The organism is Paraburkholderia sp. GAS33, assembly GCF_050436645.1.
GTDB classification, from domain to species: domain Bacteria; phylum Pseudomonadota; class Gammaproteobacteria; order Burkholderiales; family Burkholderiaceae; genus Paraburkholderia; species Paraburkholderia phenazinium_B.
This window is the reverse complement of the sequence record NZ_JBNDMP010000002.1, coordinates 346,030-807,402: the sequence shown is the minus strand read 5'-3', so window position 1 is coordinate 807,402 and position 461,373 is coordinate 346,030. Positions and strand designations below refer to the sequence as shown.

The following is a 461,373-nucleotide window of genomic DNA, read 5'->3' as shown; positions in this document are numbered from 1 at the left end:
GCGGTGTTCCGCAACATCCCGCTGATCGTGCAGTTCTTCATCTGGTTCTGGGCGGTTCCCGAACTGCTGCCGGGACACCTTGGCACCGCGATCAAGCATATGCCGCCCACGGAATCCGCCGCGCTGGCGTCGGTTGTCTGCCTCGGCCTGTTCACCTCGGCGCGCGTATGCGAACAGGTGCGCGCGGGTCTGCAGGCGCTGCCGGCCGGGCAGTGGGCGGCAGGGCTGTCGCTCGGGCTCAGCCGGTTCCAGACCTACCGCTATGTGCTGTTGCCGGTGGCAGCGCGTAACCTCGTGCCGCCGCTGACGTCCGAATTTCTCAACATCGTCAAGAACTCCTCCGTTGCTTCCACGATCGGTGTGCTCGAACTCACCGCGCAGGCGCAGCGCATGGTCGATTACACGTCGCAGTCGTACGAGTCGTTCCTCGCCATCGTCGTGGGCTATGCGCTGCTGACCGGCATTATCATGTTCGCGGGGCGGCGCATCGAGCGGTCGGTCCGGCTCTCTTTTGGTTCGGATGGTCGATGATGGCTTATCGCTTCCACTGGTCAGTCATCCCGAAGGATTTGCCCGAACTGAGCCGCGGGTTGCATATCACGCTGGAAATCACGGTGGTCGCCCTGATCGCGGGGTTTTGTCTTGGGGTGCTGCTGACGTTGTGCCGTCTGTCGCGTTCGCGGCCGCTTGCGGCGTTTGCGCGGGCCTACGTGACGGCTTTTCGCGCGGTGCCGCTATTGGTCGTGCTGCTCGGCTTTTTTCTGGTTGCGCCGCAACTGCTGCAGGCGTTGCTGCATCTTCCCGCGAGCACCGACATTCGCCGCGTGTCGGCGCTGATCGCGTTCTCGCTGTTCGAGGCCGCCTACTACGCGGAGATTATTCGCGCGGGAATCAATAGCATCCCAGCGGGACAGAATCAGGCCGCACTGGCGCTCGGCATGACGCCGTTGCAGGGCATGTTGCTGATCGTGCTGCCGCAGGCGTTGCGGGCGGTGGTGCCGCTGCTGCTCACGCAAGCCATCATCCTCTTTCAGGACACCTCGCTGGTCTATGTGATCGGACTCGGTGACTTCTTCACGATCGCATCGAACGTCGGCGCACGGGATGGGACGACGGTCGAATTGATCCTGTTCGCTGGTGCATGCTATTTCGTTGCATGCACGGTGATGTCGGCCGTGGTCCAGCGTTTGCATCGCCGCCTTGGCGTCGCTGCGGATAGCCTGACGTTGTGAGCCGGCATGCCGCCGCCGCGCGACCGTAGCCGCACTGCGGATTGCCGGCGCGCATGGTTATCCAGCAGACGTTTTCAGATTCAAGCCGCGCATTCCGCGTAGTACCGGTTGGGTGCTGGAAAGACACCGGTCACCACTTCGATCAGGAATGGACCGTCGGATTGCGCGGCCTCGTTCAGCGCATGCTCCAGGTCGTCGAGGTGCTCGACCGTACGCGCCGCAACCCCGAGTGAAGAGGCGAAAGCGGTCCAGTCGTGACGCGGGAGCCGGGTGAATTGCTCCGAAATGGAGCCGTTGCTGATCGCGTCGATATGGATCGCGCCATGCGCGGAATTATTCAGCACGACGTAAAGTATCTTTACCCCGTAGCGGGCGGCGGTCTGGATCTCCATTCCGTGCATCAGCATGCATCCGTCTCCGGTCACGACCGCACACGGGCGCTCGGGGGCAGCGAGCTTGACTCCGATGCCGGCGGCGATTGCCCAACCCATTGGGGCGAGGGTGCTGGAGGAAAAATAGTTGCCCATACCCGACGAGAGCCAATAATGGGCCATGTATATCCGGTGGGCGCCGGAATCCACGACGACGTTGGTATCCTTTGGCAGCAGTTGACACAAACGTTTGACCACGTCGCCAGGATAAAGCGATCGATCGCCGCTTGAACCCGCAACACCGATTCTCTCGAGCTGATGGTCGTACAACGGGGTTTGGTTGACCTCGGCGACCCACGCTTTTCTTCTTTCCAGCACGGTGTGAAAGTCGCTGCTCCGGTCCGTGTCCATCTGGCCCAGCAAGCGGAATGTAGCGCGAATCCCGGAGAAGATTCTGCCGCGCGCGAGGTGCCCCGTCGCAGGCGCCTCGAAGCTGTCGTCGAAGATGATCAGCTCCTTGTGGGCAGCCAGCTTCTCAGTCCAGTTCATGCTGTCGCGCTGATTCAGGTCGCTGCCAAAGACGACCAGCGCATCGAGTTCGTCCGAGTTGATCACGCGAACGGCCCGTGAATGGCTTGAAAATCCGTAGATGCCGAGCGAAAGCACATGGTCCTCGGGAAACGCGCCTTTTCCCGCGAGGGTGGTTGCAACGGGGATGCAAAATTTCTCCGCCACCTCGAGGAGAACTTTGGCGGTTTCCGCGTCATTGCCGCGGCTGCCTATCAGGAAAGCGACTCGCTTCGATCTGAGCAGATACTGGTTGCACAAGGCATCCAGCGCGGCGCGGTTCGCAGGCACCTCGCATGCATTGAAGTCACCGTGATCGTACGGTTGCCGTGTTACGTCCTGGCCCGGCAGAACTTCCTGCTGCTGAACATCGACAGGAATGCTGACGAAAGATCGCGCCCGACGCATCCAGTTCAATCCGTCAGTTGCACGGCGCATTTCGGCCTGCAGATTTTCCCTGTTCTTGAGTTCGACGACATCTCCCACCAGGCTTCTCACCACGCCGCTTTCGAAAATGCCGCTCAGCGTAGCGTCCTGGAACGCACCTTTGCCTTCTGCGCGCGACGAGACACCTCCGGCGAGATAGAGCATGGGAATCCGGTCTGCCTGAGCTGCCGCCATACCGGGCACGAAATTCATGGTGCCGGGCCCGGAAATCGCCACGCACACGCCGAATTTCCGGCTGGCGCGCGCATAACCGTCGGCCATGAAGGCACTCCCAGTCTCATGAGCACAAATGATTCCGCGAATGGACGGCGAGTTGCCAATGGCGTCCAGCAGCGGATAGATCATCTTTCCCGGGACGATGAAGACGTAGTCGATGTTTGCCGACTCCAACGACTTCACAACCGTTTTCGATACGTTTGATAGCGAGTGTGATTCCATATTTTTCGAGTACGATCCGAGCAGAAACCGTTAATCGGATCTCACTATCCCTCATCCGGTCGTCACGTCTGGTCATCGGACAGCAACGTGACGAAGCCGGTGGCAACCGGCATGTGGAGACGGCGAGACGGCCCTGAACGCGCTGCAGGTCGGCTGCAACCGCGTCTCGTGCTGCTTCGTCGGGCCCGTTTGCAGCGGACCCGTGTCTCCATCCGTGAGTACTCTTCGCTGGCTATGACGTCGCTCGCATTGACTGCCCCAATGGCTGGGGCGAGAACCGCGAGGTGTTATTGGGCATTCAGACCGTTCAGAAGGTCTGCCAGCCGGAAGACTCACCGGCGCTCGTCGCGATTCCGGTTTTGCTGCTGGCTGTCTGAACGGGGGGCGTGGTCGGCTTTGGCAACATCGCAGGGGCAGACGCGCGAATCTGCGGCTCCGCCCGACGCGGTTCTTTCCGCGGCACGCTCGCGCGCGGCAAAGCGATTTGACGGCCGTCGAGCTTGAAGAAGGCGACCGCGTTACGCAGCCCCTGGGCCTGTTGGGCCATCGACTGAGCCGCCGCCGAAGCCTCTTCCACCAGCGCCGCATTCTGCTGGGTGACCTGATCCATCTGGTTGACGGCCTGGTTGACCTGCTCGATGCCGGTGCTCTGTTCTTGCGACGCCGATGAGATCTCACCCACGATGTCGGTGACACGCCTGACCGAGTCGACGATCTGCTTGATCGTATCGCCCGCCCGCTCGACAAGTGACGAGCCCGTTTCCACCCGGTTGACCGAGTCGGCAATCAGGTCCTTGATCTCTTTTGCCGCACTCGCACTGCGTTGCGCGAGCGCGCGGACTTCACCGGCCACTACAGCGAAGCCCCGTCCCTGTTCGCCGGCGCGAGCCGCCTCGACCGCTGCATTGAGCGCGAGGATGTTGGTCTGGAAGGCGATCCCCTCGATCACACTGATGATCTCGGTCATTTTGGTCGAGCTGATGGCGATCTCGCGCATCGTCTCAACCACCTGCCCGACGACCTCGCCGCCTTGTTGGGCGATGCCGGAGGCTGTCCCGGCAAGCGTTGCTGCCTGCCTGGCGTTGTCCGTGTTGTGACGGACCCCGGCAGTCAGTTCTTCGATGCTCGAGGCGGTTTCTTCCAGCGACGCCGCCTGCTCCTCAGTGCGGCTCGACAGATCCAGATTCCCTTGCGCGATTTGCGCACTCGCGGTGGCCACGCCCTCGGCGTTTTCGCGAACTTCCGCCACGACCTGCGAGAGGGCATCGCGCATCGCCTTCAGCGATGCCATGAGGCTGTCGGTGTCGCCAGGCCGCAGCTCGATGCTGACGCTGAGATCGCCGGCTGCCACGCTTCTGGCCAGATCGGCAGCCGTGGCCGGCTCGGATCCCAGTTGCCGGGTGAGACTGCGCGCCTCCCAGACACCGACTCCCACGCCGATCAACACAGACAGGGCCACCAGAACAAGCATCAGATTGCGGCCCTGGGCGTACACGGCGTCATTAGATCCAGCCGTTGCCTGTGCGTCGGCCTGCTTTACGTCAACCAGGTTGCCCATCAGGACCAGGGTCTTGAAACCCTTCTCGTGATATTCGCCCAATAAATATCCAGTCAGACCGGCCTGATCTTGCAGTCCCGCGGCGTTGATCCGGCCTTTCATTTCATCGAAGGCCTGAATGTAGTCGTGCCAGCTCTGATCGAGATCGGCGAAGGTCGCTTTCCCTTTCTCCGTGTAGACGAGGGGCTCGGCCTGATCGAGGTGCCCGCGCGCCGAAGCCAGAGCCTTTTCGGCCTGAGCCAGAGAGGCTGTCCGCTGGTCGGCCGTGGAGGCCAGAATGGCATTGCGCAGATAGGTGCCGACCCGCAGCACATCGGCATTCGCCTGCTGGATCAGGTTAAGGCCAACGAGATCCAGCCGATAGGTCGTGTCTGCGTTAGCGCTGATTTGCCCCATATTGCGGACGCCGATCACGCTGACGATGGCGCTAAGGGCGGATACCAGAATAAAGGCGCTGATCAGTTTGGCGCCGAGTTTCATCTTGCCGAAATTCATAGTCGCTGTGTCGAGTGGAAAAAACGAACAAAGAAACAGATCCAACGGCGCTCGCGCGTCGCCGGATAGTCGGCAATGCCGTTGCCCCGCTCAATCCGGATCGGACTTGGTGGGGTGACGGGTGCTTCATACTAGGGTTAACGGCAACAGAAATGGATTCTTCAGAGGAATTGTTTCTGGCAAACGATTGCGTCTGACTTTTTGCTTTCATGTTATTAATTTGTAAGCGATTGAATCGATGCCATTGCGACACCTCATCCTGCGCGAAACAACTCCCGCGCCAGCGAACAGAGCAACGTAGTCGCCGGCGATTCATCTTGCAGTCGCCGGCTCATGATGATCGGCGACACAGCATGCGCTGCCGGAATCGCCCGGTACACCACCCCATGTGCGCGCAACCCTTCTACGCTCTCCGGTACGAGACACACCCCAACCTGGGCTGCGACCAAGCCCAGTGCGGTTTGCAATTCCCTCACTTCATGAACCGCTTTCGGCTCCAGCGCGTGATCATGCATTGCCGATAGTTGCTGATCCGCGTAACTCGGCCGCGGCGTGCTCGGATAGACAATCAAGGTCTCCTGCGCAAGCGCGGCGAGCGTCAAGGCTTTCTTCTGTCGCGCGAGCGGATGATCTTGCGGCAGCGCGGCGATCATCCGTTCTTCGACGAGGACTTCGCGCGCAAGCTGCGCGTCATCGAAACGCAGGCGGCCAAAGCCCACATCGATACGTCCGCCCTTGAGCGCACCGAGTTGCTCGATGGTGAACATTTCGATCAGCGACAGTTCGATCAGCGGCGCCGCTTCGCGAAACGCGCGAATCACCGCGGGCAACGCCCCGTATAGCGTCGACGGCACGAAGCCGATCACGATCCGCTCGGCCAGTTGCGCGAGCCGCCGCGTCAGCGGTGCAAGCTCGTCAGCCTCGCCGATCAGCCGCTTCGCCTGCGTATAGAAAATGCGCCCGGCTTCGGTCAGCCGCAACGGCCGCGCGCCACGCTCGAACAGCGCGAGCCCCACGCTTTCCTCGATCTGCTGGATCTGCCGGCTCAACGGCGGCTGCGTCATATGGAGGCGATTCGCGGCCCGCGTAATGTTCATTTCTTCCGCGACCGCAACGAAGTAGCGGAGTTGGCGAATTTCCATGCATACCCCTAAGGTATGAAAGTAGTCGGAATCGGTGTTGGACTGCTACATGGCTTTGTTCCTAAGATGGAGACCTCAGCAAAGCAGTGCAGGAGTGCAACGAATGATAGCAACACCCGTGATGATCGAGAGCGTCGAGACGATTCTCGTCGATGTACCGACGATTCGGCCCCACCGGCTCTCGGTTGCAACGATGAATCACCAGACATTGGTGCTGGTTCGGATTCGCTGCGCCGACGGCGTGTCAGGGGTAGGCGAGGGCACCACCATCGGTGGCCTCGCGTATGGCGAAGAGAGCCCGGAAAGCATCAAGGTCAATATCGATACTTACTTCGCACCATTGCTAAAAGGTATGGATGCGACCCGGCCGGGCGTTGCCATGGCGAAGCTGCGTACGCTGTATCAGGGCAACCGGTTTGCCAAATCCGCCGTTGAAACCGCGTTGTTCGACGCCCAGGCGCAGCGCCTCGGCGTGCCCCTGTCCGAACTGTTCGGCGGCCGTGTACGCGATGCGGTAGACGTCGCATGGACGCTCGCAAGCGGCGACACGCAGCGCGATATCGAAGAGGCCGAGCGTGTCTTCGAAGCGAAGCGTCATCGTGTATTCAAGCTGAAGATCGGCGCGCGTGCGCTCGCCGACGACGTGGCGCACGTCGTTGCGATAAGGAGCGCGCTGGAAGGACGTGGTGAAGTGCGGGTCGACGTGAATCAGGCATGGACCGAAACCGAAACGATCTGGGCTGCCCGACGTTTCGCGGATGCCGGTGTGGCCCTGATCGAACAGCCGGTCGCCGCGGAGAATCGCGCCGGTCTCAAACGTCTGACCGATCTGGCTCATGTGCCGATCATGGCTGATGAAGCGCTGCACGGTCCCGTCGATGCGTTTGCTATCGCCAGCGAGCGGGGCGCCAATGTGTTCGCGGTGAAGATCGCCCAATCAGGCGGCCTCACCGGCGCGGCGCACGTAGCGGCGATCGCGGCCGCTGCGGACATCGACCTGTATGGCGGCACGATGCTCGAAGGCGCAGTGGGCACGATCGCATCCGCGCAACTCTTCAGTACGTTCGGTGAACTGAAGTGGGGCACCGAACTGTTCGGCCCTTTGCTGCTGACCGAAGAGATTCTCACCGAACCGTTGCGCTACGAGAATTTTTCGCTGCAACTTCCAGAAGGGCCAGGTCTCGGCATCGTGCTCGACTGGAGCAAGATCGAGCGACTGCGGCGCGATACGTCCAGGGGCGCCAGCGTCGCCATGAGCTAGTGTTTTTGAAACACATTAGTCATCCATAACATTTAACCAGGAGATACCCCATGAACAGGCAAGCCATCGACGCGCTGCTGAACAAGATCAACGACAGCGCCACCAGCGAAGGAAATCCGCGCACCAAGGAGATCGTCAACCGTATCGTGCGCGATCTGTTTTACACGATCGAAGAGCTCGACGTGCAGCCCGACGAATTCTGGACCGCGCTGAACTATCTGGGCGATGCGGGCAAGAGCGGCGAGTTGGGTTTGCTGGCCGCGGGCCTTGGTTTCGAGCATTTTCTCGATCTGCGTCTCGACGAAGCAGAAGCGAAAGCCGGTATCGAAGGCGGCACGCCGCGGACGATCGAAGGCCCGCTCTATGTGGCCGGCGCGCCGGTGTCCGATGGCCATGCACGGCTCGACGACGGCACCGATCCCGGTCAGACGCTGGTGATGCGCGGCCGGGTGCTGGGCGAAGACGGCAAGCCGCTCGCGAATGCGCTGGTTGAAGTGTGGCACGCGAACCATCTCGGCAACTACTCGTACTTCGATAAATCGCAACCGGCCTTCAATCTGCGCCGCTCGATCCGCACGGACGCGAGCGGCAACTACAGCTTCCGCAGCGTGGTGCCGGTCGGTTACAGCGTACCGCCGCAAGGCCAGACTCAACTGCTGCTCGATCAGCTTGGCCGTCACGGGCATCGTCCGGCGCATATCCACTTCTTTGTCTCCGCGCCGGGATTTCGCAAGCTGACCACGCAGATCAACATCGACGGCGATCCGTATCTGTGGGACGACTTTGCGTTCGCCACGCGCGATGGTCTGGTGCCGGCCGTCAAACAGGCCGAAGGTGTGCAAGGCAAACCGTATGGCGTGGACGGCAACTTTGCGCTGATCGATTTCGACTTCACGCTCTTCAAGGACCGCGATAACCTGCCGGGCGCCGAAGTCGAGCGCTTGCGCGCCGAGGCTTGAGGCGCACAACCACCGCGTTGATTTTTATCGGCCCCGCCGCATGCTTCGCCGCGCAATCGGGGCCGTCTGCACATCAAGGAGCTAACGATGCTGTTCCACGTAGAGATGACCGTCAATCTGCCGCATGACATGGACGCCGAGCGCGCGGCGCGGTTGAAGGCCGACGAGAAGGCGATGTCGCAAAAGCTGCAGGAAGAGGGGGCGTGGCGGCATCTGTGGCGGATCGCCGGCCACTACGCGAATATCAGCATCTTCGACGTGGAGAGTCCCGCGCATCTGAACGACGTACTTAGCCAGTTGCCGCTCTTTCCGTATATGGATGTCGAAGTGCGGGCGCTATGCCGCCATCCGTCATCGGTTCGCGACGATGACCGTTGATCGGGCATCCTGAGTATATTCCCTACCGCAACCAAAGATCGGCAAACGGCGCGAGCCCGAACGCCAGGTTCTTGACCCCGCCCACGTGCGCTGCGGCCTGAACACGCAGGATTTCATGTGAGATCGGTATCAGCAGTCCTTCCATCACCAACTGCTTACCGATCCCGGCATACGCTTGCATGCGCGCTTCGCCGTCGGCGGTTGCGCGGATCGCCCGCAACTGTTTATCCATGAGCAGACGGCGCGCTGGCGGGCTCCATTTCTGGAGAATAGGGTTCGACGAGAACCACCCATAGCAGTCCAGATCGGCGTAATTGTTGAACGGTTCGATTTGCAATACCAGGTCGGCGGAGTCAAGCCATTCATACCGCAGATATTCCGGAACGCTCAACGCGACCACGTCCAGTTCAATCTTTGCTTCCTTAAGCCTTTCCTTTATTGACTCGGTCAACGCCGCCAGACGGCCGATAATTCCTATCGTCACCATGGTCAACCTGGTGTGTTCGGGGATGGGTGGCCGGCCGCGCGGAGCAGCTACCCGATGTTGCCAGTCTGGAAGCAAACCTGACGCAGGCTGTCGTGACTCGTCGTCGGCCGCGATCAGAACGCTCGGGGCGAGCCAGTCAGCCAGCGCCAATCGATGCTCGGCGGATGCCAGAAGCGGGCGGCTGGAATTGCAACTCACACTGGTACACCCGGGCAGAACTTGTGCAACCTGGTGCTCTGTCTTCGAGCTGGAGCCGGTGTAGCCGAAATGGAGATCGAATGCCGATCTTTCTTCCGATGGCGCAATGACCCAAAGGTCGATCTCATCGAGTAGCGCACGCTCGCGATAGTAGTCTTCGAACACCGTTAGCGTTAGCCGGTACTCGCTACGGCGCGTCACTTTGAAGGGGCCACTGCCCACCGGCATGAGCGAGAAGTCGCTGTTCCGGTTTCTCGGGATGATCGATGCCGAGGGGGCAGCGAGCGAGTGGGGCCACAGATAGTCGGTGAATTTCAGATGGCACGTGACCCTTCGGCCGTCGCCAATCTCTATCGCGTCGAGATGCTCGTAGAGGTAGGCGGCATCTCCCGCTTTGTCGCGTACGCGCAATAGGGTCTGCCGTACGTCTTCCGTTTCCACTTCGCTGCCGTCGTGGAAGCTGAGGCCCGGTCTTAGCCAGAAGTGCCAGGTTTTCGCGTCGTCTTCGGGTTCCCAGTAATGGGCAAGCCCGGGCATCAGTTGCTGCGTAGTCCGATCGAATTCGGTGAGTCGCGAGAATATCTGGCCGACCAGATGACCTTCCGTGCTGGTGGTAATGCCGGTTGGATCAAGCGCCTCGATGGGGTGACCCAGGGGTATCCGAAGCCGGTTACGCGAGCCGCTGGCCTGCGGTACATGCAGGAAGTCCGGAAGTCGTGCCATTAGCAGCTTGCGCTGATCGCCATCGAGGCTTGCGAATGCCTCTTCCAGTTCACCGTCGGCCAGCAAGCCCGATAAATGATCCAAAGCCACCTGTTGGGGCGAGGCGAGCATCGTCAGGCGCGAAAAATGGCCCCGGCCACGCGCCGCTTCCCAGTGCAACCAACCCTTCTCCTCCATCTTGCGCAGCAACAACCGCGCGTTGCGCTCGCTGCAGTTCAAGGTCTCTGCGAGCGCGGGTAAGCCGGGCTGCTCCGGCGTTTTTGCCAGCAACGTGTGCAGTCTCTGGAACTGGTCGATAAGGCGCATAAAAGAGGAAATTAATTTCCTGAAGTCGTCCGTTTTTATTTTCCTCTTTGTCGACCATGATGTCGATACCGTCAACAGGCGGTGGGTTCGAAGGCGGCGAGCGTGCCGCAAAGCGACGCGTGGCCAACTGCGATGTGGGTCTTCGCGCGGTGGAAAAAGGAAAGGACACGATCATGAATCGGCAAGAACTCTACATTGACGACAAGAGCGGCCTCGCCCGGAGCGCGCGAGGCCCCCTAGGTCACGAGATTCGCAGCGCGAGCGTTACCCGCATCGGAGTGTGGCTGACCTATGGTTTTAGCCTCGCCTGTGCGCAACCCTTGATGTGGCTTGCAACGATTCTCGCCAGCGCCGATCTCGCAACGGCGCTTGAACTTGCCGTGCCGTTTCAACGGCTAGCCGTGCTGCTGCTGGCGGTGCTTGGCGGAGCAATCCTGCTCACGCCGGCAGGCATCGGTGGTGTGCAACGGCAGCGCTTTGGCTCGACTCTGGCGGCGCTCATACGTCATCGCGATGCGCTGCTGACCGTGGTGCTGGCTGCCACGGCGATTGTGGCAGTGGGATATGTGCTTTCCTTCGCACTGCTTCATGTGAAGCTGACGGCGTCGATGATGCCAGGCGGCGCGCACAGCCTGTCGATCATCTTTGGCCATGCTAACGATCGGACGGCTGCGCTCTGCCCGGTTCTGCACGCGGTCGCTTTTGCAGTCGCCATTGCGGCAGTGTGGTTTGCGCCGGCGCTGATCGTTCTGCAGCAACGTCCGCCGTTCGAGGCGATGCTGACGAGCTTGCGCGCCATGTTCCATAACGGGCCGGTCGCCCTGGTGTACGCCGCAGTACTGGCTGCCGACGCGATGCTCGTGCCGGTTGCGCCGATGCCGATCCGCGCGCTCGTGCTGACACCGCTGATCAGCGCGTTAATCCTGCTATCCATGCACGGCAGCTACCGCGACATTCTGTCGATCGACCCATCGAGAGAGGACTAACGCGGTCGACGGTCTTCCGAAAGGCCGTCGACGCAGCGACCCGCCCCACTCACGCCGAACCTCAACCTAAAGTATCCTCTATCGCTTCGAGACCTTTTCCAGCGATAGTCAGAATGCCTTCTTTCCCCTTCGACGCGGTACTTTTCGATTGCGACGGCGTGCTCGTCGACTCAGAACTCATCACTAACCGCGTGCTCTCGCAGATGCTCGGCGAGCTTGGCTGGCCCATCAGCGTCGCAGAAACGATGCGCGTGTTCATGGGCAAGGCGGTGCGCGACGAGGCGTCGCTTATCGAGGCCAACACGGGCGTCGCCATCTCGGAGGCGTGGCTGACGCAGTTCAGGGAGCGCCGCAACGCGGCGCTTGAGCTGGAGCTCGTGGCGATCAATGGCGCGGCAGCGGCGGTAAAGGCCCTCCACACAGCGTTGGATGGCTGCATCGCAGTTGCGTCCGGCGCCGACCGGCACAAGGTCGAGATGCAATTGCAGAAGACCGGCATGCTCGATTACTTCGAAGGCCGCGTCTTCAGCGGACACGAAATGCCGCACACCAAGCCTCATCCCGATGTGTATCTGGCGGCGGCACGCAGCCTGGGGGTGGACCCCAAACGCTGCGCGGTGGTGGAAGACACGGTGACCGGTGCAACGGCCGGCCTGGCAGCGGGCGCGACGGTGTTCGGCTACGCACCCTCCAACGTTGGCCACAGCACGCCGGACGCGTTGCGCGAAGTCGGCGTCGCGCTGGTGTTCGAGGACATGGAGCAGTTGCCGGCCTTGCTCGCGCAATGGCGGCTGGTGAACGCCTGACGAATAGCAAGGAACAAAGGAATAGCCAGTCCATAACAAACCCCGGCGTCTGAAAACTGGAATCGTGGACGACGGAATCGGGATTGCCGGGCGGATGGGCAAAAGGCATCCTTGGCATGCAGCGAACTCATAATTGTTTCTAGGGTTAACCCTTATTATGTTGTTTTCTGCAACGATCGCCCGTGGAATTGTGACCACGCCCGCGATTGATGTGCCGCTCCAACCCAGTTCTTCGATTCCAGGGCGCAATGTTTGGTCATTTTCAGCGCAGGGCAAAGCACGCGGCTAACCGCCGGTTGAATACCTTGCATGCGGTCGCTGACTACGCGTCGCGGCGGCGCCCAGTGTGGATGGTGTCGTTCGCGGTGGACGAGGCGAACCTGTCCGAGGGCCTGCGCGCCGCGTGCGCATCGACTGCGATGCTGGTGCTCGGCAATCTGCTGCATGACCCGTTGTTTGCATGGGCGGCCATCGGCGCCTTCTGGACCTGCCTCGCCGACGCGGCGGGGACCAACCGCATGCGCTTCGCCTCGATGATGAGCTTCGCGCTGCTCTCCACACTGTGCGGCGGCCTCACGGCATTCGCCTCCGGCGCCGGCACATTGGCCGCGACGGCGGCGATCCTGCTATTCGCGACGGCCGGCGCGCTTGCCCGGGTGTGGGGCGCGGCGGCCTCGCAAGTGGGCATTCTGGCGGCGACCGCCTGCGTGGTGATGGTCGACAGGCCGATGCACAACCTGCAGCACGGTCTGCTGTTTCTCTCTATCTATCTGTTCGGATGCCTGTTCGCGGTGGTGCTGAGCCTGACCGTGTGGCGTATTCATCCGTTTGGACCCAGCCGCATGGCGTTGCGCGCCGTCTACGGCAGGCTCGCCGATATCGCGCTCGATAGCGCGCGTCTGCTCCGACGCGACACCGCCGACTTCGGGCAATGGGCGCGCCATGCCGCCACCTATCGCGGCCAGGCACGCGCGGCGCTCGAAAGAGCCCGCAAGGTGCTGGCCAAGGTGCCGAACCTGCGCGTCGACAAGCGCGAAACCTACGAGCACCTGCTGCTCGCGCTCGCGGATACCGAGCGCGTGTTCGCCTACCTGATCGCCGTCACCGACGCGTGCGAGCGCGGCCACCACAATCTGCGCGAACCGCAGCGCGCAGCGCGCACGCTGTCGGCAGTGGCCGAGGTGCTGCTGCGCATTGGCCGCGCGGTGAGCGAAGACGCCAGCACCCAGGCGGCTCGAAGCAGCCGCGCGGACGATCAGGCCGGCAGTGACGCGAGGTCCACGCCGGCCGCACTGCAACGCCGTCTGCACAAGTTGGCCCGCGCGCTCGAAGTGGCGCTCGGCGAGCCGCTGGCGCTCAAGCTGCGCTCGGGCTCGCTGGAATTCGAACCGCCGCCGCGGCGCGAGACCGGCTGGTTCGAGGCTGCCGTCGGCAACCTGTCGCGCGCCTGGATGACGCTCAAGGCCAACGCATCGTTCGAATCGATCGGACTGCGGCACGGCGCGCGCGTCGGCGTGGCCGCCACGGCAGGCTTCGTGATCGTGCGGATCCTGCACGTGCCGTTCGGCTACTGGGCGACCATGGCGATCCTGCTGATCCTGCAGCCGTCGATTGCCGGCACCTGGCCGCGCAGCATCGAGCGGGCGGCGGGCAGCATCGCCGGTGGTCTGCTGGCAGCGGCGATCGGCCTCGCGATTCATGCACCGATCGGCATCTCGCTGGTGGTGTTTCCGCTCGTCTGCGCGACCATGGCGCTGCGTACCGTCAGCTACAGCCTGTTCGTGCTGTTCCTCACACCGACCTTCGTGCTGGTGGCGGACTTCGCCGCGCCAGCGGGCCACGAGTGGATGTATGCGGTGACCCGGCTCGGCAATAACGTGCTTGGCTGCCTGATCGCACTCGTCGCGACGTTTCTGTTATGGCCGAGCCGCGAGCCGGTGGATTTTCGCGTTCGCCTCGCCGACGCGGTCGGGGCAAACCTGAACTATCTGGTGAGCGCGCTCGAGCATGCGGGCGGCGAAGATACCGAAGTGGAGAAAATGCGTCGTGCAGCGGGCCTCGCGAGCAACAACGCGGAAGAGGCGTTCAACCGCCTGCGGCTCGAGAAGCTGGAAAGCTCGCTGGCCGACCGCGCTGCGATCACGGCGCTCGCGCTGTTGCGGCGCGTTGCGGGGACGGCGACGCGGATGCGGCTTGCCGCCAACAAGACCCAGGCGGATGGTGCGTTGATCGCGTGGATTTCGGCGGTAAGCAAGGAGCTCGACACGTATTTGCTCGACCGGGCGCAGGTCGAGCCGCGCTCGGAGTTCGAAGCGTTTCCGCGCCGGCACCTGTCGCTGGTCGAAGCGGACGCGGTGAATCAGGTCTCGCATCTGCGCCGACTGCTGGTGGAGAACACGGGCGTCGTGGAAGAGGTAGCAGGCAAACCGGTGCTGTCCTGAGCGTTTGCGCGGGACGCACGCCGATGCAAACGGTGCGCGAGGGATAGGCTGTGCCGGATTGGCCTCTGAGTCGCACGCGGTAGCCCCGCAGCGCGCGCCTGCCCATACGCTCAACGATCCCCGCTCTTCACCAGCTGCAAAGGCGTTTCAACAAGAGGCGTCAGGTCCTCCTGGCGGGTCATCTCCGTAAGCGCCTTGAGCGCCACGTCGATGCCGAACACGGCCTGGCGTGCCGCGAACTGATCCACCGTGGCGAGAATCTTGCCGCTATTGAGCAGCGGCCTGATGTCCGGGTTGTTGTTATAGCCAGTGATGTACACGCTGCCGGTGCGATGCGCAAGGCGAACCGCGTCGACCGCGCCCGTGGCCATATTGTCGTTGGCGCACAGCAATGCGCGAAGTCGCGGATGCTGCGCCAGCATCGTCGCAGCGGCCGCTTTGCCTTTGGCATAGGTATAGTCGCCCGGCGCAACCGCCACGACTTTCATGCCGGCCGCGTCCACGGCAGCCTTGAAGCCCTCGGTGCGTTGCTGTGCGTTGCGGTCGGTCGTGACACCTTCGATGATTCCCACTTCGTCGCCGCGAGCGAGCTTGGTGGCCACGTAATCGCCTATCGTCTCCGCACCCTTGCGGTTGTCCGGACCGACGAACGGCACCGAGAGGTGGAGCGCATCGAGGGCCGCTTCGTCGAGCGGATTGTCGATGGCGATCACGATGACGCCCGCGTTGATGGCGCGCGCTACCACCGGCACCAGCGCCTTCGAATCGGTCGGAGCGAGCACGATGGCGCTGGTGTGCGCGCCGATCAGATCGTCGACCATGCGAATCTGGGTAGCGGTGTCGAGTTCCGTGGACGTGCCGAGCACGTTCAGGTCGAACTGCGAGGCAAAGTGCTTCTGGTAGTTCTGCGCGGCGCTCGCCATGGCGACCGTGAACGGGTCCGCGAGCGACTTCAGAACGAGGGCGATCGTCAACTTGCCAGTCGGTATGGCCTCGGCAATTTTCGCAACTGTCAGGCCGGCGGCTGCGAGCGCGCCGGCTACGAGCACGCGCCGGCGTGTCTTCTGTACCATTGGCTTCCTTTTGTCGTGCGCGATGGTTAGCGCACAGGAATGATACAGCCTAGCCCGGCGTGAGCATCTCCGGCAAAACCTCGGTTCTTGGCTCGATCGACTGGTTGCTGATATAGGCCCACAACTGCTCGGCTGCCTGGCCGCGTTGCTTGACCGGCCGGTACAGGCGGATTTCAAGTTCGGTCGCCCAGGCGTTGGAGCCGGCTCGCACCAGCGTGCCTTCGTGCAACTCTTTGGTGATACAGCTTTCGGGCAGCCAGCCGATGCCATGACCCGCTACCACCATGCCTTTCAAGGCCTCGGACATGTGGGTTTCAAAGCAGCGGTACAGCGAATAGGGCTCGGTGGCATTCATCAACAGCATTTCCACGACGTTGCCGAGGAACGCACCCGACGAATAGGCGAGCAGCGGCAGCGGCCGCCCGGTCTTGCCGGGCAGCTCGAACAGCGGTTTGCCGTCGGGACCGGCGGCCGACACCGGCACGATCCGTTCGACTCCGAGCGTCAGAAACGGAAAGTGATTGGGGTCGAGCGCAATCGGCAATTGCGGGTGGTGATAGCCGATCAGCAGATCGCAGTCGCCCGCCACCAGATGCTGCACGCCCTCCGGCACATTGACCGCCTGGACCCGCGCCATGATGTTGCCGAACTCGTTGGTCAGGCGTTTGAGCCAGTCGGGGAAGAGCGTGAACACAAGCGTGTGGGCCACCGCGAAGTGCACCACGTGATCGTTCTCCGCAAACTGCTCATAGCCGCCCACCAGATTGCGGGCCGCGTGCATGCTGCGCAGGATGTCCGCGGCCAGGCTGCGAAACATCCTGCCTGCCGGGGTGAGGGTGATCGGATTGACGCTACGGTCGAACAGGCGCGTGCCCATCCAGGTTTCGAGCGCCACGATTCGTCTACTGAATGCTGACTGGGTGAGATGGCGGCTGCGCGCCGAACGGGAAAAACTCTTCGTGTCAGAAAGAGAAAGAAAGTCTTCCAACCACTTTGCTTCCATATTTATCACTTTTATTGGATCAATCGACAACCGCCATCCGTCGGATACCGGCGACTCTCTAGCCTACCGCCTCGCGCTTCCAGCATACCGATGTTTTTTTTCGATGGGTGTTAGTCGAAATATGCATGAGCGTTGCCGCCATAAATTGGGCTACATACCGTTCGACTGCCTGCCCATGTATTACGCAGTGCTGACACAAGGCAGTGCCGACATGATAAATGCGCGCTGAATGGATTCTGTAACCGGCAATTGTTAATTCCGGTTAGAAAGGCCGTGCCGGTTCGTTGAAATTCATGTGTGCGCCATTGCCTATCAACCCGACGGACTATCTCCGGGATTCCGAAACAGCGAACCCGCCTCAAAGGATGGAACTGATTATGTCCACACTGGAAAACCAACCGCATCCCCCCGGCAGCGGTGAACTGGATAAGAAAAGCTGGCTGGAATCGCACGAAGCGGGATATCACAAGACTTTGGGTAACCGTCAGGTGCAGATGATCGCGATTGGCGGCGCGATCGGCACGGGCCTGTTTCTCGGCGCCGGTGCGCGTTTGCAGATAGCGGGTCCGTCGCTGGCAATTGTTTATCTGGTGTGCGGCGTATTCTCGTTTCTGATTCTGCGAGCGCTCGGCGAACTGGTGATGCACCGTCCGAGCAGCGGCAGCTTCGTGTCGTATGCGCGCGAATTTCTCGGCGAAAAGGCTTCGTTCGTAGCCGGCTGGATGTATTTCCTGAACTGGGCGATGACCGGTATCGTCGACATTACCGCCGTCGCGCTATACATGCATTACTGGGGCGCCTTTACGTCGGTGCCGCAATGGGTGTTCGCGCTGATTGCGCTGTGCATCGTCGCGGCGATGAACCTGATCGGCGTGAAATGGTTCGCCGAGATGGAGTTCTGGTTTGCCCTCATCAAGGTGGCCGCCATCTCGCTGTTCCTCGTGATCGGCACGATCATTCTCGGCACTGGCGTGCACGTGGCCGGCAACAGCACCGGCGTGCATCTGATCAGCGAGAACGGCGGCTTCTTTCCGCACGGTCTGCTGCCTGCGCTCGTGCTGGTGCAAGGGGTGGTGTTCGCCTTTGCCGGCGTCGAACTGGTGGGCACCGCCGCGGGCGAGTGCAAGGACGCGCGCAAGGTGCTGCCGCGCGCCATCAATAGCGTGATCTGGCGGATCGCCTTGTTCTACGTAGGCGCGGTAGTGCTGCTGGTGTGCCTGCTGCCGTGGAGTGCGTACAAGGCAGGGCAGAGCCCGTTCGTCACCTTCTTCGGTCAGCTCGGCGTGCCGGGCGTGGGTTCTGTGATGAACATCGTCGTGCTGTCCGCCGCGCTGTCGAGCCTGAACTCCGGCCTGTATTCGACTGGCCGCGTGCTGCGGGCGCTGTCGATGGGCGGCTCCGCGCCGAACTTCCTGTCGCGCATGAGTTCGCAGTCGGTGCCGTATGCCGGCATCCTCGTGACCGTGGCGATCTACATCGTGGGCGTGGTGCTCAACTACTTCGTGCCGTCGAGCGTGTTCGAGATCGTGCTCAATATCGCTTCGCTTGGCATTCTCAGCACCTGGGGCTTTATCGTGGTCTGCCAGATGAAATTCCGTCAGGCGGTAGCGCGCGGCGAAGCGGAGCCGGTGACCTTCCGGATGCCCGGTGCGCCGGTCACCTCGTGGCTTACCCTGGCGTTTCTGCTGGGCGTGCTGGTGCTGATGGCCTTCGATTATCCTAACGGCACGTGGACGGTCGCCTCGATCCCGGTTGTGGTGCTGCTGCTGGTGGCCGGCTGGTACGGCGTGCGCCGCCGCGCGGGAGCGATGATGAAGCCGACGATCCCGTCGGTCACCCTGACGCAGAGCGTTCTCGAGGACAACCCCCGCTAGTCGCGACCACTATTTCGGCCAATTTCGCTATGCCGCCAGACCCGCTACACTGGCAATACACGCACGACCTGCAATAACGACGGAGAACCGAAGTGACGCCATTCGACGAGATGCTGATCTCAGCTGACGGAGTACGCGCGCCGTATGCACGGCTCAAGCAATGGCTCGATGCCCAGAATCCCGCGAACCTCGCACAAAAGGCGCAGGACGCCGAGAGCGTGTTCCGCAGGACCGGCATTACGTTCGCCGTTTACGGCGAGGAAGAGGCGGCCGAGCGCCTGATTCCTTTCGACATCATTCCACGCATCATCTCCGGGCAGGAGTGGACGCGCCTGTCACAAGGCATCGAGCAGCGCGTAATGGCGCTCAACGCATTCCTCGACGATATCTACCATCGTCAGGAGATCGTGCGGGCCGGCAAGATTCCCAAGGAGCTGATCTCGCAGAACGAGGCGTTCCTGCCGGAGATGATCGGCTTCCGTCCGCCGGGCAATGTTTATACGCACATCATCGGCGTCGATATCGTACGCACTGCCGAGAACCAGTTCTACGTGCTCGAGGACAATGCGCGCACCCCCTCGGGCGTGTCCTACATGCTGGAAAACCGCGAGACCATGATGCAGCTCTTCCCCGAGCTGTTTCAGCAGGTCAAGGTGCAACCGGTGGAGGCGTATCCGCAGTTGCTGCGCCAGTCGCTCGCGGCCGTCTGCCCGCCAGGCGGCAATCACGAGAATCCCACCATCGCGGTGCTCACGCCCGGCATTCACAACTCCGCCTACTACGAGCATGCGTTCCTCGCCGATCAGATGGGCGTGCATCTGGTTGAAGGCAGCGATCTGCAGGTGGTGGACGGTCACGTTGCGATGCGTACAACTGAAGGCTTCCGCGCAATCGACGTGCTGTACCGGCGCCTGGATGACGCTTATCTCGACCCGATGACGTTCCGCGGCGATTCGGTGCTCGGCGTGGCCGGCATCATGGATGTCTATCGCGCGGGCAATATCACGATTGCCAATGCGCCGGGTACCGGCATTGCCGACGACAAGGCGATCTATTCGTATATGCCCGAGATCGTCGAGTTCTACACGGGCCGCCAGTCGATTCTCGAAAACGTGCCGACGTGGCGCTGCTCCGAGCCGAGCAGCCTCAAATACGTGCTGGACCATCTCCACGAACTGGTGGTGAAGGAAGTGCATGGCTCGGGCGGCTACGGCATGCTGGTGGGACCGGCGGCATCGAAGAAGGAGTGCGAGGACTTCGCGGCCAAGCTGCGCGCGCGGCCCAACAACTACATCGCGCAGCCGACGCTCGCGCTCTCCACCACGCCGATCCTGACCGAGAAGGGACTCGCCCCGCGCCACGTGGATCTGCGGCCGTTCGTGCTCGTGTCGGACCGGATTCGCATCACACCGGGCGGCTTGACGCGCGTGGCGCTGAAAGAAGGTTCGCTGGTTGTGAATTCGAGCCAGGGCGGCGGCACCAAAGATACGTGGGTGCTGGCCGACTAAGGGCCGACTAAGGGCCGACCAGGGGCCGCGAGGCCGGCAGGAAGCACGCAAGGCATCAGGCAGGCAACGGACAGCAACAAACAGAAACAGGATCGGGACAGCACATGCTTCTTGGACGCACAGCAAGCGGGCTCTACTGGATGCACCGCTATATCGAGCGCGCGGAAAACATCGCACGGGTGGTCGATGCGGGACTGCGCATGTCGCTCACGCGTAGCACCGACGCGCCGGCCACGTGGTCGTCGGTGGTGGTCACCTCCGGCACGGAAGCGGGCTTTCGACAGAAGCACGACGTCTGCACGGCCGAGACGGTTTCCGATTACCTGCTGCGCGACATCGACAATCCGTCGAGCGTGCTGGCGAGTATCGAAGTGGCGCGTTCGAATGCGCGCATGGTGCGCACGGCGCTCACGCGCGAGACGTGGGAAAGCGTGAACGAAGCGTGGATGACGATCAGGCGCCTGCTCGCGGCGCCGGTTCCGTCCAGCGAATTGCCGGGCACGCTCGACCGCATCAAACGTCAGGCCGCGCTGATCCGTGGTTCGTTTCACGGCACCATGCTCCGAAATGAGATTTTCAATTTCGCCCGTATCGGCACCTTCATCGAACGCGCCGACAACACCGCGCGCATCCTCGACGTCAAATATCATCTGCTGCTGCCCTCGGTGTCGTACGTCGGTTCGACGCTCGACAACTACCAGTGGGAGTCGATCCTGCGCTCGGTCGACGCGCACCGCTCGTACCGCTGGGTCTACGACGTGCAGTACAAGCCGGTCAACATCGCCGACTATCTGATTCTCAACGGCCGCATGCCGCGTTCGCTGAACTTCTGCTACCAGAACATCGTCGAGAACCTGCGATTCCTGGCGCAGGACTACGGTGCGACGCACAGTTGCCATTCGACCGCCGACAGGACTCTCGCCACGCTTAGGGACAACTCGGTCCAGCGGATTTTCTCGCGTGGCCTGCACGAGTTTCTCACCGGCTTTATCGCGCAGAACAACCGGCTCGGCTTTGAAATTGCCGAGACCTATAACTTCGATTGAGTACGGCCATGCGTATCGCCATTCGCCACACTTCTCACTACCAGTACGACCAACCGGTTCCTTATGCCTTGCAGCGGCTGCGGCTGCGTCCGCAGTCCGGCCCGGGGCAGAACGTGCTCGACTGGCGCGTGACGGTCGACGGCGTCGAACCGAACGTAAGCTGGACTGACGGTCTGGGCAATCGCGTCGATCTCGTGCGGCACGAGCGCAACAAGAGCGAGATCGTGATCGTCGCCGAAGGCACGGTCGAGACCCAGGACATGGCCGGCATCTACGGCTTCATCAACGAGATTGCGCCGCCCTGGATCTTCGAGCGCGAGACTCCGCTCACCCAGGCAGGCGAGCGCGTGCAGGCGCTCGCCGCTACCGTGCGCGCGGGCGACGGGCAACTGGACATGTTGCACAAGCTGACCAACGCCATCCACCAGCAGATTGCCTATGTGCCCGGCGCCACCGGGGTCGGCACCGATGCCGAGACGGCGTTGCGTGAAGGACACGGAGTCTGCCAGGACCATACGCATGTCTTTATCGCCGCGGCGCGCAGCCTCGGCGTGCCGGCCCGCTATATCTCGGGCTATCTGCTGATGGATGACCTGGAGCAGCACGGTGCCAGTCACGCGTGGGCCGAAGCGCATGTGGACGGTCTGGGATGGGTGGGGTTCGACGCGGCTAACGACAAATGCCCGGACGACCGCTACGTACGTATCGCGACCGGCCTCGATTACCGCGATGCGATGCCGGTGTCGGGCGTGCGGACGGGGCAGGGGGCGGAGTCGCTAACCGTCACGGTCACGGTATTGCCGGCGTCGGGCCAGAGCCAAAGTCAGAGTCAGGGCTGAGCGCATCAACGCGGGCCGCGTCTGGGCGGCCCCGTCAAGCCGACCTCATCAACACCGAACGAAGCAAAGATCGGCAATTCCCCGTACGCTTACGCCTGACGATTCCACACTGAGCCGTCATGCACCTGCCTACTGCATAGGGGAAGAGTGTCGTGAAAGATCCGCTCGTTATCGGTTTCGCGCTGCTGGCGGTGGACATTTTGCTCTGGCGCGCGGGCTTGCCGCGCCAGGGCACGCTGCGTCTCGTCTTACGCCTCGTGATCTTCGCCTTCTACAGTGCCGTGCTGTTCGGCTACGGCATGAATCCGCTATCGCCTGCACCGTGGCCGGAATCGTGGCTGCGTCATCTGGGCGCGCAGATTCTGGAGGTGCTCTGGTGGCTCAATGGCGCGCGCCTGCTCACGCAGTCGCTCGACGCGGTGTTCGTCTCGCGTAGCTGGCACAAGGAGCGGCTCTTCCAGGACGTACTGGGCGCGCTGGTGTTTCTCGCCGCCGCGGTCGCTTCACTCGCCTTTGTGCTGAACATTCCCGTGCGCGGCCTCGCGGCCACCTCGGGCGCGCTCGCGATCGTGGTGGGTCTCGCCATTCAGAGCACCTTGAGCGACGTGTTCGCCGGCATCGTGCTCAATACGACCGAGCCCTACCACATCGGCAACTGGGTGAGCGTCGACGGCGTGGAAGGCCAGGTCATGGAAATGAACTGGCGCGCCACGCACCTGCTGACGTCGCAAGGCAACATCGTGATCGTGCCGAACAGCGTGGCCGCCAAAGCCAAGATCGTCAACAACAGCCGGCCTTCGACGCTGCATGGCGTATCGATTACGCTGGAAATCTCTCCACAGGAGCGCCCTGCGCGGGTGCTCGGCGCGCTGGAGCAGGCTCTCGTGGGCATCGGCACGGTGCTGAAAACGCCTGCGCCGTACGCGCTGGTCAAGTCGGCCTCGGTCGATTCGATTCGCTATGAAGTGACGGCATACGTCGACGACATGGCGAAAAAGTCCGCTGTCACAAACGAACTCTACGATCTTTGCTACCGGCATCTCGATGCAGCCGGCATCGAACTGCGGCCATTGGGCGTTCCTGCACCGCCGCAATCGGGTGTCGACCGGTTGCAGCGTCTGCTTGGACGCGTCGAACTGTTTCGCACGCTGCAGGTCGATGAACTGGCGGGACTGTCGAGCAAGATGTCGCGTCACGAGTACCAGGCCGGCGACCTCGTGGTCGGATCCGACGCGGTGACCGATTATCTGATGATTGTCGAATCGGGCGTCGTGTCGGTGGAAGTGACCACGCCTTCGGGCGTCGTCGAGCCGGTCCGTCTCGGCCCGGGCGACGCCGTCGGAGAGGCCGGCGTGCTGGCAGGACTGCCGGTGCGCGCCAAACTCATCGCCTTGACGCAGACTGTGATCTACCGTCTGAACAAAACGGATCTCACGCCCGTGTTGAAGCGCCGCCCTGATATCGGGCAGCAGATGTGTCAAGTGCTGTCACAGCGGGAAGACAAACTGCTTCAACTCGGCAGCCCGCCCGAGGCTCAGGTGGTGACCGAGCGTTCGCTATTCGACTGGTTGCGCGACGGCATGCGCAAGTTGCATGATCTGACGGTCTAGGAACCCCGCAAGTACTCTGAAGGTAGCAAGGTGTGAAGTTCCCGGGGCGGGCGGCTTTGCTGTCGGCCCTTCCTTACCATCCACTAACAGGGCCGCCCACATCAGGCGCGCGGGTTGATTCGCACGGCTCGATCGACGCGGTCGTCAAGGAGTAGCTTATGGCCCGCCACACCATCGCCGACTATCTGGCGAAAACGCTCGCAGCCGCAGGCGTCGAGCGCATCTGGGGCGTGACTGGCGACAGTCTCAACGGACTGGCGTACAGCCTCGACCAGCTCGGCTCGATCCGCTGGATGCATACGCGTCACGAAGAAGTCGCTGCATTCGCAGCAGGCGCAGACGCCGCCTCGACCGGCAAGCTCGCCGTCTGCGCCGGTAGCTGCGGCCCCGGCAATCTGCATCTGATCAACGGGCTGTTCGATTGCCACCGCAATCATCAGCCGGTGCTGGCGATCGCCGCACATATTCCGTCGACGGAAATCGGCCTCGGCTACTTTCAGGAAACCCATCCGCAGGATCTGTTCAAGGAGTGCAGCCACTTCGTCGAACTGGTCTCCAACGCGTCGCAGTTTCCGCGCGTGCTGGAGCGAGCAATGCGCACCGCCATCGAGGAACGCGGCGTGGCCGTGATCGTGTTGCCCGGCGACATCGCGCTGAGCGAAGGGCCCGCCGAAACGCCGCGCTGGAGTACCAGCGAACCCGCCACCATCGTGCCTGCGCAAGCCGATCTCGAGCGGCTTGCGGGTATGCTCAACGGATGCGAAGCCGTGACGATCATGTGCGGCAGCGGCGTGGCGGGAGCGCATGACGAAGTGGTTGCGCTGGCCGACACGCTCGGCGCCCCGATTGTCCACGCGCTGCGCGGCAAGCCTTTTATCGAATACGACAATCCGTACGACGTCGGCATGACCGGCCTGATCGGCTTCAGCTCCGGCTATCACGCGATGATGTCGTGCGACACGCTGCTTCTGCTGGGCTGCGATTTCCCTTATCGGCCGTTCTATCCGCCCGGGGCCAAGGTCGTGCAGATCGACCACAAGGGCTCGCAACTGGGCAAGCGTGCGCCGCTCGCGCTCGGCCTCGTGGGTACCGTCAAGGAAACGGTGAGCGCGCTGTTGCCGAAGCTGCAGCGCAAGACGGACCGCAAGTTTATCGACAACGCGCGCAAGCACTATGTGTCGGCCCGCAAGGGGCTCGACGAACTGGCCACGCCGGCAGGTCCGGGCCGGCCGATTCATCCGCAGTATCTGGCCAGAATGATCGACCAGGTCGCGAGCGAGGATGCGATCTTCACCGCGGACGTCGGCACGCCGACGCTGTGGGCAGCGCGATATCTGACGATGAACGGCAAGCGGCAACTGCATGGCTCGTTCAATCATGGATCGATGGCCAACGCCATGCCGCAGGCGCTCGGTGCGCAGGCGGGCCATCCGCAGCGGCAGGTGGTGTCGTTGTCGGGCGATGGCGGTCTGTCGATGCTGCTCGGCGATCTGCTCACCGCGCGCCAGCTCGACCTGCCGATCAAGGTGGTGGTGTTCAACAACAGCCTGCTGGGCTTCGTTTCGATGGAGTTGAAGGCGGGCGGCTACCTCGATACCAATGTCGATCTCAGCAAGACCGACTTCGCTGCGATCGCTCAGGGCGCGGGCATTTTCAGCATTCGGGTGGACGAGTCGGAAGGCGTCGAGGCGGCCTTGCAAAAGGCGTTTGCGCATCCGGGACCGGCACTCGTCGACGTCGTCACGTCCAAACATGAGCTTGCCATGCCGCCCACCATCGAGCTGTCGCAGGCGAAGGGCTTCAGTCTGTATATGCTGCGCGCGATTCTGAGCGGACGCGGTGACGAGATCGTCGAACTGGCAAAAACCAACTTGCGTTAATACGACGGGGCGGGTGGTAGTACATCCGAACATTAATCCAGACGAAAGCGGACACCGGGTTGTCATGCTGGGAGTACAGCCTATACTGAACTTGCTGGCGCCTGACAAACCGGCGCAAGAATCGTAGCCGTTATCACGCTTTCCCTGCTTTCCGCGTTTTCCACCGTTGCCAATGCCACCGGCGCCGCCTTGAACGGCGGCGCCGGCCATCACCTCGCACACAGGAGTACGTTCCATGAATTACGTTACTACCAAGGATGGCGCAAAGATTTTCTACAAGGACTGGGGCACGGGGCAACCTGTCGTGTTCTCGCACGGCTGGCCGCTCAACGCGGATGCGTGGGATGTGCAGATGTTATTTCTGCAGCAAAAGGGCTACCGCGTGATTGCCCACGATCGCCGCGGCCACGGCCGTTCGAGCCAGACTGGCACCGGTAACGATATGGACACCTATGCGGACGATCTGGCCGCTGTGATCGACGAACTCGATCTGAAGGATGCCGTGCTTGTCGGCCACTCCACCGGTGGCGGAGAGATCTCGCATTATGTAGGCCGTCATGGCACGAAGCGTGTCAAGAAAATGGTCCTGATCAGCGCGGTCCCGCCGCTCATGCTCAAGACCGAAGCCAATCCGATTGGTCTGCCGAAGGAGGTCTTCGACGGTATCCGCGCCAGCACCGCCAGCAATCGCTCGCAGTTTTTCAAGGATCTGGCGATGCCTTTCTACGGCTATAACCGGCCGAATGCAAAGGTCGTGCAAGGCGTGATCGACGAGTTCTGGCGCGAGGGGATGCTCGGTTCGGTGCTCGGCGAGTACGAGTGCATCAAGCAGTTCTCGGAAGTCGACTACACCGCCGATCTCCAGAAGATCGATGTGCCGACGCTGATCCTGCAAGGCGACGACGACCAGATCGTGCCGATCGATGCTTCGGGCCGCAAGTCCGTCGAAATCATCAGGAATGCCACGCTCAAGGTGTATCCGGGCGCATCGCATGGCATGTGCACGACCGAAGCCGACAAGGTGAACGCCGATCTGCTTGCGTTCCTCCAGTCGTAAACCGACATAAGCAAGTTCAACGCAGCATCGACCGTGCTGTGCCGTATTGTCCGCATTAGCGTCAAATGATCGGCGGCCGGAGGAGTCCGGCCCATTTCCCCTTGGTTAACTGAGAGGCATACCGACATGGAACAAGTTACCCCGTGGAGCCAGGTCGTCTCGCTTCTATCGCATGGCATCAATGATGAAATGTTCGCGGCGCAGCCCTGGCATGCAGGCTGCGGTTCACACCCGGCCAACGGTGTGGGCAAACCGCGCGGCGCGCAGCAGGGTGCACCGGCCGCCGACTGCGATAGCAAGATTACGTCGATCGAGCGTCAGGACGAGGGCCTCGCGCTGGTGTCCTGGTGCGATCCAACAATGTGCCATTACATCGATCAGGTCTGGAATCAGGTCGTGGCCCGCAGCTCCGGTTATTGCGCGTTGACAGGGCAACGGATCGAGCGGGGCGACACGGTCTTCAAGCCTCGCGCGCGCGGGCGCAACCGCCCGGCCAACTGCAACGAAATGGTGCTTGCCGCAGCACTCGCGCAGGACGACGGCACGCCGGCCTGACAAGGTGTGCCCTTTGGTTGTGTCCTCCAGTTGTGATGCTGTGACGTCCTTTTTCTATCAGGAAGAACGATGATGAAAAAATCGAAACTCGCGATGGCTCTCCTGCTTACTTCCACGCTGAGCGTGGCATGCCTTCAGGCGCATGCCCAGGTGGCGGGCTCACAAACGGTCGGCATCAGCGTATCGGAGTCGGAGTTGATCGTACGCGGATGGAGCGTGAAGAAGGCGATTCTCGGCAAGCCGGTAGTCAACGACAACGGCGAGCAGATCGGTGTGGTGCACGACATCATCATTGCGCCGGACAAGTCGGCCTCGTTCGCGATTATCGCGGCGCATCAGTTTGCCGGCGTCTCACAACATGATGTGGCGATTCCGATCGACCAGCTCGACTTCGTGAAGGGCAAGCTGACGCTGGCGGGCGGCACGCGTGAAGCGATCAAGGCGATGCCTGCGTTCCAGTACGCGCACGTCGCTTCGATGCCGGTGACACGTTCCGAGTATTCGGAGCATCACTGAGGCGGTGTATCGGTGAGGAGTGGACGGCCCGGGTGCTTCAGGCAGCCCGCGTGATCCAAGCTTATTTCGCGGGCGTCTGCTCCGCCTCCGACTCCGGCTCCCAGCCACCGCCCAGCGCGAGGAACAGGTTGGCCTGATCGACCGCCACCTGTCCCTCCGCTGCTGCGACCTGGGCGCGGGTCGAGGTCAGCGTGCGGGTTGCATCGAGGTCCGAAATAAACGACTCGCGGCCGCCGACATACAGGCGATGCGTTTCACCCGCCGACTGCGTAGCCGACTTGAGCGCCGCCCGTAAAGCCTCGGCGCGCGTGTAGTCAGCCACGTAGGTGGCGAGACTCGTCTCCGTTTCACGCAGTGCATTGAGTACCACGCCGTCGAAATGTGCGAGCGCCGCTGTGCTGGCGTCCTCCGCTTCGCGCACGCGCCCACGCGCACCGTTGGTCGGGAAGGTCCAGCTGATCAGGGGTCCAAATCTCCAGTAATCGGTTTGCGACGTCACGAGATCTTCAGCGAGGCCAACTGTTCCAGTCGAGGCGCCGAAACTCACGGTGGGATACAGCGCGCCGGTAGCGACGCCGATCCGCGCTGTCGACGCCGCAAGCTGGCGCTCGGCTCCGCGCACATCGGGGCGGCGCTTGAGCAAAGCGGCGCCATCGCCGACTGGCAGCGCCTGCTTGATCTGCGGAACCTTGTTGCACGCGAGGACAGCAGGCGGCAGATCGGAGGGGGCGCGCGCGAGCAGCATCGCGAGCTGATATTGGGCGATTTTGCGCCGCGCGGTGTAGCGCGGAATATCCGCTGCCAGCGACTCGACCTGCGTCTGTCCGCTGGTCACGTCCGGCTGATTGCCGCGGCCGGCATCGCGCAGACGCCGCGAAACGTCCACGCGTTGCTTCTGCAGCGCCAGCGATTGCTGCGCGATAGCCAGCTCATCCGCCGCCGAGCAGTTCTCGATGTAGGCGCGCACCACTTCGGCCACCACGGTGATACGCGCGAGATCGCCAGCTGCCCGGGTCGCTTCGCTCTCGGCATTCGCTGCTTCCACGCCGCGGCGCAGTTTGCCGAACAGATCGAATTCATACGAGACACGAATGCCTAAGTCGCCTTCGTTCGAGACCGGGATCTTGCCGAAAATCAGGTATTGCTGTCCGGACTCCTGCGCCCGTGCGAATGCGGCCTCCGCGCCGCCGGAGAAACCGCCTTGCGCCTCGGCGACGCCGAGCGCTTCCTGCGAACGCGCGAGATTCGCGGCGGCGACACGCAGGTCGGTGTTCGATTTCAGCGCGTCGCTCACGAGCTGTTCGAGAACCGGGTCGTCGTACAGATGCCACCAGTCGGACGGCACCGGTTGTTGCGAAACGTGCTGACCGTCGACGTCGGGCAACGCCGCGTCGGCGAACGGCGCGTTGATGACCGCAGCCTTTGGCAACGAATAGTTTGGACCGACGGTGCATGCGCACAAGGCCAATGCGAACAACGGCGCAAGTGCCGCCAGCGGTGCCAGTGGCAGAGCGGGTAGGGTGCGCAACGGCTTCATCGCGCGGCGCTCGCGGCGGATTGCGCAGCCGCTGCCGAGGCGGGCGGAACTGCAGCGGGCTGCGCCGGAGACGGCGGTGTCGAAGCCGGCTGTGATGCGGCAGGCTGTGATGCGGCCGGCACACCCGAAGCAGTCCTATGGTCCACCGCGCCCTGCGAACCGATGGACGGCGCGAGTCCGCGCACGGACACGGTCGCCGTGCGTCCTGCGATCATGCGGAAGTCCTTCGGCACATCGTCGAGCGCGACGCGCACGGGGATGCGTTGCGCGAGGCGCACCCAGCTAAAGGCCGGGTTCACGTTCGGCAGCAGGTTTGCTCCTTCGCCGCGGTCGCGGTCCTCGATCGCGGACACTATGCTCGCCACGTGCCCACGCAGCACACCCGGCTCGCCCATGATCTTGATATCGACGGCCTGGCCGATATCGATGCCGCTCAGCTTGGTCTCCTCGAAGTAACCGTCCACGCGGAACGAATGCATATCCACGACCGACAGCACCGCCCGGCCTGACGACGCGAATTCGCCGGTGCGCGGCGCGCGGTCGTTCAGATAGCCGTCCACCGGACTGACGATGTGAGTGCGTTGCAGATTCAGACGCGCGGTATCGACGGCGACCAGCGCATCGTTGAGCGCCGCCTCGTCCGTTTCGACGCGCGAGCGGCTTTCTTCCGCGACTTCGCGCGCGACGAGGTCACCCAGCTGACGGTTGCGCACGTCTTCGCGACGGGCCTGATCGAGCGTCGCGCGCCGCTGTTGCGCCGTGGCCAGCGCCTGCTGCAGCGCGAGCGTGTAACGCGCCTGATCGATCACGAACAGCGTTTGCCCCTGCCTGACCTGCTGATTGTCGACGACGTCGACCTCGGTGATCAGACCGGACACGTCGGGCGCCACCTGGATGATGTCGGCACGGATGCGGCCGTCGCGTGTCCATGGCGAGAACATGTAGTAGTTGATCATCTTCCACAGCACGAGGCCCGCGATCACGACGACGATCAGGGTCAGCAGGATCTGACCGATGGAGAACCAGGTTTTTTTCACGTTATGAACCGGTGCGAAACGAGGACGACAAGACCCAGCAGCAGCACATAGATGCCGAGATCGAAAATGGAACGGTGCCACACAAGACGATAAAAGCCGGTACGCTCGAGCACCGTGCGAATCGCGAGGCCGAGCACATAGGCGACGAACATCAGCACCAGCACGGCCGGCACGAACACGCCGAAGACATCGACTTCGCCGATCATGGTTCGTAATCCTGAAGTGAGGTCAGTGGTCGCATCATGTGGCAGCTTCCTGGTTGGGCGCGGCAGGTGGGCCAAGCGAAGCGATCGTGGCCGGAAACAGTGACAGGCGCAACCCGACCAGCGCATGCTGCGCATCGCGCAACTGCTTGGTATAGAGGGCCGTGCTGTTCGCTGTATTGAGGAGCCCAAGGGCGCCGACCCGAGCGAGCGCCGTGTCGATCGCGGACATCAGGCTCTCGGGCACGGGCTGGCGCTTGCGGCGCGCGACACAGGTTTCGAAGTGACCGCGGATGCCGTCGAGCACGTGGTCGATCGAAGCAGACGTCTCGCTGCCGAGCTTCAGACGCAGACGGCGCAAGTCGACCGCGTTAAAGGCAATGCGCAGATCGCGGAAGCTCTCGATGGACGGATGGCGGTTGTCGTCAGTCGCGGCGAGACGCGGGATCAACTGCATCAGGCGGTCCAGCATGCGCGCCGCCAGATTGCGTTGATCTTCAATCGGCCTGGTCGAGGCGCTCAACACCACGTCGGCCCAGCTCGAACGCATCAGACGGGAGGCCGCAAGCTCGGCGCCGAACGGCCGTGTCACGCGGGTCCAAAGGTATGCGTACAACAGACCCGCGAGGCCCGCGAGGTTGCTGTTCACGAAGATAAAAAAGTCGGCATCGTAGGCGTCCTGAATGCTGATGAAGGTCGCGGTATTGACGGCCACCAGCATGGTCGCGAGATTAAACTGCGGACGCGGGATCAGCGTGCCGACGAGGATGAACGGCCCCGCGAACAGGATCACGAGCATCGGGAAATCGTGCACGTTCGGCAGCACAACGAACAGATAAAGTCCCGCCAGCACGACACTGGCCGAGGTCGAAGTGAAGAATTTGAACACTTGCGGCGCGGGCTCGTCGAGCGCCGCAAAAAAGCAGCATGCAATGGCGGCGAGCGTGACCGCGCCGGCGCCGTCGTTCCAGCCGGAACTGATCCACAGCACGCAGCCAAGAACGATCGCGCCGACCGCCGAACCGGTAGAGAACAGCATCATGCCGCGGTCGAAATAGCGCTCCGTTCCGCCCACCCGCCAGTGCCGGAAGCGCGGCTGCCAGGTGCCGTCCTCTTCCACGACGATGCGCCGCAGCGTCCGGCAGTCCTGCCAGACGTCGATGACCTGCTTGAGCCGCCACAAGGCATTCGAAAGGACCGCGCCTTCCCAGGTGGCGAACGCCGCAGGCGGCGGCTGCAACGCGGCGATACGCTCGCGCAGGAGGTCGGCTTCGAGGTCGGGCCGCTCATGCTCCTTCGGGGGACGCAGCGGCGTGTTGAACCACTTGACGACATCGGCGAGCAGCGGCTCGAGTCCGGCGGGAGGCGTGCGCCGGTCGCCAAGCAACGCTATCAGAGGATCGGCCAGCGACGACATGATGGGCAGCAGCAGTTGCATGCGGCCGCGCAGGTCTTGAGCACGGCTTAGCACGTCGGGCCGGGTGTGATCGTAGGCGAGCTGGCTCAGCAGCAGTTCGAGGCTATTGACGGTGGCGGCGAGGCGCTGGCGGCAGGCCGAGATCGAGGCACCCGCAATGCGCCCCGACAGCGTCTCGGTGGCGTAGATGGCGGCGTCGCGGAACCAGCCTTCGGTGCGCTCGATGATGGTCGGCGCGAGGCGGTTCGGCAGAACGACGCCGCCTACGACGCTCGCGCACACGATGCCGAGCAGGATCTCCTCGGTGCGGGTGACGGCGAGGTCGAAGACGGCGGTGGGATTGAAGACCGCTGGCAACGCGATCAGCGGCATGGTGTAGCCCGCCAGCATGAAGACGTAGCTACGCGCGGTGCGGTCCGAGATCGCGAGATACAGCAGCGTGCCGGTCCACAGGGCGACGACCACGCTGAACAGATACGGGGATTCGACGAACGGCGGCACGAACAGCACCGCCGCCGATGCCCCAAGGGCGGTGCCGAGCGCCCGGTAGAGCGCTTTCGAACGGGTCGCGCCCACAAACGGATTAGAGACGATGTAGACCGTCGCCATGGCCCAGTAGGGCCGCGGCAACTGGAACGCGAGCCCGAGGTAGAGGGCGAGCATGGCTGCCGCAAAGGTCTTGACCGAAAACAGCCAGTCGCGCAGTGAGGGGTAGACCATGGCTTGTTATGCGGTGGCACGCCGGGTGGAGGTGCATGAAGCTTGCATGATAAATGAGTCTGTCGCGATCGTGCGACATTGCAGCTAATGGAGGGCAAGCTGGTCAAGTTCTCCAGCGGTAATGTATCCGGTAGCCGCCGGGGCCTCAAGGGTACTGAAGACCTCGGCGGCGGCCTGGCGGCACGCGATTCGTCCGCCGCGCGGTGTAGACCACCTGAAGGGTCGCAGACTACACTCTCATGCGGCGAACAAGGCGGCACGCTATCCCTCCACGCTGTATGGCTCGAAACGCGCATAGGCATTTAACAATGAGCGACAGGACTGCCCAATCCATCTGGCAACGCTGTATTCAGCTTCCAGGCCTGAGCGCGCGCTTCATGCGCTGCTGTGGTCTTCTGCTCGTCATGGCGAGTGTGCCTCTGCAGGCATGGGCGCAGCAGGCGCCGGCGAATGCCTCGTCTGACGAAACCGCGCTATTGCCGGGTCTCGTGCGTGAACCCATCGCACTGCAGATCACCTTGCCGGACGGCACGAAGCCCAACCTCGAAGCCTTGGTGGTGCGCCCGGACCGCTCCGGGCGCTGGCCGCTGGTGCTGATGACGCCCGGCACGCCGCGCGTCGCTGCGACAGGTGTTGGAGACCGTGCGCCGGAACTGCTGCTGACCGCCGCGGTGGCGTTTGCGCAACGAGGATACGCCGCCGTGATCGTCTTGCGCCGCGGCTTCGGGCACTCGGACGGTCCGTATGCAGAGAGCGGAGGTCCGTGCCGCAGCCCCGACTATCTCTCGCCCGGTAAGGCGTCGGCCGACGACTTGCTGGGCGCGCTGGACTCGTTGCGTGCGCAACCTTGGGTAGACGGTCAGCGCGTGCTGTTGCTCGGCAAATCGACCGGCGGTCTTGCCGTGCTCGCGGCGTCGGCGCGCAATCCGCAAGGCGTGGTTGGAGTGCTCGATTTCGCCGGCGGCCGTGGCTCGAGCCGCCCTGACTTTGTGTGCCGGCCGGATCAACTGATCGAGGCGGTCGAGCAGTATGGCTCGACGGCGAAGATGCCGAGCCAGTGGGTGTGGTCGGAGAACGATCACTATTTCAACCCTGATCTCGCGCGGCAAATGCTTGCGGCCTATACCTCGCACGGCGCGTCGGCGCAGCTCGCGGTGTTGCCACCGTTTGGCGACGACGGCCATGAACTGCTCTACGATGCTCCCGCTGAAGTCTGGTGGCCGACGGTCGAACCGTTCCTGAAGACGTTGAATCTGCCGACCCAGATCGTCGTGCAGTTGCCTGCCCCCGCTGTGCTGCCGCAACCGCCTGGTCTGAATGAGGGCTGCCGGGACCGGTTCGCGCTGTATGGCGCCTCGCGCAACGAAGGCAAGGCATTTGTGATCGCCGCAGGCGGGCATTGCTCGAATACGCTGATCGAGCGCACACCGCAGGAAGCCGCCGAGCATGCATTGGCGTATTGCAGATCGCGGTGGTCGGAGTGCGAGGTGTATGCGCTGGGGCAGCGGGTGGTGCAGTAGGGACGCGTGCCGGTCTGGCCCGTACGCGGCCCGTCTCCCTCGTGCTACGATGGCTCGCCAAGCTCGACGGAGAGATCGATATGAATCCGGAGACCGTAGCCAGGTTCGACCACGAATTCGCCCCCCGCATTGCAGCGACCATCGCCGCCTTGTTCGACACGGGTGTGCACGCGGAAGTGTTGCCGTATCACGGCCACGGCCATCCGACCAGCGTCAGGGTATGGGCCGAACCGATCGAAGTGGTGCGGCATTATCCGCACAAGCTCAATCTGCATCTGACCTGGGACAGCGACGAAATCGAGCGTCTGATGGGAGAGGGCGGCGAGGCGCGCTTCGCCAGTTATCTGGATGCGATTCCGCGCAAGCTCGATGCATGGCACAACGCGCGCGAGGTCGATTTTCGCTCGCATACTCAGGCCGAGCCCGAGATATTGATCGGCGGTCTGGACTTCGAGTCCTGACGCCGGTGCTGTGAAGCAACCGGCGCCGTATCCGCAGGGTCTGTCGGGTTCAGAGGACGAGTCCCGTCCTCCTGGGCCCGTTAGAACCGATTGCCGTTCGTGGCAATGCTACCCGGCGTGAACGATACGCCACGCAGCACTTCACCGAAGCCGGCACTACGCAGCGTCACGAACTTCTCCCTGGCGGCGCCAGCGGCGGTCGTGTTCTTCAGCACATCGCGCGTCACCACCAGGCGGTTCGGATCAGCGCCAATATCGCCATTGCCGCTGACTGTCGACGTAATCGCCCAGATCGTCACCGTGCCGTCGTTTTCGACGCGGCCGGTCAGATTGCGCAGGCCGTCGGTAGCAGGCGCCCACGGCAGGCCTGTGGCCGAATTCGAACCCGTCGGATAGCCCGGTACTGTGTACTCCGTACCAAGATTCAGACCGGCCTGAAGCGTATAAGCCAGCGTCCACTTTTTCGCCGAGGCGTTGTAGATCCATTTCTGCAGCCCTGCACCCGTTTGCGCGGCGGCATGCGTGAACAGATCGGTGCCGCCGGTGTAGCCGTCGCCTTCATCCGCAACGTACAGCGTCGTGGCGTTGGCGAACCACATGCCGAACGGGAAGGCGGGCGTCGTCAGCTGCTTGGTGAGCGTCGTGGGGAAGCCTGCCAGGATACACATATTGCTGGGCAGACCGCTCGTTTGCAGCGTCGCGGAATCAAAGGAAAGCGGCGTGGTGGGCAGCTTCGCGTTGGCCGCCGGCACGCCTGTGCCGGACGGGCAGGCGTTGCCGGTGGTGTCGAGGAAGTACACCGTATTCACGCCGTTGCTGCCGCTGCCCTTCGTGTAGTACAACACATTGTTGTAGATCGTGATGCCGCGGAAGTTGTCGTCCTTGCCGATCTTGTCGGCTTTGGCGCCGAGTTCGGTGACGGAGAAGCTGCCGAGCGGTGTCGGTGCGCCCGGGTCTTGCTGCGCCTCGGACTGGTTCGACGCTTCCACGATCTGCGCGCCTGTGCCGATGATCACGCCGTCGGGCTGCGGGTTCGAACCGTTGCCGGCATTGCCGGTGGCGTAGAAAAAGTCGTGGCCGTTACTGTCGTTCAGAATGGCGGCGCGTCCGTTATCGCCGCTGAAGGCATTCGTTTCGGTGAAGCGGAAATTGCCCAGACCATCCACGCGTGCAATCCCGCGAAACACGTTCTGCCCATCCGGATTGGTCGGATCGACTTCGCCGGGCGTATTCGCGTTCGAAGCATCGATCGCGTTCACGGGCGCAACGTAGCCGACAAAGCTCAGGTAGCGGCCGTCGGTAGACAGATGCAACGCCAGTTCGGATTTCGAACTAAAGCTCGTGACCAGCTGGCCGTTCGAATCGCGCTGGGGATGCAGACTGTTGGGGACTTCGAGTGAGCTGACCATTTCGCCCGAAGGCGTCAGCTGATCGAGATAGATGCGCGACGTGATACCGAAGTTCGAGTCGGACAGCACGTTGTTCCAGACGTACGGATAGGTGCCGTCGACCGTGGCGCCGGTGCTGCAGCCTCCGGTCGTGTTGGCACAGTTCGGCGGCAGGATCGTGCCCACCTGGACATTGCTCGACAGATTGTCATACACACTGCGGCTAACCACCAGCAAGCCGGGAAAGAACGGGGTTTGGCCGCCAAAAGGAAATTGCTGCGCACATGCACCGGCGCTTGCAGCGATCAGCGTGAGCGCTACCAATGGGTTTCGCGCTTTGAGAACAGAACGGGAATTGAAGCGGGAAAGAGCGCCGGTGAGCAGGCGCGAGCGGGCAGCGGTTTGCATCTGTAGTCTCCGTACAGCATTGAGGGAATATTAGTGACGGACCTGCAGGACAACCGCGCTACCGTAGCAGCGCTTCGTGAACGATTATTGACGTAGCGCTTTCAGATTCGTCAGGCAGTCTCTCCCAATCGAAAGAAACTGACGCTTTCCACGAGGCCAGACGCCTTGTTCTGCACTGCATCGGCGGCCGCGGCGGCCTGCTCGACGAGTGCCGCGTTGCTTTGTGTGACCTGATCCATCTGGTTCACAGCGTCGTTCACCTCGGCAATGCCGGTGGCCTGATCGACCGTAGCGGTTGCAATCGCTTCGACAATGCGCGTGACGCTACCCGCGCTTTCCACCACGCCATCCATCGTGTCGCTCGCGCGATGGATCAGTTGTGTGCCGACTTCGATGGTCGACACCGAGTCGCGAATCAGTTCCTTGATCTCGCGCGCGGCGTCCGCCGAGCGCTGCGCGAGACTGCGCACTTCGCTTGCGACCACGGCGAAGCCGCGTCCCTGGCTGCCCGCGCGAGCCGCTTCGACTGCGGCATTGAGCGCGAGAATGTTGGTCTGCGCTGCAATGGCTTCGACCACACCGGTGATGTCGACGATCCGCTTCGACGCCGCGTTGATCTGCGCCATCGTGCGCACTGCGTCGCTCATCACGACGCCGCCGTCACGCGCCGCTTGTGCCGCGGTTTGTGCAAGTGTGGTTGCGTTGCGTGCATGACTTGCGTTCTGTTGGACAGAGTCTGTGAAATGCTGCATCGATGCGGCGGTTTCTTCGAGCGACGCCGCCTGCTGCTCAGTGCGTGCGGACAGATCCAGATTGCCCGCGGCAATTTGCTGGGTGGCGGCAGAAATGGTCGTGGCGCCCTCGCGGATTTCGCTGACGATATGGCGCAGCCGCTGATTCATGTCGTTAAGTGCAATCAGCAACTGGCCTGTTTCGTCGCTGCTCTCGACGATCACGTCGGCACGCAGATCGCCTGCGGCCACCGCTTGCGCCACCCCCACGGCTTGCCTGACCGGCACGGTGATGCTGCGGCTCAGAAACCAGACCGCCGCGGCGCCGGCCACGAGCGCCGCCAGCACGACGACCAGCAGCAGGGTGCACGCGAGGTGGTAAGCGTTGAGGGAGGCCTGTTCGATGCGCTGGTTCGAAGCCTGCGCCTGTTGCATGACCGAAGCGACAATCGCGTCGATCGCATTGGTCGGCGCACGGTCGATGCCTTTGACGAGTGCGTCGACGATATGCGGGCTGTTGGGGTTGGCGACGTCGAAATGCTGGAGTGCGCCAAGATAGCTCGTCTGCAGCGACTCATGCGTGGCAATCGCATTGTCGACGCCATCGGGATTCACGCTCAACGCAGCCAACTGGCTTCTGAGTTTTTGCAACGCGGCGGTGGTCTTGTCGCTCTGTGCGATGAACGCCTGCCGATGAGTGGCGAGCGCGGTCGCATCGGCGCTGCGCAATAGCAGATCTTTCCATTCCTGAACCTGCTTCTTGAACTCGACCTGGGCGACGCGGGCGGTGTCGGCCGCCTGGCTGTATTGCTCGAGGGTCAAGGCGGATTCGGTCTGCAGCGTGTGCGTCTTCGAGAGCGCATGCCATCCTTCCAGCCCGACCACCATCGTCGCCGCCAACAGTACGGCGCCTAGCAATGCCAGCTTGGCGGCAATTTTCAGATTTCTAAAAGACGACACAACTACTCCTGGATACGTTAAGCGGATTGCTGCTTGTCGCCCACACTTGTGGCATCGGCGCAGCAGCCAGGACCGGTAGGGGCGGTCGGATGTTACGGCACGGTGAAGTGCGCCGCGAGTCCGGAAGGGCCGTGATGAGTATTTGGACTGTTTATGGCGGGGCGGTAGCGTCACGCCCTGCAGCGAGTCAATCTTCAGACTATTGAGCGTGTCTTGCATCGTCATTGCTGATGCGAGGCAGACGTCTCATGCGGGTATACGGCGGCGCTACCGCAAACTTGAGCGGGCGCGGACGTGGCCCACTTTCGGCGTGTTACGGCCGTGGCCTTTGATTGGATTTCGGCGCTGCGATTAGCGCCTCTCTTTGCGCTCGCGGCTCACATGATTGCCGAATGCAGATGATGCGGATGCTCGAGCGTTTCGGCGATGATGCGCAACGCTTCCTCGCACTCTTCGCGATTCTTCGAGCCACCAAGGCAGACGCGTACTGCATTTGGCGGATTGCCATCGGTCGAAAACGCGGCGCTGGCAACGGCCGCGATGCCCTGGTTGCGCAACTGCAGCGCCAGCTCGGACGAACTCCAACCGTCGACGCCCGGAATCGGCAGCCACAGATGAAAGCCATCCGCATGCGCATCGTAAGACCAGCCATCGAGGACGCGCGCCGCGATCGTCTGACGGGCTCTGGACTCGCTGCGAATGGCATTGAGCATCTCTTGCGCAGTGCCGTCGATCACCCATTGGGTCGCGAGCGACACCGTAAACGGACTTGCCATGACAGTGGTTGCGCGCAGTGCGCCGGCGAGGCGTTGCGTCTGACGTGGCGTAGGCGCCTGCAGATAGGCGACCCGCAAGCCTGCCCCAAGGCTTTTGGAGAGACCTGTGACGTAGTAGGTCAATTCAGGCGCGAAACTCGCCAGTGTGTCGGGCGCCTGCAGGGGCAACATGGCGTAGGCGTCATCTTCGACGATCGGCACGCTGTAGCGTAGCGCGACATCCGCGAGCGCTTCGCGGCGCTTGTTGGTGAGCGTGAGGGTACTGGGATTCTGCAGCGTCGGATTGCAATAGAACGCACTCGGCTTGTCGGTCTTGCAGAGTGCTTCGAACGCATGAGCAAGCGGCCCTTCGTCGTCGCGTGCAAGCGCCTGTAGGCGCACGCCTAGTTGCGCGGCGATCGCCTTGATGCCTGGATAGGCGAGCGTGTCGAGACAGATCATCGCCCCTGGCCGCGCGAGTTGCGAAACGAGCGCCACCAGCGCGCTGTGAATGCCGGGGCACACCAGCACGTTTTCCGCCGGGCAGTTGGGCAGGCGGCGTTTGAGCCACTCGGCGCCGGCCGCCTTGTCGGCCAGCGAGCCGCCGAAGTCCTGATAGCGAAGCAACTGATAGGGATCGCTATCGGCCATCAGCCGTGCCGCCGATTCGCGCAAACGCGCGGCGTATTCCGCCGGCTCGGGTGGCGTGTTCATCGTCATCTCGATGCTGCTGCCGCCGGAGAGTGGCAGCGTTGCGGTGCGGCCGCGCACGAAAGTGCCGCTGCCGGCGCGCGAATCGAGCAGGCCGCGCTTCTTCGCTTCGGCGTAGGCGCGTGCCACCGTGGTGTAGTTGAGCGACAGTTCGTTGGCCAGATCGCGCAGGCCCGGCAGCCGGTCGCGTGGCCGCAGCCGCCCGGTGGCGAGATCTTCTTCGATCAGATCGGGAATCGCGAGGTAAGCCGGTTTGCGGATTTCGGCGAGGCGTTTGATCCAGTGATGTGTCGGGCTACTCATCGTTTTTGTACGGCTAAAAAGTGATCGCTTTCAATGATCGGATTGATCGTTTCTGGTGAATGACTGCACCGGCTGTGCGCATTGGCATCGTGCTATTGCCCCTGGCTGGTGCGGTCAACGCGGTAAACGGCGCTTCTATTGGCTGCGCTCGCTATACGCAAGCTTCAGGCCAAAAATTTTTTCGGGGCGCTTAACGAATGATCGTCTGTTTGATTGGAAAGTGATCGCATCGGCCCACGCTTTCAATGGCACGGCCGTTGCGTTAGTAAGCGCGGCGCAGACGTCTTGTGGCGCCGTGCTACCACGCGACATTTACCGTTCACGCAAACCACATTGGAGAGTGCCATGCCTGCCGTCAACAAACCGCTGCATCAGAAGGGCGATTACCTCGTCGACTACGAAGAGAAGGTCTTCGAGGATGTGAAGGCCGAGCCGGGCGAAAAAGCGCTGGTCACGTTTCACACGGTGGCCTTTGAAGGCTCGATCGGTTTCGTCAACCTGCTGCAGGCCACCCGTTTGCAACGCAAAGGCTTCGAGACGTCAGTGCTGCTTTACGGGCCAGGCGTCACGCTTGGCTTGCAACGCGGCTTTCCTACGCTCGGCGACGAGGCCTTCCCTGGTCATCTGAACTTCAACAAACAGTTGACCAAGTTCATGGAAGAGGGCGGCAAGGTGTATGCGTGCCGTTTCGCGCTGCAGGCGCTGTATGGACACGGTGAAGCTTCGCTGATCGAAGGCATCCGCCCGATCAGCCCGCTCGACGTGCTCGACATCCAGCTTCTGCATCGTAAGGACAACGCGCTGATCATCCACACCTGGACGGTCTGAGCACGGGCGGCCATCACCATGTCTGAAAAACGCATCGTCCGTGCCGCCGCGGTCCAGATTTCACCGGACTTCGAGCGCAGCGACGGCACACTCAACAAGGTCTGCGAAGCAATCGATCAGGCGGCGCGCGAAGGCGTGCAACTGATCGTGTTTCCTGAAACCTTCGTGCCGTATTACCCGTACTTTTCGTTCGTGCGGCCGCCGGTGGCCTCCGGTGCCGATCACATGAAGTTGTACGAAGAGGCGGTCGTGGTGCCGGGGCCTGTGACACAGGCCGTCGCCGAGCGGGCGCGCCTGCATCGCATGGTGGTCGTGCTCGGTGTCAACGAGCGCGATCACGGCAGCCTCTACAACACGCAGCTGATCTTCGACGTGGACGGCCAGTTGCTGCTCAAGCGCCGCAAGATCACGCCGACGTTTCATGAACGGATGATCTGGGGGCAAGGCGATGCGGCAGGGCTGAAGGTGGTGCAGACTGCCTATGCGCGGGTCGGTGCGCTCGCCTGCTGGGAGCACTACAACCCGCTCGCGCGCTATGCGCTGATGACGCAGCATGAGGAGATTCATTGCAGCCAGTTTCCGGGCTCGCTGGTGGGGCCGATCTTTGCTGAGCAGATCGAAGTAACGATCCGGCATCACGCACTGGAGTCGGGCTGCTTCGTCGTCAACGCGACGGGATGGCTGACCGAAGCGCAGATCGCTTCGGTCACCAGCGACACGGGTCTGCAGAAGGCGCTGCGCGGCGGCTGCAATACGGCGATTGTCTCACCGGAAGGGCAGCATCTCGTGGCGCCGCTGCGCGAAGGTGAAGGCATGGTGATCGCAGATCTCGACATGGCACTGATCACCAAGCGCAAACGCATGATGGATTCGGTGGGCCACTACGCGCGGCCCGAACTGCTGAGCCTCGCGATCAACGAACGGCCGGCCACGACCGTCTCGCCGATGCCTTCATGGGGCGCTTCTGCCAACGCTTTTGCCCCTGAAACAGCCACTGATTTCAACTCAACCACGGGATGCCGCGATGAACGCCAACGAGACCCTGCCAGCCGCGAGCCGGCAATTGATGACTGAGTTGCAATCGGCCGGCCTGCGCCTTGCCGATCCGGGTACAGGCGTCGCCAGCCGGCGCGGTGGCGCGGGGCCGTCGGACCACAAGGCCGTGACGGTGGATGGCGTGACGATCATGGTGCCGGTGCATACCAACACCGCATGGCATTCTCCCTTCGTCGCGGCGCCCGCCGACGCGAGCGGTACCAGTTCACTGCTGCGCGGCACGATTCCGATCGCCAATATCAGCTTCCCGAAGGCGCCGCGCTTCTATGGCATGCAGACGCTCGATGGCGTGCCGTATTCGCACATCGCCACGCTGCATAGTGCCGACGTGCTGGCGACCACGGTGCTGCAGACCTGCATCCGCTACGAGAGCCGTCGCAAGACCTGCAAGTTCTGCGCGATCGGCCAGTCGTTGGCGGCAGGCCGCACGATTGCCCGCAAGAGCCCGGAGCAGCTCGCCGAGGTGGCGCGCGCGGCCGTGCTGCTCGACGGCGTAAAGCATATGGTGCTGACCACCGGCACGCCGCCCACCAGCGACCGTGGCGCGCAGATCCTGTGCGAAAGCGCGTTTGCGATCCGCGCGGCAGTCGATCTGCCGATTCAGGCGCAATGCGAACCGCCGGACGACGACCGCTGGTTCGCCCGCATGAAAGCGAGCGGTATCGATACGCTTGGCATGCATCTCGAAGTGGTGACACCTTCATTGCGCGAACGCATCATGCCTGGCAAGTCGAGCGTGCCGCTGTCGCGTTACATGGAGTCGTTCAAGGCGGCTGTGGCCATATTTGGACGCGGCCAGGTCAGCACTTATATCCTCGCCGGACTCGGCGATACGGCTGAAGCCATTCTGACGATGTCGCGCGAGCTCATCGAGCTCGGTGTCTATCCGTTCGTGGTGCCATTCGTGCCGATCAGCGGTACGCCGCTCGAGGATCACCCGGCCCCTACGCCTGAATTCATGAAGTCGGTTCTGCAGCCGCTCGGGGCGATGCTTTCTGAAGCGGGCCTTCTCTCGAGCGACATCAAGGCGGGTTGCGGCAAGTGCGGCGCGTGTTCGTCGCTCTCTTCGTACGAGGTGTGATCATGTTTGGCGAAGCGATTGCGGGCGCATCCGAAGAACTCGATCTCACACCGGTGTTGTACACGCCGACCGAATTTCGCATCAAATGGACCACGCTGCCGTGGGAAGCTGAGGAGGCCTACAAGCTGCGGCGTGCGGTGTTCTGCATCGAGCAGGGCATCTTTGTCGGCGACGATCGCGACGAGGTCGATGAACGTGCCCAGCAACTCGTGGCGGTGAGCTGTATTGCGGGGATGCCCGAGCAGGTAGTGGGCACGGTGCGCATCCATCAGGAGGCGCCAGGTGTGTGGTACGGCTCACGACTCGCGGTGCACGCGGCGTTTCGACGTCACGGCAAGATCGGCGCGACGCTGATCCGGCTTGCCGTGACGAGCGCTCATGCGCTGGGTTGCGAGACGTTTCTCGCCCACGTGCAGAGCCAGAACGTGCCGATGTTTCAGGCGTTGCATTGGGATGCGCTGGCGCAGGAGACGATGCTTGGACGTCCGCATCATCTGATGCAGGCGCAACTCGAGCACTACCCGCCGTGCACCACTCCGCGCAGCGGCTTTGTTGCGAAATCGCGGAGCGCGTCATGAGCGTGGCGGATCTCGTCGCCGGCTTGCGCGAGAGCCGCGGCTTCCGGCACAAGACCGATATTGCCGGTGTGGTGTCCTCGCTTGCGCGTCAGCTGCCGGGCGGCGCTGGCGATCTCGGCCAGGCGGTGGCAGTGGGCGACGATTGCGCGGCGTTGCCGGATGGTGACGGTTATCTGTTGTTCGCCATCGAAGGGATGGTCAGCGACTTCGTGCAGGCGATGCCGTGGTTCGCGGGCTACAGCAGCGTGATGGTCAACGTCAGCGATATCTACGCGATGGGCGGCCGTCCGCTCGCGGTGGTGGACGCGCTCTGGAGCAATGGCATCGAGGCGGCGCATGAGGTGCTCGCGGGGATGGCGGCGGCTTCGGTGGCGTACGGGGTGCCGATTGTGGGTGGGCACACCAATGCACGCAGCGATCAGGCGCAACTGGCGGTGTCGATCCTCGGCCGCGCCAAGGCGCTGCTGTCGAGCTTCAACGCGCGTCCCGGCGATCGTCTGCTGATGGCGGTTGATCTGCGTGGCCGCTTCGAAGAACCGTATCCGTTCTGGAATGCTTCGGTGGGCGCGCCGGCTGCGCGTCTGCGAGACGATCTGGAGTTGCTGCCGCGGCTGGCGGAGAACGGACTGTGCGACGCGGCCAAAGACATCAGCATGGCAGGCACGCTTGGTACGGCATTGATGTTGCTCGAATGCTCGCAGGTCGGCGCGCGTATCGATCTCGATGCAATTCCTAAACCGGCTGACGTGCCCCTGGCACGCTGGGTTACCGCGTTTCCGAGCTACGGCTATCTGCTCGCGGTGCGCGAAGAACACGTCGAGCGCGTGCAGGCCCAGTTCGTGGCGCGTGCGCTTGATTGCGCCGTGATTGGAACGGTGGATGCAACGCGCGAGGTTGTTGCGCATCGCGGCGATGACGCCGCCGTGTTGTGGGACTTTAGCGGCGAGCCGTTTATTGTCCCGACGAATCAGGTGCTGCAATGAACACGGGCACATTGCGCATCGGGCTGCTGACGCATTCGGTCAATCCGCGCGGTGGCGTTGTGCATACGCTCGAACTCGCGAGCGCACTCAGCGCGCAGGGCCACGATGTCACGGTGTTCGCGCCAGCTACGAACGGCGAGACGCTATTTCGTACGCCGCCTTGTCGTGTGGTGTATGCGCCCGTGATCGGGTCGCAAGCCGGTACGGTAGCGCTGGTCGACGCGCGTATTCGTGCCTTGAAACGCAGTGTGCTTGAGCACGGCACGAACGCGTTCGATGTCTTGCATGCCGAGGACAGCATCAGCGGCAACGCGTTGGCGGAACTCAGGGAAGAAGGTGCGATCCACGGTTTCGTGCGCACTGTGCACCACCTGGATCACTTCGACGATCCACGCCTCGCGGCATGGCAGGAACGTGCGTATCGCGACGCGGATCAGGTTTTGTGCGTGAGCGACACATGGACGCGTGAAATGCTCAGCCGTTATGGAATTACTGCGGTCACAGTACCGAATGGCGTCGATCCAACACGTTTCACGTCATATACATCGTCTGCCGACGAGGTCATGCAGCAGCAACTCGGACTCGGAGCAGGCCCGCTGATTCTCGCGGTGGGTGGCGTCGAAGCGCGCAAGAACACGCTCGCGCTACTTCATGCATTTGCCGCAGTGCGCACAGTGTTTGCCGAGGCGCAACTGGTCGTCGCGGGCGGGGCCAGTCTGCTCGATCACGATGCATACACGCGGCGCTTTATCCAGCGAGCAGCGGAACTAGGTTTATCTATCGGACCGCAGGAAAGCATTGTCGTCACCGGGCCTCTTGAAGATGCTGCGATGCCGGCGTTATTTCGCAGCGCCGACGTGCTGGCGATGGTATCGGTACGCGAGGGCTTTGGACTCGTTGTCCTGGAGGCGCTCGCCTGCGGCACGCCGGTTGTTGCGTCGGCGATCGCACCGTTCACGGAATACCTCGATAGCGCCACTTGCTGCTGGGCTACGCCGACCGACACGAATTCAATTGCCGCAGCGCTGCTGCACGTGCTCAACGGCGAGCATGCCACCGATTTCACCCATGCGGTGCCCGCGCTGCTCGCCCGCTTTAGCTGGGCCGCGAGCGCGCACCGTCATGTCGACGTCTACCGCGCATGGCTGGCACGCCGGCCGCTAGCGGTGCACTAAAGTCACTTGCACAAAGGAATTCCCATGCCTGTCATGCACTTTCGCATTCAATGGCCCGATGGCGAGGAAGCGAACTGCTATTCGCCGTCACAGGTAGTCAGCGACTTTTTTACGCCGGGCCATATGTATCCGCTCGACGATTTCGTCAAACGCTCGCGTGAGGCGCTCAACATTGCTTCGGAGCGGGTGCGGCAGAAGTATGGTTTCGCGTGCTCGGCAGCGATGGATCAACTCGCGCAGATCGAACACGACGCGCAGCGCTTTCGCGACCACGCGGACGCCACCGTGAAAGTCATCGAACTGGTCTGAACGTTATTACTTGCAAGGACGCATCATGTCGAACACAGCGCATTCCATGAGCGCGGGTCCACGCGGCAATGGCCATTACAGCGTGCTCGTCGTTGGCGGCGGGCAGGCGGGCCTGTCGGTCAGCTATTACCTGAAGCAGGCCGGCGTCGATCACCTCGTGCTCGAAAAGCAGACCGTCACGCACACCTGGCGCAAGCAGCGCTGGGATGCGTTCTGCCTCGTCACGCCGAACTGGCAATGCGCGTTGCCAGGCTACCCGTACTCCGGCGACGATCCGCATGGCTTCATGAAAAAGGACGAAATCATCGCGTACCTCGATGGCTTCATTGCGATGGTGGATGCACCGCTGCTCGAGCACACCCAGGTCAGCCGCGTGAAGCGCCAGGAGGATGGCAGCTATGCGGTGGCCACCTCGCAGGGTGATTTCACGGCTGACCACGTCGTGGTGGCTTCAGGCGGCTACCACACGCCGATCGTGCCACGCATGGCAGAGCGTCTGCCAGTGCAGATCGTGCAGCTGCAGTCGTCTGAGTATCGCAATCCGCAGGCGCTACCAGAAGGTGCGGTGCTGGTGGTAGGCTCAGGGCAGTCCGGTGCGCAAATCGCGGAGGACCTGCATCTGGCCGGCCGCAAGGTGGTGCTCGCCGTAGGCGAGGCGCCGCGCTGCGCACGCTTTTATCGCGGGCGCGATGTGGTGGATTGGCTCGCGGATATGCAGTACTACGATATGCCGGTAGAAAAACATCCGTTGCGCGAAGGGGTGCGCGACAACACCAATCACTATGTGACCGGCCGCGACGGTGGACGCGATATCGACTTGCGCCGCTTCGCCGCCGAGGGCATGGAATTATACGGGCGGCTAGAAGATCTGCGCGATGGACAGTTGCATTTCCAGCCGAATCTCGCGGCCAATCTCGACGATGCGGACGACACGTATAACCGCATCAATGCAAGCATCGACGCTTTCATCGAAAAGAATGGCATCAGCGCGCCGCCGGGCGCCCCCTACGAGCCGTTATGGCAGCCGCCGCACGAACGCGCGACGCTCGAACTTGCAGCGAGCGGTATTACATCGATCATCTGGTGTATCGGCTTTACGCCCGACTTTAGCTGGATCGATGCGCCGGTGTTCAACGGGCGCGGCTATCCGGCCCATCACCGCGGCGTGACGCCGGTCGAAGGATTGTATTTCGTCGGCTTGCCGTGGTTGCATACATGGGGCTCGGGCCGCTTCTCGGGAATTGCGCGCGATACGGAATACGTCGTGCAGGCGCTTCTGGCAAAAGAGCGTGAGCGGGCCGCGACGTGTGCGTCGATGGCGGCTTGAGAGGCGTGACAAAACAAAACTGCCTGGACTGCGCAGAAGTCTCGCAGTTCAGGCAGTGTTTCGACGGTTAGCGATTTAAGCGTCGCTATCCGATGCTCAAGCGCCCAATGCCGGATCGCTAAAGCTGCTGTGTCCCGTTTCGACGTGGCCACCAAGGCGCCGCGTGAAGGTCGGGTCGGTATCGACGGTCACCGTCAGGTCGTACCAGCCATAAGCGGCGCGCAGGTCGAGATAGATCTCGTCCGTCTTGCCGCCGGCCACCTTTTGCCGGATCACCATGCTCGGATCGTACGCATTGGTGATAGTGAACTCGCAGTGTGCCGTACCCTGGTTCTCGAGACGCAACTGCAGATTGCCGTTGGCGACATCGTAGCCTTCAGCCACTTCCGGATTGGCCACTTCCGATTTGCTCCACCAGTTCGACGCTGCCACCGGCTTGCCGGCGAAGCGGCGCAGATAGCCGTTCGGGCCGTACACGGTGTAGTCGTAGGTGCCGTTGGCGTTGAGCGGCAACTGGTCGTCAAGGCGCTTGCCGGCTTCGACGGTGTAAGTGAGCGGTGCCGTGCTGCTGTTGGTCGAATAGACGAGGAACGCTGCGCCGGCCTGTCCGCTGTTCACGAAGCCCAGTGCGATCTTGCCTTGCGATGCGCCGCTGCGCAGCCGCACGAAGAATTCGTAGGGCAGTGCGCGCGCCGGGCGCACGCCGGGTTCCTGCTTCGGCACGGCCTGCACGAGCGGCGGAACCGGCACATAGTCCGGATGACGCAACTGGTCCGGCGGAGCGTAGCCAGTCGTGCTCGGCAGCGTCGGCGTGGCGTCGTTCGGATTGACGAAGTTGAATGCGGACATCAGGTCACCGGACACCGCACGGCGCCACGGCGTGATATTCGATTCGCCGAGGTCGTGATTGTGGCCGAAGCGCTTTTCGATAAAGCGGATCACCGACGTGTGGTCGAACACTTGCGAGCACACATAACCGCCCTTCGACCACGGCGACACCACGATCATCGGCACGCGCGGACCCATGCCGTACGGGCCGTTCACATTTTCGCCGGCCGGATATTGGCCGTTGCCCAGATAGATCTCGTTGGTGTTGGCGACAGTCGACAGGCCGTTGGCGCTCGAAGCCGGTGCGAACGGGGGCGGCACGTGATCGAAGAAACCATCGTTTTCGTCGTAGTTGATGAGCAGCACCGTCTTGCTCCACACCTCCGGGTTGGAGGTCAGAACCTGCAGCACCTGATCGACGTACCATGCGCCGTAGTTCGCGGGCCAGTTCGGATGCTCGGAATACGCTTCCGGAGCGACGATCCACGAGACTTGCGGCAGCGTATTGTTGGTCACATCCTGCTTGAGGATATCGAAGTAAGTGCCGCCGTTTGCCACGTTGGTGCCGGTGCGCGCCTTGTCGTACAGCGGATTGCCCGGCGTCGCGTTGCGATACTGGTTGAAGTAGAGCAGCGAGTTGTCGCCGTAGTTGCCGATATACGCATCGGAGCCCCAGCCCCACGAACCGGCCGCGTTCAGGCCGGTGCCGATATCCTGATAGATCTTCCACGAAATACCGGCGTTTTGCAGCACTTCCGGATACGTCGACCAGCCGTAGCCGAGCTCGGAGTTGTCGATCACCGGGCCGCCGCCGCTGCCGTCGTTACCCACCCAGCCGGTCCACATGTAGTAGCGGTTCGGGTCGGTCGGTCCCAGCAGCGAGCAGTGATACGCGTCGCAAATCGTGAATGCGTCGGCCAGCGCGTAATGGAACGGAATGTCGTCGCGCGTCATGTACGCCATCGTCGTGGTGCCCTTCGCAGGCACCCACTGGTTGTACAAGCCACCGTTCCATGCCGTGTGCGTGGTGTCCCAGTCGTGCGCCAGATCCTGCAGGAACTGCAGGCCGAGATTCGGCGCGCTCGGACGGAACGGCAGCACGTAGCCCGCGTCAGCGGTAATGCCTTCGGTGAGCGGTTGGTACCACACCGGGTTGCCGGTGGGCAGCGTGATGGCGCGCGTGTCGCCAAAGCCGCGCACGCCGCGCAGCGTGCCGAAGTAGTGGTCGAATGCGCGGTTTTCCTGCATCAGGATGATGATGTGCTCGACGTCCTGGATATTGCCTTTGGCGTTGTTGGCGGGAATCGCGAGTGCGTTGCGAATGCCGAGGGGCAGCATGCTCAACGCGGTTGCAGAACCCGCAGCCGAGGCGGCTGCGCGCAGAAAATCACGGCGATTTTTTGATGTCATGTTGGGCTTCGATCTTCAGGGAAGGAATATGCGCGACGGTGAGCAACGGGTAGAACCGGCGCGGGGAGTCGGACGACCTTAATCAACGGTGTGAATCACGGGTGTTACAAGACTGTCGGATGCCGCGGCTCCGACCTGGGCGGCGGTCGGCGGCGGTGTCTGGAAGGCGTTGGGCGGCAGCCCGGCTGCTGCCGCCGGCGCCGCCTGGGTGGCAACGTTTTGCGGCATCGCGTAGGGCGCGGGCGGCGCGGAGTTGACCTGATCTGAGGTCGTCGTTGCCGTTTCAGGTGCCTTGTCGTCGTCGTTGCTGCATGCGCTCAAAGTGACGCTTACGCAGACACACAATGACGCCGCCAATGCCGCTCTTCCGAACGTGCGCAGCCGCGCGCGTGGTGCTGCCGCCAAACGTTTACCCGGGGGTTGGGATTCGAACAGCTCGCTTCGCTCAGACCTGGAAGACATGGGAGGCCTTTGACGGTATTGGGGGGACATTGGCCAAGGTGACGCACCCCGGCTCAGCACCGTCGAAGGATAACTACTTACCTGTGTAAGATTTATGAACGTTGGGGAAGAAGTTGTAATTGTGTATGTTTGCGCAATTAACCACTTTGCGTGGTCGCGACAGACCTGACAAACGCGACGATCGCCGCGTTGAGCGCGTCAGGCGTGTCGCGATGCGGCGAGTGTCCGCAGGCATCGAGCTTGAGGAGATGTGCCTGAGGTACGCACGTGGCGATCGTATCGAGGTGCGCCATCGTGCCGTAGTGATCGTCGTACCCCTGTGCTGCAAGCAACGGGCAGCGGATCGCGCGTAATTCCTCGGCAATGCTCCACGTTCTGTAAGCTGGGCTCAACCAGATGTCGCTCCAGCCGTAGAACGCCGAATCGACATCGGCGTGAAAGCGGCTGAGCTTCTCGCGCAGGCCGGCGTGCTCGTAGGCCGCTTTGGTCTCGGCGATTCCTTGCAGCGAAATATCTTCGGCGAACACATGCGGCGCGATAGAGATAGCGCCTGCCAGCAGGCGCGGAAGCGAAGCGGCGTATAGCAGCGCGATCGAAGCGCCGTCGCTATGGCCGATCACCGACATGCGTGCGCGTTCTTCGGGCCCGATACGCAATGCTTCCAGCAACGCCGGCAAAACGTCGCGTGCCTGAATGCTCAGATAATCGACCGGCCAGACGGTATCGCGTGGTCGCGGCGTCGAGTGGCCATAGCCGGGACGCGAATAGACGAGACCACGCATGCCGAGCTGGTCGCAGAGCTGTTGCGGCCAGCCGCGCCACATGGCAATCGAGCCGAGTCCTTCATGCAGAAACAACGCGATCGGCGCCGTGCGCAATTCGGCATTGATCCACTGGTATTCGATTCGCAGCGCCTCGCGTGTGGAGGTGGCCGGCAAGATGGCGAATTCGCTTGCGGTTGCTGTGCCGTCCGTTGCGGCCTGGGTGTGCATGCGTGACAACGTCGTTACGGTTGAGTCCGGTTCGCAGCAGGCGATACCGCACCGCATGCACGAATCACCAGTTGCACCACTTCCTCGGTGGAGGCTTCGAACGCCTTCTGCGTCAGCGCACGTTTGCCGCCGAGTGCCAGAATCTGCGCGTCGAAGTCGGCGTAGTGCTGAGTGGTCGCCCAGATCATGTACATGAGGGTTTGCGCGCTCACGGGTGCGAGCAAACCGCGTGCGATCCAGTCGTCGATCACTTTCACGCGGCTCTCGAGCCAGGGCTTCACACGTTGCGTGAGAATATCCTGCATATGCTCCGCACCGTGGATGATTTCGTTGGCCCACACTTTCGAGCCCAGTGGCCGCCGCCGCGACAACTCCATCTTCACCCGCACATAGCCGCTGATCGCTTCGACTGGATCGTCGCTGCCCTCGAACGTATCCGCGGCACGATGCCAGTCTTCGAACAGATCTTCGAGCACCCTGCGATACAACGCCAGTTTCGTAGGGAAGTAGTAATGCAGGTTAGCTTTCGGTAAGCCTGCACGTTCGGCAATCATCGCCGTGCTGGCGCCTTCCAGTCCCCGCTCGGCGAATACCGCTTCCGCACAGGCCAGCAGATGGGCCTCGTTCGATTCGCGGATGTGCGCCTTGCGCCGCCGCAAAGGTGTGGGGGTGTCGTCGTTTCCCGCGATGTCGGCTGCCACTTCGTCGTGTCTCATTGTTGGCCTCGCGCGGCTCGTATGCCGCGTCGCGCTTCATTCTAGTCGTTCGCAAGATTTTGGACACGCTCATTCGCTGCGCGCCAATGCGGCATGCTGCATCGCAATGGCACGCTTTTCGCTCTATATGCCCACGTACGAAAAGCATTGATTTGGCGGCGTTAATCGTCTACAACCTGTCCAATCGGACAGGATTGGATGAGCGGGCGATACCCCAGGGTTAGCCCTTTGCCGGGTGCGGGTGAGAAGGCGATCCACGTGCACCGCAGCCGTGCGAAAACGCCCTAAAATCAGCCGTAAATGCACCAGTTTTATTTGGCGCGATGTGTGATCGCAGCAGAAAGGTCGGTTCATCGAAAGGAGCGAGACGAATGAACGCGGTATCCGAGGCGTTAAAGCATGCTGAACCCGATACGTCGATCAAGGTCGACGGCAAGCGTCTGTGGGACAGCCTGATGACGATGGCGAAAATCGGCGGGACACCTAAAGGCGGCGTCTGCCGCCTGGCGCTAACCGATCTCGACAAGCAGGGGCGTGACCTGATCGTAAGCTGGGCCAAAGAGGCGGGCTGCACGGTCACGGTGGATCAGATGGGCAATGTCTTCATGCGGCGTGCCGGGCGCAACCCGAACGCGCTGCCGGTCATGACCGGCTCGCATGCGGATTCGCAACCCACCGGCGGGCGTTTCGACGGCATCTACGGTGTGCTGGGCGGACTTGAAGTGATTCGCAGTCTGAACGATCACGGCATCGAAACCGAACATCCGATCGAAGTGGTGATCTGGACCAATGAGGAAGGCTCGCGCTTTGCTCCGGCGATGGTCGCCTCCGGTGTGTTTGCCGGCGTGTTTACGCTCGAATACGGCTTGTCGCGCAAGGACGTGGACGGCAAGACGATCGGCGAGGAACTCAAGCGCATCGGCTATGCAGGCGATGTGCCGTGCGGCGGCCGGCCCTTGCATGCGGCGTTCGAGCTGCATATCGAACAAGGGCCGATTCTCGAAGCGGAACATAAGACGATCGGCGTCGTGACCGATGCGCAAGGGCAGCGCTGGTACGAAATCACGCTGACCGGCCAGGAAGCGCACGCGGGCCCGACGCCAATGCCGCGCCGTCGCGACGCGTTGCTCGGCGCGGCACGGGTAGTCGATCTCGTCAATCGCATCGGGCTCGACAACGCGCCGTTCGGTTGCGCGACCGTCGGCATGATGCAGGTGCACCCGAACTCGCGCAATGTGATTCCGGGCCGCGTGTTTTTCACCGTGGACTTTCGTCATCCTGACGATGCCGTGCTGGCGAAGATGGATGCCGCGCTACGCGAAGGCGTCGAAAAGATCGCGAGTGGCATTGGCCTCGAAACCGAGCTCGAGCAGATTTTCTATTACAAGCCCGTCGCTTTCGACGCGGCCTGCGTGAAGTCGGTGCGCGCCGCCGCGCAGCGCTTCGGCTATCCGCATCGCGACATGGTGTCCGGCGCGGGACACGACGCCTGTTATCTGTCGCAGGTCGCACCGACCTCGATGGTGTTTGTGCCATGCGTCGACGGTATCAGTCACAACGAGATCGAGGACGCCACGCTCGAATGGATCGAAGCCGGCGCCAATGTGCTGCTGCACGCCATGCTGGAGCGTGCCTGCGAACCGGCTTCATGAGCTTTGAAGGATGAAGGGGGCGCCGCGCCGCGTATTTCAACCGGGCGTTGGCGCCTTTAGAAAGGCCTGACCGCATCACCTATAAAACAAGCCGTCCCGACTGCGCTCGCGTGCAGCCGGCGGGTACGGCTACGTCCTCACATTCAAGAAGGAACGTGTATGGCCATCAAGCAAACCGGCGACATTGCCCCGCATCGGCTGTCGCCCGAGCAGCTTTCCTGCGAATTCGCCGATATCTCGCCCTTGCTCGATCCGGCCGCCGCAGCGGTGGCGGCGAGCCGCTGCCATTACTGCTACGACGCTCCATGCATTCAGGCGTGTCCGACGCAGATCGATATTCCCAGTTTTATCCGCAAGATCGGCAACGGCAATCTGAAAGGCGCGGCCCACGACATTCTTTCGGCGAATCCGTTGGGCGGCATGTGCGCGCGGGTCTGTCCGACCGAGATCCTGTGCGAAGGGGCATGCGTGCGCAATCATCAGGACGAGAAGCCGGTGGCGATCGGCGCGCTGCAACGTCACGCGACCGATTGGGCGATGGCGCGCGGCGAGGTGCTATTCAGGCGCGCGGCCGACACCGGGCGTCATGTGGCCGTCGTCGGCGCGGGTCCGGCGGGGCTGGCATGTGCGCATCGGCTGGCGGTGGCGGGGCATCGCGTGACGATTTACGACGCGCATGAAAAGCCTGGTGGTCTTAACGAATACGGCATCGCTGCGTACAAGACGGTCGACGATTTCGCCCAGCGCGAAGTGGCGTGGCTGTGCTCGGTAGGCGGCATCGAAATCAAAAACGGTGTGACGCTTGGGCGCGACCTCAGTCTCGATGCGCTGCGCAAGCAACATGACGCGGTGTTTCTGGCGATCGGCCTGACCGGCGTGCGCGAGTTGGCGCTGGAAGGCGAAGCGCTCGGCGGTGTGCTTGACGCAGTCGATTTCATCGAGCAGGTGCGTCAGGCGAGCGATCTTGCGACGGTGCCGGTTGGCCGCCGCGTCGTCGTGATCGGCGGTGGCAACACGGCGGTGGATGCCGCGGTGCAAAGCCGCAAGCTGGGTGCCACGACGGTGACGATGGTCTACCGTCGCGGTGTGGAGACGATGAGCGCGACGTGGGCTGAACGCGAGTTTGCGCAGAGCCAGGGGGTGACGCTCATCACGCATGCGAAGCCGGTTCGCCTGATCGGCGGTGACGGCAATGTGACGGGTGTGGAGTTCGAGCGCAACTCGGCGGAGGGCAGCGAACGTTTCGTTTTGGAGGCGGACATGGTGTTAAAGGCAATCGGCCAGACGCTGGTGGCAGTGGGCGTGGAGCGTGACCTGCTGACACTCGATGGCAGCCGGATCGCCGTCGACGCGAACGGGCAGACCTCATTGCCCGATGTGTGGGCCGGTGGCGATTGCGCCGCGACGGGCGGCGTCGATCTGACTGTGCAGGCGGTGCAGGACGGCAAGCTTGCCGCCGCCGCCATCGATGCGCACTTCGCCCGCACGGCAGTCAAGGCCGCCTAGCGATCCGCAAGCGAGCGCACTGCGCCTGGCAAAGCCACTCACCCGACCTCACGATAAAACAAAGTCCCAAGGAGCCGAACATGGCCGATCTGCGTTGTACGATTGCCGGCATCACTTCGCCGAACCCCTTCTGGCTCGCCTCCGCGCCGCCGACCGACAAAGCCTATAACGTCAACCGCGCCTTCGAAGCAGGCTGGGGCGGCGTGGTCTGGAAAACGCTCGGCCTCGATCCGCATGTGGTCAACGTCAGCTCGCGCTATGGCGCAGTGCAATGGAACGGCCAACGTATCGCAGGCCTGAACAATATCGAACTGATCACGGACCGTCCGCTCGACGTCAATCTGCGCGAGATCGCCCAGGTCAAGCGCGACTGGCCGGACCGCGCGCTGATCGTCTCGCTGATGGTGCCGTGCAACGAAAGCGACTGGAAATGGATCCTGCCGCTGGTCGAAGACACCGGCGCCGATGCCGTCGAACTGAATTTCGGCTGCCCGCACGGCATGAGCGAGCGCGGCATGGGCTCGGCAGTGGGGCAGGTGCCCGAATACGTGGAGATGGTCACGCGCTGGGTCAAGGAAGGCACGAAGCTGCCGTGCCTCGTCAAGCTGACGCCGAACATCAGCGACATCCGCATGGGTTCGCGCGCGGCCTACAAGGGCGGTGCGGACGGCGTCTCGCTGATCAATACGATCAACTCGATCGTGGGCGTGGATCTCGACGTGATGGCGCCGATGCCGATTGTCGACGGCAAGGGTACGCACGGCGGCTATTGCGGCCCGGCGGTCAAACCGATCGCGCTGAACATGGTGGCCGAAATCGCGCGCGATGCCGAAACCCCTGATCTGCCGATCTCCGGTATCGGCGGCATTTCGACATGGCGCGACGCGGCGGAATTTATCGTGCTGGGCGCAGGCAGCGTGCAGGTTTGCACGGCGGCAATGCACTACGGCTTCCGAATTGTCTCCGACCTCGCCGACGGCCTGTCGAACTGGATGGACGAAAAAGGTTACGCCACGCTCGACGACATTCGCGGCCGCGCGGTGCCCAACGTGACCGACTGGAAGTACCTGAATCTCAAGTACGACATCAAGGCGCGCATCGATCAGGACAAGTGCATCCAGTGCGGGCTGTGCCATATCGCCTGCGAAGACACCGCGCATCAGGCCATTATGCGCGAAAAGGATGGCGTACGGCATTTTGAAGTGGTGGACTCCGAGTGTGTTGGGTGTAACTTATGCATGCACGTCTGCCCGGTTGACGAGTGCATCACGATGGAACGCGTCGACGCCGGTGAGTACGCCAACTGGACCACACATCCGAACAACCCGGCGAGCGCGAATGCGCCGGCGCAGCAGGCAGCACCGCAGGTCGGGCAGCAGGCCGCCGTGAAGGCAGCCTGACGTAGTAACGCATAACAAGGAAGAACCCGTAGCAAACGAGGCGCTCGTACTGAACCTGGTTCCCATCCGGCCTGACGTCTCCTGAAGCATCGCGAGAAGAGGCGCAGGCCACAACGACGAAGTGGAGATACTTCAATGAAGCAGACAGCGCAAACCGTCGATCCGCAGCTAGCGGCCGGCGCGCAAGCCAGCAGCCTTTACAACGACGACCTGGCTCCAACCGGCGTCGCGCAGCGCACATGGAAGTGGTATCACTTCGCCGCGCTGTGGGTGGGGATGGTGATGAATATCGCTTCGTACATGCTCGCCGCCGGCTTGACGGAGCAGGGCATGTCGCCGTGGCAGGCGGTTGTTACCGTGCTGCTCGGCAACCTGATCGTGCTCGTGCCGATGCTGCTGATTGGGCACGCCGGGGCGAAACACGGCATTCCGTATGCGGTGCTGGTGCGTTCGTCGTTCGGCACGCAAGGGGCGAAATTGCCGGCCATGCTGCGTGCGATTGTCGCTTGCGGTTGGTACGGGATTCAAACGTGGCTTGGCGGCAGCGCGATCTATACGCTGCTCAATATCCTGACCGGCAATGCACTGCATGGCGATGCGCTGCCGTTCCTCGATATTTCGCTTGGGCAGCTGGCGTGTTTCCTTGTGTTCTGGGCCCTGCAGATCTACTTCATTGTGCATGGCACCGACTCGATCCGCTGGCTGGAGAGCTGGTCGGCGCCGATCAAGGTGGTGATGTGTATTGCGCTCGTGTGGTGGGCGACCTCGAAGGCCGGCGGAATCGGTTCGATGCTCTCGGCGCCGTCGCAGTTCGTAGCTGGCGGGAAGAAGGAAGGCCTGTTCTGGGCGACGTTCTGGCCGGGGCTTACCGCGATGGTGGGCTTCTGGGCCACGCTTGCGCTGAACATTCCCGACTTCACGCGCTTTGCCCGCTCGCAGCGCGATCAGATCATCGGCCAGTCGATCGGCTTGCCCGCGCCGATGGCGTTGCTCTCGGTCATTTCCGTGGTGGTGACCTCGGCTACCGTGGTGATTTACGGCAAAGCGATCTGGGATCCTATCGATCTCACGAGCCGCATGACCGGCATTGGCGTAGGCGTTGCGCTCGTGATCCTGACGCTCGATACGATGTGCTGCAACCTCGCGGCCAACCTGGTCGGGCCCGCGTATGATTTTTCGAGCCTGTGGCCCAAGGGTATTTCGTATCGCGTGGGCGGCATGATTACCGCGACCATCGCGATCGTGATGATGCCGTGGAAGATCCTGGCGACGACGCAGGGCTATATTTTCACGTGGCTGGTGGGCTATTCGGCCTTGCTCGGACCGGTGGCCGGCATCCTCATGGTGGATTACTTTCTGATTCGCGGTACAGAGCTCGATCAGCGCGAACTGTTCGACGAGAACGGCGAGTACAGTTACACCGGTGGCTGGAATATCGGCGCCGTGGTGGCGCTGCTGGTGGGGGTCTTGCCGAATCTGCCGGGTTTTCTGCATACCGCGTTTCCGGCGACGTTCCCTAACGTGCCGGCGTTCTTCAATACGCTCTACACGTATGCGTGGTTCGTGGGTCTTGCACTCGCGTCCATCGTCTACACCGCGTGGATGAAATTCAGCAAAGGGCCGAGTGCGCGGGTTGCCAGCGCATAAGGCAGGCATCGGCGAGGCACGGATGTTGAAACCACCCGTGCCTCGCCGATGCAGCAGCAACGGCAATGAATACGTAGCAGTCAATGAGGAGGCAGCAAGATGACGATCCTGATTCGCGGCGGCACGGTAATCGACGCGGACCGTAGCTGGCGGGCAGACGTGTTGTGCGCGGACCCGCAGGACGGTGGCAAGATCCTGCAGGTTGGCCCGGAACTGGAGGCGCCTGCGGGTGCGTCGATTGTGGACGCGCATGGACAGTATGTGATGCCGGGGGGCATCGACCCGCATACGCACATGGAATTGCCCTTCATGGGCACCACTGCAAGCGACGACTTCTATACGGGCACGGCAGCAGGTTTGTCGGGCGGCACCACGAGCATCATCGACTTCGTGATTCCGAGTCCGCGCCAGCCGTTGATGGAGGCGTTTCATGCATGGCGCGGCTGGGCCGAAAAGGCCTCGGCAGACTACGGCTTTCACGTAGCGGTGACATGGTGGGATGAATCCGTGCATCGCGACATGGGCACGCTCGTGCATGAGCATGGGGTGTCGAGTTTCAAGCACTTCATGGCCTACAAGAACGCCATCATGGCCGACGACGAAGTGCTGGTGAACAGCTTCGCGCGTTCGCTCGAACTTGGCGCACTGCCCACCGTCCATGCGGAAAACGGCGAACTGGTGTTCCAGTTGCAGCGTCAGTTGCTCGCGCGTGGTATCACCGGGCCGGAAGCGCATCCGCTTTCGCGGCCGCCTGAAGTGGAAGGCGAGGCCGCTAACCGGGCGATTCGTATTGCGCAGGTGCTGGGGGTGCCGGTGTATATCGTGCACGTGTCGTCGAAAGATGCGGCCGACGCAATTGCGCGGGCGCGCAGCGAAGGCCTGCGGGTATTCGGCGAAGTCTTGCCGGGGCATCTCGTGATCGACGAGGCCGTCTATCGCGATCCGGACTGGACGCGTGCCGCGGCGCACGTGATGAGCCCGCCGTTCCGTTCTGCCGAGCATCGCGAGGCGCTATGGAGCGGACTGCAAGCGGGGCAGTTGCACACTACCGCTACCGATCACTGCGTGTTCTGCGCCTCGCAAAAGGCCATGGGGCGCGAAGACTTCACGAAGATACCAAACGGCTGCGGCGGGGTGGAAGACCGCATGTCGGTGCTCTGGCATCACGGCGTGAATTCGGGGCGTCTCACGCCTAACGAGTTCGTGCGCATTACCTCGACCAATGCGGCGCAGATTTTCAACCTGTATCCGCGCAAGGGGGCGGTGCAAGTGGGCGCAGATGCAGATCTGGTAGTTTGGGACCCAACCGCCAGCAAGACGATCTCGGTCAAGACGCATCACCAAAAGGTCGATTTCAACGTGTTCGAAGGTATGACGGTGCAGGGCGTCGCGACACACACGCTGACGCGCGGTGCGTTGGCGTGGACCGATGGCGATCTGCGGGCCGTACGCGGCGCGGGCCAGTATCTGAAGCGTCCGCCTAATGCGGCTTACTTCGATGCGATCCGCGTGGCCAACAAGCTCAAGGAGCCGCACGCGGTGGAGCGGTAGTCGTCGGCGCGGCGAGCGCGCAGGTTTTGTGTGAATGTCGCTGCGCGCTCGCCAGGTTGAGGTTGTTAGAGCTTCGAGGCAGTCGGGGGCTCGTCTTGAGCGCTCGCGGGCGCCTGCGGCACAATGGGCTTGCCTTGGGTCCAGTTGATGAAGCCGTTCAGCATCGGATGGAACAACGGGTCGTCAAGGCCCGCCATGTTTACCGCGCTGGTATCGATCAGCAAAACGGTTTTTCCGGTGCTCGCGTCGATCGCCTTCATGGTGCCTTCGAATACATAACCGCCCTTGAATACGGCGTTCGGCTCGACGATCAGGAACGGGCCGATCTCCTTGCTCAGGTTATTCAGTCCAACCAGATCGGAAACGTTCGGCACCTTGCCACCGAGATTGCGTTCGATAACCAGCGCTTCCAGGTCGTCCTTCGTCATGACCTTCTTGAAGGTGTGCATATCCTTGAATGCTGCGACAAAGAAATCTACAAAACGCGGGTTCGGCGTTTCCGCGTTAATCTTCAGATACAGCATTTGCGTATAAGCGGGATCGAACTTGTCTACAACTCGCACATCCGCCGGCTTGAGCGTGGAATGGGTCGCATACAGGCCGCTTGTGGGGTCCGGCCGCTCGACATGGAGCGTGGTGTTGCAACCGGCGAGCAGGCCGACAAGCGCTAAAGCGGTGGCGGTACGAAGCATAATTTCCTCTGGATTTATTGCCCGGCGTTTGGCGGGGTTGTTGAATTGATGGCCTGCTTTTATATCGGCACGCAGGGCAATTTCTTTAGAAACCCGCTAACAGGTTTTTTGGTATCTGTGGTGCATAAAATATGAGCGTGAGCCTTGAGGTGCAACACGCGACATTCAGTTTTAGCGTGGCTTGCCGTTAAACGGTAGCAGGCAGGTACTGCCTTGGTCTCAACCTGATTCAAGCCTCCTCGCGCTAACAACTAAAACCAGCCGCGTATGTTGCGTTCGATTTCGTCATTCGTCTTGTTTCTATGCATGCTGCTTGCGGCGTCGACGCGGCCTGGGTTCGCCGCGGCGTCCGTCACGATCGAGCCCGATAGCGCGCCACGCGCGCCGCTCAATGAACAGTTGCTGAGCGTGCCGGTCGAATCGTCGCCGCCGCTGCATCTGCAGGTGACGCTGTTCATGCCGTCGCACGGCGGGCCGTTTCCGCTCGTGATCGTGAACCATGGCGCGTCGCACGATCTGCGCAACACGCCGCGCGTCGCCGATAACTTTATTCCCTACTATTTCCTTTCGCGCGGCTATGCGGTTGCGCTGCCGATCATGCGTGGCTATGCCGGTTCCGAGGGCTATCCGAAGCCGCATGGCTGCGACGTCGCGGCGCTCGGACTCGATTCGGCGCGAGATATACGCAAGGTGCTCGATCTTGCAAGCATCGGCATGCCGAGCTAGGAAGTCGACCCCGAGTACTTGCCGGATCGAGCGCGTGCAGCTAGCGCATATGCGGACATCAACGACCTTGACGCGGTGCCGTTTCTGACCGACAAGCAGCGCGACGATGTGTATCGCCACTTTCTCGCCGCACCACTCCCACGCGCCATCGCAATCGGTTCGACGAGTGCGGTTTACATATCGGGCGGTTTCGATCCCAGCCTGAGTGCAATGGACAGGTGCTGGAAGCTCACGCGCTATTGCCAGCTCTATGCGGTGGACAACACGGTGGTCTGGCCGCGGCTCGAGTCGGAACCGCCCAGCACGAAATTCGCTGCACTAACGGACGTCTCCGCCGTGCCTTATCTGAGCGAACGCGGTCGCCGGATGTACACGAAGTTTCTGAGCCTGCGCACTCCGCGTGCTTTTGCGATCGCGCCGGACGGCGCCTGGGGCTACGCATGGGGGATCGATCCGATCAACGACGCACTGGCTTACTGCGCAAACGGACACGCCGGGTGCCGGTTGTATGCCGTAAATCGCGATGTGGTGTGGACCGGCAAATAATGTGGCTGCGAAGCTGGACCGCAGCTAGCTGTTAGCCGCTAGCGCTTTTGCCAGACGCGTAAGCCGAACAGCGGCACAATCCCGTAGACGTGGTCGAGCATATCCGACTGGACGCGTTCATAAGAATGCCAGTCGGTGTCGTTGACGAACAGGAATACCTCCAGAGGTACGCCGAATTCCGTCGCCTGCAGGAGCCTGACGATGAGCGGCATATCGGTTCGAACCGCGGGATGCTGGCGGAAATATCCGACCAGATAGTGGCGAAACAGGCCGAGATTGGTGAGGCGCGGGCCCTCGTTCGTGAGGCTCAGGGGCGCCATCAGATCAGTACTTGCGCTCAGCTTTGCGAGCATTTCATCGTCGCAAAACCGGATGCTGTCGACGTCCATGTGAATCGGATGCTTGAGACGCCGTCCTCCCGATTCGACCATGCCGCGCCAGTTCTTGACGCCATTGGTTAGCAATACATAGCTTGGTATCGTCACGATGGAATTGTCGAAGTTCTGCACCTTGATCGTATTCAGGGCAATGTCGATAACCGTGCCGTCCGCGACGAAGCCTGGCACTTCGATCCAGTCGCCTACGCGCAACATGTCATAGGCAGCCAGCTGGATACTTGCCACGAAACCCAGCAGCGAATCGCGAAAGATGATGATCAGAAGGGCGGTCATCGCGCTCACACCGGTGAGGAAATAGGCTGGCGAGCGATGCAGCAGCAGGGAGATGAGCGCGATCAGTGCAGCGATGTACAGGGCAATCGTGGTGACCTGCAGGAAGCTCTTGATGGGCCGCTCGGCTGCGTGCGGGTAGTGGCTATAGCGGTCTTCAATACTGGCGAGGAATGCGAACGCGGCGCGCAGCGTCGTCAGAACCATGTAGCACGCGGAGAGCGTTTCGAGCGGTGCGCCCAGCAGGTAGACCACTGGAAACGACAGACCCGATAGCAGCGGGGCGGACAGATAGAGGAGGTACGCCGGCACGAGCGGCGCGAGGCGGTCGAATACCTTGTGTTTCTCGGCAGAACGCAGCCACATGCGGCGTTCGCCGCGCGCAAGCCGGGCGACGATCCGCAGCATGATGAAGCGTGTGAGGTAGTAGCCGAGCGTGCTGACGATGGCGATCAACAACAGCAGCGCTATGACGAGAAGCGTGGCGACGAAGGCGCTGTCGGTATAGACATAGAAATGACGGTGTCCGTCCCGATCCGTCACGATGTGGAAGATGCCGTCGAACATAGATCCTCTCAGTCGTGAGCAGGCCGTTCTCCGCCGTGGTTCCGCATGCACTTAATACGCACGCTGCGAACTGTCTGCCGGCCTTGGCGTATCAAGCGGTATTGTAGTGTTGCCGGCTCATCAAGTGGCAGATATAAGCGCGCCCAGCGCCGACGGCAAACCATGCAGGTCGTTGAGAGGTGCAACCCGGCGTCGGCCGAATAGCGCTTTCGCGTCATCGAGTGTCTGCGGATCGAGGGCAAGACATCCGCACCGGATGCCCCGCACCGCAAGCTCGTTCAATGCACGCCGCGTGTCCTCACGCAGATAGCGTGAATCGAAGACATCGATATCGAACGGCACGCCGTCGGACACCGTCAACAGGCTGGCTCTGGAGAAGCCCATGCGCGCGGCTTCCTGGCCAACCCTTGCACCGGCATGCCGCAGTGCCGCGCCGAAGCGCGTGGACAGGCCTGGACGAATCCGCGCGAGGTAGGCCTCGGTCGACGCGCTCCACATCTCGTCGAAGTCTTTGAACACGTGAAAGCGCACGCGATGCCGCCCATCGGAATGAAAGCCGTACATCGCATAAGGCCGGTCACCCGTGTTTAGCGCTTGTCCAAGTATGCGAGCGACGTCGAGCACGGTATCGATGCGCCTGTCGAACGCGTTCGACGCCGAGAGGTCCAGCAGCACCGCGAGCGGCGCACCGCGCGCTTGCAGTCTGGGCACGACGAAGCCCTTGAAACGGTCCCGCTCGCCGCGCATCGCATCAATGCGCCCAGCGATGCATGCATCGAGATCGAGCAGATCGCCTTCGAACTCGCGAGTCCTGCCGGTGACGGCGCGTTCCCGTGTCGAATTGAGCATCGCCCTGATGCGCTGTGCCGATGTTGTGCGATCGTTAAGGGCCGGACGCTCTGGCACGGCGGCGTCGAGACGCAATGATTCGACGCTGCACCAGTTGCCGCGATAGCGCCGGATCACGTAGTCCCACTCAGGGTAGCGATGCAAGGATACGACGCGCGTGGCCAGTTCCTCATCGTGTGCAGCAGCGGCTGTTGGTGTGTCGCCGGGGGTATTCGCAATCCGTTTGGGCGGCGTTGGCTCTTTGGGTGGAACTTCGCCGGTTCCTTCGCTTTCCTGTGGCGCGACATTGCGCTCGGGTGTTGCATCGCCGGATGCCGGTGCGATGGGTGTCGGGGGCAAGTCCCATAGCAGGCTGTTGTCATCGCGATAGACGGCTTCCGGGGCATACGTCTTCGCGTTGAACTGGATGCGCATCTGGCCGAGATCGTTGCCCAGCAGGTTGCCGAGATGGCGCGAGATGGTGGGGTCCGTTCCATCTGTTCTCCTGAACGCCTCTTCGAACAAGGCGCGGCCCTTCGTGACCCAGCCGTCTCGATCGACGTATCCCGGGTCCAGCAGAGCGCGCGCAAGTCTTGCGATCAGAGCAGCCGCGGTGCCCGCGCTCTCCGGACCCGTTCTATGAAATGGCAGCCACCAGCGCTGCAAGCCTGGATAGCGCGCCATTGCGAGCCGCTCGACCCGTGCGTCTTCGATCACGCCAACTAGCGTCAACTGCAACGGTCGTAGTTTGGCGGGATCGAAGCGCACTGTCGAATAGGTAAGATGGGCCGCGGCATGGGCGGCACACGCCAGGTAGAAGTGGCGCGCGTCGTCCAGACCCTCGGCCTCATGTTCACGCGGCAGCATCAGTGCTGTGTCGGTGAGGATCGGGCAGGGTTGTGCAACTGCCTCTTCATTGCGCACGAGTGCCTGCACAGGAGCGTTCAGCTGCCATGCGGCACGCAGATACAAACCGAGCGTCCGCTCGAAGCGGTTGAGCGAAATGGCCTCACGCGTAGTGATCGTGCTGGGTGTCTTGCCGATGCCCGAGCGCGTCGCCATTGCCATTGCCGCACCGGCGTTCATCCGAACACGCCACTGGCTGTTGCCATCAGCGCGGCACACAGATCGGCGTCGTCGCCAAGTGGCTGGATGATGCCGATCCGGCACGCGGCCAACGCATCCATGCCATGCGCAATCAACGTCGCGGCGTAGATCAGCATGCGTGTCGAAGCACCTTCGGGCAACGCGGGATCGTCAAGCACGCGGGTGCGCGTTGCAATCGTCACGAGCTTTTCGGCCACCACGTGGGGCACACCGCCCTCATGCGCAACGATTGCGGCTTCGGTCTGCGCATCCGGCCAGCTGAGGTCGAGCGCAACAAAGCGCTGACGCGTCGACGGCTTCAGGTTCTTCGACACATGCTGATAGTGCGGATTGAACGAGATCACCAGGGTGAAATCCGGATGCGCGGTGATCAGCTCGCCGCACTTGTCGATCGGCAGAATTCGACGCGAATCGGTCAGCGGATGAATGACCACGGTCGTGTCCTGCCGCGCTTCGACCACTTCATCGAGGTAACAGATCGCCCCATGCCTGACGGCTTGAGTAAGCGGTCCGTCTTGCCAGTAAGTGCCGTTGCCGTCGAGCAGGTAGCGGCCAACAAGATCGCCGGCATTCATGTCTTCGTGACAGGCAATCGTCACGAGCGGGCGCTTGAGCCGCCACGCCATGTGTTCGACCAGCCGCGTCTTGCCGCAGCCGGTCGGACCTTTGAGCATGATCGGCAATCGCGCATGGTAAGCGGCTTCGAACCATGCCAGTTCGTGATCGACCGGCTGATACCAGGGCTCCTGCGCGACACGCCACGCGTCCAGCGGCGCGCCGGCCGGCGTAAGTGGCGCTCTCGTCATGCGCCTCCCTGCTCGTACGCGTGCGCGGCTCGCAGGACGGGTTCGGGATACCGGTCGAGTTCGACTTCGGTCAGAGACAGATGACGGGCCTGGCTGATATCGATCAGATCGGCCCTGGACGGACGGCGAAGTGTCACGGCATACCTCTCAGTTGCGGTTCTGGGACGCCTGGGACGCGCGCGGCGCCCCTTCGTGGAAACTGTCGAGCGTCAGATGGACGGCCTCGACAGCGGTGGAAAAGATCGCGCGCAAGGCGATGCTGTCGGCGGCCAGCATCCTGACGAACGTGCCGCATGCGCCTGGCAGCACACCCGCTGCGGCATAAGCGGTCGTAGGGGGCGTGTCGAGCTTCTGGAGTGCTGCATTGATGGCGCGCGTCAGTGCTTCGTTGCCTGCGTCGCTGTCGTCGCGTCTGAGCACGAGCAGGCCACCGTGCGCACCATACGTCTGCCGCACCCCGGTAAGCGAGCCGCGCGCAGCGCCGGGTTCGAGGCGAAAGCGGTCGCGCGCCAGCAGTTGCGAGTCGGCGTTGCGGACGTTGAGGGTTGCATCCAGCACACCGAAGCGCGCGGCCCGGTGCGTGGGGTCGTGCGTGAGCCACGTATCGGCGATGAGAACCGTTGCAGCCCGGTGCAACACGACGTCGATGGTGCTCAGAAGGCAGGCAGCGGGAAACAGAATGTTCGGTTGCGGCAGATAGTCGAAACGCGATTCCGGATGGGCTTCGATGGCGACCCGCGAATGTGCGATGCCGTGTGTCATCGTGTGGACGATGGTTGCCGCTGCTGTGCGAACGGTGGCCCGCGCGCGCGGCATTGCTACGAAGCGCTGGAACACGCGGTCGTTTTCGAACAGGCCTCCCGACGAGGATTGCACGATTACTTCCGCGTTGGCATGGGAGCGACATGAAGAAGAGGCGATTCGCCGGGTTAGCGGCAAGACCCGCCCGACATGAAACGGATAACCGCCGCGCTGCCGCGATAGCCAGGTCTTGCCGGACGCCGCACGCTCGAAACACAGATCGAGTTGCGCTGGTTCCGCGTCGACGTACCCCGGTAGCGTCTCAGAGCGCATCGAAGAGCACGTTTTCGACGATGGCATCGGCGACCGCATCCACTCCAGCGCCTGTCGCACAGTTAGTCAACAGCACGGGCCGTCCGCTGCGCACCTCACGCGCCTCGCCGACCATCCGTTCCAGATCGACGCCCACGTACGGCGCGAGGTCGAACTTGTTGATCACGAGCAGATCGCAGGACAGCACGCCGAGTCCGCGTTTGCGCGGGATATCGTCACCGGCTGCGACGTCGATGACGAAGATCCAGTAGTCCACCAGATCGAGCGAGAACGATGATGCGAGATTGTCGCCGCCCGATTCGATCAGGACCAGCCGCAAGCCGGCATAACGTGCGTCGAGTTCGTCCGCGGCCTGCAGGTTGAGGGTTGGGTCTTCGCGGATCGCAGTATGGGGGCACGCACCCGTTTCGACAGCGAGCACGCGTGCCGGATCGATCAGACCGCTACGGCGTACCCGGTCGGCGTCTTCGCGCGTGACGAGATCGTTGGTGATGATCGCGAGGTCGACACCGCGTGCCGCGAAGCGCGGAATCAACCGTTCGAGCAGGCGCGTTTTACCCGATCCCACAGGGCCGCCTATGCCGACGCGGGCCGCGCGTGCAGCATGGCCAGTGGACTGCGCGGCGTTATCAAAGGGCGTTGTTGCAAACGGCTCGCCGCTGGAGAAATTAAACTCGGTGCTCATCGAAACACTCCTGTATGCCGTGCGATGTGTCTAACGCAACATGTACCGTCGGCTAAGCGGCACTTCGCGCGCGGGGTCGCAGCGGATCACCTGGCCGTCCACGGACACTTCGAACGTCTGCGCATTGACGGAGATGGAAGGGCACGCGTCGTTATGCAGCATGTCGCGCTTGCTCAGGTTTCGTGTGCCGTGCGCACCGACCAGCTTGCGCGTGACGCCTAAGTGGCCGTGCAGATCCGCATCGAGCGCCAGCCGGTTCACGAAGTTGACAGCAAGCGAGGCGGGTGCGCGTCCGAACGCTCCCCATTGCGGCCGCATGGCGAGCGGCTCGCAGGTCATTAACGAAGCGGCGGAATCACCCATCGCTCCCCACGCAATAAAGCCGCCCTTGATGACGACCTCAGGCTTGATGCCAAAGAATGCGGGCCGCCACAGCACAATATCGGCGAGCTTGCCGTCCTCGAGCGAGCCGACCGTGTCGGCAATGCCGAAAGTACGCGCCGCATTGATCGTGTACTTGGCGATGTACCGTTTGATCCGCTCGTTGTCGCCGCGTGCAGTGCGCTCGCTGGAAAGACGTCCGCGCTGGTCCTTCATTTTCGAGGCCAGTTGCCACGTCCGGCAGATCACTTCGTTGATACGCCCCATTCCCTGGCTGTCCGAACCGAGCATCGAGATCGCCCCGAGATCGTGCAGGACGTCCTCGGCCGAAATCGTCTGCGCACGGATGCGCGATTCGGCGAACGCGACATCCTCCGGTACCGCTGGGTTCAGGTGATGGCACACCATGATCATGTCGAGATGCTCATCGAAGGTGTTCACGGTATACGGGTTGGTTGGATTGGTCGACGAGGGCAGGCAGTTCAACCGTCCCGCCACCGCGATGATGTCGGGCGCGTGGCCGCCACCCGCGCCTTCGGTGTGGTACATATGGATCGTGCGGTCCTTCATGGCAGCTACTGTGTCTTCGAGAAAACCGGACTCGTTCAGCGTGTCGCTATGCAACTGCACCTGAAAATCGTATTCGTCGGCGACCGTCAGACACGTGTCGATTACCGCGGGCATCGCGCCCCAGTCCTCGTGGATCTTCAGCCCAAGGCAGCCGCCACGTAGCTGGCCGAGCAACGACCCCGGCTTGCTCGAGTTGCCGCGCCCGAGAAAGCCGAAGTTGAGTGGCCAATGCTCGGAGGCCTGCATCATGCGTCCCACGTTCCACTCGCCGCCGCAATCGATGCCCACCGTGATCGGCCCGAGCGAGCCGCCAATCAGCGTGGTGAGGCCGGAGGCAAGCGCGTGTTCGCAGAGTTGCGCCGAGTCGAAATGCACGTGGACGTCGATACCGCCTGGTGTGGCGATAAGTCCTTCGGCATCCTTGACAGTCGTCGAGACGCCGCATACGAGGCGCGGGTCGACACCATCCATCACTTGCGGATTGCCAGCCTTGCCGATCGCCACGATCCTGCCGTCCTTGATACCGATATCGCCTTTCACGATGCCAAGCACCGGATCGATGATCGTCGCGTTGCAGATCAGCATGTCGAGTGCACCGTCTGCGCTATCATGCCCGGCTTTCAGGCCCATGCCGTCGCGCAGCGTCTTGCCACCGCCGTGCAGGCATTCGTCGCCCGACACCGCATAGTCATGTTCGATCTCGGCGAAGAGCGACGTGTCTCCGAGGCGTACTGCGTCGCCCGTGGTCGGGCCGAACATCTCGGCGTAGGCCTGGCGTGTCATCGTAACCATTCAGGCTCCTTCGAAGCCGCGCTGGGCGGCGCGTGCGAGGGCGGCCTCGCGTAGGCCGGTGTCGGCGAGCGCGCCGTCCGTCAGACCGTTGAGGCCGAAAATTTCCTGCGTGCCGCCGAAGGCGACCAGCGTCACGTCCTTGGCGTCGCCGGGCTCGAACCGCACGGCCGTGCCTGCCGGGATGTCGAGCCGCATGCCGAATGCGGCGGCGCGGTCGAAGCGCAGTGCGCGATTGACTTCGAAGAAATGGAAATGGCTGCCCACCTGAATCGGCCGGTCGCCCGTGTTGACGGCACGCACGGTGGTGCGAACGCGGCCGGCGTTCAGTTCAATGTCCCCTTCCATTGCCAGGATTTCACCGGGTACTACGGTGTCGGCAGCGGGTGTCTGCGTGCCGGGCCGGATCGGCTGATGCACGGTCACGAGCTTGGTGCCATCGGGAAACGAGCCTTCGACCTGCAGCATCGGCACGAGGTCGGCGACGCCGGGCAGCACGTCGTCCTCGGATAGCAGCGTCGACCCGTAGGCGATCAGGTCCGCCACGCTGCGACCCTCGCGCGCGCCCTCGAGAATTTCGTCCGCAATCAGTGCGACGGCTTCCGGATGATTGAGTTTCAGACCCTTGTCGCGATGACGGCGGGCCAGTTGTGCGGCGGTGAAAAGCGTCAGGCGCTCGTATTCGGTCGGGGTCAGCAGCATCGCGGTCTTCCTTCCTGTTAGTTGGCAAAGAGCCGCGCGTCGTGCGTCTGGCTGCGCAGCGCGGCAATATCGGCTGCGAAGGTGGCGGCGTGCAGGTCGTCGAGCGGTGGCGCCGGCTGTGCGAGGACACGTGCGAGCGGCGCGCGCAGCAGCGTTAGAACGCGCTGCGCGTCGAGATGACCGACGATGCCCAGACGCACGGCCGAACTCACTGAGCCCGTGCAGGTCATGTGCGCGGAGATGGCACGCGCCTCTTCCTCCGCGATACCAAGGCTGCGCCACACCGCGCCCTGAACGGTGGCGAGATGACCTGGTGTGCGGCCAGCCGAGATGGCGTCGCGAATCCGGTTCGCCGTTTCCGAGCCGAGCCGCGCATGCACATCGGCCAACGTGCGGCCGAGACGGCGCGAGCCGTTGCGCAGAGCCGGGGGCAAGCTCATGGCCTCGGCCAGCGCATCAACTTCATGCCACACGTCAAATGCGTCCCCGGCGCGCCACGCGCCACACATCAGCCCTTGATCCAGACTCGCCCAGCGTGACAAGGCCTGCGATTCGACGAACGCAAACAGCGTTGTCGCGTCAGTCACGAGCGCATCACGCATGAGGCCTTCGAGACCCCACGAGAACGCCATCGCGCCGCCGGGGAAAAAGCTGTCCGACTGCTGCAGGCTGGCAAGCAGGCTAATGGGCCTGTTTGCGATTGCCTCAGGTGGGCGAGCGGAGGACGTCTCAGGCATGGTGATGCTTTCCCCCCGCGAGTCCTTCGGTTGCGAGGCGAATGCGTTGATCCGCGAGCATCGGGGTGAGCCGTTGCAGATAATCGTCAAGCGCGCCCTTGACCGCGATTTCCAGTGCGTTTCGATCGAAGCGCACCTTCCAGTGCATGTTGCCGGCGAAGTAGCCTAGCTCGAGCGCCGCGGCCGCATCGCGCGGTTCGAGTCGCAGCCAACGAGTGTCTTCAGTACGCACGACCAGCGCCGCATCGCGGTCGAGCCGCAGCACCGCGCCGTCGAAGAGATGAGCATCGCGGTCGAGCGCGATACCGCATTCGTCGCCGCGCTGAGTGCGCGCGCGCAGGCGGTGCCGCCGGATATCGTCGGCGGCGAGCGTCACATAATCGACTCGCCCCTGATGCTCGAGCGAGTGCAGCAGATCGGCAATGCGCGGTTCGGACGCACTGCCTATGATCGACGTGTAGGTAATCATCGCGTGTCGCTCCCGCCGGGCCGTTTAGCGATGTGCCAGATCGGACGGATTCGGAATCCCTGGGATCGGGCATTCCTCGGTGCCTGGCGTGCTGCGCGTGAGCGCCTCAACCATCTTGCGGGTGCCTTCCGGATCGGTGATCCACTTCGAGTAGAAGTCGTACGGGCAGTCGGCCACGCCGTCGGCTTCCTCGCGGGAGTTGATCTTGCCGGTGTAGCCGCGATGCAGCAGCTTGTACAGGTGGTTTTCGGACTGCATGTTCTTGCGGGCATCGCGGATCAGGCTCTTGGATAGCGCGCCGTACTGGATGCCGAATTCTTCCTCGCCGCATTCGCCGAGCGTGCGCCCGTCGAAACCGATGATCGCCGAGTGGCCGAAGTACGAGTAGACGCCGTCGAAGCCTGCAGCATTGGCGACTGCTACGTAGACGTTGTTCGCCCACGCCATCGACTTGGCCATCAGCACCTGCTGCTCCTTGGCGGGGTACATGTAGCCCTGGCAGCGTACGATCAGCTCCGCGCCTTTCATCGCGCAGTCACGCCAGATTTCCGGATAGTTGCCGTCGTCGCAGATGATCAGGCTGATTTTCAGTCCCTTTGGGCCTTCCGACACATACGTGCAGTTCCCCGGATACCAGCCTTCGATCGGCACCCATGGCATGATCTTGCGGTACTTCTGCACGATCTCGCCCTGGTCGTTCATCAGGATCAGCGTGTTATACGGTGCCTTGTTCGGATGCTCCTCGTGACGCTCCCCCGTGAGCGAAAACACGCCCCACACTTTGGCGCTGCGGCACGCTTCAGCAAAGATTTCGGTCTCCTCACCGGGCACCGCAGCTGCGGTGTCGTACATCTCCTGCTGGTCGTACATGATGCCGTGCGTGCTGTACTCCGGAAAAATCACGAGGTCCATGCCAGGCAGGCCGATTTTCATACCCTTGAGCATCTCGGCGATCTTGCGCGCGTTGGCGAGCACTTCGGCCTTGGTGTGAAGACGCGGCATCTTGTAGTTGACCACTGCCACACCAACCGTGTCGAGACTGCTAGAAATGTCACCGTGTAACATAAGGACTCCTTTTTGGTAAGGGTGCACTCCCGCAAGGGAGTGTCGTGAATTCAGATGGTCAGATAGCGCATGATCCGTTCTGCGTCGACGTTCTCACGCCGGTCGCTGTGCACGAAGCGACCCTTCTCGATGATGAGAAAGCGATCGGCAATCTCGAGTGTGAAGTTCAGCACCTGCTCGGAGACGATCAAGGCGAAATTGCGTTCCTTCTTCAGGCGATTGAGCGCGCGGGCGATGTCCTTGATGATCGACGGCTGGATGCCTTCTGTGGGCTCGTCGAGAATCAGCACTTTGGGCTCGGAAACGAGGGCGCGGGCGATCGCAAGCTGCTGTTGCTGGCCGCCGGAGAGATTGCCGCCGCGCCGGGCGCGCATTTCCCAAAGCACGGGGAACGACTCATAGATGTACTCTGGAATCTTCGGCTTACGGACCCGGTCCATGCCGGTGAGGATATTTTCCTCCACGCTTAGGTACGGAAAGATCATCCGGCCTTGCGGCACATACCCGAAGCCCGCGGCAACCCGCTCGTAACTTTTCGTTCCTGCCAGATTGCGTCCGCCCAGGTTGATTTCGCCGCTGCGCGAAGGGATCATACCGATCAGCGACTTCAGCAGGGTGGTCTTGCCCATGCCGTTGCGGCCCATCACAGCAATGGTTTCGCCGGCCGTCAGCTCGAAACTGAGGTCGTGAAGAATATGGCTTTCGCCGTAGAACACGTTGAGATTCTGGATCGCGAGCATATTCAATGTCCCAGATAGACTTCAATCACACGGGGGTCGTTTTGCACCTGGTCCATCGTGCCTTCGGCAAGCTTCTTGCCCTGGTGAAGAACCGTCACCTTGTGCGCGACGGATTTCACGAATTCCATGTCGTGTTCGATAACCACCACCGAGCGTCCCTTGGCAATCTCGCGCAGCAGCGCACCGGTCTGCTCGCGCTCCTTTGCGCTCATGCCGGCAACGGGTTCGTCGAGCAGCAACAGTTCTGGGTCCTGCATCAGCAGCATGCCGATTTCGAGCCACTGCTTCTGGCCGTGGGATAACTGCGCGGCCTTGCGGTCGAGCTGGTCGGCGAGGAAGATCATGTGCGCGATGCGGTCAATTTCATCGCGCACGGTCTCGTCACGGTGAAAGAACAGGCAGCCGATCACATCGCGCTTCTTGGGGTAGGAGATTTCCAGATTCTCGGCCACGGTCAGATCTTCGTAGACGAGCGGATTCTGGAATTTGCGACCCACACCCGCACGGGTGATCTGATATTCGAGCATGCGCTCGAGGTTCAAACCTTTAAAGGCGATCGTTCCGTAGGTGGGTTTCGTCTTGCCGCAGATCATGTCGAGCAGCGTGGTCTTGCCGGCGCCGTTGGGGCCGATCACGACGTGCAGTTCGTTTTCTTCGACGTAGAAGTTGAGATCGTCGACCGCCTTGAAGCCGTCGAACGACACGGTCAGGTTCTCGACCGAAAGGATCATCTGGGTCATTGGGCGGCTCCCTGGCGCTCGCGCAGCCATTCGATGACACCGGCGAGCCCCTTGGGCAGGAACATCGGCACGAAGATAAAGAGGCCGCCGATCAGGTACAGCCAGAAGCCAACAAAGCTTTCGGAGAGAAAGCTCTTGGCCGCGCCGACCAGGATCGCGCCATATACTGCGCCCACCAGCGACAATCGTCCGCCCACCGCCGCGTAGATCACCATCTCGATCGAAGGCACGATGCCGCACACCGACGGTGAGGCGAAGCCGACCTGCAACGTGAACATCGCGCCGCCGATCGCAGAGAACAACGCTGCCACGGCGAAGATGAAGCCCTTGAAGAGGGCGGGGTCGTAGCCCGAGAAACGGATGCGGTCCTCACGGTCGCGAATTGCGATCAGTACCTTGCCGAGACGGCTCTTCAGAATAAAGCGGCCGGCGAGGATCGCCGCCAGCAACAGGCATGCGCTCACGTAGTAGAGCAGGTAGACAGCAGTGTCGCTTTGCACGCTGTAACCCATGAAGGTGGGCAGATTCGTGATGCCGTTGATGCCGCCCGTGTAACCCTGTTGACCGATGATCACGATCGACATGATCGACGCCAGCGCCAGCGTCACGATCGAAAAGTACACGCCGCCCACTCGCTTGCGGAAGTTCGCGTATGCGAGGATAAAGGCGAGCAGCGTCGGCAGGATCACGATGGCGGGCAGGGCAAACCACGCGTGCTCAAAGGGCGCCCACCACCAGGGCAGTTTGTCGATGCTGTTCCACGTCATGAAGTCAGGCACGGGCGGTCCACCGTTGCCGAAGACTGCGGCGGCAGGATCGGCCGAGGTGGCTTCGAGCTTCATGTACATCGCCATCATGTAGCTGCCGAGACCGAAGAAAATGCCTTGTCCCAGACTCAGAATGCCGCCGTAACCCCAGGTGAGCACGAGCCCGGCTGCGCAGAACGCGAAGCTCAGATACTTCGCGAACAGGCCGAGGCGGAAGGAGCCGGACACCGCAGGAATGGCAACCAGCAGGAGCAGCGCGAGAATCACGACGGAATAGCGTTCGAGCAGCAGCGTCGCACGCAAACCGGGGCTGAGTGCCGCTGCCGGCGGATTCGATGTGCGCGGCGATGAAATCGGAAGGTCTTTCATGTTAGCGGCGAACCTTGAGTGCGAAGAGCCCGTTGGGCCGGAAATACAGTGCGACGATCACCAGCAGCAAAATGGCCGCTTTCGCCATCGAACCGCTCAGGACCAGTTCGAACATCGATTGCAACTGTCCGATCGAGAACGCCGAGAGGAAGGTACCGACAAGGCTCTCGACGCCGCCGAACACCACCACGATGAAGGTGTCCACAATGTATTGCTGCCCGGTGACCGGACCGGTCGAGGCGAGCATCGTGAGGGCGCTGCCAGCAATGCCAGCGAGGCCGCAGCCCACCGCGAAGGTGACGGCGTCCACGCGTTCGGTGTTGATGCCGGCGGCGCCTGCCATCGCGCGGTTCTGCATCACGGAGCGGATCCGCAGGCCCCAGCGGCTGCGAAACAGAAACAGGTACACCGCGAGCGCCACCGCCAGCGTGAGACCGATGATAAAGATGCGCGAGAGCGGAATCGCCATACCGGGTGTCGGATTCCATGCGCCCTGCAGCCACGTCACGGTGGGCACGCTCACATCGATAGGGCCGAATACCTGCCGGTAGAGTTGCTGCAGTACCAGCGACAAGCCCCAGGTGGCCAGCATGGTGTCGAGCGGCCGGTGGTAGAGAAAGCGGATCATCGCGCGTTCCAGCACAAAGCCGACCGCGCCCGTCACCACGAACGCCACCACGATCCCGACCAGAAAATACGCGCCCATCAGCGAAGGCAGATAGCGGGCGAACACGATCGAAGTCAGATAGGTCATGTACGCACCGAGCGCCATCAGCTCGCCGTGCGCCATGTTGATCACGCCCATCAGGCCGAACACGATCGCAAGACCGATTGCCATCAGTGCCAGCACCGTGAAGAGCGACAGGCCGTTGAAGACCTGGGTTAGAAAAGTATCGAGAGTCATCGCAGTTCTTTTGCCGGAAAGGATGCCTGGAAGACAAGGCGCGATGGGTTAGCATGCCCATCGTCGCCCGGGTAATGCACGAGCCTTTCCTTAGCCCAGTTTCGGGAACGGGTTCGGCTCGATCAGCGGCGACTCGTACAGAATGTCGACCTGTCCGTCGGGTTTGAAGGCGCCGATTCGTGCGTGCTTCCACAGGTGATGATTGCTGACGTGGAAATGGATCTGTCCTTCCGGTGCATCCCAGCCGAGATTCGACGACGCCGCGACCACCTTTTCCACGTCGAAGCTTTTGGCCTTTTCCGCCGCGAGCTTCCACAGGTACACGGAGGTATAGGCGGCTTCCATCGTGTCGCCGATCACGCGGTCCGCGCCGTACTTCGCCTTGAACGCCGGGACGAACTTCGCGTTCACCGGGTTCTGCACGCTCTGGAAGTAGCCCATGCACGAGAGCACGCCGGTCAGGTTGTCGCGGCCGATACCGATGGCTTCCTCTTCGGTCACGGCGAGCGCCATGATCGGCTGGTTCTGGCCGGTGATGCCGACCGAGTTCAGCTGCTTGTAGAACGCCACATTCGAGCCGCCGACGATCGTCGAGAGAATCACGTCGGGCTTGGCGGCCTTGATCTTGTTGATAACCGACGAGAACTCGACCGTGCCGAGGGGGAAGTAGTCTTCGCCCACGACGGTGCCGCCTGCCTTCGCAATGGTCGGATGCGCGATACGGTTGGTGGTGCGCGGCCAGATGTAGTCCGAACCGATCAGGTAGAACTTTTTGCCCTTGTTTTTGGCGAGCCAGTTGACGGCCGGTATCACCGATTGCGTGGCCTCCTGACCCGTGTACATGATGTTCTTCGACATCTCGAGTCCTTCGTAGTACGTCGGATAGTAGAGCAGACCGTTATAGCGTTCGAACACGGGCAACACGGCCTTGCGCGAGGCCGATGTGTAGCAGCCGAACACGGCGGCGACCTTGTCGCTTTCCACCAGCTTTTGAGCCTTCTCGGCGAAGGTTGGCCAATCGCTGGCGCCGTCTTCGACGATGGGCTGGATCGGGCGGCCTAGCACGCCGCCCGCGGCGTTGATTTCGTCGATCGCGAGTTTCTCGGCATCGACCACGTGTGCTTCGGCAATCGCGACTGTCCCAGTCAACGAATGCAGGATGCCGACCTTCACCGGGTCTGCCGCCGAGGCAGCACGCGAGGCCAGCATCAGCGAGCCCGGGATGGCGCCGGCAGCGGCAGTGGCGATCGCGGTCTTCAAAAAGTCACGTCTATTGTTCTTCATGGCGCCCTTCACAAAAGTTGAAGACAAAAAAAAGCCCGAAACCAGCGGTTAGCTGGTTTTCGGGCTTTTTTGGCCGGTGTCATGCAAGACGCCTTTGTCTCGCACAACGAAACTCGTTAGGATCGAGGGTGCAGGTCTCGGCTTCACACTCGATCACGAGCAGCGATAACGCAAAAGCTGTGCCATCGGTGTTGTGTGCGCAAATTTCCAGGCGTCCTCAAGCACGCAATTCACGCGCAACGCCTTTTGGTTCGGTACATTACCGTCAGCTCGCAGGCAGTGATCGTCTTTCCGGCTTCATCGTTTTGCCGTGCCGCGTGTTCCCCAAGCTGGTGTGAACGCGCACAATGCCCGTGCATGGAACCGGAGTCGTGCACAACGCTGCGCGCTGGTGGGCCGCTCAACCTGCCGTCACTTTCTGGCTGAAATATGACCTCATCATCGAATGGGCCGATCAAGGTCGGCGTGCTGTTCTCCTCGTCCGGCGTGACCGCTCCGATCGAGTTGTCGCAGCAGCGCGCAACGATTCTGGCGGCCGAGGAAATCAACCTTGCCGGCGGCATCAATGGCCGTGAGTTGCAACTGGTGTTTCGCGATCCCGCTTCGACGCCGGCCCGTTATGCCGCGCTTATCCAGCAGTTGATCGTCGAGGAACAGATTCGCGTCGTGGTGGGTTGCTATATGTCGAGCACGCGCAAGGCGGTGATTCCAATCGTCGAGCGGCACAATGCCTTGCTGTTCTACCCGACACTCTATGAAGGATTCGAGTACAGCCGCAATGTGATTTACACCGGCGCCGCACCGAACCAGAACAGTCTGCCGCTCGCGGACTATATGCTCGGGCAATTCGGATCTCGTGTGTTCATGGTCGGCTCGGATTACATTTACCCTTACGAGTCGAATCGCATCATGAGCGATCTCGTGTTCGAGCGCGGCGGCGAGAAGCTCGAAGAAATCTATCTGCCTCTCGATGCCGGCTGGTCCAGCTATCTGAGCGTAGCGAAGAAGATCGCGGCGCAGGCGCCCGACTTCGTCTTTTCGACCGTGGTGGGCAGCGGGATCTCGCACATGTATCGCGCGTTTGCGGAGGCGGGTCTCGATCCTTACAAGACCCCGATTGCGAGCCTGACAACCAGTGAAACGGAAGTGGCGGCGATGGGCGCCGCGCTTGGCGAAGGGCACATCACTGCGGCGACCTACTTTCAATCGGTGAGCGATCCGGTCAATCAGCGTTGCCTCGCCAACTATCACCGGCGCTTCGGCGATGGCGTCGTCACCGACATGTGCTGGGAGGCCGCTTACTTTCAGATGCACGTGCTCGCCAACGCGATGCGCATTACCGGTGGCGACGACACCAACGCCTTGCTCAAGACGTTGCCGGGGCTCGAGCTGAATGCGCCGCAGGGGCGTATCCGGATCGACGAACACAATCACCACACCTATCTGCATCCTCGAATCGGGCGCCTGAACCGGCATGGCCAGTTCGATATCCTGAGCGATTCGCCGGGGTGGACGCGCGCGGACCCGTTTGTCATTTCGCACTCGCTGGTCGATGAGGCAGCCCCACATGGTGGCCCCGACGAGGTGCGGTCATGAAGCAGCGCTCGTCTTCCCGTACCCCTCAGGCGCTTCGCGATATCCGCTCGCTCAGCGTGCTGGCCATTCATCCTCAGGATCAGGACGGCGAAGAGCTGCTTGGACAACTGTGCCGCATCGGCTGCAAGGTTCAGATGATCTGGCCCGCGGTCGACACGTTGCCCGATGCGACCGACGTCGTGTTTCTCGCCGTCCGTCCGGAGACACTCTCGGTCAGCCTGCCGTGGATGAACGCGAAGAACGCGCCGCCGGTGATTCCCGTCGTCAGTTACGAGAATCCGATCATCATCGAGGCGGTCATGCAATTGGGCGCGTATTGCGTGGTGCCGTCGCCGGTGCGTTCGTTCGGCCTGCTGACGGCGATTGCCGTCACGCTGAACCAGCACCGCAATCGCCTGCAAATGGAGCGCTATATACAGCGCGTCGAGGACAAGCTTGCCGAGCAACGGCAGATCCAGCGCGCCAAGACCATCCTGATGGAAACCCGTAATCTCTCCGAGCAGGAGGCCTACGACCTGTTGCGCTCGCAAGCCATGGTCAAGCGCGAGCACATCGAAACGATCGCCGAAGCGATCATCAAGGCCGATGAGGTGCTGCGCTTCTGACATGCGCCAAACCCCCGCAGCGCGTGGCTGTGCGGCTTATCACCATGGCGCATATTCTTCGGAAACTTGATGCTTTGTAGAAATGGAGGCGCTTTGCTACAGTCCGCCCACTCTGCCGAGGTGGCTAGCCGGGCAGCACTGAATCTCCATACCAATACCTACGGAGCACCTTCTCATGAAATCGATTCGTTCCATTCTGCTGATTGCACTGCTGCAGGCCGTGAGCGTCACGTCTGCGTTCGCTGCGGACGAACTCGCCCAGATCAAGTCGGCCGGTGTATTCAAGGTTGGCACGGAAGGCACCTACGCGCCGTTCACGTACCACGACGAATCGGGCAAGCTGACGGGCTTCGACGTGGATATCGCGACTGCAATCGCACAGCGTCTCGGCGTTAAGCCGGAGTTTGTCGAAGGCAAGTGGGACGGTCTGATTGCCGGCCTCGACGTGAACCGCTACGACGCGGTGATCAACGAAGTCTCGGTGACGGATGCACGCAAGGCCAAATACGATTTCTCGACGCCGTACATTACCACCCGCGCGGTGCTGATCGTGCGCACGGACAATACGACGATCAAGACATTCGATGACCTGAAGGGTAAAAAATCGGCCAACACGTTAACCAGCAATTTCGGCAAGATCGCCAAGGATCATGGCGCCGATGTGGTGCCCGTGCAGGGCTTTAACGAATCGATCGATCTGCTGACCTCGGGCCGCGTGGACGCGACCGTCAACGATTCGCTGTCGTTCCTCGACTTCAAGAAGCACAAGCCGGATGCGCAGGTGAAGGTCGTTGCCACGGACAATTCGAGTGACGCGGACCAGTCGGCCGTGCTGCTGCGCAAGGGCGATCCGGCACTGGTGGCCGCCATCGACAAGGCGCTGGCCGACATCAAGGCGGATGGCACCTACGCGAAGATCTCAGCGAAGTATTTCGGCAAGGACGTCTCCCAGTAAGCGCCGGGACGGTCTGAATCATGCCAGCCTGGTTGCATCTGATGGCGCAGTCGCTGTGGCCCCTCGTCTACGCGGGGCTCGTGTTTACTGTGCCGCTCACGCTCGCTTCGTTCGCGCTCGGATTGCTGCTGGCGTTCGCCGCCGCCCTGATCCGCCTGTTTGGCCCACGCTGGGCAGTGTCGATCGTGCGTTTCTATGTCTGGCTGATTCGCGGCTCGCCGTTGCTGGTGCAACTGTTCGTGATCTTTTACGGACTGCCGAATGTCGGGATCGTGCTTGACCCGTTGACGGCGGCCATCATCGGTTTCTCGTTGAATGTCGGTGCGTACAACTCCGAAGTGATCCGCGGAGTGATCGAATCGATTCCGAAAGGGCAGTGGGAAGCCGCCTATTCGATGGGGATGACGCGCGGCGAAGCGCTGCGCCGCGCGATCCTGCCGCAGGCGGCGCGGGTTGCGCTGCCGCCGTTGTCCAATTCGTTTATCTCGCTCGTCAAGGACACTTCGCTTGCGGCCGTGCTGACCGTGCCCGAGGTGTTTCAGGCCGCGCAACGCATCGCCGCGGTTACCTATGAGCCGCTGATTCTGTACTCGGAGGCGGCACTCGTTTATCTGGTGATCAGTTCGGTGTTGTCGTCGGCGCAAGTGAAACTCGAGCAGCGGTTCGGCCGCCATGCATTGTTCCAGGCAGGTAACGGATGATCAAGCTCGAACAGATCGAGAAGTTCTTTGGCGAACACCGCGTGTTGAGCAAGGTCGATCTGACGCTTGCCTCCGGCAACGTCACCGCCTTGATCGGCCCGTCGGGCAGCGGCAAGAGCACGCTATTGCGCTGCGTGAACCTGCTGGAGATTCCCGAGGGTGGTGCACTCGAACTCGGTAACCAGCGGCTCGAATTTAGCCGCGAACAAAAGCCCGCGCGCGACGCCGTGCTGGCGATCCGGCGCCGCACGGGCATGGTGTTTCAGAACTTCCAGTTGTTCCCGCATTTGACGGTCATCCAGAACGTGATGGAAGGACTGCTGACGGTGCAGAAGTGGGACAGGGCACGGGCGCGCGAGCGGGCGCATGAACTATTGACGAAGGTCGGCATTGCGCATAAGGCGGATGCGTGGCCCGCCACGCTGTCGGGCGGGCAGCAGCAGCGTGTCGCGATTGCGCGGGCGCTGGCGCCGTCGCCGGAGGTGTTGTTGTGCGACGAGCCGACCTCCGCGCTCGATCCGGGCCTGGCCGCCGAAGTGGTCGAGGTGCTGAGGCAGCTCGCCAGCGAGGGCATGACGATGCTGATGGCGACGCATGATCTGCGTCTGGCGGCATCCATAGCACGGGACGTGGTGTTTCTGAATAACGGCGTCGTGGTGGAGGCGGGCGCATCGCGGCAGATCTTTACGCAGCCTCGCGAGGCGGAGACGGCGCGCTTTGTGTCGACACTGACGCAGCATTTGCCGGATGCCTGGGTGGAGTGAAGCGCGCGCGTACTGCTCCACCTGGCCGGCGTGACCTGCCCCTCCGACAACGGCACAAGGATTGGCCGAACGGCGCTGCGGACGCCTCCGTTGCAGCATCGCTGTAAACGCGATATCGAAAGCGGGAAATCTTGTTTGTGACAGGCGGCGCCGTTCGCTAGCATCCGACTCATAGCCGTATGCTGGCGATGGGCGTTTAAACGCTCGTGCCGCATGCTTCTCGTCGTGCTGCTCGAATCCGGTTGGTCTTCTGGCAACGGAAACGCCGCCGGGTCCGCGGTGCGCTCTGCAGGTCTCCACTGTCCGATATGTCCAGCCTATCCACATTGACCCCTCCTGAATCTGACGGCAACGTAACCCGCCGCCTCGCACTGGCCATTACCAGTACCTCACCCGCTGATTCCACCGAAGCAATCGCTGCCGCGCGGCTCGGTGTGCTCGACTTTCTTGCTGCCGCCTTCGCGGGCGCGGACGATGCCGGTTATCGCAAGCTGCTGGCGGTGATCGGTGCGGGCAGTCGCGGCGAGGCCGCTGTGATCGGCTACCCGGCAAGCGTCAGCACACTCGATGCAGCCTTGCTCAACGGCTATGCGGGCCACGCGCTCGACTACGACGACGTGCACAGCAGCGTGCGTGGCCATCCCAGCACGGTCCTGCTACCGGCGCTGTTTGCGCTGGCGCAGACGCAGCGCAGCAGCGCAAACGAGGTGCTGGCCGCCTACGTGGTAGGCGTCGAGACGATGGCGCGGCTCGGTCTGGCGCTCGGCAGCCGCCACTACGAGCAGGGCTTTCACAACACCGCGACGCTTGGCACGCTAGGCGCCGCGGCGGCGTCGTCGTTCCTGCTGCGGCTGGATGCCGAGGCGATCGAAAACGCATTGGGGCTTGCCGCGACGCAATCGGCTGGCCTGCGTCTGCAATTCGGCAGTGAAGCGAAACCCCTGCACGCGGGACAGGCCGCCCGCGCCGGGCTGCTGGCAGCGCAACTCGCCGCCGCCGGTTTGCACGGCTCTCCCGGTGCTCTGGATGGCCCAACCGGCTTCTTCTCCGTGTTCGGAGCCGGCGCAGCGCAGCCTGAAAGGGTGCTGGAAGGCTGGGGTACGCCCTGGCAGATTGTCGCGCCGGGGCTCTACTTCAAGCCGTGGCCGTGCTGCACGGCCACGCACTATGCCGTGCATGCGGCCTTGACGCTGCGCGCCGCGCATCGACTGACACCGCGGGATATCGAGCGCGTGGTCGTGACCTTCCCCCCCGGCGGCGATACGCCACTATCAGGCGAGCTACCGTCGACCGGTCTCGAAGCGCGCTTCAGCGTCGAATACGCGGTGGCCGCTGTATTGACGGATGGCGGGGCGGGTGTCGCCACCTTCGCTGACGTGCCGGTACGCGCTGAATTGACGGCGCTGGCAGCACGCGTGTCGCGTACCCACGACGAGACTGCGCCACGCGCTTCGACCGATCCGTCGACGCGTTTCTCCACCGTCGCGATCACATTGAAGAACGGCACCGTGCTCAGCCATAAAACCGACCGGCTCTATAGCGCCGGAGACCTCCCCGCCAAATTCGCGGATGCGGTCGACCAGCACGCCGGATTCGCCACGCTGCCAGCCGTGGTAGACACGATGCAGAGCGCGGACGAACTCGCCTTCATTTTCGAAACGTTTGCAAAGATCAAAGCATGAGTACCCTTCACACCACAGCCGCAAAGCGCCAGATGCGCCTTGGACTCTTCATTCAGGGCGCAGGTCACCACGTCGCGGGCTGGCGTCATCCCGACGCGCAGGCCGGCAGCGAAAACCTCGCGTTGATGCAGCGGATCACTCAGACCGCCGAACGCGCGAAGTTCGATATGGTGTTTCTCGCTGACGGCCTGACGAGCGGGCCGGATGCGCATCCGTCGATGGCGATGCGCATCGAGCCGCTGTGTCTGCTGTCGGCGCTTGCGATGGGCACGCGGCACATCGGCCTCGCCGCCACCGCGTCGACGACGTATAGCGAGCCATATCACGTGGCGCGTGCCTTTGCCTCGCTCGATCATCTGAGCCAGGGCCGTGCCGCATGGAATGTCGTGACCACCTCGTACGACCGGACCGCCGCAAACTTCACGCGCGGCAATCATCCGGATCACGCGTTGCGGTACGAGATGGCCGGTGAATTCGTCGACGTGGTCAAGGGTCTGTGGGATAGCTGGGACGACGATGCGCTCGTGCGCGACAAGGCAAGCGGCGTCTACTTCGATCCCACCAAGGTGCATACGCTCGCTCACGAGGGCCGCTTCTTCTCGGTGAAAGGCCCGTTGAACGCATCGCGTCCTCCGCAAGGTCACCCCGTAGTGATTCAGGCGGGCTCCTCGGGTCCAGGGCAGGATCTGGCCGCGCGCACCGCGGAGGTAGTGTTCACCGCGCAGCAGACCCTCGACGAGGCACGCATCTTCTATCGCGACCTCAAGGGCAGGCTAGCGAAGTTCGGCCGCGAAGGTGAGCAACTGCATGTGATGCCAGGCGTGTTCCCGGTGATCGGCAGAACCGAGCAGGAAGCGAAGGACAAGTATGCCCAGTTGCAGCAGTGGACCGATACGTCGGGTGCCTTGACGCTGCTGTCCGATCGTCTCGGTCACGATGTCTCGAAGTTTCCGCTCGACGGTCCATTGCCGGAGCTGCCGGAATCGGAGCAACTGAAAAGCCGTGCGAAGTTGCTAACCGACCTCGCACGCCGCGAAAACCTGACGCTACGTGAGTTGTATCACCTGGTGGCGGGCGCGCGCGGACATCGCATCGTATGGGGCACGCCGACCCAGGTCGCGGATGCGCTGGAAGAATGGTTCGTCGGCGAAGGTGCGGATGGTTTCAACATCATGCCGCCGTATTTCCCGGGTGGCCTCGATGACTTTGTCGAACTGGTGGTGCCGGAGTTGCAGCGGCGTGGCCTGTTCCGCACGGAGTATTCAGGCACGACGCTGCGGGACCATCTGGGACTGACGCGGCCTGCGAGTCGTTACGCGGCGCGCTGATCGTTAGTTCGGGTAACGAAGAATGTGGCCACATGCGTGTGCGCATGAGATGCCAGATACGCCGCGTCCCCTGCGCGGCCGTCATCACATCAGATAGCGAACTTACGCAGATCGAGCGGGATCGTCCCACGCGCCGCGTCGTAGCGCGCTGCGTTGCGCTGGTCGTTTGCGGCCGTCAGCGAACGCGTCAGGAACGCCCGGGTGCGCGGACTTGCCGGCTCACGGAACAGGCGCTGCGCGGGACCATGTTCGACGATTACGCCGGCCTCCGTGAAGTACACCGCATCGCTGACTTCCTCCGCAAAGCGCATTTCATGCGTCACCAGCACGCAGGTCATGCCGTCCCTCACCAGATCGCGGATCACGGTCAGCACTTCGCCTACCGTCTCGGGATCGAGCGCCGACGTGACTTCGTCGAACAGGATCAGATCCGGTTGCATGGCGAGTGCCCTCGCGATGGCCACCCGCTGTTGCTGGCCGCCCGACAGTTCGCCCGGATAGGCGTGGGCCTTGTCGGCTAGCCGCACCTTCTCGAGCAGATCGTAGGCCGCGCGCGTAGCGTCCGCCTTGTCGCGGCGCAGGATACGCACGGGTGCCGTCACCAGATTGTCCAGCACGCTCAGATGCGGAAACAGGTTGTACTGCTGAAACACAAAACCCACGCGCTTGCGCAGTTCAATTTCGTCGCGCTCCGAATTGAGTTGATCGACGCGCGTACCGTCTACCTCGATGCTGCCGCTTTGCGGTTTGAGCAGGCCGGTAATACAGCGCAGGATAGTGGACTTGCCGGAGCCCGACGGGCCGATGATCGAAACGGCCTGGCCACGGAATACGTCAAGATCGATACCGTTGAGCACCGGATTTACGCCGAACGCGAGGTGTACGTTGCGCAGGCTGACGAGTGGGCGCGCAGCAGCGCTCGTTGTGGAGGAGGGATCAACGGAATGCATAGCGTTTTTCGAGGCGTCGCGTGAAGCGCGCAATCGGGTAGCAGTAGACAAAGAAGAGCCCCAGTACGGTGAAGTAGACCAGCACCGTGAAGTCGGCGCGCGCAACCGTATTGCTCGCGACCTGAGCGGTATCGAGCAGATCGTGCACGCCGACCAGCGAGGCGAGCGCAGTGCCCATCGTGATGCTCGCGTACAGGTTCATCCACGGCGGCAGCATGCGTTTGACGCACTGCGGCAGAATGATCCAGCGGAACACCTGGGCACGGCGGAAGGCGAGCGAACGCGCGGCGTCCCACTGAGCGTGCGGAATCGACTGGATCGCGCCGCGGAAAATCTCGGCCACGTTGGCGCTCGCCGGCAACGCGAGGCCGAGCGTCACCTTGAACCAGTCGGGAAATGGCAGGGTGTGATGGCCGAGCGCAATCTCGAACGGAAACACATAGGTCGAGAAGTAGATCAGCACAAGCAGCGGCCCGTTGCGAAACACCTGCACGTAGATGCGGGCCGGCACGCGCACGATACGCAGCGGCGACAGCAGCAGTGGCCCGAGCGCGAGTCCCGTCAGGGTGCCGAGCGCGATAGCCAGCAGACTGATTTCGACGTTGACCCACAAGGACTTGATGAGTGCAGGGGCCCACGTGACTAGCGCAGCCAGCGTCACGTTGTGGGTGTGGCCGGCAAGCTCGCGTTCGAGCAGCGCGAGGAGCACGCCCACCACGATAACGGCGACCACCGCGCGCGGCCGGCGCCCGCGTTCACCTCCGGCATCGAGAGCGAACGGCTCAGTGGCCATAGCCGGGCATCCTCAGACGGGTTTCGAGCCAGCGTCCCGCACGGTTGACCACGTACGTCAGCGCGCCGAAGAACAGCAGGATCAGAATCATCAGTTCAAGCACGTTGTCGCGCTGCGTCCAGATCATGATAGACGCATATGTCACGTCGCCGACTGCGATGGCCGAGGCGATGGTGGTCATCTTCACCAGATCGACCATGTTGTTGACGAGTGCCGGCAATGCGAAGCGCACGGCGAGCGGCAACTGCACGTTCCATAGCCGTTGCCTGCGACTGTAGCCGAGCGATTGCGCGGCTTCGAGCGTTGCGCGCGGCACCGCTTCGATGCCGGCGCGTAGCGCTTCCGCGTGGAATGCACCTTTATGCAGTGCGATCACAATGACGCTCCAGATGAACGGCGTCAACGGATTGCCACCTAGTTCACGCAGCGCCTGACTCAGCAACATGTTTAGCACGAGGAACGCGCAAAAGAGTTGCACTAGCGTCGGCGTGTTGCGGGTGACCTCGACGAAGATGCGCGCGGGTCGGGCCAGCGCCGCGCGTGGCGAGATCAGCATGGCAGCCAGCAGCACGCCTGCTATCAGGCTGAAAAAGGCGGTCACCACGGAAAGTTCGAGCGTTACCAGCATGCCGTGGAGGAACGACGCGCGTTCGTCGGCGGCGAGCAGGAAACTGTAGTCGAGCCCAAACTTGTTGAGTGCGGCGACCGCCTGTTCGGGCAGCCCTTGGCTCATGCCGGTTGTGCCTTGAATTTCGCGTGCAGGTCGAGTACTGCTTGCGACGGCTGCATGCCGTTTTTACGTTCGGTATCGATCAGCCATCCCGAACGATGCCAGTCCTCGACCACTTTCTCGAAGGCGTTCTGCGTATCGGTTTCACCCTTGCGGACCCAGATTACCGAGGGCGAGGGGATCAGATCGCTCGACACGGGGATCGTGTAGTCCTTCCAGTCCGGATTGCGTGCGACCAGCAGGCGCAGGGTCGGCGCGACATGCACTGCGGCTACGCAGTTGTTGCCGCGCAATGCGAGCAGCGATTCGGGCTGGCCGCGGAACGCCTTCACCTGTGCGCCGTACTGCTCGGCGAGCGGTTTCGTGTAGTTGCTGCCTTGCGAAACGCACACGGCCTTGCCGCGCAGGTCATTCCATGACTTGATGCCGCTGTCTTTGCGAGTGATCAGCGCGCCGCCGATTTCCTCGAACGGTGTGGGCGGATACGCGAGAATCTGCGCGCGCTCCTCAGTCACTTCCATGTTGGCGATCAGCGCGTCGACCTTTCCCTGCTGCAGGAACTGCACACGATTGGATGGTTGGACAGGGATCATTTCGATGTCCACGCCAAGGTGTTTTGCGAGGTTCTCAGCGAGGTCGACGTTAAAGCCGAGCGGCTTTTGCGTGGCTGGGTCGAGCGAGCCGAACGGCGGTCCGGACAGGATCACGCCGACCACGATTTTGTGGCGTTCGTGAATGCGGTCTAGCGTGCTGTCGGCGTGAGCGGCGCTCGCGCCGAGGGCGACGGCAAGCAGAAGGGTGGTGCGGATTACGGTGCCCCGTGCGAAGGTGCGAAGCCAGAGCCGATAGGAAGGTTGTTTCATTGCGTGGCAAGTCAGACGGTTAGACATAGGAGTTGGTCTTGTGAATGGCGGCGTGCCCCGCCGCTTCCTGTTTCAAATCGCTTTGGATTGCTTTAGACCGCTTCGAAGGCGTCGAACCGTTCGAGCAACTGCGCACGCAGATCCGTGAGCACAGGATCGCGCCGGTCGCGCGGCCGCGGTCGTGTGACGCGATACTCGCGGTCGATGCGCCCAGGCGCCGCCGCCATCAGCAGCACGCGGTCGCTTAGATACAGGGCTTCGTCCAGATCGTGCGTGACGAGCAGGGCGGCTGTGCCGTGCGCTCGCACTACGGACAACAGCAAGGCCTGCAGGCGCATGCGCGTCATCGCGTCGACCGCGCTAAACGGTTCGTCGAGCAACAGCAGATCGGGCTGCGAAAACAATCCGCGAGCGATTGCGACGCGCTGCGCCATGCCACCCGAGAGCGCTTTCGGCAACGTGCCCCCTTGACCTGCCAGTCCCACTTCGACGAGCAACTGTCCCACCCGCGGCTCGCGTCCGCCGCCAGAACCTGCCTCGAAGCCGACGTTATCGGCCACCGTCAGCCACGGCAGTAAACGCGGCTCCTGGAAGATCACGCCAATCTGCGACGAAGGTCCGCTCAATGGCACACCGTTCAAACGCACTTCGCCGTGATACTGACGGTCCAGTCCGGCGACGATACGCAGCAACGTACTTTTGCCGCAGCCGCTGGGACCGACCAGGCTCACAATCTCGCCATGTCCGATGCGCAACGACAGATGATCGAGCACCGTCCGCGAGGTGTAGTGCTTGGCTTCGACATGCACGTCCAGCAGGGGCGATTGACTGGATTTACTCATCGTTTCCCTCGCGCGTGTGCCTGATCGCTGTACGCGTCGAAAGCATCGCGCCAGCCAAGCACGCTGTTTTCCAGCCAGCGCATGGCGCCGTCGCTCAGCTTGCCGAGTATGGCGAGCAGGATGATTGCGCCGAATACCAGATCGGGGCGACCGGTTTCACGGCCGTCGCTCAACATGTAGCCGAGGCCGCGGGTGGCCGCGATCAGTTCGGCGGCGACCATGAACATCCATGCGAGGCTCAAGCCTGTGCGCAAGCCCGTAAAAATTTGCGGCAGCGCGGCGGGCAGGAGGATCCGTCTGAACAGTGAGGCGGGTGTGAGCCGGTAGATCGCGCCGAGTTCGACGAGCTTGCGATCGACGCCGCGAATGCCCGCCACCACGCTCAGATGCACGGGAAAGAACGCGCCAATTGCAATCAAGGTGATCTTGGGAGCCTCGTCGATGCCCATCCACAGCAGCAACACGGGCACCCATGCCAGCGATGGAATCGAGCGCAGTGCCTGAAAGCATGGCTCGAGCAGGGCTTCGAGGCGGCGGCTGAGGCCCATCGCGGCACCGAGGACTAAAGCGAGCGTGGCGCCGATACCGAAGCCCGCCAGCACGCGCAGCGTACTGGCCGCAATATGACGCGTGAGGCGCGTAGCACCCATTTGCCACAACGTCTGCGCAATCGTGCTCGGCGCGGGCAGGAGATGATCCGGCACGACGTTCGTGCGCACCAGTATTTCGATCAGCACGAGCAACGCAACGGGTAGTGCGAGACCTGCGATATGCCAGTGGCGCAGGCTGCCATGGGACGGCGGCACGCGTGACTTTGCGTTGTCGTTGCCGGCGTCCGCGCTATTCCCATCGGCCAACGGTAGCGCAGGCTCCGTGAGCCTCTGCGCCGCAGCGACGTCGAACGGTACCGATTCGTTGGAAGCAGACGCCATCGTCAAACTCACTGAGCCCGTGCCGCTGTCACCACCGGCTGCGCGACCTGCGAATCGACCAGTGCATCGATCACCTGCGGCAGATCGGTACCGGGCTTTACCAGGTCCTCCTGAACGAGAATCGGCGCTGCAGCCTTGAGCGCTTCAATCTGCTGTGCGCCCGGAACAGGGTGGCTGAAATCGTTGCGCTGCAACTGCAGCTTTGCGACCGGCAGCGAGACCTTTGATTCGTCTGCGACGATTTGCGCGGCGTCGTCCGGATGCGCGATGATCCACACGCGTGCCTTTTCGTAGACCTTCAGCACGCGCGCAACCGTCTCGGGATATTGCTGAAGAAACGCTTCGCGCGCGTCCAGGAAGCCGTATGTGTTGAAGTCGACGTTGCGATACAGCAGGCGGTCACCGTCGTCGATCTGTGCGGCGGCCATATGCGGATCGAGACCCGCCCATGCATCCACCTGGCCGTTCGCGAGCGCGGTGCGCCCATCCGGATGCTGCAGGTTCACGAGCTCGACGTCGTCGCGCGTCAGCCCCACCGTATGGAGCGCACGCAGCGTGAACAGGAACGGATCGGTGCCCTTGGTGGCGGCGATCTTCTTGCCCTTCAGGTCGGCGAGCGTCTTGATCGGCGAGTCCTTGCGCACCACCAGGGCGGTCCATTCGGGTCGCGAGAAGATATAAACGGCCCGGATCGGATTGCCGTTCGCCTTGCCAAGCACGGCCGCAAGGCCTGCTGTCGAGCCAATGTCGATTGCACCGCTGTTCAGGTATTCAAGCGCGCGGTTGCTGCCGAGACTCAACACCCATTTGATCTGCGCATGGTCGGGTTTGAACTCGTCTTCAAGCCAGCCATATCGTTTGATGACGAGACTTTCCGGCGAGTAGTACGCATAGTCGACGCGGATCTCCGGCGGGGTCGCGGCATAGGCCGTCGCCATCGTCGCGAGGCCTGATGTCAGCACAGCCAGCAGCATGGCCAGCCGGGCCGACGAACGATCGAAGAACCGCTTCATTTAGGTCTCCCAGTTTCCAGAGATCGGTGTGAACAGACCGATCAATGTAATGAAAGACGCTGCTTTTACGAACTAACGAAAGATCACAAGGAAACCAGCGGCAGCGATATCGCATGCGTGGCGGAGTGGGGGCGGCGTTTGCCGGCGTTAAAGCGGCGGAACTGGCGTTAAGTCGACGGCGTGACCTCCGGTGGCGCAGGTAAGAGGAATTGGCTGGCTTCGCGGGACTGGCTGGATTCGTGAGCACGGAACTGACTGGATCGCCGGAAATGCGTGCAATTCGAACGATGGTTGCTTTACTGGTTCTAGGGGCGCTTGCGGTGCGACATCTAGTCCCCCAGCATTGAACGAGCGCCGTAACACCTGCCTCGTCGTGCTTCACGATTTGCCAGATCTCGCTTCAGCGAGTCTCTCAGATTTCCAGCGCGGCGATTCCGGCACGCGCGATCTCGGCGTCTTCCTCCGACTTCACACCCGATACGCTGACCGAACCGACGACCTCGCCCGCAACAACGATTGGCACGCCGCCTTCGAGGAAACCCATCATCGGCGCACTCAGGAAGGCGACGCGCCCCTGCTTGACAAGATCCTCATAGAACTTGCTTTCGCGGCGGCCCAATGCAGCCGTGCGGCCCTTCGCGAGCGCCATCTCGATCGAACTGAGCGTGGCGCCGTCGAGCCGGTTGAGGTGCAGCAGATGGCCGCCGTCGTCGAAGATGACGATCGTCACTGGCCAATTGCGGGCCAGTGCGTGCCGCTCGGCGGCAGCGGCAATATTTTTAACGTCGTCGTTGGTCAGTACGGTCTTGGTTCTCATCGTTATCGAGGTGTCGTCAGGGAATGGATGTGCAGTTGAATGCGCGGTTTTATACGGGACTTGTTGCTTCTTCGGCGGCGAGCGCGGCCTTTACCGCGGCGCGTGCGCCAATGCGGTCCATGAAGCGTGCAAGTGACGGCCAGCGCTTGATGTCGATCGAGAAGTGCGGCAGCCACGTCAGTACCGTGTACAGATACGCGTCCGCCACGCCGAACTCCCCAAGCAGGCAGTCCTTGTGCGAGAGCGTGGCGTCGAGGTTATCCAGGCGCTTGTAAAACTTCTCCTTGATAATGTCTTTCACGTTCTCGGGAATATCGCTGCTGAACAGTGGGCTGCATCCGGCGTGGATTTCCGAAGTGACGAAATTCAGCACTTCCTGGAGCCGTACGCGTTCCCAGGTGCCGTTCGCCGGAGCGAGCTTCGCTTCGGGCTTCAGGTCGGCCAGGTATTGGAGGATTGCTGGGCCTTCGGTCAGCACCTCGCCGTTGTCGAGCACGAGCGCGGCGACATAACCCTTCGGGTTTACTTCGAGGAAGCTGCGACCCTCGGAGGTCTGCTTGGTCTTGTTGTTAACGCGGATCAGCTCGAACGGCAGGCCTAGTTCGCGAAGGACGATGTGCGGTGAGAGCGAGCATGCATTGGGAGCGAAGTAGAGTTTCATCAGTTTGGATCCTTCTGTGACGTTGAGACGCGCCGGGTGCAGCGGCGTTAGCTGCGCATCGTGCCCATGCGGCACGATACGCCCATCAATCCTTTCTCATATGCTGCATTAAAATGAGGTCCGCTAATTTCTGCCATTCTTGCTGCATTACGCGCCCTCGGTTTAGTCAACGCGCCGATGTCGATATTATTGAGATTATTCATTGGTATATCCGTCGATTGAATATGCTGCTTACGGGTGGAATTTACGGCAGAGATACGGCGCGAAGCATCGCAAGAAGCCAGCTTCTCGGCAAATGACATCTTGCGTGCTACCATATGAGAAATTGTCATGGGCCTGGTTTCAGTGCGCCGGTTCGATGATTTAATCATCCGGGTGACATGTTTTCTGTCGGAAAACTTTGATATGCCCACAGCCGGTTAATACCGTTCGAATCTCTGCTGCTAAAACTCTGTTTCTTTACCGCTACCCAGTACACGGTGCGATCCAATGGCGGGAAAACTTCCATCACTGAACGGTTTGAAAGTATTTGAATGTGCGGCGCGTCATATGAGTTTCACGAAAGCGGCCTCCGAACTGAACGTCACACAGACGGCGATCAGCCATCAGGTCCGGCGTCTCGAGGATGAGCTGGGAATCCGCCTGTTTCACCGCTTCAAAGAGCGGCTCGAACTGACTGCCTCGGGGCAGGCCTATCTGCAAGGTGTGAGCCTTGCGTTCGATCAACTGCGTTTTTCCACCGAGCAATTGCTCGAGGGCTGTAATAACAACACGCTCACCATTTCCACACTTGCCACGTTTGCGTCAAAATGGTTGCTGCCGCGTCTGGGCTCGTTTCGTCTCGAGCATCCCGAGATCGACATTCGCGTAAGCGCCTCTACCGACCTCGTCGATTTCGTGGTCGGCGGCGCCGACACGGCAATTCGTTACGGCAGCGGTGAATGGAAAGGGCTGCGCGCCGACTGGCTGATGGCCGATGAGATTTTCCCCGTATGCAGTCCGAAGTTGCTGACGGGCAAACATCCGCTCACAAGCATCGACAATCTCGCCCATCACACGCTGCTGCAGGTGAGCGGAGTGACCAGCAACGACTGGAGCATCTGGCTCGAGGCGGCCGGGCTGCCTGCCAACCTGGCGGGTGGCCCGCGCCTCACTTTCGATCTCGCGCTGATGGCCATGCAGACCGCTGCCGACGGCCAGGGCGTATGCATCGGCCGGCGCGCCTATGTCGAGGACGACCTGCGCGCCGGCCGACTGGTCGCGCCGTTCGGCAAGTCGGTCACGACCGATCGCGCCTTCTATCTCGTCTCGCCGCGCGATCTCGCTAACTGCGCGAAGGTCGTCGCGTTGCGCTCCTGGCTTACCGACGTGATCGGACATGCAGAAAGTCGGGCCGACAATCATGTTGCCGATTTTGTCGACGAAGTTGAACCTGGCGATGCTGAGGTCGCGAAAGTGCGTGCATGACATCAGCGGAAACGCGATTCGATTTTCGGCGAACTATCCGTATTGATCGGCGTCAGGACGACGATTTTCGTGGCGTTCCCGATGCAACCCCTTCCATTCGCCGGACCCATGCGTTTTGCCACCACGCACCGCCCGGCCTCCTGCGCGTCATCAATTCGGCTTGACGAACCTCAACGTCATGCGATCCGATTCCCCAATCGCGGCAAAGCGCGCCTTATCGACACTGCCGCCCTCGTAGGTCGGCGGCAGGGACCAGACGCCGTGCGGATAGTCCTTGGTGTCGCGCGGATTGCTGTTGATCTCGCTGCTGCCGGCCAGCTTGAACCCGGCGGCCTGCGCATGTTCGATCACGTAGGCTTCGGTGACATAGCCGCTGTCGATCATCTGTTGCAGCGACGTGCCCGGCGCCGCGCGATGCTCTTCGACGCCGAGGATGCCACCCGGCTTCAGCGCGCGGTAGAACGCTTGCAGGTTGGCGTCGATCTGGCCGTCCTTGATCCAGTTGTGGATATTGCGGAACGTGAGAACGCGGTCGACGTTGCCGTTCGCCTCGAAGCCATTGAACTGTCCCGCCTGCAGCGTGCCGACGACGACCTTGCCGTAGAGGGCCGGTGTCGCCGCCAGCTTGCGGGCAAATGCGGCGTCACCTGCCTTCTCTTCCGCTGCGGCGGCCGGCGACGGGCTTTCGTATTCAGCCTCGTAGAGCGTGCCGTGATCGTGCAGGTAGGGCGCGAGAATGTCCGTGTACCAGCCGCCACCCGGCGCAATTTCGAGGACCGTTTGCGTCGGCGCGATCTCGAAGAACTGCAGCGTGCCTTGCGGATGGCGATAGACGTCGCGCGCCTTCGCGGCGTCGCTGCGCTGCGGGCCGGCGACGGCCGAGGCTAGCGAGCTATCGTTCGATGGGGCGCACGCGCAGGCCGCAACGAGCAGCGCGGCGGTCAGTCCGGCGAGTGTGTTGCGCAGCGTGCGAAGCATCGGATGGGAGTGGTGAGTCATGGCGCCTGTGATGGGTTCGGGTGGGCCGCAATGCAAACGGCAACAGGCGTAAAGATAAGCGTTTGTGGCGCGCTTTGCACGCGGGCGCGGTTTCAGCAGGTTCCGTGGATTCGGCGTATCGTAACTCGCCAGTTAGCCGATCAACCGGAGAGTCCTGCATGTCTAGCCAGCCACGCCCGCCACGCCAGTTGCGCCTCGGCGCCTTCATGCGCCCTGTGACGATCCATACCGGCGCATGGCGCTATCCGGGCGCCTACCCCGACGCCAACTTCAACTTCTCGCACATGAAGCGCTTCGCACAGACACTCGAGCGTGGACGTTTCGACGCGTTTTTCATGGCCGATCATCTGGCCGTGCTCAACATGCCGGTGGAGGCGCTCAAACGCAGTCACACGGTCACCTCGTTCGAACCGATGACCTTGTTGCCCGCGCTCGCCGCCGTTACCGAGCGTCTCGGCCTGATCGCCACGGGGTCTACGACGTTCGACGCGCCTTATCACGTCGCGCGCCGCTTTGCCTCGCTCGATCACATCAGCGGCGGCCGCGCGGGCTGGAATCTCGTCACCACCTCGAACCCGGACGCCGCGCTCAACTTTGGTCTGGAAGAACATGTTGAGCATGACGAACGATATCGCCGCGCGCGCGAGTTCTTCGATGTCGTCACCGGACTATGGGACAGCTGGGCCGACGATGCGCTGATTCGCGACGTCGAGTCCGGCATCTTCTTCGATCCGGACAAGCTGCATGTGCTGGACCACAAGGGCGAATACTATTCGGTGCGCGGGCCGCTCAACATTGCACGTCCGGTGCAGGGCTGGCCTGTGATCGTCCAGGCCGGTTCGTCCGAAGCGGGACGGCAGATCGCCGCCGAAACGGCAGAGGCGGTTTTCACTGCTCAGACGACGCTTGCGGACGGTCAACGCTTTTACGCAGATGTCAAAGGCCGCATGGAGAAACTCGGGCGCTCGCGTGACCATATGAAGATTCTGCCGGCCGCGTTCGTGGTGGTAGGCGACACGCTCGATGAGGCGCTGGAAAAGCGCGCACGTCTGGACACATTCGTGCATTACGACAGCGGGATCGCGTCGCTTTCCATCGCACTCGGACACGATGTGTCGGGCTTCGATCCAGATGGTCCGCTGCCGGAAATTCCCGAGAGCAATGCGAGTCGCACGAGCCGATTGCGCGTCGTTGAATGGGCCGAGCGCGACAAGCTCACCATCCGTCAACTGGCGCAGCGCATCGGCGGTTATTCAGGACTGGAAATGGTCGGCACGCCCGCGATGATCGCCGATCAGATGGAGGCGTGGCTGGTCGGCGAAGGCTCGGATGGTTTCAACGTGATGTTCCCGTACCTGCCTGGCGGCCTCGACGATTTCGTCGACAAGGTGATTCCCGAGTTGCAGCGCAGAGGCATCTTCCGGCGTGAATACGAAGGCGCAACGTTACGCGGAAATCTTGGACTGCCGCGGCCGGAGAACCGGTTTTTCCGCACGTGACTGTGGGTTACCGATGGCACCCCTGAAACGGAGGTGAAACGTAAATCGCATACGGCTTTTCAGACGAAGTGAAGGGGCGAAACACGAAGGCTGAAACCAGCCGCGTGCGGCCTGCGTATAAAGGATGCGTACATGGCAGTCCTGCCATGCAAGAGCATCGCGACTCGTCTATGCTGGTACAAGGTCCGGTCGAATTACTGCAGCTAATTTGGCAGATGAGTTTGCAGATATGTTTGCGCGCAATCTTGCGGGCAATGCGGCGTACGCGACCCACTTCACTTTGTCGGAGGCAACATGGAACTAACATCGAAGAAGTTTTGGCAGGCCGTATTGTGTGCGGCAGCGTTGGGCGTCGCGGCTCAAGCAGGCGCGCAGGGGCTTTCTCCGCAGGACGATGTGAATGCCCCTCAGAACGGCAAGCAGTTGATGCCGAACGCGGCGCTGGGCAGCGAATATCCGTCGCACGGCAATCAGCAGGCCGGTGAAATGAACCTCAACCCAGTGGATCCGCGCGCGCAACTGGCCAATGGACTGCCGAACAATGTGGAGGCGGGTGGGTACGGCGCGCCGCTCGCCGGCGTGCGCACCGCTGTGGCCCCGTCGAACTGAGCGTATGTGCGCATGATCCGCAGGTGCGGATCATGCGTCCGGCTTTCAGGCGCGCAGCGCGGCCCGTACGCTACAATGCCGACAGCCTGAAAACCGGAATATCAATGAAGATCCGCACTCTATCTATCGCATGCGTAACGATCGCCGCCGTGGTGCTCGCGGGGTGCACGGCAGTCTACAAGAACACCGACGCGTGTGAGCAGGCGATGCGCAGCAAGCTGGCTGACGTGTCGCCTGAGCAGATGCCCGAGGCGTCGATCGACAAGCTGTCCGTCGATCACACGGGTACCGGCATCCACGGTTCGCGGGTGGTGGTCGAGGCGTCGCTGTCGCATATGCAGACGGCTTCGGAAGTCGCGGCGGCGTCGGCGCCCAAGGGGGCCTCGGGGGCTGCGGCGGCTTCGGCTGTTTCAGTGGCCTCCGCTAGTCCGCGGGCGTCGCATGGGCAGGTGGCTTCGGCGGCGGCCGCTGCTGCGGTGGACTCGTCGGTTGCGGCGTCGGACGGGGTGAGCACGACGGCCAAGCCAGCCACGGTCGTCGCAACTGCGTCGGGCGCCTCTGCGGCGGCGGCAAATGCCAAACCGGTCAAGCCCAAGAAGGTGGTCAAGTCTGCCGCTGTCGAATGCAGGTTCGACGGCCTGAATCTGGCGTCGTTCCGTTGGCTGGCGCCCCCGGAACTCGTGAAGACCAACGACACCGCCGCGAGCGATATCCAGGAATAACCGCGTTGCCGTGAGCTGAGCCGCCAAGCCCCGTCTGACCTTGTGGCGGGGCGTGCAGCCCGGCGGCCCGTGACGCGGGCGCGCGTTCTCCAAACCTCAAGCGTGAGCGACGGTGTTAGCACCGGCAGCACCAGCCACCGCCGCTCGCGCATTACGCCTGCGCTCCTCGCGCACGAGACGCAGCACGCGCTCGCCGAATACCTCCGGACATCCCTCGAAGAACCGCTCCACCGCCTTGGTCTCGATCAACTGGCGGCGCAAGGCCTCGCGTTCGTCGTGCCGGGTCACCATTCGCACCGCCGCTTCGACATAATCCTCGACTGTCTGCGCCGTGGTCCATGCCGGCATGCCAGCGCGTGCGAACAGCGCGCCGTCGATACGCTCGAACACCTCCGGACCGGTCTTGCACACCCCCGGCAGGCCAAGCGTGAACGCGTCGACGATCCCGTTGGTGTTGCCGAACGGGAAGGGGCTCAGGAACAGATCCGAATCGTCGACGCGCGCCAGGTAGTCGGCGTATTGGTGAAAGCCATGCGTCACGGCGCCCGGCACGGCCGCACCGATGACGCGGCGCATGTGCTGGAGCGGCAAGCCGTAGCTATTGCCGGTCATGAAGTGGAATTGCACCGGAAGCCCCGCGCGCTCCTGAATCTGCCTGCAGGCATCGAGAAAGGCCGGATTGAGCTTCATCGGACTCGCGGTGACGACGATCTGGACAGTCTCGCGCCGCTGCGGCACGCGTGGAGCGATCTCGGGCAGCGCGAGCGATGCCCGGTACGGCTGGCTGTCCTTGGGCAGTCTTAGCAGGCGTTCGCTGAAACAGGCCGCATCGCCGACGTAGTCTTCTTCGACGCTGATGTAATCGATCTTGTCCGAGTGGGTGGTGGCCGGATGGCCCAGGGCTGCAATCTGCAGCGGCGCGATCCGCAGGTTCGACATGAACACCGTCAGGACGAACATGCCGACGCTCGGCATATAGAGTACGTCCGGTTGCTCGGCCACGGCGAAATCGCGGATCGTTTTCAGGCATTCGCCGATGTAGTCCGGCTGCTCGAGTTCGATAAAGCGGTCGAAGACGGCGCGGCCCGCGTCGTCGATCGCGTAGCCGAAACCGAAGCCGACCACTTCGAAATGTTCGCGCGCGGCTTCGATGGTCCGCGAATGCGTGCGGTAGATTGAATGCGCGCCGCCGAACCACTCGACCACCACTAGCATCAACGGTTTCTTGCCGCGCCGCGCGCCGCCAGTGGGGCGCGGCTGTACAGGCGGAGGCAGATCGGTCAGGCCAAGCTGGTCGAGCTTGCGGCGCACCAGCACGTTGATGTCGCGCTTCACCGCGTGACGCCGCGGCGTGTCGGCGTAGCTGCAGAACATATACGCGTTGTGCAGTACGGCCGAGGGCAGGTCGTCGAGATCGTCGATCTGCCGCAGCCTGCCGGGCAGCCATTCCAGCAGCGCCTCGCGCTTGCCGTGTGCATTGGCCGAGCCGTGAAAGAGCGGCGCCATCAGGACCAGTGCGAGGCAGGCGGCCATGGTTTTGTCGTGCGCCCACAGGGCGGCAAAGTCGAGCTCAAGGTCCGACTCGCTCGAATAGAGCACGCACAGCTTTTCGACGAAACGGTCGCCGGGCATGAATTGCCGGTCGGTAGGACCGCGCGGATTCAGGTGGCGTACCACGTGATCCGCGTTGCCGAACGCCGTGGATGAAAACAGCACGCTGATCCACTCGTGCAGCGTCAGCATCAGCTGCAAGCATACTGCGTGAGGGCGATACTCCGGGCTGGCGAACAGCGTGGATGCTGCACTCGTCAGACGCGTACAAAAGCGCTCATGCTGCTCGGCCGTTGATAATCCCTCCATGCCCGAAGCACGAAAGCTCTCGTCCAGCTGGCCACGCTTCATTTGCAGGAGCGCCAGCGCCGCGACGAACTTGACCGAAGCCTGGTCGTGCGCCTGGCTATATACGAGTTGCTCGAATTCGTCGAGCAAAAATGAGTCTTCCATTGCTTCAATCTTCTATACAGACAACGGGATCTTCGTCGCGCGAGCAGCCATGAAGATCTGCAAGCGAAAGCGTGAACGCCATGGTTTCGATTCTTTAAAGATAGGCATGACTAACAATGTAGACATGTTGTCCGCCAAGAATCGGATTATCGCAGTTGGCCTGTATCAAATAAGCCCGGCCTGGGACTTTGGGAATTTTCTTTGCACGCAGGCCGGGACCCCGTCGTCATGTCTCAGAAGGCGTAGTAAGGACCGCTGCCCGCCGAGGTAAGGCGCGACTCGATGGCCGTGTAAATGCGCCGTCCGTAGAAGAATGGCAGCCCCCAGCCGAAGCTGTTGCTGGTGATGCCGGCAAGGTTGTCGAAGGCGTTGTTGGTGCTGTTGAACAGCGCCCTCGAATTGCCCACCGAATAGGCCACCGTCGAACTGGTGCCGTCCGTGCCCCGGATGCTCGCGCTGGCCGATACCGTCGCAGCCGGGCAATACCACAGGCCGCATTCAGGCAACCCCGCGTTGGCGATAAAGAGCGCGTTCGAGCCGCTGTCCAGGTAGCTTTGCGAGTACGTTTGCGCGCCGCTGACCGTGGTCACGTAGCCGCTCTGTGAATTCGCCCGCAGCACGGTGGCGCCGCCGAGCACGTTATTGGCCTGGGTGCCGATCCCGAAAATAAGCGATCCCGCCACCGACGGCGCGCCGCCCGCCGCCACCGCCGGCAGGTCGATCACGACGCCGTTGTTGTCGAGGGGGAACGCGCTCACGGGGTTGGTGACCTGCTGGGCGAGCGGCTGGGCACTCGCCTGACAGGCGCCGCTCGCGGCGCAGCTGTAGTACCAGCGCGGCGCCGCGGAATTGTTGCAGGTGCCGCCGCAATCCGCCGCAAACAGGCCAACGCCGAGAATGCCGTTGGCGCGCAGCGTGGCGACTGTCTGCATGGCGAGGCCTGTTCCGGCGCAGTCCGACGGTACGGTGGGCACGGCGGGATCGGCGATCAGCTGGATCGGCAGCGACGCGGCGAGCTGGCCGGCCATCCTGACATCCGCGCTGCGCACCGCTCCCCAGGTGTAGCCGCCGCCGAACACCGCGCATTCGCCGACGCTGCCGCTGCCCGATGGCAGGGCCGCCAGTTGCAGGCTGGCCGGCAGCGCCGAGGCGAGGATGCGCAAGCCCTGCGAGCCGGTGTCGACCTGAATGTTGTCGATGGTGGCGCAGTTGCTGGTGCCGGGCGCGCAGATCGTGACGCTGGTGGTGAGCATATTGCGGGTGAGTCCGGGCGCCGCGGTGACTGCGATCGGCTGCACATTCGGCGTGGTGGACTGCCCGACCGCCGCCGGAGCGCTGGCTGGGGTGGTCGGCGTTTTCGTGGAGCCAGACGCCGCCGCCGGCGCGGCGGCACCGCTCGCGGCGCTCCCGCCTCCGCCGCCGCAGGCGGCGAGTACGCTGCAAAGCACGCTGGAAAGGAACAGAAAGGAGACGAGGTGGGTCCTCATGGCGGGCTCCTTCATGGCAGATCGTCAGGGGTGACGCCGGCAGGCAGCGCGCCCGGCAGCCACGTGCGGCCCACGTAGCTGCGCATCTGACCGCCCGATTCGACGATCACGTCGGGCTGGACCACGCGCGAGTCGTGCAGGTCATGGCTCGCCGCGAGCGCAGCGGCCGCCCCGGCCCGATAGGAGGCGTAGTAGGGGCCGAGCAGCGCCGGCAGGTCGGGCACGGTCGGGCCCTGCCAGGTGTAGGCGAAGATCTGGCCGGTGTTCGATGCGTAGGCGTTGATCGTCGTGCCGCCCGCGTCCACGCTCGTGAGGCGCTCCACGGCGCCGTTGAGGATTGGCACCGGCGGGGTTCCCGCGATGCCGGCCAGAGTGCCGCCGAGCGCCGCGTGAGCGGTTGTCACGGGAAGTAATACGGAGATCGCCGCCGATAGCACGACGCCTCTGTAGAAAGGCATTAGGATGTTCCTCGACACTTGCATGGCGGCCCTCTCATTGTTTTTTAATATGACGAATTCAAGATATCACTGAGGTTTCCTGATCAATGTGGGTGGGGCCCGGCGGACTGGCTACAAATCTCAAAAGGACGCGGGCGCGGAACTCGGGAATGGTCCGTTAAAACAAGGAGATATTGCTTCTGACAGGACTCTCTGACGTTGCTGTCGGGAGTGTTGTGAATTGTTAAATTGCACTGACGGAGTGGGCGCTAAATCTGCCCCTCGTGTCAGATTTCGGCGCACGCTCGGCGCGTTTTTCGAGGTTTATCGACCGCCTCGGCGAGGGGTGGATGCAAGCCCTCAAAACCGTGTTTTCGGTGTCGTCCAGCAGGGGCCAAACCGGCTTTTTGCACAGGTCGGTCCGGGATCGGTAAAATAACGGGTTGATCCACGGAAACTTGCCGTGGCGTAGCGGAAGGATTCCCTGAACATGACTGATCTTCGTCTTACCAAGCGGTATGCAGTATTGCTGGTGGCAGGCGGGCTGGTTGCCGGCGTCGCCGGTTGCGGTACCTCGTCGCCGACCCAGATTGACTACAAGAGCGACTCCAAATCGAAGCAGGTGTCGCTGGCAGTGCCGCCGAACTTGATCGATGAGACGTCCGATCAGCGCTCGCTTCCGCCGCAGGGCGGTCAAACCTCGCTGTCCGCCCTCAACCAGGTGCAGGCACAGGCGCCGGTTACCAGCCTGGGCGTGCTGCCGCCGGTCAAAGGCATGCATATCCAGCGTGACGGCACCGAAAGCTGGCTCGTCATCGACAACAAGACGCCCGACCAGGCCTGGGCGCAAATCCGCCGTTTCTGGCAGGAACAGGGCTTCCTGCTGGTGGTTGACCAGCGCGACAAGGGCGTGATGGAAACCGACTGGAACGAGACCCACGCGCAGATCAACGACGGCCTGATCCGCGACACGCTGTCGAAGGCGATGGGCAACTCGTACGTGGCTTCCGAGCGTAACAAGTACCGCACCCGCCTCGAAACGGCGCCGAACGGCGGCACCTACGTGTTCATCAGCCAGAAGGGCATGCAGGAAGCCCTGAGCGGCGCGAACAACGAGTCGACCACGTGGCAGCCCAAGCCAAACGATCCCGGCCTCGAAACCGAATACCTGAAGCGCCTGATGGCGTCGCTGGCGCTGGCCGATGCGCGTGGCGCTTCGGGCGATACGCAAAGCACGGCTCTCTCGCCGGCCGGCACGCAGACGGCGCCGGGCGCGGCAACCGCCGGGTCGAGTTCCGCTATTGCGAAGACGGCTGCGCAAAACGTCGCGCTGGCAGCCCAGCAGCCCTTCCCGGACCAGAACCAGACGTCGAACACTTCGGCTCAGTTCACCTCCACCGAACTCACGCTGGGCGAGCCGTACGATCGCGCATGGGCGCGCGTGGGTCTTGCGCTCGACCGCAGCAACTTCACGGTCGATACCCGCGACCGTACCCGCGGGCTGTATTCGATCCGCTATGTCGATCCGAAGGACATGCGCTCGGAAGAGCAGGGCTTCTGGAGCCAGGTCATGCACGGCCATACCGAGAAGGTCGCCAAGACGTATCTGGTGAACGTGCGGGCCGTTACGCCGGATCAGACCCGTGTAGCAGTGGTTGACGACAAGGGCAATATCGACTCGTCGCAACCGGCCAAAGAGATCATGGCCCTCGTGGTCGATCAGTTGCACTGAGCCTTCCCTGCTTCGTCAAAAGCCCGCCTGGTATGGCTTCCAGGCGGGCTTTTTTATGCCCGTGGCCGGCACCTTATGGCTGGCCCAGCAACGGATGTGCGCCTCGCATGGAGTTTGCTTGTCTGCCTGAACCAAGACCAAGGAGACCTGCCATGTTCGACGTGATTCCCTACTGGATGTGGGCAGCCAGCCTGCTCGTTCTCGCGCTGGTGTGCGGCGCGGCCCTCTCGGCGCATGAGTCGAGGCATGCGCCGACGCGAGTCCGGGGCGTGGCGGCACGCGCCAAATGGCGCGTGCGCTGAACGGCGCACCGCCCGGGCGGGCTCGTGTGCCGAGCGCGCGTAACGTGACGTTACGGCGTAACGCGCCGCAAAAGCCCGCCTCTTTTGCCGACGACGCGAAAAATAAATATAAAAATCAATGACCTGCGTTTTCGTGTCAAAGGTATTTCAGATTGGCACACAAGCTGCTTTATCTACCTCATGAGGCCTGACTGGCCGCACGCAAGCCGCTCACGCGGCGATGGCGCGCGACGTCGGTTTGCCTCACTACAGCACGATTCAGCGCCGGGCCAACGACCCGGTGCTTTGCCCGATGACGGCCTGCGCGCGCCGCGCGCGGCCCTGGTGGCCCCGTCGCCTATCCTCGTAGGGCGACGGTTTCGCCCGCGCTTCCATGAAGCGCGGGCTATTTTTTTTGCGCTGGCGTTTTTAGGTGTCCGCGCTGCTGGGACGGCGCGGCTTCACCCACGGAATCCGTTTGACCACACCCGTGGCGAGCGCGGTACCGATCAGAATCACCACACATCCTTCGAGCATCCCCGGCGAGACGCTTTCGCCGAGAAACAGTGCGCCCCACAGGATGCCGAAGATCGGGATCACAAAGGTGACGGTGATGGTTTTTGCAGGACCGATGGCGGCGAGCAGATGAAAGTACAGCATGTACGCCACACCCGTGCAGGCAACGCCCAGTGCGATAACCGCTCCCCACGCGTTCAGCGAGATCGGTGCGGCGGGCCAGTAGATCACCGCCAGCGGCAGCAAAACCACGGTGGCGCCGGTCATCGTGCCGGTGGCGACGGTGAGGGCGTCGACGCCGCTCAGGTGCCGTTTGGCATAGTTGGCGGCAATACCGTACAGCAGCGTCGCGCCGAGTGCAGCGGCCGCGGCGAGCGCGGTGGTCAATGGCGTCGCGCTGCCGCCGTGGGGCGAGGCAATCTGATCCCACACCAGCATCAACACGCCGAGGAAACCGACTACGAGACCGAGGCTGCGCAACGCGCTCAGGCGGTCCTTTAACCAGAGGAAGGCCACGAGCGCGCCCCATAGCGGCGTGCTGGCGTTGATCACCGAGGTAACGCCGGCCGACAGCGTCAACTCCGCATACGCGAACAGGCAGAAAGGCGCCGCCGAATTGAGAATGCCGACTATCACCAGCGGCACGGCCCGGCTGCGCAGCGTGGCGAGCGACTCGCGCAGTGGACGTCGCACGATTAGCACGATCGCGAGAGACAGTGCGCCGATGCCGACCCGCAGGGCCATCAGCGGGGCGACCCCGAAGTCGGTCACGCCGACCCGGATGAAAAGGAACGACGCTCCCCATAGAGCGGCGAGGATGATGAGCTGGAGCAGATTTCTGGAGTTCATTTGAGGCGCGTCTCGCGCGGTTGAGTCGAGACGCGAAGTGATGGTACCCGCGTGAACGCGCGGATATTTCACGCTGGAATGAAACAGCAAGATCTTCTTGCCGACCGGCTTCTTCGGCGGGGATAGGGTAGGCGGCGCGCTCGTTTGCGTAAAACGAGCAATTCTCACGGCTATGTGAGGAAAATTGACGGAAAGCCGAGGCAAAAAAAACGGGCACGCCCTCAAGCGTGCCCGCCGTCATGCGTCCGACTGTGCGCTCGCTCAGTGCGGGATCATCCACTGCAGATAGTTCTGCTGCAGCCACACGATGATGCCAAGCACGATCGTGAGAATCAGTGAGTGCTTGAACGTCTTGGCGAACACCACACCTTCCTTGCCTTTGAGTTCGGTGGTGGCAACGCCGGTGGAGATGTTCTGCGGCGAGATCATCTTGCCCATCACACCGCCCGACGAGTTCGTCGCTGCCATCAGGATCGGGTTCAGGTTGAGCTGGTTGGCAGCCACCACCTGGAGATTACCGAACAGCGCATTGCCTGACGTGTCGCTGCCCGAGAGGAAGACGGCAACCCAACCGAGGAACGCCGACACTAGCGGGAAGAATGCCCCCACCGACGCGACACCGAGACCGAGCGTGTAGGTGAGCCCCGAGTAGTTCATCAGATAGGCGAGCCCGACGATGGTCGCTACCGTCAGAATGGCGATGCGCGTCTGCACCCAGGTGTCGACGATGGCGCGGCCGAACTCGGCCAGCGAGAGCTTCACCAGCAACGCCGTGATGATCGCGGCAACCAGGATGGCCGTGCCGGTGGCGAGCGGCTGGAAGTCCCAGATGGCCCCATACGCCGTGTGATACAGCGTGATGTAGACCGCCTTGTCGAGACCGGGCCACGGCACCTTGACGTCGCCGATCGTGAAGACCTTGGCGATCGTCCAGACGATCACGACCACTGACACGATGATCCACGGATACCAGCCCTGCGCACCGCTGATCTTGCTGTCGCGCACTTCGTTGATGCGATCGACGTTGATGGCGAACTTCGGATCCGGGGCAGGCTTCCAGAACTTCAGGAACGACACCGTCACGATCAGCGAAACCAGCGACGAGAGCACGTCGGTCAGGCTGTAGTTGACGTAGTTCGAGGAGATGAACTGGGTGACGGCGAAGCTGCCGCCGGCCACCAGCAGCACCGGCCAGATGCGCAGCATGTTACGAAAGCCCGCATACACGGCGATCACATAGAACGGCAGCAGGAACGCGAAGAACGGCAACTGGCGGCCGATCATCTGGGCGAGGCTGTTGGCCGGCAGGTGCGTGACCGCGGCGAGCACGGTGACCGGCACGCCGAGCGCGCCGAAGGCGACCGGCGCGGTATCGAAGATCAGCGTGAAGGTCAGGGCTTCGAGTGTCGGGAAGCCGAGCAGGATCAGCAGTGAGCTGGTGATCGCGACCGGTGTGCCGAAGCCGGAGATGCCTTCGAGCAGCGCGCCGAACGAGAAGCCGATCACGACGAGCACGATACGGCGGTCGTTCGGCAGATTGTCGATCATCCACATGCGGAACGCGGCGAAGCGTCCCGAGCGTTGCGCGATGTTGTAGAGCAGGATCGCCGCGACGACGATCCACATGATCGGCCAGAGCGCGAAGACCGCGCCGGCGACGACCGTATTGATGGCAAGCCCGACCGGAAATTGCCAGCCGAAGATCGCCACCAGCAGCCCGACGATCAGTCCGGCGAGCGACGCCTGCCATGCCGGGCGACGGGCCCAGCCGAGCAGCACGAGGACTACGAGGATAGGTAGTGCAGCGACAATGAACGACGGGAATAGCGAATTGCCAATCGGGGTCAACAGTTGGTGAAACATCACGTCTCCTTCGTTGTTGTTCGAGTCGACGCGACCCGCTGCATGTTATGTGACGCGTCGAATGTGGCAGAACGGATGACGGCATGGCTGCGTGTGGGACAGCACCGTGTTCTCTATTTAAACAGATAATGCATGCGGCAGCATCAGGATAGAGCGCGCGCTGGCGCAGTCAAGACGGGGAAACCAGCGGCGTATGGGCGGCAATGGGCATAGATGGCGCGCAGGTGGCTGGCACCTGGCGCGGGCCTGACCTGGCCGTCAGATTGGGTCTGTCACAGGCCGTAGAAAGAGGTGATGCTGGGTGTGTGTTCCGACGTGGCTCATCGGTTCATCGGCTCAGTGCCAATGGCCTCCGCCACCGCCATGCCAACCGCCGCCGTGCCAGCCACCGCCGTGCCAGCCGCCACCCCAGCAACAGCCGCCGCCCCAGAAGCCGGCAAAACCGACCGATACCGATGGTCCCCAATACGGGTAACCATAACCGTAGCCATATCCGTAGTACGGATAGGCCGGGGCCGCATACGGATAAGCCGCATAGGGATAGGAGGAATAGGCTGGCCCGACATCCGGGGCCGGCGTATAGATCTGCTGGCTAGCCGTGGTCGCCGCCGGTGACGGCACTACATAGCTACCCGAAGCCGTTACCGACGGCGGTGGCGGCGCGGGGATCGGGTTGTGCTGGTTCAGCGCGCCAACGGGCTCGCCGTTCGCATTCACCGCCACGGACGTCTGCGAGGAACCCGTGGTTGGGTAGTAGCCGTTCGCGCCGTAGGGATAGTAGCCGTAGGGGTAGTAACAGCCCGCGAGGGCGAGCGCGGCAGCCGCGGCGCCAAGACGGGTGATAGCCGAAAGTGGACTCATGGCATGCTCCTGATGCAGCTCGATGCCGCGATGGTTAATGTTCGAGAGGTTGCAAACCGGCATCTTCCACTCAGAATACCCCTGAGCGATTCGGGTCAGGTTGCAAACAGGTTACCGCTTATTTCAGTGCCGTGCCGGATGTGTCCTGGGTAAGGGCTTGTTGGGATTGGCGCGCATTCGGGTCGCTTCAAACCGTGCCCGCAAAAGAAAAGGGCCCGCCAGCGGCGAGCCCTTGAGTTGCACGAGAAGCGAGGTGGCGCATCCTGCATGCGCCACCCACCGGCCTCACTGCCGCTGATAAATCTCGGCGCCCTTTTTCATGAACTCGATCGACTTCACTTCCATGCCTTTCTTCAAGGCTTCGTCGTCGGTCACACCTTGCTGCGCGGCGAACTCGCGCACGTCCTGCGTGATCTTCATCGAGCAGAAGTGCGGGCCGCACATCGAGCAGAAGTGCGCGACCTTGGCCGAGTCCTTCGGCAGCGTTTCGTCGTGGAATTCACGCGCCTTGTCCGGATCGAGACCGAGGTTGAACTGGTCTTCCCAACGGAATTCGAAGCGCGCTTTCGACAGCGCGTTGTCACGCACCTGCGCGCCTGGGTGACCCTTCGCCAGATCTGCCGCATGGGCCGCGAGCTTGTACGTGATGATGCCGGTCTTGACGTCGTCCTTGTTCGGCAGACCCAGGTGTTCCTTCGGCGTGACGTAGCAGAGCATCGCCGTGCCGAACCAGCCGATCATCGCAGCACCGATGCCTGACGTGATGTGGTCGTAGCCCGGGGCGATGTCGGTGGTTAACGGTCCCAAGGTGTAGAACGGCGCTTCGTCACACCATTCCAGTTGCAGGTCCATGTTCTCCTTGATCAGTTGCATCGGCACGTGGCCCGGGCCTTCGATCATCGTCTGCACGTCGTGCTTCCACGCGATCTGCGTGAGCTCGCCGAGCGTCTTCAGTTCGCCAAGTTGCGCTTCGTCGTTGGCGTCATAGATCGAGCCGGGACGCAGGCCGTCGCCGAGCGAGAAGGCCACGTCATAGGCCTTCATGATTTCGCAGATGTCTTCGAAGTGCTCGTACAGGAAGCTTTCCTTGTGATGCGCGAGACACCACTTCGCCATGATCGAGCCGCCGCGCGAGACGATACCCGTCATGCGCTTCGCTGTGAGCGGCACGTATTGAAGACGCACGCCGGCGTGGATCGTGAAGTAATCGACGCCCTGTTCGGCCTGTTCGATCAGCGTGTCGCGGAAAATTTCCCACGTCAGGTCTTCGGCCTTGCCGTTGACCTTTTCCAGCGCCTGGTAGATCGGCACCGTGCCGATCGGCACCGGCGAATTGCGGATGATCCACTCGCGCGTTTCGTGGATGTGCTTGCCGGTGGAAAGATCCATCACCGTGTCGCCGCCCCAGCGGATCGCCCACGTCATCTTGTCGACTTCTTCGCCGATCGACGAGGTCACCGCCGAGTTGCCGATGTTCGCGTTGACCTTCACGAGGAAGTTACGGCCGATGATCATCGGCTCGCTTTCGGGGTGGTTGATGTTGTTCGGGATGATCGCGCGGCCGCGGGCCACTTCGTCGCGCACGAATTCCGGCGTGATTTCGGTGAGGCCGTTCGGACCGAACGCGCTCGCGCCGAATGCCTGGCCCGGATGCTGACGGCCCATCATCGCAGCGAGCTTCTCTCCGTTCGGGCCGCTCGTTTTGAGCGACTCCAGATACGCCGCGCGCTGCTGGTTTTCGCGGATCGCGATGTACTCCATTTCCGGCGTGATGATGCCTTTGCGCGCGTAGTGCATCTGCGAAACGTTGGCGCCGGCTTTGGCGCGGCGCGGCGTGCGATGCAGGCCCTGGAAGCGCAGATCGGCGGTGGCCGTATCGGCGGCGCGTTCGCGGCTGAAGTCGCTCGACAGACCGCTTAGCGCTTCGGTGTCGCCGCGTTCTTCGATCCAGCGTTGACGCAAAGCCGGCAGACCCGCGCGGATATCGATCGTGGCATCCGGATCGGAGTAGGGGCCCGACGTGTCGTAGACGAAGACCGGGGGATTCTTCTCGCCGCCGAAGCTGTCCGGTGTATCCGACTGGCTGATTTCGCGCATCGGCACGCGGATATCGTCGCGTGAGCCAGTGACGTAGATCTTGCGGGAATTCGGCAGCGGGGCGACAGCGGCCGCATCGACGTGAGCGTCGGCGGAAAGGAACTTCGGATTGGCGTTCATGCATTTCTCCATGCAAAGCTCTATGTGGGGCCGCTAAGCAGGAGACGAGATGGAAGTTGTCGGAATTCGCCAGAGGATGAGGCGGTGCTGCGCTACGAATTCCGTACGCTTCCCTGCGCTGGCATTATCCAGATCAGGTTCAAAGGGTATTTCTCACCCACGCAACACGGACCTCCAACCTCCGTGCGACGCAGGACCCCCGCGTTAGCAGCGCACACGATACACCGCCGGCGCAGTGCTTGGCAACCGGTCTCGAAATCGGTGTGGCCCGAATGGTGGCCGGCTTACAGCCTGTCGTGCTTATCTCTATTGGGCTGCGCGGGGTGATGCGCCGCAGCATGAAAGGTGGCGTTGCCCGATCTTTATCGTCAGCCACGCCATGTCCTCCAGTCCCGCAATAAAATTTCAGAGGCGCTGTCATAACGGGCGACGCTCGCCGACTAACGTGCAGATTTCCAGATGGAGCCTGCCATGAATCCCCTTATGCGTTCCCACGCGTATCCGCTTATGCCTGTACGCGTGCGTTCACTCACGCGCCGCTTTGCCGACTCGCCGGTGGTGCGTGCCATCGCGCTGTTTGTCGCGCTAGCCACGAGCGGTGCCGCTCAGGCCGCCGATGCGATGTGCAAGGCGCACAGCCCGGCCCACCGTGTCGCGCTGGTCGAGTTGTACAGCAGCGAGGGTTGCAATAGCTGCCCGCCGGCGGATCACTGGCTGGGTCAGTGGAAGGACAGCGGTGCCGCTCGAGGCGTCGTGCCGCTTGCCTTGCATGTCGACTACTGGAACAGCCTTGGCTGGAACGACCGCTTCTCCCAGCATCGTTTCACTGAACGGCAGCAGACGCTGACCGATCTCGCCGGCGGCCACACGATTTACACGCCTGAAATCTTCGTGTCGGGGCGTGAGTTGCGTAGCTGGTCCCGGCCCGAGAGCTTCGATGAGCGTGTTCACGAGGTGACCGCCGAGCCGGCGCAGGCAGACGTTGCGCTTGAACTCGCGCCGCCTGCTCAGGGCACGAACGGTTTCGGCGTCGACGCGCGCTTCACGTCCAAAGCCACGGTCCACGATCCATTGAACGCGTACGTCGCTGTCTATGAAAACGCGCTGACGTCGCAAGTGCGTGCCGGCGAAAACAGTGGCGCGACGCTGCATCACGAACGCGTCGTGCGGCAATGGATCGGTCCGGTGCCGCTTGCGGGCGGCAGCGCGCAGATTCGCCGCGAGATCGCACTCGATGCCACCGATGCCGCCGACCGCCAGGCGCAGCCGGACAGGTTCGGCGTCGTGGCCTTCGTCGAAAACGCATCCACCGGCGAGGTGTTGCAGGTGACGGAACTGGCCGGCTGTCAATGAGGCCGCCGGCGATCGATTGAGGTCGACGCCTTCGCCATGAGTAAGCCTCGATCTGAACCTCGCACCTGATTTTCGGAGACTTGAAACCTCGCATGCTCTAGCCGTCGCGGCGTCTGTTCGGCAGGCAGTCGCTCGCACGGACGCCCAGCCGCTTTCCGGATACAGAATTTACGATTCTTTCATGGACGCCCAACCGCGTTCCTGCATAATGCTGCGGTGCGTGCCACGGTTGTCTGCCGTTGCCGTCCCCAAGTACTTCTGCCCGTTCTACCACCATGTCTTTGAGCCTTGCCTGCCAGGCCGCATCCACGATGCGGCGCCCGCCATCTGGACCCAGCGTCCCCAGCGGGGGCACAACGCCTCGAACGACATGGGTGGATTGAACGCATGTCGCTGCAACCTCCTGGCCGTTTTCCTCTCCGTTTTGCCTTTCGCCTGCCTCAGTCTCATGCTGGCCGGATCGCGCTCGCGCTGAGCGTCGTCTACCTCGTGTGGGGCTCCACGTATCTGGCCGTGCACGTGGCGCTCGGATCATTCCCGCCGCTCCTTCTGTCCGGCCTGCGCAACCTGTTTGCGGGCATCGGCCTGTTCGTCTTCGCCGCGCGTCGCGACCCGGTCTGGCCAAACGCTGCTGAGATTCGCAACGCCGGGCTGGTCGGCACGATGCTAGTGGGTCTCTCGAGCGGGATGCTGGCTTTCGGCATGCGCACGGTCGGCACCGGCACTGCCGCGGTCATGGTCGCTACCGTGCCGCTGTTCGCTACCGTCATCGCCGCTGTGGCGGGACGCAAGATCGGGCGGGGCGAATGGTTTGCCGTGGGCCTCGGACTCGTGGGGATTGCGATCCTGAGTCAGGGCGGTGGAGCGTCGGGTTCGGCCGGGGGGAGTCTCGCAATTTTGTGTGGCGCGCTCTTCTGGGCAGGCGGCGCGCATCTGGCTGGACGGCTGAAACTGCCGTCGGACCTGTTTATGTCTACCGCGTTGCAGATCGGATTGGGTGGCGCGATGTCGACGATCGTCGCGTGGCTGTCCGGCGAGCGCATGGCCGAACTGCACATCCTGCCGCTGCTGGCGTTCTTCTACCTGATGCTGGTCGGCACCATGGCCGCGTATGTCGCGTACGGCTATCTGATCCGGCATACCAGTCCGATCATCGCCAGCAGTTGCATGTACGTGAATCCGGTGGTGGCGGTCGCGCTTGGCGCGCTGCTGCTCGGCGAACCGGTGACCGGCGCAACGGTGATTGCGACGGTGGTGATCCTGGCGAGTGTCGGTCTGTCGTTCTGGTTCGATTACCGGCGCCGCGGTCTGGCGTGAGAGGCAGAGGCCCGCAACGCGCCCCCGCGTTGCCTGACTATAAACGCGCCGCCAGCTCCGCCCCTTCGCGGATTGCCCGCTTGGCATCGAGTTCGCTCGCCAGCGCCGCGCCGCCGATCACGTGATACCGCGGGCCGTCCGCCGGCGGCGTGGCCGGCTGCAGATCGCGCAAGGATTCCTGCCCCGCGCAGATCACGATCGTCTCCACTTCGAGCCACTGCTCGGCGCCTTCGCGAGCGATCTTCAACCCGCGTTCGCTGATCTCCAGATACGACACGCCGTCGAGCATCCGCACACCGTTGCGCATTAGCGTGGCCCGGTGCACCCAGCCCGAGGTCTTGCCGAGCCCCGCACCGAGCTTGCCGGCTTTGCGCTGCAACAGCCAGATGTCGCGTACCGGTTGCGCAGGCAGCGGCGCTTTCAGACCGCCGCGCTCACGCACGGCCAGATCGACGCCCCATTCTTCGAGCCACGCGTCGCGCGGCTGCGGCAGCGGCTCGCCGGGATGATGCAGCAGGAACTCGCTGACGTCGAAGCCAATCCCACCCGCGCCGATTACCGCGACGCTGCGGCCTACCGGTGCGCCGCGCAGCACCTCGACGTAGGTCAAGACGTTCGGCCCGTCGATGCCGGGAATCGCCGGTCGGCGCGGCGCGATGCCTGTGGCGAGGATCACGTCCTGGTAGCCGCCCGCGGCGAGCAGCGCGGCATCGACGCGAGTGGCGAGCCGCACGTCGACGCTATACCGCTGCAACTGGCTCTGAAAATAGCGGATCGTCTCGCTGAACTCTTCCTTGCCCGGCACACGCATCGCGAGATTGAACTGTCCGCCGATGGTTGTGCTCGCATCGAACAGCGTCACACGGTGGCCACGCGAGGCGGCCACCGTCGCCGCCGATAGCCCGGCCGGCCCGGCACCCACCACGGCAATCGTCCGCGGCGTCTCCTGACTGGCGATCGGCCGGTACACCAGTTCAGTTTCGCGTCCCGCGCGCGGATTGACGAGACAGGTGGCGCGCCGGTTCTGGAATGTGTGATCGAGGCAGGCCTGGTTGCACGCGATGCAGGTGTTGATCTCGTGCGTGCGCCCCTCGGCGGTCTTTATGACGAAGTCCGGGTCGGCGAGCAGCGGCCGCGCGAGCGACACCAGATCGCCCGCGCCCTGAGCGAGCAGATCTTCGGCGACGTCCGGTGTATTGATGCGGTTCGAGACGATCACCGGTACTTTGACTGCTGCCTTCAGGCGCGCGCTGAGCGGCGCAAAGGCCGCTCGCGGCACCGAGGTGACGATGGTCGGCACACGCGCCTCGTGCCAGCCGATCCCGGTATTGAACATCGTGACGCCGGCCGCTTCCAGAGCCTGCGCGACCTGCACGGTCTCTTCCCACGTATTGCCGCCTTCGACGAGATCGATCAGCGACAACCGGTACACCACGATAAAGCGCTCGCCGCACGCGGCCCTGACGGCTTCGACGATCTCGCGCGCAAGCCGCATGCGGTTCTCGAGACTGCCGCCGTAACGGTCGGTACGCTGGTTGGTGCGCGGGCAGAGGAACTGGTTGAGCAGATATCCCTCGCTGCCCATGATCTCGACGCCGTCGTAACCGGCGCGCTGGGCGAGCCGCGCGCAGCGTGCATAGTCGCGCACGGTCTTCGCCACGCCGGCCAGCGTCAGTGCGCGCGGCTTGAACTTCGAAATCGGCGACTTCAGCGCCGAAGCGGACACCACGAACGGTTGATACCCATAGCGTCCCGCATGCAGGATCTGGAGCGCGATCTTGCCGCCTTCGGCATGCACGGCCTCGGTCACGAGGCGGTGATTGCGCAGGTCGAACACCGAGTTTAGTGTGCCGCCGAACGGCAGCAGCCAGCCTTGCCGGTTCGGCGAGATGCCACCCGTGATGATCAGACCGGCGCCGCCTTTAGCGCGCTCGCGGAAATACGCGGCGAGCTTCGGGTAGTTCCAGAAGCGGTCTTCCATGCCCGTATGCATCGAACCCATGACGACCCGGTTGCGCAGAGTCGTGAAGCCGAGGTCGAGTTCGGCGAGCAAGAATCGGTAAGGCATGCAACGGACCTTGTAAAAGTGGGGTGCGCCCGAACAATACACCGCCGATCGGCCGAACCTTCCGAGGAAAAATTCTAATCCTGCGAACTCGTTGGCCACCAGGCCTGTACCGACGGTATCTGATCCAGTCTGGTGCATGCGGCACATCGATTGCTGAATGCGAGCGTCCATATCACGCGCGTCACACTGAACCGATGCGCAACAGGGATAAGAGAGAGCGTCGCTGAGACAGCTCATCGGAGCCGTTCGCCTGAAAAACGAACGCGCCATCCGGCGGGTACGGCGTTCGTACAACTAATGGGTCGAGACCCGACATCGATATAGGTGCACATATGAAGCTAATCCGAACCATGGCGGCCATGATTGGCGTTGCGGCCGTCCTGACAGCTTGCGGTGGCAGCGGCAGCGACGCCGCGAAAACGCTGGGGATCACCGATCCGGAAATCCACTTCGAAAATGCCGTGCCCGGCAGTTCGCCCTATGACTTCCTCGTCAACGGCTCGGCGCCAGGTGGACAAACCAATGTCGCCTACCTGGGTGTGACGAACTTCACCAACATCGGCACGGGCGCGACCACGGTCGCGTATGCCGCCACGGGCACGAAGACGGCGCTTGCCAGCGGCAGTTTCCCGGACGTGGCCAACGGACATGAATACACCGTGATCGCCTTGCCGGGCCTCACGAGCCCCGGTATCGGCCTGATCGACGATCCGTTCGACAAGGGCCTGCTGTCGAACGACGCACGCGTGCGGGCGTTCAATGCCTCGGCGAACGCGACCAATCTCGACCTCTATATCGTGCCGGCAGGGACCAACATCGACACTGTCAGTCCGACGATGGCGGGTGTTTCGTTCAGCAATGCCGTACCGGCTAGCGGTCAGGACTCGCTGTATCTGTCGGGTGGCACCTATATCGCGATCGCCACGGTAGCAGGCAGCAAGACGGCGATTTTCCAGTCGGCGTCGTTTAGTCTTGCTAACAACGCGGACTGGCTGGTCACCACGGTGCCGATCGCCGGCACGTTGAGCCAGTTGCTGCCGGGCCAGATTCACTTGCTGGTTGCACAGGGCGGTAACACCGGCACGCCGGCGATTGAATTGGCCAACACGCTGACGGGCCAATAAGCGGTCAAGCGGTCCTCAACAGGCGCTCAAAAGCGAGTCCATTAGCGATTAACAGGCAACTATAAGACCGACGTAGTTCGGCATGGCAGGGAGGAGCAGGGCGGCGATCCACCAACGGTGGGTCGCCGCGTTGCTATTTGTTGGCCAACATCGTGTGCGGCGCGATTGGCATGCGATGGCGTGTCCTTGCCACCCCGCGGCACGTAAAAAAGCCCGACGCGCAAACGCATCGGGCTCAACTTGCAGATCACATCGAAAGCGATCTTGCAGACGCCGCTACGGCGCCAGCAAGCCGCGTTACTTGGCTTCTTCCGCGCTGTTCGTGATGGCGTGGCCGCCGCTGGAGATATCCTGGCCGGCGCCAGCCACGGTGTTGCAGCCGGCGAGGGCCGCAGTGCCGGTAATCAGAAGCAAAGCGATGGCGATGAGTCGAGTCATGAGTTTTCCCCTTCTGAAGAATGCATCGATTGACGCGCCTGATGAGCGGCGCGCGCTCCCTGTCGACCAACCGGGCATCGCGCCAGCCGATCTGGTCTGATTGCATCTTAAAAAATGGGGCGTCGCGGCGATGTCGGTCACGCCGCGATTTTGTTGTAGGCGTGATCCGTTGTTTGCGTCGGCGCTGTCCTACAGGCGCCTGTGCATCCGCGCAGTACCACCTGCGCGGCTACATCGAAGCAGACGGAGCGTCGAGCGCCGACGCGGTCGTGCTGACGCAAGGCATCACCACGTGAATATCGGTGCCGTTCGGCACGCCGCGGCGGATATCGAAGCGGCCGCCGTGCGCCGCCACGCGCTGGCGCATGCCGAGCAGGCCATGCGTGTGAGTGCGCTTCAGGTCGGCGGGCGTGATGCCCACACCGTTATCGGCGATGGACAGCGCGACCTGGCCGTCCGCGATCTCGAGCCCAATCGATACTCGCGAGGCGCGCGCGTACTTCGCCGCATTCGTGAGGGACTCCTGCGCGACGCGGAACAGCGCGATTTCGGTCTGCTCGTCGAGCTGGATGTCGTCCTTGGGCAGATTCAGTTCCAGCACCCAGTTGTTGCGCTGCGCCGACTCGTCGGCAAGCGTGCGCAACGCGGTCACCAGGCCGAAATTGGTCAGCACGGTCGGGCGCATGTCTTCGATGATGCGGCGTTTGAGCGCGATGCCCTGATCGAGGTTGGCGAGCGCGCGCGTGAGTTTTTCGGAGATCGCTGGTTCGCTGTCCTTCAGTTTGCGGTTGGCCCAGGCCACGTCCATCTTGCTCGCAGTGAGAATGGCGCCCAGCTCGTCGTGCAGTTCGCGCGCAAGCTGGGTTTTTTCGTTTTCGCTGACGGCCTGCAAGTGCCACCCCAGCGCTTCGAGCTGGCGGGTGCGCTCGGTGACCAGCTGGTCGAGCTCTTCCTGCTGCGTGATCAGTTGCCGCTGCACGCGCGCCTGGCGATCGATCTGGATGCCGAGATTGCGAAACAGCAGGATGAACAGCACGATATTCAATGCCGATAACCCGGCCGCCACCAGCGTCGACACGCGCTGATCGGCCCGGCTCGCATCGAGCGCATGCTGCGCGCGGCTCGCTTCGTTATCGCGCAGCAGCGACAGGGTATTGTCGACGAGGCCCGCATCGGCCGGCGCCGCGCCGCTGGCGGTACCGCAGGCCGAGAGCGCGAGCGGTTGCGGCTCGGCTTGCTGCAACGCAGCGGCGCCCGCGCCGATGCGCGCGTCGATTAACGATGCGATCTGTGTGAAGCTCGCCAGCTCTGCGCTGCCCGCCTCGCGGCGGTGATAGTAGACGCTCAGTTGTTGCGCGATCTGGCGCACCCGGCCCGCGGTCGAGCAATAGGCCTGTACGTTGGCCGTCTGCTTCGTCAGAAGAAAGCTGCTTTGATAGGCGCTGAGTTGCGCCAGCTGGCTTTGGAGCGTGCTCAGTTGCACGGTGACGTCGCGTGCTTCGAGGGCGCTCTCGTACTCGGCCGCGATGCGTTCGCGGGCCGTCTCGAGAATCACGAGGCCGCCCACCGTGATGACGATCGCCACCGTCATCGCAATCGCCCAGCTCCGGTTGCGCATCCACGCGTTGAGCCGCGTCGCCGCGAGCGGCGTTTGCGCCGGATTTCGCATTGGGGTTTGCACCGAGCTATCCAGCGGGTTTTGCACGTTCTTCACGCCTCGGTTCCTTGATGACCTTCTTAGTGTAGCGGGCGCCGCGCACGCGGGGCGGCTTCACGCACATGCACGGCTCATGCCGCGTCATCGTAAAGCACCTGTAATGCAATGTCGGCGGATTCTCACACGAAAAACGGCGTGAGCCGGAATGCGGTACGCCAAAGCGGTCATTACGATGGTTCTACTAGTCCAATCCTTGTTATGGGAGAAATCCATCATGCTGAAATGGGCCTTGATCTTCGCTGTGATCGCCATCATTGCCGGTCTGTTCGGCTTTACCGGCATTGCAGCAGGCGCCGCCGCAATTGCGAAGTTCCTGTTCGTAGTGTTCCTGATTCTCTGCGTGGTGTTCCTCGTACTTGGTTTTGTGGTCACCAAAAAAATAGTTGATTAGCGGCGGGGGCATTTAGCCGGGCACACGGATGTCGCACAGCCCGGCGCCTCATCGACCAACAACACTTAACTCAGGAAGGGAGAACCTCCATGCTTCACTACGCAGTCGTATTTTTTATCATCGCGATCATTGCCGCGGTCTTCGGGTTTACCGGCATCGCGGCAGGCGCCGCCGAAATCGCCAAGATCCTGTTCTACATTTTCCTGGTCGTATTCGTCGTGACACTGCTGCTTGGCGTGTTCCGAACGTAGACGTTACCGAGCTCCGGCCACTGGCACATCAGGCGCGGTTCGTGCGTGATGTGCAGTTCCCCCCAATACCGGTTAAAGGAGAAGCTCAATGTCGAAGTCATCCAGCGCACCCACCCAGAGCCATGGTCCGTTCGTGATGGACCTGCAGAAAATTCGCGAGGACGCTCGCAAGCACATGTCCGATGGTGCCGTCACGCAAAGTTACGGCGCCGACCGCGAGGTGGTGCTCAAGCTGTTGAACGATTCGCTCGCGACGGAAATCGTCTGCGTGCTGCGCTATAAGCGCCATCATTTCATGGCCAAGGGCATCAACTCGGAGGCGGTCGCCGCGGAATTTGCCCAGCACGCCGCCGAGGAACAGGGACACGCCGACCGTTTCGCGGAACGTATCGTGCAGCTTGGCGGCGAGCCGGACTTCGCTCCGGACAGCCTGAAGAGCCGCTCGCATTCGGAGTATCAGGAGGGCAAGGACCTGACCGAGATGATTCGCGAGAACCTGATCGCCGAGCGCATCGCCATCGATACGTATCGCGAGATCGTTCGTTACCTTGGCGATAGCGACGTGACCACACGGCGCATCTTCGAGGAAGTGCTGGCGGTCGAAGAGGAGCACGCCGACGACATGGCGGACCTGCTCGAAGGCCGCGAGTGAGAGTAGCAAGCGCGTGCAAATGAGCGTAGCAGCGCGCTCGACCGGGCACGGCAGGGACGTTTCGCCTCACGTCGAGGCGAGACGTCATTACAATGTCCGCTTGGGATCGATCTTCGCTGCACAGACGGGAAGCCAATGATTCGAGTGTTGATAGCCGACGATCACGCCATCGTCCGGGGCGGTTTCAGACAGTTCGTCGCCGACGAGCCGGATATGTGCGTGGCCGCGGAAGCCGCGACCGGCGACGAAACTATTACCCTCGTGCGCGAGCAGGCCTTCGACGTGGTGCTGCTCGATATCGCCATGCCGGACAAAAACGGTATCGACACCTTGCGGGTCATCAAACAGGTGCGCCCGAAGCAGGGCGTGCTGATCCTCTCCGGCTATCCGGAGAGCCAATACGCTATCAATCTGCTGCGGGCCGGCGCGAATGGGTATCTGAACAAGGACTGCGAGCCCGACGAAATCGTGCGGGCAATTCGCGCGGTGGCACGCGGGCACCGCTATCTGTCGGAGGCGGTGGCCGATACACTGGCGGACAATCTCGACAAGCCGGCCGCCGGCCGTCCACACGAAGGGCTGTCCGAGCGCGAATTCCAGATCTTCTGCAAGCTTGCCGCCGGGCAGATTCCGACTGACATCGCAGAAGAGCTGCATTTATCGGTGAAGACCGTGAGCACCTACCGGGCGCGGGTACTGGAGAAAATGCGCCTGACCAACAATGCGGATCTGACCTACTACGCGATCAAGAACGGCTTGATCGAGTAGTCAATGAGTAGCGTCACGTAAGGAGCCATGCGCGGACATCGCGCGGAGCAAGGCAATGAGCAGCGATTCGATCTCTCCTGACAGCGCCGGCCAGCCGCCCTTGCGGGTGCTGCTGATCGAGGATTCGGCATTGATCCGCCGCAGCATCGTCGAGGCTATCGACGCGTCGGGGATGCTGCATGTCGCGGCCTTCGCCGATACCTCGGACGAGGCCATCGCGTTGTTGACCGGCGAATCCTTCGACGCGGTCATCATCGACCTGCAACTGAAGCACGGTTCGGGCGTGCCGGTGCTGGCGTATCTGCAGCGCGAGGGTTTGATCGATCGCACCTTTGCGGCGGTTCTGACCAATCATGCGTTGCCGGCCTACCGCGAGCGCTGCCTGCAATACGGCGTGCGTCACTTCTTCGACAAGTCGTTCGAGTTCGACCGGGTGATCGATGCGCTGCACGACTATGCGCAGACCCGCAGGGATGGCTGACGGTAGTGTGCGTCAGCCCGTCCTTGTCTTTCCTTTGGTTCGCTGGGTCCGTTTCGGAGCCCGTTCGCCGGCCACTCCTTCAATACGCTCCAATGCACGCTGCATCTGCGCCAATCCATGTTCGACGTCCTTGCTGCCGTCGAACAACAGGCTCTCCAGATGGTCACTGAGCACGCGAGTGAGGTCGTGATAGTGCACGGCGGCGGGTGAGGGGAATGCCTGGATCTGGCCAGCCTTCGCCAGCTGATCCATTACGCCCACCACGCGATTGCGCTGCAGCACGTAGCGATCCTCCGCGACGGAAAAGCGCGCGTTGCCGGCCGCGCCTTGCATCACGAAGTACTTCATCAACTCGGCCGACGTGAGTGTTTCGACGGCGCGCCAGGCCGCTTGCCGCGCGGCTTCGTTGCCGCGTGCGGGGATCGCCAGCAGCGCACCGCCGAGCGGTGTCACCGGGGCGATTTCCGGCGTGAAGGTCGGATGCGGCAGCAAGCCAACCCGGGCGCCCTTTTGCAGCAGGATATGGCTGTCGAGAACCCCATAGCGATTGGACCAGTGATAACCCATCGCTGCCTGCCCGCGGCCGAAGATCTGCGCGCTGCGCACCCATTGCAGGCTGCGCAGATCGGTGGGCGAGTACGGGATCAAGGCGCGCAGATACTCGATCACCCGACTGCCCGCTTCCGTGTCGACCCGCGGCACGCCGGTGGCGGCCGTCACCTCTCCTTGCGCGCCGAGAATCTGCAGGAAGATCTCGCCGAGCGGTAAGCCGGGTGCCGCGCACCACGTGATGCCGACCCGTCCACGGCTCGGACGGTGCAAGCGGCGCGCACATTCGACGACGTCAGCGAAACATCGGGGCGGCTGCAAGCCCTCTGCGTCGAACAGGTCTTGCCGGTACCAGAGGAAATCCAGGGTCGGCTGGATCGGAATACCGTACAGATGTCCCCCGCTCCAGCCCGCGCGCCATACCGCATCGTAGAAGTCGAAGCCCGAGATCCGGCTGCCGCTTTGCAAACCCTGCAGATCGAGCAGACGTCCGTCTGCAGATAGTTCGGCCAGCCAGGGAAATGGGATCGCCACCAGCATCGGTCCGTCCGGCTCACGGCCCGAGTCACGTGCGAGAGCAGCGCCCAGCTCGGCACGATAGTCGTCTTGCGGACACATCTGGATGGCCAGACGCATGCCGAGGAAGCGCTCGAGATCCGCGCGGTTTTGCTTGATGATTTCGAACACCGGATCGGCGTAGGCGAGCAACGTGAGCTCGATCGCGTCGTTAAAGCCTGAGGCCGCGGGGCGCGGCCATGCTACGTCGGTTGCCGGGGCGAGGCTTGCAGCGTTGAAGCGGTCGAGCGCCTGGGTATCGACCGCACCGACCAGCAGCCTGATGGTTTGCTCGGTCACCTTGTCGAGCTTGTCGAGCAGCATCACAGAGGGCTTCACCTCCGCGCGACTGCTGTGTTTCGACAGCGGACGCATCTCTAGCCAGCCTTGCGCCTTCAGCGCGAAGATGCAGCGGCGTGCGCTCGAGCGTGGCAGGCCGGAATGGTCTGCGAGGGCCGTGACCGTCGTCTGCCGGTCGTTCAGATGGTTGCGCAGCAGCACGCTAAGGATCGGCCAGCCGGCCTGTGCGGTTTCGCCGAACTCCGTGCGCAGGATGTGCGCGAGGCCATCGATAGCGGCGATCGCCGCGTGCCGGTCCCGTTCATGCATCTGTCTCTCCCCGTCTGGCGCGTAGCTGCGGCGCTAGTGAGTCTAGCAGGACCGGGCCAGGCGAGGTACGCTTGGTTATCACATAAATCATTGATAAAAATAAATATAACCATAATGGTCATATCGATAGTGACCTGCGCGGCAGACCTCGGCCTAGGATGTCATGGCGGTCACAACGCCGGTCAGCACCAGCGGCGTCGGCACACGCACCCACAAAACAAGATCTGGAGACAAGCATGAGAAACCTCGCAAGCCGCGTCGCCGTCCTGGCGGCGCTTGCATTCTGCGCGCAGGTCTTTGCGGCGGATGCGCACTTCGTGATGATCTCGCACGCCCCCGACGCCGATCCGTTCTGGAACGTCGTCAAGAACGGCATGAGAGACGCCAGTGACGATTTCGGCGTGTCGGTGGACTACCGCAATCCGCCCAACGGCGATCTCGCCGACATGAAACACCTGCTGGAACAGGCGGCGGCCCGTCAATACGATGGCGTCGTCACCAGCATTCCCGATGTCGACGTGGTGCAGGCGCCGATCAAGGCGATCGTCGCGCGGGGAATTCCCGTCATTACGTTCAACTCGGGCACGAGCGAGCAGAGTGCCGCGGTCGGCGCGCTGCTGCACGTGGGACAAAGCGAATATGAAGCCGGCAAGGGCGCGGGCGAACTGGCGAAAGCGGCGGGCGTAAAGAGCTTCCTGTGTGTAAACAACAACGTGACGAACCCGATCTCGTTCGACCGTTGCCGGGGCTTTGGCGACGCGATCGGCGCGGACTTCAAGACATCGACGCTCGACTCCGGCAACGATCCTATCGAAGTCGAGAATCGCGTGTTCGCCGCCTTGCACCGCAAGCCGGACACCCAGGCCGTTCTTGCGCTGGGTCCGACCTCGGCCGATCCTTCATTGCGCGCGGTGGAAAAGCTCGGCCTGAACGGGCACATCTATTTCGCTACCTTCGATATGACGCCGGCCGTCGACAAAGCGATCTCAGACGGTCGCGCGGCGTTCGCGATCGATCAGCAGCCGTACTTGCAGGGCTACATTCCGGTGGCGTTGCTGGCGCTCATGAAGCGCGACAACACGCATGACGTCGAGCGTGCGCTCAAGGAACTGGTAGCCGATCCGGCGTTTCAGAATCGCCTGAAGAAGTATGGGCTCGTACCGCATTTCGGCCCGCATGGCGTCGCCACGGGGCCGAGTTTTGTCACGCGGACCAATCTCGGTGTGGTTGAAAAATACACCGGACAGTATCGCTGAGCGGCGCGAGCCGTCGTGCCCGGGACGCGGGTGGCCGTTGGGAGTCGAAGCTGACGTTTGCAAGGAGAACTGCATATGTTTGAACTGGCTGTATGTGCCGAGATGGTCTTTCGCGATCTGCCGATGCTGGAGCGCGTGCGCAATCTCGCCGAACTGGGTTTTCAGGTCGAGATCTGGGACTGGACCAAACACGATATCGACGCCCTCGCGCGCAGCGGTGCGCGTTTTTCCTCGATGACGGGCTATATCAGCGGCGATCTCATCAGCGAGCAGGGTGTCGATGCGCTGTTGCAGAGCGCGGAGCAGTCGATCGAAATTGCACGCCGCCTCGACTGCCCGCGTCTCAATCTGCACGGCACAGGTCTGGACGGCAGAGGCTTGCCCGTCAAGCCGACGCCGGTCGTGAGCGGCGCGATGTGGCTTGCCGCGCAACGCTCGCTTGGCCGCATCGCCGCGCTGGGCGAGCGGGCGGGCGTGGTGTTTTGCCTTGAGAACCTGAATACGGCGGTGGACCATCCCGGCGTGCCGTTCGCCAAAGCGGCCGATACGCTTGCGCTGGTGGCAGCGGTCGATAGTCCGCACCTGCGCCTGAATCTCGATCTGTATCACGCGCAAATCGGCGAGGGTAACCTGATCGAGCTGGTGCGGCGTGCGCTGCCGTATATCGGCGAAATTCAGGTCGCCGATGTGCCCGGACGTTGCGAGCCCGGCACCGGCGAGATCAACTATCCCGCGATTGCAGAAGCATTGGCGGCGCGCGGCTATCGCGGCACGATCGGCCTCGAGGCGTGGGCGAGCGGCGACGACGAGCTTGCGCTACGGCGTTTCCGCGAGGCGTTCACCGTGTCTGCAGACAAGTCTCGCATCAAGTAACGGTGTTTTGTAACGGCGCCCGGCGGCGCCGCGGACACACAGAGAAATTCCAGGCTCAATCAATAGGAATGCAAAATGAATGACGATAACATTGTCAGAATCGGGCTCTTCGGCGCAGGTGCAATTGGTTCGTTTCATGCGGAGAGCGTGGCGCGGCGTCTCGCTGGCGCGCAACTGGCGGCGATTGCCGATCCGGCTGCCGGTGCCGCCCAGCGGCTGGCGGACAGACTGGGCTGTGCGCTCGCCACGACCGATCCCGACGCACTGCTGACGGATCCCACCATCGACGCGGTGCTGATCGCCTCACCGGCGCGCTTTCACAGCGAGCTCATCGTGGCGGCTGCGAAAGCGGGTAAGGCGGTGTTCTGCGAAAAGCCGATGGCCTTGTCGATCGCCGAAGCGGACCGTGCCATTGCTGCTGCACGCGAGGCGCGCGTGCCACTGCAGATCGGCTTTAACCGGCGCTACGACAAGGCGTGGGCCGACGCGCGCCGGGTAATTGTCGACGGCGAACTGGGGACGCCGCAGTTGCTGCGTTCGTTGACGCGAGACCCAGAGCTTGCCGATCCCTCGCGGGTGCCGCCGTGGGCCGTTTTCTTCGAGACCTTGATCCACGATTTCGACACTTTGCGGTTCCTCAATCCCGGCGCGGAGGTGACGGAGGTCTATGCGCTTGCGGATGCGATGGTGCGGCCGGATTTCAGATCGCGCGGGCCGCTCGATACCGCGCTGGTCAGTCTGCGTTTCGACAATGGCGCGATGGCGAGCGTCGAGGCGAGCTTCCAGGCAGTGTACGGGTACGACGTGCGCGGCGAAGTGTTCGGCCAGGGCGGCATGGTCACGATGGGCGACGTACGCCGCTCGAATATGACCCGCTTCGGTGTAGACGGCGTGAGCAGTCCAACGGTTCGGCTAAACGTCGACCTCTTTCACGACGCCTACACCGCGCAACTGGCAGCGTTTGTCGAGACGGTTCGCTCGGATAAGGGCAGCGGCCGTCTCAGCGAGGATGCGCCAGGTGGCGAAGATGCGCGCGCCGCTCTGGCGATTGCGCTTGCCTGCGTGCGCTCGGTAGAGGAGAAGCGACCCGTGCGGGTAGCGGAAGGGTCGCAGGCGTAGTTCAAGCGTCCGCAACCGGGCGCTGCGGCTGGCGCAGATGATTCCACGTCGCGAGTCCCGCGAACACCACTCCAGCGATGCTCACGCCCACCCATCCGAACACCGGCCAGACCGCGGCACCGACCGCCGAGCCCGCCGCGCCGCCGATGAAGTACGCCACCATGTAGACCGTATTCACGCGGCTGCGGGCGTCGGGTGAGAGCGCGTAAATGCGCGACTGGTTGGAGATCTGCGCAGCCTGCACGCCCACATCGAGAATGATCACGCCGACCACCAGCCCGGCGATGCTCGTGCTGGACAAGCCGAACACGACGAACGATACGGCGACGAGTCCGATCGACAGCGTGATGATCGTGCGCGGTCCGCGTCGGTCGGCGAACTTGCCCGCCAGCGGCGCGGCCATGGCCCCCGCTGCGCCGACAATCCCGAACAGGCCCGCAGCCTGCGGCCCGAGATGGAACGGCGCGCCTGCCAGCAGCAGCGCCAGCACCGACCAGAAAATGCTGAACGCCGCGAACATGAATGCGCCGGTAAGCGAAGCCTCGCGCAGACCCGGGTGTTCGACGATCAGATGCCACATCGACACCATCAGTTTGCCGTAGGGCAGCGCTGAAGTCGGCTGGCTCTTCGGCAGACGCAGCAGGATCACCACGGCCAGCACCAGCAGCGCCACCACGGAAACGCCGAAGACTGCGCGCCAGCCGAAATATTCGGCCACGAGGCCGGCGGCGGTCCGCGCCAGCAGGATCCCCAGCAGCAGCCCGCTCATCACCGTGCCGACCGCTTGACCACGCCCGGAGGGCGGCGCGAGTTCGGCGGCGAACGGCACGGCCTGCTGCGCGATGGTGGAGAGCACGCCGATCGCGAGGCTGGCGCCGATCAATACCGCGAGAGTCGGTGCGGTGGTGGCGACCACCAGCGCGACGCACAGGCCTGCGATCTGCAGCAGGATCAGCAGACGCCGGTCGAAGCGGTCGCCGAGCGGCGCAAGCAGCAGCATGCCGGCCGCGTAGCCGAGCTGGGTGGCGGCCGGCACCACGCCGACCCACGACGCGCTACGCGGAAACGACTCGCGCAAGCTGTCGAGCAGCGGCTGGTTGTAATAGATATTCGCGACGGAGACGCCGGCGATGACGGCAAGCAGAAGCAGCAGGCCACGCAGCGAGCGTTCAGTGGCGGCGGGTGAGGCGGAATCGGTCGTGGACATGAGCGGGGGCCTTCGACGGAGCGTCAGGATAGACGCTCCTCAAGCCCGCCGATCATACCGGAGCGAGGCGGATCGTGCTGATCCCATGAAAATGAGATGCCCGTTCGCTTTCGATCCGTACAATCCCCCGGCCCCGCGACGGGGCAATCGGCAATCTTCGACGCAACAGACCATGAAAACGCAGCGATTTGCAGGACTTGAACCGAAGGGCTTCGGCGGCTGGCTGCTGCTGGCGATGCTCGGACTCGTGGCCATGACGGCCGCCACGATCGTGGAGTTGCACGATCCGCTCAAGATGATGCTCGAGTGGGAATTGCTCGCGGTGTTCGTTCGGCCGGAAACGCACGGCTGGTATCGCGCCGTGATCGCAATGGTCGGCATGGACGTCGCGACCGGCGTGTTCATCGTGGCCGGTATGGGCTGGCTGCTTTTGCTTGCGTGGCGGCGCTCGGTGCGCTTTCCCGTGCACCTGCAGGCATGGCTTCTCGCCATCGTCGTGATGCGCACCATTGCGTATCTGGTAGGCGACCACATGACCCACGCGATTGCGATCGACGTCGCGATTCCGTTCGACGGCTTCGAAATCGCCGTTGTAGCAGCGGCGCTCGGGATTCCGTACGTCAGGCGAAGCCGGCGGGTACGCAACACCTTTATCGCGCGCTGACCTCCGGGGTTGAGGCGCATCCGCGAAGCTAATATTTTCCAGACGGCCCTCTCGTACAATAGCGTCCACCGTTCTACGTGGACCGTTGATGAAGCCCGTGCCGTTGAAGTTGCCACATGCCATCCCGAAGCATCCTGACGCCGCTGTAGCACGTCGTCGTGCGTGGTTCCCCCGGTTGTTTCAGGCGTGGCGAGCCGTACCGCGCAGCACGCCGGCGATACTGGCCGCGTTGGCGGCAACGGCTCTGGTCACGCTGCCCGTTCACGCCACTCCGTCGATCGCCCAGTTTGGCGAGCCGCGCTACCCGGCCAATTTCAGCCACTTCGACTACGCCAACCCCGATGCGCCCGCTGACGGCACGCTGAAGTTCGGCAACTACAACGAGCTGCAGAGCTACGATTCGCTCAATCCGTTCCTGTTGCGCGGGGCGCCCGCTCCGGACATTCGCGAGCTGATGTTCGATACGCTGATGCAGCGCAGCTGGGACGAAGTGGCATCGGAATACCCGCTGATTGCGGACGACGTCGAAGTGCAACCGGACTTCACTTCCGCGACCTTCCATATCAATCCCGCGGCGCGCTTTTCCAATGGTGATCGCATCACCGCAGCCGACGTCAAATATTCATTCGATATACTAACAAGTCCACAAGCTTCGCCGCTGTTCAATTCCCAGTTTGCGGTGATCAAAAGCGCGACCGTGCTCGACCCGTCGACGATCCGCTTCGATTTCACCCGTCCTGAACGGGACGCGCCGTTGATCGCAGGTGACTTGCCGGTGTTTTCGCCGAAGTGGGGCATGCGGCCCGATGGCACACACGTGACTTTCGAACAGACCGCCAACGTGCCGCCGATCGCGAGCGGTCCCTATCTGATCGAACGGCGTATCAACGACAAGACGATCATTTACCGGCGCAATCCCGCTTATTGGGCCGCGAATCTGCCGTCGCGGCGCGGCATGTTCCGTTTCGAACGCGTGACGTTCCAGCTCTTTCTGGACAACTTCGGTCCGCTCGAAGCCTTCAAGGCCGGCAGCATCGACGTCAACGTCGAAGGCAGCGCCACCATCTGGGCGCGCCGCTATGTGGGAGAGAAGTTTCGCACTGGCGAACTGAAGCAAGGCACGTTTCCCAACGGGCCTGCGTATATGCAAGGCATCCTGATCAATGTGCGGCGGCCGATGTTTCAGGACGTGAGAGTGCGTCGGGCGCTGACACTCGCGTTTGATTACGAGTGGATGAACCGGATGATGTTCTACGACCAGTACCGGCGCTCGACCAGTTACTTTGACCCGGATTCGTTCGGCGCCACGGGCATGCCCGGTCCGAAAGAGCTGGCGCTGCTCGAGCCGTATCGCGCCAGTTTGCCGCCGGCCGTGTTCGGGCCGATGCTGAAGCAGCCGTCGACGCTGCCCCCCAGCTCGCTGCGGGCCAATCTGCGTGAGGCGCGCGACCTGCTGGGCGAGGCCGGCTGGCACTACCGCGACGGCGCGTTGCGCGACGCCAATGGCACTGCCATGACGATCGAGGTACTCGACGACGAACCCGGCATGGACCGTCTGCTACTGCCCTACATGCAGGCGTTGAATACGCTGGGCATCCAGACTCAATGGCGCGAGGTGGATAGCGCGCTGTACCAGCAGCGGCTCGACAGCTTCGACTTCGATACGACCACTGGCGGCTATCTGCCAGTCAGCGTTCCTGGCGTCGAATTGCTGCGTCGCTTCAGCAGTGCGGCGGCCGCGGAGGAAGGATCGGAAAACACCGTGGGCGTGCGCTCCAAGGTCGTCGACGCGCTGATTCAGAGCGCGTTGTCCGCGCAGACGCTCGACGATCTGCAGGCGGCCACCCGCGCGCTCGACCGCGTGCTGATCAATTCATATTATGTGGTGCCGGAATTCTATGCGCCGAACGCGCGCATCGCCTACAAGAGGACGTTCGGCTGGCCTGCGACCTTGCCGAAGTCCTATCGCGACGTGGATTGGGTGATCGACTACTGGTATGTCAAACCGCATGGCGCCTAGTCGATCAACGCGCCTTCGGGCTCGTAGAACGGATACGGCCCCTCTGAGCGATCCACATACGCGTGGTGCGTCACCAGTCCCGTGGCCGCGTCGTAGTGGTGCAGGGCAAAGGCGGCTGGCTCCAGCATGAACGCGGACGGCGCCTCCTCACGCAGATCCAGCGCCACCTGGTGCGCAGGCGCCGGCACCGCTGAGGCGATCGTGCCGCCGAAGCGCACGAACATCGGGCGATGCACATGCCCGCAGATTACCCGCTCGACATTCGGATAGCGCGCAATCAGCGTCGCCAGCTTCTGCGCCGCCTGCGGCTCGAGCCGGATCTCATCCATATGACCAATGCCGCAATCGAACGGCGGATGATGCAAGGCGACGATCACCGGTTTGCCTTGCGCAGCCTCCAGTTGACCGGCGAGCCATTCGAGACGCGCCTCGCACAGATCGCCGCCGCTTTCGCCGGGCACGATGGAATCGAGCGCCAGCAGGCGCAGCGGGCCGATATCAACCGCGTACTGCACGAAGTCGCCGCCCGCGCTTAACTCGGGACGGTCGCTGAAGGCGTCGCGCAGGGCTGCACGGTCGTCGTGATTGCCGACCAGCAGGTAGTACGGAATCTCGAGCGGCGTGAGCAGTTTCTTCAGATGTTCGTATTGCTCCGGGTCACCCTTGTCGACGAGATCGCCAGTCATGATGACGACATCGGGACGCGGCTCGAGTGCATTGAGCGCCGCAACGCAACGGGCGAGTGCGGCGCCGGTATCGACGCGGCGGTAAGCGAGCGCGCCGGGCCGTTTGATATGCAGGTCGCTGATCTGGGCTAGCAACATGGGAATGTCCTCGTAGGTTCGCTTTGTTCAAGATAGCGCAATCAGCGCTTCCGGGGCGATCGAAATGCCGACCGGCGTGCCGCGCGCGAGTTCGACACGGCCAGCCACGTCGACGATCAGGGCATCGGGCGCCGCGCCGCCAATCGTCAGACGGGTGCGCTCGCCGAGAAAGGCCGCGCTTTCGACGGTGCCGCGCAGATGGGCGCTGGCCGGATCGGCCAGGTAGGCGTCTTCGGGCCGGAAAAACAGCTCGTTCTCTCCGGCTGCCGCCGAGCCAGGCGTGCTGCGCAATGGCAGCGGCACCGCCCCGCCTGTGGTGCTCAGCATGCCTTCACGCCGCTCGCCGGCGAGGCGGTTGATCGTGCCGACGAACTGCGCCACCGCGCGATTCGCCGGACGGTAGTAGATATCGCGCGGTGTGCCGATCTGCTCGATGCGGCCGGCGCTCATCACGACGATCCGGTCGCCCAGTTCCATCGCTTCGGCCTGATCGTGGGTCACATACACGGTGGTGATGCCGAGTTCGCGCAGCAGCGTATTCATCTCGCCGCGCAAGGCGTCGCGCAGGCGGGCGTCGAGCGCAGTGAGCGGCTCGTCGAGCAGCAGCACGCGCGGCTGCATCGCCAGCGCCCGGGCGAGCGCGACGCGCTGACGCTGGCCGCCGGAGAGCTGATCGATCGGTTTGTCGGCGTGGGCGGTGAGCCGCATCATCGCGAGCAGTTCATCCACGCGTTGACGCGCGATGTCTGCTGCCACGCGTTTGATCTTCAGCCCATAGCCGATGTTGCCGCGCACGGTGAGGTTCGGAAACAGCGCGTAGCTCTGGAACACCATGCCGACCTGGCGCTTCTCGATCGGCAGCGCGGTGACGTCTTCGTCGCCAAAGGCAATCTGGCCACCGGCGTCAGGCGTCTCCAGACCGGCGATCATGCGCAACGTCGTGGTCTTGCCGCAACCGGACGGCCCGAGCAGCACCAGGGTTTCGCCGGCGCCGATCTGCAGGTCGAGCGGTTCGAGCACACGCGTGCCGCGAAACGTCTTGGCACATTGCGTCAGCGTGATGGGAACGGGAGCGAGTTTCATGGCGTGTCGATGGTGCGGGTTGAACGTGGCGAAGCTGCCTTAAGGCGTTTCGGCTTGCTGCTGCGCTGGCCAGTGGCGTCGACGCCGAGCCATTGCATGGCGACCAGCAGCGGCATCGTCATGATGAAGAACAGGATCGTGTAGGCGCTGCCGATCTCGATGCGCAGCGACGCGTAGGTATCGGCGAGGCCTACTGGCAGTGTCTTCGTGTCGGGGGTGTGCAGCATCCACGTGAGGTTGAATTCGCCGATCGAGAGCGTCACCACCGCCAGCGCACCGGCGACGATGCCCGGCCGTACGTTTGGCAATACGATGGTCAGAAAGCGCTGCGTAAAACTCGCGCCGAGGCTCGCGGCGCCTTCCTCGAGTGTCCGCAGATCGGCGCTTGCAGCGACGGCGGCAACCGCGCGCACCATGAACGGCAGCGTGAACACGACGTGACCGACGACGATGAACCCGACGCTCATGCGGAACACCGTGATGCCGCCGTACACCACCAGCAGTGCGAGTGCGGACGCGAGACCGGGCAGAGCGATGGGCAGCACCAGAAACTCTTCGATGATGCGCGAGAGCCGCGTCTTGCTGCGTGCCAGCACGTAGCCCGCCGGCACGCCGGTGAGCAGCGTGATGACGAGCGTCGCCGCCGCGACTTCGAGCGACAGAAACACCGATGCGTGATACTGCGTCCACACTTCGATCAGCCAGCGCAGTGTTAGGCCGCTCGACACACCCTTGAAGTAATTGACGGTGAGGCCGGCCATGATCGACATCACGACCGGCACGATCAGAAACGCGCACAGCAGCAGCGTTACGAGCCACTGGCCGGCTGAGAGCAGCGTGCGCGACGACAGGCGCGGCTGCGTGCGGCGCCGGGTCGACGGCGCCGACGGTGGCGCGGATGGCGGTCTGGCGGTGTCGGTTACGGAGTTCATCGGTGTATCTTCATACGGATTGATAGCAGAGCTAAGGGGTACTTGTTCAACGCGGCTGGCGTGTACACATCGTCACGTAGGCACCTGCGCTAAGCACTCGCTGCGACAGCCGAGCCGGTGGCGCTACGTGCCAACGCCAGCACGAGCCACGTCACGAGGCCAAGCACAATCGACAGCCCTGCGGCCGTTACCATGTTCGCGTTCAGCGTGAACTCGGTGTAGATGGTCATCGGCAGGACGTCGATATCGGTGGCGAGCGTAAAGGCCGTGCCGAACGCGCCCATCGCGGTGGCGAAGCACACCGCGCCTGCCGCGATCAGTCCCGGTGAGAGCGCGGGCAGCACGATGTCGCGCATGATCTGCCACGGCGACGCGCCAAGCGATCGGGCCGCTTCTTCGAGCGAGGCGTCGAGCTTGGTCGCCGACGCCATCACCGTCACGATCACGCGCGGAATCGAGAAGTACAGGTAGCCGAGAAAGAGGCCGCTCATCGAATACGCGAAGACCCAGCGGTCGCCAGTCAGCTTCAGCGACAGCGCGCCGATCAACCCCTGACGTCCCGCCAGCATGATCACCATGAAGCCGACCACTACGCCAGGGAACGCCAGCGGAAAGGTCAGTAGTGCGAGCAGTGTGCGCTTGCCTGGGAATTCGCGCCGCGCCAGCAACAGGCCCGAGATCACGGACAGCACCAACGTCGCCGCTGTGACCGCCGCCGAGAGCAGCACGGTCGCGCCGAGGCTTGTCATGTAGCGCGCGTTGGTCAGCATCGCGCGGTACGTATCGAAGGCGTGGCCGTTGCCGCTCAGCTGCGCGAGCGCGCCCATCGGCAGCAGCCAGAACGCAATGAAAACTGCGAGCGCCGGCGCGATCAACGCAATGCGCCAGCGCAGCGGAAACGTGACGTCGTTCAATGCATCACCTGAAGATACTGTTCGCCGAAGCTTTGCTGCTTCTCCGCCATCTTGCCGAAATCGACCGCTGTGGCGCGGGCGTATTCGCTTGACGGCAGGAATTTGGCGGCAGCTTCCGGGCTCATCGCATTGGCGCGGACCGGACGAAGGTAGGCATTGGCCCACAGCTTCTGGCCTTCGTCGGAGAGCACGAAGTCCAGCACCTTCTTGCCGTTGGCTTCATGCGGCGCGCCCTTCACGAGGCTCATCACATACGGCACCGAGATCGTGCCTTCCTTCGGAATCACGAATTCGACATTGGCCTGATCCTTGTATTTCGCGCGGTAGGCGTCGAAGTCGTAGTCGAGCAGGATCGGAATTTCGCCGGAGAGCACACGCGCGTAGGCGGTCTGCTTCGGCACGATCGGCGCGTTGGCCTTGAGCTTGCGGAACCAGTCCAGACCCGGCTGGAAGTTGTCGAAGCTGCCGCCTAGCGCCTGGTTCACCGCCACCGCGCCGGCATAGCCCACGAACGCACTCGACGGATCGAGGTAGCCGATCATGCCTTTGTACTCGGGCTTGAGCAGGTCGGCCCACGAACGCGGCACAGGCTTGCCTTCGAGCGCATCCTTATTGACGAAAAAGCCCAGCGTGCCCGAGTGGATCGCGAACCAGTAGCCTTGCGGATCCTTCATGTTGGCAGGGATGTCGTCCCAGTGAGCCGGCTTGTATGGCTGGATCACGCCTTTGTCTTTTGCCTGGAAGGCCGACGACACGCCGAGGTAGACGACGTCCGCCACCGGGCTCTTTTCTTCGGCCATCAACTGGGCGATGGACTGCCCGGAGTTCTTGTTGTCGAACGGCACGCGAATGCCCGTCCTGGCCTGGATCGCCTTGATCTGGCTCGCCCAGTCGGCCCATTCGGGCGGGCAGTTGTAGCAGATCGCAGTCTCGTCGGCATAGGCCGCGGCGGGTGCGGCGAGGATAGTCGCGGCCGTGGCAAACAGGGCAGAGGCGGTTAGCACGGCGGTGGCGGTGGTGCGCGTCAGCTTGCCGGTCAACTGACGCAGGACGGCACCAAAACAGGAGGAACGGCGAGTCACAGCGGGTCTCCTTGGAAGGAAGGTAGCGAGAAGTTTGTTAAATCGTGCTTCAGCAGCGGGGCCTGTGAGGCGCCTGTGCTGCGTGTTGTTTCTATGCGCAGTGCTGGTAAATCAATGATACGGGTGCGTTACGCCAGCGGTTGTATCGAGCGCGGGCGCGAGGTTTCGCTGGTGTTCGAGATTGCGGCGATCGTGGCGCCTTCGCGCAACGTGTGGGGCAGCGTGAGCGATATGGACGTGTCGCTGTAGGTGCCGTCGATGCGTGCCATCAGCCGTCGCCAGGCGGAGCAGCCGATTTCACGGTTCGGCGCGCAGATGGTGGCGAGCGGCGGCTGCAGCAACTCGCCCATGGAAAGCCCGTCGAAACCGAGAATCGACATATCGTGCGGGATCTGCAGGCGCGCGCGGCGCAGACCGCGGATGACGACCATCGCCAGCAGGTCGTTGCTGCAGAAGAGGGCGGTCGGACGGTTCGGACCGCTGGTCAGATGGGCCAGCACGGAGGGAGCGAGCTCTTCAGCGTTGAAATCGATTTCAAGCGCCGGGGCCGGCGTCAGCCCGGCCTGCTGCATGGCTTGCGCGTAGCCCAGGTGGCGCAGGCGCGCACGATCCGAGGCGGCGAGCGTGCCTGCCAGCATGAGGATGCGGCGATGGCCGTGGGCGATCAGCATGCGCACGCCGTCGTAGGCGGCCAGCCGGTTGTCGACCGACACCGACGGACGGCGTACCGTATCGTTGTGCATCAGCACGTAGAGGAGGCCAGCGCGATCGAGGTCGTCGAGCAGCGGGTGGGTATCGGCGTCCGCGACGGTCAGAGCCAGGCCTTCGACGCGGTGTTCGCGCAGCGTCTCGATGGCGTGGCGCTCGCGCTCGGCGTCGTACTGGGTGGTCATCAGCATCAGCCGGTAGCCCTGTGCGCTGGCCAGGTCGTCAATGCCCTGCAGGCACTCCGCGAACACCGGGTTGGCGATCGTGGGGAGGATGACGCCAATCAGGCGGGTGCGCTCGCCGCGCAGCTGGCGGCCTAGCGGGCTGGGGCGAAAATTGAGCGCGTCGATCGACTGGCGCACCTTGTCGAGCGTGACGGGATTCACGGTGTGCGGCGCGTTGATGGCGCGCGAAACCGTGGCAATCGAGAAGCCTGCGTGTGCCGCGACATCCTTGATGGTAGGGGTCATCGCTATGGTTTTGGCTCGGGTTGTAAACGTTTTCGTCGAGCGGATTATCGGCAAGCTTTGTGACTCGCCGATGACTCGGGAGGCATGGGAAGGCGCGGGTTTGGTGCGGCGGCGACCCAATGGTAGAATCGCGTCCGCCCTGCCGGGGTGATGAAATTGGTAAACATAGCGGACTTAAATTATTGAGTGCCCGACCGGAAACGGCCGGTGCAGAACCCCTCAAATTCGGTGAACCCCCTGGTTTTGCGCTGCGCGCGCAACCGAGGCAACGCCGAGCCAAGCCCGCCGTCGCATGAGTGCGAGGGTGCGGAAGGTGTAGAGACTAGACGGGGGGCGCCTTAGGCGGCGAGGGCTGGCGGTTTTGCCGCACAGTTCAGCCGCGATGGTGAAGGCATAGTCCAGCGCACGAACGAGGATGCCGCCCGGTATCGTCGGCGTCGAAAGACGTGGTGTGACGAAAATCCGCCGCTTAACAGCTTGCCGGTTCGAGTCCGGTCCCCGGCACCAAAGAAGTTTTTGACTGGCGCGCTCTGCGTCAGTGGCTTCCATACAGCCGCCGAACACCGCTAATTCCATTCTGTGCCCGCCAACCGTGGTTAGCCGAATACCTGCGGGTGCTCGGCAAGTATCGCGCTACCTGTTCCGATCAGCGCTACGCCTCCCGCCATCTCCGCTCGCCTGCCATGCTACATGGACAAGAAAACGGCCGATCAAGGACGTCAATGGCGAAAGGCTTGCGTAATGTCTGGCGCTACTTCTACCCACCTCACCTCGTGCGGCAGCGAAGCGAAGATATCCGAGCAATACAGTACTGCGAAATATGGTGGGAATAGCGCCGGTGGCCGCTCCGTTTACCACGAGGCCCAGAAAGGAATCTGGGCCAAGGTGGACAACGCTGGGTCGTCCGGTCAAGGAAGGCTAACACCTCACCTCATCATTGCGAGGCGGTTCGGCACTTGCGTGTCCGTTGGGAATTTACCGTGGTCGAGCGCAGGAGAGGGTGAGTGAACGTCGAAAACGAAAGCGGGTCTGGCGCGGTATCCGCTCAGGAGGACACGGCGAAGCCTAACGTCGCCATGATGACCAGAAATATTGGCCACCTGCTACGACTCGCGCGACTCAGGTTAGCGAATCTGATGGACAAGCAGCTGCTTAAACAATTGGGCATTACGAATGTTCAGGCGACTCTTTTGTTTCTCATTTCGACGGGCGAATCGGCGTCGTTGAAAACGCTTGCGCAGAGCAGCGGCACCGAGATGGCGAGAACATCACGGCTTCTCACCTTGCTGGAGGAGCGGGGCCTGGTGGTGCGCATTCGCTCCGGCTCGGATCGCCGGGTTACCGAGTTGCAGTTGACGGATGCCGGATCCTCTCTGGCCAGTCGACTGCCCATGATCCTCCGGGATGTCGCCGACCTGGCGTTGTCGACATTCGATGAGACCAACAGAGAGCTACTGGTGGATATGCTCTCCGACCTGATTGGGAACTGCGAGATGATCGAGCATCAATCGGCGGGGCGGCCGAGCGAGAGTGACCGGATGAATCCGCAAGAATACTGGAAGGACTCGCTAGACCTCGTCGAGCTCCCATGTTCGCGAGAGTATTGCCGGTAGCTGCGTTTTCGTGCTGCGGCTTTTGTGCAGAGTTGCGGTGGATTCTGCCTGGACGGTCATCAATAATAAAAAAACAGGCCGCTCCGGTGACAAGGGAGGGGAATCCGAAAACCGGAACGGCCTTGAAAGGCTACTCAAACATTCGATGCGCGTTAAAACTTGTAGGTCGCGCCGATCTGCAGGAAACGGCCCATATACGTATAGAGCGACTGGTCGTAGCCGGTCTGGTCGATCTGGCTCAGCCACTCCGGATCGAACGGGGGCGCACGGTTGAAGATGTTGTTCATGCCGCCATAGACCGTCCAGTGCTTGAAGCCTGTGTACGCCACGTTAAGGTTGAACACGCTATACGACGCGGTCGAGAAGTTCAGACCCAGCGCGTTGGAGTACGGACCGGTGTACTGCCATGCGAGATCTGCATTCCACTGGTGGAAATTCCACGAGAGATCCGTGTTGCCCTTCCAGCGCGGGAACGAACCGCCGAACGGCTGCGCAAGCGTCAGGTCGTTACCCGCGCCGTCGACCGTCGAAGCGAGGCCGCCGATGCCGCTCATCTTGAAGTGCCACACATAACCCCAATCGCCCGATAGCTTGAACGTACCAATCGAGGTGGGCAGCGATTGCGCGAACGTCATTTCAAAGCCATCCGTATCGAATGAACCGAGGTTCTCGTATTCGTTGGTCTCGAACGCAATCGAACCGTCCGCGTTCAGGACCGTGCCGCTTGGATCGAGCTGCGTGCCGATCGCCTTGTCGACGTGAATCTTGTACCAGTCGAAGCCGATGTCGGTCGTGCGTGTGGGCGACAGTTCGAAGCCGATGTTGTAGTTCTTCGTACGTTCCGGCTGCAGGTTCGGATTGCCCTTGGTGATGACGTTTTCGTCCTGCCCATTCGGCCCGATCGGCTGGATGCCGATGTTCGACGAATTCGTGTTTTCGAGGAACTCCGGTGCGCGGAAGCCGCGGTTGTACGAAGCGTACGTGGTGAACTGCTGGATCGGCTGGAAGCGCAGGGCGAAACGCGGCGAGAACGCGCCGCCGAAGTCGCTGTAGTGGTCATAGCGGCCCGACTGGCTGAACGTCAGCATCTTGTTGATCAGCGGAACGTCGACCTGGTAGTACACCGCGGCCACGTTGCGCTCACCGTCCACCGTCTGGAGGTTCGGTCCCAGCGTGGTGCCGTTCAGGTAGTTGGCGCCTTCCTCGATCAGTTCGCTTTCGTGCAGGAACTGCGCACCCAGACCCAGGCCGACGTCACCGGTCGGGAGATGGAACAGGTTCGGTGTCGCGAGCGTTGCGTCGAGCGCGTCGAGCTTGGAAATGCCCAGGTTGTTCGCCGTCGTCAGGATGCTGTTCACGGCGCCAGGCGTAGCCGACGGATTCACGAAGTTAAGCGTGCCGTTGTTCAGTGCGGAGGTCAACGCGATCGGATTGACATAGTTTCCGAGCGTGTTGCTCACCGTGCTCATCGAATGCGTGTACCCGGCGTTCCAGTCCCAGTCTTCCTGGCCGGTCGTGAAGCTTCCTTTCACGCCGGTTGCCGCACGCCAGTAGTTTGCATCCGTGGTCGAACCGAACGTACCCGGCAGGGTGCCAAACAGTTCCTGAGCCACGCCGGTCGTGTTGAACGGATTGTTGGCCGGTACCACTGCCGTGAACGGAGTCACGGTCTTGGTGACCGGGTTGAACTGCAGGCTGTTGCCAAGGACAACGGGGCCGTCGTTCGTCGTCGTCGTATTGTTGCTTTCCCACAGATCGGCGTACGCGGTCGTTGTATCGTTGATCTTGAAGTCGCCGTGAACCTTGGCGCTGAAACGCTCCGTCATCGGCTCGATCGACGTGTCTTCAGCCGTATTCCTCAGGCACACATTGCCGCTATTGATCGCGCCGGTTTGCGACGCAATGATGCTGGAGGAAGCGGGAGCAATCTTGCCGCCAGCGCAGCCGAACGGCGTTGCAACACCGGTAGTGGGATTCAGGAAGTACGACGGTTGCTGGACCGAGCCGCCAAACATCTGGTTGCTGAAGTCCTGATTCTCTGTCGTGTCGCGATCGGCCAGCGTATAACCGTTCGACTTGTAGTAGCTCGCGGTCGCCGTGATGTTATAGCCGTCGGAGGTCAGATTGCCGAAGCCGCCAAGAATGCCGAACTTGGTCGTGCCTCCGCCGCCTTGTGTCGCGCCACCATAGCTTCCGTCGAGCTGCAGGCCCTGGAAATCATGTTTGGTGATGATGTTGACCACGCCGCCGATCGCGTCGGAACCGTACTGCGACACTGCGCCCGTCTTCACCACTTCGATGCGGTCGATTGCGTCTATGGGAAGCGTGTTCAGGTCGAAGAACTGATCGGTGCCGTTGACAGCGAATGCAAACGGCGCAACACGTTGACCGTCGACGAGCACCAGCGTGTATTTTTCGCTCAGGCCGCGCAGTGCGATACCGGCGCCGCCGGCAGCAAAGCTGTCAGACGTGGACTCTCCCCAACTGTTGGCCGAGTTCGCGGAAATGGAGCGTACGTAGTCGGAGACGCTCTTTTCCCCCGAGTTCTGAATGTCTTTCGTGGTGATCACCTGAACCTGCTGGAAGCCCACTTTGTCCGCCTGGCGGATCAGCGAGCCCGTGACCTGAAACGTCTGTAATTGCTTGACGTTCTTGCTGGTCGCCGTTGCTGCCGTGCCCGATGCCGCTGCGGGAGCGGCAGCCGCCGCCGTGCCTGAAGCCGCCGCGGTGGCGGCCGGCGTTGCCGTGGCTGCCGGCTGGCTTTGCGCAAACGCTGGAGCGGCGATTGCGGTCGTCAGTGCGAGCTCAGCCCAGACGATTCTTCGAATGGCTAACGCCATTGCCCGTTGTTTCATCTCACCCCTCATAGTTGTCAGTGATGGCCTACATTGTTTGGCGAGGAGAAGTCTTATGGATTCCTCCTCGCGATCCACGGCGTGGATACGCCGAATCCCTGCCTGCGCTGCGCGTGTGCCAACGAGCCATCTACACATGCGGCGCTTCGGACACAATAAGTTTGAATTTGAAAGTCATATCTGAATCGGACTACTAATCGTAGTCATTGTCGTATCGACGATTGGCCTCGGATTTCGAGGACATCGCAACGGCTATCCAACGGCGCGTGCCGGCGGCCTTACACCTGTCGCGTTTCGCTGGAAGGCTTCACGTAAATGAGTTGCGTGACCTTACCAAGTCACAATAATTTTTTGTCGACGTTTGTTTGTCGCGTACAAGCAATTCGCACGGGCATTGGTTGATGTGATTCGACCGGGAGCGCGTCGCGGAGTCGACGGTTTCGGCGCCGAGCCAGCTTCGCTGGGCGGTTCCTATGAAGTGGGAGCAAGTTACGAAGGGCTGCAACGAAACTCGATCCAGATTATTCCATGGCTTAAAAGAAATACATGAAGGGTCGCTAAACAACATTTCGCGAGCATTCCACTCTTTCGGAAATGCATTTTCTGGAAGTGCGTTCTAGATCGGACGTGGCATATCTTCGGCGACGTCGAGGGCGACGTCGCGGGGAACCAGATAAGGTTCGGGGGGATTTGAATTTGCAGCAACCGGACGTGCTACGAGAGATGCCTTAGCGGGCGGCCTGGACGAGTCCGCCGCCCGAGATCGTCGAAGCGTTCGCCCCGACCGTTAAACCAGCACGTGGCCACCATCGACAACGACGACCTGTCCCGTGCTAAAGCCCTGTTGCATCAGATAAAGATACGTTTGGGCAACGTCGCTTGCTTCTCCAACCCTTCGTACCGGCATCTTTTCGGCGATATAGTCATAAAGACCTTCGCGATCGGCTTCGCTCATGTTGTCCCACAACGCCGTACGCAAGACACCGGGCGCCACGGCGTTGACACGCAGCGGTGCAAGCTCGACGGCCAGGGTACGGGTCAGCGATTCGATCGCACCCAGGATGTTCGACGGGATGGTCCAGGCAGGCAACGGACGCGACGACGCCACTCCGCTTGTCAACGTAATGGAGCCGCCCGCTCGAATGAGGGGAGCCCCATACTTGACCGCTTTGAGTGCGCCCCAGTAACGCACTTCGAAAGCTCGCTGCGCGGCTTCAATGCTGAGCTCCGCAAGGTTTTGCAGGAGCAGTGTCTCGCCGGCAGTGTAGACGAGATGGTCGAATGCGCCGACGCGCGCAAAAACCGCCCTGACTTGAGCCTCGTCGGAAAAGTCGAGTGGCTCGCCACGTGTGCCTTGAGGTAGTCGCTCCAGTGCAGCCGCAACGCGTTCCGGCTTGCTCGATGCGATGATGACCTCGGCTCCGGACTTCGCCGCAGCTTCGGCCACGGCAAAGCCAATTCCTGATGTACCGCCGGCTATGACGATGCGGCTGCCTTGAAGAGTGATGCTGGAAAGCTGATTGTTTCCCATGCTTTAAGTTTCGTAAGAAGGAGATCCCGCACGGTGACGTCGAAAGTAGGGCAGCACGTGCTGCCTGACCTGGATCGATGCGCCACCGCGGCCGCGAAAGAGTGTACGTGGTTTGCGAAAATCTCGTTGGAGACGCTGCACTCCGGCCTACGTCGTGTACTGGCCGATCTTTAACGATGCGAACGTGAACGGCTAACCCACCAGCACGTCGGCATTGAGCGTTTGGGCCTTGTTGGTCATGGCAACGCGCGTGCCATCGTGGCCGCCCCCCATTGGTGTCGGGGTATTCGAACAGTGCTAGATGACAAGGACGTGAATTGGATGAGATCGGGAGGGTTGGTTGAGGGAGTGGAGCGCGTCCACAAAAGTCGATAGCTGCCCTGAAAAACTTCCCGAAATTTCCAAACCGACATAGCATTCTTAAAGGAGCATCGGCGATGCTGACGCCGGGAAATAGAACCTTCTGGAGGAACCATGAAAGTACGCACGCATCACGTTGTAGTTGCGGCAGCGCTCATCGGCGTGACGATCCCAATGTCCACAGTTCACGCCCAACTCGGCAACCTGCTAAATCAAGGGAACAACGGTTCGTCGCCGAGTCTGGGTGGTTTGACCGGCGGCTCGTCGTCTGGAGGCCTCGGCGATCTTGGTAGCGCGCTGTCGGGCGGTTCGGTGACATCCGGCAACAGCAGCAATGTCGCAGGCGTGCTGCAGTTCTGCATCAAGAATAACTATCTGGGCGGCAGCAGCGCGTCGTCGGTAAAAGATTCGCTGATGAGCAAGCTGCCAGGCGGCGCGTCGAGTTCCAATGGCGGCTACACCGACGGCGCCAACGGCATTCTGGACACAGGTAACGGCCAGAAGCTGAGCCTGGGTGGCGATGGCGTCAAGCAGCAGCTCACCAAGCAGATCTGCGACAAGATTCTCGACCAGGGAAAGTCGATGCTATAAGCATGGCGAGCTTGTTTCGCTCGCCCTGATCAAAGAATCTCGCGCTAGTGATCGCCGGCACCAGGTGAAGTACTGCTAAACAGTCTCTTTGTCGTTGCGCGCCGCGTTTGATTTGCGCTTCCTTTGAAGCGAAGGAGACCGTTCGGTCAAGCGGGCCGCCGCATCTTTATCCGCAGAGCCCGCGGCCGCGAACCGCCGTCGATACTCGGCTGGCGTCGTTTGTTTTGCAGCCCTGAACTGCCGATTGAAATTGGCGACGTTCGCGAAGCCCGAACGGGCGGCGATGACAGCAACGGGTAGGGAAGTGTCAACCAGCATCCGGCACGCGTGCCCGATACGAACCCGGGCGATATACCGTCCGACGCTCTCACCGATATGTTGAACGAAGTAACGCGTAAGCGTGCGTTCCGACAGGTTAGCGGCCTCACAGAGTTCCGGGAGTCGCAGCGGTTCGGCAAACCGCGCGTCGATTACCGAAAGAACCCGGTTAATCCGTTCGGGCTCATGGCCAGACGGGCCGGCGTTCGCCTGATTGAAAGCACTCGGCGAGGCGAGCGGCTGTCCCGGCGCGTCGGCGAGCGTGCACAAGATATCGAGGGCGGCGCCAAGGCGCTCGCGCGCCTCGCTCGACAGCAATTGTGCGAGGCGCTCACGCATCGCTTTTCCAGCAGGTGGATCGAAGGCGAGCCCACACGCGGCTCTGCGCAACAGCTTGCGTAGCGGTTCATATTCGCGGCAACAATCGGCCATGCGCCGCGCCCAATCGCCGTCGAACCAGATGACGATAGCGACTTGGGGCGAAGAAGCGTCGATCGAACGGTTCGACGACCAGGTGTGCGGAAGATCCGGCGGCACGAGGACGAGATCCTCAGCCTCATAATCGCTAACGGAGTCGCCGATGTAGCGCTTGCCGTGACTGTTCATCGTCAGCGTGAGTTCGTACTCCGGATGATGATGCCACTCGAATGGAATACGCGGCAGACGCCGATGGTAAACCCGCAGTGAACAGTCCTCGCCGAACTCGACGTGCTCATAGGCTGGCTTCATGGCCGAAAACGCAAATGAATTGCCTGAATAGTATCACCATGGCGCGCATCCCCGTCATATGCTCTCGACGTACCAGGTCCGTATGGAGACAGTCATGGCGTTGAAAATCGAAGATTTGCCCGGTGCAATTCGACAAGCGAAAAGAGAATTGCGCGCGGCGTTGCCGAACTATGGCGAGGCGTTCGCCGAGGTCGAAGAAGCGATCGGCGCCGAGGCGAAACGAATCGCAGGGCGGCGCGATCGGGGAGAGGACGTTATCCCCGAGATTCAGTTTTCCGACATTACCGAACAACGCGTCACCGCCGACCAGATCGCGATCGTCAAGGCGCGCGGCGCATGTGTGATTCGCAACGTGTTCCCCCGTGCGCTGGTGCAAGGCTGGGACCAGGAGATTGCCCAGTATGTCGAGCGCAATCATCTCGACAAGCGCCTGGAAAACCGCGCGGAGGACAAATACTTCGGACAGCTCGCTTCCAGCAAGCCGCAGATCTATGGCGTGTACTGGTCGAAGCCGCAGGTACTCGCCCGGCAGTCGGATTCGTTGACTGCGGCGCGCGTGTTCCTGAACCGGCTGTGGCGCAACGAGAGCGAAGGCCGCGTGCACTTCGATCCGGAACGCGTGCCCGTCTACGCCGACCGTCTGCGTCGCAGGCCGCCAGGCTCCGCGTCGCTTGGTTTGTCGGCGCATTGCGACGGCGGGTCGGTCGAACGTTGGATCGAAAGCAACTTTCGCAAAGTTTACCGCCACGTGTTTGACGGGAGCTGGCGCAACTACGATCCGTTCGACGCTGCGTTCCGGCCCGATGTGCAAGAGATCGCTTCGCCCGCCGTTTGTTCGATGTTTCGCACGTTTCAGGGCTGGACTGCGTTGACGCCGCAGGGTCCGGGCGATGGCACGTTGCAACTCGTACCCATCGCGAACGCAATGGCGTACATCCTGTTGCGGGCGCTTCAGGACGATATCGCGGAGGACGACCTGTGCGGTGCCATGCCCGGGAGGGCGCTGTCGATCAAGCCGGAATTTCACGCGCCATTGTTCGAGGCGCTGTCGTCGATTCCTAAAATGGAAGCGGGCGACACCGTGTTCTGGCATAGCGACGTCATCCATGCGGTCGAAGACGAGCATAAAGGCGCGGGCTATAGCAATGTGATGTACATCCCCTCGGCGCCCGCGTGCGCAAAAAACGATGCGTACCTTAAGCGCCAGTTGCCGAGCTTCATGAAGGGAGAAAGTCCGCCCGATTTCCCCGCGGACCATTTCGAGGTTGATTTCACCGGACGCGCCACGGCTGATGACCTGACGCCGCGAGGCAAGGCACAACTTGGCTTTGATCTGTAGTTGGGCAAGGGCGTTTTGTACGCGCGAAGCGGGCACGCAGCTTACCGGTGCTGCAGCGTTGAGAACGGCAAGTGTTTCGTGACCGCCAGACCAGACCGCGATACGATATGGCGGTCCCTTCCTGGAGAGCCGTCCAATGACAAACATCGCAGCGCTTCGCGACTTCTATGCGCGATACGTAACAGCCAAGGCCGGGTGCAAAGACGCAAGAATCTGCGAGGCATTTGCTGCGATTGAAAGAGAGAGGCATCTGGGCCCTGGACCGTGGAATGTATTGACGCTGTCGGGTTACGTCTCGACCGAAACGTCGGACCCGGCCGTTCTCTACCAGGACATTGTGATCGGGCTCAAGACCGAGCGGGGCCTCAACAACGGGGAACCGAGTCTCCACGCACGTTGTCTGGACGCAGCGGCCATCTCGCCGGGCGAGACCATCACCCATATCGGTTCGGGAACTGGCTACTACACAGCGTTGCTCGCGTACCTCACCGGTCACACCGGGAGCGTGGCGGCGTATGAGATCGACCCGGAACTCAGTACGAAAGCAGCTTCGAACCTTGCACACCTGGCGCAGGTTCGGGTCGTCAAGGAAAGCGGAACGCAAGCAGTGTTGCCGCTATCGGATCTGATTTACGTCAGCGCCGGCGCGACGCATCCATTGAACAGCTGGCTCGAATCGCTCAACGTGGGTGGCCGTCTCATCTTCCCACTAACACCTAACCGCGGTCTCGGCGGCATGCTGCTCGTGACGCGCGTGGACGCCAACTCATACGCGGCAAAGTTCATCTGCGGTGCGATGTTCATCGAGTGTATTGGGGCGCGCGATGATGCGACCGGAGAGTCTCTGGTTGCCGCCTTCGAATCGGGTGATATGGCGGCAGTCAGGTCGCTAAGATTGAAGACGCCCGCTGATTCGTCGGCGTGGTTTGTGGGAACCGACTGGTGGCTATCAACGTCAGAGCCGCACGGTTTCGCGGCTTGATATCCCACATCGGACCCAGTTCATAACGCGACGACGACCGGAAGGCGAAGTCGCGGGCTAAACGAGCAGGGATCCAATCCGCAACGCTATGCACTTGCAAAGGCGATATCGGACGGGCTCCCAACCGCAACATACGTCCCGGTAAACCGCAGCTTGCCACTCGCCTTATCGACCGAAAAGATCGTGATATGGTCACTGCGCTGATTCAGCGAATACATGAAACGCCCCGACGGATCGAATTTGATCACACGCGGATAGTCCCCACCGGTAGGCACTTCCCCGACGCGCTGCAGATGTCCGTTTCCGGCGACGCTGAACTGCACGATCGTGTCGTGCAGCCGGTTCGCCACATAGATGAACCGGCCATCATGTGAAAACACAAGTTCCGACGCGAAGCTCGTGCCCTGATACGCGTCCGGCAGCGTCGAGACCGACTGCAACTGCGTCAACGTTCCATGCGCACTGTCGTAGGCATAGCAGACCAGCGTCGACGCTTCCTCTGTGACCTCATAAAGATAGCGGCCATTGGGATGAAACGCGAGGTGCCGTGGCCCGGCGCCTGCCGACGCGGCGACGAACGGCGGATCGTTCGGTGACAGCGCGCCGGTCGCTTCGTCGAACTTCCAGATATACGTTCGATCGACACCAAGATCGGTTGAGATCGCGAATCGACCATCCGGCGAAGGCACAATCGTATGCGCGTGCGGGCCGTCGTGATCGCTGATGGCAAAGCTGCCAGGCACACCTTCCGCCGCGTGCTGCGCACCGGCTGGTGCCTTCGGCTGCTGAACAGAGCACGCTTCGCCCAGCGTGCCGTCGTTCGATACCGGAAAGACCGCGACGCTGCCGCTGTTGTAGTTCGCGACCATCAAAAAGCGGCCGCCTGGATGCAAGCTCAGATAGACCGGACCGGCGCCGTGCGAGTCGACCGTGTTGATCAGTTTCAACGTGCCCGTACCGCTTTCGATCGCATAGGCGCTGACCGAGCCGTCGGTCGTGCCGTTGAAGTTCTTCACCTCGCTAACAGCGAACAGGAAGCGTTGTTGCGGGTCGACAAGGAGACTGCTTGGATTCTCGACGCCACGCAGGGGCTCGAGTGCCTCGAGCTTGCCGCTACTCCGGTCTACCTGGAAGCGATGGATACCGAGGCCATTGGGCGTGTAAGTACCGACGTACGCAAACAACGGCTTGCCGCTATCGGCGGCGGCTGTGGCACTTTTGCTCGCGGCCTGTGCCGGACGAGTCGCCGCGATCGACCCGATCGCGGAAGCGGCCGCCAGCGCACTTACGCTTCTAAGCCAAACGCGTCGCGCCTGTGAACTAGGTACCTCGAGATTCCCGATATTGCTCATTGTTTGTCTCCAAAGTAATAACCGACATTCGCTCGACGCTTCATCGGTATTTGATACTGGTAGTCTGCCCACGGCCGTCTGATATATCGGACATGAGTCCGACTCGGCAGATGAGTTGAAGTGTTTCACGGAAAATAAATCGTGGCAATGGGGCGAGTGCCGTCCGCTGGAGCGCGTGAACCGAAACCTTTAGGATGACGAAACTCGTGTGCCCAGAATCGATGCGCATCGAAATCTTCAATATGCATTTTGAATAGATCCGGATGACGAGGTCTTTGCGCGAAGTATGAAAAAACGATCAGTTGTCACGAAATGCAAATGTTCGTCTGTAACGTTTCAGGGTGTGAGAAATTATCGTGCGGTAGCAGGGCCTCGGGTCAACCGGCGGTGGGGGAAAAGCCTGAGAAAACAAGAAAGGAACGGATATGAGCTTCGCTCCAGACAGTCTTATTTCAAACGGTTCAGGTGGCAGTCCGTCAGGTTCGATGAGCGCGCTAGGAGGCCTTGCCGGATCAATGACTTCCGGCGTCGCCAATCAGCTAGGGCCGCTTGCTGGCCTCGCGGGTCATGTCGACACCGTGCAGCGGGCGGCGCAGCTTGCGCAGACCGGTTTCTCGCTGATGAACAAGCCGCCCTCGGCGGTGGCTGACACGATCAACAATACCGGCACCGCGGGTGCCGCGCCGCTGACCCAGCAGAACCGATACGTCACGCTCGACACACCTCTCGGAACCGATGTTCTGCTGGTGACCGCGGCGATCGTGGACGAACACGTGAACCAGCTGCCGGAAATTCACCTCGATCTGCTGTCCCATACTCAGGATCTGAAGCCCGAGGACCTGATCGGCCAGCAGGTGCATCTCAAGTTCGATCAACAGGCGCGGCAATCGACCGTCGAGCGGATCGTCGCATCCGATAGTGCCGACGAGTTCCGCTACTTCGACGGCTATGTCGCCTCGTTCGATCGAGCGGGCAACCCGGGCCGGGTCACGCAATATCACATGACGGTGGTGCCGTGGTTCTGGTTTCTGACGCGCTCGACGGACTGCCGCATTTTCCAGAACGAGACCGCGCAGGAGATTCTCTCAGGGATTTTCCAGGAACACGGTTTCTCCGACTTCGTTTTCGATATCCAGACGAGCCAGAATCCGCTCGAGTACGTGGTGATGTACCAGGAGTCGTACTTCAATTTCTGCGCGCGGCTGATGGAGCAGGAAGGACTGATCTGGACTCATCGTTATCAGAAGGACAAGCATCTGCTTGCGATTGGCGACACGAATCTCGTGTTCCAGCCAATTGATGGACTGACGACGGTGCAGTACGCCGATAGCACGTCGAGCGAGTTCAACGGTATCGACCAGTTGCACGAAGGGCGGCGCTTTGGAGTGGGCAAGGTGACGTTCCGCGATTTCAATCATCAGACTCCCTCGTCCCCGCTGATGCTGGTTGAGGCCGAGCCGCAAACGCTCAAACACGCGCGGCTCGATTCCACTGAGCGCTTCGAACACCAGTCGCTGTACGACCATAGCGACGACGGTAATCGCTATGCCCGCTACGCCATGCAGGCGGAAGAGGCGAACGCCTATCGCTATACCGGCGGTGGCTATGCATGGCGTATGACGGCCGCGGGCAACGTGACGGTGACGAATCACCCGGTGCAGACAAATAATCAGGAGTACGTGATCCTCCGTGTGCGTCACCAGGCGGTCAACGACTACACGCAACACGCTGCCAAAACGCCGTACCGAAACAGCTTCTCTCTGCTGCCGCAGAAGATAGCCTATCGCCCGCAACGGATCACGCCCAAGCCGCTGATTCAGGGCACTCAGTCGGCGATCGTCGTGGGCCCGAAGGGCGAGCAGATTTATACCAACGGCAGTTGTGTGAAGCTGCACTTCCTGTGGGACCGGCGCGGCAAGCTCGATGGCACGGATTCGATGTGGATCCGCATCTCGCAGCCGTGGGCGGGCGATGGCTGGGGGGCGGCGGCGATTCCGCGGATCGGCCAGGAAGTCCTCGTTGCCTTCAATCAGGGCGACGCGGATAACCCCGTGATCGTGGGGCGGGTATACAACGGCGATCAGGGCAACCCTTACCACGGCGCCGCTGGCCAGACGATGGGGATCAAAAGCCAGACGCACAAGGGCGCGGGTTCGAACGAACTGTCGATGAGTGACGTGAACGGTTCGCAGCTGCTGTACATGCACGCCCAGAAGGACATGAACACCGTCATCGAAGACAGCGAGACGCACCAGGTGGTCGCTGGATCTCGCACTGTGACCGTTGCGGCGGGAGATGAGACGAAGCAGATCGGTAAAGGCAATCTGACCGAAACGATCGCGCAAAAGCGCAGCACGACCGCGGCCGATGTTCAGGTCTTCACACCCGCAGGCGACGCAGGCGGAGGAACCCAGGTATATGGCGCGGACAAGAGCATTACGCTTGCGGTTGGTGACAGCACGGTCGTTCTCACGCCTGACGGCATTCTTCTGAAGCACGGCAGCTCCACCATTATGCTTAGTGATGCCGGTGTGTCGGTCAACGGTCAGCGTATCGATCTCAACAAATAAATATTGATAGGTTTCCTCATCATGTACTACGCGATCCACGAAGGAACGTTCGTACTGCCCGATGCAGCGCTGGACCGCACGGTCAATATGCTGATGTTGAACCAGGGGCCCGGCGGCTTCAACCTCGTGATCTCGCGCGGCCGCCTGCGCGATGGGGAGGATCTCGATGCGTTCATCGCGCGGGAGTGGGGGCTTGCGACACGCGAGGCACCGAAGCTCACCGAGCGTTCGCGCGAAGCTGTGACCGTGGGCGGCCGCCCTGGTATCCAGATCGATGCGACCCAGGAGCAGGACGGCAAGCTCAGGCATCAGTTGCAGAGCGTATTTCCGGCCGATGACAACGGCAGCGTGCTGGTGATGACGCTCACCTGCGCGTCCCCGTTGAGCGAAGAGCAGCGCGCGACGGCCGATCGGATGCTCGACAGTTTCGAGCCGCGCGTGGCGCGGCCAACGCTGGTCGAGCCGCCGGAGGACGCGAAGTGAGTGACGAACAGTACGCCGCCGCGCGCTATCACGATCCGATCCAGCATACGTCGCTGCTGGGCGATCTGCTTGGTATGGGTGGCTCGCTGCTGGGCGGTGCGGCCATCGGGTGGGCGCTTTCGACGTTGGCGGAAGGCGCCGTGGTGGCGGGACTGGCCGCGCTGGAAATCGGTTCGGGTGGCCTCGCAACGCCGCTCGTGATTGGGATCGGGATTGGCGTGGCCGCCGTCATGGAAGGAAGCGGTCTGAACGAGAAGATCGACAACGCGGCACATGCGCTGGGTAACGCGATCGCTCCGCCGGAGATCAAAGGCAAGATCACGAGCGGCTCGCTCAATGTCTACGTCAATAATCTGCCGGCTGCCCGCGCAGCAAAGCCGGGCGACATGGACACGATTGAATGCCAGAATCACTCCGGGCCGCAGATGATTGCCCAGGGCTCGGGCAACGTCTATATCAACGATCATCCCGCGTCGCGCGTGGGGGATAAGACCACGTGTGACGCCAGTATTGCAGAAGGTTCGGACAACGTATTCATTGGCGGCGGTACGCAAACGGTGCGCGATATCACCGCGGCGCGAAAATGGGTGGCATGGCTGGGAGCGGCAATCGGGATTGCGCTTGCCCTGTGTGGGCGCGGCAAGATGAATTGGGACGACTTCCTCAAGAGCAAGCTGCCTTGTCTCGCACTCAATATGGGCGCGGCGCTGGTCGGCACCGCGCTGGGTCATTTGATGCGGACCTCTGCTGGTCACCCTGTCAACGTGATCACCGGCGGCAAGATCCTGGACGGCACGCACGACACGGATTTTGTTTTGCCCGGGGCGCTACCGATCGTCTGGCGTCGTTTCTACAGCAGCCACGATGACCGGGCCGACGGTCTGTTCGGACTGGGTTGGAGCGTGCCAGTCAGTGTCGAACTGAAGCTCGGACGCGACGAAACGGGCCGCATCGAATCGATTACCTACTGGGACGAACAGGGGCGCGACATTGTATTTCCGGCGGTGCCTCCCGGAGAGAGCCATTTCAGCGTGCCAGAAGGCATCTACCTGATCTGCACGGCCGGCGGCCATTACGTCGTCGAGACGGTGGACGGCCTATACCGCGATTTTGGACGAGCTGACACCACCAGCGGCGATTCGCTGAAGCTCTGGCGGCTCGAGGATCGCAATGGCAACTGGATCGAGGTTCAGCGGGAAGCGGTTGAACATATCAGCCGGCCGGCTCGCGTACTCGACAGCGCCGGTCGAACCCTGAGGTTGACGTATGCGCAGGCGCACCCTCAGCGTCTCGCATCGATAGATCTAAGCCACGGTGTCGAGGGTGAACCCCCCGAAACGCTGGTGCGTTACACCTATTCCGATGCGAGCGAACTGGAGACGGTGACGGACCGCAGTGGACAGATCGTGCGGCGCTTCGCTTACGACAATGGTCTGATGGTCCGGCAGACCCTGCCGGGCGGACTGCAATCCTTCTATGCATGGCAAGGGACGGGACGAGACGCCAGGGTCGTGCGCCACTGGACCGATGATGGTGAGGAATACGTATTTGATGTGGAGCCCGAACACCGTGAAGTCACGATCACCGATCAGCTCGGACGCGTGACTCGCTGGACCTGGAACGCGGACCGGCAGCCGACCCATTATAAGGACGCGGAAGGCCACGAATGGCAGTTCGAATGGAATGCTCAGCGGCAACTGGTCAGCACGACTGACCCTGCCGGTCACACGACGCGCTTCGAATACGATGAGCGCGGGCGCCAGACGGCCCGAATCGATGCGCTTGGACGCGTCGAGCGAACCGAATGGAATGGCTTTTACGATCTGCCAGTCTCGGAGATCGATCCGGCGAATGCGCGATGGATCTACCGCTACGACGAACGCGGCAATCTGACGATGACGCGCGACCCGGCCGGGTTCGCGACGGAATATCACCGCGATGAGAGAGGACTCGTGCACACGATCCGTGATGCACGTGGCGGCTACAAGCATCTCGAGTGGAGCGCTCGTGCACAGCTGACCGCTTATACAGACTGCTCCGGCAAGACGACGCGCTTCGTGTACGACGCGCGGGGGATGCTTGCGCGTGTGATCGATGCCGCCGGCCACGAAACGGTCTACGAGGCCGACCCGATGGGGCGCGTCACGTCGATCGTGACGGCCGATGGTGCCCGTCAAACGTTCCGGTACGACTCAGGTGGGCGGTTGATTGAAGTCATTGATCCGAACCAGCGCAGCACCCGCTACGACATCAACGCGCGCGGCCTGCTTTTATCGCGCACGGATGCGGCGGGACGGGCGGTGGGGTTTGGCTACGACGAAGCCTTCCGGCTGGCGTCGCTGACCAACGAGAACGGCGAAAGCTACCGGTTCCGTTATGACCGCCGCGATCAGCTTATCGAGGAGGTGGGGCTGGACGGCTCCAGACGCTCGTACGCTTACGATGTATGCGGATTCGGTGTCGCTGCGCGGGAGGACGTCCTCGAGACGACGTACGAGCGCGACGCGCTTGGGCGGCTCGTGCGCAAGGTGGCCGTGCGCGAGGCCTGCGCTTACCTGTACGATAAGGCGGGCCGGATTGCGTCGGCGGAGCTCTACAGTGTCACGGCAAGGGGGCCGTCGCTGAAGAATCGGGTGAACCTGAAATACGGACCGCGCGGTGAGTTGCTCGAGGAGTACACGCCGACCGGATGGCTCGTACATAGCTATGACGAGTTGGGCAACCGGGTCAACACGACGATATCGGGCGAACATACGATTGACTGGCTGCACTACGGCTCGGGACATGTCCACCAGGTGCGCGTCGATGACACGACGATCACCGATATCGAACGCGACGATCTGCACCGCGAGGTGCTGCGCACCCAGGGCAGACTGACCAGCGAATTCGGCTATGACAGTGTTGGCCGCCGTGCCCAGCACACGGCGTTGCGTGGCGCGTCGACCGAAGCGTTACTCGGCAAGCAGTGGCAATACGATGCAGTGGGCGACGTGATGCAGAAGCGGGATATGCGGCACGGCGTCACAAGCTATCGCTACGATCCGACCGGGCGTATCGAGCAGGCGGTCGGGCCGGGGCTGCCGTCGGAAGTATTCCGTTGGGATGCGGCGGCGAACCTTGTGTCGGGGGATCACCCCGGCGGCTACGTCGAGCACAACCGGCTGCGGATGTTCGAGGACAAGCGCTTCGAATACGACCGCTTCGGGCGTCTGTCGCGCAAGCTGAGCGGGCGTGGTCCGACGAAGGAGCAGACATTCGAGTACGACGACTGGCATCAGTTGAAGACGGTAGTGACGAAGGACCGGATTGGTATCGCGACGACGCACTTCGAATACGATGCACTTGGGCGGCGTGTTCGAAAGCTGAACGGCGGGTACGCGAGCACGGATTTTCTGTGGGACGGGATGCGGCTCATTCAGGAGACGTATCACGACCGGCAGGGTGAAGAGGCGCTGACGTATCTGTATGAAGATGGCAGCTATGTGCCGCTTGCTCGGATCGATCATCATGCGCCGGCTGCGAATGATGGAACAAAACACGATACGGTCTATTATTTTCACAACGATGTGTCAGGCATACCGGAGGAGCTGACTGACGCAGGCGGGGAACTAGTCTGGCAGGCTCGATACAAGGTCTGGGGGAACGCGGTACAGGAAGAGTGGATCCAGCGTGCGCCGGCTCGAACGATGGTAGCGCAGGGCGAGCGTCAGGTGACGCCGTCGGCGTATGCCCCGCGACCGCAGAACCTGCGCTTCCAAGGACAGTATCTTGACCGGGAAACTGGGCTTCACTACAACACTTTCCGCTTCTACGACCCGGACGTCGGACGCTTCATCAATAAGGATCCGGTCGGGCTGAGAGGCGGGGTGAACTTCTATCAGTACGCACCTAACGCGGTTGGCTGGATAGACCCTCTCGGCCTGGCCCGTATCCCTAGCGACGTTCTTGGTCGCAAGGTCTATCAAGACGACTCATTGATTGACACGACCACGCCGGTGAGTGAAATGAGCATCAATCAAACGGCACTTAACTCGCCGAGCTTTGATAAGTTGAAGGGTATGATTAACAACGGCGCAACCAACCAGGATTTGATGGGGGCTGGCTACGCCCCGTTCGGACCAGACGGCAATCAGGTTAATCTTCATCACGTCCTTGGTGATGAACCCGGCCCCATGGTCGAACTGTCCGCGTCGACACATCAAAAGTATTACAGACAACTTCATGGCCTAATTGAAGATGGAAACAGTTTCCGAAACGATCCCGCGGCCGCCCGAGGATACGACCGGTTCCGTAAGCAATACTGGAAAGAGAGAGCGAGGAATTCACGATGCAGCTAGATATTCATGAATTGATTGAGCAAAACATTGCCGCAGGAGCAGAAATCGAAGTTGCGGGACCTGTATCGCCCGAGAAGATTCATCAGGCTGAGCAGATGCTTGGTGTCGAATTTCCTCCATCGTACAAGGCCTACATGGCCGAGTATGGTGCTCTCGAAATCGACGGTCGAACGTTTGCCGGACTTACGCCTAGGGAAGTGGGGTCTGCCGGTGATGTCGTCGCATTCACAAAGCACGCTCGCGAAAAGTATGGGCTACCAGAGCAATACGTAGCACTCGATTTTCAGGATGGCGATGCTTTCCTTTCTATCGATACCGCACAGAGAGATGCCGACGATGAATCGCCAATGGTATTGATAAGTCCAGTGAATGGAAAGCAGCAGGGACCTTTCGCCGCAAAGAGTCTGAAGGAGTTTCTGGTGAAATACCTTTCGGCCTGACTGCGTCGTCCTCGTCTCATCGCTGGCACGCCACAATGCCACCCGAAATCGCCCCCGCGATCTTTTCGATCGTCTCCGGATTCTGCAAACGCGGCTCTTCGTCCGGATTCGCAATAACGCCTGCTTCGACAAGCACCGCGGGCATCGGCGCAGTCTTCAGCACGACCAGATCGTCGAAGCGATGAATACCGAGCCGCCGGTCTATCAGCGGACGGTTTTCGCCCTTGATCGGCGTCGCGTGATACAGCGAGGGCGTTTCGCCCGCCGCGATCAGTTTCTCTCCGATCGCTCTCGCACAAACGAGGCTCTCCTGATAGTGCGGATTGCGTTCGGAAACGAAGATCGAGTAGCCCTTGAATTCTCGGCGCCGTCCCGCATCGATCCATGCCTGTGGCAGCGAGTCGTGATGAATCGAAATGAAGAAGTTTGCGTCAGGCCTGGCGTTGGGTCGGTCCGCAAGCGCGATCTCGCGGGCATCCGTGCCCGTACGGGTGACGCTATAACCATCAGCCTGAAGATCGCGCGCGACCGCTGCACTGAGATCAAGATTGTATAAATGCTCGACGCGCCCACTTGGTCCCGTCGCCCCCGGGTGCGCCGGTGTGTGCCCAGCGTCGACGATCACCGAAACGGCCTGGCAATGTACTGCGCACAACGCGAACACCAGCGGAATCAAGGTTGAACGCAGAAGTCTCGACAATTTATTCCGCTCGAATGGTGAGGTCTAACGCGCTCAGGTCACGAGAGACAGTGTTGGTATGCAAAGCGCATCGGTCTTGTGCGCGGGAATCATGTGGCGCTTAGTGTATCGACATCTCTCGATCGCGCGCAAGAAACACCATAGGGTTCCAGCCTTAAAAATTTACGCAATTTTTATTTACAGAATCCTTCGGTTTGCTATCGTTTCCATTGTGCGATAGTCAATCAGAAAGAGAGCGCGTACCATCCCGAATCGATGATTCGTCATAAAACTATGATGCGGTATGACATACGATGTGAGCGGGTTAATTTCCGTTTGTCAGGTTTGCGTTTGACGTGCACGTTCGCGAATGCATTCAAGCATTCCACGCCATCATGCCCAGTATCGAATCTGCATCGATCCCCTAACCGTTTGTGAGGAAATGATGGCCGAACAGCAAGTTGATCTTGCCAACGCAACACCCACGCCGGCAGGGACGTCACTGATTCCCGCGCTGAAATTCGAGCTTCGTCCCGAGCAGCAGATGGATCTGAGCAAGCTCAACAGCGAACAGACGACGCGTGTCAATCAGATCGTATCGAGCGTTTCGTTTAGCGACACGAACAGTCTTGTGTCGTTTGGCGCCGATGCGCAACGCGAACTAAGCCAGCATCTCGATGCACTGCTCGAGGGCATCCGCACCGGCGAAACAGGGCGCGCGGGGGAGGTCACGATTGCGCTCGCCACCACGATCAAGGAACTCAACCTGCCGAAGGTCAAGGCGGAGGTCGAGAGCGGCGGAGTGGCGGATCACCTCGGCCGTCTGCCCATCGTCGGGGGCTGGTTTTCCGCGCTACGTGCGCTTCAGCAGAACCACAAGAAGATCACCGACCATCTGGCGGCCATCGAGCAGAAAGCGCAAACGCAGCTCGAAACACTGCGCGCCATGAATGACAGGCTGGACCGGCTCGTCGACAGCAGCATCATCCATATCAAGGACCTCGAACTTTATATGGCTGCCGGGCAGATCCTGATCAAGCGGGCACGCGTGGAATTCGAACAGCGGCGTGCAGCCGCCGAGGCGTCACGCGACGTGATCGAAATCACGCGTTTGCGCGATTTTGCCGAACAGGTCAATGCGTTTGAAACGCGCATCGTGCGCATCCATCTGGCGCATAGCCGCTCCATCACATCGGTGCCGGAAATCCGGGCCTCACAGGCCGCGGCGTTGATCGAGATGAACAATCTGATGGACGGCATCCTGTTCGACCTGCCGGAACTGAAGCGCGCAATTCTTCGCGTGGCTTCGCTTGAACGCACGATGCAGGCATCGAAAGACACCCAGGCCCGCCGCGATCTGACGCGTGAACTTGGCAGCATTGCCGGCGATCAGCTTCAGGACGCCTATCTGAAAGCGAAAACAAGTCAGGGCGATTTCGTTGCCGATATTGCGGCGTTGTCGCAATCGGCGGACAAGCTGCTCGAGACGATCGAACTCGGCCGCCGGATCGATGCAGCCAACGTCGCGAAACGCGAACAGGCGATCGCGGATCTGTCGAGCGTCAACAGCAAATTCAAGGACGGTCTGCTCGAAGCCGGCAACCGGCTCGTTGGCAAGTCGACCCCTACCTGATCCAGAGCGGAGGCTCCGTGTTTACTATCCAGGGATTTTTTAACCCCTATCTTCCGGCGGGCCAGTCACGGCTCGATGCCGTGCTGACCATTTCGTCGAGCATCGAGTCTGCGGCCGGCATGCCTTCTGGCCGCAAAGTGGTGGGCTTCGTGCTTGACGTGTCCGGCTCGATGCACGGCGAAAAGCTGGCCCAGGCGAAGCTCGCGGCGCGTCGCGGTATCGACATGCTGGACGATGACACGTCGTTCTTCGTCGTGTCGTTCTCGGGTTCGGCGAAGGTCGTTGTTGCAGCCTGCCGCGCCACGGCCGAGAACCGGGCGAACGCGCATCGCGCCGTGCAGGATCTCGGTGCGGGCGGCTCCACGGCGATGTCACGCGGTCTGAAGCTTGCGCTCGCGCAGGTCCAGCAGAGCGGCGCGGAGATCGCGAGCGTCTACTTCCAGACCGATGGCGACAACGATCATAACGACAGTGACCAGCTTCCCGCGGTCATTGCGCAATGCCAGGGGGTGTTCCAGTGCGATTGCCGTGGCATCGGCACGGACTGGAAGCCTGAGCAGTTGCGCCGTATTGCATCCGCGCTGCTCGGCACGGCCGATGCTGTGATCGATCCCGCCGGTCTCGATCAGGATTTTCAGGCGTTTCTGTCCCGCTCGATGTCGAAGGGCATCGCGGGTGCAACGCTGCGCATCTGGTCGCCGAAGGTCGTCAAGGTGGCGACCGTCAAGCAGATGAGCCCCGATATTCTGGACTTGATGCCGCTCGCCAAACGCGTCGACGACAAGACGCTCGATATTCCGCTGGGCGCTTGGGCCGCCGAAACGCGCGACTATCAGCTCGCATTCGAACTGCCCACTGGCTCACTCGATGACGAAATGCTCGCGTGCCGCGCATCCGTAGTGTTTCAAGGACCGGCCGGCGAAACGAAAGTGAGCTGCGATCCGATCGCGGTGAGATGGTCGAGCGACGACGTGCTGACCACGCGCATCAGCAAGGAAGTTGCGCACTATACGGGGCAGTCGGAGCTGGCGGAATCGATCCAGGAAGGACTGGACGCCAAGGCGAACGGCGACGAGGAACGTGCGACCCGGCTGCTCGGTCGTGCCGCGCAGATTGCCGAGCAATCGGGCAACGACGAGGTGACGCGGCGTCTGAAGAAGGTCGTCGATGTGGTCGATGCGAGCACGGGTACGGTGCGGCTGAAGCGGGCCGACAAGGGCGCTGAAATGGAGCTGGAACTGGGCGGCACGAGAACGGTACGGCGGCGCTCCGGGACTACGCAGCAGCCCGTCGAAAAACAATCCTGAGAACTGAGAATCAGCCTGTCATGAGCGACATCTGTCCCAAAGGACACCTATCCACCGATCCCGAGTTCTGCTCAGAATGCGGTGCGTCGATGAAAGCGGGGGCATCGCTGGTGAATGCAGCGCCCGCGCCGGATACAGCACCGACGGCCGGCGGAGAAACCTGCCCCGACTGCATGACGCCGCGCCGTCCGGGCGCGCGCTATTGCGAAATGTGCCGCTACGATTTCGCGGCTCGCACGTCGTTCGGCGGGTTGGGGTCGAGCGCGACGCAACCGAAGCCGCAGGGCGCCGCAGACGTCGCGGCGACGAAGACGCAACCTGTGCCAGATTCGCTTGGTGCATCGATGCCGGCTGCTGCCGCGGCCCCATCCACGTCTGCGGCCAGAGCCGAGGCTCCGGTGCTATCCGCAGCACCTGTCTCAAACGCCTCTCCCCCGGACGCCAGATCCGCAGCCGATCTGCCCGCGACAACCACACCGCGGCTCAAGCTGCGCATTGTCGTGGACGCCTCGCTCTACACTGAGCTTGCACCGGATGTACCGTGCCCCGTGGACACCCCGGCGAAGGTGTTCCACCTGGACCTCGACGAAAACACGCTAGGCCGCCAGTACGAAGGCAAGGGCATTCACCCGGAGATCGTGATTCACGACCCTGGCATTTCACGCCGTCATCTGAAGTTCGTGCGCAGTCCTGAGGGCGCGTTTTCGGTGCTGGAACTGGGCTCCTCCAACGGCACGCTCTTCAATCGCAACACGCTCGAGCCCGGCGTCGAAACGCTCGTCAAGCCCGGCGACGAACTGACACTTGGGATGTGGACGCGCGTCTACGTCGAAGGCCGTTGACCCAGGCGTATCGAAGACCAGAATAACCAAGAGGTAACCATCATGTCGTCGACCCATCTGCCGGCCGATTTCAGCGGCGCTTCGCAGCAGGCGAGCCGCTTCAACGTGCCGGCTCAACTGCGGATCAGGCAGGCCGTCATTGCGGCGCTCTCGCTGCTGGTTGCGCTGGTCGGCTTCTGCGCCTACCGCTCCTATGCGACGGTGGTGCAGACGATCGGCAAGGACTCCGAGCCATCGATAGTCGCGGCCGAGAATATCCGCAGCACGCTGAGCGACGCGCATACGTCGATCATCAATGTCTTCCTGACGGGAGAAGGTCCGGACGGACCGGGCGCAACCGAATACCGGAAATCAATGGCGCAGGCCAACGATCATCTCGTCGCCGCTGCGCAAAACATTACCTATGGCGATGAGGAGCGGCGTCCGATCCTCGACATCATGGATCACCTGTCCGAGTATCAACGCCTGATCGGCCTGGCGCAGGCACCAGGCGGCAATCTCAAGGCGCTGGGGCAGGCCGACGATCTGATGCGGGAGCGGATCGCTCCCGCCGCCGAAGCGCTCGCCCAGGTGAACTTCGAGCACCTCGATACGGCGTTTACCGATGGCCGGATGACGGCGCATCGCTGGCTCTATGCGTTCATCGCACTTTCGCTGCTGTTGCTCGCCGTGCTGCTCGATACGCAACGCTATGTGTATCTGAGCTTCCGACGGCTGATCAATCCCGCGATTGCGGCGGGCACGCTGCTGTTGATCCTCGCCGTCGGAATGTTCTCGATCCAGGCCGCTAACGTGATGTCCAGCATGCGCGTAGCGAAGGAAGACGCGTTCGATTCGGTCTACGCACTATCTCGGGCCCAAGCCGTCGCATATTCTGCGAATGCGCAGGAAAGCGTGTATCTGCTGACCCAGGACAAGGACGAACAGGCTCGCCAGACTGCGCTGTTCAAGGACTCGGCGCATCGGCTGTTTTCCGTGGATATGGCTAATGTCGCGCAACTTCCGGCGGATCTGAAAAGCTTGCAGGGTCAGGGGCTGCTTGGCAATGAGCTGGCGAATATCACGTTCGATGGCGAGGATGCCGCTGCGAAGGCAACGCTGGCAGGCTGGCTCGATTACGTGCGTATCGACCGGCAGATTCGTGCGCTCGAAGCCGCTGGGCGTCACAAGGACGCAGTAGCGTTGTGCCTGGGCACGCAGCCGGGCCAGTCCGACTGGGCATTCGAGCGTTTCGTCAAGGCGTTGCTGAAGACCATGGACATCAACCAGACGCAATTCGATCTCGCGATCGGACGCGCGTTCGGCGAAGTACGCTGGCTATGGGTACTACTACTACCGGCCTTGCTGTGCCCACTCCTCGGTTCGCTGTTCGGCCTGCAGCAGCGTTTGGCGGAGTTCCGCGAATGAGCGACGTCGAAGATCTGGTCGCCGTTTGGCAGGCGCGCCTCGCCGCGGTGACGGCGAACATCAACGAACTGTCCAGTGCCGAGAGCACGAAGCGGATTCGCATCCGGACTCGTGAAGGCCATTACACGGGTGTCACGAAGCGGCGTGCGGAAGCGGCGCTGGCCTCGTTAAGCTCGCTGTCGGACGATTACCTGCTGCTTGCGCGTGTCGTCGACGAGGCGCTTGAAGCACAACGCGGCGGACTGTTCGTGTCACGCGAGATGCGTCGCGAGAAGGTGCTGGCGCTGCTGGAGGGCGCGTCGATTGCGCGGCCCTCCAAGGCCGTGCCGCTCAAGAACCGGACGCTGCTCGAGGCGGCGGTCGGGCACGCCTCGATGACGCCCGCCGATCTGCTCGCGCAGATGCAGAGCAGCTTCGAGGCCGCACGCGACGCGCTGGCCGATATCGACGGTGCGGAAAGCACGACGCAAACCGAGCTTGCGCAACTGCACAGCGAATATGCGAGCCTCGATGCGCGTGCATCGCGCATCAAGTCGGCCACAGAACGGCCGTCGTTTGTCGAGCTCCAGGGCCTGCAGGCCGACCCGCTCAATGCGCGCGCCGGCATGGCGTCGATTGGCCGCGGCCTGGCCGCGTGGGCGACGATGCTGGACCGCCTGGAGTCGTCGCAGGCTCAGGCGAGTGCCGGCCTCGCGCGTGCGAAGACGGCACTCGCCGAGCTACGCGGACTGTCGACCGCCTGGCAAGCCTCGGCGCAACAAGTGCAGATGCTGCTCGGCGCGGCAGGCGCGCAATCGTTGACGCATGCACCGACCGATCAGCTCAGCATGCTGGAAAGCTGGTGCGACACGCTGGAAGGCAGCCTGAAGGTCGGACAGTGGGATGCGGTGAATGTCGGATTGAGCCGGATCGAGGTAGCGCTTGACGAGGCGCTGACGCGTGGCAAGGCAGCTGTGGCCGAAGCGCAGGCAAGGTGTGCGGAAGTCGAAGAGATGAAAGGGCAGTTCACCGCCTTGAAGGCCAAGGAGCGCGCTCTCTCCGCACAGTTGCGGCGCGACGTCGACAGCGAGGCGTTGCGCGAGCGGATTTCGCTGGCGCTAGCGGCGCGGCCGCTCGACGTCGCGGCGACGCGCGCGTGGCTCAAGCAGTATCAGAACCTGCTGCTGACGCTGAGTCATTGATTGCGTGAATGAATCGGTGAGCGAATCAATGAGTGAATCAAAAACAACCGGGGCAGTGCATAACAGGAGTGATCAAATGACGGCAGCCTGCAGCTATTGCGGCGGCACGATCGTCGACGGGGTGTGTGAAGATTGCGGCAAGCCGGCCAAGGCCGTTTCGCTGATTGCCGCGGGTACGGGCGGCATCGATGCCGCGCCGCCGCCACTGCCCGATACCACGACGACGGGCCGCACGCGCAGTTCGACGCGCTTCACGATCAACTATCCGACGCGCGGCACGGGCAAGAACGCGACACGGCCCACGCGCCGCCGTGCCGGCATCTCGACGCATACCAGCACGCGCCGCAATGCGCTTGGCGGTGGATTGATCTCGCTGCCCGATCTGCCGAGCCAGGATCCACTGAAGCTACTGATGGCGACGCCGGAAGTGCCGACGCGCAAGCGCCACTGTCCGAAATGCGATGCGCAGGTCAACCGGAGCAAGGGGTTCTGCCCGGCCTGCGGCACACCGTACGACTTCGAGCCGCATCTGAAGCCGGGCGACGTGATTGCCGGCAAGTACGAAGTGAAGGGCGCCATCGCGTTCGGCGGCCTAGGCTGGATCTACCTCGGCTTCGATCAGATCCTGTCGCGCTGGGTCGTGCTCAAGGGCCTGCTCAACGCCAACGACGAAGCCAGCGCTGCAGCGGCGGTCGCTGAGCGGCGCTACCTCGCCGCGGTCAAGCACCCGAAGATCGTCGGCATTTACGACTTCGTGAATCATGGCGCCGAGGGCTTCATCATCATGGAGTACGTCGGCGGACAGACCGTGCACAGCCTGCGCAAGGCGCGCGGCCCGCTGCCGGTGGCCGAAGCCATTGCGTACATATTAGGAATACTGCCGGCCTTTTCGTATCTGCACAGCCAGGGGCTCGTGTATTGCGATTTCAAGCCGGATAACGTGATGATCGAAGGCGGCGACGTCAAGCTGATCGACATGGGCGCGGTGCGCAAGATCGGTGACCCCGATGGCGATATCTACGCGACGGTTGGCTTCGCGGCCCCCGAGGCGGACAGCGAACCGATCGCCGTTTCGGATCTGTACACGCTTGGCCGGGCGCTCGCGGTCCTGATCATGGAGTTCAAGTTCACCTCGGCCTACGAGCACGCGCTGCCATCCCCGGACGAGTTTGACGTGTTGGCGCAGAATGAGTCGCTGTATCGCTTCCTGCTGCGCGCGACCCACGTGGATCCCGATGAGCGCTTCCAGAACGCGGATGAGATGGCTGAGCAACTGTTCGGCGTACTACGCGAGATCGTCGCGCTCCAGACGGGCCCGAAGCCCGCCGACAGCAAGGTGTTCACCGGTGACCGCCTGCGCGATGTGAGCGTCGAAGAGCTGGTGGCGAAGCCTGCGCCGCTCTGCCTGCCGTCGCTGCGTGTCAATCTCGAGGACCGTGCGGCCAACGAGGTGATCCGCGTGCTGAGCCTGATGGACATCGCGCAACAGGTCAAAGAGTTTCAGGCGTTGGTCACCAAGTATGGCGACCGCGCAACCGAACCGCGCCTGCGTCTCGTCGAAGTGCTGATCGGCAACGAATGGCCGAGTGCCGAGGAGCGCGCCGCGATCATCACCGAGACACTCGATGCGCTGGAAGCAGCCGATCCATTCGACTGGCGGCCAAGCTGGTTCCGCGGACTCTGGCAAGTGGTCCAGGGCGACGGCGCACAGGCGATGACGCTGTTCGAGCGCTGCTACTTCGAGATGCCGGGCGAGCTCGCACCGCGTCTCGCGATGGGAGTCGCCGCTGAAGTCGCAGGACAACTCGAGCAGGCATTGCCGTACTACGATCGGGTTGGCCAGGTCGACCCCGCGTATGTGAGCGCGCATCTAGGCGCGGCGCGTTGCCATGCGAAGGCAGGCCGTCTGCATGATGCGGTGGCGGTGCTAGGCCGCGTGCCTGACAATCATGCGCTGCATGCGTTGACCCAACTGGTGATCGGCGAAACGCTGCTGGCCTATCCGGCGCTGGTCGACAGTTCGCTGTTGCAACGCGCCGACGCCGCGGTCAGCCAGGCGCTGGCAGCCGGTGGGCATGCGTATGAGGTCGCGGCGCGTTTGCTGTCGCTGGTGGTATCGCGCATTCGCGATTTCAGCTGGCCAGGCGGCGCGACGTTCCTCGGCGTGCCGTTTGCGGAGACGCCGCTGCGCCTGGGCGCCGAGGAGCAATTCCGTCGTGCCGCGCACGAGGCGGGCTCGGAGAGCGAACGTTTTTACTGGATCAGCCAGGCCAACCGGGTCCGGCCGGTGACCTTGTTCTGAACGCAACCACGCTAGATGCCTGCAAAAGGACAGTTTGTGGAACATTGCATGAAATGCGGCGAGGTGCTCGCGCCAGGATTTGCGTTCTGTGAAGCGTGTGGCGCGCGGGTGGGTGCAGCCGCGGCGGACGGCAACCCCGCGCAGATCAACGCGGCCGGCGCTGACACCGCACTCGCGGGTGAAATCAAGCCGCGCTGTCAATGCGGTAGCGTGGACTTCGAAGACGGCTTCTGCACGGCATGCGGCCTCAAGCTGACAAAGTCGGACGTGGTGGAGGTGGCGACGCTCGGCGAAGGGGCCGCGAGCGCGACGCACCGCGGCCGCCGGCATCTGGACAACCAGGACGCGGTCGGCATCGAGGACGTGGCGGGCGGCCTTGCGCTTGCTGTGGCCGATGGTGTCTCGACGTCGTGGCAGGCGCGCAAGGCCGCTGACACCGCTATTAGCGTCGCGTTCGCAGCGCTACGCAGCGCACAGGCGCAACAAGGACGAGAGCGCCTCGAGAGCGCGGTGAGAGCGGCGCATCGAGCGGTCTGTGAGCTCGACTATGGAACCACGGGCCTCGCGGAACCGCAAACGACGTTGGTGCTAGCACTAATCGAGGGCGAACAGTTGTCGTATGCGTGGGTTGGCGATTCACGGCTTTACCTGTTCGACGACAGCGAGCCGCGCCTTTTGACAGAAGACGACTCGTGGTTAAACGAGCAGGTCAAAGCGGGTCTTCCCTTGCAGGCCGCACTCAAGGATGCGAACGCACACTGCATCACGCAGTGTCTCGGCATGCGCGATGCCGAACCGGTGATCCATACGGGGGCGTGCCGGCTGAGCACCACCAGTTGGCTGCTGCTGTGTTCCGACGGCCTGTGGAATTACTTCTCCGAGCCGGCAGCGCTATGGACCCGCCTCGCTGAAGGGGCAGGTGATGCCCCGCTGTCCAGCCGGTGCGTGCGCCTCGTCGAGCTTGCGAATGCGGCAGGCGGCCAGGATAACATCAGCGTTGCTTTGTACCGTTTGCGCTGACATAGGCCACGCTGGCCCGGCGCCTGGCCTTCAGGTCGTGAAGAGCGCTTCGTGGAAACGTATGTGGTCCGAAATTCTCGGGCTGTTGTTTCCCGTTTCGGCGGCCTTTGCTGGCGCGTCCGAGTTGCATCACGATCAAAGCGCGTAGTCGGGTGCATCCCGATCGAGTAATCGGCGAACGCTCGCGAGGTGCTGGCGCGCGCTATCCTGCTCGCCGCCCCGCATCTGCCGGTAGGTTTTTGCGGCAATGCCGGGATCGACGATTTTCAGCGGCCTGCCCGTCGAGAGTGCGAGCCGTTGCACTTCGCATGCGCGTTCCAGATAGTAGAGGTCGTCCCACGCCTCGGCGATCGTTGCGCCCACCACCATCACGCCGTGGTTCTTCAGGAATGCGATGTCTGCATCGCCGATTGCATCGGCAATACGATCGCCTTCCGAACTGTTCAGCGCCAACCCGTTGAAGTTTTCGTCGACGGCTGTGCGACCATAAAACTTCAACGCCGTTTGTCCTGCCCACAGCAGCGGCGGTCCTTCGAGCATTGCCAGCGCGGTCGCATTCGGCATATGTGTGTGAAAGGCGACCTTGATGCGCGGCTGCCGCAGATGCACGCGCGCGTGAATATAGAAAGCGGTGATCTCGGGTACGCCGTCGCCTAGCACGACATTGCCATGCATATCGCAGACCAGCAGTTTCGACGCGGTGATTTCGTCGAACGCGTAACCGTACGGATTGACGAAGAACAGGTCGTCGCGGCCCGGCAGTACGGCAGACAGATGATTGCACACGCCTTCGTGCATGCCGAGTTTTGCCGCCATCCGGAAACACGCCGCGAGATCGATGCGCGCTTCGCGGATCGCCGCCGTATCGAGTTCGTCGGGTGCGATTTTTGCACGCGCCGAGGCGGGTACTGAAGTGAGGCCATGTGCCATTGCTCTCTACCTCCAAAGTGATAAATGCAGACTCCGCGAATGCGGGCGGGACGTCAGTGGGCAAATGATGCCATTTTTCTCCGGGCGTATGAATTCACAGCATGGCATTCAATCCTTCCCGGGGATGCCGGGCAGGGCGTCCGGAGCGCGGTTCCGGACTTTGGTGTACAGATGTATGGCAATGTTGTAGTAATGTTTCAGGGTAAGATGGTCGGGCAAGTTTCCCTGCGGCTGCCCCATTACTCGCCTGAACACCCCTCGTCTTGCGCTGCACACGCGCTGAAAGAGCTAATCCTGAATACCTATGACGTAGTTAGACGTTCGCGAGAGCGTCTTTCAGCGGAGATACAAATGAAAAATGGAAAACCTAAGCGTACCCGGCAAGATGCCGAGCGCCTGTTCGAAGGACTGCCCCAGGCAAGCGTCAGATCGGCGAGCCGGCCCACCAATCCATTCGAAGAAGGCGCGTTCGATGAGGTCGAACGCGTCGACGAAGAAGCCAAACTGTGGAAAGACAATCTGGTTACGTTGCCGCTGGCGATCGAGTTGCCTGCAGGCTATGCGTCCGTGTCCGCCGTGCGTACCGCCATGGAGCGGGCATGGCGGCTGAAGTGGGTGAGGGAGGGCAGGAACGAGGTGGTGACCGACTTTCCAGAAGGGTGGTCGGCCGTGCGCCCCGCAAGCGGACCGATCGAGTTGCGCGATCCGGCCGGCGTAGTCCGAGCCGTGTATGGATGGGCCGAGGATGCCGAGCTGAGGATTTTGCCGCGCTATCTGGTGGAGTCGCAGACGAACAGCTCGAGCGGCCTCGGCAGTCTGCTTGTCCGTGATCGTGAGAACGGTCAGATCCTCGAGCGCTCGTCGATCTGGTCGGCGCAGACCGGCACCAATCATCCGGATTGGGCCAAACTGTCGGCATGGCTTGACAGCAAGTATCCACTGCACCGTGATCCGCTGCGGCTATGGGCCGACTGCGAAGCCAACCGCGCTTAAAAAAGCCGTCCAGCTTGTGGCCGGACGGCATTTCCTCGACATCGCTTCGTTAGTGTCCTGCTGCTGCTTCGATAATGCAGCAGTGCCGATACCGCTTAGAACGTGTGACGGATACCTGCGGTCACCGCGACCTGGTTGTTATTGGCCGAGGCTTCGGACAGACCGTTGATCATCGCGCCGATATTCAGACCCGATTCGATCACGTGCTGATATTCGCCTTGCACGTACAGCTCGGTGCGCTTGGACAGCAGATACGCGGCCTGAATATCGACCTGATTCCACTTCGGATCCGCGCCGTTCAGGCTGCCGTCGGTGTACGTGTAGTTGCCGGCGAGGGTGATAGCCGGCGTGATGTAGTACACGCCGTTGATTTCATAGTTGTTGAAGCGGGCGCTGCCGCCGTTCAACGCCAACCCGCCGGTTACGCCAGACTGACTCGCGGAAATGCCGAATGCCTGGTTAAGCATGGTCTGCGTAAATACGAAGCCTGCCGTAGCCGGGCCGAAGACGTATTTGACGCCGGCACCCCAGGTGCGCTGGCGGCCTGCGAAGAAGGTATTGTCGCCATCGAGCACGCCGTTGGTGTTCGTAATGACAGCCGAGGTGACGTCGTTGTTGATCTGCAGGTAGCCGGCTGCGACGGTCAGGCCGAGATAGTTATACGACGCACCAAAGCTGTACGCGCGGTTATTCGAAAACTCACCCGCTTCGTTCGAGAAGCCGTACAAACCTTCGAACTTGAGGCCGTTGTAATTGGCGCTCTGATACTTGATCGAGTTGTCGATACGGAAATCGTTGTCGAGGTTATCGTTGTCGAACGGGTGGGCGAAGTACGTGCCGCCGTATTGCGTGCCGGTCAACGCCAACGGGCCGAGGTAATCGACCACGCTGTCGTACTGTCGGCCGAGGGTGACCGAGCCATACTGGTTATCGGACAGGCCGACGAACGCCTGACGGCCAAACAGACGGCCGTTCTGGCGAAGCGCGCCGGTGGAGACATTGAAACCGTTTTCCAACGTGAAGATAGCCTTCAGACCGCCGCCCAGGTCTTCCGACCCACGCAGACCCCAACGGCTCGTATTGATGGCACCGTCGGTTTCCTGCACGTTGCTGTGGCCACCCTGATTGTTCGTGTAGGTGATACCCGCGTCAATCAGGCCATACAGCGTAACGCTGGTCTGAGCATGTGCAGCAGTCGCAAAAGCGCCCGTCAGGGCAGCTAACATTACGGCCTTTCTCATTTCTTAGCTCCGGGAACAGAATACTGAATTGTTTATATATAGAGCCCGCTTTCCAGCAACGGCTTCGCGCACTCGCAGGCAAAGCAAGTCCACCGACGTGCAACTCGTGCAACGCGCGCGCTCGTTTGGGGGCATGTGAAGTGTAGAGAGGGGCTTGTTGAGCGAATCCGCGAATTTGCGCAATTCTGATTTTGACGGCCGGCAACGATACGTGCTGCACGCGCCGCTAAGCCCTGATGGCAAAGGGATTCGGCATTTTGCAAAAAATCTGCGGAGGGTAAGGGGATGAGTGGCTCGACCGTTGTATGTGGCCGCAGCGAGAGCAAAAATGATGCGCAAATACAACGACAACAACGGGAGTCTGAAGGCGCGTGTGTGCGTGCGCCTCGACTGCGCGCTGCACATAACAGGAGGGGGTGTAGCGTGTTTTACGTCCGCGATGGCTGCGGGATGGACGAACCGAACTCCGACGCCGCGAGAAGTTCTGGGCCGCCGAGCATGCTGTGGAGCATCGGATTGAAATGCCCGATCAGATGATGAATGAACGTGCGCGTCCTGGCCGAGAAATAACGGCGGCTTGGGTAGGCGACGCTGACCTCTATCTGTGGCAGATGGTAATCGGTGAGTAGCGGTACGAGCCTGCCACGCATGATGTCCTGCTCGATCAGATAGCTGGGCAGCACCGCGATACCCATTCCGACCAGCGCGAACTGCCGCAACATCTCGGTGTTGTTCGCGACAATCGCGTTAGTGGGGCTCACTCTCACCTCGCCGGCCCTGCCTGTAAATGCCCACTCTTCGCCCCAATAATCGGTAGAGAGCGAGAGGCACGGATACTCGAGCAGATGCTCGGGATGCGTCGGCGTGCCGTGCCTTTGAAGATACTCGGGCGGCGCGCAGACGGTCATGAAAGCGGTTGTCAACGGCCGCACCACGACGCCTGCGTTACCGGTCTGCCGCGCCACCACGATGCCTGCATCGAAACCGCGTTCAACCAGATCGACGGGGCGGTCCACCAGCGTGATATCCGGCGTGACCCGCGGGTAGCGCGCCGTATAGCCTTGTAGTACAGGCGCAAGCTTATGCAGGCCGAATACCATCGGCGCCACGATACGCAGGGTCCCAGCAGGTTCGAGGTTGCGCGATGCGACCATCTGCTCGATATCGTCGAGTTCCTCGAGAATCTGCCGCACACGCACGAGATAGGCGTGACCGGACTCGGTTGGAGACAGGCTGCGGGTGGTGCGATTGAGCAATCGCGTCCCCAGACGGTCTTCGAGATCGGCGACGTGGCGTGTTGCTACTGCATTGGAGATCCTCAACGCGCTGGCGGCGCGGGCGAAGCCGCCAAGATCTGCCACCTTGACGAAGATTCGCATCGAATCCAGATGATCCACAGGACAACTCCTACCGCTGGCGAAACCCGGCGAACGAAATGAGCCGCACCGTTGCGGCGCGGCATGGCTCGCATCAACTATTCTTCAAACTGGCAGATTGTATGGGGTCGTCAATGACGATACTCTGACATCGACATGGCGGCGCCGTCAGCTTTGCAAACGGGAGCTCATTTCACCATCGCACGCTCTCGTGGTAGTACTCGTCCTGTTCGGATACGGCCTCGTCTCGCGCGACCGGTTGAGGAAGCGATGTTGTGTTCAACGTTCGCACGGGGTTTGCAACCTCGATGATGGCCGGTGTGGGGCAATGCCGATCGATCCATTTGCGCGCCCAATCGATCGCGTAGTGCTGCGCGTCCTCGGCGTTGGCCAGGCGCGGGCCGACCAGACCCGAGCGCGCGACGCGCCGCCCGTTCTTCACTATTTCCGCCCAGCCGCGAAACGAGGCCTCCTCGAGCCGGTCGACAGCGGCATAGATGACGTAACCTCGTGGGTCGCTGACCTGTGCGCCGTGTGAATGCAGGCCCATCCATTGCGAGTATTCCGTGCGTGGCAGTCGCGGCTTCTGGCGCACCGGTTGCGCAGCCACGCTGGATTCGTTTGCCGGAACATTTTGGCGTCCTGATAGCTGACGTGTGATCTCGGAGAACGGGGTCGCCGCGCATGCCCTGTCCACTACGCCAGACGAAGTTTGCCAGGCATCCGCGCTTTTCCATAGGACCTGGGGTCCGCCGTCATCGCGAAGAAAGCGCGGCTGGTGCGGTAACGCGCGCACAATCTCATTGGACGACGGCGTGGGGACATAGGTGAACGTTCGCCCATGTTTCGACAGCAAAGTTACCATCGCGAGGAGTGTGCCGTTCAAACGCCACTCTTCGAACCGGCAGCGGCATGTCGGGCCGGACGGATAACCGCAGGGAAGGCGCGACCACGACTCACCGGTAGTCATTACCCACAGGACAGCATTGACCACGACGCGCAGTTTTGCACGAGGCCGTCCGCGACGGGGCGGGTGCTCGGCACTCTGGTCGGAAATCATGGGCTGCAGGAGTGCACACTCGTCATTGCTTAGCTCATCGAAATACATGTGCTTCTCCACGTCGCCATAGCTGCTTTGCAGCTGGAGCGTCACGAATGCGTGATCGACGATTCGTGCTGGGTCCAAGGGTTGCACACTGATCGTAAGCGCCAGACCTTTTTGGTCCAAGTCGGGCAATACGAAGAATTTCCCGGCATTTATGCCGATTTTGATGTCAGGAAATTCCTAATGCAGCCTGTCTGCGGAGCAGTCGGCCTGCGGCCATGGCGTCCACGCCAGCCGGGGACTCGACTGTCGATTGATCTGACAATAACGCTTCGAGCCGTGCCGTCCTGCCAGCAGCAAACCAGGCGAGGCACGACGAAGGCGTCAGCCGTGGCCCGTGGACTATGGCGCGAATATTGGCGGCATTCCGGCAAACCGTAAAATGGGCGGAGTGGAGTCATATTTAAGGGGAGCATGTCCGTAGTACATTACGGGGCTTATAAAGGTGAGACGCCGTGGACCGACCCGTCAAACGTAGAGCAGCGCTACTCGCGTTGGCGAACGCCAGCCTGCTATGCATGGCCGGTCCCGTTTTCGCATCCGGCCCGGCGCCCCGCGTGGTCTTTCTCAATCCAGGCGAAGCCGTCGAACGCGGCACCGGACAGCAGTGGCAACTCGTTTCCCGCTTCATGCGGGTGGCCGCCAAGACCTTCGGTATGCAGCTGGAGGTCCTGTACGCCGAACGCGATCACCTGTTGATGGTGCGTCAGGCGAGAGAGGTCGCAGAGCGCGCCGACGCCCCCGACTATGTGGTCATCGTCAACGAGAAGATGGCCGCCGCTCAGATGCTGACCGCGCTGGCAGGTTCGCGAGCCAAGGTCCTGCTGATCCACAACGACCTCACTCCGGGCCAGCGCCGGGCGATCGGCAATGAACGGGAAGGCATCGCCAACTGGATCGGCACGGCGACGGCGAACGCAGCGCAAGCGGGTTACCGCCTGATGCAATACCTTTATCAGCGCGTGAGCCCGGCCGGCGCGCAGGTGATCGGCATCACGGGGGATCCCAACACGCCGGTGTCGCTCGAGCGTGCCCAGGGCGTCGATGCGTTCCTGTCCCACGAGCAGGACGCGCACACCTGCCAACTGGTGTTCGGCGACTGGAGCTATACCGATAGCGCGCAAAAAGCCCGCGTATTGCTGGCGCGCTATCCGCAGGCCAACCTGATCTGGGCCGCCAACGACGCGATGGCGCTCGGCGCCATGAGCGCAGTCACCGAGCGGCATGCGCATGTTCTGGTGGGTGGCATGGGGGCGTTGCAGGAGGCCCTGCAGAGTATCGTCGACGGCGGGCTGGCCGCGATGGTGGCAGGCGACTATTTCATCGGGGCATGGGCGATGGTGTTGCTCTACGACTATCATCACGGCAAGGACTTTGCCGCGTCCGGAGGCGTGCGCCAGAAGCTCGACTTCCTGCGCGTGATCCACCGCGCGAACGCTGCGCAATACTATGACGCTGTGTTCGCTCATGGACAGTCGCTGAACTTCGGCGTGTACTCGAAGTGCCTCTACCCAAGCCCGGGTCCTTACGACTTCGGCCTGCAACGGCTCCTGACTACCGTCCCGACACTTTCGTGATGCACCTTTCTCCGCGCCATGCGCTGCATTCGCTGGGCCTGCACGCCAAGCTGATGCTCGCGCTTGCGGTTCTCGTCGCGATCGTCGCGGGCAGCTCGGCTTATGTCGTGGCCCAGCACGAACGGGACCGGCGCGAAAGCGCACTGGAACAACGTGCCTCGCGGGTTGCGGACCTGCTTAGCCGTTCGCTGGCGCAGCCGTTGTGGAACGTCGACCGCGCGGCTATCGACGAGCAGCTTCAGGCGCTTGCGCCTAACCCCGAGCTCGTCGAGTACACCGTCACGGCGACGAATTACGGTGTCGTGTCCACGGTGAAGGGGCCGTCGGCGAACGAACGCGCCGATACCGTGGTACGGGTCCGGCCGATCGAATTCACCCCGCCTGGCGATGCGCCGCGCGAGCAGATCGGCGAAGTGCGGCTGGTCTACACGCGAGCGTTGGCCGAGCAGGCCATCGGCGCGGCGCGCCGGTCGATCCTCTGGACGGTGGCGGCCATCGTCGCCGCGCTCTATATCGTCACGTTCGTGCTGCTCAAGCGCATGGTACGCGGGCCGATCAATCGTCTCGAAGAGATGGTCGATCGCATCGCCGGTGGCGACCTGCTGGCGCGCTGCGTGGTGGAATCCGGCGACGAACTGGGGCGGCTCGCCACACGCGTGAACTCGATGGCGGAACGGCTGCGCCAGTCCACCACCTTGCTGCGCGAAAACGAGCGCAAGTACCGCAGCATTGTCGAAAATGCGCTTGAGGGCATCTTCCTGCTCGAGCGCAGCGGCAGGCTCACCGAAGCTAACCCCGCCATGGCGCAGCTGCTCGGCTACCGCAGCCCGAACGAACTGATGGCGGCAGGCGCGGCCGCCTTGTACGGACTGCCGTTCGATGCAGCGCAAATTCGCACGCTGTTCGAGGTGCTGCGCGCCGAGGGCGAGATCGTCGGCTTCGAACTGCGCCTGATGCGTCTGGATGGCGTCCCGATCTGGGTAGAACTGAACGCGCGCGGTGTCAGCGTCGAGGGGAGCGAGCCGGCCGTTCTGGAGGGCTTGATGAGCGATGTGACGGCCCGCAGGCACGTCGTCGAAAACCTGCAGCAGCATCGCGACCAGCTTGAGCGCGAAGTGGCCGAGCGCAAGCGGACCGAGGCTGAACTGCGGGTGTCGCGCGAGCGCTTGCGGCAGCTTTCCGCGCATCTGGAAGCGATCCGCGAGGAGGAGCGCAAGCGTATTGCCATGGAGATTCACGACGATCTCGGTCAGTTGCTCACGGCTTTGAAAATGGATGTATCGCTGCTGAGGATGCATCTCGCGGACGATTCAGCTGCCCTTCGCAAGGCTGATGGCATGCGCGAGCTGGTCGAAAAAACCATCGGCATTGTGCGCAGTGTGGCAAGCCATCTGCGTCCTGCCGCGCTCAATTTCGGTCTCGCCTCGGCGCTGGAGTGGCTGGCCCACGACTTCACGCGCTATGCGCAGATTCCTTGCCACTTCCACCTTGAGGGCCCGGAACCACATCTTCCGGATCCCTCTGCGACGGCCATCTTTCGCATCGTGCAGGAGTCCTTGACCAACGTTGCCCGTCACGCGAAGGCCTCGCGCGTCGACGTGACGCTGCGCAACGTCGACAGCGCGATCGAACTGACGATACGTGACGACGGGCAAGGTTTCGACGTCGCGGCTGCTCGCGAGGGTTATTCATACGGGTTGCTGGGCATGACCGAACGGGCCCGCCTGATCGACGCCGAGCTGCATGTCGAAAGCACGGCCTCAGCTGGCTGTGTGATTCGCCTCTACGTGGGGGAGAAAACCGTCGTTCCGTCTGGCTGAGGGGCCTCGAGCGGGGACAACACGCTCGGAGCCGGGGTGATCTAAAAAACAGATCACGATATTATGTCGTGACTTCCTTGGCTCGCGCGGTGTGCTTAGGATCGCTCCGAGTGGTCGATGTTTCGCAACTCAACCAGACCGATACCCAAAACGCGGAGACCCGATGTTCCGGCTCAACCTCTTCCCGCAAGCGTGCGTGCCCGATGCGTCGCCTGGCCCCGACCTCACGCCTGCCTGCCGTGGGCAGATCTTCGCGGAGTGCCGTTTGTGACCGATCGCGGGATGCGTTTCTGCCGCTGTTTGCTCCAGACAGCCGTGCTGCTGGCGAGCTGTGTCATAACTTCATTTGCTTCGGCGTCTTCTTCGGCTACTGACACTGCGTCGAGCGAGGCGGCGCCCCAGCCGTCAGACCACGCGGTCACGCACGAGATCAGGGTTGCCGAGGGCGAGGACACACCCACCTCGATGCCCGGCAACGTGGCGCGTAACACCGCCACCGACAATATTCTCGGCAACGTCGTCGAATCGCTGGTCGCACTGCGTGCCGATCTGAGCGTGGCGCCGATGCTCGCGGACAGCTGGGACATTTCGCCGGACGGCAAGATCTACACGTTTCATCTGCGGCATGGCGTGCTGTTTCATAACGGCGCGCCGGTGACCTCCGCCGAGGTCAAATGGAGTTTCGGGTTCCTGATGAAACGCAGTTCGGGTTTCGAGTGCCGCAGCGTGTTCGACGGCGGCCGGGGCGTGAAAGTCGTGGCGGTGACGACTCCCGATCCCGAAACCGTCGTGTTCGAGCTGGATCGGCCCTACGCGCTCTTCCTGAAGCAGATGGTCGACCCGCGCTGTCCGTTGGCGGTGCTGCATCCGTCTAGCGTCGACAGCGACGGCAAATGGTTGAAGCCGGTTGCCACCGGCCCCTATGTCTTCGCCGACTGGAAGCACGGCCAGTACGTGCTGCTCAAGCGGTTCCCGCAATACCGCCCGCGTACCGAGCCATCCAGCGGAGGCGCGGGCGCCAAGATCGCGTACGCGGATGTGCGTTTCGTCGTGATTCCCGATGAGGCCGCGCAGAAGTCCGCGCTGGCCGCCGGTCAGATCGACGCCATGACGATCGACGAAAACAATCTGTTGCCGCCCGATCCGCGCTGGCATCTCGTCGAAGGGCCGAGCGCCGATCCTGCCGTGCTGCTGATGCAGAACCGCGACCCGTTGCTCGCGGATGTGCGTATGCGTCGCGCCATTGCCCTCGCGCTCGATCTGCCCGGCATCGTCAATGCGGTCACGGATGGGCACGGGCACTACAACCCGTCGCTGATTCCCGATGCCAACAAACTCTACTCGACGATCGACGCGACCGGTTATACGAAGAACCTGCCGGAGGTCAAACGTCTGCTGGCGCAGGCGGGCTACCACGGTCAGACGCTGAAGCTGGAGACCAGCCGTCGCTTCGAACATATGTACACGCTGGCGGTTTACGTGCAGTCGCTGCTGACGAAGGCGGGAATTCGCACCGAGCTCGATGTCGTCGAATGGAGCAAGCAGGTCAGCGACTTCCGCGCGGGCCGATTTCAGCTGATGTCCTTCGCCTATTCCGCACGCATCGATCCCGCGCTGATGTTCGGCGATGTGCTCGGCGACAAGTCGAAGACGCCGATGGCGCAGTGGGAGAACCCCGCCGCTCTGGCGCTGCTGCACAGCCTGCAAGGCGTCAGCGACGAAACGGCGCGCAAGCAGGCCTTCGACCGTCTGCACCAGATGATGATTGCCGACGTACCGCTGCTCGGCATGTACAACACACCCGATCTGATTCTGGTCAGCAGCCGTCTGCACGGTTTGACGTCGTGGCCGATGCGGCGCATGCGCTTTTACAACGTGAGCAAGGACTAGATAACGCGATGCTCTCCTACATGATCAAACGCATCGCCATGGCGGTGCCGACCGTGCTGATCGTGACGCTGCTCGTGTTCGGCATGATGCGAGCGATTCCCGGCGACCCAGCTTCGCTGATGCTCGGCGATGTCAACGATCCGGCGCTGCTCGCGCAATTGCGTCATCAGTTTGGGCTGGATCGTTCGGTGCCCGAACAGTTTGTGTTGTGGGTGACGCATCTGGCGCATGGCGACCTGGGTATGTCGATCGTGCGGCACCAACCTGTGGCTGAACTGATCCGGACCACCTTCCCGGTGACCGCCGAGATTGTGCTGTCCGCCACGCTCCTCGCCAGCCTGATTGCTATTCCCGCGGGACTGTTTGCTGCGTGGTCGCAAAACCGCCGCGCTGATCCGGCGATTGTGCTGACCAGCATCCTGCTCGTGTCGCTGCCAAGCTTCTGGGTGGGCATCCTGCTGATGTGGCTGTTCGGTGTGAAGCTGCAATGGCTGCCTACGTTTGGCTTCGAATCGTTTAGCGAGGTGGGGTGGGGCACGGTGCGCTATCTGGTGCTGCCGGTGATCGCGGTCGCGCTCGGCGAAATCGCCGTGCTGACGCGGATGATGCGGGCGAGCAGTCTCGAAGTGCTGCGGCTCGAATACATCTCGCATGCGCGCGCGAAAGGCTTGTCGGAGCCACGCGTACTGTTGCGGCATGCGTTGCCGAATGCATTCGGTCCCGCGCTGACGGTAGTCGGGCTGATTCTCGGCCATCTGCTGGCGGGCGGGGCGGTGATCGAAACGGTGTTCACGCTGCCGGGCATGGGACGTCTGCTGGTCGAGAGCATCTATGCGCGCGATTACCCGGTAGTGCAGGCCTGCCTGCTGGTAATTGCGTTGCTGTATGTGCTCGTCAATCTGGTTGTCGATCTGCTGTATCCGGTTTTCGATCCACGGATGAAGCTTTAAATGAAACTGCGCTCCTTCAAACGCTTCAATCTGACGATCGGCGCAGTGCTGGTCGGGCTGCTGGTCGTGACCGCTCTGCTCGGTCTCGTCTATACGCCCTATGATCCGACGGATGTCGATCTGGTCACGCGCTATGCGGCGCCCGGCATCCACCATTGGCTCGGTACGGATGAGTTCGGCCGCGATGTGCTCTCGCGCATCATGGCCGGCGCAGCGGTCAGCCTGATGGTCAGCATCGGCTCGGTGCTGTTCGCGCTCGCGCTCGGGACCGCACTGGGCACCGTGTCCGGTTATGTAGGAGGCTGGCTGGATCGTCTGGTGCTCGTGCTGGTCGATGCGCTGATGGCGTTTCCTGGCCTGCTGCTGGCGCTCGGCATCATGACCGTGCTTGGGCCCTCCAAATGGTCGGTGGTGCTGGCGCTCGGCCTTGCGTACACGCCCTCGGTGACACGGCTCGCCCGCGGCGGCACGCTGTCGCTGCGCAGCCGCGATTTCGTGGTCGCTTCGCAAGCGATGGGCAACGGCGGTGTGTGGACACTCTGCCGTCATGTGCTGCCGAACTGTGTCGCCCCCTTGCTGATTTTTTCGACTTCGCTATTCGGGTCCGCGTTGCTGGCCGAAAGCGCGCTGAGCTTTCTGGGACTTGGCGTACCGCCGCCCGCGCCGACCTGGGGCGGCATGCTCGCCGATAGCCGCAACGCCATCGACCGCGCAATCTGGCTGGCGATTTTCCCCGGCATGTCGATTTCGCTCGCGCTGCTCGGCATTAACATGCTGGGCGACGCGGTACGCGACCTGCTCGATCCGCGCATGAACGGAGGAGCAAAATGACGACGCGCCACTCTGCCTCTGCGATGGAGTCCCTGGCGGCTTCCGGTTCGGTGCGAGCAGCCGTGGGATCGGGTCATCAACCGCTCCTCAGCGTGCACGATCTGACGCTGGGATTTCGTGGTCCTGACGATAAGGCGAAGCCGGTCGTGCACGGCGTCAGCTTCGATCTCGATGCGGGCCGTTCGCTGGCTGTGGTCGGGGAGTCCGGCAGCGGCAAGACGCTGATCGGCAAGACCTTGCTCGGCCTGCTGCCGGATGCCGCGCAGATCATGGGGGGCCACGTGAGTTTCGCGGGTCAGCCGCTGCTTGAACAGACGCCGGCCCAGTGGCGAAGCACGCGCGGTATCGGTATCGGCATGGTGTTTCAGGAGCCGATGGTCTCGCTGAATCCGGCGTTCCGGATCGGCGAGCAGTTGACCGAGGCGCTCGTGCGACGCCGCAACGTGCCGCGCGCGCAAGCGTGGACACAGGCCGTCGCTATGCTCGAACGCGTGCGCGTGCGCGATCCGCAAGGCTGCATGAAGCGTTATCCGCATGAGTTCTCAGGCGGGATGCGCCAGCGCATCATGCTGGCTGCCGTGATGTTGCTGCGCCCCAAACTGCTGATCGCGGACGAACCGACCACAGCGCTCGACTGCGTGGTCCAGAAGGAAGTCCTCGATCTGATGACGGAGTTGACCCGCGAGGAAGGCACCGCGCTGATCTTTATCAGCCACAATCTTGCGCTGGTGGCGGCTTACACGGAGCAGGTGCTGGTTATGCGTGCGGGTGTCGCCGTCGAAACCGGGCCGGCCGACCAGGTATTATCGCGACCGTCGCACGATTACACGCTGGCCTTGCTCGATGCGTTGCCGCGACGTTTGCCTCCCGTTGACGTGGCGTTGCCCGACTCCGCGCTTGCTGAAACCGCGTCGGCTGCCGCTGCGGCTCCTGCACCCATCCTCGAAGTGCGCGACGTCGCTATCGACTATTCGACCGCGCGCAGCGGCTTCGCGGCCTGGTTTGGCGGCAAGCGTAGCGTGCGGGCCGTCCATCGCACCTCCTTCAGCGTTGGGCCCGGCGAGACGCTGGCGATCGTCGGCGAGTCAGGCAGCGGCAAGACGAGTCTCACCAAGGCCGTGCTCGGCCTGGTCACACCGGCAGAGGGTGATGTGCTGCTGAACGGCGAGCAGTTTCTCGACGCCGGCGCGAAGCGTCTGCAGGCTGCGCGTCGGGCGATTCAGATTGTCTTTCAGGATCCCTATTCGTCGCTCGATCCGCGCATGCGGGTCGGCTCGCTGGTGGCTGAAGGATTAAGGGCCGACCCTAGTCTCGATGCAGCGCAACGTGCGGAGCGCGTCGCCACCGCGCTCGCGGATGTGGGTCTCTCCGATCATGCGCGGCGTTTCGTGCACGAGTTGTCAGGAGGACAGCGTCAGCGCGTGGCGATTGCACGGGCGCTTGCGAGCCGTCCCGCAGTCATCATTGCCGACGAACCTGTTTCGGCGCTCGACGTCACCGTGCAGAAGCAGGTGCTCGATATGCTCGTCGCGCTACAGGCACGGTACGGCTTCGCCTGTTTGCTGATTTCGCATGACCTTGGTGTGGTCGAACAGATCGCCGACCGCGTGCTGGTGATGCTGCGCGGACACCTGGTCGAGGAAGGCACGCGTGACGCGGTCTTCGACGACCCCTGCCATCCGTACACGCGCCGCCTGCTGCAAGCCGTGCCTGAGTTGCGCGGCAACCGCACGGATGGCTTCAAGGTGCTGTCGCGCGAGGTGCCTGCGCCGCGTCTTTCCGTCGATCGCTATTTCGATCCCGACCGGCCGGAGAAAGGCGCGCCGCGTCTCACCCAGGTGGGGCAAGGTAATGCAGGGCATCGAGTCGCGCTATACGCGGACACCTGAACGCAGCGCTAGGCGTTGCGAAATGAACGAAGCAAAGCAACGAAGCAAAAGCGCCACAAAACAACGTGCCAGCCGACGCAACAAAAAGAGGTGCCCAGCGGCACCTCTTTCGAGAAAGTAGCTTGAATGAAGCGTCAGAAGCGATGTCGAATGCCGACGACGACGGCCGCCTGCTTGTCGGTCGACGAGTTCGACAGATTGGCAATCGCTGCCACCGCCTGTTTGCCGGTCGAATCTTCGCCGCTCGCGTGTTCGTAGATCCCGACCACATACAGGTCGGTGCGTTTCGACAGGAAGTAGTTCGCGCCGAGGTTCACCTGGTTGTACGTAGCACCGGAGATGCTGCCGACCGAATCGCCACGGGTATAGGTGTAGGCCACGCCAAGCTGCAGGGCAGGGGTCACGAGATAGGCGAAGTTCAGTTCGCCGATATTGAAGCTTGCGGTGCCGGTCAGATGTCCTGGGTTCAGCCCAGCGCCCGCTTCGCTGCCGAGGTTCTGGAAGGCCACGTTGCTGTAGGTGCCGCCGATCGTCGCATTGCCGATGCGGTATGCGGCGCCCGCTGCAATCACCTGCCACGCGCCGGCCGAGGCGAAGCCGCTGTACACCGGGCTCGACATATTGAGGGCGCTGGTAGATGTCGAGGAGTTGGCGTTCGGGTTGGTGCCGAACACGGAGTAGTTCGGATCCTTGGCCTTTTCATAGACGAGGCCAAGGCTGAGCGAGCCATTGTGATATCCGGCACCTACGCCGAAGAGCTGGTCCTCGGTGAAATCGCCGGCCTTGCCGCCGAGGCTGTACATGCCGCCGAAGGTGATGCCGCCATAGTTCTGGCTCGCGAACTTGATCGAGTTGTTGATGCGGTAGGAGTTGTCGAAGTTGTCCATGTCGCCCGGGTGTGCGCCGTAGATGCTGCCCCATTCGGTGGCGGTCACGAGCTCTTCGGCATTGCCCGATTCGAAGCTGCCGACGTAGTCGCCGAGCGGGTCGTACTGGCGGCCGAGGGTGACGGTACCATAGGGACTGGACAGGCCGACGTAGGCTTTGCGTCCGAACAGATCGCCGCCCTGGCCGAGCGTGCCGTTGTTGATGGCGAAGCCGCCTTCGAGGCGGAAGATCGCAGCGAGGCCGCCGCCGAGATCTTCTGTGCCGCGCAGGCCCCAACGGTCGCCCTGCAGGTTGCCGGAGGCCAGCGAGTACTGCTGGGAGCCTTTGGCATTCGAGTTGAACGCGATACCAGTGTCGAGCAGCCCGTAGAGCGTCACGCTGCTTTGCGCGTGCGCAACGCTGGAGAACGCGGCGAGCGCGGCGATCATGGGTATGGTCTTTTTCATCGTATTTGTCCTCGGCGGAGCCGGATGCAAGTGGTGTGAACTCAGGTGAACAGCAGTGCAGCGAGACCTGCGCTTAAGCACGGGTTGCGGCAAATCCTATGTGGCTATTTTTTGACCCGGAAGACCGATCCTCGGCATCGCGATCTAATCGGAAGATCACAAGAGAGACCCGCATTTGCAGCGTGTCGAAGACGTGCTAGTCACGTGCCAAAGAGTTGCTAAGGACTTTTAAGAAATGCAATCCCATAAGGTGATCACATGACGTTGAGCCAGCTCAGAGTGTTTTGCGCGGTGGTCGAACAGGGCAGTTTCCGGGCCGCGTCGCGCTCGCTCGATATCGCGCAGAGCGCATTGACCCACGCAATCCAGAGTCTCGAAGCGGAACTGGCCGTGCCGCTGCTGACGCGCTCGCACCTGGGCATCAGCCTCACACCGTTCGGGGAGAAGTTGCTGGCCCGTGCGTCGTCGATCCTCAAGGATTGCGAGCGTATCGATCAGGACATGCGTGAACTGGAGGGCGAACCGTCGGGACGCATCGCCGTGGGCCTGACCTCCGAACCGCTTGCCGAGTTGCTGGTGCCGGTGGTCACGCGCTTCATGTCGTCGTTCCCGCGTGTGCTCGTGCATCTGTCGAGCGGGTCGTCGCAAATGCTGATTGAACGGATTCGCGATGGACGCCTCGATTTCGCGCTGTGTCCGCTTGCGCCGGAGTTCGACGACGTGGATCTGCATATCGACCGGCTTTATCGCTCCGCGCCGGCGATCCTGGCGCGCGCCGGTCACCCAATGGCTCGCGCCACGTCGATTGCCGAACTGACCGATTGCGAATGGGTGGGCTTCAAGCGCGAGGGCGTTGTCGGCATTGCGGCGAATCGTCTGGTGGGCATGTTCGCGGCGAATGGCCTGGGCATGCCCAAGATCGTCATTACCGCCGAGACCCTGCTCGAATCGCTGTTCCTGGTGTGCGAAACGGACTATCTGACCATGGACCCGGGCGTGCTCGCCGACTACAAGCTGTTCTCGGGATCGCTCATCCGCGTGCCGATTCGCGAGACCTTTCAGCCGCGCGATATCAGCCTGATCCGGCGCAGCAATTCTCCGCTGACGGGGATCGCGCACGAGTTATCGAGCATGCTGGTTTCGTATGCACGTCTGAAGCGCGGCGTGTCGCGTAACAGCAAGTCCTGAAGCGCCTGGCAGGCGGATTCAGGGCGATTTCAGGGGTGATCTGATCTATCGATCACGATAACCCCGACCAGGCTTCTGCAGGCCTGCTGCGACGCGTAGCATCATGTCCATGCTTCGACGCGTCCGGTTTATCCGGCTTTTCGGCTCATCAGGCGTCTTTGCCGCAACGCCGCAATTGGGGCATCAGCCGGTATGAGTCACGAGCGTCGCAGCCTGTCGATGAACCACAGGACAATTTTCTAAATGCACAGCGCTAAACACCGCCTGCTTGCTGCCTCGGACGGCAACGCGCATCAACTGGTTTCGCATCATTTCGGCGACCAGACTTACGGCAAGAAGATCTATATCCAGGCTGGCCTGCACGCCGATGAAATACCAGGCATGCTGGTCGCGCTGACCCTCCAGGAGGAGCTTCAGCAACTGGAGAAAGAGGGCCGCCTGCGCTGCGAAGTGGTGCTGGTCAGCACGGCCAATCCGATCGGCCTCGCGCAGGTCGTGCTCGGCTATCCGATCGGGCGGTTCGATCTGGCGAGCGGCCGCAACTTTAATCGGGGTTTCCCGCTTCTCGCAGGGAAAATCGCTGAAGCGGTCGAGGGAGAACTGGGCGGCGACGCAAAGAAAAACGTCGCGACGATTCGCCGGGTCTGGCGTGATCTGTTGCTCGCGCAACAGCCTCGCCAGACCTTCGACGACCTGCAGCGCGCGTTGATGCTGCTATCGCTGGATGCAGACATCATTCTCGATCTGCATTGTTCGCGGGAAGCCGCGCTGCATCTCTACACGGGTGAGGCGCTCTGGCAGCAGGCGGAGCCGCTGGCCCGCTATCTTGGCGCGAGCGCTTCGCTGCTGGCCGTCGACTCAGGTGGTCAATCGTTCGATGAGGCGCACAGCTTCACATGGTGGCAACTGCAGCAACGCTTCAACGAACGTTTTCCGATCGCGCATGGAAGCACGGCGATTACGGTCGAGCATCGCGGTCAGCGCGACGTCAACGACGAACTGGCCCGGAAGGATGCGGCAGCGATTCTCGATTACCTGACCTGGTACGGCGCGATCGAAGCGCAAGTCAAACCGCTGCCGCCGCTTGCGTACCCCGCAACGCCGCTGGCCGGCAGCGAACAGTTTTATGCGCCGGTCACGGGCATCCTGCTGCACTGCGTGGAACCCGGTGCGCGCGTCAGCGCCGGTCAGCAGATGTTCGTGATCGTCGATACAACGGACGGTACGCGCACCGCGATCTGCAGCCGTACCGCCGGCATCTTTTATATGCGAAGAGACGTCCGCTATGTGCGGCAGGGCGATCCGCTCGGGCGCGTGTCGGGCGAGGAAGTGATCCGCTCCGGCTATCTGCTGAGCGCATGAGGTTCTTCGAACGTTGATGAGAGTGAACACAAAATGACGAGATATATTGACGTAAGCGATGTTCGCAAGCTGGTGACGTCGATCGGCGCGGAAGCGTTCATCACGACGATGGCGGACTATATCCGCGCGGATTATCTGCGCTGGAACGAGTTCGAGAAATCGGCGCGGGTGGCTAACCATGTCCCGGGCGGCGTGATTGAACTGATGCCGACTTCGGACAGCACGCTCTATGGATTCAAGTATGTCAACGGGCACCCGAAGAATACCCACGTCAATATGCTCACGGTGATGGCATTCGGCGTGCTGGCGGAGGTCGAATCCGGTTTTCCGGTGCTATTGAGCGAATTCACGATCATGACCGCATTGCGCACCGCCGCGACGTCCGCGTTGGTCGCCAAGGCACTCGCGCGGCCTGCGTCAAGATCGATGGCGTTGATCGGCAACGGTGCGCAAAGCGAATTCCAGGTGCTGGCGTTCAAGGCGATGCTTGGCGTGAACGAAGTTCGCGCGTTCGATATCGACCCCGCGGCAACCGATAAACTGATCCGTAACCTGTCTGGTCTGAAAGACCTCAAGATCATCCGCGCGGCGAGTGCGGCTGAGGCTGTGCGCGGCGCGGATATCGTCACGACGGTAACAGCGGACAAGACCAACGCCACGATCCTGACGCCGGACATGATCGAACCGGGTATGCATATCAATGCGGTTGGCGGCGATTGTCCCGGCAAGACGGAACTGCACGCCGACGTGTTGAGAGGCGCCCGGGTGATCGTGGAGTTCGAGCCGCAGACGCGAATCGAGGGCGATATCCAGCAGCTTCCTGCCGATTTTCCGGTGGTTGAACTTTGGCGCGTCCTATCGGGCGAGGTTGCCGGGCGGGAAAGCGATGCGCAAGTGACGGTGTTCGACTCGGTCGGTTTCGCGCTCGAGGATTTCTCGGCGCTGCGCTATCTGCGCGATGTGAGCGATGCCCGCAATATCGGTGAGCAGATCGAACTGATCCCGGCGCCGGTGAATCCCAAGGACCTGTATCAGTTCGTCGTTCCCGTGTCGGCGTCGTACACTACGCAGCGCGAAGTGTTGCACGCGTAACGCGTAGTGTTCGCTCGAAATGTCCCATCGGTGTCCTCGCGATGTTTCAACGGCCCAATGCAATCGGTAGACAAAATGTCAGACTCTCTTCTTGATCGGGGCGTAGCGGCTTCAGCCGGCGCGGGCGATGCCCGTCATGGCGCTCAGCAAGGCGCGTACGCGGATGGCTTGAGCCGCGCAGAGCCATCGACGATGGGCGTGGACGCGGACGCCGTCATTGCATTTCTCGACGCCGTCGAAGCAGCGGAACTCGACTTGCATTCGTTGATGATCCACCGTAACGGCAAAGTGGTGGTGGAGGCATGGCGCTGGCCGTATCGCGCGGACCGGCCGCGTAACCTGCATTCGGTTGCCAAAAGCTTTACCGCTTGCGCGATCGGCCTCGCGCTGGAAGAAAAACGCTTCGGCCTTGACGACAAGGTGGTGTCGTTTTTCCCGGACGCGCTTCCCGCGGTCATGAGCGACCGGCTCGCGGCCCTGACGCTCGAAGACCTGCTCACCATGCGTGTGGGTCACGCCGGCGAGACCTCGGGCGCACAATGGCGCGTGCTGGGAACGAGCTGGATCGAAGCATTCTTCAGGATCCCTATCGTTGAGCAGCCGGGCGGATCGTTCCTGTACACGAGCGCGGCCAGTTATATGTTGTCGGCGGTATTGAGTCGCGTAACGGGACAAACGCTGCACGATTACCTTAAGCCGAGGCTGCTCGAACCTTTGGGTATCACGGGTGAAACGTGGGACATCGGCCCTGATGGCATCAATCCTGGCGGCAACGGACTCACGGCCAAAACCGTCGACCTGCTCAAACTCGGCATCCTGCATGCACAGGGCGGCATCTGGGAAGGCAAGCGGCTGCTTCCGGAGCAGTGGGTGGCGAACGCGACCCGTTCACACGTCGAATCAGGACGCTATGGATATCACTGGTGGACGCGCCCAGACGGTATGTACAGCGCGATCGGAAAATTTGTGCAGATGGCGCTGGTATTTCCCGCGCACGGTGTCACGCTCGCAGTGACCGGTGCGATCAAGGGGAGCGGGAAGCTCATGCCTTATGTGGATCGTTACTTTCCGGCCGCGTTCCGTGAAGTCTTCCGCGATGGTCCCGTTGCGGGTCACGCCGCGGATGCGCGACTCAAGGCACGGCTTGTCGAATGGCAACGGGAAGATGCGCCGGTAGCATGGAAAGCGCCGTATCTGCTCGCTGGTCCGGATGCGCATTCAGGCGGTACTTCGCGTGCTCGTACGGAGAAAATGCGCTTCACGATGCAGCCGAATGCGCAGGGCATCCAGACATTGCAACTGGAGTTCAGCGAGCGCGAATGCACGTTGCGCTTGTCCGATGCGGATGGCGAACATACGATCGTTGCCGGCTTCGGGCGCTGGATTGAAGGCCCCAACGAGATGCCCGGCCGCGATCTGCACCATGGGTATCGCCTGCTGGGCAGCCCGGTGGTGGCACGCGCCTGCTGGCTCGATCCGGCGCGCCTGCAGATGACGTGGATCTTTGCGGAAACGGCCTTCCGCGATACGGTCGTCTGCGAGTTTTCGGGGCGAGAGGTCGTCTTCAAACGTGAAGTGAATATCAACAGCGGCGCGTTGCGTCACGACGATGTCACCGGCACTCTCGACGACCAGGCGCGAGCGAACGGCTTGTAAACGCGTTTCCAAACCGCACAACGCGGAATTTCCGCGCAATACCACGTCACCGCTTTCAAAGCCACTCTTCGGACCTGGTCGTTTGCCTCAAACGTGCCCGCAAACGATTGCAGCGGAACAAAAGCAAAAAAACTTCACGTTTCGCAAATTCAGGGTTAATCCGATATAAAGCTGGCATCTTTTCCTGCCGATATACCGGATGCGGTGCTAGTGAAGCGCATGGGCGGCGACCTTAAGATCGCCTGCAGGGAGGCGCTTCTCTGGCACGGCACACTAAATATATTCCTGAGAGAAAGCATGACCGGACTCCCTCCCCGAGAGAGGAGCGTCGGCGTGTTTTGTTTTTTTCGCCCGTTCAACGAGGAGAACGAAGTGGAACATTCAACGCCTGAGCGGCACCTGGAAATGAACGAACTCAGCGCGGTCAGCGCCGCGCTAAATCGTGTTCAGGCCGTCATCGAGTTCGACCTGCACGGCATCGTTCTGCACGCCAACGACAACTTCCTGAAGACCGTGGGCTACACGCTCGACGAGATTCGTGGCCAGCATCACCGCATGTTTTGCGAGGCCGCTTACGCGGACAGTGCCGCCTATCGTCTGTTCTGGGAGAAGCTCGCCCGCGGCGAGTTCGATCAGGGCGAGTATCAGCGCGTGGGCCGCGGCGGCCGCGAAATCTGGATCAACGCCTCGTATAACCCGGTGTTCGATGCCGCCGGCAAGCCCTACAAGGTCATCAAGTTCGCCACGGATATCACCGCGGCGCGCCAGCAGAATGCCGAATACGAAGGCAAGGTGCGCGCGGTCGATCGCGCCCAGGCTGTGATCGAATTCGATCTCTCGGGCAACGTGCTCTCGGCCAACCAGAACTTCCTCGATACGCTCGGCTACCGGCTCGATGAGATCCAGGGCAAGCACCACCGCATGTTCTGCGAAGAGGCGTATACCGCGAGCGCGGAATACCGCGATTTCTGGGCGAAACTGAACCGCGGCGAATTCGATGCAGGCCGCTATAAGCGCGTGGGCAAGGGCGGCCGTGCAGTGTGGATTCAGGCTACCTACAACCCGATTTTCGATGTCGGCGGGCGACTCTGCAAGGTGATCAAGTTCGCGACCGACGTGACGGCCCAGGTCGCGCTGGAAGAGCAGATCCGGCGCCGCGCGCAAAGCGATCAACGCAAGGTCGAGGCGCTCCTGCAGGTGGTCAGCAAGGCCGCCGCGGGGGACCTGACGGGCAGCGTCGAAGTGGCCGGCACCGAGCCTATCGACCAGCTTGCGAGCGGCATCAAGCGGATGATGGACGATCTGCGCGGCGTGATAGGCAAGGTGGTCGATTCGGCCGGCGGCTTCACCGCCTCGTCGCAGGATATCGCGGGGCGTGCCAACACGGTGGCGAGCGGCGCGCAGTTGCTTGGCGCAACTGTCGAGGAGATGAACGCGTCGATCGAAGAACTGACCGCATCGATCAATTCGATCGCCGACAACTCGCGCAGCGCCGACAACCTTGCTAAAGATACCCAGCAGGAAGCGGAGCGCGGCGCGAAGGCGATTACCCGCTCGATCGAAGCGATGGAGCTGATCAATAAGTCATCCGAAGATATCAGCGAGATCATCAAGGTGATCGGCGAGATTGCCAGCCAGACCAATCTGCTCGCGTTCAACGCGGCTATCGAGGCAGCGCGTGCGGGCGAACATGGGCTCGGCTTTTCCGTAGTGGCCGACGAGGTGCGCAAGCTCGCCGAGCGCTCGTCGCAGGCGACCAAGGAAATCTCGAAGCTGATCAACGAATCGGTCAAACGGGTCGCTCAGGGCAGCGAAATCTCGAAGCAGGCCGGCGAAGCCTTCGACAAGATCGTCAACGGTGTGAGCCGCACGACACACGCCATTTCGGAGATTTCCTGCGGCGCGGACGAGCAGTTGATCGCCGCCCGCGAGGTTAGTGCCGCGATCCAGCAGGTGGCCGAAGAAACCGAGAAGTCCGCCAGCGCCTGCGACACGATTGCGCGGGCCAGCGCCACGCTGATGCAGGGCGCGGAAACGCTCGATCAGACCGTCACACGCTTCGTCGTCTGACGCGGGGGCCGCCTTGGATAACGAGCGCGAGGTCGATCAGGCGACCCGCCGGGCCTTCTTCGATCAGGTTCGGCGGCATACCGGCATCGCCATGAGCGAGCGCAAGTGGGCCCTGCTGGAAGGCCGCTTGCGCCGGCGGGTGCGCGAGCTGGCACTGCCCGGTTACCGGGACTATCTGCATGTGCTGGAGGCGAAGCCCGAAGAGGTCCGCGATTTCATCGACCTGGTGACGACCAACGAAACCTCGTTTTTTCGCACGCCGCGCATCTGGGAATATTTCGCCGGGCAGTTTCTGCCGCGCTGGTTCGAGACGCACGGCGGCACGCCTTTGCGGGTGTGGTCGGCGGCAGCTTCGAGCGGCGAGGAAGCCTATACGGTGGCGATGCTGTGCGAAGAGTTTCGCGGACGGCATCCGGCGTTTCGCTACCGGATTCTCGCTACCGATATCGGTGACGCGATTCTGCGCAAGGCTGCCGCGGCGCGCTACCAGGGCCGCAGCATCGAGGGGCTCGGGCAAACCCATCCCGACCTGCTGGCCAGGTACTTCAGCGCTGCGGACGATGGTTTCGTGGCCGACCCGGCGTTGCGCGCGAACGTGACGTTCCGCAAACACAATCTGCACGAGGCGGCACGCGACATCGGCACGATGGACGTCACGCTGTTGCGCAACGTGCTGATCTATTTCGACGCTGCTGGCCAACAGGTGGTGCTCGAAAACGTGCGACGCGCGATGGCTCCGGATGGAGTGCTGATTGTTGGGGAATCCGAATCGTTGAGCCGCTTCGACATGGGATTCGCCTTCGAACAGCCGCTTATCTATCGCAATGAGGTTCGTCCGTGACCGATGCGCGCGAGATTCAGGTGCATATGTGCGCCATTGGCATCGGCAATGGACATGACGTGTTGCGTGCGACGCTCGGCTCGTGTGTCGGCATTGGGCTGTTGTGGCGCGAGCGTGGTATCTACGGACTCGCGCACTGCCTGCTGCCCGATGCGGCCGTGCGGCCGGAGGGCATCGGCGCGAAATACGTTACGCAGGCGATTCCGTCGCTGCTGAGCCTGATGCAGGTGCAGCGCGCCTCGCATGGCGCGCTGGAGGCCGTGTTGGCGGGTGGCGCGAACATGGTGCATTACGCGCGCCGTCCCACTCATGCGCCGATCGGCGAGCAGAACGTACGTACGGCGCAGACCCTGCTCGAAGGACTCGGTGTGCGTGTCGTGCACGAGGATGTCGGCGGCGAATGCGGCCGGCAACTGCTGATCGATTGCCGGCAGCATGCGTTCGTTGTGAAAAAAATCACCCGCACTCTCTGAACGGGGTCCTCGTCATGGATATCAACGCAACGTCCGCCGGCAGTTCCGCTGTTGAACTGTTCGGCTCCTTTCACCTCGGCGAGACCGAACTGGCGCTGCCGGTTGCTGACCTGCAGGAGGTGGTCAACTACCCGGCAGCTGTCACACCGGTGCCGCTGGCGCCGCGCCATCTGCTCGGTATTTTCAACTTGCGTGGCACGCTGATTCCGATCGTCGACCTGCGTCAGTTGCTGCATCTGCCCGAGGAAGCCGCAAGCAGCGTCACCAAGATCGCGATCGTCGAACTCGGCGACGTGCGGGTGGGGTTGCGGTTCGACACCACCGGCGAAATCCTGCGCGTGCCGGCGGCGCAGAAGATCGCCTTCGACCGCGCGGATCCGGCGCAGCAGAGCCCGGCTGTGATTTGCGGTGCGCTGAAGCTCGACGGCGGCGAGCGGATCTTGCAGATCCTCTCGGCTGCTGCGCTGCTCGGGTTGCCGGACGTACCGCATCTGCATCACCGCAGCGCGGCGCCCGAGCGGCGCGCGCAGCAGGCACAGCGTCGACAGACCGTGTCGTTTCGCGTCGGCGAGGCGCATCTGGCGCTGCCGATGGCGGCGATTCAGGAGATTATCCGCGTGCCCGCCATGCATCCGTCGCCGCTCGCGGATGAGATCTGCATCGGCATGCTGAACCTGCGCGGCACGACCGTCCCGGTGATCGACTTTGCCCGCTTCATGGGACTCGAGCGTGAGGACGCGGCGGCATCGGGCGTTGTCACAGCCGCATCCACGGACGAGCGGCGCATTGTCGTGCTGAATCATCAGGAGCTGCATGTCGGCCTGATGGTCGACGAGGTGCGCAGCATCGTCGGCTATCGCGACGACGAATTGCTCGTGATGCCCGCTTATAGCCGTCGCCATGTGGCGTTGTTTGCGGGCTGTCTTGGCAACGACGGGCGCGACAGCATCATCCTGTTGAATCCGGAAGCGCTCTGCAGCCACGAGCGCATTACCGCCGTGGCCCGGGGTCATCGCGATCTGTATCGCGACAGGACCCAGGCGGGCGGCGCTTCAGGTGGCGGCCATGGGAAAGGCGGAAACGCCGGACGTGGCCCGCGCGAGACCTACGTGACGTTCCGGCTCGGTCATCTGCTAGGCGTGCGCATTGGCCAGTTGCGCGAGGTGATTGATTATTCCAGCGAGGTCGTGGTGACGCCTGGCGCGCCGCCGTATGTGCGCGGTGTGCTGCATCTGCGCCGCGAACTGTTGACGGTGGTGGATGTGCGCGCGATGTACGGCATGCCGCCGTACGACGATCTCGCGCAGGCAAAGATCCTGATCGTCGAGCATCGCGGCGAGAAGTACGGCCTCGTGGTCGACGCGGTCGACAATATCGTCACCATTGAAGCCGCCAGCCGGATTCCGGTGCCGCCCATGCTGACGCGCCAGCTAGCCAACGGCTGGGGCAACGGCATGACCGAGGCGGTCGAATTGCCAGGCCGTGGCACCTTGATGCTGATCGACCTGGCGACGCTGTGCGAACGGGTCGCGGTTGAGGCGGAGGTGTGACGGGGCGGGCGGACAGTCACGCCGGCCGTTGACCGTGCGGTCCGGCTAATCTGACGCGAGCGCCGCGACCGCCGTACTTACTGCTGCGCCACCGGTTCTGCTGGAGACTGTTCGACCGTCGCCACGCCGCAGAACCAGTCGCCGCTGTGGGGCGGATATTGCCAGCGCGTGTCCTGCTTCAGGACGGTCGCACACTGGTCGTGCCACGTTACGCCCGGATTGGCTGCGGTGCATTGGAGCGCCAATGGGTATGCGGGTGCGTGCGCGAGCTGGCCGCCGCCTATCGGAGTGCCTGCCAGCGGGGTACTGCCCGGCTGCGTGGTGTGCCGCGGAGCGTCGCTGGGCGCGGCGTCAGCCGCAGGGGTGCCGCTCGCCGCCGTGCCAGCCACGGGAACGCCGGCCGGCGCAGTGGCGCCCAACGCAGTTTCACCCGTTCCCGCGTCCGGTTGAGCATGGGCGATCGCGCGCCGTCCCGCATCGCGCGGCCCTTCGTTCAGGCGCGGCGCCGGCGTGGCCGGATGTGCGGACTTATCCGGCTGGCTCGAGGGTTCCTGCTGCAGGCTCGTCAACAAAAGCTGCAGTTCCTGGATGCGTCCGGTGTACCAGGTTTTCAGGCATTCCTCATCGCTGCAGTTCGCTTCCCGCCAGGCCCATTTGCTGTCGCTGTCGGCGCGGAACGCCCTGGGATTGGAGACGGAGCGCCGCGCTTGCCAGTACAGCTTGCCAAGCACGTCGTCGAGCTTCGATAGATCCGCTCTGTGGCAGATCAGTTGTTCCGTGATCGAACGGCCCTTGTTGCAATCGAAGCTGGTCGCATGGGCCGGCAGGTGGGTGAGCAGCAGGCTCGCGAAAACGGTGGTTCGGAAGATCTTCATGGCAGTCCGGACAGAGCAGGGTCGGTAATGCGATGAATGATCGGCTGAGTTGGAAACGGCCAGACCTCAAAATAAGGACGAGTTCGCAAACTTCTTACCAAATGTTGCTATCAGCCCGCGAATGACCTGCGACCTTCATCGGGATGCGGTACGCTTGCTTACACAGTGACATCCAGACGCAGCGACAATCGAAACCGCCCCGCCAGAGGAGGCCGCAATGCGAAGACAGTTGGTGCAGTGCTGTTATGCAGGATTGACCGCCCTGTTGCTCGTGCCCGCCGCTGCGTTCGCGCAGGCGCAAGCCGTCACCAATAGCTCAGTGAACCTTCGGGCCGGTCCCGCACGGGACTACCCGGTCGTCTCGCAATTGCCGGGTGGTTTGCCGGTCACGGTGATGGGGTGTGTCGCCGGCTACAGCTGGTGCGATGTCGCGACGCCCAATCTGCGCGGCTGGGTTTATGCGGGACGGCTCAACTATCCTTATCAAGGCAACCCGGTCCCCGTGCTGGGCTATGGAAACGCGATCGGCTTGCCGATCGTGACGTTCTCGATCGGGACATATTGGGGCAACTATTATCGTGGCCGGCCGTGGTACCGGGATCAGTCGCGCTGGGCGCATCGTCCTCCGCCACGACCGCCGCGCCCGGATGCGGGACGTCCGCCTGGCAGGCCTCCAGGTGGCCCCGGTGGTCCCGGTGGTCCCGGCGGCCGGCCTCCAGGCGGTCGCCCGCCGGGCAACGTGGGTGGCCGCCCGCCGGGCGGTCCGCCGCCGGGTGCGGGTGGACGTCCCCCTGGTGGACAGCCTCCGGGCGGCGGCGGTCGGCCTCCCGGCGGCGGCAAGCCACCGGGTGGCGGGGGTGGGCGCCCGCCGGGTGGTGGGGGCGGTGGACAGGGTTCACGCCCTCCAGGTGGCGGCGGACAAGGCGGACGGCCGCCAGGCGGCGGTTAGACGGGGCAACCAGGGAGTACGCCGCCGCGTGACCGCCTAAGGTGAACACGTCAGGCCGCGGGCAAGGCGAACCCGCCGCGCCGCAAGGCTCAGGCGGCATAAAGCCCGTACAGATCTCAACAAGGACAGGGAGCGATGGCAGTGGCTGAACACAAGACTTGTGGCGCATCGGCGGTGGGCCTGGCGACAGTGGCCGCCGACGGCACCGTCCTCGATAGCTGGTTTCCCGAGCCTGAACTGGCGGAAGGGCCGCTCGCAGGCGGCACGGCGCGGCTATCGCACGAGGAAGTGTCGCGGGCGATCGGCGACGCCGCCGCGAATTGCGTCGGCCCCGACGAGCGACGCGGCGTCGAGGTGATCGGCGTGCGCACGGCGATTGCCTCGCTCGCCGAGCCGCCGCTCGATGCACACGACGTCTATCTGCGCCTGCATCTGCTCAGCCACCGGCTGATCCGCCCGCATGAGGCCAATCTGAACGGTCTGTTCGGATTGCTTGCCAATGTCGCATGGACCTCGTTTGGTCCCTGCACCGTGGAATCGGTCGCACAGGTGCGCCTGAAGGCGCGGGCCGCGCGCACCACGTTCGAAGTCACCGGCATCGACAAATTCCCGCGCATGACTGACTACGTCGTGCCCGCGGGCGTGCGTATCGCCAACGTGGACCGGGTCAGGCTCGGTGCCTATCTCGCCCCAGGCACCACGGTCATGCACGAAGGCTTCTGCAATTTCAATGCGGGGACCCTTGGCGCGTCTATGGTCGAAGGCCGCATCAGTTCAGGCGTGGTGGTCGACGATCACAGCGATATCGGCGGCGGCGCGTCGATCATGGGCACGCTCTCGGGCGGCGGCACGCAAGTCGTATCGGTGGGCAAGCGCTGCCTGCTGGGCGCCAACGCGGGGATCGGCATTTCGCTTGGCGACGACTGCGTGGTCGAAGCCGGCTGCTACATCACGGCGGGCACCCGGGTCAGCTTGCCGGACGGCGCGGTGGTCAAGGCGGCCGAGCTGTCGGGGCAGCCGGGGTGGCTGTTCCGCCGTAATTCGCAGAGCGGGGCGGTCGAGGCCATCTCGCGCACCAAGACGTGGGGACAACTGAATCCGGACTTGCACACGCATAACTAGGCGAGCGCAGCGGATACGGCGCGGCCGACGGTTTACGCCACTGTTCCTGGCGTAAACCCCAGTGCGCTAGCGGTCCCATCCTGCCGATGTCGGGTTAGGGGGCTCGATTATGACTTGCCAGGTGACACCAGGTGACACGGTTGGAGCAGAGTCTGACAGCGCCCGCTATTCGACGGGGCTGGCGGAGCGCCTGCTCGCGTCCGAGCGCAGCGTATTGCGGCTGATCACGCGCAACACGCCGCTGCCCGAACTGCTCGACGAGGTGTGCCGCCGCGCGGAAGCCTTGCTCGGCGAGGACGCATCCTGCACGATCCTGCTGCTCGATGCCGACGGCATCCACACGCGTTCCGGCGGTGCGCCGTCGCTGCCGAAGGAGTACACCGAGGCGCTGAACGGGGTTGCCATCGGCCCGCAGGTGGGCTCGTGCGGCACCGCCATGTTTCTGCGGCGCCTGGTAGTGGTCGAGGACATCGAGACCGATCCGCTGTGGGTGGACTTCAAGCAGCTCGCCTTGCCGCATGGCTTGCGTTCGTGCTGGTCGATTCCGTTCGAAAACGACGCGGGCCAGGTGCTGGGCGCGTTTGCCGTCTACTATCGCACGCCGCGCCGGCCGGTTGCCGACGAGGAGGCCATGCTGCGCGATATCGGCCGCAGCGTCGGCCTCGCCGTGCATCAGGACGCGATGGCGCGGCGCCTGGCGCAAAGCGAGGAGCACCACCGCCTTGTCGTCAATCACCTGAACGAAGGCATCGTCGTGCAGACGCGCGACGGAGTGGTGCTCGCCTGCAACCCTAGCGCGCTGCGCATGCTGCACGCGGGAAGCGAGCTGATTGGCCAGGACATCCAGACAGTCATGCGGCGCAGCTTCCATGAGGACGGCACGCCGATCGCCCAGACCGACCGCCCGACGGTGCGCGTGCTGGCAAGCGGCAAACCGCTGCTCGGCCAGACGATCGGTGTGGAGCTCGCGGACGACGAAATCATCTGGATCACGGTGAACGTGGTGCCCATCGTGAAGCCTGGCGAGCGCGAGCTGGGTTCAGTGCTGATTTCGTTCACCGATATCGGCCCGGTGCGCAAGGCCCAGCAGCAGCTCAAATATCTGGCGACGCGCGATTCGCTCACGGGGCTCTACAACCGCGCCTATCTGGCCGACCGGATGCGCGACCTGTTCGAGCCGGCGGGGCTGGACACCGAGCTGGCGCGCGTCGCGGTGCTGTTCGTCGACCTCGACGGTTTCAAGAAGGTCAACGACACCGCGGGCCACGAGGCGGGCGACACGCTGTTGTGCAGCGTCGCGCATCGTCTGGCTTCCTGCGTCAAGGAACAGGACACGCTGGCGCGGGTGGGCGGCGACGAGTTCGTGATCGTCGTGAGCTCGTATGAGAACACCGAGACGCTGATCGCATTCGCGCGCCGCATACTTGAAACGGTGGCCGTGCCGTTCGCGGTGGCGGGCAACGAATACTACCTGGGCGCGTCGATCGGCATCAGTCTCTTCCCCGAAGACGGCCAGGATGTGCCCACGCTGATGCGCAATGCCGACTCGGCGATGTATTCGGCCAAGCAGCGCGGCCGCAACAACTTCCAGTTCTTCACCGCCGATCTGAACAAGCACCTGCAACGGCGCTTTGCGATCGAGCAGTTGCTGCGCCGCGCGCTCGCGGCGGGCGAGCTGAGTCTCGTGTACCAGCCGATCGTCGACAGCCGGAACGGCCGCACGGTCGGCGCGGAAGCGCTGCTGCGCTGGTACAACCGCGAACTGGGCGATGTGTCGCCGGTGGAGTTCATCCCCGTCGCGGAGGATACCGGGCTGATTGTCGCGATCGGCAACTGGGTGCTCGAACATGCGTGCGAGCAGGTGGCGCAATGGCGGCGCACCCTCGCGCCGGATCTCGTGATTGCCGTGAACCTGTCGCCGCGTCAGGTGAGCGAGGGCCTGGCGGAACGCATCGAACGCTGTCTTGCGCGTTGCGGCCTTGGGCCCGATGCGCTGGAGCTGGAGATTACCGAGCGCCTGCTGATGAACGACAGTGAAACTGTGCTGCCGATTCTGACCGCGCTCAGCAATATGGGCGTGAAGATCTCCGTCGACGACTTCGGCACCGGTTATTCCTCGCTGTCGTATCTGAAGCGTTTCCCGTTGCATAACCTCAAGATCGACCGTTCGTTTGTCGCGGGCTTGCCGGACCATCGCGATTCGATTGCGATTACCCAGGCCGTGGTGGCGATGGCGCATTCTCTCGGCATGGACGTGACGGCCGAAGGGGTGGAGACGACGGCGCAGTCGTCGTTCCTGCGCTCGATCGATTGCGACAAGCAGCAAGGCTATCTGTTCAGCCGGCCGATGGCGGCCGGCGCCTATGCCCGCAGCCTGACGGACACGCGCAGGCTGGCCGGCGGGGCGAGCGCACAGCAGCAGGCGGAATAAGCGCTTGCCGGGGACCACGTAGCATCGCGGCGGCGATGCGTCGGCGGTTTGTTGTTGCCCGGTTACCGCTTGGTTACCTCGCTTGGTTACCTGTCACCTGCCGCTTCGTCTAAAGTCATGCATTCCTTCCATCTGTTCCCAAGAGGCGACGAATGCTATTGATTGGCGTGCTGGACTCCCCATATGTGCGTCGCGTCGCGATTTCGCTGGCCGTGCTTGGCTTGCCCTTCGAGCACCGCCACGTGTCGGTGTTTCGTCACTTCGACGAGTTTGCACAGCTCAATCCGATTGTCAAAGCACCGACCCTCTTCGAAGACGACGGCACGATGCTGATCGATTCGACGTTGATCCTCGATCACATCGACCACAAGGTCGCGCCCGCGTACCGTCTGATGCCGGAGGAGCCCGGCGCGCGGCTGCGTGCGCTGAGCGTGATCGGGCTCGCGCTCGCTGCCACCGAAAAGACCATGCAGGAAGTCTACGAGCGCCAGCTGCGGCCCGAGGCATTGCAGCACGCGCCGTGGCTCGAGCGGGTGCAGAAGCAGATGCACGCCGCATATGGTCTGCTCGAGGCGCGCGTGGCCGGTCATGAAGGCTGGCTGTTAGGGGACCGTATGATGCAGCCGGATATCACGGTGGCAGTCGCATGGCGGTTCACGCAGTTCATGCTGCCGGGCGCTGTGGATGCGGCGCGCTATCCGGCGCTGGCCGCGTTCTCCGAACGCGCGGAAGCGTTGCCGGAGTTTATCGGCGCGCCGCTGGAATGAACCGGCGCCGCGATCCGCGCGCGCCGGTCGAATAACCTTTTGCCTCGCGTGGAGGCTGGTGGGGCTATCGGCCCGATAGCCCGCATGCGCAGCATACTTCGGGCATGTCGCAAAGCGGCTGCAAGCCCCACTGGCGGCGCTTTCCGGCCGTAGCGCAGATTGTTCGGTTTCCGCAACAAGTGACTTCGCTTTCCGGCTCTTTATCCACAGGTCGCCGATCCTTAGAATCCCACCATCGAAACGTAAAGTAACGTCGCGCCGAAGCGGCGAGACGCAGTGGGAGCAGATATGCGAGCCTTGATCGAAAGACAGTTGTACCACCCATCGGTGATCCTGCCGATGGTGGCGTTAATGCAAATGATGGTGGCGCAGGATTTCAACCTGAGCCAGGTGGGCCTGCTGATGGCCACGAAGGGCGCCCGCGCGGCGTTGCAACGCTCGCGTGAACTGATCTGCGCGCATCACGGTCACTGCCACTGCTGAGCGCAATTTATTGCGCCGGCGGCGCAGTTACAGACGCAGCACCTCGTTTCTTCGTTTTCACGCCCCCACTTCGTCACGGCCCACGCGGCCCGGTGTTAGCCGACGGCAGTTCGCCCCCTGCGGCACCTCGAAGACCTCAGCGACAGTTTCCCACGAGCCTTGGCGTAAGATGGCACAAGCCTGCTATCAGCCCTCGGGAGACATGCCATGCCTCAGCATTTCGACGCAGTCGTGATCGGTACAGGACAGGGCGGTTCGCCGCTCGCAGTGCGTCTTGGTAAAAGCGGCCGCAAGACAGCCGTGATCGAGCGCGGCGCGTTCGGCGGCACCTGTGTGAATGTCGGATGTACACCCACCAAGAGTTATGTCGCGAGTGCTCGCGCGGCCCACGTGGCGCGTCACGCCGGCGAGTATGGCGTGCATGTCGCGGGACCGGTTACGGTCGATCTGGCGCAAGTCAAGGCGCGCAAGGACCGGATCATCGGCGAGTCGCGCAACGGCGTCGAAAAATGGCTGCGCGGCGCGGAGAATGTCACCGTGTTCAACGGGCATGCCCGGTTTACCGGGCCGCATAGCTTGAGCATCAGTGGGTCGGATGGGCAGATCGTCGATGAACTGCAGGCCGACGAGATATTTATCAACACCGGCACGCGCGCGGTGGTGCCGCCGCTCGACGGCATTGATCGAATCCGCTACTACACCAACTCCACGCTGCTCGAGTTGACCGAATTGCCGGAGCATCTGGTGATTGTCGGCGGCAGTTATATCGCGCTCGAATTCGCCCAGGTGTTTCGCCGTTTCGGCAGCCGCGTGACCGTGCTCGTGCGCGGCGAGCGCGTGCTGGCTCGCGAGGACGCTGACCTTGCAAACAACGTGCAGAAAGTGCTGGCGCGCGAAGGCATCGAGTTTCGCTTTGGCGGTGAGCCGCAGCGCGTCGAGCCGCTAGCCGGCGACGGCGTGCGCGTGGTCCTCGAGGGTTCGGGGTCTGCCGTGGAGGCGTCGCATCTGCTGTTCGCCACCGGCCGCAGGCCGAATACCGATGACCTCGGTCTCGCGACCGCCGGCCTCGAAACCGACCGGCACGGCATGATTCCCGTGGACGGTGAGTTGCGCACCAAGGTGCCGGGGGTGTGGGCCATCGGCGACGTCAACGGCCGCGGCGCGTTCACGCACACGTCCTATGACGACTATCAGATCGTCGCGGCCAATCTGTTCGACGGCGGCTCGCGCACGGCCGATACCCGCATCATGACGTATGCGGTGTTTGTCGATCCGCCGCTTGCGAGGGTCGGTCTTTCCGAAACCGAAGTGCGCGCTTCTGGCCGCGATGCCCTGATCGCGACCATGCCGATGACGCGGGTCGGCCGCGCGCGTGAACGCGGTGAGACCGACGGCTTCATGAAGGTGCTGGTGGATGCTCAGACAAAACAGATTATCGGCGCGGCGATTCTCGGCATTGAGGGCGATGAAGCGCTGCATACATTCATCGACATCATGACGGCCGGCGCGCCGTATCCGACGTTGCAATATGCGATGCATATTCATCCGACCATCAGCGAACTGGTGCCGACGTTGCTCGATGGGCTGAAGCCGCTTAAGCCGGTGAAGTAGTGCGCATCGGACTATTGGACTTGCCTGTCACCGGATTGAGTAATGACGCTTACCTCGCATCAGAGACGCGGGCCGCGGAGACTGGCCAGCAACCCGTGGCCAGGGAAGGACTGACATCTATATGACTGCATACTCCTCGCCGACTCGCATCGGCTTGATCTCCGACACGCATAATCTCGTGCGTCCGGAAGCCCTGCAGCATCTGGCCGGATGCGACGCCATCATTCATGCCGGTGATATCTGCGAGCAGGCGGTTCTCGATGCACTCGAACGCGTCGCTCCCGTCACGGCAGTACGCGGCAACAACGACATCGGCGACTGGGCTCGCGCGTTGCCGACGCACGCTACGCTCACCGTGCAGCAAGTGAAAATCCGGATCGTGCACGACATCGACGATCTCGATGGGGATATGCGCAGCGAGGGAATTGGCGTCGTCGTCACCGGGCATTCACACAAACCGCTGATCGAGGAGCGCGACGGCGTGCTGTTCGTGAACCCGGGCAGTGCCGGGCCGCGACGTTTCAAACTGCCGGTGTCGGCGGGTCTGCTGGTAGTGGAGGGCGCGAGTGCCACGGCCACGTGGCACTCGTTGCTTTAGGCTCGCGCCGTAGCTCCCGACGCGTAGTTCTCTTCGCCCATCTCCTCCGCCGCGCGTTCGCCGCGCAGCACGGCGTGCGCTTCAGCACGCGTGCCGACGCACGGACCCGAGCCGAGCAGCGGCCGGCGCGCGGTTTCGCGCAAGGCGAGCACCGAGACGATCCCGATCAGCGATGCCGCCATCAGGTAGTACGCGGGCATCATCAGATTGCCGGTGCGGTCGACAAGCCACGCGGCGACGAGCGGCGTTGTGCCGCCGAACAGCGACACCGAGATATTGAAGCCGATCGCGAGCGCACCGTAGCGGATGCGGGTGGGGAAGAGCGCCGGCAGCGCCGACGGCATCACGCCCGTGAAGCACGACAGCAGCACACCGAGAATCAGCAGGCCGCTAAACACCGGCAGCACCGCGCCCATGCGGATCAGCAGCAGGGCCGGAATCGACAGCGCGAACAGACCGACGCAGCCGAACAGCATCACCGGCTTGCGGCCGATCGTGTCGGACAGGCGGCCGGCGAACAGCGTCATCGGCATCATCAGCACCATCACGAGCAGCACGAGAAAGAGGCCATGCGTTTCGTTGAAATGCAGCGTCGAGGACAGATAGCTCGGCAGATACGATAGCGCCATGTAGTCGGTCACGTTGAAGATCAGCACGAGGCCGACGCACAGCAACAGCGCCTTCCATTGGCGGGCGAGCAGGTCGCGCAGGCTCTGTTTGGGCAGCGCCTTGTCTTCCGCTTCGCGTGCTTCGGCCTGCTTTTTGAATGCGGGCGTTTCTTCGAGCTTCATCCGGATGTACAAGCCCACCAGTCCCAACGGCCCTGCGATCAGGAACGGCACACGCCAGCCCCATGACAGCAGCGCTTCATGCGACAGCGTGGCGGTGAGCAATGCGACGGTCCCTGCGCCGAGCACGTAGCCGATCAGCGTGCCGAACTCGAGGAAGCTGCCCATGAAGCCACGGCGCTTGTCGGTGGAGAACTCGGCGATGAAGGTCGCCGCGCCGCCGTATTCGCCGCCGGTGGAGAAGCCCTGCACCAGCCGCGCGACGAGCAGTAACACGGGGGCGAAGATGCCGATCGACGAATAGCTCGGAATCAGACCGATCGCGAAGGTGCCGGCGGCCATCATGATCATCGTCATGGCGAGCACGCGCTGGCGGCCGATGCGGTCGCCGAGCGGGCCGAACACCATGCCGCCGATCGGACGCACGAGGAACGCTGCGGCGAACGTGCCGAAGGTCGCGATCAACTGCGCGGACGGATTGCTCGACGGGAAGAACACCTGGCCGAGCGTGACGGCGATGTAGCTATACACACCAAAGTCGAACCACTCCATGGCGTTGCCGAGTGCCATGGCGCCGACGGCACGTTTGAGAAGGGATTTATCGACGACGGTGATGTCGTCGAGGGTGAGACGTTGTTCCTGGTTTTTGTGTCGCCAGAAGCCGTTGCTGGAAGCGGTCAAGGTGAAAACTCCAATGACTGCGACGAAACTCATGAAAATGCGCATGAATGTTCCGCCACGGGTGCTGGGGAAAGTGCAGTTTCGCGAGCTGGGCGAGGCGACGGTGACGGCCTTGACGGGTGGGCAAGGGCGTGAAAACGGAAACGCCGGCGCCACGCATGGCCCTTACGCGCATGTCGCGAAATTGCACTGCTCTAGTGCTGCTGATTGTTTTGCATCTGCGTGGCCGTGGAAGGGGGGCAGATGCATGAGGACGCTCGCGCGGTTCGAAACCGGCGGGGCGCCGCTGAAAGGCCTGGCACGAAAAAGGCCGGTGATGACCGCGAAAATCCCGCGACGTGACCGACAAGCCTTCTTGTATAAAAACTGCTCAATCCGGAGTGCGATGCGCACGGCGCCGCACGGAGATTGAATGCGAATGATGGTGAATTACTGTTGGAACGACGCACATAATAGCACGATGACAGAGGATCGTGCAAACGGTGTGGCCGGCGGGAGGGTGTCCGAGGGCGCCGAATCCCTTGCGGGACGGGGGATTCGGGCGAGTGTGAGAATTTGAAACGGGGGCTTAAAAGCAGCTGGTTTCGGGCTCGGATAGCGGCCCGATAAGTGGTCGGTTTCGAGTCGAATGGGCGAAAAAAATCCGCGCACGCGGCGCGGATTTTTCTTCAAACGGTGTCAGCGAGGGCGGCCGATTCGCGACCCTGCGAGCGCCGAACAGGTCAGATCAGATCGGACCAGCTCAGCTTTGCGACGGCGGCACGTAACCCGTAGCCTGATCGGCGCCTTCGCCGAAGAAGAACTTCTCGGTCTGCTTCATCAGATACTGGCGCGCACGCGGATCGGCCATGTTCAGGCGGTTTTCGTTGATCAGCATGGTCTGTTGCTTGAGCCACGCCTGCCAGGCTTCTTTCGAAATGCTTTCGTAGATCCGCTTGCCGAGTTCGCCCGGCAGCGGCGGGAAATCGAGGCCTTCGGCTTCCTTGCCGAGCTTCGCGCATTGAACCATACGAGCCATGCTGTGCTTCTCCTTTAATCGGTGGGGACGCTATTGCGCGCTGTTGCGTTTTTTTTGGCAGTCGCTTTATATGGGGCCGCTCAGAGCTGTTTCATCAGCACGAGCGACTTGCGCTGCCAGTTATAAAGGCGGCGGCGATCTTCCGGCAGGTCGTCGACCGTTGCCTTCACAAAGCCGCGTTTCAGGAACCAGTGTTCGGTGCGCGTCGTCAGCACGAAAATGCGCGTGAGACCGCGCGCGCGAGCGCGTTGCTCGATGCGCTTCAGAAGCCGCTCGCCGTCGCCAGTGCCTTGCGCTTCCGGTGCGACTGTGAGGCACGCCATTTCGCCGATGCGTTCCTGCGTGTAGGGATAAAGCGCCGCGCAGCCGAACAGCACGCCATCGTGCTCGATCACCGAGAAGTGGTCGATGTCGCGTTCGATCTGGTGGCGGTCGCGCCGCACGAGCGTGCCGTCCGACTCCAGCGGTTCGATCAGCGCGAGAATGCCGCCGACGTCGTCCGGCGTCGCTTCGCGCAGGCTTTCGAGGTTCTCGTACGAGATCATCGTGCCCACGCCATCGTGCAGGAACAGTTCGAGCAGCAGACTGCCGTCGAGCGCGTAGGGGATGATGTGTGCCCGCGCCACGCCGCCACGGCAGGCGCGGATGCAGTGCTTCAGATAGAAGCCGGCGTCGCCGGTGACTTCGCCGCTTTCATGCAGCTTGTAGGCGTCGTCGAGCGACAGTTCGCGCATCAGTTCTGTACCGTCTTCGCCATCCTGCATCAGGCCGGGCGTCTCGGTCAGGAACACGATCTTGTCGGCGCGCAGCGCAATGGCGGCCGCCGAGGCCACATCTTCCATGGCCAGATTGAAGGCCTCGCCGGTGGGCGAGAAGCCGAGCGGCGAGAGCAGCACGAGCTTGCGGCTGGCGAGAGAATGGCGAATCGAATCCGCGTCGATCTTGCGCACCACGCCCGTGTGGGCGAAGTCCACCCCGTCCAGAATGCCGACCGGCCGCGCCGTCACGAAGTTGCCGGACACCACGCTGATGTGTGCGTGCGCCATCGGCGTGTTCGGCAAGCCCTGGCTGATCGCCGCCTCGATGTCCAGACGCACTTCGCCGGCCGCTTCCTTCGCGGATTCGAGCGCGCGCGCGTCGGTGATGCGCATGCCGTGCGAAAACTCGGACTCCACACCGTGCAGGCTCATCTGCTCTTCGACCTGCGGTCGCGAGCCGTGGACGAGCACGATCTGGATGCCCATGGCCTGCAGCAGCGCGATGTCCGACACCAGCGCGTTCAGTAGCCCTTGATGCACCACTTCGCCGCCGAACCCGACGACGAACGTCTTGTTGCGGAACGCGTGAATGTACGGGGCAACCGAACGCATCCAGTCGACGAATTGCGCGTGTTGCGAGTCGGATTCCGTGGCGCCGGACGTGGCCGGAGCGCTCGCGGGCGTGGGGACGAGGTCGGTTTGGGAATTCATGCCCGGGATTATAATGCGCCCCCATGTCGAATGTACCCAAAAGTCCCGCTTCGGCGAACGAGAAAACGGCGCAAGGCGCCGGATCAGACCCATCGCGCGAGTCGCACGGCGAGGGAAGGGCGCGCGCGCGGCCCGCTGGCGGCGTGAAGCAGCAACCGCAGACGACGCAAAAGTCGCCGCAGGCAGGGCAGCAGTCACGTGAGCCGCGTCGCGAGCACGGCGTTGACCCGAAAGCGTCATCGAAGCCGGCTCAAGGGCAACGCCCGCGTGATGACGCTCGCCGTCAAACGGGTGCGGGCCAGGGGCCGGATCAGCGGGGGCGCAATACGCCTCGGGATGCGCAAAACACGGCCGGCCCTACGCGTGGCGCTGATGGCGAGCGCGAACCGCGGGCGCCACGTCTGCCGCGCGCCGCGCGGATAGTCGAGCCCAATCCGATTCCGCCTATCACCTTCCCCGAAGCGCTGCCGGTTTCCGGCCGACGCGAGGAAATCGCGCGGGCGATTGCAAACAACCAGGTGGTGATCGTCTGCGGCGAGACTGGCTCGGGTAAGACCACGCAGTTGCCGAAAATCTGTCTTGAGCTCGGACGCGGACTCGGTGCGGGCGGCTCGGGCCTGATCGGCCATACGCAGCCGCGCCGGATTGCGGCATCGGCGACGGGCCGGCGCATTGCCGAGGAGCTCGGTACGCCGTTCGGCGAAGTGGTCGGCTACAAGGTGCGGTTTACCGACAATCTCTCGCCGGGCGCGTCGGTCAAGCTGATGACGGACGGTATTCTGCTGGCGGAGACGCAGACCGATCCGCTGTTGAAGGCCTACGACACGCTGATCATCGACGAAGCGCATGAGCGCAGCCTGAACATCGATTTTCTGCTCGGCTATTTGCGTGAAGTTTTGCCGAAGCGGCCGGATCTGAAGCTGATCGTCACCTCGGCCACCATCGATGCGGATCGTTTTGCGCGCCACTTCGGCACGGAAGACAAGCCCGCGCCGGTGATCGAGGTGAGCGGGCGGCTCTATCCGGTCGAGGTGCGTTATCGCGCGGTGGCGGAAGACAGTCCGGCGGTGAAGTCCGCGGAAGGTTCCTCGTCGTCTTCGTCATCGTCGTCTTCTTCGTCGCGCGAGCGGCCCAAAACGCAGCGCGAGACCGATCGCGATCTGATGGACGCCATCATCGACGCCGTGGATGAACTGTGCCGCGAAGGTCCCGGTGACGTGCTGGTGTTCCTGCCAGGCGAGCGCGAGATTCGCGATGCCGCCGAGGCGCTGCGCAAGCATCATCCGCCGCATACGGAAATTTTGCCGCTGTTCGCGCGGTTGTCGGCGGCGGAGCAGGAGCGCGTGTTCCGGTCCTCGAACGCGCGGCGCATCGTGCTGGCCACCAACGTCGCGGAAACTTCGCTGACCGTGCCGGGGATTCGCTACGTCGTCGATACGGGTTTGGCTCGCGTGAAGCGCTACTCGTACCGTAACAAGGTCGAGCAGTTGCAGGTGGAGTCGATCTCGCAGGCGGCGGCTAATCAGCGGGCCGGTCGTTGCGGCCGGGTCGCCGATGGCGTGTGCATCCGCCTCTACGAGGAGACCGATTTCCAGTCTCGTGTGCGCTTCACCGATCCGGAGATTTTGCGGTCGTCGCTGGCGTCCGTGATTCTGCGGATGAAGTCGCTGCACCTCACCGCGATCGAAACCTTCCCGTTCATCGAACCGCCGCCCGGCCGCGCGATTGCCGATGGGTATCAATTGCTGAACGAGCTCGGCGCGGTCGACGACGATAACGAACTCACGCCGCTCGGCCGCGAACTCGCGCGCTTGCCGCTCGATCCGCGCGTCGGGCGCATGATTCTCGCTGCGCGTGACCAGCAGGCGCTGCGCGAAGTGCTGATCATCGCGAGCGCACTGTCGGTGCAGGATCCGCGCGACCGGCCGATCGAGGCGCAGGAGCAGGCCGATCAGGCGCACCGTCGCTTTGCCGACGAGCGTTCTGAATTTCTGCAGTGGCTCAAGATCTGGAACTGGTTCGACGAGGCCATCGCGCACAAGAAGTCGAACCGGCAGTTGCATGACGAGTGTCGTGCCAATTTCTTGTCGCAACTGCGGTTGCGCGAATGGCGCGACGTTCATTCGCAATTGCTGACGGTGGTGCGCGAGCACGGCTGGCGCATCAACGAAGCCGAGGCCACGTTCGAGCAGATTCACCTTGCGCTGTTGACGGGGCTGCTTGGCAATATCGGTTTGAAGGCGGACGACGAGCCTTACTACCTCGGCGCACGCACCATTAAGTTTTATCTGTGGCCGGGTTCGGCGCTGGTGAAGAAAGCCGGGCGCTGGGTGATGGCTGCGGAACTGGTCGAAACGAGCCGGCTTTACGCGCGTTGTATCGCAAGGATCGAGCCGGAGTGGATCGAGCAGATCGGCGCGCATTTGCTGAAGAAATCGCTCTCCGAGCCGCATTGGGAAAAGCGCGCGGCGCAGGTGTCGGCCTTTGAGCGGGCCGTGCTGTACGGTCTGCCGATTTATCACCGGCGGCGGGTGAGTTTCGGCAAGCAGGACCCGGCACGGGCGCGTGAATTGTTTATCCGCGGCGCGCTGGTGGAAGGCGAATTCGATACCAAGCTCGCCTTCTTCGCACACAACCGCAAGCTGCTTGCCGATATCGAGCAGCTCGAACACAAATCGCGCCGCCAGGATGTGCTGGTCGACGATGAACTGATTTACGCGTTCTACGATCAGGCGTTGCCGCGCGGGATCTACACGGGCGCGTCATTCGAACGCTGGTATCGCGATGAATTGAAGAAGAGCGGGCAGCCGGAAGACAAGCTGCGCCTGCTGTATCTGTCGCGTGACGATCTGATGCGTCACGAGGCGGCTGGGGTTACGACGGACCTGTTCCCGAAGCGGATGACGATGTCGGGCGTCGAGATGGCGCTGACTTATCACTTCGAGCCCGGTTCGCCACGCGATGGCGTGACGCTTGCCGTGCCGCTTTACGCGCTGAACCAGGTGGATGCGCGGCGCTGCGAATGGCTCGTGCCCGGCATGCTGAAGGAAAAGACGCAACTGCTGCTGAAGTCGCTGCCGCAAAAGTTGCGGCGGCATTGCGTGCCGTTGCCCGAATACGCCGCGGGGTTTGTGGATCGCAACGGTGGGCCGCGTTTCGGAGCGGGTGGTTTGTTGGAGTCGCTGATTGCGGACGTTCGCGAGCAGACGCAGGTCGCGATGAAGCAGTCTGATTTCAAGCTTGAGACTCTGGCTGCGCATCTGTTCATGAACTTCAAGGTCGTGGATGAGCACGGGCGGCAGCTCGCGATGGGACGCAATCTCGCGCAACTGCGCGCGGAGCTCGGTGGTCAGGCGCAGCAGCATTTTCAGAAGATTGCTTCCGGGGCAGCGGGCGTGGCGCTGGCCGGGGCGAGTGGCGTGGGAGGTGGAGCGGCCGCTGATAGCGGTGATGGACGGGGACGAGAGGCAGGACCGGGATTCGGGCAAGGCGGTAACGCGCGCGGGCCGGGCGGTGCGGCAGGTATTGCGGGTGGCGTGGGTGTCGCGGGTGCAGGGTCACGCGAGAAGGGAGCGGGTCGCGCTTCGCGCGGGCCAGGTGGCGTACCGGTGCCGCAGACCGCTTCGTCAGAAACGCCGACGACGACCGCGCTCTACGAGAACCTGACGACCTGGAACTTCGGCAAGCTTCCCGAGTTGCTGGAAATCCGCCGCGGCGGGCAGACGTTGTTCGGCTATCCAGCGCTCGTCGATCGCGGGACGCATTGCGATGTCGAGGTGTTCGATTCGCCGGACGAAGCCGCGCGGATTCACCGCGCGGGGTTGCGGCGATTGTTCGCGCTGCAATTGAAGGAGCCGATCAAGTATCTGGAGAAGAATCTCCCAGGCCTGCGTGAGATGGCGATGCAGTTCATGCCGCGCGGCACGCAGGAAGAGTTGCGCGACCAGTTGGTGGATACCGCGCTCGATCGCGCCTGTCTGCAGGACCCATTGCCCGCCGACGATGTCGCATTCCATACGCGACGCGATGAAGGACGCAGCCGCCTGACCCTGCTCGCGCAGGAAATTGCCCGGCTGGTGGGGCAAATTCTCAGCGAATACGCGAGCGTTACCAAGAAGCTGGCGCAGGCGAAGCCGTTTGCGGCGGCCCATGCGGACATGCTAGGCCAACTCGATGCGCTGATCGGCAAACGCTTCGTGATCGATACGCCATATGCGCAGCTTGCGCACTTTCCGCGCTATCTGAAGGGGATCGTGCTGCGTATCGACAAGCTCAAAGCCGACCCGTCCCGCGACGCGCGGCAGTTTGCCGAGTTGCATCCGCTGCTGCAGAACTATCAGCGCGCGCTGGCGCAGCGTGGTGGTGTCATGGACGCGCGATTGCTGGAATTCCGCTGGCTGCTGGAGGAGTTGCGGATCTCGCTGTTTGCGCAGGAGCTGCGTACGCCGATGCCGGTGTCGGTGAAGCGGCTGTACAAGGTGTGGGAGTCGATGCAGCGGTGAGGGGTTTGAGCTGCGGATGCTTGACCTGGGGGCGATTCTTTAATCGCTCGCACGGAATGCCGTTGTGCTGTTGCTCCGTTCGCCGTGAGCATAAAAAAGCGCGACATCGATCCCTTGGGAATCGGTGTCGCGCAAAAGATGCAGATCGCCCAGACCTGCATCCACTCGCTGCTCGTATTACCGGGCACCTGCGATGACTGTTGTCATTGTCCGGCGAGACGGCGAAGTGTCGGTATAAGTAAATTCTTAAAAAAATGTTCGATGGATCGAGCGACGGCTTCCCAGGATGAAAAAAGGCGGGTTGCTGAATCCAGCAACCCGCCTTTTAAATTTAGTAGTCCGATGCAGGGGAATCGCGATTACTGCCGGCGTTTTCCCTGCATCCTGCCAACGTCTACATTTAGAACTCGTAGCCTACTTGAGCGCGCACACCTGCATCACCCGTCGAGGTGGCCGACACTGCGCCGTTCACGAGCCATTTGCCGTTCATCGAACGGTGGGTGACACCGACAGCCAGTGCCGAGCCGTTCTTGTACGCGCCAGCTCCGCCAGCCACAATCGTCTTGCCCGGACCCGACGGCGTCATGTTCGGCATGGCCATTGCTGCGGCGATACCGGCGTAGGCGTTCTTCGCGACCTGATTCACCGAGTCTTGCACGGCATTCACTTGCTGGTCGGTATAGTCCTTCGCCGACATGCCTGCGGGCAGATCGCCGACGGCAGCGTGCAGCGCCGAGTTCATCTGGCCGAGGTTGACGGCGTCGGTATCTTCCGTGCCGGCTGCAACGTTGGTGATCTGACGCTCGTGACCTGCTGAGCCCATGGACACCGTGTTATCGCGGTCTGCGACTGAGTCGGCGCCGATCGCTACGGAGTTGTTGCCCGTTGCCTTGGCGTGATGACCCATTGCCGTGCTGTTGTCGCCCGAGGCCATTGAGCCTGCGCCGTCGGCGGTGCTGTTGTTGCCGGAGGCGCTGGAGTTCGCGCCGGTTGCGGTGCTGTCGCTGCCGGAGGCCGTCGAGTTTGCACCGGTTGCCGTGCTGTTGTCGCCTGTCGCCGAGCCGTTGCTTGCGTTGTTCACGGTAATCTCTGTGACGCGAGAATCGATGCTCGTCATTTGCGTGGTGATGCCGCTGATCTGTTGCTGGAGGTTATCCTGCACCGCGTACAGCTGGCTACCGTTGACCGCATCGAGGCTCGTGCTGTTGACCGCGCCGTTGGCCACACCGGTCAGCACTCGCGCGCCTTGGGTGCCGGTGAAGTTCACCAGTTGGCCGTTGGTTGCGCTGGCAACCGTAATGTTGCCGGTCGCGCTGTCCTGCTGCACCAGGCCGAGAGTGCCGTTGTTGATCTCGTTGGTGATGCTGTCCATGCGGCCAGCAACGTTCGTCACTTCGGTGTCGAGATTCGAGATCGCATCGCCCGCGTTGTGCACAGTTTGACCGTTGACCACGTATGACGGAGCGGTGATCGTGCCATCGGGGTTGACGGTCGAGCCGCCGCCCATCGCGCTGGCTGTCGAAGCGCTTGCGTTGAACAGTTGCGAGCCGTTGACCGCGTCGACGCTCGTTGCGTTGACCGCACCTGCCGACACACCGGTCAGAACACGCGAGCTGCCTTGCGCATTCGTGAAGTCGACGGTGTTGCCGTTCAGACCCTTGGCCACCGTGATGTTGCCAGTTGACGCATCTTGTTGCACGAGGCCGACTTCGCCTTTGTTCAACTGGTTCGTGATGTTGCTTACGTTGGTGTTCAGCGTGGCGATGTCTTTCGTGTTGCCCGCTACGCGGCCGTCGAGGTTGCTGACTGCGTCGCCGACGGTGTTGACCGTGCTGGTTGTGCCGTCTGCGTTGGTGACGGTGTAGCTTGGGGCGCTGATCGTGCCCGTGCTTGCGTCATAGCTCGCACCGCCGCCCAGCGCCGCTGCGGTTGCCGTACCGTCGGCATTGACTTTCGCGTCTTCCGACTGCAACTGACTCACGTTCACTGCATCCGTGGCGGCCGAGCCGGCTGCCACGTTCGTCACACGACGTTCCTTGCCTGCCGAGCCGACCGACACTTCGCCGTTCGCTGTCGAAGCCGTACCCGACAGCGAGCTGTTGCCCGGGTTGTAACCCGCTGCCGTTAGATCCGCCGTAGTCGTCGAGCTAGCGCCCAGTGCTACCGAGTTTACTGCCGTGGCGGCAGAGCGCGCACCAATGGCGCTAGACGAGTCTGCCGACGCGGTCGAATAGTAACCAAACGAGGTCGAGGCGTTACCACTCGCGGTGGACCAGCCCCCTATCGCTGTTGCGCGTGTCGAAGCAGTTGATAGTCCGCCAACCACCACGCCGCCGCTACTTGCGCTCGAATCGCCGCCAATCGAGATCGAACCGCTTCCGATGTTCGCAGAATTATCGGCTTTGGCGTTTGATCCGATTGCAATGGAACGCGTGCTGGCTCCGTTCCCGCCAGTAACTGTAGCGCCAGATCCGTAGGCAACGTCTCCGGAAAAAGGCACCGTATTGCCACCATCCAATGCTCCAGCGTGTGCGGTTGAAGCGAGCCCACCGCCCGCCATCAAGAGTGCGGCAGCTAAAACTTTAGAGCTTCGCGACTTCTTTCCTCGGCCCTTGGCCAGTTCCGATGCGACAGCTGTGTGGCCGGCGATGGCGTTTTTAACGATGCAATAGATGCGATTCATGACATTCCCAATGATGTAGTTACGGAAGTGCGTTGCATGCGCCACGGATCTGCATCGACATTTCGGTTGTCCTGAAGCATCGCCGTTAAGACGTGACTGTTCGTGCAACAGATCCAATCTTAGGGATCGGTGTGTAGGGCGAATATCAGACTAGTCTCAAAAGTCTTATTGGGAGGGGCATGCTTTGAGACAGGAAACAAGTTGGATACGACGATGGCATCCGCCATTCGTTGTACGTCGCTGCGCCGACTAGTGCGAATGCCACATGCATTTCACTAAGGGCGTTGCACTGAACGGTGCTACGGCTGCATCGGACATGCAAAAGGTCCGCCAAGAGGCTTGGCGGACCTTTTAATTTGGTCAGTTCCGGGAGTCCTTGGTAATTGGCCGGGGTCTGGTTTTTGTCGCGTAGTCGGAGGGTGATCGTAACAACAACTGTATCGGCACGCGAGCGTACGCCGAAGTCGTCTGGCTATTGCTACGGGCTCTGCGGCGGGGCGGTTCAAGCAGGTGGCCTAAGATGTCAGGGCATTTTCCACGTGCCCGGCGCCATAGACCGTGTTATCTGCGCGTCATTTGTGCCGACATGACACGCCAGCCTTCTGGTTTGCGGACGAATACGTCTGTGAACGAGTAATCGACCGGTTGGGCATCGGGATCTCGTTTGAAATGATTGATGCCGGTAACGACGGCTGTGTTGCCGTTCACGCGTATATCCATATCCATCAACGTCTGGGTTGAACCCAGCGGCGGTGGCGATGCCAGCAAAAGGTCCGATTTGCTACGGCGTGCGCCATTGGGCGTGGTCTCGATGAAAGAATCGTCGAGCAGCTTTTCGAGCGTTACGCGGTCAGTGTTGGAGATCGCGGTGATCCACGTCTGTTCCATTGTTTTCAGGGTCGATTCGTCCTGATCTGTTGCGAATGAGGGGGAAACTGTAAAGCAAAATAATAGGGCGCCGAACGCCGAGAGAAAAAGTGATTTCATAATAAATTCCTCAAATAACGAACGATAAAATCGTAATTGCTAATGTATCCAGAACGGATGATTAACTCTGATAATTTGAACGAGACTGCGGCAGAGCATTTGTAAAAATTTACGTCTTTTTTGAGTTGGTGAAAATAAGACAATTCTTATTTGAGGGCGCCTCGGCGAACGACGCAATGGGGTATCGCATGGCGTCCCATCTCTCCTGTGTTTGAAGCATTCGGCGATCAGTCCGCCGATTTTCAACTTGTGTTTTGCTCTCATTCTGCCGACGCACAGTTTTTCACAAATCAGAGGTTTTTAAGAACCATCTTATTCAGTCTTTGCATGGTGAAATTTATATTGACGCCACTCCCACCGAGATTATCGAGACAGTAAAAAAAGTTCTCGCTCATCGCGGCCACTCTGGGATCCGTGGGTTGCCATCGAATGCATGAAGCGCGCATTCAGATGCGCCGCTGAAAGCCATTGCATTGTTGAAAGGTGAAATTGTGAACAAATCGTACAAGTCAGTCTGGAATGAATCGACCGGGACCTATGTGGCCGCGTCGGAAGTGGCGAAGAGTCGGGGTAAAAGCAACAAAAACAATAAACTTATCGTGGCGGCGTTGTTGGCTGCTGGGGCTGTGGGAGAGGTGTATGCAGGTGGCATAGACGGCGGCACAGTAGTCAAGTCGACCCAGGAAGCCATTGGTACCGGGGCAATGGTGACGGCGAATACTAACGATCTCGGGACGGGCGTCGCCATCGGAAGTGGCGCGACATCGTCCGGAACCTATGCAACTGCCATTGGCGGTAGCTCTACCGCCGCAGGAAATCAGAGTATCGCCTTGGGCGCTTACGCCCAAACCGCGGCTAATACCACCAATGCCACTGCGATCGGGTTCGGTGCAAACGCCGCAGGAGCGTACGCAACGGCGATTGGCGCACAAGCGACATCGTCCGGAGCCTATGCGACTGCCCTTGGCGATGGCTCCACCGCCTCGGGAGCTCAGGGTATCGCCTTGGGCGGTTATGCCAAATCCGCGGCTGGTACCACCAATGCCAGTGCGATCGGGTTCAACGCAAATGCCGCAGGATCGGAGGCAATAGCGCTTGGCGCACAAGCGGCATCATCCGGCAGTTGGGCAGCCGCTCTTGGCGATGCCTCCACGGCATCGGGGGCTCAGAGCACTGCCGTAGGCGCTTATGCCAACACCGCCGCTGGCGCGACGAACGGCGTAGCGCTCGGTTTCGCTGCAAGTGCTACAGCAGCGTCAGGCACAGCCTTGGGTTCCGGGTCGACAGCCTCTGGCTCTGCTGCGGTTGCAGTCGGCTCATACGCAGCTGCAACGGCAGCAAACTCGGTGGCCTTGGGGGCGAGCTCGACGACCACGGCGGACCTTACCGCAGCGGCTTACAACCCGGGTAGCGGCACGCTGTCGGGTACGGCTTCGAAAGCGAACGGCGAAGTATCGGTGGGTTCGGCAGGCAAGGAAAGACGGGTTACGAACGTGGCAGCCGGTTCGGCGGCCACGGACGCAGTGAACGTGAGCCAACTGGCGTCGGAAGACGCGAAGGTGAACGCGATCAATACGATGGTCACAAATAACTCGCGCTATTTCAAGGCCGGTGGTCTGCAGGACGGCACGGATGATGCGTCCGTAAGTGGCAATTCGGTCGCCGTCGGCGCGGGGGCGAGCGCCTTAAGCACCACCTCTCAGAGCAACCCGACCGCATACCAAAATAGCGTTGCTATGGGCAATCAGGCAAAAGCCGCGGGCGGAGGAGCGATTGCCATAGGTGACCATGCCAATTCAAACTTCACGGACATCGCTATTGGTGCGGGTGCTGATACCACTAATGCACGCCAGGCCATTGCGCTAGGTCTGGGCGCAACCGTATCAGGGACAACGGGCGTTGCAGTCGGTTTCGGTGCCAGCGCTGCGGCGGCGAGCTCGTTGGCGCTGGGTACTTCCAGCACCAGCAAAGGGCAAAGCGCGATTGCATTGGGTTCGTCGTCGTCGGCTGCGGCTGACTACACGTTCGCGGCAGGCAACGCGGCATCAGCCGTAGGTGCCGGCGATATCGCGCTTGGCGCATCGTCGACCGCCAGTGGTGGTGGCAGCTACGCTACCGCGCTGGGAACCAACGCGACGGCTATCGCAGCTAATGCAGTTGCAATCGGTAACGCTGCCAAGGCGACGGCGACGAACTCGGTCGCACTGGGTACGGGCTCGACGACCACGGCCAATCTGACTGCAGCGGGTTACAACCCGGGCAACAGCACGCTGTCGGGTACGGCTTCGACAGCGAACGGCGAAGTGTCGGTAGGTTCGGCAGGCAAGGAACGTCGTGTGACGAACGTGGCAGCCGGCTCGGCCGCCACGGATGCAGTGAACGTGAGCCAGCTGAAATCGGAAGACGCGAAGGTCAATGCGGACGGTACGGCAACCGCATCGGCACTGGGCGGCGGCGCGAGCTATGACGCAAGCACGGGCACGATCAAGGCGCCGACGTATGTGGTGCAAAGCGGCACGTTCAGCGACGTGGGCTCGGCGCTCACCAAGCTCGACGGCGCGACCACCAAGAACACCGGCGACATCTCGACGCTGAACACGACGGTGAACAACATCACCAACGGCACGGCAGGTCTGGTGCAGCAAAATGCAACCACCCATGCCGTCACGGTGGCAAGTGCAACGGCAGGCACGACGGTGGACTTCACCGGCACGGCAGGCACGCGTCAGCTGAAGGGCGTATCGGCCGGTACGGCGAACACGGATGCAGTGAACGTGGCGCAGCTGAAGGCCGCAGGCCTGAACGTGGACACGTCGGGCAACGCGACGAACGCATTCGTGGCGTATGACGACACCAGCAAAGGCAAGGTAACGCTGGCCGGCGGCGCGAGCGGCACGACCATCACGGACGTGAAGGCCGGTGCGTTGAGCGCATCGAGCATGGACGCGGTGAACGGCTCGCAGCTGTACGCGACGAACACGAACGTGACGAACCTGCAGAATACAGTCAACAACATCAACAACGGCACGGCTGGTCTGGTGCAGCAGAACGCTACGACCAAGGTAATCACGGTCGCGAGCGCAACCGACGGCGCACTGGTTGACTTCACCGGCACGAAGGGCGCACGCCAATTGACGGGTGTGTCGAAGGGCGCCGTCAATGCTTCGAGCGTTGATGCCATCAACGGCTCGCAACTGTTCGCAGCCTCGCAGAGCGAAGCTGCTGCCTTGGGCGGCGGCGCGGCGGTCAACGCCGATGGCTCGGTGAAGGCCCCGACGTATTCGATCAATGGCTCGACGTACAACAATGTCGGCGATGCTCTGACGGCGGCGGCTTCGGTTGGTGCGGGTGTGGATCCTAACGCGGTGGCCTACAACGACGGTTCGAAGGATGTCGTGACGCTGAAGGGTGCAGAAGGTACGACGCTCTCGAATGTGAAGGCCGGTGTTGCCGACATGGACGCGGTGAATGTGGCCCAGTTGAAAGCGGCGGGCCTGAACACGGACGACTCGGGCAACGTGACGAACGCGTTTGTTGCATACGATGACGCGACGAAGGCTCAGGTCACGCTGGGTGGCGCAACGGGTACCACGATCTCGAACGTGAAGGCAGGTGTTGCCGACACGGACGCAGTGAACGTTTCGCAGCTGAAGGACGTGGACACGCGCGCCCAGGACGGTATCAACGGCCTGAATGGTGAGATGGCAACGGTGAAGGACGGTATCGACGGTCTGGCTGGCCAGGTTGCTCAGAACACTGACGGTATCAACGGCCTGAACGGCGACATGGCAACGGTGAAGGACGGCATCAACGGCCTGAATGGCCAGATGGCCTCTGTCCAGAACGGCATCGACGGCCTCAACGCCGACATGACCAACGTGGTCAAGTACGACGATGCAAGCCATGGCCAGATCACGCTGGACGGCGCGAACGGCACGACGATTGCAAACGTGAAGGCGGGTGTTGCTGACATGGACGCAGTGAACGTTTCGCAGCTGAAGGACGTGGACACGCGTGCCCAGGACGGTATCAACGGCCTGAACGGTGAGATGGCAACGGTGAAGGACGGCATTGACGGTCTGGCTGGCCAGGTTGCTCAGAACACCGACGGTATCAACGGCCTGAACGGCCAGATGGCTTCTGTCCAGAACGGTATCGACGGCCTCAACGCCGACATGACCAACGTGGTCAAGTACGACGACGCAAGCCACGGCCAGATCAGCCTGGACGGTGCGAACGGCACGACGATCGCAAACGTGAAAGCCGGTGTTGCCGACATGGACGCAGTGAACGTTTCGCAGCTGAAGGACGTGGACACGCGTGCCCAGGACGGCATTAACGGCCTGAACGGTGAGATGGCATCGGTGAAGGATGGCATTGACGGTCTGGCTGGCCAGGTTGCTCAGAACACTGACGGCATCAACGGCCTGAACGGCCAGATGGCTTCTGTCCAGAACGGCATCGACGGCCTCAACGCCGACATGACCAACGTGGTCAAGTACGACGACGCAAGCCACGGCCAGATCACGCTGGACGGCGCGAACGGCACGACGATCGCAAACGTGAAAGCCGGTGTTGCCGACATGGACGCAGTGAACGTTTCGCAACTGAAAGACGTGGACACGCGTGCCCAGGACGGCATTAACGGCCTGAACGGTGAGATGGCAACGGTGAAGGACGGTATCGACGGCCTGAACGGCCAGATGGCATCGGTGCAGAACGGTATCGACGGTCTGAATGGTGAAGTCGGCAAGAACACTGGCGACATTACCAACATCACGAACCAGATCAACAATGGTGAGATCGGTCTGGTGCAGCAGGACGCGACGAGCCGCAACATCACGGTTGCAGCGAACACGGACGGCACAGTGGTGGACTTCACGGGCACGGCAGGCACGCGTCAGCTGAAGGGTGTGTCTGAAGGTACGGCCGACACGGACGCAGTGAACGTTTCGCAGCTGAAGGCCGCAGGCCTGAACGTGGACACGTCGGGCAATGTGACGAACGCGTTTGTTGCCTACGATGACGCGACGAAGGGCCAGGTCACGCTGGGTGGTGCAACGGGTACGACGATCTCGAACGTGAAGGCAGGTGTTGCCGACATGGACGCGGTGAACGTTTCGCAACTGAAGGACGTGGACACGCGTGCCCAGGACGGTATCAACGGCCTGAACGGCCAGATGGCTTCTGTCCAGAACGGTATCGACGGTATCAACGCCGATATGACCAATGTCGTGAAGTACGACGACGCGAGCCACGGCCAGATCACGCTGGACGGTGCGAACGGCACGACGATTGCAAACGTGAAGGCAGGTGTTGCCGACATGGACGCAGTGAACGTGGCGCAGCTGAAGGCAGCGGGCCTGAACACGGACGACTCGGGCAACGTGACGAACGCGTTTGTTGCCTACGACGACGCGACGAAGGCTCAGGTCACGCTGGGTGGCGATGCAGGTACGACGATCTCGAACGTGAAGGCAGGCGTTGCCGACATGGACGCGGTGAACGTGGCACAGCTGAAGGACGTGGACACACGTGCCCAGGACGGTATCAACGGCCTGAACGGTGAGATGGCATCGGTGAAGGACGGTATCGATGGCCTGAATGGCCAGATGGCATCGGTGCAGAACGGTATCGACGGCCTGAATGGCGAAGTCGGCAAGAACACTGGCGACATTACCAACATCACGAACCAGATCAACAATGGTGAGATCGGTCTGGTGCAGCAGGACGCGACGAGCCGCAACATCACGGTTGCAGCGAACACGGACGGCACAGTGGTGGACTTCACGGGCACGGCAGGCACGCGTCAGCTGAAGGGTGTGTCTGAAGGTACGGCCGACACGGACGCAGTGAACGTGGCGCAGCTGAAGGCCGCAGGCCTGAACGTGGACACGTCGGGCAATGTGACGAACGCGTTTGTTGCCTACGACGACGCGACGAAGGGTCAGATCACGCTGGGCGGTGCAACGGGCACGACGATCTCGAACGTGAAGGCGGGTGTTGCCGACATGGACGCAGTGAACGTGGCGCAACTGAAGGACGTGGACACACGTGCCCAGGACGGTATCAATGGCCTGAACGGCGAGATGGCCTCGGTGAAGGACGGCATTGACGGTCTGGCCGGCCAGGTTGCTCAGAACACCGACGGCATCAACGGTCTGAACGCTGACATGGCCTCTGTCAAGGACGGCATCAACGGCATCAACGCCGACATCGCCAACGCGGTCAAGTACGACGACGCAAGCCACGGCCAGATCACGCTGGACGGCGCGAACGGTACGACGATTGCAAACGTGAAGGCAGGTGTTGCCGACATGGACGCAGTGAACGTGGCGCAACTGAAGGACGTGGACACGCGTGCCCAGGATGGTATCAACGGCCTGAATGGTCAGATGGCCTCGGTCCAGGACGGTATCAATGGCCTGAATGGCCAGATGGCTTCTGTCCAGAACGGTATCGACGGTATCAACGCCGACATGACCAACGTCGTGAAGTACGACGACGCAAGCCATGGCCAGATCACGCTGGACGGTGCAAACGGCACGACGATCTCGAACGTGAAGGCAGGTGTTGCTGACATGGACGCAGTGAACGTGGCGCAGCTGAAGGCAGCGGGCCTGAACACGGACGACTCGGGCAACGTGACGAACGCGTTTGTTGCCTACGACGACGCAACGAAGGGTCAGGTCACGCTGGGTGGCGATGCAGGTACGACGATCTCGAACGTGAAGGCGGGTATTGCCGACATGGACGCAGTGAACGTTGCCCAACTGAAGGACGTGGACACACGTGCCCAGGACGGTATCAACGGCCTGAACGGTGAGATGGCAACGGTGAAGGACGGCATCGACGGTCTGGCTGGCCAGGTTGCTCAGAACACCGACGGCATCAACGGTCTGAATGCTGACATGGCTTCTGTCAAGGATGGCATCAACGGCATCAACGCCGACATCGCCAACGCGGTCAAGTACGACGACGCAAGCCACGGCCAGATCAGCTTGGACGGTGCCAACGGCACGACGATTGCAAACGTGAAGGCAGGCGTTGCCGACATGGACGCAGTGAACGTTTCGCAGCTGAAGGACGTGGACACGCGTGCCCAGGACGGCATCAACGGCCTGAATGGTCAGATGGCCTCGGTCCAGGACGGTATCAATGGCCTGAACGGTGACATGGCTTCGGTCAAGGACGGCATCAATGGCCTGAACGGTGACATGGCTTCGGTCAAGGACGGTATCAACGGCCTGAACGGCGACATGGCCTCGGTCAAGGACGGCATCAACGGCCTGAACGGCCAGATGGCTTCTGTCCAGAACGGCATCGACGGCCTCAACGCCGATATGACCAATGTGGTCAAGTACGACGACGCGAGCCACGCCCAGATCACGCTGGACGGTGCAAACGGCACGACGATCTCGAACGTGAAGGCAGGTGTTGCCGACATGGACGCAGTGAACGTAGCACAGTTGAAAGCAGCAGGCCTGAACACGGACGCCTCGGGCAACGTGACCAACGCCTTCGTTGCCTACGACGACGCTACGAAAAACAAGGTAACGCTCGGTGGCGGCAACCTGGGTACGACGATCACCAACGTGAAGATCGGCACCCTGTCTGCTGACAGCACGGACGCAGTGAACGGTTCGCAACTGTTCGCGACGAACCAGCAGGTCGCTCAAAACACCGGCGACATCTCGAACGTCGATGCCCGCGTAACCAATGTTGAAGGCTCGGTGACCAACATCACCAACCAGATCAACAACGGTGAACTGGGTCTCGTGCAGCAGGACCAGACTTCGCATGACATCACCGTCGCGAAGAACCTGGACGGCACGCACGTTGACTTTACGGGTACGGCGGGTGCACGCGAACTGATCGGCGTCGCAAACGGCACGACTGACACTTCGGGGGTCAACCTGAGCCAGCTCAAGCCGGTGGTCGCCTCGCTCGGCGGCGGTGCAACGGTCAACGCCAACGGTTCGATCACTGGCCCGACATACCACGTGCAAGGCGGTACGCAAACCACGGTGGGCGGAGCACTGGACGCGCTCGATACCAACCTGTCGTCGCTGCAAAACCAGATGGCCGACAGCGGCATCGGTCTTGTGACGCAAGATGCAGTTTCGCGTGACATCAATGTCGCCGCGGCAACTGACGGTCTGCGCGTCAACATGGCCGGCACAGCGGGCAACCGTGTGGTGACGGGCGTGGCAGCGGGTGCAGTCAACGCGAAAAGCGTGGACGCAGTGAACGGCTCGCAGTTGTACGCAAATGCAGCCAGCACGGCGGCAGCGCTGGGCGGTGGTTCGACCGTCAATGCGGACGGCACGATCTCGGCTCCGACGTACAACGTCGGTGGCACGACCGTGAACAACGTCGGTGATGCAATCACCAACCTCGACGGCCGCACGACGCAGAACACGACTGACATCAGCAACATCCAGACGACCATCAACTCGATGAGCGGCTCGGTGACGAACGCGGTTCAGTACGACTCGTCTGCGCATGACAAGGTAACGTTGGGCGGTTCGACGAACGCGGCCAAGGTGAAGCTGACCAACCTGCAGGATGCGGATCTGTCCGCGACCAGCACGGACGCTGTAACCGGTGCTCAGCTGTGGAACACGAACCAGCAGGTGTCGAGTCTGTCCCAGGCAGTCCAAAACCAGCAGACGAGCGGCAACACGAACATCGCCATCAACACGACGAGCGGCCCGGCTTCGGCAACGGGTACCAACTCGGCAGCAATCGGCGGTGGTTCGCAGGCTAGCGGTGCTAACTCGGTTGCGATCGGCGATGGTTCGATTGCCGATCAGGACAACACGGTGTCGATGGGTTCGCAGGGCAACGAGCGTCGGATTACGAACGTTGCCGACGGTCAAGGTCCGACGGACGCAGTGAACATGCGTCAGTTCGAATCGGGTATGGCGGGTGTGGCGCGCAACGCATATAGCGGTGTTGCGGCAGCTACGGCACTGTCGATGATTCCGGATGTCGATCCGAACAAGACCATCGCGGTTGGTGTTGGCACGGGCAACTACAAGGGCTATCAAGCCACGGCACTCGGCGCTTCGGTTCGTATCACGCAGAACCTGAAGATGAAGATCGGCGGCAGCGTCAGCTCTGGCGGCACCACGGTCGGTGCAGGTGCATCGTACCAATGGTAAGCGCCTGATTGCGGGGCGAGGCGGGGTGGCTGGATCGCCTTGCTTCGCCCCCGCACTGTTCTCTTGCTAACCCAACATCATTTTTTTAGATCCGTCTCCGACGGACCTCTACTCCATGAAACAATTTCTGATTAAACATTTTGGCGCGTCCTTCCTTGGCGCGCTCGTGGTCGGCCTCGCAGGATGCACGACGCAATCGGGACCGACCTATACGGTCAACGCAGTGCGCATCGCTGGCCTGCAAACGCAGGCATATCGTGTGACGTGCCACGGTCTGCTGGAAAGCGGCGAGTCGTGTATGAAGGTCGCCAATGAAATCTGTCACGACAAGGGCGTCACAAAGCTCGAGTTGGTCGATGGCTTGCATTCCGGCGCCGATGATAACGATCCGCGCGAAATGACCTTCGCCTGCGGTGGTTCGCCTGTCCGGCAAGCGGTTCCTGAAGCGCAACCCGAGCCGATCGCCAAGCCGGTCGTCGCTCCTGTAGTCATTCCCGCTGCGCCGCGTCAGGTGCTGTTGCAAGGCGATGCGAACTTTGATCACGACAGCGCGGAATTGAAGGATGCCGCGAAGCAGCAGCTCGACGGCTTCGTTCGTGCAAACCAGGGCGTGAATTTCAAGCGCCTCGTTGCGACGGGGTATACCGATGCGACCGGCTCTGCTGCGCACAACGACGTGTTGTCGCGAGAGCGTGCAGCGGCGGTGGTGAACTATCTGCGCCAGCGCGGCGTGCGCGCCGACAACTTCGCGTACGAAGGCCGCGGCGCAGCGGATCCGGTTGCGTCGAACGCTACGGCCGCAGGCCGGGCGCTTAATCGCCGGGTCGAGGTACGAGTCCTCGCGCAATAAGTTTTGAGATGCACCAATGAAATCATAACAAAGTGATTTGAGAGTGCGCTTCAGGCTTCCTTCGGGAAGCCTTTTTTATTGCCCCAGTGTCAAATGGCGGCCGCGCCAGCAATGCAGACTACCGCGACATCGCGCTTGCATTTCATCGCCAACACCCCATCCAGATCAATCGCTCACCCTGACAAACGCTTTACAATGCCGGTTGTTCTCGGAAGTGAGTCCCCATGCGTAAATTTCTTCTACGTGGCCTGCGCGCCGCGTTCGCGGCCAGCACAGCGGTTGCCGCGGCCTCCGGCCTGTTGACCGGTCTCTTCTCGCCGGCCGCGCACGCCAACAACGTGATCGTGCTCAACTCCGGCGAGGCCACCCTCAGCCTGATCGACGAAGCCACCCATCAGGTGGTCGGCACGGTGCCGACCGGCAAGGAACCGCATCACCTGATGGCCACGCCGGACAACAGTTCGCTCATCGTCGCCAATTCGGTTTCCAACAACCTGATGCTCGTCGACCCGAAAAGCGGCAAGGTGCAGCGCTGGGTCGAGAACATCGAAGATCCGTATCAGATCGGCTTCTCGCCTGACAAAAAGTGGGTGGTGACGACGGGCCTGCGGCTCGACCGTCTCGACATCTATCACTACGACGGTCACGACATGACGCTCGCCAAGCGCCTGCCGCTCGCGGTGATGCCGAGCCATATGGCCTTCTCGAACGACAGCAAAACCGTGTTCGTCACGCTGCAGGTTTCGGGCGAACTGGCCGCGGTCGATCTTGCGACCCAGCAGGTCAAGTGGAAGATGAAAGTCGGCAAGGTGCCGGCTGGCCTGTGGATGACACCGGGCGACAAATATCTGCTGATCGGCATGACCGGCGCGGATTATGTCGCAGTGCTCGACTGGCGCAACCAGAAGATCGTCAAGACGATCCAGACCGGCAATGGCGCGCATAACTTTCGCTCACTCGCCGACGGCAAGCACGTTGCGGTGTCGAACCGCGTCGCCAGCACCATCAGCATCATCGACGAGGATACGCTCACCAATGTCGGCGACATCACAGGCCTGATGCCCGGACCCGACGACATGGAGTTATCGGCGGACAAGCGCTATCTGTGGGTCACGTTTCGCTTTGCGAAGCACGTCGGCATCATCGATCTGACCACTCGCAAACTGATCCAGACGATCGCGGTGGGCCGCTCACCGCACGGCATCTATTTCTACGACCGCGCGCCGGTGACGGCGCCCAACGGCGCCTAATTGAGCATACAAGCGGACGCGCGTGCGGCCACACCGTGCAGCCGCATACACCACCACACAAGCGTCTGCAAACAAGCGCCAGCACACAAGCCGCGACATAAGCGCCACCAAATCCGCGACCATACAAGCACCATCCTTTCTCCCTATCCGTGCCGCCGAACCTACCGGCGGCACCTCCCGTGGTTTATCCTGTCCAGATTCCGCGAAATGTCCGCCGGATCTTTCGCCTCAACCCCTTGTCCCATCGTTTCGCTCACTCGTACAGACTCGCATGAATGATCTGTTGCGCTCGTTCGGACGCGCGCTCGCAAGTGCGCTCCACCCGCGCATGCTCTGGCTGACCTTCCTGCCGTTTTTTGCGGCGACGGTCGTATGGGGCGTGATTTTGTGGTTTTCCTGGCAGACGCTGACCGGCGCTACACGCGTCTGGCTGGAGGGCTGGTCTTTCACGACCACCCTTTACCGCATGTTCGACTGGGTCGGTTTTTCCGCGCTGCATGCAGCGCTCGCGCCTTTCATCGTGCTGGCGATGGCGATTCCGCTGATCGTCGTGACGATCCTGCTGCTGATCGCCACGCTGTCGATGCCCGGCGTCATCCGCCATCTGTCGGCACGGCAGTTTGCGGGCCTTGAAATGCGGCGCGGCGGAACGTGGTACGGTAGCCTCATGCACGCGGTATGGACGACGCTGGTCTGTCTCGTGTTGCTGGCCGTCACCTTGCCGCTGTGGCTGATTCCACCGTTTTTCGCGCTGATTCCGCCGTTACTGTGGGGTTGGCTCACCTATCGCGTCATGACCTACGACGCGTTGGCCTTGCATGCGAGCCGCGACGAACGGCGTGCGCTGGTGCGACGCTACCGTCTACCGTTGCTGCTGATCGGTGTGGCGAGCGGTCTGCTCGGCTCGCTGCCGACGCTGATATGGGCTTCGTCGGTCTGGCTGATTGTGCTGTTCCCGGTAATCACGGCGGTGACGATCTGGATCTATGCGTTCATCCTCGTGTTTTCGGCGCTATGGTTCGGTTATTACTGTCTGCGTGCGTTGCAGCGCATGCGCGCGGAAGAGCAGGGCGCGCGTCACGCGGCGCCGGTGGTTCCCTATTGAATCTATTTGAGAGGCCGCAATGGCATTTGGCGTCATCATCATCGGCGACGAAATCCTGTCGGGCAGGCGGGTCGACAAGCACCTGCCGAAGGTCATCGAACTGCTGACCGCGCGCGGTCTGTCGCTCGGCTGGGCAGAGTACATCGGCGACGAGCCTGAGCGGATCACGGCCACGCTGCGGCGCAGCTTCGCCTCGGGCGACATCGTGTTCTCGACGGGCGGCATCGGCGCGACGCCCGACGATCACACACGTCAGTGCGCGGCCGCTGCACTAGGTGTGCCGCTCGCGCTGCATCCGGAGGCGGCCGAACTGATCCGCGAGCGGATTCGCGACACTCATCCGGCCAATTCGCCTAATCCTGTGGATCTCGAGTCGCCGGAGAACCGCCATCGCCTCAACATGGGCACGTATCCGCAGGGCGCGTCGATCATCCCGAACGGCTACAACAAGATTCCTGGCTTTTCGGTAGGCGATCATCACTTCGTGCCGGGCTTCCCGGTGATGGCGTGGCCGATGATCGAGTGGGTGCTGGATACGAAGTACGCGCATCTGCATCACGCCATGCCGCACGCGGAAAAGTCCTTGCTGGTGTTCGAGTTGCCAGAATCGACGCTCACGCCGCTGATGGAGAAGATCGAACATGATTTCCCAGGCGTGCGCGTGTTCAGTCTGCCGAGCGTCGGCGATGCCGAGCGCGGCGGCATCTATGCACGGCGCCATATCGATCTCGGCGTGAAGGGCGAGCCGGAGGCCGTGGCCGCAGCGTTCGTGAAGCTGCGCGAAGGCGTGCATCTGCTGGGTGGAGATATCGTCGAGCCGGAAGCGGCGGCAGCAGCAGCGGCCGCGGGCAAGCCGCGTAGTTAAGCGGCGGCTCTGTCCGGGCTGCTGTGCTGCACAACCGCTGCGTGAACAGATTACGGGCACAACGCGCAGTCCGCGGCGCACGGCACTTACCGTGCGCACGCCGCTTCGCCGCGCCTACATCGTGCGCGCCGTGCGGACCCACCTGGCCGGGGTGCGCCGCATCCCTATCCGATAAACTGCGCGCAGCCGCGTAACCCGGATCCGCCTCCCCAGTAATGCCACGGGAATAGCCGCTGCTTAATGCGGATTTCCGTCAATTCGATTAATTCGCCGCATTGCATCAATTCCTGGTGCTCGTTAAATAGAATGCTTCCTGCATAAATCCCGTCAGCACCCGTCAATCCCAGTGTATTCAATTAACCGCATTAATGAGTATTTCGTAAGCCTTTTAGTTTGTTTACTAAATTCCAATAAACACCAACCGGCCACGGATAATCAGTTGACGCCATTCGAATCCCTCGGATAGCATGGCTTTCAGTCATTCGGTCCATTGTCAAATGTACGATTCGGATGACTAAACAAAAGTAGAAAATACTCAACAATACTCAGGAGATAGCCATGATAGATTTACGCCGTCTAACGGCCGCTTTGATCATCATTGGTTCTTTGACGGGTTGTGGAGGAGATAGTCCGGGCAGTCAGTCTGCTGGCGTGGCGGCGGACCAGCTTCATGGGACGTCCCAGAGTGACACTAACGCCAGTTCCAGCAATTCAAGTCCAACCGCTGCAAACGATGCCGCGCAAACACCCGTAGCCGATCACAGTACCCTGCGGTTGACCCAGTACGTCAATCCGCTCATCGGCACGTTGGCCAGTAACTCTCCGAATCCGGTGCCCGCAGGCCAGGCCGGCAGCGTGGTGCCCGCAGCGGGCCTGCCGAACGGCATGGTGCAATGGGCTCCTGACACGAACACCACCTCCGCTCCGTCGAACAGCGCGGAGCCCGGCTCTCCGGCCGGTTACTACTACGACATCGGCTCGATCCAGAGCTTCAGCCTCACGCATATGAGCGGCGCGGGTTGCTCCGGCAACGACGGCGAATTCCCAGTCATGCCGACGCTCGACGCCACCAAGCCGCTCGCACAGACCTTTAGCCATGCCAACGAGAAGTCGGTGGCAGGCGCTTATTCCGTGCTGCTCGACAACAAGGTCAAGGTCGAGTTGACGGCGACGCTGCGCACGGGCTTCGGCCGCTTCACCTATCCGGATCAGCAGCCGTCGACGCTCGTGCTCAACACGACCTACACGAATACGGAAACGAGCGTGGCCGGCTCCGTCACCCAGGTGGACGCCCGGACGATTTCCGGTAGTACCACTGGTGGCCATTTTTGCGGCAATGCAACGAATGTTCCGGTGTACTTTTATGCGGAGTTTAATCGCCCCTTTGCAACCACATCTTCCTTTATCAATGGCGTCGCTACAATGAATTTCGGTAAAGGCGGGACTGTTCTGATGAAAATCGGTATTTCATACGTCAGCGTCGCCAATGCCCGAAACAATCTTGAGAAGGAAAATCCGTTCTGGGATTTTGACGGCGTGAAGGCAGTGGCCGACGCAATATGGAATCAGCGCCTCAATGCCATTCAGGTGAGTAGCCGCGATACCACCGCGCTGACCAAGTTTTATACGGCGTTCTACCACGCGTCATGGGCGCCGAGCGTATTCAGCGATATTAATGGTCAATACATCGGCTTCGACCAGAAAGTCCACACGGTCAGCGCCGGCCATGCCGCGCAGTACACCGCATTTTCGGGCTGGGACATCTACCGCTCGCTGATTCCGCTTAAAGCCACGCTGTTTCCGCAGGAGACCAGCGACATGGCGCAGTCGCTCGTCAACGATGCCGACCAGTGCGGCGCGATCCCGCATTGGGTCAACGACAACGTCGAAGACGGCGTGATGCCGGGCGATGCCGGCTCGATAATCGTGGCGGGCGCGTACGCCTTCGGCGCGCGCTCGTTCGATACCTCGTCCGCCCTGAGCCATATGATCCAGATGGCCAACATCCCCGGCACCGCGTGCAACGGTGTGACGACGAATGGCGGCCGTGCCAGTTATCTGCAGTTCGGCTATATCACAAGCGGCGAATGGGGGCAGGCATCGTCGACGCTGGAGTACGGCAGCAGCGATTTCGCCATTTCGCAGTTCGCCGGCGAACTGGGCAATACCAACGTCCAGAAGATGTTGCGCAGCCGTTCGGCCTACTGGCAGAACGTGCTCAACACGTCATTGACGCCGCCGCTGAATTCCGGACGCAATTCGGACGGCAGCTGGATTCCGGAGACGCCGAGCAGCACCGACAACTACGTGGAAGGCAACGCGGAGCAGTACACGTGGATGGTGCCGTTCAACCCGACTGGACTGTTTGCCGAACTGGGCGGAAACGCGACGGTGGTATCGCGGCTGAACACATTCTTCACGGTCTTGAACGCGGGGACGAGCCTGCCCAATTTCTATATGGGCAACGAACCGACCTTCGAGGTGCCCTGGCTGTATAACTGGGCGGGTTCGCCGTCGGGCACACAGAATGTCGTCCAGCAGATCATGGCGAGCGCCTTCAGCACCGCTCCGAACGGCTTGCCAGGCAATGACGATCTGGGCGCCGTGTCGGGATGGTACGTGTGGGGCGCACTGGGTCTCTATCCGGAGATTCCAGGTGTCGGCGGCTTTGCGATCGGCAGCCCGCAGTTCTCGTCGATTACCGTTCACCTCGGCAACGGCAAGACGCTGCGCATCAATGCACCTGGCGCACCCGATGCGAAGTACGTGCAAAGCCTGACGGTCAATGGCGCTGCCCACAAGAGTTCGTGGCTCGACGTCGACGCGCTGGCCAACGGCGCGACGCTGAACTTCGCAATGGGTTCGTCGCCTTCGCAGTGGGGCACGGACCCTGCCGACACGCCTCCGTCTTATGGCGTGCCGGTCGCGCGTAGCGTGGCGGATGCTTTCAACAACCACGGCATCAGCACGGACGGCAGCACTGATACGGATGGCCTCGGTGCGGACTTCGACGGCTCGCTCTACAGCTACTCGTCGCAGGCGTTGACGACGGCGGGCGCGGCGCCCGGCAAACCGTTTGTCTTCGATGGCGCGAGTTTCATCCTGTCCGGCGGCCCGCTGGATAACGCCGTGGCGGTTGGGCAGACCATCGCCATGCCGCCTGGCACGCGAGGCCGTACGCTGGTTCTGCTGGGATCGGCCAACAACGGACCGGGCTCGGGTGCCGCACTCGTGACCTACACCGACGGCACGACCACGCCGTTCACGCTCGCCTTCGACGACTGGACGCTCAATGGCGGTGGCGCGGCACCGGTGGACCCCATTGCGTTGACGACGACGTACCGCAATGCAGGCGACGGCACCAACAACGCTGTCAAGACCTATCTGTTTGCGCAGACGGTGCCGTTGACACCGGGCAAGCAGGTGGCGAGCGTCACCTTGCCGAGGCAGGTGAGCGAGGGCAAGTTGCACGTCTTTGGTATCGCCGCCGCGCCTTGAATTTGCGCGCTTTGAGATCATTGGACGCCGCTTCGGCGGCGCCCGATGATCGAGCGGCCCTGATTCGCCACCCGGGCAGGGCCGCAGTCACGACATCGCAGTGTCACACCGCGTGCCGACGATGCACTGAATGCGTCGCCGGCGCGTTCTGTTTTCAGGACGCGCGCCTTAAGCGCCAATCCACGGCAAGCCGCGAAAACACCATCCCGAGACCGTCTTCCGATGCCCCTGGCCGTCCTTGTCGCCTTCGAAGCCTTCCAGCAGATCGAACGCCTTGGTGAAACCGGCCTGAGTCGCGGCGATCGCAGCGAGCTTCGAACGGGCGGCGCTACGGCACAGGAGCAACACCGGCGTATCGTTCGCGGCCACCTGACCCAGTTGCTCGAGGAATTCCTGATTCGGCACGGCGCCCGGATAACGGGTCCATTCGACATGTGCGTACTGGCCGTCGCCGATCACCGGCCGGCCAACCCAGTCCAGTTCTGCGCGCGTACGCACGTCGACGAGCCGGGTGCGCGGATCGAGTTGAAGAAGCTCGAAGGCCTCGGCGGGCGACAGCGCGCCCGCGTAGGGCAACTGGTTGTCGAGGCGGCGTTTTTCGGCCTGGGCATACAACTGTTCGAGCGTACTCATGACAGCAAGTCTCCTTCGGACCAAATGACCATTCTAGCGCGGCGGTCGGCTCGGCGGACGCATCGTACTTGCTGCGCGGCCTCGCTGCAGAGCAACGCGCAGTCGAAGATGCGCTGCTCCAAAGTGGTGCAAAATAGGGCGAACGCCCCAAGTCGGGGATTCTATCTTAGGCGCATTTCGAGATTGCCCCATGATGGTGCGAAGGTTTAAAGATTCGGGGCTCGTTCACCCTCTCCGGGGTGTGACGATTCCCCGCGAATGCGCGTGAAGATGGCCTCTGCGCCGGCTTGGCGCATATATGGCACAGAAGCTGCTTAATTGGTGGCCGATCGATTCGATCACCGGCTTTCGGCGTCTGATTTCGCGTGAGATCAATCCGAGGTAGACGTGCCGGGACGGGTCAGCTAGATTTGGGCGGCGGCTAAATCCGCCGAATTCGTTAATCAGGAGATAGGTTATGAGTAAATCCGTGGCCGACGTCATTCAGCTCGTCAAGGACGAGGACGTCAAGTTTGTCGACTTCCGTTTTACCGACACACGCGGCAAAGAACAGCACGTATCGGTGCCGGTGTCGGCATTCAGCGAGGACAAGTTCGAGAGCGGCCATGCGTTTGACGGTTCGTCGATTGCCGGATGGAAGGGTATCGAAGCGTCGGACATGCTGCTCGTGCCGGATGCCGATACGGCCTTCATCGACCCGTTCTACGAAGAGTCGACCCTCGTGCTGACTTGCGACGTCGTCGAACCGGCTGACGGCAAGGGCTACGAACGCGATCCGCGCTCGCTGGCAAAGCGCGCTGAAGCCTATCTGAAGAGCTCGGGTCTGGGCGACACGGCTTACTTCGGTCCGGAACCTGAATTCTTCATTTTCGACTCGGTCCAGTGGAACACGGACATGTCGGGCTGCTTCGTGAAGATCGGTTCGGAAGAAGCACCGTGGTCGTCGGGCAAGGAATTCGAAGGCGGCAACACGGGTCACCGCCCGGGCACGAAGGGTGGCTATTTCCCGGTTGCGCCGGTCGATTCGTTCCAGGACATCCGCTCGGAAATGTGTCTGCTGCTCGAACAGATCGGCATTCCGGTCGAAGTGCACCACCACGAAGTCGGCGGTATGGGCCAGAACGAAATCGGCACCAAGTTCTCGACGCTGGTGCAGCGCGCTGACTGGACGCAGCAACTGAAGTACGTCGTCCACAACGTCGCGCACACGTACGGCAAAACGGCCACCTTCATGCCGAAGCCGGTAGTCGGCGACAACGGTTCGGGTATGCACGTTCACCAGTCGATCTGGAAGGACGGTCAGAACCTGTTCGCAGGCAACGGTTACGCTGGCCTGTCGGAATTCGCACTGTTCTACATCGGCGGCATCATCAAGCACGCTCGCGCGCTGAACGCCATCACGAACCCGGGCACGAACTCGTACAAGCGTCTTGTGCCGCACTTCGAAGCACCGGTCAAGCTCGCTTACTCGGCGCGTAACCGCTCGGCTTCGATCCGTATTCCGCACGTGTCGAACCCGAAAGGACGCCGTATCGAAACGCGCTTCCCGGATCCGCTGGCCAACCCGTACCTGTGCTTCTCGGCACTGATGATGGCAGGTCTGGACGGCGTGCAGAACAAGATCCATCCGGGCGAAGCCGCCGACAAGAACCTGTACGACCTGCCGCCGGAAGAGGATGCAAAGATCCCGACCGTGTGTGCCGGCCTCGATCAGGCGCTGGAAGCGCTGCACGCCGATCGCGAGTTCCTGACGCGCGGTGGCGTGTTCACGGACGCGATGATCGACGCTTACCTGGAACTGAAGGAAGGCGAACTGCAACGTGTGCGTATGACCACGCACCCGGTCGAGTTCGAACTGTACTACTCGCTGTAAGTGGCGATGGCGCTTCGCCTCATGTGTGTGGCGAAGCGCGCGCCCGACGCTCGTGACTGATCGAATGCGGGTCACAAAGGGACGGCGGCGCCGTCCCTTTTTTTGTAGGCACCAGGAAACGTTTGCGAAGCGCGGGCGGTTTGCTGTACCACCATCTCTCATCGGCCAGACTGCAAGATGGTTCTGAAGAATCTGATCAAAGCTAGAAAAGGGCATGCCGAGCCGTTGTCCGAAAACGCGCAGCTGGCGGATTCGGGGCTGCTGACGGGGTTTGAGGCGTTGCCGACGGTCGTGCTCGTGCTCGACAAACGCACGCTGCGGGTCGCGTATGCAAATCCATCCGCTGAAGCGATGCTCGATTTGTCGCGCCGCCAATTGACGCAGATGGCGTGGCCGGACATCTTCGCGAACTCGGACGAGTTGATCGCAACGGTCGCGTCGATTGCGGAACACCGTTTCCACGCGACGCACCTCGATGCGGTGCTCGAGCGTCAAGGCCACGAGCCGCTGCATGTGCATGCGATTGTGGGTTACCTGGACGGCGCGCCGGATTTTGTCTTGCTCGAGCTGTTCGAAAACGAACGCCACCTGCGCACCGACCGCGAAGAGCGTATCAACGATCTGACCGCGGTCAACAAGCAACTGATCCGCAATCTCGCGCATGAGATCAAGAATCCGCTGGGCGGCATTCGCGGTGCGGCGCAATTGCTCGAGTTCGAACTGGGTGTGCGCGAGCGCGACGAGTTGCGCGAGTACACCCAGGTCATCATCAAGGAATCGGACCGGCTGCAAACGCTGGTCGATCGGCTGCTGGAGCCGCACCGTCATCCGCACATCGTAGGCGACGTGAATATTCACGAAGTATGCGAACGCGTGCGCGCGGTGATTCTCGCGGAGTTTCCGCGCGGTCTCACCATCGAGCGCGATTACGACGTGAGCGTGCCCGATCTGCGCGGCGACAAGGAACAACTGATCCAGGCCGTGCTCAACATCGTGCGCAACGCGGCTGAAGCGTTGCGCGAACGGATTTCGCAAGGCGACGCGCGCATCGAATTGCGCACGCGCGTGGCGCGCAAGATCACCATTGCGAAACGTCTATGTAAGCTGGCATTGGACTTGCATATCATCGACAACGGACCAGGCATTCCAGAAGACATCCGCGACCGCATTTTTTATCCGCTCGTTTCGGGGCGCGACGATGGAAGCGGTCTGGGTCTCACGCTCGCGCAGACTTTCGTGCAGCAGCACGATGGACTGATCGAAGTGGACAGCCGTCCGGGCCACACCGAGTTTCAGATTCTGCTGCCGCTCGACTGCTAATACCTCATGCGTCACAAGCGCACCTAAAGACTTCTGACCGACTATATGAAGCCGATCTGGATAGTAGACGACGATCAATCGATACGATGGGTACTCGAGAAGGCGCTCGCTCGCGAGAACTTCGCGACGCGCAGCTTTGCTAACGTGCGCGACGCAGCAGCCGCGCTCGATCACGACAGCCCGCAAGTGCTGGTCTCCGACATCCGCATGCCCGGCGGTTCGGGCCTTGAATTGCTGCAGACGGTGCGCGAAAAGGTGCCGGGCTTGCCCGTCATCATCATGACCGCGTTCTCGGATCTCGACAGCGCCGTGGCCGCGTTTCAGGGCGGTGCCTTCGAATACCTCGCCAAACCGTTCGACGTCGACAAGGCGGTCGAGCTGATTCGCCGCGCCGTCGACGAAAGCGTGCGCGGCGAACAGACGTGGGATGAGCGCGTTGCCGATGCACCGGAAATGCTCGGCCAGGCGCCGGCGATGCAGGATATGTTTCGTGCCATCGGCCGCCTGTCCCATTCTGCGGCAACCGTGCTCATTACCGGCGAATCAGGCACCGGTAAGGAACTGGTCGCGCGCGCCTTGCACCGACATAGCCCACGCGCGAACGGTCCGTTCATCGCATTGAACACGGCGGCGATTCCGAAGGATCTGCTGGAGTCCGAACTATTCGGCCATGAGCGCGGCGCCTTTACCGGCGCGCAGGCGATGCGTCAGGGACGCTTCGAGCAGGCTGAGAATGGCACGCTGTTTCTCGACGAAATCGGCGACATGCCGTTTGATCTGCAGACACGTTTGCTGCGGGTGCTGTCCGATGGCCAGTTCTATCGCGTTGGGGGGCACAGCCCATTGCGCGCGAATGTGCGCGTGATTGCGGCTACGCACCAGAATCTCGAATCGCGGGTGCGTCAGGGTCTGTTCCGCGAAGACTTGTATCACCGGCTTAATGTGATCCGCTTGCGTCTGCCGGCGTTGCGCGAGCGCAGCGAAGACATTCCGCTCCTCACGCGCCATTTCTTGCAGAAAAGCGCGCGCGACCTCGGGGTCGAGCCGAAGCGGGTATCCGAGGAGGCGCTGACGTATCTTGCGTCGCTGCCCTTCCAGGGCAATGTGCGGCAACTCGAGAATCTTGCCAACTGGCTGACCGTGATGGCGCCGGCGCAGACCATCGAGATCAAGGATTTGCCGCCGGATCTGGTGCCGGCTCAGGCGGGCGCTTCGGAGATCGCAGCGGGTGGCGTGCTGGGCGGCGATCCGGCGAGTGGCATCGCGGGGCAGACGGCCGCGAACGGCGCAGCGCTGCCGTCGCATGTAGCGTCGATGCCCGGGATGCCGGTGGCGGTCGCCGTCAGTGCGTGGGAGAGCGGGTTGCGTACGGAAGTCGCCCGGATGCTGCGTGAGAACGCGCCCGATGTGATGGATGAGCTTGCACGACGCTTTGAGGCCGCAGTGATCCGCGAAGCGCTCGATTTCACCCGTGGCCGCAAGGTCGAAGCCGCCGAGCGGCTGGGCATTGGTCGCAATACCATTACGCGCAAGATTCAGGAACTCAACCTCGAACCTTGAGATGAGTTTGACTGGAGAAGGGATGGCGCCGGTTGGCGTCGTCCTTTCGGCATATAGCGTGTAGCGCGTCACAAGGCATAATCGTCGTTGTTCAGTTACGACGGTCTACCATGCCTGCTGCTTTCGCTTCGACTTCTCAGGGTTTCCCAACGTCCCCGGCATCCGCTGCATCCCCGGTTTCCGTTCACTGGCCTCAGTCTCCCGATCCTTTCCTGTCGCTCGAATCGCTCGACGATACTGCCGTGCTGGCCTGGGTCGAGCAGCAGAATGCCCGCACGCGTGCCGCATGGTGCAGCAGCGCGCGCTTCGAGACCCTCAGACAGCAACTGGCCGAGGCTTATTTGCCGCGCGAGCGGCCGGTGATCCCGGATCGCTGGCAAGACTGGGCGTACGACCTGTGGCAGGACGAACACAACCCCAAGGGCATCTGGCGGCGCACCTCATGGGCGAGCTGGCGGGCGGGTACGCCGGCGTGGCAAAACCTGCTCGATTTCGATGCACTTGGGGCGGCCGAAGGCACGCCGTGGGTGTGCGTCGAACTGGACATCCTCTATCCCGATGGTGACCGTGCGCTCGTGACCCTGTCGCCGGGCGGTTCGGACGCCGTGGTGGTGCGGGAATTCGATATCGACGCGCAGCGTTTTCTGAGCGATGGCTTTGTCGTTGCCAAGGCCGGCAAGCACACGGTTTCGTGGATCGACCGCGACAGCGCGTACCTGCGCTGGGACAAAGGCGGCAAGTCGTTGACGCGCTCGGGCTATCCGCGCGAAGTGCGGCGCTGGTCGCGCGGCACTTCGCTCGCCGAGGCACCGGTGGTGTTTCGCGGCGAGTTCGACGACATCAGTGTCGACGCGGACTACGATCCGATCGATCGGCGGCATACGGCGTCCCGCAGCGTCGACTTTTTCGATTCCGAAACCTTCTACCTCGATGCCGCCGGCGCGTGGCAGCGCTACGACGTTCCCACGCATGTGGGCGTGGGCGCGTGGGAAGGCTGGTTGCTGTTCGAGCCGCGCCTCGACTGGTCCCTGGAAGACGCACACTATCCGGGCGGCGCGCTGCTGGCGATCCGCGAGCGCGAATTTCTGGCGGGCGAACGTCGCTTCGTGCCGCTCTTCACGCCGAACGCACAGACCTCGGCGTGCGACTGGACTCACACGCGACATCATCTGATCGTCTCGTATCTGGACGACGTGCAGAGCAAGACAGTTCTCTGGCAACCGCAGCAGAGCGAGGACGGTGCATGGGAGTGGCACTCGCGCGCGTTTCCGGCGCGCGCGAGCTCGCAGGTCGACGTGTCGCCCATCGAACCAACGCTCAATGACGAGGTGTATGTCGATGTCGACGATTACCTGCTGCCGCCCGAATACTGGCTCGCCGATCTGGCGCGCGACGATCTCGCCGAATGGGAATTGCTCGACCGGTGGCCGACCCAGTTCGACGCGACGCCTTATACGGTCAAGCGAGGCCACGCGCAATCCGCCGACGGTACACGTGTGCCATATACGGTCATCGGTCCGCGCGCGCTGCTCGAAACGGCATCGCATGCGGGCGGCTCAGCACAGGCTCGTCCGTGTCTGTTGACTGGCTACGGCGGCTTCGCCATTCCGCTCACGCCGAGCTATCTGACCGGACCTGGGATTGGCTGGCTCGCACAGGGCGGCGTGTTTGTAGTCGCACATATTCGCGGCGGTGGCGAGTTCGGCACCGAATGGCATCGCGCGGCACAAGCGGAAAACCGGCAGCGCTCCTTCGACGATTTCATCGCGGTAGGCGAGGCGCTCATCGCCGATGGCGTGACCACGGCAGCGCAACTGGGCATCAGGGGCGGCAGCAACGGCGGCTTGCTGGTGGCGGCGTGCATGGTGCAGCGCCCCGATCTTTTCAGTGCGGTGGTGTGCGAAGTGCCGCTGCTCGATATGAGCCGCTATCACCTGCTGCATGCCGGCGCATCATGGATCGACGAGTATGGCGATCCCGACGAGCCGGACGAGGCCCGCGTGCTCGCAGCCTACTCGCCGTATCACCACGTGAGCGCCGGGGTGCAGTATCCGCCGGTGCTGTTCACGACCTCGACGAGCGACGATCGGGTCCATCCGGGGCACGCGCGCAAGATGGTGGCACGCATGCAGGCGCTGGGGGCAGAGCGTGTGTGGTATCGGGAAGATACGGACGGCGGGCATGGCGGCGGCTCGGATGAACTGGAGCAGGCCGTCCACGATGCGATGGAGTATGACTTCCTGTGGACCTGCCTGGGCGGCACAGAGGCCGCCTAGACTCAGTTAATCTGCGCAACCACGGGTGCGTGGTCCGACGGCTGTTCCCACTTGCGCGGCACCTTGTCGATATCGCAGGACGTGCAGACTTCAGCAAGCGGCTGTGACAGCAGGATGTGATCGATGCGCAGCCCCGCATTGCGGCGAAACGCCATCATGCGGTAGTCCCACCACGAGAAGATTTTCTCAGGATGATCGAACTGGCGGAACGCATCGACGAGTCCCAGTCCGATCAGGCGCACGAATTCGGCGCGCTCTTCCGGCGAGACGAGGTTCTGTCCTTCCCAGGCCTTCGGGTCGTGGACGTCGCGATCTTCCGGGGCGATGTTGTAGTCGCCGAGCAGCGCGAGCTTCGGATGCTGCGCGAGTTCGCCAATGAGCCAGTCGTGCAGCGCCGCGAGCCAGCCCAGCTTGTAGGCGAACTTCTCGCTGCCCGGCGCCTGACCGTTCGGGAAGTAGGCGGAGATGATCCGCACGCCTTCGATCGTCGCGGTGATCACGCGTTGCTGCGGGTCCTCATGGCCCGGGATATTGCGCACGATCGTGCTTTCATCGACGTTCAAACCGTCGCGCACGAGGATGCCCACGCCGTTATAGGTCTTCTGGCCGGCGAACCAGCTTCGGTAGCCTTTTGCCTCGAATTCGGCGCGCGGGAACTTGTCGTCGGTCAGCTTGAGCTCCTGCAGGCAGAGCACGTCGACCTGACTCGTTTCGAGCCAGTCCATCACATGCTGCTGGCGGACTTTCAGTGAGTTGACGTTCCAGGTGGCGATTTTCATTGGCGATGTCGATGCTCGAAAGAGGAGTGGGGCGGCAACTGGGGCCATTTCGGTACTGTTGACCGAGATGATAACCGTCTCATTCGCAATCGGAAAATCGCAGTCGCAGCGTTGAGCCTGCCTCTTCGCTGATACTGTCGGTATCCTAATCAATTGATCGAAACGGAACGTGGGACGTTCTCTTCCACCGGGCATTTTTTCCGGCCCGCCGGAGCCGCGTCGCCGTTGCAGTTTCACAACATCAATCTGCCACGCTTGACGAGGCCGCAACCCTCGCCAGGACTGGGGTTCGCGCCGGTCGCCAAACCCTCAGACCAGACACCCGATTGCGCCCAGCGATGACCTGGGTAGGATGCATCAAGCGCAGCAATCTTCGCGCGACGTGTGTTTGTGCCGCGACCTGGTCGCGGCTTTTTTTTAGCTGCCCGGCGGCTCTTCGCAGTGTTCGTCCACCCACGCCTTGGCGCACGCGCTGGCGAATTCGATGGCCTCGTGCTCGTCGACGAAACCCTGGGCGAAGATCATGTCATGTGTTTCGGGGACGCCGGCTTCGAGCCCGGGCGGTAACTCGATGCGCGCGTTGCCGACAATCTCGCCGTTTTCAATGCCGGCTGAGACGTGGATCGTGCATGACTTGTACGCGCATTCCATAGGTGTTGCTCCACAGCGAAAGTTGATCGGATCGTCGCCATCTTTTGTCCGACGTGACCAGCAAGCGTCGAGCCTGACCCCGTGAATTTTTCGTGGCGCCTGCCAACGAACGTGCGATAGAAAACCTTACGCTACCGCCGCGCACGAAGCGCCCATGAGGCGTTGTCTTTCAATCTGAATTGGCGCGCGGGCACGAGCCGAGGAATTCCCTGATCAACCCGATCAGCCGATCGTGGTCGCAAGGTTTCACGAAGTACGCATCGAAGCCGCAGCTTTCGGCCCGCTGCCATTCGGAATGGGTCGAGAATCCGGTATGGGCGATCAGCAACATCTCCTGTGCCTCGTCGCGCAACGTGGTGGCGGTGTCCCAGCCATTGCCGATACGCATCGACAGGTCGAGGATCGCCACTGCCGGCTGGGCAGCCCGCGCGAGGCGCAGCGCTTCCTGTCCGCTATAGGCCGTCAATACCTCGAAACCGGCAAGCCGGAGAACCTGCGCCGCGGACTGGCACGCGAGCTGGTCGTCGTCGGCGATCATCAATAGATGGTTCTGCAAAGACGCGGGGCGCGGCATACGCCACACCGTGACTTTCGGCGCCGGTGCAAATGGGTCCATGTGTCCTCCTCCAGATCAATTCGGCAGAGCAACGCGCGTTCCTCGCTGTTGCGTGCCGGTTGTATGCGTTGTTGCGTGGCCGGTCGCGCGCGCCGTGAGTGGATTGTGCCGCAAGAGCATGGCAGCCCGCTGACGCGCTGCCAGCGTCAAGCCGCCGCGGGGTCGGACAGGAAAATAAATACCGGGGCGCTCCCTGGCGGGGCGTATAGTGAGACGATATTCATGAACCGGGGAATTGCCATGGCTGAACTGTACCCAGCGCTCTATAAGGACTTCGAAGTGCACCCGCTGGTTTTTTCGCGGGAGTTCGACAAGTTCGATGGCCACAAGCGGCACGCCGAGGGCTACGACGTTGCGGTGCGCGTGTGTCGGCCAGGGGCAATCAGCGGTTCGAAGGCGAGCCGCGTGTTTCGTCTCGTGCGGCCTGCTACGTTCTCCGATTTCGGCATCGCCAAGCGCAGCGCGAGCCAGTACGGCGCAGACATCATTGACGGCAAAGTGGAAGGGGCGTCAGTCGCCGATCTTTGACGTTAAGAAAATAATCCACCCGATTGTTTGACGATATGCCGACATCTCTATACAATCCGTTTCCTCTGACGCGGGGTGGAGCAGTCTGGCAGCTCGTCGGGCTCATAACCCGAAGGTCGTAGGTTCAAATCCTACCCCCGCAACCAAGCATCATGGAAAGCCCGCTGGCGTAAGCCACGCGGGCTTTTTTCATTGGATGGCGGCGGTAGCTGCTGGATGTTATGTTCGATCAGCGATTGAGACCATTACGGAATCCTTAGGACTTTTTATTTGCTCGGCGCGCGGGTTCACAACGGACAAGGGGCTGCCTGCATGCCCAATTGACCGGGGCGAATCCGTCATGGGTTCTGAAAGGAACCAAAGGTACTATTCGCCGCTTGCGGGTTGTGCGTCCGGTCAGGGTGTACGGTCCCGAGGCAACCCTGGTTTCGAGGAAGTTGAAATGGCGACATACATCCTGTTGGGCGGTGGTTTCGGGCTGGCTCTTGCAATTGCAATATGGGGCATCTGGAAGCTCCGGTAGGGCGGTTTTCGAACCCGTTTCCCCACAATCCCATCATCGCCGCATAATATTTTCATCGCGTTGTATCAAGAACCTGCTAGAAGCTAGATATTCCGCTGGTGCGAGGGCCGTATTTGCGTCAGTCGCCAATATGGTCAGGCATGCCGTTAATTTCAATTAACTTACGACACCCTATGTCCTCATCTGTCACCAGTCCCTCGTCCCATACAGCCGCCGCCGCGCCCAGTCTCGTGCTTGGCGCCATCGGCGTCGTGTTCGGCGACATCGGCACAAGCCCGCTGTACACATTGCGCGAATGTCTGAAGGCCGCGGGCGGCATCAACCAGACGAATGTGTTCGGCATCGTCTCGCTGATTCTCTGGTCGATCATCATGGTGGTCACGCTCAAGTACGTGAGCTTCGTGATGCGCGCCGACAACGACGGTGAAGGCGGCATTCTCGCCCTGACCGCGTTGGCCTCGCGTGTCGCGCCGGCGCGGCTGTCGCAAGTGCTGCTGACGCTCGGCGTATTCGGTGCTGCGATGTTCTATGGCGACTCGATGATCACGCCAGCCATTTCGGTGATCTCGGCGGTGGAGGGCGTCACGCTGGTCGACCCCAAACTGACCGCGTGGATCGTGCCGATCTCGCTGGTCATCCTGACGGGTCTTTTCAAGCTGCAAAAGCGCGGCACGGGGACGGTCGGCAAGGTATTCGGCCCGATCATGATCGTCTGGTTTGTCACGCTGGCCGCGTTGGGGCTGCTGCACATCGTGACCGGCCCGGGCATCATCAAGGCGGTTTCGCCGCTGTACGCCGTGACGTTCGTGACGCGCGCGCCCGGCACGGCGTTCGTGGTGCTGGGTTCGGTGTTCCTTGCGCTGACGGGGGGCGAGGCGCTCTATGCCGACATGGGGCACTTCGGCAAGAAGCCGATTCGCCTTGCCTGGCTGCTGCTGGTGCTGCCTAGCCTGATTCTCAACTACTTCGGTCAGGGTGCACTGGTGCTGGCGCGGCCCTCGACCATCGAGCAGCCGTTCTTCGAGTCCGCGCCCGGCTGGGCGCTCGTGCCGCTGGTTGTGCTTGCCACGTTCGCCACCATCATCGCCTCGCAGGCAGTGATCTCCGGTGCCTTCTCGATGACCAAGCAGGCGGTCCAGCTCGGCTTCCTGCCGCGCATCCCCGTCGTCCATACGTCGACGCACGAAGTCGGGCAGGTCTACGTGCCGTTCATCAACGTATCGCTGTACGCCGCGGTGGTGTTCCTCGTGGTGTTCTTCAAATCTTCGGACAATCTGGCTGCGGCGTACGGGATTGCCGTTGCCTCGACCATGCTGCTGACTACGCTGCTGATGTATTTCATCACCCACTCCCTGTGGAAGTGGAGTCCGCTCGCCACCTTCGTGGTGATCGGACCGCTGGCGCTGGTCGATGCGGTGTTCGTCTCGAGTAACGTCAGCAAGGTCGCTGAAGGCGGTTGGTTCCCGCTGCTGGCGGGCGGCGTGCTGTTCACGGTGATGACCACCTGGCACCGCGGCCGCGAGCTGGTGGTCGAGCGCATGAAGACCGACAATATTCCGCTCGCCGGTCTGATCCAGTCGCTGTGCGGCGGCTCGCATCCGCCGCCGCGCGTTGAAGGCACGGCGGTCTTCCCGGGGGGCGTGGCCGGCATGACACCCTCTGCGTTCATGCACAATCTGAAGCACAACCGCGTCATGCACGGGACCAACATCTTCATGGCCGGCATGACCGAGAACGTTCCGCACGTGCACGACGAGGAGAAAATCACCGTCGAGAACATGGGTTATGGCTGCTATGCGGTCAACGTGCGCCATGGCTTCATGGAGATCCCGAACGTGCCGGCGGTTTTGTTGCTGGTCGCCAAGGCGATCCCCGACTGGGAATACGAGCCGGCGGACACCTCGTTCTTCCTTGCCCGCGATACGGTGCTTGCCACCGGCGAGAGCAAGGAAATGGCGCTGTGGCGCGAGAAGCTGTTTGCATTCCTCGGCCGCAATGCGGCGCAGGCGGCCGAGTACTACAGCTTGCCGGCAAACCGTGTGGTCGAACTGGGCGGACAGATCAATCTGTAGGTTGGGACGAAGGTGGGGCAGGCCGGTTGGTCTTTCGAACCGGCGCCCCTCGCTCTTGCGGAATCCTTTCCGTTTTTGAGCGCCTGAAAGGCAGACGACGAGCAGTGTTGCGTCTTCTGAAGCCACTGCGCAACACAATCCTGTTGAGTTGGCATTGCCTGGCGAATCAAGTTGACTTCCAAGTCTCAAAATGTCTAGAATTCGGCCGTTATCACAAATGGGGCAAATGCCTTGGACAGTAGCAGTAGTCGATCTTCGATCGGATTTGCCGCCTGATTGGCAGGACGCCCGCGCTGTAATTCTCTAGCCGCCGTCATGCCAGCAGGCAGACGGTGCGCGCCGTAGTAAATCTCTCCGTGCACCTCAAATAGCGCCGTACGAACGCAGCGTTGTCGCGCGTTTGCATGGCCCCGTGTCGCGAGCGCCGCTCGTGGCTGCGTTTGCGCGCGCCTGCTTATGGGCTCCCGCTACGCATGTTTTTGAAGGAGCACCCCGTGCCAGACCCTGACAGTTGTCCCTTATGCCGCTATGCCTTCCCTTTGTCTAAAGGAAGCGAGTAGAACTTCTGGGCCGCTCCGCTGATGCGCAGGCGCTCCGGGTCTGCTGGCTTCCATTGAATGCGTTAAGCCAACGCTCGGAGCAATACCATGAATTTCGGCCTCCTCCTGTCGCAACTCCCGCATGTCCAGGAAGCGCGCGTCCACTACGACGCCATGCTTTCGCTGCAAGCCCGCGGACCGCATAAGTTAGTCGTGCTCTGGCACAGCCTGAAGTCCCTGTTTTCCTGATTCCTTTGCTCCTGCGCCATCTGCAGGGGCGTTTCGTCGTTCGCGATGAGACGCCCCTGCGGAGGGTGCTGACGTGTGCTGTCCTTGTTCGAGACGCCAGATGAATTTCAGTTTCAATCTAAACCGCACCGCTAATGCGTCCGCCTGGCGCTTGCTGCCCAACGGCTGGGACTTCGTCGCCTTTCCGCTGATCATCTGCGTGATCGCCTTCACGGCGATTGGCTTTCACCAGACGCTCGCGCCGATGTCGACGCTCAAGACCCAGGTGATCTCGCTCGACCCGTCGAGCCTGCCCGAATACGCGCTGCGCACCACGTTGCGCATGCTGGCGGCGATGGCGGCGTCGCTGGCGTTCACGCTGATCTACGGCACGATTGCTTCCAAGAGCCGCCGCGCCGAAAAAGTGCTGGTGCCGATTCTCGACATCCTGCAGTCGGTGCCGGTGCTCGGCTTTATTTCGTTCACGGTGACGTTCTTCATCGGGCTGTTTCCGGGGCGGGTGCTGGGCGCCGAACTGGCGGCGATCTTCGCGATCTTCACGAGCCAGGCCTGGAACATGACCTTCAGCTTCTACCAGTCGCTGCGCTCGGTACCGCGCGATCTGGACGAGGTCTCGCGCGGCTTTCACCTGACCGGCTGGCAGCGCTTCTGGAAGCTCGAAGTACCGTTCTCGATGCCCGGCCTCATCTGGAACATGATGATGTCGATGTCGGGCGGCTGGTTCTTCGTGGTGGCTTCCGAAGCGATCACGGTGGGCAACAACACGATCACGCTGCCGGGGATCGGCGCCTACCTGGCGCAGGCGATCGCGGACAAGAACATGCATGCGATCGGCTGGGTCATCCTGACCATGACGATCGTGATCATCGCGTACGACCAGTTGCTGTTCCGTCCGCTCGTCGCGTGGGCCGACAAGTTCCGCATGGAAACGACCAGTTCGGGTAACGCGCCGGAGTCCTGGCTGCTCGACCTCGTGCGCCGCACCCGTCTGATTCACCGCGGCCTCGTGCCGATGGGCAAGCTGTTCGCCAATACGGCGCGTATGCCCATGCGTCTGCCAGGCCTGGGGCAACTCAAGTTCAGCATGCCGCGCCGCCAGAAGTCGTCGCGCCTGGGGGACATCATCTGGGGCGTCCTCGTGATTCTCCTGACGCTCTACGTCGTCTATCGCGTCGTCGCCTATGTGCGGACCGGCGTCACGCTTGATGAAGTGGGCCATGTCTTCGTGCTCGGCCTGATCACGCTGCTGCGGGTGGCGCTGCTGATCGCGATCTCGTCGGCGATCTGGGTGCCGATCGGCGTGCTGATCGGGCTGCGTCCGGCGCTGGCCGAGAAGATCCAGCCGCTCGCGCAGTTCCTCGCCGCGTTCCCGGCCAACCTGCTGTTCCCGGTGTTCGTGATCGTGATCGTGCGCTTCCATCTGAACCCGGATATCTGGCTGTCGCCGCTGATCGTGCTGGGTACCCAGTGGTACATCCTGTTCAACGTGATTGCAGGGGCGAGCGCCTATCCGAACGACTATCGCGAAGTCTCGAAGAACTTCAGCATTCGCGGCTGGCAGTGGTGGCGCAAGGCGATGCTGCCTGGAATTTTCCCGTACTACGTGACGGGCGCAATTACCGCTTCGGGTGGCGCGTGGAATGCGAGCATCGTGGCCGAGTATGTGCAGTGGGGCGATACCAAGGTGGTGGCCCACGGGCTGGGCTCGTATATCGCGCAGACCACGGCGGCGGGCGACTTCCCGAAGATCATTCTCGGCATTGCGGTGATGTCGCTGTTCGTGACGTTGTTCAACCGCACGTTGTGGCGTCCGATGTACGCCTATGCCGAATCCAAACTGCGGCTCGACTGAGCGCCCCTATAACTGACGTTTCGCCTCGGCCCTTTGAAGGGGCTTAAAAAAGCAGGGCGACACGGTGTTTTATTGTGAGAGTGACCACCATGCTAAATCCTAAAATCGTCTCGGCCGATCTGTTTCCGACGCCGCCGCAGACTCAGATCCCGGCCACGCCTGCACGCCTTGGCGCAGAAGTGCTGCGCGTCACCGACGTGAGCCGCGGCTTCGACAAGAACCAGGACGAATTGCTGGTGCTCGACGGGGTGAACCTGTCGCTGCGCGAAGGCGAGATCGTCGGCATGCTGGGCCGCTCGGGCTCGGGCAAGTCGACGCTGCTGCGTATCATCGCCGGCCTGATCGAACCGACCAGCGGCGATGTGAACTACCTCGGCAAGCCGCTTAGCGGTCCCGCCAAGGGCGTGGCGATGGTGTTCCAGACCTTCGCGCTGTTCCCCTGGCTCACGGTTCTGCAGAACGTGGAAGCGGGTCTGGAAGCGCAGGGCGTCGGTGCTCGCGAACGCCGCGAACGCGCGCTGGCGGCGATCGATCTGATCGGTCTGGACGGTTTTGAGAACGCTTATCCGCGCGAGTTGTCGGGCGGCATGCGGCAACGCGTGGGCTTCGCCCGCGCACTGGTGGTCGACCCGACGCTGCTGCTGATGGATGAGCCGTTCTCCGCGCTCGACGTGCTGACCGCCGAAACGCTGCGTACCGACCTGCTGGATCTGTGGACGCAGGGCCGTATGCCGATCAAGTCAGTCCTGATCGTCACGCACAACATCGAAGAAGCGGTGTTCATGTGCGACCGGATTCTGGTGCTGTCGTCGAATCCCGGCAAAGTGGTGGCTGAGATCAAGGTGCCATTTGCGCATCCGCGCAACCGGCTCGATCCGGCGTTCCGCAAGCTGGTGGACGAGATCTACGCGAAAATGACCGCGCGTCAGGCTGGTGAGTCGACCAGGAAGGGCCTGGAACTGGGAAGCCTGCTGCCGCATGTGTCGACCAACCTGATGGCCGGTCTGATCGAAATGCTCGCCATGGCGCCTTACCACGGCCGTGCGGACATGCCGGAAATTGCCCGTTCGCTGCATCTCGAAGTGGACGATCTGTTCCCGGTCGCCGAAATGCTGCAGCACCTGGGCTTCGCCGAAGTCCGCGAAGGCGACATTCTGTTGACGCCGCCTGCGCGCGTGTTCGCTGAACTCGGCACGCAGGAACGCAAGCTGATGTTCGCCGAGCATCTGCTGCGCCACGTGCCGCTTGCGAGCCGGATCAAGACGGTGCTCAACGAACGTCCGGGGCATCGTGCGCCGCGTGTGCGTTTCGAACAGGAACTGGAAGACTTCCTGACGGACAGCGCGGCCGAAGAGACGCTCGACGCGGTGATCAACTGGGGCCGCTATGGCGAGATCTTCTCGTACAACGACCAGACCGAACTGTTCAGTCTGGAGGACGTGGAGGCCTGAGCGCGGTTATTCAGCTATTGAAAGAACGCAGCGGCATCAGCGTGCCGCTGCGCGCTGAGCGTCCGCCTCGATCGCCCAGTCGACCGCAGCCTGCGCATGCAGCGCTGTGGTATCGAACACCGGCAACGCGGCATGCTCCGGCTTGATCAGGAGCGTGATCTCCGTGCAGCCGAGAATCACCGCCTGCGCCCCGCGGGTGGCCAGGTCCTCGATCACGCGCTGATAGACGCGCCGTGATTCCTCGTGGACCACGCCATGGCATAACTCGTCGTAAATGATGCGATGCACTTCCGCGCGATCGGCTTCGTTCGGCGTCAGCGTTTCGAGTGCGTAGCGTTCGTTCAGGCGTCCCGTGTAAAACGTCTGCTCCATCGTATAGCGCGTGCCGAGCAACCCCACACGCTCGACGCCAGCTTCGCGCAAAGCGCTGCCGGTCGGGTCGGCGATATGCAGGAAGGGAATCGAGATGGCTTGTTCGATCGACTCGTACACCCGATGCATCGTATTGGTGGCGAGGATCACGAGGTCCGCGCCGCCGCGTTCGAGTTGCTGCGCGGCGTCGGCCATCTGCGTACCGAGCGCGGCCCAGTCGCCGGCGCGCTGGAGCGCTTCCACTTCGGCGAAGTCAACGGTCAGCAAGACGCTGCGAGCATTGTGGTGGCCGCCGAGCCGCGCCTTAGTGTGGCGGTTGAGCAGCCGGTAATACTCGCTGGATGACTCCCAGCTCATGCCGCCGATGATGCCGATCGTTTTCATATCCCTGTCCTGCCGATGCGTATGGGTGAGCGACGAGTATAGGCCGGGCGGGGCGCTGGAAAGCGGTACGGATCGGCGCGCTTGCGCCGGTACGGTGGGAGTTGCGGCGGCGGATTCGTGCCTCTGGCCTGACTGATCCTAAGCCTTCGGCAGGGTGGATTTTTTGCCGCGCGACTTGCGTGGCTTCGGCTCGACGCCGATCCGCGGATCGCGGGCGAGCACGAGCGCCGTCACCTCGTCGACGGTGGTTTCGAACGCCGGATCGTCCTGGGCGACATAGAGCCACTTTCCCAGCACCGGGTGTGGCTGCAAGGCGGGCAGCTCCTCCATCAGCGCGGCGTGCCTGTCCTGCGAGGAGCACACCAGCAGGCCGTTCCACGGCCGGTCGCGATCGCCCGCGACCAGGCACAACAGGCCGTCGATATAAGCGGCGTCCAGGCCGAACATCCGCTTGGTGATGAAGGTCGAATCGCGCTCGAAGGCGTCGAAGATCCAGAGTAGCGAGTTGCGGATGGAAGAGGGCATGGGCGTAACGATCCGTGAGCTTCTTGATAATACTACTGTATTTTTGTACAGTATATGCATCTTGAACCAGCTCGACTCTCCTCCGGCGGATTCGCCCTCGCCGCCGCCCCCGCCCTTGCGCAAGATCATCCATTGCGACTGCGACTGTTTCTACGCGTCGGTCGAAATGCGCGACGAACCGTCCTTGCGCGGCCGGCCGCTGGCAGTGGGCGGGCGGCCCGATCATCGCGGCGTGGTGGCCACCTGCAACTACGAGGCGCGGCGCTTTGGCGTGCATTCGGCCATGTCGTCGGCAATGGCGTTGCGCAAGTGTCCCGATTTGCTGCTCATCCCGCCGACCATGGAGAAATACCGCATCGCCTCGCGCCAGATCATGGCGATCTACCGCGATTACGCTGTTGAGGTCGAACCGCTGTCGCTCGACGAAGCCTATCTGGACGTCACCCACACCGAGCGCTGTAAAGGCAGCGCCACGCTGATGGCTAACGAGATCCGCAAGCGTGTCCGTGAGACGGTCGGCGTGACGGTGTCGGCCGGCGTGGCGCCCAACAAGTTCGTCGCCAAGATCGCCTCCGACTGGAACAAGCCCGACGGTCTTTATGTGGTGCGGCCGCACGAGGTTGACGCGTTCGTCGCCGCATTGCCGGTGCGCAAGATTTTCGGGGTGGGCAAGGTGACGGCGGCGAAGCTCGAAAAGCTCGGGCTCGTGACTTGCGCCCAGTTGCGCGAGTGGCCGCTCGTCGATCTGCATCGTCAGTTCGGCGTGTTCGGCAGGCGGCTCTACGAGTTGTCGCGCGGCATCGACGACCGGCCCGTGCGCTCGGACCGGGAGCGCAAATCGGTGAGCGTGGAGACGACTTACGTCACGGATCTGCGCACGCTCGAAGAGTGCGCGGCGGAACTGCGGCGTCTGGCCGAACAACTGGACGTACGGATTGCGCGCGCCGAGGCGGCAGCGGCCGTGCGCAAGCTGTTCGTGAAGATCCGCTTCGCCGATTTTCAGCGCACTACGGTCGAATGCGTCGGCGAGGTTACCCATCTGCCGACCTTTCTCGCGTTGCTGGAAAAGGGCTTTGCGCGCCGCAACCAGGCGGTGCGGCTGCTGGGTGTGGGCGTGCGGCTCGAGGAAGAGCATCTTGCCCAGCACGGGCAGTTCGAGCTGTTCGATGAAGAGCCGGCGGATGAGGTCATCGAAGCGCCGGAGCAAGCGCCTCCGGACGATTCTGCCGAATAGTCGTCCAGTTGTCGTTTAGTCGCCCCCAAGGCCTTTCTGACGCCGATAGAATCGATGGCAGTCAAAGGAGCGAGACATGGACCTGATCATCCGCCGTGCCAGCCTGCCGCGTAGTGCCTCCGAATATAGAGAGCCGGTCGATATCGGCATCGAGGCGGGGCGCATCATCGCGGTCGAACCGCATCTTGCTGCGAGCGCCCCAGAAGAAATCGACGCCGCCGGTTCGCTCGTCACGCCGCCCTTCGTCGACCCGCATTTTCATATGGACGCGACGCTGTCCTACGGGCTACCGCGCGTCAATGCGTCCGGCACGCTGCTCGAAGGCATTGCGCTGTGGGGCGAACTGAAACCTCAGTTGACCCAGGAGGCTCTGATCGAGCGCGCGCTGCAGTACTGCGACTGGGCGGTGGCGCGCGGTCTGCTGGCGATTCGCAGCCATGTCGACGTGTGCGATCCGAGCCTGCTGGCCGTCGAAGCGTTGCTCGAGGTCAAGCGGCGCGTCGCGCCGTACCTCGACCTGCAACTGGTGGCCTTTCCGCAAGACGGGGTTTTGCGTAGCGCGGGTGCCTTCGACAATCTGAAGCGGGCAATTGCGCTCGGTGTCGATGTGGTCGGCGGCATCCCGCACTTCGAGCGGACCATGGCGGATGGCGCGGAGTCGGTGCGCATCCTGTGCGAATACGCGGCGGAGCAGGGCTTGCGCGTGGACATGCATTGCGACGAATCGGACGACCCGCTTTCGCGTCACATCGAAACGTTGGCTGCGCAGACGCACAGGCTTGGTTTGCAGGGACGCGTGACGGGTTCGCATCTGACCTCGATGCACTCGATGGACAACTACTACGTCAGCAAGCTCTTGCCGCTGATGCGCGATTCGGGCGTGTCGGCGATCGCCAATCCGCTCATCAACATCACGTTGCAGGGCCGCAGCGATACCTATCCGAAGCGCCGCGGCATGACACGCGTGCCGGAGATGATGACTGCGGGTATCACGGTGGCATTCGGCCACGACTGCGTGATGGACCCGTGGTACAGCCTTGGTTCGGGCGATATGCTCGAGGTGGCCCACATGGGGCTGCACGTCGCACAGATGACCGGCGTCGACGCGATGCATGCGTGCTTCGATGCGGTGACGGTGAATGCAGCGCGGATTCTCGGGCTCGAAGGTTATGGCATCGCGCCGGGATGCGAGGCGAATCTCGTGTTACTCGATGCGCGCGATCCGGTCGAAGCCATCCGTCTGCGCGCGGCGCGGCTGGCGGTGGTACGGCGTGGCAAGGTGGTGGCCCGCTCGCCCGCTGCGCGGGCGACGCTTGCGCTCGATGGTCGACCGGGGGAGGTCGATTTCAAGCTGCGGCGTGAGTAACGTTAGCGTGGGTAACGTCAACGTGAGCAACGTTCGTCACAGGTAACGCTGGCGATACGGGCAGCACCCGCAATAAAAAACCGGTGCCTGCTTGAGTGAGCAGGGCACCGGTTTTCTCCAGAAGCCGCGCCAATAGGCGCGCAAAGCTCAATGCGTCGTAGCCGGCGTCATACCGTTATGACGCAACAGCGCGTCGATATTCGGCTCACGGCCGCGGAACGCCTTGAACGATTCCATCGCAGGACGGCTGCCGCCCACCTCAAGAATCTCCTTGCGATAGCGCGTGCCGGTGGCCGCATCGAGCACGCTGCCGCTCGCCGCCTGAGCCGCTTCTTCGAACGCGGCATAGGCATCGGCCGACAGCACTTCCGCCCACTTGTAGCTGTAATAGCCCGCCGCATAACCGCCGGCGAAGATGTGGCTGAACGTGTTCGGCCAGCGCGAGAACGCCGCTTGCGGCACCACGTGGAAGCGCTCGTTGATCTCACGGGCGAGATCGTTGGCGCTCAGCGAACCGGTCGCATCGAAATCCGTATGCAGCTTCATGTCGAACATCGAGAACACGATTTGCCGCAGCGTGCCGAGGCCACTCTGGAAATTCTTCGCGGCCAGCATCTTGTCGAACAGATCGCGCGGCAGCGGCTTGGCGGTCTCGACATGCGAGCTCATATCGCTCAGCACGTCCCACTCCCAGCAGAAGTTTTCCATGAACTGCGACGGCAGTTCGACCGCGTCCCACTCGACGCCGTTGATGCCCGACACGGCCAGTTCATCGACCTGCGTGAGCATGTGATGCAGACCATGGCCGAACTCGTGGAACAGCGTGATCACTTCGTCATGCGTGAAGCAGGCCGGCTTGCCGCCGACCGGTGCCGAGAAGTTGCAGGTCAGATACGCGACCGGCGTTTGCACGCCGCCCTTGGCATGCTTGTGACGGGCTCGCGCATCGTCCATCCACGCGCCGCCGCGCTTGCCTTCTCGTGCATACAGGTCGAGATAGAACTGTGCGACCAGGCCGCCGTCCTGATTCTCGACGCGGAAAAAGCGCACATCCGGATGCCACACGGCCGCTTCGTCGCGACGGATCTTCACGCCGAAGAGCGTCTCCGTGACCTTGAACAGGCCCTTGAACACGGTGTCTTCCGGGAAATACTGTTTGACCTCGTTTTCCGAGAACGAATAGCGCTTCTGACGCAGACGCTCCGCGGCGAAGGTCATGTCCCACGGTTGCAGTTCGGTCAAACCAAGCTCGTTGGCGGCGAATTCGCGCAATTCTTTCCAGTCCTGCTCGGCATGCGGACGGGCACGCGTGGCGAGGTCTTCGAGGAAGGCCATCACTTGTGCGGGGGACTCGGCCATCTTCGGCGCCAGCGAGACCTCGGCGAAGTTGTGATAGCCAAGCATGTGCGCTTCTTCGGCGCGCAGCTTCAGTTGCTCTGCGATGTTCGCCGTGTTGTCCCACTCGGCCTTGCCGCCGCCGTAGGTGCCGCCCAGTTCCGAGGCGCGCGTGACGTAGGCGCGGTACATCGTCTCGCGCATCGCGCGGTTTTCCGCGTATTGCATGACCGGGAAGTACGACGGGAAATGCAACGTGAATTTCCAGCCGCTCTTGCCGTCGCGTTCGGCCGCTTCTTCTGCGCCTTCGATCACATCTTCCGGCAGACCTGCCAGTTGTGCCTTGTCGTCGACGAGGTAGGCGTAGGCGTTGGTGGCGTCCAGCACATGATCGGAGAACGACTTCGACAGACTGGCCTGGCGTTCCTGCAATTCAGCGAAGTGCGGTTTCTGGTCTTCGGGCAGTTCCGCGCCCGACAGGCGGAAATCGCGCAGGGCGTTCTGCAGGATCTTCTTGCGTTCGCCGGTGAGCGAGCCGAAGTCGCTGCTGGCGGCGAGCGTCTTGTACTTTTCGAACAGCGCAAGGTTTTGCCCGACGCTCGACCAGAATTCCGTGACGCGCGGCAGATTCTCGCCATAGGCGGCGCGCAGCTCAGGTGTGTCCGCGACAGCGTTCAGGTGACCGATGACGCCCCAGGCGCGCGACAGCGGCTCCGTTACGCGCTCTACCGGCTCGACCACGTCGGACCAGGAAGCGGGCGTGATCGGTTCCGCGGCGCGCTCGACGGCGGCAGTTGCGTTGGCAAGCAGGACGTCGAGAGCGGGGGTGACGTGTTCGGGGCGGATGTCGCCAAAGCGCGGCAGGTCGGAGAAATCGAGGAGCGGGTTGTCGTGTGTGGGTTGGTTGGTGGACATAAGGCTTCCTGTCTGACGCGAGTGAATAGGCTAGGCGCGAGTATGCGGACGCGGCTCGTGGCGGCGCCCGATATCGACATTATTGGGGCAGCGGGCTGCGATTCCAATCGGCTACGGCACAAATTATCAGAAGTTCGTCTTTCGTGTATCTGTTGCGATATTTGTGCCAGAGCGTTTGGGACGGAGGTGGCTGTCGTGCGCGGCTTGGTGCGTTTTCGTGCGCTCCGCCGGTCTGTACGAAAGCGAACGGTCAGGTTTGTTGCTTTGCGGCATGGTGCGAGTGCGGGACTGACCGCGATGAAACAGCATGGGACACGAGTAAGCGCTAAAGCGCTAACTCGTGTCGACCGCGGTGAAACAGCATGGGACTGGAGTAAGCGCTAAAGCGCTAACTCCAGTCGACCGCGATGAAACAGCATGGGACTGGAGTAAGCGCTAAAGCGCTAACTCCAGTCGACAGGAGAACGCCAGATGAATCCGCTTTCGCATGCCTTATCGCGTAACGAGAACAACTTCGGCCTCGTGCGTCTCCTTGCGGCCATTGCCGTCGTCTACGGGTACTCGTACCTGCTTCAGCAGCCGGACGGCAGCACCGACTGGGTCCCGAACGCGCTCGGTTTCGACGGTTTGATCGCATTCGGGATCTACGCATTTTTTCTGCTGAGCGGCATGCTGGTGACGGCCAGTTTCGACCGGCAGCGCTCGGCACCGCGCTTCGCGGTCCTGCGCATCGCACGTATCTGGCCGGCTGTGGCGGCCGGTTCGCTGGTGACGGTCTTCGTCATCGGGCCGCTCTTCACCACGCTGCCGCTGCGCGAATATTTCGCCTCCAGCGTGACATGGGCCAACCTCGACAATTTCTCGACGCTCGTGCTGAACGGCAGCTGGGCCGTGCCCGGCGTGTTCGAGCATAACCGCTGGCTGAACGAAGTCAGTGCGCCGCTATGGACGCTGCCGCTCGCGGTGCGCTGCTATCTGATCGTGCTGTTCACGGGGCTCGTGGGCTTGCTGTCGAACCGTTGGGGTGTGCTGCTTGCCGCCGCGCTGGGGTTGGCGGCATTCGTGCTGCGCGTGCATCTGGTGCCGCATCTGCACCTCGAGTTGCGCGACTTCTCCGCAAAGACGCCCGGCTATTCGTTCTGGCCCGAGCCGTTCTTTTTCATCGGCATGCTGCTGTACGGCTGGCGCGAGGACATCGAGCTTCATGGTCTCGCTGCGCTTGGTCTCGTGATGGTGTTTCTGGTGTTCCGCGACACGGCTGCCGCGCAACCGCTGTTCTATCTGGCCTTCGTGTACGGCGTGCTGTGGGTCGGCACGACGCCGCTGCTGCGCAGCCTCACGCCACGCAACGATTACTCGTACGGCATCTATCTGTACGGCTTCATGATGCAGCAATGTGTGGCAAGTCTCGCGCCGCGTCTGAGTCATCAGACGGCAACGTTGGTTGCCGCGCCCTTCATCCTGCTTTGCGCAGTGCTTTCGTGGCGCTTTGTGGAGCGGCCGGTACTGGTGTGGTGCCACCGGCGTCTGGCACGTACACCGGGCGCGGTTGGGGCGGCGGCAGCCAATTCGGCCGCGCGTTAGATACGGGTGCGGGTAAAGGCGGCCGAGCGCGAGCTGATGATACGGCTCGCGCCCGCCCCGCAAGCACCGCGCTTGCCGCAGCGAATGCGCCGGCTTCGTTACGCTTGAACCGCCTTACGCCTGACCAGCCGCGCGTTCGGCCGCTTCGATCGTATTGACGAGCAGCATCGTGATCGTCATCGGGCCGACGCCGCCCGGCACCGGCGTGATATAGCCGGCTACTTCCTTCACGCCGGCGAAATCGACATCGCCGCACAGCTTGCCGGCCTCGTCGCGATTCATGCCCACATCGATCACCGCTGCGCCCGGCTTCACCATCTCCGCCGTCAGGATATTGCGCAGACCCGTGGCGGCCACCACCACGTCGGCGTTACGCGTATGCGCGGCCAGATCGCGCGTCTTGCTGTGGCAGATCGTGACTGTCGCACCCGCTTCGAGCAGCAGCAACGCCATCGGCTTGCCGACGATGTTCGAGCGGCCGATCACCACCGCGTTCGCGCCCTTCAGGTCGATGCCGTAGGCCTCGAACATCTTCATCACGCCGTACGGCGTGCAGGGGCGAAACAACGGCTTGCCGGTCATCAGCGCACCTGCGTTGGCGACGTGGAAGCCATCCACGTCTTTCTCGGGTGAGATCGCTTCGATCACCTTATGGCTATCGATATGCTTCGGCAACGGCAGTTGCACGAGGATGCCGTGAATTTTCGGGTCGCTGTTCAAGGCGTCGATGCGCGCGAGCAGATCGGCCTCCGACAGCGTAGCCGGATAGCGGTCATACGAAGAGTGCAGGCCGTTGTCTTCACAAGCCTTGATCTTGTTGCGCACATACACTTCGCTGGCCGGATTGTCGCCCACCAGCACGACCGCGAGGCCCGGCTGGTGGCCGCGAGCCGTGAGGGCGGCGGCGCGGGTCGCGACATCGCCGCGCAAGGTCTTGGAGAGGGCGTTGCCGTCGATCAGTTTGGCTGTCATGGTCGGTCGAGGTCGAGATAGGGTGGTGTTCGGAATGCGGGGGCGTGCGGTGCGCCTGGATGTGCAAATCGGGCGCGGCGACGAAGTACAGGATTATACCGGCGCGGCCCGGCGCTCTTTCAGCCAGGATGCACGGGACGATTGCGGAGTGGCGCGAGAAGCGCGAGGGGAGAGGATGAAGTCCTGCGGCAAGCAAGGTACGCGGCCAGCCCTAGCCGCGCACCTCTACTGCCTTTGCAACGACGCCGGCTTACTGCGCCGGTTGCGGCTTGTTCGACAGCGCCAGTCGCAGCAGATCGGCGACCGTGTTGACGTTGAGCTTTTCCATGATGTTGGCCCGGTGCGCTTCCACCGTCTTGATGCTGATGCCGAGGTCGTCGGCGATCTGCTTGTTCAGACGGCCGGCGATGATGCGCTCGAGCACCTGATGCTCACGCGCGGTCAGCTTGCCCAGCCGCTCGGCAGCGGCACGTTGCTGCTGCACGCTGGTGCTTTCGCTGCGCGCCTTATCGAGCATGCGCTCGACCAGCTTGCGCAGTTCGGCTTCGTCGAACGGCTTTTCGATAAAGTCCATCGCGCCTTTCTTCATCGTCGACACGGCCATCGGCACGTCGCCGTGGCCCGTCACGAAGATGATCGGCAGCGAGGCGTTGTCGGCGATCAGGCGTTCCTGCAACTCGAGACCGCTCATGCCGGACATCCGCACGTCGAGGATCAGACACGCGATCTGCCCCGGGTGCGTGTGCGGCTGCCAGGTGTCGATGAACTGCTCGGCGCTGGAGAAGCACTGCACGCGGTAGCCGTTCGCCTCCAGCAGCCAGCGCAGCGAATCTCGCACGGCCTCGTCGTCGTCGACGACAAAGACTGTTTCCTGTGTGGTGACTGGGCTGTTCATAGCTCTCCCGTAACGGTTTGTGGTGTCGGCGCCTGTGCCCCGCCGTTGCTCGGGGTATCAGGCTCTCCAATAGGCAGACTGCAATGGAACGTGGCGCCTGTGATGTGGCCGTCAGATTCGACGTTGTTGACCACCCACAGACGGCCGCGATGCGATTCGATAATCGAACGGCAGATATTCAGCCCCATGCCCATGCCATCGGACTTGGTGCTGTAAAACGGTTCAAACAGACGCTCGGCCGTCGCTTCGTCGACGCCCGGCCCCTGGTCGACGACGCTGATGCAGACGAACCCGCTATCGAGCCGCACGACCACGCGGATCACCGGATCGACTGCATTAGGCCGCGCATCGTGCATGGCTTCAGCCGCATTCTTCAACAGGTTCACGAGCACCTGCTCGATCAGCACCGGGTCCACATAGATCACCGGCAGCCGCGAACGCAGGTCCGTGACGATGCGAATACGGCGCTTGCGCGCCTCGATTTCGGCAAGCCCGACCGCGTCCGCCACGATATCGGCGACACGGGTGGCCTGGCGTTTCGGCTCGCTGCGCTTCACGAATTCACGGATCCGCTTGATGATCATGCCTGCCCGCACCGCCTGCTGCGCGGTCTTTTCGAGCACGGGCAGCAGATTGTCAGGCGTTGTCCGACCTGATTTAACCAGTGCAACCGTTCCGGAGCAATAGTTATTGATTGCCGCGAGCGGCTGGTTCAGCTCGTGAGCAAGCGAAGAAGCCATTTCGCCCATCGTCATCAGACGGCTGGTGAACTGCAGCTTCTCGTCCTGCTGGCGCGCGAGTTCCTGGGCCTGCTTACGAGTGGTGATGTCGGTTGCAATCTGCATCTGCGCCAGATGGCCGTCTACCCACTGGATGTATTGGCGGCGCACTTCGAACCATTTCTGGATGCCCTGTACATAGACTTCCTGGGCGTCCGCGGTGCTTTCGGTCAGTGCGGCGGCGGGCAAGCCCGCATAGGCATCGACCATATCGATCGAATCGGACGACGCCTGTGCGCTATCGAACCCGCCGCCCGCTAATTCGAGGTGGCCGTCCGGGCGGATGCCAAAGAGATGGCGGTAGTAGCGGTTAGCGAACAGAAGCTCGGCTTCGTCGGCGGCGAGCACGGACACAGCGGCATCGAGACTTTCGAGCACGGTGGTGAAGCGCTCGTGCGCGGCGGCGAGTTCTTCGCGGGCGCGTTTCGGTTCGGTGATGTCGGTCATCGACGACATCCAGCCAGTCTGACGGCCCGAGCTGTCGATCAGCGGCGAGACATAGAGCCGGGCGTGGAAGAGCGATCCGTCCTTACGCCGCACGCGCAGCTCGAAGCCGGACGAGGGCGCCTTGCCACGCAGCGTCATGTCGAGCTGGCGCTGCATTTCGGGGTAGGCGTCACGCGGCCAGTAGGGGAAGGGCGCCTGCTTGCCGACGAGGTCGCTTTCGTCCCAGCCTGTCATGCGGCAAAAGGCCGGATTGACGTGGGTGATGCGGCCATGCATGTCGAGCACGCGCATGCCGATCAGCACGGAGTTTTCCATCGCACGACGGAAGAACGCTTCTGCGTACAGCGCCTGCTGTGCTTCGAAGCGCTGCCGGGTGTGCTTCCACAGGCTCCACAAACTCCACAGCACGAAGCACGACAGACCTGCGACCAGCCACACGAGCGTGTTGTTCGTGAAGTTGGTCATCTGCGGGTACGCATAGACGCGCACCGAGACACCCTGGCCGGGCGGGTCGAGCGGCAGGTCGTAGAACGCGTCGCGCGGCAGGCGCGGGCGCGTCGAGGTGGTGGCGAGCTCGCGATTGTTCAGGTCGATGATCGAGATCTTGTACTTGGCCGACAACTCAGGCGGGATGTCGTGCTTCAGCACACCTTCGATCGAGAACACCGCGGCGATCGAGCCGAGAAACTCGCGGTCGCGGTACACCGGCGTCTGCAACGTCAGATAGCCGTTGCCGAGGTCGTCGTAGAAGAGCGGTGAGTAGGTCTGGCGGCGCGAGTTGCGCGCATCGTTGAACGCGGCCTTCACGGCTTCGTCCATCTGTTCGTCACTGGGTCTGGCGAGCCGCTGGCCGAGCACCGGCAGCGCGGTATTGGGCCAGCGCGGCTGTTGCTGCGCCGTGTACCAGTTCATGTAGAGGATTTCGGGATGGCCCTGCAGGATGTCCGTGGTAGACACCTGGAACGAATGCTGGTCGGCGTGGCCGGCGGCGATGTCACGCGCGAGTGCCTGGATCTGTTCCTGCGCGCCCGTCATGGACAGGCGAATCTGCTGCTGGGCCCACGCCACGTTGCGGTACAGCGTGTCTTCCTGCTGCTGTTGCTCGCGCCGGTTCAGGCTCCACAGAATCAGGCTCATGACGACCAGGAACACCAGGATCGACAGGAGCGGCGTCAGCAAATAGGAGTTCGACCACCATGGTCCATGGTGCCAGCGGGACGGCGACGAATCCGCCGGCGAACCGGACGGCCGCGCCGAGCGTGCGAAAAGCCGTTCGGTCAACATGGCTGGCATTGTAGCGCAGCGTGTCGCTAGCAAATGGCGCAAAAAAACGCTGAAAGTGCCGCTAATCGGAGCAAACTAGCCGACGTATCCGTTGAAAGGCAGCCAAACCAGGGTGCGCCGCAACAATATTCCGCATTATGAGAAACGATCTCGTAATTCGAAAATTTTGTTGCGCAGACGGCGAGCGCCTTATTACAATCGGCCCGAAGCTGCCGCGGCCGGCCCTCGTCCGCGTCGTCTGTTCAAAGAGCGTTCCTTATCCCCCAGGAGACGAGCATGTCCGCTGTACCCGACGAAGTCATGAAATATGTCGCCGCCGAGAAAGACGATGATCCGCAGGAAACCGGCGAATGGCTGGAAGCGCTAGATGGCGTGATTTCTGCTGTAGGTCCCGACCGCGCCCACTACCTGATCGAGAAACAGATCGAATTTGCGCGCGTGCATGGCGAACACCTGCCGTTCTCTGCCAATACCCCCTACATCAATACGATTCCTGTGTCGCGTCAGGTGCCGATTCCCGGCGACCAGGACCTCGAACACCGGATTCGCTCTTACACGCGCTGGAACGCCATTGCGATGGTGCTGCGTGCCGGCAAGGACACCAACGTCGGCGGTCACATTGCCTCGTTCGCCTCGGCTGCCACGCTGTATGACGTCGGCTACAACCATTTCTGGCATGCACCGTCGGACAAGCACGGTGGCGATCTCGTGTTCGTGCAGGGCCATTCGTCGCCGGGTGTGTACTCGCGCGCGTTCCTGCTCGGCCGTCTGACCGAAGGCCAGCTCGACAACTTCCGTCAGGAAGTGGGCGGCGAGGGCATCTCCTCGTATCCGCACCCGTGGCTGATGCCGGACTTCTGGCAGTTCCCGACCGTCTCGATGGGCCTTGGCCCGATCATGGCGATCTATCAGGCGCGCTTCATGAAGTACCTGCAGGCGCGCGGCATCGTCAAGACCGAAGGCCGCAAGGTCTGGGCGTTCCTCGGCGACGGCGAAACGGATGAGCCGGAATCGCTCGGCGCGATCGGCATGGCCGGCCGCGAACGCCTCGACAACCTGGTGTTCGTGATCAACTGCAACCTGCAGCGCCTGGATGGACCGGTGCGCGGTAACGGCAAGATCATCCAGGAACTCGAAAGCGAATTCCGCGGTGCGGGCTGGAACGTCATCAAGGTGATCTGGGGTAGCCGCTGGGATGCGCTGTTCCAGCGCGACAAGTCGGGTGCGCTGATGCGCCGGATGATGGAAGTCGTCGACGGCGAGTATCAGACGTACAAGTCGGAGTCCGGCGCGTTCGTGCGCGAGCACTTCTTCAATACGCCGGAACTGAAGGCGCTGGTTGCCGAATGGTCCGATGAAGACATCTGGAACCTGAACCGCGGCGGCCATGATCCGCACAAGATTTACGCGGCGTTCCAGGAAGCGTCGAATTCGCAGGACCAGCCGACCGTGATCCTCGCCAAGACGATCAAGGGCTACGGCATGGGCGAAGCCGGTCAGGCGATGAACATCACCCACCAGCAGAAGAAACTGCACGTGGATCAGCTGAAGAAATTCCGCGACCAGTTCCGTCTGCCGATCTCCGACGAAGATATCGTCAACGTGCCGTATCTCAAGTTCGAAGAAGGTTCGAAGGAGCTCGAGTACATGCGCGCTCGCCGCCAGGACCTCGGCGGCTATCTGCCGGCGCGTCGTCAGAAGGCGGAGTCGCTGCCGGTGCCGGCGCTCGACGTGTTCGAGCCGCTGCTGAAGGGCACGGGCGAAGGCCGCGAGATCTCCACAACGATGGCGTTCGTGCGGATTCTCAACATCCTGCTGAAAGACAAGGCGCTCGGTAAGCGCGTCGTGCCGATCGTGCCGGATGAGTCGCGTACGTTCGGTATGGAAGGCCTGTTCCGCCAGATCGGTATCTGGAATCAGGACGGCCAGAAGTACGTGCCGGAAGACTCCGACCAGCTGATGTTCTACCGCGAATCGGAAACCGGCCAGATCCTGCAGGAAGGGATCAACGAAGCCGGTGGTATGGCGGACTGGATCGCTGCCGCGACGTCGTATTCGACGCACGGCGAGATCATGATCCCGTTCTACATCTTCTATTCGATGTTCGGCTTCCAGCGTATCGGCGATCTGGCGTGGGCCGCGGGCGACATGCGTTCGCGCGGCTTCCTGCTGGGCGGTACCGCCGGCCGTACGACGCTGAACGGCGAAGGCCTGCAGCACGAAGACGGCCACTCGCTGCTGTGGGCGGCTTCGGTGCCGAACTGCATCAGCTATGACCCGACGTTCGGTTACGAACTCGCCGTCATCATGCAGGACGGTCTGCGCCGCATGGTCGCGGATCAGGAAGATGTGTACTACTACATCACCGTGATGAACGAGAACTACGAGCACCCGGCGATTCCGCAGGGCGACAGCGTAGCGTCTGACATCATCAAGGGCATGTATGCGTTCAGGAAGGCCGAGGCCGACGCCAAGGCTCCGCGCGTTCAACTGATGGGCGCGGGCACGATCTTCAATGAAGTGATCGCTGCAGCCGACCTGCTGAAGAACGACTGGGGCGTCGCTGCCGACCTCTGGAGCGTGCCGAGCTTCACGGAACTGGCCCGCGAAGGCCACGAAGTGCAGCGCTGGAACCTGCTGCATCCGACCGAAGAAAAGAAGGTCTCGCACGTCGAGAAGCTGCTGAAGGACGCGCCTGGGCCGGTCATCGCATCGACCGACTATGTGCGCGCGCTGACCGAGCAGATTCGTGCGTTCGTGCCGCAGAAGTTCGTCGTGCTGGGCACGGATGGCTACGGCCGTTCGGATACCCGTGAAAAGCTGCGTCACTTCTTCGAAGTGGACCGCTACTGGGTCACGGTTGCCGCGTTGAATGCACTGGCAGATGAAGGCACGATCGAACGCAAGGTCGTCGCAGAGGCGCTCAAGAAGTACAACCTTGATCCGGCCAAACCCAACCCGATGACCGTCTAAGGCATCATTCCCCGAGTGCCATGCGTGCGCGTCTGCTCCTGATCGCCAGGGGCGGGTTGCGTGCGCGGCCCAGGAGACACCAACAATGAGTCAAGCGATCGAAGTCAAGGTGCCGGACATCGGCGATTACAAGGACATCCCTGTGATCGAGGTGCTGGTGAAGGCGGGTGATACCGTCGAGAAAGAGCAGTCGCTCGTCACGCTGGAATCCGACAAGGCGACCATGGACGTGCCGAGCTCAGCCGCCGGTACCGTCAAGGAAGTGAAGGTCAAGGTGGGCGATAACGTGTCGGAAGGCTCGTTGATCGTCGTGCTGGAAGGCGCCGAAGGTGGTGCGGCTGAGAAGCCGGCCGCTGCGCAGGCGAATGGTGCTGCGGCGGCTCCCGCGCCGGCGCCGGCACCCGCTGCCGCTCCGGCACCGGCGGCTGCACCTGCGCCTGCGCCCGCCTCGAGCGGTGGCGGCGTGCAGGAAGTGAAGGTCCCGGATATCGGCGACTACAAGGACATTCCCGTGATCGAGATCGCGGTGAAGGTCGGCGACCGTGTCGAGAAGGAACAGTCGCTCATTACGCTGGAATCCGATAAGGCGACCATGGACGTGCCGAGCACGGCCACGGGCGTCGTCAAGGAACTGAAGGTCAAGATCGGCGATACGGTGTCGGAAGGCTCCGTGATTGTGGTGATCGAAGCGGAAGGCGGCGCGGCTGCTCCCGCTCCCGCACCGGCCGCGGCGCCGAAGCAGGCAGTCGAGAAGCCGTCCGACGCACCGGCTACGCCGAGTCCGGCACCGGCAGCGCCGTCCGCGCTTGCACAGGCTCCGGTGATTCCGTCAGGCGAGGGTGGCCGTCACGCGAGTCATGCGTCGCCGTCCGTGCGCAAGTTCGCGCGCGAACTGGGCGTGGATGTTGCAAGCGTGCAGGGTACGGGGCCGAAGGGCCGCATTACGCAGGACGACGTCACTGCATTCATCAAGGGTGTGATGAGCGGTCAGCGTGCGGCTCCGGCTGCTGCTGCGCCTGCTGCCGGCGGTGGCGGCGAGCTGAATCTGCTGCCGTGGCCGAAGGTCGATTTCACGAAGTTCGGTCCGGTCGATCCGAAGCCGCTCTCGCGTATCAAGAAGATTTCCGGCGCGAACCTGCATCGCAACTGGGTCATGATTCCGCACGTCACCAATAACGACGAAGCGGATATCACCGAACTCGAAGCGCTGCGCGTGCAGTTGAACAAGGAACACGAGAAGGCTGGTGTGAAGTTCACCATGCTGGCTTTTGTAATCAAGGCAGTCGTTTCCGCGTTGAAGAAGTTCCCGACGTTTAATGCAAGCCTTGATGGCGATACGCTCGTTTTCAAGCAGTACTACAACGTTGGGTTTGCTGCGGATACGCCTAATGGTCTCGTGGTGCCCGTGATTCGCGATGCGGACAAGAAGGGGCTCGTCGATATCGCCAGGGAGATGGCTGATCTGTCCAAGGCGGCTCGTGAGGGCAAGCTCAAGCCGGATCAGATGCAGGGCGGGTGCTTCTCTATCTCTTCCCTTGGCGGGATCGGTGGGACGCACTTCACGCCGATTATCAATGCGCCTGAAGTGGCCATTCTTGGGCTGTCGCGCAGCGCTATGAAGCCCGTCTGGGATGGGAAGCAGTTTGTGCCCCGGTTGACTATGCCGCTTTCGCTGTCGTATGACCATCGGGTTATCGATGGGGCTGAAGCTGCGCGGTTCAATGCGTATCTGGGTGCGATTCTTGCCGATTTTCGGCGTGTGATTCTTTGATGTGTTGATTTGGCGCTTGCGCCGAGGAACGTGGGTCCATTGCGGTCATCCACGTTCCTCGTTGAACTTGCTTTCATGTCGGTCTATTAGCGTCGCCCCTGTGCGGGGCAGCACCTACTTTTCTTTGTCTTCCAAAGAAAAGTAGGCAAAAGAAAGGCGCGTCCTTGGGCGGACGGCAAAGGATGCTTCTGTCCAGCGCGCTGCCAGCTTTTAGGCTGCTTTGAGTTTTGGTTCGCGCTCCCTCATCAACATGATCAATAAGAGAAGGGGACACTATGAGTCTCGTCGAAGTGAAAGTGCCGGACATCGGTGATTTCAAGGATGTCGATGTCATCGAAGTCAATATCAAGCCGGGCGATGTCATCGAGAACGAACAAGCTCTCCTGACGCTCGAGTCCGATAAGGCTTCCATCGAAGTGCCCAGCGATACCGCCGGCACCGTCAAGGAAGTGCGCGTCAAAACCGGTGATAAAGTCTCCCAGGGGACCATCATCGCTATCGTCGAATCGTCCGCTGAAGCTGCACCTGCCAAGGCTGCCAAAGAACCCGAGAAGGCGCCCGCTCAAGCGGAAGCTAAACCTCAGGCGGCGCCCGCTCCGACGCCTGCTGCCGCTCCCAAGCAACCGGCCGCCGCGCCTCAAGCGGGGAGCTACTCCGGTAACGCTGACATCGAATGCGATATGGTCGTGCTCGGTTCGGGGCCTGGCGGCTATTCCGCTGCGTTCCGCTCCGCCGATCTGGGCATGAAGACCGTGCTCGTCGAACGCTATTCCACGCTCGGTGGCGTCTGTCTGAATGTGGGTTGTATTCCGTCCAAGGCGCTGCTGCATACGGCCCTCGTCATTGACGAGGCTGAGGCGCTTGGCTCGCACGGCATCACGTTCGGCAAGCCGCAGATCGATCTCGACAAGCTCCGCGATTTCAAGTCCGGTGTCGTCAAGAAGCTCACCGGTGGCCTCGCTGGGATGGCCAAGATGCGCAAGGTCGAAGTGGTCACGGGCACCGGGACGTTCGTCGATCCGCATCACATGGAAGTCGTCACCGAAAGCGGCAAGAAGGTCGTCAAGTTCAAGCAGGCCATCATTGCTGCCGGTTCGGAAGCGGTCAAGCTGCCGTTCATTCCGCAAGATCCGCGGGTCGTCGATTCGACCGGCGCGCTCGAGCTGCGTCAGATTCCCCAGCGCATGCTCGTCATCGGTGGCGGCATCATCGGTCTGGAAATGGCCACGGTGTACTCCACGCTCGGCGCGAAAATCGATGTCGTCGAAATGCTCGACGGTCTCATGGCCGGCGCCGATCGCGATCTCGTCAAGGTCTGGGAGAAGTACAACAGCAAGCGTTTCGCTAACGTCATGCTGAAGACCAAGACCACCGCCGCTGAGGCCAAGGACGATGGCATCTACGTCACCTTCGAAGGCGAGAAGGCTCCGGCTGAACCGCAGCGCTACGATCTCGTGCTGGTCGCCGTGGGCCGTAGCCCGAACGGCAAAAAGATCGGTGCCGACAAGGCCGGCGTCGCTGTGACGGATCGCGGTTTCATCGACGTCGACAAGCAGATGCGCACCAATGTGCCGCACATCTTCGCGATCGGCGATATCGTCGGTCAACCGATGCTCGCGCACAAGGCCGTGCATGAAGGCCACGTCGCCGCGGAAGTTGCGCACGGTGAGAAGGCGTACTTCGACGCGCTGCAGATCCCGTCGGTGGCTTACACCGATCCGGAAGTGGCCTGGGCCGGCAAGACGGAAGATCAGTGCAAGGCCGAAGGCATCAAGTACGGCAAGGCCGTGTTCCCGTGGGCTGCTTCGGGTCGCGCTATCGCCAATGGTCGCGATGAGGGCTTCACCAAGCTCATCTTCGACGAGACCACGCATCGGGTCATCGGTGGTGGGATTGTTGGTCTGAATGCCGGTGACCTGATCAGCGAAGTGTGTCTCGCCGTCGAAATGGGTGCCGACGCAACCGATATCGGCAAGACCATCCATCCACATCCGACGCTTGGCGAATCGGTCGGCATGGCCGCTGAGCTGTACGAAGGCGTCTGTACCGATCTGCCGCCGCAGAAAAAGAAGTAAGGCGGTAAGGGGACGCTTGTGCTCGCTGGCGAGCGCGGGCGTCGCCGATTGACGCACGGTTCGCGTGGCGGTGGGTTTCTGTAGTTGGCCTCAGCGACGAATCGTGAACGTCAGCCGCGAAAGTCAGCGACACAAACAGAACGGCGCGCCCCGCAAAGGGCGCGCCGTTCTGTTTTCAGCGGGGCAGGGCATTCGCCACGCTTGTGTGTCACGCGCTTCGTTTGTCTGCCCCGTGTACGAGGCTAGCCACAGCCGGGGCAAAAAAATCCCGGCCTTCGCCGGGCAAACGATACGCTGTTCAACGTATCGGAGCGTTGGCCCACGCGGCACACGCATAGCATGCGAGGCCGCACGACGCTGTTGCTACGATAGGCGCGGGCCGGTTTTCGAACCGGCCCGCGCATGTTGAAGCGCGAGAAGCTAATGCGAATCAAACTTCAGGTGATGCCGTTGATGCCGGATCGGCACAACGCAGTCTCACCCGAGTGAAGCCTAAGCTGAAGCTTAGACAGCCTTCTTGGCCGAGCGCGAAGCTTGAGCGGCGGCTTGCGAAGCGGCCTTCGAAGCTGCCGTAGCGGCTGCGTTGAAGTTGCTTTCGGCGATTTCCACAGCTTGCTTGGTTGCCTTGTGAACCGTTTCGTACGTCGTGTTGGCGGCGGTAATAGCCGACTTGATCACGGCGACAGCGGTTTCCGAACCGGCCGGTGCGTTCTTGGCCACGTTTTCGACCAGCGATTGCACCTTGCGGTTTTGCTCTTCGTACTGTGCTTCGGCAACACGGGCGAACTCGGCTTGCGTAGCCGACACGATTTCATACACGTGACGGCCATACGACAGCGCCTTTTCCGACAGCGGCTGCGTGAGGCCAGCCTGCAGCGCGAAAAATTCCTGCGCATCCTTCACCGACAGAGCGCGTTGCGCATTTTCCTGGCTTTCCGCGAGCGTCGACTTCACGACTTGCAGGTTCAGCTCAACCAGCTTTTCCACGCCTTCGAATGCCTTGGTCGTCAGGCCGAAGAGGGTTTCAAGGTTCGCTTTCTGGGCTGCGGCGATTTGCTCGGGGGTCAGCAGAGACATGTTTACGCTCCTGGATGACGGTCCGTCTGATGCGGACCGTATTGGGTTAACGGTAAATCCGGTACATCGAAACCTGAATCACACATCACGCCACGATTCATGGTGCATCGCAGCAATAGGTCTCATTTTAGGATGGTGGCAGCGAATGTCAAGCTCTTTTTGTGCGTCGCACAATATCGAGAATATCTCGACAAAACAATGCGTTATGGAGCACATATGACATATGCCGGGAGCATGCCGGATCGGCTGCTGCACAGTGCTGGTGCGTTTTAGCACGAAGGTTTTTGCCGCCAGAACGGCCAAAGGGACGCTTTTGCGGCGATCCTTCGCAGGGTAGGGCGGAGCAAACTTTTTTGGGCAAGAGGTGAGAAAACAACATTCGATGTAAACCGGAATCTGTCACGGAACGTTAATCCACCATCCCGGTCGAATGCGCGATGGATCGATACGCAGCAGATGCTTAACTTCCTGCTGGTCGGCACATTGGCGGGTGCCTTGGGGAACGCCCACGGGGCACTGGCCAGCGGCGTTTTGCAGCCACGCGAAGCGACCGTAGTTCCCCTGATCAAGGTTGTCTTTAAATTGCCGTTATGCTGTGAGCATTGCCCGAAATGGGCACGTAACGGCCCCGACAAACATCCGCGGATTTGATCGTTTTTTTCGATTGAGTGCGCAAAGCTTATAGCTTCTCTGCAATCGGATCTTACAAGCCGGTTTAAGGAGCGCCGATAAGTGCTTAATATTGCTAATTTTTCGTGGTTTTACTACACTTGCGTAAAACTCCAGCCGCCCCTGACAGAACACCAATGAAAACCGACATGTTTTCGTCGCTAAAAGTGATCCATGGCGTGGCCATCAGCACCGCTATGTCGGTGGCCGCCTCGGTGGTCATCGCAGCCGCGTTTGCTGCGCCTGTCGACGCTTTCGCGGCTACAGCGGCCAAGGCCGCTACCGCCCCTGCCAAATCCGGCAAGAAAACCCTCAAAACCGCGAAATCGGCCCGCAAGGGTTCCGCTGTCGCCGCGAAGTCTTCCAAAGCCGCGAAGGTCGCGGCAGCGGACGACGACGCACCGCGCGTCGAAAGCCGCCGGCACCGTGTTTCGTACACGATGAACGGCCGCCGCCGCTCGGTGGTCCGTCAGGTTGCGTTCGAACCGCGTCAGCCGACGGTCGGCCAGGCGTTCGGCCTGCACGACACGCCTGATGCACTGGCCTTGCGCTCGAGCGTCGCGTATGTGGTCGATCAAAACACCGGCGAGTCGCTGTTCGACAAGAACTCGCGCGCCGTGGTGCCGATCGCCTCGATCACCAAGCTGATGACGTCCATGGTGGTGCTGGATTCGAAGGCCCCGCTGACCGAGCAGATCGAAGTCACGGACGAAGACCGCGACTACATCAAGAACACCGGTTCGCGTCTCGCGGTCGGTTCGGTGCTTTCGCGTGAAGACATGCTGCACATTGCGCTGATGGCTTCGGAAAACCGCGCGGCCGCAGCGCTGTCGCGTTACTTCCCGGGCGGCCGTCCGGCCTTTATCGCGGCGATGAATGCGAAGGCCAAGCAACTCGGCATGACGGATACGCACTTCGAAAGCCCATCGGGTCTGACGAGCGAGAACGTGTCGAGCGCGCGCGACCTGGTCAAGATGGTCAACGCGGCTTATCAGTATCCGATGATCCGCGAGTTCTCGACGGATCGTAGCTACGAGGTCTACACGGGCAAGCGTTCGATCGCCTATAACAGCACGAACGCGCTGGTGCGCAACCCGACGTGGGATATCGGTCTGCAGAAGACCGGTTTCATCAACGAAGCGGGTGAGTGCATGGTGATGCAGACGACCATTCACGGCCGTCCGATGATCGTGGTGTTGCTCGATTCGTCGGGCAAGTACACGCGCTTTGCCGATGCGACGCGTCTGCGTAACTGGCTCGACAACGGTGGCGAGCAGCACATCACCAGTGCCGACGCTGGCGGCGCGGGTACCTGAAAGCCAGGAGCCGCGTATGAGGGTTGCCGCCTCGACGTGGCACCTGGTTTCGGCCTAAGGCAATCAGCAGCGCAAACAAAAAGCCCCGCATTTGCGGGGCTTTTTGCATATGGCGCATCCATTCGCAGCCACCAGGCTACACGCTCTGTTTAATCAGGCATGCTGATGATGCGCGCTGGCGGGCGGCGTTTCGGGCTGATAGCCGAGCGAGGCGGAGATCACCAGTGCAGTCTTGCTCAACTGCCCCAGCCACGAGTCTTGCAGGCGATCGGCCGGCGCCGACAGCGACAGGCCGGCGACCAGCTTGCCGGTGTCGTCATAGATACCCGCTGCGATGCAGCGCACGCCGAGTTCCAGTTCCTCGTTATCGCGCGCGCAGGCGTGCTGGCGCACGTGCAACAGTTCGCGTTCGAGTTTGCCGAGGTCGGTAATGCTGTTCTGGGTGTGCCCCGAAAGGCCCGTGCGTGTCGCGTACGCGCGCACACGTGTGGATTCGTCCGCGGCGAGGAACAGCTTGCCGACCGATGTCAGATGCAGCGGCGCCCGCCCGCCAATGGCACGTACGACCTGCATGCCGGAACGCTCGGAATAGGCGCGCTCGATATAGACGATCTCATCGCCCTGACGCACCGAGAGATTCACCGTTTGGCCGGTCAGGCGGTGCAGTTCGCGCATTGGCGTCAACGCAGCATCGCGCACCGACAGGCGCGCCTTCACCAGATTGCCCAGTTCCAGCAGGCGCATGCCGAGCCGGTAGGTGCCCGGATCCGAACGGTCGACGAGACGGCACGTCACCATGTCGTTAAGGATGCGGTGCGCCGTGGAGGGGTGCAGCTCGGTGCCTAGCGCGAGTTCCTTCAGGCTGACCGGGTCGGTATGCGCAGCCAGGGCATCCAGCAGGCGCATCATGCGCTCGATCACCTGGATCGAAGTCTTGGGATCCGGGTTCGTATCGCTCATGGGGAGAAATCGGTTGACGCGTCAAACAGCGGAGAATTGATTGTATATCGTATTGTGAAAAAAGCGAACGCCGTTCGAGGCTGCCTTCGAATCTGCGGCGACTGTTCACCGTCTGGCGCGTTGACCGGTTTTGGCGTTGGTATTGCTCGATAAACAGCGGATAATCAGGGACGTTTTCCCGAAGGAGCGCCTATGCGAGTCGGTTTGTTCGTCACCTGTCTGATTGACCTGATGCGTCCCGAGATCGGTTTCTCGGTGATCAAGCTGATCGAGGGCGCTGGCTTCGAGGTGATGGTGCCGCCGGCGCAAACCTGCTGCGGGCAGCCCGCCTACAATTCCGGCGATCGCCGTCTGGCGCGCGATCTGGCCCAGAAAACGCTGCGGGAATTCGAGCAGTTCGATTACATCGTGGTGCCGTCCGGTTCGTGCGGCGGCATGATCCGCGTGCACTACGGCGACCTGTTCGGCGACGATCCGGAAATGATGATCCGCTTCGGCCGCCTGCGTCCAAAGGTATATGAGCTGACCGATTTCCTCGTCAACGTCGCCAAGGTGCAGTTGCCGCCGGGCGAGTTCGCGGGGCCGGTGACGTATCACGATTCCTGCTCGGGCTTGCGCGAACTGGGCGTCAAGTCGCAGCCGCGCACGTTGCTGGCGCAGGCTGGCGTGGCCGTCACCGAGATGAAGGATTGCGAGCACTGCTGCGGCTTCGGTGGCACGTTCGCGGTCAAGTATGGCGATATCTCGACGGCGATCGTCGATGAGAAATGCGCGAATATCGGCGCGAGCGGCGCGGGCACGGTAGTGCTGGGCGACCTCGGCTGCATGCTCAATATAGAAGGCCGTTTGCGCCGCAAGGGCGACACCACCACGCGCGTGCTGCATATCGCGCAGGTGCTCGCCGGCGACGCTTAAGTCCTCAAGCCAATCCCCAAGGCCGCCATGCAAGTTCAAACGATGCAGTTCAAGGCGCGCGCAGGCGAGAAGCTCGCCGATCAGCGTCTGCAGCAGAACCTCACCAAGCTGTCGACGAAGTTCGTTTCGGCCCGGGCCGCCGCGATTACGACGATCGACTTCGCGGCGACGCGCGCCGCGCTCAAGGAGCGCCGCAACCGCGCACTGGAAAACCTCGACGTCTGGCTCGAGACCTTCGAGCGCGAGGCGACCCGGCGCGGCGTCACGGTGCTGTTTGCGGAGACCACGCGGGAAGCGGCCCAGCTCGTCGCGGACATCGCGCGCCGGCACGACGTCAGGAAAGTGATCAAGACCAAGTCGATGGTTACCGAGGAAATGCGTCTGAACGAAGTGCTCGGCCAGATGGGCGTGCAGTCGATCGAGACCGATCTCGGCGAATATATCCTGCAGATCAACGACAACGAGGCGCCGAGCCATATCATCGCGCCGGTCGTCCATAAGGATAAGGACGAGATTGCCGATCTGTTTGCCAAAACCCACCAGCGGCCGCGCCTGACCGAAATCACCGAGATGACCCGCGAGGCGCGTGAGGTGCTGCGCCCACATTTCATGACGGCTGATATGGGCGTGACCGGCGGCAATTTTCTGGTAGCGCAGACCGGTTCAGTCGCGCTCGTGACGAACGAAGGCAACGAGGGCATGTGCACCGTGATGCCGCGCGTGCACGTGGCGGTGACGGGGATCGAGAAAGTGCTGCCGACGCTCGAAGATCTCGCGACCGCGATGCGCCTGCTGCCGCGCTCGGCGACCGGCCAGTCGACCTCGAACTACTTTTCGGTGCTGACCGGGCCGCGCGGGCCGGGCGATCAGGATGGGCCGGAGCATATGTATGTGGTGCTGGTCGATGGCGGGCGCACCGGGCTGATCGGCGGCGACTTCCAGGAGATGCTGCGCTGTATCCGCTGCGGCGCTTGTATGAACCACTGCCCGGTTTATCAGAAGATCGGTGGCCACGCTTACGGCTGGGTCTATCCGGGGCCGATGGGATCGGTGCTGACACCGAGCTACATCGGTATCGACAACGCGCTCGATCTGCCACAGGCCGCCACGCTGTGCGGCGAATGCGATAGCGTCTGTCCGGTCGGCATTCCCCTCTCGGGCCTGCTGCGCAAGCTGCGCGAGAAGCAGGTGGAGCGGCACCTGCGACCGTGGCGCGAGCGTGCGGGGCTGGCCGTGTGGGGTTTCCTCGCGCTGCATCCGGATGCGTATGCGTTGTTCACCAAGCTGGCGGTGCGCGTTCTGGAGATGATGGGCGGGCGTCGGCGCGCCATCAGCCGGCTGCCGCTCGCGGCCGGCTGGACCAACACCCGAGACATGCCGGCGCCGGTCGGGCGTACGTTCCGCGAGCTTTACGCCGCGCAGCGCAGTCACCTCGGCTGAAGGGCGCGGCCCGCGTCGCGGACTGGCACTGTTATCTCCAGAGCAACGCTCTATCTCACCGGGGTGGGTTTATACCAATTGATTAGTTCTATATGATTTCGACTGGGCATAGTGGGCCACAAGCTCCGGATGCCCCAATCGGAAGAGAACGACATCATGAAAAAGACAATATCGATGTACTGGCCATTGGCCGTGTTTGTGCCGTTCGCAGCGGCAGCCTATATGTATGTCAGCAGCGAGAGCGCTTCCCCGGTCTCGCAGTCGCCGCTCGGCGCATCGCAGCTCACTGCGGAGCTGGCGCGAACCGTTTCGTATGGTTTGGTCGGCGACGATAGTGCCGCGCCGGTCAAGCCCATGCGGGCGGTCACCTCAGTGCAGGCTTCGGAAGCGTCCTGAACACCAGGCGCGTGGCGCGGATAAGGCGCCGGTGCGCCTGCGCGGCGAGATTTTCAGCACCTTTGTATAATCGCGGCACTGTTGCCTAACCCTATCCGGATGCACTGCATCCAGAGCCTTGATGAAAACCATCTCCATCTGTTTTGTCTGCCTCGGGAACATCTGTCGTTCTCCGACCGCGGAAGGGGTGATGCGGCATCAGGTGGGTGAAGCGAAGCTGCAAGAACGCATTGCGATCGATTCGGCCGGTACCGGCGACTGGCACATCGGCGCGGCGCCTGACGAGCGGGCGCAGCGTGCCGCCGCCCAGCGCGGCTACGACCTGTCCGGGCTGCGCGGCCGGCAGATCGGTGCGGCGGATTTCGAGCGTTTCGATCTGCTGGTCGCAATGGACGACGCCAACGTCGCCGCGTTGCGCCGGATCTGCCCGCCGGCCCAGCGCGACAAGATCCGTCTGCTGATGGAGTTTGTCCCCGAGGCCGACAGCCGGTGGGCGGGGGAGCGGGAAGTGACCGATCCCTATTTTGGCGGCGACGAAGGCTTCGAGCAGGTCCTCGATCAGTGCGAGGCGGCTTGCCGGGGTCTGATCGCAGCATTGCATCCGCAACTGGTGCCTTGAGGGCGTTGCGCTTTAGTGCTCAAGGTGTTCGTGGTGGCTGGCTTCAGGGCCTGTCTGCAGGCTTTTCAGGCGCGCCGCCTCAATTAAGCAAATGACCCAAATCGCGATAGGGATACTTGACTAATTTGCTCATGTATTTATACTTGAGCAAACTTGTCGAGAATTGCGATCCCCAACATCATGAGACTCACCACGAAAGGCCGTTTCGCCGTCACGGCGATGATTGACCTGGCACTGCGCCAGGAGCAGGGCCCGGTGACGCTTGCGGGTATCAGCCAGCGCCAGCATATTTCCCTGTCCTACCTTGAGCAGTTGTTCGGCAAGCTGCGCCGCCACGAGATCGTGGAGTCGGTGCGCGGGCCCGGCGGTGGCTACAATCTGGCCCGCCGCGCCGAGAACGTGACCGTCGCAGACATCATCATTGCTGTCGACGAACCGCTCGATGCCACCCAATGCGGCGGCAAAGGCACCTGCGAAGGCACCAAGCAGCACGACGGCCACTGCATGACGCACGAACTGTGGTCCACGCTGAACCAGAAAATGGTCGAGTACCTCGATTCGGTATCGCTAAAGGATCTGGTCGATCAGCAGCGCTCGCGCGAAGGCGCGCCCGCCGTGCTGCGCGACCGCCGCAGCGAGGCGCCGGCGGTCGAACCCGCCCGGGTCGCGCCACGCGGACCGAATTCCGTTTTTAACATGGCCGGTTCCTAGACCCCGCGAAGCCAGCGAACTCGGAACCCAGAAGCCAGAGCAATGATGTCCCCGGAGCGATTCATGAACAACGACATTCCCCACCTGCCCATTTACATGGACTACAGCGCCACGACTCCGGTCGACCCGCGCGTGGTGGACAAGATGATTCCGTATCTGCGTGAGCAGTTCGGCAACCCTGCATCGCGTAGCCACTCGTACGGCTGGGACGCGGAACGTGCGGTCGAGGAAGCGCGCGAGAACGTCGCGGCGCTGGTGAATGCCGATCCGCGCGAAATTATCTGGACCTCGGGTGCCACGGAGTCGGACAACCTGGCCATCAAGGGTGCCGCGCACTTCTACAAGAGCAAGGGCAAGCACATCATCACGGTGAAGACCGAGCACAAGGCCGTGCTCGACACCTGCCGCGAGCTCGAGCGCGAAGGCTTCGAAGTCACGTATCTGGACGTGAAGGACGACGGTCTGATCGACCTCGACGTGTTCAAGGCTGCGCTGCGCCCCGATACGATTCTGGTCTCGGTCATGTCGGTCAACAACGAGATCGGCGTGATTCAGGACATCGAGGCGATCGGTGAGATCACCCGTGAAAAGGGCATCATTTTCCACGTCGACGCCGCTCAGGCCACCGGCAAGATCACGATCGACCTGCAAAAGCTGAAGGTCGATCTGATGTCGTTCTCGGCACACAAGACGTATGGTCCGAAGGGCATCGGCGCGCTGTATGTGCGTCGCAAGCCGCGTATCCGTATCGAAGCGCAGATGCACGGTGGCGGTCACGAGCGCGGTATGCGTTCGGGCACGCTGGCGACGCACCAGATCGTCGGCATGGGCGAAGCGTTCCGTCTTGCCCGCGAAGAAATGGCAACGGAAAACGAGCGCATTCGCATGCTGCGCGACCGTCTGCTGCGCGGTCTGCAAGACATGGAAGAAACCTACGTGAACGGCGACATGGAAAAGCGTGTGCCGCACAACCTGAACATCAGCTTCAACTTCGTCGAAGGTGAATCGCTGATCATGGCGGTGAAGGACGTGGCGGTGTCGTCGGGTTCGGCGTGCACGTCGGCGTCGCTCGAGCCGTCGTATGTGTTGCGCGCGCTTGGCCGCAACGACGAACTGGCGCACAGCTCGATCCGCTTTACGGTGGGCCGCTTCACGACGGAGCAGGACGTCGATTACGTCATCAACCTGCTGAAGACCAAGATTTCGAAGCTGCGCGATCTGTCGCCGCTGTGGGAAATGTACAAGGACGGGATCGATATTTCGACGATCCAGTGGGCGGCGCACTGAGGTTTGATTGCGACGCTACGCTGCACGAAACATCGCACCGAATGCAGGTTGAAACGAATCAAGGAGTGTAATCATGGCTTATAGCGACAAGGTTCTGGACCATTACGAAAATCCGCGCAACGTCGGTTCCTTCGCCAAGGACGACGATGCAGTCGGTACCGGCATGGTCGGCGCGCCGGCCTGCGGCGACGTGATGAAGCTGCAGATCCGCGTGGGCGCGGACGGCATCATCGAAGACGCGAAGTTCAAGACGTACGGCTGCGGTTCGGCCATCGCGTCGAGCTCGCTCGTCACTGAATGGGTGAAGGGCAAGACGCTCGATCAGGCCATGGAAATCAAGAACACCCACATCGCCGAAGAACTGGCGTTGCCGCCGGTCAAGATCCACTGCTCGATCCTCGCGGAAGACGCAATCAAGGCAGCCGTGGCTGACTACAAGCAACGTCATGGCGAAACCGCGGAAGCGGGCGAAAAGCACCAGGCTGCTTAAGGCCGTTGAGAAACGCTATGGCAATTACGTTGACCGAGAAGGCAGCAAATCACGTCCAGAAATTCCTGACCCGGCGTGGCAAGGGTGTCGGGTTACGGCTGGGCGTGCGCACGACCGGATGCTCAGGCCTCGCCTACAAGCTCGAGTATGTGGACGAACTCGCGCCGGAAGATCAGGTATTCGAGTGCAACGGCGTGAAGATCATCGTCGATCCGAAGAGCCTGGCTTACATCGACGGCACGGAACTCGACTTTGCACGCGAAGGGCTGAACGAAGGCTTCAAGTTCAACAACCCGAACGTCAAGGACGAGTGCGGCTGCGGCGAATCGTTCCGCGTCTGAGCAGGTTCAGTCCGCGTGAAGCGGAAAAAAGGCGGCGCGGGCCGCCTTTTTAATTTGTCGCACGTCGTTGTACCTTGCGTTGTGCTTTGTGTGCCTGGTTGCACCTTACGTTGCACTTGATGCCTGAAACTCAGGTGCGCTTTTTGAACGGATCACATCATTCGATGGCCTCGCTGAACGACAGCCACTTCGACCTGTTCGACCTGCCGGCCCAATACGCGCTCGACGCCAGTGCGCTCGATCATGCGTACCGTACGGTGCAGTCGCAGGTTCACCCCGACCGTTTTGCCGCTGCTGGCGACGCGCAAAAGCGCATCGCGATGCAATGGGCGACGCGCACGAACGAGGCGTATCAGACCCTGCGCGATCCGTTGAAGCGCGCCACGTATCTGTTGTCGCTGCGCGGCATCGATGTCGGCGCGGAGAATAATACGGCGATGGAGCCGGCATTCCTGATGCAGCAGATGGAATGGCGTGAAGGTATCGAGGATGCTGCGGCGGCGAAGAATGTCGACGCACTTGACGCCTTGCTCACCGAGTTGCGCGACGAAGAGCGGGTGCGCTTCACGAAACTCGGTGCACTGCTCGACAGCGGCGCGGATCAGGCGGCGGGCGAGGCGGTGCGGCAGTTGATGTTCATCGAACGCGTGGCGGCGGAAATCGGCACGCAGATCGAACGGCTCGACAACTGAAGCGAACGAAGCAGATCAGCGCAAACGCACGTAAGCGGACGCGATTGGAAACAGGCCGGATGCAAACGGGACGCCACGACAACCAGCCGTGGCGTTCAACCCAGCAACGCGAACCATTCAGGACGGGGCCTAACGTTCCCCGAAGAAGATCTCAGATGGCTTTACTGCAAATCTCCGAACCCGGCATGGCGCCCGCGCCGCATCAGCGGCGCCTCGCGGTCGGTATCGATCTTGGCACCACCAACTCCCTTGTCGCTGCAGTGCGTAGTGGCGTTCCCGACGTTCTGCCCGACGAGGACGGCCATGTGCTGCTGCCGTCGGTGGTGCGTTATCTGGAGAAGGGCGGCCGCCGCATCGGCCGTACCGCCAAGGCGGAAGCAGCGAGTGATCCGCGTAACACGATCGTCTCGGTCAAACGCTTCATGGGCCGCGGCAAGAGCGAGGTCGAAGGCGCCGAGAATGCGCCGTACGATTTTGTGGACGCGCCGGGCATGGTGCAGATCCGCACCGTCGATGGCGTGAAGAGCCCGGTCGAAGTGTCGGCGGAAATTCTCGCGACGCTGCGGCAGCGCGCGGAAGACTCGCTCGGCGACGATCTGGTCGGCGCCGTCATCACCGTGCCGGCGTATTTCGACGAAGCGCAGCGGCAGGCCACCAAGGACGCCGCGCGTCTGGCCGGTCTCAATGTTCTGCGCCTGCTCAACGAGCCGACTGCAGCGGCGATTGCCTACGGCCTCGACAACGGCTCCGAAGGCCTCTACGCCGTGTACGACCTCGGCGGCGGCACGTTCGATCTGTCGATCCTCAAGCTCACTAAAGGCGTTTTCGAAGTGCTCGCAGCGGGCGGCGACTCCGCGCTCGGCGGCGACGATTTCGATCACGCGCTGTACCGTCATGTGCTCGAGCAGGCCGGCATCGCACCGCAGACGCTCGCTGCCGAAGACGTGCGCATGCTGCTGGACAACGTACGTGTGGCCAAGGAGGCGTTGTCGGACGCACCGCTATCAACGCTGAAGGCGACGCTCTCCAACGGCACCCAGCTCGATCTGACGATCGACGAGGCTGCTTTCGAAGCTATCACGCAGGCGCTGGTGCAGCGCACGCTCGGTTCGACCAAGAAAGCACTGCGCGACGCCAAGGTCACCACCAAGGAAATCAAGGGCGTGGTGCTGGTGGGTGGTGCGACCCGCATGCCGGTGATCCTCCGCGCGGTCGAAGCGTTCTTCGGCCAGCCGCCGCTGACCAATCTCAACCCGGACGAAGTGGTCGCGCTCGGCGCGGCGATCCAGGCCGATTTGCTGGCCGGCAACCGCAGCGCCGACGGCGACGATTGGCTGCTGCTCGACGTCATCCCGCTGTCGCTTGGCGTCGAGACGATGGGCGGACTGACCGAGAAGATCATTCCGCGCAATTCGACCATTCCGGTCGCGCGCGCGCAGGATTTCACGACTTTCAAGGACGGCCAGACGGCGATGGCGATCCACGTCGTGCAGGGCGAACGCGAACTGGTAGCGGATTGCCGCTCGCTTGCGCGCTTCGAACTGCGCGGCATTCCGCCGATGGCGGCCGGCGCAGCGCGCATTCGTGTGACCTATCAGGTCGATGCCGATGGCCTGCTGTCGGTGTTTGCGCGTGAGCAGTTGTCGGGCGTGGAAGCGTCGGTGGTGGTGAAGCCTTCATACGGCCTCGCCGACGACGACATCGCCAAAATGCTCGAAGACAGCTTCAGTACCGCCGAAGTCGATATGCGAGCCCGCGCGCTGCGTGAGGCGCAAGTGGAAGCGCAACGCCTGGTCGAAGCGACGGATGCGGCGCTGGCTGCTGATGCCGACCTGCTCGACGAAGCCGAGCGCGCCGAACTCGACGGCCTGCTCACCGCTTTGCGCAACGTGGCGCAAAGCGGTGACGTGGACGCGATCGAAGCGGCGACCAAGACAGTGGCCGAAGGTACCGACGAATTCGCCGCCCGCCGCATGAACAAGGGCATCCGCCGCGCGCTGGCGGGCCGCAAGCTCGACGACATCTGAACTCGACGAATCACGTGACGCGCGTCAACAAAGGTGCGCGTCACCAGTAAAATGGCACGCAGCCGGCTCGCCGGCTGTCGTGCCCCAGACTAAACGGAAATCGTATGCCTCAAATCGTTGTGCTGCCCCATGTCGAACTGTGTCCGGAAGGCGCGGTGATCGATGCTGTGCCGGGCAAGAGCATCTGCGACAATCTGCTGGAACACGGCATTGAAATCGAGCACGCCTGCGAGAAATCGTGTGCCTGCACGACCTGCCATGTGCTCGTGCGCGAAGGCTTCAATGCGCTCACGCCGTCGGAGGAAGACGAGGACGATCTGCTCGACAAGGCCTGGGGCCTCGAGCCGGAGTCGCGTCTGTCGTGCCAGGCGATGGTGCCGGTCGACCAGGATCTGGTCGTTGAAATCCCGCGTTACTCGATCAACCACGCGAAGGAAAATCACTAACAGGAGCGCAGCCATGAAGTGGACCGACACGCAAGACATCGCGATGGCCCTCACCGACAAGCACCCGGAAGTGGACCCGCAGCAGATCCGGTTTACCGATCTGCACCGCTGGGTCACCGAACTGGACGGCTTCGACGACGATCCGAACCGTTCGAACGAGAAGATTCTGGAAGCGATCCAGACGGCCTGGATCGAGGATGCGGATTATTGAGCGGGCTGTGGGTTCAGGATTGACTCTCGATCTCAACCGGCTCTGAAAGAAAAACGGCGATTCCAGATTTCACTGGAATCGCCGTTTTGTTTGATGCGCTTTCTGACGCGTTGTTTAGCCTGCTACGAGCGCGCCGTTCTCGATATGCACGCGCTCGCCTTGCTGGAACGGCGGCGCCTCGTGATACGTGAAGTAACGGTTCTTGCCGCTCTCCAGACGCACATGCACCGAGTAGGCAGTTGTGCTGCGGATGTTTTTCTCGACCGCGTTACCCGCGAAACCGCCGCCGACTGCGCCCAGCACCGTCATCGCGCCGCGGCCCACGCCGCCGCCGAACTGATTGCCCACCAGACCGCCGACCACCGCACCGCCCACAGCGCCGACGCCGGTGCCATGGCCTTCCTGACGCACTGCTGAGATCGCTACGACGGTCCCGCAACTAGCGCAATAGGCGGGTTGGGGTGGCGGTTGCTGCGCGTACTGGCCCGATTGCTGTTGCTGCTGTGCGTACTGCGCTTGCGCGGGCGTAGGAGCCGCTGCGACCGGAGCCGGTTGGGGCTGCTGGGTCTGAGCATCGGCTGGTGCCTGAGCCTGCGTAGGCTGGGCCTGCGGCTGCTGTTGCTGCGCGTAGGTATTCGGATTGGCCGGAGCCGCCGAATCGACCACCTGCTGCGACGGCTGCGAAGTCACCTGTGCCGCCTGGGTTTGATCTGTCTGCGCGCCGTTGCTCGACGCTTTGGGAAACAGACCCGTGATAGCCGCTGTGGCCGCGAGGCTCGCGATGATGACAGCGCCTGCCGCGGTCGCGACAAGCGGGTGAATTCGGCGTGGTTGTGTGTTGCCAGGATTGTCCATGATGACCTCCGTCTTGAGCAGAGTCCGAGTGGTTTTTTCGAGACTTAAGTGTCTGACAGACAGACTCGCGCGGGGTTTCAATTTGTAACCAGTTCTGTAGCGTCCGCAGAGATGGTTTGAAGCGGGTCGCGGAGAGGGCGGCCTGGCGCCTGATTTCAAGCGCTGACATGACCTTTCGATCCTGACGTGAGCCGCCTCCGGCCGGGAACCTTTTACCGATCGTTACAAACTGTCAGGTGGCGCGCCGAGATGTTGGAAATAGGCCGACGGGCCTGCAGGCCGCTCAAATGAAAGCGCCCGGCGGAGAGCCGGGCGTTGCGTCAGTCAGGACCTGCTGTCTGTCGGATCAAGCCGACCGGACACAATCAGTCCTCGCGGCGCAGATGCGGGAACAGGATCACATCGCGGATACTCGGGCTGTCGGTCAACAGCATCACCAGACGGTCGATGCCGATGCCACAACCGCCCGCCGGCGGCATACCGTATTCGAGCGCGCGGATGTAGTCGGCGTCGTAGAACATCGCTTCTTCGTCGCCGGCGTCCTTCTGGTCGACCTGCTTCTTGAAGCGCGCGGCCTGGTCTTCCGGATCGTTCAGCTCGGAGAAGCCGTTGGCGATTTCCCGTCCGGTGATGAACAGTTCGAAGCGCTCGGTGATGCCCGCCACCTTGTCCGATGCACGCGCGAGCGGCGACACTTCGATCGGGTAGTCGATGATGTACGTCGGCTCCCACAATTGCGATTCGGCGGTCTCTTCGAAGAGCGCGAGTTGCAGCGCGCCGACGCCTGCGTTCAAAAACTGCGGCTGCGACGCATCAACGCCGAACTTCTTCAGCTCGGGGCGTAGGAACTCCGCGTCAGCGAGTTGTTCGTCGGTGTACTGCGGCGCGTACTTCTGGATAGCCTGCGTGATCGTCAGCCGATGGAACGGCTTGGACAGATCAAGTTCGCGACCCTGATAGCTGATCGTCGCCGTACCGAGCGCATCGATCGCAGCCTGACGGATCAATTGTTCGGTGAAGTCCATCAGCCACTGATAATCGGTGTACGCGGCATAGAACTCGATCATCGTGAATTCCGGATTGTGGCGCACGGACACGCCCTCGTTACGGAAATTCCGGTTGATCTCGAACACACGCTCGAAGCCGCCCACCACCAGACGCTTCAGATACAGCTCCGGCGCGATGCGCAGGAACATCTGCATATCGAGCGCGTTGTGGTGCGTCACAAACGGCTTGGCCGCCGCGCCGCCCGGGATCGGGTGCAGCATCGGCGTTTCGACTTCCATGAAGTCGGCCTCGGCCATGAACTTGCGGATCGACGACATCGCCCTGGTGCGCGCCACGAAAGTCTTGCGCGTTTCCGGCGTGACGATCAGATCGACATAGCGCTGACGGTACTTCATCTCCTGATCGGCGAGGCCGTGGAACTTGTCCGGCAGCGGACGCAGCGACTTCGACAGCAGACGCAGTTCGGTACAACGCACCGACAGCTCGCCCTTGTTGGTACGGAACAGCACGCCACGCGCGGCGACGATATCGCCCATGTCCCACTTCTTGAATGCGTCGTAGGTTTCCTGGCCGATGTCAGCCGGCGTGATGAAGAACTGGATCTGACCCGAACCGTCGCGCACGGTCGCGAAGCTCGCCTTGCCCATCACGCGCTTCAGCATCATCCGGCCGGCCACGGCAACCTGAAGCGGATTCGCTTCGAGCGTTTCCTTGTCGGTCTCGGCGTATTGCGTCTGCAGGTCTTCCGCGTGATGCGTCGGGCGGAAATCGTTCGGATAGGCGACGCCCTGTTCACGCAGCTCGCGCAGCTTTTCGCGGCGCTCGGCGATGATCTTGTTTTCGTCCCCCTCGGGCGCAGCGTTCGTCTGGTTCGGTTCGGTCATGATGGGTCGGTATTCGGGGTGGCCTGCATGCGGGTGGGCCGCACGAGGTTGCCTGACGGTCGGAAATCGGACTGCAATCGGACCAAAGCAGGCGGTCAAAAGATGCGGCGCGGCAAAGCTCGCCGCGCCGGATGCGCTTACTTTAGATGCCCTGTTTCAGGCTGGCGCTAATGAACGGATCGAGGTCGCCATCGAGCACGCTCTTGGTATTGCTGATTTCGACGTTGGTACGCAGATCCTTGATGCGGCTGTTGTCCAGCACGTACGAGCGGATCTGATGACCCCAGCCCACGTCGGTCTTGCCTGCCTCGAGCTTGTCCTGTTCGGCCTGACGTTTGCGGATTTCCGCTTCGTACAGACGCGATTTCAACATGGCCATCGCTTCGGCGCGGTTACGGTGCTGCGAGCGGTCGTTCTGGCACTGCACGACGATGCCCGACGGCATGTGCGTGATCCGCACCGCGGAGTCGGTCTTGTTGATGTGCTGACCGCCCGCGCCGGACGCGCGGTACGTGTCGATGCGCAGATCGGCCGGGTTGATGTCCACTTCGATCGAATCGTCGATTTCCGGGTACACGAACACCGACGAGAACGAAGTATGACGGCCGCCCGACGAGTCGAACGGCGACTTGCGCACGAGGCGGTGCACGCCGGTTTCGGTGCGCAGGAACCCGTAGGCGTACTCGCCTTCGATCTTGATGGTGGCGTTCTTGATGCCCGCGACGTCGCCGTCGGTCTGTTCCAGCACTTCGGTCTTGAAGCCTTTGCGCTCGCAGTAGCGCAGGTACTGGCGTAACAGCATCGCGGCCCAGTCGCATGCTTCGGTGCCGCCGGCGCCGGCCTGAATGTCGAGGAAGGCGTTGTTCGGGTCGGCCGCGTTCGAGAACATGCGGCGGAATTCCATATCGGCGACGCGCTGTTCGAGGCCGGCCGCATCGCTTTCGCAGGCGAGGAGGGTTTCCTCGTCATTTTCTTCGCGCGCCATGCCGAACAGGTCCTGCGCGTCGCGCAGGTCATTGTCGAGCGCTGTGAGTTTGCCGACGACGTCGTCAAGCAGCTTCTTTTCCCGGCCGAGGGCCTGGGCATGCTTCGAGTCGTTCCAGACGTTCGGGTCTTCGAGTTCCCGGTTGACTTCGATTAGACGCAGTGCTTTGTCGTCGTAGTCAAAGATACCCCCGTAGCTCGCCCGCGCGATGGCGCAGGTCGGCCAGAGAGGCTTCGATCGCGTTGAGACGTTCCGCTTCCATGTCGATCTTTTATAGCTTCGTAAAAAGGGGAAATTATAGCCGATCGAGGCTGCCCGCCGGAGGCGAATACGCGATCCGGCGGGTGGTTGGGGCCGTTTTGCGGGGGATTTTGCGCGATTTCGGCGCCCCGGCGTGGATGACGCGAGGCCGAGGCGGACCCACTGCCGCTCAGCTTATTGCATGCTCGACGATCAGTTGCACGCGCGAGACGCCATTCCACGTATCGCTTGCGAGGCGGTAGGCGATTGTCGTGCGGTTGGGCAGCGAATCCGTGTGATTGAACCAGATCGCGTTGAAGCGCTGCCGGCCGCGCAGCAGTTGCAGCTTCAGGTGCTTGTCCTTCACCAGCGCTTGCGACGCCACCTCGAATTCGCCTGAAAACACCGGTGCCGGAAAGCCCTGACCCCAGACTGCGGCGTCGAGCATCTCGACGAATTGCGGCGTGAAATAGGCTTCTTCGAGATCACCGTCGGTTTCGACCACACGGGCGAGCGCGTCTTCGCTGAGCCACTCGCGGCCCACTGCTTCGAAGGCAGTCGTGAAACGCGGCACATCGGCGGCGGCGAGCGTCATGCCGGCAGCCATGGCGTGACCGCCGAACTTGGCGATCAGACCGGGTTCGCGTTTCGAGATCAGGTCGAGCGCATCGCGCAGATGAAAGCCCCCGATCGAACGGCCCGAGCCTTTGACGAGCACGCCGCTTTCGTCAGCCGGTGCGAAGGTGAAGACGGGCCGGTGGAACTTCTCCTTGATGCGCCCCGCGACAATGCCGATGACGCCCTGATGCCAGCTCGGGTTGAACAGCACGATGGTTGCCGAGCCGGCCGGATCGATCGACGACAGGTCTTCGAGCGCCTGCTGTTGCATGCCGGCTTCGATCTCGCGCCGCTCGCGGTTGATCGAGTCGAGTTGTTGTGCGAGTTCCCATGCGCGGCCGATGTCGTCGGTGGTCAGGCATTCGATTCCGAGCGACATATCCGAGAGCCGTCCCGCCGCGTTCAGCCGCGGGCCGAGCGCAAAGCCCAGATCGAAGCCGGAAGCGCTACGGGCGTCGCGTGCAGCGGCGCGAAACAGCGCCGCCACACCCGGTTGCATCTTGCCTTTGCGAATCCGTTGCAGGCCTTGAGCCACCAGCACGCGATTGTTGCCGTCGAGCTTGACGACGTCGGCCACCGTGCCGAGCGCGACCAGATCGAGCAGGCCGTCCAGACGCGGTTCGGGCCGTGCGTCGTCGAAGGTGCCGCGTTTGCGCAGTTCGGCGCGCAGCGCGAGCAGCACATAGAACATTACGCCGACGCCGGCGATGCATTTGCTCGGGAAGCTGCAGCCCGGCTGGTTTGGATTGACGATGGCGCGCGCGGCGGGCAACTCGTCGCCGGGCAAATGGTGATCGGTGACGAGCACGTCGATGCCGAGCGCGTTGGCCGCTTCCACACCGTCGACGCTGGCGATGCCGTTATCCACTGTGATCAGCAGGTCCGGCTTGCCGGATGGATTGCGTGCCGCCAGCGCGACGATTTCGGGCGTCAGGCCGTAGCCGTATTCGAAGCGATTCGGCACCAGATAGTCGATGTTTGCGCCGAACATCCGCAGCCCGCGCACGGCAACGGCACAAGCGGTGGCGCCGTCGCAGTCGTAGTCGGCGACCACCAGCATGCGGCGTTTGCCTTCGATCGAATCGGCGAGCAGCACGGCTGCTTCTTCGCAGCCTTTCAGTTGAGTGGGCGCGACCAGCCGCGCAAGGCCGGTTTCGAGTTCATCCGGCAGGCAGACGCCGCGCGACGCGTACAGACGGGCCAGCACCGGATGCAGGCCATGACGGGTCAACACTTCGGCATCGACGGGGGAGCAGGCGCGCGTAACGATTCGAGTCATGCGGAAAGGCCGGAAAACATGCGGTGGAACGGTAGCTGGGTGATGAAGTGCATCATTCGATAAAGAGCGATGCGAGCACGCGGCGGCGCCAGAATTTGCGCAGATCGCCGCGTGTAATGTTGAGCGTCACCGAGCCGGTGTCGCCGCATAGTGTGAGGCTCAGTTCGCCGAGTTGGCCCGACTGCAAGGCAGCGAGAGCAGGGGCGAACCAGTCGGTTTCGAGCGCGGCGAAGGCCGCGTTCCAGCGGCCCCAGTCCTGCTCGATATAGGGCGCGGAAAATGGGTCGAGTTCGACGAGCGTTGTTGATGCCGTTGCTGTGGCGCCGTTGCCGGCTTGCTGGGCTCCGCTCGCGCCGTTCGCGCGCGGTGCCGTGGCGGCGCTGGGCGTAAGGGCTGCAAACGAAGCCGGCGGCGGTCCGATCTCGACCCCGCCAGCGGTGAGCCCGAGGCCGCGCGTGGCAGCTGCGTCCGACAGCACACGCGTGAACGGGCTTTTAACCGGTTGCGCGGCACCTTGCGCATGAAACCAGATGGAATTGACCGCGGGCAGGCCGCGCGCTTCGCGCGCCTCGTTGACCGGATGCTCGAACCACGCCATCTGCACTTCGTTCTGCAGTTTCATCCAGGCGCGCGAGCGCTGGCCGGTGTGGGCTTCGTGCGGCAGCCAGATCTCGATGTTGCGGCCGCTGGCACGCAGCGGCGACGCGCCGGCCAACGTGCCGAAGGCGTCGCTCGCCAGATACCAGCGCGATGGATGGGGCGCTTCGATGCGCACGCCCAGTTCTTCGATCAGCGGCCTCGCGACCTCGAGCAGCGTCGCGGCTTCGGTGTCCGTCAGTTCGAGCGAGGCCGGATCGATCAGGACCAGATGGTCGTGCGCGATGCGTACGTGCACCGGTTGCACGCACGCCCAGGTCGACGTGCCGGGTTCGCCGCCATCGGCGCGCAGCATGTAGGGGGCGAGCGGCGCTTCGTCCGCAGCCCCTTCGCCGCTCGCGACCGTGCCGAACTGACGGGCCACCCAGCGTTCGTGCGGGAGCGTGCGCTGGAAGTCCTCGCCGATCACCCGTTCGACCAGCGTGGCTCTTGCGACCAGCTTGTCGAGGGCGGGACTTTCGATGTTATGCAGCGCGGTGGAGGCGTCGGCTGCAGCGGGCAGCGCGAAGGGCAGGAGGAGTTGAAGACGGTTGGCGTGCATGATGCTCGGCATTGTATGGCAAACGATGCGGGTGTTTCGATTCCAGATGTCGATCGTTGATGGGAAGAGGGCGATGGCCGGCGTTTGTCACTGCATAGCTGATTCGTGACTTTAGTCGCGGTTGTGCCTAGGCCGATCGGCCTAGTTTCGCTCGCTCTGGCCCCGGCGGTACATTCACTTCTTGAAGATCAAAGACTCTCATCGCGTACTCCAACCGTGCGGTCTTCAATTCGCATCCTCCAGATGCAGGGGCGCACGGTTGCGCTGACATACCCGCAACTGATCGTTGGCCGTGAAACATGGTTGATGATGTGTGAACCATGGATTACACTTGCAAATGCTGAACGTCCGAACAACCAAGGTTTTCGACGTCTGGTTCGACGGTCTTCGTGACCGAATCGCCAGGCGCCGGATACAGGCCCGTATCGACCGGCTTGCCATGGGCAACCCGGGAGATACGAATTCGGCCGGTGCGCCAGTCATTGAAATGCGCATTGACCACGGGCCCGGTTACCGCGTTTACTACGTCCAGCGAGGTGCGGTGCTAGTGATTCTGCTTTGTGGTGGCGACAAGTCGACCCAGGCGGTGGATATCAAGGCCGCACACAAGATGCTCGACAATCTCGATACAGAGTAACGATGGACAAGATCAAAACCCGGCCGTGGAATTCGGCCGAACACCTGAAGACCGAGGCCGACATGGCCGAGTACTTCGAGGCCTGTCTTCTCGAGGGTGGAGATGACCCGGCGTATCTCGCGCATGCGCTTGGCGTGATCGCACGTGCGCGTGGCATGGCGCAGCTCGCCCGCGATACCGGCATTTCGCGCGAAGGGCTTTACAAGGCGCTGTCGGAAGACGGCAACCCTAGCTTCGCGACGATCATCAAGGTGATCCGGGCGCTCGGTCTTGAGCTGCACGCCACCCCGGCTCACGCGTAGCGTCCGCAGCGCTTCGCGGAGGTTCGGTCCGTTGTATGGCAAACTTCGCGCTTGACCGGTGGTAATTGAGCTGACGCCTGCCCCGACGCTGGAAGCGGTACCAGCCCGGCAGCCCCAGCGGTTTGCGCATCGAACCGGAACCATCCGCCCCGATCCGGCACCAATGGTCACGACCCTCGAATTGCATGGCGCGCGGGATTGCGCACCGTCATGCGCTGCATCAACGGTCGAACACCGACGCCGCAGCACGAGGCTGAAGAACGCAGAAAAGGATTCGCTTGAAATTTCCCTACGAATGGACAATTGGCTGGCGCTACACCCGCGCCGGCAAACGCACGACCGGTAACGGCTTTATCTCCTTCATCGCGCTCGTCTCGATGTCGGGCATTGCGCTCGGCGTCGCGGCGCTGATCGTCGTGCTGTCGGTGATGAACGGCTTCCAGAAAGAGGTGCGCGACCGCATGCTGTCGGTGCTTGCGCACGTCGAGATCTTCTCGCCGACCGGCTCCATGCCGAACTGGCAGTTGACCGCCAAGGAAGCGAAGCAGAACAAGGAAGTGATCGGCGCGGCGCCGTATGTCGACGCCCAGGCGCTGTTGACCCGTCAGGACGCCGTGAGCGGCGTCGCGCTGCGTGGTGTCGACCCGGCGCTCGAGCCGCAGGTGTCCGATATCTACAAGGAAATGAAAGGCGGCCAACTGTCCGACCTGAAGCCTGGCGATTTCGGCATCGTGCTGGGCGCGGATCTCGCCGCCAATCTCGGTGTGATGGTCGGCGACAAGATTACGCTGGTGGCGCCCGAGGGCACCATCACGCCTGCGGGAATGCTGCCACGCCTGAAGCAGTTCACGGTGGTCGGTGTCTTCGAGTCGGGCCACTACGAATACGACAGCACGCTCGCGCTGATCAACATTCAGGACGCGCAGGTGCTGTTCCGGCTCGCTGCGCCCACCGGCGTGCGCTTACGCCTGAAGGACATGCAGCGCGCGCCGGAGGTCGCGCACCAGTTGGCGCGCACGCTTTCCGGTGACCTCTACATCCGCGACTGGACCCAGCAGAACAAGACCTGGTTTTCCGCCGTGCAGATCGAAAAGCGCATGATGTTCATCATCCTTACGCTGATCATTGCGGTGGCGGCATTCAACCTGGTGTCGTCGCTGGTGATGACGGTGACCAACAAGCAGGCGGATATCGCGATCCTGCGCACGCTTGGCGCGCAGCCCGGCTCGATCATGAAGATCTTCGTGGTGCAGGGCGTGACGATCGGCTTTATCGGCACCGCGACCGGTGTGGCGCTCGGGTGTCTGATCGCGTGGAGCATTCCGTGGCTCGTGCCCATGATCGAGCATCTGCTTGGCGTGCAGTTCCTGCCGCCGTCGGTGTACTTCATCAGCGAGTTGCCGTCCGAGCTGGTGCCTGCAGATGTGATCCGGATCGGCGTGATCGCGTTCGTGCTGGCATCGCTGGCGACGCTGTATCCGAGCTGGCGCGGTGCGAAGGTTCGCCCGGCGGAGGCGCTGCGTTATGAATGATCGTTCCATTGGCCAGGCCATGACCCCAGACAGCGCGCTGCATCCGTATGTCCTCGAAGCGACCGGCATCTCGAAGTCGTTCGTGCAGGGCGGCCTGAACGTGCAGGTGCTGAACAACACAGAACTGTCAGTGCGGCGCGGCGAGAAGCTGGCGATCGTCGGCGCGTCGGGTTCCGGCAAGAGCACACTGTTGCACGTGCTGGGCGGCCTCGACGATCCGAGCACGGGCGAAGTCTCGGTGCTGGGTAAGCCGTTCACGAAACTCTCGGAGCGTGAGCGCAACGAACTACGCAATCGCGCGCTCGGTTTTGTGTATCAGTTCCATCATCTGCTGGCGGAATTCACTGCGCTCGACAACGTCGCGATGCCGCTGCGCATCCGCCGCATGCCAACTGACGAGGCGCGTCGCACGGCATTGCAGACGCTGGAACGCGTGGGCCTCGCGCATCGCGCGAAACACCGCCCGGGCGAGCTCTCGGGCGGCGAGCGTCAGCGTGTGGCGATCGCGCGTGCGCTCGTCACGAACCCGGCCTGCGTGCTGGCTGACGAGCCCACCGGCAATCTCGATGGCGGCACCGCGGATACGGTGTTTAACCTGATGCTCGAACTGTCGCAAACCTTCGATACGAGCTTCGTGATCGTCACGCACGATCCCGATCTGGCGGCGCGCTGCGATCGCATCATGCGTCTGCGCGACGGCGTGCTGCACGAAGAGCCGCACGTTCCGGTCTAACGTCTTTTGCTGCCGGGGCGCCAGCATGTGGATCGATACGCACTGCCATCTCGACGCGTCGGAATTCGATGCGGATCGTGACGCGGTCGCTTCTGCGGCTTGCAAGGCAGGCGTAGCGCGCATCGTGATTCCGGGGGTGGCGCGCGAGAACTTCGCGCGGGTGCGTGAACTCGCGCATCGCGTGAAGGGCGGTGCGTACGCGCTCGGGATTCATCCGCTCTTTACGCCCGGTGCGCAGGACGCCGATCTCGACGTGCTCCGCATGGAGATCGAAGCAAGTCTGGACGATCCGCTGTTTGTCGGACTTGGGGAAATCGGCCTCGATTATTTCGTCGCGGGCCTCGACGATGCGCGTCAGCAGTTCTTTTACAACGAGCAACTGAAACTCGCGCATGAATTCGATTTGCCGGTGATTTGCCACGTGCGCAAATCGCAGGACCAGGTGCTCAAAGGCTTGCGCCGGCATAGCGTGCATCGCGGCATCGCCCATGCGTTCAACGGCAGTTTTCAGCAGGCTCAGGCGTTCATCGATCACGGCATGCACCTTGGCTTCGGCGGCAATCTGACGTTCGAGCGCGCGCTGCAGATTCGTCGTCTCGCGGCGCAATTGCCGCTCGATGCGCTGGTGGTCGAAACCGACGCGCCGGACATCGCTCCCTCCTGGCTTTATCGCCAACGCAATACGCCGGACCAGATTCCCGCCATTGGCGCGGGACTCGCGCAACTGCGCGGCATCGGCGTAGACGAGCTTTCCATAGGCACAACGGCTAACGCTCACGCCGCGCTGCCGCGACTAGCACTTTCGTCTGCATAATCTTTCCTGGTGGTTCGCGCCGGGCGGAACACGCGTCCGGTAATTCGTCTGAAACGGCTTCTGACCTGCATGCGTTGGCTATGCCCGGTGGCATTGGGTGGCAGTCCGGCGCGGCCGGCTGGCGAGCAGGGCGGAGGGCGAATGCGGGCAGTGTGGTGTGGTTTTGCGTTGGGTGTGATTGTCTTGCAGCAGCAGGCGGCATTGCCTGTGTGGCGCGAGTGGCTGGTGCTGTTGCTGATATCTGGCGGCGCGCTCGCTTGGGCTTGCTGGTGCTTGCGAGGGCAGAGAAGCTGCACGGCCGCTCGGTGCGCGTCAGCCTGGTGGTACGGGATACGCTGGCGTGTGTACACCGGTTGGTGCGCGGTCTTGTTGGCCGCTGCATGTGTCGGATTCGGTTATGCAGCCTGGCGGGCCGAAATGCGTCTTGCCCTGAGCTTGCCTACCGCGTGGGAAGGACGCGACCTCGAAGTGCAGGGCGCCATTCGAGGTCTGCCGAGCCGTGACGAGAAGGGCGCGCGCTTTCTGTTCGACGTGGATTCTGTTGCTGCGCCGATCGAACATTTTCCTCGCACGATTCAACTGGCGTGGATCGATCAGAAGGGCCCGCCGCCGCCATCGCTCGAACCCGGCGCGCGCTGGCGTCTGACGGTACGGCTCAAGCGTCCGCACAGCAACGCCAACTACGGCGTGCGCGACGCCGAAGCAGGCTTGCTGGCACGCAATGTCCGCGCAACGGGTTATGTCAATGCGCCTGCTACGGCACGGCGTCTCGATGGTTACGCGGGCGGCCTGGGCGTCAGCGTGGACCGCTGGCGCGCGGCACTGCGTGCGCGCATCGACACCGTGCTGGCCGACGCCCCGCATCGCGGCATTGTCGTGGCGCTCGCGGTCGGCGCGCAGGACGAGGTCAGCGCTGCCGACTGGCTGCTGATGCGCGCCACCGGCACGAGCCACCTGGTGGCGATCTGGTGTAAATGAATACATATGAAACAGGGCGAGATATAATGGATGACCTTGCCCAGCTTCCCGACAAGCCCCCCCCTTGCCCACCGCTTATTCTTACGTTCGCTTTTCCACCCCTGAGCAATTGAAGGGAGATTCACTACGGCGACAGACTGAAATCTCACAGGCCTACGTCGAAGAGCACGGCCTCACCCTCGACACCGCGCTACATTTCCGGGATCTTGGTCTCTCGGCGTTTGACCGGTCCAATATCACTCGCGGCGCCTTGGGTGGCTTCCTCGAAGCCGTCAAACGAGGGCGGGTTGAGGCCGGCTCATTTTTGCTGGTCGAATCGCTGGATCGTCTCTCGCGTGCCGAAGTACTCGATGCGCTTGAGGTGTTCACCGGCATCCTGAAGCACGGCATAACGATTGTGACCCTTGCCGACCGGATGGTTTACAGCCAGGAGTCGCTGCGCAGCAACTTTGGCAATCTGATCATCTCGATCACCATCATGGCGCGGGCACACGATGAATCGGCGATGAAAAGTCGTCGCCTCAAGGCGGCGTGGGGCAACAAGCGGGAGACGATCGCCGAGAGAAAGTTGACCGCTCGATGCCCAATGTGGATGCGTCTGAAAGCCGATCGAACTGAATTCGAATTCATTCCGGAACGTGTCGAAACGGTCAAAAAAATCATCGAGTTGTCGCGAAGCGGAATGGGCCATGCGTTGATATGCAAACGCTTGAACGAAGCGAACATACCGACCTTCACGAACTCAACTGGTGGATGGCAAACGTCGTCAGTCGACAAAATTTTGTCGTCTAGTGCCCTGTACGGCGCATTCCAGATGTATATCCACGTGGACGGAAAGCGCATTCCGGACGGAGACCTGATCGAGGGATATTTCCCTGCCATCATGTCCAACGATGCGTTCTTCCTGCTTCAATCTATGCGCCGAGAGCGGCGTATGGGCGGTGGTGGTAAGGCGAGAAAGGGCAGAGATGTCCCCAATCTGTTCAGTGGCCTTGTGAAGTGTGGATATTGCCAAGGCAGCATGATTTTGCTCGGTGGGGCTAGGACAAAACGGGCGAACGGTGAGCAACGAGTAGGCAGAAAATTTTTGGCATGCGATGGAGCACGCCGCGGACGCGGCTGCTATGGTGTCCAGTGGGAATACAAGGCTTTTGAAACTAGCTTTCTGACATTCTGTCGTGGCCTACAACTCGACGCTTTGATCCGCGATTCGTCCGCAGGTGCGCAATGCAACGATGTCAAGCTTACCTTGGATCAACAGGTGGCTGCGGCGAAATCGGAGGTCGGTGAAATCCAGAAGCGGTTGACCCGTTTGATCGATGTGCTCGAACTGGGCGACACGCCGACTGCGGTTCTGGCGCGAATCAGGTCGCTGGAGCTTCAACTTGTAGAAAAAACGGAAACACTGGACAGTCTGACCGGTCAGTTGAGCGTGGTGGAGATGTCCTCGCAGTATCGCGCAGAGGAGGTCGCCGATATTCGAAAGTTGATAAAAAGGATGAACACCATGGACGAACAGACGCGGTTCGATGTGCGTGCTGCGCTAGCGGAACATCTTCGCCACATGATCGAACGCATCGACGTATATCCCGCTGGCATGTTGCAAACACCGGAAAAAATCGCCCAACTTCGAGCTGATTTGCTGGCGGGTGGATTCACGAAAGAGCGGGCTGATGCCTATCTGGATGCAAATTACCGGACCGAACCTCCGCGCCAAGGGCGTGGTACGCGCGGACGGTACGGGCCGAATGCCGACAGCGGGCGCTTTTATACAATCAAGGGCAAGACAGGTGGATTCCGAGTTGTCTATCCAGACCATGACAAGCCAGAAAATGTCGTGGTCGAAGCTGCGATTCTCAATTCGAAGGTCTGACTTTTCGGTTCCGATCCTGCTTTGGCAGGGCGACAGTGGAACTGTCGCCCTGTTTGCACCGCGCCGCAGGCCGTGTGCGGTGCAAACACAAGTCGGTGTGTGGTAAATATCATGGCTCGCGAGTTGGCACCGCGCCTAGATCTATATCGATCCGGACTTTGTTGACGCGCTAGAGGTACCGTTGCCGAGTGCTATCACCGTCGTCGCAAAGTTTCCGCGCCCGTGCCCTACAGGCTGGATAGAATTTCCCTACAGTTTCACTACAAGGGAATTTTCATGGCGACAAAACCTGTTTATGACAGCATGGGCCGGATCATCGGCTTTGAAGAAAAGACCAGCAACGGAAGCACTGTCGCATACGATTCGCGACGTAACCGCCTTCGGTTCTACAGTTCGCCGTCGAAGAACACGTACGAATCGGATGGGAGGCGACTCGGTCTAGGCGATCAGACGGGCCGGTTGTTCGGACGGCCTAAGAAAAACAAATAGTCCGGGTGCTTGGCCACGGACTTCCTCAAGCTAGGCGACTGACGCGGACCTTCCGTTTGCGGTCTTGGTCAGCGTGCCATGCGTCACGGATAGTGTCGAGGTTCTGCGGTACTCCGGCTCTGTCGCCCAACATCCAGAATGTCCATCCGTTGGTAGTTGTGATGCCTCGAAACGAAAATGACAGCTCAATTTTCCGGCGCAGCGAATCCAGCCGAGAAATCGATACTTGCGAATAACAACGTCAGTTCCCATCAACGATTGTCGGCGGCGAAACGTTCGTCCAAGTCGAACCATATCGATTCGTGAGTAACAATCCGTGTCGGCGGATCGCAAACTTACCAGCTGGTCTGTCCCTATGCTCTAATAGAGAGAGTTCGATAGGCTGGGGACGCACATGCCGAATTATGCGCAGTACCAAGACGAAGTAAGAGCCGACGTGGCGGAGGTCTTGAAGCGCCAACAATGTCAACCGATCATCTTCGTCGGTTCCGGCTTTTCGAAGCGGTATGCTCATGGCCCCTCCTGGGAGGCGCTGCTCACGGAGCTTGCCGATACGTGCCCGCTCATCGAGCACGGGCTTGCATATTTCAAGCAAAAATACGACGGCGATCTCACTATGATCGGGTCAGTGTTCGCTCAACACTATTTTGAATGGGCGTGGTCGAAGGAGGGGAGGGCACACTTCCCGGACAGACTGTTTGAAGCGAATGTTCCGAAGGATGCGTATCTAAAGCATATCGCTGCACAACGCCTCGGCGCGCTTAGCACGACCGCCGCAGACCAAGCATTGCAAGACGAACTTGTAGAGCTTAAGCGACTTGGTCCCCATGCAGTAATCACCACGAACTACGACAACCTACTGGAGCCGCTTTTCCCCGAGTACGAGGTTGTTGTAGGCCAGAATGTGTTTCGCCAGTCCTCACTGGTGGTTGGGGAAATATTCAAAATCCACGGCTCGATCTCAGACCCCCACTCTATGGTCCTGACCAAGGAGGACTACGACGTTTTTAACCGGGACAAGAAATATTTAAGCGCTAAGCTGCTGACGTATTTCGCCGAGCATCCGCTACTGTTCATCGGCTACAGCGCCAGTGATCCGAACATAAAAAACGTGCTCTACGACATGAGCCGCATGTTCACGCCGACCACAGCGCTGATCCCTAACATCTATATTCTGCAATGGGACGAAGACCAGAACGAAGCCAGCTACCCCGCGCGTGAGCACGTTTTAGAGGTGGGCGAAGGTATCACAGTCCGCATCAAAAGCATCTCAGCTAGTTCGTACAAATGGGTGTATGAGGCCTTCGGCATCGGGGGAACGATGGAGAAAGTGAATTTGAAAGCGCTACGCGCGCTTGCCCATCGTATGCTTAACCTTATTCGCACCGATATCCCAACGAAAAACGTCCAAGTCAACTACGAAGCGCTGGAGCACGCAATCTCCAACGAAGAGGTGTTTGCTAAGCTGTTCGGTGTTACGAGCCTCAATGACCCAGCTGCGGCCAACGCAGCTCATCCGTACACATCCGAAATGCTTGCGACGCAGCTTGGTTATAAGCATTGGACGGCAACGAACAGGCTTATTGCGCGAGTCAAGGCGGACACTGGATTCGATATGAAAAGCTCGGACAATATCTATCACGTGCATATCAAAATCGGACAGGCAGCAACGAGCCGCACGAGAAAATACTCTGACGCTGCCGTTGCGCTGTTAAAGAAGGTTCGCGACGGCGATGCCTACGAGATTCCTGCATACGTGTTGCCGGCTAAACCACCCGGCCTATGACGCGGATGACGCTGACAACGACAGTCCGACTATGGCCGAGCAACTGACAAAAGAAAACCGATTGTTGCATATGCGGCACGCGATCATCCCTTTCCACGTTAGAGGAGTGATGGCCGGGTTATCGGCACTGGATTTAGCGGCGAAGCACGACCTGTTTACGCCTGTAGAGATCCATATCGAAGGCCCTAACCCGGAGGTGCAGAGCGAGACGCTTTTAAGCTACGCACAACCGATTTGGTGCATGGGCGCTATACATTCGCGGTTCCTTTTGGAATTCGTGGGGCTGAAAAGCAAAGGCTCACCGTCACGCCTGGAAACCATCACCGACAAAGAGCGTAGGCCGAGCGATATCGGGATCGAATGCTATCAACGTGCAGACGATACATTCCTACGGAGGCTTGAGCCGTCAATCGTTGACTACAGTCCGGACCCCGAGGTTGTGCGGCGTGCGTGGATCGGCACTTGCGACTTTGCTGGGCAACGGCTCGCCCACGCCACCGACGACTACAAGTTACAGAGCGGCGACGTAACGGCGATGCTGCGGCGCACGTTCGAAACCATACCGGACTTGATTAGCCATTGTTTTCACAGCCAACTAAACTAGGCCGCACAGAAGGCCGCAGCTGCGGCCTCAATGACAGTCACGCAAGAAAAACGGGGAAAACAAGATGGATGCACCGACGATCATAAACACCGTCATCATCGTTATCCTGGCCGTGCTGACGGCGGCATCGGGTTTCTACGCGGCTAGGTTGTGGTACGTAGCCAGCAAAAAATCGGTGCGCCCGCTCTATGTAGACCTAGGGACCATCGCACCGATTGGCGATCAAGCGGCAGAGGCCATAGACTGGGTTATCGGAATCAATAACTACGTGAGCGAGAGCGGCAAAGCCAACAGGCCGCTGCCACGTGGACGGCTATTTCAGCCGGGATAGGTGCGGCTACAACCGTTATGGGCGTGGCGTTGCCGCTTGTACTGCCTCGACTCATGTCCCACTGACGTTCTACCGAGCGTTAGCCGCGCGCAGTCAATATCTTGAGATCGAACGTCCTAAACCGTCCACAACGAACGCTTACAAGCGGGATGGAACGGCCGCTTTCGGGCCGGTCGACTGTCTCCTTTGGGTTGAACTGAGCCACTCATCGTTACTTCCCAGAGCTTCGAGGAAGACCGACAATTCAGAGGTTCGGGTTGAAGGGACAAATGCGACTATTATGGTCATGCGGCAACCAATGACCGAGAGGAAAATGACAGCGGACAACTCGCAGAAACTCGACGACGCGGAACGTGTCGACCTACTCTGCTTCTTGGTAATGGCCCAACTCATTGGCCACGCAAGCACTGGTGATTGGTTACGAACCGACCACGCTGTGGAAGCCACTCGGATGTGGGTGGCGTCGAACTCCGCAGAGTGCGACTGGCTTGAGCGAGCAAAGCTTGCGCGGATGTCGGTCGCCATCGCACCTCAATTCCTTGTGTTCCCAATATTCAGAGATGCCAGAGAGATTGTGAAGTTGTTTGTAGATGGCTGGAGGCTGGACTATCGTTTGCCGACGGTACGAGGCATGCTCGACGTTTGCACAGAACATCTGCGCCAGGGATGATGTACCGCGTGTGACGGCGTGGCAACATATAGAGCTCGTTCCGAGCGCAAGGAATAGTCGTTTTGACGTCGTGCCGTGTAAGCGATCGTTCATCTCATGACCGTCCAGGTTGCTTTGCGAATTTGGTCGCCAGAAAAATACTCGCGACACCGCATTGTATTTGCCCTGCCGTATCGTCGGCCTCGGATAGCCGGTTAGCCATCCATCGGAATCGCGGGCTTCAATCTGCTGTCGTACTTTCGGAAGCCGCCTTTCGGTCTGCGTTTGCGATGTGCATCCGAATGCAAGCGTTCGCCTCTCGCGTCCATTCGGCCTCAACCTTGCGACGCTCTTCTTCTTCCATCGTAGGGTAGCGACACTCTTCGCGCGGCACCCAACCGTACTTTTCCGTCCAGCGTCTTTTATGCTCAGCGATTGCCGCCTGTAGTCGTTCAAATCTATCCTTGTCTTCCACCGTTTCGCTCCATAGTGTTTTCGTTTGCGGAATATTTATCGGCGCTGATGAATGGGTTTGCTTTGGGTGCCGCCGAGCGTCTTGAGTGATGGCATGAACGCGTGCGGTCGCCGTTGCCGTCCCATCAGAAATGTTCCGACTCGGGTCTATTGCTGAACGAAAGCTGACTACGGTAGATTCGCTCCTTTTCAGGCGTTGGAGCCACCGTGGCAGCGAATTCTGAGCAAATGGCATCGATGTTCCGAATCACACATTCGACGCGTTCGGAGGGTAGTCGAACACACCCGGAATTCTCGATCAACGACACGGCTAGCGACTGGTTATGGTGGTGGTATCGTTATTTCAAAGAGAACGGAGACTACAAGGCATACTGCGAAGCCCGTCGCGATGATGACCGAGCGACATGCTCCGAACTGGAGAGTAGCTTCGAACGCATCGCCGAACTGTACGAGGACTGGGGTGATATCCACGACGGCAAGCGGCTGTATAAAAACGAATCGTCGTGGCGCGATTGGCTGTACGAGCGGCGGCATTTGTTTCTGATAGAAGTGCCACCGATTAGAACCCTCGTCACGCTCTCCGAAGTGCCGCGCAACGGCATCGCCATCCAAATTCCGAATACGGTGTCGAATGATGAACTTCTCCAACTTCTAACTGAATTCATCGAGCGCGACTATGCAGAGTTGCGCAACACCTCGAAGCCGAAATACCAACTGTACGCGCCAGAAGGCCGAATCGACCAAAGCACCTTTCAATCCGTAAAAAAAGCGTTCTATGTTAACGCTGCGGCTCAGCAACACGTTTGGTTTCCGGCTTCGAACGCCGGTACAGCGCTCGAAGTCATGATGCTCGAACTCAAGAGCCAGCTTGGATTCAATTGGGAACTGGAGCCGGATCAGGAAGAACGTCTGCGGAACGGCAAGCTGAGCATGCTGGAACTGGACTCGTTCAAGAAGCAGGTAGCACGGTACAAATCCCAGTTCGATGCCTATGTCGCAAATACCATTCATGGGGTGTTCCCAAAGAAGTAACGACCAGGAACAGATCAGATTGCGATTCGAAATCTGATCTGTTCGTTCCTGGGAAGTCTTCCGATTGGAAAAATGGCTACATCGTAAGCAATCAAACACACAGCGAAGATTGCCCGATGCAAACCCATCAACCCAATCGGAGAACTTATGCAAATCTATCAACAAATCGACGCGGAATTCGCGCAGTACGAAGCTGAAGCCGCCGCACTCCAACTGCGCATGGATGCCCTCACGCAGCGCCGTGAAAGCATACGTCAGCAAGCGCACGACCAGGCTCTTCCCGAGATCGTCGAACGCATGACCACCCACGGGATTACGTTGGAGCAGGTACGCGCTGCTCTTGCGGCAGCGAAACCTGCCGCTACGGTCATCCACAAATACTGGGACCCGGAAACCGAAGAGACGCACTCTGGCAAGGGAACTATCCCCGGCTGGCTCGTTGGTAAGACTGGTAGGGGACGGACGGGCGATCCTCGTTATCTGAACCCTGCATGGGTCGCGAAGGAAGACGCAAAGGACGCGGCGAAGGCGGCTGAGAAGCAAGGCAAGAAGAACAAGACCAAATCGTCGGGCGCTTCCGTGGCGGATCAGGCTCTGTCTTCGAACGTCGCTGTCACGGTTCCGAACGACGCACCCGAGATTGTGGATGGTGCACAGCGTCCGGCTCCCAACGATGGCGCACCGATTCCCGTAGCGAACGTGGCAGCGGTCGATATGGCCCACGTCGAAACGAAAACCGCTTCCGCGCCTATCGTTTCGAACCTCAACTAAACCGCGTCGACTAGACGTATTAAATCAGTGTACATAATCGAAATAGATTAGTACACCATATTTAATTGCTTCGAAAGAGTAACTATGAACATCGAAAAATTTTGGGAAATTGTTGATCTGTGCAAGGACTGCGAGCATCCCGACGAAGCTTTGGAAGAATGCCTCTGTGAACTTCATCCGGAAGAAATCGCAGATTTCGCTCACATCCTCTGGTGGCTGGAGTCGTATGCCTTCAGTCAGACCATGTGGTGCGCCGCGTATCTTCTAAACTATGGGTGCAGCGATGACGGATTCACCGATTTTCGTCGCGGCTTGGTTTCGAAGGGGCGCACGATCTATGAAATCGCGCTCAAGAACCCCGACGATTTGATCTGCCTGTGGGGTAAAGGGGACATCGGCAACGAATCGTTTGGATACGCCGCGCATGATGCATACGCACGCTGTACCGGGTTGAGTGAAGAGGCCGCGTCTGAATATTTGTTTGAGCAGTACGTGAGCCGGGAGAAGTTCGATCTCTACATCGACGGAAAGCTGTTCGATCGAAATCCGCAGACCGAATGGTGGAACTTCGATGATGAACAGGAGAACCACAAGCGCCTTCCTCGCTTGACCGAAATGAATCGCGACTGCTTCGAAAAACGTTTTCCCCAGTGGCTGATTGAAGGCCAACGCGCAGCGTAACGCATAAATAGACTGTCGCAAGTTAGCAGGGCGGTCGTCGCCGCTTCGCGCCGTTACCAATGAAATGACGGCCACCTGCTGACCTTCGCGACGGTCGATCTGGTAACTCGACCTCACCACATAGCGAAGCGGAATCGTCACGTTGCGATTCCGTCAATCACGATAGGAAATGCAATGGCAGATAAAGTAAAAGCCGCGGTGAATCCGCACATCATCAACAAGATTGAAGACAAGAATTCTCCGCTTTGGGAAATTTCTGTAACTGACTTTGAACGCGTAGAACTGACGATCCAGGAATTGGCGGACGATATCAATCGAGGTCACGCGTATTGCGTCCAGCACAAAGGACGACGGCAAGACATAAATTTCCTGTGTTCGGACATCATCTCGGTCGATATCGATAAGGGTTGGCGAGTCGAAGATGCGCTGAAGGATGGCTTCGTCCTGAAGCACGCGGCTATCCTGTACACCACCGCATCTCACACCGAAGCCAAACACCGGTTTCGGATTGTGTTTCGACTTCCGCGCACCATCACGGACGCATCTGAGATGCGAACGGCCTACACGGGTATTGTTCGAAAGTTCGGCGGCGACACAGCGTGCACGGACGCTTGCCACTTCTTCTTCGGCTCGGAGAACTCGAACCCCATTGTGTTCGATAACGTCATGAGCAACGAAGCACTGGACGAAATCCTGATCCTCGGCCGTGAAGATAAGCTGGCAGACACGAAGCGCAATGCTAACGGCGTTGCAGTGTCGCGCGGCACGGCTACGCGTCGCTCCGAAATCTCGCTTGCGGTTGACCAGCAAGTGACGCTTAAGAGTGGCCGAATTATGCCGGTTGCCGATCTGCATCACTATACGCCGGTTCATTGCCCGATTCACGTTGATCGTAGCCCGAGTGCGTTTGTAGTTCGCAGTCAATCCGATATCGCAGGCATTCACTGTCGTACCTGCAACGCGACGTTCTGGCCGTCGAGCATGAAACGGCAGTCCGCACGGATCGACTTCTATCAGGTCGAGAGCATTATTGCCGAGAACGAATATTGGGAAGATCCGGCCAATTTCGACCGCGACGAGTTCGACGATGCTTCGAACGACAATTTAGTATTTGTACGCGGTTCGGGCGCGTCGGGTGGTCCCACGCGCGAGAATGTCTCGACTGTCCAGGCTTACGGCGCGCCGGAAAGTTTGGTAAAACTTGCAGAGGTTGATCGCAGCCATTTCACGTTCAGCTCGAAGTATCTGGCGCACCTCGACACGACACCGTTTGACGGCGTAACGTTCCTGCGCAGCCCGAAAGGGTCTGGCAAAACCGAGTGGGCCGCAAAGGTCGTCCAGCGCTGTCGAGACGAAGGTAAATCGGTCCTGCTCATCGGGCACCGGCGTACGCTGATCAGCAGCATGGCCGACCGACTTGGGCTTACGTGCTATTACTATCGGGATCGTGGCCGGATTCGCTATGAGCAACCCGACAACTACTACGCCGTATGCCTCGACAGCGTCGGCAAGCTGCTCGACACCGAACGGGACAAATACGACGTGGTGATCATTGACGAGTCCGAGCAGGTGATTTCGCACCTGACCGGCGACACCATGCGCAGCAAGCGCCGGGAGGGCGCGCTCAAGCTTTTCCACTACTTGCGAGTTGCGAAAGCTGTCATTCTCTCTGATGCCGATCTGGGGCAGATCACGGTCAACACTGCTTTTCAGGCAGCGAAGCCGGATACGCCGTACCGCTTCTACGTTAATACGCACAGGGAAAGCCGTTGCCCCGTTTTCTTTTACGAGGACGACAGCCACCTGAACATGGAGTTGCTTCGCGCAGTGAAAGACGGTGGACGACACTACGTCGCGACCAATTCGAAGACCAAGGCCGAGGCGTTGGAGGAACTGCTGAGGCGCGAGTTCGGCAACGAACGGCGCATTCTGCTGGTGACGTCGGCTACGACCAACGAGTCTGACGTGATGCAGTTCGTCAACGCAGTGAAGATCGAATTTCTAAAATACGATGTGGTGATCGCGTCGCCGACCTTAGGTACTGGCATCGACATCACGTTCCCTGATGATGCGCAGCTGGTTGATAACGTGTTCGGCTTTTTCGAGCCCCGCGTGAACACGCACTTCGACATCGACCAGCAGATTGCACGCGTTCGTCATCCGAAGGCAATCCGTGTCTGGGTTGCCCCGCAGAAATTCGGCTTCGAAACCGATCCGAACGTGATCCGGCAGGAAGCAATGGACAATGGAGCGTTGAGCGATGCCCTACTGAAGATTCACGATGATGGTCGAAAGGAAGTAGACGAGCGGTATTTAAGCGTGTACGCCGAAGTGGTTTCGGTCGCACGGGCATCCAAAAACCGGCTCAGGGAGAATCTGTTTGAGCTCCGCAAGCGCAATGGCTGGCAGATCGAAATCGTGAAGCCCACACCGGAGTGTGGTGTTGCAACGGGCAAGGAGAAAATGGACGCGGCGAAGGCCGCTGTCGAGGCGCGACGCATTGCTGCGCTGTGCGCTGCGCCTCAGATCGATCAGGTCCGCTATCGCGAACTTCGTGATCGCACCTCGACTGGCATGTGGGTCAGCAAGGATGATGAGCTATCGATGCGTCGGCATGAAATCGAGCTCTTCTATCGCAGTGACATCACGCCTGATCTGGTTTCGCTGGATGATCGCGGTGCATATCGAGAGAAGGTCAGGCTCATGCAGGTCTATCTGAGCCCGCTTGAACACCTGAAAGCACGGGCACAGGCCGAGTTCGATGCGCATTACATGGAGACGGATCGTTCGCACGAGCCCTTGAAAAAGTCGCTGCTGCATGAATTGCTGGAGGCTGCGGGCATCGCTGACGATGTCACGTCCATCAAGTCCGGGGTGCAGGTATCGAAGAATACGCTTGGGCGCTTCTCCGAAGTCTGCCTGCGTAATGCCAGCAAAATCCAGGAGCTGTTTGGCATAAAAGTGCGGCAAGGCGATGTGTCGAACAAGGCGACGCGGCAATTGAGCGATATCCTGGATCTGATCGGCCTACGCTTCGGTGAAATGATCCGGCAGAAACGCGATGGCGTGACGACTAACATCTACGAACTGGACGACGAGTCCTGGGACACGGTAAAGGAAATCGTTGAGCGTCGTCTATCGTCGTCTGTCGGAAAGACGCTTCCTGCGCTTGAGTTTCTGTCGAAAGCGCAGCTGCGCAAACGCAAAAAGACGGAAGAGCGGGCAATGCAGAACGCACGCAAGCGGGCAAGTGGCTACATTCCGCTCGAGTATTAACAAGCGCGGCCGGTGCTAACAAAATCTGGCTTGTGGTAAATATCGTAGGCCGTCAGTTAGCACCGGCCTTACCTCCGGAGACAACATGGAAGTCGATATCGGGCGTGGAAGCTGGAAAGATTTGCAGCAATTGCGAAAAGAGATTCTTGGTGAGGATGAGACGGGAAGCGTCAAGGGTTTGCGAAAACTGTTGATGGCGTGGCTGTCGGCGACGATTGCTGAAGAGCGTCAGCGGAATGGTACTGATACCCATGACCTCGATGAAATGATAGTGTCGCTGGAGCTGAAGGTAACGCCGCGCGACAATCAAAGTCCAGGCATGGAAGTGACGCGCCGAGAAATCAGCATGATCGTACAGCTTGAGGATTCTCTGGCCGAGCAAACAAAGAAGCCACCCAACGGACTTCTGACCTGGTAGGGCGCTGTTCGAACAGCGCCCTGTTGTCACCGATCCGCAGGATCGGTGACAACAAAAAACGCCTCTTTCGAATTTCGAGTGGGTGTACTGCCGGGTCAAGCGCGGGCGCAAGCCCGGCGAAGCGAACGCTTGACGCGTGTAGGGGAAGTAAGCTGATGCAGGGCTGGTTGTGTAGTGGTCAACCCACGCCGGACACCGGGTTAAGTTTTTCTTCTGCGACCGCTGGCGCTAGACCCTCGTTGAATTGATGCGGTCGAGTCCAGTTGTATCGCTGCATCAGGTAATAGCTGATGTCCCGCTGTGCTTCTCGAGCACTTATATATCCAGTGCCTGGCACCCATTCCGTTTTCAAGCTTCGGAACAGGCGCTCCATCGGGCTGTTATCCCAACAATTTCCACGCCGACTCATGCTCTGCCTGATTCGATAGCGCCACAATCGCTGACGGAATTTCCGGCTGGCATATTGACCGCCCTGGTCGCTGTGGAACATCAAGCCCGGAGGCCGACCGCGTTGCTCGAACGCCATGTCTAATGCCTTCACTACCAGGTCGGCGTCGGGGCTCGTCGAGAATGACCAGCCGACAACGCGGCGCGTGAACAGGTCCAACACCACGGCCAGATAATGCCAGCGCCCCTGCGCCCATAAATACGTGATGTCGCCGCACCAGACCCGATTCGGCGTAGCCACATCGAACTCCCGATTCAGGACGTTGGGAATGTCGATGCGCTCCACCGTGGCGCGCTTGTATGCGTGGTTGCCAGGTTGCTTGCAAATCAGGCCGAGCTCATCCATCAGACGGCTAACCTTGAAGCGCCCAACCATCGTGCCTTGCTCGCGCAGCATGCCCACGATGCTGCGGCTGCCTGCCGAACTGCGGCTCTCGACAAACAACTCGTGCACGCGGCTGCGCAGTGCCATTCGCGCCACGTCCACCCGTTCCCGACGATGTCTGTATGCGTAAAAGCACGACCGGGGTATGTCGAACAACTCACACAACATTGCTACCGACACGCCGTCGCCGAACTGGTCGATTATTTCGTACGTTCTATCCCTTCCGACATCAGCAGCGCAGTAGCTTTTTTTAAAATGGTCTTCTCCCTCTCGAGGCGTTCAACCCGCGCTTCCAGCTCCTGGATGCGCTGCTGCTCTGGCGTCATGGCGGAACTCTGAGGCGTGATGCCGTGGCGTTCCTGGTGCAGTTGTTGAACCCAGCGACGCAGAACCGATTCCGCAACGCCGACCGAGCGGCTGGCATCGACGTGGCTGTAGCTTTGGTCGAGGACGAGCGACGCAGCACTGCGCTTGAACTCGGGGGAAAACGTACGACGTTGCTTGCTCATCAGACACCTCTTCATGGCGAGTATTCTCGCCTAAATTGGTGTCCGGGGAGATTAGACCACTACATTGCGGCAGAATGCGGCAATCAGCCCTGCAAGACTAAGCGAACTATGACGAACCAAACTCAGCTGTTTGAAGCCGCCTTGGGAATCAAGGCACCGTGGTATGTGCAAGGTGTCGATTTCGGCACGGAGCTGACGATTGCCGTGGACTTTGTCGCGGGCAGCCGGTTTGCCTATCCCGGGGTACCGGGCGAACACCCGGTGCACGACACGGTCATCAAACGGCTGCGGCACCTTAACTTTTTCCAATTCGACTGTTATCTGGAGGTGCGCGTGCCGCGTGTACGCCTGCCGGACGGCACGGTGCGGCTCGTGGAGCCTGACTGGATGGGCAAGCTGGATGGCTTTACGCTGCTGTTTGAAGCGCTCGTGCTGACGCTGTGCCGGGAGATGACATTTGCGGCGGTGGCTCGTCTGGTGAACCTGTCGTGGCATCGCGTGAAGGCCATCTGTGATCGTTACGTGGATCTGGCCGTGGCCGCGACTGACTTGTCCGGGCTCACCGCGGTGGCCATTGACGAAACCTCGTGCCGACGGGGCCACGACTATGTCTCGCTCGTCGCTGACATGGACGGCAGGCGCGTGGTCTTCGTCACGCCCGGCAAGGATGCAGGCGTCGTCGAACGCTTTGCCAATCACCTGGAGCAACACAACGCAACGCCTGCGCAGATCAAATCGGTCAGCATCGACATGTCGCCCGCCTTCATCAAGGGCGTGGACGAGCATCTGCCCGATGCGCGTGTGACGTTCGACAAGTTTCATGTGGTGGCGCACGCGTCCAAAGCACTCGATGGTGTGCGCCGCGAGCAGCAGAAGACCGATCCTGCACTGAAGGGCAACGGCTTCATTGAAGCGATCAACGGCCTGTTTCAAGCGGCCAAGCGCAAGGCGCGCGGATACGCCAGCTTCAAAACCATGCGAACCGTGCTGTTCCTCATCGCCGGCAAGCTCGACTTCTCGGCCTTCAATCCGCATGCCTCGTGAGCCGCATTACCCACTGCATTTTTGAAAGAGCCCAAAAAACTCTAGCGTGGTAAGTATAAGAGGCTGCGAGTTGGCACCGCCTGAAACTAAGGATTGCATACCATGGAAATCGAAATCGTCAAATCAAGCTGGCGAAACCTGCAGCTTCTACAAAAACATATCCAACAACGCATCAAATCCAGTGGCGTGAAGGACATGGAAAAATGCTTGATGAAAGCTATCGCTGACGTTATTCCCGGCGAGCATCGGCGCAGCGAAGTGATCGACGGCGATCTGTCCGATCACGACTTGACTACCACGGTCAGCTTTAAAATCACGCGTGTTCGCAAGCACGAGGCGAAAAAACCGGTGAAACGCGAACTGAGCAGCCTGCTTGCAGAGCTTGACGCCGAGTCTGCGAATGGGGCACGCACAGACGTCGGTGAGTGATCGGGCAGCGCTAGCTCTGGCCGGGAAACCGGCTTTGCGCGCAGCGCGGTGCTAACAAAAACTAGAGTGTGGTAAGTATAAGAGGTCGCGAGTTGACACCGCCGTTCATCGCAGCCATTACTGGTGAATCCATGCCGAACAGTCCTGCCAGTCTCCAAGGATCGCAAATTGGGTGCGACACGGGAGACCGTAGTCGACCCCTACCGGTCGTCCAGAATTCTCCGCAACGGACATTCATGGCAGCAACGCGAGGTTTTTTGGACGAGCTATATTCGCTGGATGTCATCCAAGATCGGACAAAAGAACCCATGAGCCCTCACACATACATGCTTTTTGTCGGCGCGAGCTTCGTTTTGTGCCTTGTGCCGGGCCCCGATATGCTGTTTTTGCTTGGACGGACGATTGCACAGGGACGTACGGCGGGTTTATGCGCCGCGCTCGGGATCAATCTCGGCGCATACGTGCACTTGCTTGCCGCGGTCACTGGTCTCTCTGCGCTCGTATTAGCATCAGCGACGGCGTTCACTGCGGTGAAGTGGGTGGGCGCTGCATACCTGCTCTATCTCGGATTGGGAGCATTGCGCTCGAAGGGAAGCATTGTTTTTCCGGGCGACGACGCTCGGACGAAAGCTTTGCGGCTAATTTTCTGGCAAGGCTTCCTCAGTGATGTTTTGAATCCGAAAGTCGCGCTGTTTTACATTGCATTGCTTCCCCAGTTCATGAACGCACGTGACTCAAGCCCTGTGAAGCATCTCGTCGCGTTGGGCGTAACGGGCAACATGGTCGGAATTACGACGAGCATCATCTACGTGCTTCTCGCCGCTCGGATGACAAGCGCACTTCGCCGCAACCAAGCTATCTCGTCGTGGTTGACCAAGGCTATGGGTGCTCTGTTTGTCGGACTAGGATTGAGGTTGGCAACAGAGAAAATTTGATCCGAATTTTTTCCGCCAGCACGTGAACGGTCGCCGTCCGAGGGGTGTAGCAGTGTCGGAATAAACGTTCGAGACCGGCTGCCGCTACGGCGACTCCATCAAATATCAACGATGTGGGCTAAATTCCGAATGACCCTTCGTGGCCGACCGTCGCCGCATGCAATCAGCATGTCCGGCGTGCTTTGCGCTAAACGATTGGATTCCCCGGAGGGACCTCCGAAAGTCGTTGCATGATTGCCTCGACGGCCCGCTCAACCGAAAACTTCGCGGTGTCGACGACGAGGTGCGCTGATTCCCATGGGTCGTATTGACGTTCAAGCACGCTCTGCCATGTTGGCAACTGGAAATCGGGGATATCGGCCTTTCGTCCCTCGATCCTATGCCGATGCATTGCGGCATCCGAACAAACCACCTCGATCTCGAAAATCTGCACACCTGCGTCGAACGCCACATTTCTCCAGGCACTGCGCGTAATGTGCAACGAATTGACCGAGTCCGCGACAACAGTCGACCCAAGCCGTAAGTTATCGGCGGCAATCGCATATGCCGCCAGATAGCCGGCAGCCCCGATATCCGCTTGGCCGCTTTCACGTGCCTTGATTGCCTGTTCCAATGTATCTATGCGCAGATATACGGCCGCGAGCTTGCGTGCGAGAGTTTGCGCTACTGTCGTCTTCCCCGTGCCCGGTAGTCCGCCGAAGGCGATCAACATTTTCGATGCTCCCTGATCAGTAGATGCAGACAGATTGTTATCGATTTACGTCACGAGGTCGACTGTCTCCTGGTGGCCGAACAGCGTCTCATGCGACTGGCATGTAGTAGCCCGAGGCGGATTGCAGACCAAGCCAAGACTCAATCGGCAGGTGAAAACGACATGATCGCGGTTCGGTCGGCACCAAAATGCAGTGTTGCGCCTTGACCGAACGTAAGGATCTCCGGGTCAATCCTTTCTTTAAGCAGGTTTATTTTCAGTTGCGTCACGCCCCTAGCAACGGGTGAGGCCTTTATCAGCCGAAACGTAATGTCCGGGCCGATGAGCGTGTCAACGCCGTCACGAATCTCCAAAGCATAGCCAAGCGCAACGAGCTGACGCCCAAAGCTCACAGATTCGAACTCATTTAACGCCAAGGTAACTTCGTCGATGTCTTTCATGAAACGGGTTGGTTGAAACTTCGCAGCGTTGTATTGCTTGCGGCTGATGCCTTCTTCGTCGGCCCGAAGACTGCCTCGACTCCTTTTCAGAAAGTCTCGATCAACCTCCATCACCCACGCACAGAAGGGCTCCGCCTCACCCTCAGGAAACCCCACTAAGGGCAGATTCCAAAACCAGGGGACGCGATTTCCATCGACCTTCCGTTCGAATAACGAAGAGATGCCCGTACCTCCAAACTTTTCCAAACACTTCGCTACCCGCTCTATGTCCCCAACGTTCTCTACGGATAGTCCGATTCCCGTATCACCCACTCGCTCCAAACTCAACGGCGCACGAGAAGGACTGAATAGCTCAATGTAGGTGTTCGCGCCGGTCAAATAGATGCCCGTCCAGGTGCGGTCGTCACCGGCCGCAATCGTGCTAACTTCCATCGCGGAGAATTCATTTTGCATGAATTCGGAACGGGCAATCGCATTTAGCGTGTTCGCGTCCACGTAAGTATAAATATGATTCAGGTGTACGGCAGGCGCTTTCAACTTTTCCCCGCTTCAATAACATTGAACTAGCAGCAGCTCGCAATGTTATCTCGTTCGAATGAGCAGACAACGATTGTCGGCGATTCAGGAGCGGTTGTCGAACGGCCGCTTGTGGCCGACTGCTGGCCAATGCGTCCCGCATAAGACGACGCAGAACCGCCTCCAGCAGTGATAACGGCGACCGGTTTCGGTCTGTTAAGCTAAGCGCAAACCCTCTCTATAAGAGTCAGAATGCTCCGCGCATCGATTGTCATCCGCACTCTCTTTGCAGTATGCCTTCTTGCTGCAACCTTCAATCATGCCCGCGCCATTCTGCAGCACGGTGTGCTCTGGGACTATGGTTACGGAAGCAAAATAGCCCTTACCAGCAGGCTCTATTGGGCTGCGCTGACTATTCTTGATCCTCTCGCCGCCGTGCTGTTGTTCGTTAAACCGAGGGCGGGAATCTGGTTAACAGTCGCGATCATCGTAAGCGATGTAATACACAACACGTACTATGTCGCGGCGAATGATCAATGGCTCGCGCCATTCTATTTGGCCCAGGTCGGATTCCTCGTGATCGTGCTTGGTCTCGCACCGGTCGCGGCAAGGGCGGTTCCATCGCGGGTCAAGCGCGGGTTCGAAAGACTGACGTAATCACGTCTTCACCATCGATTGTTGAAGATGTAGGATGCGGCGCCGGGTGTCCCTTTCTGGCCGCGCGCTGCCGGATGCATCGGGCGTATGGCGATACTGAACGCCCCCAATGCCGCAGAAGTTCACTAATCTTCCACCGCAGTAAAGATCACAGGTATTTGAATTTTTTAATCTGCACCTTCCCGTTCAATCTACCTGCTACAAACTGCACAGGCTCCGTAGTATTCGCTATTGTCCGCTCCATAATCCAAGGAGTAGGCCGATATGTCATATCCTGACCATTTACATTTAAATCAAGTATTTCATATTCGGCCACATAGGCGTATGTAGTAAATCGTCCTCGACCTTGCCATTCCCAGTGAGCAGGAACAATACGTTTTGCCAATACCTTGGCCTCCGCCGTTTGCACCTTCACGCCAGCATAGTTCACGATCAGAAAAATCAGCGAACCGATACAGAGTAGGATTAGAGCATCAAAAAAAGACAAAATAACTGCTCGCCCGATTTCTCCATGGTGAAACGCTGCAAATGGAAGAAAAACTAGGTTATGGCTAGACATATCGATTTTCCAGCGTCTGATTACGGCGCAGTCTGCACCTTACACCGTGCCCGGGCCGGAGTCATTCAGCGCCGCCCGGATAGCGTCATGGTTCTGCGGCCCATTCAATTGTCAGCGATTTAGCTAGCCCTGTCGAATGACCGAAACTGGCCGCGCGCAGCCGATTAATCCTGGAATGGGCCAGCTTCGAAGGCCAACATCCCATTGCCGTACTCTCGGCTCCATATATCTCGCGGGTCTTCACCTGAGCCCTTTACGGCGAACGAGGCATTTGGCAGACATTGCGCCAGCTTGGTGAACAGGGCGATGATCGACCAGCTATCCAAGTAGAACAGAGTTGACGTCGGAAGAGCTGATTGACATGCCTCCAGCAAATTCTTCAAGACATCGTGACTCAGAGCACATTCATCAATGAACCTGACGATTTCATCTCGCGAACTGGCGACATCCAATGGCTCGCCGTCGAAAGGATAAACCCAAACTTCTGTATGAAAGCTCATGGGATCGCTCAGCGGTATCTAAGTCTGAGGTTGAAAATCGACACTTGAGGCAACAGCCATTGTTGACGATTTGAAGCTAGATGTCGAATGACTGCTCCTGGCCGACTGGGGCCTCACTCCTGTTCGGGTCCGTCAAAATCCTGACGCAGCGAACAAGCCGGCTTTATATTGATTTGATTCGAAAAAAAACGGTCCAACTGCCTCAAGTGACGTCGAATCATATTCGCCGACTTGGTAGGCAAAATTTTCCCAGACGTAGGATTCGCGATCGCGCCGCACGAGGGCCGAGTATGCGCCGCAGCCAACATCGCCGCACTCTGGGCAAATGTAAAGCAGCACACGCTTTCCGTTCTCAGGCGGAACATCGAGCAGAGTCGCGCGAGTACGCTCGCATGCCTCTGCATACCCACTCACAAAGCAACCCATGAAATCCGAGTGTCCTCCAGCATTTTTCACCAGCATTTCCAGCAAAGGCTGTCCGTCTATCAGGAAGTCCGCAGAGATTCTCTCAGTGCAAGTGGCAGCCCCCGACACGGTCCCTGGTCGACGGAGTATGCGATGTCCAAGTAGGTTCATGTTCGTGTACGAAATCGGCTTAATTCGTCGGCATTGTCAACGATTGAGGAGCCCGTGTCGAATGACCGTTTGTGGCCGACCACTGACCGACTACCGAGCGCGATGATCGTCTTGGGTGGGCTCATCATTCGAAATGCATAGTCCGACCCTGAGCGGTCTTTCAAACTGTCCGATAGCAGGCATTGGGCACAATCTACCGGCCCGTTTTCCCGAGTAGGATGTAGGGGGGGCTGACGAGAATGGCAACGACGACGACGGCCATAAGCAACTGAAATATCAGCGTAAATTTTGGATGTCGGTCAAATTATGGCAAGCGCTTCACGTAGTCGGCCACTCGCGAGAAGATAAGCCCTCCGATTCCTCCACCGATGGCGGCACCGAGCGTTCGATGATCAAAGGCAAGTCCCAAATGCGAGCCGAGTGCTGCACATGCGCCGCAAATGGCTAGACCGCCCCAAGTTTGCCAATGACGATAGATAGGCACGCCACCCTCTCTAATTATTTGACGAGATCAGTTATCTTGATATAAGCCGTTTTACACTTCGAATTTTCACGAGTTTAGCGTTGAAATTCGAACTGCCGCAATTGACCAATGAGTGCCTCTTGCGAGTTGCATGCATAGCCGCCGCCCAGCAGCCAAGCCGGTCGGCTGCGAGCGACTCGCAAGGGACGGTCGCGATTCTCCGGAGCGGTCGTTCACTGGCGAAGCACGGCCGAAACCCGTGTCTGCGTCTTATCGACGGCGAATTCTGTAAGCATCGCGGCGTGCTTGCGATGACGTTGTGCCGCACTATAGAGCCATTTTCTATCCACTCACGCTCGCCTGGTATCTTCGACTCGCCAACATCCGCCAGCGCGTAGTGTTTGTCAGCGGCACTGTTCGGCCGTGGCGCGTCGGCCTCCACCATCGAACAGATTTGGATTTCTTGGGCAACGTTGAATACTCGACAAACACGCTAAGTTCGCCAACGGAGTAGAGCCACGTCGCGCAAACCGTAGACCCACGCACGTTTATGCCTTCGATATGCGTCACCCCGGCACTTCTCTTACCCGTGTCGTCCCTCAACAAGGCGAAGCCAAGGGTCACGCTCTCAAGCGTTTTAGCGTTTAGCAAAGCGTTTGCGAAAGGTCGTATGTCGATTGGAATGTCTTCTTCAATGATTCTGCAACCAAATAACTTTACGAAATACAACTGTAGATAGATCGCGGCGGACCTAGTGTGATGCGGAAAGATTCGCCCCAATTCAACGTAGCCTAAGTTCGGCGACGGCAGGAAGTGCCGCCGAAGGTAGTCCGAAAACCGATCCCATGCCCTATCGTAGGGTTGAGTAAGGCTGCTGTTGCAACGATTGCAGATGAGCGCCTTCGATTTCAAAATCTCTGCTTTCACACTGCCCAATCTAACGTTTCGGCGTCGCGATGTATGAAAGAACAGTGGAGTCTTTTGCGAGACCGGTCCGAAGTAATTTCTGAGGTCGGATGCCTTGACGAGATGCTCCCCCGTCCCCGCCTCGTCCCCACATATCCAACATTTCATAGTCACCCCTTCAGGGCAAAATCGACAATGCCGGTCCCGATCTCGCCGTTATCCATTCGCACAACCTGGAGTGTTATCTTGGATAGATACCTGGTGGGAGAAGCTATCCACTTCATGACAGCTGTCTTTTCATCACTTCTTGGCATTTCCTCACCCACTTGATGTTCTTGCAAAAGGTCTTGAATCACGCCAGCAGCGAGGTCGGGAACGCTCAGTAGATCATCCAAATGACTCTTTTCAGTAAAGGATTTGCCAAATCCCCCGCCGGCAAAACCCTGCTCCGCATACAGTGCGAGTACCCGCAGGAACGTCGCTTGTGTGTCGGCGAAGTTTCGCTCCTTATAATCCTCGTTGATTAGATCGTTGTCGCTGTACCAAATGAACTTTTGATTGTCAGTTACCAACAATGACGTGAACGCGGCCAGTATGTTGCAAACGCGAAGCAACTTCTCGGCGGCATGACCGTCCCAAGTGCCGAGGCTGTGACTTAACAAGTGCTCGATAATGATCGGGTGCGCCTGCCGCTTATCCGCGGCGAAAACCGTGTCAATCCGCTTGTCGATAGCCACGGTAATGATCGCGCCGTGAATAAAGTTATCGACCAGTTCGAGGTATTCAGGGAGCGCGCGGCTTCTCGGGCCGCTCTTAAGTTTCTTGTAGGCGAATTCGCTGTAGGGCGCGACTAGCCCGTGTTTTTCCCTCAGTTCCTTTACCTTCTTGGCAAACGGGCCGATCTTGTCGTAGGCGAGAAACAGGAACGAGTACGTATAGAAGCGCGCGGTCGGGTGTTCGCCTCCAAAGTCAGACATTACTGCAACACCCTTGTCGTCCGAGAAATCAGGCAGTTCCTTGATCTTCCTAACGAGATCGACCAAACGGTGAGAGAAATATGGGTATTCTGGCGTCACCAACGGTAGATCAAACGGCCCGCTCTTGTTTATCTTCTGCTGCGGCGGCGCCGACACAACAACGAGCTTTAACGAATCGGGCGAGTTACCAGCGGCCTGCGCAGCCGCTGCTGCGACAGTCGCCTTTTTGAAAGGTGGTTTCATCGCTTCGAAAAAGGAAAGGGATATATCAGATGATATTCCCAAGTTTGTCGCAAAGGAAAAGCTCGCCTGCGGCGGCCATCAGGTCAATTGCGTCGCGCAGCTCGCCGCGCTAAATGAGTTCGGCGATGCGAACAATGATCAACGCCGCTGGAACGAGCACCGCCTGCGCACACAGTGTCCCGAGAACGCGTGCGCCCGCGAGAGTTGTAATGGCTCGCCGAAAGCTGTTTTCCGAAATCCGGCCTTCGATCACGTCGTCCGTCATCACTGAAACTTGCGGATCGATGACGACCGCCAATACCACGGTCGCAAAGCCATTGATAACTGATGATAGGTTCGCGCATGTAACCCGCAAATCGGGCTTCAGGTATCCGGCATAAAGCGATGCGAAAACGCCGACCGTCCAGATCGCCATCGCGATAACGTTCAGTCCTATGACTTTCCAGGAAACGCCTGCGCCACTTGCCAGTTGGGTGACGTTGTGTCGCGAAGGGAGCCGCGCTCCAAGCCGAATGTAGCTGACGCCCCCGCGACTGAAGATATGGAGCAGCAGGCGAGGGATCGAGCGATTTGCCTGAAAGTGATCGACAGCGCGGCTGAAATAACGCTGGAACGTGGGAATTAGAAACGCGCCGACAGTGCTTGCCACAGTGGCGGTCAGCAGGAAAAGCCGAAAATCGCCGAGCAGACCATGCTCCATGTGATGAGCAATATCGAGCTCTACCCGCTTCGCTATGAATGGTCCCTGAAAGGAATTTGCCGTCCGGGAAACCAAGGCGATGATCCCGAATAGAGAAAATGACACGGCGATGCGGCGCGTGCGAACACCAGCAATCCGCACCGCATACGCAAGCGTCGCGATCACATGGATTACGAATGTAAGCCCACATATGACCAAAAGCGGGGTGTCCATGTTGTCGCCGCGAGGTTGGCAAGAACCGAAGTCTACCGGAGTACGCCCCCGGCCCGATTGTCGGCGATCTTGGCTCACTGATCGTGTGACCGGAACTGGCCGACCAGCGTCCGACTACCGAGCGCGATGATCGTCTTGGGCGGGCGCATCATTCGAAATGCATAGTCCGACCCACGGCGGTCCCTCGGTTTGTTTCAAAGCGGCCGCTCAGTACTGAAAACCCCTGCCTCGTCTAGCATCTCGACAAGGCCTTCCGGATAAATAGTCTCGGTCGTGCTGGACAGTTCCTCCCGGCTCCACCATTGGTGATCCGCCATCACTTCCATCTCTTCCGCGGTCCAGCCGTCACGTAAAATGGATTCTGTGTCCGTGCTAACGACGAAATACTGTTCGACCGCAAGCACACGCTCGCCATCTGGTAATTGCAGGGGCACTTCGCGGCTACCTACCGGCCCGGATACGTGCGCGTCGCGAATGCCTGTTTCTTCACAGAGCTCTCGTATTGCAGCATCCGCAAACGTCTCGCCATGCTCGACACCGCCGCCCGGTGTTGCCCAGTAGACCTTTCCAGCAAGCACACCAGTCCTGTGCACGAACCGAAATAGCAACACTCGCCGCTTTGGCGTGGTGATCAGTAGCCTGGCCGAAGGACGTTCGCGCATGAGAATCGGAAGTAGGCGTCAGTGGAAGTAGAGTATGCATCGGAAAGCGACCCTGAACAGACACTTGCGCCTCTCGAAAGCGGACGGTCCGAGAAGTATCTGGTCATCTCTTATCCAGCGACGTTCTGCACGCTTCTGGAAGCGAGAGGCCAATCAGTCCCTCGCGACCATAACTTTGTTCTCGTGTTTAGTACCGCCAAGCTCGAAGTACGATATTCCGTCCTGGCTCATTCCACGAGAACGATAAAAGGATATCGCCTTCTCATTTTGGGAATTGACGGTCAGCCAGATTGACTGACTCCCGGTCTTCGTCATTGCAATACCTCTAGCGTGGGTCAGCAATGACGATCCGATTCCACGCCCAGCAAACGCATCTTGAACGTAGAGTGTTTGAATTTCGATGGGTACGTCGCCATGGTACGAACCGACACGCATGACAATGTAACCAGCAAGACTACCTTCCGCCTCGGCGACCAATAGCACGATGTCGGGATCGTTCATTAAACTGAGTATCTTCCCTGGCGTAAACGTCGACAGGACAAATTGCGCAATAACATCCGACACGCCCGCCGTCGCGTAGGTATGCTCCCACACAGTCGCGCCTAGAACCGAGATACGCGCCGCGTCATTTCGTTTGGCTGGTCGTATCGAATGGGCTGCTTTCATCTTGTTATTTTCTCCTAGAATTCTGCAATAAACGGTCGAGGTGTTGACGTATGTTTGCGCTTGGATTGTCTGCGATCCAAAGGAAACTGCCGAACGACTGGAAGTAGGCAGGACGCAGATGCGTTCGGCTGAGTTCGATCCGACAGAAAGAGTCGCGTGGCCCCGAAGCGGTCGTTTAGTTGCTCGCGCTAATCAGCATGGCACAACCATCACCCGAGGCCAGCGCTTTTGATATTGCTTCTGTTCGACACGCTTCCGATACGTGTCGACGCTGACACGCGCAGGATTTCGCCGAACCACCATAGCAAAAAGATCGTCAAGCCCATACGGCGCAATGATGTCAATCGAATCGTCGTCCCGCAGAGTTATCCCAACCGATGTCGCGAATTCTGGCCACGATGCTATCGCCGCCTCCAAAGAAATGAGTGGCGAAACTGGATGGCCAAACGTTGCCTCGAACCATATGTGCACGGCGGCCTGATTGGTGACTTCCCATGGCGCGAACGGATGCAAGTTGGTTAAGCGATGTTGGATTTCCGCATCGCGCTCAGCCGAAAGGTCAGAAGCGTCGAAGTGGGCTACGTCGACGTCCGATAGGGCTGATGGGGTCCGCAAATCATGTAGTGAATCCCATACGAGGTTGCGAACAGCGCCGGCACCGATGCACCAGGATCGGAGTTTAAGGCTGCGGACCGAGACAAGTGCAGCCCAGAACCATGTCGTTTCACGCGCAATCGTCATGAGGCGTGCTTCAAGTTCGGTTGATCGCATGGTTGATAGATCGCTACTGAGCCTTCGGGTATTGGCGGCAATCGACGCTCACGTCGAGAGCGTCGGCATAAAGTGCATTTTCAACTGCGCACATGTTCCGGCGCTCCCCGAGCGGATCTTTGCAAACAGTGGCAGTTCGATGTTCCAAGTCGATTTCGCATTCTATCTTGCGGAATTCCCAAAATCAGCAGACGCAGTCGAATGTCGCTTCATGGACGACCACTGACCGACGCGATGCCGGTTACGCGGCATGAACGTCTATACGTCCATGCCGCAGGGAAAGAATCCGGGATAGTCTAATTGAACTATTAAGCTAACCAAAATGAATGGCGCAGGCGGCGATCTGGGCGGCTGGCTTTCTGCCTGCCGATGTCCACCCAGTCCGACCCGCGGAAAGTTTACTAATTACAAATAGTAAACATTCCGATAGCCTGAGCCATCCTGCCAGTGTACGAAGCCCGGAGGGCTGGATAGAATGTTTATAAATGATTCGTATAACGAACTTAATAAACATTCTGAGGTGAATTGTGCGCGAGGGGCAGGCGAAGGTATTGACCGAATCGGAGTTCCGTCGCGTCGTCAACGCGTCGAAGAAAGAAGCCCATGCGAAACGAAACGTCGCGCTTCTGTATTGCTCATTTGGTCTTGGCCTTCGCGCAAAGGAGATGGCATCACTTCGAATCCGGCATGTGCTCGATGCCGGTGGCGAACTGCTGGACGAAATCAACCTCGATGGTTCGATGACGAAGGGCAATAAGCAACGCCATGCGTACCTGACGAATCTGAAAGTTGCCGACGCGATTCGTGACTATCTGAACGAGCGACGGAAGGACGAAGGTATCCTGTTCAACTTCGATGCGCCGCTATTCCGTTCGCAGAAGGGCGGACAGTTCACGCCGAACACGCTCCAACAGTTGTTCCATCGCATGTATTCGAAGGCTCGTATGCAAGGCGCATCGAGCCATTCGGGTCGTCGCACGTTTGCAACGACGCTGATCGAGAAAGGTGTGGACATCAAAGCGGTCTCAAGGCTGATGGGACATGCGTCGATCGCGATGACCGCTCGCTACGTTGAAGACAATCCGGTGCGATTAAAGCAGATCAGCGCTGATGTCCTGTGACGCCATGCTGAGTGGGTAAAATGCGGAAAACTATGAAGATTGCGAAACGCGTCGAAGGTGCGAATGTGGTACCGAAGCGTCGTTTTCAGCGACCACGTTACCGAAGCCCCTCAACGAACGAAGCGCCTCGGTCGTGGTAAGAGTCAATGACCATTGAAAAACGGTTCGGATCGTAGGTGCTTAGCCGCTAAAGTACTTCCTCATACTGCCGATATACCGGGAGGTACTACTCGCCTCAGCTTAACTGGGGTTCCGTGTATCGAACGGACCCACGGAAGACTTCGAATCAGAAGGCGTTGAGCAACACACCAACGGACATACGCTATCTCTAGTGCCCAAGGTCTCTAGGGTACACTCGCAGAGTTGGGTCCAGCCGTCGCCAAAATATATTGAAATATAGATAATGTCGGATTCAATCGAACGCTATCGCGGCCACTATTCGGAGGCGTCCGTCGCGCCAGCACAGAGCTCCCGGGAAGCGCCGGAGGAAAGTCTATGTTGAAAAATCAGACGCGCGCAGATGCGACCGCGTCGACGCGTGCCGTCATCTATCAGCTCTGTGTCGCGGTGGATCGGTGTTATGCGTTAAGTTCTGGACAGAAAATTCTGATCGAGCGCCTTGGAGACGTGACGATCGAGAACCAGACTCAGATTGAGGTCAAGCACTACGATCTTTCCGATGCTTTGACGGATGGGCACCCCAACTTCTGGAATACACTGTATAACTGGATGGACGACCACTTCCCGCTGGAAGACTACGCGTCGCTTATCCTCTACACGACCCAACCGATTAGCGTTCATTCGCAGCTCTTGCAATGGAACGACGCTCCGGACGCGGACGCGCGGTTGCAATTGCTCACGCGTATTAACGCCGACTTCGAAGATGCCTATCAGAAGCGGTGCGAGAAGAAAACGGAGGCTAAACCGAGCGATACTCTCGTTTGCCAGCGTTGGTTGCTTGATCCCGTGCGCCGCGCCAATCTGCGCTCCGTGATCGAGAAATTCCACATCGAAGCAAGGTCAGACGCTTTACCCGCGCTCTATGAGGAGATCAAACGCGATAGAGTACGTGGCCTGTTGGAAAACAAAGATCGCTACCTTCAATCTCTGATCGGTTTTGTCTGTCGAGCTGATCTGCCAGAAACGGATGCGTGGGAAATCTCGTACGAGCAATTCGAGGCAAAGCTGGGCGAGTTGAACTCAATCCACTGCAGGGGAACGCGGATCTTTCCTGCCAGACCAACAGTCGGCGAGTCGAATTCCGAGCGCGCCACCCGTCCTGATCTTTTCATACGGAAGATCATCGAAATTCAGTACGACAATGTTGTCACCGAGGCAATTCGGGCCTACGAAGAGACAATCCAATCGATGACGCAAGACTTCAGTGTCTACCAAGTCGAGCGAACTCGACTAGAGGCGTACGTTGACGAGGTTGAGTCGAACTTCCTGCATCGCTATCGGGCCGCCTGCCGGGGATGTGGAAGCAACTTGATTTCGGATTCGAAGTCGTTTTACGACGAGAGGCACGCCGAAAAGGCGCCGGATTTTCCGGGCTTCGAGAATTCGCCGAGTTGGTTTCGCAACGGGCTGCTGCACATCAAGATGAATGATCCGAAGAAACCACATCAATGGAAACTACAGACGGAGTAGAAGACGTCGTGGAAGGGGCGGGCGACATCATCCAGCACTTGGAGACGCTGCATAACAATCCCTTCCTCTTTGCACGAACGTTGGCGAATTTTTACGCCGTCATGCCGCCCCAAAAAGGCTCGTTACTGCTCGCCTATCTAGTGCTTCCAATTGCGCTTCATGCGCCTGCCAGAATACTGCTCAAGAAGAACAGCGGTCGCACGACCTTACGTTCCTTTCTGCTCGAACGTGATCGCATCTTCGGGCTGGAACGGCGTGTTCAGGAGTGGCGTGAGATTACGAATGCAACTGTCCAATATCTGACCGGGGCCAACATTCTTGCCATCAAGTCCGACTTGGCTGTGACGTGCACGAGAGACTTCGACCTTGAGGACATTTCGCCGATAGACGTGGCCACATCCGCTAAGGCACTCGGACGAATCTTTGCACCCTATGATGTTCCCACTATCTACCGCATGCTTGGCGTGATGAAACTATGAAAGCCCGCATCCTTCATATTGGCATCGTTGATAAACGCAACCGCGTACACGCAGTCTCGTTCAACGAAGGGGTGAACGTCGTGACCGGTCGTTCTTCGACAGGGAAGAGCGCACTGATTGAGATTTTCGATTTTTGCTTTGGCAGCTCCGAATTCACGGTGCCCATGGGCGTAATCACCGAGCGTGCTCATTTGTACTTTACTGCCATGAAGGTCGGATCAGTAGCGATCGTCCTGGCTCGGCAGGCCAACTCCTCGCGGGCATTCATCAAGGAGGAACGCGACCTAGAGCGCGTTCGCGAAGCCCAATTCCTGAGCACCGAATACTTCGAGAAGGAATTCTTCCTACCTCACGATGCCTTCCTCAAGGAGGTCAAGCGCTTTTTTGGTCTTGACATTACGGACCTCGACGAAGACCTTGAGGCCCGCCGTCGACGCAGGTTCGAGCAGAAGCTGCCTACGCCTTCAGTCCGCAGCTTCACCTCATTCATGCTCCAGCACCAGAACCTCGTCGCAAACAAGCACGCGATCTTCTACCGCTTCGAGGAGCGGGAAAAGCGAGAGCAGGCAATCGATCATCTCAAGATATTTTTGGGATTCGTCGACCAGGAGTACTTTGTCAAGCAGCAACAACTCAATGAACTCGAGAGGCAGATTCGCACGCTGGAGCGCCTGCTACCGAAGCGCCAGGACGTGATCCAAGCCACACAAAAGGAGTTGAAGGCTACATTGTCGGAATACGAAGCTATCGCGGGAACTCCGTTAGGCATCGATATTGATTCCGCATGCCGCAATCCTAGGGCCGCACTCCAAATTGTGGCAACTAAACGAGTCGAGTTGGTAGCGGACTCCGATGGCCACGTTCGCAGGCGTCAACAGATTGAATTTGCGCGCAGCGAAGCTACCCAACGGCTGCGTCAGAAACAGATCGAACTGTCTAATGTCATCTCCTCGATCGATTTTGCGCAGCGCTACGCGTACAGCAACCGTAATACGCTAGTCCCCACCCGCGCGGAGTTGCAGGCTGACGAGTGTCCCTTTTGTCATTCGCAAAGCCACGTCGTGGAAGAGAGTGCCAACGCGCTTTCGGACGCGATTCACTGGCTAAACACGGAACTTGCGCAGTCGAGCTACCGCCTCGAGTCATTCGAGGGGGAAAGATCACGAATCGAGAGGGAGCTGGCAGCTATACGATCCGAGGTGGCTGAGCATAGCGCTCAGCTCAAGATGGCTGACGACCAACTCGCAAAACTGGGCAGACAGAAAGGACAGTATGAGTTGTCTGTTGAGGTGAAGGTTCGAGTTGAGCAGGCGCTAAAAAACTTGGCCAAGGCCATAGGTCACGACGCTGATAGCGAGTTGACCAGTTTGAGAATCCGAGAACAGCAGCTCCGAGAGGAGATCAAAGGCAATTTCGATATCCGGTCGAAGCTTGAACAGGCGGAGAGTCGGATTCGGGAGATCCTGGCGATCTTGGGCGACCGGTTCGAGTTCGAAGACTCCTACCAGCCAATTCGGCTCCGATTTTCGCTGGACACGTTCGACCTCTGGCACGAAACCCCCGATCGTAAAAAGGTATTTCTTCGCTCCATGGGCAGCGGAGCAAACTGGCTATCATGCCACTTGACACTGTTTCTCGCCCTCCATCGCTACTTCTGCGAACTCGGTGACGAGTGCCACATTCCACCGATCCTATTCCTTGATCAACCGAGTCAAGTTTATTTCCCGAGCATCCTAGATGGTGGTGAATCCTTCTCACCTGTGGAGATTGCGAAAAAGGACATGAGCCGATCGGCTGAGCGCCCGGTCGACGATGATGTACGCGCTGTAACAAATCTGTTCGATGCACTGGTGAGCTATTGCCAAGAGACTTACGAAGCGACAAACATCATGCCCCAAATCATAGTTACGGATCACGCGGATCACCTTAAACTCAGCGGTGGATCGACGTTCGAGTCGTTGATTCGCGCGCGCTGGCGCGGCCGGAATGAAGGCTTTATTGCGATTGAATCGTGAACCTAGCCAGAATGCAGGCGGCTCACATTCGGATGCACTGGTCGGCTAAAACTTTGGTTGGACTTTGAATGTTAGTAACACGGTGGCTGGTCTTGATTCAGATAGCGCTCGGACCGTTTCGCTCGCTCGTGTTGCGAACGGTCGGTATGGCTGTGCCCGCACCGAGTTCGATGAGGACCATCCGTTCGACGCTTAACAACCATGCTTCGAACCGCATACGCCGACGCCGCACGGCGTAATCGTTCCAGTCCCAATCGTTGAACATCAGGATATTCGGTCGCGCAGTCGAACCACACTTCGGGCAGCGCGGCAGCCCTGATATCAACCGGCAATGCTCGACGTCCACTTCGGGATGGAAGTCATCTGCTGACCATGTTTCGCGTGTGCATGGCTGCGAGCATTGCAGACGGTGAATCGAACCGTGACATTCGAGAATGCGTTTCTCTTCGAAGCCAGCCTTCTGGAATTGACCATCGACGTTGCTGGTGAACACGAATACTCCGTGCTCTTTCGGCAACGCCCACCGACGCAGAATATTGAACCCTTCGTGCGGGACGGTTCGCCGATAGAGGTTGAGCCGATGGCCGTAGAATCCCCACGCGCGAACGGGATCGCGTCTGAATGCTTCGCCATTGGCAATGTCCTGAAATCCGATACCTTCGGCCCTCAATGCAGGATACGCGCGCCAGAAGCCATCTTCGCCGCGAAAGTCGGGCAAGCCGGAATCGACGCCCAGGCCTGCACCAGCCGTGATGAGGATGCCGTTCGCGTTTCGAATCAGTTCGGCTGCGTCTTCGATTTGTTTGGCGATGTCCATCGTATTTAGTTGTCGAAGGTGGCGTCGATAGCGTCGTTGAGCAACCGATGGATATCGCCGCCGTCGGGATCGTTGCCGAGGAATTTCCAAAATTCCGATAGGTGCCGTTGCCGCTCATCTTCGAGCCGAGGGATCACGTCGAGCCGAATGAGCTCTTCCTCCGTGAGATTAAACATCGTGTCATCCGTCAAACCAAGTTCTTCGAGGACGGTCGGCTGGTCGTTACTCTGTAAGCAATGCAAATCCCAACGGATCGCAAGCTCGTATAGCGGTTTGGCTTCTACGCTGCCAAGCCATCGCAGCATTACCGCGTCGCAAATGTCGCACTCGCTTTGTGTTCGCGTGCGAGTCAGTACGGAAATGACGGGCCGTTTCTGTTCGAGTGCGTGAGCAATTTCGTTGCTCGAAACGTCGCGAACTATAGCAATAAAGTCCTTCAGATCGGTTCCATCGAGCGTCGGTCTCTTGGTGAACACTGCGTGCCAACGCAACAGCACACCGGAATACGGTTCCCGGGCGTCTTCCAGAACGATATTGCGGACAGGCAGATCGCCGGTAACGATACGGACCGGCAACTGAAACGGCACTGCCGACTTTAGAACTTCGACGGCTTTCTCAAGCGCAATCGATACGGGACAATCCGCCACCGGAAGGTCGAATCCAGCATCGGCCAGCATGTCTGCAATAAGCATCATCGTCTTCGAACCCGCGTAGATCAGTACTCGCTCGGGAATAGTACACATGTGGAGGTCTGATCGGCTTCCGTGATGATCCAGACGCGCTTGCCCGCGACCTCATACGCCGAAAAGAGTCGCGCGCCGTGGATTGCTGCGAGAAGGTTGGTTTCAGCATCCTTCGGCGTAACGTCGCCCCAATCGCCATGCTCATGACGCTTCAGGTACGGATCGATAGTAACGCCTTCACGTTCGAGGTATTCCAGGACAGCGGGGGTGACGACGACCCTCCCGAGTCCGATCAGCGGAAAGGAAAAGCCTGCAAACGGATTATTGGTTGCCGAAGTAGTGCTGTCATTGGTGTCGGACATTTGGTTTACTCCATGAGCGGTAATGTGGTTTCGATAAGCAAAAAAAAACCAGGGCGGGTGCCCTGGTTCGTCGGTCGGTTCAGTGACCGTGATTCGTGATGGCGGCCGGATCGCCACCTCATCGCGATGGGATGTGAAAACATCAGTGGCCGATAGAGTCGTCGCCGTTGACAGCGCCGCTATTCACGAGCCTTTCGTGCTGAAGCTGGTTGTACCGCGTGTCATACGCCTTCGCGATGCAATCGACGGTCTGACAGGCGTTTCGTGTCTTGAGCCACTGGCGCTGTTCCTGTTTGACCTGATTCGGGTTGTCGGCGGTCTGCACGACTTCCTTGTAGATGTCGGCATTTACCGAGTCAGTGGAGGACAGCGTTGGATCAGCGCAGATCATCTTTTCTACTTTGGACGAGGCTTTCGAACAGTCGAACGCCGGACCCTCGGCGAATGCGGCGGTGGACAGGGTCAGTGCAAGCGTGGCAACTGCCAATGGTTTCATATTGTTGGTCCTTCAACGGAGTCTACGAATTTCTTTGCATAGAATGGAATGGCGATCCAGAACGTACCCATCAGGCAGAAGCACAGCAGAGCGTGGACGATGGCCGCCTTGTACCATCCCTTGTATTGCAGGTAAAAGAATCCGAACAGAAACAGAAAAAGGCCCGAGACTTCACGCCCCGAATCACCGGCACGGATCGTTCGTTCGACACGAACATTTCGCTGCTTCACGCCACATACGGTACATAACGTCGTGGTGTCCCACAACGAATGGCCGCAACTCCGGCAGGGTCTCATCGGCATGGATTGTTTGTTCCTTCTTACAAGTCGTGTTTACTCAAAGGAATTTGACAAGTTTCATCTGAATATCGACGGTCTTTTGGGACACGTTTGACGCCTCGGGCGAACCCGTTCGATTCGACTTTGGGCGGAACGCAAACCAAATGAAACGCTATGCCCGCGTGCACGATTCGGTTTGTTGGCTGTGGCGGAAATAGATCGTGTAGACGAGGTGCGAGGCATCCAATTGGCTGATAGTGCCAGTGTTGCTGGAAGTGATGATCTGGCCAGTGTTAGACGCTCTAAAATTCACATTGAGCAACATGCGTGAACCGGCCAAGCGATAGGAACCCCACACTTCTCCGTTTTCGAGGGAGAAATTTGTCTGTGAAAATTCGTCGACTTCCTCCGGCGCGCCTGGGTGGTCGGGCGAAATGCAATTCCACTTGCCGACGAGTGTCGATTCGCTTGTGCCCGTATTGCTGTCGCCGTCGTCGGAGCTATGGTGCGGTGTCGCGTTATCCAGGACCGCAACGAGTATCAGGCACGCGGCGAACGGAAGTATTAGCTTTCGGCGCGGCGGAACGTTTCTGCCAAAGCTGGCTGCGAGTTGTGGGCGGATAAGCAAAGCTGTTAGCCCTAGAAAGACGACGGATAGCAAAGTCAGAATCGCGTTGTGCATGATGGTTAGCGTTTGTATGATCGGTTGCGTCTCGTGAAGAGGCGCAACCGGTAGCTAAGGGCCGTTGATACGATGTCTGTGCTGCGGATCAGATACGTAAAACGACGCGGTTGTTATTGCGATACGGAGACGTTGTACGTGGAGTTCAGCGCGTCGATCATTCCCTGATACGGGATGATGTAGTTAATCCAGTTGATCCCGTCCGGGAAGTTGGCGGTCGTCGACCAAAGTTGAGTCATGGTCCCGTAGTTCGTCCCGCCGTACTCTTCGATGTCACCGCCAAGGTAGCTAACTATCTGGGCACCGGGCGCAGGCTGATCCGAATCAGACGTATAGATCTTGCCGTTAGTGAACACGACATCGTTTACCACCTGGAAGGTCGGGTTGTTCGGCAGAGTAGTTACGTCGTTCTGCGAATACGTATTGTTCTGGTTGTACAGGATCGTCGGGGGCCAATCACCAATTTGTTCCGGATCGTAGCCACGACCGCCGATAAACAAATCGTATTTGCCATTACCGGTGAAATCGATCAGCTCGAGGTCGCTGACGAGTGCTTCACCACCTGCGGTAAGAGTACCCGGCGACAAGTTTCCATCGCCATTGGAATCATACGGAACGAGTTGCGCAAGGCGGCTGGTGTCCTTCGAGAACGTTCCATCGCCATTGTTCTTCAGGAAATACACGTTCTGCGCTGCGTTTCCGGCAGGACTCGTATCGGTAATCACAATATCCGCATAGCCGTTTCCGTTGAAGTCAGCGGCGGAAGCACTGTGTGCGTAGGCAACGATCGGAATGGTTGTGTTCGTGTACTGGCCGTTCGACTGCGGCAGCAGAATGATCTGGTCTTCGCCGGTATAAGGCGATTCGTCAGTGCCGATACACGAGATAAACACTCCGGGTTTGCCGCTGTTGTTGAAGTCTGCGACGACAGCCTTACGCGGGTGCATGCATCCTGTGGCGTTCGAGAGGATGTCGGACGTGTGATCGACCCATTGACCATTCACCTGTTTGTAGAAGTGAATCTGACCAGCTCCGTTCGAACTCGCACCACAGCTTTGTGCAGCACACGAAGCGGTCACCATCGAATACGTGCCATCCTGGAAGAAATCAGCGAAGGCTACGGCATTGCCTTGAGCAACTTCGGACGGGAGCGGTTGAGGTCCAAGTTTGGTGGCTGCAGCGATCTTGTTTTCATACGACGATGCCTGAACCGGAATCGGCGTGACCACTGCGGGTGTGGAAGCACCGGCTGGTGCAGATGCGGTTGAACTGCCGCCACCGCCACCACACGCGACAAGGAGTGAAGTCAGTATCGCGCTTATCCCGATAGCAAGCCCTTTTGCTACTTTCGACGTCATTTGTTGTTCTCGTCTGAGTTAGGTTTTCTTCTTCAATTACGCTGGCTCAATACACGGAGCAAGGCGACCCTGACCATGTAGCTGAACACAGCGGCCAAATGCGCTTCGTCATCGGCGACGCGGCACAAATTCGGAATACAGGCGCATCCCCGCGCGCCCGGTCATTCCATGCGTGAGACACGATGCGTCATCAGATCTGGATCAACTGATAGACGATGGCCTCCACTTCCGGATTGTTTTTGCGAAGCAACGATGCAAACCGGGAGATCAGCAGGCGATTCTTCTTCGTCTCGATGCGATTGATCTGCCGGATGACCACCGGATCGAAAGCGCGACCCGGCTTCAGGTCTTCGATTGCCGATTTCGCGAGTGCCGTGCGTTCCGCGTCCAGTTCCTGCAATGCCGCGCGGAATTTCTCCGGCGTATCGGTCGCGGGCGTCTTGCGGACGGTCTTCGTGGGCGCAACTGCGGGCGCTTCGACGGCGGTCACAGGGGCCGCAGTGGTCTTCGTTTCCGGCTTCGTGCTCATAGTTTTCTCCAAATAGTTCGTCGCATCGACAGTTAAATACTATCCAGAGTTTTGGATCTCGTACATATTTTTTATCGAAAAATCATATGGTTATGTGGTCGTGTCCCGAATTTAGCTAGATCGAAGAGCGTGCTGGCTTTATACCGTGAATGTAACAGATTGTATCCCTAATAAGGATATTAGCCCGTTTTAGGGGCTGTTTGACAAGAGGTGCGCTTGTGAGCATTGCTCCCTTATTGGGAGAGGTCATGGATAAAGCTGCGCAACGATTGCTTGCTCAGGCCGTCGGACGGGCAATTGCGCGGAAACGTGTGAAGGCGGGATACACGCAGGAGGCGGTGGCGGAACAGTTGGGATTGGGGCTCGGCGCGATATCCAGAGTCGAGCAAGGGCTTGCGATTCCAACCGTCATCCGACTGATCGAACTTGCCGAGTTGTTCAGCTGCCGATTGGAAGACTTAGTGGCGGAAGTCCCTGCGACGTTGGATGACCGGGCTGCAATGATCGCGAGCAGCATTAGCCAGCTTCGCCCGGCGGATCAGGTGATAGTGGTTGATCTGGTGAAGACGCTCGTCGAACAGTTCAAAGAAAATTGATCTCGGTGCTGCCTTCGCTGGATGTACATCGCGGCCGGGTTTTGCTAACGCTCCCGACTTTTACGACTCAGTCAGCAATTTCCTGCTGACGTGTGCGGGCATCCCGCCGACAGACTGCTACATCCCGCAACCATGATTCATATGAATTCATGGTCAAGTAATTGCCATCTCGGGTCTGCACATCGGTTTCGTTGCGGGCCTCGCCGGATGGCTGGCCGGCGCGCTGTGGCGGCGGTCGGGCCTGGTTGGGCGCAACTGGCCGTTGCGAATTCCGGCGCAACTCGTCGCGGTGACTGCGGGGACGATGTTCGCTGCGCTGCATGCGGCGCTCGCCGGGTTCAATGTGCCGGCGCAACGGGCATTGTGGATGGCGGGTGTGGTGGCGTTGGCGTTTGTCAGCGGACGCAGTGTCGCGCCGTCGTGGGTGTTGGCCTGGGCGCTTGGTCTTGTGCTGTTGCTTGATCCGTGGGCGCCGGTGTCCGCGGGGTTCTGGCTGTCGTTCTGCGCGGTGGCGGCGATCCTGTATGCGATGTCGGGGCGGCCGCGTGTGCGGGCGGATGAACGAGGCGATGGAGCGGGGGGTGGGCCTGGCGTTGATCCTGATGCAGGCGGTGGCGGTGGCGGTGGCGGTGGCGGTGGCGGTGGCGGTGGCGGTGGCGGTGGCAGTGGCAGTGGCAGTGGCAGTGCTGGCGTCGGTGCAGCTAGCGGCCAGGCTACCACGCATTTCTCCACCCGCATGCTCCGCGTCGTGTGCGCCCGTGGCCGGGCGCTCATCGAGCGTATGCGCAGCGCCGCACACGTCCAGTTTGCGGTGACGATCGCGCTTGCCCCGCTCACTATCTACTGGTTCTCGCAGATTCCATTGATCGGGCCACTCGCCAATGCGTTTGCGATTCCCTGGGTCAGTCTGTTCGTCACTCCCGCGGTATTGGCCGGCGTCGCGTTGCCGATGCCTGTCGACGCGTATGCGTTTCGTGCCGCCCATGCTTTGCTCGAACTGCTCGTCGCGGGATTGCAGATGTTGTCCGGCCCTGGCTGGACGCTCTGGCGCTTGCCGCAGCCGAATGGCTGGGTGCTGGCCGTCGCGGCGGTGGGCGTCGTCTGGTGTCTCGCTCCGCGCGGCTGGCCGTTACGCTGGGCAGCGCCGCTAACGTGGCTGCCGCTTCTGTTGCCACCTCCTCCGGGGCCGCCGTCGGGCTCGTTCAGATTGACCGCGCTCGACATCGGCCAGGGTTCGTCGATCCTCGTCGAAACGACCCATCACGCGTTGCTGTTCGACGCGGGCCCAGGGCCGGAGTCGACCCACGCCGGCGAGCGGGTGGTGGTGCCGTATCTGCAGGCCAACGGCTTGCACACGCTCGACACGATGGTGATCAGCCATGAGGATTCCGATCACTCGGGCGGCGCGCCGGCCGTATTGCAAGGCGTCGAGGTGCGCCAGCTGCTGGGCGGCCTCGTGCCGTCGAATGCGCTTTGGGACAAAGCCCGTGCCGTCGGTGCCGACACGGTGCGCTGTGCAGCGGGGCAGCACTGGCAATGGGACAGCGTCGATTTCAGCATTCTCTGGCCCGACCCCGGGCCGTTATCAGGCAATCCGAATGCGCACTGCTGCGTGCTGCGTGTCAGTATCGCGGGCTCCGGCGAATCTCCTGGTCACGCCGCCGCACCCAGTGTCAGCGCGCTGCTGGCCGCGGATATCGAGGCACCGGTTGAGCGTATCCTGCTGGCGCGGGATCGCTCGGCGCTGCCCGCACAGATCCTTGTCGTGCCGCATCACGGCAGCAAGACTTCGTCGACCGAGCCGTTCCTCGACTCTATAGAGCCGCTTGTCGCGGTATTTCAGGTAGGCTATCGCAACCGTTTTCATCATCCGAATCCGGGTGTCTTCGAACGCTATCTGGGACGGCACATCGAACTCACGCGCAGCGACACCGACGGCGCGGTGCAAATCATGGCGGCGGGCTACCTGGCGGCGGGCAACCGTGCGCAGGGCAACCTGGCGGCGGGCGACCATGCGCAGGGCACCTTGCCGGCGGGCACTCATGCACACAGCGACCCGGCGCAGGACGCACCATCGCCGCCCGCCACACTCACGCTGGAACGGTATCGCACCGCGCATCACCGGTACTGGATGGATCGATGAAGGACGCTCGCGCCACACCCGGCCGGGCGCCTCGCGCAACATAATCAGGAACGGAGACAGCAGCACTTGAAAAACATCATTCACTTCTCCCACGCCAACGGTTTCCCGGCGTCGACCTACCGGACTATCTTTGCCGAGCTCGCCGACGACTACGAGGTCCGCTTCATCGAGCGCATTGGCCATGACACGCGCTTTCCCGTGACGCAGGACTGGCCGCATCTGGTGGAGCAGTTGCTGGACGACATCAGCCGGTCATACGAGCAACCGGTCTGGCTGGTCGGTCATTCGCTCGGCGGCTATCTTTCGCTGATGGCGGCGTTGAAGAAACCGCAGTGGGTGAGGGGCGTCGTGATGCTCGACTCCCCGGTGATCGCTGGCTGGCGCAGCAGCATGCTACGCGTGTCGCAATGGACCGGGCTCGACGAACGTCTCTCGCCGGCGGCCGCGACCCGCACGCGCCGAACGCAGTGGGCGAGCCGCGATGAAGCGTGGCGCCACTTTCATTCGAAACCCGCCTTCGCGCGCTGGGACGAGCGGATGCTGTCCGACTATATCGACTTCGGCATTCCACAAGCCTCGCCTGACGGCAGTCGTGCGCTCGCCTTCGACCGGCGCACCGAATACAGGATCTACAAGACCTTGCCGCACACGCTCGGCTCGCGGCTGGCGCGTGGCGCGCCGGTGCCGGTCGGCTTCATCGCCGGGACCCATTCGAAGGAGATTCGCCAGGCCGGGCTGGAGGCCACGCGCCGCGCCACCGGGGGCCACCTGGAATGGATCCAGGGCAGCCATCTCTATCCGATGGAGAAACCGATCGAAACCGCGCGGGCCGTGCAGCGGATGCTGCGCGAACTCGAACAGCCGCCTGCCTGATGCACGGTGGCACGGCACCACGGAGGCTGCCGCGAACGTCGCGCGGCTCCGTTTGTCCGCTTCCACAGGCGCGCTTGACTTCCATTAACAATTGAACCTGCACAACGAACGTCGCAAGCGTTAACATGCAGGCAAGCAGTCCTGCATGTCACGCGGAAGTCCGGGCAGCAGGTCAGCCGCAAGGAAAGGGGAAAGCAGCAAGGCAACAAGATAGCAACCGCTTGACAACAACAACGTCGCTACCGCAGGGCTTCATGCAGTAGCAACAGGCGGCGCAGAAAACGGTGCAGGATCGGCGCGGATGCCGCGCATTTTGCTGGGTTGAGACCCTGCTTTACGGTATAATCCGTTTTTCCCGCGAGCATCCAGCGATGACCAAATATGTTTTCGTCACCGGCGGCGTAGTTTCTTCCCTCGGCAAGGGTATTGCCGCCGCTTCCCTCGCCGCGATCCTCGAATCGCGCGGTCTGAAAGTCACCCTCCTCAAACTCGATCCCTACATCAATGTCGACCCCGGCACGATGAGCCCGTTTCAACACGGCGAAGTGTTCGTGACGGAAGACGGAGCGGAGACCGACCTCGACCTCGGCCACTACGAGCGCTTCATCAGTACGAAGATGCGCAAGGCCAACAACTTCACCACGGGCCAGATTTACGAGTCGGTCATCCGCAAGGAACGGCGCGGCGACTATCTGGGCAAAACCGTGCAGGTAATCCCGCACATCACGAACGAAATCCAGGCCTTTATCGAGCGCGGCGCAGCGTCTGCGACGTGCGGTGAGCCGGATGTCGCGATCGTCGAAGTCGGCGGTACGGTGGGCGATATCGAATCGCTGCCGTTCCTCGAAGCCGCTCGTCAGATGAGCCTGCGTCTCGGCCGCAACAGCGCGTGCTTCGTGCACCTGACGCTGGTGCCCTGGGTCGCGACGGCCGGTGAATTGAAAACCAAGCCTACCCAGCACAGTGTGCAGAAGCTGCGCGAAATCGGTATCTCGCCGCACGTGCTGTTGTGCCGTGCCGACCGTCCGATTCCGGACGACGAACGGGCGAAGATCTCGATGTTCTCCAACGTGCCGGAAGACGCGGTGATCTCGGTGTGGGACGCGGACAGCATCTACAAGATTCCGCAGATGCTGCATGACCAGGGCATGGACGCGATCGTCTGCGAAGAGCTCCGGCTCACGCCGAAGCCCGCTGACCTCTCCCTGTGGGCGGCAATGGTCGGCAAGCTCGAACATCCGCAGCATCAGGTCACCATCGGCATGGTTGGCAAGTATGTCGACCTGACGGAGTCGTACAAGTCGCTGATCGAAGCGCTGCGCCATGCGTCGATTCATACGTCGACCAAGGTCAACATCGAATACATCGACTCGGAAGAGATCGAAACGCAAGGCGTCGAGAGCCTCAAGCATCTCGACGCCGTGCTGGTGCCGGGCGGCTTCGGCCGGCGCGGTACCGAAGGCAAGATCGCGGCCATCCGTTATGCGCGTGAAGCGAAGGTGCCGTACCTCGGCATCTGTCTCGGCATGCAGCTCGCGGTGATCGAATTCGCTCGCGACGTGGTCGGCCTGAAGGACGCGAACAGCACCGAGTTCGATCCGGGCACACCGAACCGCGTGGTCGCGCTGATCACCGAGTGGTACGACCGTGACGGCCGCGTCGAAAAGCGCACGGAAGAGTCGGACCTCGGCGGCACGATGCGTCTCGGTTCGCAGCGTTGCCCAATCAAGCCGGGCACGATGGCTGAAGAGATCTATGGCAAGGACGTGAACGAGCGTCACCGTCACCGTTATGAAGTCAATAACCGCTTCGTGCCCCAGCTCGAAGGCGGCGGCCTTATCATCAGCGCCCGTACCCCGAGCGAAGATCTGCCGGAAATGATGGAATTGCCGCGTGACATGCACCCGTGGTTCGTCGGCGTGCAGTTCCACCCGGAATTCACGTCCACTCCGCGTGACGGTCATCCGTTGTTCAAGTCGTTCGTCGAGGCGGCGCTGGCGCATCAGCAGCACCAGCAGCCGGTCGTCGAGGAGAAAGCATGAAACTAGGCGATTTCGAAATCGGCCTGAACAAGCCGTTTTTCCTGATCGCGGGCACCTGCGTCGTCGAATCCGAACAGATGACGATCGACGTCGCCGGCAAGCTCAAGGAAATCTGCGCGAAGCTGGAGATCCCGTTCATCTACAAATCGTCGTACGACAAGGCCAATCGCAGCAGCGGCAAGTCGTTTCGCGGTCTGGGCATGGACGAGGGTCTGCGCATCCTGTCGGAAGTGAAGCGTCAGCTCGGCGTGCCGGTGTTGACCGACGTGCATGCGGAACACGAGATCGAGCAGGTTGCGTCAGTCGTCGACGTGCTGCAGACGCCGGCGTTCCTGTGCCGCCAGACCGATTTCATTCATGCGTGCGCGCGTTCGGGTAAGCCGGTCAACATCAAGAAGGGCCAGTTTCTCGCGCCGCACGACATGAAGAACGTGATTGACAAGGCACGCGACGCTGCGCGTGAAGCAGGTCTGTCGGAAGACCGCTTCATGGCTTGCGAGCGTGGCGTCTCGTTCGGTTATAACAACCTGGTTTCGGACATGCGCTCGATCGCGATCATGCGCGAAACTGGCGCGCCGGTCGTGTTCGACGCCACCCACTCGGTGCAGTTGCCGGGCGGGCAGGGCACCAGTTCTGGCGGTCAGCGCGAATTCGTGCCGGTGCTCGCGCGTGCTGCTGTGGCCACCGGTGTGGCCGGCCTCTTCATGGAGACTCATCCGAAGCCTGCGGAAGCGAAGTCCGACGGTCCGAACGCTGTGCCGCTGCATCGTATGGCTGATCTGCTCGAAACTTTGGTGACGCTCGATCGGGCTGTGAAGCGTACGCCGTTCCTCGAAAGCGATTTCAACTGATGCTGACCTGTGCACTGTGTCGACCCGCTAGCCGGCGCAGTGCGTCTGAATCCGCTTTGAACCCCGATCTGAACCCAATGGTCGTCCAAGGTGTCTGGTTAGAGGCTGTGCTTCGTACGCCGGACGCTGTTTCACCGTAAGAATCCAACGTCATTTCTTGAGGAAACCATGAGTGCTATCGTAGATATCATCGGTCGAGAGATTCTCGATTCGCGAGGCAACCCCACCGTCGAATGCGACGTGCTGCTCGAGTCGGGCACGATGGGCCGCGCTGCGGTGCCGTCGGGTGCATCGACGGGCTCGCGCGAAGCGATCGAACTGCGCGACGGTGAAACCGGCCGTTACGGCGGCAAGGGCGTGCTGAAGGCTGTCGAGCACATCAACACCGAAATCTCCGAAGCGATCATGGGCCTCGACGCTTCCGAGCAAGCTTTCCTCGACAAGACCCTGCTCGAACTCGACGGCACCGAGAACAAGTCGCGCCTCGGCGCGAACGCCATGCTGGCTGTGTCCATGGCGGTGGCCAAGGCTGCCGCTGAAGAAGCCGGCCTGCCGCTGTACCGCTACTTCGGCGGCTCGGGCGCGATGCAACTGCCGGTGCCGATGATGAACATCGTCAACGGCGGCGCGCACGCCAACAACAGCCTGGACATCCAGGAATTCATGATTGTGCCGGTCAGCCAGCCGACCTTCCGCGAAGCACTGCGCTGCGGCGCCGAAGTGTTCCACGCGCTGAAGAAGATCCTGAGCGACCGTGGCATGAGCACGGCCGTGGGCGACGAAGGTGGCTTCGCGCCGAACTTCGGCAGCAACGACGAATGTCTGTCGACGATCCTGCAAGCCATCGAGAAAGCCGGCTACCGCGCGGGTGAAGACGTGCTGCTGGCACTCGACTGCGCTGCGAGCGAGTTCTACCACGACGGCAAGTACCAGTTGGCGGGCGAAGGCCTGCAACTGTCGTCGACGGAGTTTGCGGACTACCTGGCGAATCTGGCCGACAAGTTCCCGATCGTCTCGATCGAAGACGGCATGCACGAAAGCGACTGGGCCGGCTGGAAGATCCTGACCGACAAGCTCGGCAAGAAGATCCAGCTGGTGGGCGACGACCTGTTCGTCACCAACACGCGCATCCTGAAGGAAGGCATTGAGAAGGGTATCGCTAACTCGATCCTGATCAAGATCAACCAGATCGGCACGCTGACGGAAACCTTCGCCGCGATCGAAATGGCCAAGCGCGCCGGCTACACGGCCGTGATCTCGCACCGCTCGGGCGAAACGGAAGATTCGACGATTGCCGATATCGCCGTTGGCCTGAACGCCGGTCAGATCAAGACCGGCTCGCTCTCGCGCAGCGACCGCATCTCGAAGTACAACCAGTTGCTGCGCATTGAAGAGGATCTCGGCGATATCGCCAGCTACCCGGGCAAGTCGGCGTTCTACAATCTGCGTTGATCGCTAGCTTTGATCATGAGGTCGAATGCAGGTTTTGACCGTTGAGCCGGTTCTCCTTCGTTTCTGATTCAGCACGCCGCCCTGCGTATAGCGCAGGGCGGCGTGTATTTATTGTGCTTACCTCATGCGGCTTGTCACTGCTGTCCTGATCGTACTGCTGGCCCTGATCCAGTACCCACTCTGGTGGGGGCATGGGGGCTGGCTGCGCGTGCATGAACTGCAAGGCGAACTGGCGCAGCAGATGCAGAAGAACGCGGACGAGAAGCTGCGCAACGAACGCATTGCGGGTGAAGTGCAGGATCTGCAGAATGGTACGGCCGCAGTGGAAGAGCGCGCGCGTTACGAGATGGGTATGGTGAAGGACGGCGAAGTGTTCGTGCAGTTCGTCGCACCTAACGCGCCGTTGCCTACGCCGAATAACGCGTCGGTCACCACATCGACGCGTGGCGAGGTGTCCGCGGCGCCGGTGCGCGTGGTGCCGAATCCCGAATCGCGCGCGAAGCCGGATCGCAAGCGCGCCGGCAAAGACACGAAAGACAAGGGCTCGAAAGAGAAGAAGCCGGCGCAATAAGCCGGGTTGGCCTGCCCGCATGTGCGAGCAGGCGTTTCTGATTAATGCCGTTTAATGCCGCTGGTCCGCAGCGGGCGAGACGCCTTGCGACAGTTCGCTGGCAACAAACAGTTGCGCCACGTCGACCGGATCGAATTCGTAACGCTGATTGCAGAACTCGCAGTGAATCTCGACGTGGCCGCGTTCTTCGATCACGCTATCCACTTCCTCGCGGCCCAGCATTTTCAGCATCGCACCGACTTTCTCACGCGAGCAGCTACATTCGAAACGTGCAGGCGCGGGTTCGAAATGCTGGACGTTTTCCTGCCAGAAAAGGCGCCGGAATACGGTCTCTGGTTCTTCCTTGAGCAGTTCCTCCTGCGACAGCGTGCCGCCGAGCGTGCAGACGCGTTCCCACGTATCCACGTCGAGATCGCCGGGGTGCGGGACGATGCCGCCGTCGCCGGGCAGCTTCTGCAACAGCATGCCGACCGCGCGCTCGGTGTTGGCCGCAAGCCACAAGCGCGTATCGAGCTGCTCGGAGTGGTGCATGTAATGCTCGAGCACTTCCGCCATTGACTTGAGCGGACCGTCGAGGCCCGACAGCGGCACGATCCCCTGGTAGGGCTGCTGCCCCGGCTGCTTGACGCGCGGGTCGAGCGTAATCACGCAGCGGCCGTGACCGCTGGCGTTGACGAGCTCGATCAGCGTCGTGTCGTCGCCGATGGTGGCGTCCGCTTCGCCGGAAAACTTGGCGGTGGCGCGCATCGACAGGTCGGAGCTGCATTGCACTACCAGCATCTTGACCGGACCGTCGCCGAAAATCTGCATGATGAGCGTGCCGTCGAACTTCAGGTTCGCCGAGAGCAGCGCGCAGGCGGCCATCATTTCGCCGAGTATCGTGCGCACCGGCGCCGGATAGTCGCGGCGGGTCAGCACTTCTTGCCACGTATTGCGCAGCGAAACGATTTCGCCGCGCACGGGCGCCGCGCTGAACATGAATTTTTGCAACTGGTCGTTCACAACTTTTCCTCGGTCGAATCGCGCAGCGTGATGCGATGCTGCGCTTGCGCACTGTGCGCGAGCGGCATGGTTAGCCGATACGCACGAGTTGCGCCTTGAAATAGGCGCGCCGCTCGGCGTAATTGGCCGCGTTACGGCGCAGGCCGGCGATGTCGGCCTCCGTCAGTTCGCGCACGACCTTGGCCGGCGCGCCCAGAATCAGCGAATTGTCAGGAAATACCTTGCCCTCGGTGACGATGGCGCCTGCTCCGACCAGACAGTTGCGGCCAATTACCGCTCCATTCAAGACCACCGCCTGAATTCCGATGAGTGCGCCTTCCTTGACGGTGCAGCCGTGCAGCATGGCTTGATGGCCAATTGTCACGTTGGCTTCGATGGTCAGCGGATAGCCCGGATCGGTATGCAGGACTGCGTTTTCCTGGATGTTGCTGCCCGGGCCTACCGAGATCAGTTCGTTGTCACCGCGAATGGCTGCGCCAAACCAGACGCTCGAATTTTCTTCGAGTTCGACTTTACCAATGATGGTCGCGGTATCCGCGACGAACACGCTTTCGTGGATGGTCGGCGCTGCGTCGCCAAGCTTGTAAATTGCCACAATGTCTCCGGTCCCAGGCTTCTGCATCCATGCAAGATGGTTGCTGTTGATCGGTCGCCGCACCGCCGTCGGCGGGCGTAGGGGTAGTGCAAACGGCTGCGCGAATGGTGCGCGCCGTGTGGTTGAATGGCGTATTGTAAACGGTTGTGCGGAGAGACCGCTCGGTGGGCCGGCAGCCTTGCGGCGTGCGTTTTTAATCCTTTCCAAGCCACTTTCCTGCCCCGCCAGGACCGCCACGACCGTCACGATGAATTCCGCCGTTCCCGTTGTACCCCACCTGTCGCGTTGCGCCCGTGCCGAAGCACTCGAAGCATTGCGCCAGTCCGATCCGCAGGCGAAGGCCGCCGCGGCACAGGCCCTGTACGCGGACGTGCTGGCCCTCGCCGCGGTCTGCTCGCCGTCCCTGCTGATCGACGAACCGCCCGGCTTGCCAGGACGGCCCGGCCGCCCGGAGCTGGTGGAGCCGCGCAAACTGGGCCGCCGCAGTATGCAGTCCCCTGAAGGACGCGCCGTGCTGTTGCACGCGCTCGCCCATATCGAGTTCAACGCGATCAACCTGGCACTCGACGCGGTCTGGCGCTTTAGCGGCATGCCCCCGGCGTTCTACACCGACTGGCTCAAGGTGGCGGCAGAGGAAGCCCATCACTTTTCGCTACTGGTCGCACGGCTTGCCGAGTTCGGTCACGCTTACGGCGATTTTGCCGCCCACGATGGCCTGTGGGATATGTGCGAACGCACGCGCCGCGACGTATTGGCGCGTATAGCGCTGGTGCCGCGCACACTGGAAGCACGCGGTCTCGACGCCTCGCCGCCGATCCGTGCCAGGCTCCAGCAGGCGGGCGACCACGCTTCGGCGGCGATTCTCGACGTCATCCTGCGCGACGAGATCGGCCACGTGCTGATCGGCAACCGCTGGTTCCGCCACCTGTGCGACGAGGGCGGTCTCGACCCGCACACCACTTACGCGCAGCTCGCCGACCAGTATCACGCACCGAAATTACGTGGTCCGTTCAATTTCGAGGCCCGTCGCGACGCCGGTTTCGACGAAGCCGAACTGGCCGCGCTGGCCGGGCTCGAGCCGACTCCGCCAGCCACAGATTGAGCCGGTTGCGCCGGTCGCACATCAAGCCGCGTCTCGATACGTCGCACCTTTCGCTTGCCCGCTATCTCGCTATAATCGAACGACCATTCTTTTTTAGGCCCGATGCGCTCATGAATATTCCAGAGTCCGACTTCATCACCGTGCGCGGCGTGCGACTGCATGCGAGGCGCTGGGGCAATCCGGACGCCCCGACGCTGTTCATGCTGCACGGCTGGATGGACGTGGCGGCATCGTTCCAGTTCGTCGTGGATGCACTGGGCGGCAACTGGCAGGTGATCGCGCCGGATGCGCGCGGTTTCGGGCTGTCCGACTGGCCGGTGGCCGAGCGGGGCGGCGGCAGTTACTGGTTTCAGGACTATCTCGCGGACCTTGACGCGCTGCTTGACCACTACGCGCCGACCGGCGAAGTGAACCTGGTGGGGCACAGCATGGGCGCGAACGTGGTCTGTCTTTATGCCGGGACGCGTCCGGAGCGGGTTCGCCGGGTGGTGGACCTGGAGGGCTTCGGCCTTGCCGCCGCGAAACCGAGCCAGTCGCCCAGGCGTTTGCGTAGCTGGCTCGACGAATTGCGCGAGCCGCCGCAGTTGAGGCGTTACGCGTCTCTCGACGAAGTCGCTGCGCGGCTGACGAAGACCAACCCGCGTCTCGCCCCACAGCGCGCGCGTTTTCTCGCCGGGCACTGGTCGAAGCCGGACGGCGAGGGCGGTTTCATGCTGCTCGCTGACCCCGCGCATAAGCTGCGTAGCCCGCTGCTCTACCGTCTCGATGAAATCATGGCCGTCTGGGCCAATGTGCGCGCCAAAGTGCTGCACGTTGAGGCGGCCGGCTCGCCGACCCTCGCACAGATTGCCGGCGAGGTGCCGCTCGACGAATTCAAGGCGCGGTTCAGCGCGTTTCCCGAGTGGCGCGAGAAAATCATCGAGGATGCGGGCCATATGGTCCATCACGATCAGCCGGAGCAGGTGGCAGCGCTGATCGAGGCGTTCTGCGCATAAGATTTCTGACAGGTTGAGCTTTCCGCAAGGTCTTGGGCGTCGTCGAATGGTCTGCTCGGGTTACTGCGTTGCAGTAAAATGAGTGCAGAACCTTTTTAAGACACCGATGAACGCCGATCTCCACTGTCACTCCACCGTTTCCGATGGCCAGCTTGCGCCCGCCGACGTCGCACGTCGCGCGCACGCCAATGGTGTCACGTTGTGGGCGCTGACCGATCACGACGAACTGGGCGGTCAGGCCGAAGCGCGCCAGACCGCCGAGGAACTCGGCATGCGTTACCTGAGTGGCGTGGAGATTTCGGTCACATGGGCATCACGCACGGTGCACATTGTCGGTCTGAACGTCGATCCGACCTGCCAGGCGCTGATAGACGGCCTTGTGCGCACCCGCGACGGCCGCGCGGCACGTGCCGAAGCGATCGGCGAATTGCTTGCCACCCTGGGTGTGCCGAATGCCTACGAAGGCGCGCTGAAGTACGTGTCCAACCCCGACATGATTTCGCGCACTCACTTCGCGCGCTTCATGGTGGAGAACGGTTACGCCGAATCGACCCAGGACGTGTTCACTCGCTATCTGGGCGACGGCAAGCCGGCATACATCGCCCATCGCTGGTCGAAGCTGGCTGACGCGGTCCGCTGGATCCAGGTGGCCGGCGGCGAAGCGGTGATTGCGCATCCGGGGCGCTATGAATACACCCAGCTAGAATTCGACGCGTTGTTCGGCGAGTTTATCGATCTCGGCGGCAAGGCGATCGAAGTCGTAACAGGCAGCCATACGCCAGACCAGTATCGCGAGTATGCGGACGTGGCGCGCCGCTTCGGTTTCGAGGCCTCGCGCGGCTCCGATTTTCATGCGGCGGGCGAGGGCCGGGTCGAACTGGGCAGTCTGCCGCCGTTGCCGTCCGATCTGACGCCGGTGTGGGAACGCTGGTTGTGACGGTGCACCGGCGGCAACGGGCTTCGCGGCCGGTTCGCCCCGGATCCCGCTTCTGCTTCGCTTCCACCCGCTCATAACCATGTCCCAATTCTTTCGGCTCCATCCCGATAATCCGCAGCCGCGCCTGATCAAGCAGGCCGCGCAGATCATCAACGACGGCGGTGTGGTCGCCCTGCCGACCGATTCGAGCTATGCACTCGCCTGCCACCTCGACGACAAAAATGCGGTCGAGCGCCTGCGCCGGATTCGTGGCCTCGACGAGCGTCAATTGCTGTCGTTGCTGGTGCGCGACCTGTCCGAACTCGCGAACTTCGCGATGGTCGACAACCGCCAGTTCCGCCTGATCAAGTCAGTGACCCCGGGCCCGTACGTATTCGTGCTCGAAGCCACCAAAGAGGTGCCGCGACGCCTGTCGCATCCGTCGCGCAAGACCATCGGCCTGCGCGTGCCGGATCACGCGATCACGCTGGCGATTCTCGAAGAACTCGGCCAGCCGCTGCTCGGCACGACGCTGATCATGCCGGGCGAAACCCAGCCGCTCAACGACGCCGAAGAAATCCGCGAGCGCCTCGAAAAACAGCTCGACCTCGTGATCGACGGCGGCCCGTGTCCATGCGAGCCGTCGACTATCGTCGATCTGACGGGTCCAGAACCGGTGCTGGTGCGGGCAGGGCGCGGCAGTCTCGCGCCTTTTGGTCTCGAACAGCCGGCATGAGGGCCTCCGTGTTAGCCTGCATGAGCGAAAGCGGACAGACGCACGCAATGGCGTTGTTACAATAGCGGGTTATGGACTCTTCCCTGATACAGACCGTCGCGGTCTATGCGTTGCCCGTGATTTTTGCCATCACGCTTCACGAAGCGGCTCACGGCTACGTGGCGCGTCTCCTCGGCGACAATACCGCCTACGCGCTCGGCCGCGTTTCGTTCAATCCGATGCGTCACATCGATCCGCTCGGCACCATCGCGATTCCGCTGCTGCTCTACTTTGCGACCAGCGGAGCATTCATGTTCGGCTACGCGAAGCCGGTGCCCGTGGCCTTCGGCAATCTGCGCAATCCTCGCTGGGGCAGCCTGTGGGTCGCGTTGGCCGGTCCGATGTGCAATTTCTTGCAGGCGCTGGTCTGGGGCGTGATCGCCGTGGCGCTTGGTGTGGCGGGTATTCAAGAGCCCTTTTTCACGCGCATGGCCGCCGCAGGCGTTGGCGTCAATCTGGTGCTCGGCGTGATCAATCTGTTTCCCTTGCCGCCGCTCGATGGCGGGCGCGTGCTGACCGCGCTGCTGCCGCCGCGCCAGGCCATTGCGCTGGCGCGCCTCGAGCCGTATGGTTTCTTTATCGTGATGGCGCTGGTGATGACGGGCCTCCTGACCCGCTTCTGGCTGAGCCCGCTCGTTGGTCTCGGCTATGACGCCGTGACCGCCATCCTGACTCCTATCGCTTCGCTCTTTCAATAAAATCATGTTCCCTGACCGTATCTTCTCCGGCATGCGGCCTACCGGCTCCCTGCACCTCGGCCACTATCACGGTGTGCTGAAAAACTGGGTGCGCCTGCAGTCCGAATATCCGTGCTTTTTCTGCGTCGTCGACTGGCACGCGCTCACGACGCACTATGAGACGCCCGAGGTCATCGAAAAGAACGTCTGGGAAGTGCTGATCGACTGGCTGGCTTCCGGCATCGATCCGGCCCAGGCCACGCTGTTCATCCAGAGCAAGGTGCCGGAGCATGCCGAACTGGCGCTGCTGCTCGGTATGAGCACGCCGCTCGGTTGGCTCGAACGCGTGCCGACCTACAAGGAGCAGATGGAGAAGCTGAAGGACAAGGACTTGTCCACCTACGGCTTCCTCGGCTACCCGGTGCTGATGGCGGCGGACATTCTGCTGTATCGCGGTTCGCTCGTGCCGGTCGGCGAGGACCAGGTGCCGCACGTCGAGATGACGCGTGAAATCGCGCGGCGCTTTAATTACCTGTATGGCCGCGAGCCGGGCTTCGAAGAGAAGGCGAACGAAGCGGCGAAGAAGCTGGGCGGCAAGCGCTCGAAGCTCTATCACGAGCTGCGCAACGCCTACCAGCAGGAAGGCGACGACGAAGCGCTCGAACAGGCGCGCGCGATGCTGCAGGAGTCGCAGAGCCTGTCGATGAACGACCGCGAGCGGCTGTTCGGCTATCTCGAAGGCTCGCGCAAGATCATCCTCGTCGAGCCGCAAGCCATGCTGACCGAGGCGTCGCGCATGCCGGGCCTCGATGGTCAGAAGATGTCGAAGTCTTACGGTAATACCATCGGCCTGCGGGAAGATTCGGAAACCATCACGAAGAAAGTTCGCACGATGCCAACCGACCCGGCCCGCGTGCGCCGCACCGATCCGGGCGATCCGGACAAATGCCCAGTGTGGCAGTTGCACCAGGTCTACACAGACGAAACCACCCACGAGTGGGTGCAAAAGGGTTGCCGCTCGGCCGGAATTGGCTGTCTGGATTGCAAGCAACCGGTGATCGAAGGCATTCTGCGCGAACAGCAGCCGATGCTCGAACGCGCGCAAAAGTACATGGACGATCCGTCGCTGCTGCGTGCGATCGCCGCCGACGGCTGCGACAAGGCCCGCAAGTTCGCCACCGAAACCATGCGCGATGTGCGTGAGGCAATGGGACTCTCGTACAATTGACGTCGCTGGCGCAACGGGTGCGTCCGGCACGAACCGCGCGCAGCGCTTTTTGCAGGCCATGAGCGAATCCGCATCCGCTGCTTCTGCCAACTCTGAGGCTTCTCCGGCCGTCGTCGCAGCTCACGCTTCGCTCGGCGAGCCGTCGCGTTGGGTGTGTCACTGGACGCATCTCGTGGCGCCGGGCGGCGCGGTGCTCGATGTGGCGTCGGGAGCAGGTCGGCACGCGCGCTGGTTTGCCGGGCACGGCCATCCGGTGAGCGCGCTCGATCGCGATGCGGCAGCACTCGCCGCCATGCGGGACGAGCCCCGAATTACGACGCACGTGGCCGATCTCGAAGGCGCGCCCTGGCCGCTGCCCGACGATGCGAAATTTGCCGCGGTGGTGGTGACGAACTACCTGCATCGTCCGTTGTTCCCGAACCTGCTGGCGGCGCTCGCGCCGGGCGGCGTGCTGATTTACGAGACCTTCGCGCACGGCAACCAGAGGGTTGGCAAGCCGTCCAACCCGGCGTTCCTGCTTGCGCCGGGCGAGCTGCTCGACGTGGTACGGTCGCGTCTGCGGGTGGTCGCGTTTCAGGACGGTTTTCTTGCGCAGCCGCGTCCGGCGTACGTCCAGCGGATCTGCGCAATTCTGGAGGCGCAGCCGGCTTCCGGCGACACTCAGGCATTACCCCAGCCTTGTTACGAACTGGCTGGCTAATCCGCTACAATCGCGGTTTACTGATTAAATTCATGGCGTTTCATGACCAACGGCATTCAAAGCGGCAGCAGTAACGGCCCTCAGATTCGCGGCAGCATTCCGGCCATCATCACCCCGATGCTCGAAGACGGCAGCCTCGACCTGCCGGCGTTCCGCAAACTGATCGACTGGCATATCGAAGAGGGTACGAACGCGCTCGTCGTAGTTGGCACGAGCGGCGAATCGGCTACCTTGTCGGTCGAAGAGCACGTGCTGACGGTCAAGACCGCGGTGGAACACACCGCTGGCCGCATTCCGGTGATCGCCGGCTCCGGCGGCAATTCCACCACTGAGGCGATCGAGCTGACGCAGCAGGCCCGTGAAGTCGGCGCGGACGCGACGCTGCAAGTTGTGCCGTACTACAACAAGCCGACCCAGGAAGGCATTTACCGCCATTTCGCCAAGATCGCCGAAACGGTCGATCTGCCGGTGATTCTGTACAACGTGCCGGGTCGCACGGTGGCGGATATGTCTAACGAAACGATCCTGCGCTGCGCGCAGGTGCCGGGCATCGTGGGCGTGAAGGAAGCGACGGGCAATATCGACCGCGCCGCTCACCTGATCAAGTCGGCACCCGCGCACTTTGGCATTTACAGCGGCGACGATCCGACGGCGATCGCGCTGATGTTGCTGGGTGGCCACGGCAATATTTCCGTGACCGCGAACGTAGCACCGCGCGACATGAGCGAGTTGTGCAAGGCCGCTCTGGCAGCCGACGCAAAGACCGCGCGTGAGATTCACCTGAAACTCCTGTCGCTGCACAAGAACCTCTTCATCGAATCGAATCCGATCCCGGCGAAGTGGGCTTTGCAGCAACTGGGGCGCGTGCAAGGCGGAATCCGCCTGCCGCTCACCCCGCTCGATGCGCGCTACCACGAAGTGGTGCGTGCGGCGCTGCGCGAAGCGGGTTTGCTCAGCTGAGTGGTTTCAGCACCGAGCTGCCCGTCACCGGCATTTTTTTAACCGACGTCGATATCGCCCGCGTTCCCGGCATTGAACCAGGCACCGCGTTCCAGCTTCACGAAGGACCTCATGAAACGTTCCGCACTTTCCCTCCACGCAACCCGCATGGCGGCGCTGGCGCTTGCCCTGGTGACGCTCGCCGGCTGTGACACGCTGAACGACTGGTTTGCGTCCGATCGCGTCAACTACAAGGGCGCAGGCACGGCCCCACCGCTCAACGTGCCGAGCGATCTGCAGGCCCAGCAGACCCAGCAGAAGTACGTCGCCCCGCCGGCCAACCTGGCGCTTGGCGGCGCACCGACGCGCGTGGCCACGAGCGCCGGCAATTCGGTCGAAGGCGTACCGAGCGCGCAGGACCCGCTCGGCATGCACATCGAGCGCGACGGCGATCATCGCTGGCTGGTTGTCGACGGCCGGACGCCGGAGCAGTTGTGGCCGCAGATCGAGGATTTCTGGCAGGAAAACGGCTTTGCGCTGAAGAGCGATACGCCGAACACCGGCATCATGTCGACCGACTGGGCCGAGAACCGCGCCAACATCCCGGACGACTGGTTCCGCAAGTCGATCGGCAAGCTGGTCGATTTCGCTTACTCATCGGGCACCCGCGACAGCTTCCGCACCCTGGTGTCGCACGGCCCGGACGGCGCCACGGATATTTCGATCACGCATAGCGCGATGGAAGAAATGCTGACCGGTCAGGACAAGACGTCGTCGCGCTGGGTGGAGCGTCCGCGCAATCCGGTGCTGGAAGCGCTGTTCCTTGCCAAGCTGATGCAGAAATTCGGCCTGACCGATGCGCAGTCGAAGCAACTGCTGACGGATGCTCGCCCGGCTACCGCACCGGTTACGGTGGACATGACGGCTGGCGGTGCAACCCTCGACCTGCAGGAGTCTTTCGACAGCGCGTGGCTGCGTGTGGGCCTTGCGCTTGACCGTACGAACTTCGCCGTGGACAACCGCGATCGCCAGAAGGGCATTTACTACGTACGCTATTCAGACGCGGCGCAGGAGCTGAAGAAGGAAGGTCTCTTCGGCAAGCTGTTCAGCGGCGGTTCGAACAAGCCTGCACCGGAATTCCTCGTCAACGTGCGGCCGAAGGGCGATGCGCTGACGCAGGTGGCGGTGGTCGACGCCAACGGTCAGGTGGATACCTCGTCGGACGCGCAGCACATTGTTTCGCTGCTGCATGCGCAGCTGAACTAAGACGAACCGTGCGGTTCGCCAGCCTGGGAAGCGGCAGTGAAGGCAATGCCTTGCTGGTGGAAGTGCAAAGCGGCACAACCACCACGCGCGTATTGCTCGACTGCGGCTTCTCGGCAAAAGAACTCGAACGCCGGTTAGCGCGTCTCGGGTTGGGCGTCGAATCTCTCGACGCCATTCTGATTACTCACGAGCATAGCGACCACATCGGCAGCGCCTTGACGCTGGCCCGCAAGTGGTCGATTCCGCTGCACATGAGCTGGGGCACGGCGCGCGCTGTGGGCGCCGACGAGGCTGAGGTCGACCTGCATGTGTTGTGGGGCGACGAGGCTGTTGCGATCGGCGACCTGAGCGTGCTGCCCTATACCGTTCCGCACGATGCCCGCGAACCTTTGCAATATGTCCTGTCGGACGGCGCGAGCCGGCTGGGCGTGCTGACCGACGTCGGCACGTCGACGCCGCACATCAGTGCCGTGCTGAGCGGCTGCGACGCGCTGGTGCTCGAATGCAATCACGACGTGCGCATGCTGGCCGCGAGCCGCTATCCGCAATCGCTGAAGGCGCGTATTGGCGGCAACCACGGCCACCTGAACAACGAAGCGGCGGCAGAAATTCTCGCCTCGCTCGATCGCTCGCGCTTGCGTCATCTGATCGCGGCGCATCTGAGCCAGCAGAACAATACGCCGGCACTCGCGCAAGCTGCTATGGCTGGCGTGTTAGGCGCGGCGGCGGTCGAGGTAGTGGTGGCCTCGCAGGATGACGGCTTCGACTGGCTGAGCCTTTGATTCACTGGTTCCGGGCCTGTGCATCGCTGCATACCTGCAAGCCAGAGCGAGCGCCCAAAAGAAAACGCCCATGACGGTCAAAGGTCATGGGCGTTTTTCATGCGACTCGTAAAACCGAGCTTTACGTCTATTACTGCTGGTTACGGCTTCTGCCTCTCAGGCTTGCGGACCACTCGTCTGGGTCGCGCTTACCGCGCCGCGCCTGGTTGCGCGTGCACGTTACGCTTAATTACGGTTGCCGCCGAAGATACCCAGCAGCGCCAGCAGATTCACAAAAACGTTATACAGGTCCAGATAAATTGCCAGCGTAGCGGTGATGTAGTTCGTCTCGCCGCCGCGCACAACGCGCTGGATGTCGAACAGCATGTAGGCCGAGAAGATCACGATGGCCATGACCGATACGGTCAGCATGAGCGCTGTCAGGTGCAGAAACATGTTGGCGACCATCGCCAGCAGCAGCACGATCACACCCACGAACAGCCACTTGCCAAGACCCGAAAAGTCACGCTTGCTGACCGTGGCGACAGTGGCCATTGCTGCGAAGATCACACCCGTGCCACCAAACGCGAGCATGATCAGCGACGGGCCGTTCGAGAAGCCGAGGATGAAGCTCAGCATGCGCGAAAGCATCAGGCCCATGAAGAACGTGAAGCCGAGCAGCACGAATACGCCGGCTGCGCTGTCTTTGGTGCGCTGGATGGCGAACATGAAGCCGAAAGCAATGGCGAAGAACGCCAGCATGCTCATGGCCGGGCTAGTGGCCGCGAACAGCGAGAAACCGGTGACGACGCCAACGTACGCCCCCAGCACCGTCGGCACCATGGACAGCGCCAGCAGCCAGTAGACGTTGCGTAGCACGCGGTTGCGGGATTCAGCCGTGGCGACAGCGCCGTTGCGGCCGAAACTATAGGGATGTTCGTTCATGGTTTCTCCTTGCGTCAGGCGCATTAACTCGCCGTGGTTTTGCAGCGCCGGCCAGCAAGTTTGCGGCCGGTCGCTTGATCTGTACAACCCTAAGATTAGCGCCGTGGCAGGGAGTTTCAATAGCCCGCGCGGTCCTCTTAAGATAAATACCGACTCCCCGTTGGAGTCTTTCAATACCGTAAGGGTTCAATCGCAATCATACATGGGAACATGCTACAATAGCGGATTCATTTGAATCTGTAACCTCTTAATTTTCTGGAGTTTTTATGGCGATCGAACGCACCCTGTCGATTATCAAGCCGGACGCAGTGGCAAAGAACGTGATCGGGCAGATCTACAGCCGTTTCGAAAACGCTGGACTGAAGATCATCGCTTCGCGCATGGTCCATCTGTCGCGTGCTGATGCAGAGAAGTTCTACGCTGTGCACGCTGCACGTCCGTTCTTCAAGGACCTCGTTGACTTCATGATTTCGGGCCCGGTGGTCGTGCAGGCGCTCGAAGGCGAAAACGCTATTCTGAAGCATCGCGACCTGATGGGCGCAACGGACCCGAAGAAGGCAGAAAAGGGCACTATCCGCGCTGACTTCGCTGACAGCATCGACGCGAACGCCGTGCACGGTTCGGATGCTCCGGAAACGGCCAAGGTCGAGATCGCGTTCTTCTTCCCGGAAGTCAACGTTTACTCGCGCTAAGCGCTCCGCGAAGTAGTAAGGTAAAGCAGCAGGAACGGGCGCGAACGGCACATGCGTTCATGCAGCTTGTTGCATGAACGGAAAGTCTCGCACTGAAATGGCAGGATTCGATATGACGAGTAGTCCAACCGTCAACCTTCTCGATCTGGACGCCCAGGGGCTCGTCGCCTATTGCGACAGCCTGGGCGAGAAGCCGTTTCGCGCCAAACAATTGCAGCGCTGGATCCACCAGTACAACGCTGCAGACTTCGACGGCATGACCGATCTCGCGAAGTCGTTGCGCGAAAAGCTCAAAGGTCGTGCCACGATCGCGATGCCCGGCATCGTCAGCGATCACATCTCCAGCGACGGCACACGCAAGTGGCTGGTCGACGTCGGTAACAGCAACGCGGTCGAAACCGTCTACATCCCCGAAGAAACGCGCGGCACGCTGTGCGTGTCGTCGCAGGCCGGGTGCGCGGTCAACTGCCGGTTCTGTTCCACCGGCAAACAAGGTTTCTCACGCAATCTCACCACGGCCGAAATCATCGGCCAGCTCCGCATGGCTGAATTTGCGCTGCGCGCGTCGCGCGGCGCGGCCGGTGGCCGGGCGGTGGGAGGTGACGGCAAGGGCGAGCGGGTCGTCACGAACGTCGTGATGATGGGCATGGGCGAGCCGCTGCTGAATTACGACGCAGTAGTCCCGGCCATGCGCCTGATGCTCGACGACAACGCGTACGGCCTGTCGCGCCGGCGTGTCACATTGTCCACCTCGGGCGTCGTCCCCATGATGGACCGGCTCGGCGCTGATCTGCCGGTGGCGCTGGCGGTTTCGCTGCATGCGCCTACGGATCCGCTGCGCGACATGCTGGTGCCGCTCAACAAGAAATATCCGCTGCGTGAACTGATGGCCGCCTGTCAGCGCTATCTGAAGGTTGCGCCGCGCGATTTCATTACGTTTGAATACTGCATGCTCGACGGCGTCAACGACAGCGAGGCGCAGGCGCGCGAGCTGCTCGCCGTGACGCGCGACGTGCCGTGCAAATTTAACCTGATTCCGTTCAATCCGTTCCCGGAGTCCGGGCTGCTTCGCTCGAAGCCGGAACAGATCAAGCGGTTTGCGCAAGTGCTGATGGATGCGGGCGTTGTTACCACGATCCGCAAGACGCGCGGTGACGACATCGACGCGGCGTGCGGTCAATTGGCGGGGGCGGTGCAGGATCGAACGCGCCTCGCTGAACGTAGCGGCAAGGCGGCCAGGGTGATCGAGGTCCGCGCAGTGTGAGCACGGCGGCGGGGAGCGCGAATCGCGAAGCTGCGAGTCGCTAAAAAACCCGCTGTGCCGCATGGAATTGAAAAGAAAGTTTGCAGAAGCGATCGGAAGCGGCACATGAGGCCGCACATTTTGTTATAAACGGTCTGCGTAACTGGCCCGAGGCATGCTGCCCGGCGGTTCTCGCACGAGTGAAAAAGAATCGACGCGAAAGGATTTGGGATGAGTGAGCCGCAGCACCCGCACCCGCAGGATACAGGGACCGACACGGGCCATCCGGCGCCGGCAGCCACGCGCGCAGCCGTGGTGCAGCCTGCTGTGCAGACGGGGTTGGACTCGCTGATGGCGGTGGGAGCGCGACTGACGCAGCTCCGCGAATCGAAGAACTGGTCGATCGACGACGTGTCGGCCAGGCTGAAGGTGTCGTCGGCGAAACTGCGCGCGCTTGAGGCGGGCGATATCAGCCAGTTGCCGGATACGACCTTCGCGCTCGGCGTGGTGCGTAGCTACGCCAAGATGCTCGGCGCCGATCCGGCACCTTTCACGCAGGCGTTGCGCCGCGAAAAGGGCGTGCCTGCGCCGGATCTGTCGATGCCCGCGTCGTCGGGGCGCGATCTGCCGCGTGGCCGGGTTTCGCTGTCGCTGGGCGGCAGCAGTGGCGGTCAGAAGCATCGCTCGTGGCTGTGGGGAATCGCAGCGGTGATCGTCGCGGTCATCGCATTGGGCATGTGGCATACGAACGGCGGCGATTCGTCAGCATGGCTGGCGCGCTTGCGGGCCACGGCCAATAGCGCGGCGGGTAACAACGCAAACGGCGCGTCGGGCGCAGTGGCGCAAGGGCAGGCGGCGGGCTCCGAAGCCGTGGCGGACGAGGCGGCACCCGCCGCGTCGGCGCCGGATCAGAACCAGGCGGCAGCAACGGATAACGCAGCGTCGGCCGTGCAGATGCCGACGCCGTTGCCGATGGCTGACGGCGCGAGCTCGGCGGCGCCGGCTGTGGCGACCCCGGCGGCTCCGAAGGCAGCATCACAGGCCCAGGCCGCGACGAAGGCCGCCAGCGCACCGGTGGTAGCGACGACGGCCACCGGCGCGTCCGATGCTGTACAGGCTGCGGCGGGCGAGTCGGTTGTGGCGCTGCGCGTCACTCAGGATAGCTGGTTCAGCGTGCGGCAGAGCGACGGCAAGGAGTTGTTCTCCGGCCTCGTGCACGCAGGCGACAGCAAGGAAATTTCCGGCGTTGGACCTTTCAAGGTCACGGTCGGTAACAAGGCAGGGCTCGACTCGATGACGCTCGACGGTCAACCGGTCGACCCCGCGAAATATGCATCCGCCAAAGGCAATGTGGCGCGCATGACGCTGCCTTGATAAGGTGCGCGCCGCGGCCCTCGTGGCTCGCGGCGCTTTTTCAATTCGTGCGGCGTGCGTGTTGCGTGGCGCACGCGGCGTAAATGGGTTTTTCGATGCACTCCGAAGCTCAATCCCAAAGCAGCAGTCAGATTTCTTCGAACGAGCCGGTGTTCGGCGGTCATGCACCGCGTCGTTCGTCGCACGCGGTCGACGTCCGTTGGGCCGGCAATCTCGTGACGATCGGTGGCGACGCACCGGTACGCGTCCAGTCGATGACCAACACCGATACCGCGGATGCGATCGGCACGGCCATTCAGGTCAAGGAACTGGCGCAGGCCGGTTCGGAACTGGTACGCATCACGGTCAATACGCCGGAGGCGGCAGCGGCCGTGCCGGCCGTGCGCGATCAGCTCGACCGCATGGGCGTGTCGGTGCCGCTCGTCGGCGACTTTCATTACAACGGTCACCTGCTGCTGCGCGATTACCCCGCGTGTGCGGAGGCACTGTCGAAGTACCGGATCAATCCGGGCAACGTCGGCCACGGCGCGAAGCGCGACACGCAGTTCGCGCAGATGATCGAAGCTGCCATCCAGTACGACAAGCCGGTGCGTATTGGCGTGAACTGGGGCAGTCTGGATCAGGACCTGCTCGCGAAGATGATGGACGAAAACGCCGCGCGTTCCACGCCGTGGGAAGCGCAGAGCGTGATGTACGAAGCGCTGATCCAGTCGGCGATCGGCTCGGCCGAGCGCGCCGTGGAACTGGGCCTGGCGCGCAACAAGATCATCTTGTCGTGCAAGGTAAGCGGCGTGCAGGATCTGATCGCCGTGTATCGTGAACTCGCGCGCCGCTGCGAATTCGCGCTGCACCTGGGCCTGACCGAAGCCGGCATGGGATCGAAGGGCATCGTAGCGTCGACGGCCGCGCTGTCGGTACTGTTGCAACAGGGTATCGGCGACACGATCCGTATCTCGCTGACGCCGGAACCGGGTGGCCCGCGTACCGGCGAAGTGATCGTCGGCCAGGAAATCCTGCAGACCATGGGCCTGCGCTCGTTCACACCGATGGTCATCGCCTGCCCCGGCTGCGGCCGCACCACCAGCACGCTGTTCCAGGAACTCGCCTCGCAGATCCAGACCTATCTGCGTCTGCAGATGCCGGTATGGCGCGACCAGTATCCTGGCGTCGAGAAGATGCACGTCGCGGTGATGGGCTGCATCGTGAATGGCCCGGGCGAGTCGAAGCAGGCCAACATCGGCATCAGCCTGCCGGGCTCGGGTGAGAATCCGGCTGCACCGGTGTTCATCGACGGCGAGAAAGTGAAGACGCTGCGTGGCGAGCACATCGCCGAAGAATTCCAGCAAATCGTGAGCGATTACGTCGAGCGTACTTACGGCCGCGCGACCGCGCTCAACTGAGAAGTATCAAGCGAATACAGATGACTGAACAGAAGAAAAAGCTCGAGAAATTGTCCGGTGTGAAGGGCATGAACGACATCCTCCCGCAGGAAGCAGGGTTGTGGGAGTTTTTCGAAACGACCGTCAAGTCGATGCTCCGTTCTTACGGATACCAGAACATTCGCACACCGATCGTCGAGCATACGCAACTGTTCACGCGCGGTATCGGCGAGGTGACGGACATCGTCGAGAAGGAGATGTACAGCTTTACCGATGCGCTGAACGGTGAAAATCTCACGATGCGTCCGGAAAATACCGCTGCCGTCGTGCGCGCTTCGATTGAACACAACATGCTGTACGACGGTCCAAAGCGCTTGTGGTACGTCGGTCCGATGTTTCGCCACGAGCGTCCGCAGCGCGGCCGTTATCGCCAGTTCCATCAGGTGGGTGTCGAGGCGTTGGGTTTTGCGGGTCCAGATGCCGACGCTGAAATCATCATGATGTGCCAGCGTTTGTGGGATGACCTCGGCCTGACCGGGATTCGCCTCGAAATCAATTCGCTCGGGCTCGCGGAAGAACGCGCGGCACATCGCGTCGAATTGATCGCGTATCTCGAAAAGCACATGGACGTGCTTGACGAAGAAGCGAAGCGCCGCCTCTACACGAACCCGCTGCGCGTGCTGGATACGAAGAACCCGGCCATGCAGGAAGTCGCGCAGAACGCACCGAAGCTGATCGATTTCCTCGGTGAGGCGTCGCGCGCGCATTTCGAAGGACTGCAACGCATCCTGAAGTCGAACAATCTGCCGTTCAAGATCAACCCCCGTCTCGTGCGCGGTCTCGATTACTACAATCTGACCGTGTTCGAATGGGTGACGGACAAGCTTGGTGCGCAGGGCACCGTGGCCGCCGGCGGTCGCTACGATCCGCTGATCGAGCAGCTCGGCGGCAAGCCGACGGCCGCTTGCGGTTGGGCCATGGGCGTCGAGCGCATACTCGAGCTTCTGAAGGAAGAGAACCTCGTGCCGGAGGACGAAGGTTGCGATGTGTATGTGGTCCATCAGGGCGACGCGGCGCGCGAGCAGGCCTTCATCATCGCCGAGCGGCTGCGCGACACCGGTCTCGACGTCATCCTGCACTGCAGTGCGGATGGCCAGACGGCGAGCTTCAAGTCGCAGATGAAGCGTGCCGATGCAAGCGGTGCGGCCTTCGCAGTGATTCTCGGCGAAGACGAGATCGCCAGCGGCACGGTAGGTGTGAAGCCGCTGCGCAATGCGGGTCAGGACGGTGGTAAGAGCGAGCAACACAACGTGCCGGCCGAAGACTTGACCGAATTTCTAATCAATGCGATGGTTGCATCCGCCGAAGACGGCGACGACTGATTGCGATGTCGTCGGCCATGCGGTTCGACACATACAAGGTAATAAAAGAGAAGGGATCGCCTGGCGATGAGTTACCACGACGAACAAGAATCAATTGAAGGTCTGAAGGCCTGGTGGGCCCAGTGGGGCAATTCCACGACGTGGATCGTGCTGGTGGCGCTGCTTGCGTCCGCTGGCTGGAACGGCTGGAACTACTGGCAGCGACATCAGGCTGCAGAAGCCGCTGTGCTGTACGACCAGGTGCAACAGGCTGTGACGGCCGGCGACAAGGCCCAGGTGGCCCGTGTGGCCGGCGACATGGAAGACAAGTTCGGCGGCACCGCGTATGCGCAGATGACCGCGCTGGCCGCGGCCAAGGCGCTCTACGCAGCCGGCGACGAAGCCGGTGCGAAGGCGCAGTTGCAATGGACCGTCGACCATGCCAAGGACGACGAATTCAAGCAGATCGCGAAGCTGCGTCTGGCTTCCCTGCTGCTCGACGACAAGGCTTACGACCAGGGTCTGGCGCTGCTCGCCGAACCGCAATCCGACGCGTTCAAGGGCGTCGTGGCGAATGGCCGTGGCGACCTGCTCGCAGCTCAGGGCAAGCGTGCCGATGCACGTACGGCCTATCAGCTCGCGCTCGATTCGCTGCCGAAGTCCGATACATCCTCGCGCCAGCTGATCCAGTTCAAGCTGGACGCGCTGGGCGGTTGAACGTCGCATGACGCTCAACCAGTCCCATTTGATCAATCTCCCTAAATGCAACGTCAACCGATGAATCTGCTGAAACGCTACGCTGTGCCCGTTGCCTGTGCGATGACCGTGCTCATGATGACGGCTTGCTCATCCACGAAGGACGAGCGCCGCGTGCCGACGCCGCTCACCGAGTTCAAACCCGTGCTGAACGTGCAGCAGGTCTGGAAGGCCAGTGTCGGTAAGGCAGGGCGCTATCTGTTCTCGCCGGTGGCGGTCGGCAACTTCGTGTACGCCGCAGGCGCGAACGGCTCGGTCGCGAAGATCGACGCGCAGACCGGCAAGGATGTCTGGCGTATCAAGATCGGCAGCGACCTGTCGGCAGGTGTCGGCAGCGACGGAACGCTGACTGCGGTCGGCGCGCTCAAGGGCCAGGTGTACGTGCTCGACGAGAACGGCAAGCAGTTGTGGAAGAACACGGCGCCGGGCGAAATCATTTCGCCGCCGCTGGTGGGTAACGGCTTCGTTGTGGTGCGTACGGTGGACGGCCAGATCACGGCGTTCAACGCGCAAACCGGTGAACAGAAGTGGGTATACCGCAACCGCGCGGTGCCGCTCAATCTGCGCGTGTCGGCAGGCATGACGTTCGCGGGTGGCCAGGCGGTGCTGGCCGGCTTCCCTGGCGGCACGTTCGCAGCGATCAACGTGCAGACGGGCGATACCTTCTGGGAAACGCCGGTGTCTTATCCGAAGGGCGTGACGGAAGTCGAGCGGATCAATGACGTGACCGGGCCGCCCACGCTGGTCGACGCGCAAACCTGTGCCGTGACGTTCCAGGGGCAGGTTGGCTGTTTCGACGCGAACTCGGGCCGTCCGTTGTGGGAAAAGGCGTTCTCGAGCACGAGCGGTATTGCGCAGGACGAATCGACGGTGGTCGGTGCAGACGACTGGTCGGTCGTCAACGCGTTCGACGCGACGAGCGGCAAGCAGTTGTGGACCAACGACAAGCTGAAGAACCGCGAACTGAGTGTGCCGTTCCTGCTGGGTCACGCCGCGGTGATGGGCGATTACCAGGGTTTCGTGCATTTCCTCTCACGTGACGACGGTACGCTCGTCGCACGGATGCCCACCGATGGAAGTGCGATTACCGCCGCGCCGGTGCTGGCGGGCGAAACGCTCGTCGTCCAGACGCACGACGGCGACATCTACGGCTTCCGTCCGCGCTAAACGCGGCGAGAGGCTTACGCGGTACCGCGCGCAGGCCGGCTTAGCCGGCCGCGCGCGTTTTTAGTTGTATCCTGGGCGGTGCACGTCACCGTCCGCTTCGTGGGTTTGCGGCGGCATAGGCTTGCCGCGGGTGCGAAAGCGGAGCCGTCCGCAACACCTGGAACCCGGCGGCGCTGCGGCGCCGCCCATATAGCCAGCCCAACGTCCGCCTGGACGGGCATATTTGCCGCACGTCCGGGGCCGGCCGAATTCGTGATAATTTGCGTCAAACGCAGCCGCGACGCGGCCGCATGGCGTCGCGCGCGGGGTGATCTATCCCGGCCTCGCGTTTCACCGTGAACAACATCTGATGAAACCCGTAATTGCCCTTGTGGGGCGCCCCAATGTGGGGAAATCCACGCTATTCAACCGTCTCACGCGCTCGCGTGATGCGCTCGTTGCCGACCTGCCGGGTCTCACACGCGATCGCCACTACGGCGAAGGCCGTACCGGCGAGCGCCCGTACCTCGTGGTGGACACCGGCGGTTTCGAACCGGTCGCCAAAGACGGCATCCTCCATGAGATGGCGCGCCAGACCCGTCAGGCAGTCGAAGAATCGGACATCGTCGTGTTCATTGTTGACGGCCGCAATGGTCTCGCGCCGCAGGACAAGTCGATTGCCGACTACTTGCGCAAGGTTGGCCGGCCGATTTTCCTCGTCGTCAACAAGGCCGAGGGGATGAAGTACAGCGCGGTCGCCGCGGACTTCTACGAACTGGGGCTCGGCGATCCGCGCGCCATTTCGGCGGCGCACGGCGACGGCGTGACCGAGATGATCAACGATGCGCTGGAAGTCGCATACGCGGGTCAACCGGAAGAGAGCGACGAGGAAAAGGCTGCGCGCGGCATCAAGATCGCCATCGTGGGCCGTCCGAACGTCGGCAAGTCGACGCTGATCAACGCGCTCGTCGGCGAGGAGCGCGTGATTGCGTTCGACATGCCCGGCACCACGCGCGATTCGATCTACGTGGATTTCGAGCGTCAGGGCAAGCCCTACACGCTGATCGACACCGCTGGCCTGCGCCGTCGCGGCAAGGTGTTCGAAGCCATCGAAAAGTTCTCGGTGGTGAAGACGCTGCAGTCCATTTCGGACGCGAACGTCGTGATCCTGCTGCTCGACGCCCGTCAGGACATCTCCGACCAGGATGCGCACATTGCCGGTTTCGTGGTGGAGCAGGGCCGCGCGCTAGTTGTTGGCGTAAACAAATGGGATGGTCTCGACTCGCATGTGCGCGAGCGCACCAAAGCGGATCTGGAGCGCAAACTAAAATTTCTCGACTTTGCGAAATTTCACTTTATTTCAGCGGCCGAAAAGTCGGGGATTGGGCCGTTGATGCGCTCGGTTGACGACGCCTATGCGGCGGCCATGTCCAAGCTGCCGACACCGAAATTGACGCGCGCACTGATCGACGCAGTCGAATTCCAGCAGCCGCGCCGGCGGGGTCCGGTTCGTCCGAAGCTGCGTTATGCGCACCAGGGAGGCCAAAACCCGCCAATTATCGTGATTCACGGCAATGCGCTCGACGCGATCACGGAAACGTATAAACGCTACCTCGAAAATCGCTTCAGGGAAACTTTCGGGCTGACTGGGACTCCATTGCGCATAGAGTTCAGATCGTCGACGAACCCTTACGCGGACAAAGGCTGAAACCCGCGTGTGTGTTGGGTTTGGCCGGATGGCCAGGTCACTCGCGCAAAAACGAAAATCGGCTATAGTGTAGCGGTTGACGGCGGATTTCTTTTTCTTCGTCGTCAATTTAGTCAACCTGCAAAAAAATACGGAGTTTGCTATGAGCAACAAAGGGCAATTGTTACAAGACCCGTTTTTGAACGCACTGCGTAAAGAGCATGTGCCGGTGTCGATCTACCTGGTCAACGGCATCAAGCTTCAAGGGAACATCGAATCGTTCGACCAGTACGTCGTGTTGCTCCGGAATACGGTTACCCAGATGGTCTACAAGCACGCCATTTCCACTGTCGTGCCTGCCCGCCCGGTAAATTTCCACCCGGATTCCGAACAGTCCTAACCTCTCGTCGCGGCCGGCGTAGTGTCGCCCGTTGGCGATCTCTCCCGGCCGCTTCATTTTGATACCCTCCAATTTGACCAACGCAGCGCTTGTCGGCATCGACTTCGGTAAGATCGATTTCGAAGCCAGTCTCGAAGAACTCAGCCTGCTCGCGCAAAGCGCGGGCGCGACTCCCCTCGTTACCCTCACCGGACGCCGCTCCAGTCCCGACGCCAAAATGTTTGTCGGCAGCGGCAAGGCGGAAGAACTGCGCCTTGCGTGCGAGGCGAACGACATTGAACTCGTCATCTTCAATCACGCGCTTGCGCCGGCCCAGCAACGTAATCTGGAGCAGGCGCTTAACAGGCGCGTGATCGACCGCACGAGTCTGATTCTCGATATTTTTGCGCAGCGCGCCCGCAGCCATGAAGGCAAGCTGCAGGTCGAGCTCGCACAATTGCAGTACCTGTCCACGCGGCTGATCCGCGCATGGACCCACCTGGAGCGGCAAAAAGGCGGTATCGGTTTGCGCGGTCCGGGTGAAACGCAGCTTGAAACCGACCGCCGGCTGATCGGTGAGCGCATCAAGGCGTTGAAGACGCGGCTCGAAAAACTGCGCCGCCAGCACGGCACGCAGCGGCGCGCGCGCGAACGCAACCGCACGATGTCGGTGTCGCTGGTCGGTTATACGAACGCGGGCAAGTCCACGCTGTTCAATGCGCTCACGAAGGCGCAGGCGTATGCGGCGGACCAGTTGTTCGCCACGCTCGACACGACCTCGCGGCGCGTCTATCTCGGCGACGAGGTGGGGCAGGTGGTGGTGTCCGATACGGTCGGCTTTATCCGCGAGTTGCCTCACCAGCTGGTGGCAGCGTTTCGCGCCACGCTGGAAGAAACGATTCACGCCGATCTGCTGCTGCACGTCGTGGATGCATCGAGCGCCGTGCGCCTCGACCAGATCGATCAGGTCAACGAGGTGTTGCACGAAATCGGTGCCGACACGATCCGCCAGGTGCTGGTGTTCAACAAGATCGACGCCGTGCCCGAGCTGGCGGCCCGAGGCGACACGGTTGAGCGGGATGAGTATGGTAATATTTCGCGCGTCTTTTTGAGCGCGCGCACCGGGCAGGGACTGGAGACACTGCGCGCTGCCATCGCCGAAATCGCGGCTGCCGACACTCTTCCCGACGTGCAGCATGCAGAGCCAAACGCGCCACAAGCGCCGGAAGAAGGCTGGCCTGCAGAATCACGTGACGACCGCAAGGTCCCCGAACTCGGGCACTGACCCGTTCCAAATTGCACTGACCCGCTGTCTACTCTGGTGAACGAACACAGGTGAACGATTACAACGTGCGGAGTATCTGGCTGCGCCTGCGCGCCACTCTTTCGATGAACGATCCGCGCTGGGGCCGGGGTGACGGCAATGGCGACCGGCAACGTCCGAACGACCCGAAGCGTCCGCAGAACGGCAAGGATGGCGATGGTCCGCCCGATCTCGACGAGATGTGGCGCGATTTCAATCGCCGCCTGAGCAGCATGTTCGGCCGCAAGGGCACGGGTGGCGGCGCAGGCCGCCCTGACAATGGGCGCGGTGCGCGTATCGGTGTAGGTATCGTCATCGGCGTGCTGATCGCCATTTATCTCGGCAGCGGTGTGTTCGTGGTGCAGGACGGCCAGGCCGGCGTCGTGACCCAGTTCGGCAAGTATCGCTATACCGCGGCGCCGGGCGTGCACTGGCGTCTGCCGTATCCGTTCGAAGCGCACGAGCTCGTCAATGTCGGCGACGTGCGTTCGGTGGAGATTGGCCGCAACAATATCGTGCGTATGGCGAACGTCAAGGACGCCGCGATGCTCACGCATGACGCAGACATCGTCGATGTGCGTTTTGCCGTGCAGTACCAGGTGCGTAGCGCGACGGACTATCTGTTCCGCAGTGTCGACCCCGACCAGAGCGTGACGCTCGCTGCGCAGGCGGCCGTGCGCAGCATCGTCGGCGTGCGCAGCACCGACGATATCCTCTATCAGGATCGCGAAGCAATTCGCCAGCAACTCACCGATGCGATCCAGCATTCCCTGGACGAATCGCAGACCGGTCTCGTCGTGACCGGTGTGACGATTCAAGGTGTGCAGGCGCCTGAGCAGGTGCAGGCCGCATTCGACGACGCAGCGAAAGCGCATCAGGACCGCGAACGCGCCAGGGCCGATGCTCAGGCGTATGCCAACGACCTGTTGCCGCATGCGCAGGCTGACGCGGCGCGCCTCGTCGACCAGGCCAAGACCTACAGCGACCAGGTGGTGGCGCAGGCGCAAGGCGATGCCGAGCGCTTCAAGCAGGTCTACGAGCAGTATTCAAAAGCGCCGGCGGTGATCCGTGAGCGCATGTACCTGGACACCATGCAGCATATCTATTCGAATTCGACGAAGGTATTTGTCGACAGCAAAGCCGGTAACAACGTGATGTATCTGCCGCTCGACAAGCTGGTCGAGGCCACCCGTCAGCATGCTGCCGATGCTGCTGCGGCGAGCGCTGCTTCCGGCAGCGCGGCCGGTTCCGCCGTCGGCCTGAACCAGGGTGCGCAAAGTACTCAGGGAGCCCAGGGCACGCAGGATAGCCAGGCCGCGAGCAATACCCCCGCACCTGCCGCAGCGGCCTCGGCCGCCGCGGCAGCGAGCCCGGCCAGCGAAGCCGACGCCGCCAGCGATCCGCTGCGCTCGCGCGACGCGTTCCGCAGCCGCGGCCGCGAAGACGACATCCAATGAGGCGCGCGAACATGAATCGAATCATTGCGCTCATCGTCGTTATCGTCCTTCTGCTGTTTGCGGCGTCGTCGACGGTATTCGTGGTCGATCAGCGTCATATGGCGGTGCTGTCCGGACGCGGCGACGCGACTCCCGAACTGCTCGGCCCGGGGCTGCATGCAAAGCTGCCGCCCCCGCTGCAAACACTGATGCTGGTGGACAGCCGGATCCAGACGCTCGATACGCCGGATGAAGACCGCTTCGTCACGTCTGACAAAACCGACTTGCTGGTCGACTCCGTGATCAAGTATCGCGTGACCGACCCGCTCAAGCTCTTCGACCAGACCAAGGGCGACGAACAGACGTTACCGGACCGGCTCGCCTTGTTGTCGCGCAGTGCGCTCGGCGATGCGTTTGCAAAGGTCACGCTGTCCGACGCCCTGGCCAAACAGCAGGCGCTTGCGGACGACGCGCGTGGCGCCATGTCCGCCGCGGCGGCGTCGCTAGGCGTGGAAGTGATCGACGTCCAGTTGGCCCGGATCGATTTCCCGGCTGCGATGGCTGACTCGGTCTACAAGCGCATGAGCGCCGCGCGCGAGCAGGCGGCCAGCGCAGAGCGCGCCAAGGGCGTGGCCGAGGCCGATCAGATCAAGGCCGACGCGGCCAACCGGCAGCAGGCGCTGCTCGCGGACGCGTATATGCAGGCGCAGACGATCAAGGGCGAGGGTGACGGCAAGGCCGCCTCCATCGCCGCCGACGCATATGGCCGCGATCCCCAGTTCTACCAGTTCTACCAGAGCATGCTGGCTTACCGGAACACCTTCAAGCCGAACGACGTGATTGTGGTCGATTCGAGCAGCGAGTTTTTCCGCTTCATGCGTAGCCCGGACGGTGAAATGTCACCGGACGCCGCCGCGGCAGCGCGCAAACACTGATTACTGGAGCGCCGCGGCACACGTATCGCGGCACCGCCACTCGCATGGATATAGCCGGCTCGTTATTGCTTGCGATCGCATTGATGCTGATCATCGAGGGGATGTTCCCCTTCGTTTTTCCGAGCGCCTGGCGCGACACGTTCCGTAAAATGTCGGAACGCCCGCCGCAGCAGATCCGCATTGGCGGACTGATTGTGATGGCGCTGGGGCTGATACTGCTATTTATCGTCACCTGAAGGCGCAAGCGGTTCGGGTTGCGATTTGGCGCGGGGCGCGCGTCGCCTGCCGGCGCTGCCGCCACCGCATGCATGTACGCATGCCCCGGCTGGCCATTCACTCTCAATTACCGGCGCGGCGAGGCGCCGTGTTCACCGTCGTAGGACTGTATCGATGTCGACCTGGTTACTTCCCGAGAATATTGCCGACGTGCTGCCGTCGGAAGCCCGCAAGATCGAAGAGTTGCGGCGTCATCTGCTGGACCGTTTTCGCGTCTACGGCTATGAGATGGTTATGCCGCCGCTGCTCGAGTACCTCGAGTCGCTGCTGACGGGCGGGGGCCACGACCTCAATCTGCGCACTTTCAAGCTGGTCGACCAGTTGTCGGGCCGCACGCTGGGCCTGCGCGCCGACATGACGCCGCAGGTGGCGCGCATCGACGCGCACCTGCTGAACCGTCAGGGCGTGACGCGCCTGTGTTACGCCGGCAACGTTCTGCACACGCGTCCGCGTGGCCTGCATGCCACGCGCGAACAGATCCAGATCGGCGCGGAAATCTACGGCCACGCCGGGCTCGAAGCAGACCTTGAAATCCAGCAGTTGATGCTCGACGCGCTGCGTCTGGCGGGTCTCGCGAAGGTTCGTCTGGACCTGTGCCATGCGGGCGTGCTGGCGGCCCTGATCGACGCCGAACCGGCTGCGCAGGCTTTGGGTGAATCGCTCTATGAAGCGCTCGCCGGCAAGGACGTGCCGCGTCTGGCGGAATTGACGACTGAACTTACGCCGGTAGTTCGCGATGCGCTGCGTGCGTTGCCGTCACTCTATGGCGACGCGTCGGTGCTGGAAGAAGCGCGCGAGCGTCTGCCTGGCACACCGGAAATTGCCCGCGCACTCGACGATCTCGCGTTCCTCGCCAGCCAGGTCGAGGGTGCGGAAGTGATGATCGATCTCGCTGACCTGCGTGGCTATGCGTACCACAGCGGCGTGATGTTTTCGGCCTATGTCGACGGTGTGCCGAACGCGGTCGCGCGTGGTGGCCGTTACGACCACGTCGGCCAGGCATATGGCCGGGCCCGCGCAGCGACCGGTTTTTCGCTCGACCTGCGTGAAGTGGCGCGTATCTCGCCGGTCGAAGCGCGCAGCAGCGCGATTCTCGCGCCGTGGCAGCACGATGACGCCCTGCGCGCCAGTGTGGCCGCATTGCGCGATGCGGGCGAGGTGGTGATCCAGGCGCTGCCGGGTCACGACCATGCGCTCGATGAATTTGCCTGCGATCGCGTGTTGGTCGAGCGCAACGGCGCGTGGGTTGTCGAACCCCACGCCTGAGCGGCGAAACCTGAGCGGCAAAACGTTCGCCAGAACGAACGCAAAGCAATCGATGCGGTGAGCCGCCGCATCACTTCGATATACCTAAGATAACGTCCATACCGTTGAGCGGAAACGGAAAAATTCGGAAGCTTCCGCGAACATAGGTAGAATACGTTTTTAACCAGCATACGAAACAACATGTCTGCCAGCGCTGCGAATGTGAACCCCGGACGTAACGTCGTCGTCGTGGGAACCCAATGGGGTGATGAAGGCAAGGGCAAGATCGTCGACTGGCTGACGGACCACGCTCAAGGCGTCGTTCGCTTCCAGGGCGGTCACAATGCCGGTCACACGCTTATCATCGGCGGCAAGAAAACCATCTTGCGTCTGATTCCGTCGGGCATCATGCATCCCGGCGTGGCGTGCTACATCGGCAATGGCGTCGTGTTGTCGCCGGAAGCGCTGTTCAAGGAAATTGGCGAGCTCGAATCCGCCGGCGTGGATGTGCAAAAGCGCCTCTTCATTTCCGAAGCCACCACCCTCATCCTGCCGTATCACGTTGCCATCGACCAGGGCCGCGAAAAGCGCCGTGGCGCGGCCAAGATCGGCACCACCGGCCGTGGCATCGGCCCGGCTTACGAAGACAAGGTGGCGCGCCGCGGCTTGCGCGTGCAAGACCTGTTCGATCCGGAAAGCTTCGCCGAACGTCTGCGTGAAAATCTCGATTACCACAACTTCGTGTTGACGAAATACCTGGGCGTCGATGCGGTCGACTTCCAGCAAACGCTCGATACGATGCTCAGCTACGCCGACCGTCTGAAGCCGATGGTCACGGACGTGTCGCGTCGCCTCTACGACGAAAACGCCAAGGGCAACAACCTGCTGTTCGAAGGCGCGCAAGGCACGCTGCTCGACATCGACCACGGCACGTATCCGTTCGTCACCTCGAGCAACTGCGTGGCCGGTGCGGCTGCCGCAGGCGCGGGCGTCGGTCCGCAAAAGCTGAACTACATGCTTGGCATCACCAAGGCGTATTGCACGCGTGTCGGTTCGGGCCCGTTCCCGAGCGAACTGTACGATGCGGATAACGTCGATCGTCAGGACCAGATCGGTCTGACGCTGGCTACGGTTGGCAAGGAGTTCGGCTCGGTCACCGGCCGTCCGCGCCGCACTGGCTGGCTCGACGCCGCCGCGCTGCGCCGCTCGATCCAGATCAACGGCATCTCGGGCCTGTGCATCACCAAGCTCGACGTGCTCGATGGCCTCGACGAAGTGAAGCTGTGTGTCGGCTACAAGGTCGACGGCAAGGACTGCGATATCCTGCCGCGCGGTTCGACGGAAGTGGCGCGTTGCGTGCCGGTGTACGAGACTTTCGGCGGCTGGAAGGAAAGCACGGTCGGCATCAAGGAATGGGACAAGCTGCCTGCCAACGCGCGTGCTTATCTGACACGTGTGCAGGAAGTGGCTGGCGTGCCGATCGACATGGTTTCAACTGGCCCGGATCGTGACGAGACGATTCTGCTTCGTCATCCGTTCAAGGCTTAACTCATGACGCAGGGTGTACCGATGATTGCGATGAAAGACCCGCGCAATGACGACAAGAACCTGTGGGTTGGCTGGGACGAGTATCACCGCCTGATCGAACTGCTGGCGCTCGCTGTGCACGATTCGGGCTGGAAGTTCGACAAGATCCTGTGCCTCGCACGCGGTGGTCTGCGCGTGGGCGATCAGCTCTCGCGCATCTACGATCTGCCGCTGGCGATCCTGGCCACTAGTTCGTACCGTGAAGCCGCGGGCACGGAGCAGGGCGAACTCGACATTGCCCAATACATCACGATGACGCGCGGCGAGCTGTCGGGCAACGTGCTGCTGGTCGACGATCTCGTCGATTCGGGCGTGACGCTGGCGCGCGTGCAGCAGCATCTGAAAGAGCGCTATCCGGCCATTACGTCGGTGCGCTCGGCGGTGCTCTGGTACAAGGGCTGCTCGAAGGTGAAGCCCGACTACCACGTGCAGTTTCTGCCCACCAATCCGTGGATTCATCAGCCGTTCGAGGAATGGGACACTGTGCGTCCGCATAATCTCGGCGCCTGGATCAAGCGCGGTACCGCGCAGGAATCCTCGGGTCAGTGATGGACGCCGGCTTGTCCGGCGTATGCGGCGAATGAGCAAGAACGGAGCCAGGTTAGGCTCCGTTTTTTTTTGCGCGCAGGTTGATGAGAAAGCGCCTGACAACGCGATGACAAGCGGCTGACGGGCTCGTAGCACGGTGCTAAACTTCGCGGGCTGTCCACGTGGTGTACGCACAACAGGCCGGGGCGCTACCTTACAGTCAGTTTAGAATAGCGCTCGTTTTTTTCCGCTCAGGAACGGATACCTCGCGTTTATGACAGATACCCATCACGCGCACAAACAGCCTTTGCCTGCACTCGCACTGGCCGCGGTCGGCGTGGTATTCGGTGACATCGGCACGAGTCCGTTGTATTCGCTGAAAGAGGCGTTCAGCCCGGCGCATGGCATCCCGCTGACCGAACAATCCATCCTCGGTGTGATCTCGCTGCTGTTCTGGGCGATCGTGATCGTCGTCAGCATCAAGTACGTGCTGTTCGTGATGCGCGCCGATAACAATGGCGAGGGCGGTGTGCTGGCGTTGATGGCGTTGGCGTTACGCTCGGTCGATCCAAAGAAGAAGCTCGCGGGGCTGCTCGTGATGCTCGGTATCTTCGGCGCCTGCATGTTCTACGGCGATGCGGTGATTACGCCAGCCATCTCGGTGATCTCCGCGGTCGAAGGGCTGGAGATCGCAGCGCCTAACCTGGCCCATCTGGTGTTGCCGCTCACCATCCTCATCCTGATCGTGCTGTTCTGGATCCAGCGGCACGGCACGGCCATGGTGGGGCGTCTGTTCGGACCGATCATGGTGGTCTGGTTCGCGGTGATCGGTGTGCTCGGCCTTGCGCATATCGTGCAGGCGCCCACCGTCATCCGCGCGCTCAATCCGTACTACGCCTATTCGTTCATGGCGGCGCACGTGCTGCAGGCGTATGTGGTGCTCGGCTCGGTAGTGCTGGTGCTGACCGGCGCCGAAGCGCTGTACGCCGATATGGGCCACTTCGGCGCCAAGCCGATCCGGCTGGCCTGGTACTGTCTCGTGATGCCTTCGCTGGTGATGAACTACTTCGGCCAGGGCGCGCTGCTGATGCACGACCCCAAGGCCATCGAAAACCCGTTCTTCCTGCTTGCGCCCGACTGGGCGCTGCTGCCGCTCGTGGTGCTCTCCACGGTGGCCACCGTGATCGCCTCGCAGGCGGTGATTTCCGGCGCCTATTCGTTGACGAGCCAGGCCATCCAGCTCGGCTATGTGCCGCGCATGAAGATCCTGCATACGTCGGATCTCGCGATCGGACAGATCTATGTGCCAGTGGTGAACTGGATGCTGCTCTTCATCATCCTGTGCATCGTGGTGGCCTTCAAGAGTTCGGACAATCTCGCGGCAGCGTACGGTATCGCGGTGACGGCCACGATGGTGATCACCACGATCCTCGCCTGCGTGGTGATGGTGAATGTGTGGAAGTGGAACAAGCTGGCGGTCGCGCTGATTATCGGCGGCCTGATGGTGGTCGATCTCGGCTTCTTCGGCGCGAATCTGCTGAAGGTCGAGGAGGGCGGCTGGCTGCCGTTGGGCATCGGCGCACTGCTGTTCTTCCTGCTGATGACCTGGTTCAAGGGCAGGATGATCGTCAAGGAACGCACGGCCGCCGACGGTATTCCGTTGATGCCGTTCCTGCAGGGTTTGCTCGCGCATCCGCCGCATCGCGTGTCGGGCACGGCCATCTATCTGACGGGCAGCGACGTGCTGGTGCCGGTGAGTCTGCTGCACAACCTGAAGCACAACAAGGTGCTGCACGAGCGCACCATTTTCCTGACTTTCGCGACGCTCGATATTCCCTATGTTGAAGACGCGGATCGCGTCACGGTCAAAGAGATCGGCGGGGGATTGTTCCTGGTGAAGGCGGCATACGGTTTCAACGAGACGCCCGACGTGAAAGCGGTGATGACCGATGTGGGCCGCACGCACGATATGACCTTCGAACTGATGGATACGTCGTTCTTCCTCGCGCGGGAAACGGTTGTGCCGACACAATTGCCAGGGATGTCGGTGTGGCGCGAGCGGGTGTTCGCATGGATGCATCAGAACGCGGCCAAGCCGACCGATTTCTTCAGTATCCCGGCCAATCGTGTGGTGGAGTTGGGGACGAAGATCGAGATTTGAGTTTCGATGCCGTCCTTGCCGGGGTTGTTCTGCTGGCAGGGCGGTCAATGAAAAAGCCCACGCAGATCGCATCTGCGTGGGCTTTTTGTTTAGCGGCGCTTGCGGCGCGCCGCCTTAACGCTTGAGCTTGGCGAACGCTGCAGCCATCGCGCCTGACGGTTCAGGCTCACGCGAGCGCTGCGGTGCGCCCCGTCCGCTGCTGCCCGGGCGGTTGCTGGCTCCACGGTCCTGCTGGCCGCCACCGCTGCGCTGTGCGCCGCCCGCTGCACCCGTTGCACCGAACTCGTCGGCGAGACGCATGGTCAGCGAAATGCGCTGACGCTTCGCGTCCACTTCAAGCACCTTGACCTTGACGATCTGGCCGGCCTTCACGACCTCGTGCGGGTCTTTGATGAACTTCGTCGACATCGCCGACACGTGCACGAGGCCGTCCTGGTGCACGCCGATATCGATGAACGCGCCAAAGGCCGCGACGTTCGTCACGACGCCTTCCAGCACCATGCCCGGCGACAGATCGGAGATCTTCTCGACGCCTTCGCGGAACGTGGCAGTCTTGAACTCGGGACGCGGATCGCGGCCCGGCTTTTCCAGTTCGGCGAGGATGTCGCGCACGGTCGGCAGACCGAAGCGATCGTCCACGAACTCGGCGGGCGACAGGCCCGACAGCGCCTCGCGATTACCGAGCACGTCGCCGACATGCTTGTTGATCTTCGCGAGCATGCGCTCGACTACCGGATACGCTTCCGGGTGCACCGACGAACGGTCGAGCGGATTTTCGCCGTTGTTGATGCGCAGGAAGCCCGCGGCCTGTTCGAAGGTTTTATCGCCGAGACGCGGCACCTTGCGCAGATGTTCGCGCGACGGGAACGGACCGTTGGCATCGCGGAAGTCGACGATATTGCGCGCGAGCGTTGCGTTCAATCCGGACACGCGCGCGAGCAGCGCCACCGATGCCGTATTCGCATCCACGCCCACCGCGTTCACGCAATCTTCGACCACCGCGTCGAGCGAACGCGCCAGTTCACGCTGGTTCACGTCATGCTGATACTGGCCGACGCCGATCGCCTTCGGTTCGATCTTCACGAGTTCCGCGAGCGGATCTTGCAGACGCCGCGCAATCGATACCGCGCCACGCAGCGACACGTCCATGTCGGGGAATTCCTTCGCTGCCAGTTCCGAGGCCGAATACACGGAGGCGCCTGCTTCGGACACAACGATCTTCTGCAGCTTGAACTCCGGATGGCGCGCGATCAGCTCGCTTGCCAGCTTGTCGGTTTCGCGCGAAGCCGTGCCGTTGCCGATGCTGATCAGTTCAGCCTGGGTTTGCGCGCAGATACGCGCAAGTTTGGCGATCGAGCCGTCCCAGTCGCGGCGCGGCTCGTGCGGGTAAATCACGTCGGTGGCGAGCACCTTGCCGGTCCGATCGACCACCGCCACCTTCACGCCGGTGCGCATACCCGGATCGAGACCGATCACAGCCTTCGGTCCTGCCGGCGCGGCCAGCAGCAGATCCTTCAGATTGCGGGCGAACACACGAATCGCTTCATGCTCCGCTTCTTCGCGCAGATTGGTCAGCAGCTCGTTCTCGATGTGCGGCTGCACCTTCACGCGCCAGCACCAGCGGCACACGTCGGCGAGCCATTTATCGGCCGGGCGGTTCTGGTTGGCGATGCCGAAGTGGCGCGCAATCAGCGCTTCGCCCGGATGCGGCACCTGCGCGTCGAGTTCTTCGCCAAGCCCCAGCTTGACCATCAGCACGCCGGCATTGCGGCCGCGGAATAGCGCGAGCGCGCGATGCGACGGCACCGTCTTGATGGTTTCCGAGTAGTCGTAGTAATCGCGGAATTTTTCTTCTTCCGAGCTTTCCTTGCCTTCCACCACTTTCGACGACACCACGCCCTGGTTGAACAGGTACTCGCGCAGCTTGCCGAGCAGGTCGGCGGTTTCGCCGAATTGCTCGGAGAGGATGTCGCGCGCGCCGTCCAGTGCCGCTTTCACGTCGGCCACGCCCTTTTCGGCGTCGACGTACTGGGCGGCTTCGGTCTGCGGATCGAGCAGCGGATTGGCGAGCAGCGCGTCAGCAAGGGGCTGGAGGCCCGCTTCGCGAGCGATCTGCGCGCGCGTGCGGCGTTTCGGCTTGTAGGGCAGATAGAGGTCTTCCAGCACCTGTTTGCTGTCCGCACCTTCGATGGCGGTCCGCAACTCGTCCGTCATCTTGCCCTGTTCGTCGATGCTCGCGAGGATCGAGGCGCGCCGGTCTTCGAGTTCGCGCAGATACAGGAGACGTTCCTCGAGATTACGCAGCTGCGTGTCGTCGAGATTGTCTGTCACTTCCTTACGGTAACGCGCGATAAACGGAACAGTCGCGCCTTCGTCGAGGAGTTGCACCGCCGCCGCGACCTGGCGCGGCTGGACGGAGAGTTCGCTGGCGATGCGCTGTACGATCTTGAGTGCTACGTTTTCCGTCATAGGGTCTTGGTGTTCCTGCCGGACTCGATCTGAGGCCGCGAGTGGCGCCACGCGGAACGCGCGCGCTGCGGCCGGGTTGCTGAAGCGGGGCATTTTGCCATAAATGCAAAAGGGCTCAACCGCGGGGTGATAGAATTTCGGGCATGTTCCGTTGCCCATCTACGACGTTGCCGATCTCCCGTTTTCCACTTGCTTCGCTTTGTGCCTCGCTGGCCGCGCCGCTATTCACCTGCGCTGCGCTAGGCGTTGCCGCCGTCTCTTTCGCCGTGTCCGCACCGGCGTTGGCACAGGATCAGCCGGTGGTATCGGCGCCCTCGGCGGCGACCGTGCCGTCCGCGGGTTCAGCCGGTTCGGCTGCTGTCGAGGGCTCCACGGCCTCCGGCACGACGCTGCGCACCGATGACGGGCAGCTGAATGGCCCGAGCGGCGCATCGGATGCCAAAGTGAGGGGAGCGGAGGGCGCTGCGGGCGAGGCACCGGGCAACGGGTTCGATGCGCGGCAAGCGGACTTGAACCATCGCACCGAAGAGAACAACTATAACTACGCAGTCGACGAACACAATTGTTATAGCAAGTTTTTGGTGAACTACTGTCTCAACAAGGCGCGTGACAGAATGCGCACGGTGCAGGCAGGAATCCGCAAGGAACAGCTCGCGCTCAACGAGGAACAGCGTACGGCGCGTGCGCAGCAGCGCGATCAGCAGGCAGCCCTGCAGCGTGCCCAGGACGAGGCCAACGCCCCGCAGCGCGCGGCGCAGGACGCCAGCAACCAGCAACAGTACGAGGACAAGCAGCGCCAGCATCAGCTGGATCAGGCGCAGCGCGCAGCCGAGGCGCCGCAGCGCGCGGCCAACGAGCAGTCGTATCAGCAGAAAGTGCAGCAACACGCGCTGGATCAGGCGCAACGCGGTGTCAGCCCGTCGCAGGCGGCGGCGAACCAGCAGGCGTACGATCAGAAGCAGGCCAACTTCCAGACCCAGCTCGAGCAGGCTCGCGAGCAGGGCGCGCAAAAGGCACAGGAGCGTGTCGAGAAGCAGCAGAGCTTCCAGCGCAAGCAGGAGACAGCCGCCCAGCATCAGCAGGACGTCGCGGCGCGCCAGAAGCAGGCGGCCGACAAGGCGCAGCAGAAACAGCAGGAGCAGTTGCAGCAGCAACAGCAACTCGAGCAGCAGCAGAAGCAACAGCAACAACAGCAGTAACGCGTTTTTAGCCGGACAGCAACCTCAGGCGTCTGGGCTGCACGAGGCAGCCCGCGCCGCTCAGGAAGAGGGGCGAGCATGCGCGACCATCATCACGTCATCGACGCGAACGCACTTCAGGACCGTATTCTGCAACTGGAATCGGAACATAGTGGACTGGACCGTCTGATCGACAAAATGTCGGATGAGCCCGGCTTCGACGACCTTGAATTGCAGCGCCTCAAGAAGCGCAAACTCAAGGTGAAGGACACCATCATCTTGCTGCAGTTGCAGCTCGAACCGGATACGCGCGCTTAGGCGCGCGACCTGGCAGGCGCCGGGTCGCCACGCGCGCACCGGATTTTGCAGGAAACGCTTGCCTTGAATTCACCGCTTGTTTCTTCTTCGCGCAGTTCGTCGGATGACGAAGCTTCCGCACGCGAGCCGCGCGCAGCCGGGAGTGCGCTCGCGGCCTCGCTGAACCCTCGCCGCAAATCCGAACTCGACGACATCTTCGCCGCTGATGGCCTGCTGGCGCGCCAGATTGATGGCTACCGTTCGCGTGCCTCGCAGATCGAGATGGCGCGCGCGGTCGCTGCCGCGATGGAAGCGTCGGGCAGGGCCATGCCCGAGCCGGCGATGTTCGAGGCGCAGAAGCGGCCGGCACGGCGCCTGCAGGCGCCCGCTGGGGATGCCTCAGCTGCCGCGGCTGCAGACGCTGCTACGAGCGACGCTGCCGGCGGTCTCGATGGCAGCGAGAACACGTTGATCGTCGAAGCGGGCACCGGCACCGGCAAGACCTACGCGTATCTCGTACCGGCCATGCTGTGGGGCGGCAAGGTGATCGTCTCGACCGGCACCAAGCACTTGCAGGACCAGCTGTTCCAGCGCGATATCCCGACCGTGCGCGATGCGCTCGCCGTGCCCGTCACGGTGGCGATGCTCAAGGGTCGCGCGAACTACCTGTGCCACTACTACCTGCAACGCACCGCCGACAATGGGCGTCTGCCGTCGCGCCAGGAGACCTCGTATCTGCAGGATATCGTCCGTTTCGCGAAGATCACCCGCACCGGCGACAAGGCAGAACTCGCGAGTGTGCCGGAGACGGCCGCGGTGTGGTCGATGGTGACCTCGACGCGTGAAAACTGCCTTGGCCAGGAGTGCCCGCACTACAAGGAGTGCTTCGTGATGCAGGCGCGCCGCGAGGCGCAGCAGGCCGACATCGTGGTGGTCAACCATCACCTGTTCTTCGCCGACATCATGTTGCGAGACACCGGTATGGCCGAACTGCTGCCGACGGCCAATACGATCGTCTTCGACGAAGCGCACCAATTGCCGGAGACCGCGACGCTGTTCTTCGGCGAGACGCTCTCAACTGCGCAGTTTCTCGAACTGGCCCGTGACTCGGTTGCCGAAGGGCTGGGCCATGCGCGCGAGGTGGTCGACTGGGTGAAGCTCGGCGCGGCGCTCGAACGTTCGGCGCGCGACGTGCGTCTCGCCTTCAAGGAAGATTCGGTGCGGCTGTCGATCGGCCAGTTGCCGGACGGCCATCCGCTCTTTGCTGCGCTCGAAACGCTTGAGACGGAACTGGCTGCGCTCGCCAATGCCTTGTCGAGCCAGGCGGAACGCGCCGAGTCGCTGGGTGCCTGTCTGCGGCGCGCGCGCGAGTTGCAGGGGATCCTGTCCGGCTGGACGACGCCGCCGACCGAAGCCGAACGCGACGTAGCCTCAGACGCCGCCGGTGGCGATGCTGCTACGGCCGACAAGAAGGCCGTTGGCGATCCGAACGAAAAGGTGCGCTGGATCGAAGTGTTTGCGCATACCGTGCAGTTGCATGAGACGCCGTTGTCGGTGGCGCCGATCTTCGCCAAGCAGCGTGCCGGCGTGCCGCGGGCGTGGATTTTCACATCGGCAACGCTTTCTGTGCGCGGCGATTTCGCCCACTATGCCGCACAGATGGGCCTGAACGCGCGCCGCTCGATGACGCTGCCGAGCCCCTTCGACTATCCGACGCAAGGCCTCCTGTACGTGCCGCGCAATCTGCCGCAGCCGTCCTCGCCGATGTTCACCGACGCGGTATTCGAAGCCGCGCTGCCGGCCATCGAAGCGTCGGGTGGCGGCGTATTCATGCTCTGCACGACATTGCGGGCCGTCGACAAGATTGCCATGAAGCTGCGCGACACGATCGAAGCGCGTGGCTGGAACTACCCGCTGCTGGTGCAGGGTGATGCGAGTCGCACGGAACTGCTCGACCGCTTCCGCTCCTATGGCAATGCGATCCTGGTAGGCAGCCAAAGTTTCTGGGAAGGCGTCGACGTGCGTGGCGATGCGCTCTCGCTCGTCGTGATCGACAAACTGCCGTTTGCACCGCCCGACGACCCGGTACTGGCCGCCCGGCTCGACGCACTGACCAGGAAGGGGCTAAGCCCGTTTGCGGTTCATCAATTGCCGCAGGCGGTGATTACGCTAAAGCAGGGCGCAGGGCGTCTGATTCGCGCTGAGACCGATCGCGGCGTTTTGATGATCTGCGATACCCGACTCGTCGACAAACCGTATGGGCGCCGTATATGGCAGAGCCTGCCGCCTTTCAAGCGGACCAGAGAGATCGACGTGGTTCGTGAGTTCTTCGAAGAAGCCGCGAGCGTGCGTTCTGAGTGAAAAAAAGAAGTGATGGCCGGTCGTTGAAAACGGCTGCTATAAGCAAATCGTAATTAACGACGGTAATTATCTGACGATACAAAAAGCAATAAGCGACTAAGCGCGAGTAAGAGCAACTAAGAGCAACTAAGCGGCTGCATTAAGCGAGCGCAGAATGACAAAACGCCACGGATGTAAATCCGTGGCGTTTTGCTTTACCGCACCGGAAGACCAGAGCGATCTTCCGATGTGGTTTTCGCCCAGAGGCGAACCCTGTACGACAGCTTACTGGCTTGCGCCCGAAGCTGCAGCAGCCGAAGCCGCACCAGCGTCCGAAGCAGCAGCGCCTGCGTCCGAAGCAGCAGCAGCCGGTGCCGAAGCAGCAGCGTCGCTCGCAGCAGCAGCAGCGTCCGAAGCTGCAGCGCCTGCATCCGAAGCAGCAGCAGCCGGTGCCGAAGCAGCGGATGCATCGCTAGCCGGGGCAGCTGCCTGGTCGCTGCTCTTGTTGCATGCAGCCAGTGCCACAGCTGCCAACAGGGATGCTACGAGGAGGGATTTCTTCATGATCACGTCCTTTTATGGTTAAAGGTAAGCAACAGCGCAAAATAATACCGGTAATGTGCTCCAACACCGACCTGGGCCGCTGGTGGAGACGCACTTCACAAGAGCGTGAATCTTCCCTACGGCTTGGGCGGAAATTATATGCACTTTCGTACAGACCGTCGACAAATGCGGGGTCAATACGTTGTCTTTCTCATACAAAATTTCACGGTACTTCATAACAGGCGGACAAGCTTTAGACAAGCTCGCCCACTTGTATCCAGCCCGCACGATACCACTCGTGCAGCAATGCTGTCACCGATGAATCGCCTGAGAGTGTTACAAAGCGTTTCGCACTCAGACGCCGGCAATCAGCGAATTCAATCAACCATCTTTTATGGCCTGCAAACCGATTTTCTTCTCCATTCAGGAAGAAAAAGCGGCTGTTGTACAGCATAACCGTCTTCCGGTCGAGCCTCAGGCCCAACTCTGAAGCACGCCTGATAAAACGCGCCTCGTTGAGCGGCTGTTCCGGCGGATCGAACACTACGCTCGGCTTCGGCTCGCTCAGATAGGTGCCGAGGAACGACGCGATGTCCTTTTCGCCCCATTTCACCTGAGCAAGGATCGCGCCTACCCGTTCGACCAGGGCGGCAGGCAGCTCTGCGGGATGCGCTACTGCAGGCTGTTGCGGATCCCGGTAAAGCTGGGCAGCACGCTCTGGCTGGCCGCCCGTTTCGCCACGCTCGGCGAGATGATACAGAAATTGCGCGGTCAGCTCGCTCGAGGAGGGCGCCCTGAAGCCGATCGAACAGGTCATGCACTCGCCCTCGGCCACGCCGTCGTGCGCGATGTGAGGCGGAAGATACAGCATGTCGCCGGGTTCGAGGACCCATTCCTCTTCTGGCTCGAAATTTTGTAAAACTTTCAACGGCACACCCGGACGGAGCGACAGATCGCGTTGTGCGCCGATCCGCCAGCGGCGTTTGCCGTGCACCTGCAGCAGGAACACGTCGTACGAGTCGAAATGCGGACCGACCCCGCCGCCGTCACTCGCGTACGAGATCATCAGATCGTCCAGACGTGCATCCGGCACGAAGCGAAAGCGCTCGAGCAGGGCGCGGGCGCGGTCGTTATGCAGGTCGACGCCCTGCACGAGCAGCGTCCATGCGCGTTGCTTGAGCGAGGGCAATTCGTCGGCCGCAAACGGGCCGTGTTCCAGTTGCCATTTGTTGCGAAAGTGTGTGATCAGGCGCGCTTCCACTTCGTCCTGATCGGCCAGGTCGAACAGCTCACTGCGCGAGAGCGGCGCCTCGACGTTCGGGATGGCCTGACGAATCAGCAGAGGCTTCTTTTGCCAGTACCGGCGCATGAATTGCGACGGAGTGAGATTGCCGAGCAGCGGTGTGGGTACGTCCGGCGAGGGCGGCAGAACCGGCGGAGAAATCCGCGCAGAAGCTGCATGCGCCGGGTGGTCAAGGGGCCGCTTGGGCATCGTATAATGTGAGTTGTATTCTGGAGAATCGAATGAAAATTGCAAAGAACACCGTCGTGTCGGTCGCTTACAAGCTGTCGGATGCGCAGGGCAACCTGATCGAAGAGAGCGATGAGCCGATGGTCTATCTGCACGGCGGCTATGATGGCACGTTCCCCAAGATCGAGGAAGAGCTCGACGGCCATGAGGCTGGTTTCGAGACCCAGATCCAGCTGGAACCGCAAGACGCGTTTGGCGAATACGATCCCGATCTGGTGAAGATCGAGCCGCGCACGCGCTTCCCCGAGCCGCTCGAAGTCGGTATGCAATTCGAAGGCACGCCGGAAGAAGGCGACGAGGACATCGATTCGCTGGTGTACGTCGTGACTGACGTCGCGGAAGACAAGGTCGTGCTCGACGGCAACCATCCGCTCGCCGGCATGGCGCTGCGTTTTGCGCTGACCGTCAAGGACGTGCGTCCCGCTACTGAAGACGAAATCCAGCACGAACATGCCCACGGCGCGGACGGCCTGGAAGTACTCGATGAGGATGACGACGAAGGCGATGAAGAGCCGTCGGGCCCCACGTTGCACTGAACCTGGTAGATGCGCCGCGACGGGTGTGCCTTACCTTAGGGCGTGCCCGCGGATGCTCCACCTGGGGCCGGCGCCTGTCCACCTGAGCCGGGTAGCGTGTTGAGCGGTTGCTCCGGCGGCGGTGTCGACGGTAGAAGCGGCGGCAGGTTCGAGGCCGGATTGAGCGTTTGATTCAACGTTTGAGCTGGCGACTGATTGGGTAACTGATCCGGCATCTGCCCCGGCGTCTGATTGCCCCCCGCCGGTGATGACAGCTCGGGCTCGCTTTCATCGGGAGCCTGCGCAGGCTGAACCGCTGACGCGGGTTGGAACGGCACCAGCGGCATGTTCTTCGGCACGGTGTGCACGCTGACCCGGAAAGGCGGCCTGCGCGAGAGATCGGCTTCAATCTGAAGCCACTCATCCAGACGATCATGCAGCGTGAAGGCGATGCGCGTCAGATTCGTCACCACCTCCCCCTTGTCGTTACGCAGCGGCTGGTCGATCGCAAAGCCGCCGGCGGGCCGTCCATCGTCGTTATGGATTAGCACAATGGGGCCGTGGAAGATCTGCGCGGCCTTCACGAGGCTGCGCTTGAGTTCCAGAAAGCCATCACGACGCGCGTTGCGTCCGAAACGCAGCCATGCAAAACGGTCTGGCCGCTCGTAGCGTTCCGGGTCCGGGTCGCCTTGAATGAAAATTACAACCGCGCGTGCTTCGCGCCGCTTCGCATACTCGGCTGCGTGCTCGATCCAGAACGCGTTGGCGATCACGCGATCTTCGAACTCGCCGTTACGGCCGCCCGCGCTCACGTAGTGGTTGTTCGAGCCGGGCACATTCAAACCGATGAACACGGTGTCGCCCAGTTGCCAGCGCACATTCTCCCGATACGGTCTGAAGCGCGAGACTTCGCTTTCGCGTGTCAATGCCAGCGGGTTTTGTCCCATGGACGAAGGGTCGGCGAAGATCGTCTGCCGTAGCTGATCGAGCCGCTCGACCGGATCGAAGCCGCCGGCTTCGGCGATACCGCAATCGGTCCAGTCATGCTGGCCGGGGACGAAGATCAGTGGCGGCCTTGCTGCTTCCAGCAGAGCCTGTCGCCGGTCGTATAACGTGTCCCTGCAGGCTTCTTTCGCGCCCTTCAGATTGCCGTCGTAGACGATGAACGACATGTTGCGGTCGCGGCCGATCGCGTCGATGAGTCGCTGCGTCGAGGCCTCGTCAGCGGGGCTTTGCAGCGTATCGGCGATGACTGCGAAGGTGTAGCGGATCGGCGCGGCGCGTGCCTGGGCGGAGACCCCTGCTGCGAGGGTCAGCGCAAATGCGAGCGCCGCGCACACCGTGCGCTGGCGCTGCGGACGACGGCGCCGGTCAATGATCTGCATCCGGCGCAGTGGCCAGGTCATGCAGTTCATAGAGCAGGTCCAGCGCCTCACGCGGGCGCAGGTCGTTCGGATCGAGCGCTCGCAGACGCCCGATGAGCGCCTGCTCGGCAGCCGTCAGTGCAGGGGCGGGCGGGGTGCTGTCGTCATGAGCGTCGTCGGCGTCCTGCAGCATCAGCGGTGCCGCAAACAGATCGAGCTGCGGTGCGGGTTGCCCGGCCGACTGCTGCTCGAGGTGCGCGAGATGCTTGCGCGCGGCACGGATCACGGCAGCAGGCACGCCGGCAAGTTGCGCCACCTGCAGGCCATAGCTCTGATTCGCCGGGCCTTCGTTCACCGCATGCAGGAAGACAATGCCGTGGCCATGCTCCACGGCGGATAAATGCACGTTGGCCGCTTGCGGAAATTCCGCGGGCAGTTGCGTCAGCTCAAAGTAATGCGTGGCGAACAACGTGTGGCAGCCGTTGTGCGCGAGCAGATGCCGCGCGATTGCCCACGCCAGCGCGAGGCCGTCGAAAGTCGAAGTGCCGCGGCCGATTTCGTCCATCAGCACGAGACTTTGCGGTGTCGCGTCGTTCAGGATCGCCGCGGCTTCCGTCATTTCAACCATGAAGGTCGAACGGCCGCCGGCCAGATCGTCGGCTGCGCCAATGCGCGTGAAGATGCGGTCGATCGGGCCAAACGTCGCACGCGTTGCCGGGACATAACTGCCCACATAGGCCATCAGCGCAATCAGCGCGGTCTGCCGCATGAAAGTGGATTTACCGCCCATGTTCGGGCCGGTGATCAGCAGCAGCTTGCGTTCGGGGTTGAGCGTGCAGTCGTTGGCGATGAACTGCTCGACCTGCGCCTCGACCACCGGGTGACGTCCCTGTTCGATCGCGATACCCGCGCTCGGCGTGAACGAAGGCGCGACCCAGTCGAGCGCGCGGGCGCGCTCGGCAAACGCGGCGAGCAGATCGAGTTCCGCGAGCGCCGCGGCAACGCGCTGGCAATCGGCGAGGAATGGCAGAAGCGCCTGCAGCAATCCGTCGTAGAGCGAGCGCTCGCGTGCGAGCGCGCGTTCCTGTGCCGACAGCGCTTTGTCCTCGAAGGTCTTCAGCTCCGGCGTGATATAGCGCTCGGCGTTTTTCAGCGTCTGGCGCCGGCGATAGTCGTCGGGCACCTTGTCCGTCTGGCCGCGCGTGACTTCGATATAGAAGCCGTGAACCTTGTTGTATTCGACGCGCAGATTGTTGATGCCGGTACGCGCGCGTTCGCGCGTTTCCAGGTCGATCAGGAATTGGCCGCAGTTTTCGGAGATATCACGCAGCTCGTCGAGCTCTGCATCGTAGCCGCGAGCAATCACGCCACCGTCGCGGACCATTGCAGCCGGTTCGGGCGCCACCGCCAGCTTCAGCAGATCGACGCAAGGCGCGGGCGGTTCCAGCGCGGCGTCGATGCGCGCGAGCGAATCGGCAGCGCCCGTCACCGAGGCCAGCAGCGTGCGCAGATCGGGCAACGCAATGAACGTATCGCGCAGGCTCGACAGGTCACGTGGACGGGCGGACAGCAGCGCGAGGCGCCCGGTGATCCGCTCGATATCGGAAATCTGCCGCAGCGCGCCGCGCAACGTATCGACGCTTGCACTGACTGGCGCCTCGAGCAGCGCACCGATCGCCTGTTGACGCGCCTGCGCAATCGCCGCTTCGCGCGGCGGATGATGCAGCCAGTGGCGCAGCAGCCGGCTGCCCATGGTCGTGCAGCAGGTATCGAGCAGTGAACACAGCGTCGGGCTTTCGGTGCCGCGCAGCGTTTCCGTGAGTTCGAGATTGCGGCGCGTGGCGGGGTCGAGCCCAATATATTCGGATTCGTATTCGACCTTCAGACTGCGCACATGGCGCAACTGCTGACCTTGGGTCGCTGCCGCGTACAGCAGCAGCGCGCCGGCTGCTCCGCAGGCGCTCGACAGCGAATGCGCGCCGAAACCGTCGAGGCTCGCCACGTCCATCTGATCGCACAGGCGCTGCGTGCCGGAGGAGACGTCGAAATGCCAGACGGGTACCCGTGTCAGTGCGCCAGAACCAGCCGGTGGCGACCACGTGTTGGTATCGACCGGCGAATCGGCGACGAGAATTTCCGCTGGACGAATGCGCTCGAGCGCGGCAGCCGCCTGATCCGGTGCAACTTCCGCGAGGCGCAACGCGCCGCTCGCGAGGTTGAGCCACGCGAGGCCTACGTTGGTGGCGACGCCGCGCCGGTTGTGACCCACACACACCGCGAGCAGGTACACGTCGCTCTTGTCCGACAGCAGCGCAGCATCGGTGAGCGTGCCGGGCGTGACCACGCGCACGACCTTGCGTTCGACCGGCCCCTTCGAAGTGGCCGGATCGCCAATCTGTTCGCAGATTGCGACCGATTCGCCCAGCTTCACCAGCTTGGCGAGATACTGTTCGACCGCGTGATGCGGCACGCCGGCCATCTTGATCGGATTACCCGCCGACGCACCACGCTGGGTCAGCGTGAGATCGAGCAGGCGTGCGGCTTTTTCGGCATCGTCGAAAAACAGCTCATAGAAGTCGCCCATCCGGTAAAACACGAGCGTGCCCGGATGCTCCCCCTTGATGCGCAGGTATTGCTGCATCATCGGGGTATGTTGTGCGACGTCATTGGCCGCTGCGGTTTGAATGCCCATCCTGAGTGTCTTCTTGCGTTAGCTGTTCAGGGCGTGAGTTTAACCCGCCGCCGCGCGGATTGAACCTCGGCCGGATGGCTAATCACAGGCGAAGTCGCTGGAGCCGCGATTGGACAGATGGGGGAGGCCGTCAAGGACATCAACGACGAAGGGGGAAACGCTACCTCCGTACCGCGCCACCTCGAGGAGTTCGTGCGACGATTCAAACCGGCGCCGGTAGCCGAAATTATTCAAGTGGGTGCCGGAAACGATCCTGACGACGTCGCGAATTTCGCTGCGGGACCTCAAATTCCCAACCTGCGGCCTATACTTTCAGGATGATTTCGTTTTGCGACAAGGAGGCGCAAATCGTGTGCTGTGCACTTCGCGCGGCATCCCGCGCGGTCATTCACGTAAAGCCCATGACTACTATCGTATGAGGAGAGGATCATGACGCGCAAGTACATCGATTGCCGGGAATTTCCGAGCGAAATGAACTGCTCTATCGCGCTATCCGCGGATTCCGAAAATGAGCTGCTGGAGGCGGCCGTACAGCACGCGGTCACGGTTCACAAGCATGCCGATTCTCCAGAACTGCGTTCGCAGTTGAAGACGCTGTTTCATGACGGCACGCCGCCGGTAGAAGCACCGCGTCACGCGTAATGCTCGCGCACCCGCACGCGCGACCGGTTATCGGGCAGTCACATCACGATGCCCAACCGCTCAGGAACGAACTGGATCCGAGCGTAGCTACGCATCCCGCCGTGAACAAAAAATCCTTCGCGTAGATTGGCTGCACGGACTCATCGATGTTGATGAGTCTTGTTGGCACCCCTGGATGAAGGCAAGACCTTCAGGATTTCGACTCCCTTACCTGTTGCCTCAAATGTCGTCCGCATTCCAGGAGGTGTCTCATGGTCAATTTGTCCAGCAATGCAATCGAAGAACTGAAAGTTGCGACGAGAGGGCAAGTGCTGTTGCCTGCCGATCCCGGTTTCGACGAAGCGCGCAGCATATGGAATGCAATGATCGACCGTCGTCCGGCTGTCATCGTGCGTTGCGCGGGAGTGGCCGATGTTCGCCGTGCAGTAGCCTTTGCGCGCGATAACGACTTGCCGCTGGCTGTGCGCGGCGGCGCGCATAACATCGCAGGCAGCGCGGTCTGTGACGACGGACTGATGATCGACTTGTCGCCGATGAAATCGGTACGGGTCGACCCGGCTGCGCGTCGCGCCTATGTCGAACCGGGTGCCACGCTTGCCGATTTCGACCATGAAGCGCAGGCTTTCGGGCTGGCGACACCGCTCGGGATCAATTCGACGACGGGCGTGTCGGGTCTGACGCTTGGCGGCGGCTTCGGTTGGCTCAGCCGCCAGTACGGGATGACGGTCGACAATCTCGTCTCGGCGGATGTCGTTACGGCGGACGGAGAACTGGTTCGTGCCGCTGCCGATGCGCATGAGGATCTGTTCTGGGCGATTCGCGGCGGCGGCGGCAATTTCGGCGTCGTTACGATGTTCGAATTCCAGCTGCATCCAGTTGGGCCGGAGGTGTTCGGCGGGCTCGTCGTATTGCCGTTGGAACAGGCAAAAGACGCGCTCAGGAAATATCGCGCTGCAATCGACGATATGCCGGACGAACTCTCTGTATGGGCCGTGCTGCGCCTCGCGCCGCCGCTGCCGTTTCTGCCGCAGGATGTCCACGGCAAACCGATCATCGCTTTTGCAAGCTGCTACAACGGCGCAGTTGCTGATGGGCCGGGCGCGCTCGACGCGGTGCGCCACTTCGGCACCCCGTACGGAGAACATCTCGGCCCGATGCCTTATGCGATGTGGCAACAGGCTTTCGATCCGCTGCTGACGCCCGGTGCGCGCAACTACTGGAAGTCGCACAATCTGGCCGAGTTGCCGGACGGACTGCTGGACGTGCTGATTGACGCCATTGACAAGCTGCCGTCGCCGCAATGCGAGATCTTCTTCGGTCAGATCGGGGCTCAAACAACCCGTGTTCCGGTCGAGGCCACGGCCTATCCGAACCGCGACGCGACATATGTCATGAATGTGCATGGACGCTGGAGCGACGCAAGCGACGATGACCGATGCATCGCATGGGCACGCGGCTTCTTCGAGGCGGCTGCGCCTTTCGCACTGGGCAGCGTGTATGTCAACTTCCTGACGCAGGACGAGACCGGGCGTATCGGCGCGGCCTATGGTCCGAACTACGATCGTCTCGTCGCGGTGAAGACCCGGTACGATCCGCACAACCTGTTTCGCTTCAATCAGAACATCCAGCCTTCTGTGTCGTAACGGGCATCCGGTGCGCGTCAGTCGTCGGGGACCTGGGGACTCCCGCGACTGTCCACGCACAGGCCATCACCTTCGCGAGCCGCTATTCTCCAACCAGCGCGCGCATATCGACCTTGCGCGCGTTCGCCGTGCTACGGCGTTTCGCCAGCCACATCATGAATGTAATGAAGGTGCCGAACACGACGATGATCCACGGCACCGGCAGCTTCGCCGTGAGCAGAATCGCGTACAAACCGAGCATCAGCAGCACCGCGAGATTCTGGTTGAAATTCTGCACGGCAATCGAATGGCCCGCTGAGAGCAGCGTTGCGCCGCGATGCTGCAGCAGCGCATTCATCGGCACGATAAAGAACCCCGACAGCGCGCCGAGCAGAATCATCAGCGGATAGGCGAGCACGATATAAATCGGCGCAACAAAGGGACCGACGCGAATGCCCATGCCTGGCGGAAACAGTCCCTTGCTATAGAACGCCATGCCGATTGCGACCGCGCCGGTAATGATGCCGATCGGCAGCACCTTCAGCGAACTGCGCAGCGGCACCAGCGTCGCAGCCGCCGCCGCGCCCACCGCAATACCGAGCCCCGTAATGCCTTGCATCACAGCCGCTTTCGATAGCGACAGTCCAAGGTTCACATCCGCCCACTTCAACACCAGCAACTGCAGCGTGACCGCGCCACCCCACATCAGCGTGGTGACCCACAGCGCGATTTGCGCGAGCTTGTCGGCCCACAGCACGTTGAAGCAATGCGTGAAATCGCCCACCAGTTTCTTCGGCTCCTTGAGGCGATTCGGATAGCGCGCGCCCGTGTCGGGAATCCCCACATTGATCGCAGCCGCGATCGCATAGGTCAGCATCACTGCCAGCATTGCCAGATCGGCTGCGGAATGAATCAGTGGCAGCCGGGCATGCGTTACGAAGTTGGAGGCGTACGTGCTGATCAGCGCGCCGCCCAGCATGGTCCCGACGATCGTCGACAGTACTGTGGCCGACTCCAGCCATGCGTTTGCCGTGATCAGCCGGTCGGGAGGCAGCAGTTCGGTCAGGATGCCGTATTTGGCAGGCGAGTAGGCCGCCGCGCCGAAACCGACCACGCCGTACGCAATCATCGGATGCACGCCGGCAATCATCATCAGGCAGCCGCTGGCCTTTAACGCGTTCGAGACGAACATCACATGACGCTTTTGCAGCGCGTCCGCGAACGCACCGACGAACGGCGCCAGCAACACGTACGAAACCGTGAAGAAGATCTGCAGCAGCGGCGTCACCCACGCGGCCGAGCGGATGACCGAGAGCAGCGCGATCGCCGCGATCAGCAGCGCGTTGTCGGCGAGCGACGACACGAACTGCGCCGCGATGATCGTATAGAAGCCTTTTTTCATTAAGCAGTTCGGGATGCTGCGCGAGGGTCGTGCGCCAAAAGCACGCCGGTACGATGAAAACGATACCGGTGCGGCCTGACGCTTTGTAGCATGAAGCGGCGTCGCATGCAGGCGCAGCGTTAGCGGATACTGGCCAGCCGGACGGCCGCGCCAAGAAAAAAAGCGGCCGAAGCCGCTTTGCACATGCTGCAGCGCGTGTTACGGCCTCAGGCCGCTGGCTGCTTCGTGCGGCTGTAGCGCGACAGGATCGGCACCATTTGCGCGTACAGCTTCGGGTTGCCCGCGACGACTTCGCCGATATGCAGGAACTCCGAATCGCCCGTGTAGTTGCCCACCAGACCGCCAGCTTCGGTGATCAGCAGGCTGCCGGCAGCCATGTCCCACGCATGCAGGCCCTGTTCGAAGAAGCCGTCGAGGCGGCCCGCGGCGACGTTCGCCAGATCCAGCGCAGCCGCGCCCGGGCGGCGCAGGCCGGCGCAGGCTTCGGTCATTTCCTTGAACAGACGCCCGTACGACTCGAGGCCGTCGGTTTCGCGGAACGGGAAGCCCGTGCCGATCAGGCCGTCGGCGAGGCGGTCGCGGCGGCCCACGCGGATGCGGCGGTCGTTGAGGAACGCGCCGCGGCCGCGCGAGGCGGTGAACAGGTCGTTGCGGTTCGGATCGTAGACGACGGCTTGAGTCACGATGCCCTTATGCGCCAGAGCGATCGACACGCAGTAGTACTGGAAGCCGTGGATGAAGTTCGTGGTGCCGTCGAGCGGGTCGATGATCCACTGGTATTCGGACTCGTTGTCCGATTTGCCGGATTCTTCGGCGAGGATGGCGTGATCCGGGTAGGCGGTCTTCAGTGTATCGATGATCGCGGCTTCCGATGCCTTGTCGACCTCCGTGACGAAATCGTTGTGCTGTTTCTTGCTGACCTGGACCAGGTCGAGATCGAGCGACGCCCGGTTGATGATCTGCGCGGCGCGGCGCGCGGCCTTGACGGCGATGTTGAGCATGGGATGCATGAGCCTGGATCCTTGTGCCGGGGCAGCGCGGCTGCTTACCGGTAATGAACTGTAAATGCGCTGCCACTACGCAGCTGAAACAACACGGAACGACCGTTTGACCGGCGTTCCGTCGACGGAGACGAATTGAATAAGAACGAGGCGCTCGTGCAAAGACGGCGCGAATAGCCGTGATTTTACCCGAGTCCGGGGCTCTACGGCAGCGCAGCATCCGATGCGGGTAGGTTTTGCGCGCCGGTTGGCGCTACCATAGGGGCCTTTAGCCCCCTATTTTTATCGTGGCCCAACCCCACAATCCGTCTTCGTCTTCTCTGCCGTCCTCCGGGATCTGCGGCCCGGACAGCGCTGCGCCTGTGCGCGGCGGCTTCACGTCGACCCGCTTCGTGCTCGTCGAGCCCAGTCATCCCGGCAATGTCGGCGCCGCAGCGCGTGCGCTGAAAACCATGGGCTTCTCGCGTCTCGTGCTGGTGGCCCCGCGCGTGCCGCATGTGCAGTCCGATCCCGAAGCGATCGCCATGGCGAGCGGCGCGGACGATGTGCTGGCCGGCGCGCATGTGGTGCCGACGTTGGCGGATGCGCTCAATGGCGTGCACTGGTCGGTGGCGCTGACGGCGCGCTCGCGCGAATACGGCCCGCCGCAGTTCGCGCCGCGCGCGGCTGCGGGGCAGGCGCGCGAACATGCTGTGCACGGTGATATCGCACTGGTGTTCGGCAATGAGCGCACGGGGCTGTCGAACGAGGACGTCGAGCGTTGCAGTGTGCTCGCGCATATTCCGGCCAATCCGGCATATAGCTCGCTCAATCTGGCGCAAGCCGTGCAGGTGCTGGCGTATGAGTTGCGCACCGCGTATCTCGGCGCGGGCGGGGCTGCGGGCGCCGTTGCTGGCGGTGGCGGGAGCAGGGCTGGCGCTAATGTTGGCAACGGCGTGAACACTGACTCCGAAGGGCTAGTAGCTCAAGGTGCCGCGGCGCACGGCTCGCTCGCGCCCAGCGATGAAATCGAAGGCATGTTTGCGCACCTCGAAAGTGCGCTGGTGGCGCTCGAGTTTCACGATCCGCATAACCCCAAGAAACTGATGTCGCGCCTGCGGCGTCTTTTTGCCCGTTCCGGGCTCGAGCGCGAAGAGGTGAATATTGTGCGCGGCATCGCGAAGCACATCCTGTTGAAGGTGAAGCAGCCGGACGACGGCGCGTCCTGAGGACGGGGCGCGCCTGTCCCACTGCGCATCCTGAGCATGCGCGCCGACCTCTCGGCGCGCATTGACGACCTTGCCGCGAACGGGGGCATCCAGCAGGTTGACGCAATCGCCCCTACAATTCCCCAAAACGTTCTAAGCAAAGCTGCCGGTCTGCTAACGGCAGCGCTCCGTCGTGCGCCGCCATGCGGCACCCGGCCCCACGTCCCCACGAAAGCGTCACTGCCATGTTCACGAGACTTCGCGAAGACATCGCCACGATCCGCGAGCGCGATCCCGCCGCCCGCAGCGCCTGGGAAGTGCTCACGTGTTATCCCGGTCTGCATGCGCTCGTGCTGCACCGGCTCGCGCACGCCTGCTGGCGGGCGCAACGCCGCTGGCTGGCGCGTTTCGTGTCGCAGATGGCGCGCTTTCTGACCGGCATCGAGATCCATCCGGGCGCAACCGTCGGTCGCCGGGTGTTTATCGATCATGGCATGGGCGTCGTGGTCGGCGAAACGGCGGAGATCGGCGACGACTGCACGATCTATCAGGGCGTGACGCTGGGCGGTACCTCGCTCACGCGCGGCGCCAAACGGCATCCGACGCTCGAGCGCGGTGTGATCGTCGGCGCGGGCGCCAAGATACTCGGTGGCTTCACGATTGGCGCGGAGGCGAAGATCGGTTCGAACGCAGTGGTCGTCAAGCCGGTGCCGGCAGGCGGCACGGCAGTGGGCAATCCGGCACGGGTGATCATGCCCGTAGCGCCCGCACGCGAGGCTGCTGGTCCTGATCGTGATTGCGACAAGAAGGCCGCGGTGCGCGGCGCATTCTGTGCCTACGGCATTACGCCGAATGCGGACGATCCGGTTTCGCTCGCCATTCACGGTCTGATCGATCATGCGGCGACGCAGTCGCAACGCATCGACGAAATCGTCGCAGCGCTGGAGCGGCTCGGTACGCGTCTCGAAGCGCTGCAGGGCGCAGACGCGGCGTTGCTCGATCTGCGTCGCCTGTCCGCAGCGATCGCGGGGCGCGTGGATGGGGTAGCCGTTGAGAGCTAGTCCCGCGCTCAATCGGAAGACTGACGCAGCGCCTAGTCCAGGGGGAGGGCTCTCAGCCCATCGGCGTCGATCCGCAAATACCCGCCTCGGGGTTCGCCGTGATCGAGGTCCCAGTCCGGCAGTACCCAGCGCGTACCACCCGGCTCGCGATGCCGTGCCGGCCGGTGCGTGTGGCCATGCACGATGGTTGCCGTCCCCGTCTCCCTGAACAACGCAGCTACACCTTCCTGCGTCACGTCGTATTTCGGCGAGACCGGCCGCGCGCGGCTCTCCTGACTCGCCGAGCGCATCCGTTTGGCCAGCGCATGGCGCCATCTGAATGGCCAGGCGAGAAACAGCATTTGCGCGAAGCGGCTGCGTGCAACGCGGCGAAAACGGATGTACGCATGATCGGCGGTGCACAGCGCGTCGCCATGCGCGAGCGTGATGCGTGCGCCGAATGCGGTGATCACGAACGGGTCGGGCAACCAGATTGCGCCGGCCGCTTTCATGAAGCGCTTGCCGAGCAGAAAGTCGCGATTGCCGTGCATGATATAGAGCGCGATGCCGCGCTCGGACAGCGTGTGCATGAGCGTCGCCATACGCGCGACGAACGGATCGCTCAGCATGTCGTCGCCGATCCAGTATTCGAACAGGTCGCCGAGGATAAAAACCGAATCGGCTTCTTCAGCCGTGATGCGGATGAAGTGTTCGAACGCGGCGACCGTGCGAGGAATGTCCTCGCTCAAATGCAGGTCTGAGATGAGAAACAGCGGGCGTGCGCCATGCGGGCGTCTGCCCTCGCCTGGCCCGCCCGCGGCGACGCTTCGCAGCGGCGTTTCTTGCAGCATTGAAGGTTGCCTGATTTCAGTTGCAGTTAAATGCTTCGCCGAACTGCGCGCTGTGCGCCAGCGTGTTGTTGCCAAACCCAGGGCCGCAGCTGAACCCGCGACCGCAACCGCTGACGCACGGCCCGTTGCTTATTCGACGATGACCGCTTTCTCGATGATCACGTCGTCCGCCGGCACGTCCTGATGGAAGCCCTTCGAACCCGTCTTCACCTTCTTGATCTTTTCGACGATGTCGAGGCCGTCGACCACTTTGCCGAACACGGCGTAACCCCAGCCTTGCGGCGTCGGCGACGAGTGATTCAGAAAGTCGTTGTCGTTCACGTTGATGAAGAATTGCGCCGTCGCCGAATGCGGATCGTTGGTGCGCGCCATCGCGATCGAACCGTTGACGTTCTTCAGACCGTTGTTCGCTTCGTTGGTGATCGGCGCTTCGGTCGGCTTTTGCTTCATGCCGGGTTCGAAACCGCCACCCTGAATCATGAAGCCGTCGATCACGCGATGGAACACGGTGTTGTCGTAGTGACCGGCCTTCACGTAGTTGAGGAAGTTCTCAACCGACTTCGGTGCCTTCTCGGCGTCCAGTTCGAGTTTGATGACGCCGTGATTCGTGTGTAGTTCGACCATGATGGGATCCTTTGATGAACAGGAGGGTGAAAGGCGCGGCGCATCGCATGGTGGATGGGGCCGCGCCAGGGGCAGTGGTGTTGCAAGGGCGACCACGGACTGCATCGCCGGCGGGTGCGCTTGCTAACCTGTGTTCTTGCCTGCTTGTGTCTCTATGCCGGTCTGCTTATTTGCTGACGATCGTAGCCGATTCGATCACGATCGGCGTTTGCGGTACGTCGGACATCGGGCCGCGCGTCGTGGTCGGCGTGCCTTCGATCTTCTTCACCACATCCATGCCGGAGGTGACCTTGCCGAACACGGCGTAGCCGTTGCCGTCCTGACCGGGATAGTCGAGGCCGGCGTTATCCGCCGTGTTGATGAAGAATTGCGAGGTGGCCGAATCCGGGTCGCTGGTCCGTGCCATGGCGATCGTGCCGACGACGTTCTTCAGGCCGTTGCGGCTTTCAAGCTGGATCGGCGCGCGAGTCGGCTTTTCTGCATAGCTCTGCGTGAAGCCGCCACCCTGGATCATGAAGCCCGGAATCACGCGATGGAAAATCGTGCCGCTGTACTGGCCGGATTTCACATAGTCGAGGAAGTTCGCGACGGTCTTCGGCGCCTTCTCGGGGTACAGCTCGACGCGGATATCACCGTCAGTGGTCTTGAAGAGCACGGACGGATGCGTCGCCGGCGTGGCGGACTGGGCAAAGGCGGGTGCGTTCGCGATCAGGGCGGCGCTACCGAGCGCCAGCATCAACCATTTCATGAAGATCCTCAGGGTGGAAAAAAGCGTTGGCGATGAGTGTGCGATACGGATACGCATAGTTATTGCGACGGCGCCATATAAGGCGGCAGGGCGAGCGAGCCATTCGAGCCGCCGAACTGGAAGCTTGGCGAGTTCGTGATGTTCGGCATGACGGGCGTCGCGTCCTCTTGCGGTGCGGCAACCTTCTTGACCGGCTGCGCCGCACTCTTTGGCGGCGAGACGATCTTCTGGATGTCGGCGAGGCGCTGCTTCGTCGGCCCGCTTGCCTGGCCCAGGTCCTGCGAGCGCTGGTAGGCGGAGGCCGCGAGGCGCAGGTACAGGTCGCCGAGATTTTCGTAGGCGAGACCGTAGTTGGGGTTCGCCTTGGTCGCGGTTTCGAGTGCCGCGCGTGCTTCCGAATAGCGCCCGTGCTTCGCGTACAGCGCCGCAAGGTTGTTATACGGCTCCGGCAATTCCGGGTAAGTCTGCGTCAGCGCAATGAAGGCGTTGATGGCTTCGTCGTCGCGATTCAGTTGAGCCAGCACCGTGGCGCGCTTGAACTGCGCCTGCGCGTCGCGCGGATTTGCGGCGATGCGGGCGTCGAGCTGGGTGAGCGCGGCGTTCCAGTTTTGCTTTGCAATCAACGCGTCGATTTCCGGCGTGTTGTCGCGCACAGGAGCACCCTGCGGGATCATGGGGGACTTCTGCGCATAGGCAGGCGCGCCCGGCAGCAGCATGACGGCGAGGCCGCACAGGGCCGTGGCGGCGAGGGTCGCGGCGCTTCGCGCGCGGCCGCTGGAAGGTTTCATAGGCTCGGGTCTGGATGTTATACTCCGACCCATTCTAACAAAAGGTCTGCGCGTTCCGTTGAACCGCATACTGTCTTTCGCCACTCGTGGTCGTCCCGCCTTGATCGCAGCCTGACCGCCGCACCCGGTGCACCGGTTTGCTGCTGTATGCGCTACACCTGTTTTGTACTGAGCTTGTACCGGGCCGGTATCAGAAGCGGGCGCGGCGCGCACGAAAAACATTGCGGATTTCTTTCGACCCACGCATCGTCTCTATGGAATCACTGCGCATCTACAACACGCTCGCGCGTGACAAGCAAACTTTCGTGCCGCTGCAAGAGGGCGTCGTACGGATGTACGTCTGCGGGATGACGGTGTATGACTATTGTCACATTGGTCATGCACGCGTGATGGTCGTGTTCGATATCGCGCAACGGTGGTTGCGCACGCTCGGTTACAAGGTGACCTACGTGCGCAACATTACCGATATCGACGACAAGATCATCCGCCGTGCCGTCGAAAACGGCGAGACGATCAAGTCGCTGACCGATCGCTTCATTGCCGCACTGCATGAAGATGCGGATGCGCTCGGCATCGAGCGTCCCGATCTCGAACCGCGCGCAACCGACTACATTCCGCAGATGCTCGACATGATCGGCAAGCTGGAAGCAAACGGCTACGCCTATCAGGCGAGTGATGGCGATGTGAATTACGCCGTGCGAAAATTTTCTGGCTACGGCAAGCTATCGGGCAAGTCGCTCGAAGATCTACGCGCAGGCGAGCGTGTGGCGGCCAACGACGCGAAGCAGGATCCGCTCGATTTTGTCCTGTGGAAACAGGCCAAGCCGGAGGAGCCTGTGGACACGGGTTGGGACTCGAAGTACGGCCGCGGCCGTCCCGGGTGGCACATTGAATGCTCGGCGATGGGCTGCACGCTGCTCGGCGATCATTTCGATATTCATGGCGGCGGGCAGGATCTGCAGTTTCCGCACCATGAGAACGAAATCGCGCAAAGCGAAGGCGCGACAGGTCAAACGTTTGTGAATTACTGGATGCACAACGGGTACGTTCAGATCGACAATGAGAAGATGTCGAAGTCGCTCGGCAACTTCTTCACGATCCGAGAAGTGCTCGCGCAGTACGATGCCGAGGTGGTGCGTTTTTTCATTGCGCGGGCGCACTACCGTTCGCCGCTGAACTACAGCGACACGCATATCGACGACGCGCGCAACGCCCTCACGCGTTTGTACACGTCGCTGAAAGACGTGAGCCCGGACGGCGCCGAACTCGACTGGAACGAAGCGCATGCGCAACGTTTCAGGGCGGCGATGAACGACGACTTCAACACGCCGGTTGCAGTGTCGGTGCTGTTTGAGCTGGCAAGTGAGGTAAACCGCACGCGCGACGCCGCGCTGGCCCGACAACTGCGTGCGCTTGCGCGCATCATCGGACTGCTGGGCCGTGAGCCGCGTGCATTCCTGCAGCAGGCTGCGGGTAGCGTGAGTGATGGCGCGCTCGAGCCCGCCGCGATCGAAGCGAAGATCGCAGCGCGCGTGGCCGCCAAGCAGGCGAAGGACTATGCGGCAGCAGACCGGATTCGGGCCGAATTGCTCGAGGCTGGCGTTGCACTTGAAGACAAACCCGGCGGGTTGACCGAGTGGCGGCGCGTGTGAGCGCACCTCGTACTTCCCTTTGATCGACTCGCCAGGCAGGAGGCAGGATGGCAACGGCCACGAAGACGCCGTCTAAACGGGCTGCGTCTAAAACAGGCGCGGCAGCTGCAGTGAAATCGACTCGCGCGCGTAACGGCAGCGCGATCAAAGCGGTGCCCGCCGCGGCGAAGGTCGCCGCCAAGGCAGGTAGCGCCGCGAAGAACACCCCGGTGAAGCGCGCGCTCAACGGTGCGTCAGCGCATGCGCCGAAGCTCGCGAGAGGCGCAAAAGCATCGCGCACAACACGCGTGAAAAATCATGCTGGCAATGGTGCCGTGCCGGCAGAACTCGCCGGCGACGTACAGGAACTCGCGCGCGACACGCTGCATGAAGGTGAAGTCGTGCGCAAAACGCGTGCATTGGACGACGCGGAAGTCGCCGTGCCGGTGCAGGTTGGCGGTCTCACGCCGGAAGTCACACGCCCCGACTACTGGGACAAGGCGTGTGCGGATCTCGTCAAGCGCGATCGCATTCTCAAGAAACTGATTCCGAAGTTCGGCCCGGTGCATCTGTTGAGCCGCGGCGATCCGTTCGTGACGCTCGCGCGCTCGGTGGTGGGGCAGCAGATTTCGGTGGCTTCGGCGCAGGCGGCGTGGCATCGCGTCGAAAGTGCGTGTCCGAAGCTCGTGCCGCAGCAGTTCATCAAGCTGGGGCAGGACAAGCTGATGGCGTGCGGCCTGTCCAGGCGCAAGGCGGAATACATTCTCGATCTGGCCGAGCACTTCGTTTCGGGCGCCTTGCACGTCGGCAAGTGGACCACGATGGAAGACGAGGCGGTGATCGCCGAGCTCACGCAGATCCGCGGTATCGGCCGCTGGACCGCGGAGATGTTCCTGATCTTCAATCTCTCGCGTCCGGACGTCCTGCCTCTGGACGATCTCGGCCTGATCCGCGCCATCAGCGTCAATTACTTCAGTGGCGAACCCGTCACGCGCAGCGAGGCGCGCGAGGTTGCTGCGAATTGGGAGCCGTGGCGCACAGTCGCCACCTGGTATATGTGGCGTAGTCTTGATCCATTGCCGGTCGACTATTAATCTGCCACGACCTGATTTGATGTCATGTGATGTGAGGCTACCCGAGACTATCGGTTTCGCGAATTCGATAGTTTCGAGGTAGTTTTGACAGCGGCGGTCGCGGTTAGAATACGCGCTGCCTGGTAAGTCCAAGGATTACAACCAATGAAGACCACTTTTCTGGATTTCGAGCAGCCGATCGCTGAACTCGAAGCGAAGATCGAAGAATTGCGCTTCGTGCAGGACGATTCGGCCGTCGATATTTCGGAAGAAATCGATCGGCTCTCCAAGAAGAGTCAGCAGCTCACCAAAGATCTGTACGCAAACCTGAGCCCGTGGCAGGTTTCGCAAATTGCCCGTCATCCGCAGCGTCCCTACACGTTCGACTATGTGAGCGAACTGTTCACCGATTTCCACGAACTGCATGGCGACCGCGCGTTTGCGGACGATCTGGCTATTGTCGGCGGTTTTGCGCGCTTCAACGGCCAGGCTTGCATGGTGATCGGCCACCAGAAGGGCCGCGATACCAAGGAACGCTCGCTGCGTAACTTCGGCATGCCGCGTCCGGAAGGCTATCGCAAGGCCGAACGCCTGATGCGCCTCGCCGAAAAATTTGGTCTACCGCTCTTCACGTTCATCGATACGCCGGGTGCTTATCCTGGCATCGGCGCGGAAGAGCGCGGCCAGTCGGAGGCCATCGGCCGTAACCTGTATGTGATGGCCGAGCTGAAAACGCCGATCATCGCGACGATCATCGGTGAAGGCGGTTCGGGCGGTGCGCTTGCCATCGCGGTGGGCGACAGTGTGCTGATGCTGCAATTCTCGACCTATTCGGTGATCTCGCCAGAAGGCTGTGCCTCCATTCTCTGGAAGAGCGCGGCGAAGGCGCCGGAAGCGGCCGAAGCTTTGGGCCTCACAGCGCATCGTCTGAAGGCACTTGGCCTGATCGACAAGATCGTCAACGAGCCGCTCGGCGGCGCGCATCGCGATCCGAAGGGCATGGCTGCCATGCTGCGCCGCGCGCTGGCCGATTCGCTGCGTCAGTTCCAGGGCATGAGCGTTCCGGACCTCCGTCAACGCCGTTTCGAACGGCTGATGGCGTACGGCAAGTTCAAGGAAACGACGCCCGGCGCATAAGCCGGCCCGTTCTTCAATCGAAGGCGCTCCGCGCCTCGCCGCCGTGACCGATACCGCTGACTCTCCCGCCGACCGCCTCGTACTCGAGGCGGTCGGCGCGGCGCTTTCCGCGCTGCCTGCACGACCTGCGCTGGCTGAAGGCGCGCGCGTTGCGGTGGCGTTTAGCGGCGGTATCGACTCCAGTGTGTTGCTCGACGCCGTGGCTCGCGTCGCGGGACCGTCGCGCTGTGTCGCGCTGCATGTTCACCACGGCCTTAGTCCGCACGCAGATCAGTGGCTTGCGCATTGCGAGGCGTTCGCGCGTGAGCGTGGCATCGCGTTCGCGGCAGCGCATGTCAAAGTCGCCCATGAATCCGGTGTGAGCGTCGAGGCGGCCGCGCGTGATGCGCGGTATCGTGCGCTCGATGCGCTGTGCGCGCAGCACGGCGTGACGACGTTGTGGCTCGCCCAGCACGCCGACGATCAGGCCGAAACGGTATTGCTGCAGTTACTGCGTGGCGCCGGGCTGGCGGGCCTCGCGGCGATGGCGCCTGAATACCTGCCAGCGGGCGCTGCGGTGACCCGCGTGCGACCGCTTCTGCATCTGTTGCGCGCGCAACTTGAGCAGTACGCGGTGGCGAGAACGCTCACGTGGGTCGACGACGAATCGAATGCCGACACTCGCTATGCGCGCAATGCGCTGCGTCATGATGTGTTGCCGGAACTGGCCGTCCACTTTCCCGGTTATCGCGATGCGTTGGCGCGCACGGCGGCCCACGCGGCATCCTCACAGCGTCTGCTGGACCGACTGGCGCGTATCGACATGGAAGCGGCTTCGTGCGACGGCGACCGCGTGCTGTCACGCGACGCCGTGCTCACACTCGACGACGACCGCGCGCTTAACCTGCTGCGTTTCTGGATGCGATCACTTGGCTTGCCGGCCGCGTCGACGGCGCGTCTGTCCGACGCGCTGCGGCAACTGCGCGAGGTCGGCGAGGCGCATAGCTTGCGCGTCGATCACGCCGGCCAGGCGCTGCGCAGCTATCGTGGGCAGATTTACTGGGAAGCAGGCGATAGCGCCGAGGCCGCCGACGAAACAGCGCTTGTGGCGCGCGCGGTCAGCCAATTTGCCTGGCAGGGCGAATCGATCTGGCGTCTGCCGCAATGGCGCGGCACCTTCGTGTTTGCCGAGGCGAATGCTGAAGATCCCTGCGCCGTGCCCGTCGCGCTTTTGCTTACGGCGCCGTTGTCCGCGCGCTCGCGCAGCGGCGGCGAGCGCATGCGCAACAACGCGCAGGGCCCGAGCCGTACGCTCAAGAATCTGTTCCAGGAGCAGGGCGTGCCGGCATGGAAGCGGGACGTGCCGTTGCTGTACGCGGGAGACGTGCTGCTGTTCGTACCGCTGCTCGGTGTCAACCACGCGGCTTTACCAGCGAAGGCCGATGCCGCTGACACCCTTGCCGGCGCGCCCTCGGCCGACGCTGCGTTTGCCCGCGGCCCGTACGTGCGGATCGACTGGCGCGAGGATCTGCTGATCGCCTGACCGACCGGTCGGGCGCGCTGGCCGAAGCACCGCTTTGGCGCTAAAGAACCGCCGTCGACGTGTCGAAAGCAGGCGTAACCCCTTTGCACACAAGCCTTTGCATCGCCCATTACCGGCATTTTGGCTTGTCTTTTTACGCCTGATCGGGTACGTTAACATGCTTGCCCGAAGCCGCTATTGCCGTCATTTTGATGCGCTTTTGCTGTTTTCCGGCCGTTTTCTGTGTTTCCCGGCGACCATAAGCCACCGGGGAGCCGCCAGCCAGCGGCCTTTGGCGATTCCTCGCGGGCAAATCCGCGCGTGCTGCACGTGCGCTGCATCTACGCCGCCACCCTCACACTTCGCCGTCGTTCCTGAAACGTTGAGCTCTTGTGCTTCGGTGCGGTCGTCTCCAGCGCGGCAGCGCGGTTACTTCTCCAGTTCAGAACGACAATGGCACTCATCGTACATAAATACGGCGGTACTTCGATGGGCTCGGTCGAGCGCATCAAGAACGTCGCGAAGCGCGTCGCGAAATGGCACAAGGCTGGCCACAAGATGGTCGTGGTGCCCTCGGCGATGTCCGGCGAAACGAACCGCTTGCTCGGTCTCGCGAAAGACATTTCGGCCCAGCCGAGCCCACGCGAGCTAGATCTGATTGCCGCCACCGGCGAGCAGGTCAGCTCGGGGCTGCTCGCCATTGCGCTGCAGGAAGCGGGCGTCGACGCGGTCAGCTACGCCGGTTGGCAAGTGCCGATCAAAACCGACAGCGCATTCACCAAGGCACGCATTAGCGAAATCGACGGTGAGCGCGTGATGCGCGATCTCGAAGCGGGCAAAGTGGTGGTGATCACGGGCTTCCAGGGCGTCGACCCGGACGGGCATATCACCACGCTCGGCCGCGGCGGTTCGGACACATCGGCGGTGGCCGTTGCTGCTGCGCTGAAGGCAGATGAATGTCTGATTTATACGGACGTGGACGGTGTCTACACCACCGACCCGCGCGTGGTGGAAGAAGCGCGTCGGCTCGATCGCGTGACGTTTGAAGAAATGCTGGAGATGGCGAGCCTGGGTTCGAAGGTGTTGCAGATCCGCTCGGTGGAATTCGCCGGCAAATATCAGGTGAAGACGCGCGTATTGTCGAGCCTGACTGATCCGCTGATCCCGCTCGAAGGTGAAATGACTTCGGGCACCCTGATTACTTTTGAAGAAGACGAGACCATGGAAAAAGCAGTCATCTCGGGCATCGCGTTTCAGCGCGACGAAGCACGTATCGCCGTGATGGGTGTACCCGACAAGCCCGGCATCGCTTACCAGATCCTCGGACCGGTGGCGGACGCGAATATCGACGTCGACATGATCATCCAGAACCAGAGCGTCGAGGGCAAAACGGCCTTTACGTTCACGGTGGGCCGCGGCGACTATCAGCGCGCCATGGAGATCCTCACGGGTCAGGTGAAGGACCATGTGAAGGCCGAACAGGTGCTGGGCGATCCGAAGGTGTCGAAGGTTTCGGTGGTCGGCGTCGGGATGCGTTCGCATGTGGGTATCGCGAGCACGATGTTCCGCACGCTGTCGGAAGAGGGCATCAACATTCAGATGATCTCTACCTCCGAAATCAAGATCTCGGTGCTGATCGACGAGAAGTATATGGAGCTCGCCGTGCGCGCGCTGCATAAGGCGTTTGAGCTGGATCAGGCGTAATTTGCGTTGAATGGTGGGACGCTCTCGGGTACCCCATTTACGCTTTGTGCCATCCGCGCGACGGATGTGAAGAATTTGCGTCGTTGGTGACGAATCTGGCACAAAAAGTGTTCCCGAAACATTGACCTTCGTGGTTCGGCCCGCTATTATCTTGGCTTCGTCGCGCTGACTCCCTGCGCGACCGAAAGTTTGGGAGACGTGGCCGAGAGGTCGAAGGCACTCCCCTGCTAAGGGAGCATCTGGGCCAAAACCTGGATCGAGGGTTCGAATCCCTCCGTCTCCGCCAGCAATGGCGGCGGAACCCCAAGAGATCGCGGTCTCTTGGGGTTTTGTTTTTTCTGCGGCCGTTTTTGATCGCTTCCGATTTGAATCTTTGAATGAGCGAATCCTGCTGAGTTGTGCGTAGTTGGTGCGGTATGAAATTCAGGCCGTCCTTCAGGTGTCGAATATGCTTCGGATGCCGAATCAATAACGATTGGGTCTGTAGCCAGATCGTTAGTATTAAAAGAAGCAGGGCATAAGCGAACGCTACCTGACGCATGCTTTTAAGCATCCCGAACCCCGAAACCTGTCTGGCAGGTGTTACCGGCAGGCCCGCTTTTCACCGAATCTTCGTCGCTTGTAACGAGACGTAACGTAGCGGTTCAAGGTGCGATTTTATGCATCAGTTCTTACAAACTTGAAATACGCGCGTCCTTACCTTGCGCTATATTCCGGTCAACAACACACCACTTGTGAAAAAGGTGATTCTATGAAGTCCGCTCGTCTTGTTCCGCTTCTGGTCGGGGTTCTCGCGTTAGGTGCGTCAGGTGTCGCAATGGCTGGCGTGAGCGTAGGGGTCAACATCGGTATTCCGGCGCCGGTTTATGTCGCTCCGGCACCGGTCTACGCGCCGCCTCCGCCGCCCGTCGTTTATCAACCTGCGCCGGTGTACTACGGTGGCCCGGCCATCGTGATCGGCTGGCACGGCGACCGTTACTGGGACGGCCATCGCTACTGGGCGCGTGACGACTGGTATCGCCATCACGGCGGTTACGGCGGCGGCTACCATGACCATGGTGGTTATCACGACCACCGCTATTGATCCGGTCGCGTAGCGTTCTAGCGCCGAAAGTAAAAAACCGCCCTCTGGGGCGGTTTTTTTGTTGTTACGCGCCAACAGCCGCGTTATTCGGCGATAGCAGCCATGCCGCCAACTACCGCGTTAAAGCCGCTGTCGACGTGCAGCACTTCTGCCGTCACCCCGGCCGCCAGGTCCGACAGCAGGAACGCGGCCGAATTGCCGACCTGTTCGATCGTCACATTGCGCTTGAGCGGCGCATTGTCTTCGACGAAATCGAGAATCTTGCCGAAGCCCTTGATACCGCTTGCCGCCAGCGTCTTGATCGGACCGGCGGAAATGCCGTTGACGCGCACACCCTTGGCGCCGAGCGAAACCGCTAGGTAACGCACGCTCGCTTCGAGCGAAGCCTTGGCGAGACCCATCGTGTTGTAGTTCGGAATCGCGCGTTCGGCGCCGAGGTACGTCAAGGTCAGCAAGGCGGCATCTTTCGACAGCATCGGCAGCGCTGCTTTGGCGAGCGCTGGGAAGCTGTAGGCGGAAATATCGTGCGCAATGCGGAAGTTTTCGCGCGTCATGCCGTCGAGGAAGTCGCCGGCGATCGCTTCACGCGGCGCAAAGCCGATGGAGTGGACGAGGCCGTCGAGACTATCCCAGCGTTCCTTCAGCGAAGTAAAGAGCGCTTCGATCTGCGCGTCGTCACCCACGTCGCAAGGAAACACCAGGTCGCTGCCGAATTCCGTTGCGAACTCGGTGATGCGGTCCTTGAAGCGGTCGCCGACATACGTGAACGCCAGTTCTGCGCCTTCGCGCTTGCACGCCTGTGCAATGCCGTATGCGATCGAACGGTTCGACAGCAAGCCGGTCAGCAAGATTCGTTTACCAGCGAGGAAGCCCATGAATTCTCCTAATGAAGTCAACGCGCCGCGAGCTCAGATGTGCGGGATCGCGCGGGATTATTAGGTAGAATTCTCTCACATTGCAACCTCCCACTGACCAATAAGGCCCCCATGACAACTGGCTCGCCACGGATTCAAGCGCCTCGGGCACGCAGGCGCGCCATGGTGGAAAGAATCTCGCGGGTCTGTTCGCACGGTGTACGGGGAGGTTTCGCGGCGGCGCTGCTTTTGCTGGCGGGGGCTACCGCGGCGTTGTTGGGGGCGCAGCCGGCGTACGCATCGTACGGGATTGCACAGTACGGCGATCCGAAATATCAACCCGGTTTCAAGCACTTCGACTACGTCAATCCGGACGCGCCGAAGGGTGGCACACTGGTGCTGGGCAATCCGGACCGGCAAACCAGTTTCGACAAGTTCAACGCGTTCACGTTGCGCGGCAATGCGGCGCCAGGAACTGGCTTTCTGTTCGAGAGTCTGCTCGCCGGCAGTTCGGATGAAGTGGCATCGGCATATGGCCTGCTGGCCGATGACGTGCAGATTGCCCCTGATCGCCGCTCGGCCACGTTCCACATCAATCCACGCGCGCGCTTTTCGAACGGCGATCCGGTGACCGCCGCGGACGTCAAATACTCGCTCGATACGCTGAAAAGCCCGCAGGCTTCACCGGCATATGCCGCGTACTTCGCTGAGATCACGCGCGCAGTGGTGGTGGACCGCCTCACGATCCGCTTCGATTTCGATGAGCCGCACCGCGAGTTGCCGTTGTTAGCGGGCGCCATTCCGGTGTTTTCTCCCAAATGGGGAGCGAAGCCGGACGGCAGCCATATTCCGTTCGATCAACTGACATTTGAAAAGCCGATCGGTAGCGGTCCTTATCTGATCGAGCAATACGACAATGGCCGCACCATCACTTACCGGCGCGATCCGAATTACTGGGGCGCCGATTTGCCGGTTCGGGTGGGTACCTACAACTTCGACCGCATCGTGTACAAGCTGTATTCGGATGACACGGCGCGCCGCGAAGCATTCAAGGCCGGAGAATACGACGCGTTTGTCGAGTATGTTGCGCGTAGCTGGGTGAGACGCGACGTTGGCAAGAAATTCGATAGCGGCGAGCTGATCAAGCGCGAATTCCCGCAGCACAACGGCACCGGCATGCAAGGTTTCATTATCAACACCCGGCGGCCGCTCTTCCAGGATGTGCGCGTGCGCAAGGCGCTCGACCTCGCGCTCGATTTCCAATGGCTCAATCGCCAGCTTTTCTACAATCTCTATACACGTATCGACAGCTACTTCGTCAACACCGACCTGCAGGCAACGGGGCTGCCGTCAGCAGGCGAACTCGCTCTGCTCAACCCGTGGCGAGCCCAGCTCGATCCGGCGGTGTTCGGGCCACCGCCGAAACAGCCGGACACGGATCCGCCCAGTTCGTTGCGCGCCAACCTGCTCGAGGCACGAGCGCTGCTCGAGCAGGCCGGCTGGACCTATCGCGATGGGGCATTGCGCAATGCCAAGGGACAGCCGTTCCAGTTCGAGATTCTCGACGATTCGGCCTCGGCCACCTCGATGGAGCCGATCGTCGCTACATTGACACGCAATCTGCAGAAGCTCGGCATCACCGCGAAATTTCGCACCAGCGATTTCGCGGTCTACCAGAAGCGTCTTGATTCGTTCGACTTCGACGTAACGACTATCCGGATGCAGGACGTTCAGGTGCCGGGTACGGAGGAGGTCGACCGGTACGGCAGCAAGTCAGCCGATACCCCCGGCTCCAGTAATCTGATAGGCGTCAAATCGCCGGCAGTCGACGCCATCCTGCGCTCGCTGGTGCAGGCGCAGACGCGCGATCAACTCGTCGATGCTACCCACGCGCTCGACCGTGTGCTGCTGCATGGCTACTATGTGATTCCACAGTGGTACAGCGCGGTTCACCGGGTCGCGTTCAGACGTGAACTCGCCTGGCCGCAGACCTTGCCGCTGTACTATGCTCCGGATGACTGGATCACCTCGACGTGGTGGTTCAAACCGCAGAAGTGAAGCGGTCCGCCAGGTTCTGATCCGTCATTTCAACGTCTCACGTTAGCGCACCGGAAAACGCCACCATGTGGAGCTACATCCTCAAACGCCTGCTGTTGATGATCCCGACCTTGCTCGGCGTGTTGACGCTCACGTTCGCTGTGATCCAGTTTGTGCCCGGCGGCCCGGTTGAACAGATGGTGCACGAATTGCGCAGGGGCAACGAGAACGGCGCACCGTTCGGGCTACGCGCGCATAACGGCGTCGACGCGCAGGAGGTTGCACAGCTCAAGGCGCTCTACGGCTTCGACAAGCCGCCACTCGAACGCTACGGGCTGATGCTCAAACGCTTCGCGACCTTCGATCTCGGGCAAAGCTATTTCCGTCATCAAAGCGTGTGGTCGCTGGTGGTCTCGAAGCTGCCGGTGTCCATCAGCATCGGCGTGTGGACTTTCTTGCTCACGTATCTGATCTCGGTGCCGCTCGGTATCGCCAAGGCAATCCGCAACGGCTCGCACTTCGATTTCGTCACCAGCCTGATCGTGCTGATCGGTTACGCGATTCCTGGTTTCGTGCTCGGTGTGCTGCTGCTCGTACTGTTCGGCGGTGGCTCTTTCCTGCAACTATTTCCGCTGCGCGGTCTCACCTCCGACAACTGGGCTCAACTAAGCGTCGGCGCAAAGATACTGGATTACCTGTGGCACATCACGCTGCCGATCATTGCCTCGGTAGTAGGCAGCTTCGCGGTAATCACGATGCTGACCAAGAACGCCTTCCTCGACGAGATCCGCAAGCAGTACGTACTGACTGCACGAGCCAAGGGTCTCTCCGAGCGGCGCGTGCTATGGAAGCATGTGTTTCGCAATGCCTCGCTGCCGTTGATCGTCGGTTTTCCGGGCGCGTTTATCGGCGCGTTCTTCACCGGCAGTCTCCTGATCGAGACGCTGTTCTCGCTCGACGGCCTCGGCCTGCTGTCGTATCAATCGGTCGTGCAGCGCGACTATCCGGTGGTGCTCGGCACGCTGTACCTGTTCACGCTGATCGGGCTAGCCACCAAGCTGATCTCCGACCTCTGCTACGTCTGGGTCGATCCTCGCATTCAATTCGAACAACTGGAGCGCTGACTTGAGTCGAGCCCGCACCCGAGCCGAGCTGGCGCCGCGCAACGAGCCCGTGCGCGCGTTTATCTCGCCGTCGCCCGCGCGCCGCGTCTGGCAGCGCTTTCGCAAGCAGCGCCTCGGCTACTGGAGTCTGATCGTATTCGTCGTCGCCTTTGCGGTGAGTCTCGCGGCGCCGCTATGGTCGAACGACAAGCCGCTCGTGGTCCGTTACGACGGGCATCTGTATTTCCCGTTGTTCAACACCTATTCGGAGATCACCTTCGGCGGCGATTTTCCGACGCCTGCCGATTACCTCGATCCCTACGTGCGCGACCGTTTCAGCAAGCCGGGCAATTTCGCGGTCTATCCTCCGAATCCGTATTACTACGACACGCTCAACTATTTCTCGAAGGCGCCCAATCCCGCGCCGCCTTCACATGACAACTGGTTCGGCACCGACGACCGCGGCCGCGATCTGCTGGCGCGCCTCGTTTACGGGTTTCGCGTGTCGGTCGAATTCGCGCTGGTGCTCACGTTGATCGGCACGGTTCTCGGTATTTTCGCGGGCGCGGTGCAGGGCTTTTTCGGCGGCAAGACCGACATCATCGGGCAGCGGCTCATAGAAATCTGGAGTGCGTTGCCCGAACTGTATCTGCTGATCATCTTCGCGTCGATCTTCGAACCGGGCTTCATCCTGCTGATCGTGCTGCTTTCGCTATTCGGCTGGATCGGGTTGTCCGACTACGTACGCGCGGAATTCCTGCGCAATCGCACCCAGGACTATGTGCGGGCGGCGCGGGCCATGGGTTTGTCGAACTGGCAGATCATGTGGCGTCACGTTCTGCCCAATAGCCTGACACCGGTCATCACGTTTCTGCCGTTCCGCATGAGCGGTGCGATCCTCGCGCTTACCAGCCTCGATTTTCTCGGTCTCGGCGTACCGTCGCCGACTCCGAGCCTCGGCGAACTGCTTGCCCAGGGCAAGGACAATCTCGACGCATGGTGGATTTCGTTGTCGACCTTCGGCGTGCTGGTTGCGATGTTGCTGCTGCTGACCTTCATGGGCGATGCGCTGCGCAATGCACTCGACACCCGCATCTCCGATGCCATGCGCGCTGGAGGTAACCAGTGAGCGAACAGACGATGCATGGCACGCCGGGGCCGCTGCTGGAGCTCGATCACCTGCACGTGACGTTCGGCGACACTGTCGCAGTGAACGACGTCACGCTCGCAATCGAACGTGGCGAGCGCGTAGCGCTGGTCGGTGAATCGGGATCGGGCAAGAGCGTCACTGCGCTGTCGATCCTGCGCTTGCTGAACGATGCCGAGGTGAGCGGAGCGATCCGCTTTAACGGCGAGGATCTGCTCGCAAAGAGCGAACGCGAGATGCGTGGTCTGCGCGGCTCAGCTATTGCGATGATCTTCCAGGAGCCGATGTCGGCGCTCAACCCGCTCTATACGGTGGGCGAGCAGATCGCGGAGACGATCGTGATCCACGATGGCGTACCGGCGAAGGAGGCGCGCAAGCGCGCTGTTGCTCTGCTCGCGCGTACCGGTGTCGCGGAGCCCGGCAAGCGGGTCAACAGTTATCCGCATCAGCTCTCCGGCGGACAGCGCCAGCGCGCGATGATTGCGATGGCGCTTGCGTGCCGTCCGCGTCTGTTGCTCGCCGACGAGCCGACCACCGCGCTCGACGTGACGATCCGCGCGCAGATCGTCGAGCTGCTGCTCGAACTGCAACGAGACGAAGCAGAAAAGCGCGGCATGGCCGTGCTGCTGATCACGCACGATCTGAACCTCGTGCGTCATTTCGCGCAGCGCGTGGCGGTGATGGAGCGTGGAGTGCTGGTCGAGAGCGGGACTGTCGAGCAGGTCTTCAATTCGCCGCAGCATCCGTACACGCAACGTCTGCTGCAAAGCCGGCCTGAGCGCACCGTGGTGCCGGTATTGCCGATCTCACCGGTGCTGCTCGAGGCGCGTGACGTCTCGGTCGAATTCAAAACGAAGCTGCCGGGCCTCGGCGGCTGGTTCCGCTCGGGACGTTTCCGCGCGGTTGCCGATGCAACGGTGTCGGTGCGGCAGGGTGAGACGCTCGGCATCGTCGGTGAATCGGGCTCGGGCAAGTCGACGCTGGCGATGGCATTGCTCGGCTTGCAGCGCACCGCGCATGGCGAGATCGAGTTTCAGGGCAGGGCGCTCGCGAGTTACCGCGGACACGAGCAGACGGTCCTGCGCTCCAATATGCAGGTGGTCTTTCAGGACCCGTTCAGTTCGCTGTCGCCGCGCCAGACGATCGAACGGATCGTCGGCGAGGGGCTTGCGTTGCATCGTCCGCAGATGGACGCAGCGGCGCGGCGCGAGAAGGTGATTGCGGTGCTGCGCGAAGTCGGGCTCGATCGCACGGTGCTGTACCGTTACCCGCACGAGTTCTCCGGCGGACAGCGGCAACGCATCGCGATCGCGCGGGCGCTGGTGCTCGAGCCGCGCATCCTGATCCTGGATGAACCCACCAGTGCACTCGACGTCTCCATCCAGCAGCAGGTGCTCAAGCTTCTGGCCGGGTTACAACGCAAGTACAACCTCGGCTTCGTGTTCATCAGCCACGATCTGGCGGTAATCGGCGCGATGGCGCACCGGGTCGCGGTCATGCAGAACGGTATGATCGTGGAATCGGGGGAGGTTGAGCAGATTTTTGCGACGCCCGCCCATCCTTACACTCGAAAGCTTCTGCAAGCGGCGCTCGTGGACTGAAATTCACCAATTGGGTGCGTGTCTCGATTGTATTTTTCTATTTGTTTTGACACACGAATACTTACTGGCTAGTATCGACCAAACTTTTTTCCGTATGCTACTGATTCTCCACTGATTTTTAGGCAATAACTACCGACCAATGCAGCACCGAAACTTAACCCAGGCTTGCACGCGCGTCGTCGCCGGGATGTTCATTGGCGTACTGATGGCAGCAGCTCCCGGCGCTTTCGCCGACGAAGTAAGCAGTTTCAATCAGAATGCCTCATTTTTGACCCAGGATGGGTCGACTCCGCTGTCCGCTCCCACTTCGCAAAATTCCAGCGCAAGCACCGACACCGGCAGCAGCGCGCGGTCGTTTTTGTCCGGCATGGCAGGCAAAGCGGGTGATGTGGTGGTCGGCGCGCTCAATATGATTGGCGTGCGTTACCGTTGGGGTGGCGATACGCCGGACTCCGGCCTCGATTGCAGCGGTTTTGTGCGTTACGTGTTCCAGGATACGCTGGGCATGGCCCTGCCGCGCCGCGCTGAGGAAATGAGCCGGGTTGGCGAAAAGGTCAGCATGAGCAACCTGAAGCCGGGCGATCTGGTGTTTTTCAATACGATGCGCCGCACGTTCTCGCACGTTGGCATCTACATCGGCGACAACAAGTTTGTGCATTCGCCGTCTACCGGTAGCACTATCCGCGTCGACGATCTGGATGACGGCTACTGGGAAAAGCGCTTCACTGGTGCACGCCGGGTCGAAACGTCCTATCAGGGCTCGCAGGATCTGAAGCAGCGTGTCAATGCTGCGATCGGCGGCGGGAATAACTGACGCCTCGCACCAAAAAAGATCCACTGTTAAAAAAGCCTGCTTCTTGCGAAGCAGGCTTTTTTTATTTTGTTCGTCGGAAACGGCGAAAAGGGTGCAAAACGTACAAACGGCACCTTCGGCGGGCGCCCGGGTGGAACCCGGTTATACCGCGACGCGGCTCGCTGCAAGCTTACGTTGCAACTCCGGCATGATCTTCGCGGCGGCTTCCTCGCCGGCCAGAATGGCCGCGTTGCGCTGCGAGAAGTCGCTCCCGCTCATGGCCGCGAGATTCGGGCGGATCACGACATCCGCGTACTTGTCGAGCTCGTAGGCCTTGATGGTCTGTCCCATGATCGTGAAGGTCTGCAGCAGCACGTCGAACGAGCTGGTCGTGAGGCCCGCTTCAGGGCGCTGCGAGATGTCCACGGCAATCACGAAGTCCGCGCCCATCTTGCGGGCGAACGACGCGGGCACCGGGCTCACCAGACCGCCGTCGACGTACTCATGGCCGCCGATCGTCACCGGCTCGAAGATCGACGGCACGCTGCACGAGGCGCGCACGGCGATGCCCGTGTTGCCGCGCTGGAACAGGATCGGCTGGCCGCTGTTCAGATCGGTGGCGACCACGCCGAGCGGCTTGGCCATCTTTTCGATCGGACGGTTGTTCAGCGTCGTATTCAGGTAATTCTGCAACGCCACGCCCTGCAGGAAGCCGCGCGTGCGAAACGGCATGGCCCAGTCGCTGATCGAGGCTTCATCCATGGTCAGCGCGAGCTTGTTGAGCGCAAAGCCGTTCATGCCGGAGGCATAGAGCGCGCCCACCACCGAGCCGGCACTGGTGCCCGCCACCAGATCCACCTGAATGTTGCGCGCCTCGAGCGCCTTGATCACGCCGATATGCGCGAACCCGCGCGCCGCGCCGCCGCCCAGGGCCAGGCCGACGCGAATGGGCCGCTGCGGTCGGGCGAGCGGCGGGACGACGGATGGCGTGGCCGGCGGATTGGTCGACGCGGTATTGAGCGGCGGCTGCGAGGCGGTCTCCGGCCGGCTGCCGGCCGTCGTACAGGCGGTCAGGACAGCGGACGCCGCGGCAATCGAGAAGCTGCGGCGGGTAAGGCGTGGGGTGGACTGTGTCAACGATTTCTCCAGCAACGGCGCCGGTCCCGCAGAGGGTTCCAGAGCGGCCGCGTTTCAAGCGAACAGGATCGCCCGTGGCGTTCTTTTTACGGCGCCGCAATCGAGGCGAATCACGGCGCGCGCACATCATAAATCAAAGCCTGATGACGGCGCGTTACGCGTGAAAAAACGTTACAGATGCGTCGACAGGACTCGCGCAAACCTCTGTCACGACGCCGCGCTTCGCGCGCACCAGGGCTGGGAACAGGCCGTCGGAAGGTATAATTCGGCTCTTGCATTTTTCATCCGCCTCCGTGCGCGGCGACTGTTGCCGCATGGACGCGTTCCGCTGCCGCGCCTGCTGGTGTTTCACTGCCGCGCGCCGGCGCCTGCCTTCCGAGTAACCGCTTATGACCACCTCCGTTCGCACCCGCTTCGCACCGAGCCCCACTGGCTACATCCATCTCGGCAACATCCGTTCTGCGCTGTATCCGTGGGCGTTCGCGCGCAAAACGAAGGGCGCTTTCGTGTTGCGGGTCGAGGACACCGATGTGGAGCGTTCCACTGAAGCGTCCGTCGATGCCATCCTCGAAGGCATGGAGTGGCTCGGCCTCGATTACGACGAAGGCCCGTTCTACCAGATGCAGCGCATGGACCGCTATCGCGAAGTGGTCAAGCAGATGGTCGAGCAGGGGCTGGCTTACCCGTGCTACATGTCGACCGAAGAACTCGACGCATTGCGCGAGCGTCAGCGTGCGGCCGGCGAAAAGCCGCGCTACGACGGCACGTGGCGCCCGGAACCCGGCAAGGTGCTGCCGACGCCGCCGGCGGGCGTACAGCCCGTGATGCGCTTTCGCAATCCGCTCACGGGCGTCGTGGCCTGGGACGACGCGGTGAAAGGCCCTATCGAGATCTCTAACGAAGAGCTCGACGATCTCGTGATTGCACGTCCGGACGGCACGCCGACCTACAACTTCTGCGTGGTGGTGGACGACCTCGACATGCGTATCACTCACGTGATTCGTGGCGACGATCACGTCAACAACACGCCGCGCCAGATCAACATCCTGCGCGCGCTGGGGGGCGAGCCGCCGGTCTACGCGCACTTGCCGACCGTGCTGAACGAGCAGGGCGAAAAGATGAGCAAGCGTCATGGCGCGATGAGCGTGATGGGCTATCGCGATGCCGGTTTTCTGCCGGAAGCCGTGCTGAATTACCTCGCGCGACTGGGCTGGTCGCACGGCGATGCGGAGATTTTTTCGCGCGAACAGTTCGTCGAATGGTTCGACCTCGAGCACCTCGGCAAGTCGCCGGCTCAGTACGATCACGACAAGCTCAAGTGGCTCAACGCGCACTACATCAAGGAAGCAGACAACGCACGTCTGGCTGAACTGACGCGACCGTTCTTCGCGGAGCTGGGCATCGAGGAAGCAACGATTGCTCAAGGCGCGGACCTCGTCGCCGTCGTGGGCCTGCTGAAGGATCGCGCTACGACGGTCAAGGAGATCGCGGAGAACGCCGCGATGTTCTATCGCACGCCTGCGCCCGAAGCGGAAGCGCTCGCACAGCATGTGACCGATGCCGTGCGGCCGGCCATCGCCGAACTCGCGGTTGCGTTGAAGAGCGCGGAGTGGACCAAGGAGAGCATCTCGGCCACATTCAAGGCCACGCTCGGCGCCCACAAGCTGAAGATGCCGCAGCTTGCCATGCCGGTGCGTCTGCTCGTGGCAGGTACGACGCACACACCATCTATCGATGCGGTGTTGATGTTGTTTGGCCGCGATGTGGTGGTGAGCCGCCTCGAAAAAGCGCCAGCCTGAGCGGCGTGAGAGGGATTGCATGCGACTCCTGAAAAAAGTCGCATGGAATCACTCAGAGGGTATTTACAAAGCGAGGTTTGCTCTCTAAAATCTCGTTTCTGTTCTGCAAGGGGGGTATAGCTCAGCTGGGAGAGCGCTTGCATGGCATGCAAGAGGTCAGCGGTTCGATCCCGCTTACCTCCACCATCAAATCAGATTTGATGTGCCGCAGACAGCCACTGAAGTCCGAAAAGCCCTGAGAAATCAGGGCTTTGTCGTTTCTGCTCGTCCTATCTTTTCCGCCCGATTCCGGGCTGTTCCAGCGTTTGCGTGTACCCGCCGGTGTACCCCAAAATGGGTTTGCCGCCATTCTCGATTTTGGGGTACACCGCCATGGGCTTGCTCACCGATCGTCAGATCCAGTCTGCTTCTCATCGTCCCACCGAATATTTTCTATCTGACGGGGACGGGTTGTATCTGCGCGTGCGTCCGACACGTAAGGTATGGGTGTACCGCTACAAGCAGGGCGGTCGGGAGATCAAGCTCGGCTTAGGCCGTTATCCGGTGGTTTCGCTCGCCGTCGCGCGCCAGAAGGCGCGATCGCTGGCGGAGAAGCGAGCAAGCGGTATCGATCCAAAGCAGGATCGGCGGGCCATACAGGAGCGGGAGCGCGTCGAGCGGCTGAACACGTGCCAGTTGGTCGCGCTTGCTTGGCACGCGCAGGCAAAGAAGGACAGGGCGTGGTCTGACGACTATGCGGATAAGGTCCTGCGGGCGCTCGAATTGCACGTGTTTCCGTGGCTCGGGCGTCACCCCATGCCGTCAGTCGTGCAGACCGAGGTCGTGCGATGCCTGCATCGGATCAGGGATCGCGGCCATCTGGAGACCGCGCAGCGTATCAGGGGGTATGTCCGGGAGGTATACCAGTACGCCGCGGATACCGGTGTGCTTGAGTCGGCGCAGAATTTTATGACGAGCAGCACGGGTGGCCTCCCTGCACCCCGTGAGCGCAGCTATGCGGCGATCACCGACCCGGAACGATTGGGTCAGCTGATACGCGATATTCGCGGATATAAGGGCAATATCATTACGCGTGCCGCGCTGCAACTTGCTCCAATCGTCTTCCAGCGACCCGGTCAGCTACGTTTCGCCCATTGGGAGGACATGGCTCTCGATGCGGGTATTTGGACCTGTCCGCCCGAGAAAATGAAAATTCGCGAGTGGAGAAAGCAAGACAGTCGGACGCCACCGCACCTCGTGCCTTTGCCGCGTCAGGCAGTAGAAATTTTGCGAGATATCTTTCCGCTTACTGGGCCGATCGGACCGGTTTTTCGCAACATGGCCAGGCGGTCAGAGGGCTCGCGATACATGAGCGAGAATACAATCAACAGCGCACTACGCACGCTTGGCTATGACACCCAGGAGGACATCACGGGGCACGGATTCCGGGCGACAGCCCGGACACTGATTCGTGAATATCTTGGTTGGGATCCGGACGTCATTGAGCGGCACCTTGCGCACGGTTCCGATGAGGAACTGGGAGACAGTTACGACAGGGCGACCCTTCTAGAGCAACGGCGCCATATGGTTCAGGCATGGGCGGACCTGCTCGATGCTCTGGCCGGAGGTAAGGTTGCTGTGCCGGTCAGGAAGTTCGGCAAGATGCAGGCTGATTTCATCACGGAGTAGGTTCGTACTGTTCAGTTTTAGACACTGTGATCCCAGTACGATAAGGGTTATGAGGCTACTTCTTGATTGAGAGACCGCCCTAGCTACCATCTACCTACATATTTGGGGGGGACCTATGGCATATCTTGGAACGAGCCGGTTTATCGTATTGATCGCATCCCGAGGCTGCAAGTTGTCGCATCATGGAGGGGCGCTATTTCCTGCATGGGGTGCAGGTGGTCGGAGGTTCAAATCCTCTCGCCCCGACCAACGGATATAAGGCTCTCACGGCTTCGGCTTTGAGGGCCTTTTTCATCTTAGGCCGATTTTGCCCCCACGTTTGCCCCCACACGACAGCCGGCTCTCGCGGGAACGGAGCAGAATTCTCGGCGGGGGGAGGGGGCGGTTCGCGCACATTCATCGAGAGAGTTAGGGGCAAGTCTGGTCGCTCGTAAACCAGTGTGTGCGTACGCCACAGGCAGCCAGTTATAGCGGTTGCGTGCTGTCATTTCTGACGGTGCCCGAGAGAGGCTATTAGCCTAGCGAATACGGATCGATCGGAGGAGAAGAATCTCATTCGATTAGGAGTCCGGTACTGTGACTAAAAAATCGTTGCCGGATCTCTCCTCGGTCTAGACTGCGGACGTCGGACAGTCATTTCTAATGAGACGGTGAGCGCTGAGATAAACAGTCGTGATCGGACCAGTTGATATCAACTGTTGGAGGCATGATTAGTGCCTTTCTTCACGCGAGTCCGCTCGATTCCGTACTGCGGACTCATAATCCGCCTCCGAAAGGACACCGTGGGTTCGACTCCCACCCGGCCCACCAAAGAAATCAAAGAGCTACGTACTTGCTCGGCCATCGTCTTTTTTAAGGGTTCAACAAAGGGTCAACGGAGTTTTTTTGCCAAGACTTCGCGTGCGCAGCACATCCGCTGTGAACTCGGGGGGAGCGTCGAGGTCTTCGAGCATTGCTCAGATTGGCCTTGAAGAGCCGGAATCATAGACGGCCTCGCAGGCCGTTCGTTGTGTTTGCATCGATCTCGGAAATACCGTCATCAAACTGGTTCAGGTACAGGTACTGACAGAGCAACTGAGCCCTCCGGCTCGATTGCCGAGCCGGTCGATCCGTGCGCGAACGGTTTGCCGACCTCGCCGGAGACTCCCGCGCCAAACCGTTCTGGCTGCCATTTCGGGGAAGGCTGTTACGGCTGTCGCACCTGCGAGGCTGCGGCGAATCCTTTTATGCCTGTTCTCACCGTGCCGGTTACATGGGCAGGACCGCCTCTTGCTGTATGGGCGTAACGATGCAACGCGCGATCTTACGGCGGGTTGCGATGTTAAGCTCCACGGAGACCCTTATGCCCCAGGTCCAATACCCCGCTCCACCTTTTCCAGCGCAGCAGCAAAGAAGCGACCCCGGCCATACCGCCCCGATGGAACCCAGTCCGGATCACGGCGAAGAGTCCTACAAGGAATCGGGGCGACTGGCAGGCAAGGCGGCCATCGTGACGGGCGGCGATAGCGGGATTGGCCGCGCTTTGGCAATCGCCTTCGCCGGCGAGGGCGCAGATGTACTCATCGGCTATCTGGACGAAGACGACGATGCCCGCGAAACAGCACGCTGGATCGAAAAGGCCGGTCGGCGCGCCCCGTTAGCGCGTGGCGACGTGACCGACGCGCAGCATTGCGATGCCATCGTGCAGCAGGCGGTCGACGCCTTCGGCAAGCTCGACGTGCTGGTCAACAATGCTGCTCACCAGTCGACCCATGCGTCGCTCGATGAGATTACGGACGAAGAGTGGCATCGTACCGTCGACACCAACATCGGCGCCATGTCCAGGATCACACGCGCTGCGGTGCGGCACATGAAACCCGGCGCCTCGATCGTCAATACCGCCTCGATTAACGCCGACCACCGAATCCCGCCTTGCTCGTCTATGCAACGACCAAAGGCGCGATCCAGAACTTCACCGGAGGGCTTGCGCAACTGCTCGCCGAAAAGGGGTATCCGCAGCAAACTGCGTCGCGCCAGGCCAGATCTGGACGCCGTTGATTCCTGCGACGATGCCGCCGGAGAAGGTCGAGAAGTTTGGCGAGCAAGTGCCGATGAAGGGTCCCGGACAACCTGCCGAGCTCGCACCAGCTTATGTGATGCTCGCTTCGGATGAAGCCAGCTATATCTCTGGCGCGACGATCGCTGTGACCGGTGGCACGCCCATTCTCTAGGCTTTTCGAAATCGGGTTGTGCAGTTACATCTTGAGGAAGTGGCCTTATCAGTCACTTCCAGCAGCCCGATTCAGACAGCGGATCGGCGAATCCCTTGCCGACCGCATATTGGGACACGAATGTCGACCCGCGCCCGGAGCAAGATGGACCATAACGAGACCCCTGCTCACTCCTGGGCGGCAAATCTGGGACCCGGCCTCGTCTCCGCGGCCACCGACAACGATCCCAGTGGCATCGTCACCTACTCGCTTGCCGGCGCGCAGTTCGGCTATGCCATGGTTTGGACCTGCGTCCTGTCCTATCCGTCGATGGTGGCCTTTCAGCTCGTGGCGGCGCGAATCGCGGCATCGACGGGTAAGGGCCTCACGGCGAACATGCGCGAGCACTATTCGCCCTTGTGGTTCTATCTGGCTGTCATCCGTTTTCTGATCGCCAATACTTTTAACATTGCGGCCGACGTCGTCGCGATGGGCGTTGCGGCGCAATTCCTGTGGCATGGACCGCTCGCGGTGTTTGCGGCCGTCTTCGGAATCGCGTCGATGGCGCTTCAGTGGTTCGTGCCATACGCACGCTATGCCCAATTGCTCAAATGGCTCACTGCAACACTCTTCGCCTACGTGGGCGTCACTATTGTGCTGCACCTGTCTTGGCGGGCGGTCGCTTTTCATGGGTTTGTGCCACAGATCTCGTGGACGGCGGATTACTTCACAATGCTGCTCGCGGTGTTCGGCACGACCATCAGTCCGTATCTGCTGTATTCCCAGGCTGAGCAGCAAGTGGAGGAGCTACGAAATGACGGTGACAAGCGCCCCGCCGATCGAGGCGATCACGGCGCCCCGCTCGAGCGCCATTTGGCCAGGGTGCGCAGCGATACGCTGATCAGGACCGCGTTATCGAATTCGGTGGGAATCTTCATCATGTGCGCTGCCGCAGCTACGCTTTATTCGATGCGACTCGCACTTCACGACGCGGGCGATACCGCTCGCGTGATCGAACCATTGACGCACGCTTTTGCTGGTCCTGTGCTGGGGCTTGCATTCATTGGAACCGCACTTCTCGCGTTGCCGCCGCTCGCAGGTTCGGCTGCCCATGCCGCGGCGAGTGCCTTCGAGCAACGCGGCGACACCCGCAACCAGGTCATCGCGCTGGCGCTGATCGTTGTCATGGCTTTGGGCGTCGCAATCGGCGTGTCGCTGTCCCTGATGCGGATCGAGCCTGTCCGTGTGCTTTATTGGGCCGCGGTATTAAACGGTTCGACGGCGACACCTGTCATGGTTTTGCTGGTCCTGCTGAGTACGAAACGCTCGGCGGTCGGGGACCTCAGCGCCCACTGGACACTACGCGGCTTATGCTGGCTCGCTACGTTGTGCATGGGCGCAGCTCTCGTTGCGCGCTTCGCTTGCGAATGGCTTTCCTGAGTGCGCACACCGGTGTGAATGCCTTCGGACCGGCGCCGAGAAGTTCGGCTGGGCTCAACGCACTCCCGGCGTCGGCTCGATGAAGCGCGACGACGGAGTCATACTTGGATGGGGCCAGGCGCGTGCAATTGGCCCGCCGTGCGCCTTTCTCTGCGAGACGAGACGCGGTCACGCTTAATCCAGCTCCCTCCGGTATTCTGGTTGTCGGCGACCTGTCGCGTGCAACGTACCCAGGATGAAACCCACCCCCGCGGCAATGGCGAGTGCCGAAAACGGGCGCTCGACCATCGACTCGCGCAAGATTGCCGCGAAGTCCGAATATAGTTGCTGCGCTTTGCCTGTCAATTCCTTCGCCTTCTCGGCAGTTTGCGCTGTCGCGTCGCCCAGCAGATCCACGGTGGCCTCCTTCACACTCTCGGCCTCCTCCTGTAGCGTTTTCTCGCCGTTTGTCGTTTCCATTGCCTGCTCCTCAGATTGGCGCGGGGGTGCCCCCGCGACACACTTCATCGGTATCACCAACGGCGAGTTGCGATTCGTTCCGCGTTGCTCCCAGCCGCAGGAATCGCTTAAAGAACGCGCAAGGGTTGGGCCCGATCGACGCGCGTTCTCGTCGGCGATCCTGACCGTCGGACAATGAGATGCGGAGACGGCCGCCCACACGACCGCGCACAACGCCAGATCGGCTTGAGCAGAACGATGCTGGGCGTTGGCTTCCAGCACGTGAAGAAGAATTGATCGCGCGAGCACATCCTTCCGGCAAATGCGCGCCGGACGGGAAACAAGATTCAGCGCACGAGGGGAAGGGATGCCGGATCAGCACGTCATTGAAGCAATCTATGAGTCGGCGTGTTCGGGCCGCGTTGTGAAGGCCGACTAGCGTTGTCGCGATTTCGTAGTGCCGCGGAGCGCCCGCCCGCACTGCGAAGTCTGGACACGTTTCGCGGTCAACGTGCGGGCCGCATTGTCCGCTTTGGCGGAGAGAGTTCGATCCAGGTGGGCGCATGATCGCTAGCGTTGGGCAGGTCTCTGACCCATGTATCGACGCCCGCGTCGCGCAGGCGTGGCAGGACGACGTCGCTCAGTAGAAGATGATCAATGCGCAGACCAAATTCTGTTCCCCGGCGTCGCCGCAGATAGTCCCAGTAGGTGTAGATCCGCTGGTCTGGATAGATGTGGCGCAGGGCATCCGTCCACCCCAATTTTAGAAGCTCGCTAAAGCATTCACGGCTCTGTGGTTGAAGGAGGGCATTGTCAACCCACGAACGCGGATTGTAGATATCTGCATCCGTCGGAACAACGTTGTAGTCGCCGGCGAGAATGACCGGGTGACCGCTGTCAGCGAGCAATTGCGCGTATTCGATCAGCCGCCTGAACCAGGCGAGCTTGTAGTCAAATTTGGGGCCCGGCTGCGGATTGCCGTTTGGTAGATACAGGCAACCGACCAGCAAGCCGGACACCGCCGCCTCGATGTAACGGCTCTGTCTGTCCGCGCTATCTCCTGGCAAGCCGCGGCGGCTTTCGATTGGCTCAATATCTCTCGCAAGAATGGCTACGCCGTTCCACGCGCTTTGACCGAGCCACACAGCGGCGTATCCGGCGTCGTTGATTGCAGCAACCGGGAACGCAGCGTCAGTGGCCTTGAGTTCCTGCAGGCAGACGATGTCTGGCGCCGCTTTCCGCAACCATGTGAGAAGCGCGGGCAGCCGGGACCGAATCCCGTTGATGTTAAAGGTCGCTAGTCTAAGATTTGGCACATTGCGCGCTTCTGTTGTTCCGGTCGGTCCGCAGGCGCCGGTCAGTACCCAATTGGGGGCGTGCCAGCGTTGCCGGGTTCAAGATCCGGCTCGGAAACCGCTTCCAGATCTTCTCCGAACCACGGCACATTTTGCCTACGCTCAGCCACATAGGCATTCCACCCGCTTTGATGGCCGCTGAACAGGTCATGCTAAACAAGGCTGGCCCACAGATGACGGTTAAGACGCTCATCCAGAAGCGCCTTGGGCCACAGGAAGAATGCGCTGGTCGCATTCCTCGCGAATTCAAGAGGCGTCATCTCGGCATCGACCAGACGCAGAATCGGGAACCCTATCAGTGAGTCTTCGTGACCCACTGCATCGCCCACTGTGTTAAACCTGTCCGCGCACTTCATGATGCATGCTATTGCCTCCAGTACATCGCCGAGGTGCAGGAGAAGTGCACGTCTTTCGAGACTGTCTTCCACGTGCAATCCTTGGGATCCTGTCAAGCCGCGCCAATCCCGGTAAATGTTTCGCGTCTAAAGCGAGCCGGTTTTGTCACCCACCGACCTGCTTCCCAGCGCATCGAGCTTACCTTGCAACTCCGCCTTGCGTCTCGCCATCTTTTCCCCCAGCACGCGCAAATCGCACTTTGACTTGCGCAATTCTGGAAAAAGCTCTTCCTCTTCTTCCTCGACATGATGCCCAACCATTTCGCTTATGACCTTAAAAGTGGCATCGAATCCTTTCTCCCCGGCCTTCAGGGTCTCGAATTTTGCGATCAGGGTCTTGACGAGAAAGTGCTCGATGTAAGCTTCGTCTACGTCGACCTTGTCGCTATCTGGTAACGCTTTCTCCGCAGCCGGATACAGCAGTTCTTCCTCGATAATTGTATGAATGGACAGTTCTTCGCAGGCCCGCTGAGCAAGCGCCGCCTTCCGTTCGAGGTCATCGTCGGTAGACTTCCTGAACGCAGTGAACAGCTCCTCAACAGCGCGATGCTCCGCTTCGAGAAATGCCAACGCGTCGTGGAATGTGGATCCTGCCTTTGCCTCGCCCGTTCTGGTTTCCATGATGATCTGCTCCGCTACGTGGCTGAAATTCCTATGCGATACACGAACGCCCGGTGCCTGCCACAGTGGCGGCGGCAACAGCATTGCGCAAGCATCGTGCCGTGCCCGGCAAGTGTCCCACCATCGCTAATGTCACCGGCTTCACGTTGCGAGCGGTGACGCATCGAAGCAGGCGAGCAGTGCACCCGGGCCCGGATACACTACGGCACAGTCGGCGCCCCCAAGGCTTGCTTCGGTGAATCCACCGCACAGCATGCCAATGGTTCGCATACCGATCTTTCCTGCCGCCTGCGCATCGTAAGGGCTATCGCCTATCGCCACTGCCTCCGTCGCCGGAATCCCGAGTTTCTCTAACGCGACTCTGAATATGTCGGGTGCCGGCTTTGACTTTTCAGCGTCTGCAGACGACGTACACTCATCAACCAGGTTCCCGATTCCCGCGATTTCCAGATAGATATCAAGTTCGTCCTGTTTGGCTGACGATGCCACTGCCACCCTGAGACCGGCATCACGCACTCGCCGAAGTAGCTGCGGCACAGCCGAGAACGCACGAACCATCGGCAGGTATTTGGATTTGAACCGCTCGCCGCGCCATTTCTCCAGCGCGTCTCCATGGTCCTCCTGCTGTTCAGCACTGAGGAAAACCGGCAAAAGCTGGTCGCCACCCTTTCCAATCTGGCTACGTGCCTCTTCGAACGCCACGTCATGCCCGAACTCCGCGAACGCTTCCTGCCAGGCACTCGCATGCAGGTCGACTGAGTCCACTAACGTTCCGTCGATATCAAAAACAGCGGCCCGGTTCATAGCAGAGTCTCCTTTGAAGTAAAACGCGCGCCGCCGGTCAGTGACGGCTGCGAGATTGTTCATGCTGTCTGCGCCGGCTGTGACAGCTCGTCTCCGGTGTCCCATGCGCCCGGGCGAGTCGCTGACCGGCGGCTCTCAAGGTCGCGCCGAAACCCGCAGGCGCCCGCGAATCCAGACGTGAGCTTGTTACTACCCGTACATTGGCACCCCACGCAATAGTCGCTTCTACGGCTCGGAGCGCGTCAACCAGCGCCACATCCTCGTTCGACTCAAGTGACCTGAAACCACCCACCGCCTGGTACGCCCTGGCGGACACGCCCACGTTTTCCCCCGTGAACATTGCGGGTGGGAATGATGACGGCAAGCATGCTTTTGTTTCTCCTCTTCTCAGGGGTTGTCGGCCGGTCCTGGTGGCGTGTTCCGCTGCGGCGACGACTGGGCGTTGCAGCCGCAACCGGCGCATAGCTATTGCAACGTGCATTCAGGACTGCATGGCGGTCTTCATTCCCGGGATGTTCCCGTCACTACGGATCGCTTTGGACATGAATGCCTTTCGCGCGAAAACGCGTTACACGGCTTTATGGCGGATGCGCATGAAGCGGGCCTGCGCCCGAGCCTCCCTGCATTTGCGGGACTCATACACGTGAATGAGAAAACTTGGGGAGGAATGGAAAGTGCTCGCGTGTGATGCGGTTTTTTTCTCCCGGGTTGCCAAGGTAGACAAATGCGACACCGGGGACGTCGGCTCCCCAAGCGCCTGATGCACCAATCGCTGCTGACAGCACAAGTGCTAAACGGGCGACTCTTGGCGCGTTCAACCATGTTTTCTTCATCGTGATTCTCCTGTCCTGTACGGTGTTTCTATGTTGTCGTGAAATATCTTGAGGAAAATGGGTCGACCACAAGCATGGGATTAATCCTCTCCCCGGCGTGGTGCTGCACATCACAGTGATTGACAGTTGCTCGAGGCGAGGGCGCTGGATATGCCCGATCTTCCATCCATGTTTGCAAATTAGATTCATCCGGTCCCTGGATCGAAGATGGCCTCCCGTTGTCAGTCGGCGCGGATACCCGAGCGCACGGATTCGAGAAGCCGATTGCAGAAGTCGTTCTGTGAGATTCAGAACTTCGTGCGGATACCCACGCCGTAGGTCTGGCCCGAGGTCTGGCTGGTGAAGTGATCGTACATATAAGCCGCGTAGACATCGGTGCGCTTGGACAGCGGATAGTCGTAGCCGATTGCAGCCGTCTGACGAGTCTGGTCCAGACCGCTGCCGTCGCGCGAGTACGCGAACGACGCCATGATCGAGCCGGGGCCCGCTGGAACCGTCACGCCGCCTTGTGCGGTGTTCACGTGCCAGCTGCCGATGTCCTGTGCGTTGTACGTGTACATGTACTGGCCGAAGAACTTGACGTACTTCAGGTCGTAGGACAGGCCCAACTGAGCGACGCTCTGGCTCTTCATGCTCGCGAGCCCCACGCTTTGTGCGAGGCTGGTCAGATCGCCAGGGGCGTCGTTGAAGTTCACGTACTGATAAACGCCGGTTGCCGCGAACGCGCCGTGGAAGTACAGGAACTGGGCGCTCCACTTCTTCGCGCCGTTCTCACCCGCCGTATTGCCCAGGGCATACATGACGTTGGCGCTGAGGCCATTGAAGTTCGGTGACGAATATTCCACCGCGTTGGCCCAGTCCGAACCGCCGACCACGCCCATGTCGGTGTTGTAGGTCGGGAAGGTGCCGAGGCCGAGGTACGTATGCCACATCATCGGCGAGAACTCGTACGAGTCGTCGAACGGATTGAACAGGATCGACGAGACGAATAGCGACGTCGTCAGATATCCGGCCGTTACCGTGCCGTACGGCGATTCGATACCGACATACGCGTTACGCGAAAAGAACGTGTCGCCCTTGAAGGCGCCGTACTCGCCGTTCTGTGCCATAAAGAAGCCTTCCAAAGTGAAGATCGCCTTGTAGCCGTTACCCAGATCCTCTGCTCCCTTCAAGCCCCAGTAAGAGGCGGACATGCCACCGCCCGACACCTCAGCTGCACCCTTGCCGTCCGGGAATTTCTGATCGCCGACCCATTCGTCGACCTGACCATAGAGTTGCACGCTTGATTGCGCGTGCGCTGAATTTGTGACCAACAACCCGCATATGCTAGCGAGAGCTGTGAATCTGACCGCGGCTTTTAGCGTACGGTGGACGAGAGGCTTCATGGATACTCCAGTAATTTTTTTGAAAAAACATAACTGTGGCCGGCGAGGGACGTCACCTCGTCGCGCCGTTATTTGAGTAGCTTCTGGGGGTGGGCCGCAGAAGGAGTGCCCATCATCAAGGTCCAATTTCATCGACGAAAATAAGCCCGTTTATTCCCGGTATAGCAATTTCCATATAGTTAGTATTCCTGATTAAAAACCTGATGGCCGCCACAAATACGGACGAAGCACCGCTCTATGCAAATTTCAAAGCCATTCGGTAAACAAAACATCCCGAGCGCGCTGAGCTCCGCGGATGATCGAAGCGTAGCCGGTGCAGCGACAGATATTGCCCTCCATCGGGGCCTTGATCGATTCGTCGTCGGGCCGTTGACGGCTCATGAACAGAGCGGTCAACGCGATTGCAAAACCCGGGGCGCAACAGCCGCACTGGAATGACACTTCGTCGACGAGTGTCCTTCGGACCATACTGTGATCGCTGAGTCCCTCAGCCCTTGAGGGGACACGACATGCCTACCTTCGAGTTGCCGCGCCATCATTAGACATCCATTCAATGCCTAGCCATCCACCAACACCACACAACTGCCGCAGCGACCGACGCTACCCCCGAATTTGCTGCCTGTGAGAGCACACGTGCTTCGCAAGATTTCGGCGAGGCGCATATCCAGCTGGGCCACGATCAGCGAACTCTCCGTTGAGTACGAACCGAACAGTTTTAATCATCGGGGCCTTTAAATGATGTCCACAAAGCTGGATGCGCATGGTTCCGGGGTAGGTTCAGACCTAGCCAGCGTGGCCAGCACGTGCTCGGGGCGTATCGGAAGCCCGGTCGGCTACCAGCCGATTGCATTGGCGACGGCAGCTGTGATCGCCGGCGTCACGGCACCGATACCAATTTCGCCTACACCACGAGGTCCGCAGGAGTCGCCTTCGTGAAGGTCCTCACGCGCAAACACACGTGAAGTTAGCGGTGCGTCGGCGATACTGGGCAACATGTAGCTGTCAAGGTTCCGTGTGATGACCTCACCGGCCTCTATCAACGTCTTTTTCGGTCAGCGTGAGCCGTGTTATCCGCCAGCAATCATCGTCAGCGAACCGTCCACCTGCGGTACCGCAAGTCCACCTTCGGTCCTCACGAACGCATGGATTTATCGCGACATCGCATACTCGTCTTCTACGATAGGGATGCAGGCCGTTGCAACGCGCTCAATGTCGGCGCGCTCAAAGCGCGCGTCGTGCCGAAGGTTGCCGCCATCGTGGACCTTGGCCGAATCGGCTTTGAGTGCGCTCCCGGCTCGTCGACGATCGCAGCGACTGCGTCTCCGATGTGTCGGACCTTATCACTGCACATGGCCGGCTGATTCGGAAGCAGAATGCCAAATGCGTTCAGACCACGAATGTCTTTAGACGTGGCGACGGCTACCACGCGCGGCAACTGCTCCGCATCGAATGTATCGATCGAGACGATCCGCGCATGCGGCACCTCAGCCCGCAATATTCGACCGACGTGCATGTCGCCATGAGCGGTGTCTGTCATGTATTGAAGCGTGCCAGCCACTTTCTCCGCAATGTCTGGACGACTATGACGGCGCTCTTTAAACGTATCGTACGATGCGCGCTGCAAAATGGAGCGAGCGGCTCGATCCTGCTTGATCGTTTTGCCTGCCGCACCGGCATACCGGTCGGCAACGCTAGCGGCTGTGTCAGACGCATATGCGTTACGCCGCTCCGGACATAGGCGATTGACATTGAGCTTTGAAACCGACGTCGTATGGGTTGTGAAGGTCACCCGTGGCGGGGTTGCCGAAGCCCTGAGCGAGGCTTCCAATTCCGCAACAAGTGCACCAGCGCCAGCCGCTTTTCGATAGGCGTTGGTGTGAAATCCATCCGTTGGCGCATCGGTTTCACTCTCTAACCGCGTCCTAACCGCATACATATCAAGACCTTCGAGCGGTATTCCCGGTAAACTCGCCGAAGCTGACACCAACAAACAAGGTCGCACAATGCCACCACCCACCGCAAATCTCGCTTCGGTGATCACACCGGTGCCGCCAACACTGAGTAGCGCCGCGACGCCGATCTCGCTGGGCGTAAACGCCGTTCGCAATCCAATCTTGCGATGCGCGTAAAAGGTACCGCGCTCACTCGGCATCAGGCTCACACTGATCAGGATTCCACGTGCACGAATGTCTTTTGCCAACCAGCCTTCGAGTTCCGAATCGCGCGATTCGCCGTCCACGAAATAACATACCAACGCGCCTATTGCCAGCAAACAGCCCGTTAACGATCCGATGGTTCCACCCAACGTGCCGAGCCGCCGAACAGCGGGCGCAGCGATTCTGCGGATCGTTCCAGCGAGGGCGACGTGTGTCGCGAGTGCCCGGCGACGCTGTACGATGTTGCTTAATGTAAATGCGGCGCCGAGCCGTATAGCGTTTTCGCAATCCCGGACGCATACTTTCAGCGCATCGATCCGTGCCATGGATACGAGGGCGGCAGGCACTGGGACGCCGCGGCGCCACAGGAATTGCACTGAGGTACAACCGCCAACGCATACCGTGCCGTCGACCGTGCGAAGCATGTCTTCGGCTTCGGCAAGCGACTCAGGACGGTAAACGTTCATGGGAACATCCCCTTCAAAGTGAACAACAGGTCGATTGAGGAATCTTAGATACGATACGAAGCGTAGTCAAAATGTCAAAAATCTTTTTAGAGACGAGCAACGCATGACGGTAAAGACCGAAGAAGCCTTGGATACGATGAGACGCCCGGGCCGGCCTCGAAGCCAGGACATCAGTACGGCGGTTCTACGTGTTGCGTTGAATCTGGCCTACGATCACGGGATCGAAGCGGCAACCATCGAGCGAATCGCGCAGCAGAGCGGCGTCGCTAAAACCACCATCTATCGTCGCTGGCCTAGTGCAGGCGCGGTCGTGATGGATGCCTTCATGGGCGATATCGCACCGGAAATTCCGTATCGTGAGGAGAAAACGATTGCCCTCACGTTCCAGCGGGCGGTTCAACAACTCATCAAGGCATTGGATGGGCAACGAGGCACACTGCTGCGGCAGCTACTGGCCGCGGCCCAGGTCGACGGTGCGCTACGGCAGGTATTTCTGGAGAAATGGGTCTTGCCTCGCCGAGCGCAGGCGCGCGAGGTCATCGCGCGTGCGCAAGAACGTGGCGAATTTAAGAAACCCGTAGACGTGGACGTGTTGATCGACGTGATCTTCGGAGCCGTCTATTACAGGTTATTGATGCCGTATGCGGGCCTCAATAGAGAGTTTGCCGGCAGACTCGCACGACAGGTCTTTGCGGGTGTGTCGCTTGATGACGAGCCAGCCCCAGCGTCCGCGCGCGCGCGGAAATGAGCACAGAACGCCCGGTCGTTCACCTGGGCGTGATCGATCAGCGAGGGGGGAATACAAGCAACCACTGCTCAGGCAGCGGTCGTATTATCTTGTCCCGCTTACGCAAGACACAGGATGTAAACAAACAACAATAGATGAAAACGGATCCTGATTGAGTTTGGAACCTAGGCGGCACCGTGGACGGCGGGCTAAAGCTTTTCGATAATCGCCGGTTCGCTCTCGGCCGCAACTCTGGCGAGAACAGCCGCATCCAGAATTGCTGGAACAACATCCTTCACCTGTTCAGCAACAATTGGTTGAAGCAATTTGGCGCTATGGATGAATCCGGTATCGCGCAGGTGATCGAGAAGCGCAATTAGGGGATTCCAGAAACCATTTATGTTGACGAGAACAATCGGCTTGCGATGGCGGCCAAGTTGACCCCAAGTCATAACTTCTACGATCTCCTCGACCGTTCCGATACCGCCTGGGAGTGCAACAAAAGCATCCGAGCGATCAAACATTTGACGCTTCCGCTCGTGCATCGTGTCAGTGATCGTCAAGTCTTCAAACATAGTTAGTGATGCATGGTTTGCCTCGCGATTTATCAGGAAGCTTGGGATAATCGCACCAACGTCACCTCCTGCATCGAGCGTCCCATGCGCTACCGCGCCCATCAGGCCGGTCGTTCCGCCGCCATAGATCAGTTTAAGGTTCGCCCCCGCCAACGCCCGCCCCAACTCGCGACTTGCTCCCATGAAGGTGGAATCAGCACCGGGCGAAGACCCACAGTAAACACAGACCGCTCGAATGACGCTGCTGTCATCCATCTGCGAATTAAGTTCATTGTCTGCCATGTTCTTTTCCGATCGCGATTCCACCGATTGGAGTGGCGGCTGCCGGAGGATCGGACATTGCTGGCACCCCCACGTCAAACCCGACACCCGCGTAATTTCGACAACAGCGGCAAGGCCCGGATGAACCGGGCCATGCAACGTCCTTAAGGTTTAAATGAGAGCAGAACTGTGCCTGCCGACTCGACACTCCGTACAATTTCCCCCCAAACTACAATACGATACGTTGCGTTGTCAATTAGGTGAGTCTAGATGAGAACATCGAAGGTCGCTACTCCTCTGAGGAGGAAGATTCGATTGAATGACGGCGGGTAAGGGACGCGCGGGGCGGATCAGAAGCAACGCGACGACGGCTTCAGTTCAAGCTGCGGCACTGGACCTTGTTCGGGAGCTTGGCCCAAGCCGGGTCACAATTGACGGCATCGCAACTACATCTGGTGTCATCAAGACGACCATATACAGCCGCTGGCCGAATGCTGCGGCTGTAATTATGGACGCGTTCCTTGCGGGCATGTCAGCCCCATATTGCCTATCCACGGGATCAACGCTACGCGAAACCTTCCGGAACGTTCTTCGCGACTTCGCGCGCGCTCGCTTCGTCACATCGCGACCTTTCGCACCACCTGATTGGAGCGACGCAGTCGGACCCAGAACTCGCGCGAGCTCTGGGAGAAGTGGATTGGCCCGTGACGCGAAGAGGAACGCAATGTATTGAAAATGGCGAGCATGTCGCCTCAAGAAGAGGACGTCATAATCGATCTGCTCTTTGGCGCCTTCTACTATTGAGCTATGAGCTGATCACTCTATTGTTCCAGATCTCTTCCGAGGATGAGCCCCACGGTTACGCTGCATTTCCATGCTGGCTATTGCGTCTTTGAAGTATTCCTGAAGTTTTGATGCAATCGGTGGAAGTTTACGTCCGCTTTGTTCAATGAGTAGTAGACGTTCAGTCAGCTTTTCCACGAGTGGTCGAAAGATAAGCTCGTTATTACGGATCTCTCGTTCGATTCCGAGCCGGCTTTTGAACATGAGGCCGGACCCATCCCGCACTAACGCTTTCAACGTCTCTACTGAGTTACACATGATAAACGGTTCGAGGTCGAAGTTCTGTTGCGACAGAACGTCATTGACGACGGACGTGACTGAGATAGAGGTTGTAGAAAAACATATCGGATGGTGCGCGCAATCCACGACCCTGATCGATTTCTTCGAGGCCAATGGATGATCAGGGCGCATAACCACGCCTATCTCAAGTTCGGCCGAAGCGATGCGACGCACCCCGCGAGTTATCGGCGAATTAAACGCGACGCCAATATGGGCTTCGCCTGACGCAACCAGGGTTGGTATGGCAGCCGAGGGAGCAACGGTGATGGAAAAGGTAATGTTGGGATAACTCTTGCCGAATTCGGTGAGCACTGTTGAAAGTAGATCAATTGCCACCCCCTCAATGACCGCAATAGAGACCCGTCCGCGGCGCAGGCCTCGCAAATCCTCGATCTCGGATCTGGTGCGCTCCATATCCTGCAGTGTCCGCCGGATATGTTGAGCCAGTATCTCGCCGGCGGCCGTCAAGCGCAAACCAGATGCGTGACGTTCATAGATCGCTGTGCCGAGTTGTTCCTCTAGCAACAGTATCCGCCGGTCAATTGCGGAAGGGGTGACATGCAAGGACAACGCCGCTTTGCGGATCGAACCAGTGCGTGTGACTTCGTCAAGATATTTCAAGGCTCGGCTATGCAGGTGCATGGGGGCTCCTATCATGCAATGTAGCGTCCGGTCGGGATGAGTGTAGACAAAAAGTCGACACCCAAGACTAAAAATAGCGCTTTTAATCAACACCGCGACGGTCCAATATTGCCCTACCGAAGCTCATATATACAAGGATTTCAATATGGAATCGAATACGTTGATCCTGCGGGGGGCACACGTCATAGACCCCAAGCAAGGAATCGATGCCATTGCTGATGTGGTCGTCGCGAATCAGCGTATTGAATTCGTTGGTGACGCATCGCACGTTGACGGCGAAGTGCTGGATTTGACCGGCCATTACCTGTCACCTGGCTGGATCGATATTCACGTTCATACATATGGCACGCTTGGTTTTTCGGATCCCGACGCAATTGGTGTCTACCAGGGGGTTACCACCTTTGTGGATGCGGGAGGCGCAGGTATCGGTGTGCTCGACGAGTTCGAGGCAACCATGGATGGTCTCCATACGAGCCTGTACGCCGGTCCGTTCGTGCGTCCACTCGGGTTGATCGCGTTGAACTTCCTCGAGGGTGAGATCCGTAGCCTGGGAAATATTCCCCTGTCCGAATGGGTGGATTTCATGCAGCAGAAGCGCGGCATGGTCCGCTATCTCAAATGCAACGCGATGGGCAACTATGGACCAGGGTCGCTCAAGATCTCGAAGGGACTGGCGCAGGTTCTTGGCGTACCTCTCTACATGCACATTGGGGAGTTCCAGCAGCATAAGGTCGAAGAAACTCTGGCTATGGAGGCTTTCCGGATTGCAGAGCCGGGTGACATGATTACGCATGTCTATCACGGAAACATGGGAAAGGTCGTCGACGACCACGGCAAAGTCCTCGATCTTGTGCGTCGAGCGCAGGACCGGGGCGTCCTTTTCGATGTTGGTTTCGGTGGCTACAACTTTGCCTGGAAAGTGGCTGAGCAGGCGTTCAATCAGGGATTACTTCCGGACACCATCAGCTCGGATCTGCAGCAGTTCAACGTTGTCACCCCGGTTAAGTCTCTGGCGAACGTGATGACGGCAATGATGGTCCTGGGAATGGGCTTGTACAACGTGATCTCAAGAGTGACCGATCGAGCGGCGCGGGCTATCTCCTTGCAGGACGAGGCAGGTACTCTCGCTCCAGGTATGCCCGCGGATATCACAGTGTTCGACCTGGTCAAAGAGCCCCTTGTGGTAACCGACTGCATTCTGCAGAAACGCACAGCTTCCGCGTATCTGAGGCCTCTGATGGCGTTCAAAAAGGGGCTACGTTTCGACTGTGACATGGAACGAGCAAAGAAAGAGAGTAACTGGCTGGTTCAGTACTCTGACGAAAAGGTTCCACAAAGGGCGAAGTGGCTGACCGCTCCACAGAAACAATTTCTGAGTGATCTGGCCGAAGCGCTTGCTTCCGTGGAGTGGAGTATCACTCCAGAGGAAGAATTCGATTACGACAAAGCATTGGAGCTACAGCGAATCTTCCATTTCGTTAGGAAACGCCACGATTTGAAGCTCAAGGCCTGTTTGGATTCAGTCCACTTCAGCTTCACCGATCACCCATTCCCGATACAGGCTGGACTATTCATCATGTGTCAGGAGCGCGACTTCTTCTTCTCGCGTATTCGCGAAATCCTTGCCAACCAAGTTTCTGTGGAGATCCTGTGAACTGCGAGCAAGCGCATAGCACTGATGCTGACTGGGCTATAGCATCACCGGTACCAATTAACGACCTCAAGTTTCCGCTGCGCGTGAAGGTCGGCGATGAGACGATCGTGATTCACCAGACCAAGGCCGGCTTCCGGGCCGTGGATAAAGGTTGCCCACACCAGGGCGCTTCCTGGACGCAGGGGGATCTCATCATGAACGAATCCATGATCAAGTGTCCACTTCATGCCTTTACCTTCCGACTCTCCGATGGAAAGGGCGTGAACTGCCCTGGATTTCGGATCAAGGTTTTTGATGTAAGGGAAACCGACGGATTGCTCTATGTTCGAGTCCCGAAAAAGGTTGGCGTGATGGAGGCTCAGTCGATTTTACTTGCATCTTGCCACGAGAAATTGGCCTCGTGATCGATCTTTTTGCTTATTCCGATGAGCGCAGAGCGAACCACGTCGAGCGCACACGTGCCTGGTTTCATAACATCCGCCGCCTGCGTATTCGCTTTGAACATCGTACGGACAGTCACGAAGCGTTCCGCAAACTCGACTGTTGCTTGATCTGCCGGAGCATTTTTCAGCGAGCTCAACAGCCTTTTATAGAACCATCGCTTACTACTCGTTTCCTTTGCCATGAATGTTGTCGTCTCCCGTATTGAGGATGTCGCTAAAGACATCTGCGCGTTCGAATTCACGCCGCTCGACGGACAATCATTGCCCGGTTACGAAGCGGGCGCGCATATTGACATCTGTCTGCCGGCGGGCGTAGTCCGTCAGTACTCGCTGTGCGGCCGGCGAGAAGCCACTGGCGCCTATATGGTCGCGGTTCAGCTCGATGCCGCGTCGCGAGGCGGATCAATCGCGATGCATGCGCTAAGGGTCGGCGACGTGCTGCGCATTGAAGGTCCGCGCAATCACTTTCCGCTCGAGGCGGCCGCTACGGAGTCGATCCTGTTCGCCGGTGGTATCGGCATCACGCCGCTGCTCGCCATGGCCGAACATCTTGCCGCGCTGAACGCATCGTTCGAGCTTCACTATTTTGTGCGGGAGCGCTCTCGTGCCGCGTTTCTTGACCGGCTGGATTCGCCAGCGTTGCGCGAGCGTTCATTTATGCATGTCGACGCGGAGGCGGCAAGCCCGGCGCTCCATGCGGCGCTTGCGATGGGTGCGCCCGCGCCGGGAAAGCATCTATATGTCTGCGGTCCGGGCGGGTTCATGACCCATGTGCTGACTACCGCGCAGCACTCGGGATGGGACGACGCGCATCTTCACCGCGAATATTTCCATGCGCCGGCGCAAGCGTCCGACGCCGTTTCGCCGCACGACGCGTTCAATGTGCGGCTCGCGAAAAGTGGTCGTGTCATTCCGGTCAGCGCGTCCCAGACGGTCATCGAGGCACTTGCCGCGCATGGGGTCCACGTCGAAACGTCGTGCGAGCAGGGCGTTTGCGGTACCTGCCTGACACGCGTGCTCGAGGGCGAACCCGATCACCGCGACGTGTACCTCACGGAAGCGGAGCGGGCAGGAAACGATCAGTTTCTGCCGTGTTGTTCGCGCTCACGAACGCCGGAGTTGGTGCTCGACCTGTAAGCGGCTACGCGCTTCAGCACGCGGGAGATGTCGCCTTGCTCAATTTTCCAGCGTCTCCTCTCGCCGGCCAACGCCTGATGAAGCGCCGTTCGCTGTCGCTCGCCTCACGCCCGCCGCAGAAGCAAACGTAGGCCTGCAGGGGTGAATATTAGCTATCAAGTTTCAGACTTTCATAAATCGAAGCCCGTTTTCCACGCTAAGCGAATCGCCTTCGATATCCCGGCAGGCTCGTAGCAAAACGTCCGCTAACGCTCGGGCGCCCTCTCGTTCCGGCCTTTTCGCGCAACGCAGCTATGTGTCGCGTTCCGAGGCCAAGCGGACGTTCGAACGGCCACTTGTCCGCGACGTGAGTGACGGTAACTGGCCGAACCCGGGCCGACGGCGAGCGCACCAAATCGACCCTAAAGGGACTGTTGCGTTGTCCTCTCGTCAAGGGCTTACGAACCGACACCGGCCCTTCGGAGGCTAAGGCCGAAGCGCCAGCAGGTGCGGCGTTTTGTCAGGCGCCGCTGCCGCCATCTGATCGATTAGCGCGCGCGTCTCTGTTGGACCGAACTCACCGAGATCCTTGACGGGCCGCGACCGGCTCAGAAGCCACAGTAGACCGGTGCGCACAAATGACGGCATCCGTAACAGTGTCGCAAGAAGGCGAGGCTTTGGCGTGTGACCCAGACTACGGACTACGTCAAATCCTTCCGTCCACGCAGCGTTGAGTTGTGTTGCCTCTGACCATGTGAGCTGGCGCGCTCGTTGCCACGTGAGCAGCGCGGCGAGAAAGAGCGGCACCACGAGAGCGACGTGGCTGCGGAGAAACACATCCATGTCGTCTTCCACCTCGCTCGGCATGGCTGCTTCCTTGAAGAGTTTCGCCAGATAGGGGCTCGATATCGTCGTCACCATGCCCGGACCATCTATACGAAAGCGTAGCTGCTGGTCCACCAGATAGGCCGACATATTCGGAAACCCAAAAGCGAAGCGTTCCGCGCCGACGATGGCTCGATAGGGTGCGGCGCCATTGAACGTATTGAACATCAGCAGGATCGTGTTCGCGCGGCTTGCCGCTAACGCCGGCAGCAGCGGTGCGACCTGGTGTTCGGGCATGGTAACGATCGTCAGATCGTTGGGCGTGGCCGGATCGAGCGTCGACGCGACCTTAACCGGCACACGTTGCCCGTCGACGGTGACGATCGCGCCATCGCGATTTAGCGTGTCGAAGCGCGCCCCTCGCGCCACGACGGTGACGTCATGGCCGGCTTTGGCGAGACAGAAGGCCACGGCGCTGCCGATTCGCCCCGCGCCAATCAGGATGATTTTCATGGGTCAAGTTTGCGCATCCCGTATGTTCCTGTATACGGAATATTGAGGTAATCTAATTTCCATATATGGAAACACTCTCCTGGGACGATCTGCGTATTCTTTTGGCCGTGCATCGAGCCGGGAGCTTGCTTGCCGCAGGCAAGGCGCTAGGCCTGTCGACATCCACGACCGCGCGCCGGCTGGATGCGCTGGAAGCTGCGATGGGATGCCAGTTGGTGTACCGCAGCCAGTCGGGCACTGAGTTGAAGCCGGAGGCGCTGCGAATGGTGCGGCTGGCTGAAGGGCTGGCGCACGGTCTCGATGCCCTGCGCCGCGATCAAACCGTGCTGGCAGGCACGCTGCGGGTTAGCGTGCCGGATGGAATGGCCCTGACGCTCGCCCGCTCGCTGCTGGCGTTCCGCGAGGCGTACCCGTTTGTCGATCTTGAACTGGTAGGAGAGAACCGGATGGCGGATGTGGCCGCGCGTGAGGCCGACATCGCCGTTCGTCTCACACGCTCCACGTCGAATGTGCTCGTGGAAAAGCATCTGGCCAGTTTTCGGTTCGCCTTGTTCGCGTCCGCCGATTATGTCCGGCGCCACCTGCCCACACGGCGGCTTGGTAAGGGCGAGGCCGCAGCGCATACGTTTGTCGGACTCGACGAACGCTGGAAGGGTCTGCCGCATGAGCAATGGACGCGTTCGCTTGGGGCGACGCGATTCGCCTTCCGTTCAAGCTCGATGGACGCAATCGTAGAGGCGGTTCGCCAAGGGATCGGCCTTGCCGCATTCCTCGACAACGATCCGCGCAACATCGACCTGATTCGCGTCGAAACCGATGTCGCGGGACCCATTCAACCGTTCTATCTTGTCTATCACCGAGACCTGCGCAAGCAATCGCACGTCCGCGCGGCGGTGACGGCAATCGAATCCTACGTGCGGGGCCATCGCTAACCCTCGGGTTAGGCTTCTCATTGCGTGAATAGTCCGATTGCTCGAACGAACATCCGGGCACTCTGGAAAAACCGAATGCATGCCGTCGGCATGCGTACCCGGCTGAGCGACGAGATCCGCGTGGAAAGCGGTCGTTCCGATATCCGATATTTTTCGCTTGCGAGCGTCTCAAAATGGCCGAAGCTGGTCCGATGCAGTCAGCACACGTTGCCTGAAACTTACGGGCCGGGGATCGACAGCATGCAACCCAAAGACACCATTTGGACTCCGTCGATGGATGACCGCTTTCTGCGCGGCAGGTGCCGGCGACAGCGACATCGAGTGGCTTGCTCCTCCACACCGCGACGAACTGTCAAGCTCTTGCTGCGGTCCATCCGCACGGGGAGTGACACTGAAAACGAAGTCTCCGTTTCGTCCTACCGCGCTTCAATGGCACCGTGATGAGCCTTGACGATTTCGCTGGCGATATACAGACCCAGTCCGAGGCTTCCCGCCCCGTCACCTTCGCTTTGATGGTCCGGCCCCCGTGTCAGCGGATCGAAGACGCGCGCCAGCGTTGCACGTTCGATGGCAGGTCCGCAGTTTCTGACATCGATACGGACATGCGTTACATCGCCCGTCACAGCCACGCGCACGGGCGTGTCCTTTGCCCCGTATTTGATGGCATTGAGAACGAGATTTCCAAGCAATTGCTGCAGGCGCTGGCCGTCCCAGACTCCCTGTGAATCGCCACCCATGTGTATTTCAATCCGCCTCTCAGGATGAATCGCACGCAACTCGTCCAGTTCGTCAGCAAGCACATCCGCCAGATTGAGACTCGTGGGTATTACGTTGTTGCCCAGGCCCAGGTTGGTCCGGTTGAAATCGGTCAGGTCATCAAGGAACGCCTGCATCCGGGCGCCACTCCGTGTCAGGCGGGTGGCGGCGCCTGACACCCTCTCCCCGGCATTAAGGGCTGCCAGATACGATACCGTCACCTGAATCGCCTGGAGTGGGCTGCGCATGTCGTGCCCGAGCGTGCCAGGCAGAAGGTTACGGTTCTGCTCGGCCTGCGCACTGAAAAAGGCGACCGATTCGGTAAGCGCCTGGTCGATCGCTTCGTTGAAGCGGATCATGTCGTCCAGATCAGGCGCTTCGGGCGCACAATCGTCCATCCACAAGCGATGCACGCTTGCGCGCAGCGCGCGATATTCGCCAGCGAGCTGGTTGATGCTGAAGCCGGCACGTGCCCTCAGAAGGGCATGCGTGTGCGCGGCTGTTTCGGTCGCATCGATCAGCGTGGGCGCTCGGCCCATTGATTTTTCGCGCTGGGCTTCCCTGGTTTGCCAGTTCCGCAAGTCCTTTGCCACGGTGTGCGGATCTGCTCCGCCTGGTCGCGCGACCCCGGCGATTCAATGTTCGCCGCCGCTGGCAGAAGGCTAGCGGCGAACGCCTCCCATTGCGCCAGAATCGGCTCCATGCCTTGCGAGATAAAGTCAGCAAGTCGCATGTAGGCGCCTCCAAAGCGTAGACGGCATGTCATGATCACCTTTGATAACGATGACACATACAGTCGGTGAAAGTGTACGTGATGAGTAAGTCCGCGGCGGGTCCATTTATTGCGTGTCGGTAGTCTCTTCTTTACCGGCGCCGGCCCTAACGTTTACACAATCCAGACAAATGGACGACATTGACTCACAACCGGCGGCATTCAGCTCTATCTGGCTCAAGCTCTGGGCTGAAGCCACCCAGGACTACTCGATCTTCGCCGTCTCGCCCGAGGGCATTGTCCTGACCTGGAACCCCGGCGGCGAACGCATCCAGGGCTATCGGCCTCACGAGATTATCGGAAGGCCATATTCCGTCTTCTTTTCCGAGGCGGACCGCGCTGCTGGTGCCCCCGAGGCGGCGCTACAGGCCGCGGCCGAGGCCGGACGATGTGCCATCGAGGGCTGGCGCCTGCGCAAGGACGGGACGCCGTTCTGGGCAAACGTCGTCATCACGGCACTGCGCGACAGCCGGGGGCAGCTTATCGGGTTCGGCAAGGTGATCTCCGACGTCAGTGACAAAAGGGCCGCCCACGACGCGGTAGTCAGAAGCGAACGGAGCTTCCGCCTGCTGGTTCAGGGCGTCACCGACTATGCCATCTTCATGCTCTCGCCCGATGGGCACATCACCAGCTGGAATTCGGGCGCACGGCGGATTAAGGGGTACACCGAGGGCGAGATAGTTGGTTCCCACTTTTCCCGGTTTTACACACCCGAGGATGTGGCAGCGGGTGTCCCCTTCCGGGGACTGGAGACGGCCAGACGGGAGGGACGTTTTGAGGCCGAAGGCTGGCGCGTACGGCGCGACGGTAGCCGATTTTTCGCGCACGTCATTATCGACGCCATCTATGAGGATGGACAGGTGGTGGGATTTGCAAAGGTCACGCGGGACATTACCGAGCGACGGCGGGCAGCCCAGCTACTTGAGCAAACGCGGAGCGAACTGTTCCAGGCGCAGAAGATGGAAGCGCTGGGCAAACTCACGGGCGGCGTGGCACACGACTTCAACAACGTTCTGCAGGTGCTGCGGGGCAACCTGGAGCTGCTCGAAAGCAGGCATGGCCGCGATCAATGGAGCGCCGAGCGGCTTGGTAACGCGATCGACGCAGTGGACCGCGGCGCGAAGCTCGCATCGCAGCTGCTTGCCTTCGGTCGACAGCAACCTCTCGCCCCGGTAGTTGTCAATCCTGCGCGTCGGCTCCGGTCGCTCGACGACCTCCTGCGACGGGCGCTGGGTGAGTCAATTGACATCGAGTCCGTCGTGGCGGGGGGGCTGTGGAATACCATCGTCGACCCGAATCAGTTTGAAAACGTGATCCTCAACCTCGCGATCAATGCCCGCGATGCGATGCCCGATGGCGGCAAGCTCACCCTTGAGCTATCGAATGCGACGCTCGACGACGAGTACGTGTCCTCGGTTCCCGACGTCGCCGCCGGCCAGTATGTGATGCTGGCCGTCACGGACACCGGAACCGGCATGAGCCAGGAGGTAATGGCCCGCGCTTTTGATCCATTTTTCAGCACAAAGCCCGAGGGTCGAGGTACAGGGCTGGGCCTGAGCATGGCGTACGGCTTCGTCAAGCAGAGCGGCGGCCACATCCGGCTCTACAGCGAGATCGGCGAAGGAACGACCGTCAGGATCTATCTGCCGCGTTCGACTGGCGCGGCAGTTGAGACCAAAGCGGCCACGCCCGCCGGTCTGAGGCACGGCAACGAGACAATTCTCGTTGTGGAGGACGACCTGAAGGTTCAGTCGACGGTCGTGGAACTGCTCTCAGGCCTCGGCTATGCGGTGCTCAAGGCCAACGACGCCGAGCAGGCGCTGACCGTGGCGGCGAGCGGCGTGCACATCGATCTGCTGTTCACGGACGTGGTGATGCCCGGCGTCTTGCGCAGTCCCGAAATGGCTCGGAGGGCAGTTGCGATGTTGCCCGGGCTGAAGGTTCTTTTTACTTCCGGGTACACACAGAACGCCATTGTGCACGGCGGCCGGCTGGACCCGGGTGTGGAGCTGCTGAGCAAGCCATACACCCGTCAGCAACTCGCCGCCAAAGTGCGGCAGGTGCTCGGCACCGGCGATAAAAAGGCGGGCGAAGCGGGAACGGCCGGCAACCGCGCGGGCAGCGGGCCTGAGGCAGATGGAAACGGGGACGGCATGCGCGTCCTGGTCGTGGAAGACGACGCCGCATCGCTCGAGGCAACCTGCGAACTGCTGGCGCTGATCGGGATGCGTCCGCAGCGCGCGGCAAGCGCATCCCAGGCGCTGAACGCGCTTCACGGAAACGACTTTGACGTCCTGCTCACGGACGTCGTCATGCCAGATATGTCAGGCACCGAGCTGGCGCGACGCGCGTTTGCCATCCGTCCGGAACTTCGGATCATTTTCGCTTCGGGAAACGCTGTCGCGGACCACGAGAGCTTCGGGTTCGAATGGTCGGCGCTGCGCAAGCCCTTTACGCTTGATCAGTTGCGTGTCGCCCTACAACCGGCTGACACGCAACAGGCCAGCCGTTCCGCCGGTGATGCGCAGTCCGCGACGACCGACAAGTCGAGCGAAAGTACTGGTTCCCAATAGCACGGCACGGTTGAGGTCGCAGCGCATGGCTGGACGTCCGTCATGACCGGCTCGACGAACTGGCCGGGGGCCAGCGCTTGTGCGCGTCACCTTTGAATCACATAGCCAGCCAGCTACCGTTCCTGGTCGCGAGTGATAGTGGATGATCCAAGCTGTATCAGTATCGGGCACAGTCTGGGTGCCTGTCCGCTCTCATCAAGAGACGTTCGCGATGCAGCCGCAAACGAGCGCTTATGGCCGCATTGAACCGGACGACGACCGACTCAGTGCGGTAAGCGCCGTCATTCAATGATTGACGTGATCGATCCGGAGTACTGGCGAGCGTCACAACTAGTGTGTTCCACGATCCCGGGAGGTGCGGCGCAGTTTGTCCCGGCCCATCAACATCGCCAACGATATCCCGCCGAAGGCAAGGATTGCGCCGATGTAGAGCAGGTCCATGTTAAGTCTCCTAACGTTGTTTTGTACCGTGCCCGCGAGGGAAGTAGAGGAATTGGTCGAGCGCGACATTACTGCTCCCTGTATGTTTCAATCGCAAACGTTGCATCGTCTTGAATTCAACCAGGCGGAAGCATCGCGGGTAACGATTTTGACTTGCGTTCATATGGCAGTTTCATGGTCCGGCGAGGCTCTTTTGCCGACTCCATCTGTTTCGCGCTTCGCTCCATCTGGGCAAAATATTCCGGAAAGCGTAGTCGTAGCCACGTCGCTATTGACACGTTGCGCATGAGGTTCGCGATATAACTGGACGTAACAGCGAGATGAAGATGCTCGATGCCGTACATCTCCTCCGTTCCTCCGACCCGAATCTGCAGCTTTCCCAGTTCCCTTTCCATCCGGGCAAGCTGCGCCGCCAACTCATTGTGAGTATGTTGAGCCGAACGGCGCTTTGTGACCAGTTGCTCAGGAGTCGATGCGGCAAGGATTGCTCTCGCGAACGTCGAACCGAAGTTGTTCTGACCGCACATCAGTTCTGCAGCTTCGAGTTGTCGCATGGCCGTCATGCGCCTGAGTGCTGCGAACGTGGTCCCAGGGCAAACCTTCGGTGCGAGTAATTCGTATGCTTCAGGGCATATGCCGTTCATCAGGGTTGACCTGCGACGGACCGTTTCCGTGTCGATTCCCAACACCGCCGCAATGCGCTCTCTGGGCACGCCATGTTCGATAGCCCTCGCAATCATCCGGGAGTCCTGGGCTGTGGTGAGTCTGTTGATGTGCTTGTTATACGTGTACGTTTCGTCGTCGGTCGCAACCAGACAAAGCACTTCGCTTTTCTGGAGACGTCGTAGGGCTTCCACTCGCATACGTCCATCAAGCACTCGAAACCTTCCATCCTCGTCCCTGATAACTACTACGGGCTCAACCAGGCCGATGGCCGCAATCGAGGCGACTACCTGCAGGAACTTTTTAGAGGTAAATACCGTCGGAACGAGTGGCCGGCCCGTCTTCAGAACGTCCAGAGCAAGAACGATGGTTTCAGGTTCGAAGGCAACCTTGAGTGCGCTCTTCGTCAACACGATGACATCGTTCACGATATCTCCCTGCGAATCCGCTGTTCGACCGCTTCCGGTACAGTAGTGAAGCCCTCCTGCTTCAGGAGCGCGACGAACTCGGCGTCAGCACGCAAGACACGAAGCATCTCAATCAGAACGGTCAGTCGTGAGTGCGTCAGCTCCGCCCGCTTTACCAGAATCTTCTGGCGAGCCGTCTCCTGAACGTATAGCTTCTGGAGTTGCTCGGGGGACAGTCGCTTGGTTCTGGGGTTACCATGCGTCCCCGACGCCTGCAATGCGCGCCCGGCCGAAGCCCTCCGTGCGATGAGCTGGCGAACCACCTTAAGCTGCTTGCCTTTCAATGTTCCGCCAGCATAGGCACTGGCCAACGCCTTCTGCATATCCGGTTCGTCACATCGGGCGATTTCCATCGCGATACCGATAGGCAAGGACCCGCGTTCAACAGCTTCAAGAAGCCGGTCCTCACCATGCTCCAGCAACGTCAGTACATCCCGCACATAAGAGACAGAGAGCCCTGTCCTGTCTGCGACCTCATCGTCCGTGAGACCTGACTTCTTCAGGGATTCGATGTCACGTAGTAGCTCCTGTGGGGTATGGTTCCGTCGGGCAACGTTCTCGACAAGACCCCGCACAAGGCATTCGTCTTCGTCCTCGTCGATGACAAGAGCAGGCACTTCCGTATGACCCAGCGCGTGAACCGCTGCCATGCGTCCCTGGCCGCAGACCAGGTCGTATGGCTGTCCGGGGTTACCGAGAGCGCTTACGCTTACGGTGATGGGTCTCTTCAGCCCTACGGCGGCGATGCTGTCAATGATGCCCTGATGCTGTCGCTTTGCGCGAACGCGGGGATTCAGGATTCTTACGCTGTCCAGTGCCACGTTGATGACTGAGCTGCTTCTCATTGATAACCTCCAGCGGTCGGCGAGCAACCATGCCCAACAGTACCTTCAGGTCAGGATGGCGAAACGCACCAAAGCGCGAGCTGTCATCCTTGAACAGGATGACCTCCTCACCGGGTTTCAGAACCCCACGGGGAAAGACGTGAAAATCGAGATATTCAGTAGCCTCCGCGTCGGTGCGACCAAACACCAGTACGTCAACAGGAAAGCAATCGGGCCAGCGTGCGGTCCAGAAAGGGCTCCTGGTTGGGGTGAAGCGCGTGGTTCTGGTCACTATCTGCACGCGTAACTCTCCATTAACGCACATCGTCGAAGTGTGCGGCTCATACTCTGCGCTGTGGCCTGCACTGCGCAACTCCGCCAATATGATTTCCATGCAGCGACGCTCCAGGTCGAGAGCGACCCGCTTGCGATAAAAGTGTTCGAAGCTCCATCGCGATTCGTATCCAATTGCCTTGTAGGCGTCGATGAGCCCTCCAAAATGCCTCATTACCTCTTCAATCGACGGCGCGCGTGCATCCTTCCTGATTGTCTTCTGACTCAGAATTCCGGTTCGTGCGAGCAGCTTCTTCAGACCCAGCGCGACCTCTTCGGCGCTCGACTGATATCGACGGGCAGCCATGCGACACTGGACGGCATCGAAAACCTTCCTGTCGACTATCGCTTCAAAGGCGCCAGGCAAACGCACCCATTCGCAAGACGGTACCCGCATCCACCTGCCGTCGAGTTTTGACGAGGTCTGGTTGTAGATGTTCGTGCCGATGTAACGTTCGCTTCGAAGTATTCGCAGGATGCTCTGGGCTTGCCAGGGTCTGCCGGAGTCGTTGCAAATCCCGAAGCTGTTCAGACGTTGGGCGATATGCTCGGCAGACAGTTTGTCCCTACCAAACCACTCGAAGAGTTTCCGCACCAGGGCGACTTCATTAGCCGGACCAGGTGCCATCACCGTTCGGTACGCCTGAACGCTCTTATATTCGTTGCGCTCAAGTACACACTTGACGCGTCGCTCGGCGTCTACCAGTTGACGTCGGAGTCCGTAACCAGGTCGACCTCCCACGTGAAACCCGCGACTGGCGCCGAGGCATTGCGCGAGGAAAACCTTCTTTGACAGTTCACGGCTAAACTCGCCGGCCATTGCCCTTTTTACAGTCTTGAAAATACACGATGCCGGGCTGCCATCGTTTTCGAAGTTTTCTGCACAGTATCGGACGTCTACGCCGGCACGCCGGCACAGATATTCGTGATAGGCGCTCTCGTCGACGTCCTGGAATCTGCCCCATCTGCTCACGTCGTAGACCAGGACTACGTCGAACCGCCGTTTCGGTTTCTGCACGTCAAGCAGGAGGCGCATGAGCGCCGGCCTCTCGCGCAACGTAAGTCCGCTTATGCCTGAGTCTTCATACACGCCCACAATGTTGAGGCCATGCTTCTTTGCGTACTCTTCATTAACACTGCGCTGAACGACGGGCGAGTATTCCTGCCTGTCCGTAGACATACGTATGTATTGAACCGCACGCGATGCTCCTCGTGTGCGGCCCGATGCCGGTATGCCGGATGGCATGGAGTGTCACCGATGCTAAAGCTACGTCATAGCTGGTCCATCAAGGAAGTCAAGGCAGTTCCATTCGGAATACGCCAGCCACGCAGATAGCACTGCGAACGAAACGTATGATGAGCGGGCTTTGGTGTACTACGACGGGTGTGAGTCAAAAGTTTGACTGGTTCGGATGTACTTCTCTACGGGTTGCGAACGCTAACGCGGTCGTCTGTCCAAGGTTAGCCAGAGATACAGTTCATCCTCGGCGGTACCATAAACAGTCGATTCGTAGCTTTCAAAGCTGTAACTGGAGAGACAGGCGATTCGTCCTGACTCGTCAATTGACGGCTTGCAGTCACGTTACGCTGTGTCTACGCAGACCTTGCCCGCTCTTCGTGCCTGGCCCGGGCGTTGAAAAGCTATCCACGCCGCGCACGTCGCAAGGCGTCCACAGTCAGTTGTTCGGCAGTGTAATCACCCATCGCAGCATTCCAGAGTGCCGCTCCGGCTTCGACCAACGACTCCCAGTCTTCAGCAGGAATCTTTCCGTTAAGGTCCGCAAGAACCCGTGCCAGCTTGACCATGGCCCGAAGCGCATCTGTTTCGTTTTCTGTTGAGAATGCACACATTATTGCAAGCGCCATCGCTGGTTCCATGTGCGTCTCAATATCAAAGGTGATGCGCGTCCACCGCGCATTGAAAAATGCCCAAAGGAGTTACCCGCAGGGGTACCCGGAGAGACAGCCGATTTGATAGCTGCTTAAAGATTCAGGATAGGGCGTTGGAAACGATTTTCCAAACTTTGCATTGAGTGGTTGTGCAATCCACGATTGGGAGTAGTCTGGTCGTCTTTGGTTTGCAAACTCTTGTACCGACACCAGAGAGGTGGACATCCCTCACGTTTCTTCCGACCGGCTGCATCGACGCCAGACTTTCGCAACGAGAGGGTCTGCGTAGTTGACCGTCATCGCGTCGGTGAAGAGCCGAGCAGGCTGGATGTCGTCGCCACTCTTCACATTAGCTTCGAGCACTGTTTTGGCAACAGTCTGCGCTTCTATTGCAATTGTGAGTCTCTCGAACCAGCTGGCGTGACACGCATTGCGCGCAAGCCATATGCGCGCGGACTCAACAAGTGATTCGGGTGACAACTGTTTCCCGTCTAATGCATAGGCAGCAAGGTCACTGACGGCAAGATAGCAGCGCAGGGATGCAGCCTGTTGGCGGGTCAAGGAATGCGCACCGGACATCATCTTCCTGATAACTGTTTGCCTAACCGTGAATATCTATCCATGCACGCGCCCAGGCGAGTCCGGCCTGCTGCGCCTCGCCCTGTGTATCGAAATGACCCAGCACGCCGGATGCCTCAACAAGCTTGCCGTTTTGAAAGATGGTCCCGCTTGCGGCGTAGCGTTCCTGCATCAGAATGTCTTCCTGCTGCAGGATGGCATGTCCCCAGACCTTGTAGCCGTTGTACCGCTCTGGCTCCATCAGCGCGTGACCTCAGCAGCCGTATTGCGGGAATCAACCCGAAGCACATTTCCCTCGGGCGTTATCTGGCGCGGGATGTCGGAGAAGTCCCGCGTGTTGCCCGGCTTCATTGCGAGCTTTGGCGCCGGCGCCCGGTGAGCCCGCGCCTTCGCGATGTGTCGTACGCCACCTGAATGCTTCGCGGACCTGTGCGCAGTCGCCGGGTGCTCAAGCGAAGCGCCCCTTGCTTCCGGCGGATTCCAGATTTCCTTGTACTCCTGAGTTGCAAATGCAGAGGACGTGAAGCCGAGCAGCAACAAAACACATCCAGAAAATCTCACCGTTCCTTCTCCCTGTTGCCTCGCTTTAACCAGTCACTGCACCGGACGCCCAGACCGACGCATTCGCCGTTACAACCAGAGCAGTAATGTCGGTCGCGAACAGCGTCATCGACCTGCCAGACCTTGTCGCTCGCCGGCATTGCTGTCCCTACGGCATGGCCATTTTCGCATGCGAAAAAGACAGGCTCGCCGTTTTTCCACGCCTCACCGCGTCGTCAATCGCGTCGTCGCCGAAGGCTGAGCGTAGTTTGGCCATGAAGGCTGCCAGCTCGGGCATCGGATAGTCGGCCTTCCGAACGCGTGCATCCATGAGTCAGCCCCCGATTAAAAGTGCCAGTTCGCTACCGCAAGATTGCGTGTACGATACTGTATAAATATACAGGTTTTTTGCTTCCTCATGTCCACCGCTACCGTTCCCGCTGAGGAGATTCACCCGTCCCTGTGGCGAGCGTCCCAGCTCGCGCGCGGGCGTGGGCGGTTTCTGGAAACGGGGTATCCCGCGCTGTCGGCGGAGCTGCCTGGCGGCGGATGGCCCGTAGGGGCGCTGGTCGACCTGCTGGTCCAGCAAGCCGGTACGGGTGAGTTGCAGTTGCTGCAGCCAGGGCTCTGCAAGGCCGGTATCCGTCCGGTCGCATTTGTGCAGCCACCCCATGCCCTCAACGGACTGGGGCTGCGCCACATCGGCCTTCCTGTCGAGCGGGTGTTTCGCGTGGATGCGGCGAAGACGGGAGACGCGTTGTGGTCGGTTGAGCAGATTCTCCGCGCAGGCAGTTGCGCCGCGGTGGTGTTCTGGACCGGGTATGCGAAAGCGTCATCGCTCAGACGACTGCACCTGGCCGCGCAGTCGTCTGAAACGCTTTTCGTGATGGTCAGGCCGCTCGTCACCGCGCAGGATTCATCGCTAGCGCTCCTGCGACTGACATTAAGACCATCGGCGGACGGCCTGACCGTCGATATTGTGAAACGACGAGGGCCGACCAGCGCAGCGCCTCTATCGATTTCCCTTCAACCCAGTCCTGTTCTGTTTTCCCGACATGCGCGCCTTCCTGTATCCGTCTTGGTATCACCGACAAAGATGCGAACGGTTCCACCGGTCTTTTCCATCCGCGAATGCTGGGGCACGCCAGTCTTGGGTTGAGTACGGCCTTCGATGTCCGCGTCCCAAATCTTGTTGATGAGCTCGACGATGCGCTGCTGACTGCGATGGTTCATCTGCAACGCGGGGCGGGCCCAGTCCGTGGGCACATGCGACGGGAGGTCATCGTGACCGTCCGGATAGATGCGTTGCCGATGGTCGCCCAGAAGCCCGAGCGTGATCTGACCCGGGCGATTCTTCGAAAGCTCGAACAGCGCGTCAAGCACCCCTTTCATCGTGTCTTGGGACTCATCGATGAGGATGAGGGGGTGTCGGTCCTCCAGGATGCGCTGCAGTGTTGGGCGTTCGCGAATGAGCCATGCTGCCACTTCCAGGACCTCTCCGTGTGACAGTGCACCTTGTCCGTAGGTGTCTCGGTCCGGGTGATAGATGAACACGTCGATCGTCCGGATTTCTTCGGCCTCCGCCTCAAGTTCGGCATACTTTTCCCGGTCCTTGTCCGACTCGCCCTTTACCTTGGTCATCGCATGGGCCTTGGCAGCCGCAAGTTTCTTGGCGTTGCGAGCAAGCAGAGCGTCCCGGATATCTTCGTTGAAGCCCGTGATGAGTTCCCAGCAGAAGGAGTGGATGGTCGACACTGCGGTCAGGTAGTTGTCGCCGAGTCGACCGTTGACGACGGCGGTCGCGTTCTTGGTGTAGGTTATGACGCGAATCGACTGTCCACGGGACCGGAGCTGCTCTGCATACCGGCCCCCTGCTTCATGTTTGACTACTCCAGTGATTCGGCGCAGGACCTCGACCAAAGTGCGTGTCTTCCCCGATCCCGCGCCGGCAAAGAGGAAGAAGCTGCGAGGCGGGGTTGCAGTGACGTAGCCGCTGATGTCTTCGACGACGTGAGCGTCGCGATCGTTTCCAAGGGGCTGGGGTGCGGCGCTCAAGGTGTCTCTCCGGCCGTAATGTCGAGTTGACCGTTCAGCCAGGCTAGTGCATCGGCGATGTATGCGGGGCAAGCTAGGGCCTCGCCGGCGTTCAGTCGTTCGAACAGCGTTGCCGCGAAGTCACCCTTGCCGAAGTTCCCGCGTAGCATCGCGTGGAGCTCCTTAAGCAGCTCGGTATGGTCGGAGTGGTCGAGCACGAGACCTATCACCTTCGCCAGGGTGCCGCGGTGGTTTTTCTTCTTGCCGCTGACGGCGTCCTTCTCTTCGTCCAACGCCTTGAACCAATCGATGTTGGAAAGGACGAGAGCGTCCTCGAATGAACTGGGCCATTGGTCACTTGCGGCCTCAACGGGAAGCTGCCATGCAAAGCGGACTTTGGCGCCCGAGTCAGAGATCCATTCCAGTTGAGCGGGCGTCGGCTTCCCATAAGCCTGAAAGTCCGACAGCATCGGGTGCCACGAGGTCAGCGTGTCGTTCCCGCACTCGAGTTCTGCTTGGCCTGCGATGTGCACCGCAGCTCGCACGATGCGCCCGTTTTTGTTCCTGGTTGGTACTACGGGGTCCAGGTCGGTGATGACAGCCGTCGGAATCCCCAACCGCTCTACAAGCGGCCTGAGGCGGTGTGCATGGCTGCCCCCGATATCAAGGAAGGACACATACTTCTTGGCAAGCTTCGGAAAGTCCCGATCGATGAAAAGCGGCACCAGCATTCGCTCCGCGGTGCCCTCCACGAAGATGGCTGCGTCAGCGAAGAGGAGGTCCGTGTGCTGGATCTGAAAATAGCGCTCGGCGAACGTCCGGGTTTGGGTGTCTTCGCCAAAGGCGTCGCCCAGATTGACGACCTCCGTGCGGGGCTTGACGCCCGTGCCAGTACTTGCTACCCGCTTCACATATCGCAGATGCGTGAAACTGTCCCCATGGGCCAGATGGCTTGAGTGTGTGCTGATGAGCAGTTGACTGCGAAGGTTGCTGTGCACCAGTTCCTTTGGACGAATGAGTTCGTGAGCGTTCGACGAGAAGTTGCGTTGAACCTGAACGTGCAAATGGGCCTCAGGCTCCTCAACCATGACGAGGGAACCGCTGCCGGGGTGCCCTGCGGCGGATTGAGGCGCGCGGCGCGGAACGACACGAGCATGAAGCTCAGCGACTGCAGATTCTGATAGCCGAGTCCAATAGAGTGCTCTGGCAAGGACTCGTCGACCGCAGTCTTGTCCAGGCGGTACTGGACTGCCGTGCTGTGAGCAAGAAGGTCTGCAGTCTGGATGCGGGTGCGGAAGTGAAACTGCTGGGGGTCATGCAGTCCCGGATACCCCAGAACTTCCACATCCTCCATCGCAGGCTGGAGAGCCTTGTAAATCGAATCGTCAAGTTCCGCCTGAGCCTTGGCGATGGCCGCCACCAGGTCCTCCCGATTACCGTGGCCCGATGGAGCGACGTTCAGGTGTTGTCGGGCGAACTTCAGAAGCTGGCTCGAGAACAGGCCAGGGCGCGCGCTCGCCGATTCGGACCGCGCCTCGTCCTCTTCGGCGCCCAGCCCTCGTTGAGCCGGCACAAAATCCACGCGAATGAGCTTGCGCAGGAACTGCAGTTCGACCGGCTGCGAGCCAGGCGGAAGTTCCTGCAGGTCACGGCGCTTCTTGTCTGCCAGCGGCCCCTTCGCAGGGTCCAGCCGGTAAGCGGCGATGCGGCGCAGGTCCGCGGAGTACCTGAGCCAGTAGTCAAGTAGGTCCGTCGGCCAGGCGTGGCCATCCTTCGGAAGCTTTCGCACGGGAGAGCGTGCTTCGCGATAGCGCCAGGCCAGCTTGCGAAGTTCGTTTGCGTCCGCTACGGGCTCGAGCCGAACCCGCACGCCAACTGCGCCACGCGACCACTTCAGCGACGTGATGAAGGGAGCAATATGGTTGTACGCGCCTTCCTTGGCATCGAACCAGAGATCGATGAACGGCATGCAAGCCATGAGCTGGCGATACTGCTCCTCCCATTTCTCGGCATCCTTGGATTCTGTCGTAGGATCCTCGTCGAGCGCTTCCCAGATTTGACTCAACTCGCGCAACTTCGCCCACTGCGAGAGGCTGAGGTCAAAAGCGCGAAAGCCGGGCGACTCGCTCAGGAAGTTGCGAAAGACGGTGAGAAGGGAAGTCTTGCCACTGTTGTTGGCACCAACCAGGATGGTGGTGGCCTCATCCAGCTCAAGACGGGTCTTTGCCAGGCGCCGGAAGTTGCAGACCTCGACGCAGGCGAGCCGGATTGGTGAAGCGCCGGGAGGCGCAACTGCTTCGGCGGATGGCGCTGCGGGCGAGCTTGATGCGGGACTCGAGGCTGGGTTGGCGGCGGAAGAGGGAGGAGAAATCTCGTGCGTATTCATGGCGCCTTTGTGTGGCCGCTCCGTTTGTCGGTGGCGAGCGTAGTAGTTTTGAAGCACCAGCACGGCGACCGGGTGCTCACCGATTGACCATACCGTCACCTAGCCGCAGCGACCACCATCTCGGCCACGACAAACGGATACGGCCTGGTCGAAAATTTGCGTCTTTATCTGCAAGGTAGCAGCGGTCCTCGTACATTTACAGATGACGAAGCTAGAATGTCCACCCATCCCAACTAGCCTGCCACAGATCTCGCCATGCCTGACTTTACCGAACTTTCCAAAGATGGTCAGGATTTGGAGCTGCTCGTCGGAGAGATAATACTTTTCCGCCAAGGCTTGATAGTCAACTGGAGTGGAAAAGGAGCGGACGGCGGTCGCGATTTGACATGCGTCGAAGCTCGTGACGGCTTCGTCCTTCCCGACACAAAGCGCTGGCTCGTGCGGTGTATGCGAATGGCATAAACCGATCCATTGCTGAGGTTTCGTTGCCAGCGCAGATGTCCACAACGGGATGCGGATTCAACCGGTCGACTCCCATGATCATTGAATTTGCGAAGCCGGGTGTCAGTAGGCCAAATAGCTAGAGTCACAGCTCCTCTCGATGAGGAGTGCGTGCGGCGTAATCTTGAAGACGTTACGCTCGTTCAATTCTTGGCCATAAGCGGGCACTTTCGCTTGCCAGGCTGCGTATTCCACTCATATCCGTGATGCGCCTAACTCTATCCCTTTCAATCGTTGCGTACGCGATCGCGACGTGAACCTTCGCAAGACGCGCCGTAGTCGACGACTGAAGAAAGCGCTCCATCGTGCCGATAAGGTGTAGGGAATCGATGTGGCCCGTACTTCCCCTTTGGACGCGTTATTGCCACCGCCGTCGAATAATCCCCACTGGGTCGACTCGTCGTCTAGGGACCCGTTGGGCAGGCATGAAGGCGATACCCTGTAGGGATGTTGGAGTGACAACTAGCGCTGGTGTCCAAATGCAAGGTCGTCGGCGTTGGTTTTGGGCTGTGCATGTATCGATTCAGCAAAAATAACCGAGCTCCAAAAAAGTTTTCTCCCGAGCCGGGATACACTAGAAAGAAGGACAACGCGCATCCATGAGTGTAGCTAAGAAAGCGACTAGAGTGCCGCTGCGATATTGGCGAGCGGCATTGGCCGAGGTCAGCCTCCTTCACCCGGAAGTCGCACCGGAAAGCAAGCCGATTTTGATCGGTGAGTCCGAAAGTGCATGGCAAATAACAAGCGCCGAGCCGGATGTCGCTTCCTGGGTCCGTGCTCAATTTGCTGCAAGCAAAGCGCACAGCGACACCAAGTCTGCGAAAACCATTCCATTTGTGCTGATTGCCGCACGCCTTTCGGAAGCCGCAAGCCACGGCGTGAAGTGGGAGGCAGGCGACATTCACAAAGGGCTATCGGTCCTCTGCATTCCGTGTCTGCTCGACAAGTCCGGTGGGCTTTGGCCCGATCCCGATCGCCACCCATGGATACCGCGCGACTTGCTCGAACCCACGCTGCGTGCCGTGTCCGTCGGCTCGCTGGAGCGCTACGACGAATTTGTGAGCGGTTTGCCAGGGCGGCCGACATCGCTCGGCGAAACGCTGCAAATCGCCGCGAATCTCTTTGAAGCGGTCACGGATGCTCGCCTTCCGCTACTTCGCGATGCCGACGACGAGGAGTCCATGGCGCGCGAATTTTCAGTGGACGGATACGAACTCGTATCGGCCTGGCACGGGATTCCCTACGAGCCTCCGATTGTCGCCAAGCACCTGATCAGACTTTACGATCACATCATCGACGGCAACCCCAATCTTCCGTTGCTCGACAACCTACGCACGATCGATGATCGTCCTTCGCGGTTGCCGACAGCGACGCAAGACGCACAAAAGTGGCATGCGAACACCGTCGGTCATATGAACCGGCAGTATCCACTGTCGCCATCTCAGCGCGAGGCGATGGTTGAGCTCTCACAGCTCGGAGAGGGAAAAATCCTCGCGGTGAACGGGCCGCCAGGTACGGGCAAGACCACGCTGCTCCAAAGTGTCGTTGCCCAGGTGTGGGTCGATGCTGCCTTGCGAGCAGCAGAATGTCCGCTCATCGTCGTCGCGTCGACGAACGTTAAGGCCGTCGAAAACGTCCTCGATTGCTTTGCTCGAATCAGCGCGGAAACGGGTCATGAGCGGTGGCATCCATACGCCAGAGGTTTCGGCCTGTTTCTCGCGTCGGAATCGCGCGAGAGCCATCACCCGACTTGTACAAGTCGCACCCATCCATTCTCCGAATATGAAACGCCCGATGCGGTCGACGCAGCCGAGAAATTGTTCCTCGAAAAGGCGTCGGCGGCGTTCAGGGAACGGCAAGAGTTGGTTGCCGAGGTCGTTGAGAAACTGCAAGGCGATTTGCAGTTTTGGAAGCGTAAGCTCAACGCGATCGTCGCAGCGAGGTATGAGGTGTTTCACTCGACCGGCCAAGTCACCGCCGATGGCGCGGCGAAGTCATGCAAGCACGCGCTGGCGTTGTATCAAGAGCGGATCGATGCGGAGCAAGCGGAACTCGATGCGGTCGGGCAAGGCCTCTCCGTATGCAGGGCAGATGCGGAGGTGGCCGAACATGCATACGAGGAGACGCGGCGCGCGATCGATGCTGCGGAACGTCGCTGGGTCGACTATCTCGCCCATTCGCCCCTGTGGCTCGACCTGCTGGCGTTCCTGCCGCCGATTCGCCAGCGGCGGATGGCGCGCGATCGCTCGTTCTTGATGGCCGATCCGATCACAGCCGAGCGGAAGCATCGCGATGACAGCATCGAGTCGCACTTTGCCGCGATCAAGCAGGCAGCCGTGAAGAAAAAAGCAGCAATCCTCTCGTCACTGAACGACCGACGCGTTGCGCTCGACACAAGGAAGTCAGCCGCGCTTGAACGGCGCAGGGTGGCCGAGGCGGCCCAGTCGAAAATCAACAGCGCATTCCTTAGCTGGCAAGGGAGCTTAAAGGGCGGATTCGAGAGCATGCTCGACGTGTCGTTGGACGCTCTCAACGATCAACTCGACGTCATGCTGCGAGCGCGGATGTTTCCGCTCGCCGACTGGTATTGGACCGGGCGATGGATTCTCGAGATGCGGGACCGATTGCGCACGGGTAAGGTCGATAAAAAAAGCCGGGCTCCGCTCGAGGCAAAATATCGCAGATTCGCCAAGCTTTCACCTTGCCTCGTTTCCAACTTCCATATGGCGCCGGCGTTCTTCACTGCTTGGCAAGGAGAGGATATCCCGTTTTGGAACGCGATCGACTTGCTGATCGTCGACGAAGCGGGGCAGGTTTCGCCCGACATCGGTGCCTCGATGTTCGCGCTTGCGAAACGCGCACTCGTCGTCGGCGACATCTATCAGATCGAGCCGGTTTGGAATAACGGAGAGGCGACTGATCGCGCGAATGCGGTCAAATTCGGCTTGACTGCCGAGCCACGTGATCCCCGTTACAACAACATCGCGGAAGCAGGATACACACCAGCTTGCGGCAACGTCATGCGCATTGCGAATCGAAGCTGCACCGTACAGAAGTTCGACGACATGCGCGGCCTGATGCTAACGGAACATCGTCGCTGTGTGCCGGAGTTAATTGACTATTGCAACAAGCTGATTTATTCGAACCGCCTCCAGCCCAAGCGACCATCGATCGAGCCGGAGAAACGGCTGCTTCCGGCCTTCGGCTACCTGGGGATTTCCGCTAGAGACAAGCGGGTCGGCAAAAGTCGACAGAACTACGACGAAGCGAAGGCCATTGTAGGATGGCTAAAGGCCAATCGCACACGGATCGAGGCGCACTATCGTGATGAGATCGGTGCACCTACGCCGCTGTGGAAACTCGTCGGTATCATCACGCCGTTCGCATCGCAAGCGGGCGTTATCGAGCGTGCGCTTCGTAGCGAAATTCCCGACCTCACGCGCAAGGGCAGTCGACTCACAGTCGGTACGGTACATGCCCTTCAAGGCGCTGAGCGCGCCATCGTGATCTTCTCGCCGACGTATGGGGAGTCGCACACAGGTGGGACTTTTTTCGATCAAGGGCCTAATATGCTCAACGTCGCTGTGTCGCGCGCGAAAGATAGCTTCTTGGTTATCGGAAACTTGGCGCTGTTCGATGTAACGAAGCGCAGCCGCTGTTCGGGGCTTTTGGCGAGCTATCTATTTCACGGGCGGTCAAGTGCCGCGCTTGAAGATGCGCTGACTTCCAACGGCCAGTGACCCTGGCAGACCGGTATTGATCGAGACGAGGTCGGTCAAGGTGAGCGGCCGGCTGCCCTGTAGCTGCTGAACACGGCCGGCGTGGACTGAGTCGATGCGCACCATAAACACTTCATTGCGAGGGGCGGCCGATCCCGGGCGGGAGAGCGTTGCGTGGCGGAACTCGATTCAAACGTCGCTTGAATCGAAATATTCCTCATCCATTTCGTCGAAATCGAACTCCTCCTCGATTTCTGCGTCGGTATCGAAATCGAACTCATCGACGTTCTCTGGCGGAGTCTTGAAGTCGAAAATAGGGGGCACCACCTTGTTTTCATCATAGAATTGAACACCGGCAGTTCGAAGAGGGCCAAAGAACGTGTGGTTGTCTATGAAGTCAGTATTCGCATTCCCTAACCAGTGACGTCGCCCTCCCTCATAGGAAAGTAGCCAGTCAGCGCTTTGGAGTGCTCCCGCCGCCGCATACTGCGCCAAGGCGTCGACTGGAAGTGGAGTTGTAATGGTTCCACCATGCTGTAAATCGAGAAGCATCAAGGTGCACACCGGACTACCCGTACGCTCGATCTCATTGACGACCGCCGGGTCCAAATCGATGGCCAATTGCTTGCAAACCCAAAGTAACCATGCCACCTCGCCATGATGGTCGGAAGCCGCGGACGCAGCGATCAGATTGTTGCACAGGCGGGCAACCGCTTCCTTGTCAACCGGATAACCGTGATGCTGGTATGTCGAAAGGATGTGCGCGACAACCTGAATGGTATTTGGAAAGCCGAATGCGCACTTCAGCAGATACGACTCAAAGATGTTCCAGTTCGATTTTTTGACGATGGTGGAGGAAATTTGCTTCACTCCATACTTCACAAGGCTCTCATCTTTGAATTTTTTCTCCAGAGCAAACAGACTTTCGAAGTAGTGGTGAATGTCGTCCCGCTGTTGTTTCCTGGCAGATGAAACTGAGAGTCGCTTGATCGCATATTTCCACGATTCCTCCACAAGCTCTTTCGTTTCAATGATGCGCGTCTTTGACGCATTGACCTGCAGTTGATAGTTACTTACCGCCCGGGTAACTGCCGCAAGAGCGCGTTCTGCTTCTTCGCGCTTGCTGAAGAAGAAAAAGAAATCATCCACATAGCGAAACCCGCGAGGCGCGCTTCCGAGTTCCTGTATGAGATGCTCATCAATCGCAACGGCAACCGTCTCAGCGAGAATATGTGACGTGTCTGGGCCAATGGGTAGGCCGATAGTCTGTCCGTCCTGGACGCCCATTGAGCGCCCGTCCAGAATGTTGCCGAAGACGGCTGGCACTTTTGCCCTATTGGCCTTTGCAATTGCTTTGGTGTGAAGCGCCCACGGGATTACGTGAGTATAGATTGTTGGGAAAAAAGCCGAGATATCAGTAACCAGTGCGTATCTAAATCCAGCTGCCGCAGTGATTTTCTCCTCGTAAAGCTCGCTGAATTTGGGAATCGTGATAGCACGCAATCCGCCGGCGATGGTTGGCGTGCTTTTCGACAGCGGACTCTTCGTGTAGTGGGCCTGTATCTGTGTCCAATAGTGAGTGATATCGCGCGCGAGATAGTAAAACGAAATTGGATTTAGTAACGCCGTCGTCCGGCGATAGTAAGACGATCGGGGGACGGAGAAACGCTCGAACAGAGTGCTAGGTGGCGTGACGACAGCGTCCCACTGTGCCTTAAATTTTGGGAGTTCACTGGCGAATGTCTCGGACGTGAAATTCGGCGGCAGCTGGACGGGAAAGTAGCCTCTGGAAAGCAAATCCTCAAGCATCGCCATAAGTTTTCACCGCGCTGTTTTCAGAATTGCATGATACAAGAATTTGCTCGCGGAGAACCCCTCCGTACGCCCGGTATCCGCTCCGGGACTGCCACTCACATGGCTCCGTTGGTTCAAAGGTGACCGGCCGGAGTTGGCGACGGTTCGACGTGTGCAGACGACAACAGAAATGTGCATGGTGCCCACTACCGGCAAAAGCCAATCCTGCCATCCCTTGTTTTCCCGTTGTTCAGTTTGTCGGCTGCAAATCCCGTGAGCGGGGTAGCCGCTGCTGCGCAAAAAGAACGACTGCCAAGCGCAAGAAAAGCGATCCACTGCCGCAGAAAAACCATCTGCGGCACGCCACAAATTGAGCCATTCGCGAGGGACGGTGCGTGACATCCTACGGATAGATTTCCCTGCTCGCGCAAATTGACCGACCAGTTTGGAGAACGAAACCCATAGGTGATGGCGCAATATGGAGAACGCAGGGTTCCGTGCTTCGCGCAGTAAAATTCAGATGACCTATTGGATTTCTACACGAGAAGGCAGCCTCCTCCGCAACTTGAAGATGCAGGGTGTTGACGAGCCGCGCAGGAAAAACCTGGGTAACGAAGCGGATTAAATCGAATCCTGCGATTGCCCGGTGCAACGTGCGCGACCGCAGCTCTCTCCGGTGAGCAATGTTTCTACCAGTCAAACCTGTATCGGCGCGCATCCATTGATTGCTATCGTCGGGTAACCTGGACGGTCGTGCCTTCTCGCACGAATCCCGGCGTGTTGCCCGTGCAGAACGACGCAAAAAAATTTCCTGTTCCGGTCAGTTCCTCTGTATTCCACCGCGTTCCCGTGCCTTGCTTCAGGCCCGATTCGGGGGATTGACGATCACCGGGAATCGTTTGCAAGATGGCATTCAGGCCGTACACCGGAGCGAATCATGCCGATGGTGAAGAGCTTCACCCAGGCGCAATGGGACGCCGCCTCGCGCCGTCTCGATACGCTGCCAGAAAAGCCTGCGCATGAGCATCGCGTCAATGTCCGGGATGCAATCAAGTCAATGCAGGCCCAGATCAGCAGCGCCCGGAAAAAGGGGTACACGCTAGAGGAAATCGTTCATCAGCTTGCTCAGGATGGCGTCGAAATCAGCGCAAGCACGTTGAGATACGCGATGCAGCGCGCGGCGAAAGAGAATCGACCTGTGCAGGCGGAAGGGACCGCCGTGCAGAGAGCGACAACGGCAGCACGCGTGAAGAAGGGTAGTCAGGAACGTTCATCAGATGCCGGCAACAAGGCTGCCGGGAAAACGCAGGATGGGGGAACGGCAGTCAGTCAGCAGGGATCAATGGTGATTCGGGACGCGTTCTCGTTCGAGATCACGCCCGATGTTGAAAACTTGTAGAGGGCTCAAATGGACACGACGATTCCCCCCATTTATCTGGTTGGTGGCAGCAAGGGCGGTGTGGGTAAGAGCTTTGTATCGCTTGCGCTGGCCGATTATCTCCAGCGGCAGGATATGCATGCCGCGCTGGTGGAAACCGATACCGCGAATCCGGACGTCATGAAGGCAGTTCAGGACGAGATTCATTGCGTTGCCTATAGCCTGGACGAGGCGGATGGCTGGATTGGTCTCGTCAACTTCTGCGATGGGCATCGTGACGCGGCAGTGATCGTTAACACAGCGGCACGCAACCAGGCGGGTGTCGCGCGATTTGGTGCGATGCTGGCTGGTACGTTGGGCGAGCTTCAGCGCCGGCTGGTGGTCCTGTGGGTGATTAACCGGCAGCGCGACAGTCTGGAACTGCTGCATGGTTTCAGCCGGACCTTCCCCGATGCGGTAACGCACGTTGTACGCAACGGGTACTTCGGCACGCCGGACAAGTTCACGCTGTATCAGACGTCGGAGCTTCGCAAAACCATCGAGACGAAGGGCAAGTCGCTTGATTTTCCCGAACTCGCGGATCGGGTTGCCGACGAACTGCGTGGTCAGCGTCTGTCGATACGCAAGGCAACGGAGACGATGCATATCGGCGAACGGGCAGAGCTGCTGCGATGGCGCGCGCTATGCGGAACGATGTTTGCCAGGGCGATGGTCGATGGCTAACAGGCGGGGCAGGCCGCCGGACGCACTTGCCCGTCTGTTTCTCGACGTCACGGGCGAGTTACCCGACGACGCCAGTATCTTGCGGATGCGGCGGGTGTCGGGGGCACTGAACCTGCGCGACAACGATGCGCTGTGGTCTGTGCTGGTCATGCTCGAATACTACGAGCGGCTCTATGAGGCGATGCCGGAACGCGTCCGGCAGGCGGGCGCAGGCAGTCTCGATGCGGTGCGTGCCGAGACGCGCACGGCGGCGGATGCGCTGATGGCGAAGCATCGCGACGCGCTCGCGCGCTGCAAGGCGACGATTGAACTGGCCGAACGGATGATCAGCGAGCACGAAACGCGCTATCGGGCTGCGCTCGCGGAATTGAACAGCGAGGCGTTGACGTTGCTGTCGGAACGGGCCGCGAACCGGATTGCTCATGCAGCAGGGAACCGGCTTGTGGGTGCGATGGCTATCGCGGCACGCGATCAGCGGCAACGGCTCGATGCAGCGGTGGCGTCGTATGAACGGGTTGCCGCGCGCCGTTTCGTGAGGGTGTGCTACGGGCTGGCAATCGGCGGGCTGGTGGTGATGGTGCTGGCGGTTGGCGTTGGCGGGCTGGCAGGTTGGTGGGCGAGCAGCCATTCGGTGCGGGCAGACGGTTCGCCGTCCGCCCGCACAGCCTACACTTCATTGGTCTCGTCTTCCATGAACTCGGTGGCGCGGCGGAGCATGCCTGCTGCCACGTCGCTCTGGTCGAAGGCAATCATCGGTGAGAGGTAGCCTTCTTCGGCGGGGGCGAGCGGCCATTCATAGTGCCGCCCTTCGTTGTATTGCAGGTCGGTCGCCTCGACGAACGTCAGGTAGAAGCCCGGCGCGCCTTCGGCGTTGGTGGCGAGCGCGGTCATGCGGAGGCGGTTGGTCATGATGGTTTTCTCCGTCAGGTAAGCAGGCGGCGGGTAGAGGTCTGTCGCCTGCCTCGCCCCGTTGCCGGGGCGAGGGATAGGGTTAGGCCGCGAGCGGGCCAGATTGCCTGCCGTTCATGCCATTCGCAGTCGGGAAGGGCCACGGCGTCAACGGGCTGGCAGCAACGAGGGTGGCTTCCGTGTCGGCAGGCGTGCTGTTGATGTGTTCCGTGCCGGTCCCGGCGTCCGGTTCCGTGTCGCCGTCCTCACCTTCCGGCGTTTCGTTCCCGCCGTCTCCGATATCGGCATCGTCGCTGTCGTCCTCATCCTCCTCGTCACGGTTTTCGCATGATGGTGTGGCCGGGACTTCACGATCGGTGAGGATTTCCGGGAGCCATGCCGCCTTTGCGAGCCGAAGCTCGGCGGCGGCAGCCGCGTCGGACTTCTTCATCTTTTCGAGGTCGGCAGCAGCCTTCGGAGACACGGCGGCGGAGACGACTTCCGCGATGCGTGCTTTGCTGACGTGATCGAAATACGTCGCGCGCGTCGGCGTCCAATACAGCGTCATGTCGAGGTTCAGTGCGCCCGCGAGCGTATTGATCGCATGCGGCTTTTCCTCGCCTGCGATGCCGTCGAGCAGGGCGCCGGTGCAGAACGCAAGCAGGTCAAGCAGCGTCGTGCCGGGGTCTTGCTCGATCAGCCACGGCAGCAGGTCGGCCCGCTTTGCAGGCAGTTCCGCGATCCAGCGTGCCCGCTGCGTCTCGATGGCGTTCCATGCGGGGCTGGCGGGCAGGTCATCGGCGGCGCGCAACAGGGTGTCGTGGTTGTTTTCGCCGGACAGCGCCAGATAGCCGCGCGCAGACGCGTGGCCGTAGTGCTCGGGGAGTGCCTTCGGGATCAGGCAATGCAACACGGCGGCGAGCGCCACGGCGGGTTGCGCGACCAGTTCGGCGTGAGTGGCGGCGGTGCGGTGCGCGGTGAGCCGCTGGCAGAGCTTCGCACTATGGACGGGCCTGATCTTCGGAACCTTCGCAGACACCATGTCGTTCGCTTCGGCTTCGGGCGTGCCGGTCACCTCTGCGCCTGCCGCTTCGAGCGCATCGGCGTTCTCGCGGCGTACGAGGCCGCGCTCGATGACGAGTTCGCCGTGCGGGCCTACGATGACGAACGCGCCCGCTTCGGCCATCTGCTGCGCGTCCCATACCACCGTGCGGCTTTCGAGCGCGATGATCACCGCATCGAGGCGCCCGATTTCCTCATTGAGGCGGTCGACTTCCTCGTAGGCGTTTTCGTCGTCCTCCGACAGTGCTTCGAGCTTCCCGGCAAGTTCGTCCTGCTGCGCGGTGAGAGCGTCCATTTCGCGCTGCGCGTCTTCGGTGTACGGACGCTGCACGGGGCGCAGGCGGCCGTAGCGGTTCAGTTCGAGAACATCGCGCTCGACGCGCGTTTCGGTCCAGCCCCAACCTTCGGCGCGCACTTCGGCGGCGGTGGCGTCGAGTTTCTGCGCGACGAGCTTCTGCAACAGTTCAGCGTCGGCAATGTATCCCGCGTTCTCGTCGTCGCTGAACAGGTCACGGCGCACGTAGCCACCCTCGTTCTCGTAGGCCGCGATGCCGACGAAGCGCACAAGGCGGCTGCGGCTCGCGTCGATCTCAGCGCGCGTGATTGCCTGACGCAGATAATTCGGCTGGCGTTGCCAGTCGTTCGCGTCGAACCAGATATGTTCCTGCGTTTCGTGGTCGTCTGCGAGGGCGAGCGCGGCAAGCTGGTCGAGCGTGATCGCGTCCTCGCGCAGCAGCGCGAGCAGCTTCGGGGAAATGTTGGCGAGCTTCATGCGCCGCCTGACTGTAATCGGTGACGCAGAAAAGAGCGCGGCGATGTAATCGACGCTGCGGCCTTCTTCGGCCAGCATCCGGTAGGCGCGCAGCACATCGAATGGGTCGAGCCCCTCGCGCTCGCTGTTTTCGATCAGCGAAATGGCGAGCGCTTCGCCTTCGCTGACGACCCGAACGGGGACGGGATAGTCGGCGGTGATGTGCTTCTGCTCGAACAGCAGGTCGAGCGCGGCCTCCCGGCGCTGCCCCGCGCAGACTCCGTACTTACGCTGCTTGCTGCGCGCCCCCTTCATCTCGTGGACGACGAGGTTTTGCAGCAGTCCCTTCGCACAGATGTTCGCAGCAAGGCCGGAAATGCCTGACAACGGCTTCGTGCGAGCGTTGAGCGGCGAGCGGCGCAGACTGGAATAAGGCACGGTCACGACCGGCTGCTCGTTGCCGAAAGTGGTTTCGAGAACCGGCGCGGCTTCGGCTGTACCCACCGTGGTGGTGGTTTCGATTTCATGGGCTTGCATGATTGACTCCAGAAAGTTGGAAAGAGAACTCCGGGCCAAGTTGGTGCTGGATGCTGCCAGGACCTGACCCGGATAGGAGTCCTGACAGAAAGTGACGGCATTGAGGCGTTTTAAGCTGTCCCCTCTGCCGTGCTTATGCCTTCATCTGGCGCATCGCGTCCGCGAGCATCCAGAGGGCGCGGTTGAGTTTCACGTTCTGGTCGATACCGGTGATGGGGCGGGTGGACATGGAGCGCCCGGTGCGCGAGCGTCCGTGCAGTCCACCCTTGGTGAGGTTTTCCTGGACGCGGTTAAAGACCGTCCAGAGGTCGTCACGACGATCCTCGAAACGGCGCGGAGCGAGTAACTGGCTTTCGGTGACGGGCGCGGGTGCCTCGGTTTCGGTCGGGTCGTAGCGCAGCGCGAGCGCGGAGCGTGCGAACGCATGCTGTTCGTCGCGGTCGAGTGCCACGTCGCGCATACCGTCCTTCTGCTCACGGATCAGGTCGAAGCCGTCGAGCACGTCGAATGCGCCGTTGATGACGTTCTGGACGATGTTGCCCTTGTGTGGCACGCGGATATCCCGGACGCTGTCGCCTGCGACCATGCCGTTCTGGCAGACGAAGCGCAGCACGCCCGCGAGCATCTGGTAGCTGCTCGTGCCGTCGTGCGAGTTCAGCAGCACGATTTCATTGGCTTCGTCGCCGGTGATCTGGTCGGCGTGGCGAAGCCGCAGCATGTGTTTCGTGTACTCACGGCGGTCGCCGTGGCGTACGCGGGTCTGGCAGGCCATGAAAGGCTGGAAGCCTTCGTTGCGCAGGCCGCGCAGCACATCGATGGTCGGAATGTAGGTGTAGCGCGCGGAGCGGCTTTCGTGCTTGCCGTCGGCGAAGATGGACGGGGCGACGCGGCGGATCTGATCATCCGACAGGGGCGAGTCCGAGCGGAGCATCGGGGAACCGTAATAGAAAGAGGAAGCGAGTTGCATGGCAATCTCCACAGCAAAGGGTTGAGGGCCTGAACCGGGCGAGGGAATGTGTCTTGCCGTTGTGGCTGGACACCTCCCGGTGGAACCCGGGGTTGGCTTTGCTGCCGCCAGGCTCCCGGGTTTCCGCCCGTGCGACTCAGGGAGCCGATAGCGGGCAGGCGTCAAGGAAAAAGGCGGGGGAGAGGTGCGGGCAACACGGTCCCTCGCCCCTTGACGCCTGCCCGCTATCGGCTACGGTCGCGGGGTGAGGGCGGTAACCTGGGAGCGCGGTGCATGCCGTGACGCGGGTTGACCGGACAGGCGGCCGTGCCGGATGGAAGATGACGGGGTTGACTGCTGCGCCAGGGATTGATGCCCGACAGGGGCGAGACGCGGTACGCGGCTCGACGCGCAGCGCGAAAGCCCGGCCCGTAGCGCAGGCGAAGGGCGGCGCCCGGGAAGGCACGTGGCAACGCCGATCGTCCGTGACGGACAAGACGCGCCGTCGGTGCCGACGTCGGGTTCAATCAGGATGATCCGGACGAGTGCAGGCGCTCTGGACGTATGAAGCGGGATGTGATGGCGAGGAGGGTGTGACCGGACAGAGGAGGCAAACCACCACGCGGCACGAGGGATGGTCACACAGGTCGTCAGGCGATCGGGTGGTCTAGCTTCACAGGGCACGCCGTGTGAGAGTGACGATACGTGCAAGGCCGGCACTATGCCGCGGCGCAGCCGATGCTTGCTATCTGAGAAACGCTACCCTGTGAGATCCGGTTGCTGTTGTTCAGCGAAGGAGGGTTAGCCGCCGAAGGCGCTCCTGAATGCTATGCAACGACCAGCGCGTCCTGAGACTGTCTTTCGACAATGGGGGCGGCTTTATGTGGCGCCGCGCTCGAATTCGCGACGTCTGCGAGCCGGTCTGGCGCGGACATTGACTCCGGTGTCACCTTGATCTGCCATCTGCGTTCGGCCAGCATGGTTCCCCGGCAGTCTGGCGAGCCGCAGTGGCAGGCGTACCGATGCCGCAGTTGACGGGTGTACCGGCCTTCGACAAGGAGCGCGTAGTCGATGCTGAGCTCTTCGCCGCTTCGTATCGGCTGCACGGTCTGTATGAAGATCCGGCCATTGCGGTCTTCCGCTTCGCAGTTGGGGCGGCACGCATGATTGATCCACCGGGCGCTGTTGCCGTCCACCGCACCGTCTATGACGGTGCCGTCGCCGATGTCGAAATAGAAGGTATGGTCCGGATGCGCAGGATCGCGGGGGTGACGGAGCAACGCCTCCTCCCAGGAGATACGCTCGCCCCGGTATTCACACACCTGTTCGCCCGCGGCAAGTGCGCGCGTGGCGAATACACCCCTGCCGTGAACAGGTGACCGGCGAACAGCGAACCGCTTGCGACGACGCTTGGTATCGGCAGGTGTCCGCGCAACAGTATCGGAATCGTTCTTCAATGGCATGGTCGGTACGGTTGGGGAACGGAGGAACTGGGTCAGGCAGCCGGGATAGAGTGCCCCGGCGAATTTCCTTTTTCAAGCGCTACAATTATTTTCACCCCAGCGATACAGGCGTAATGAGATACCGACCGACGCGAACGCGTGTCGCGCAGGAGAGAAGCACGGGTTGGAGGAGCTACAGGATCCTCATGTAGCGGATTCTTCCGATCTGGGGCGAACGTTCCAGGATCAGGTCCGCAATGAATTCGGGGAGCAGGGCGCGCGGAATGTTTGCAGGAACATTGTCGACCAGTTGAGAGGCTACGCGCGCGATAAAGTCATCGGGCGAGCTTGCCAGACTGTGTTCATAACTCACGCGGTACTCCATGACGCACGATGCTCCGGGGAGGCTTTCTCAGCGAACGATTCTACCAGCCGCCGGGGCGGCTCGCGGTACGCGTTGATGGGTCGGGAGGGCAGTGTATCTGCCTTCCGGGCGTTGGCAAGCGCTTGCAGGCGGTGATTCACATGCCATGCGCGCGGCGTTTCAGGGAAAGGGATTTTGCCGCAAGGGAATGGTTGGTAGAATCCCGGCCTGCAGAATGGACCAATCCTACCGATGCGTTTGCCTGACTACGCATCCCATCTGAGTGCGACCATCTCGATATGGCGGATAAATTGTTTACCCGAGAGCGTTCTCGCAGTCTGCCGGAGGAGGGGAGGCACTCGTGTGTTTGCCGTCGACGATGACGCCCCAGGTACGGCCCGACAACTGGAGACTGTTTCAGTATGAGTTTCGGCGACCCGATATTCAGTAAGCGGCTGCGCAACGGGGCACGCGTGCGCACGAGTGCCCTTGTCGGTTCGAGAACCCCGTATCAGGAGGGTGAGCTTGAAGTGGTCGAGATTGGCCCGTTCGTGTCCGTAGCAAACGGAACACAGGTCCGGTTCCGGGCACGTTTGACCGAAGCCGGCGGGCTGCTAGCCGGTACTGTCATCCATACACGGTGGGGCGTGTGCGAAGTCGTGGACTGACCGGCAGGGAACCGCTATCCTCGAAACGGCGGATGTTTTGCGCGCAGAATAGAGACGCGCGAGTTTTGCCTTAATCGATTCGAATGCCAGCAAGTGGCATTACACGGTTGCAGACGTGAAAGGATGATCGTGGCACTTCAATTCCCCAATCCCAGCGGTAGCTACGATGCTACGAGACATTGCGTATGTTTCTGGGGATACGGCAATTCGCGCGAAATCACCTTCCAGGTTGACGACGCGATGCTAAGAAATCTGCAACCTGACGCTGGCTGTGACGAGCGGTCGATGCTGAGCGCCTTCGACCAGTTGCGAGAGAAACTCTTCGAAATTGCCAGGAAGCAGTACGTCGAAGGTCCTCAAAACCGGTACAAGATTTTCTGACCGGTGGCGTTGTCCGTAGAGCTAACACGATACAGGCGGGAAATTCTCAACAAAGGCAAGTTGATTGGCCCAAAGCCGTCACTAAAGCCGAAGGATGTCTGGGCGATTTGAATCCATCTCTGGAACACGTTTAGAAGGGGCGTTTGCGCCCGATGGTGTCGTGCATGCGTGTCAACCCGCATGCCAGTTGTTATCGAGCACCGAAGAAAATGGGCATTTCCGCATCGCCAGGCGAACAGACTCCTGGAGTTGCATCCTGTTGCCGCACAGCAAAGAAATCGGCATCTACTCCGAGCTGCTGGACGCGCTTGAGCCAGTCCGGCATATCGCCCTCACCGTTCCATTCGTTGCCTTTGTGGTCCCGGTAACGGGGCGTCAGCGGTTTATCCGCTTCGATGGCAGCAGCAAGATCCTCGGCGCTGATGCCATATTCATCCATGCGCCGGCGAATCCAGACGATCAGGCGATCGCGGGCTTCTCCATCGAAATTGCGGTGCGGCAATCGCGGAGCCGGTGGCGCTTTCGCGACCTGGTTTTGTTTGTGTAAAAACATGGTTATCTCAAGCGTAATGCTACGGGCTGGCCTGCAAGGCAGCCGTTCAGGGGGCAACCCGATTCATTGCATCAGTCGTGTAGGCCGGGCGGGAGAGAAGGAAAAATTCTGGAATGCAGAAAATCCGGGAAGCAAGCTGCGAGCATCGTGAACATAAGATGTCGCGAGGACAGCATACGCCATATTCGTCGCTGACGGGTTTATGAATCCGTTGCAGTTCGTTTCACGGACTTCCTGCGGAAGGCACGCAACAGACAATTAAAATATAAATCGCGACATAGTGACCAGATGCGCCCAGACTGCGAGGTAGGGCTGTCGCTTTCGCGACCGGCAAATCAGGAGAGGCACGATGACAAAGAGCACAACGCGCGGCAATCGCGAGGCCAAAAAGCCTAAACAACCCAAAAAAGTGCTCGCTCCCGCAGTTGGTGTGTCCGCGACGGTCACACCGAAGACCGCTTCGGCCAGCGCACCGGCAAGAAAGAAATAACAGGCCCACCGGGACACGGATCCGTGTCCGTCTCCACACTTTCCGGGTGTTCAGCTGGAAAGCGCTTCGACAGGGCCGTGAAGATGCGCCTGTCCCTCATTCATACCGCACCGGTCCGCTCAAAGCTCATCCGACGCTTTAGTCCATCGCTAAAACGGTAGCCACCGGTTGGCGCACGTGCGCGTCACGGCCGAACGCACACAGAAACTGTGCGCCTGCTGTCTCATCCTGACGGTTCCTCGCGCGCCCACCCGCACCCGTGAATCAGGCCATACCCCGGAGGCTTGCATGCACGCGACGCGCGCGGTGCGACCTCCCCGAAGGAAGATCCGATCATGTCCCATCTCGAAGAACTGTCCGGCGCTACAACGATGCCGAACGATGCGCTCGCCGCCAGCGTGCCTCGCCACCGCAATTCGTTCGCTCCAGCGAACTCACCGGCGTTGCAGGAAGTTCGCCTATGAACCCGATCCTTCGATATGTGACGAGGCATCGCTTGCCGTCGCTGCCGTGGACTGACATTGCGCCGGTCCGCGAAGAGCTGTTCGGCGTCGAGCGGCTCGAGCAACACGCCGAGAGCCTGGCCGCCGCGCAAGCCATCACGAAGACACCGCCCGCGGTTTTATCGTTGCACACGCGACTGAACGACAACGCCGACGTCCTGCTCGCAGCCTACCGTGCGAGTGCCGAGGAACTGGAGAGCGGCCGGGGCGTGGTGCCCGCCGCGGAATGGCTGCTCGACAACTATCACCTCGTCGAGGAACAGATCCGCGAGATCCGCGACGA

Annotated in this window: 380 protein-coding genes, 3 tRNA genes, 12 pseudogenes and 1 riboswitch (2 of these 396 cut by a window edge); of the genes and pseudogenes, 231 read left to right on the top strand and 164 right to left on the bottom strand. The window is 61.3% G+C overall.

The window, feature by feature from the left end:
• A protein-coding gene (locus P3T24_RS09900; RefSeq protein WP_429288240.1) for an amino acid ABC transporter permease crosses the window boundary here: on the top strand, positions 1–531 show its 3' portion. Its footprint begins 210 nt before the window's first position; 531 of the gene's 741 nt are visible here — the last part of the coding sequence; the start codon falls outside the window, past its left edge; its stop codon occupies positions 529–531.
• Positions 531–1,232 carry an ABC transporter permease subunit gene (locus P3T24_RS09895; RefSeq protein ID WP_074263988.1) on the top strand — a complete coding sequence of 234 codons (702 nt, stop codon included), beginning with the start codon at positions 531–533 and terminating at the stop codon, positions 1,230–1,232. Before P3T24_RS09900 ends, P3T24_RS09895 begins: the two co-directional genes overlap by 1 nt.
• 80 nt (positions 1,233–1,312) lie before the next feature.
• Here the strand turns inward: P3T24_RS09895 and P3T24_RS09890 are convergent, their stop codons facing one another.
• The 3 genes from P3T24_RS09890 to P3T24_RS09880 form a co-directional block, all read right to left on the bottom strand.
• Positions 1,313–3,055, bottom strand: coding sequence for a thiamine pyrophosphate-binding protein (locus tag P3T24_RS09890; RefSeq protein WP_429434172.1), 1,743 nt, complete (start codon positions 3,053–3,055; stop codon positions 1,313–1,315).
• A 307-nt stretch (positions 3,056–3,362) separates the two neighbouring features.
• The gene (locus P3T24_RS09885) at positions 3,363–5,108 is read right to left on the bottom strand and encodes a methyl-accepting chemotaxis protein (protein WP_429434170.1); all 1,746 of its coding nucleotides are present in this window, start codon (positions 5,106–5,108) and stop codon (positions 3,363–3,365) included.
• A 254-nt stretch (positions 5,109–5,362) separates the two neighbouring features.
• The gene (locus P3T24_RS09880; RefSeq protein ID WP_074263991.1) at positions 5,363–6,250 is read right to left on the bottom strand and encodes a LysR family transcriptional regulator; all 888 of its coding nucleotides are present in this window, start codon (positions 6,248–6,250) and stop codon (positions 5,363–5,365) included.
• A 103-nt stretch (positions 6,251–6,353) separates the two neighbouring features.
• Between P3T24_RS09880 and P3T24_RS09875 the strand changes: the two genes are divergently transcribed.
• From P3T24_RS09875 to catC, 3 genes are all read left to right on the top strand, one after another.
• Positions 6,354–7,511 carry a muconate/chloromuconate family cycloisomerase gene (locus P3T24_RS09875; RefSeq protein WP_429434168.1) on the top strand — a complete coding sequence of 386 codons (1,158 nt, stop codon included), beginning with the start codon at positions 6,354–6,356 and terminating at the stop codon, positions 7,509–7,511.
• Between the two features lie 50 nt (positions 7,512–7,561).
• Positions 7,562–8,470: a catechol 1,2-dioxygenase gene (gene catA, locus P3T24_RS09870; RefSeq protein ID WP_074263993.1), complete on the top strand. Its 909-nt coding sequence runs from the start codon at positions 7,562–7,564 to the stop codon at positions 8,468–8,470.
• Between the two features lie 87 nt (positions 8,471–8,557).
• Positions 8,558–8,848, top strand: coding sequence for a muconolactone Delta-isomerase (gene catC, locus P3T24_RS09865; protein ID WP_429434166.1), 291 nt, complete (start codon positions 8,558–8,560; stop codon positions 8,846–8,848).
• A gap of 22 nt (positions 8,849–8,870) precedes the next feature.
• On the opposite strand, the gene P3T24_RS09860 is transcribed toward catC, so the two are convergent.
• On the bottom strand, positions 8,871–10,637 hold the full coding sequence (locus P3T24_RS09860; protein WP_429434163.1) for an ABC transporter substrate-binding protein: 1,767 nt from the start codon (positions 10,635–10,637) through the stop codon (positions 8,871–8,873).
• Between the two features lie 98 nt (positions 10,638–10,735).
• Here P3T24_RS09860 and P3T24_RS09855 point away from each other — a divergent pair, with 98 nt between their 5' ends.
• The 3 genes from P3T24_RS09855 to P3T24_RS09845 all read left to right on the top strand — a co-directional run bounded on the left by P3T24_RS09855 (position 10,736) and on the right by P3T24_RS09845 (position 14,795).
• A complete protein-coding gene (locus P3T24_RS09855) occupies positions 10,736–11,548 on the top strand; it encodes a hypothetical protein (protein ID WP_429434160.1) in 813 nt (270 codons plus the stop codon).
• Positions 11,549–11,661: 113 nt separating this feature from the next.
• Positions 11,662–12,354 (top strand): HAD family hydrolase, encoded by a 693-nt coding sequence (locus P3T24_RS09850; protein ID WP_429288248.1) that lies wholly within the window; start codon positions 11,662–11,664, stop codon positions 12,352–12,354.
• A gap of 248 nt (positions 12,355–12,602) precedes the next feature.
• The gene (locus tag P3T24_RS09845; protein WP_429434157.1) at positions 12,603–14,795 is read left to right on the top strand and encodes an FUSC family protein; all 2,193 of its coding nucleotides are present in this window, start codon (positions 12,603–12,605) and stop codon (positions 14,793–14,795) included.
• Between the two features lie 110 nt (positions 14,796–14,905).
• Here P3T24_RS09845 and P3T24_RS09840 read toward each other — a convergent pair whose 3' ends face one another.
• Both P3T24_RS09840 and P3T24_RS09835 read right to left on the bottom strand, forming a co-directional pair.
• Positions 14,906–15,868: a substrate-binding domain-containing protein gene (locus P3T24_RS09840; protein WP_429434155.1), complete on the bottom strand. Its 963-nt coding sequence runs from the start codon at positions 15,866–15,868 to the stop codon at positions 14,906–14,908.
• 49 nt (positions 15,869–15,917) lie between these two features.
• Positions 15,918–16,871 carry a LysR substrate-binding domain-containing protein gene (locus P3T24_RS09835; protein WP_074264000.1) on the bottom strand — a complete coding sequence of 318 codons (954 nt, stop codon included), beginning with the start codon at positions 16,869–16,871 and terminating at the stop codon, positions 15,918–15,920.
• A 377-nt stretch (positions 16,872–17,248) separates the two neighbouring features.
• Between P3T24_RS09835 and ansP the strand changes: the two genes are divergently transcribed.
• From ansP to P3T24_RS09790, 9 genes are all read left to right on the top strand, one after another.
• On the top strand, positions 17,249–18,745 hold the full coding sequence (gene ansP, locus P3T24_RS09830) for an L-asparagine permease (RefSeq protein WP_083611373.1): 1,497 nt from the start codon (positions 17,249–17,251) through the stop codon (positions 18,743–18,745).
• A gap of 92 nt (positions 18,746–18,837) precedes the next feature.
• Positions 18,838–20,253, top strand: coding sequence for a circularly permuted type 2 ATP-grasp protein (locus P3T24_RS09825; protein WP_074264001.1), 1,416 nt, complete (start codon positions 18,838–18,840; stop codon positions 20,251–20,253).
• 104 nt (positions 20,254–20,357) lie between these two features.
• A complete protein-coding gene (locus tag P3T24_RS09820; protein WP_074264002.1) occupies positions 20,358–21,299 on the top strand; it encodes an alpha-E domain-containing protein in 942 nt (313 codons plus the stop codon).
• Between the two features lie 8 nt (positions 21,300–21,307).
• Positions 21,308–22,138, top strand: coding sequence for a transglutaminase family protein (locus P3T24_RS09815; RefSeq protein ID WP_074264003.1), 831 nt, complete (start codon positions 21,308–21,310; stop codon positions 22,136–22,138).
• A gap of 152 nt (positions 22,139–22,290) precedes the next feature.
• Positions 22,291–23,748, top strand: coding sequence for a mechanosensitive ion channel domain-containing protein (locus P3T24_RS09810; RefSeq protein WP_429434152.1), 1,458 nt, complete (start codon positions 22,291–22,293; stop codon positions 23,746–23,748).
• A 158-nt stretch (positions 23,749–23,906) separates the two neighbouring features.
• The gene (gene poxB / locus P3T24_RS09805; protein ID WP_429434149.1) at positions 23,907–25,628 is read left to right on the top strand and encodes a ubiquinone-dependent pyruvate dehydrogenase; all 1,722 of its coding nucleotides are present in this window, start codon (positions 23,907–23,909) and stop codon (positions 25,626–25,628) included.
• 235 nt (positions 25,629–25,863) lie between these two features.
• Positions 25,864–26,685 carry an alpha/beta fold hydrolase gene (locus tag P3T24_RS09800; protein WP_429288254.1) on the top strand — a complete coding sequence of 274 codons (822 nt, stop codon included), beginning with the start codon at positions 25,864–25,866 and terminating at the stop codon, positions 26,683–26,685.
• Between the two features lie 126 nt (positions 26,686–26,811).
• Positions 26,812–27,240, top strand: a complete 429-nt coding sequence (locus P3T24_RS09795) for a DUF3331 domain-containing protein (protein ID WP_429288255.1) — start codon at positions 26,812–26,814, stop codon at positions 27,238–27,240.
• Positions 27,241–27,309: 69 nt separating this feature from the next.
• Entirely contained in the window at positions 27,310–27,756 is a 447-nt protein-coding gene (locus P3T24_RS09790; RefSeq protein WP_429288256.1) for a PRC-barrel domain-containing protein, read from the top strand.
• Positions 27,757–27,817: 61 nt separating this feature from the next.
• Here P3T24_RS09790 and P3T24_RS09785 read toward each other — a convergent pair whose 3' ends face one another.
• From P3T24_RS09785 to P3T24_RS09770, 4 genes are read right to left on the bottom strand one after another with little or no spacing between them, the layout of a single operon-like run.
• Positions 27,818–29,293, bottom strand: coding sequence for an efflux transporter outer membrane subunit (locus P3T24_RS09785; protein WP_429434146.1), 1,476 nt, complete (start codon positions 29,291–29,293; stop codon positions 27,818–27,820).
• A complete protein-coding gene (locus tag P3T24_RS09780) occupies positions 29,290–30,330 on the bottom strand; it encodes an efflux RND transporter periplasmic adaptor subunit (protein WP_429404249.1) in 1,041 nt (346 codons plus the stop codon). Before P3T24_RS09780 ends, P3T24_RS09785 begins: the two co-directional genes overlap by 4 nt.
• Entirely contained in the window at positions 30,327–30,536 is a 210-nt protein-coding gene (locus P3T24_RS09775) for a DUF1656 domain-containing protein (RefSeq protein WP_074264010.1), read from the bottom strand. The genes P3T24_RS09780 and P3T24_RS09775 overlap by 4 nt, the downstream gene beginning before the upstream one ends.
• Before the next feature lie 34 nt (positions 30,537–30,570).
• Complete coding sequence (locus P3T24_RS09770) at positions 30,571–32,670, bottom strand: FUSC family protein (RefSeq protein WP_429434144.1); 2,100 nt, start codon at positions 32,668–32,670, stop codon at positions 30,571–30,573.
• A gap of 308 nt (positions 32,671–32,978) precedes the next feature.
• On the opposite strand from P3T24_RS09770, the gene P3T24_RS09765 reads away from it, so the two are divergent.
• Positions 32,979–34,190 carry a dienelactone hydrolase family protein gene (locus tag P3T24_RS09765; RefSeq protein ID WP_429434141.1) on the top strand — a complete coding sequence of 404 codons (1,212 nt, stop codon included), beginning with the start codon at positions 32,979–32,981 and terminating at the stop codon, positions 34,188–34,190.
• Positions 34,191–34,270: 80 nt separating this feature from the next.
• Positions 34,271–34,651 (top strand): DUF5594 family protein, encoded by a 381-nt coding sequence (locus tag P3T24_RS09760; protein ID WP_429434138.1) that lies wholly within the window; start codon positions 34,271–34,273, stop codon positions 34,649–34,651.
• An 80-nt stretch (positions 34,652–34,731) separates the two neighbouring features.
• Here P3T24_RS09760 and P3T24_RS09755 read toward each other — a convergent pair whose 3' ends face one another.
• The 3 genes from P3T24_RS09755 to P3T24_RS09745 all read right to left on the bottom strand — a co-directional run bounded on the left by P3T24_RS09755 (position 34,732) and on the right by P3T24_RS09745 (position 39,907).
• On the bottom strand, positions 34,732–36,447 hold the full coding sequence (locus tag P3T24_RS09755) for a hypothetical protein (protein WP_429434135.1): 1,716 nt from the start codon (positions 36,445–36,447) through the stop codon (positions 34,732–34,734).
• Positions 36,448–36,557: 110 nt separating this feature from the next.
• Positions 36,558–38,138 (bottom strand): methyl-accepting chemotaxis protein, encoded by a 1,581-nt coding sequence (locus P3T24_RS09750; RefSeq protein ID WP_429434132.1) that lies wholly within the window; start codon positions 38,136–38,138, stop codon positions 36,558–36,560.
• A 377-nt stretch (positions 38,139–38,515) separates the two neighbouring features.
• Positions 38,516–39,907, bottom strand: coding sequence for a PLP-dependent aminotransferase family protein (locus P3T24_RS09745; protein ID WP_429434129.1), 1,392 nt, complete (start codon positions 39,905–39,907; stop codon positions 38,516–38,518).
• A 345-nt stretch (positions 39,908–40,252) separates the two neighbouring features.
• Here P3T24_RS09745 and P3T24_RS09740 point away from each other — a divergent pair, with 345 nt between their 5' ends.
• Genes P3T24_RS09740 through P3T24_RS09705 form a run of 8 tightly spaced genes read left to right on the top strand, consistent with a single transcriptional unit; the run spans position 40,253 to position 47,244 of the window.
• A complete protein-coding gene (locus P3T24_RS09740) occupies positions 40,253–40,735 on the top strand; it encodes an MSMEG_0572/Sll0783 family nitrogen starvation response protein (RefSeq protein ID WP_074264016.1) in 483 nt (160 codons plus the stop codon).
• Between the two features lie 18 nt (positions 40,736–40,753).
• Positions 40,754–41,809, top strand: a complete 1,056-nt coding sequence (locus P3T24_RS09735) for a Nit6803 family nitrilase (protein ID WP_429434126.1) — start codon at positions 40,754–40,756, stop codon at positions 41,807–41,809.
• Entirely contained in the window at positions 41,802–42,872 is a 1,071-nt protein-coding gene (locus tag P3T24_RS09730) for an MSMEG_0568 family radical SAM protein (protein ID WP_429434309.1), read from the top strand. Before P3T24_RS09735 ends, P3T24_RS09730 begins: the two co-directional genes overlap by 8 nt.
• Positions 42,873–42,874: 2 nt before the next feature.
• Entirely contained in the window at positions 42,875–43,450 is a 576-nt protein-coding gene (locus P3T24_RS09725) for an MSMEG_0567/Sll0786 family nitrogen starvation N-acetyltransferase (protein ID WP_074264019.1), read from the top strand.
• Positions 43,447–44,433: a sll0787 family AIR synthase-like protein gene (locus tag P3T24_RS09720; protein ID WP_429434123.1), complete on the top strand. Its 987-nt coding sequence runs from the start codon at positions 43,447–43,449 to the stop codon at positions 44,431–44,433. Before P3T24_RS09725 ends, P3T24_RS09720 begins: the two co-directional genes overlap by 4 nt.
• Positions 44,430–45,608, top strand: coding sequence for an MSMEG_0565 family glycosyltransferase (locus tag P3T24_RS09715; protein ID WP_429434120.1), 1,179 nt, complete (start codon positions 44,430–44,432; stop codon positions 45,606–45,608). The genes P3T24_RS09720 and P3T24_RS09715 overlap by 4 nt, the downstream gene beginning before the upstream one ends.
• A gap of 24 nt (positions 45,609–45,632) precedes the next feature.
• The gene (locus tag P3T24_RS09710; RefSeq protein WP_074264022.1) at positions 45,633–45,917 is read left to right on the top strand and encodes an MSMEG_0570 family nitrogen starvation response protein; all 285 of its coding nucleotides are present in this window, start codon (positions 45,633–45,635) and stop codon (positions 45,915–45,917) included.
• 25 nt (positions 45,918–45,942) lie between these two features.
• On the top strand, positions 45,943–47,244 hold the full coding sequence (locus P3T24_RS09705; RefSeq protein ID WP_429434117.1) for an MSMEG_0569 family flavin-dependent oxidoreductase: 1,302 nt from the start codon (positions 45,943–45,945) through the stop codon (positions 47,242–47,244).
• Positions 47,245–47,340: 96 nt separating this feature from the next.
• On the opposite strand, the gene P3T24_RS09700 is transcribed toward P3T24_RS09705, so the two are convergent.
• The 4 genes and pseudogenes from P3T24_RS09700 to P3T24_RS09685 all read right to left on the bottom strand — a co-directional run bounded on the left by P3T24_RS09700 (position 47,341) and on the right by P3T24_RS09685 (position 51,692).
• Complete coding sequence (locus P3T24_RS09700) at positions 47,341–49,482, bottom strand: phosphocholine-specific phospholipase C (RefSeq protein ID WP_074264024.1); 2,142 nt, start codon at positions 49,480–49,482, stop codon at positions 47,341–47,343.
• A gap of 78 nt (positions 49,483–49,560) precedes the next feature.
• Positions 49,561–49,803: a hypothetical protein gene (locus tag P3T24_RS09695; RefSeq protein WP_143787484.1), complete on the bottom strand. Its 243-nt coding sequence runs from the start codon at positions 49,801–49,803 to the stop codon at positions 49,561–49,563.
• A gap of 278 nt (positions 49,804–50,081) precedes the next feature.
• Complete coding sequence (locus tag P3T24_RS09690) at positions 50,082–50,936, bottom strand: alpha/beta fold hydrolase (RefSeq protein WP_429434114.1); 855 nt, start codon at positions 50,934–50,936, stop codon at positions 50,082–50,084.
• 14 nt (positions 50,937–50,950) lie between these two features.
• Positions 50,951–51,692: pseudogene (locus tag P3T24_RS09685) on the bottom strand (TetR family transcriptional regulator C-terminal domain-containing protein).
• A gap of 331 nt (positions 51,693–52,023) precedes the next feature.
• Here P3T24_RS09685 and P3T24_RS09680 point away from each other — a divergent pair.
• The 5 genes from P3T24_RS09680 (at position 52,024) to hydA (ending at position 59,408) form a co-directional block, all read left to right on the top strand.
• Positions 52,024–53,304: a Zn-dependent hydrolase gene (locus P3T24_RS09680; protein ID WP_429434112.1), complete on the top strand. Its 1,281-nt coding sequence runs from the start codon at positions 52,024–52,026 to the stop codon at positions 53,302–53,304.
• Positions 53,305–53,463: 159 nt separating this feature from the next.
• Complete coding sequence (locus P3T24_RS09675; RefSeq protein WP_429434109.1) at positions 53,464–54,810, top strand: NAD(P)-dependent oxidoreductase; 1,347 nt, start codon at positions 53,464–53,466, stop codon at positions 54,808–54,810.
• Positions 54,811–54,890: 80 nt separating this feature from the next.
• Positions 54,891–56,210, top strand: a complete 1,320-nt coding sequence (preA, locus tag P3T24_RS09670) for an NAD-dependent dihydropyrimidine dehydrogenase subunit PreA (RefSeq protein WP_429434106.1) — start codon at positions 54,891–54,893, stop codon at positions 56,208–56,210.
• Positions 56,211–56,345: 135 nt separating this feature from the next.
• Positions 56,346–57,857 (top strand): NCS1 family nucleobase:cation symporter-1, encoded by a 1,512-nt coding sequence (locus P3T24_RS09665; RefSeq protein WP_074264030.1) that lies wholly within the window; start codon positions 56,346–56,348, stop codon positions 57,855–57,857.
• 99 nt (positions 57,858–57,956) lie between these two features.
• Positions 57,957–59,408, top strand: coding sequence for a dihydropyrimidinase (gene hydA / locus P3T24_RS09660; protein ID WP_429434104.1), 1,452 nt, complete (start codon positions 57,957–57,959; stop codon positions 59,406–59,408).
• Between the two features lie 65 nt (positions 59,409–59,473).
• Here hydA and P3T24_RS09655 read toward each other — a convergent pair whose 3' ends face one another.
• Positions 59,474–60,100: a hypothetical protein gene (locus P3T24_RS09655; RefSeq protein ID WP_429434101.1), complete on the bottom strand. Its 627-nt coding sequence runs from the start codon at positions 60,098–60,100 to the stop codon at positions 59,474–59,476.
• A gap of 267 nt (positions 60,101–60,367) precedes the next feature.
• Between P3T24_RS09655 and P3T24_RS09650 the strand changes: the two genes are divergently transcribed.
• Positions 60,368–60,826 (top strand): alpha/beta hydrolase family protein, encoded by a 459-nt coding sequence (locus P3T24_RS09650; protein WP_429434099.1) that lies wholly within the window; start codon positions 60,368–60,370, stop codon positions 60,824–60,826.
• 18 nt (positions 60,827–60,844) lie between these two features.
• Positions 60,845–61,372 carry a hypothetical protein gene (locus tag P3T24_RS09645; protein WP_429434096.1) on the top strand — a complete coding sequence of 176 codons (528 nt, stop codon included), beginning with the start codon at positions 60,845–60,847 and terminating at the stop codon, positions 61,370–61,372.
• 38 nt (positions 61,373–61,410) lie between these two features.
• Here P3T24_RS09645 and P3T24_RS09640 read toward each other — a convergent pair whose 3' ends face one another.
• From P3T24_RS09640 to urtA, 16 genes are all read right to left on the bottom strand, one after another.
• Positions 61,411–62,607, bottom strand: a complete 1,197-nt coding sequence (locus tag P3T24_RS09640; RefSeq protein ID WP_429434094.1) for a mechanosensitive ion channel family protein — start codon at positions 62,605–62,607, stop codon at positions 61,411–61,413.
• 120 nt (positions 62,608–62,727) lie between these two features.
• Positions 62,728–64,521, bottom strand: a complete 1,794-nt coding sequence (locus P3T24_RS09635) for a nitric oxide reductase activation protein NorD (RefSeq protein ID WP_429434091.1) — start codon at positions 64,519–64,521, stop codon at positions 62,728–62,730.
• Positions 64,518–65,348 carry a CbbQ/NirQ/NorQ/GpvN family protein gene (locus tag P3T24_RS09630; RefSeq protein ID WP_429434088.1) on the bottom strand — a complete coding sequence of 277 codons (831 nt, stop codon included), beginning with the start codon at positions 65,346–65,348 and terminating at the stop codon, positions 64,518–64,520. The genes P3T24_RS09635 and P3T24_RS09630 overlap by 4 nt, the downstream gene beginning before the upstream one ends.
• Entirely contained in the window at positions 65,345–65,485 is a 141-nt protein-coding gene (locus P3T24_RS09625) for a hypothetical protein (protein WP_167379381.1), read from the bottom strand. The genes P3T24_RS09630 and P3T24_RS09625 overlap by 4 nt, the downstream gene beginning before the upstream one ends.
• A gap of 10 nt (positions 65,486–65,495) precedes the next feature.
• Positions 65,496–66,422 carry an urease accessory protein UreD gene (locus P3T24_RS09620; protein WP_429434085.1) on the bottom strand — a complete coding sequence of 309 codons (927 nt, stop codon included), beginning with the start codon at positions 66,420–66,422 and terminating at the stop codon, positions 65,496–65,498.
• Positions 66,412–67,107: an urease accessory protein UreG gene (ureG, locus tag P3T24_RS09615; protein WP_074264036.1), complete on the bottom strand. Its 696-nt coding sequence runs from the start codon at positions 67,105–67,107 to the stop codon at positions 66,412–66,414. Before ureG ends, P3T24_RS09620 begins: the two co-directional genes overlap by 11 nt.
• Before the next feature lie 30 nt (positions 67,108–67,137).
• Positions 67,138–68,841 carry an urease subunit alpha gene (gene ureC / locus P3T24_RS09610; protein WP_429434305.1) on the bottom strand — a complete coding sequence of 568 codons (1,704 nt, stop codon included), beginning with the start codon at positions 68,839–68,841 and terminating at the stop codon, positions 67,138–67,140.
• 9 nt (positions 68,842–68,850) lie between these two features.
• A complete protein-coding gene (gene ureB / locus P3T24_RS09605) occupies positions 68,851–69,549 on the bottom strand; it encodes an urease subunit beta (RefSeq protein ID WP_074264038.1) in 699 nt (232 codons plus the stop codon).
• Between the two features lie 17 nt (positions 69,550–69,566).
• Entirely contained in the window at positions 69,567–70,286 is a 720-nt protein-coding gene (locus P3T24_RS09600; RefSeq protein ID WP_429434082.1) for an urease accessory protein UreF, read from the bottom strand.
• On the bottom strand, positions 70,279–70,755 hold the full coding sequence (gene ureE, locus P3T24_RS09595) for an urease accessory protein UreE (RefSeq protein WP_429434079.1): 477 nt from the start codon (positions 70,753–70,755) through the stop codon (positions 70,279–70,281). The genes P3T24_RS09600 and ureE overlap by 8 nt, the downstream gene beginning before the upstream one ends.
• Before the next feature lie 24 nt (positions 70,756–70,779).
• Positions 70,780–71,820, bottom strand: a complete 1,041-nt coding sequence (locus tag P3T24_RS09590; RefSeq protein ID WP_429404298.1) for an aliphatic amidase — start codon at positions 71,818–71,820, stop codon at positions 70,780–70,782.
• A 50-nt stretch (positions 71,821–71,870) separates the two neighbouring features.
• Entirely contained in the window at positions 71,871–72,560 is a 690-nt protein-coding gene (gene urtE / locus P3T24_RS09585) for an urea ABC transporter ATP-binding subunit UrtE (protein WP_429434076.1), read from the bottom strand.
• 2 nt (positions 72,561–72,562) lie between these two features.
• Complete coding sequence (gene urtD / locus P3T24_RS09580; protein ID WP_429434073.1) at positions 72,563–73,300, bottom strand: urea ABC transporter ATP-binding protein UrtD; 738 nt, start codon at positions 73,298–73,300, stop codon at positions 72,563–72,565.
• Positions 73,297–74,436: an urea ABC transporter permease subunit UrtC gene (gene urtC, locus P3T24_RS09575; protein WP_429434070.1), complete on the bottom strand. Its 1,140-nt coding sequence runs from the start codon at positions 74,434–74,436 to the stop codon at positions 73,297–73,299. The genes urtD and urtC overlap by 4 nt, the downstream gene beginning before the upstream one ends.
• Position 74,437: 1 nt before the next feature.
• Positions 74,438–75,340 carry an urea ABC transporter permease subunit UrtB gene (gene urtB / locus P3T24_RS09570; protein ID WP_074264045.1) on the bottom strand — a complete coding sequence of 301 codons (903 nt, stop codon included), beginning with the start codon at positions 75,338–75,340 and terminating at the stop codon, positions 74,438–74,440.
• 90 nt (positions 75,341–75,430) lie between these two features.
• Positions 75,431–76,624 (bottom strand): urea ABC transporter substrate-binding protein, encoded by a 1,194-nt coding sequence (urtA, locus tag P3T24_RS09565; RefSeq protein WP_074264046.1) that lies wholly within the window; start codon positions 76,622–76,624, stop codon positions 75,431–75,433.
• Between the two features lie 429 nt (positions 76,625–77,053).
• Here urtA and P3T24_RS09560 point away from each other — a divergent pair, with 429 nt between their 5' ends.
• The 7 genes from P3T24_RS09560 (at position 77,054) to P3T24_RS09530 (ending at position 84,255) form a co-directional block, all read left to right on the top strand.
• A complete protein-coding gene (locus P3T24_RS09560) occupies positions 77,054–78,220 on the top strand; it encodes a transporter substrate-binding domain-containing protein (protein ID WP_429288277.1) in 1,167 nt (388 codons plus the stop codon).
• Entirely contained in the window at positions 78,217–78,825 is a 609-nt protein-coding gene (locus tag P3T24_RS09555) for an ANTAR domain-containing response regulator (protein WP_074264048.1), read from the top strand. The genes P3T24_RS09560 and P3T24_RS09555 overlap by 4 nt, the downstream gene beginning before the upstream one ends.
• A gap of 175 nt (positions 78,826–79,000) precedes the next feature.
• Complete coding sequence (locus tag P3T24_RS09550; protein ID WP_429404304.1) at positions 79,001–79,780, top strand: amino acid ABC transporter substrate-binding protein; 780 nt, start codon at positions 79,001–79,003, stop codon at positions 79,778–79,780.
• 20 nt (positions 79,781–79,800) lie between these two features.
• A complete protein-coding gene (locus P3T24_RS09545) occupies positions 79,801–80,481 on the top strand; it encodes an ABC transporter permease subunit (RefSeq protein ID WP_074264050.1) in 681 nt (226 codons plus the stop codon).
• Positions 80,478–81,245 (top strand): amino acid ABC transporter ATP-binding protein, encoded by a 768-nt coding sequence (locus P3T24_RS09540; protein ID WP_429434068.1) that lies wholly within the window; start codon positions 80,478–80,480, stop codon positions 81,243–81,245. The genes P3T24_RS09545 and P3T24_RS09540 overlap by 4 nt, the downstream gene beginning before the upstream one ends.
• A gap of 308 nt (positions 81,246–81,553) precedes the next feature.
• On the top strand, positions 81,554–82,927 hold the full coding sequence (locus P3T24_RS09535; protein ID WP_429434065.1) for an MmgE/PrpD family protein: 1,374 nt from the start codon (positions 81,554–81,556) through the stop codon (positions 82,925–82,927).
• The gene (locus tag P3T24_RS09530) at positions 82,924–84,255 is read left to right on the top strand and encodes an LLM class flavin-dependent oxidoreductase (protein WP_429434062.1); all 1,332 of its coding nucleotides are present in this window, start codon (positions 82,924–82,926) and stop codon (positions 84,253–84,255) included. Before P3T24_RS09535 ends, P3T24_RS09530 begins: the two co-directional genes overlap by 4 nt.
• 89 nt (positions 84,256–84,344) lie before the next feature.
• Here the strand turns inward: P3T24_RS09530 and P3T24_RS09525 are convergent, their stop codons facing one another.
• The 10 genes from P3T24_RS09525 to P3T24_RS09480 form a co-directional block, all read right to left on the bottom strand.
• Positions 84,345–85,205 carry an amino acid ABC transporter ATP-binding protein gene (locus P3T24_RS09525; RefSeq protein WP_429434060.1) on the bottom strand — a complete coding sequence of 287 codons (861 nt, stop codon included), beginning with the start codon at positions 85,203–85,205 and terminating at the stop codon, positions 84,345–84,347.
• On the bottom strand, positions 85,192–85,998 hold the full coding sequence (locus P3T24_RS09520) for an amino acid ABC transporter permease (protein WP_429434057.1): 807 nt from the start codon (positions 85,996–85,998) through the stop codon (positions 85,192–85,194). The genes P3T24_RS09525 and P3T24_RS09520 overlap by 14 nt, the downstream gene beginning before the upstream one ends.
• Positions 85,988–86,731 (bottom strand): amino acid ABC transporter permease, encoded by a 744-nt coding sequence (locus P3T24_RS09515; RefSeq protein WP_429404317.1) that lies wholly within the window; start codon positions 86,729–86,731, stop codon positions 85,988–85,990. Before P3T24_RS09515 ends, P3T24_RS09520 begins: the two co-directional genes overlap by 11 nt.
• Positions 86,728–87,591, bottom strand: a complete 864-nt coding sequence (locus tag P3T24_RS09510) for a transporter substrate-binding domain-containing protein (protein ID WP_429434054.1) — start codon at positions 87,589–87,591, stop codon at positions 86,728–86,730. The genes P3T24_RS09515 and P3T24_RS09510 overlap by 4 nt, the downstream gene beginning before the upstream one ends.
• 92 nt (positions 87,592–87,683) lie before the next feature.
• Positions 87,684–88,433 carry an ABC transporter ATP-binding protein gene (locus P3T24_RS09505; protein WP_429434052.1) on the bottom strand — a complete coding sequence of 250 codons (750 nt, stop codon included), beginning with the start codon at positions 88,431–88,433 and terminating at the stop codon, positions 87,684–87,686.
• A complete protein-coding gene (locus P3T24_RS09500; protein WP_429434050.1) occupies positions 88,430–89,365 on the bottom strand; it encodes an ABC transporter permease in 936 nt (311 codons plus the stop codon). Before P3T24_RS09500 ends, P3T24_RS09505 begins: the two co-directional genes overlap by 4 nt.
• An 8-nt stretch (positions 89,366–89,373) precedes the next feature.
• Complete coding sequence (locus P3T24_RS09495; RefSeq protein ID WP_429404324.1) at positions 89,374–90,378, bottom strand: aliphatic sulfonate ABC transporter substrate-binding protein; 1,005 nt, start codon at positions 90,376–90,378, stop codon at positions 89,374–89,376.
• Between the two features lie 412 nt (positions 90,379–90,790).
• Positions 90,791–91,195 (bottom strand): heme-binding protein, encoded by a 405-nt coding sequence (locus P3T24_RS09490; protein ID WP_429404326.1) that lies wholly within the window; start codon positions 91,193–91,195, stop codon positions 90,791–90,793.
• 49 nt (positions 91,196–91,244) lie between these two features.
• The gene (gstA, locus tag P3T24_RS09485; protein ID WP_429404328.1) at positions 91,245–91,856 is read right to left on the bottom strand and encodes a glutathione transferase GstA; all 612 of its coding nucleotides are present in this window, start codon (positions 91,854–91,856) and stop codon (positions 91,245–91,247) included.
• A gap of 47 nt (positions 91,857–91,903) precedes the next feature.
• The gene (locus tag P3T24_RS09480) at positions 91,904–92,188 is read right to left on the bottom strand and encodes a hypothetical protein (protein ID WP_429434048.1); all 285 of its coding nucleotides are present in this window, start codon (positions 92,186–92,188) and stop codon (positions 91,904–91,906) included.
• A 157-nt stretch (positions 92,189–92,345) separates the two neighbouring features.
• On the opposite strand from P3T24_RS09480, the gene P3T24_RS09475 reads away from it, so the two are divergent.
• Positions 92,346–93,323 (top strand): transcriptional regulator GcvA, encoded by a 978-nt coding sequence (locus P3T24_RS09475; RefSeq protein WP_429434046.1) that lies wholly within the window; start codon positions 92,346–92,348, stop codon positions 93,321–93,323.
• 150 nt (positions 93,324–93,473) lie between these two features.
• Here the strand turns inward: P3T24_RS09475 and P3T24_RS09470 are convergent, their stop codons facing one another.
• Complete coding sequence (locus tag P3T24_RS09470) at positions 93,474–94,322, bottom strand: class I SAM-dependent methyltransferase (RefSeq protein WP_429434044.1); 849 nt, start codon at positions 94,320–94,322, stop codon at positions 93,474–93,476.
• Between the two features lie 158 nt (positions 94,323–94,480).
• Between P3T24_RS09470 and P3T24_RS09465 the strand changes: the two genes are divergently transcribed.
• The 3 genes from P3T24_RS09465 to P3T24_RS09455 all read left to right on the top strand — a co-directional run bounded on the left by P3T24_RS09465 (position 94,481) and on the right by P3T24_RS09455 (position 97,152).
• Entirely contained in the window at positions 94,481–95,821 is a 1,341-nt protein-coding gene (locus tag P3T24_RS09465; RefSeq protein ID WP_429434042.1) for an LLM class flavin-dependent oxidoreductase, read from the top strand.
• A gap of 294 nt (positions 95,822–96,115) precedes the next feature.
• A complete protein-coding gene (locus P3T24_RS09460; RefSeq protein WP_429404349.1) occupies positions 96,116–96,430 on the top strand; it encodes a hypothetical protein in 315 nt (104 codons plus the stop codon).
• 104 nt (positions 96,431–96,534) lie between these two features.
• Positions 96,535–97,152: a hypothetical protein gene (locus P3T24_RS09455; RefSeq protein ID WP_429434039.1), complete on the top strand. Its 618-nt coding sequence runs from the start codon at positions 96,535–96,537 to the stop codon at positions 97,150–97,152.
• Positions 97,153–97,248: 96 nt separating this feature from the next.
• Here P3T24_RS09455 and P3T24_RS09450 read toward each other — a convergent pair whose 3' ends face one another.
• From P3T24_RS09450 to P3T24_RS09440, 3 genes are all read right to left on the bottom strand, one after another.
• Positions 97,249–99,156: a glycosyl transferase family 1 gene (locus P3T24_RS09450; protein ID WP_429434036.1), complete on the bottom strand. Its 1,908-nt coding sequence runs from the start codon at positions 99,154–99,156 to the stop codon at positions 97,249–97,251.
• 233 nt (positions 99,157–99,389) lie between these two features.
• Complete coding sequence (locus P3T24_RS09445; RefSeq protein WP_429434034.1) at positions 99,390–100,643, bottom strand: DUF3443 domain-containing protein; 1,254 nt, start codon at positions 100,641–100,643, stop codon at positions 99,390–99,392.
• A gap of 11 nt (positions 100,644–100,654) precedes the next feature.
• On the bottom strand, positions 100,655–101,101 hold the full coding sequence (locus P3T24_RS09440) for a DUF2844 domain-containing protein (RefSeq protein ID WP_074264066.1): 447 nt from the start codon (positions 101,099–101,101) through the stop codon (positions 100,655–100,657).
• A gap of 469 nt (positions 101,102–101,570) precedes the next feature.
• On the opposite strand from P3T24_RS09440, the gene bamC (P3T24_RS09435) reads away from it, so the two are divergent.
• A complete protein-coding gene (gene bamC, locus P3T24_RS09435; RefSeq protein WP_074264067.1) occupies positions 101,571–102,812 on the top strand; it encodes an outer membrane protein assembly factor BamC in 1,242 nt (413 codons plus the stop codon).
• 152 nt (positions 102,813–102,964) lie between these two features.
• Entirely contained in the window at positions 102,965–103,114 is a 150-nt protein-coding gene (locus P3T24_RS09430; RefSeq protein WP_429404357.1) for a hypothetical protein, read from the top strand.
• 408 nt (positions 103,115–103,522) lie between these two features.
• Here P3T24_RS09430 and P3T24_RS09425 read toward each other — a convergent pair whose 3' ends face one another.
• The 4 genes from P3T24_RS09425 to thiC form a co-directional block, all read right to left on the bottom strand.
• Positions 103,523–104,458, bottom strand: a complete 936-nt coding sequence (locus P3T24_RS09425; RefSeq protein WP_429404359.1) for a DMT family transporter — start codon at positions 104,456–104,458, stop codon at positions 103,523–103,525.
• Positions 104,459–104,719: 261 nt separating this feature from the next.
• Positions 104,720–106,321: an L-lactate permease gene (locus tag P3T24_RS09420; RefSeq protein ID WP_429434031.1), complete on the bottom strand. Its 1,602-nt coding sequence runs from the start codon at positions 106,319–106,321 to the stop codon at positions 104,720–104,722.
• 336 nt (positions 106,322–106,657) lie between these two features.
• Positions 106,658–107,182, bottom strand: coding sequence for a hypothetical protein (locus P3T24_RS09415; protein ID WP_429434029.1), 525 nt, complete (start codon positions 107,180–107,182; stop codon positions 106,658–106,660).
• A gap of 285 nt (positions 107,183–107,467) precedes the next feature.
• Positions 107,468–109,399, bottom strand: coding sequence for a phosphomethylpyrimidine synthase ThiC (thiC, locus tag P3T24_RS09410; protein WP_074264069.1), 1,932 nt, complete (start codon positions 109,397–109,399; stop codon positions 107,468–107,470).
• Positions 109,400–109,491: 92 nt separating this feature from the next.
• A riboswitch (TPP riboswitch) is annotated at positions 109,492–109,610 on the bottom strand.
• Between the two features lie 296 nt (positions 109,611–109,906).
• On the opposite strand from thiC, the gene P3T24_RS09405 reads away from it, so the two are divergent.
• On the top strand, positions 109,907–110,752 hold the full coding sequence (locus tag P3T24_RS09405) for a DUF1223 domain-containing protein (RefSeq protein ID WP_429434303.1): 846 nt from the start codon (positions 109,907–109,909) through the stop codon (positions 110,750–110,752).
• A 387-nt stretch (positions 110,753–111,139) separates the two neighbouring features.
• Entirely contained in the window at positions 111,140–112,069 is a 930-nt protein-coding gene (locus tag P3T24_RS09400) for an EamA family transporter (protein WP_429404362.1), read from the top strand.
• 37 nt (positions 112,070–112,106) lie between these two features.
• Here the strand turns inward: P3T24_RS09400 and P3T24_RS09395 are convergent, their stop codons facing one another.
• Positions 112,107–114,137: an FAD-dependent oxidoreductase gene (locus P3T24_RS09395; RefSeq protein WP_429434027.1), complete on the bottom strand. Its 2,031-nt coding sequence runs from the start codon at positions 114,135–114,137 to the stop codon at positions 112,107–112,109.
• Between the two features lie 332 nt (positions 114,138–114,469).
• On the opposite strand from P3T24_RS09395, the gene P3T24_RS09390 reads away from it, so the two are divergent.
• Positions 114,470–115,261 carry a DUF4397 domain-containing protein gene (locus tag P3T24_RS09390; RefSeq protein ID WP_429434025.1) on the top strand — a complete coding sequence of 264 codons (792 nt, stop codon included), beginning with the start codon at positions 114,470–114,472 and terminating at the stop codon, positions 115,259–115,261.
• Between the two features lie 297 nt (positions 115,262–115,558).
• Here the strand turns inward: P3T24_RS09390 and P3T24_RS09385 are convergent, their stop codons facing one another.
• Positions 115,559–115,699 (bottom strand): entericidin A/B family lipoprotein, encoded by a 141-nt coding sequence (locus tag P3T24_RS09385; RefSeq protein WP_074264072.1) that lies wholly within the window; start codon positions 115,697–115,699, stop codon positions 115,559–115,561.
• Between the two features lie 229 nt (positions 115,700–115,928).
• Positions 115,929–117,368, bottom strand: a complete 1,440-nt coding sequence (locus tag P3T24_RS09380; RefSeq protein WP_429434300.1) for a sensor histidine kinase — start codon at positions 117,366–117,368, stop codon at positions 115,929–115,931.
• Between the two features lie 262 nt (positions 117,369–117,630).
• On the opposite strand from P3T24_RS09380, the gene P3T24_RS09375 reads away from it, so the two are divergent.
• The 5 genes from P3T24_RS09375 (at position 117,631) to P3T24_RS09355 (ending at position 119,959) form a co-directional block, all read left to right on the top strand.
• The gene (locus P3T24_RS09375) at positions 117,631–117,807 is read left to right on the top strand and encodes a DUF1328 domain-containing protein (RefSeq protein ID WP_074266002.1); all 177 of its coding nucleotides are present in this window, start codon (positions 117,631–117,633) and stop codon (positions 117,805–117,807) included.
• An 89-nt stretch (positions 117,808–117,896) separates the two neighbouring features.
• Positions 117,897–118,058, top strand: coding sequence for a DUF1328 domain-containing protein (locus P3T24_RS09370; protein ID WP_074264073.1), 162 nt, complete (start codon positions 117,897–117,899; stop codon positions 118,056–118,058).
• 88 nt (positions 118,059–118,146) lie between these two features.
• Positions 118,147–118,710 carry a ferritin-like domain-containing protein gene (locus P3T24_RS09365; RefSeq protein WP_429434023.1) on the top strand — a complete coding sequence of 188 codons (564 nt, stop codon included), beginning with the start codon at positions 118,147–118,149 and terminating at the stop codon, positions 118,708–118,710.
• 135 nt (positions 118,711–118,845) lie between these two features.
• On the top strand, positions 118,846–119,478 hold the full coding sequence (locus P3T24_RS09360; RefSeq protein ID WP_074264075.1) for a response regulator: 633 nt from the start codon (positions 118,846–118,848) through the stop codon (positions 119,476–119,478).
• Between the two features lie 55 nt (positions 119,479–119,533).
• Positions 119,534–119,959 (top strand): response regulator, encoded by a 426-nt coding sequence (locus tag P3T24_RS09355; RefSeq protein ID WP_074264076.1) that lies wholly within the window; start codon positions 119,534–119,536, stop codon positions 119,957–119,959.
• A gap of 12 nt (positions 119,960–119,971) precedes the next feature.
• Here the strand turns inward: P3T24_RS09355 and P3T24_RS09350 are convergent, their stop codons facing one another.
• A complete protein-coding gene (locus tag P3T24_RS09350; protein ID WP_429434021.1) occupies positions 119,972–121,672 on the bottom strand; it encodes an extracellular solute-binding protein in 1,701 nt (566 codons plus the stop codon).
• Positions 121,673–121,908: 236 nt separating this feature from the next.
• On the opposite strand from P3T24_RS09350, the gene P3T24_RS09345 reads away from it, so the two are divergent.
• From P3T24_RS09345 to P3T24_RS09335, 3 genes are all read left to right on the top strand, one after another.
• A complete protein-coding gene (locus tag P3T24_RS09345; RefSeq protein ID WP_429434019.1) occupies positions 121,909–122,928 on the top strand; it encodes a sugar ABC transporter substrate-binding protein in 1,020 nt (339 codons plus the stop codon).
• A 75-nt stretch (positions 122,929–123,003) separates the two neighbouring features.
• Complete coding sequence (locus P3T24_RS09340; RefSeq protein ID WP_429434016.1) at positions 123,004–123,801, top strand: TIM barrel protein; 798 nt, start codon at positions 123,004–123,006, stop codon at positions 123,799–123,801.
• Positions 123,802–123,876: 75 nt separating this feature from the next.
• Positions 123,877–124,920 carry a Gfo/Idh/MocA family oxidoreductase gene (locus P3T24_RS09335; protein ID WP_429434013.1) on the top strand — a complete coding sequence of 348 codons (1,044 nt, stop codon included), beginning with the start codon at positions 123,877–123,879 and terminating at the stop codon, positions 124,918–124,920.
• A 1-nt stretch (position 124,921) separates the two neighbouring features.
• Here the strand turns inward: P3T24_RS09335 and P3T24_RS09330 are convergent, their stop codons facing one another.
• Positions 124,922–126,127 (bottom strand): MFS transporter, encoded by a 1,206-nt coding sequence (locus tag P3T24_RS09330; RefSeq protein WP_429288281.1) that lies wholly within the window; start codon positions 126,125–126,127, stop codon positions 124,922–124,924.
• A 172-nt stretch (positions 126,128–126,299) separates the two neighbouring features.
• Here P3T24_RS09330 and P3T24_RS09325 point away from each other — a divergent pair, with 172 nt between their 5' ends.
• Both P3T24_RS09325 and P3T24_RS09320 read left to right on the top strand, forming a co-directional pair.
• A complete protein-coding gene (locus tag P3T24_RS09325) occupies positions 126,300–126,791 on the top strand; it encodes a DUF2569 domain-containing protein (RefSeq protein WP_074264078.1) in 492 nt (163 codons plus the stop codon).
• 88 nt (positions 126,792–126,879) lie between these two features.
• A complete protein-coding gene (locus P3T24_RS09320; RefSeq protein ID WP_429434010.1) occupies positions 126,880–128,811 on the top strand; it encodes an extracellular solute-binding protein in 1,932 nt (643 codons plus the stop codon).
• Here P3T24_RS09320 and P3T24_RS09315 read toward each other — a convergent pair.
• From P3T24_RS09315 to P3T24_RS09290, 6 genes are all read right to left on the bottom strand, one after another.
• Positions 128,808–129,635, bottom strand: a complete 828-nt coding sequence (locus tag P3T24_RS09315; protein WP_429434008.1) for a phosphodiesterase — start codon at positions 129,633–129,635, stop codon at positions 128,808–128,810. The two genes, P3T24_RS09320 and P3T24_RS09315, sit on opposite strands and share 4 nt — an antisense overlap.
• A gap of 27 nt (positions 129,636–129,662) precedes the next feature.
• Entirely contained in the window at positions 129,663–130,718 is a 1,056-nt protein-coding gene (locus P3T24_RS09310) for an ABC transporter ATP-binding protein (RefSeq protein ID WP_429434006.1), read from the bottom strand.
• The gene (locus P3T24_RS09305; RefSeq protein ID WP_429434003.1) at positions 130,715–131,650 is read right to left on the bottom strand and encodes an ABC transporter permease; all 936 of its coding nucleotides are present in this window, start codon (positions 131,648–131,650) and stop codon (positions 130,715–130,717) included. Before P3T24_RS09305 ends, P3T24_RS09310 begins: the two co-directional genes overlap by 4 nt.
• 89 nt (positions 131,651–131,739) lie before the next feature.
• On the bottom strand, positions 131,740–132,564 hold the full coding sequence (locus P3T24_RS09300; protein ID WP_429288287.1) for an ABC transporter permease: 825 nt from the start codon (positions 132,562–132,564) through the stop codon (positions 131,740–131,742).
• Positions 132,561–133,646, bottom strand: a complete 1,086-nt coding sequence (locus P3T24_RS09295) for an ABC transporter substrate-binding protein (protein WP_429434000.1) — start codon at positions 133,644–133,646, stop codon at positions 132,561–132,563. Before P3T24_RS09295 ends, P3T24_RS09300 begins: the two co-directional genes overlap by 4 nt.
• A 128-nt stretch (positions 133,647–133,774) precedes the next feature.
• Positions 133,775–134,824 carry a LacI family DNA-binding transcriptional regulator gene (locus tag P3T24_RS09290; RefSeq protein ID WP_429433997.1) on the bottom strand — a complete coding sequence of 350 codons (1,050 nt, stop codon included), beginning with the start codon at positions 134,822–134,824 and terminating at the stop codon, positions 133,775–133,777.
• 1,004 nt (positions 134,825–135,828) lie between these two features.
• Between P3T24_RS09290 and P3T24_RS09285 the strand changes: the two genes are divergently transcribed.
• A complete protein-coding gene (locus P3T24_RS09285; RefSeq protein WP_429433994.1) occupies positions 135,829–136,437 on the top strand; it encodes a MarR family winged helix-turn-helix transcriptional regulator in 609 nt (202 codons plus the stop codon).
• A gap of 152 nt (positions 136,438–136,589) precedes the next feature.
• Here P3T24_RS09285 and P3T24_RS09280 read toward each other — a convergent pair whose 3' ends face one another.
• The gene (locus P3T24_RS09280) at positions 136,590–139,292 is read right to left on the bottom strand and encodes a TonB-dependent receptor (protein WP_429288291.1); all 2,703 of its coding nucleotides are present in this window, start codon (positions 139,290–139,292) and stop codon (positions 136,590–136,592) included.
• A gap of 787 nt (positions 139,293–140,079) precedes the next feature.
• Entirely contained in the window at positions 140,080–140,823 is a 744-nt protein-coding gene (locus P3T24_RS09275; protein ID WP_429433991.1) for an SDR family oxidoreductase, read from the bottom strand.
• Positions 140,824–141,297: 474 nt separating this feature from the next.
• Between P3T24_RS09275 and P3T24_RS09270 the strand changes: the two genes are divergently transcribed.
• Entirely contained in the window at positions 141,298–141,774 is a 477-nt protein-coding gene (locus P3T24_RS09270) for a DUF2501 domain-containing protein (protein ID WP_429404382.1), read from the top strand.
• A gap of 75 nt (positions 141,775–141,849) precedes the next feature.
• Here P3T24_RS09270 and P3T24_RS09265 read toward each other — a convergent pair whose 3' ends face one another.
• On the bottom strand, positions 141,850–142,821 hold the full coding sequence (locus tag P3T24_RS09265) for a helix-turn-helix domain-containing protein (protein WP_429433989.1): 972 nt from the start codon (positions 142,819–142,821) through the stop codon (positions 141,850–141,852).
• Positions 142,822–142,915: 94 nt separating this feature from the next.
• Between P3T24_RS09265 and P3T24_RS09260 the strand changes: the two genes are divergently transcribed.
• Positions 142,916–144,160, top strand: coding sequence for a DUF1479 domain-containing protein (locus P3T24_RS09260; RefSeq protein WP_429433987.1), 1,245 nt, complete (start codon positions 142,916–142,918; stop codon positions 144,158–144,160).
• A gap of 136 nt (positions 144,161–144,296) precedes the next feature.
• Positions 144,297–145,142, top strand: coding sequence for a protein-L-isoaspartate O-methyltransferase family protein (locus tag P3T24_RS09255; RefSeq protein WP_429433985.1), 846 nt, complete (start codon positions 144,297–144,299; stop codon positions 145,140–145,142).
• A gap of 86 nt (positions 145,143–145,228) precedes the next feature.
• Here P3T24_RS09255 and P3T24_RS09250 read toward each other — a convergent pair whose 3' ends face one another.
• The gene (locus P3T24_RS09250; RefSeq protein ID WP_429433982.1) at positions 145,229–146,494 is read right to left on the bottom strand and encodes a lactonase family protein; all 1,266 of its coding nucleotides are present in this window, start codon (positions 146,492–146,494) and stop codon (positions 145,229–145,231) included.
• Between the two features lie 425 nt (positions 146,495–146,919).
• Here P3T24_RS09250 and P3T24_RS09245 point away from each other — a divergent pair, with 425 nt between their 5' ends.
• From P3T24_RS09245 to P3T24_RS09230, 4 genes are read left to right on the top strand one after another with little or no spacing between them, the layout of a single operon-like run.
• A complete protein-coding gene (locus tag P3T24_RS09245) occupies positions 146,920–149,064 on the top strand; it encodes a type VI secretion system Vgr family protein (RefSeq protein WP_429433980.1) in 2,145 nt (714 codons plus the stop codon).
• A 21-nt stretch (positions 149,065–149,085) separates the two neighbouring features.
• Positions 149,086–149,547: a DcrB-related protein gene (locus tag P3T24_RS09240; protein ID WP_429433977.1), complete on the top strand. Its 462-nt coding sequence runs from the start codon at positions 149,086–149,088 to the stop codon at positions 149,545–149,547.
• Positions 149,544–153,884 (top strand): RHS repeat-associated core domain-containing protein, encoded by a 4,341-nt coding sequence (locus P3T24_RS09235; RefSeq protein ID WP_429433974.1) that lies wholly within the window; start codon positions 149,544–149,546, stop codon positions 153,882–153,884. The genes P3T24_RS09240 and P3T24_RS09235 overlap by 4 nt, the downstream gene beginning before the upstream one ends.
• Positions 153,875–154,324 (top strand): SMI1/KNR4 family protein, encoded by a 450-nt coding sequence (locus P3T24_RS09230; RefSeq protein ID WP_429433972.1) that lies wholly within the window; start codon positions 153,875–153,877, stop codon positions 154,322–154,324. The genes P3T24_RS09235 and P3T24_RS09230 overlap by 10 nt, the downstream gene beginning before the upstream one ends.
• A 16-nt stretch (positions 154,325–154,340) precedes the next feature.
• Here the strand turns inward: P3T24_RS09230 and P3T24_RS09225 are convergent, their stop codons facing one another.
• Positions 154,341–155,000 carry an N-acetylmuramoyl-L-alanine amidase family protein gene (locus tag P3T24_RS09225; RefSeq protein ID WP_429434297.1) on the bottom strand — a complete coding sequence of 220 codons (660 nt, stop codon included), beginning with the start codon at positions 154,998–155,000 and terminating at the stop codon, positions 154,341–154,343.
• A gap of 448 nt (positions 155,001–155,448) precedes the next feature.
• Here P3T24_RS09225 and P3T24_RS09220 point away from each other — a divergent pair, with 448 nt between their 5' ends.
• From P3T24_RS09220 to P3T24_RS09190, 7 genes are all read left to right on the top strand, one after another.
• Positions 155,449–156,636: a toxic anion resistance protein gene (locus P3T24_RS09220; protein WP_429433969.1), complete on the top strand. Its 1,188-nt coding sequence runs from the start codon at positions 155,449–155,451 to the stop codon at positions 156,634–156,636.
• Positions 156,637–156,653: 17 nt separating this feature from the next.
• Positions 156,654–157,943: a VWA domain-containing protein gene (locus P3T24_RS09215; protein WP_429433966.1), complete on the top strand. Its 1,290-nt coding sequence runs from the start codon at positions 156,654–156,656 to the stop codon at positions 157,941–157,943.
• 20 nt (positions 157,944–157,963) lie between these two features.
• Positions 157,964–158,785, top strand: a complete 822-nt coding sequence (locus tag P3T24_RS09210) for an FHA domain-containing protein (RefSeq protein ID WP_429433963.1) — start codon at positions 157,964–157,966, stop codon at positions 158,783–158,785.
• Positions 158,786–158,827: 42 nt separating this feature from the next.
• Positions 158,828–160,192, top strand: a complete 1,365-nt coding sequence (locus P3T24_RS09205; RefSeq protein ID WP_429433961.1) for a hypothetical protein — start codon at positions 158,828–158,830, stop codon at positions 160,190–160,192.
• On the top strand, positions 160,189–161,373 hold the full coding sequence (locus P3T24_RS09200) for a hypothetical protein (RefSeq protein ID WP_429433958.1): 1,185 nt from the start codon (positions 160,189–160,191) through the stop codon (positions 161,371–161,373). Before P3T24_RS09205 ends, P3T24_RS09200 begins: the two co-directional genes overlap by 4 nt.
• Before the next feature lie 76 nt (positions 161,374–161,449).
• Positions 161,450–163,675, top strand: coding sequence for a tetratricopeptide repeat protein (locus P3T24_RS09195; protein WP_429433955.1), 2,226 nt, complete (start codon positions 161,450–161,452; stop codon positions 163,673–163,675).
• 48 nt (positions 163,676–163,723) lie between these two features.
• Positions 163,724–164,695, top strand: a complete 972-nt coding sequence (locus P3T24_RS09190) for a PP2C family protein-serine/threonine phosphatase (protein ID WP_429433952.1) — start codon at positions 163,724–163,726, stop codon at positions 164,693–164,695.
• Between the two features lie 135 nt (positions 164,696–164,830).
• Here P3T24_RS09190 and P3T24_RS09185 read toward each other — a convergent pair whose 3' ends face one another.
• The gene (locus tag P3T24_RS09185) at positions 164,831–165,625 is read right to left on the bottom strand and encodes an aldolase (protein ID WP_429433949.1); all 795 of its coding nucleotides are present in this window, start codon (positions 165,623–165,625) and stop codon (positions 164,831–164,833) included.
• Between the two features lie 351 nt (positions 165,626–165,976).
• Here P3T24_RS09185 and P3T24_RS09180 point away from each other — a divergent pair, with 351 nt between their 5' ends.
• Positions 165,977–166,618, top strand: coding sequence for a hypothetical protein (locus P3T24_RS09180; protein ID WP_429433946.1), 642 nt, complete (start codon positions 165,977–165,979; stop codon positions 166,616–166,618).
• Positions 166,619–166,713: 95 nt separating this feature from the next.
• Here the strand turns inward: P3T24_RS09180 and P3T24_RS09175 are convergent, their stop codons facing one another.
• From P3T24_RS09175 to P3T24_RS09160, 4 genes and pseudogenes are all read right to left on the bottom strand, one after another.
• Positions 166,714–167,859 (bottom strand): porin, encoded by a 1,146-nt coding sequence (locus P3T24_RS09175; RefSeq protein WP_074264097.1) that lies wholly within the window; start codon positions 167,857–167,859, stop codon positions 166,714–166,716.
• A 491-nt stretch (positions 167,860–168,350) separates the two neighbouring features.
• Positions 168,351–169,256, bottom strand: a pseudogene (locus P3T24_RS09170) (LysR family transcriptional regulator); the annotation flags it as partial.
• A 172-nt stretch (positions 169,257–169,428) separates the two neighbouring features.
• On the bottom strand, positions 169,429–169,845 hold the full coding sequence (locus tag P3T24_RS09165; RefSeq protein ID WP_429434320.1) for a hypothetical protein: 417 nt from the start codon (positions 169,843–169,845) through the stop codon (positions 169,429–169,431).
• A 318-nt stretch (positions 169,846–170,163) separates the two neighbouring features.
• Positions 170,164–170,295 (bottom strand): annotated as a pseudogene (locus P3T24_RS09160) (transposase); the annotation flags it as partial.
• Positions 170,296–170,795: 500 nt separating this feature from the next.
• Here P3T24_RS09160 and P3T24_RS09155 point away from each other — a divergent pair.
• The 6 genes from P3T24_RS09155 to P3T24_RS09130 all read left to right on the top strand — a co-directional run bounded on the left by P3T24_RS09155 (position 170,796) and on the right by P3T24_RS09130 (position 179,297).
• Positions 170,796–171,917 (top strand): ABC transporter substrate-binding protein, encoded by a 1,122-nt coding sequence (locus P3T24_RS09155; RefSeq protein ID WP_429433944.1) that lies wholly within the window; start codon positions 170,796–170,798, stop codon positions 171,915–171,917.
• Positions 171,917–173,737 carry a PAS domain S-box protein gene (locus P3T24_RS09150; RefSeq protein WP_429288329.1) on the top strand — a complete coding sequence of 607 codons (1,821 nt, stop codon included), beginning with the start codon at positions 171,917–171,919 and terminating at the stop codon, positions 173,735–173,737. The genes P3T24_RS09155 and P3T24_RS09150 overlap by 1 nt, the downstream gene beginning before the upstream one ends.
• Positions 173,738–174,004: 267 nt before the next feature.
• Positions 174,005–175,627 carry an ABC transporter substrate-binding protein gene (locus P3T24_RS09145; protein WP_429433941.1) on the top strand — a complete coding sequence of 541 codons (1,623 nt, stop codon included), beginning with the start codon at positions 174,005–174,007 and terminating at the stop codon, positions 175,625–175,627.
• Positions 175,628–175,635: 8 nt separating this feature from the next.
• On the top strand, positions 175,636–176,577 hold the full coding sequence (locus tag P3T24_RS09140; RefSeq protein WP_074264102.1) for an ABC transporter permease: 942 nt from the start codon (positions 175,636–175,638) through the stop codon (positions 176,575–176,577).
• Positions 176,578–177,408, top strand: a complete 831-nt coding sequence (locus P3T24_RS09135) for an ABC transporter permease (protein WP_429433938.1) — start codon at positions 176,578–176,580, stop codon at positions 177,406–177,408.
• Positions 177,405–179,297: a dipeptide ABC transporter ATP-binding protein gene (locus P3T24_RS09130; protein ID WP_429433935.1), complete on the top strand. Its 1,893-nt coding sequence runs from the start codon at positions 177,405–177,407 to the stop codon at positions 179,295–179,297. The genes P3T24_RS09135 and P3T24_RS09130 overlap by 4 nt, the downstream gene beginning before the upstream one ends.
• Positions 179,298–179,431: 134 nt before the next feature.
• On the opposite strand, the gene P3T24_RS09125 is transcribed toward P3T24_RS09130, so the two are convergent.
• Positions 179,432–180,631: a porin gene (locus P3T24_RS09125; RefSeq protein ID WP_429433932.1), complete on the bottom strand. Its 1,200-nt coding sequence runs from the start codon at positions 180,629–180,631 to the stop codon at positions 179,432–179,434.
• A gap of 258 nt (positions 180,632–180,889) precedes the next feature.
• On the opposite strand from P3T24_RS09125, the gene P3T24_RS09120 reads away from it, so the two are divergent.
• The 8 genes from P3T24_RS09120 (at position 180,890) to P3T24_RS09085 (ending at position 190,863) form a co-directional block, all read left to right on the top strand.
• On the top strand, positions 180,890–181,819 hold the full coding sequence (locus P3T24_RS09120) for a LysR family transcriptional regulator (RefSeq protein WP_429433930.1): 930 nt from the start codon (positions 180,890–180,892) through the stop codon (positions 181,817–181,819).
• A 243-nt stretch (positions 181,820–182,062) separates the two neighbouring features.
• Positions 182,063–183,181 carry a succinylglutamate desuccinylase/aspartoacylase family protein gene (locus P3T24_RS09115; protein ID WP_429433927.1) on the top strand — a complete coding sequence of 373 codons (1,119 nt, stop codon included), beginning with the start codon at positions 182,063–182,065 and terminating at the stop codon, positions 183,179–183,181.
• A gap of 33 nt (positions 183,182–183,214) precedes the next feature.
• Complete coding sequence (locus P3T24_RS09110) at positions 183,215–184,273, top strand: ornithine cyclodeaminase (protein WP_429433924.1); 1,059 nt, start codon at positions 183,215–183,217, stop codon at positions 184,271–184,273.
• Positions 184,274–184,348: 75 nt separating this feature from the next.
• Complete coding sequence (locus tag P3T24_RS09105) at positions 184,349–185,929, top strand: serine hydrolase domain-containing protein (RefSeq protein ID WP_429433921.1); 1,581 nt, start codon at positions 184,349–184,351, stop codon at positions 185,927–185,929.
• A gap of 372 nt (positions 185,930–186,301) precedes the next feature.
• Positions 186,302–187,999 (top strand): methyl-accepting chemotaxis protein, encoded by a 1,698-nt coding sequence (locus P3T24_RS09100; RefSeq protein WP_254368811.1) that lies wholly within the window; start codon positions 186,302–186,304, stop codon positions 187,997–187,999.
• Between the two features lie 13 nt (positions 188,000–188,012).
• The gene (locus tag P3T24_RS09095; RefSeq protein ID WP_429433918.1) at positions 188,013–188,840 is read left to right on the top strand and encodes a CheR family methyltransferase; all 828 of its coding nucleotides are present in this window, start codon (positions 188,013–188,015) and stop codon (positions 188,838–188,840) included.
• Positions 188,837–189,313 (top strand): chemotaxis protein CheD, encoded by a 477-nt coding sequence (locus P3T24_RS09090; RefSeq protein ID WP_429433915.1) that lies wholly within the window; start codon positions 188,837–188,839, stop codon positions 189,311–189,313. The genes P3T24_RS09095 and P3T24_RS09090 overlap by 4 nt, the downstream gene beginning before the upstream one ends.
• A gap of 14 nt (positions 189,314–189,327) precedes the next feature.
• The gene (locus tag P3T24_RS09085) at positions 189,328–190,863 is read left to right on the top strand and encodes a chemotaxis protein CheW (protein WP_429433912.1); all 1,536 of its coding nucleotides are present in this window, start codon (positions 189,328–189,330) and stop codon (positions 190,861–190,863) included.
• Positions 190,864–190,940: 77 nt separating this feature from the next.
• On the opposite strand, the gene P3T24_RS09080 is transcribed toward P3T24_RS09085, so the two are convergent.
• The gene (locus tag P3T24_RS09080; RefSeq protein ID WP_429433909.1) at positions 190,941–191,738 is read right to left on the bottom strand and encodes a lysozyme inhibitor LprI family protein; all 798 of its coding nucleotides are present in this window, start codon (positions 191,736–191,738) and stop codon (positions 190,941–190,943) included.
• Positions 191,739–191,955: 217 nt separating this feature from the next.
• Between P3T24_RS09080 and P3T24_RS09075 the strand changes: the two genes are divergently transcribed.
• The 7 genes from P3T24_RS09075 (at position 191,956) to P3T24_RS09045 (ending at position 199,699) form a co-directional block, all read left to right on the top strand.
• Positions 191,956–192,687, top strand: a complete 732-nt coding sequence (locus P3T24_RS09075) for an SH3 domain-containing protein (RefSeq protein ID WP_429433907.1) — start codon at positions 191,956–191,958, stop codon at positions 192,685–192,687.
• Between the two features lie 135 nt (positions 192,688–192,822).
• Positions 192,823–193,809, top strand: coding sequence for a 2,3,4,5-tetrahydropyridine-2,6-dicarboxylate N-succinyltransferase (dapD, locus tag P3T24_RS09070; protein ID WP_429433904.1), 987 nt, complete (start codon positions 192,823–192,825; stop codon positions 193,807–193,809).
• 109 nt (positions 193,810–193,918) lie between these two features.
• Positions 193,919–196,240 (top strand): putative bifunctional diguanylate cyclase/phosphodiesterase, encoded by a 2,322-nt coding sequence (locus P3T24_RS09065; RefSeq protein ID WP_429404441.1) that lies wholly within the window; start codon positions 193,919–193,921, stop codon positions 196,238–196,240.
• Between the two features lie 152 nt (positions 196,241–196,392).
• Positions 196,393–197,007: a glutathione S-transferase family protein gene (locus tag P3T24_RS09060; RefSeq protein WP_429433902.1), complete on the top strand. Its 615-nt coding sequence runs from the start codon at positions 196,393–196,395 to the stop codon at positions 197,005–197,007.
• A gap of 288 nt (positions 197,008–197,295) precedes the next feature.
• Positions 197,296–197,490: a hypothetical protein gene (locus tag P3T24_RS09055; protein ID WP_074264114.1), complete on the top strand. Its 195-nt coding sequence runs from the start codon at positions 197,296–197,298 to the stop codon at positions 197,488–197,490.
• A 207-nt stretch (positions 197,491–197,697) separates the two neighbouring features.
• Positions 197,698–199,101 (top strand): FAD-containing oxidoreductase, encoded by a 1,404-nt coding sequence (locus P3T24_RS09050; protein ID WP_429433900.1) that lies wholly within the window; start codon positions 197,698–197,700, stop codon positions 199,099–199,101.
• A 121-nt stretch (positions 199,102–199,222) separates the two neighbouring features.
• Complete coding sequence (locus P3T24_RS09045; RefSeq protein WP_429433897.1) at positions 199,223–199,699, top strand: metallophosphoesterase family protein; 477 nt, start codon at positions 199,223–199,225, stop codon at positions 199,697–199,699.
• Here the strand turns inward: P3T24_RS09045 and proP are convergent.
• The 3 genes from proP to argA form a co-directional block, all read right to left on the bottom strand.
• Positions 199,696–201,201 (bottom strand): glycine betaine/L-proline transporter ProP, encoded by a 1,506-nt coding sequence (gene proP / locus P3T24_RS09040; protein ID WP_429433894.1) that lies wholly within the window; start codon positions 201,199–201,201, stop codon positions 199,696–199,698. The two genes, P3T24_RS09045 and proP, sit on opposite strands and share 4 nt — an antisense overlap.
• Before the next feature lie 709 nt (positions 201,202–201,910).
• Positions 201,911–202,186 carry an oxidative damage protection protein gene (locus P3T24_RS09035; protein WP_074264117.1) on the bottom strand — a complete coding sequence of 92 codons (276 nt, stop codon included), beginning with the start codon at positions 202,184–202,186 and terminating at the stop codon, positions 201,911–201,913.
• A gap of 80 nt (positions 202,187–202,266) precedes the next feature.
• Positions 202,267–203,655, bottom strand: a complete 1,389-nt coding sequence (gene argA, locus P3T24_RS09030) for an amino-acid N-acetyltransferase (RefSeq protein ID WP_074264118.1) — start codon at positions 203,653–203,655, stop codon at positions 202,267–202,269.
• A gap of 23 nt (positions 203,656–203,678) precedes the next feature.
• Here argA and hrpA point away from each other — a divergent pair, with 23 nt between their 5' ends.
• Positions 203,679–208,157, top strand: a complete 4,479-nt coding sequence (hrpA, locus tag P3T24_RS09025) for an ATP-dependent RNA helicase HrpA (protein ID WP_429433892.1) — start codon at positions 203,679–203,681, stop codon at positions 208,155–208,157.
• A gap of 400 nt (positions 208,158–208,557) precedes the next feature.
• Here the strand turns inward: hrpA and P3T24_RS09020 are convergent, their stop codons facing one another.
• The 3 genes and pseudogenes from P3T24_RS09020 to P3T24_RS09010 form a co-directional block, all read right to left on the bottom strand.
• Positions 208,558–210,486 (bottom strand): YadA family autotransporter adhesin, encoded by a 1,929-nt coding sequence (locus P3T24_RS09020; protein ID WP_429434294.1) that lies wholly within the window; start codon positions 210,484–210,486, stop codon positions 208,558–208,560.
• A 222-nt stretch (positions 210,487–210,708) separates the two neighbouring features.
• A pseudogene (locus P3T24_RS09015) lies at positions 210,709–210,840 on the bottom strand (ESPR-type extended signal peptide-containing protein); the annotation flags it as partial.
• A 561-nt stretch (positions 210,841–211,401) separates the two neighbouring features.
• A complete protein-coding gene (locus P3T24_RS09010) occupies positions 211,402–211,827 on the bottom strand; it encodes a nuclear transport factor 2 family protein (protein ID WP_429433889.1) in 426 nt (141 codons plus the stop codon).
• A 491-nt stretch (positions 211,828–212,318) separates the two neighbouring features.
• Between P3T24_RS09010 and P3T24_RS09005 the strand changes: the two genes are divergently transcribed.
• From P3T24_RS09005 to P3T24_RS08980, 6 genes are all read left to right on the top strand, one after another.
• Positions 212,319–220,994, top strand: coding sequence for a YadA-like family protein (locus P3T24_RS09005; RefSeq protein ID WP_429433886.1), 8,676 nt, complete (start codon positions 212,319–212,321; stop codon positions 220,992–220,994).
• Positions 220,995–221,109: 115 nt separating this feature from the next.
• Positions 221,110–221,844 (top strand): OmpA family protein, encoded by a 735-nt coding sequence (locus P3T24_RS09000; RefSeq protein ID WP_429433883.1) that lies wholly within the window; start codon positions 221,110–221,112, stop codon positions 221,842–221,844.
• 224 nt (positions 221,845–222,068) lie between these two features.
• Entirely contained in the window at positions 222,069–223,094 is a 1,026-nt protein-coding gene (locus tag P3T24_RS08995) for a beta-propeller fold lactonase family protein (RefSeq protein ID WP_429433881.1), read from the top strand.
• Between the two features lie 271 nt (positions 223,095–223,365).
• Complete coding sequence (locus P3T24_RS08990) at positions 223,366–224,199, top strand: EI24 domain-containing protein (RefSeq protein WP_429404452.1); 834 nt, start codon at positions 223,366–223,368, stop codon at positions 224,197–224,199.
• 19 nt (positions 224,200–224,218) lie between these two features.
• The gene (locus tag P3T24_RS08985; RefSeq protein WP_429433879.1) at positions 224,219–225,064 is read left to right on the top strand and encodes a competence/damage-inducible protein A; all 846 of its coding nucleotides are present in this window, start codon (positions 224,219–224,221) and stop codon (positions 225,062–225,064) included.
• A 558-nt stretch (positions 225,065–225,622) separates the two neighbouring features.
• Positions 225,623–228,562 (top strand): GH92 family glycosyl hydrolase, encoded by a 2,940-nt coding sequence (locus tag P3T24_RS08980; RefSeq protein WP_429433876.1) that lies wholly within the window; start codon positions 225,623–225,625, stop codon positions 228,560–228,562.
• A 168-nt stretch (positions 228,563–228,730) separates the two neighbouring features.
• Here the strand turns inward: P3T24_RS08980 and P3T24_RS08975 are convergent, their stop codons facing one another.
• Positions 228,731–229,195 (bottom strand): rhodanese-like domain-containing protein, encoded by a 465-nt coding sequence (locus P3T24_RS08975; protein WP_074264127.1) that lies wholly within the window; start codon positions 229,193–229,195, stop codon positions 228,731–228,733.
• A 457-nt stretch (positions 229,196–229,652) separates the two neighbouring features.
• Between P3T24_RS08975 and glnA the strand changes: the two genes are divergently transcribed.
• The 4 genes from glnA to P3T24_RS08955 all read left to right on the top strand — a co-directional run bounded on the left by glnA (position 229,653) and on the right by P3T24_RS08955 (position 236,224).
• Entirely contained in the window at positions 229,653–231,068 is a 1,416-nt protein-coding gene (gene glnA / locus P3T24_RS08970; RefSeq protein ID WP_074264128.1) for a type I glutamate--ammonia ligase, read from the top strand.
• A gap of 177 nt (positions 231,069–231,245) precedes the next feature.
• The gene (gene glnL, locus P3T24_RS08965) at positions 231,246–232,388 is read left to right on the top strand and encodes a nitrogen regulation protein NR(II) (protein WP_074264129.1); all 1,143 of its coding nucleotides are present in this window, start codon (positions 231,246–231,248) and stop codon (positions 232,386–232,388) included.
• A gap of 45 nt (positions 232,389–232,433) precedes the next feature.
• On the top strand, positions 232,434–233,948 hold the full coding sequence (gene ntrC, locus P3T24_RS08960) for a nitrogen regulation protein NR(I) (RefSeq protein WP_074264130.1): 1,515 nt from the start codon (positions 232,434–232,436) through the stop codon (positions 233,946–233,948).
• 110 nt (positions 233,949–234,058) lie between these two features.
• Positions 234,059–236,224, top strand: coding sequence for a prolyl oligopeptidase family serine peptidase (locus P3T24_RS08955; protein ID WP_429433873.1), 2,166 nt, complete (start codon positions 234,059–234,061; stop codon positions 236,222–236,224).
• A gap of 2 nt (positions 236,225–236,226) precedes the next feature.
• Here the strand turns inward: P3T24_RS08955 and xth are convergent, their stop codons facing one another.
• The 3 genes from xth to P3T24_RS08940 form a co-directional block, all read right to left on the bottom strand.
• A complete protein-coding gene (xth, locus tag P3T24_RS08950) occupies positions 236,227–237,003 on the bottom strand; it encodes an exodeoxyribonuclease III (RefSeq protein ID WP_074264132.1) in 777 nt (258 codons plus the stop codon).
• A 417-nt stretch (positions 237,004–237,420) separates the two neighbouring features.
• A complete protein-coding gene (locus P3T24_RS08945) occupies positions 237,421–237,654 on the bottom strand; it encodes a hypothetical protein (protein ID WP_429404460.1) in 234 nt (77 codons plus the stop codon).
• 169 nt (positions 237,655–237,823) lie between these two features.
• Complete coding sequence (locus P3T24_RS08940) at positions 237,824–238,270, bottom strand: response regulator (RefSeq protein WP_083611389.1); 447 nt, start codon at positions 238,268–238,270, stop codon at positions 237,824–237,826.
• A gap of 240 nt (positions 238,271–238,510) precedes the next feature.
• On the opposite strand from P3T24_RS08940, the gene P3T24_RS08935 reads away from it, so the two are divergent.
• From P3T24_RS08935 to P3T24_RS08910, 6 genes are all read left to right on the top strand, one after another.
• A complete protein-coding gene (locus P3T24_RS08935; protein ID WP_074264134.1) occupies positions 238,511–238,798 on the top strand; it encodes a hypothetical protein in 288 nt (95 codons plus the stop codon).
• A gap of 69 nt (positions 238,799–238,867) precedes the next feature.
• Positions 238,868–238,944: transfer RNA gene (locus tag P3T24_RS08930), tRNA-Met, on the top strand.
• Between the two features lie 550 nt (positions 238,945–239,494).
• Positions 239,495–241,393, top strand: coding sequence for a potassium transporter Kup (locus P3T24_RS08925; RefSeq protein ID WP_074264135.1), 1,899 nt, complete (start codon positions 239,495–239,497; stop codon positions 241,391–241,393).
• Positions 241,394–242,040: 647 nt separating this feature from the next.
• The gene (locus P3T24_RS08920; RefSeq protein ID WP_166660733.1) at positions 242,041–242,181 is read left to right on the top strand and encodes a hypothetical protein; all 141 of its coding nucleotides are present in this window, start codon (positions 242,041–242,043) and stop codon (positions 242,179–242,181) included.
• A gap of 100 nt (positions 242,182–242,281) precedes the next feature.
• On the top strand, positions 242,282–244,033 hold the full coding sequence (locus P3T24_RS08915; protein ID WP_429404463.1) for an ABC transporter permease: 1,752 nt from the start codon (positions 242,282–242,284) through the stop codon (positions 244,031–244,033).
• An 89-nt stretch (positions 244,034–244,122) separates the two neighbouring features.
• Complete coding sequence (locus P3T24_RS08910; protein ID WP_074264137.1) at positions 244,123–245,484, top strand: AAA-associated domain-containing protein; 1,362 nt, start codon at positions 244,123–244,125, stop codon at positions 245,482–245,484.
• A gap of 36 nt (positions 245,485–245,520) precedes the next feature.
• On the opposite strand, the gene P3T24_RS08905 is transcribed toward P3T24_RS08910, so the two are convergent.
• Entirely contained in the window at positions 245,521–246,240 is a 720-nt protein-coding gene (locus tag P3T24_RS08905; RefSeq protein WP_429433870.1) for an aspartate/glutamate racemase family protein, read from the bottom strand.
• A gap of 138 nt (positions 246,241–246,378) precedes the next feature.
• The gene (locus tag P3T24_RS08900) at positions 246,379–246,765 is read right to left on the bottom strand and encodes a hypothetical protein (RefSeq protein ID WP_429404469.1); all 387 of its coding nucleotides are present in this window, start codon (positions 246,763–246,765) and stop codon (positions 246,379–246,381) included.
• On the opposite strand from P3T24_RS08900, the gene dinB reads away from it, so the two are divergent.
• Together dinB and P3T24_RS08890 are read left to right on the top strand one after the other, a co-directional pair.
• A complete protein-coding gene (gene dinB / locus P3T24_RS08895; RefSeq protein ID WP_429433867.1) occupies positions 246,764–247,999 on the top strand; it encodes a DNA polymerase IV in 1,236 nt (411 codons plus the stop codon). The genes P3T24_RS08900 and dinB overlap by 2 nt on opposite strands.
• 76 nt (positions 248,000–248,075) lie before the next feature.
• Positions 248,076–249,365, top strand: coding sequence for an amidohydrolase family protein (locus tag P3T24_RS08890; RefSeq protein WP_429433864.1), 1,290 nt, complete (start codon positions 248,076–248,078; stop codon positions 249,363–249,365).
• A gap of 147 nt (positions 249,366–249,512) precedes the next feature.
• Here P3T24_RS08890 and P3T24_RS08885 read toward each other — a convergent pair whose 3' ends face one another.
• Positions 249,513–251,615 carry a M3 family metallopeptidase gene (locus tag P3T24_RS08885; RefSeq protein WP_429433861.1) on the bottom strand — a complete coding sequence of 701 codons (2,103 nt, stop codon included), beginning with the start codon at positions 251,613–251,615 and terminating at the stop codon, positions 249,513–249,515.
• A gap of 471 nt (positions 251,616–252,086) precedes the next feature.
• On the opposite strand from P3T24_RS08885, the gene P3T24_RS08880 reads away from it, so the two are divergent.
• Positions 252,087–253,199, top strand: coding sequence for an acyltransferase family protein (locus tag P3T24_RS08880; protein ID WP_429433858.1), 1,113 nt, complete (start codon positions 252,087–252,089; stop codon positions 253,197–253,199).
• Positions 253,200–253,313: 114 nt separating this feature from the next.
• On the opposite strand, the gene folD is transcribed toward P3T24_RS08880, so the two are convergent.
• From folD to fixL, 3 genes are all read right to left on the bottom strand, one after another.
• The gene (folD, locus tag P3T24_RS08875; protein WP_429433856.1) at positions 253,314–254,171 is read right to left on the bottom strand and encodes a bifunctional methylenetetrahydrofolate dehydrogenase/methenyltetrahydrofolate cyclohydrolase FolD; all 858 of its coding nucleotides are present in this window, start codon (positions 254,169–254,171) and stop codon (positions 253,314–253,316) included.
• A 250-nt stretch (positions 254,172–254,421) separates the two neighbouring features.
• Positions 254,422–255,066 carry an oxygen response regulator transcription factor FixJ gene (gene fixJ / locus P3T24_RS08870; RefSeq protein ID WP_429433853.1) on the bottom strand — a complete coding sequence of 215 codons (645 nt, stop codon included), beginning with the start codon at positions 255,064–255,066 and terminating at the stop codon, positions 254,422–254,424.
• Positions 255,063–257,576: an oxygen sensor histidine kinase FixL gene (gene fixL / locus P3T24_RS08865; RefSeq protein ID WP_074266012.1), complete on the bottom strand. Its 2,514-nt coding sequence runs from the start codon at positions 257,574–257,576 to the stop codon at positions 255,063–255,065. The genes fixJ and fixL overlap by 4 nt, the downstream gene beginning before the upstream one ends.
• 276 nt (positions 257,577–257,852) lie before the next feature.
• On the opposite strand from fixL, the gene aceE reads away from it, so the two are divergent.
• From aceE to lpdA, 3 genes are all read left to right on the top strand, one after another.
• Positions 257,853–260,549, top strand: a complete 2,697-nt coding sequence (gene aceE / locus P3T24_RS08860; RefSeq protein ID WP_429433851.1) for a pyruvate dehydrogenase (acetyl-transferring), homodimeric type — start codon at positions 257,853–257,855, stop codon at positions 260,547–260,549.
• 85 nt (positions 260,550–260,634) lie between these two features.
• Positions 260,635–262,320 carry a dihydrolipoyllysine-residue acetyltransferase gene (gene aceF / locus P3T24_RS08855; protein WP_429433848.1) on the top strand — a complete coding sequence of 562 codons (1,686 nt, stop codon included), beginning with the start codon at positions 260,635–260,637 and terminating at the stop codon, positions 262,318–262,320.
• A 275-nt stretch (positions 262,321–262,595) separates the two neighbouring features.
• On the top strand, positions 262,596–264,395 hold the full coding sequence (gene lpdA, locus P3T24_RS08850; RefSeq protein ID WP_429404479.1) for a dihydrolipoyl dehydrogenase: 1,800 nt from the start codon (positions 262,596–262,598) through the stop codon (positions 264,393–264,395).
• Positions 264,396–264,899: 504 nt separating this feature from the next.
• On the opposite strand, the gene P3T24_RS08845 is transcribed toward lpdA, so the two are convergent.
• The gene (locus P3T24_RS08845; RefSeq protein ID WP_074264148.1) at positions 264,900–265,472 is read right to left on the bottom strand and encodes a phasin family protein; all 573 of its coding nucleotides are present in this window, start codon (positions 265,470–265,472) and stop codon (positions 264,900–264,902) included.
• Between the two features lie 806 nt (positions 265,473–266,278).
• Here P3T24_RS08845 and pbpG point away from each other — a divergent pair.
• A complete protein-coding gene (pbpG, locus tag P3T24_RS08840) occupies positions 266,279–267,457 on the top strand; it encodes a D-alanyl-D-alanine endopeptidase (RefSeq protein ID WP_429404481.1) in 1,179 nt (392 codons plus the stop codon).
• Between the two features lie 153 nt (positions 267,458–267,610).
• On the opposite strand, the gene P3T24_RS08835 is transcribed toward pbpG, so the two are convergent.
• Positions 267,611–268,417, bottom strand: a complete 807-nt coding sequence (locus P3T24_RS08835) for an IclR family transcriptional regulator (RefSeq protein WP_074264150.1) — start codon at positions 268,415–268,417, stop codon at positions 267,611–267,613.
• 192 nt (positions 268,418–268,609) lie between these two features.
• Between P3T24_RS08835 and P3T24_RS08830 the strand changes: the two genes are divergently transcribed.
• The 12 genes from P3T24_RS08830 (at position 268,610) to iscX (ending at position 277,992) form a co-directional block, all read left to right on the top strand.
• Positions 268,610–269,332: a (Fe-S)-binding protein gene (locus P3T24_RS08830; protein ID WP_429433846.1), complete on the top strand. Its 723-nt coding sequence runs from the start codon at positions 268,610–268,612 to the stop codon at positions 269,330–269,332.
• Positions 269,333–269,359: 27 nt separating this feature from the next.
• Positions 269,360–270,772 carry a lactate utilization protein B gene (locus P3T24_RS08825; RefSeq protein ID WP_429433844.1) on the top strand — a complete coding sequence of 471 codons (1,413 nt, stop codon included), beginning with the start codon at positions 269,360–269,362 and terminating at the stop codon, positions 270,770–270,772.
• A gap of 156 nt (positions 270,773–270,928) precedes the next feature.
• Positions 270,929–271,168, top strand: a complete 240-nt coding sequence (locus tag P3T24_RS08820; protein ID WP_074266013.1) for a hypothetical protein — start codon at positions 270,929–270,931, stop codon at positions 271,166–271,168.
• A gap of 121 nt (positions 271,169–271,289) precedes the next feature.
• On the top strand, positions 271,290–271,787 hold the full coding sequence (locus P3T24_RS08815) for a low molecular weight protein-tyrosine-phosphatase (RefSeq protein ID WP_074264153.1): 498 nt from the start codon (positions 271,290–271,292) through the stop codon (positions 271,785–271,787).
• A gap of 180 nt (positions 271,788–271,967) precedes the next feature.
• Positions 271,968–272,498 (top strand): Fe-S cluster assembly transcriptional regulator IscR, encoded by a 531-nt coding sequence (gene iscR, locus P3T24_RS08810; RefSeq protein ID WP_074264154.1) that lies wholly within the window; start codon positions 271,968–271,970, stop codon positions 272,496–272,498.
• 63 nt (positions 272,499–272,561) lie between these two features.
• The gene (locus P3T24_RS08805) at positions 272,562–273,785 is read left to right on the top strand and encodes an IscS subfamily cysteine desulfurase (protein WP_074264155.1); all 1,224 of its coding nucleotides are present in this window, start codon (positions 272,562–272,564) and stop codon (positions 273,783–273,785) included.
• A 73-nt stretch (positions 273,786–273,858) separates the two neighbouring features.
• Complete coding sequence (iscU, locus tag P3T24_RS08800) at positions 273,859–274,275, top strand: Fe-S cluster assembly scaffold IscU (RefSeq protein ID WP_074264156.1); 417 nt, start codon at positions 273,859–273,861, stop codon at positions 274,273–274,275.
• Between the two features lie 17 nt (positions 274,276–274,292).
• Positions 274,293–274,616: an iron-sulfur cluster assembly protein IscA gene (gene iscA / locus P3T24_RS08795; protein ID WP_074264157.1), complete on the top strand. Its 324-nt coding sequence runs from the start codon at positions 274,293–274,295 to the stop codon at positions 274,614–274,616.
• Between the two features lie 164 nt (positions 274,617–274,780).
• Positions 274,781–275,308, top strand: coding sequence for a Fe-S protein assembly co-chaperone HscB (gene hscB / locus P3T24_RS08790; RefSeq protein WP_074264158.1), 528 nt, complete (start codon positions 274,781–274,783; stop codon positions 275,306–275,308).
• A 155-nt stretch (positions 275,309–275,463) separates the two neighbouring features.
• Positions 275,464–277,335, top strand: a complete 1,872-nt coding sequence (hscA, locus tag P3T24_RS08785) for a Fe-S protein assembly chaperone HscA (RefSeq protein ID WP_429433841.1) — start codon at positions 275,464–275,466, stop codon at positions 277,333–277,335.
• 104 nt (positions 277,336–277,439) lie between these two features.
• A complete protein-coding gene (gene fdx / locus P3T24_RS08780; RefSeq protein WP_074264160.1) occupies positions 277,440–277,781 on the top strand; it encodes an ISC system 2Fe-2S type ferredoxin in 342 nt (113 codons plus the stop codon).
• A gap of 13 nt (positions 277,782–277,794) precedes the next feature.
• Positions 277,795–277,992: a Fe-S cluster assembly protein IscX gene (iscX, locus tag P3T24_RS08775; protein ID WP_074264161.1), complete on the top strand. Its 198-nt coding sequence runs from the start codon at positions 277,795–277,797 to the stop codon at positions 277,990–277,992.
• A 114-nt stretch (positions 277,993–278,106) separates the two neighbouring features.
• Here iscX and P3T24_RS08770 read toward each other — a convergent pair whose 3' ends face one another.
• The 5 genes from P3T24_RS08770 to P3T24_RS08750 form a co-directional block, all read right to left on the bottom strand.
• Positions 278,107–278,847: a glycine zipper 2TM domain-containing protein gene (locus P3T24_RS08770; RefSeq protein WP_074264162.1), complete on the bottom strand. Its 741-nt coding sequence runs from the start codon at positions 278,845–278,847 to the stop codon at positions 278,107–278,109.
• A 365-nt stretch (positions 278,848–279,212) separates the two neighbouring features.
• Positions 279,213–280,739, bottom strand: a complete 1,527-nt coding sequence (gene lysS, locus P3T24_RS08765) for a lysine--tRNA ligase (RefSeq protein WP_429433838.1) — start codon at positions 280,737–280,739, stop codon at positions 279,213–279,215.
• Between the two features lie 142 nt (positions 280,740–280,881).
• Positions 280,882–281,986, bottom strand: a protein-coding gene (gene prfB, locus P3T24_RS08760) for a peptide chain release factor 2 (RefSeq protein WP_143787488.1) whose coding sequence is annotated in 2 segments (ribosomal slippage) — positions 280,882–281,904 and positions 281,906–281,986 — 1,104 coding nt in all. Because the reading frame shifts where the segments join, the coding sequence is not laid out codon by codon here.
• 168 nt (positions 281,987–282,154) lie between these two features.
• Positions 282,155–283,861: a single-stranded-DNA-specific exonuclease RecJ gene (gene recJ, locus P3T24_RS08755; RefSeq protein WP_429433836.1), complete on the bottom strand. Its 1,707-nt coding sequence runs from the start codon at positions 283,859–283,861 to the stop codon at positions 282,155–282,157.
• Positions 283,862–283,913: 52 nt separating this feature from the next.
• Entirely contained in the window at positions 283,914–285,071 is a 1,158-nt protein-coding gene (locus P3T24_RS08750; protein ID WP_429433833.1) for a regulator, read from the bottom strand.
• A gap of 325 nt (positions 285,072–285,396) precedes the next feature.
• Here P3T24_RS08750 and P3T24_RS08745 point away from each other — a divergent pair, with 325 nt between their 5' ends.
• From P3T24_RS08745 to P3T24_RS08670, 16 genes and pseudogenes are all read left to right on the top strand, one after another.
• Positions 285,397–285,696, top strand: coding sequence for a type II toxin-antitoxin system RelE/ParE family toxin (locus P3T24_RS08745; RefSeq protein WP_429433831.1), 300 nt, complete (start codon positions 285,397–285,399; stop codon positions 285,694–285,696).
• A 2-nt stretch (positions 285,697–285,698) separates the two neighbouring features.
• Entirely contained in the window at positions 285,699–285,998 is a 300-nt protein-coding gene (locus P3T24_RS08740; protein ID WP_429433829.1) for an addiction module antidote protein, read from the top strand.
• Positions 285,999–286,276: 278 nt separating this feature from the next.
• Positions 286,277–287,530 carry a lipoprotein-releasing ABC transporter permease subunit gene (locus P3T24_RS08735; protein WP_429404501.1) on the top strand — a complete coding sequence of 418 codons (1,254 nt, stop codon included), beginning with the start codon at positions 286,277–286,279 and terminating at the stop codon, positions 287,528–287,530.
• Positions 287,523–288,263 (top strand): lipoprotein-releasing ABC transporter ATP-binding protein LolD, encoded by a 741-nt coding sequence (gene lolD / locus P3T24_RS08730; protein WP_429287152.1) that lies wholly within the window; start codon positions 287,523–287,525, stop codon positions 288,261–288,263. Before P3T24_RS08735 ends, lolD begins: the two co-directional genes overlap by 8 nt.
• A 25-nt stretch (positions 288,264–288,288) precedes the next feature.
• On the top strand, positions 288,289–289,077 hold the full coding sequence (locus tag P3T24_RS08725) for a TatD family hydrolase (protein ID WP_429433827.1): 789 nt from the start codon (positions 288,289–288,291) through the stop codon (positions 289,075–289,077).
• Between the two features lie 141 nt (positions 289,078–289,218).
• Positions 289,219–290,043: pseudogene (locus P3T24_RS08720) on the top strand (ComEC/Rec2 family competence protein); the annotation flags it as partial.
• 76 nt (positions 290,044–290,119) lie between these two features.
• Positions 290,120–291,928 (top strand): recombinase family protein, encoded by a 1,809-nt coding sequence (locus tag P3T24_RS08715; RefSeq protein ID WP_429433824.1) that lies wholly within the window; start codon positions 290,120–290,122, stop codon positions 291,926–291,928.
• 883 nt (positions 291,929–292,811) lie between these two features.
• A complete protein-coding gene (locus P3T24_RS08710; protein WP_429433822.1) occupies positions 292,812–294,203 on the top strand; it encodes an SIR2 family protein in 1,392 nt (463 codons plus the stop codon).
• Positions 294,204–294,234: 31 nt separating this feature from the next.
• Complete coding sequence (locus tag P3T24_RS08705) at positions 294,235–294,807, top strand: hypothetical protein (RefSeq protein WP_429433820.1); 573 nt, start codon at positions 294,235–294,237, stop codon at positions 294,805–294,807.
• A gap of 64 nt (positions 294,808–294,871) precedes the next feature.
• The gene (locus tag P3T24_RS08700) at positions 294,872–295,138 is read left to right on the top strand and encodes a hypothetical protein (protein WP_429433817.1); all 267 of its coding nucleotides are present in this window, start codon (positions 294,872–294,874) and stop codon (positions 295,136–295,138) included.
• A gap of 313 nt (positions 295,139–295,451) precedes the next feature.
• The gene (locus tag P3T24_RS08695; protein WP_429433815.1) at positions 295,452–295,808 is read left to right on the top strand and encodes a hypothetical protein; all 357 of its coding nucleotides are present in this window, start codon (positions 295,452–295,454) and stop codon (positions 295,806–295,808) included.
• 660 nt (positions 295,809–296,468) lie between these two features.
• Entirely contained in the window at positions 296,469–297,293 is an 825-nt protein-coding gene (locus P3T24_RS08690) for a hypothetical protein (protein WP_429433812.1), read from the top strand.
• A gap of 147 nt (positions 297,294–297,440) precedes the next feature.
• On the top strand, positions 297,441–298,064 hold the full coding sequence (locus tag P3T24_RS08685) for an H-NS histone family protein (RefSeq protein WP_429433810.1): 624 nt from the start codon (positions 297,441–297,443) through the stop codon (positions 298,062–298,064).
• Between the two features lie 84 nt (positions 298,065–298,148).
• Positions 298,149–298,745: a DUF4240 domain-containing protein gene (locus tag P3T24_RS08680; protein WP_429433808.1), complete on the top strand. Its 597-nt coding sequence runs from the start codon at positions 298,149–298,151 to the stop codon at positions 298,743–298,745.
• 174 nt (positions 298,746–298,919) lie between these two features.
• The gene (locus P3T24_RS08675) at positions 298,920–302,021 is read left to right on the top strand and encodes a plasmid replication protein, CyRepA1 family (RefSeq protein ID WP_429433805.1); all 3,102 of its coding nucleotides are present in this window, start codon (positions 298,920–298,922) and stop codon (positions 302,019–302,021) included.
• An 85-nt stretch (positions 302,022–302,106) separates the two neighbouring features.
• Positions 302,107–302,439, top strand: a complete 333-nt coding sequence (locus tag P3T24_RS08670; protein WP_429433802.1) for a hypothetical protein — start codon at positions 302,107–302,109, stop codon at positions 302,437–302,439.
• A gap of 178 nt (positions 302,440–302,617) precedes the next feature.
• Here the strand turns inward: P3T24_RS08670 and P3T24_RS08665 are convergent.
• A protein-coding gene (locus tag P3T24_RS08665; protein ID WP_429433800.1) for an IS3 family transposase occupies positions 302,618–303,780 on the bottom strand; the annotation gives its coding sequence in 2 pieces (ribosomal slippage) (positions 302,618–303,516 and positions 303,516–303,780; 1,164 coding nt in all).
• A gap of 108 nt (positions 303,781–303,888) precedes the next feature.
• Between P3T24_RS08665 and P3T24_RS08660 the strand changes: the two genes are divergently transcribed.
• From P3T24_RS08660 to P3T24_RS08650, 3 genes are all read left to right on the top strand, one after another.
• A complete protein-coding gene (locus tag P3T24_RS08660) occupies positions 303,889–304,824 on the top strand; it encodes an ISL3 family transposase (RefSeq protein WP_429434292.1) in 936 nt (311 codons plus the stop codon).
• A gap of 102 nt (positions 304,825–304,926) precedes the next feature.
• Entirely contained in the window at positions 304,927–305,253 is a 327-nt protein-coding gene (locus tag P3T24_RS08655) for a hypothetical protein (protein ID WP_429433797.1), read from the top strand.
• Positions 305,254–305,489: 236 nt separating this feature from the next.
• Positions 305,490–306,188 (top strand): LysE family translocator, encoded by a 699-nt coding sequence (locus tag P3T24_RS08650; protein ID WP_429433795.1) that lies wholly within the window; start codon positions 305,490–305,492, stop codon positions 306,186–306,188.
• A 187-nt stretch (positions 306,189–306,375) separates the two neighbouring features.
• Here the strand turns inward: P3T24_RS08650 and P3T24_RS08645 are convergent, their stop codons facing one another.
• Complete coding sequence (locus P3T24_RS08645; protein ID WP_429433792.1) at positions 306,376–306,900, bottom strand: AAA family ATPase; 525 nt, start codon at positions 306,898–306,900, stop codon at positions 306,376–306,378.
• A gap of 140 nt (positions 306,901–307,040) precedes the next feature.
• Positions 307,041–307,877, bottom strand: a complete 837-nt coding sequence (locus P3T24_RS08640) for a DUF5829 family protein (protein WP_143016628.1) — start codon at positions 307,875–307,877, stop codon at positions 307,041–307,043.
• A gap of 231 nt (positions 307,878–308,108) precedes the next feature.
• Between P3T24_RS08640 and P3T24_RS08635 the strand changes: the two genes are divergently transcribed.
• Positions 308,109–308,513 (top strand): hypothetical protein, encoded by a 405-nt coding sequence (locus P3T24_RS08635; RefSeq protein ID WP_429433789.1) that lies wholly within the window; start codon positions 308,109–308,111, stop codon positions 308,511–308,513.
• Positions 308,514–308,661: 148 nt separating this feature from the next.
• Here the strand turns inward: P3T24_RS08635 and P3T24_RS08630 are convergent, their stop codons facing one another.
• The 8 genes from P3T24_RS08630 to P3T24_RS08595 form a co-directional block, all read right to left on the bottom strand.
• On the bottom strand, positions 308,662–309,072 hold the full coding sequence (locus P3T24_RS08630; protein WP_429433786.1) for a hypothetical protein: 411 nt from the start codon (positions 309,070–309,072) through the stop codon (positions 308,662–308,664).
• 164 nt (positions 309,073–309,236) lie between these two features.
• Positions 309,237–309,572: a hypothetical protein gene (locus P3T24_RS08625; protein WP_429433784.1), complete on the bottom strand. Its 336-nt coding sequence runs from the start codon at positions 309,570–309,572 to the stop codon at positions 309,237–309,239.
• 132 nt (positions 309,573–309,704) lie between these two features.
• The gene (locus P3T24_RS08620; RefSeq protein WP_222105743.1) at positions 309,705–310,043 is read right to left on the bottom strand and encodes a hypothetical protein; all 339 of its coding nucleotides are present in this window, start codon (positions 310,041–310,043) and stop codon (positions 309,705–309,707) included.
• A 1,644-nt stretch (positions 310,044–311,687) separates the two neighbouring features.
• Positions 311,688–312,737 carry a hypothetical protein gene (locus tag P3T24_RS08615; RefSeq protein WP_429433782.1) on the bottom strand — a complete coding sequence of 350 codons (1,050 nt, stop codon included), beginning with the start codon at positions 312,735–312,737 and terminating at the stop codon, positions 311,688–311,690.
• Between the two features lie 109 nt (positions 312,738–312,846).
• Positions 312,847–313,650 carry a lipid II flippase Amj family protein gene (locus P3T24_RS08610; protein WP_429433780.1) on the bottom strand — a complete coding sequence of 268 codons (804 nt, stop codon included), beginning with the start codon at positions 313,648–313,650 and terminating at the stop codon, positions 312,847–312,849.
• A gap of 194 nt (positions 313,651–313,844) precedes the next feature.
• Entirely contained in the window at positions 313,845–314,312 is a 468-nt protein-coding gene (locus P3T24_RS08605) for an NUDIX hydrolase (protein ID WP_429433777.1), read from the bottom strand.
• A 153-nt stretch (positions 314,313–314,465) separates the two neighbouring features.
• Positions 314,466–314,978: an N-acetyltransferase family protein gene (locus tag P3T24_RS08600; RefSeq protein ID WP_429433774.1), complete on the bottom strand. Its 513-nt coding sequence runs from the start codon at positions 314,976–314,978 to the stop codon at positions 314,466–314,468.
• 192 nt (positions 314,979–315,170) lie between these two features.
• On the bottom strand, positions 315,171–315,719 hold the full coding sequence (locus tag P3T24_RS08595; RefSeq protein ID WP_429433771.1) for a nucleotidyltransferase family protein: 549 nt from the start codon (positions 315,717–315,719) through the stop codon (positions 315,171–315,173).
• Positions 315,720–316,276: 557 nt separating this feature from the next.
• Between P3T24_RS08595 and P3T24_RS08590 the strand changes: the two genes are divergently transcribed.
• From P3T24_RS08590 to P3T24_RS08575, 4 genes are all read left to right on the top strand, one after another.
• Positions 316,277–316,870 (top strand): tyrosine-type recombinase/integrase, encoded by a 594-nt coding sequence (locus tag P3T24_RS08590; protein WP_429433768.1) that lies wholly within the window; start codon positions 316,277–316,279, stop codon positions 316,868–316,870.
• A gap of 495 nt (positions 316,871–317,365) precedes the next feature.
• Positions 317,366–318,520, top strand: coding sequence for a hypothetical protein (locus P3T24_RS08585; protein ID WP_429433766.1), 1,155 nt, complete (start codon positions 317,366–317,368; stop codon positions 318,518–318,520).
• Positions 318,499–318,999: a three component ABC system middle component gene (locus tag P3T24_RS08580; protein WP_429433763.1), complete on the top strand. Its 501-nt coding sequence runs from the start codon at positions 318,499–318,501 to the stop codon at positions 318,997–318,999. The genes P3T24_RS08585 and P3T24_RS08580 overlap by 22 nt, the downstream gene beginning before the upstream one ends.
• Entirely contained in the window at positions 318,996–321,014 is a 2,019-nt protein-coding gene (locus P3T24_RS08575) for a DUF3732 domain-containing protein (protein WP_429433761.1), read from the top strand. Before P3T24_RS08580 ends, P3T24_RS08575 begins: the two co-directional genes overlap by 4 nt.
• Before the next feature lie 97 nt (positions 321,015–321,111).
• On the opposite strand, the gene P3T24_RS08570 is transcribed toward P3T24_RS08575, so the two are convergent.
• From P3T24_RS08570 to P3T24_RS08535, 8 genes are all read right to left on the bottom strand, one after another.
• The gene (locus P3T24_RS08570; protein WP_429433758.1) at positions 321,112–321,831 is read right to left on the bottom strand and encodes an SIR2 family NAD-dependent protein deacylase; all 720 of its coding nucleotides are present in this window, start codon (positions 321,829–321,831) and stop codon (positions 321,112–321,114) included.
• A gap of 5 nt (positions 321,832–321,836) precedes the next feature.
• Positions 321,837–322,526: a hypothetical protein gene (locus tag P3T24_RS08565; protein WP_429433755.1), complete on the bottom strand. Its 690-nt coding sequence runs from the start codon at positions 322,524–322,526 to the stop codon at positions 321,837–321,839.
• Between the two features lie 20 nt (positions 322,527–322,546).
• Positions 322,547–322,876: a hypothetical protein gene (locus P3T24_RS08560; RefSeq protein WP_429433752.1), complete on the bottom strand. Its 330-nt coding sequence runs from the start codon at positions 322,874–322,876 to the stop codon at positions 322,547–322,549.
• 142 nt (positions 322,877–323,018) lie between these two features.
• Positions 323,019–323,372: a lysozyme inhibitor LprI family protein gene (locus P3T24_RS08555; protein WP_429433749.1), complete on the bottom strand. Its 354-nt coding sequence runs from the start codon at positions 323,370–323,372 to the stop codon at positions 323,019–323,021.
• Complete coding sequence (locus tag P3T24_RS08550) at positions 323,369–323,602, bottom strand: hypothetical protein (protein ID WP_429433748.1); 234 nt, start codon at positions 323,600–323,602, stop codon at positions 323,369–323,371. The genes P3T24_RS08555 and P3T24_RS08550 overlap by 4 nt, the downstream gene beginning before the upstream one ends.
• A gap of 220 nt (positions 323,603–323,822) precedes the next feature.
• Positions 323,823–324,332: a hypothetical protein gene (locus P3T24_RS08545; protein ID WP_429433746.1), complete on the bottom strand. Its 510-nt coding sequence runs from the start codon at positions 324,330–324,332 to the stop codon at positions 323,823–323,825.
• Between the two features lie 113 nt (positions 324,333–324,445).
• Positions 324,446–325,690 carry an FG-GAP repeat domain-containing protein gene (locus P3T24_RS08540; RefSeq protein ID WP_429433744.1) on the bottom strand — a complete coding sequence of 415 codons (1,245 nt, stop codon included), beginning with the start codon at positions 325,688–325,690 and terminating at the stop codon, positions 324,446–324,448.
• Positions 325,691–325,880: 190 nt separating this feature from the next.
• Positions 325,881–326,219 carry a hypothetical protein gene (locus P3T24_RS08535; protein WP_429433742.1) on the bottom strand — a complete coding sequence of 113 codons (339 nt, stop codon included), beginning with the start codon at positions 326,217–326,219 and terminating at the stop codon, positions 325,881–325,883.
• A gap of 248 nt (positions 326,220–326,467) precedes the next feature.
• Between P3T24_RS08535 and P3T24_RS08530 the strand changes: the two genes are divergently transcribed.
• The 7 genes and pseudogenes from P3T24_RS08530 (at position 326,468) to ftsB (ending at position 334,747) form a co-directional block, all read left to right on the top strand.
• Complete coding sequence (locus tag P3T24_RS08530; protein WP_429433739.1) at positions 326,468–326,815, top strand: helix-turn-helix domain-containing protein; 348 nt, start codon at positions 326,468–326,470, stop codon at positions 326,813–326,815.
• Positions 326,816–326,972: 157 nt separating this feature from the next.
• Positions 326,973–328,958 (top strand): annotated as a pseudogene (locus P3T24_RS08525) (ComEC/Rec2 family competence protein); the annotation flags it as partial.
• A 66-nt stretch (positions 328,959–329,024) separates the two neighbouring features.
• Positions 329,025–329,831, top strand: a complete 807-nt coding sequence (locus tag P3T24_RS08520; protein WP_429433737.1) for an alpha/beta fold hydrolase — start codon at positions 329,025–329,027, stop codon at positions 329,829–329,831.
• Positions 329,832–330,202: 371 nt separating this feature from the next.
• Positions 330,203–331,873, top strand: coding sequence for a CTP synthase (locus P3T24_RS08515; RefSeq protein WP_074264171.1), 1,671 nt, complete (start codon positions 330,203–330,205; stop codon positions 331,871–331,873).
• Positions 331,870–332,724: a 3-deoxy-8-phosphooctulonate synthase gene (gene kdsA, locus P3T24_RS08510; RefSeq protein ID WP_429433734.1), complete on the top strand. Its 855-nt coding sequence runs from the start codon at positions 331,870–331,872 to the stop codon at positions 332,722–332,724. The genes P3T24_RS08515 and kdsA overlap by 4 nt, the downstream gene beginning before the upstream one ends.
• A gap of 168 nt (positions 332,725–332,892) precedes the next feature.
• A complete protein-coding gene (gene eno, locus P3T24_RS08505; protein WP_074264173.1) occupies positions 332,893–334,176 on the top strand; it encodes a phosphopyruvate hydratase in 1,284 nt (427 codons plus the stop codon).
• A gap of 124 nt (positions 334,177–334,300) precedes the next feature.
• The gene (ftsB, locus tag P3T24_RS08500; protein ID WP_429404509.1) at positions 334,301–334,747 is read left to right on the top strand and encodes a cell division protein FtsB; all 447 of its coding nucleotides are present in this window, start codon (positions 334,301–334,303) and stop codon (positions 334,745–334,747) included.
• 51 nt (positions 334,748–334,798) lie between these two features.
• On the opposite strand, the gene hslO is transcribed toward ftsB, so the two are convergent.
• Together hslO and P3T24_RS08490 are read right to left on the bottom strand one after the other, a co-directional pair.
• Positions 334,799–335,749 (bottom strand): Hsp33 family molecular chaperone HslO, encoded by a 951-nt coding sequence (hslO, locus tag P3T24_RS08495; protein ID WP_429433732.1) that lies wholly within the window; start codon positions 335,747–335,749, stop codon positions 334,799–334,801.
• A 70-nt stretch (positions 335,750–335,819) separates the two neighbouring features.
• Positions 335,820–336,344: a gamma carbonic anhydrase family protein gene (locus P3T24_RS08490; protein ID WP_429404513.1), complete on the bottom strand. Its 525-nt coding sequence runs from the start codon at positions 336,342–336,344 to the stop codon at positions 335,820–335,822.
• A gap of 247 nt (positions 336,345–336,591) precedes the next feature.
• Between P3T24_RS08490 and P3T24_RS08485 the strand changes: the two genes are divergently transcribed.
• The 10 genes from P3T24_RS08485 (at position 336,592) to P3T24_RS08440 (ending at position 345,724) form a co-directional block, all read left to right on the top strand.
• Positions 336,592–337,446, top strand: coding sequence for a ferritin-like domain-containing protein (locus P3T24_RS08485; protein ID WP_429433730.1), 855 nt, complete (start codon positions 336,592–336,594; stop codon positions 337,444–337,446).
• Between the two features lie 110 nt (positions 337,447–337,556).
• Positions 337,557–338,441, top strand: coding sequence for an alpha/beta fold hydrolase (locus P3T24_RS08480; protein WP_429433728.1), 885 nt, complete (start codon positions 337,557–337,559; stop codon positions 338,439–338,441).
• 106 nt (positions 338,442–338,547) lie between these two features.
• Complete coding sequence (locus P3T24_RS08475) at positions 338,548–339,378, top strand: 3',5'-nucleoside bisphosphate phosphatase (protein ID WP_429433725.1); 831 nt, start codon at positions 338,548–338,550, stop codon at positions 339,376–339,378.
• Between the two features lie 79 nt (positions 339,379–339,457).
• Entirely contained in the window at positions 339,458–340,093 is a 636-nt protein-coding gene (locus P3T24_RS08470) for an L-threonylcarbamoyladenylate synthase (protein ID WP_074264178.1), read from the top strand.
• A 71-nt stretch (positions 340,094–340,164) separates the two neighbouring features.
• A complete protein-coding gene (locus P3T24_RS08465) occupies positions 340,165–340,830 on the top strand; it encodes a site-2 protease family protein (RefSeq protein WP_429404521.1) in 666 nt (221 codons plus the stop codon).
• Between the two features lie 4 nt (positions 340,831–340,834).
• Positions 340,835–342,037 carry a tryptophan--tRNA ligase gene (locus P3T24_RS08460; protein WP_074264180.1) on the top strand — a complete coding sequence of 401 codons (1,203 nt, stop codon included), beginning with the start codon at positions 340,835–340,837 and terminating at the stop codon, positions 342,035–342,037.
• 58 nt (positions 342,038–342,095) lie between these two features.
• Complete coding sequence (locus tag P3T24_RS08455; protein WP_429433723.1) at positions 342,096–342,737, top strand: class I SAM-dependent methyltransferase; 642 nt, start codon at positions 342,096–342,098, stop codon at positions 342,735–342,737.
• Between the two features lie 42 nt (positions 342,738–342,779).
• Positions 342,780–343,697, top strand: coding sequence for a 4-hydroxy-tetrahydrodipicolinate synthase (dapA, locus tag P3T24_RS08450; RefSeq protein ID WP_429433720.1), 918 nt, complete (start codon positions 342,780–342,782; stop codon positions 343,695–343,697).
• Positions 343,698–343,808: 111 nt separating this feature from the next.
• Positions 343,809–344,942, top strand: coding sequence for an outer membrane protein assembly factor BamC (gene bamC, locus P3T24_RS08445; protein WP_074264183.1), 1,134 nt, complete (start codon positions 343,809–343,811; stop codon positions 344,940–344,942).
• A gap of 8 nt (positions 344,943–344,950) precedes the next feature.
• Positions 344,951–345,724, top strand: a complete 774-nt coding sequence (locus P3T24_RS08440; RefSeq protein ID WP_074264184.1) for an MBL fold metallo-hydrolase — start codon at positions 344,951–344,953, stop codon at positions 345,722–345,724.
• Positions 345,725–345,949: 225 nt separating this feature from the next.
• On the opposite strand, the gene P3T24_RS08435 is transcribed toward P3T24_RS08440, so the two are convergent.
• Positions 345,950–346,648: a Bax inhibitor-1/YccA family protein gene (locus P3T24_RS08435; protein WP_074264185.1), complete on the bottom strand. Its 699-nt coding sequence runs from the start codon at positions 346,646–346,648 to the stop codon at positions 345,950–345,952.
• A 266-nt stretch (positions 346,649–346,914) separates the two neighbouring features.
• On the opposite strand from P3T24_RS08435, the gene ndk reads away from it, so the two are divergent.
• The 17 genes from ndk to P3T24_RS08350 all read left to right on the top strand — a co-directional run bounded on the left by ndk (position 346,915) and on the right by P3T24_RS08350 (position 366,136).
• Entirely contained in the window at positions 346,915–347,340 is a 426-nt protein-coding gene (ndk, locus tag P3T24_RS08430; RefSeq protein ID WP_074264186.1) for a nucleoside-diphosphate kinase, read from the top strand.
• A gap of 112 nt (positions 347,341–347,452) precedes the next feature.
• Positions 347,453–348,604 carry a 23S rRNA (adenine(2503)-C(2))-methyltransferase RlmN gene (gene rlmN / locus P3T24_RS08425; RefSeq protein ID WP_074266016.1) on the top strand — a complete coding sequence of 384 codons (1,152 nt, stop codon included), beginning with the start codon at positions 347,453–347,455 and terminating at the stop codon, positions 348,602–348,604.
• A gap of 210 nt (positions 348,605–348,814) precedes the next feature.
• Positions 348,815–349,957, top strand: coding sequence for a helix-turn-helix domain-containing protein (locus P3T24_RS08420; protein WP_429433717.1), 1,143 nt, complete (start codon positions 348,815–348,817; stop codon positions 349,955–349,957).
• An 83-nt stretch (positions 349,958–350,040) separates the two neighbouring features.
• Positions 350,041–351,357, top strand: coding sequence for a flavodoxin-dependent (E)-4-hydroxy-3-methylbut-2-enyl-diphosphate synthase (ispG, locus tag P3T24_RS08415; protein ID WP_074264188.1), 1,317 nt, complete (start codon positions 350,041–350,043; stop codon positions 351,355–351,357).
• Between the two features lie 20 nt (positions 351,358–351,377).
• Complete coding sequence (gene hisS, locus P3T24_RS08410; RefSeq protein WP_429433715.1) at positions 351,378–352,718, top strand: histidine--tRNA ligase; 1,341 nt, start codon at positions 351,378–351,380, stop codon at positions 352,716–352,718.
• Positions 352,719–352,784: 66 nt separating this feature from the next.
• Complete coding sequence (locus P3T24_RS08405; RefSeq protein WP_074264190.1) at positions 352,785–353,414, top strand: tetratricopeptide repeat protein; 630 nt, start codon at positions 352,785–352,787, stop codon at positions 353,412–353,414.
• Between the two features lie 60 nt (positions 353,415–353,474).
• The gene (gene bamB / locus P3T24_RS08400; protein ID WP_429433713.1) at positions 353,475–354,620 is read left to right on the top strand and encodes an outer membrane protein assembly factor BamB; all 1,146 of its coding nucleotides are present in this window, start codon (positions 353,475–353,477) and stop codon (positions 354,618–354,620) included.
• 349 nt (positions 354,621–354,969) lie between these two features.
• A complete protein-coding gene (der, locus tag P3T24_RS08395) occupies positions 354,970–356,307 on the top strand; it encodes a ribosome biogenesis GTPase Der (protein WP_074266017.1) in 1,338 nt (445 codons plus the stop codon).
• Positions 356,308–356,449: 142 nt separating this feature from the next.
• Positions 356,450–356,686 (top strand): RNA chaperone Hfq, encoded by a 237-nt coding sequence (gene hfq, locus P3T24_RS08390; protein WP_006051315.1) that lies wholly within the window; start codon positions 356,450–356,452, stop codon positions 356,684–356,686.
• Between the two features lie 31 nt (positions 356,687–356,717).
• Entirely contained in the window at positions 356,718–357,950 is a 1,233-nt protein-coding gene (gene hflX / locus P3T24_RS08385) for a GTPase HflX (protein WP_254368816.1), read from the top strand.
• Between the two features lie 50 nt (positions 357,951–358,000).
• A complete protein-coding gene (hflK, locus tag P3T24_RS08380) occupies positions 358,001–359,425 on the top strand; it encodes an FtsH protease activity modulator HflK (RefSeq protein WP_429433711.1) in 1,425 nt (474 codons plus the stop codon).
• An 11-nt stretch (positions 359,426–359,436) separates the two neighbouring features.
• A complete protein-coding gene (gene hflC / locus P3T24_RS08375) occupies positions 359,437–360,339 on the top strand; it encodes a protease modulator HflC (RefSeq protein WP_429433709.1) in 903 nt (300 codons plus the stop codon).
• 44 nt (positions 360,340–360,383) lie between these two features.
• The gene (locus tag P3T24_RS08370; RefSeq protein ID WP_074264195.1) at positions 360,384–360,575 is read left to right on the top strand and encodes a DUF2065 domain-containing protein; all 192 of its coding nucleotides are present in this window, start codon (positions 360,384–360,386) and stop codon (positions 360,573–360,575) included.
• Between the two features lie 154 nt (positions 360,576–360,729).
• Entirely contained in the window at positions 360,730–361,881 is a 1,152-nt protein-coding gene (locus P3T24_RS08365) for an ATP phosphoribosyltransferase regulatory subunit (protein ID WP_074264196.1), read from the top strand.
• A 180-nt stretch (positions 361,882–362,061) separates the two neighbouring features.
• Entirely contained in the window at positions 362,062–363,408 is a 1,347-nt protein-coding gene (locus P3T24_RS08360; protein WP_429433706.1) for an adenylosuccinate synthase, read from the top strand.
• A 3-nt stretch (positions 363,409–363,411) separates the two neighbouring features.
• Entirely contained in the window at positions 363,412–363,996 is a 585-nt protein-coding gene (locus P3T24_RS08355; RefSeq protein WP_074264198.1) for a phosphoribosyltransferase, read from the top strand.
• Positions 363,997–364,249: 253 nt separating this feature from the next.
• Positions 364,250–366,136: a potassium transporter Kup gene (locus tag P3T24_RS08350; RefSeq protein WP_074264199.1), complete on the top strand. Its 1,887-nt coding sequence runs from the start codon at positions 364,250–364,252 to the stop codon at positions 366,134–366,136.
• Between the two features lie 114 nt (positions 366,137–366,250).
• Here P3T24_RS08350 and P3T24_RS08345 read toward each other — a convergent pair whose 3' ends face one another.
• The gene (locus tag P3T24_RS08345; RefSeq protein ID WP_429433703.1) at positions 366,251–368,605 is read right to left on the bottom strand and encodes a Tex family protein; all 2,355 of its coding nucleotides are present in this window, start codon (positions 368,603–368,605) and stop codon (positions 366,251–366,253) included.
• A 143-nt stretch (positions 368,606–368,748) separates the two neighbouring features.
• Between P3T24_RS08345 and P3T24_RS08340 the strand changes: the two genes are divergently transcribed.
• The 3 genes from P3T24_RS08340 (at position 368,749) to P3T24_RS08330 (ending at position 372,441) form a co-directional block, all read left to right on the top strand.
• Positions 368,749–369,804, top strand: coding sequence for a hypothetical protein (locus P3T24_RS08340; RefSeq protein ID WP_429433700.1), 1,056 nt, complete (start codon positions 368,749–368,751; stop codon positions 369,802–369,804).
• 78 nt (positions 369,805–369,882) lie between these two features.
• Complete coding sequence (locus tag P3T24_RS08335; protein ID WP_074264202.1) at positions 369,883–370,101, top strand: DUF465 domain-containing protein; 219 nt, start codon at positions 369,883–369,885, stop codon at positions 370,099–370,101.
• Between the two features lie 63 nt (positions 370,102–370,164).
• A complete protein-coding gene (locus P3T24_RS08330; RefSeq protein WP_429433697.1) occupies positions 370,165–372,441 on the top strand; it encodes an ATP-dependent DNA helicase in 2,277 nt (758 codons plus the stop codon).
• 264 nt (positions 372,442–372,705) lie between these two features.
• On the opposite strand, the gene P3T24_RS08325 is transcribed toward P3T24_RS08330, so the two are convergent.
• A complete protein-coding gene (locus P3T24_RS08325; protein WP_074264204.1) occupies positions 372,706–372,984 on the bottom strand; it encodes a hypothetical protein in 279 nt (92 codons plus the stop codon).
• Between the two features lie 232 nt (positions 372,985–373,216).
• Positions 373,217–374,455, bottom strand: coding sequence for a JmjC domain-containing protein (locus P3T24_RS08320; RefSeq protein ID WP_429433694.1), 1,239 nt, complete (start codon positions 374,453–374,455; stop codon positions 373,217–373,219).
• A 32-nt stretch (positions 374,456–374,487) separates the two neighbouring features.
• Here P3T24_RS08320 and P3T24_RS08315 point away from each other — a divergent pair, with 32 nt between their 5' ends.
• Complete coding sequence (locus P3T24_RS08315; RefSeq protein WP_074264206.1) at positions 374,488–375,030, top strand: FKBP-type peptidyl-prolyl cis-trans isomerase; 543 nt, start codon at positions 374,488–374,490, stop codon at positions 375,028–375,030.
• Between the two features lie 35 nt (positions 375,031–375,065).
• Here P3T24_RS08315 and P3T24_RS08310 read toward each other — a convergent pair whose 3' ends face one another.
• Positions 375,066–376,415 (bottom strand): hypothetical protein, encoded by a 1,350-nt coding sequence (locus tag P3T24_RS08310; protein WP_429434289.1) that lies wholly within the window; start codon positions 376,413–376,415, stop codon positions 375,066–375,068.
• Positions 376,381–379,065 carry a DNA mismatch repair protein MutS gene (gene mutS / locus P3T24_RS08305; protein WP_429433691.1) on the bottom strand — a complete coding sequence of 895 codons (2,685 nt, stop codon included), beginning with the start codon at positions 379,063–379,065 and terminating at the stop codon, positions 376,381–376,383. Before mutS ends, P3T24_RS08310 begins: the two co-directional genes overlap by 35 nt.
• A gap of 429 nt (positions 379,066–379,494) precedes the next feature.
• On the opposite strand from mutS, the gene P3T24_RS08300 reads away from it, so the two are divergent.
• A complete protein-coding gene (locus P3T24_RS08300) occupies positions 379,495–379,707 on the top strand; it encodes a DUF1059 domain-containing protein (protein WP_074264209.1) in 213 nt (70 codons plus the stop codon).
• 251 nt (positions 379,708–379,958) lie between these two features.
• Complete coding sequence (locus P3T24_RS08295; RefSeq protein WP_429433688.1) at positions 379,959–381,350, top strand: FAD-binding oxidoreductase; 1,392 nt, start codon at positions 379,959–379,961, stop codon at positions 381,348–381,350.
• An 82-nt stretch (positions 381,351–381,432) separates the two neighbouring features.
• On the opposite strand, the gene lplT is transcribed toward P3T24_RS08295, so the two are convergent.
• Positions 381,433–382,731, bottom strand: coding sequence for a lysophospholipid transporter LplT (lplT, locus tag P3T24_RS08290; RefSeq protein WP_429404616.1), 1,299 nt, complete (start codon positions 382,729–382,731; stop codon positions 381,433–381,435).
• A 206-nt stretch (positions 382,732–382,937) separates the two neighbouring features.
• Entirely contained in the window at positions 382,938–383,741 is an 804-nt protein-coding gene (locus tag P3T24_RS08285) for an inositol monophosphatase family protein (protein ID WP_074264211.1), read from the bottom strand.
• Positions 383,742–384,052: 311 nt separating this feature from the next.
• Between P3T24_RS08285 and P3T24_RS08280 the strand changes: the two genes are divergently transcribed.
• Together P3T24_RS08280 and cysE are read left to right on the top strand one after the other, a co-directional pair.
• The gene (locus tag P3T24_RS08280) at positions 384,053–384,940 is read left to right on the top strand and encodes an RNA methyltransferase (RefSeq protein WP_429434287.1); all 888 of its coding nucleotides are present in this window, start codon (positions 384,053–384,055) and stop codon (positions 384,938–384,940) included.
• A gap of 224 nt (positions 384,941–385,164) precedes the next feature.
• Positions 385,165–385,980 carry a serine O-acetyltransferase gene (gene cysE / locus P3T24_RS08275; RefSeq protein ID WP_429433685.1) on the top strand — a complete coding sequence of 272 codons (816 nt, stop codon included), beginning with the start codon at positions 385,165–385,167 and terminating at the stop codon, positions 385,978–385,980.
• Positions 385,981–386,012: 32 nt separating this feature from the next.
• Here cysE and P3T24_RS08270 read toward each other — a convergent pair whose 3' ends face one another.
• From P3T24_RS08270 to P3T24_RS08255, 4 genes are all read right to left on the bottom strand, one after another.
• The gene (locus P3T24_RS08270; protein ID WP_074264213.1) at positions 386,013–386,810 is read right to left on the bottom strand and encodes a UDP-2,3-diacylglucosamine diphosphatase; all 798 of its coding nucleotides are present in this window, start codon (positions 386,808–386,810) and stop codon (positions 386,013–386,015) included.
• Positions 386,811–386,939: 129 nt separating this feature from the next.
• Complete coding sequence (locus P3T24_RS08265; RefSeq protein ID WP_074264214.1) at positions 386,940–387,434, bottom strand: peptidylprolyl isomerase; 495 nt, start codon at positions 387,432–387,434, stop codon at positions 386,940–386,942.
• Between the two features lie 166 nt (positions 387,435–387,600).
• On the bottom strand, positions 387,601–388,182 hold the full coding sequence (locus P3T24_RS08260; RefSeq protein ID WP_429287143.1) for a peptidylprolyl isomerase: 582 nt from the start codon (positions 388,180–388,182) through the stop codon (positions 387,601–387,603).
• A 59-nt stretch (positions 388,183–388,241) separates the two neighbouring features.
• Complete coding sequence (locus tag P3T24_RS08255; protein ID WP_429433682.1) at positions 388,242–388,970, bottom strand: tetratricopeptide repeat protein; 729 nt, start codon at positions 388,968–388,970, stop codon at positions 388,242–388,244.
• A 254-nt stretch (positions 388,971–389,224) separates the two neighbouring features.
• Here P3T24_RS08255 and cysS point away from each other — a divergent pair, with 254 nt between their 5' ends.
• The 7 genes from cysS to P3T24_RS08220 all read left to right on the top strand — a co-directional run bounded on the left by cysS (position 389,225) and on the right by P3T24_RS08220 (position 397,100).
• Complete coding sequence (cysS, locus tag P3T24_RS08250) at positions 389,225–390,622, top strand: cysteine--tRNA ligase (RefSeq protein ID WP_074264217.1); 1,398 nt, start codon at positions 389,225–389,227, stop codon at positions 390,620–390,622.
• A gap of 47 nt (positions 390,623–390,669) precedes the next feature.
• Positions 390,670–391,695, top strand: coding sequence for a DNA-3-methyladenine glycosylase family protein (locus tag P3T24_RS08245; RefSeq protein WP_074264218.1), 1,026 nt, complete (start codon positions 390,670–390,672; stop codon positions 391,693–391,695).
• Positions 391,696–391,839: 144 nt separating this feature from the next.
• Positions 391,840–392,811, top strand: a complete 972-nt coding sequence (locus P3T24_RS08240) for an acetyl-CoA carboxylase carboxyltransferase subunit alpha (RefSeq protein WP_074264219.1) — start codon at positions 391,840–391,842, stop codon at positions 392,809–392,811.
• Between the two features lie 43 nt (positions 392,812–392,854).
• A complete protein-coding gene (gene tilS / locus P3T24_RS08235) occupies positions 392,855–394,333 on the top strand; it encodes a tRNA lysidine(34) synthetase TilS (RefSeq protein WP_429433678.1) in 1,479 nt (492 codons plus the stop codon).
• Between the two features lie 432 nt (positions 394,334–394,765).
• A complete protein-coding gene (locus tag P3T24_RS08230) occupies positions 394,766–396,016 on the top strand; it encodes an aspartate kinase (protein ID WP_074264221.1) in 1,251 nt (416 codons plus the stop codon).
• 192 nt (positions 396,017–396,208) lie between these two features.
• A tRNA-Ser gene (locus P3T24_RS08225) sits at positions 396,209–396,302 on the top strand.
• A gap of 465 nt (positions 396,303–396,767) precedes the next feature.
• Positions 396,768–397,100 carry a hypothetical protein gene (locus P3T24_RS08220; RefSeq protein WP_074264222.1) on the top strand — a complete coding sequence of 111 codons (333 nt, stop codon included), beginning with the start codon at positions 396,768–396,770 and terminating at the stop codon, positions 397,098–397,100.
• An 83-nt stretch (positions 397,101–397,183) separates the two neighbouring features.
• On the opposite strand, the gene fabI is transcribed toward P3T24_RS08220, so the two are convergent.
• On the bottom strand, positions 397,184–397,975 hold the full coding sequence (gene fabI, locus P3T24_RS08215; RefSeq protein ID WP_429404624.1) for an enoyl-ACP reductase FabI: 792 nt from the start codon (positions 397,973–397,975) through the stop codon (positions 397,184–397,186).
• Positions 397,976–398,086: 111 nt separating this feature from the next.
• Between fabI and P3T24_RS08210 the strand changes: the two genes are divergently transcribed.
• The 5 genes from P3T24_RS08210 (at position 398,087) to P3T24_RS08190 (ending at position 404,656) form a co-directional block, all read left to right on the top strand.
• Positions 398,087–400,012, top strand: coding sequence for an extracellular solute-binding protein (locus P3T24_RS08210; RefSeq protein WP_429404626.1), 1,926 nt, complete (start codon positions 398,087–398,089; stop codon positions 400,010–400,012).
• A 65-nt stretch (positions 400,013–400,077) separates the two neighbouring features.
• Positions 400,078–401,115 carry a microcin C ABC transporter permease YejB gene (locus P3T24_RS08205; RefSeq protein WP_074264225.1) on the top strand — a complete coding sequence of 346 codons (1,038 nt, stop codon included), beginning with the start codon at positions 400,078–400,080 and terminating at the stop codon, positions 401,113–401,115.
• Between the two features lies 1 nt (position 401,116).
• A complete protein-coding gene (locus P3T24_RS08200; protein WP_429433675.1) occupies positions 401,117–402,223 on the top strand; it encodes an ABC transporter permease in 1,107 nt (368 codons plus the stop codon).
• Between the two features lie 11 nt (positions 402,224–402,234).
• A complete protein-coding gene (locus P3T24_RS08195) occupies positions 402,235–403,842 on the top strand; it encodes an ABC transporter ATP-binding protein (protein ID WP_429434284.1) in 1,608 nt (535 codons plus the stop codon).
• Positions 403,843–403,981: 139 nt separating this feature from the next.
• Positions 403,982–404,656: a C40 family peptidase gene (locus P3T24_RS08190; protein ID WP_429433672.1), complete on the top strand. Its 675-nt coding sequence runs from the start codon at positions 403,982–403,984 to the stop codon at positions 404,654–404,656.
• A gap of 141 nt (positions 404,657–404,797) precedes the next feature.
• Here P3T24_RS08190 and P3T24_RS08185 read toward each other — a convergent pair whose 3' ends face one another.
• Positions 404,798–405,772 carry a patatin-like phospholipase family protein gene (locus P3T24_RS08185; RefSeq protein ID WP_429433670.1) on the bottom strand — a complete coding sequence of 325 codons (975 nt, stop codon included), beginning with the start codon at positions 405,770–405,772 and terminating at the stop codon, positions 404,798–404,800.
• 389 nt (positions 405,773–406,161) lie between these two features.
• On the opposite strand from P3T24_RS08185, the gene gltX reads away from it, so the two are divergent.
• The 5 genes and pseudogenes from gltX (at position 406,162) to P3T24_RS08160 (ending at position 412,868) form a co-directional block, all read left to right on the top strand.
• Complete coding sequence (gene gltX / locus P3T24_RS08180) at positions 406,162–407,571, top strand: glutamate--tRNA ligase (protein ID WP_429433667.1); 1,410 nt, start codon at positions 406,162–406,164, stop codon at positions 407,569–407,571.
• Between the two features lie 110 nt (positions 407,572–407,681).
• Positions 407,682–407,757 (top strand) — tRNA-Ala (locus P3T24_RS08175).
• 147 nt (positions 407,758–407,904) lie between these two features.
• Positions 407,905–409,239 carry a tyrosine-type recombinase/integrase gene (locus P3T24_RS08170; RefSeq protein WP_429433665.1) on the top strand — a complete coding sequence of 445 codons (1,335 nt, stop codon included), beginning with the start codon at positions 407,905–407,907 and terminating at the stop codon, positions 409,237–409,239.
• Positions 409,240–410,581: 1,342 nt separating this feature from the next.
• Positions 410,582–411,449 (top strand): annotated as a pseudogene (locus P3T24_RS08165) (SDR family oxidoreductase).
• Positions 411,450–411,593: 144 nt separating this feature from the next.
• Positions 411,594–412,868 (top strand): NRAMP family divalent metal transporter, encoded by a 1,275-nt coding sequence (locus tag P3T24_RS08160; RefSeq protein WP_429433662.1) that lies wholly within the window; start codon positions 411,594–411,596, stop codon positions 412,866–412,868.
• A 174-nt stretch (positions 412,869–413,042) separates the two neighbouring features.
• Here P3T24_RS08160 and P3T24_RS08155 read toward each other — a convergent pair whose 3' ends face one another.
• The 9 genes and pseudogenes from P3T24_RS08155 to P3T24_RS08115 all read right to left on the bottom strand — a co-directional run bounded on the left by P3T24_RS08155 (position 413,043) and on the right by P3T24_RS08115 (position 421,322).
• On the bottom strand, positions 413,043–413,327 hold the full coding sequence (locus tag P3T24_RS08155) for a CsbD family protein (RefSeq protein WP_429433659.1): 285 nt from the start codon (positions 413,325–413,327) through the stop codon (positions 413,043–413,045).
• Positions 413,328–413,812: 485 nt separating this feature from the next.
• Positions 413,813–414,622: an exodeoxyribonuclease III gene (locus tag P3T24_RS08150; protein WP_429433657.1), complete on the bottom strand. Its 810-nt coding sequence runs from the start codon at positions 414,620–414,622 to the stop codon at positions 413,813–413,815.
• A gap of 191 nt (positions 414,623–414,813) precedes the next feature.
• Complete coding sequence (locus tag P3T24_RS08145; protein ID WP_429433655.1) at positions 414,814–415,089, bottom strand: hypothetical protein; 276 nt, start codon at positions 415,087–415,089, stop codon at positions 414,814–414,816.
• Positions 415,090–415,143: 54 nt separating this feature from the next.
• Positions 415,144–415,677 (bottom strand): hemerythrin domain-containing protein, encoded by a 534-nt coding sequence (locus P3T24_RS08140; protein WP_429433653.1) that lies wholly within the window; start codon positions 415,675–415,677, stop codon positions 415,144–415,146.
• A 141-nt stretch (positions 415,678–415,818) separates the two neighbouring features.
• Entirely contained in the window at positions 415,819–416,544 is a 726-nt protein-coding gene (locus P3T24_RS08135; RefSeq protein ID WP_429433650.1) for an HAD family hydrolase, read from the bottom strand.
• A 572-nt stretch (positions 416,545–417,116) separates the two neighbouring features.
• Positions 417,117–417,314, bottom strand: a complete 198-nt coding sequence (locus P3T24_RS08130) for a hypothetical protein (protein WP_429433647.1) — start codon at positions 417,312–417,314, stop codon at positions 417,117–417,119.
• Positions 417,315–417,601: 287 nt separating this feature from the next.
• The gene (locus P3T24_RS08125; protein ID WP_429433645.1) at positions 417,602–418,699 is read right to left on the bottom strand and encodes a porin; all 1,098 of its coding nucleotides are present in this window, start codon (positions 418,697–418,699) and stop codon (positions 417,602–417,604) included.
• Between the two features lie 246 nt (positions 418,700–418,945).
• A pseudogene (locus tag P3T24_RS08120) lies at positions 418,946–419,176 on the bottom strand (2Fe-2S iron-sulfur cluster-binding protein); the annotation flags it as partial.
• Between the two features lie 697 nt (positions 419,177–419,873).
• A complete protein-coding gene (locus P3T24_RS08115) occupies positions 419,874–421,322 on the bottom strand; it encodes an FAD binding domain-containing protein (protein WP_429433642.1) in 1,449 nt (482 codons plus the stop codon).
• A gap of 103 nt (positions 421,323–421,425) precedes the next feature.
• Between P3T24_RS08115 and P3T24_RS08110 the strand changes: the two genes are divergently transcribed.
• Positions 421,426–422,070 (top strand): TetR/AcrR family transcriptional regulator, encoded by a 645-nt coding sequence (locus P3T24_RS08110; protein ID WP_429433639.1) that lies wholly within the window; start codon positions 421,426–421,428, stop codon positions 422,068–422,070.
• Between the two features lie 188 nt (positions 422,071–422,258).
• On the opposite strand, the gene P3T24_RS08105 is transcribed toward P3T24_RS08110, so the two are convergent.
• The gene (locus P3T24_RS08105) at positions 422,259–422,906 is read right to left on the bottom strand and encodes a TIGR00730 family Rossman fold protein (RefSeq protein ID WP_429433638.1); all 648 of its coding nucleotides are present in this window, start codon (positions 422,904–422,906) and stop codon (positions 422,259–422,261) included.
• A 795-nt stretch (positions 422,907–423,701) separates the two neighbouring features.
• Positions 423,702–424,649 (bottom strand): LysR family transcriptional regulator, encoded by a 948-nt coding sequence (locus tag P3T24_RS08100; protein WP_429433636.1) that lies wholly within the window; start codon positions 424,647–424,649, stop codon positions 423,702–423,704.
• Between the two features lie 145 nt (positions 424,650–424,794).
• On the opposite strand from P3T24_RS08100, the gene P3T24_RS08095 reads away from it, so the two are divergent.
• Both P3T24_RS08095 and P3T24_RS08090 read left to right on the top strand, forming a co-directional pair.
• Positions 424,795–426,303, top strand: coding sequence for a hypothetical protein (locus tag P3T24_RS08095; RefSeq protein ID WP_429433634.1), 1,509 nt, complete (start codon positions 424,795–424,797; stop codon positions 426,301–426,303).
• Entirely contained in the window at positions 426,300–426,707 is a 408-nt protein-coding gene (locus P3T24_RS08090; RefSeq protein WP_429433631.1) for a Rieske (2Fe-2S) protein, read from the top strand. Before P3T24_RS08095 ends, P3T24_RS08090 begins: the two co-directional genes overlap by 4 nt.
• On the opposite strand, the gene P3T24_RS08085 is transcribed toward P3T24_RS08090, so the two are convergent.
• Positions 426,662–426,928, bottom strand: a complete 267-nt coding sequence (locus P3T24_RS08085) for a hypothetical protein (RefSeq protein ID WP_429433628.1) — start codon at positions 426,926–426,928, stop codon at positions 426,662–426,664. The two genes, P3T24_RS08090 and P3T24_RS08085, sit on opposite strands and share 46 nt — an antisense overlap.
• Here P3T24_RS08085 and P3T24_RS08080 point away from each other — a divergent pair.
• Positions 426,927–427,883 carry a PDR/VanB family oxidoreductase gene (locus tag P3T24_RS08080; RefSeq protein WP_429433625.1) on the top strand — a complete coding sequence of 319 codons (957 nt, stop codon included), beginning with the start codon at positions 426,927–426,929 and terminating at the stop codon, positions 427,881–427,883. The two genes, P3T24_RS08085 and P3T24_RS08080, sit on opposite strands and share 2 nt — an antisense overlap.
• A 465-nt stretch (positions 427,884–428,348) precedes the next feature.
• Here P3T24_RS08080 and P3T24_RS08075 read toward each other — a convergent pair whose 3' ends face one another.
• Positions 428,349–429,200: a ketopantoate reductase family protein gene (locus P3T24_RS08075; protein WP_429433622.1), complete on the bottom strand. Its 852-nt coding sequence runs from the start codon at positions 429,198–429,200 to the stop codon at positions 428,349–428,351.
• A gap of 65 nt (positions 429,201–429,265) precedes the next feature.
• On the opposite strand from P3T24_RS08075, the gene P3T24_RS08070 reads away from it, so the two are divergent.
• Complete coding sequence (locus P3T24_RS08070; protein ID WP_429433620.1) at positions 429,266–430,132, top strand: LysR family transcriptional regulator; 867 nt, start codon at positions 429,266–429,268, stop codon at positions 430,130–430,132.
• A 416-nt stretch (positions 430,133–430,548) separates the two neighbouring features.
• On the opposite strand, the pseudogene P3T24_RS08065 reads toward P3T24_RS08070, so the two are convergent.
• Positions 430,549–431,621 (bottom strand): annotated as a pseudogene (locus P3T24_RS08065) (sensor histidine kinase).
• 170 nt (positions 431,622–431,791) lie between these two features.
• Between P3T24_RS08065 and P3T24_RS08060 the strand changes: the two are divergent.
• Positions 431,792–434,233, top strand: a complete 2,442-nt coding sequence (locus tag P3T24_RS08060; protein ID WP_429433617.1) for a PAS domain S-box protein — start codon at positions 431,792–431,794, stop codon at positions 434,231–434,233.
• Positions 434,234–434,790: 557 nt separating this feature from the next.
• On the opposite strand, the gene P3T24_RS08055 is transcribed toward P3T24_RS08060, so the two are convergent.
• The 6 genes from P3T24_RS08055 to P3T24_RS08030 form a co-directional block, all read right to left on the bottom strand.
• On the bottom strand, positions 434,791–435,765 hold the full coding sequence (locus P3T24_RS08055) for a plasmid partitioning protein RepB C-terminal domain-containing protein (protein WP_429433615.1): 975 nt from the start codon (positions 435,763–435,765) through the stop codon (positions 434,791–434,793).
• Positions 435,762–436,649 carry a ParB/RepB/Spo0J family partition protein gene (locus P3T24_RS08050; RefSeq protein ID WP_429433613.1) on the bottom strand — a complete coding sequence of 296 codons (888 nt, stop codon included), beginning with the start codon at positions 436,647–436,649 and terminating at the stop codon, positions 435,762–435,764. The genes P3T24_RS08055 and P3T24_RS08050 overlap by 4 nt, the downstream gene beginning before the upstream one ends.
• Complete coding sequence (locus P3T24_RS08045) at positions 436,555–438,207, bottom strand: recombinase family protein (RefSeq protein ID WP_429433610.1); 1,653 nt, start codon at positions 438,205–438,207, stop codon at positions 436,555–436,557. Before P3T24_RS08045 ends, P3T24_RS08050 begins: the two co-directional genes overlap by 95 nt.
• A 395-nt stretch (positions 438,208–438,602) precedes the next feature.
• Entirely contained in the window at positions 438,603–438,839 is a 237-nt protein-coding gene (locus P3T24_RS08040; RefSeq protein ID WP_429433607.1) for a hypothetical protein, read from the bottom strand.
• A 240-nt stretch (positions 438,840–439,079) separates the two neighbouring features.
• Positions 439,080–439,412, bottom strand: a complete 333-nt coding sequence (locus P3T24_RS08035; protein ID WP_429433605.1) for a hypothetical protein — start codon at positions 439,410–439,412, stop codon at positions 439,080–439,082.
• 40 nt (positions 439,413–439,452) lie between these two features.
• Positions 439,453–439,671 carry a hypothetical protein gene (locus tag P3T24_RS08030; RefSeq protein WP_429433603.1) on the bottom strand — a complete coding sequence of 73 codons (219 nt, stop codon included), beginning with the start codon at positions 439,669–439,671 and terminating at the stop codon, positions 439,453–439,455.
• Between the two features lie 717 nt (positions 439,672–440,388).
• On the opposite strand from P3T24_RS08030, the gene imuA reads away from it, so the two are divergent.
• Positions 440,389–441,129: a translesion DNA synthesis-associated protein ImuA gene (gene imuA, locus P3T24_RS08025; protein ID WP_429433601.1), complete on the top strand. Its 741-nt coding sequence runs from the start codon at positions 440,389–440,391 to the stop codon at positions 441,127–441,129.
• 149 nt (positions 441,130–441,278) lie between these two features.
• Here the strand turns inward: imuA and P3T24_RS08020 are convergent.
• The 4 genes and pseudogenes from P3T24_RS08020 to P3T24_RS08005 form a co-directional block, all read right to left on the bottom strand.
• Positions 441,279–442,025: pseudogene (locus tag P3T24_RS08020) on the bottom strand (UvrD-helicase domain-containing protein); the annotation flags it as partial.
• On the bottom strand, positions 442,022–442,915 hold the full coding sequence (locus P3T24_RS08015) for an ATP-dependent endonuclease (RefSeq protein WP_429434281.1): 894 nt from the start codon (positions 442,913–442,915) through the stop codon (positions 442,022–442,024). The pseudogene P3T24_RS08020 and the gene P3T24_RS08015, both read right to left, overlap by 4 nt.
• Positions 442,916–443,005: 90 nt before the next feature.
• Positions 443,006–443,092 (bottom strand): annotated as a pseudogene (locus P3T24_RS08010) (hypothetical protein); the annotation flags it as partial.
• 953 nt (positions 443,093–444,045) lie between these two features.
• Positions 444,046–444,390, bottom strand: a pseudogene (locus P3T24_RS08005) (AAA family ATPase); the annotation flags it as partial.
• A gap of 1,154 nt (positions 444,391–445,544) precedes the next feature.
• Here P3T24_RS08005 and P3T24_RS08000 point away from each other — a divergent pair.
• Positions 445,545–448,631: a DEAD/DEAH box helicase gene (locus P3T24_RS08000; protein WP_429433599.1), complete on the top strand. Its 3,087-nt coding sequence runs from the start codon at positions 445,545–445,547 to the stop codon at positions 448,629–448,631.
• A gap of 168 nt (positions 448,632–448,799) precedes the next feature.
• Here the strand turns inward: P3T24_RS08000 and P3T24_RS07995 are convergent, their stop codons facing one another.
• The gene (locus tag P3T24_RS07995) at positions 448,800–450,425 is read right to left on the bottom strand and encodes an RNA-directed DNA polymerase (protein WP_429433597.1); all 1,626 of its coding nucleotides are present in this window, start codon (positions 450,423–450,425) and stop codon (positions 448,800–448,802) included.
• A gap of 916 nt (positions 450,426–451,341) precedes the next feature.
• On the opposite strand from P3T24_RS07995, the gene P3T24_RS07990 reads away from it, so the two are divergent.
• The 3 genes from P3T24_RS07990 to P3T24_RS07980 are packed head-to-tail and all read left to right on the top strand — an operon-like array spanning position 451,342 to position 453,271.
• Positions 451,342–451,803 carry a hypothetical protein gene (locus tag P3T24_RS07990; protein ID WP_429433595.1) on the top strand — a complete coding sequence of 154 codons (462 nt, stop codon included), beginning with the start codon at positions 451,342–451,344 and terminating at the stop codon, positions 451,801–451,803.
• A gap of 9 nt (positions 451,804–451,812) precedes the next feature.
• A complete protein-coding gene (locus tag P3T24_RS07985) occupies positions 451,813–452,505 on the top strand; it encodes a P-loop NTPase (protein ID WP_429433592.1) in 693 nt (230 codons plus the stop codon).
• Entirely contained in the window at positions 452,498–453,271 is a 774-nt protein-coding gene (locus P3T24_RS07980) for a hypothetical protein (protein WP_429433589.1), read from the top strand. Before P3T24_RS07985 ends, P3T24_RS07980 begins: the two co-directional genes overlap by 8 nt.
• Here P3T24_RS07980 and P3T24_RS07975 read toward each other — a convergent pair.
• From P3T24_RS07975 to P3T24_RS07955, 5 genes are all read right to left on the bottom strand, one after another.
• On the bottom strand, positions 453,172–453,414 hold the full coding sequence (locus P3T24_RS07975) for a hypothetical protein (RefSeq protein ID WP_429433587.1): 243 nt from the start codon (positions 453,412–453,414) through the stop codon (positions 453,172–453,174). The genes P3T24_RS07980 and P3T24_RS07975 overlap by 100 nt on opposite strands.
• Before the next feature lie 82 nt (positions 453,415–453,496).
• Positions 453,497–455,743, bottom strand: a complete 2,247-nt coding sequence (locus P3T24_RS07970) for a ParB/RepB/Spo0J family partition protein (protein WP_429433585.1) — start codon at positions 455,741–455,743, stop codon at positions 453,497–453,499.
• 133 nt (positions 455,744–455,876) lie between these two features.
• The gene (locus P3T24_RS07965) at positions 455,877–456,710 is read right to left on the bottom strand and encodes a DUF932 domain-containing protein (protein WP_429433582.1); all 834 of its coding nucleotides are present in this window, start codon (positions 456,708–456,710) and stop codon (positions 455,877–455,879) included.
• A gap of 806 nt (positions 456,711–457,516) precedes the next feature.
• Entirely contained in the window at positions 457,517–458,152 is a 636-nt protein-coding gene (locus P3T24_RS07960) for an SET domain-containing protein (RefSeq protein WP_429433580.1), read from the bottom strand.
• 172 nt (positions 458,153–458,324) lie between these two features.
• Complete coding sequence (locus tag P3T24_RS07955; protein WP_154565810.1) at positions 458,325–458,516, bottom strand: hypothetical protein; 192 nt, start codon at positions 458,514–458,516, stop codon at positions 458,325–458,327.
• A 401-nt stretch (positions 458,517–458,917) separates the two neighbouring features.
• Between P3T24_RS07955 and P3T24_RS07950 the strand changes: the two genes are divergently transcribed.
• Positions 458,918–459,163 carry a hypothetical protein gene (locus P3T24_RS07950; RefSeq protein ID WP_429433578.1) on the top strand — a complete coding sequence of 82 codons (246 nt, stop codon included), beginning with the start codon at positions 458,918–458,920 and terminating at the stop codon, positions 459,161–459,163.
• 129 nt (positions 459,164–459,292) lie between these two features.
• Positions 459,293–459,544, top strand: a complete 252-nt coding sequence (locus P3T24_RS07945) for a DUF1488 domain-containing protein (protein WP_423803349.1) — start codon at positions 459,293–459,295, stop codon at positions 459,542–459,544.
• Positions 459,545–459,734: 190 nt separating this feature from the next.
• Here P3T24_RS07945 and P3T24_RS07940 read toward each other — a convergent pair whose 3' ends face one another.
• Positions 459,735–460,046 carry a hypothetical protein gene (locus P3T24_RS07940; RefSeq protein WP_429433576.1) on the bottom strand — a complete coding sequence of 104 codons (312 nt, stop codon included), beginning with the start codon at positions 460,044–460,046 and terminating at the stop codon, positions 459,735–459,737.
• Between the two features lie 876 nt (positions 460,047–460,922).
• Between P3T24_RS07940 and P3T24_RS07935 the strand changes: the two genes are divergently transcribed.
• Both P3T24_RS07935 and P3T24_RS07930 read left to right on the top strand, forming a co-directional pair.
• Positions 460,923–461,051: a hypothetical protein gene (locus tag P3T24_RS07935; protein ID WP_429433575.1), complete on the top strand. Its 129-nt coding sequence runs from the start codon at positions 460,923–460,925 to the stop codon at positions 461,049–461,051.
• A protein-coding gene (locus P3T24_RS07930; protein ID WP_429433573.1) for a GH36-type glycosyl hydrolase domain-containing protein crosses the window boundary here: on the top strand, positions 461,048–461,373 show its 5' end (the start). 8,281 nt of this gene lie beyond the right edge of the window; only the first 326 of its 8,607 coding nucleotides appear in the window; its start codon is at positions 461,048–461,050; its stop codon lies beyond the right edge, outside the window. The genes P3T24_RS07935 and P3T24_RS07930 overlap by 4 nt, the downstream gene beginning before the upstream one ends.

Excerpts from the sequence above, each read along its gene's own strand:
- P3T24_RS09895 (WP_074263988.1), top strand. The coding sequence starts at position 531 with ATGGCTTATCGCTTCCACTGGTCAGTCATCCCGAAGGATTTGCCCGAA.
- P3T24_RS09890 (WP_429434172.1), bottom strand. The coding sequence starts at position 3,055 with ATGGAATCACACTCGCTATCAAACGTATCGAAAACGGTTGTGAAGTCG.
- P3T24_RS09885 (WP_429434170.1), bottom strand. The coding sequence starts at position 5,108 with ATGAATTTCGGCAAGATGAAACTCGGCGCCAAACTGATCAGCGCCTTT.
- P3T24_RS09880 (WP_074263991.1), bottom strand. The coding sequence starts at position 6,250 with ATGGAAATTCGCCAACTCCGCTACTTCGTTGCGGTCGCGGAAGAAATG.
- P3T24_RS09875 (WP_429434168.1), top strand. The coding sequence starts at position 6,354 with ATGATAGCAACACCCGTGATGATCGAGAGCGTCGAGACGATTCTCGTC.
- catA (WP_074263993.1), top strand. The coding sequence starts at position 7,562 with ATGAACAGGCAAGCCATCGACGCGCTGCTGAACAAGATCAACGACAGC.
- catC (WP_429434166.1), top strand. The coding sequence starts at position 8,558 with ATGCTGTTCCACGTAGAGATGACCGTCAATCTGCCGCATGACATGGAC.
- P3T24_RS09855 (WP_429434160.1), top strand. The coding sequence starts at position 10,736 with ATGAATCGGCAAGAACTCTACATTGACGACAAGAGCGGCCTCGCCCGG.
- P3T24_RS09850 (WP_429288248.1), top strand. The coding sequence starts at position 11,662 with ATGCCTTCTTTCCCCTTCGACGCGGTACTTTTCGATTGCGACGGCGTG.
- P3T24_RS09845 (WP_429434157.1), top strand. The coding sequence starts at position 12,603 with ATGTTTGGTCATTTTCAGCGCAGGGCAAAGCACGCGGCTAACCGCCGG.
- P3T24_RS09840 (WP_429434155.1), bottom strand. The coding sequence starts at position 15,868 with ATGGTACAGAAGACACGCCGGCGCGTGCTCGTAGCCGGCGCGCTCGCA.
- P3T24_RS09835 (WP_074264000.1), bottom strand. The coding sequence starts at position 16,871 with ATGGAAGCAAAGTGGTTGGAAGACTTTCTTTCTCTTTCTGACACGAAG.
- ansP (WP_083611373.1), top strand. The coding sequence starts at position 17,249 with ATGTCCACACTGGAAAACCAACCGCATCCCCCCGGCAGCGGTGAACTG.
- P3T24_RS09820 (WP_074264002.1), top strand. The coding sequence starts at position 20,358 with ATGCTTCTTGGACGCACAGCAAGCGGGCTCTACTGGATGCACCGCTAT.
- P3T24_RS09815 (WP_074264003.1), top strand. The coding sequence starts at position 21,308 with ATGCGTATCGCCATTCGCCACACTTCTCACTACCAGTACGACCAACCG.
- poxB (WP_429434149.1), top strand. The coding sequence starts at position 23,907 with ATGGCCCGCCACACCATCGCCGACTATCTGGCGAAAACGCTCGCAGCC.
- P3T24_RS09800 (WP_429288254.1), top strand. The coding sequence starts at position 25,864 with ATGAATTACGTTACTACCAAGGATGGCGCAAAGATTTTCTACAAGGAC.
- P3T24_RS09795 (WP_429288255.1), top strand. The coding sequence starts at position 26,812 with ATGGAACAAGTTACCCCGTGGAGCCAGGTCGTCTCGCTTCTATCGCAT.
- P3T24_RS09790 (WP_429288256.1), top strand. The coding sequence starts at position 27,310 with ATGATGAAAAAATCGAAACTCGCGATGGCTCTCCTGCTTACTTCCACG.
- P3T24_RS09785 (WP_429434146.1), bottom strand. The coding sequence starts at position 29,293 with ATGAAGCCGTTGCGCACCCTACCCGCTCTGCCACTGGCACCGCTGGCG.
- P3T24_RS09775 (WP_074264010.1), bottom strand. The coding sequence starts at position 30,536 with ATGATCGGCGAAGTCGATGTCTTCGGCGTGTTCGTGCCGGCCGTGCTG.
- P3T24_RS09770 (WP_429434144.1), bottom strand. The coding sequence starts at position 32,670 with ATGGTCTACCCCTCACTGCGCGACTGGCTGTTTTCGGTCAAGACCTTT.
- P3T24_RS09765 (WP_429434141.1), top strand. The coding sequence starts at position 32,979 with ATGAGCGACAGGACTGCCCAATCCATCTGGCAACGCTGTATTCAGCTT.
- P3T24_RS09760 (WP_429434138.1), top strand. The coding sequence starts at position 34,271 with ATGAATCCGGAGACCGTAGCCAGGTTCGACCACGAATTCGCCCCCCGC.
- P3T24_RS09755 (WP_429434135.1), bottom strand. The coding sequence starts at position 36,447 with ATGCAAACCGCTGCCCGCTCGCGCCTGCTCACCGGCGCTCTTTCCCGC.
- P3T24_RS09745 (WP_429434129.1), bottom strand. The coding sequence starts at position 39,907 with ATGAGTAGCCCGACACATCACTGGATCAAACGCCTCGCCGAAATCCGC.
- P3T24_RS09740 (WP_074264016.1), top strand. The coding sequence starts at position 40,253 with ATGCCTGCCGTCAACAAACCGCTGCATCAGAAGGGCGATTACCTCGTC.
- P3T24_RS09735 (WP_429434126.1), top strand. The coding sequence starts at position 40,754 with ATGTCTGAAAAACGCATCGTCCGTGCCGCCGCGGTCCAGATTTCACCG.
- P3T24_RS09730 (WP_429434309.1), top strand. The coding sequence starts at position 41,802 with ATGACTGAGTTGCAATCGGCCGGCCTGCGCCTTGCCGATCCGGGTACA.
- P3T24_RS09725 (WP_074264019.1), top strand. The coding sequence starts at position 42,875 with ATGTTTGGCGAAGCGATTGCGGGCGCATCCGAAGAACTCGATCTCACA.
- P3T24_RS09720 (WP_429434123.1), top strand. The coding sequence starts at position 43,447 with ATGAGCGTGGCGGATCTCGTCGCCGGCTTGCGCGAGAGCCGCGGCTTC.
- P3T24_RS09715 (WP_429434120.1), top strand. The coding sequence starts at position 44,430 with ATGAACACGGGCACATTGCGCATCGGGCTGCTGACGCATTCGGTCAAT.
- P3T24_RS09710 (WP_074264022.1), top strand. The coding sequence starts at position 45,633 with ATGCCTGTCATGCACTTTCGCATTCAATGGCCCGATGGCGAGGAAGCG.
- P3T24_RS09705 (WP_429434117.1), top strand. The coding sequence starts at position 45,943 with ATGTCGAACACAGCGCATTCCATGAGCGCGGGTCCACGCGGCAATGGC.
- P3T24_RS09700 (WP_074264024.1), bottom strand. The coding sequence starts at position 49,482 with ATGACATCAAAAAATCGCCGTGATTTTCTGCGCGCAGCCGCCTCGGCT.
- P3T24_RS09690 (WP_429434114.1), bottom strand. The coding sequence starts at position 50,936 with ATGCACACCCAGGCCGCAACGGACGGCACAGCAACCGCAAGCGAATTC.
- P3T24_RS09680 (WP_429434112.1), top strand. The coding sequence starts at position 52,024 with ATGAACGCGGTATCCGAGGCGTTAAAGCATGCTGAACCCGATACGTCG.
- P3T24_RS09675 (WP_429434109.1), top strand. The coding sequence starts at position 53,464 with ATGGCCATCAAGCAAACCGGCGACATTGCCCCGCATCGGCTGTCGCCC.
- preA (WP_429434106.1), top strand. The coding sequence starts at position 54,891 with ATGGCCGATCTGCGTTGTACGATTGCCGGCATCACTTCGCCGAACCCC.
- P3T24_RS09665 (WP_074264030.1), top strand. The coding sequence starts at position 56,346 with ATGAAGCAGACAGCGCAAACCGTCGATCCGCAGCTAGCGGCCGGCGCG.
- hydA (WP_429434104.1), top strand. The coding sequence starts at position 57,957 with ATGACGATCCTGATTCGCGGCGGCACGGTAATCGACGCGGACCGTAGC.
- P3T24_RS09655 (WP_429434101.1), bottom strand. The coding sequence starts at position 60,100 with ATGCTTCGTACCGCCACCGCTTTAGCGCTTGTCGGCCTGCTCGCCGGT.
- P3T24_RS09650 (WP_429434099.1), top strand. The coding sequence starts at position 60,368 with ATGTTGCGTTCGATTTCGTCATTCGTCTTGTTTCTATGCATGCTGCTT.
- P3T24_RS09640 (WP_429434094.1), bottom strand. The coding sequence starts at position 62,607 with ATGTTCGACGGCATCTTCCACATCGTGACGGATCGGGACGGACACCGT.
- P3T24_RS09635 (WP_429434091.1), bottom strand. The coding sequence starts at position 64,521 with ATGAACGCCGGTGCGGCAATGGCAATGGCGACGCGCTCGGGCATCGGC.
- P3T24_RS09630 (WP_429434088.1), bottom strand. The coding sequence starts at position 65,348 with ATGACGAGAGCGCCACTTACGCCGGCCGGCGCGCCGCTGGACGCGTGG.
- P3T24_RS09620 (WP_429434085.1), bottom strand. The coding sequence starts at position 66,422 with ATGCGCTCTGAGACGCTACCGGGGTACGTCGACGCGGAACCAGCGCAA.
- ureG (WP_074264036.1), bottom strand. The coding sequence starts at position 67,107 with ATGAGCACCGAGTTTAATTTCTCCAGCGGCGAGCCGTTTGCAACAACG.
- ureC (WP_429434305.1), bottom strand. The coding sequence starts at position 68,841 with ATGACACGCCAGGCCTACGCCGAGATGTTCGGCCCGACCACGGGCGAC.
- ureB (WP_074264038.1), bottom strand. The coding sequence starts at position 69,549 with ATGCTGCTGACCCCGACCGAATACGAGCGCCTGACGCTTTTCACCGCC.
- P3T24_RS09600 (WP_429434082.1), bottom strand. The coding sequence starts at position 70,286 with ATGCCTGAGACGTCCTCCGCTCGCCCACCTGAGGCAATCGCAAACAGG.
- ureE (WP_429434079.1), bottom strand. The coding sequence starts at position 70,755 with ATGATTACCTACACGTCGATCATAGGCAGTGCGTCCGAACCGCGCATT.
- P3T24_RS09590 (WP_429404298.1), bottom strand. The coding sequence starts at position 71,820 with ATGTTACACGGTGACATTTCTAGCAGTCTCGACACGGTTGGTGTGGCA.
- urtE (WP_429434076.1), bottom strand. The coding sequence starts at position 72,560 with ATGCTCGCGATCCAGAATCTCAACGTGTTCTACGGCGAAAGCCATATT.
- urtD (WP_429434073.1), bottom strand. The coding sequence starts at position 73,300 with ATGACCCAGATGATCCTTTCGGTCGAGAACCTGACCGTGTCGTTCGAC.
- urtC (WP_429434070.1), bottom strand. The coding sequence starts at position 74,436 with ATGAAAGACCTTCCGATTTCATCGCCGCGCACATCGAATCCGCCGGCA.
- urtB (WP_074264045.1), bottom strand. The coding sequence starts at position 75,340 with ATGACTCTCGATACTTTTCTAACCCAGGTCTTCAACGGCCTGTCGCTC.
- urtA (WP_074264046.1), bottom strand. The coding sequence starts at position 76,624 with ATGAAGAACAATAGACGTGACTTTTTGAAGACCGCGATCGCCACTGCC.
- P3T24_RS09560 (WP_429288277.1), top strand. The coding sequence starts at position 77,054 with ATGACCTCATCATCGAATGGGCCGATCAAGGTCGGCGTGCTGTTCTCC.
- P3T24_RS09555 (WP_074264048.1), top strand. The coding sequence starts at position 78,217 with ATGAAGCAGCGCTCGTCTTCCCGTACCCCTCAGGCGCTTCGCGATATC.
- P3T24_RS09550 (WP_429404304.1), top strand. The coding sequence starts at position 79,001 with ATGAAATCGATTCGTTCCATTCTGCTGATTGCACTGCTGCAGGCCGTG.
- P3T24_RS09545 (WP_074264050.1), top strand. The coding sequence starts at position 79,801 with ATGCCAGCCTGGTTGCATCTGATGGCGCAGTCGCTGTGGCCCCTCGTC.
- P3T24_RS09540 (WP_429434068.1), top strand. The coding sequence starts at position 80,478 with ATGATCAAGCTCGAACAGATCGAGAAGTTCTTTGGCGAACACCGCGTG.
- P3T24_RS09535 (WP_429434065.1), top strand. The coding sequence starts at position 81,554 with ATGTCCAGCCTATCCACATTGACCCCTCCTGAATCTGACGGCAACGTA.
- P3T24_RS09530 (WP_429434062.1), top strand. The coding sequence starts at position 82,924 with ATGAGTACCCTTCACACCACAGCCGCAAAGCGCCAGATGCGCCTTGGA.
- P3T24_RS09525 (WP_429434060.1), bottom strand. The coding sequence starts at position 85,205 with ATGCATTCCGTTGATCCCTCCTCCACAACGAGCGCTGCTGCGCGCCCA.
- P3T24_RS09520 (WP_429434057.1), bottom strand. The coding sequence starts at position 85,998 with ATGGCCACTGAGCCGTTCGCTCTCGATGCCGGAGGTGAACGCGGGCGC.
- P3T24_RS09515 (WP_429404317.1), bottom strand. The coding sequence starts at position 86,731 with ATGAGCCAAGGGCTGCCCGAACAGGCGGTCGCCGCACTCAACAAGTTT.
- P3T24_RS09510 (WP_429434054.1), bottom strand. The coding sequence starts at position 87,591 with ATGAAACAACCTTCCTATCGGCTCTGGCTTCGCACCTTCGCACGGGGC.
- P3T24_RS09505 (WP_429434052.1), bottom strand. The coding sequence starts at position 88,433 with ATGAGTAAATCCAGTCAATCGCCCCTGCTGGACGTGCATGTCGAAGCC.
- P3T24_RS09500 (WP_429434050.1), bottom strand. The coding sequence starts at position 89,365 with ATGGCGTCTGCTTCCAACGAATCGGTACCGTTCGACGTCGCTGCGGCG.
- P3T24_RS09495 (WP_429404324.1), bottom strand. The coding sequence starts at position 90,378 with ATGAAGCGGTTCTTCGATCGTTCGTCGGCCCGGCTGGCCATGCTGCTG.
- P3T24_RS09490 (WP_429404326.1), bottom strand. The coding sequence starts at position 91,195 with ATGAGAACCAAGACCGTACTGACCAACGACGACGTTAAAAATATTGCC.
- gstA (WP_429404328.1), bottom strand. The coding sequence starts at position 91,856 with ATGAAACTCTACTTCGCTCCCAATGCATGCTCGCTCTCACCGCACATC.
- P3T24_RS09480 (WP_429434048.1), bottom strand. The coding sequence starts at position 92,188 with ATGACAATTTCTCATATGGTAGCACGCAAGATGTCATTTGCCGAGAAG.
- P3T24_RS09475 (WP_429434046.1), top strand. The coding sequence starts at position 92,346 with ATGGCGGGAAAACTTCCATCACTGAACGGTTTGAAAGTATTTGAATGT.
- P3T24_RS09470 (WP_429434044.1), bottom strand. The coding sequence starts at position 94,322 with ATGACTCACCACTCCCATCCGATGCTTCGCACGCTGCGCAACACACTC.
- P3T24_RS09465 (WP_429434042.1), top strand. The coding sequence starts at position 94,481 with ATGTCTAGCCAGCCACGCCCGCCACGCCAGTTGCGCCTCGGCGCCTTC.
- P3T24_RS09460 (WP_429404349.1), top strand. The coding sequence starts at position 96,116 with ATGGAACTAACATCGAAGAAGTTTTGGCAGGCCGTATTGTGTGCGGCA.
- P3T24_RS09455 (WP_429434039.1), top strand. The coding sequence starts at position 96,535 with ATGAAGATCCGCACTCTATCTATCGCATGCGTAACGATCGCCGCCGTG.
- P3T24_RS09450 (WP_429434036.1), bottom strand. The coding sequence starts at position 99,156 with ATGGAAGACTCATTTTTGCTCGACGAATTCGAGCAACTCGTATATAGC.
- P3T24_RS09445 (WP_429434034.1), bottom strand. The coding sequence starts at position 100,643 with ATGAGGACCCACCTCGTCTCCTTTCTGTTCCTTTCCAGCGTGCTTTGC.
- P3T24_RS09440 (WP_074264066.1), bottom strand. The coding sequence starts at position 101,101 with ATGCCTTTCTACAGAGGCGTCGTGCTATCGGCGGCGATCTCCGTATTA.
- bamC (WP_074264067.1), top strand. The coding sequence starts at position 101,571 with ATGACTGATCTTCGTCTTACCAAGCGGTATGCAGTATTGCTGGTGGCA.
- P3T24_RS09430 (WP_429404357.1), top strand. The coding sequence starts at position 102,965 with ATGTTCGACGTGATTCCCTACTGGATGTGGGCAGCCAGCCTGCTCGTT.
- P3T24_RS09425 (WP_429404359.1), bottom strand. The coding sequence starts at position 104,458 with ATGAACTCCAGAAATCTGCTCCAGCTCATCATCCTCGCCGCTCTATGG.
- P3T24_RS09420 (WP_429434031.1), bottom strand. The coding sequence starts at position 106,321 with ATGTTTCACCAACTGTTGACCCCGATTGGCAATTCGCTATTCCCGTCG.
- P3T24_RS09415 (WP_429434029.1), bottom strand. The coding sequence starts at position 107,182 with ATGAGTCCACTTTCGGCTATCACCCGTCTTGGCGCCGCGGCTGCCGCG.
- thiC (WP_074264069.1), bottom strand. The coding sequence starts at position 109,399 with ATGAACGCCAATCCGAAGTTCCTTTCCGCCGACGCTCACGTCGATGCG.
- P3T24_RS09405 (WP_429434303.1), top strand. The coding sequence starts at position 109,907 with ATGCCTGTACGCGTGCGTTCACTCACGCGCCGCTTTGCCGACTCGCCG.
- P3T24_RS09400 (WP_429404362.1), top strand. The coding sequence starts at position 111,140 with ATGTCGCTGCAACCTCCTGGCCGTTTTCCTCTCCGTTTTGCCTTTCGC.
- P3T24_RS09395 (WP_429434027.1), bottom strand. The coding sequence starts at position 114,137 with ATGCCTTACCGATTCTTGCTCGCCGAACTCGACCTCGGCTTCACGACT.
- P3T24_RS09390 (WP_429434025.1), top strand. The coding sequence starts at position 114,470 with ATGAAGCTAATCCGAACCATGGCGGCCATGATTGGCGTTGCGGCCGTC.
- P3T24_RS09385 (WP_074264072.1), bottom strand. The coding sequence starts at position 115,699 with ATGACTCGACTCATCGCCATCGCTTTGCTTCTGATTACCGGCACTGCG.
- P3T24_RS09380 (WP_429434300.1), bottom strand. The coding sequence starts at position 117,368 with ATGCGAAATCCGGCGCAAACGCCGCTCGCGGCGACGCGGCTCAACGCG.
- P3T24_RS09375 (WP_074266002.1), top strand. The coding sequence starts at position 117,631 with ATGCTGAAATGGGCCTTGATCTTCGCTGTGATCGCCATCATTGCCGGT.
- P3T24_RS09370 (WP_074264073.1), top strand. The coding sequence starts at position 117,897 with ATGCTTCACTACGCAGTCGTATTTTTTATCATCGCGATCATTGCCGCG.
- P3T24_RS09365 (WP_429434023.1), top strand. The coding sequence starts at position 118,147 with ATGTCGAAGTCATCCAGCGCACCCACCCAGAGCCATGGTCCGTTCGTG.
- P3T24_RS09360 (WP_074264075.1), top strand. The coding sequence starts at position 118,846 with ATGATTCGAGTGTTGATAGCCGACGATCACGCCATCGTCCGGGGCGGT.
- P3T24_RS09355 (WP_074264076.1), top strand. The coding sequence starts at position 119,534 with ATGAGCAGCGATTCGATCTCTCCTGACAGCGCCGGCCAGCCGCCCTTG.
- P3T24_RS09350 (WP_429434021.1), bottom strand. The coding sequence starts at position 121,672 with ATGCATGAACGGGACCGGCACGCGGCGATCGCCGCTATCGATGGCCTC.
- P3T24_RS09345 (WP_429434019.1), top strand. The coding sequence starts at position 121,909 with ATGAGAAACCTCGCAAGCCGCGTCGCCGTCCTGGCGGCGCTTGCATTC.
- P3T24_RS09340 (WP_429434016.1), top strand. The coding sequence starts at position 123,004 with ATGTTTGAACTGGCTGTATGTGCCGAGATGGTCTTTCGCGATCTGCCG.
- P3T24_RS09335 (WP_429434013.1), top strand. The coding sequence starts at position 123,877 with ATGAATGACGATAACATTGTCAGAATCGGGCTCTTCGGCGCAGGTGCA.
- P3T24_RS09330 (WP_429288281.1), bottom strand. The coding sequence starts at position 126,127 with ATGTCCACGACCGATTCCGCCTCACCCGCCGCCACTGAACGCTCGCTG.
- P3T24_RS09325 (WP_074264078.1), top strand. The coding sequence starts at position 126,300 with ATGAAAACGCAGCGATTTGCAGGACTTGAACCGAAGGGCTTCGGCGGC.
- P3T24_RS09320 (WP_429434010.1), top strand. The coding sequence starts at position 126,880 with ATGAAGCCCGTGCCGTTGAAGTTGCCACATGCCATCCCGAAGCATCCT.
- P3T24_RS09315 (WP_429434008.1), bottom strand. The coding sequence starts at position 129,635 with ATGTTGCTAGCCCAGATCAGCGACCTGCATATCAAACGGCCCGGCGCG.
- P3T24_RS09310 (WP_429434006.1), bottom strand. The coding sequence starts at position 130,718 with ATGAAACTCGCTCCCGTTCCCATCACGCTGACGCAATGTGCCAAGACG.
- P3T24_RS09305 (WP_429434003.1), bottom strand. The coding sequence starts at position 131,650 with ATGAACTCCGTAACCGACACCGCCAGACCGCCATCCGCGCCACCGTCG.
- P3T24_RS09290 (WP_429433997.1), bottom strand. The coding sequence starts at position 134,824 with ATGACCCCTACCATCAAGGATGTCGCGGCACACGCAGGCTTCTCGATT.
- P3T24_RS09280 (WP_429288291.1), bottom strand. The coding sequence starts at position 139,292 with ATGAAACAACGGGCAATGGCGTTAGCCATTCGAAGAATCGTCTGGGCT.
- P3T24_RS09275 (WP_429433991.1), bottom strand. The coding sequence starts at position 140,823 with ATGGGAAACAATCAGCTTTCCAGCATCACTCTTCAAGGCAGCCGCATC.
- P3T24_RS09270 (WP_429404382.1), top strand. The coding sequence starts at position 141,298 with ATGAAAGTACGCACGCATCACGTTGTAGTTGCGGCAGCGCTCATCGGC.
- P3T24_RS09265 (WP_429433989.1), bottom strand. The coding sequence starts at position 142,821 with ATGAAGCCAGCCTATGAGCACGTCGAGTTCGGCGAGGACTGTTCACTG.
- P3T24_RS09260 (WP_429433987.1), top strand. The coding sequence starts at position 142,916 with ATGGCGTTGAAAATCGAAGATTTGCCCGGTGCAATTCGACAAGCGAAA.
- P3T24_RS09255 (WP_429433985.1), top strand. The coding sequence starts at position 144,297 with ATGACAAACATCGCAGCGCTTCGCGACTTCTATGCGCGATACGTAACA.
- P3T24_RS09250 (WP_429433982.1), bottom strand. The coding sequence starts at position 146,494 with ATGAGCAATATCGGGAATCTCGAGGTACCTAGTTCACAGGCGCGACGC.
- P3T24_RS09245 (WP_429433980.1), top strand. The coding sequence starts at position 146,920 with ATGAGCTTCGCTCCAGACAGTCTTATTTCAAACGGTTCAGGTGGCAGT.
- P3T24_RS09240 (WP_429433977.1), top strand. The coding sequence starts at position 149,086 with ATGTACTACGCGATCCACGAAGGAACGTTCGTACTGCCCGATGCAGCG.
- P3T24_RS09230 (WP_429433972.1), top strand. The coding sequence starts at position 153,875 with ATGCAGCTAGATATTCATGAATTGATTGAGCAAAACATTGCCGCAGGA.
- P3T24_RS09220 (WP_429433969.1), top strand. The coding sequence starts at position 155,449 with ATGGCCGAACAGCAAGTTGATCTTGCCAACGCAACACCCACGCCGGCA.
- P3T24_RS09210 (WP_429433963.1), top strand. The coding sequence starts at position 157,964 with ATGAGCGACATCTGTCCCAAAGGACACCTATCCACCGATCCCGAGTTC.
- P3T24_RS09205 (WP_429433961.1), top strand. The coding sequence starts at position 158,828 with ATGTCGTCGACCCATCTGCCGGCCGATTTCAGCGGCGCTTCGCAGCAG.
- P3T24_RS09200 (WP_429433958.1), top strand. The coding sequence starts at position 160,189 with ATGAGCGACGTCGAAGATCTGGTCGCCGTTTGGCAGGCGCGCCTCGCC.
- P3T24_RS09195 (WP_429433955.1), top strand. The coding sequence starts at position 161,450 with ATGACGGCAGCCTGCAGCTATTGCGGCGGCACGATCGTCGACGGGGTG.
- P3T24_RS09190 (WP_429433952.1), top strand. The coding sequence starts at position 163,724 with ATGAAATGCGGCGAGGTGCTCGCGCCAGGATTTGCGTTCTGTGAAGCG.
- P3T24_RS09185 (WP_429433949.1), bottom strand. The coding sequence starts at position 165,625 with ATGGCACATGGCCTCACTTCAGTACCCGCCTCGGCGCGTGCAAAAATC.
- P3T24_RS09180 (WP_429433946.1), top strand. The coding sequence starts at position 165,977 with ATGAAAAATGGAAAACCTAAGCGTACCCGGCAAGATGCCGAGCGCCTG.
- P3T24_RS09175 (WP_074264097.1), bottom strand. The coding sequence starts at position 167,859 with ATGAGAAAGGCCGTAATGTTAGCTGCCCTGACGGGCGCTTTTGCGACT.
- P3T24_RS09150 (WP_429288329.1), top strand. The coding sequence starts at position 171,917 with ATGCACCTTTCTCCGCGCCATGCGCTGCATTCGCTGGGCCTGCACGCC.
- P3T24_RS09140 (WP_074264102.1), top strand. The coding sequence starts at position 175,636 with ATGCTCTCCTACATGATCAAACGCATCGCCATGGCGGTGCCGACCGTG.
- P3T24_RS09135 (WP_429433938.1), top strand. The coding sequence starts at position 176,578 with ATGAAACTGCGCTCCTTCAAACGCTTCAATCTGACGATCGGCGCAGTG.
- P3T24_RS09130 (WP_429433935.1), top strand. The coding sequence starts at position 177,405 with ATGACGACGCGCCACTCTGCCTCTGCGATGGAGTCCCTGGCGGCTTCC.
- P3T24_RS09125 (WP_429433932.1), bottom strand. The coding sequence starts at position 180,631 with ATGAAAAAGACCATACCCATGATCGCCGCGCTCGCCGCGTTCTCCAGC.
- P3T24_RS09120 (WP_429433930.1), top strand. The coding sequence starts at position 180,890 with ATGACGTTGAGCCAGCTCAGAGTGTTTTGCGCGGTGGTCGAACAGGGC.
- P3T24_RS09115 (WP_429433927.1), top strand. The coding sequence starts at position 182,063 with ATGCACAGCGCTAAACACCGCCTGCTTGCTGCCTCGGACGGCAACGCG.
- P3T24_RS09110 (WP_429433924.1), top strand. The coding sequence starts at position 183,215 with ATGACGAGATATATTGACGTAAGCGATGTTCGCAAGCTGGTGACGTCG.
- P3T24_RS09105 (WP_429433921.1), top strand. The coding sequence starts at position 184,349 with ATGTCAGACTCTCTTCTTGATCGGGGCGTAGCGGCTTCAGCCGGCGCG.
- P3T24_RS09085 (WP_429433912.1), top strand. The coding sequence starts at position 189,328 with ATGGATATCAACGCAACGTCCGCCGGCAGTTCCGCTGTTGAACTGTTC.
- P3T24_RS09080 (WP_429433909.1), bottom strand. The coding sequence starts at position 191,738 with ATGAAGATCTTCCGAACCACCGTTTTCGCGAGCCTGCTGCTCACCCAC.
- P3T24_RS09075 (WP_429433907.1), top strand. The coding sequence starts at position 191,956 with ATGCGAAGACAGTTGGTGCAGTGCTGTTATGCAGGATTGACCGCCCTG.
- dapD (WP_429433904.1), top strand. The coding sequence starts at position 192,823 with ATGGCAGTGGCTGAACACAAGACTTGTGGCGCATCGGCGGTGGGCCTG.
- P3T24_RS09065 (WP_429404441.1), top strand. The coding sequence starts at position 193,919 with ATGACTTGCCAGGTGACACCAGGTGACACGGTTGGAGCAGAGTCTGAC.
- P3T24_RS09060 (WP_429433902.1), top strand. The coding sequence starts at position 196,393 with ATGCTATTGATTGGCGTGCTGGACTCCCCATATGTGCGTCGCGTCGCG.
- P3T24_RS09055 (WP_074264114.1), top strand. The coding sequence starts at position 197,296 with ATGCGAGCCTTGATCGAAAGACAGTTGTACCACCCATCGGTGATCCTG.
- P3T24_RS09050 (WP_429433900.1), top strand. The coding sequence starts at position 197,698 with ATGCCTCAGCATTTCGACGCAGTCGTGATCGGTACAGGACAGGGCGGT.
- P3T24_RS09045 (WP_429433897.1), top strand. The coding sequence starts at position 199,223 with ATGACTGCATACTCCTCGCCGACTCGCATCGGCTTGATCTCCGACACG.
- proP (WP_429433894.1), bottom strand. The coding sequence starts at position 201,201 with ATGAGTTTCGTCGCAGTCATTGGAGTTTTCACCTTGACCGCTTCCAGC.
- P3T24_RS09035 (WP_074264117.1), bottom strand. The coding sequence starts at position 202,186 with ATGGCTCGTATGGTTCAATGCGCGAAGCTCGGCAAGGAAGCCGAAGGC.
- argA (WP_074264118.1), bottom strand. The coding sequence starts at position 203,655 with ATGAATTCCCAAACCGACCTCGTCCCCACGCCCGCGAGCGCTCCGGCC.
- hrpA (WP_429433892.1), top strand. The coding sequence starts at position 203,679 with ATGTCGAATGTACCCAAAAGTCCCGCTTCGGCGAACGAGAAAACGGCG.
- P3T24_RS09010 (WP_429433889.1), bottom strand. The coding sequence starts at position 211,827 with ATGAAATCACTTTTTCTCTCGGCGTTCGGCGCCCTATTATTTTGCTTT.
- P3T24_RS09000 (WP_429433883.1), top strand. The coding sequence starts at position 221,110 with ATGAAACAATTTCTGATTAAACATTTTGGCGCGTCCTTCCTTGGCGCG.
- P3T24_RS08995 (WP_429433881.1), top strand. The coding sequence starts at position 222,069 with ATGCGTAAATTTCTTCTACGTGGCCTGCGCGCCGCGTTCGCGGCCAGC.
- P3T24_RS08990 (WP_429404452.1), top strand. The coding sequence starts at position 223,366 with ATGAATGATCTGTTGCGCTCGTTCGGACGCGCGCTCGCAAGTGCGCTC.
- P3T24_RS08985 (WP_429433879.1), top strand. The coding sequence starts at position 224,219 with ATGGCATTTGGCGTCATCATCATCGGCGACGAAATCCTGTCGGGCAGG.
- P3T24_RS08980 (WP_429433876.1), top strand. The coding sequence starts at position 225,623 with ATGATAGATTTACGCCGTCTAACGGCCGCTTTGATCATCATTGGTTCT.
- P3T24_RS08975 (WP_074264127.1), bottom strand. The coding sequence starts at position 229,195 with ATGAGTACGCTCGAACAGTTGTATGCCCAGGCCGAAAAACGCCGCCTC.
- glnA (WP_074264128.1), top strand. The coding sequence starts at position 229,653 with ATGAGTAAATCCGTGGCCGACGTCATTCAGCTCGTCAAGGACGAGGAC.
- glnL (WP_074264129.1), top strand. The coding sequence starts at position 231,246 with ATGGTTCTGAAGAATCTGATCAAAGCTAGAAAAGGGCATGCCGAGCCG.
- ntrC (WP_074264130.1), top strand. The coding sequence starts at position 232,434 with ATGAAGCCGATCTGGATAGTAGACGACGATCAATCGATACGATGGGTA.
- P3T24_RS08955 (WP_429433873.1), top strand. The coding sequence starts at position 234,059 with ATGCCTGCTGCTTTCGCTTCGACTTCTCAGGGTTTCCCAACGTCCCCG.
- xth (WP_074264132.1), bottom strand. The coding sequence starts at position 237,003 with ATGAAAATCGCCACCTGGAACGTCAACTCACTGAAAGTCCGCCAGCAG.
- P3T24_RS08945 (WP_429404460.1), bottom strand. The coding sequence starts at position 237,654 with ATGGAATGCGCGTACAAGTCATGCACGATCCACGTCTCAGCCGGCATT.
- P3T24_RS08940 (WP_083611389.1), bottom strand. The coding sequence starts at position 238,270 with ATGGACCCATTTGCACCGGCGCCGAAAGTCACGGTGTGGCGTATGCCG.
- P3T24_RS08935 (WP_074264134.1), top strand. The coding sequence starts at position 238,511 with ATGGCTGAACTGTACCCAGCGCTCTATAAGGACTTCGAAGTGCACCCG.
- P3T24_RS08925 (WP_074264135.1), top strand. The coding sequence starts at position 239,495 with ATGTCCTCATCTGTCACCAGTCCCTCGTCCCATACAGCCGCCGCCGCG.
- P3T24_RS08920 (WP_166660733.1), top strand. The coding sequence starts at position 242,041 with ATGAATTTCGGCCTCCTCCTGTCGCAACTCCCGCATGTCCAGGAAGCG.
- P3T24_RS08915 (WP_429404463.1), top strand. The coding sequence starts at position 242,282 with ATGAATTTCAGTTTCAATCTAAACCGCACCGCTAATGCGTCCGCCTGG.
- P3T24_RS08910 (WP_074264137.1), top strand. The coding sequence starts at position 244,123 with ATGCTAAATCCTAAAATCGTCTCGGCCGATCTGTTTCCGACGCCGCCG.
- P3T24_RS08905 (WP_429433870.1), bottom strand. The coding sequence starts at position 246,240 with ATGAAAACGATCGGCATCATCGGCGGCATGAGCTGGGAGTCATCCAGC.
- dinB (WP_429433867.1), top strand. The coding sequence starts at position 246,764 with ATGGGCGTAACGATCCGTGAGCTTCTTGATAATACTACTGTATTTTTG.
- P3T24_RS08900 (WP_429404469.1), bottom strand. The coding sequence starts at position 246,765 with ATGCCCTCTTCCATCCGCAACTCGCTACTCTGGATCTTCGACGCCTTC.
- P3T24_RS08890 (WP_429433864.1), top strand. The coding sequence starts at position 248,076 with ATGGACCTGATCATCCGCCGTGCCAGCCTGCCGCGTAGTGCCTCCGAA.
- P3T24_RS08885 (WP_429433861.1), bottom strand. The coding sequence starts at position 251,615 with ATGTCCACCAACCAACCCACACACGACAACCCGCTCCTCGATTTCTCC.
- P3T24_RS08880 (WP_429433858.1), top strand. The coding sequence starts at position 252,087 with ATGAATCCGCTTTCGCATGCCTTATCGCGTAACGAGAACAACTTCGGC.
- folD (WP_429433856.1), bottom strand. The coding sequence starts at position 254,171 with ATGACAGCCAAACTGATCGACGGCAACGCCCTCTCCAAGACCTTGCGC.
- fixJ (WP_429433853.1), bottom strand. The coding sequence starts at position 255,066 with ATGAACAGCCCAGTCACCACACAGGAAACAGTCTTTGTCGTCGACGAC.
- fixL (WP_074266012.1), bottom strand. The coding sequence starts at position 257,576 with ATGTTGACCGAACGGCTTTTCGCACGCTCGGCGCGGCCGTCCGGTTCG.
- aceE (WP_429433851.1), top strand. The coding sequence starts at position 257,853 with ATGTCCGCTGTACCCGACGAAGTCATGAAATATGTCGCCGCCGAGAAA.
- aceF (WP_429433848.1), top strand. The coding sequence starts at position 260,635 with ATGAGTCAAGCGATCGAAGTCAAGGTGCCGGACATCGGCGATTACAAG.
- lpdA (WP_429404479.1), top strand. The coding sequence starts at position 262,596 with ATGAGTCTCGTCGAAGTGAAAGTGCCGGACATCGGTGATTTCAAGGAT.
- P3T24_RS08845 (WP_074264148.1), bottom strand. The coding sequence starts at position 265,472 with ATGTCTCTGCTGACCCCCGAGCAAATCGCCGCAGCCCAGAAAGCGAAC.
- pbpG (WP_429404481.1), top strand. The coding sequence starts at position 266,279 with ATGAAAACCGACATGTTTTCGTCGCTAAAAGTGATCCATGGCGTGGCC.
- P3T24_RS08835 (WP_074264150.1), bottom strand. The coding sequence starts at position 268,417 with ATGAGCGATACGAACCCGGATCCCAAGACTTCGATCCAGGTGATCGAG.
- P3T24_RS08830 (WP_429433846.1), top strand. The coding sequence starts at position 268,610 with ATGCGAGTCGGTTTGTTCGTCACCTGTCTGATTGACCTGATGCGTCCC.
- P3T24_RS08825 (WP_429433844.1), top strand. The coding sequence starts at position 269,360 with ATGCAAGTTCAAACGATGCAGTTCAAGGCGCGCGCAGGCGAGAAGCTC.
- P3T24_RS08820 (WP_074266013.1), top strand. The coding sequence starts at position 270,929 with ATGAAAAAGACAATATCGATGTACTGGCCATTGGCCGTGTTTGTGCCG.
- P3T24_RS08815 (WP_074264153.1), top strand. The coding sequence starts at position 271,290 with ATGAAAACCATCTCCATCTGTTTTGTCTGCCTCGGGAACATCTGTCGT.
- iscR (WP_074264154.1), top strand. The coding sequence starts at position 271,968 with ATGAGACTCACCACGAAAGGCCGTTTCGCCGTCACGGCGATGATTGAC.
- P3T24_RS08805 (WP_074264155.1), top strand. The coding sequence starts at position 272,562 with ATGAACAACGACATTCCCCACCTGCCCATTTACATGGACTACAGCGCC.
- iscU (WP_074264156.1), top strand. The coding sequence starts at position 273,859 with ATGGCTTATAGCGACAAGGTTCTGGACCATTACGAAAATCCGCGCAAC.
- iscA (WP_074264157.1), top strand. The coding sequence starts at position 274,293 with ATGGCAATTACGTTGACCGAGAAGGCAGCAAATCACGTCCAGAAATTC.
- hscB (WP_074264158.1), top strand. The coding sequence starts at position 274,781 with ATGGCCTCGCTGAACGACAGCCACTTCGACCTGTTCGACCTGCCGGCC.
- hscA (WP_429433841.1), top strand. The coding sequence starts at position 275,464 with ATGGCTTTACTGCAAATCTCCGAACCCGGCATGGCGCCCGCGCCGCAT.
- fdx (WP_074264160.1), top strand. The coding sequence starts at position 277,440 with ATGCCTCAAATCGTTGTGCTGCCCCATGTCGAACTGTGTCCGGAAGGC.
- iscX (WP_074264161.1), top strand. The coding sequence starts at position 277,795 with ATGAAGTGGACCGACACGCAAGACATCGCGATGGCCCTCACCGACAAG.
- P3T24_RS08770 (WP_074264162.1), bottom strand. The coding sequence starts at position 278,847 with ATGGACAATCCTGGCAACACACAACCACGCCGAATTCACCCGCTTGTC.
- lysS (WP_429433838.1), bottom strand. The coding sequence starts at position 280,739 with ATGACCGAACCGAACCAGACGAACGCTGCGCCCGAGGGGGACGAAAAC.
- recJ (WP_429433836.1), bottom strand. The coding sequence starts at position 283,861 with ATGACTCGAATCGTTACGCGCGCCTGCTCCCCCGTCGATGCCGAAGTG.
- P3T24_RS08750 (WP_429433833.1), bottom strand. The coding sequence starts at position 285,071 with ATGCCGAGCATCATGCACGCCAACCGTCTTCAACTCCTCCTGCCCTTC.
- P3T24_RS08745 (WP_429433831.1), top strand. The coding sequence starts at position 285,397 with ATGCTGAACGTCCGAACAACCAAGGTTTTCGACGTCTGGTTCGACGGT.
- P3T24_RS08740 (WP_429433829.1), top strand. The coding sequence starts at position 285,699 with ATGGACAAGATCAAAACCCGGCCGTGGAATTCGGCCGAACACCTGAAG.
- lolD (WP_429287152.1), top strand. The coding sequence starts at position 287,523 with ATGAATGATCGTTCCATTGGCCAGGCCATGACCCCAGACAGCGCGCTG.
- P3T24_RS08725 (WP_429433827.1), top strand. The coding sequence starts at position 288,289 with ATGTGGATCGATACGCACTGCCATCTCGACGCGTCGGAATTCGATGCG.
- P3T24_RS08710 (WP_429433822.1), top strand. The coding sequence starts at position 292,812 with ATGCCGAATTATGCGCAGTACCAAGACGAAGTAAGAGCCGACGTGGCG.
- P3T24_RS08705 (WP_429433820.1), top strand. The coding sequence starts at position 294,235 with ATGGCCGAGCAACTGACAAAAGAAAACCGATTGTTGCATATGCGGCAC.
- P3T24_RS08700 (WP_429433817.1), top strand. The coding sequence starts at position 294,872 with ATGGATGCACCGACGATCATAAACACCGTCATCATCGTTATCCTGGCC.
- P3T24_RS08695 (WP_429433815.1), top strand. The coding sequence starts at position 295,452 with ATGACAGCGGACAACTCGCAGAAACTCGACGACGCGGAACGTGTCGAC.
- P3T24_RS08685 (WP_429433810.1), top strand. The coding sequence starts at position 297,441 with ATGCAAATCTATCAACAAATCGACGCGGAATTCGCGCAGTACGAAGCT.
- P3T24_RS08680 (WP_429433808.1), top strand. The coding sequence starts at position 298,149 with ATGAACATCGAAAAATTTTGGGAAATTGTTGATCTGTGCAAGGACTGC.
- P3T24_RS08675 (WP_429433805.1), top strand. The coding sequence starts at position 298,920 with ATGGCAGATAAAGTAAAAGCCGCGGTGAATCCGCACATCATCAACAAG.
- P3T24_RS08670 (WP_429433802.1), top strand. The coding sequence starts at position 302,107 with ATGGAAGTCGATATCGGGCGTGGAAGCTGGAAAGATTTGCAGCAATTG.
- P3T24_RS08660 (WP_429434292.1), top strand. The coding sequence starts at position 303,889 with ATGACGAACCAAACTCAGCTGTTTGAAGCCGCCTTGGGAATCAAGGCA.
- P3T24_RS08655 (WP_429433797.1), top strand. The coding sequence starts at position 304,927 with ATGGAAATCGAAATCGTCAAATCAAGCTGGCGAAACCTGCAGCTTCTA.
- P3T24_RS08650 (WP_429433795.1), top strand. The coding sequence starts at position 305,490 with ATGGCAGCAACGCGAGGTTTTTTGGACGAGCTATATTCGCTGGATGTC.
- P3T24_RS08645 (WP_429433792.1), bottom strand. The coding sequence starts at position 306,900 with ATGTTGATCGCCTTCGGCGGACTACCGGGCACGGGGAAGACGACAGTA.
- P3T24_RS08635 (WP_429433789.1), top strand. The coding sequence starts at position 308,109 with ATGCTCCGCGCATCGATTGTCATCCGCACTCTCTTTGCAGTATGCCTT.
- P3T24_RS08630 (WP_429433786.1), bottom strand. The coding sequence starts at position 309,072 with ATGTCTAGCCATAACCTAGTTTTTCTTCCATTTGCAGCGTTTCACCAT.
- P3T24_RS08625 (WP_429433784.1), bottom strand. The coding sequence starts at position 309,572 with ATGAGCTTTCATACAGAAGTTTGGGTTTATCCTTTCGACGGCGAGCCA.
- P3T24_RS08615 (WP_429433782.1), bottom strand. The coding sequence starts at position 312,737 with ATGAAACCACCTTTCAAAAAGGCGACTGTCGCAGCAGCGGCTGCGCAG.
- P3T24_RS08610 (WP_429433780.1), bottom strand. The coding sequence starts at position 313,650 with ATGGACACCCCGCTTTTGGTCATATGTGGGCTTACATTCGTAATCCAT.
- P3T24_RS08605 (WP_429433777.1), bottom strand. The coding sequence starts at position 314,312 with ATGCGCGAACGTCCTTCGGCCAGGCTACTGATCACCACGCCAAAGCGG.
- P3T24_RS08600 (WP_429433774.1), bottom strand. The coding sequence starts at position 314,978 with ATGAAAGCAGCCCATTCGATACGACCAGCCAAACGAAATGACGCGGCG.
- P3T24_RS08595 (WP_429433771.1), bottom strand. The coding sequence starts at position 315,719 with ATGACGATTGCGCGTGAAACGACATGGTTCTGGGCTGCACTTGTCTCG.
- P3T24_RS08585 (WP_429433766.1), top strand. The coding sequence starts at position 317,366 with ATGTTGAAAAATCAGACGCGCGCAGATGCGACCGCGTCGACGCGTGCC.
- P3T24_RS08580 (WP_429433763.1), top strand. The coding sequence starts at position 318,499 with ATGGAAACTACAGACGGAGTAGAAGACGTCGTGGAAGGGGCGGGCGAC.
- P3T24_RS08575 (WP_429433761.1), top strand. The coding sequence starts at position 318,996 with ATGAAAGCCCGCATCCTTCATATTGGCATCGTTGATAAACGCAACCGC.
- P3T24_RS08570 (WP_429433758.1), bottom strand. The coding sequence starts at position 321,831 with ATGGACATCGCCAAACAAATCGAAGACGCAGCCGAACTGATTCGAAAC.
- P3T24_RS08565 (WP_429433755.1), bottom strand. The coding sequence starts at position 322,526 with ATGATGCTTATTGCAGACATGCTGGCCGATGCTGGATTCGACCTTCCG.
- P3T24_RS08560 (WP_429433752.1), bottom strand. The coding sequence starts at position 322,876 with ATGTCCGACACCAATGACAGCACTACTTCGGCAACCAATAATCCGTTT.
- P3T24_RS08555 (WP_429433749.1), bottom strand. The coding sequence starts at position 323,372 with ATGAAACCATTGGCAGTTGCCACGCTTGCACTGACCCTGTCCACCGCC.
- P3T24_RS08545 (WP_429433746.1), bottom strand. The coding sequence starts at position 324,332 with ATGCACAACGCGATTCTGACTTTGCTATCCGTCGTCTTTCTAGGGCTA.
- P3T24_RS08540 (WP_429433744.1), bottom strand. The coding sequence starts at position 325,690 with ATGACGTCGAAAGTAGCAAAAGGGCTTGCTATCGGGATAAGCGCGATA.
- P3T24_RS08535 (WP_429433742.1), bottom strand. The coding sequence starts at position 326,219 with ATGAGCACGAAGCCGGAAACGAAGACCACTGCGGCCCCTGTGACCGCC.
- P3T24_RS08530 (WP_429433739.1), top strand. The coding sequence starts at position 326,468 with ATGGATAAAGCTGCGCAACGATTGCTTGCTCAGGCCGTCGGACGGGCA.
- P3T24_RS08515 (WP_074264171.1), top strand. The coding sequence starts at position 330,203 with ATGACCAAATATGTTTTCGTCACCGGCGGCGTAGTTTCTTCCCTCGGC.
- kdsA (WP_429433734.1), top strand. The coding sequence starts at position 331,870 with ATGAAACTAGGCGATTTCGAAATCGGCCTGAACAAGCCGTTTTTCCTG.
- eno (WP_074264173.1), top strand. The coding sequence starts at position 332,893 with ATGAGTGCTATCGTAGATATCATCGGTCGAGAGATTCTCGATTCGCGA.
- ftsB (WP_429404509.1), top strand. The coding sequence starts at position 334,301 with ATGCGGCTTGTCACTGCTGTCCTGATCGTACTGCTGGCCCTGATCCAG.
- P3T24_RS08485 (WP_429433730.1), top strand. The coding sequence starts at position 336,592 with ATGAATTCCGCCGTTCCCGTTGTACCCCACCTGTCGCGTTGCGCCCGT.
- P3T24_RS08480 (WP_429433728.1), top strand. The coding sequence starts at position 337,557 with ATGAATATTCCAGAGTCCGACTTCATCACCGTGCGCGGCGTGCGACTG.
- P3T24_RS08475 (WP_429433725.1), top strand. The coding sequence starts at position 338,548 with ATGAACGCCGATCTCCACTGTCACTCCACCGTTTCCGATGGCCAGCTT.
- P3T24_RS08470 (WP_074264178.1), top strand. The coding sequence starts at position 339,458 with ATGTCCCAATTCTTTCGGCTCCATCCCGATAATCCGCAGCCGCGCCTG.
- P3T24_RS08465 (WP_429404521.1), top strand. The coding sequence starts at position 340,165 with ATGGACTCTTCCCTGATACAGACCGTCGCGGTCTATGCGTTGCCCGTG.
- P3T24_RS08460 (WP_074264180.1), top strand. The coding sequence starts at position 340,835 with ATGTTCCCTGACCGTATCTTCTCCGGCATGCGGCCTACCGGCTCCCTG.
- P3T24_RS08455 (WP_429433723.1), top strand. The coding sequence starts at position 342,096 with ATGAGCGAATCCGCATCCGCTGCTTCTGCCAACTCTGAGGCTTCTCCG.
- dapA (WP_429433720.1), top strand. The coding sequence starts at position 342,780 with ATGACCAACGGCATTCAAAGCGGCAGCAGTAACGGCCCTCAGATTCGC.
- bamC (WP_074264183.1), top strand. The coding sequence starts at position 343,809 with ATGAAACGTTCCGCACTTTCCCTCCACGCAACCCGCATGGCGGCGCTG.
- P3T24_RS08435 (WP_074264185.1), bottom strand. The coding sequence starts at position 346,648 with ATGAACGAACATCCCTATAGTTTCGGCCGCAACGGCGCTGTCGCCACG.
- ndk (WP_074264186.1), top strand. The coding sequence starts at position 346,915 with ATGGCGATCGAACGCACCCTGTCGATTATCAAGCCGGACGCAGTGGCA.
- rlmN (WP_074266016.1), top strand. The coding sequence starts at position 347,453 with ATGACGAGTAGTCCAACCGTCAACCTTCTCGATCTGGACGCCCAGGGG.
- P3T24_RS08420 (WP_429433717.1), top strand. The coding sequence starts at position 348,815 with ATGAGTGAGCCGCAGCACCCGCACCCGCAGGATACAGGGACCGACACG.
- ispG (WP_074264188.1), top strand. The coding sequence starts at position 350,041 with ATGGGTTTTTCGATGCACTCCGAAGCTCAATCCCAAAGCAGCAGTCAG.
- hisS (WP_429433715.1), top strand. The coding sequence starts at position 351,378 with ATGACTGAACAGAAGAAAAAGCTCGAGAAATTGTCCGGTGTGAAGGGC.
- P3T24_RS08405 (WP_074264190.1), top strand. The coding sequence starts at position 352,785 with ATGAGTTACCACGACGAACAAGAATCAATTGAAGGTCTGAAGGCCTGG.
- bamB (WP_429433713.1), top strand. The coding sequence starts at position 353,475 with ATGAATCTGCTGAAACGCTACGCTGTGCCCGTTGCCTGTGCGATGACC.
- der (WP_074266017.1), top strand. The coding sequence starts at position 354,970 with ATGAAACCCGTAATTGCCCTTGTGGGGCGCCCCAATGTGGGGAAATCC.
- hfq (WP_006051315.1), top strand. The coding sequence starts at position 356,450 with ATGAGCAACAAAGGGCAATTGTTACAAGACCCGTTTTTGAACGCACTG.
- hflC (WP_429433709.1), top strand. The coding sequence starts at position 359,437 with ATGAATCGAATCATTGCGCTCATCGTCGTTATCGTCCTTCTGCTGTTT.
- P3T24_RS08370 (WP_074264195.1), top strand. The coding sequence starts at position 360,384 with ATGGATATAGCCGGCTCGTTATTGCTTGCGATCGCATTGATGCTGATC.
- P3T24_RS08365 (WP_074264196.1), top strand. The coding sequence starts at position 360,730 with ATGTCGACCTGGTTACTTCCCGAGAATATTGCCGACGTGCTGCCGTCG.
- P3T24_RS08360 (WP_429433706.1), top strand. The coding sequence starts at position 362,062 with ATGTCTGCCAGCGCTGCGAATGTGAACCCCGGACGTAACGTCGTCGTC.
- P3T24_RS08355 (WP_074264198.1), top strand. The coding sequence starts at position 363,412 with ATGACGCAGGGTGTACCGATGATTGCGATGAAAGACCCGCGCAATGAC.
- P3T24_RS08350 (WP_074264199.1), top strand. The coding sequence starts at position 364,250 with ATGACAGATACCCATCACGCGCACAAACAGCCTTTGCCTGCACTCGCA.
- P3T24_RS08345 (WP_429433703.1), bottom strand. The coding sequence starts at position 368,605 with ATGACGGAAAACGTAGCACTCAAGATCGTACAGCGCATCGCCAGCGAA.
- P3T24_RS08340 (WP_429433700.1), top strand. The coding sequence starts at position 368,749 with ATGTTCCGTTGCCCATCTACGACGTTGCCGATCTCCCGTTTTCCACTT.
- P3T24_RS08335 (WP_074264202.1), top strand. The coding sequence starts at position 369,883 with ATGCGCGACCATCATCACGTCATCGACGCGAACGCACTTCAGGACCGT.
- P3T24_RS08325 (WP_074264204.1), bottom strand. The coding sequence starts at position 372,984 with ATGAAGAAATCCCTCCTCGTAGCATCCCTGTTGGCAGCTGTGGCACTG.
- P3T24_RS08320 (WP_429433694.1), bottom strand. The coding sequence starts at position 374,455 with ATGCCCAAGCGGCCCCTTGACCACCCGGCGCATGCAGCTTCTGCGCGG.
- P3T24_RS08315 (WP_074264206.1), top strand. The coding sequence starts at position 374,488 with ATGAAAATTGCAAAGAACACCGTCGTGTCGGTCGCTTACAAGCTGTCG.
- P3T24_RS08310 (WP_429434289.1), bottom strand. The coding sequence starts at position 376,415 with ATGACCTGGCCACTGCGCCGGATGCAGATCATTGACCGGCGCCGTCGT.
- mutS (WP_429433691.1), bottom strand. The coding sequence starts at position 379,065 with ATGGGCATTCAAACCGCAGCGGCCAATGACGTCGCACAACATACCCCG.
- P3T24_RS08300 (WP_074264209.1), top strand. The coding sequence starts at position 379,495 with ATGACGCGCAAGTACATCGATTGCCGGGAATTTCCGAGCGAAATGAAC.
- P3T24_RS08295 (WP_429433688.1), top strand. The coding sequence starts at position 379,959 with ATGGTCAATTTGTCCAGCAATGCAATCGAAGAACTGAAAGTTGCGACG.
- lplT (WP_429404616.1), bottom strand. The coding sequence starts at position 382,731 with ATGAAAAAAGGCTTCTATACGATCATCGCGGCGCAGTTCGTGTCGTCG.
- P3T24_RS08285 (WP_074264211.1), bottom strand. The coding sequence starts at position 383,741 with ATGCATCCCATGCTCAACATCGCCGTCAAGGCCGCGCGCCGCGCCGCG.
- cysE (WP_429433685.1), top strand. The coding sequence starts at position 385,165 with ATGTTCACGAGACTTCGCGAAGACATCGCCACGATCCGCGAGCGCGAT.
- P3T24_RS08270 (WP_074264213.1), bottom strand. The coding sequence starts at position 386,810 with ATGCTGCAAGAAACGCCGCTGCGAAGCGTCGCCGCGGGCGGGCCAGGC.
- P3T24_RS08265 (WP_074264214.1), bottom strand. The coding sequence starts at position 387,434 with ATGGTCGAACTACACACGAATCACGGCGTCATCAAACTCGAACTGGAC.
- P3T24_RS08260 (WP_429287143.1), bottom strand. The coding sequence starts at position 388,182 with ATGAAATGGTTGATGCTGGCGCTCGGTAGCGCCGCCCTGATCGCGAAC.
- P3T24_RS08255 (WP_429433682.1), bottom strand. The coding sequence starts at position 388,970 with ATGAAACCTTCCAGCGGCCGCGCGCGAAGCGCCGCGACCCTCGCCGCC.
- cysS (WP_074264217.1), top strand. The coding sequence starts at position 389,225 with ATGGAATCACTGCGCATCTACAACACGCTCGCGCGTGACAAGCAAACT.
- P3T24_RS08245 (WP_074264218.1), top strand. The coding sequence starts at position 390,670 with ATGGCAACGGCCACGAAGACGCCGTCTAAACGGGCTGCGTCTAAAACA.
- P3T24_RS08240 (WP_074264219.1), top strand. The coding sequence starts at position 391,840 with ATGAAGACCACTTTTCTGGATTTCGAGCAGCCGATCGCTGAACTCGAA.
- P3T24_RS08230 (WP_074264221.1), top strand. The coding sequence starts at position 394,766 with ATGGCACTCATCGTACATAAATACGGCGGTACTTCGATGGGCTCGGTC.
- P3T24_RS08220 (WP_074264222.1), top strand. The coding sequence starts at position 396,768 with ATGAAGTCCGCTCGTCTTGTTCCGCTTCTGGTCGGGGTTCTCGCGTTA.
- fabI (WP_429404624.1), bottom strand. The coding sequence starts at position 397,975 with ATGGGCTTCCTCGCTGGTAAACGAATCTTGCTGACCGGCTTGCTGTCG.
- P3T24_RS08210 (WP_429404626.1), top strand. The coding sequence starts at position 398,087 with ATGACAACTGGCTCGCCACGGATTCAAGCGCCTCGGGCACGCAGGCGC.
- P3T24_RS08205 (WP_074264225.1), top strand. The coding sequence starts at position 400,078 with ATGTGGAGCTACATCCTCAAACGCCTGCTGTTGATGATCCCGACCTTG.
- P3T24_RS08195 (WP_429434284.1), top strand. The coding sequence starts at position 402,235 with ATGCATGGCACGCCGGGGCCGCTGCTGGAGCTCGATCACCTGCACGTG.
- P3T24_RS08190 (WP_429433672.1), top strand. The coding sequence starts at position 403,982 with ATGCAGCACCGAAACTTAACCCAGGCTTGCACGCGCGTCGTCGCCGGG.
- gltX (WP_429433667.1), top strand. The coding sequence starts at position 406,162 with ATGACCACCTCCGTTCGCACCCGCTTCGCACCGAGCCCCACTGGCTAC.
- P3T24_RS08170 (WP_429433665.1), top strand. The coding sequence starts at position 407,905 with ATGGGTTTGCCGCCATTCTCGATTTTGGGGTACACCGCCATGGGCTTG.
- P3T24_RS08160 (WP_429433662.1), top strand. The coding sequence starts at position 411,594 with ATGGACCATAACGAGACCCCTGCTCACTCCTGGGCGGCAAATCTGGGA.
- P3T24_RS08155 (WP_429433659.1), bottom strand. The coding sequence starts at position 413,327 with ATGGAAACGACAAACGGCGAGAAAACGCTACAGGAGGAGGCCGAGAGT.
- P3T24_RS08140 (WP_429433653.1), bottom strand. The coding sequence starts at position 415,677 with ATGGAAACCAGAACGGGCGAGGCAAAGGCAGGATCCACATTCCACGAC.
- P3T24_RS08135 (WP_429433650.1), bottom strand. The coding sequence starts at position 416,544 with ATGAACAATCTCGCAGCCGTCACTGACCGGCGGCGCGCGTTTTACTTC.
- P3T24_RS08130 (WP_429433647.1), bottom strand. The coding sequence starts at position 417,314 with ATGAAGAAAACATGGTTGAACGCGCCAAGAGTCGCCCGTTTAGCACTT.
- P3T24_RS08125 (WP_429433645.1), bottom strand. The coding sequence starts at position 418,699 with ATGAAGCCTCTCGTCCACCGTACGCTAAAAGCCGCGGTCAGATTCACA.
- P3T24_RS08115 (WP_429433642.1), bottom strand. The coding sequence starts at position 421,322 with ATGAACGTTTACCGTCCTGAGTCGCTTGCCGAAGCCGAAGACATGCTT.
- P3T24_RS08110 (WP_429433639.1), top strand. The coding sequence starts at position 421,426 with ATGACGGTAAAGACCGAAGAAGCCTTGGATACGATGAGACGCCCGGGC.
- P3T24_RS08105 (WP_429433638.1), bottom strand. The coding sequence starts at position 422,906 with ATGGCAGACAATGAACTTAATTCGCAGATGGATGACAGCAGCGTCATT.
- P3T24_RS08100 (WP_429433636.1), bottom strand. The coding sequence starts at position 424,649 with ATGCACCTGCATAGCCGAGCCTTGAAATATCTTGACGAAGTCACACGC.
- P3T24_RS08095 (WP_429433634.1), top strand. The coding sequence starts at position 424,795 with ATGGAATCGAATACGTTGATCCTGCGGGGGGCACACGTCATAGACCCC.
- P3T24_RS08080 (WP_429433625.1), top strand. The coding sequence starts at position 426,927 with ATGAATGTTGTCGTCTCCCGTATTGAGGATGTCGCTAAAGACATCTGC.
- P3T24_RS08085 (WP_429433628.1), bottom strand. The coding sequence starts at position 426,928 with ATGGCAAAGGAAACGAGTAGTAAGCGATGGTTCTATAAAAGGCTGTTG.
- P3T24_RS08075 (WP_429433622.1), bottom strand. The coding sequence starts at position 429,200 with ATGAAAATCATCCTGATTGGCGCGGGGCGAATCGGCAGCGCCGTGGCC.
- P3T24_RS08070 (WP_429433620.1), top strand. The coding sequence starts at position 429,266 with ATGGAAACACTCTCCTGGGACGATCTGCGTATTCTTTTGGCCGTGCAT.
- P3T24_RS08060 (WP_429433617.1), top strand. The coding sequence starts at position 431,792 with ATGGACGACATTGACTCACAACCGGCGGCATTCAGCTCTATCTGGCTC.
- P3T24_RS08050 (WP_429433613.1), bottom strand. The coding sequence starts at position 436,649 with ATGAGAAGCAGCTCAGTCATCAACGTGGCACTGGACAGCGTAAGAATC.
- P3T24_RS08045 (WP_429433610.1), bottom strand. The coding sequence starts at position 438,207 with ATGCCATCCGGCATACCGGCATCGGGCCGCACACGAGGAGCATCGCGT.
- P3T24_RS08040 (WP_429433607.1), bottom strand. The coding sequence starts at position 438,839 with ATGGAACCAGCGATGGCGCTTGCAATAATGTGTGCATTCTCAACAGAA.
- P3T24_RS08030 (WP_429433603.1), bottom strand. The coding sequence starts at position 439,671 with ATGGAGCCAGAGCGGTACAACGGCTACAAGGTCTGGGGACATGCCATC.
- imuA (WP_429433601.1), top strand. The coding sequence starts at position 440,389 with ATGTCCACCGCTACCGTTCCCGCTGAGGAGATTCACCCGTCCCTGTGG.
- P3T24_RS07995 (WP_429433597.1), bottom strand. The coding sequence starts at position 450,425 with ATGGCGATGCTTGAGGATTTGCTTTCCAGAGGCTACTTTCCCGTCCAG.
- P3T24_RS07990 (WP_429433595.1), top strand. The coding sequence starts at position 451,342 with ATGCCGATGGTGAAGAGCTTCACCCAGGCGCAATGGGACGCCGCCTCG.
- P3T24_RS07985 (WP_429433592.1), top strand. The coding sequence starts at position 451,813 with ATGGACACGACGATTCCCCCCATTTATCTGGTTGGTGGCAGCAAGGGC.
- P3T24_RS07980 (WP_429433589.1), top strand. The coding sequence starts at position 452,498 with ATGGCTAACAGGCGGGGCAGGCCGCCGGACGCACTTGCCCGTCTGTTT.
- P3T24_RS07975 (WP_429433587.1), bottom strand. The coding sequence starts at position 453,414 with ATGACCAACCGCCTCCGCATGACCGCGCTCGCCACCAACGCCGAAGGC.
- P3T24_RS07970 (WP_429433585.1), bottom strand. The coding sequence starts at position 455,743 with ATGCAAGCCCATGAAATCGAAACCACCACCACGGTGGGTACAGCCGAA.
- P3T24_RS07965 (WP_429433582.1), bottom strand. The coding sequence starts at position 456,710 with ATGCAACTCGCTTCCTCTTTCTATTACGGTTCCCCGATGCTCCGCTCG.
- P3T24_RS07960 (WP_429433580.1), bottom strand. The coding sequence starts at position 458,152 with ATGCCATTGAAGAACGATTCCGATACTGTTGCGCGGACACCTGCCGAT.
- P3T24_RS07955 (WP_154565810.1), bottom strand. The coding sequence starts at position 458,516 with ATGGAGTACCGCGTGAGTTATGAACACAGTCTGGCAAGCTCGCCCGAT.
- P3T24_RS07950 (WP_429433578.1), top strand. The coding sequence starts at position 458,918 with ATGAGTTTCGGCGACCCGATATTCAGTAAGCGGCTGCGCAACGGGGCA.
- P3T24_RS07935 (WP_429433575.1), top strand. The coding sequence starts at position 460,923 with ATGTCCCATCTCGAAGAACTGTCCGGCGCTACAACGATGCCGAACGAT.